General features: G+C 67.1%; 404 protein-coding genes, 7 tRNA genes and 10 pseudogenes (2 of these 421 only partly in view). 176 read left to right on the top strand and 245 right to left on the bottom strand.

Translation table 11 applies throughout. The features are described from left to right. Positions 1 to 597 carry the 5' end (the start) of a PrsW family intramembrane metalloprotease gene (locus OHB12_RS33050; RefSeq protein ID WP_327113984.1) on the bottom strand. It extends 1,068 nt beyond the left edge of the window, so 597 of the gene's 1,665 nt are visible here — the first part of the coding sequence; the start codon lies at positions 595 to 597; the stop codon falls past the left edge of the window. Positions 598 to 704: 107 nt separating this feature from the next. On the opposite strand from OHB12_RS33050, the gene OHB12_RS33045 reads away from it, so the two are divergent. Beyond that, the gene (locus tag OHB12_RS33045; RefSeq protein WP_327113982.1) at positions 705 to 3,512 is read left to right on the top strand and encodes an AfsR/SARP family transcriptional regulator; all 2,808 of its coding nucleotides are present in this window, start codon (positions 705 to 707) and stop codon (positions 3,510 to 3,512) included. Positions 3,513 to 3,664: 152 nt separating this feature from the next. On the opposite strand, the gene OHB12_RS33040 is transcribed toward OHB12_RS33045, so the two are convergent. Beyond that, entirely contained in the window at positions 3,665 to 4,135 is a 471-nt protein-coding gene (locus OHB12_RS33040) for an alpha/beta fold hydrolase (protein WP_327113980.1), read from the bottom strand. A gap of 272 nt (positions 4,136 to 4,407) precedes the next feature. Beyond that, positions 4,408 to 5,211 carry an alpha/beta hydrolase gene (locus OHB12_RS33035; protein WP_327113978.1) on the bottom strand — a complete coding sequence of 268 codons (804 nt, stop codon included), beginning with the start codon at positions 5,209 to 5,211 and terminating at the stop codon, positions 4,408 to 4,410. A 670-nt stretch (positions 5,212 to 5,881) separates the two neighbouring features. On the opposite strand from OHB12_RS33035, the gene OHB12_RS33030 reads away from it, so the two are divergent. Next, positions 5,882 to 7,642 carry a polyprenyl synthetase family protein gene (locus tag OHB12_RS33030; protein WP_327113976.1) on the top strand — a complete coding sequence of 587 codons (1,761 nt, stop codon included), beginning with the start codon at positions 5,882 to 5,884 and terminating at the stop codon, positions 7,640 to 7,642. On the opposite strand, the gene OHB12_RS33025 is transcribed toward OHB12_RS33030, so the two are convergent. After that, complete coding sequence (locus OHB12_RS33025; RefSeq protein WP_327113974.1) at positions 7,588 to 7,887, bottom strand: hypothetical protein; 300 nt, start codon at positions 7,885 to 7,887, stop codon at positions 7,588 to 7,590. The genes OHB12_RS33030 and OHB12_RS33025 overlap by 55 nt on opposite strands. 24 nt (positions 7,888 to 7,911) lie before the next feature. On the opposite strand from OHB12_RS33025, the gene OHB12_RS33020 reads away from it, so the two are divergent. The 3 genes from OHB12_RS33020 (at position 7,912) to OHB12_RS33010 (ending at position 10,020) form a co-directional block, all read left to right on the top strand. Further along, a complete protein-coding gene (locus OHB12_RS33020; RefSeq protein ID WP_327113972.1) occupies positions 7,912 to 8,268 on the top strand; it encodes a DUF1048 domain-containing protein in 357 nt (118 codons plus the stop codon). A gap of 1 nt (position 8,269) precedes the next feature. Beyond that, the gene (locus tag OHB12_RS33015) at positions 8,270 to 8,590 is read left to right on the top strand and encodes a DUF1048 domain-containing protein (protein WP_327113970.1); all 321 of its coding nucleotides are present in this window, start codon (positions 8,270 to 8,272) and stop codon (positions 8,588 to 8,590) included. Between the two features lie 1,280 nt (positions 8,591 to 9,870). Next, on the top strand, positions 9,871 to 10,020 hold the full coding sequence (locus OHB12_RS33010; RefSeq protein WP_327113968.1) for a hypothetical protein: 150 nt from the start codon (positions 9,871 to 9,873) through the stop codon (positions 10,018 to 10,020). A gap of 69 nt (positions 10,021 to 10,089) precedes the next feature. On the opposite strand, the pseudogene OHB12_RS36530 reads toward OHB12_RS33010, so the two are convergent. Then, positions 10,090 to 10,500, bottom strand: a pseudogene (locus tag OHB12_RS36530) (integrase core domain-containing protein); the annotation flags it as partial. A 32-nt stretch (positions 10,501 to 10,532) separates the two neighbouring features. On the opposite strand from OHB12_RS36530, the gene OHB12_RS33000 reads away from it, so the two are divergent. The 6 genes from OHB12_RS33000 to OHB12_RS32975 all read left to right on the top strand — a co-directional run bounded on the left by OHB12_RS33000 (position 10,533) and on the right by OHB12_RS32975 (position 17,231). Then, positions 10,533 to 11,156, top strand: a complete 624-nt coding sequence (locus tag OHB12_RS33000) for a ribulose-phosphate 3-epimerase (RefSeq protein ID WP_327121700.1) — start codon at positions 10,533 to 10,535, stop codon at positions 11,154 to 11,156. A gap of 207 nt (positions 11,157 to 11,363) precedes the next feature. Beyond that, a complete protein-coding gene (locus OHB12_RS32995; RefSeq protein ID WP_327113966.1) occupies positions 11,364 to 11,813 on the top strand; it encodes a GNAT family N-acetyltransferase in 450 nt (149 codons plus the stop codon). Between the two features lie 51 nt (positions 11,814 to 11,864). After that, positions 11,865 to 12,509 carry an NUDIX hydrolase gene (locus OHB12_RS32990; protein ID WP_327113964.1) on the top strand — a complete coding sequence of 215 codons (645 nt, stop codon included), beginning with the start codon at positions 11,865 to 11,867 and terminating at the stop codon, positions 12,507 to 12,509. A 500-nt stretch (positions 12,510 to 13,009) separates the two neighbouring features. Then, positions 13,010 to 13,426, top strand: a complete 417-nt coding sequence (locus OHB12_RS32985; protein WP_327113962.1) for a hypothetical protein — start codon at positions 13,010 to 13,012, stop codon at positions 13,424 to 13,426. After that, positions 13,423 to 13,791: a hypothetical protein gene (locus tag OHB12_RS32980; protein ID WP_327113960.1), complete on the top strand. Its 369-nt coding sequence runs from the start codon at positions 13,423 to 13,425 to the stop codon at positions 13,789 to 13,791. Before OHB12_RS32985 ends, OHB12_RS32980 begins: the two co-directional genes overlap by 4 nt. Then, complete coding sequence (locus OHB12_RS32975; protein WP_327113958.1) at positions 13,788 to 17,231, top strand: hypothetical protein; 3,444 nt, start codon at positions 13,788 to 13,790, stop codon at positions 17,229 to 17,231. The genes OHB12_RS32980 and OHB12_RS32975 overlap by 4 nt, the downstream gene beginning before the upstream one ends. A 364-nt stretch (positions 17,232 to 17,595) precedes the next feature. Here OHB12_RS32975 and OHB12_RS32970 read toward each other — a convergent pair. After that, a tRNA-Asn gene (locus OHB12_RS32970) sits at positions 17,596 to 17,668 on the bottom strand. Between the two features lie 200 nt (positions 17,669 to 17,868). On the opposite strand from OHB12_RS32970, the gene OHB12_RS32965 reads away from it, so the two are divergent. Beyond that, on the top strand, positions 17,869 to 18,114 hold the full coding sequence (locus tag OHB12_RS32965) for a hypothetical protein (RefSeq protein WP_327113956.1): 246 nt from the start codon (positions 17,869 to 17,871) through the stop codon (positions 18,112 to 18,114). Positions 18,115 to 18,448: 334 nt separating this feature from the next. On the opposite strand, the gene dnaG is transcribed toward OHB12_RS32965, so the two are convergent. The 4 genes from dnaG to OHB12_RS32945 all read right to left on the bottom strand — a co-directional run bounded on the left by dnaG (position 18,449) and on the right by OHB12_RS32945 (position 23,350). Beyond that, positions 18,449 to 20,374, bottom strand: coding sequence for a DNA primase (gene dnaG, locus OHB12_RS32960; protein ID WP_327113954.1), 1,926 nt, complete (start codon positions 20,372 to 20,374; stop codon positions 18,449 to 18,451). A gap of 196 nt (positions 20,375 to 20,570) precedes the next feature. Further along, positions 20,571 to 21,830, bottom strand: a complete 1,260-nt coding sequence (locus OHB12_RS32955) for a deoxyguanosinetriphosphate triphosphohydrolase (RefSeq protein ID WP_327113952.1) — start codon at positions 21,828 to 21,830, stop codon at positions 20,571 to 20,573. A 6-nt stretch (positions 21,831 to 21,836) separates the two neighbouring features. Further along, the gene (locus tag OHB12_RS32950) at positions 21,837 to 22,532 is read right to left on the bottom strand and encodes a YdcF family protein (RefSeq protein ID WP_442799902.1); all 696 of its coding nucleotides are present in this window, start codon (positions 22,530 to 22,532) and stop codon (positions 21,837 to 21,839) included. Positions 22,533 to 22,672: 140 nt separating this feature from the next. Next, the gene (locus OHB12_RS32945) at positions 22,673 to 23,350 is read right to left on the bottom strand and encodes an MBL fold metallo-hydrolase (RefSeq protein ID WP_327113950.1); all 678 of its coding nucleotides are present in this window, start codon (positions 23,348 to 23,350) and stop codon (positions 22,673 to 22,675) included. Positions 23,351 to 23,380: 30 nt separating this feature from the next. Between OHB12_RS32945 and OHB12_RS32940 the strand changes: the two genes are divergently transcribed. After that, complete coding sequence (locus OHB12_RS32940) at positions 23,381 to 25,366, top strand: TPM domain-containing protein (RefSeq protein ID WP_327113948.1); 1,986 nt, start codon at positions 23,381 to 23,383, stop codon at positions 25,364 to 25,366. An 11-nt stretch (positions 25,367 to 25,377) separates the two neighbouring features. Here the strand turns inward: OHB12_RS32940 and OHB12_RS32935 are convergent, their stop codons facing one another. Then, entirely contained in the window at positions 25,378 to 26,637 is a 1,260-nt protein-coding gene (locus tag OHB12_RS32935) for a phthiocerol/phthiodiolone dimycocerosyl transferase family protein (protein WP_327113946.1), read from the bottom strand. 70 nt (positions 26,638 to 26,707) lie between these two features. Here OHB12_RS32935 and OHB12_RS32930 point away from each other — a divergent pair, with 70 nt between their 5' ends. Beyond that, positions 26,708 to 27,316: a TenA family protein gene (locus OHB12_RS32930; RefSeq protein ID WP_327113944.1), complete on the top strand. Its 609-nt coding sequence runs from the start codon at positions 26,708 to 26,710 to the stop codon at positions 27,314 to 27,316. A 75-nt stretch (positions 27,317 to 27,391) separates the two neighbouring features. On the opposite strand, the gene OHB12_RS32925 is transcribed toward OHB12_RS32930, so the two are convergent. After that, complete coding sequence (locus tag OHB12_RS32925; protein WP_327113942.1) at positions 27,392 to 28,312, bottom strand: NADP-dependent oxidoreductase; 921 nt, start codon at positions 28,310 to 28,312, stop codon at positions 27,392 to 27,394. Between the two features lie 104 nt (positions 28,313 to 28,416). Here OHB12_RS32925 and OHB12_RS32920 point away from each other — a divergent pair, with 104 nt between their 5' ends. Next, positions 28,417 to 28,824 (top strand): DUF1707 domain-containing protein, encoded by a 408-nt coding sequence (locus tag OHB12_RS32920; RefSeq protein ID WP_327113940.1) that lies wholly within the window; start codon positions 28,417 to 28,419, stop codon positions 28,822 to 28,824. 52 nt (positions 28,825 to 28,876) lie between these two features. Here OHB12_RS32920 and OHB12_RS32915 read toward each other — a convergent pair whose 3' ends face one another. Next, complete coding sequence (locus tag OHB12_RS32915; RefSeq protein WP_327113938.1) at positions 28,877 to 30,268, bottom strand: glycine--tRNA ligase; 1,392 nt, start codon at positions 30,266 to 30,268, stop codon at positions 28,877 to 28,879. A gap of 225 nt (positions 30,269 to 30,493) precedes the next feature. On the opposite strand from OHB12_RS32915, the gene OHB12_RS32910 reads away from it, so the two are divergent. Together OHB12_RS32910 and OHB12_RS32905 are read left to right on the top strand one after the other, a co-directional pair. Continuing rightward, positions 30,494 to 30,844, top strand: a complete 351-nt coding sequence (locus OHB12_RS32910) for an ArsR/SmtB family transcription factor (RefSeq protein WP_327113936.1) — start codon at positions 30,494 to 30,496, stop codon at positions 30,842 to 30,844. A gap of 3 nt (positions 30,845 to 30,847) precedes the next feature. After that, positions 30,848 to 31,282 (top strand): Fur family transcriptional regulator, encoded by a 435-nt coding sequence (locus OHB12_RS32905; RefSeq protein ID WP_327113934.1) that lies wholly within the window; start codon positions 30,848 to 30,850, stop codon positions 31,280 to 31,282. A gap of 267 nt (positions 31,283 to 31,549) precedes the next feature. Here the strand turns inward: OHB12_RS32905 and OHB12_RS32900 are convergent, their stop codons facing one another. Next, entirely contained in the window at positions 31,550 to 32,521 is a 972-nt protein-coding gene (locus OHB12_RS32900; RefSeq protein WP_327113932.1) for a hypothetical protein, read from the bottom strand. A gap of 101 nt (positions 32,522 to 32,622) precedes the next feature. Between OHB12_RS32900 and OHB12_RS32895 the strand changes: the two genes are divergently transcribed. Then, positions 32,623 to 33,273: a TetR/AcrR family transcriptional regulator gene (locus tag OHB12_RS32895; protein WP_327113930.1), complete on the top strand. Its 651-nt coding sequence runs from the start codon at positions 32,623 to 32,625 to the stop codon at positions 33,271 to 33,273. On the opposite strand, the pseudogene OHB12_RS32890 reads toward OHB12_RS32895, so the two are convergent. From OHB12_RS32890 to OHB12_RS32880, 3 genes and pseudogenes are all read right to left on the bottom strand, one after another. After that, positions 33,274 to 33,474: pseudogene (locus OHB12_RS32890) on the bottom strand (LuxR C-terminal-related transcriptional regulator); the annotation flags it as partial. It abuts the gene before it with no gap. Positions 33,475 to 33,498: 24 nt separating this feature from the next. Further along, positions 33,499 to 33,909 (bottom strand): YbjN domain-containing protein, encoded by a 411-nt coding sequence (locus OHB12_RS32885; protein WP_327121696.1) that lies wholly within the window; start codon positions 33,907 to 33,909, stop codon positions 33,499 to 33,501. A gap of 14 nt (positions 33,910 to 33,923) precedes the next feature. Continuing rightward, the gene (locus OHB12_RS32880; RefSeq protein ID WP_327113927.1) at positions 33,924 to 34,742 is read right to left on the bottom strand and encodes an isoprenyl transferase; all 819 of its coding nucleotides are present in this window, start codon (positions 34,740 to 34,742) and stop codon (positions 33,924 to 33,926) included. Positions 34,743 to 34,864: 122 nt separating this feature from the next. On the opposite strand from OHB12_RS32880, the gene OHB12_RS32875 reads away from it, so the two are divergent. Next, positions 34,865 to 35,245, top strand: coding sequence for an Aca2/YdiL-like domain-containing protein (locus tag OHB12_RS32875; RefSeq protein WP_327113925.1), 381 nt, complete (start codon positions 34,865 to 34,867; stop codon positions 35,243 to 35,245). On the opposite strand, the gene recO is transcribed toward OHB12_RS32875, so the two are convergent. The 3 genes from recO to OHB12_RS32860 all read right to left on the bottom strand — a co-directional run bounded on the left by recO (position 35,202) and on the right by OHB12_RS32860 (position 38,034). Continuing rightward, positions 35,202 to 35,981 (bottom strand): DNA repair protein RecO, encoded by a 780-nt coding sequence (gene recO / locus OHB12_RS32870; protein WP_327113923.1) that lies wholly within the window; start codon positions 35,979 to 35,981, stop codon positions 35,202 to 35,204. The two genes, OHB12_RS32875 and recO, sit on opposite strands and share 44 nt — an antisense overlap. A gap of 594 nt (positions 35,982 to 36,575) precedes the next feature. After that, a complete protein-coding gene (locus OHB12_RS32865) occupies positions 36,576 to 37,181 on the bottom strand; it encodes a TetR/AcrR family transcriptional regulator (protein ID WP_327113921.1) in 606 nt (201 codons plus the stop codon). Next, complete coding sequence (locus OHB12_RS32860) at positions 37,168 to 38,034, bottom strand: alpha/beta fold hydrolase (protein WP_327113919.1); 867 nt, start codon at positions 38,032 to 38,034, stop codon at positions 37,168 to 37,170. Before OHB12_RS32860 ends, OHB12_RS32865 begins: the two co-directional genes overlap by 14 nt. Before the next feature lie 158 nt (positions 38,035 to 38,192). Here OHB12_RS32860 and OHB12_RS32855 point away from each other — a divergent pair. Then, a pseudogene (locus OHB12_RS32855) lies at positions 38,193 to 38,402 on the top strand (amidase); the annotation flags it as partial. Between the two features lie 57 nt (positions 38,403 to 38,459). On the opposite strand, the gene era reads toward OHB12_RS32855, so the two are convergent. The 6 genes from era to OHB12_RS32825 form a co-directional block, all read right to left on the bottom strand. Further along, a complete protein-coding gene (gene era, locus OHB12_RS32850) occupies positions 38,460 to 39,386 on the bottom strand; it encodes a GTPase Era (protein WP_442799901.1) in 927 nt (308 codons plus the stop codon). After that, complete coding sequence (locus OHB12_RS32845) at positions 39,379 to 39,741, bottom strand: cytidine deaminase (RefSeq protein WP_327113915.1); 363 nt, start codon at positions 39,739 to 39,741, stop codon at positions 39,379 to 39,381. The genes era and OHB12_RS32845 overlap by 8 nt, the downstream gene beginning before the upstream one ends. Next, positions 39,738 to 41,048: a hemolysin family protein gene (locus tag OHB12_RS32840; RefSeq protein WP_442800160.1), complete on the bottom strand. Its 1,311-nt coding sequence runs from the start codon at positions 41,046 to 41,048 to the stop codon at positions 39,738 to 39,740. Before OHB12_RS32840 ends, OHB12_RS32845 begins: the two co-directional genes overlap by 4 nt. A 50-nt stretch (positions 41,049 to 41,098) precedes the next feature. Next, complete coding sequence (gene ybeY, locus OHB12_RS32835) at positions 41,099 to 41,653, bottom strand: rRNA maturation RNase YbeY (protein ID WP_327113911.1); 555 nt, start codon at positions 41,651 to 41,653, stop codon at positions 41,099 to 41,101. Positions 41,654 to 41,715: 62 nt separating this feature from the next. Beyond that, positions 41,716 to 42,774 carry a PhoH family protein gene (locus OHB12_RS32830; protein WP_327121694.1) on the bottom strand — a complete coding sequence of 353 codons (1,059 nt, stop codon included), beginning with the start codon at positions 42,772 to 42,774 and terminating at the stop codon, positions 41,716 to 41,718. Between the two features lie 156 nt (positions 42,775 to 42,930). Continuing rightward, a complete protein-coding gene (locus OHB12_RS32825; protein ID WP_327113909.1) occupies positions 42,931 to 43,833 on the bottom strand; it encodes a LysR family transcriptional regulator in 903 nt (300 codons plus the stop codon). A 100-nt stretch (positions 43,834 to 43,933) separates the two neighbouring features. Here OHB12_RS32825 and OHB12_RS32820 point away from each other — a divergent pair, with 100 nt between their 5' ends. Next, complete coding sequence (locus OHB12_RS32820; RefSeq protein WP_327113907.1) at positions 43,934 to 45,151, top strand: MFS transporter; 1,218 nt, start codon at positions 43,934 to 43,936, stop codon at positions 45,149 to 45,151. A 6-nt stretch (positions 45,152 to 45,157) separates the two neighbouring features. On the opposite strand, the gene OHB12_RS32815 is transcribed toward OHB12_RS32820, so the two are convergent. The 6 genes from OHB12_RS32815 to OHB12_RS32785 form a co-directional block, all read right to left on the bottom strand. Continuing rightward, the gene (locus tag OHB12_RS32815; RefSeq protein WP_327113905.1) at positions 45,158 to 45,898 is read right to left on the bottom strand and encodes a 16S rRNA (uracil(1498)-N(3))-methyltransferase; all 741 of its coding nucleotides are present in this window, start codon (positions 45,896 to 45,898) and stop codon (positions 45,158 to 45,160) included. Further along, complete coding sequence (dnaJ, locus tag OHB12_RS32810; protein ID WP_327113903.1) at positions 45,899 to 47,050, bottom strand: molecular chaperone DnaJ; 1,152 nt, start codon at positions 47,048 to 47,050, stop codon at positions 45,899 to 45,901. Between the two features lie 150 nt (positions 47,051 to 47,200). Beyond that, positions 47,201 to 48,232: a heat-inducible transcriptional repressor HrcA gene (gene hrcA, locus OHB12_RS32805; RefSeq protein ID WP_327121691.1), complete on the bottom strand. Its 1,032-nt coding sequence runs from the start codon at positions 48,230 to 48,232 to the stop codon at positions 47,201 to 47,203. 507 nt (positions 48,233 to 48,739) lie between these two features. Then, entirely contained in the window at positions 48,740 to 49,540 is an 801-nt protein-coding gene (locus OHB12_RS32795; RefSeq protein WP_327113901.1) for an alpha/beta fold hydrolase, read from the bottom strand. 16 nt (positions 49,541 to 49,556) lie between these two features. Continuing rightward, on the bottom strand, positions 49,557 to 50,378 hold the full coding sequence (locus OHB12_RS32790) for an alpha/beta fold hydrolase (protein ID WP_327113899.1): 822 nt from the start codon (positions 50,376 to 50,378) through the stop codon (positions 49,557 to 49,559). A 31-nt stretch (positions 50,379 to 50,409) separates the two neighbouring features. Continuing rightward, positions 50,410 to 51,207, bottom strand: coding sequence for an alpha/beta fold hydrolase (locus OHB12_RS32785; protein ID WP_327113897.1), 798 nt, complete (start codon positions 51,205 to 51,207; stop codon positions 50,410 to 50,412). A 177-nt stretch (positions 51,208 to 51,384) separates the two neighbouring features. Here OHB12_RS32785 and OHB12_RS32780 point away from each other — a divergent pair, with 177 nt between their 5' ends. Further along, positions 51,385 to 52,350: a helix-turn-helix domain-containing protein gene (locus tag OHB12_RS32780; protein WP_327113895.1), complete on the top strand. Its 966-nt coding sequence runs from the start codon at positions 51,385 to 51,387 to the stop codon at positions 52,348 to 52,350. 7 nt (positions 52,351 to 52,357) lie between these two features. Here OHB12_RS32780 and OHB12_RS32775 read toward each other — a convergent pair whose 3' ends face one another. From OHB12_RS32775 to OHB12_RS32765, 3 genes are all read right to left on the bottom strand, one after another. Beyond that, positions 52,358 to 52,573 (bottom strand): hypothetical protein, encoded by a 216-nt coding sequence (locus OHB12_RS32775; protein ID WP_327113893.1) that lies wholly within the window; start codon positions 52,571 to 52,573, stop codon positions 52,358 to 52,360. 242 nt (positions 52,574 to 52,815) lie between these two features. After that, a complete protein-coding gene (gene hemW, locus OHB12_RS32770) occupies positions 52,816 to 54,024 on the bottom strand; it encodes a radical SAM family heme chaperone HemW (RefSeq protein ID WP_442799900.1) in 1,209 nt (402 codons plus the stop codon). 165 nt (positions 54,025 to 54,189) lie between these two features. Further along, on the bottom strand, positions 54,190 to 54,585 hold the full coding sequence (locus tag OHB12_RS32765; protein WP_327113891.1) for an SgcJ/EcaC family oxidoreductase: 396 nt from the start codon (positions 54,583 to 54,585) through the stop codon (positions 54,190 to 54,192). Between the two features lie 203 nt (positions 54,586 to 54,788). Between OHB12_RS32765 and OHB12_RS36525 the strand changes: the two genes are divergently transcribed. From OHB12_RS36525 to OHB12_RS32735, 7 genes are all read left to right on the top strand, one after another. Beyond that, positions 54,789 to 54,890 carry an Ms4527A family Cys-rich leader peptide gene (locus OHB12_RS36525; protein WP_442799899.1) on the top strand — a complete coding sequence of 34 codons (102 nt, stop codon included), beginning with the start codon at positions 54,789 to 54,791 and terminating at the stop codon, positions 54,888 to 54,890. Between the two features lie 135 nt (positions 54,891 to 55,025). Further along, entirely contained in the window at positions 55,026 to 56,831 is a 1,806-nt protein-coding gene (locus OHB12_RS32760; protein WP_327113889.1) for a nitrite/sulfite reductase, read from the top strand. 20 nt (positions 56,832 to 56,851) lie between these two features. Continuing rightward, positions 56,852 to 57,580: a phosphoadenylyl-sulfate reductase gene (locus OHB12_RS32755; protein ID WP_327113888.1), complete on the top strand. Its 729-nt coding sequence runs from the start codon at positions 56,852 to 56,854 to the stop codon at positions 57,578 to 57,580. Positions 57,581 to 57,730: 150 nt separating this feature from the next. Then, on the top strand, positions 57,731 to 58,663 hold the full coding sequence (cysD, locus tag OHB12_RS32750; protein ID WP_327113887.1) for a sulfate adenylyltransferase subunit CysD: 933 nt from the start codon (positions 57,731 to 57,733) through the stop codon (positions 58,661 to 58,663). A 1-nt stretch (position 58,664) separates the two neighbouring features. Next, positions 58,665 to 59,960, top strand: a complete 1,296-nt coding sequence (locus tag OHB12_RS32745) for a sulfate adenylyltransferase subunit 1 (protein WP_327113886.1) — start codon at positions 58,665 to 58,667, stop codon at positions 59,958 to 59,960. Positions 59,961 to 60,096: 136 nt separating this feature from the next. Beyond that, entirely contained in the window at positions 60,097 to 60,870 is a 774-nt protein-coding gene (locus OHB12_RS32740; protein WP_327121687.1) for a sirohydrochlorin chelatase, read from the top strand. A 475-nt stretch (positions 60,871 to 61,345) separates the two neighbouring features. Further along, on the top strand, positions 61,346 to 61,492 hold the full coding sequence (locus OHB12_RS32735; protein ID WP_327113884.1) for a hypothetical protein: 147 nt from the start codon (positions 61,346 to 61,348) through the stop codon (positions 61,490 to 61,492). Positions 61,493 to 61,536: 44 nt separating this feature from the next. On the opposite strand, the gene OHB12_RS32730 is transcribed toward OHB12_RS32735, so the two are convergent. Further along, positions 61,537 to 62,430 carry a hypothetical protein gene (locus tag OHB12_RS32730; RefSeq protein WP_327113881.1) on the bottom strand — a complete coding sequence of 298 codons (894 nt, stop codon included), beginning with the start codon at positions 62,428 to 62,430 and terminating at the stop codon, positions 61,537 to 61,539. Between the two features lie 681 nt (positions 62,431 to 63,111). Here OHB12_RS32730 and OHB12_RS36520 point away from each other — a divergent pair. The 5 genes and pseudogenes from OHB12_RS36520 to OHB12_RS32710 all read left to right on the top strand — a co-directional run. Then, positions 63,112 to 63,279, top strand: a pseudogene (locus tag OHB12_RS36520) (DUF3556 domain-containing protein); the annotation flags it as partial. Positions 63,280 to 63,325: 46 nt separating this feature from the next. Next, positions 63,326 to 63,785, top strand: a pseudogene (locus OHB12_RS32725) (DUF3556 domain-containing protein); the annotation flags it as partial. Between the two features lie 273 nt (positions 63,786 to 64,058). Continuing rightward, entirely contained in the window at positions 64,059 to 65,372 is a 1,314-nt protein-coding gene (locus OHB12_RS32720) for a PucR family transcriptional regulator (protein WP_327121685.1), read from the top strand. Between the two features lie 359 nt (positions 65,373 to 65,731). Then, positions 65,732 to 66,658 carry a patatin-like phospholipase family protein gene (locus OHB12_RS32715; protein ID WP_327121682.1) on the top strand — a complete coding sequence of 309 codons (927 nt, stop codon included), beginning with the start codon at positions 65,732 to 65,734 and terminating at the stop codon, positions 66,656 to 66,658. Between the two features lie 170 nt (positions 66,659 to 66,828). Continuing rightward, a complete protein-coding gene (locus tag OHB12_RS32710) occupies positions 66,829 to 68,151 on the top strand; it encodes a fatty acid desaturase family protein (RefSeq protein WP_327113879.1) in 1,323 nt (440 codons plus the stop codon). 393 nt (positions 68,152 to 68,544) lie between these two features. On the opposite strand, the gene OHB12_RS32705 is transcribed toward OHB12_RS32710, so the two are convergent. Continuing rightward, on the bottom strand, positions 68,545 to 69,519 hold the full coding sequence (locus tag OHB12_RS32705; RefSeq protein WP_327113877.1) for a helix-turn-helix transcriptional regulator: 975 nt from the start codon (positions 69,517 to 69,519) through the stop codon (positions 68,545 to 68,547). Between the two features lie 97 nt (positions 69,520 to 69,616). On the opposite strand from OHB12_RS32705, the gene OHB12_RS32700 reads away from it, so the two are divergent. Further along, positions 69,617 to 70,027 (top strand): VOC family protein, encoded by a 411-nt coding sequence (locus tag OHB12_RS32700; RefSeq protein ID WP_327113875.1) that lies wholly within the window; start codon positions 69,617 to 69,619, stop codon positions 70,025 to 70,027. A 228-nt stretch (positions 70,028 to 70,255) separates the two neighbouring features. Beyond that, positions 70,256 to 71,020 carry an anti-sigma factor gene (locus tag OHB12_RS32695; RefSeq protein ID WP_327113873.1) on the top strand — a complete coding sequence of 255 codons (765 nt, stop codon included), beginning with the start codon at positions 70,256 to 70,258 and terminating at the stop codon, positions 71,018 to 71,020. A 61-nt stretch (positions 71,021 to 71,081) separates the two neighbouring features. On the opposite strand, the gene OHB12_RS32690 is transcribed toward OHB12_RS32695, so the two are convergent. Continuing rightward, positions 71,082 to 71,876: an HAD family hydrolase gene (locus OHB12_RS32690; RefSeq protein ID WP_327113871.1), complete on the bottom strand. Its 795-nt coding sequence runs from the start codon at positions 71,874 to 71,876 to the stop codon at positions 71,082 to 71,084. 98 nt (positions 71,877 to 71,974) lie between these two features. Beyond that, positions 71,975 to 74,428 (bottom strand): Hsp70 family protein, encoded by a 2,454-nt coding sequence (locus OHB12_RS32685; RefSeq protein WP_327113869.1) that lies wholly within the window; start codon positions 74,426 to 74,428, stop codon positions 71,975 to 71,977. Positions 74,429 to 74,966: 538 nt separating this feature from the next. Here OHB12_RS32685 and OHB12_RS32680 point away from each other — a divergent pair. Beyond that, positions 74,967 to 75,728: an SDR family NAD(P)-dependent oxidoreductase gene (locus OHB12_RS32680; RefSeq protein ID WP_327113867.1), complete on the top strand. Its 762-nt coding sequence runs from the start codon at positions 74,967 to 74,969 to the stop codon at positions 75,726 to 75,728. A 158-nt stretch (positions 75,729 to 75,886) separates the two neighbouring features. Here the strand turns inward: OHB12_RS32680 and OHB12_RS32675 are convergent, their stop codons facing one another. The 8 genes from OHB12_RS32675 to OHB12_RS32640 form a co-directional block, all read right to left on the bottom strand. After that, the gene (locus OHB12_RS32675) at positions 75,887 to 77,470 is read right to left on the bottom strand and encodes an FAD-dependent oxidoreductase (protein ID WP_327113865.1); all 1,584 of its coding nucleotides are present in this window, start codon (positions 77,468 to 77,470) and stop codon (positions 75,887 to 75,889) included. A gap of 7 nt (positions 77,471 to 77,477) precedes the next feature. Further along, entirely contained in the window at positions 77,478 to 78,485 is a 1,008-nt protein-coding gene (locus OHB12_RS32670; RefSeq protein WP_327121680.1) for an AurF N-oxygenase family protein, read from the bottom strand. 136 nt (positions 78,486 to 78,621) lie between these two features. Further along, positions 78,622 to 79,752 (bottom strand): Hsp70 family protein, encoded by a 1,131-nt coding sequence (locus OHB12_RS32665; protein WP_327113863.1) that lies wholly within the window; start codon positions 79,750 to 79,752, stop codon positions 78,622 to 78,624. Positions 79,753 to 80,345: 593 nt separating this feature from the next. Then, positions 80,346 to 81,341 (bottom strand): sulfate/molybdate ABC transporter ATP-binding protein, encoded by a 996-nt coding sequence (locus OHB12_RS32660; RefSeq protein ID WP_327113861.1) that lies wholly within the window; start codon positions 81,339 to 81,341, stop codon positions 80,346 to 80,348. Further along, positions 81,338 to 82,144, bottom strand: a complete 807-nt coding sequence (cysW, locus tag OHB12_RS32655; protein WP_327113859.1) for a sulfate ABC transporter permease subunit CysW — start codon at positions 82,142 to 82,144, stop codon at positions 81,338 to 81,340. The genes OHB12_RS32660 and cysW overlap by 4 nt, the downstream gene beginning before the upstream one ends. 138 nt (positions 82,145 to 82,282) lie before the next feature. Next, complete coding sequence (gene cysT, locus OHB12_RS32650; protein ID WP_327113857.1) at positions 82,283 to 83,125, bottom strand: sulfate ABC transporter permease subunit CysT; 843 nt, start codon at positions 83,123 to 83,125, stop codon at positions 82,283 to 82,285. A gap of 34 nt (positions 83,126 to 83,159) precedes the next feature. Further along, positions 83,160 to 84,206: a sulfate ABC transporter substrate-binding protein gene (locus OHB12_RS32645; protein WP_327113855.1), complete on the bottom strand. Its 1,047-nt coding sequence runs from the start codon at positions 84,204 to 84,206 to the stop codon at positions 83,160 to 83,162. 204 nt (positions 84,207 to 84,410) lie between these two features. Further along, the gene (locus tag OHB12_RS32640) at positions 84,411 to 84,500 is read right to left on the bottom strand and encodes an Ms4533A family Cys-rich leader peptide (protein WP_327113853.1); all 90 of its coding nucleotides are present in this window, start codon (positions 84,498 to 84,500) and stop codon (positions 84,411 to 84,413) included. A gap of 69 nt (positions 84,501 to 84,569) precedes the next feature. Here OHB12_RS32640 and OHB12_RS32635 point away from each other — a divergent pair, with 69 nt between their 5' ends. Continuing rightward, on the top strand, positions 84,570 to 85,625 hold the full coding sequence (locus OHB12_RS32635) for a M48 family metallopeptidase (RefSeq protein ID WP_327113852.1): 1,056 nt from the start codon (positions 84,570 to 84,572) through the stop codon (positions 85,623 to 85,625). 84 nt (positions 85,626 to 85,709) lie between these two features. Here OHB12_RS32635 and OHB12_RS32630 read toward each other — a convergent pair whose 3' ends face one another. After that, positions 85,710 to 85,982 carry a hypothetical protein gene (locus OHB12_RS32630; RefSeq protein ID WP_327113850.1) on the bottom strand — a complete coding sequence of 91 codons (273 nt, stop codon included), beginning with the start codon at positions 85,980 to 85,982 and terminating at the stop codon, positions 85,710 to 85,712. Between the two features lie 110 nt (positions 85,983 to 86,092). Between OHB12_RS32630 and OHB12_RS32625 the strand changes: the two genes are divergently transcribed. Continuing rightward, positions 86,093 to 88,081, top strand: a complete 1,989-nt coding sequence (locus OHB12_RS32625) for a glycoside hydrolase family 15 protein (protein WP_442799898.1) — start codon at positions 86,093 to 86,095, stop codon at positions 88,079 to 88,081. A 24-nt stretch (positions 88,082 to 88,105) separates the two neighbouring features. Here OHB12_RS32625 and OHB12_RS32620 read toward each other — a convergent pair whose 3' ends face one another. Further along, the gene (locus tag OHB12_RS32620) at positions 88,106 to 89,911 is read right to left on the bottom strand and encodes a hypothetical protein (protein ID WP_327113848.1); all 1,806 of its coding nucleotides are present in this window, start codon (positions 89,909 to 89,911) and stop codon (positions 88,106 to 88,108) included. 79 nt (positions 89,912 to 89,990) lie between these two features. Then, positions 89,991 to 92,363 (bottom strand): hypothetical protein, encoded by a 2,373-nt coding sequence (locus OHB12_RS32615; RefSeq protein WP_327113846.1) that lies wholly within the window; start codon positions 92,361 to 92,363, stop codon positions 89,991 to 89,993. 385 nt (positions 92,364 to 92,748) lie between these two features. On the opposite strand from OHB12_RS32615, the gene OHB12_RS32610 reads away from it, so the two are divergent. The 3 genes from OHB12_RS32610 to OHB12_RS32600 are packed head-to-tail and all read left to right on the top strand — an operon-like array spanning position 92,749 to position 95,213. After that, positions 92,749 to 93,222 carry a hypothetical protein gene (locus tag OHB12_RS32610; RefSeq protein WP_327113844.1) on the top strand — a complete coding sequence of 158 codons (474 nt, stop codon included), beginning with the start codon at positions 92,749 to 92,751 and terminating at the stop codon, positions 93,220 to 93,222. A gap of 36 nt (positions 93,223 to 93,258) precedes the next feature. Then, entirely contained in the window at positions 93,259 to 93,951 is a 693-nt protein-coding gene (locus OHB12_RS32605) for a response regulator transcription factor (protein ID WP_327113842.1), read from the top strand. After that, positions 93,948 to 95,213 (top strand): sensor histidine kinase, encoded by a 1,266-nt coding sequence (locus OHB12_RS32600; RefSeq protein ID WP_327113838.1) that lies wholly within the window; start codon positions 93,948 to 93,950, stop codon positions 95,211 to 95,213. Before OHB12_RS32605 ends, OHB12_RS32600 begins: the two co-directional genes overlap by 4 nt. Positions 95,214 to 95,215: 2 nt before the next feature. Here OHB12_RS32600 and lepA read toward each other — a convergent pair whose 3' ends face one another. Continuing rightward, entirely contained in the window at positions 95,216 to 97,117 is a 1,902-nt protein-coding gene (gene lepA / locus OHB12_RS32595) for a translation elongation factor 4 (RefSeq protein ID WP_327113836.1), read from the bottom strand. 318 nt (positions 97,118 to 97,435) lie between these two features. Between lepA and OHB12_RS32590 the strand changes: the two genes are divergently transcribed. Then, entirely contained in the window at positions 97,436 to 97,990 is a 555-nt protein-coding gene (locus OHB12_RS32590; RefSeq protein WP_327113834.1) for a type II toxin-antitoxin system PemK/MazF family toxin, read from the top strand. 18 nt (positions 97,991 to 98,008) lie between these two features. Here OHB12_RS32590 and OHB12_RS32585 read toward each other — a convergent pair whose 3' ends face one another. Both OHB12_RS32585 and OHB12_RS32580 read right to left on the bottom strand, forming a co-directional pair. Further along, positions 98,009 to 98,143: a hypothetical protein gene (locus tag OHB12_RS32585; RefSeq protein ID WP_327113831.1), complete on the bottom strand. Its 135-nt coding sequence runs from the start codon at positions 98,141 to 98,143 to the stop codon at positions 98,009 to 98,011. A gap of 28 nt (positions 98,144 to 98,171) precedes the next feature. Beyond that, positions 98,172 to 98,960, bottom strand: coding sequence for an aquaporin (locus tag OHB12_RS32580; RefSeq protein ID WP_327113829.1), 789 nt, complete (start codon positions 98,958 to 98,960; stop codon positions 98,172 to 98,174). 614 nt (positions 98,961 to 99,574) lie between these two features. Here OHB12_RS32580 and rpsT point away from each other — a divergent pair. Both rpsT and OHB12_RS32570 read left to right on the top strand, forming a co-directional pair. Next, positions 99,575 to 99,835, top strand: a complete 261-nt coding sequence (gene rpsT / locus OHB12_RS32575; protein ID WP_327113827.1) for a 30S ribosomal protein S20 — start codon at positions 99,575 to 99,577, stop codon at positions 99,833 to 99,835. A gap of 207 nt (positions 99,836 to 100,042) precedes the next feature. Further along, on the top strand, positions 100,043 to 100,291 hold the full coding sequence (locus tag OHB12_RS32570) for a hypothetical protein (RefSeq protein ID WP_327113825.1): 249 nt from the start codon (positions 100,043 to 100,045) through the stop codon (positions 100,289 to 100,291). On the opposite strand, the gene OHB12_RS32565 is transcribed toward OHB12_RS32570, so the two are convergent. Next, entirely contained in the window at positions 100,275 to 101,123 is an 849-nt protein-coding gene (locus OHB12_RS32565; RefSeq protein ID WP_327113823.1) for a helix-turn-helix domain-containing protein, read from the bottom strand. The two genes, OHB12_RS32570 and OHB12_RS32565, sit on opposite strands and share 17 nt — an antisense overlap. A 283-nt stretch (positions 101,124 to 101,406) precedes the next feature. Here OHB12_RS32565 and OHB12_RS32560 point away from each other — a divergent pair, with 283 nt between their 5' ends. The 3 genes from OHB12_RS32560 to OHB12_RS32555 all read left to right on the top strand — a co-directional run bounded on the left by OHB12_RS32560 (position 101,407) and on the right by OHB12_RS32555 (position 103,774). Continuing rightward, the gene (locus OHB12_RS32560) at positions 101,407 to 102,477 is read left to right on the top strand and encodes an aldo/keto reductase (RefSeq protein ID WP_327113821.1); all 1,071 of its coding nucleotides are present in this window, start codon (positions 101,407 to 101,409) and stop codon (positions 102,475 to 102,477) included. 321 nt (positions 102,478 to 102,798) lie between these two features. Then, positions 102,799 to 102,879 carry a DUF2798 domain-containing protein gene (locus OHB12_RS36515; protein WP_442800158.1) on the top strand — a complete coding sequence of 27 codons (81 nt, stop codon included), beginning with the start codon at positions 102,799 to 102,801 and terminating at the stop codon, positions 102,877 to 102,879. Positions 102,880 to 103,141: 262 nt separating this feature from the next. Next, entirely contained in the window at positions 103,142 to 103,774 is a 633-nt protein-coding gene (locus OHB12_RS32555; RefSeq protein WP_327113819.1) for a maleylpyruvate isomerase family mycothiol-dependent enzyme, read from the top strand. A gap of 123 nt (positions 103,775 to 103,897) precedes the next feature. Here the strand turns inward: OHB12_RS32555 and holA are convergent, their stop codons facing one another. The 3 genes from holA to OHB12_RS32540 all read right to left on the bottom strand — a co-directional run bounded on the left by holA (position 103,898) and on the right by OHB12_RS32540 (position 106,073). Next, entirely contained in the window at positions 103,898 to 104,869 is a 972-nt protein-coding gene (holA, locus tag OHB12_RS32550; protein ID WP_327121677.1) for a DNA polymerase III subunit delta, read from the bottom strand. 191 nt (positions 104,870 to 105,060) lie between these two features. Then, positions 105,061 to 105,735 carry an alpha/beta fold hydrolase gene (locus OHB12_RS32545; RefSeq protein WP_327113817.1) on the bottom strand — a complete coding sequence of 225 codons (675 nt, stop codon included), beginning with the start codon at positions 105,733 to 105,735 and terminating at the stop codon, positions 105,061 to 105,063. After that, the gene (locus OHB12_RS32540; protein ID WP_327113815.1) at positions 105,732 to 106,073 is read right to left on the bottom strand and encodes a hypothetical protein; all 342 of its coding nucleotides are present in this window, start codon (positions 106,071 to 106,073) and stop codon (positions 105,732 to 105,734) included. The genes OHB12_RS32545 and OHB12_RS32540 overlap by 4 nt, the downstream gene beginning before the upstream one ends. A 79-nt stretch (positions 106,074 to 106,152) precedes the next feature. On the opposite strand from OHB12_RS32540, the gene OHB12_RS32535 reads away from it, so the two are divergent. Continuing rightward, positions 106,153 to 106,749, top strand: coding sequence for a TetR/AcrR family transcriptional regulator (locus OHB12_RS32535; RefSeq protein ID WP_327113813.1), 597 nt, complete (start codon positions 106,153 to 106,155; stop codon positions 106,747 to 106,749). 154 nt (positions 106,750 to 106,903) lie between these two features. Here the strand turns inward: OHB12_RS32535 and OHB12_RS32530 are convergent, their stop codons facing one another. From OHB12_RS32530 to nadD, 8 genes are all read right to left on the bottom strand, one after another. Next, positions 106,904 to 109,861, bottom strand: coding sequence for a ComEC/Rec2 family competence protein (locus tag OHB12_RS32530; protein WP_327113811.1), 2,958 nt, complete (start codon positions 109,859 to 109,861; stop codon positions 106,904 to 106,906). Then, positions 109,858 to 110,832, bottom strand: coding sequence for a helix-hairpin-helix domain-containing protein (locus tag OHB12_RS32525; RefSeq protein WP_327113809.1), 975 nt, complete (start codon positions 110,830 to 110,832; stop codon positions 109,858 to 109,860). The genes OHB12_RS32530 and OHB12_RS32525 overlap by 4 nt, the downstream gene beginning before the upstream one ends. A 348-nt stretch (positions 110,833 to 111,180) precedes the next feature. Then, a complete protein-coding gene (locus OHB12_RS32520; RefSeq protein WP_327113808.1) occupies positions 111,181 to 111,669 on the bottom strand; it encodes a GNAT family N-acetyltransferase in 489 nt (162 codons plus the stop codon). Between the two features lie 66 nt (positions 111,670 to 111,735). Then, positions 111,736 to 112,578, bottom strand: a complete 843-nt coding sequence (locus OHB12_RS32515) for a DegV family protein (protein ID WP_327113806.1) — start codon at positions 112,576 to 112,578, stop codon at positions 111,736 to 111,738. Between the two features lie 3 nt (positions 112,579 to 112,581). Next, positions 112,582 to 113,322, bottom strand: a complete 741-nt coding sequence (gene octT / locus OHB12_RS32510) for a diglucosylglycerate octanoyltransferase (protein WP_327121675.1) — start codon at positions 113,320 to 113,322, stop codon at positions 112,582 to 112,584. A gap of 709 nt (positions 113,323 to 114,031) precedes the next feature. Beyond that, positions 114,032 to 114,730, bottom strand: a complete 699-nt coding sequence (locus OHB12_RS32505) for a histidine phosphatase family protein (RefSeq protein ID WP_327113804.1) — start codon at positions 114,728 to 114,730, stop codon at positions 114,032 to 114,034. A 22-nt stretch (positions 114,731 to 114,752) separates the two neighbouring features. Continuing rightward, complete coding sequence (gene rsfS, locus OHB12_RS32500; RefSeq protein WP_327113802.1) at positions 114,753 to 115,163, bottom strand: ribosome silencing factor; 411 nt, start codon at positions 115,161 to 115,163, stop codon at positions 114,753 to 114,755. Positions 115,164 to 115,215: 52 nt separating this feature from the next. Further along, a complete protein-coding gene (gene nadD / locus OHB12_RS32495) occupies positions 115,216 to 115,857 on the bottom strand; it encodes a nicotinate-nucleotide adenylyltransferase (protein WP_327113800.1) in 642 nt (213 codons plus the stop codon). Between the two features lie 333 nt (positions 115,858 to 116,190). Here nadD and OHB12_RS32490 point away from each other — a divergent pair, with 333 nt between their 5' ends. The 3 genes from OHB12_RS32490 to OHB12_RS32480 all read left to right on the top strand — a co-directional run bounded on the left by OHB12_RS32490 (position 116,191) and on the right by OHB12_RS32480 (position 118,072). Continuing rightward, on the top strand, positions 116,191 to 116,313 hold the full coding sequence (locus OHB12_RS32490) for a hypothetical protein (RefSeq protein WP_327113798.1): 123 nt from the start codon (positions 116,191 to 116,193) through the stop codon (positions 116,311 to 116,313). A 66-nt stretch (positions 116,314 to 116,379) separates the two neighbouring features. Further along, a complete protein-coding gene (locus OHB12_RS32485) occupies positions 116,380 to 116,568 on the top strand; it encodes a MarR family transcriptional regulator (protein ID WP_327113796.1) in 189 nt (62 codons plus the stop codon). A gap of 481 nt (positions 116,569 to 117,049) precedes the next feature. After that, complete coding sequence (locus OHB12_RS32480) at positions 117,050 to 118,072, top strand: AraC family transcriptional regulator (protein WP_327113794.1); 1,023 nt, start codon at positions 117,050 to 117,052, stop codon at positions 118,070 to 118,072. 64 nt (positions 118,073 to 118,136) lie between these two features. Here OHB12_RS32480 and OHB12_RS32475 read toward each other — a convergent pair whose 3' ends face one another. From OHB12_RS32475 to OHB12_RS32450, 6 genes are all read right to left on the bottom strand, one after another. After that, positions 118,137 to 119,342 carry a cytochrome P450 family protein gene (locus OHB12_RS32475; RefSeq protein WP_327113792.1) on the bottom strand — a complete coding sequence of 402 codons (1,206 nt, stop codon included), beginning with the start codon at positions 119,340 to 119,342 and terminating at the stop codon, positions 118,137 to 118,139. A 253-nt stretch (positions 119,343 to 119,595) separates the two neighbouring features. Then, positions 119,596 to 120,870: a hypothetical protein gene (locus tag OHB12_RS32470; RefSeq protein WP_327113790.1), complete on the bottom strand. Its 1,275-nt coding sequence runs from the start codon at positions 120,868 to 120,870 to the stop codon at positions 119,596 to 119,598. Between the two features lie 2 nt (positions 120,871 to 120,872). After that, positions 120,873 to 121,016, bottom strand: coding sequence for a hypothetical protein (locus tag OHB12_RS32465; protein WP_327113788.1), 144 nt, complete (start codon positions 121,014 to 121,016; stop codon positions 120,873 to 120,875). Further along, positions 120,986 to 121,300 carry a hypothetical protein gene (locus OHB12_RS32460; protein WP_327113786.1) on the bottom strand — a complete coding sequence of 105 codons (315 nt, stop codon included), beginning with the start codon at positions 121,298 to 121,300 and terminating at the stop codon, positions 120,986 to 120,988. The genes OHB12_RS32465 and OHB12_RS32460 overlap by 31 nt, the downstream gene beginning before the upstream one ends. 169 nt (positions 121,301 to 121,469) lie before the next feature. After that, positions 121,470 to 122,897, bottom strand: coding sequence for a vWA domain-containing protein (locus OHB12_RS32455; RefSeq protein WP_327113784.1), 1,428 nt, complete (start codon positions 122,895 to 122,897; stop codon positions 121,470 to 121,472). 3 nt (positions 122,898 to 122,900) lie between these two features. After that, complete coding sequence (locus OHB12_RS32450) at positions 122,901 to 123,779, bottom strand: AAA family ATPase (protein ID WP_442799896.1); 879 nt, start codon at positions 123,777 to 123,779, stop codon at positions 122,901 to 122,903. 503 nt (positions 123,780 to 124,282) lie between these two features. Between OHB12_RS32450 and OHB12_RS32445 the strand changes: the two genes are divergently transcribed. After that, positions 124,283 to 126,634, top strand: coding sequence for an arylsulfatase (locus OHB12_RS32445; RefSeq protein WP_327121673.1), 2,352 nt, complete (start codon positions 124,283 to 124,285; stop codon positions 126,632 to 126,634). Positions 126,635 to 126,729: 95 nt separating this feature from the next. Here the strand turns inward: OHB12_RS32445 and OHB12_RS32440 are convergent, their stop codons facing one another. Continuing rightward, entirely contained in the window at positions 126,730 to 127,995 is a 1,266-nt protein-coding gene (locus OHB12_RS32440) for a glutamate-5-semialdehyde dehydrogenase (RefSeq protein WP_327113780.1), read from the bottom strand. A gap of 131 nt (positions 127,996 to 128,126) precedes the next feature. On the opposite strand from OHB12_RS32440, the gene OHB12_RS32435 reads away from it, so the two are divergent. The 3 genes from OHB12_RS32435 to OHB12_RS32425 all read left to right on the top strand — a co-directional run bounded on the left by OHB12_RS32435 (position 128,127) and on the right by OHB12_RS32425 (position 131,909). Beyond that, the gene (locus OHB12_RS32435; protein WP_327113778.1) at positions 128,127 to 129,500 is read left to right on the top strand and encodes a glutamine synthetase family protein; all 1,374 of its coding nucleotides are present in this window, start codon (positions 128,127 to 128,129) and stop codon (positions 129,498 to 129,500) included. Position 129,501: 1 nt separating this feature from the next. Further along, a complete protein-coding gene (locus OHB12_RS32430; RefSeq protein WP_327113776.1) occupies positions 129,502 to 130,593 on the top strand; it encodes an amidohydrolase family protein in 1,092 nt (363 codons plus the stop codon). Positions 130,594 to 130,685: 92 nt separating this feature from the next. Continuing rightward, complete coding sequence (locus tag OHB12_RS32425) at positions 130,686 to 131,909, top strand: RtcB family protein (RefSeq protein WP_327113774.1); 1,224 nt, start codon at positions 130,686 to 130,688, stop codon at positions 131,907 to 131,909. 60 nt (positions 131,910 to 131,969) lie between these two features. Here the strand turns inward: OHB12_RS32425 and OHB12_RS32420 are convergent, their stop codons facing one another. Beyond that, positions 131,970 to 132,452: a hypothetical protein gene (locus tag OHB12_RS32420; protein ID WP_327113772.1), complete on the bottom strand. Its 483-nt coding sequence runs from the start codon at positions 132,450 to 132,452 to the stop codon at positions 131,970 to 131,972. Positions 132,453 to 132,605: 153 nt separating this feature from the next. Between OHB12_RS32420 and OHB12_RS32415 the strand changes: the two genes are divergently transcribed. Both OHB12_RS32415 and OHB12_RS32410 read left to right on the top strand, forming a co-directional pair. After that, positions 132,606 to 133,535 (top strand): alpha/beta fold hydrolase, encoded by a 930-nt coding sequence (locus OHB12_RS32415; protein WP_327113770.1) that lies wholly within the window; start codon positions 132,606 to 132,608, stop codon positions 133,533 to 133,535. A gap of 320 nt (positions 133,536 to 133,855) precedes the next feature. Then, a complete protein-coding gene (locus OHB12_RS32410; protein WP_327113769.1) occupies positions 133,856 to 135,979 on the top strand; it encodes a RecQ family ATP-dependent DNA helicase in 2,124 nt (707 codons plus the stop codon). Between the two features lie 304 nt (positions 135,980 to 136,283). On the opposite strand, the gene OHB12_RS32405 is transcribed toward OHB12_RS32410, so the two are convergent. Together OHB12_RS32405 and OHB12_RS32400 are read right to left on the bottom strand one after the other, a co-directional pair. Next, entirely contained in the window at positions 136,284 to 136,592 is a 309-nt protein-coding gene (locus OHB12_RS32405) for a hypothetical protein (protein WP_327113767.1), read from the bottom strand. Then, a complete protein-coding gene (locus tag OHB12_RS32400) occupies positions 136,589 to 136,816 on the bottom strand; it encodes a hypothetical protein (RefSeq protein ID WP_327121671.1) in 228 nt (75 codons plus the stop codon). The genes OHB12_RS32405 and OHB12_RS32400 overlap by 4 nt, the downstream gene beginning before the upstream one ends. 79 nt (positions 136,817 to 136,895) lie before the next feature. Between OHB12_RS32400 and ligD the strand changes: the two genes are divergently transcribed. The 8 genes and pseudogenes from ligD (at position 136,896) to OHB12_RS32365 (ending at position 143,249) form a co-directional block, all read left to right on the top strand. Continuing rightward, positions 136,896 to 137,870 carry a non-homologous end-joining DNA ligase gene (ligD, locus tag OHB12_RS32395; RefSeq protein ID WP_327113765.1) on the top strand — a complete coding sequence of 325 codons (975 nt, stop codon included), beginning with the start codon at positions 136,896 to 136,898 and terminating at the stop codon, positions 137,868 to 137,870. Positions 137,871 to 138,018: 148 nt separating this feature from the next. Continuing rightward, positions 138,019 to 138,969, top strand: coding sequence for a D-isomer specific 2-hydroxyacid dehydrogenase family protein (locus OHB12_RS32390; protein WP_327113763.1), 951 nt, complete (start codon positions 138,019 to 138,021; stop codon positions 138,967 to 138,969). Positions 138,970 to 139,064: 95 nt separating this feature from the next. After that, positions 139,065 to 139,208, top strand: a pseudogene (locus tag OHB12_RS32385) (ferritin-like domain-containing protein); the annotation flags it as partial. A 39-nt stretch (positions 139,209 to 139,247) separates the two neighbouring features. Next, a complete protein-coding gene (locus OHB12_RS32380) occupies positions 139,248 to 139,427 on the top strand; it encodes a hypothetical protein (RefSeq protein WP_327113761.1) in 180 nt (59 codons plus the stop codon). 94 nt (positions 139,428 to 139,521) lie between these two features. Further along, entirely contained in the window at positions 139,522 to 140,370 is an 849-nt protein-coding gene (locus OHB12_RS32375; protein WP_327113759.1) for a MerR family transcriptional regulator, read from the top strand. A 331-nt stretch (positions 140,371 to 140,701) separates the two neighbouring features. Next, complete coding sequence (locus OHB12_RS32370) at positions 140,702 to 141,796, top strand: methyltransferase (RefSeq protein ID WP_327113757.1); 1,095 nt, start codon at positions 140,702 to 140,704, stop codon at positions 141,794 to 141,796. Position 141,797: 1 nt separating this feature from the next. Beyond that, entirely contained in the window at positions 141,798 to 141,983 is a 186-nt protein-coding gene (locus OHB12_RS36510) for a helix-turn-helix domain-containing protein (protein ID WP_442799895.1), read from the top strand. Positions 141,984 to 141,998: 15 nt separating this feature from the next. Then, complete coding sequence (locus tag OHB12_RS32365) at positions 141,999 to 143,249, top strand: RNA-guided endonuclease InsQ/TnpB family protein (RefSeq protein ID WP_327113755.1); 1,251 nt, start codon at positions 141,999 to 142,001, stop codon at positions 143,247 to 143,249. A gap of 143 nt (positions 143,250 to 143,392) precedes the next feature. On the opposite strand, the gene OHB12_RS32360 is transcribed toward OHB12_RS32365, so the two are convergent. The 9 genes from OHB12_RS32360 to OHB12_RS32320 form a co-directional block, all read right to left on the bottom strand. Then, entirely contained in the window at positions 143,393 to 143,743 is a 351-nt protein-coding gene (locus OHB12_RS32360; protein ID WP_327113753.1) for a hypothetical protein, read from the bottom strand. A gap of 135 nt (positions 143,744 to 143,878) precedes the next feature. After that, the gene (locus OHB12_RS32355) at positions 143,879 to 144,784 is read right to left on the bottom strand and encodes a hypothetical protein (protein ID WP_327113751.1); all 906 of its coding nucleotides are present in this window, start codon (positions 144,782 to 144,784) and stop codon (positions 143,879 to 143,881) included. A gap of 67 nt (positions 144,785 to 144,851) precedes the next feature. Next, the gene (locus tag OHB12_RS32350; RefSeq protein ID WP_327113749.1) at positions 144,852 to 145,466 is read right to left on the bottom strand and encodes a nitroreductase family protein; all 615 of its coding nucleotides are present in this window, start codon (positions 145,464 to 145,466) and stop codon (positions 144,852 to 144,854) included. Then, entirely contained in the window at positions 145,466 to 146,461 is a 996-nt protein-coding gene (locus tag OHB12_RS32345) for a ScbA/BarX family gamma-butyrolactone biosynthesis protein (protein ID WP_327113747.1), read from the bottom strand. Before OHB12_RS32345 ends, OHB12_RS32350 begins: the two co-directional genes overlap by 1 nt. Next, positions 146,458 to 147,378 carry a nucleoside-diphosphate kinase gene (locus OHB12_RS32340; protein ID WP_327113745.1) on the bottom strand — a complete coding sequence of 307 codons (921 nt, stop codon included), beginning with the start codon at positions 147,376 to 147,378 and terminating at the stop codon, positions 146,458 to 146,460. Before OHB12_RS32340 ends, OHB12_RS32345 begins: the two co-directional genes overlap by 4 nt. After that, complete coding sequence (locus tag OHB12_RS32335; protein ID WP_327113743.1) at positions 147,375 to 148,466, bottom strand: SDR family oxidoreductase; 1,092 nt, start codon at positions 148,464 to 148,466, stop codon at positions 147,375 to 147,377. Before OHB12_RS32335 ends, OHB12_RS32340 begins: the two co-directional genes overlap by 4 nt. Continuing rightward, complete coding sequence (locus OHB12_RS32330; RefSeq protein WP_327113741.1) at positions 148,463 to 148,729, bottom strand: acyl carrier protein; 267 nt, start codon at positions 148,727 to 148,729, stop codon at positions 148,463 to 148,465. The genes OHB12_RS32335 and OHB12_RS32330 overlap by 4 nt, the downstream gene beginning before the upstream one ends. After that, positions 148,726 to 152,256 (bottom strand): AMP-binding protein, encoded by a 3,531-nt coding sequence (locus tag OHB12_RS32325; RefSeq protein ID WP_327113739.1) that lies wholly within the window; start codon positions 152,254 to 152,256, stop codon positions 148,726 to 148,728. Before OHB12_RS32325 ends, OHB12_RS32330 begins: the two co-directional genes overlap by 4 nt. Continuing rightward, the gene (locus tag OHB12_RS32320; RefSeq protein WP_327113737.1) at positions 152,246 to 154,942 is read right to left on the bottom strand and encodes a phosphoenolpyruvate synthase; all 2,697 of its coding nucleotides are present in this window, start codon (positions 154,940 to 154,942) and stop codon (positions 152,246 to 152,248) included. The genes OHB12_RS32325 and OHB12_RS32320 overlap by 11 nt, the downstream gene beginning before the upstream one ends. 214 nt (positions 154,943 to 155,156) lie before the next feature. Here OHB12_RS32320 and OHB12_RS32315 point away from each other — a divergent pair, with 214 nt between their 5' ends. The 4 genes from OHB12_RS32315 (at position 155,157) to OHB12_RS32300 (ending at position 159,871) form a co-directional block, all read left to right on the top strand. After that, a complete protein-coding gene (locus OHB12_RS32315) occupies positions 155,157 to 155,861 on the top strand; it encodes an ESX secretion-associated protein EspG (RefSeq protein WP_327113735.1) in 705 nt (234 codons plus the stop codon). 95 nt (positions 155,862 to 155,956) lie between these two features. Beyond that, positions 155,957 to 156,331, top strand: coding sequence for a hypothetical protein (locus OHB12_RS32310; protein WP_327113733.1), 375 nt, complete (start codon positions 155,957 to 155,959; stop codon positions 156,329 to 156,331). After that, a complete protein-coding gene (locus tag OHB12_RS32305; protein ID WP_327113731.1) occupies positions 156,328 to 157,374 on the top strand; it encodes a hypothetical protein in 1,047 nt (348 codons plus the stop codon). Before OHB12_RS32310 ends, OHB12_RS32305 begins: the two co-directional genes overlap by 4 nt. Before the next feature lie 478 nt (positions 157,375 to 157,852). Further along, positions 157,853 to 159,871 (top strand): polyprenyl synthetase family protein, encoded by a 2,019-nt coding sequence (locus tag OHB12_RS32300; protein ID WP_327113729.1) that lies wholly within the window; start codon positions 157,853 to 157,855, stop codon positions 159,869 to 159,871. 72 nt (positions 159,872 to 159,943) lie between these two features. Here OHB12_RS32300 and OHB12_RS32295 read toward each other — a convergent pair whose 3' ends face one another. From OHB12_RS32295 to OHB12_RS32240, 12 genes are all read right to left on the bottom strand, one after another. After that, a complete protein-coding gene (locus tag OHB12_RS32295; RefSeq protein ID WP_327113727.1) occupies positions 159,944 to 160,777 on the bottom strand; it encodes a hypothetical protein in 834 nt (277 codons plus the stop codon). Further along, entirely contained in the window at positions 160,774 to 161,379 is a 606-nt protein-coding gene (locus OHB12_RS32290; protein ID WP_327113725.1) for an ABC transporter ATP-binding protein, read from the bottom strand. Before OHB12_RS32290 ends, OHB12_RS32295 begins: the two co-directional genes overlap by 4 nt. Before the next feature lie 333 nt (positions 161,380 to 161,712). Then, on the bottom strand, positions 161,713 to 162,813 hold the full coding sequence (gene proB / locus OHB12_RS32285) for a glutamate 5-kinase (RefSeq protein ID WP_327121669.1): 1,101 nt from the start codon (positions 162,811 to 162,813) through the stop codon (positions 161,713 to 161,715). A gap of 185 nt (positions 162,814 to 162,998) precedes the next feature. Beyond that, positions 162,999 to 164,453: a GTPase ObgE gene (obgE, locus tag OHB12_RS32280; protein ID WP_327113723.1), complete on the bottom strand. Its 1,455-nt coding sequence runs from the start codon at positions 164,451 to 164,453 to the stop codon at positions 162,999 to 163,001. Between the two features lie 121 nt (positions 164,454 to 164,574). Further along, positions 164,575 to 164,841: a 50S ribosomal protein L27 gene (gene rpmA / locus OHB12_RS32275; protein ID WP_327113721.1), complete on the bottom strand. Its 267-nt coding sequence runs from the start codon at positions 164,839 to 164,841 to the stop codon at positions 164,575 to 164,577. Between the two features lie 22 nt (positions 164,842 to 164,863). Next, on the bottom strand, positions 164,864 to 165,175 hold the full coding sequence (gene rplU / locus OHB12_RS32270; RefSeq protein WP_043688633.1) for a 50S ribosomal protein L21: 312 nt from the start codon (positions 165,173 to 165,175) through the stop codon (positions 164,864 to 164,866). 334 nt (positions 165,176 to 165,509) lie between these two features. After that, positions 165,510 to 168,668, bottom strand: coding sequence for a translation initiation factor IF-2 N-terminal domain-containing protein (locus tag OHB12_RS32265; protein WP_327113716.1), 3,159 nt, complete (start codon positions 168,666 to 168,668; stop codon positions 165,510 to 165,512). A gap of 471 nt (positions 168,669 to 169,139) precedes the next feature. Then, positions 169,140 to 169,556, bottom strand: a complete 417-nt coding sequence (gene ndk, locus OHB12_RS32260) for a nucleoside-diphosphate kinase (protein WP_327113714.1) — start codon at positions 169,554 to 169,556, stop codon at positions 169,140 to 169,142. A gap of 122 nt (positions 169,557 to 169,678) precedes the next feature. Next, the gene (locus OHB12_RS32255) at positions 169,679 to 170,095 is read right to left on the bottom strand and encodes a DUF4233 domain-containing protein (protein ID WP_327113712.1); all 417 of its coding nucleotides are present in this window, start codon (positions 170,093 to 170,095) and stop codon (positions 169,679 to 169,681) included. 171 nt (positions 170,096 to 170,266) lie between these two features. Then, entirely contained in the window at positions 170,267 to 171,733 is a 1,467-nt protein-coding gene (gene folC / locus OHB12_RS32250) for a bifunctional tetrahydrofolate synthase/dihydrofolate synthase (RefSeq protein WP_442799894.1), read from the bottom strand. Then, positions 171,730 to 174,408 carry a valine--tRNA ligase gene (locus OHB12_RS32245; RefSeq protein WP_327113710.1) on the bottom strand — a complete coding sequence of 893 codons (2,679 nt, stop codon included), beginning with the start codon at positions 174,406 to 174,408 and terminating at the stop codon, positions 171,730 to 171,732. Before OHB12_RS32245 ends, folC begins: the two co-directional genes overlap by 4 nt. Before the next feature lie 370 nt (positions 174,409 to 174,778). Beyond that, entirely contained in the window at positions 174,779 to 175,714 is a 936-nt protein-coding gene (locus OHB12_RS32240) for an NAD(P)/FAD-dependent oxidoreductase (RefSeq protein WP_327113709.1), read from the bottom strand. 241 nt (positions 175,715 to 175,955) lie between these two features. Here OHB12_RS32240 and OHB12_RS32235 point away from each other — a divergent pair, with 241 nt between their 5' ends. From OHB12_RS32235 to OHB12_RS32225, 3 genes are all read left to right on the top strand, one after another. Continuing rightward, complete coding sequence (locus OHB12_RS32235; protein ID WP_327113708.1) at positions 175,956 to 176,549, top strand: helix-turn-helix domain-containing protein; 594 nt, start codon at positions 175,956 to 175,958, stop codon at positions 176,547 to 176,549. A gap of 8 nt (positions 176,550 to 176,557) precedes the next feature. Continuing rightward, positions 176,558 to 177,388: an AAA family ATPase gene (locus OHB12_RS32230; protein ID WP_327113706.1), complete on the top strand. Its 831-nt coding sequence runs from the start codon at positions 176,558 to 176,560 to the stop codon at positions 177,386 to 177,388. 324 nt (positions 177,389 to 177,712) lie between these two features. Further along, on the top strand, positions 177,713 to 178,777 hold the full coding sequence (locus OHB12_RS32225; RefSeq protein ID WP_327113704.1) for a dTDP-glucose 4,6-dehydratase: 1,065 nt from the start codon (positions 177,713 to 177,715) through the stop codon (positions 178,775 to 178,777). Here OHB12_RS32225 and OHB12_RS32220 read toward each other — a convergent pair. From OHB12_RS32220 to OHB12_RS32210, 3 genes are all read right to left on the bottom strand, one after another. Further along, complete coding sequence (locus OHB12_RS32220; protein ID WP_327113702.1) at positions 178,769 to 179,875, bottom strand: DegT/DnrJ/EryC1/StrS family aminotransferase; 1,107 nt, start codon at positions 179,873 to 179,875, stop codon at positions 178,769 to 178,771. The two genes, OHB12_RS32225 and OHB12_RS32220, sit on opposite strands and share 9 nt — an antisense overlap. Next, entirely contained in the window at positions 179,872 to 181,062 is a 1,191-nt protein-coding gene (locus tag OHB12_RS32215) for an NAD(P)/FAD-dependent oxidoreductase (RefSeq protein WP_327113700.1), read from the bottom strand. Before OHB12_RS32215 ends, OHB12_RS32220 begins: the two co-directional genes overlap by 4 nt. A 255-nt stretch (positions 181,063 to 181,317) precedes the next feature. Continuing rightward, on the bottom strand, positions 181,318 to 181,578 hold the full coding sequence (locus tag OHB12_RS32210) for a hypothetical protein (protein ID WP_327113698.1): 261 nt from the start codon (positions 181,576 to 181,578) through the stop codon (positions 181,318 to 181,320). 1,328 nt (positions 181,579 to 182,906) lie between these two features. Between OHB12_RS32210 and OHB12_RS32205 the strand changes: the two genes are divergently transcribed. After that, positions 182,907 to 183,899, top strand: coding sequence for a hypothetical protein (locus OHB12_RS32205; RefSeq protein WP_327113696.1), 993 nt, complete (start codon positions 182,907 to 182,909; stop codon positions 183,897 to 183,899). Positions 183,900 to 184,158: 259 nt separating this feature from the next. On the opposite strand, the gene OHB12_RS32200 is transcribed toward OHB12_RS32205, so the two are convergent. After that, the gene (locus OHB12_RS32200) at positions 184,159 to 185,115 is read right to left on the bottom strand and encodes a YegS/Rv2252/BmrU family lipid kinase (protein WP_327113694.1); all 957 of its coding nucleotides are present in this window, start codon (positions 185,113 to 185,115) and stop codon (positions 184,159 to 184,161) included. Continuing rightward, on the bottom strand, positions 185,112 to 186,689 hold the full coding sequence (locus OHB12_RS32195; RefSeq protein WP_327121665.1) for an FAD-binding oxidoreductase: 1,578 nt from the start codon (positions 186,687 to 186,689) through the stop codon (positions 185,112 to 185,114). Before OHB12_RS32195 ends, OHB12_RS32200 begins: the two co-directional genes overlap by 4 nt. Positions 186,690 to 186,871: 182 nt before the next feature. On the opposite strand from OHB12_RS32195, the gene OHB12_RS32190 reads away from it, so the two are divergent. Both OHB12_RS32190 and OHB12_RS32185 read left to right on the top strand, forming a co-directional pair. Then, entirely contained in the window at positions 186,872 to 187,492 is a 621-nt protein-coding gene (locus tag OHB12_RS32190) for a TetR/AcrR family transcriptional regulator (protein ID WP_327113692.1), read from the top strand. Positions 187,493 to 187,529: 37 nt separating this feature from the next. Further along, positions 187,530 to 189,080, top strand: a complete 1,551-nt coding sequence (locus OHB12_RS32185; RefSeq protein ID WP_327113690.1) for a glycerol-3-phosphate dehydrogenase/oxidase — start codon at positions 187,530 to 187,532, stop codon at positions 189,078 to 189,080. On the opposite strand, the gene OHB12_RS32180 is transcribed toward OHB12_RS32185, so the two are convergent. From OHB12_RS32180 to OHB12_RS32165, 4 genes are all read right to left on the bottom strand, one after another. After that, positions 189,077 to 189,631, bottom strand: a complete 555-nt coding sequence (locus OHB12_RS32180; RefSeq protein ID WP_327113688.1) for a GNAT family N-acetyltransferase — start codon at positions 189,629 to 189,631, stop codon at positions 189,077 to 189,079. The two genes, OHB12_RS32185 and OHB12_RS32180, sit on opposite strands and share 4 nt — an antisense overlap. A gap of 166 nt (positions 189,632 to 189,797) precedes the next feature. Further along, entirely contained in the window at positions 189,798 to 190,433 is a 636-nt protein-coding gene (locus OHB12_RS32175) for a biliverdin-producing heme oxygenase (protein WP_327113686.1), read from the bottom strand. Further along, on the bottom strand, positions 190,430 to 191,557 hold the full coding sequence (locus OHB12_RS32170; RefSeq protein ID WP_327113684.1) for a polyprenyl synthetase family protein: 1,128 nt from the start codon (positions 191,555 to 191,557) through the stop codon (positions 190,430 to 190,432). Before OHB12_RS32170 ends, OHB12_RS32175 begins: the two co-directional genes overlap by 4 nt. A 237-nt stretch (positions 191,558 to 191,794) precedes the next feature. After that, on the bottom strand, positions 191,795 to 193,138 hold the full coding sequence (locus OHB12_RS32165) for a cytochrome P450 (protein WP_327113682.1): 1,344 nt from the start codon (positions 193,136 to 193,138) through the stop codon (positions 191,795 to 191,797). Positions 193,139 to 193,269: 131 nt separating this feature from the next. Here OHB12_RS32165 and OHB12_RS32160 point away from each other — a divergent pair, with 131 nt between their 5' ends. Beyond that, positions 193,270 to 194,514 carry an NADH:flavin oxidoreductase/NADH oxidase family protein gene (locus OHB12_RS32160; RefSeq protein ID WP_442800157.1) on the top strand — a complete coding sequence of 415 codons (1,245 nt, stop codon included), beginning with the start codon at positions 193,270 to 193,272 and terminating at the stop codon, positions 194,512 to 194,514. A 51-nt stretch (positions 194,515 to 194,565) separates the two neighbouring features. On the opposite strand, the gene OHB12_RS32155 is transcribed toward OHB12_RS32160, so the two are convergent. Beyond that, positions 194,566 to 195,243: a TetR/AcrR family transcriptional regulator gene (locus OHB12_RS32155; protein WP_327113678.1), complete on the bottom strand. Its 678-nt coding sequence runs from the start codon at positions 195,241 to 195,243 to the stop codon at positions 194,566 to 194,568. 532 nt (positions 195,244 to 195,775) lie between these two features. Here OHB12_RS32155 and OHB12_RS32150 point away from each other — a divergent pair. The 4 genes from OHB12_RS32150 to OHB12_RS32135 all read left to right on the top strand — a co-directional run bounded on the left by OHB12_RS32150 (position 195,776) and on the right by OHB12_RS32135 (position 201,022). Next, a complete protein-coding gene (locus OHB12_RS32150; RefSeq protein WP_327113676.1) occupies positions 195,776 to 196,975 on the top strand; it encodes an FHA domain-containing protein in 1,200 nt (399 codons plus the stop codon). 225 nt (positions 196,976 to 197,200) lie between these two features. Then, positions 197,201 to 199,495 (top strand): FdhF/YdeP family oxidoreductase, encoded by a 2,295-nt coding sequence (locus OHB12_RS32145; RefSeq protein WP_327113674.1) that lies wholly within the window; start codon positions 197,201 to 197,203, stop codon positions 199,493 to 199,495. A 64-nt stretch (positions 199,496 to 199,559) separates the two neighbouring features. Then, a complete protein-coding gene (gene fdhD, locus OHB12_RS32140; protein WP_327113672.1) occupies positions 199,560 to 200,399 on the top strand; it encodes a formate dehydrogenase accessory sulfurtransferase FdhD in 840 nt (279 codons plus the stop codon). A gap of 80 nt (positions 200,400 to 200,479) precedes the next feature. Continuing rightward, complete coding sequence (locus OHB12_RS32135; RefSeq protein ID WP_327113670.1) at positions 200,480 to 201,022, top strand: hypothetical protein; 543 nt, start codon at positions 200,480 to 200,482, stop codon at positions 201,020 to 201,022. A 201-nt stretch (positions 201,023 to 201,223) separates the two neighbouring features. Here the strand turns inward: OHB12_RS32135 and mihF are convergent, their stop codons facing one another. Next, positions 201,224 to 201,538 (bottom strand): integration host factor, actinobacterial type, encoded by a 315-nt coding sequence (gene mihF / locus OHB12_RS32130; protein ID WP_040865486.1) that lies wholly within the window; start codon positions 201,536 to 201,538, stop codon positions 201,224 to 201,226. Between the two features lie 191 nt (positions 201,539 to 201,729). Here mihF and OHB12_RS32125 point away from each other — a divergent pair, with 191 nt between their 5' ends. From OHB12_RS32125 to OHB12_RS32095, 7 genes are all read left to right on the top strand, one after another. After that, entirely contained in the window at positions 201,730 to 201,879 is a 150-nt protein-coding gene (locus OHB12_RS32125; RefSeq protein WP_327113667.1) for a hypothetical protein, read from the top strand. A 293-nt stretch (positions 201,880 to 202,172) separates the two neighbouring features. Continuing rightward, positions 202,173 to 202,970 carry a helix-turn-helix domain-containing protein gene (locus tag OHB12_RS32120; RefSeq protein WP_327113665.1) on the top strand — a complete coding sequence of 266 codons (798 nt, stop codon included), beginning with the start codon at positions 202,173 to 202,175 and terminating at the stop codon, positions 202,968 to 202,970. Positions 202,971 to 203,010: 40 nt separating this feature from the next. Next, positions 203,011 to 203,133: a hypothetical protein gene (locus OHB12_RS32115; RefSeq protein ID WP_327113663.1), complete on the top strand. Its 123-nt coding sequence runs from the start codon at positions 203,011 to 203,013 to the stop codon at positions 203,131 to 203,133. Between the two features lie 110 nt (positions 203,134 to 203,243). Continuing rightward, a complete protein-coding gene (locus OHB12_RS32110) occupies positions 203,244 to 203,813 on the top strand; it encodes a carboxymuconolactone decarboxylase family protein (RefSeq protein WP_327113661.1) in 570 nt (189 codons plus the stop codon). Between the two features lie 229 nt (positions 203,814 to 204,042). Further along, a complete protein-coding gene (locus OHB12_RS32105) occupies positions 204,043 to 204,906 on the top strand; it encodes a hypothetical protein (RefSeq protein ID WP_327113659.1) in 864 nt (287 codons plus the stop codon). Positions 204,907 to 205,041: 135 nt separating this feature from the next. Further along, the gene (locus tag OHB12_RS32100; protein WP_327113657.1) at positions 205,042 to 205,404 is read left to right on the top strand and encodes a DUF1304 domain-containing protein; all 363 of its coding nucleotides are present in this window, start codon (positions 205,042 to 205,044) and stop codon (positions 205,402 to 205,404) included. After that, positions 205,401 to 205,964, top strand: coding sequence for a TetR/AcrR family transcriptional regulator (locus OHB12_RS32095; protein WP_327113655.1), 564 nt, complete (start codon positions 205,401 to 205,403; stop codon positions 205,962 to 205,964). The genes OHB12_RS32100 and OHB12_RS32095 overlap by 4 nt, the downstream gene beginning before the upstream one ends. Before the next feature lie 92 nt (positions 205,965 to 206,056). On the opposite strand, the gene OHB12_RS32090 is transcribed toward OHB12_RS32095, so the two are convergent. From OHB12_RS32090 to OHB12_RS32065, 6 genes are all read right to left on the bottom strand, one after another. After that, entirely contained in the window at positions 206,057 to 206,323 is a 267-nt protein-coding gene (locus OHB12_RS32090; RefSeq protein ID WP_327113653.1) for a ribosomal protein L7/L12, read from the bottom strand. Between the two features lie 218 nt (positions 206,324 to 206,541). Continuing rightward, positions 206,542 to 207,822, bottom strand: a complete 1,281-nt coding sequence (gene clpX / locus OHB12_RS32085) for an ATP-dependent Clp protease ATP-binding subunit ClpX (RefSeq protein WP_327121663.1) — start codon at positions 207,820 to 207,822, stop codon at positions 206,542 to 206,544. 461 nt (positions 207,823 to 208,283) lie between these two features. Next, complete coding sequence (locus tag OHB12_RS32080) at positions 208,284 to 208,913, bottom strand: ATP-dependent Clp protease proteolytic subunit (protein ID WP_327121661.1); 630 nt, start codon at positions 208,911 to 208,913, stop codon at positions 208,284 to 208,286. Positions 208,914 to 209,021: 108 nt separating this feature from the next. Then, on the bottom strand, positions 209,022 to 209,609 hold the full coding sequence (locus OHB12_RS32075) for an ATP-dependent Clp protease proteolytic subunit (RefSeq protein ID WP_327113652.1): 588 nt from the start codon (positions 209,607 to 209,609) through the stop codon (positions 209,022 to 209,024). A gap of 199 nt (positions 209,610 to 209,808) precedes the next feature. Then, a complete protein-coding gene (gene tig / locus OHB12_RS32070) occupies positions 209,809 to 211,185 on the bottom strand; it encodes a trigger factor (RefSeq protein WP_442799893.1) in 1,377 nt (458 codons plus the stop codon). Positions 211,186 to 211,440: 255 nt separating this feature from the next. After that, positions 211,441 to 212,022 (bottom strand): FKBP-type peptidyl-prolyl cis-trans isomerase, encoded by a 582-nt coding sequence (locus OHB12_RS32065; protein ID WP_327113648.1) that lies wholly within the window; start codon positions 212,020 to 212,022, stop codon positions 211,441 to 211,443. A gap of 226 nt (positions 212,023 to 212,248) precedes the next feature. Between OHB12_RS32065 and OHB12_RS32060 the strand changes: the two genes are divergently transcribed. The 7 genes from OHB12_RS32060 (at position 212,249) to OHB12_RS32030 (ending at position 221,647) form a co-directional block, all read left to right on the top strand. Continuing rightward, positions 212,249 to 214,717 (top strand): phosphoketolase family protein, encoded by a 2,469-nt coding sequence (locus OHB12_RS32060; RefSeq protein ID WP_327113645.1) that lies wholly within the window; start codon positions 212,249 to 212,251, stop codon positions 214,715 to 214,717. A gap of 51 nt (positions 214,718 to 214,768) precedes the next feature. Beyond that, entirely contained in the window at positions 214,769 to 216,415 is a 1,647-nt protein-coding gene (locus tag OHB12_RS32055) for a 3' terminal RNA ribose 2'-O-methyltransferase Hen1 (protein WP_327113644.1), read from the top strand. Then, entirely contained in the window at positions 216,412 to 219,000 is a 2,589-nt protein-coding gene (locus OHB12_RS32050; RefSeq protein WP_327113642.1) for a polynucleotide kinase-phosphatase, read from the top strand. The genes OHB12_RS32055 and OHB12_RS32050 overlap by 4 nt, the downstream gene beginning before the upstream one ends. A 109-nt stretch (positions 219,001 to 219,109) precedes the next feature. Beyond that, the gene (locus OHB12_RS32045; protein WP_442800156.1) at positions 219,110 to 219,754 is read left to right on the top strand and encodes a TetR/AcrR family transcriptional regulator; all 645 of its coding nucleotides are present in this window, start codon (positions 219,110 to 219,112) and stop codon (positions 219,752 to 219,754) included. A 432-nt stretch (positions 219,755 to 220,186) separates the two neighbouring features. After that, positions 220,187 to 220,567: a hypothetical protein gene (locus tag OHB12_RS32040; protein ID WP_327113638.1), complete on the top strand. Its 381-nt coding sequence runs from the start codon at positions 220,187 to 220,189 to the stop codon at positions 220,565 to 220,567. Further along, entirely contained in the window at positions 220,564 to 220,929 is a 366-nt protein-coding gene (locus OHB12_RS32035) for a hypothetical protein (RefSeq protein WP_327113636.1), read from the top strand. Before OHB12_RS32040 ends, OHB12_RS32035 begins: the two co-directional genes overlap by 4 nt. A gap of 172 nt (positions 220,930 to 221,101) precedes the next feature. Further along, complete coding sequence (locus tag OHB12_RS32030) at positions 221,102 to 221,647, top strand: hypothetical protein (protein WP_327113634.1); 546 nt, start codon at positions 221,102 to 221,104, stop codon at positions 221,645 to 221,647. A 41-nt stretch (positions 221,648 to 221,688) separates the two neighbouring features. Here OHB12_RS32030 and OHB12_RS32025 read toward each other — a convergent pair whose 3' ends face one another. From OHB12_RS32025 to OHB12_RS32010, 4 genes are all read right to left on the bottom strand, one after another. Continuing rightward, positions 221,689 to 224,235, bottom strand: coding sequence for an ATP-binding protein (locus OHB12_RS32025; RefSeq protein ID WP_327113632.1), 2,547 nt, complete (start codon positions 224,233 to 224,235; stop codon positions 221,689 to 221,691). 41 nt (positions 224,236 to 224,276) lie between these two features. Then, positions 224,277 to 226,814, bottom strand: coding sequence for an ATP-binding protein (locus OHB12_RS32020; RefSeq protein WP_327113630.1), 2,538 nt, complete (start codon positions 226,812 to 226,814; stop codon positions 224,277 to 224,279). A gap of 113 nt (positions 226,815 to 226,927) precedes the next feature. After that, positions 226,928 to 227,509: a dihydrofolate reductase family protein gene (locus OHB12_RS32015; RefSeq protein WP_327113628.1), complete on the bottom strand. Its 582-nt coding sequence runs from the start codon at positions 227,507 to 227,509 to the stop codon at positions 226,928 to 226,930. Between the two features lie 243 nt (positions 227,510 to 227,752). Beyond that, complete coding sequence (locus OHB12_RS32010; protein WP_327113626.1) at positions 227,753 to 228,475, bottom strand: MerR family transcriptional regulator; 723 nt, start codon at positions 228,473 to 228,475, stop codon at positions 227,753 to 227,755. A 237-nt stretch (positions 228,476 to 228,712) separates the two neighbouring features. Here OHB12_RS32010 and OHB12_RS32005 point away from each other — a divergent pair, with 237 nt between their 5' ends. Beyond that, the gene (locus OHB12_RS32005; protein WP_327113624.1) at positions 228,713 to 229,069 is read left to right on the top strand and encodes a DUF1707 SHOCT-like domain-containing protein; all 357 of its coding nucleotides are present in this window, start codon (positions 228,713 to 228,715) and stop codon (positions 229,067 to 229,069) included. Between the two features lie 6 nt (positions 229,070 to 229,075). Here OHB12_RS32005 and OHB12_RS32000 read toward each other — a convergent pair whose 3' ends face one another. Next, entirely contained in the window at positions 229,076 to 231,415 is a 2,340-nt protein-coding gene (locus tag OHB12_RS32000; protein WP_327113622.1) for a serine/threonine-protein kinase, read from the bottom strand. 262 nt (positions 231,416 to 231,677) lie between these two features. Next, positions 231,678 to 233,219, bottom strand: a complete 1,542-nt coding sequence (locus OHB12_RS31995) for an amino acid permease (RefSeq protein ID WP_327113620.1) — start codon at positions 233,217 to 233,219, stop codon at positions 231,678 to 231,680. Between the two features lie 209 nt (positions 233,220 to 233,428). Here OHB12_RS31995 and OHB12_RS31990 point away from each other — a divergent pair, with 209 nt between their 5' ends. Continuing rightward, the gene (locus OHB12_RS31990; protein ID WP_327113618.1) at positions 233,429 to 234,487 is read left to right on the top strand and encodes an SPFH domain-containing protein; all 1,059 of its coding nucleotides are present in this window, start codon (positions 233,429 to 233,431) and stop codon (positions 234,485 to 234,487) included. 41 nt (positions 234,488 to 234,528) lie between these two features. Here the strand turns inward: OHB12_RS31990 and OHB12_RS31985 are convergent, their stop codons facing one another. The 18 genes from OHB12_RS31985 to OHB12_RS31900 form a co-directional block, all read right to left on the bottom strand. Next, positions 234,529 to 239,472, bottom strand: coding sequence for an NAD-glutamate dehydrogenase (locus OHB12_RS31985; RefSeq protein WP_327113616.1), 4,944 nt, complete (start codon positions 239,470 to 239,472; stop codon positions 234,529 to 234,531). A 170-nt stretch (positions 239,473 to 239,642) separates the two neighbouring features. Continuing rightward, complete coding sequence (locus OHB12_RS31980) at positions 239,643 to 240,320, bottom strand: hypothetical protein (protein ID WP_327113614.1); 678 nt, start codon at positions 240,318 to 240,320, stop codon at positions 239,643 to 239,645. A gap of 1 nt (position 240,321) precedes the next feature. After that, the gene (locus OHB12_RS31975) at positions 240,322 to 241,341 is read right to left on the bottom strand and encodes a hypothetical protein (protein WP_327113612.1); all 1,020 of its coding nucleotides are present in this window, start codon (positions 241,339 to 241,341) and stop codon (positions 240,322 to 240,324) included. Between the two features lie 77 nt (positions 241,342 to 241,418). Beyond that, on the bottom strand, positions 241,419 to 241,772 hold the full coding sequence (locus tag OHB12_RS31970; protein WP_063024976.1) for a helix-turn-helix domain-containing protein: 354 nt from the start codon (positions 241,770 to 241,772) through the stop codon (positions 241,419 to 241,421). Between the two features lie 16 nt (positions 241,773 to 241,788). After that, complete coding sequence (gene eccE, locus OHB12_RS31965) at positions 241,789 to 243,507, bottom strand: type VII secretion protein EccE (protein ID WP_327113607.1); 1,719 nt, start codon at positions 243,505 to 243,507, stop codon at positions 241,789 to 241,791. Continuing rightward, complete coding sequence (gene mycP / locus OHB12_RS31960; protein ID WP_327113605.1) at positions 243,504 to 244,862, bottom strand: type VII secretion-associated serine protease mycosin; 1,359 nt, start codon at positions 244,860 to 244,862, stop codon at positions 243,504 to 243,506. The genes eccE and mycP overlap by 4 nt, the downstream gene beginning before the upstream one ends. Further along, positions 244,862 to 246,385, bottom strand: coding sequence for a type VII secretion integral membrane protein EccD (eccD, locus tag OHB12_RS31955; protein ID WP_327113603.1), 1,524 nt, complete (start codon positions 246,383 to 246,385; stop codon positions 244,862 to 244,864). The genes mycP and eccD overlap by 1 nt, the downstream gene beginning before the upstream one ends. Next, complete coding sequence (locus tag OHB12_RS31950) at positions 246,382 to 247,920, bottom strand: MinD/ParA family ATP-binding protein (RefSeq protein ID WP_327113601.1); 1,539 nt, start codon at positions 247,918 to 247,920, stop codon at positions 246,382 to 246,384. The genes eccD and OHB12_RS31950 overlap by 4 nt, the downstream gene beginning before the upstream one ends. Positions 247,921 to 247,954: 34 nt before the next feature. Continuing rightward, entirely contained in the window at positions 247,955 to 248,785 is an 831-nt protein-coding gene (locus OHB12_RS31945) for an ESX secretion-associated protein EspG (RefSeq protein ID WP_327113599.1), read from the bottom strand. Positions 248,786 to 248,835: 50 nt separating this feature from the next. Continuing rightward, positions 248,836 to 249,141 carry a hypothetical protein gene (locus tag OHB12_RS31940; protein ID WP_327113597.1) on the bottom strand — a complete coding sequence of 102 codons (306 nt, stop codon included), beginning with the start codon at positions 249,139 to 249,141 and terminating at the stop codon, positions 248,836 to 248,838. Positions 249,142 to 249,186: 45 nt separating this feature from the next. Continuing rightward, positions 249,187 to 249,498, bottom strand: coding sequence for a WXG100 family type VII secretion target (locus OHB12_RS31935; protein ID WP_327113595.1), 312 nt, complete (start codon positions 249,496 to 249,498; stop codon positions 249,187 to 249,189). A gap of 14 nt (positions 249,499 to 249,512) precedes the next feature. Continuing rightward, positions 249,513 to 250,808, bottom strand: a complete 1,296-nt coding sequence (locus OHB12_RS31930; protein ID WP_327113593.1) for a PPE family protein — start codon at positions 250,806 to 250,808, stop codon at positions 249,513 to 249,515. A gap of 36 nt (positions 250,809 to 250,844) precedes the next feature. Beyond that, complete coding sequence (locus OHB12_RS31925; RefSeq protein WP_327113591.1) at positions 250,845 to 251,162, bottom strand: hypothetical protein; 318 nt, start codon at positions 251,160 to 251,162, stop codon at positions 250,845 to 250,847. Positions 251,163 to 251,258: 96 nt separating this feature from the next. Beyond that, positions 251,259 to 255,260, bottom strand: a complete 4,002-nt coding sequence (gene eccCa / locus OHB12_RS31920; protein WP_327113589.1) for a type VII secretion protein EccCa — start codon at positions 255,258 to 255,260, stop codon at positions 251,259 to 251,261. After that, complete coding sequence (gene eccB / locus OHB12_RS31915; protein WP_327113587.1) at positions 255,257 to 256,843, bottom strand: type VII secretion protein EccB; 1,587 nt, start codon at positions 256,841 to 256,843, stop codon at positions 255,257 to 255,259. Before eccB ends, eccCa begins: the two co-directional genes overlap by 4 nt. Positions 256,844 to 257,085: 242 nt before the next feature. Then, on the bottom strand, positions 257,086 to 258,846 hold the full coding sequence (gene eccA / locus OHB12_RS31910) for a type VII secretion AAA-ATPase EccA (protein ID WP_327113585.1): 1,761 nt from the start codon (positions 258,844 to 258,846) through the stop codon (positions 257,086 to 257,088). Positions 258,847 to 259,708: 862 nt separating this feature from the next. Beyond that, on the bottom strand, positions 259,709 to 261,382 hold the full coding sequence (locus OHB12_RS31905) for a WXG100-like domain-containing protein (RefSeq protein ID WP_327113583.1): 1,674 nt from the start codon (positions 261,380 to 261,382) through the stop codon (positions 259,709 to 259,711). 27 nt (positions 261,383 to 261,409) lie between these two features. Then, positions 261,410 to 262,360, bottom strand: a complete 951-nt coding sequence (locus OHB12_RS31900) for a C40 family peptidase (RefSeq protein WP_327113581.1) — start codon at positions 262,358 to 262,360, stop codon at positions 261,410 to 261,412. 180 nt (positions 262,361 to 262,540) lie between these two features. On the opposite strand from OHB12_RS31900, the gene OHB12_RS31895 reads away from it, so the two are divergent. Then, positions 262,541 to 263,611, top strand: a complete 1,071-nt coding sequence (locus OHB12_RS31895) for a hypothetical protein (protein ID WP_327113579.1) — start codon at positions 262,541 to 262,543, stop codon at positions 263,609 to 263,611. A 301-nt stretch (positions 263,612 to 263,912) separates the two neighbouring features. Here OHB12_RS31895 and OHB12_RS31890 read toward each other — a convergent pair whose 3' ends face one another. The 10 genes from OHB12_RS31890 to OHB12_RS31845 form a co-directional block, all read right to left on the bottom strand. Further along, on the bottom strand, positions 263,913 to 264,050 hold the full coding sequence (locus OHB12_RS31890) for a hypothetical protein (protein WP_327113577.1): 138 nt from the start codon (positions 264,048 to 264,050) through the stop codon (positions 263,913 to 263,915). A gap of 332 nt (positions 264,051 to 264,382) precedes the next feature. Further along, complete coding sequence (locus tag OHB12_RS31885) at positions 264,383 to 266,278, bottom strand: type VII secretion target (protein WP_327113575.1); 1,896 nt, start codon at positions 266,276 to 266,278, stop codon at positions 264,383 to 264,385. Positions 266,279 to 266,569: 291 nt separating this feature from the next. Beyond that, entirely contained in the window at positions 266,570 to 269,041 is a 2,472-nt protein-coding gene (locus OHB12_RS31880; protein ID WP_327113573.1) for a hypothetical protein, read from the bottom strand. A 7-nt stretch (positions 269,042 to 269,048) separates the two neighbouring features. Continuing rightward, positions 269,049 to 269,366: a hypothetical protein gene (locus OHB12_RS31875; RefSeq protein WP_327113571.1), complete on the bottom strand. Its 318-nt coding sequence runs from the start codon at positions 269,364 to 269,366 to the stop codon at positions 269,049 to 269,051. A 35-nt stretch (positions 269,367 to 269,401) separates the two neighbouring features. Beyond that, on the bottom strand, positions 269,402 to 269,779 hold the full coding sequence (locus tag OHB12_RS31870) for a hypothetical protein (protein ID WP_327113569.1): 378 nt from the start codon (positions 269,777 to 269,779) through the stop codon (positions 269,402 to 269,404). Further along, positions 269,776 to 270,510, bottom strand: a complete 735-nt coding sequence (locus OHB12_RS31865; protein WP_327113567.1) for a hypothetical protein — start codon at positions 270,508 to 270,510, stop codon at positions 269,776 to 269,778. Before OHB12_RS31865 ends, OHB12_RS31870 begins: the two co-directional genes overlap by 4 nt. After that, positions 270,507 to 270,851 carry a hypothetical protein gene (locus OHB12_RS31860; protein WP_327113565.1) on the bottom strand — a complete coding sequence of 115 codons (345 nt, stop codon included), beginning with the start codon at positions 270,849 to 270,851 and terminating at the stop codon, positions 270,507 to 270,509. Before OHB12_RS31860 ends, OHB12_RS31865 begins: the two co-directional genes overlap by 4 nt. Positions 270,852 to 271,075: 224 nt before the next feature. After that, the gene (locus OHB12_RS31855; RefSeq protein ID WP_327113563.1) at positions 271,076 to 272,548 is read right to left on the bottom strand and encodes a PPE domain-containing protein; all 1,473 of its coding nucleotides are present in this window, start codon (positions 272,546 to 272,548) and stop codon (positions 271,076 to 271,078) included. Between the two features lie 30 nt (positions 272,549 to 272,578). Beyond that, entirely contained in the window at positions 272,579 to 274,570 is a 1,992-nt protein-coding gene (locus tag OHB12_RS31850) for a hypothetical protein (protein WP_327113561.1), read from the bottom strand. Positions 274,571 to 274,992: 422 nt separating this feature from the next. Further along, the gene (locus tag OHB12_RS31845) at positions 274,993 to 277,122 is read right to left on the bottom strand and encodes a hypothetical protein (RefSeq protein WP_327113559.1); all 2,130 of its coding nucleotides are present in this window, start codon (positions 277,120 to 277,122) and stop codon (positions 274,993 to 274,995) included. 465 nt (positions 277,123 to 277,587) lie between these two features. Here OHB12_RS31845 and OHB12_RS31840 point away from each other — a divergent pair, with 465 nt between their 5' ends. Then, positions 277,588 to 279,021, top strand: coding sequence for a C40 family peptidase (locus tag OHB12_RS31840; protein ID WP_327113557.1), 1,434 nt, complete (start codon positions 277,588 to 277,590; stop codon positions 279,019 to 279,021). A gap of 150 nt (positions 279,022 to 279,171) precedes the next feature. Here OHB12_RS31840 and OHB12_RS31835 read toward each other — a convergent pair whose 3' ends face one another. From OHB12_RS31835 to OHB12_RS31785, 11 genes are all read right to left on the bottom strand, one after another. Continuing rightward, positions 279,172 to 280,215: a transglycosylase SLT domain-containing protein gene (locus OHB12_RS31835; RefSeq protein WP_327113555.1), complete on the bottom strand. Its 1,044-nt coding sequence runs from the start codon at positions 280,213 to 280,215 to the stop codon at positions 279,172 to 279,174. 164 nt (positions 280,216 to 280,379) lie between these two features. Next, entirely contained in the window at positions 280,380 to 281,369 is a 990-nt protein-coding gene (locus OHB12_RS31830; protein ID WP_327113553.1) for a DUF4226 domain-containing protein, read from the bottom strand. A 466-nt stretch (positions 281,370 to 281,835) separates the two neighbouring features. Beyond that, entirely contained in the window at positions 281,836 to 282,738 is a 903-nt protein-coding gene (locus OHB12_RS31825; protein ID WP_327113551.1) for a hypothetical protein, read from the bottom strand. 72 nt (positions 282,739 to 282,810) lie between these two features. After that, positions 282,811 to 285,261: a hypothetical protein gene (locus tag OHB12_RS31820; RefSeq protein ID WP_327113549.1), complete on the bottom strand. Its 2,451-nt coding sequence runs from the start codon at positions 285,259 to 285,261 to the stop codon at positions 282,811 to 282,813. Beyond that, a complete protein-coding gene (locus tag OHB12_RS31815) occupies positions 285,258 to 287,783 on the bottom strand; it encodes an ATP-binding protein (protein WP_327113547.1) in 2,526 nt (841 codons plus the stop codon). The genes OHB12_RS31820 and OHB12_RS31815 overlap by 4 nt, the downstream gene beginning before the upstream one ends. Beyond that, entirely contained in the window at positions 287,783 to 288,322 is a 540-nt protein-coding gene (locus tag OHB12_RS31810; RefSeq protein WP_327113545.1) for a hypothetical protein, read from the bottom strand. Before OHB12_RS31810 ends, OHB12_RS31815 begins: the two co-directional genes overlap by 1 nt. Further along, entirely contained in the window at positions 288,319 to 288,579 is a 261-nt protein-coding gene (locus tag OHB12_RS31805) for a hypothetical protein (RefSeq protein WP_327113543.1), read from the bottom strand. The genes OHB12_RS31810 and OHB12_RS31805 overlap by 4 nt, the downstream gene beginning before the upstream one ends. 19 nt (positions 288,580 to 288,598) lie before the next feature. Then, positions 288,599 to 289,549 (bottom strand): conjugal transfer protein, encoded by a 951-nt coding sequence (locus OHB12_RS31800; RefSeq protein WP_327113541.1) that lies wholly within the window; start codon positions 289,547 to 289,549, stop codon positions 288,599 to 288,601. Between the two features lie 121 nt (positions 289,550 to 289,670). Then, positions 289,671 to 290,795, bottom strand: coding sequence for a GAF domain-containing protein (locus tag OHB12_RS31795; protein WP_327113539.1), 1,125 nt, complete (start codon positions 290,793 to 290,795; stop codon positions 289,671 to 289,673). A 326-nt stretch (positions 290,796 to 291,121) separates the two neighbouring features. Continuing rightward, positions 291,122 to 292,015 carry an ROK family protein gene (locus OHB12_RS31790; RefSeq protein WP_327113537.1) on the bottom strand — a complete coding sequence of 298 codons (894 nt, stop codon included), beginning with the start codon at positions 292,013 to 292,015 and terminating at the stop codon, positions 291,122 to 291,124. 53 nt (positions 292,016 to 292,068) lie between these two features. After that, positions 292,069 to 292,401 carry a hypothetical protein gene (locus OHB12_RS31785; protein ID WP_327113535.1) on the bottom strand — a complete coding sequence of 111 codons (333 nt, stop codon included), beginning with the start codon at positions 292,399 to 292,401 and terminating at the stop codon, positions 292,069 to 292,071. Positions 292,402 to 292,788: 387 nt separating this feature from the next. Here OHB12_RS31785 and OHB12_RS31780 point away from each other — a divergent pair, with 387 nt between their 5' ends. Next, positions 292,789 to 293,577 carry a MerR family transcriptional regulator gene (locus OHB12_RS31780; protein WP_327113532.1) on the top strand — a complete coding sequence of 263 codons (789 nt, stop codon included), beginning with the start codon at positions 292,789 to 292,791 and terminating at the stop codon, positions 293,575 to 293,577. Between the two features lie 907 nt (positions 293,578 to 294,484). On the opposite strand, the gene OHB12_RS31775 is transcribed toward OHB12_RS31780, so the two are convergent. Both OHB12_RS31775 and OHB12_RS31770 read right to left on the bottom strand, forming a co-directional pair. Further along, positions 294,485 to 294,561: transfer RNA gene (locus OHB12_RS31775), tRNA-Pro, on the bottom strand. Between the two features lie 44 nt (positions 294,562 to 294,605). Next, positions 294,606 to 294,679, bottom strand: a tRNA-Gly gene (locus OHB12_RS31770). Between the two features lie 338 nt (positions 294,680 to 295,017). Here OHB12_RS31770 and OHB12_RS31765 point away from each other — a divergent pair. Together OHB12_RS31765 and OHB12_RS31760 are read left to right on the top strand one after the other, a co-directional pair. Beyond that, positions 295,018 to 295,428, top strand: a complete 411-nt coding sequence (locus OHB12_RS31765) for an excalibur calcium-binding domain-containing protein (RefSeq protein WP_327113530.1) — start codon at positions 295,018 to 295,020, stop codon at positions 295,426 to 295,428. 371 nt (positions 295,429 to 295,799) lie between these two features. Further along, on the top strand, positions 295,800 to 296,750 hold the full coding sequence (locus OHB12_RS31760; protein WP_327113528.1) for a GGDEF domain-containing protein: 951 nt from the start codon (positions 295,800 to 295,802) through the stop codon (positions 296,748 to 296,750). A gap of 46 nt (positions 296,751 to 296,796) precedes the next feature. Here OHB12_RS31760 and OHB12_RS31755 read toward each other — a convergent pair whose 3' ends face one another. Both OHB12_RS31755 and OHB12_RS31750 read right to left on the bottom strand, forming a co-directional pair. Further along, positions 296,797 to 297,609, bottom strand: coding sequence for an Fpg/Nei family DNA glycosylase (locus OHB12_RS31755; RefSeq protein WP_327113526.1), 813 nt, complete (start codon positions 297,607 to 297,609; stop codon positions 296,797 to 296,799). An 18-nt stretch (positions 297,610 to 297,627) separates the two neighbouring features. Continuing rightward, the gene (locus tag OHB12_RS31750) at positions 297,628 to 298,101 is read right to left on the bottom strand and encodes a ribose-5-phosphate isomerase (RefSeq protein WP_327113524.1); all 474 of its coding nucleotides are present in this window, start codon (positions 298,099 to 298,101) and stop codon (positions 297,628 to 297,630) included. A gap of 170 nt (positions 298,102 to 298,271) precedes the next feature. Between OHB12_RS31750 and OHB12_RS31745 the strand changes: the two genes are divergently transcribed. Next, on the top strand, positions 298,272 to 299,384 hold the full coding sequence (locus OHB12_RS31745; RefSeq protein WP_327113522.1) for a M48 family metallopeptidase: 1,113 nt from the start codon (positions 298,272 to 298,274) through the stop codon (positions 299,382 to 299,384). Between the two features lie 42 nt (positions 299,385 to 299,426). On the opposite strand, the gene OHB12_RS31740 is transcribed toward OHB12_RS31745, so the two are convergent. Then, the gene (locus OHB12_RS31740; protein ID WP_442800155.1) at positions 299,427 to 300,128 is read right to left on the bottom strand and encodes a mycothiol-dependent nitroreductase Rv2466c family protein; all 702 of its coding nucleotides are present in this window, start codon (positions 300,126 to 300,128) and stop codon (positions 299,427 to 299,429) included. A 124-nt stretch (positions 300,129 to 300,252) separates the two neighbouring features. On the opposite strand from OHB12_RS31740, the gene OHB12_RS31735 reads away from it, so the two are divergent. From OHB12_RS31735 to OHB12_RS31720, 4 genes are all read left to right on the top strand, one after another. Next, positions 300,253 to 301,485, top strand: a complete 1,233-nt coding sequence (locus OHB12_RS31735) for an NAD(P)/FAD-dependent oxidoreductase (RefSeq protein WP_327113518.1) — start codon at positions 300,253 to 300,255, stop codon at positions 301,483 to 301,485. Positions 301,486 to 301,597: 112 nt separating this feature from the next. Further along, positions 301,598 to 301,999 (top strand): YciI family protein, encoded by a 402-nt coding sequence (locus tag OHB12_RS31730; RefSeq protein ID WP_327113516.1) that lies wholly within the window; start codon positions 301,598 to 301,600, stop codon positions 301,997 to 301,999. 14 nt (positions 302,000 to 302,013) lie between these two features. Then, positions 302,014 to 303,270, top strand: a complete 1,257-nt coding sequence (locus OHB12_RS31725; RefSeq protein WP_327113514.1) for an RNA polymerase sigma factor — start codon at positions 302,014 to 302,016, stop codon at positions 303,268 to 303,270. A gap of 137 nt (positions 303,271 to 303,407) precedes the next feature. Further along, on the top strand, positions 303,408 to 303,890 hold the full coding sequence (locus OHB12_RS31720; protein ID WP_327113512.1) for an NUDIX domain-containing protein: 483 nt from the start codon (positions 303,408 to 303,410) through the stop codon (positions 303,888 to 303,890). A gap of 7 nt (positions 303,891 to 303,897) precedes the next feature. On the opposite strand, the gene OHB12_RS31715 is transcribed toward OHB12_RS31720, so the two are convergent. Further along, complete coding sequence (locus OHB12_RS31715; RefSeq protein WP_327113510.1) at positions 303,898 to 304,734, bottom strand: phosphoribosylaminoimidazolesuccinocarboxamide synthase; 837 nt, start codon at positions 304,732 to 304,734, stop codon at positions 303,898 to 303,900. A 220-nt stretch (positions 304,735 to 304,954) separates the two neighbouring features. On the opposite strand from OHB12_RS31715, the gene pepN reads away from it, so the two are divergent. Next, positions 304,955 to 307,537, top strand: coding sequence for an aminopeptidase N (gene pepN / locus OHB12_RS31710; RefSeq protein ID WP_327113508.1), 2,583 nt, complete (start codon positions 304,955 to 304,957; stop codon positions 307,535 to 307,537). Between the two features lie 131 nt (positions 307,538 to 307,668). Here the strand turns inward: pepN and OHB12_RS31705 are convergent, their stop codons facing one another. The 4 genes from OHB12_RS31705 to OHB12_RS31690 form a co-directional block, all read right to left on the bottom strand. Then, positions 307,669 to 308,109 carry a DUF5130 domain-containing protein gene (locus OHB12_RS31705; protein WP_327113506.1) on the bottom strand — a complete coding sequence of 147 codons (441 nt, stop codon included), beginning with the start codon at positions 308,107 to 308,109 and terminating at the stop codon, positions 307,669 to 307,671. Positions 308,110 to 308,119: 10 nt separating this feature from the next. Next, positions 308,120 to 308,401 (bottom strand): aa3-type cytochrome oxidase subunit CtaJ, encoded by a 282-nt coding sequence (ctaJ, locus tag OHB12_RS31700; RefSeq protein WP_327113504.1) that lies wholly within the window; start codon positions 308,399 to 308,401, stop codon positions 308,120 to 308,122. A gap of 119 nt (positions 308,402 to 308,520) precedes the next feature. Then, positions 308,521 to 310,131, bottom strand: a complete 1,611-nt coding sequence (locus OHB12_RS31695; protein ID WP_327113502.1) for a glycoside hydrolase family 13 protein — start codon at positions 310,129 to 310,131, stop codon at positions 308,521 to 308,523. 228 nt (positions 310,132 to 310,359) lie between these two features. Beyond that, positions 310,360 to 310,764 (bottom strand): globin, encoded by a 405-nt coding sequence (locus OHB12_RS31690; RefSeq protein ID WP_327113500.1) that lies wholly within the window; start codon positions 310,762 to 310,764, stop codon positions 310,360 to 310,362. A gap of 220 nt (positions 310,765 to 310,984) precedes the next feature. On the opposite strand from OHB12_RS31690, the gene OHB12_RS31685 reads away from it, so the two are divergent. From OHB12_RS31685 to OHB12_RS31670, 3 genes and pseudogenes are all read left to right on the top strand, one after another. Next, on the top strand, positions 310,985 to 311,686 hold the full coding sequence (locus OHB12_RS31685) for an HNH endonuclease (RefSeq protein ID WP_327113498.1): 702 nt from the start codon (positions 310,985 to 310,987) through the stop codon (positions 311,684 to 311,686). Between the two features lie 163 nt (positions 311,687 to 311,849). Beyond that, a pseudogene (locus OHB12_RS31675) lies at positions 311,850 to 312,431 on the top strand (AzlC family ABC transporter permease); the annotation flags it as partial. A gap of 9 nt (positions 312,432 to 312,440) precedes the next feature. After that, positions 312,441 to 312,752: an AzlD domain-containing protein gene (locus OHB12_RS31670; protein ID WP_327113496.1), complete on the top strand. Its 312-nt coding sequence runs from the start codon at positions 312,441 to 312,443 to the stop codon at positions 312,750 to 312,752. 471 nt (positions 312,753 to 313,223) lie between these two features. Here the strand turns inward: OHB12_RS31670 and OHB12_RS31665 are convergent, their stop codons facing one another. From OHB12_RS31665 to OHB12_RS31635, 7 genes are all read right to left on the bottom strand, one after another. After that, entirely contained in the window at positions 313,224 to 313,889 is a 666-nt protein-coding gene (locus OHB12_RS31665; RefSeq protein WP_327113494.1) for a hypothetical protein, read from the bottom strand. A 48-nt stretch (positions 313,890 to 313,937) separates the two neighbouring features. Next, complete coding sequence (locus OHB12_RS31660) at positions 313,938 to 314,369, bottom strand: acyl-CoA thioesterase (protein ID WP_442800154.1); 432 nt, start codon at positions 314,367 to 314,369, stop codon at positions 313,938 to 313,940. 29 nt (positions 314,370 to 314,398) lie between these two features. After that, positions 314,399 to 319,345, bottom strand: coding sequence for an NAD-glutamate dehydrogenase (locus tag OHB12_RS31655; RefSeq protein ID WP_327113490.1), 4,947 nt, complete (start codon positions 319,343 to 319,345; stop codon positions 314,399 to 314,401). A 471-nt stretch (positions 319,346 to 319,816) separates the two neighbouring features. After that, positions 319,817 to 321,493, bottom strand: coding sequence for an energy-dependent translational throttle protein EttA (gene ettA / locus OHB12_RS31650; RefSeq protein WP_327113488.1), 1,677 nt, complete (start codon positions 321,491 to 321,493; stop codon positions 319,817 to 319,819). 81 nt (positions 321,494 to 321,574) lie between these two features. Further along, complete coding sequence (locus OHB12_RS31645; protein WP_327113486.1) at positions 321,575 to 322,072, bottom strand: single-stranded DNA-binding protein; 498 nt, start codon at positions 322,070 to 322,072, stop codon at positions 321,575 to 321,577. 354 nt (positions 322,073 to 322,426) lie between these two features. After that, a complete protein-coding gene (locus tag OHB12_RS31640; RefSeq protein ID WP_442799892.1) occupies positions 322,427 to 323,395 on the bottom strand; it encodes a serine/threonine dehydratase in 969 nt (322 codons plus the stop codon). Then, on the bottom strand, positions 323,392 to 325,425 hold the full coding sequence (locus OHB12_RS31635; RefSeq protein ID WP_327113482.1) for a cytochrome c oxidase assembly protein: 2,034 nt from the start codon (positions 325,423 to 325,425) through the stop codon (positions 323,392 to 323,394). The genes OHB12_RS31640 and OHB12_RS31635 overlap by 4 nt, the downstream gene beginning before the upstream one ends. A gap of 196 nt (positions 325,426 to 325,621) precedes the next feature. Between OHB12_RS31635 and OHB12_RS31630 the strand changes: the two genes are divergently transcribed. Further along, positions 325,622 to 325,695: transfer RNA gene (locus OHB12_RS31630), tRNA-Arg, on the top strand. 277 nt (positions 325,696 to 325,972) lie between these two features. On the opposite strand, the gene OHB12_RS31625 is transcribed toward OHB12_RS31630, so the two are convergent. Further along, positions 325,973 to 326,812 (bottom strand): hypothetical protein, encoded by an 840-nt coding sequence (locus OHB12_RS31625; protein ID WP_327121806.1) that lies wholly within the window; start codon positions 326,810 to 326,812, stop codon positions 325,973 to 325,975. Between OHB12_RS31625 and OHB12_RS31620 the strand changes: the two genes are divergently transcribed. Next, complete coding sequence (locus tag OHB12_RS31620) at positions 326,702 to 327,439, top strand: oxidoreductase C-terminal domain-containing protein (RefSeq protein ID WP_327113480.1); 738 nt, start codon at positions 326,702 to 326,704, stop codon at positions 327,437 to 327,439. The two genes, OHB12_RS31625 and OHB12_RS31620, sit on opposite strands and share 111 nt — an antisense overlap. A gap of 481 nt (positions 327,440 to 327,920) precedes the next feature. Next, complete coding sequence (locus tag OHB12_RS31615) at positions 327,921 to 329,306, top strand: amidohydrolase family protein (protein WP_327113478.1); 1,386 nt, start codon at positions 327,921 to 327,923, stop codon at positions 329,304 to 329,306. Between the two features lie 176 nt (positions 329,307 to 329,482). On the opposite strand, the gene OHB12_RS31610 is transcribed toward OHB12_RS31615, so the two are convergent. Together OHB12_RS31610 and OHB12_RS31605 are read right to left on the bottom strand one after the other, a co-directional pair. After that, positions 329,483 to 330,538, bottom strand: coding sequence for a zinc-dependent alcohol dehydrogenase (locus tag OHB12_RS31610; protein WP_327113476.1), 1,056 nt, complete (start codon positions 330,536 to 330,538; stop codon positions 329,483 to 329,485). 37 nt (positions 330,539 to 330,575) lie between these two features. Then, complete coding sequence (locus tag OHB12_RS31605) at positions 330,576 to 332,015, bottom strand: MFS transporter (RefSeq protein ID WP_327113474.1); 1,440 nt, start codon at positions 332,013 to 332,015, stop codon at positions 330,576 to 330,578. Positions 332,016 to 332,178: 163 nt separating this feature from the next. Between OHB12_RS31605 and OHB12_RS31600 the strand changes: the two genes are divergently transcribed. From OHB12_RS31600 to OHB12_RS31575, 6 genes are all read left to right on the top strand, one after another. Next, a complete protein-coding gene (locus OHB12_RS31600; RefSeq protein WP_327113472.1) occupies positions 332,179 to 332,658 on the top strand; it encodes a MarR family winged helix-turn-helix transcriptional regulator in 480 nt (159 codons plus the stop codon). A gap of 298 nt (positions 332,659 to 332,956) precedes the next feature. Further along, positions 332,957 to 333,220, top strand: a complete 264-nt coding sequence (locus OHB12_RS31595) for an enoyl-CoA hydratase/isomerase family protein (protein ID WP_327113471.1) — start codon at positions 332,957 to 332,959, stop codon at positions 333,218 to 333,220. Between the two features lie 105 nt (positions 333,221 to 333,325). After that, positions 333,326 to 334,225 (top strand): ABC transporter permease, encoded by a 900-nt coding sequence (locus OHB12_RS31590; protein ID WP_327113468.1) that lies wholly within the window; start codon positions 333,326 to 333,328, stop codon positions 334,223 to 334,225. Continuing rightward, positions 334,218 to 335,045 (top strand): ABC transporter permease, encoded by an 828-nt coding sequence (locus tag OHB12_RS31585; protein WP_327113466.1) that lies wholly within the window; start codon positions 334,218 to 334,220, stop codon positions 335,043 to 335,045. The genes OHB12_RS31590 and OHB12_RS31585 overlap by 8 nt, the downstream gene beginning before the upstream one ends. Then, positions 335,042 to 336,037 carry an ABC transporter ATP-binding protein gene (locus OHB12_RS31580; RefSeq protein ID WP_327113464.1) on the top strand — a complete coding sequence of 332 codons (996 nt, stop codon included), beginning with the start codon at positions 335,042 to 335,044 and terminating at the stop codon, positions 336,035 to 336,037. Before OHB12_RS31585 ends, OHB12_RS31580 begins: the two co-directional genes overlap by 4 nt. Positions 336,038 to 336,345: 308 nt before the next feature. After that, positions 336,346 to 336,876: a pyridoxamine 5'-phosphate oxidase family protein gene (locus OHB12_RS31575; protein ID WP_327113462.1), complete on the top strand. Its 531-nt coding sequence runs from the start codon at positions 336,346 to 336,348 to the stop codon at positions 336,874 to 336,876. Positions 336,877 to 337,165: 289 nt separating this feature from the next. Here the strand turns inward: OHB12_RS31575 and OHB12_RS31570 are convergent, their stop codons facing one another. Continuing rightward, positions 337,166 to 338,254: a DUF1152 domain-containing protein gene (locus OHB12_RS31570; protein WP_327113460.1), complete on the bottom strand. Its 1,089-nt coding sequence runs from the start codon at positions 338,252 to 338,254 to the stop codon at positions 337,166 to 337,168. 51 nt (positions 338,255 to 338,305) lie between these two features. Here OHB12_RS31570 and OHB12_RS31565 point away from each other — a divergent pair, with 51 nt between their 5' ends. From OHB12_RS31565 to OHB12_RS31535, 7 genes are all read left to right on the top strand, one after another. After that, the gene (locus OHB12_RS31565; protein WP_327113458.1) at positions 338,306 to 339,049 is read left to right on the top strand and encodes a GntR family transcriptional regulator; all 744 of its coding nucleotides are present in this window, start codon (positions 338,306 to 338,308) and stop codon (positions 339,047 to 339,049) included. Positions 339,050 to 339,209: 160 nt separating this feature from the next. Then, positions 339,210 to 339,566, top strand: coding sequence for a hypothetical protein (locus OHB12_RS31560; protein WP_327113456.1), 357 nt, complete (start codon positions 339,210 to 339,212; stop codon positions 339,564 to 339,566). Further along, the gene (locus OHB12_RS31555; protein WP_327113454.1) at positions 339,563 to 339,715 is read left to right on the top strand and encodes a hypothetical protein; all 153 of its coding nucleotides are present in this window, start codon (positions 339,563 to 339,565) and stop codon (positions 339,713 to 339,715) included. Before OHB12_RS31560 ends, OHB12_RS31555 begins: the two co-directional genes overlap by 4 nt. Next, entirely contained in the window at positions 339,712 to 340,020 is a 309-nt protein-coding gene (locus OHB12_RS31550; protein WP_327113452.1) for a hypothetical protein, read from the top strand. The genes OHB12_RS31555 and OHB12_RS31550 overlap by 4 nt, the downstream gene beginning before the upstream one ends. A gap of 262 nt (positions 340,021 to 340,282) precedes the next feature. Next, positions 340,283 to 340,819: a hypothetical protein gene (locus tag OHB12_RS31545; protein WP_327113450.1), complete on the top strand. Its 537-nt coding sequence runs from the start codon at positions 340,283 to 340,285 to the stop codon at positions 340,817 to 340,819. A gap of 8 nt (positions 340,820 to 340,827) precedes the next feature. Beyond that, positions 340,828 to 341,127, top strand: coding sequence for a hypothetical protein (locus OHB12_RS31540; protein ID WP_327113448.1), 300 nt, complete (start codon positions 340,828 to 340,830; stop codon positions 341,125 to 341,127). 69 nt (positions 341,128 to 341,196) lie between these two features. Next, positions 341,197 to 341,376, top strand: a complete 180-nt coding sequence (locus tag OHB12_RS31535) for a hypothetical protein (protein ID WP_327113446.1) — start codon at positions 341,197 to 341,199, stop codon at positions 341,374 to 341,376. Positions 341,377 to 341,852: 476 nt separating this feature from the next. On the opposite strand, the gene OHB12_RS31530 is transcribed toward OHB12_RS31535, so the two are convergent. Next, positions 341,853 to 342,530 carry a DUF4389 domain-containing protein gene (locus OHB12_RS31530; RefSeq protein WP_327113444.1) on the bottom strand — a complete coding sequence of 226 codons (678 nt, stop codon included), beginning with the start codon at positions 342,528 to 342,530 and terminating at the stop codon, positions 341,853 to 341,855. Positions 342,531 to 342,791: 261 nt separating this feature from the next. Here OHB12_RS31530 and OHB12_RS31525 point away from each other — a divergent pair, with 261 nt between their 5' ends. The 3 genes from OHB12_RS31525 to OHB12_RS31515 all read left to right on the top strand — a co-directional run bounded on the left by OHB12_RS31525 (position 342,792) and on the right by OHB12_RS31515 (position 345,756). Then, entirely contained in the window at positions 342,792 to 343,214 is a 423-nt protein-coding gene (locus OHB12_RS31525) for a hypothetical protein (RefSeq protein ID WP_327113442.1), read from the top strand. 134 nt (positions 343,215 to 343,348) lie between these two features. Next, positions 343,349 to 344,518 carry a PLP-dependent cysteine synthase family protein gene (locus OHB12_RS31520; RefSeq protein ID WP_442800153.1) on the top strand — a complete coding sequence of 390 codons (1,170 nt, stop codon included), beginning with the start codon at positions 343,349 to 343,351 and terminating at the stop codon, positions 344,516 to 344,518. After that, positions 344,515 to 345,756 (top strand): MFS transporter, encoded by a 1,242-nt coding sequence (locus OHB12_RS31515; protein WP_327113440.1) that lies wholly within the window; start codon positions 344,515 to 344,517, stop codon positions 345,754 to 345,756. Before OHB12_RS31520 ends, OHB12_RS31515 begins: the two co-directional genes overlap by 4 nt. A 41-nt stretch (positions 345,757 to 345,797) precedes the next feature. Here OHB12_RS31515 and OHB12_RS31510 read toward each other — a convergent pair whose 3' ends face one another. From OHB12_RS31510 to OHB12_RS31495, 4 genes are all read right to left on the bottom strand, one after another. Then, complete coding sequence (locus OHB12_RS31510) at positions 345,798 to 346,118, bottom strand: hypothetical protein (protein WP_327113438.1); 321 nt, start codon at positions 346,116 to 346,118, stop codon at positions 345,798 to 345,800. A gap of 535 nt (positions 346,119 to 346,653) precedes the next feature. Further along, positions 346,654 to 346,971 carry a hypothetical protein gene (locus OHB12_RS31505; RefSeq protein ID WP_327113436.1) on the bottom strand — a complete coding sequence of 106 codons (318 nt, stop codon included), beginning with the start codon at positions 346,969 to 346,971 and terminating at the stop codon, positions 346,654 to 346,656. After that, positions 346,972 to 348,120 (bottom strand): fatty acid desaturase family protein, encoded by a 1,149-nt coding sequence (locus OHB12_RS31500; protein WP_327113434.1) that lies wholly within the window; start codon positions 348,118 to 348,120, stop codon positions 346,972 to 346,974. An 18-nt stretch (positions 348,121 to 348,138) separates the two neighbouring features. Next, positions 348,139 to 349,260 (bottom strand): ferredoxin reductase, encoded by a 1,122-nt coding sequence (locus OHB12_RS31495; RefSeq protein ID WP_327113432.1) that lies wholly within the window; start codon positions 349,258 to 349,260, stop codon positions 348,139 to 348,141. Positions 349,261 to 349,404: 144 nt separating this feature from the next. Here OHB12_RS31495 and OHB12_RS31490 point away from each other — a divergent pair, with 144 nt between their 5' ends. Next, complete coding sequence (locus OHB12_RS31490; protein WP_327113430.1) at positions 349,405 to 350,052, top strand: TetR family transcriptional regulator; 648 nt, start codon at positions 349,405 to 349,407, stop codon at positions 350,050 to 350,052. 22 nt (positions 350,053 to 350,074) lie between these two features. Here OHB12_RS31490 and OHB12_RS31485 read toward each other — a convergent pair whose 3' ends face one another. After that, positions 350,075 to 351,448 carry an MFS transporter gene (locus OHB12_RS31485; RefSeq protein WP_327113428.1) on the bottom strand — a complete coding sequence of 458 codons (1,374 nt, stop codon included), beginning with the start codon at positions 351,446 to 351,448 and terminating at the stop codon, positions 350,075 to 350,077. A 138-nt stretch (positions 351,449 to 351,586) separates the two neighbouring features. Here OHB12_RS31485 and OHB12_RS31480 point away from each other — a divergent pair, with 138 nt between their 5' ends. The 4 genes from OHB12_RS31480 (at position 351,587) to lysA (ending at position 356,622) form a co-directional block, all read left to right on the top strand. Continuing rightward, complete coding sequence (locus OHB12_RS31480) at positions 351,587 to 352,168, top strand: PadR family transcriptional regulator (protein WP_327113426.1); 582 nt, start codon at positions 351,587 to 351,589, stop codon at positions 352,166 to 352,168. Then, positions 352,165 to 354,195: an NADPH-dependent 2,4-dienoyl-CoA reductase gene (locus OHB12_RS31475; RefSeq protein WP_327113424.1), complete on the top strand. Its 2,031-nt coding sequence runs from the start codon at positions 352,165 to 352,167 to the stop codon at positions 354,193 to 354,195. Before OHB12_RS31480 ends, OHB12_RS31475 begins: the two co-directional genes overlap by 4 nt. 126 nt (positions 354,196 to 354,321) lie before the next feature. After that, complete coding sequence (gene cmrA, locus OHB12_RS31470) at positions 354,322 to 355,125, top strand: mycolate reductase (protein WP_327113422.1); 804 nt, start codon at positions 354,322 to 354,324, stop codon at positions 355,123 to 355,125. Positions 355,126 to 355,278: 153 nt separating this feature from the next. Continuing rightward, a complete protein-coding gene (lysA, locus tag OHB12_RS31465; protein WP_327113420.1) occupies positions 355,279 to 356,622 on the top strand; it encodes a diaminopimelate decarboxylase in 1,344 nt (447 codons plus the stop codon). Positions 356,623 to 356,671: 49 nt separating this feature from the next. On the opposite strand, the gene OHB12_RS31460 is transcribed toward lysA, so the two are convergent. Continuing rightward, positions 356,672 to 358,432: a helicase HerA-like domain-containing protein gene (locus OHB12_RS31460; protein WP_327113418.1), complete on the bottom strand. Its 1,761-nt coding sequence runs from the start codon at positions 358,430 to 358,432 to the stop codon at positions 356,672 to 356,674. A gap of 250 nt (positions 358,433 to 358,682) precedes the next feature. On the opposite strand from OHB12_RS31460, the gene orn reads away from it, so the two are divergent. Then, positions 358,683 to 359,327 (top strand): oligoribonuclease, encoded by a 645-nt coding sequence (orn, locus tag OHB12_RS31455; protein ID WP_327113416.1) that lies wholly within the window; start codon positions 358,683 to 358,685, stop codon positions 359,325 to 359,327. Between the two features lie 55 nt (positions 359,328 to 359,382). Further along, positions 359,383 to 359,455, top strand: a tRNA-His gene (locus OHB12_RS31450). A 171-nt stretch (positions 359,456 to 359,626) separates the two neighbouring features. Here the strand turns inward: OHB12_RS31450 and OHB12_RS31445 are convergent. Beyond that, positions 359,627 to 360,859, bottom strand: a complete 1,233-nt coding sequence (locus tag OHB12_RS31445) for a L,D-transpeptidase (RefSeq protein ID WP_327113414.1) — start codon at positions 360,857 to 360,859, stop codon at positions 359,627 to 359,629. Positions 360,860 to 361,161: 302 nt separating this feature from the next. Here OHB12_RS31445 and OHB12_RS31440 point away from each other — a divergent pair. The 3 genes from OHB12_RS31440 (at position 361,162) to OHB12_RS31430 (ending at position 362,992) form a co-directional block, all read left to right on the top strand. Next, positions 361,162 to 361,234 (top strand) — tRNA-Lys (locus OHB12_RS31440). Between the two features lie 712 nt (positions 361,235 to 361,946). After that, a complete protein-coding gene (locus tag OHB12_RS31435; RefSeq protein ID WP_327113412.1) occupies positions 361,947 to 362,567 on the top strand; it encodes a transglycosylase SLT domain-containing protein in 621 nt (206 codons plus the stop codon). A gap of 110 nt (positions 362,568 to 362,677) precedes the next feature. After that, positions 362,678 to 362,992, top strand: coding sequence for a hypothetical protein (locus OHB12_RS31430; RefSeq protein ID WP_327113410.1), 315 nt, complete (start codon positions 362,678 to 362,680; stop codon positions 362,990 to 362,992). A gap of 125 nt (positions 362,993 to 363,117) precedes the next feature. On the opposite strand, the gene OHB12_RS31425 is transcribed toward OHB12_RS31430, so the two are convergent. Beyond that, the gene (locus OHB12_RS31425) at positions 363,118 to 363,570 is read right to left on the bottom strand and encodes a MarR family winged helix-turn-helix transcriptional regulator (RefSeq protein WP_327113408.1); all 453 of its coding nucleotides are present in this window, start codon (positions 363,568 to 363,570) and stop codon (positions 363,118 to 363,120) included. Between the two features lie 69 nt (positions 363,571 to 363,639). Here OHB12_RS31425 and OHB12_RS31420 point away from each other — a divergent pair, with 69 nt between their 5' ends. Continuing rightward, positions 363,640 to 364,617, top strand: a complete 978-nt coding sequence (locus OHB12_RS31420; RefSeq protein WP_327113406.1) for a pirin family protein — start codon at positions 363,640 to 363,642, stop codon at positions 364,615 to 364,617. 133 nt (positions 364,618 to 364,750) lie between these two features. Beyond that, entirely contained in the window at positions 364,751 to 365,047 is a 297-nt protein-coding gene (locus OHB12_RS31415) for an excalibur calcium-binding domain-containing protein (protein WP_327113404.1), read from the top strand. Positions 365,048 to 365,111: 64 nt separating this feature from the next. Here OHB12_RS31415 and OHB12_RS31410 read toward each other — a convergent pair whose 3' ends face one another. Then, positions 365,112 to 365,333, bottom strand: a complete 222-nt coding sequence (locus tag OHB12_RS31410; RefSeq protein WP_327113402.1) for a DUF3618 domain-containing protein — start codon at positions 365,331 to 365,333, stop codon at positions 365,112 to 365,114. Positions 365,334 to 365,511: 178 nt separating this feature from the next. Here OHB12_RS31410 and bcp point away from each other — a divergent pair, with 178 nt between their 5' ends. Continuing rightward, positions 365,512 to 365,985 (top strand): thioredoxin-dependent thiol peroxidase, encoded by a 474-nt coding sequence (gene bcp / locus OHB12_RS31405; protein ID WP_327121657.1) that lies wholly within the window; start codon positions 365,512 to 365,514, stop codon positions 365,983 to 365,985. 67 nt (positions 365,986 to 366,052) lie between these two features. Here bcp and OHB12_RS31400 read toward each other — a convergent pair whose 3' ends face one another. Further along, a complete protein-coding gene (locus OHB12_RS31400; RefSeq protein WP_327113400.1) occupies positions 366,053 to 367,249 on the bottom strand; it encodes a hypothetical protein in 1,197 nt (398 codons plus the stop codon). Positions 367,250 to 367,593: 344 nt separating this feature from the next. Between OHB12_RS31400 and OHB12_RS31395 the strand changes: the two genes are divergently transcribed. Next, positions 367,594 to 368,214, top strand: coding sequence for a TetR/AcrR family transcriptional regulator (locus tag OHB12_RS31395; RefSeq protein ID WP_327121655.1), 621 nt, complete (start codon positions 367,594 to 367,596; stop codon positions 368,212 to 368,214). Between the two features lie 52 nt (positions 368,215 to 368,266). Here the strand turns inward: OHB12_RS31395 and acpS are convergent, their stop codons facing one another. Both acpS and OHB12_RS31385 read right to left on the bottom strand, forming a co-directional pair. Beyond that, complete coding sequence (acpS, locus tag OHB12_RS31390) at positions 368,267 to 368,689, bottom strand: holo-ACP synthase AcpS (protein ID WP_327113398.1); 423 nt, start codon at positions 368,687 to 368,689, stop codon at positions 368,267 to 368,269. Positions 368,690 to 368,765: 76 nt separating this feature from the next. Beyond that, complete coding sequence (locus tag OHB12_RS31385) at positions 368,766 to 378,101, bottom strand: polyketide synthase (protein WP_327113396.1); 9,336 nt, start codon at positions 378,099 to 378,101, stop codon at positions 368,766 to 368,768. A 388-nt stretch (positions 378,102 to 378,489) separates the two neighbouring features. Here OHB12_RS31385 and OHB12_RS31380 point away from each other — a divergent pair. Beyond that, positions 378,490 to 378,571: transfer RNA gene (locus OHB12_RS31380), tRNA-Leu, on the top strand. 487 nt (positions 378,572 to 379,058) lie between these two features. On the opposite strand, the gene OHB12_RS31375 is transcribed toward OHB12_RS31380, so the two are convergent. After that, the gene (locus tag OHB12_RS31375; protein WP_327113394.1) at positions 379,059 to 379,658 is read right to left on the bottom strand and encodes a potassium channel family protein; all 600 of its coding nucleotides are present in this window, start codon (positions 379,656 to 379,658) and stop codon (positions 379,059 to 379,061) included. A 430-nt stretch (positions 379,659 to 380,088) separates the two neighbouring features. On the opposite strand from OHB12_RS31375, the gene OHB12_RS31370 reads away from it, so the two are divergent. From OHB12_RS31370 to OHB12_RS31355, 4 genes are all read left to right on the top strand, one after another. After that, positions 380,089 to 381,327 (top strand): cytochrome P450, encoded by a 1,239-nt coding sequence (locus OHB12_RS31370; protein WP_327121653.1) that lies wholly within the window; start codon positions 380,089 to 380,091, stop codon positions 381,325 to 381,327. A gap of 621 nt (positions 381,328 to 381,948) precedes the next feature. Next, the gene (locus OHB12_RS31365; protein ID WP_327113392.1) at positions 381,949 to 382,827 is read left to right on the top strand and encodes an SAM-dependent methyltransferase; all 879 of its coding nucleotides are present in this window, start codon (positions 381,949 to 381,951) and stop codon (positions 382,825 to 382,827) included. Positions 382,828 to 382,960: 133 nt separating this feature from the next. Continuing rightward, positions 382,961 to 383,911, top strand: a complete 951-nt coding sequence (locus tag OHB12_RS31360; protein ID WP_327113390.1) for a hypothetical protein — start codon at positions 382,961 to 382,963, stop codon at positions 383,909 to 383,911. Between the two features lie 149 nt (positions 383,912 to 384,060). Further along, the gene (locus OHB12_RS31355) at positions 384,061 to 384,663 is read left to right on the top strand and encodes a TetR/AcrR family transcriptional regulator (protein WP_327113388.1); all 603 of its coding nucleotides are present in this window, start codon (positions 384,061 to 384,063) and stop codon (positions 384,661 to 384,663) included. A gap of 117 nt (positions 384,664 to 384,780) precedes the next feature. Here the strand turns inward: OHB12_RS31355 and OHB12_RS31350 are convergent, their stop codons facing one another. The 7 genes and pseudogenes from OHB12_RS31350 to OHB12_RS31320 form a co-directional block, all read right to left on the bottom strand. Beyond that, on the bottom strand, positions 384,781 to 385,155 hold the full coding sequence (locus OHB12_RS31350) for an alpha/beta fold hydrolase (RefSeq protein ID WP_327113386.1): 375 nt from the start codon (positions 385,153 to 385,155) through the stop codon (positions 384,781 to 384,783). After that, a pseudogene (locus OHB12_RS31345) lies at positions 385,152 to 385,961 on the bottom strand (aminotransferase class I/II-fold pyridoxal phosphate-dependent enzyme); the annotation flags it as partial. The gene OHB12_RS31350 and the pseudogene OHB12_RS31345, both read right to left, overlap by 4 nt. Before the next feature lie 24 nt (positions 385,962 to 385,985). Beyond that, entirely contained in the window at positions 385,986 to 386,636 is a 651-nt protein-coding gene (locus OHB12_RS31340) for a class I SAM-dependent methyltransferase (RefSeq protein ID WP_327113384.1), read from the bottom strand. A gap of 81 nt (positions 386,637 to 386,717) precedes the next feature. After that, the gene (locus OHB12_RS31335; protein WP_327113382.1) at positions 386,718 to 389,198 is read right to left on the bottom strand and encodes a site-specific integrase; all 2,481 of its coding nucleotides are present in this window, start codon (positions 389,196 to 389,198) and stop codon (positions 386,718 to 386,720) included. Beyond that, the gene (locus tag OHB12_RS31330) at positions 389,195 to 390,451 is read right to left on the bottom strand and encodes a tyrosine-type recombinase/integrase (protein WP_327113380.1); all 1,257 of its coding nucleotides are present in this window, start codon (positions 390,449 to 390,451) and stop codon (positions 389,195 to 389,197) included. Before OHB12_RS31330 ends, OHB12_RS31335 begins: the two co-directional genes overlap by 4 nt. A 51-nt stretch (positions 390,452 to 390,502) precedes the next feature. Next, positions 390,503 to 390,886: an aminotransferase class I/II-fold pyridoxal phosphate-dependent enzyme gene (locus OHB12_RS31325; protein WP_327113378.1), complete on the bottom strand. Its 384-nt coding sequence runs from the start codon at positions 390,884 to 390,886 to the stop codon at positions 390,503 to 390,505. Between the two features lie 5 nt (positions 390,887 to 390,891). Next, positions 390,892 to 391,314 (bottom strand): RraA family protein, encoded by a 423-nt coding sequence (locus tag OHB12_RS31320; RefSeq protein ID WP_327113376.1) that lies wholly within the window; start codon positions 391,312 to 391,314, stop codon positions 390,892 to 390,894. A 7-nt stretch (positions 391,315 to 391,321) separates the two neighbouring features. Here OHB12_RS31320 and OHB12_RS31315 point away from each other — a divergent pair, with 7 nt between their 5' ends. Continuing rightward, positions 391,322 to 392,221 carry a LysR family transcriptional regulator gene (locus tag OHB12_RS31315; RefSeq protein ID WP_327113374.1) on the top strand — a complete coding sequence of 300 codons (900 nt, stop codon included), beginning with the start codon at positions 391,322 to 391,324 and terminating at the stop codon, positions 392,219 to 392,221. Positions 392,222 to 392,457: 236 nt separating this feature from the next. Here OHB12_RS31315 and OHB12_RS31310 read toward each other — a convergent pair whose 3' ends face one another. Next, positions 392,458 to 395,916: a protein kinase domain-containing protein gene (locus OHB12_RS31310; RefSeq protein WP_327113372.1), complete on the bottom strand. Its 3,459-nt coding sequence runs from the start codon at positions 395,914 to 395,916 to the stop codon at positions 392,458 to 392,460. A 509-nt stretch (positions 395,917 to 396,425) separates the two neighbouring features. Between OHB12_RS31310 and OHB12_RS31305 the strand changes: the two genes are divergently transcribed. Next, positions 396,426 to 397,742, top strand: coding sequence for a lipase family protein (locus OHB12_RS31305; RefSeq protein WP_327113370.1), 1,317 nt, complete (start codon positions 396,426 to 396,428; stop codon positions 397,740 to 397,742). A gap of 291 nt (positions 397,743 to 398,033) precedes the next feature. Further along, complete coding sequence (locus OHB12_RS31300) at positions 398,034 to 398,744, top strand: YwaF family protein (protein ID WP_327121651.1); 711 nt, start codon at positions 398,034 to 398,036, stop codon at positions 398,742 to 398,744. 60 nt (positions 398,745 to 398,804) lie between these two features. Here OHB12_RS31300 and OHB12_RS31295 read toward each other — a convergent pair whose 3' ends face one another. The 22 genes from OHB12_RS31295 to OHB12_RS31190 form a co-directional block, all read right to left on the bottom strand. Beyond that, positions 398,805 to 399,374, bottom strand: coding sequence for a hypothetical protein (locus OHB12_RS31295; RefSeq protein ID WP_327113368.1), 570 nt, complete (start codon positions 399,372 to 399,374; stop codon positions 398,805 to 398,807). A gap of 11 nt (positions 399,375 to 399,385) precedes the next feature. After that, positions 399,386 to 400,330 (bottom strand): MlaD family protein, encoded by a 945-nt coding sequence (locus tag OHB12_RS31290; RefSeq protein WP_327113366.1) that lies wholly within the window; start codon positions 400,328 to 400,330, stop codon positions 399,386 to 399,388. Beyond that, entirely contained in the window at positions 400,327 to 401,334 is a 1,008-nt protein-coding gene (locus tag OHB12_RS31285; protein WP_327113364.1) for an MlaD family protein, read from the bottom strand. The genes OHB12_RS31290 and OHB12_RS31285 overlap by 4 nt, the downstream gene beginning before the upstream one ends. Next, positions 401,331 to 402,368: an MlaD family protein gene (locus tag OHB12_RS31280; RefSeq protein ID WP_327113362.1), complete on the bottom strand. Its 1,038-nt coding sequence runs from the start codon at positions 402,366 to 402,368 to the stop codon at positions 401,331 to 401,333. The genes OHB12_RS31285 and OHB12_RS31280 overlap by 4 nt, the downstream gene beginning before the upstream one ends. Position 402,369: 1 nt before the next feature. Beyond that, entirely contained in the window at positions 402,370 to 403,356 is a 987-nt protein-coding gene (locus OHB12_RS31275; RefSeq protein WP_327113360.1) for an MCE family protein, read from the bottom strand. Then, positions 403,353 to 404,363 (bottom strand): MCE family protein, encoded by a 1,011-nt coding sequence (locus OHB12_RS31270; RefSeq protein WP_327113358.1) that lies wholly within the window; start codon positions 404,361 to 404,363, stop codon positions 403,353 to 403,355. The genes OHB12_RS31275 and OHB12_RS31270 overlap by 4 nt, the downstream gene beginning before the upstream one ends. Next, positions 404,360 to 405,367 carry an MlaD family protein gene (locus OHB12_RS31265; protein ID WP_327113356.1) on the bottom strand — a complete coding sequence of 336 codons (1,008 nt, stop codon included), beginning with the start codon at positions 405,365 to 405,367 and terminating at the stop codon, positions 404,360 to 404,362. Before OHB12_RS31265 ends, OHB12_RS31270 begins: the two co-directional genes overlap by 4 nt. Positions 405,368 to 405,399: 32 nt before the next feature. After that, complete coding sequence (locus OHB12_RS31260; RefSeq protein ID WP_327113354.1) at positions 405,400 to 406,245, bottom strand: ABC transporter permease; 846 nt, start codon at positions 406,243 to 406,245, stop codon at positions 405,400 to 405,402. After that, positions 406,242 to 407,027, bottom strand: coding sequence for an MlaE family ABC transporter permease (locus OHB12_RS31255; protein ID WP_327121649.1), 786 nt, complete (start codon positions 407,025 to 407,027; stop codon positions 406,242 to 406,244). The genes OHB12_RS31260 and OHB12_RS31255 overlap by 4 nt, the downstream gene beginning before the upstream one ends. 53 nt (positions 407,028 to 407,080) lie before the next feature. Continuing rightward, positions 407,081 to 408,715, bottom strand: coding sequence for a fatty acyl-AMP ligase (locus OHB12_RS31250; protein ID WP_327113352.1), 1,635 nt, complete (start codon positions 408,713 to 408,715; stop codon positions 407,081 to 407,083). 43 nt (positions 408,716 to 408,758) lie between these two features. Beyond that, entirely contained in the window at positions 408,759 to 409,010 is a 252-nt protein-coding gene (locus OHB12_RS31245; protein WP_327113350.1) for a phosphopantetheine-binding protein, read from the bottom strand. A gap of 38 nt (positions 409,011 to 409,048) precedes the next feature. Further along, positions 409,049 to 409,795: an ABC transporter permease gene (locus OHB12_RS31240; protein ID WP_327121647.1), complete on the bottom strand. Its 747-nt coding sequence runs from the start codon at positions 409,793 to 409,795 to the stop codon at positions 409,049 to 409,051. Between the two features lie 65 nt (positions 409,796 to 409,860). Further along, positions 409,861 to 410,823 (bottom strand): ABC transporter ATP-binding protein, encoded by a 963-nt coding sequence (locus tag OHB12_RS31235; RefSeq protein WP_327113348.1) that lies wholly within the window; start codon positions 410,821 to 410,823, stop codon positions 409,861 to 409,863. Then, positions 410,820 to 411,572, bottom strand: a complete 753-nt coding sequence (locus tag OHB12_RS31230; protein ID WP_327113346.1) for a hypothetical protein — start codon at positions 411,570 to 411,572, stop codon at positions 410,820 to 410,822. Before OHB12_RS31230 ends, OHB12_RS31235 begins: the two co-directional genes overlap by 4 nt. Further along, a complete protein-coding gene (locus OHB12_RS31225; protein WP_327113344.1) occupies positions 411,569 to 412,093 on the bottom strand; it encodes a hypothetical protein in 525 nt (174 codons plus the stop codon). Before OHB12_RS31225 ends, OHB12_RS31230 begins: the two co-directional genes overlap by 4 nt. Then, the gene (locus OHB12_RS31220; RefSeq protein WP_327113342.1) at positions 412,090 to 412,749 is read right to left on the bottom strand and encodes a hypothetical protein; all 660 of its coding nucleotides are present in this window, start codon (positions 412,747 to 412,749) and stop codon (positions 412,090 to 412,092) included. The genes OHB12_RS31225 and OHB12_RS31220 overlap by 4 nt, the downstream gene beginning before the upstream one ends. Continuing rightward, positions 412,742 to 414,259, bottom strand: a complete 1,518-nt coding sequence (locus tag OHB12_RS31215) for a pyridoxal phosphate-dependent decarboxylase family protein (RefSeq protein WP_327113340.1) — start codon at positions 414,257 to 414,259, stop codon at positions 412,742 to 412,744. The genes OHB12_RS31220 and OHB12_RS31215 overlap by 8 nt, the downstream gene beginning before the upstream one ends. Further along, positions 414,256 to 415,620, bottom strand: a complete 1,365-nt coding sequence (locus tag OHB12_RS31210) for a diaminobutyrate--2-oxoglutarate transaminase family protein (RefSeq protein ID WP_327113338.1) — start codon at positions 415,618 to 415,620, stop codon at positions 414,256 to 414,258. The genes OHB12_RS31215 and OHB12_RS31210 overlap by 4 nt, the downstream gene beginning before the upstream one ends. After that, entirely contained in the window at positions 415,617 to 416,630 is a 1,014-nt protein-coding gene (locus OHB12_RS31205; protein ID WP_327121645.1) for a fatty acid desaturase family protein, read from the bottom strand. Before OHB12_RS31205 ends, OHB12_RS31210 begins: the two co-directional genes overlap by 4 nt. 44 nt (positions 416,631 to 416,674) lie before the next feature. Continuing rightward, a complete protein-coding gene (locus OHB12_RS31200) occupies positions 416,675 to 417,670 on the bottom strand; it encodes an NAD-dependent epimerase/dehydratase family protein (RefSeq protein WP_327113336.1) in 996 nt (331 codons plus the stop codon). Continuing rightward, entirely contained in the window at positions 417,667 to 418,839 is a 1,173-nt protein-coding gene (locus tag OHB12_RS31195) for an N-acetyltransferase (protein ID WP_327113334.1), read from the bottom strand. The genes OHB12_RS31200 and OHB12_RS31195 overlap by 4 nt, the downstream gene beginning before the upstream one ends. Then, entirely contained in the window at positions 418,836 to 419,918 is a 1,083-nt protein-coding gene (locus OHB12_RS31190) for a hypothetical protein (RefSeq protein WP_327113332.1), read from the bottom strand. Before OHB12_RS31190 ends, OHB12_RS31195 begins: the two co-directional genes overlap by 4 nt. A 379-nt stretch (positions 419,919 to 420,297) precedes the next feature. On the opposite strand from OHB12_RS31190, the gene ilvD reads away from it, so the two are divergent. Then, positions 420,298 to 422,004, top strand: coding sequence for a dihydroxy-acid dehydratase (ilvD, locus tag OHB12_RS31185; RefSeq protein ID WP_327113330.1), 1,707 nt, complete (start codon positions 420,298 to 420,300; stop codon positions 422,002 to 422,004). A 234-nt stretch (positions 422,005 to 422,238) separates the two neighbouring features. Then, positions 422,239 to 422,604, top strand: a pseudogene (locus OHB12_RS36505) (AAA family ATPase); the annotation flags it as partial. A gap of 3 nt (positions 422,605 to 422,607) precedes the next feature. Here OHB12_RS36505 and OHB12_RS31180 read toward each other — a convergent pair. Further along, the gene (locus OHB12_RS31180; RefSeq protein WP_327113328.1) at positions 422,608 to 422,883 is read right to left on the bottom strand and encodes a hypothetical protein; all 276 of its coding nucleotides are present in this window, start codon (positions 422,881 to 422,883) and stop codon (positions 422,608 to 422,610) included. Between OHB12_RS31180 and OHB12_RS36500 the strand changes: the two are divergent. Beyond that, positions 422,848 to 423,144: pseudogene (locus tag OHB12_RS36500) on the top strand (DUF4143 domain-containing protein); the annotation flags it as partial. The gene OHB12_RS31180 and the pseudogene OHB12_RS36500 sit on opposite strands and share 36 nt — an antisense overlap. 184 nt (positions 423,145 to 423,328) lie before the next feature. On the opposite strand, the gene OHB12_RS31170 reads toward OHB12_RS36500, so the two are convergent. Continuing rightward, the gene (locus OHB12_RS31170; RefSeq protein WP_327113324.1) at positions 423,329 to 424,939 is read right to left on the bottom strand and encodes a hypothetical protein; all 1,611 of its coding nucleotides are present in this window, start codon (positions 424,937 to 424,939) and stop codon (positions 423,329 to 423,331) included. Between the two features lie 601 nt (positions 424,940 to 425,540). After that, entirely contained in the window at positions 425,541 to 426,560 is a 1,020-nt protein-coding gene (locus tag OHB12_RS31165; protein WP_327113322.1) for a crotonase/enoyl-CoA hydratase family protein, read from the bottom strand. 307 nt (positions 426,561 to 426,867) lie between these two features. Between OHB12_RS31165 and OHB12_RS31160 the strand changes: the two genes are divergently transcribed. Beyond that, complete coding sequence (locus tag OHB12_RS31160) at positions 426,868 to 427,776, top strand: cutinase family protein (RefSeq protein WP_327113320.1); 909 nt, start codon at positions 426,868 to 426,870, stop codon at positions 427,774 to 427,776. Between the two features lie 12 nt (positions 427,777 to 427,788). On the opposite strand, the gene OHB12_RS31155 is transcribed toward OHB12_RS31160, so the two are convergent. Then, the gene (locus tag OHB12_RS31155) at positions 427,789 to 428,241 is read right to left on the bottom strand and encodes a MarR family winged helix-turn-helix transcriptional regulator (RefSeq protein ID WP_327121643.1); all 453 of its coding nucleotides are present in this window, start codon (positions 428,239 to 428,241) and stop codon (positions 427,789 to 427,791) included. A 99-nt stretch (positions 428,242 to 428,340) separates the two neighbouring features. Here OHB12_RS31155 and OHB12_RS31150 point away from each other — a divergent pair, with 99 nt between their 5' ends. Further along, complete coding sequence (locus OHB12_RS31150) at positions 428,341 to 429,126, top strand: dioxygenase family protein (protein ID WP_327113317.1); 786 nt, start codon at positions 428,341 to 428,343, stop codon at positions 429,124 to 429,126. 214 nt (positions 429,127 to 429,340) lie between these two features. Here OHB12_RS31150 and OHB12_RS31145 read toward each other — a convergent pair whose 3' ends face one another. Continuing rightward, positions 429,341 to 429,886 (bottom strand): Rv3235 family protein, encoded by a 546-nt coding sequence (locus OHB12_RS31145; RefSeq protein WP_327113315.1) that lies wholly within the window; start codon positions 429,884 to 429,886, stop codon positions 429,341 to 429,343. A gap of 506 nt (positions 429,887 to 430,392) precedes the next feature. On the opposite strand from OHB12_RS31145, the gene OHB12_RS31140 reads away from it, so the two are divergent. The 3 genes from OHB12_RS31140 to OHB12_RS31130 all read left to right on the top strand — a co-directional run bounded on the left by OHB12_RS31140 (position 430,393) and on the right by OHB12_RS31130 (position 432,703). Then, entirely contained in the window at positions 430,393 to 431,487 is a 1,095-nt protein-coding gene (locus OHB12_RS31140) for an LLM class flavin-dependent oxidoreductase (protein WP_327113313.1), read from the top strand. After that, complete coding sequence (locus OHB12_RS31135) at positions 431,484 to 432,083, top strand: FMN reductase (protein ID WP_327113311.1); 600 nt, start codon at positions 431,484 to 431,486, stop codon at positions 432,081 to 432,083. The genes OHB12_RS31140 and OHB12_RS31135 overlap by 4 nt, the downstream gene beginning before the upstream one ends. Before the next feature lie 71 nt (positions 432,084 to 432,154). Continuing rightward, positions 432,155 to 432,703 (top strand): YceI family protein, encoded by a 549-nt coding sequence (locus OHB12_RS31130; protein WP_327113309.1) that lies wholly within the window; start codon positions 432,155 to 432,157, stop codon positions 432,701 to 432,703. Between the two features lie 53 nt (positions 432,704 to 432,756). Here OHB12_RS31130 and OHB12_RS31125 read toward each other — a convergent pair whose 3' ends face one another. Next, positions 432,757 to 433,572: a DUF72 domain-containing protein gene (locus tag OHB12_RS31125; protein WP_327113307.1), complete on the bottom strand. Its 816-nt coding sequence runs from the start codon at positions 433,570 to 433,572 to the stop codon at positions 432,757 to 432,759. A gap of 220 nt (positions 433,573 to 433,792) precedes the next feature. On the opposite strand from OHB12_RS31125, the gene OHB12_RS31120 reads away from it, so the two are divergent. The 4 genes from OHB12_RS31120 to OHB12_RS31105 all read left to right on the top strand — a co-directional run bounded on the left by OHB12_RS31120 (position 433,793) and on the right by OHB12_RS31105 (position 438,248). After that, positions 433,793 to 434,161 (top strand): hypothetical protein, encoded by a 369-nt coding sequence (locus tag OHB12_RS31120; RefSeq protein ID WP_327113305.1) that lies wholly within the window; start codon positions 433,793 to 433,795, stop codon positions 434,159 to 434,161. Between the two features lie 163 nt (positions 434,162 to 434,324). Further along, positions 434,325 to 436,004, top strand: coding sequence for a glycerol-3-phosphate dehydrogenase (gene glpD / locus OHB12_RS31115; RefSeq protein ID WP_327113303.1), 1,680 nt, complete (start codon positions 434,325 to 434,327; stop codon positions 436,002 to 436,004). 89 nt (positions 436,005 to 436,093) lie between these two features. Then, positions 436,094 to 436,768 (top strand): class I SAM-dependent methyltransferase, encoded by a 675-nt coding sequence (locus tag OHB12_RS31110; RefSeq protein ID WP_442800152.1) that lies wholly within the window; start codon positions 436,094 to 436,096, stop codon positions 436,766 to 436,768. Positions 436,769 to 437,024: 256 nt separating this feature from the next. After that, the gene (locus OHB12_RS31105) at positions 437,025 to 438,248 is read left to right on the top strand and encodes a L,D-transpeptidase (RefSeq protein WP_327113300.1); all 1,224 of its coding nucleotides are present in this window, start codon (positions 437,025 to 437,027) and stop codon (positions 438,246 to 438,248) included. 107 nt (positions 438,249 to 438,355) lie between these two features. Here the strand turns inward: OHB12_RS31105 and OHB12_RS31100 are convergent, their stop codons facing one another. Then, on the bottom strand, positions 438,356 to 438,832 hold the full coding sequence (locus OHB12_RS31100) for a winged helix-turn-helix transcriptional regulator (RefSeq protein WP_327113298.1): 477 nt from the start codon (positions 438,830 to 438,832) through the stop codon (positions 438,356 to 438,358). A 97-nt stretch (positions 438,833 to 438,929) separates the two neighbouring features. On the opposite strand from OHB12_RS31100, the gene OHB12_RS31095 reads away from it, so the two are divergent. Next, complete coding sequence (locus tag OHB12_RS31095; protein ID WP_327113296.1) at positions 438,930 to 440,555, top strand: LCP family protein; 1,626 nt, start codon at positions 438,930 to 438,932, stop codon at positions 440,553 to 440,555. A gap of 25 nt (positions 440,556 to 440,580) precedes the next feature. On the opposite strand, the gene OHB12_RS31090 is transcribed toward OHB12_RS31095, so the two are convergent. From OHB12_RS31090 to OHB12_RS31060, 7 genes are all read right to left on the bottom strand, one after another. Beyond that, positions 440,581 to 440,715 (bottom strand): hypothetical protein, encoded by a 135-nt coding sequence (locus tag OHB12_RS31090; protein WP_327113294.1) that lies wholly within the window; start codon positions 440,713 to 440,715, stop codon positions 440,581 to 440,583. After that, positions 440,712 to 441,077, bottom strand: a complete 366-nt coding sequence (locus OHB12_RS31085; RefSeq protein ID WP_327113292.1) for a transposase — start codon at positions 441,075 to 441,077, stop codon at positions 440,712 to 440,714. The genes OHB12_RS31090 and OHB12_RS31085 overlap by 4 nt, the downstream gene beginning before the upstream one ends. A 244-nt stretch (positions 441,078 to 441,321) precedes the next feature. Next, positions 441,322 to 442,335, bottom strand: coding sequence for a cation diffusion facilitator family transporter (locus tag OHB12_RS31080; protein ID WP_327113290.1), 1,014 nt, complete (start codon positions 442,333 to 442,335; stop codon positions 441,322 to 441,324). A gap of 217 nt (positions 442,336 to 442,552) precedes the next feature. Next, positions 442,553 to 442,921: a fluoride efflux transporter CrcB gene (gene crcB, locus OHB12_RS31075; protein WP_327113288.1), complete on the bottom strand. Its 369-nt coding sequence runs from the start codon at positions 442,919 to 442,921 to the stop codon at positions 442,553 to 442,555. Further along, positions 442,918 to 443,412, bottom strand: coding sequence for a fluoride efflux transporter CrcB (crcB, locus tag OHB12_RS31070; RefSeq protein ID WP_327113286.1), 495 nt, complete (start codon positions 443,410 to 443,412; stop codon positions 442,918 to 442,920). The genes crcB (OHB12_RS31075) and crcB (OHB12_RS31070) overlap by 4 nt, the downstream gene beginning before the upstream one ends. A gap of 205 nt (positions 443,413 to 443,617) precedes the next feature. Next, positions 443,618 to 444,091: a universal stress protein gene (locus tag OHB12_RS31065; RefSeq protein ID WP_327113284.1), complete on the bottom strand. Its 474-nt coding sequence runs from the start codon at positions 444,089 to 444,091 to the stop codon at positions 443,618 to 443,620. 205 nt (positions 444,092 to 444,296) lie between these two features. Further along, the gene (locus tag OHB12_RS31060) at positions 444,297 to 444,452 is read right to left on the bottom strand and encodes a hypothetical protein (protein WP_327113282.1); all 156 of its coding nucleotides are present in this window, start codon (positions 444,450 to 444,452) and stop codon (positions 444,297 to 444,299) included. A 287-nt stretch (positions 444,453 to 444,739) separates the two neighbouring features. On the opposite strand from OHB12_RS31060, the gene OHB12_RS31055 reads away from it, so the two are divergent. From OHB12_RS31055 to OHB12_RS31025, 7 genes are all read left to right on the top strand, one after another. Further along, positions 444,740 to 445,984 (top strand): phthiocerol/phthiodiolone dimycocerosyl transferase family protein, encoded by a 1,245-nt coding sequence (locus OHB12_RS31055; RefSeq protein WP_327113280.1) that lies wholly within the window; start codon positions 444,740 to 444,742, stop codon positions 445,982 to 445,984. A 253-nt stretch (positions 445,985 to 446,237) separates the two neighbouring features. Next, entirely contained in the window at positions 446,238 to 447,371 is a 1,134-nt protein-coding gene (locus OHB12_RS31050; RefSeq protein WP_327113278.1) for a cytochrome P450, read from the top strand. A 356-nt stretch (positions 447,372 to 447,727) separates the two neighbouring features. Next, positions 447,728 to 448,051, top strand: coding sequence for a hypothetical protein (locus OHB12_RS31045; RefSeq protein ID WP_327113276.1), 324 nt, complete (start codon positions 447,728 to 447,730; stop codon positions 448,049 to 448,051). An 8-nt stretch (positions 448,052 to 448,059) separates the two neighbouring features. Continuing rightward, on the top strand, positions 448,060 to 449,337 hold the full coding sequence (locus tag OHB12_RS31040) for a hypothetical protein (protein WP_327113274.1): 1,278 nt from the start codon (positions 448,060 to 448,062) through the stop codon (positions 449,335 to 449,337). Beyond that, positions 449,324 to 450,337: a hypothetical protein gene (locus OHB12_RS31035; RefSeq protein WP_327113273.1), complete on the top strand. Its 1,014-nt coding sequence runs from the start codon at positions 449,324 to 449,326 to the stop codon at positions 450,335 to 450,337. The genes OHB12_RS31040 and OHB12_RS31035 overlap by 14 nt, the downstream gene beginning before the upstream one ends. Before the next feature lie 280 nt (positions 450,338 to 450,617). Then, the gene (locus tag OHB12_RS31030; protein WP_327113272.1) at positions 450,618 to 451,274 is read left to right on the top strand and encodes a response regulator transcription factor; all 657 of its coding nucleotides are present in this window, start codon (positions 450,618 to 450,620) and stop codon (positions 451,272 to 451,274) included. Then, positions 451,271 to 452,443, top strand: a complete 1,173-nt coding sequence (locus OHB12_RS31025) for a sensor histidine kinase (protein WP_327113271.1) — start codon at positions 451,271 to 451,273, stop codon at positions 452,441 to 452,443. The genes OHB12_RS31030 and OHB12_RS31025 overlap by 4 nt, the downstream gene beginning before the upstream one ends. 97 nt (positions 452,444 to 452,540) lie before the next feature. Here OHB12_RS31025 and OHB12_RS31020 read toward each other — a convergent pair whose 3' ends face one another. Further along, a complete protein-coding gene (locus OHB12_RS31020) occupies positions 452,541 to 452,918 on the bottom strand; it encodes a hemophore-related protein (RefSeq protein WP_327113270.1) in 378 nt (125 codons plus the stop codon). An 84-nt stretch (positions 452,919 to 453,002) separates the two neighbouring features. After that, positions 453,003 to 454,508: a flavin-containing monooxygenase gene (locus OHB12_RS31015; RefSeq protein WP_327113269.1), complete on the bottom strand. Its 1,506-nt coding sequence runs from the start codon at positions 454,506 to 454,508 to the stop codon at positions 453,003 to 453,005. A 33-nt stretch (positions 454,509 to 454,541) separates the two neighbouring features. Here OHB12_RS31015 and OHB12_RS31010 point away from each other — a divergent pair, with 33 nt between their 5' ends. The 3 genes from OHB12_RS31010 (at position 454,542) to OHB12_RS31000 (ending at position 456,878) form a co-directional block, all read left to right on the top strand. Continuing rightward, the gene (locus tag OHB12_RS31010) at positions 454,542 to 455,594 is read left to right on the top strand and encodes an AraC family transcriptional regulator (RefSeq protein WP_327113268.1); all 1,053 of its coding nucleotides are present in this window, start codon (positions 454,542 to 454,544) and stop codon (positions 455,592 to 455,594) included. Between the two features lie 88 nt (positions 455,595 to 455,682). Further along, a complete protein-coding gene (locus OHB12_RS31005; RefSeq protein ID WP_327113267.1) occupies positions 455,683 to 456,057 on the top strand; it encodes a hypothetical protein in 375 nt (124 codons plus the stop codon). A 92-nt stretch (positions 456,058 to 456,149) separates the two neighbouring features. After that, entirely contained in the window at positions 456,150 to 456,878 is a 729-nt protein-coding gene (locus OHB12_RS31000; protein ID WP_327113266.1) for a VIT1/CCC1 transporter family protein, read from the top strand. A gap of 99 nt (positions 456,879 to 456,977) precedes the next feature. Here the strand turns inward: OHB12_RS31000 and OHB12_RS30995 are convergent, their stop codons facing one another. Genes OHB12_RS30995 through OHB12_RS30985 form a run of 3 tightly spaced genes read right to left on the bottom strand, consistent with a single transcriptional unit; the run spans position 456,978 to position 457,706 of the window. After that, on the bottom strand, positions 456,978 to 457,154 hold the full coding sequence (locus tag OHB12_RS30995) for a CsbD family protein (RefSeq protein ID WP_327113264.1): 177 nt from the start codon (positions 457,152 to 457,154) through the stop codon (positions 456,978 to 456,980). A gap of 9 nt (positions 457,155 to 457,163) precedes the next feature. Then, complete coding sequence (locus OHB12_RS30990; protein ID WP_327113262.1) at positions 457,164 to 457,319, bottom strand: DUF6131 family protein; 156 nt, start codon at positions 457,317 to 457,319, stop codon at positions 457,164 to 457,166. Positions 457,320 to 457,343: 24 nt separating this feature from the next. Continuing rightward, a complete protein-coding gene (locus OHB12_RS30985; protein ID WP_327113260.1) occupies positions 457,344 to 457,706 on the bottom strand; it encodes a hypothetical protein in 363 nt (120 codons plus the stop codon). Between OHB12_RS30985 and OHB12_RS30980 the strand changes: the two genes are divergently transcribed. After that, positions 457,707 to 458,102 carry a heavy-metal-associated domain-containing protein gene (locus tag OHB12_RS30980; protein ID WP_327113258.1) on the top strand — a complete coding sequence of 132 codons (396 nt, stop codon included), beginning with the start codon at positions 457,707 to 457,709 and terminating at the stop codon, positions 458,100 to 458,102. Between the two features lie 404 nt (positions 458,103 to 458,506). Here OHB12_RS30980 and OHB12_RS30975 read toward each other — a convergent pair whose 3' ends face one another. The 3 genes from OHB12_RS30975 to OHB12_RS30965 form a co-directional block, all read right to left on the bottom strand. Beyond that, positions 458,507 to 459,508, bottom strand: coding sequence for a DUF418 domain-containing protein (locus OHB12_RS30975; RefSeq protein WP_327113256.1), 1,002 nt, complete (start codon positions 459,506 to 459,508; stop codon positions 458,507 to 458,509). A 128-nt stretch (positions 459,509 to 459,636) separates the two neighbouring features. Then, entirely contained in the window at positions 459,637 to 460,125 is a 489-nt protein-coding gene (locus OHB12_RS30970; RefSeq protein ID WP_327113254.1) for a hypothetical protein, read from the bottom strand. Positions 460,126 to 460,325: 200 nt separating this feature from the next. Beyond that, positions 460,326 to 461,373, bottom strand: the 3' portion of a protein-coding gene (locus OHB12_RS30965) for a calcium:proton antiporter (protein ID WP_327113252.1). The gene runs 53 nt beyond the window's last position; only the last 1,048 of its 1,101 coding nucleotides appear in the window; its start codon lies beyond the right edge, outside the window; the stop codon is at positions 460,326 to 460,328.

The raw sequence follows: 461,373 nt of genomic DNA, 5'->3' as shown, positions 1-461,373 counted from the left end.
GATCAGGACCGCGATCGACGGCAGGGTACAGACGAATGCCAGCAACAGCTGACTGTTCCGGTCCCGACGCCGGAGCCGCTCGTCGTCGGCGGCACGGGTGCGAAGGAGTCGGTCGCCGCCAAGGATCATGCACGCCCACAGCTGCGCACTGGTGCCGGCGTTCATGCTCGCGGCGGCCATTTCCGGCACTCGGTACTCCGGCTGGACGAGCTGCACGGCCGCCACGAGCAGATGGAGGACGGACAGTGCGGCCAGCACCGACGCCATGACCACCAGCGTGCGAGTCACCGGTGCGGCGGGGGCGGCCAACCAACGACGGCGCACGGCCCGATACAGGACGAAGAGCATCAGGAGCCGGAAGACGAACAGGGATCCGACGGAGAACGACCGGGACGCCTCGGCCCCTGAGACCCCGAAACCGCCGGAGAACCCGCCGGCCGGAATCTCCATTGTCGGCTTGGTCAGAAAGAGCAGGAGCGGCACCAGCGCGAGGACGCCACCGATTACCGCGCAGGTCGCTATGGTCCGTCGGTGCGGATCGGGTTCGTATCCCAGCCCTTTCCCACCGCTGGAATCACCCATGATTTCCCGGGTCACCGTTACCCCCAGTGCGTTGTGCTCGAGCCGGCACGAGCGCCGGCCTCGGGACTACTACTTTGGGTGATGAGGCCTGTACGTACCTTGCACTAACCTTGAATCAGCAGATGAGACGGGTACTGAACGGAGTCACTGTGGGGGTTGAGTTCGCCGTGCTCGGCGACGTCCGCGTTCAGGTCGACGGACGGGATCTGGACATCGGGCACGCCCGTCGGCGGACCGTGCTCGCTATCCTGCTCGTCGAGGCAGGCCGGATCGTGACCGCCGACCAGCTCGTCGACCGAGTCTGGGGTGAGCATCCCCCCGTACGAGCCCGGCACACGCTCTATAGCTACCTGTCTCGGCTCAGGGCCGTGCTGAAGGACGACGTCGCAGGATTCGACATCGCTCGCAGGGGCGGCGGGTATGTGCTGCACATCGACACCGAAACCGTCGACCTGCACCTGTTCCACAGCCTCCTCGGACAGGCTCGCGAAGCGGCGGAAGGATGGCGAGCGCTGGCCCTGTTCGACCGCGCCCTTCGGATGTGGCGCGGCGTGCCGTTCGACCGGCTGGACAGCCCGTGGCTGGCGTCGGTGCGCGACCAACTGCGGGAAGAGCGGTTCACCGCCGAGGTTCAGCGTCACGACGTGGCACTGAACCTCGGGCTGCACACCGAACTGCTGACCGAGCTGACGACCGCGACGGCGGCGAACCCGTTCGACGAGCGGCTCGCCGGTCAGCACATGCTCGCCCTGTACCGATGCGGGCGCCGGACGGAGGCGTTGACGCGGTACCGCACGTTCCGTACCCAGCTCGTGGCGGAGATCGGCGTCGAACCCGGCGATCAACTGCGACGTCTGCACCAGCAGATGCTCGCCTCGGAGGTACCGCGTCCTCCCGCCGAGCGGCGAACGGTCGAGGTCTCGGAGCCGGTGCCGCGGCAGTTACCGGCACCGTCACCGTGGTTCGTCTCCCGTACCCGCGAACTCGGTTTGCTCCAGGACGCACTGAACGCCGCCGCGGGCATCGTCGTGGTGACGGGGACGGGCGGGGCGGGCAAGACGTCGTTGGTGCTGCACTGGGCGCATCGCGAGGCCGAGAGGTTCCCGGACGGACAGCTCTACGTGAACCTGCGCGGATTCGACCGAGTGGGCAGCCCACTGCCTCCAACGAATGTGCTGCAAGGTTTTCTGGAAGCACTCGGCGTGCAGCCAGAGCAGATCCCGGCCGGTCTGGACGCGCGGGCCGCGCTGTACCGCAGCCTGCTGGCCGGCCGACGAGTGCTGGCGGTGCTGGACAACGCCTACGACGCCGAACAGGTCAGACCTCTGCTCCCCGGCGACGCGAACTGCCTCACGGTGATCACCAGTCGGGACCGGTCTTCCGGCTTGGTCGCCCACGAGGGCGCGGTGCCCGTTCCCCTGACCGTGCTCGACGAGACCGAGGCCGTGTCGCTTCTCACCAGGCGACTGGGACCCGACCGGGTTGCCGCCGAACCCGACGCGGTGGCGCGGCTCGTCGCGCACTCCGCCCGACTTCCATTGGCCCTGGCGGTGGTGGCGGGCCGCGCGGTGAGCAACCCGGCGTTCCCGCTGAGCGCGCTCGCCGGCGAACTGCGCGACGAGCGAGCGCGGCTGGACGCGCTGGAGACGGACGGCACGACGTCGGGCGTGCGAGCGGTGTTCTCCTGGTCCTATCGCACGCTGAGTCCCGAAGCGGCCCGGCTGTTCCGGCTGTTGAGCCTGCATCCCGGCCCCGACTCGGACCGGTTCGCCGCGGCTTCGCTTGCCGGGATCGACCTGTCGCACACCCGCGCGCTGCTGAACGAGCTGACGCGGACGCACCTCGTGGACGAGCACCGCCCCGGCCGCTTCCGCTCGCACGACCTGCTCCGCGCGTACGCGGCGGAACTGGCCGAGCTGGAGGACACCGAGCACGACCGGCGAACGGCACTGCGACGATGCCTCGACTTCTACCTGCACACCGGGTTCGCCGCCGAACGGCATCTGGCACCGCACTGGCCACCGATCAAACCCACCGCAGCACAGGGCCACATCCCGCACCTACCCATCACCGACTACCACCAGGCCATGGAATGGCTCACCGCGGAGCACGACACGCTGCTGGCCGCGACGGCAGACGCAGTCCGCGCAGGCCTGGACGTGCACGCATGGCAGTTGCCCTGGGTGCACAGCACGTACCTGAGCAGGCGAGGATATTTGGCGCACCGCGCCGAGTCGCAGCGCACGGCACTCGCAGCCGCCGACCGCCTAGGCGACGACGACGCCCGGGCCTCTTGCCACCTCCTCCTCGGCAGAGCCGAAATCCTGTTGGGCAACCAGGACGACGCTCTCGAGCACCTGCAATGCGCCCTTGACCGCTACGCGCGCCTCGGCGACACCACCGGTATGGCCATCACTCATTTCTCCCTCAGCTCGGCCTACGACCTGTGCCAGTGCCACACGAGGGCACTGCTGCACGCCCGCGACGCGCTGCGGCTGTGTCGCGAGGCGGGCAACCACGTTTGGGAGGCGTTCACACTCACCGCCATCGGCTGGTGCTACGGCAAAGCAGGCCACCACGCGCAAGCCCTCGCCCACTGCATCGAGGCGAAACCACTACTGGACGGGATCGGAGACCGAGACGGCACCGCCCACAACCTCCACTGCCTCGCGCGTGCACACCACAATCTCGGCCAGTACACCGAGGCCGCGCGGTGCTACCGCGACTCACTCGTCCTGTTCCGCGAACTGGGTAGCCCTTATTTGGAGGCGAAGAGCCTCGACCACCTCGGCGATGCATTGCAGGCGGCGGGTGACCATTCTGGAGCGTTCGAAGCGTGGACCCAAGCACTCGATGTCCTCGAACCGCTGGCCCACCCTGACGCCGTCGAGATCGAATCGAAGCTCCTCAACGCCAGCGTGGGCCGGTAGTCGATAGACCGAACTTACTTGATCTCGAAGGTGGCCGACGTCGATGTGGATGCCGAGGGTGCGGGCCAGGATCGCTGCCGGGATCTCGGTGGCGAGTTGGAACACGGCGGTGCCACGTGGCCGACAGGTCGCGCATTTGTTCGACAACAAGGTCACGCCAGGATGCGGGACACCGCCGGCCCAACCAAGGCCCAACGTGAACCGCCCGCGGCGGGTGTGACCGAACCGTGGAGGATGCGCGCGATCATTGGGTTCTGGACCGTGTGGCCCTCAGTCTCCGCTGAACCACAGGTTACCGGCGCACACCGCATCGGGCCCCCGACTACGCTCCGCCCGCCCCTGGCCGCCAGGACGGCATCGACATCCCGGACGGCGGCCTCGAAGGAATAGTCTGCCGAACGCCGCGATCTGCCACGAGCCCGCTCGTCATAGGTGATGTGCCGGAACCCGGGGCCGAGTTCGGTGATGACCTTCCGCCAGTACCCCTGAGTGGCGAACTGACCATTGAGGTAGACCACAGGGATACCGGAACCGCCGGTATCGGTGACGGCCAGGGCCGTACCGTCGACCGGCACCATGCCGGTCCACTTCGAATCGGTCGAGGAGCTGCTGTTGTTCGTCATGACAGCAACTATCAGCGCCTGACCTGACACCGGCCAGACACCGGCCAGACACGGTGCTCCACCCGGTCGCGCCAAGCCAGGGTGCTGCCCGGCTACTGACGATCACGATCTGTCGCTTCCCACGGGAGAATTCGGCTGCCGTAACGGCGGCGTCGAAAACCGATGCATTCTTGGACATCGGTGGCTGAAATCATCGCTTGTCAACGATGTTTCCAACTCGGGAGCTGTCCATAAATATTCTTTGGTGAATCAGAACATGCCCTCGACTTGTGTCATCGACTGTCGGCATCGGTGAGGTGACGTTGGAACCACTCGGTCAGTCCGGCGTCCACCGTACGGGCCTGCGGGAGCTGGGGTGCCGGTTCGATGCCGGGCTCGTCGGCGAGCGGATGGGCCAACCCCTCGATCGACAGGAACTCGGTTCCTTCTCCCACCGCGTCGACCAGGCGCGCCGCGTCGGCACGCAGCGCCGGATGATCCAGTTCGCCGCTGACGACGAGCAGTGGCGCGCGCCCGGCGATACTGTCGGCATGGGCGATGAAGTCCAGGCTGTCAACGGCTCGGGAGGACTCGTCGTCGTACGGGTAGTCGCCCGGGAATAGGCCGACCACGGACCGCAACCGGATAGCAGCGTTCACGACCGCGCCAGCGAACACCGGGATCTCGGTATCGGTCAGGATCCGGAGCGTGACCACGCCTCCCAGCGAGCCGCCGAGCACACCGATCGGGCCGTCACCGACCGGCAGCTGTGCGCGGATCGAGGCCAACGCGGCGGGGAATTCCTCGGTCGCCTGACGGACGAACGGGTAGAGGGCGGACATCAGGACGTCCTTGCGCAGCAATTCCAGCCCGGCGTCCATACTCCCGTCGACCATGCGCGCCCCGCACATCGGCATACCGAGGTGCACTCGCCAGGCGGGCAGATCGTGCATCGGCAGCGCGGCAGCGAAGGCGGCGTCCGATCTCGGTGCGTCCAGCATGTGCCAGGTGATGATCAACGGTGCGGCGCCACCGCCGGCCGGTGGCAATGCGGTGAACGGCACGCCGGCGGCTGTTCCTGTAATCGGTGAGCGCATGTGCCCACGGTAGATCGGCGTGGGTGTTGCTGGGATCGGTTGCGCTGACAGCGAAAAGCGTCCGCGGTCGGATCGCCGACACGTCAGCCGAAGCGCACGCACGGCCCAGCGGCCTGCGCCTGGGGGTTCGGCACAGCCTTCAGGCAGCTTTCTCCCGCTGATTTCGTTCGATCGCGCCGTTCATAAATTGATCAGTTCTTGGACAGCGGCTGTCCGAGCGGAAGACCCAGGGCCTCAATGGATTCGCCATGTTAAAGAAACGTGTCGAGAATCGGCGGATCGAGGTCGGGCAGGGATGAACCTGAGCATCGGGCCTGATGTTCCATTCTGGAGCAGCGCTTTCGAGCAGCGGAGTCAGCTTCCTCGGTCCTAGCACTGCCGGCCTCCACGCGGGATCGGGCGCGGCTGTTCCCCGACCTCTGGTGAGGCTCACCCTCTGGTCTGGGCCCCGACCAGCGGGTACATCCGAATCCTTGGATTTTCCGCAGACACTACGAGGACCCCGCTCCGGGCGTTTGCCGTGTAGGTGACTGCGTCAACCTGTCAGGGCTTCGCTGTGATGGTGGCGTCAAAATCGGTCGATGCCAACCCTTTCCGCGCGTAGGTGGTGTCGAATTCCACTGATCGACGGTGTGTCGGTGACCGATGTAAACCAGTCAGGAGTGCCCGCGTGTCCCGTGAAATAGATTCCGCTGTCTTCCCGCATCTGGAGGCGGATCTGGACCGTGTCCGTGAGGTTCTCGGGCCGGTGCGGTTCGAGGGCCGCCCCGAGTTGACCGCGCTCACTGACGAAGGACCCGACACCTCCCGCCGTCTGGTGCGTCCTACGTTGACGTTGCTGTCGTACTACCTGCTCACCGATCCGGCGAGCCCGGCTGATGACCGGGTGATACGCGGCGCTGCCGCGGTGGAGTTGCTGCATCTGGGCTCGCTGTATCACGACGATGTCATCGATCACGCGGACCAGCGGCGCGGGCGTCCCAGTGCCAACGCGGTGTGGGGTTCGCATATGGCGGTCTTGGGTGGGGATTCGGTGACGTTCTCGGGTATGCGGATGCTGGCCGAGCTCGGTGGGCGTGAAGTTCTCGCGGGGGCGATCGCGGGTGAGCAGATGTGTGCGGGCATGGTGATCGAGGCCGCCGACCAACATGTGGCCTCCCGCAGTGAGCAGGCCTACCTGGACGCGATCGACGGTAAGACCGCGGCGGTGCTGTCGCTGGCATGCCGGGTGGGCGCGATGCAGGCCGACCACCCCGAGGAGCAGGAGGAGGCGCTGGCCGGGTTCGGTCGCCAGTTCGGGTTGGCTTACCAGTTGTATGACGACATCCTCGATTTGACCTCGACCGCTGAGGAGATGGGCAAGCCGGTCAACGCAGACCTACCCGAGGGCATCTACACGTTGCCCGTGATCCGCGCGGCTGCCCGCGACCGAAGTCTTGCCCGCCTGCTGCGCAGCGGAATGACAGGTGAGCAGGCCGCACAAGCCCGCGAGCTGGTCATCGCTTCCGGCGCCGTGGACGAAGCGCAGGCAGTGGCTGAGGAATTCATGAACCAGGCTGCCGGTCAGCTCGCCGGCCTGCCCGTCGACCCGCGCGCCCGCCACGCGATGATCGCCTGTGCCCGGTCGGTACTCGACCGGCGAACGCCCCGCCCTGTCGTCGCCGGGCCCTCTACGCAGCCACCCCCGGCCGATAGTGAGCTGGTTTCGCCGCAGACCAGGTCGTGGTTGAGGAGCTGGGTGGTGAACACCGGCCTGGCAGTCTCCGCGGCCGAGGCCGACTACCACCGGTGGACAGGAGCGGTCCAGTGGTCTGCACAGTCCTTGGCCTCGGCGGGCGCGGCCCATGAACAAACCTTCGCCGGGATCGCCGTGCTGATCGCGCTGTGCGACGACCTGTTCGAAGATCCGCGGCTGAAAGACACGGAAGCCGTAACCGCGCTGAGGCGTGGCATGGTGGCAATGCTGCGCCAGGATCCGCAGGCACCGTGGCGGCCCGGCGCCATCGCGACGGCGTGGGCGAGTTTATGGCCGCGTCTGCGGGAGGGCCGCAGCGCCCGCTGGCAGGAACGGTTCCTCGACGACCTCGAGCAGTGGTTCGAAGCCTGCGAACGCGAAGCGCACCATCGCATCAACGGCTACATCCCAGCCACCGCCGACTACCTGCCGCTGCGGAAGTCGACCGGTGGATTCGATTTCGCCATCGCCTGCCTGGAGGTGTACCGGGACCTGGAACTGCCGACGAAGCTGCGCCGCCATCCTATGATCCGCCGTCTCGAGGAACTGCTCTGCTGGGTGGGCTTCATGGAGAACGACCTGGTGTCACTGGATCAAGACGAGACCGACCATGTCCCCTACAACCTGGTCAGGGCGATCCGTCACGAACGGGGTGCACCCGCAGCGAAGCCGTCGAGCAGGTGCAACGCCAGATAGCCGAGCAACGCGCCCAGATCGACGCGGTATTCCGCTACCTCCCCGCGCTGCTGCGCATGGTCCCCGGCCTGTCGGGCCAAGGAAAGGAATACGGGCCGATCTACGAGATGATGATAAACGTAGGTCGCGGTGTCGAAGCGGCCCTCGGAAGTCGGGCCGGCACGCAAGTTCTTCGCACTCAACGATGCGGGACGCGAAGAGCTCGCGAAGTTCTGGGCGAAATGGGAATACGTTTCAGCACGCATCAACGAACTCAGGGAAAGTGACACATGAACGTCTGGGAGACAATCACAGGAAGCGATCTCACCAGGGAATATAAAGCCTTCGAGGCCCGGGCCGGTGCTCTTCCGGCCGAATATCGAGCGGCGTGGGAAGAAATCAAGACCCACCTGTTCGCTCACTCGGGTGGCACGGGTCGCAACCTGATGCCGATCCTCGACGGCGCCCTGGGATTGCTCGAGGAAGCAGCGTCGGACGGTCAGCGGATCAATGAAGTGCTGGGTGCCGACGTCAAAGGCTTCTGCGCGGCGATCGCCGGTGAAGAAGGCGCCAAGACCTATCGCGACAGATGGCGCGAACAGCTGAACAACAACGTCGCCAAGAAACTGAGCAGGCTGGGAGACTGAGATGGGAATTCGCGACATCATCGAAGGCAAGAAGCAGTGGCGGGCGCACAAGGCACGGGTCGAGGCGCTTCCACCCGGTTACCGGATCGTCTACGAGGAAAGCCAGAAATATTTGTTCAAGGTCGGCCCGGTCGATCTTGCCGACGGGAACCTGCTGTCGGGGCTTGTCGAGTTCTTCGAGGAAGGAGCCGCGGCCGGTAAAGGGGTCATAGAATTGATCGGCAACGATGTCGCAGCCTTCTGCGATGACCTCATCAAGGACTCACCGACCTACGCCGACATCTACCAGGAGTCCGTCGGCAAGGAAATCGGCAACCGCTGACCAGTCCGCTTCACCCGATCCAGAGACGCCTCCATCCGGGCCGGACCGAGATGACACCGCGGCGGCTATGCGGAAGTACCAGTCCCCCAACTGAATCGCCGTGTCCAAGAAACGTGTCGCATCGACGTAGATCGTGAGGTTGGGGCACTCCGGCGCGAGAATGACGTGGATCGGTCTGCGTCCAGCGCCGCATCGCCTTCGTTCGCGCGGACGTCAGCATGGCTTCATGAGGCCGCCACAGCGTCCTCGGCGAAGAGCCCACGCTCCCCGCGGAGCGGACTCCGCACGCTACACGGTGTCGTGAATGCTCGAGACGTGGTCGGCGACTGCCCTTCACGCTGACCTCTGCTCCCGTTGTAGTGCGCAAACACGTGTAGCCCGTGAGCTATGCGTGTAGCACATGGGCTACACCATGCGGCGCTCGAGTGCCTACCTGAGCGCCGGGGCGGTATGGTGCATCCGTACCCACACGTCATTCTGACTAGTTGCCTACATGTCATTCTGACGTGCTGTCTCGCCCAAGTGAGGTTCCGAAACTTGACTTAGAACGGAACATGGCTTGCGGCTTGACAATGTACGAGCATCCGCTCGGGTAAAGAGGGTTTGGCCGCTACCACATGCGGCCTACAGAGACGAAGGGCTCGGACCGACGGCGGACACCGCCGATCCGAGCGCTTCCAGATCACTGACGAGGCGGCGTATGCCTACTAGCTCCAACCGCGCGCAGTGACACAGCTGACAGCCTGGCCATCAGGGCCAGGCTGTCGCTCTGTGTATAGGAGCACCACACCGATATGGCGTCGAGTCCCCAAGCGATGGCATGGCACCAACGAGTCCAACGTCTAGCTGGCTCCGCTCGATCGGGGGACGAGTCCCCTTCTCTTGCGGGGTTCGGTACTTCGGGCGGATCCAACGGACCTCCTACTGCAGTGGCCACCACCTGTGGCCAGGTCCGAGTTCCTTCCGGTTATCGAAAGGGATGTGCAGCAAGAGGTTCGACCGAATAGTGAAGGCGAACCGAGCGCCAGTCTAGAGGCAAGTCACTGCATTCACGTCCTGGCCAGCTGCGTCCCGCGTTCGGCCCGCCGATGCCGGTATGCGCGTTGTCGGCAGGCGTTGCTGCAGTACTTGCGGCGTCGACCTGTAGGGCCCGGGTAGAGACGTCGGGAGAAGATGATCATGCGGTGCATACGGAGGTCTGACCAGCCGCGGCCGTACTGAACGGGCAGCTCACACGGGCATTGCGGGCAGCGTTCGCGCCCGAGCGAAGGGGTGTAGCCGTGGTGTTCGCACCAGGTGAGCGGTCTCGGCCCCATCCCGATAGCGGGATCCCCGATCCCCGCGGCGAAATCCCCGATCTGCTGGAGCATCCGATCACGGTCGGCTGCGTCCAGCTCAGCGAGCACCGTACTGAGTTCTCCGCGCCCTAGCATCCACGAGATGATCCCCCACACGATGCTCTGAAACGCCCCGGTAACTGTCAAACCGGATGAGACGGTTCAGGCTACGAATTCTGTGGCGATGTTCTCCTTCGCTGGTTCGTTGATCCAGGCTGCTTTCGGCAGCTTGGGCGGTGTCGGTGGATGCCGGAATCGGGCCGGGTTGGCGGTGTAGGCGGCGGTGAGTACCTCTGCTCGCCGGGTGCGGATGGGACCGGCGGTGCCGTCGTGAACCGTCGCGGGAGTGTGTAATCCGATCCCGGAGTGGCGGTGCTGGGTGTTGTAGTAGGTAAAGAACGCCTCGCAGAACCGCCGTGCCTCGCTGATCGAGGCGAACTGTTGCGGGAACGCCGGGCAGTACTTCAGGGTCTTGAAATTCGCTTCGCTGTAGGGGTTGTCGTTCGATGTCCGCGGCCTCGAGTGCGAACGGGTGATGCCCAGATCGATCAGCAGCTCCGAGACCGGTTGGCTCCAGCTCGTGTGCTTTTCCCAGCCGCGACGCCATCGACGGCGTCGCAGCCAGCACCGCCAAGTACCTGCACCTCGACATCATGGACGGTCACTACACCCCCGCGATCAGCTTCGGCATGCGCACCGTCGCCGCCATCCGCCAGCACACGGCGCTGCCACTCGATGTCCACCTGCAAACCCTCAAACCCGAGCGCTACATCGACGACCTCATCGAGATCGGGGCCGACCGGGTCTGCTTCCACGTCGATGCCGCCACCGACGTCGGCACTGCCCTCGACACCCTCCAAATGGCCGGCATCCGCAAAGGGCTCGTACTCAACCCCGACCTCGGCCTCGAACTCCTCGACCCCTACCTCGAACGCGTGGACTTCCTCGTCCTCATGACCAGCCGACCCGGCACCAGCACCTTCGATCCCACCGTCCCGGACAAGATCCGCACCCTGCGCACCACCCTCCACACCCGGCACATCGACACCGTCGAACTCGTCGCCGACGGCGGGATCACCACCATCACCGCACCACAGACAATCGACGCCGGAGCCGACACCCTCGTCGCGGGCAGCGCCATCTTCAATTCCACTGGCACCGACCTGTCCACAGCGGTCCACCGCCTCGCCCAACCCGTCCAGACCGCCGCCACCGTGCGGGAACACTGACCGAATCAGCAGGCAGTCATGCGAAACAGCGAGACGCACCAGCGCGTGGCCGCCACAGGCCCACCCGGCACCACACGGGATACGCTGGTGCCAACGCCGCCGCTGCCACCTGGCCGGTTCTAGTGGACTAGTCGAAAACCGTTCCAGCCCCCCACTTTGCGACCCATATAGAGGCGTCGAATCCGTAGCGCAACGCAGGAGGAGCCCATGGTGTCGCAGACACCCGAGGCAGTTGTGATCGACATCGTGACCCAGGTAGACGACGAGACGCTGACGGCGCTGACGGCCCTCCTACCGCAACTGTCCACCACCGCAGCACCTCTGACCCGTGATCTCCTGGAGGCGATCATCGATTCCCCCTCGACGCGGCTGCTCACTGCACGTGTCGAGGGAGCGATCGTCGGCGCGCTGACACTGGTCATATACACGATCCCCACCGGACTGCGAGCACGCATTGAAGATGTCGTGGTCGACCAAGCCGCGCGAGGACACGGCATTGGACGAGGTCTGACCACCGCTGCGCTGGCCATCGCGAAAGAACACGGAGCGCGCACGGTCGATCTCACGTCGACCCCGAAGAGATCCGCAGCCAACCAGCTCTACCAACGGCTCGGATTTGCCCCACGCCAGTCCACGACCTACCGCTTGACTCTCTGACCTATGTCGAACAGCCGCTGCGACAACGCCGATCCGACCAAAGGACCCTGGATGGACAACGCTCAACCGACAGCCGAGACCCAGATCCGCCAACACGCCATTGCTCTGGCCGCCCTAGCGCACAACGGCCTCGTCTTCTCCACCGACGTCTTCGACCGGCAACGCTACGAACAGGCCAAACAGATATCCGCCGACCTGCTGGCCCTCATCAGCAGCGGCACCGTCGAGGACCTGCACCAGAACGTGTTCCTCGAACAGGGCTACATGACACCCAAAGTCGACGTCCGTGGCGGTGTCTTCGATGACCAGGGCCGCATCCTGCTCATCCGCGACCGCAGCGACGAGAAATGGACCCTGCCCGGCGGCTGGTGCGATGTCCTGGAACCGCCCTCACTCGCAGTCGAACGTGAAGTCCACGAAGAATCCGGTATCGCCGTGCGCGCCCGCAAACTCGTAGCCTTGCACGACCGCGACGTGCAAGGCCACCAGCCCGCCTTCCCTTACCACGTGTACAAGCTGTTCTTCTTGTGCGAGACCATCTCCCACGGCCAACCCAGCCCTGTCGAGACCATGGAAGTCGGCTGGTTCGACGTCGACGAGCTGCCCGAACTGTCGACCACCCGGGTACTCGACACCCAAATCCGGCTACTCCACGAGCACTGGAACAAGCCAGACCTACCAACCGTGTTCGACTGACAGAGCCATGCCCGAAGTTCACCTAGCGGGTATTGGCGGCGAAGCCGTAAGCCCTGCCGACCGATCGACCGAGAGGCCCCGACACTCCCTTCGCCGTACCCCTCGTCACGGCACCGAGGGCGATCGTGGGCCTCGCGGCACCCCATTCGAGCGGCAGGGCGGGTCGGATGACTCCGCGTCGTCAGGCTCGATCCCTCATCCATTGAATTCCCTTGGGAAGATGGGAAGTTCGGTGATTCACTAGTTCCGTGTCCGAACCGCAGGATGTGCCCGCTGAGGTGATCGACGCCCTATGGGATCAGGTCGGTCCTGATGTCGACTCAATGCTAGAGCGTGTCCGTTCCGTTCGTGCGTTCCAGACCGCTCCAGGATCTGTTCTCGCGGGTGACGACGCAGGGTTCAGACCTACCTCCTACTCTGTTAGTGCGGCTGTCGTATCGTGTCTGGCCTCGGGTATTGACCACCTACATGCCCTGAAGTCACATGTCGTCGACGGACCCATGCTCCACATCTCATCGCCGTTCAGCCTCGCCCGCGGAGCTCTAGAAAATCTGTCGATCGCGTACTGGATCCTGCATCCGGCCGCTCGGGCCGATCGAGTGCAGCACGCCCTTCGGTGGTGGGCGCAGAACTACCTGGATGCTGAGCGGGCTCTCCGTCCGGTGGGAGGTATCGAAGACGGCACGACAGAATCGGCTCTACTTCAGCTGAAGGAACTGGCACGACGGACCAATGGCGTCACCGCCGCCCTGATCCGCAAGGGCCACAGCAGTAGCGTGGCGGTGAAGTACACCAACCAGCACGCGGTAGAGGCCGAGCAGGTCCTCTTCCTCCTGGCAGCCGACAGTCGGCTGGTTTTCCGGCTGCGGAGCTGTGAGGATGGGCCTCACTATTTCGCGGGTGGGAGGTCGGTATGACTTCGGGACGGGTACTGGCACGGGTGGCCGTGCCAACGGCGGTGACCGCTGTGATGTCGACAGGGTTGGCGGTCGCGGTGAACTACGCGACCGGCGGGGATCATTCGCTGTGGATGTGGATAGCCGTTGCGGTGTTGACCGTCGGGGTGTTCGCCGCGTCGTTGTGGACACAATCGGCCCAGTACCCCACCACCGGCGGCGACCCGGCTGCTCGGGGAATCCTCCTACGGAAGATCAAGTCCCAGGGCGGGCTTCGCGCCGATGGGGTCCGCTCCACGGGCACCGCGGTCGAGGTCGACGGCGGGCATTTCGGTGGGGACATGGAGTTCAAGAACATCACCGGAGGCGATGCCTCACACCCATGAGCACCGGGCAACAGCCCACCACACCGCTCTACGATTTCGACCGAGTCCATGTCGAAGGCGATCTGCGAATCTCGCACCATCTCCACCTCGGCATAGTGCCGACCAGCGCGCCCCATGACGGGAGATCGCGCTATGTCTCGCAGGTACGCGAGTTCCTCGCCCCCGTCGACGGACTGCAAGACCGGAAACTCGAACTCGACGAACTGACCGGGTTCTGCCATGGCGAACAGCCCTACCTGTGGATCAAAGCGAAACCGTGGGCAGGGAAGTCCGCGCTGCTGACGTGGTTCATGCTGTTCCCACCATCGAAGGTGACGGTGATCGGGTTCTTCATCACCGACCGCCTCGCCGATCAGAACACCCACACCGCCTTCACCGCCGCAGTCCTGGACCAACTCGCCGTTCTGCTGCCGGATCAACAGCCACTGATCGCCGGCACGACACTCAATCGCGACGGCCTGCTCAGCGACCTACTCACTCTCGCGGCTGGCCGCGAAGCCGAGGCCGGTCGCCGGTTGGTGCTGGTCGTGGACGGACTCGACGAGGACACCGGCAAGCCGCCCATTGTGACCCTGCTACCGGCGCACCCGGACCCGAACCTTCGGGTCATCGTCGCCAGCCGCCACGGCCCCACACTGCCCATCCCCCACGGTCACCCCCTCACCAAGACCAAACCTCACCCACTCACCTCCTCACCATTCGCCGCCGACGTCCGCAACAAGGCCGTCGCCGAACTCGGTGCTCTGCTGCGAGGCCCCGACAAGCACCGTCACCTGCTCGCGCTGATCACCACCGCCAACGGCCTGACCGCCTCCGAACTCACCGACCTCACCGACATGGCACCGTTCGAAATTCACGAACTGCTGTACGCGGTCGCCGGACGAAGCCTGCGCACCCGCACGGGCTACTCCAGTCCCGACGACACAGGTGACCCCGTCTACGGGCTGGCGCATGAAACCCTGCAACGCACCGCCGAAACCGAACTCGGCACCACCTACATCAACAAATGCCTGGAACGGTTGCACGCCTGGGCCGATCGCTACCGCGACCTCGCCTGGCCCGACCACACCCCAGACTTCCTACTCCGCCGCTACTTTCCAATCCTCGACAAACACAACGAAATTTCGCGGATGGTGGACCTCGCTCTCGACGCTGGCCGTCACGACCGGATGCGCACGCGTGTGGGGAGCGACTGGATCGCCCTCAACGAGATCCGCCTTGTACAACAACATATCTATGAGCAACCCGACCCGGACCTGCTCAAAACCGCACGGTTGACGAACTATCGTGATCACCTACACAGCCGCAACGACAACATCCCTCATCAACTATTGATCGTCTGGGCTCGCCTGGGCAACCTCGAGCGCGCGGAAACCGTCGCCCGCAGCAACGCCAGTCCGCAGGCGCGGGTTCACCGACTGATCGACCTGGCAGTGACAGTGGCGGCGACCCATCCCGAGCGCACTGGTCGACTCATCGACGAAGCCACGGTCGCAGCTTCCGACATCTCCCAGACAAGCATGCAGGGCTTCACCCTCGCGTACGTGGCCGAGCAGGTCGCGAGGGTCGACTTCGATCGCGCAGAAGTCATCGCTCGTGATATCGCCGATCCTGTCCAGCGAGCCCAGGCGCTGACCTGGTTGGCGCACAGTGCAGCGGTGATCGAACCCGGCCGCGTTCTCCGCCTCGTCCGTGAAGCCGACGCTGCCTCGCATGCCATTCACGACCTTGATCAGCGAGACAGAGTGGCACATAGTTTGGCGGGCGTAACGAACCGCTTGGATCTCGACGAAGCGGAAGCCGTCGCTGACGGCATCACCGATCAATCGCTGAAGTTCGGTTCGCTCCTCAGACTCGCCCGTCTAGCTGCCGTCACCGACCCAGCCCGTGCCGTAGATCTCATCAATAAGGCGGAGGCGATTGCTCGCGGGCTCTCCGAAATGGAACACAGGGCCAACGAGATCATCCGTGTCGCTTCGGTGGTGGCGAGTATCGATCCAGATCGCTGCATGCGCATTGTCGATGATGCCGAAACTATCGCTCGCGGCCTACCGAAGAACGGGGACCAGGCTCGAGTACTCGCTCGATTGGCCGAGGTCGTGATCGAAATCGACTCCGACCGTGCTGAGCGGCTAGCGTTCGACGCGGAAACCATAGCCGCGCGCGAGGCTGAACCGGGCGTCACCGACTACGTCCTCGCTCGCATGGCCGCGCTACTCGTAGGTATCGATGCGGATCTCGCCGAGAACCTGGCACGTCATCTCACAGACCCGGAACAGCGCACCTACGCCCACATCCATGTGGCGATCGCGATAGCGACTGTCGACCCCGACCGCGCCGAAATGCTGACTCAAGACATTGCTGACCCGGTGCAACAAAACTATGCGCTTGTGCAGATGGCGATAGCGGCAGGCAGCGTCGACCTCGACCGCGCCGAGATTCTGGCACATCGAATCTCTGGACTCGAGGAGCAGGCGTATGTACTCGCCACACTTGCCGAACGAGCCGCCACGACCGATCCTCCTCACGCTGTTCGACTGACCGACGACGCAGAAGCTATCGCGCGTAACCTCCCCGAACCAGCACAACAAACCCACATTCTCGGCGTCGCAGCCAAAGCGATCGCCCGGATCGATCCCGACCGCGCAACTGGACTAGCCGCAGACGCGGAGAAGACCGCCCGCAGCATCACCGACCCTGCGCAGCAGGCCAACCCCCTCGCCCACCTCGCTAGAGCGGTAGCGAACTTCGATCCCGATCACGCCGAAACCATCGCCCGCACCATCACCGACCCGGCGCAGCGAGCCCATGTACTCGCTCACCTCGCTGACATAGCCGCCGACCAACATCCCGATCGCGCAGTGCATCTCGCACACGAAGCAGAATCCCTGGCCAACGACCTCCCCGAACCCCTGCACCACTACTCCACGCGAGCGGACGTGGCCAAAGCAATCGCACGAATCGATCCCGACCGCGCCGAGGCCATCGCCCGCAGCATCACCGATCTCGGACACCAGTCCGCAGCACTCGCACTGCTGGTCGACGCATGGGCACTGACCGCGCCCGATCGCGCCGAATCGATCGCCCGCAGCATCCACGACCCCATCCAGCAAGCAGACGCCCTCACACACCTCGCGCGAGCAGTCGCAAACACCAACTCCTCCCGCACCGGCATAGCCAAACACGCTGCGGCCGAGACGAGTTCACTGAACATCCCATCCACCACTACCGAACTCGCACCGAGACAGTCCTCCAAACGCCTACTCGCAATCGCGTTGTCAGTAGCACCAATGGAGCGTGCTCTGCCCGCCCTCCCTGTCGTCGCCCCGACCGTCCTGCACGCCCTCGCAACCGAGCTGATGGACAACCAGGGACCCCGACGGAGAGACCCACGGACAAGCAGACCAGACACCGTCCGGACCGAATCGAAGACCAAGTGACTTGAACCCTACAGGCAGCGTCATTGCGAAGATCTCCATTTCTACGGCTGGATTGATGTCCAGCCGCGCCGCCAAACACACCGGCGGGCTGCCCACCTACAGCGGGTATTCAGCCTGGACGACCAACCGGCCACCGGAAAACCGCAGTTCACCCGCGTTCCCATCTTCGATGTGCCCCGCCGAGGGCACGAACCTGCGACGTTCAACCGACGAGCCGGGAAGCGACAGACCGATGGGCCATACCCACAGGCGAAACGGTTGCGGCGGCCAGGAAGTTCGGACCGGAATTCTTGGCGTATTCTTGGTCGCAGCCCGCAGACTAAACAGGTCAGGCACGGTGATCGTGCCTGACCTGCTATTTATGCTCCCCCATCTGGACTCGAACCAGAAACCTGCCGATTAACAGTCGGCTGCTCTGCCAATTGAGCTATAGGGGACTATCCTCGACTCGCTCGGTACCGGGCGGGCCGAGGAGAAACTTTAGCGCATCGCTGGGCGAGGGCCCAAATCGCGTCTCTAGCTGCTGACTTGTCCGGGATTGCAGGGGTGTGTTCGTAGTGGGCAGCCGGATCGACAGGCGTGCGCGGCGTCGGGCAGGATGGTAGCCGCGAACAGGCAACGGGAGGAGCACATCGAGATGCTGCGGTTGATCATCGGCGTGGCGGCCGGTTACGTACTCGGCAGCAAGGCCGGACGGGCTCGCTACGAACAGATCAGTGCGGCTACCCGCGCGCTGACCGAGAGCCCGGTGACCCGCAAGCTCGTGCTCGTCGGCAGACAGAAATTGGCGGACAAGCTCAGCACCCGGCCGCGCCTGGAGCCGATGGAGCCGCTCGACGAGCGGACCACCATCATGGTGCCGCACGACCAGCTGCGCCGCTGAAGGGTAGTCACGGGGGCTGATCGAGCGGGTCGCGGTGGGCGTCGTCGTCGAACCGAACCAGCCTCACTTGGCCCATTGACAGTCCGGGCACAGACGGGCGACGACCTGGGACCGATCGGAATCGTGGTGAGCCCAGACCCGACCGAGTACGCCATATACGGCGGTGTGGGCGGCGCGCGAAGCCCTGCTCAGCCCGCTGAGCGGCTACGCCGGGCCCAATGTGCACTGCACTCCGACACCGGAACCGCACAACTGAACGCATCCTGTGCGAGGAACGACGCCGATGCGCCGAGAAACGCCGTGGGTGTCGATCGCGGGACGGATTTTGTGACCGCTACGCCCCGGTCGCGAAATCGCCGTGGCTGCCCATCGCCTGGGTGAGCAGGCTCTTGCGGTACTGCTCCAGGGCGACCAGATCGCCGAACAAAGCGAAGTACGCCTCCGGCTGTTCGGTCGAGGACACCCGCTGCAGCTTGGACTTCAGCTCGGCGATCTGCCTGCCGACCCAGGCCTCCTGCGTACGCGCCAGCACACCGGCGATGAAGCGCGGGATGTCGGCCTCGGACTTCACCGGCAGCGGCTCGTTGGCCAACTCGGACAGCATGGCCCGCACCGTGAGGTCGTCGGTGCGGTCCGCGACGGCGTTGACCCATTCGGCGCCGCCCAGCCCGGCTGCCGTGCCGCCCGCCCCGGCGATCAGCGTGCGGACGACCGTGTAGGCGGGGTGAGTGAAGGCCTCCGGTTCGAGCGCGTCGAAACCCGCCCCGGCCGTCCCCGGGTACTGTAGCGCGGCGGCCAGCACCTGCCGTTGCGGCAGCAGCGTGGGATCGTTCGGATTCGGCCGTGCCGCAGGATGTTCGGCGACCACCTCGCGCCGCGGCGGCGCGGTCGCGCGGCCCACTCCGGTCTGCCCTCCGCCGTTGCGATTCCGCTTGGCCTCCTCGCCGACTCGACGCACGACGGTCTGGATATCGTCCCAGCCGACCCAGCCCGCCAGCTTGGTGGCGTACGCCTTGCGCAGTGCGTTGTCCTTGATCTGCGCGACCACGGGCACCGCGCGGCGCAGTGCCTCCACCTGCCCTTCGGCGGTATCCAGGTCGTGGTCGGCGAGCAGACCGCGAACCACGAACTCGTACAAGGGGGTTCGGCGGGCTACCAGGTCGCGCACAGCGCCGTCGCCGGAGTGCTGGCGCAGTTCGCAGGGGTCCTGCCCGTCCGGCGCGATCGCGATGTAGGTCTGGCCCGCCAGCTTCTGGTCGCCCCCGAAAGCTTTCAGCGCCGCGGCCTGACCTGCCGCGTCACCGTCGAAAGTGTAGATGATCTCACCGCGCCAGAAATTGTCGTCCATCATCAGGCGGCGCAGCAGCGCGAGGTGTTCGTCACCGAAGGCGGTGCCGCACGAGGCGACAGCGGTTTTCACGCCGGCCAGGTGCATCGCCATCACGTCGGTGTAGCCCTCCACCACGACGGCCTGGTGTCCCTTGGCGATCTCCCGCTTGGCGTGATCGAGACCGAAAAGCACCTGAGACTTCTTGTACAGCAACGTTTCCGGGGTGTTGATGTACTTGCCGGGCATAGTGTCGTCTTCGAAGAGCTTGCGTGCGCCGAATCCGATGATGTCGCCACCGAGATTGCGGATCGGCCAGAGCAGGCGCCGGTGGAAGCGGTCCATCGGGCCGCGCTGGCCCTGCCGCGACAGCCCGGCGGCCTCCAGCTCCTTGAAATCGAAACCCTTGCGCAGCAGATGCTTGGTCAGCGTGTCCCACCCTGCGGGGGCGTAGCCGCAGCCGAACTGCTGAGCCGCGGCCGCGTCGAAATTGCGCTCGGTGAGATATTTGCGTGCCGCCTCGGCGCCCGGCTCACGCAACTGGGACAGGTAGAACTCGTGCGCGGCCGCGTTCGCCGCGACCAGGCGGGAGCGGGTGCCCCGGTCACGCTGCACCGAGGTCCCGCCACCCTCGTAGTTGATCTGGTAGCCGACCTGGTCGGCGAGTTGCTCGACCGCCTCGACGAAGCCGATGTGCTCGATCTTCTGCAGGAAGGCGAACACGTCGCCGCCCTCACCGCAGCCGAAGCAGTGGAACAGGCCGTGGTTGGGCCGCACGTGGAACGAGGGCGATTTCTCGTCGTGGAACGGGCACAAACCCTTCATGGAGTCCGCACCCGCGCGCTTCAGCGCGACGTACTCCCCCACCACATCTTCGATCCGGACGCGTTCGCGTATCGTCGCGATATCGCGATCAGGGAGTCGTCCGGCCACGGCAGTGAGTCTAGGCGAAGGCGGCGGCGACCCGCCCGGAGGCTGGTCAGGCCAGATCGGTTGGTGCAGGAAAGTGGATGTGCGCCGCTCCGCCCGGCCCAGGCCCGAATGCGAGGTGTCGGAATGAGCTTATTCCGGCCGCCTACGTGGTGGGATTCGACTCGGGGCAGGACCACCAGTTCGAAGAGTTGACGCGCTATACGTTCAACTGGGCGGCGACGCGCTCCAGGCGGCTCTCGGTGTAGGAGGCGATCTGGTCGACGATGACACGTATATGTGCGGTGTCGTCGGTGGCGGCGTCCCAGACGGGCAGCAGGAGCGGGTCGAGGCCGTGCGGCGCGGTGGCCACCAGCCGCTCGGCCACCGCGAGGATGCGTTCGCGCTGGGCGGCCTGCCGCAGCTTGTGCGCCGGATCAGACATGACGTACCGCAGCGCGACGGTCTTCAGCAGGGCCACCTCGGCGGCGACGATGCGCGGTATCTCCAACTCGGCGTCATAGCGGGAGAGCCGGCCTTGCCCCGCGACATCTCTGGTCGCCATGATCGCGGCGGTGGCGAAACGGCCGACGAGCTCGCTGGTCAGGCGCTTCAATGCGACCGAAGCGGTGAACGTGCCGTCGTACCCGGAGGCCGCCGCGACCACGGGCAGCTCCGAAAGTCGTTGCGCGGCGGCGGTCAGCTCGTCGGCCGACAGCGAGTGCTGGAATTGGCCGAGGGTCGCCAGCGCGTCCTGCTCGGCGGGGTCGGCGAGGGCGCGCAGATCGATGCGGCCTGCGAGCACACCGTCCTCGACGTCGTGCACCGAGTAGGCGACATCATCGGACCAGTCCATGATCTGGCATTCCAGGCTGCGCCGCCGATCGGGCGCACCCTTGCGTATCCACTCCAGACGCTCGGCGTCGACCTCGTACGCACCGAATTTGGTACCGGAACCCGTTCTACCCCAAGGATATTTGAGGGCCGCGTCCAACGAGGCGCGGGTGAGGTTCAGTCCGGCGCTGGTACCGTCGGCCGCGAGCACCTTGGGTTCGAGGCGGGTGAGGATGCGCAGGTTCTGCGCGTTGCCCTCGAATCCGCCGTACGCGTCGGCGAAGGTGTCCAGCGCTGTCTCGCCATTGTGGCCGTAGGGCGGGTGGCCGATGTCGTGGGCAAGGCCGGCCAGGTCGACCAGGTCGGGGTCGCAGCCGAGGCCGTCGGCGATGCTGCGGCCGATCTGGGCGACCTCGATGGAGTGGGTGAGCCGGGTGCGCGGGGTGTCCCCCTCGCGCGGACCCATGACCTGGGTTTTGTCGGCCAGCCTGCGCAACGCGGCCGAGTGCAGCACACGGGCGCGGTCGCGGGCGAACTCGGTGCGGTGGCCGGTTTCGAACTCACTGCGCGGCGGGCCGAGACCCGCGGTCTTGGCGCCTTCGACGACGATGCGTTCCCTGTCGTATTCGGTGTACCTGTCGCCCATCGGATCTCACTGTCCCGCTGTATAGGTGAAGTCCGCCGAGAAATGGGTGAGCTGGTACCACAGCAAAGCGCCGGTCTCCCTGGCGATTCCGTGCGCCTGCGATTCCCGGGTGTAGACGGCGGGGCCGGTTCTGGTCGGCGCCGTCCATGCGGCGAGGCCCTCGTCGCGCGCCATGGTCCGGGTGCGCAGCGAATGCCAGGGATCGCTGACCAGCACCGCGGAGGTCATGTCGCGCGCACGCATCGCCGTCGCGACCGCCTCGACGCTGCGCACGGTGTCCGAACCGGTTTCGACGGCGAGGATCTTGTCGCTGGGCACTCCGCGCGATTGCAGGTAGTTCTTCCCGGAAGCCGCCTCGGTGAATAAGTCGCCCTCCTGCTTGCCGCCGACGGTGATCACCCGCGGCGCGACACCGGCCCGGAACAGCTTGTATGCCTGATCGAGTCGCGCCTCGAACACGGTCGACGGGGTGCCGGAATACTGTGCGGCGCCGAGCACGACGATCGCGTCGGCCTTCGTGTAGTCGTCGATGCGCGCGACCTGCCATACGCGGAACGCGGTCCCGCCGACCAGCACCGTGCCCATCACCACCGAACCGACGACCAGTCGCCGGGCCCAGCGCAGCAACCGCGCGCCGAAGCCGAGTGGCCGGGCGAGGTCGGGAGCCGAACCAGCTCTGCTGCGCGTCGTTGGCGAGTTCACTCCCCAAGTCTGCCAGTAGGGGTGCCACTCCCGGCGAGTTCGGGCGCCCGGCGCGCGAGCCTCGGCGGAGAGCACCTCTGCGCGGAACCAACCAATCGTGCGAAGAGGCCCGAGCCGGCTGCGGGGTGCAGCCCCGAGGATTACCAGCCGCGGGCGCGCCAGTCGCCGAGGTTCGGGCGCTCGGTGCCGAGGGTTGTGTCGTCGCCGTGGCCTGGGTAGACGACCGTGTCATCCGGGTACCGGTCGAAGAGTTTCGTCGTCACGTCTCCGAGCAGCGAGTCGAAGTCTTCTGGTGCGGTGGTGCGACCAACGCCGCCGGGAAACAGGGAGTCGCCGGTGAACAAGTGAGTGCGACCGGCACCGTCGGTGAGGGCGAGAGCGACCGAGCCCGGGGTGTGTCCGCGCAGGTGGATGACCTCGAAGACCAAGTCGCCGATCGGGACGGTGTCGCCGTCGCCGAGGAGGCGATCGGGGCGGACAGGCAGCGGCTCGGCGTCCAGTGCGTGGGCGGCGGTCGGGGCGGCGGTGGCAGCCGTGATCTCCTTCAGCGCCGACCAGTGGTCACGGTGCTGGTGGGTGGTGACGATCAGCTGGACACGCCCAGGCGTTTCCTGCTCGACGAGGGCCGCGATGCGCTCCGCCTCGTTCGCGGCGTCGATGAGCACGGCGGCCCCGGTGTTCGCGCACTGCACCAGGTAGCAGTTGTTGTCCATGCCGCCGACGGACATCTTGACGATCCGCGCGCCGGGGACGTCGCGCTGCTGCGGATTCGAGTTCGGGGATATGTGGCCGGTATATGGGCGATCGATCGTGATCACGGATCGATGCTAACCAAGTAGATTCTTTCCATGTCATTGCCGCTGCTCAATGGCCTTGCCCGCTGGAAAGCCCGGCTGGCGATCGGCATCCTGCTGGCCGGCATCGCCTTGATCGGCGCTGCGACGGTCGCGGCCGAACCGCCACTGCGAATGGGGACCTACGTCGAGGACTCGGCCGAGGTGCTCGACCCGGGCCAGCTCGATCGGGTGCGCTCATCGGTGGATCAGCTCTATGCCGACCAGCAGGTGCGGCTGTGGGTGGTGTACGTGCCCGACTTCGACGGGCTCGCCCCGGAAACCTGGGCCCGGCGCACCGCCTCGATGTCCGGGTTCGGCGCGCGTGACCTGCTGCTCGCGGTCGCCACCGAGGACCGCGGCTACTGGGTCGAGGGACAGTTGCCGAGGGGGGTGAGCGATTCCGAACTCGACAGCCTCCTGACCCGCGAGGTCGAGCCCGCCCTGCGCGACGGGCGCTGGGCCGACGCCGGGGTCGCGACCGCCGACGGTCTGGACTCCGCCATGCGCGGAGGCGAGGTGAATATCGGCGCCGTACTGATCATCGGCCTGCCCATCGTCCTCGTGGTCGGCGGTGTGGTGCTCTACTCGCGCAAACGGCGCCGCGACCGGGCGACGGCCGACCTGGCGGCCGCGCGAGAATTGGACCCGGAGAACACGGCGGCGCTGGCGGCGCTGCCGCTGGAGGCCCTGCACGCGCGGTCGCGCGAGGTGCTGGTGGAGATCGACAACGCGGTCCGCACCAGCGGCGAGGAACTCGAGCTGGCCACCGGCGAGTTCGGCGGCACCGCGACCACTCCCTTCACCACCGCTCTCGAGCACGCGAAAGCCGCGTCCGCCAAAGCTTTTTCGATTCGGCAGCGGCTCGACGACGATCTCCCGGAGACGCGGGAGGAACAGCGCTCACTACTGGTCGACCTGATCGGCACCGTGGGTCGCGCCGATCACGAACTCGACGCGCAGGTCGCCGAATTCGACGCCATGCGTAATCTGCTGATCAACGCTGCAGACCGGTTGGACGCGCTCACCAGGGATCTTGTCGATCTCACCGGCCGCGTCCCCGCTTCGGAGGCGGAGCTGACCCGGCTCACCGCTGCTCATCCGGCCGGTGTCCTCGCGCCGATCCAGGACAACATCGCCATGGCGGGCGAGCGAATCACGTTCGCGGAGCGCAATATCGACGTGGGACGGTCCGCACTCACCCAACCGGTGGGCGAGCAGGGTGGCGCGGTGGCGGCGATCCGGTCCGCCGAGGCCGCGATCGGCCAAGCCCGCACCCTGCTCGACTCCGTCGACAACGCGGCGACCACAATCCAGCAGGCCCGCGACGGATTGCCCGGCGTGCTGGACGAGCTGCGCCGCGACATCGCCTCCGCCACCGAGCTTTCCGCTTTCGGCGGGCCTGCACTGGCCACGGCCGTCGGTGCCGCGCAATCCAGCATGGACAAGGCGACCGCCGCCGCGGACTCCGATCCGCTGGACGCCTTCCACGACGCGGTCACCGCCGACAGCGACCTGGACCGTGCCCTCGCCGCGGCCACCGACCGCAAACTGGCCGCCGAGGACCTGCGGCGCAGGCTCGACCGAGCACTGACCGACGCCGGTGCCCGGGTCGACGCGGCCTCCAACTACGTCACCACCCGGCGCGGCGGCGTGGACGCCGAGGCTCGCACCCGGCTGTCGGAGGCGCAACGCAACCTCGACGAGGCACAGCGGCTGCGCGCGAGCGACCCGGCGCAGGCGCTCACGCACGCGCAGGCGGCGGCAACCCTGGGCGGGCGCGCGATGCAGGCCGCGCAGGCGAGCGTGCGCGCCTGGGAGAGCAGCCGGACGCCATCCGGCGGCGCCCAGGCCGGGGCGGTACTCGGCGGCATCCTGATCGAAGGGCTGCTGCGCGGCGCGGCGAGCGGCGGGCGGCGCTCCGGGTCCGGCGGCTGGAGTGCGGGCTCCTACGGCGGCTCGACCGGTTCCCGGCGGATCAGCCGCGGCGGAAGGTTCTGATTACTTCGCCATCAGACACAAACCGCCGACAGCGCGGTCAACTCCGCACGGACCGCCGCGAGCAGACCGTCGGCGTGCGCGCCACCGCCGAGCAGGCCGACGGTCAGCTCGCGGGCGAATGTGTAGACCAGGAAGGTGACGGTGGCGGAGGCGCCTGCCGACGGTCGGGGGTGGGCGGAGAGATAGACGATCTCGTAGTCGGTCAGTTCGATCGCGACCGGTGTGCGAAACGCGGGAACGACGCCGGTGTTGGTCACCGCGATGTGCCCGGCCAGGGAGTGAGTTCTGGTCGTACCGTAGAAATCCGGAAAGTGCAGAACAGACTGGTGCACAACGCCTGAGGACAGATCGTGGGCCAGTCGGCCCGAAATGCGCTGAGCCAGTTCGACGAGACTCCCCGCGGGATCGACCTCAGCCGCGAACGAGGCCATCCCGGCCATATTCGTCCCCGCCGCCGCGGCGACGGGCGGATCGAACCGCGAACGCAGGTCCACCGGATATAGACAGCCCAATGGCGATGCACCGCAGACGGTTTCGCTCGCGTACGCCCGCAACAATGCGGCGGTGACGAGCCCGTTCACCGGCACTCCCGACTTGCGTCCGAGCGCGACGATCCGCGCGGTGGTGTCCGGATCCAGGCACGCGCGCAGCGGACGCGCAAGCGTGCTCGGCGCGGGTTCCTCGCAGGCGGCGGGCACAACCTCGACCTCAGGGGGAAGCGGCTCGGTCACGTCTTCGAATCCGGTCGCAACGGACCTGGCGATCCCATGCGCTTCGACGTACCACTCCAACGGCTTCGGATAGTCCTGTGGCACAACAGTTATGGACGCACGATCGATGATGCCGGTGTAGAAGTCCCATAGTCGGGACAACAGTCCGACGCAGTGCCCCGCGTCGGCGATGCTGTGGTGTGTGAACAGGGTGACGCGCCAGCGATCCGCGCCCGAGCCGACGACATCCAGGTAGGCCAACTGCGCAGCGGGATCCACCACGGGGAGGTCGACGGTTTGCACGTCACCCTGGCGCACCGACGCAGGGGTCCACGCCCGCTCGTCCGGAGCGAGCAGATATCCCTGTCCCGCAGTGTCTTCCATGATTCGGCAGGCCACTATCGGATACGCGCGCCGCACAATGTCGAACGCCTCCCGCAGCGCCGCGGGGTCGAGCGCTCCTTGTACCGACACCGACCGCCCCGTGTACGTGCCGTGCCGTACGAACCGCTGCTCCGACGGCGCCAACGTCCGCAGCACATCATCCTCATCCCGCAACACATCGCAAGCGTGCGGCAACTCCGGCACGGGCGCAAACCGGCCGCCCCGGCGGATGCGGAAGACTGCCGGTATGAGTCTCGTGGCACATCTGGAGGACATCGGCCGACCCCTGATCGAGGAACAGCTCACCCATCCCACGGTGGCCGGAATCGCCCAAGGCACGCTGCCCGAGCCGATCTTCCGGTCCTGGCTGGAACAGGACTATCTGTTCCTGCTCGACTACGTCCGGGTGTTCGCCCGCCTCGCCTGGCAGGCGCCTGCGGCCCACCTCGGCGACCTGGTCGACCTCGCGCACGCCACCTACCACGAGGAGTTGTCGCTGCACCGCTCGCTGGCCGCCGAGTTCGGCGCCGACCTCGACGGCGCGACCAAAGGCGCGCCGTGCGCGGCGTATACGGCGTTCCTGCTCGAGTCGGCCGCCTCGTACAGCGAGGGCCTTGCCGCCCTCTATCCGTGCATGTGGGGGTACTCCGCGCTCGGAGCGCTGCTCGCGCGGAACCCGCCCGACGAGCCGCGCTATCGCCGCTGGGTCGACACCTATGCCGATCCCGGCTTCGCCGAGCTAACCCGGCGCTGCGCGCAGATGATCGACGAGGCGGGCACCGACCCGGCGCGCGCGGAAGAACTGTTCAGGGAAGGCATGCGCCACGAACTCGCATTCTGGGACGTGCCACGCTGAGTCGCGTTCCACGGACGGACCCGGGCGCATCTCGCGCCCGGATCTCGTGTCCATCGGGTTGGCGACCAAGCATTGTCAGGGATGCAGCACGATCTTGCCGCGAGTGTGGCGTTGCTCGAGTTCGCGATATGCGTCCTGCACCTTTTCCAGCGGATAGACCGCCGCGATCGGGACCTCGATGTCGCCCGCGGCGACCTGATCGGCCAGCTCGGCGAGGACGTCGATAGTGGCGGCGTCCGCGTTGCCCTCGCCTTTGACGCCGTACTTCTCAACAGCGGCGAAGTTGATGATGGTGTCGATGCGCTCCACCGGGACACCGAGTTCGACAGCGATGTCCACATAGTCGGCGCCGTAGGTGTCGATGAACGCGTCCAGCCCGTCCGGTGCCGCGGCGCGTAGTGCGTCGATCAGATTGTCACCGTATGCGATCGGGGTCGCGCCGACCGAGCGCAGCCACTCGTGATTGGCCTCGCTCGCGATGCCGATGACCTCGGCGCCCCTGGCGCGCAACAACTGCACCGTGATCGAACCGACTCCCCCGGCCGCACCAGAGACCGCGACCGTGTCGCCCGCCCCGGCCGCCACAGCGCGCACGGCAGCGAAAGCCGTTGTGCCGACGACGAACAATGCTCCGGCGACGTCCCAGCCCAGATTCGCGGGCTTGGGCGTCACCTGATCGGCGGGCACCACCACATGGGTGGCGTGGCCGGCACGATTCTCGGTGAATCCGAGCACCTCGTCACCGACCTGAAGACCGCCGACGCCGTCCCCGACTGCCACGATCCGGCCGGCGAAATCGGTGCCCTGCCCCGACGGAAACGTCGTGGGCCAACGTTCGTGCAGCGCACCGGTCCGGATCATCGCCTCACCCGGATTGATGCCCGCCGCGACGACCTCGACGACCACCTGCCCCGGCCCCGCCTTCGGGGTGGGCACCTCGAGAACCTTCAATTCGTCGATCCCGCCGTAGCGGTCGAACTGCACTGCTCTCGCCATGCGTAGCTCCTCACGTTCGGCGATCTCCGGTATGTCGAGCCTCAACGGTACGGTCCGACCGGATATTTCCGACGCGACCGACGCCGTGGATTTACGCTGACAGCGTGGGTCAGGAACATGTGCGGGCGTCCGACGCCGATCGCGAGAAGATCGTCGACCAATTGCGTCACGCGATGAACGAGGGCAGGTTGTCGCTACCCGAATTCGATGAACGGCTGCAGCAGGTGTATGCCGCCAAGACCTATGGCGAGCTGGCTCCGCTGTTGTCCGATCTGCCCGCGCAGCGGGATTCTCGACCGGCACCGGCCAAAGGCATTGTTCCGCAGTGGGTGATGATCATGTGGACGCCGTGGGTCTTCGTCAACATTCTCTGCGTCGCGATCTACCTGGCCACCGGCGCGGGCTATTTCTGGCCGTTCTGGGTCGCGGCGCCGTGGGGCCTCGCGCTGCTCATTCCGACCACGATCGGAATCTCGACGCGCAAGAACAGTTCCTGCAACAACGGTTCCTGATCGAGAAACGCCCCGTGACCGGTGTTCGGCCACGGGGCGTCGTCGGAGTGGGTCAGGCGCCGATCAGGTGCTGGGCCAGGTAGCCCTCGACCTTGTCCAACGCGATGCGCTCCTGAGTCATCGAGTCCCGCTCGCGGATGGTCACCGCCTGGTCCTCCAGCGTCTCGAAGTCGACGGTGATGCAGAACGGCGTGCCGATCTCGTCTTGGCGGCGGTAGCGGCGGCCGATGGCGCCCGCGTCGTCGAACTCGACGTTCCAATTCTTGCGCAGCTGCGCGGCGAGGTCTTTCGCTTTCGGCGTCAGATCGGCGTTGCGCGAAAGCGGAAGCACCGCCGCCTTCACCGGGGCGAGGCGACGATCCAGCCGCAGCACCGTGCGGGTGTCCACGCCGCCCTTGGCGTTGGGCGCCTCGTCCTCGGCGTACGCGTCGACCAGGAACGCCATCAGCGAGCGGGTCAGGCCGGCCGCGGGCTCGATGACGTAAGGGACGTACCGCTCGTTGGTGGTCTGGTCGAAGAAGCTCAACTCGGTGCCGGAGTGCTCGGCGTGCGTCTTCAGGTCGAAGTCGGTGCGGTTGGCGACACCCTCCAGCTCACCCCACTCATTGCCCTGGAAGCCGAAGCGGTACTCGATGTCGGTGGTGCCCGCCGAGTAGTGCGAAAGCTTGTCCTTCGGGTGCACGAAGAGCCGCAGGTTCTCGGGGCTGATGCCGAGGTCGGTGTACCAGGAGAACCGGGCGTCGATCCAGTACTTGTGCCACTGCTCGTCCTCGCCCGGCTTGACGAAGTACTCCATCTCCATCTGCTCGAACTCGCGGGTGCGGAAGATGAAGTTGCCCGGGGTGATCTCGTTGCGGAAGCTCTTGCCGATCTGCGCGATACCGAACGGCGGCTTCTTGCGCGCGGTGGTCATCACATTCGCGAAGTTGACGAAGATGCCCTGTGCGGTCTCGGGGCGCAGGTAGTGCAAACCCTCCTCGGACTCGATCGGGCCCAGGTAGGTCTTGAGCATCATGTTGAAGTCACGCGGCTCGGTCCAGCGGCCGACGGTGCCGCAGTTCGGGCACGCGACGAGTTCCATCGAGACCGTGTCCGGGTCGTCGATCTTGTTCTTGAGCGCGTACGCCTCCTGCAGGTGGTCCTGCCGGAAGCGGTGGTGACAGTTCAGGCATTCGACCAGCGGGTCGTTGAACACGCCGACGTGGCCGGAGGCGACCCACACCTGGCGCGGCAGGATCACCGACGAGTCGAGGCCGACGACGTCCTCGCGGCTGGTGACCATCGCGCGCCACCACTGCTTCTTGATGTTCTCCTTGAGTTCGACACCCAGCGGACCGTAGTCCCATGCCGACTTGGTGCCTCCGTAGATCTCACCGCACGGGTACACCAGACCCCGGCGCTTGGCGAGGTTGGCAACGGTGTCCACCTTCGACTTGGGTGCCACTCGAGAATTCTCCATCCACTTGCGAGTCGGATTAATTCAGTTGAATGTGTTGTATTCGATCGAATGCCACACATCAACCAGGTCGGCTCCAGCCTATAGACCCGGCCCAACCGAGTTTCCACCGCACAGCCAACCCCTGAAACACAGGCCGACCGACGCGCCTGTTTGACATGCGCACCCGTGCATATCAAGATGGTAATGCTTTCCATTAAGGAGTTGGGTGACATGACCGCCGAGACCGCCGCTGCGCCGCCGCACAATCCCTACCGATCGCCCGGCCCCGCGCCGGTTCCCGCGCGAACCGTACTGGAGGACGCGGGTGAGTTGTTACGGGCGCTAGCCGCGCCGGTGCGCATCGCCATCGTGCTGCAGTTACGCGAGTCGCCACGGTGCGTGCACGAACTGGTCGACGCGCTCGGCGTGACCCAACCCCTGGTCAGTCAGCATCTGCGTATCCTCAAGTCCGCGGGCGTCGTGCACGGTGAGCGTTCCGGTCGTGAGGTGCTCTACGAACTGGTCGACGACCACTTGGCGCACATCGTTGTCGACGCCGTCGCGCACGCCGAGGAAGGATGATTCGTGCCAGACAATACGGCCGCTCCACAGAAACCGGTCGGTATCCGCAGCACCAGGCAGCGCAGCGCCATCGCCGCGCTGCTCGGTGACATCGACGAGTTCCGCTCCGCCCAGGAGCTACACGACGAGTTGCGCAAACGTGGCGAAGGCATCGGCCTCACCACGGTCTATCGGACGCTGCAGTCGCTGGCCGACGCGGGCATGGTGGACGTGCTGCGCACCGATTCCGGCGAATCCGTCTACCGCCAGTGCTCGAATGGCCACCATCACCACCTGGTCTGCAGACGCTGCGGCCGCACCGTCGAGGTCGAGGGTCCGACGGTCGAGACGTGGGCTGAGGCGATCGCGAGCGAGCACGGCTTCACCGAGATCAGCCACACCCTCGAGGTGTTCGGCACCTGCACGGCTTGTGTGTCGGCGGGCCACCGAGGGATGTAATCGGCCGGCCGCGCCAACGACCCCCGCCGACAGCGGGGAGCCGGGAGCTGAAGATCTTCCGGCTCCCGGCTGGCCTTCTCGGACCACGCTCGCGAGGACGAGAATGGCTTCGACCCATCATCGGCGGCACCCCAATCGCCGCACGCAAGAGCGAGCCGACGCCACACGGCGGGTCGCGCGCGGGCGGCGGGTATCGGCCATTTTCCGCACTGCCTCGCATTGATCGAGCCGCCCTCGGCTACGAGCACGGCCCTTCCATGACCGATCTCAACCCACGGGAACCGTGTTCCGCACCGAAGTCGGCTCCGGCACGGCACGACCGCGCAGCGCGGCGACGCCGAGCAGCACGAGCGCGGCAGCGGCCCAGATCAGCAGCACCGCGAACGGACCAGCCGCGGCGGCTCCGTCGAAGAACGCGACCGAACGCAGCAACGAGGCCGCCGCGCCCGGGGGCAGCAGCTGGCCGACGACGCCCCACGGCTGCGGCAACAGCTCCGGAGCCGAAGTCGCCGCCGAGAATGGGTTGCCGACCAGCAGCATGGTGAGCGCGGCGACGCCGATTCCCGCGCGGCCGATCACGGCAGCGAGTCCGACGACCGCGCCCGCGACCGCGAACGAGACCAGTCCGGCCACGGAGGCGAGCACGAGGTAGGAACCGGGCACCACCGACATCCAGCCCTGGATGATCGCCATGCTCAGCAGCCCGCCCGCGACGCTGAAGGTCGCCAACCCGATCACCTGGCCGCCGACCGCGGGGATCAGCAGCGCGAACAGTACGCCCGCCGCGATGCCGGACATCACCAGCGGCAGCACCATGGCGCCGAACGCGGTTCCCCGCGGATCGTCCGAGTCGGCGGCCACCACGTCCTCCACCCTCGCGGCCGGAGCGCCGGAGAGCTGCTGGCCGATCTGGGTGAGCTGCTGTGCGACAGCCGGACTCGCACCGGAAGCGACCAGCACGCGGGGCGGCCCGTCGCCGGTGACGATCGCACCGTAGACCTCCCGGTTCGCGATCGCGGCGCGGGCGGCGACCTCGTCGGCCGGAGTGGAGATGTCGAAGGCATCCGGACTGTGCTCGGCGAGCCTGTCGGAGATCATCCCGGCCTGCGGGCCGGTGACGGCCAGCGGTAGGTCACGCGGGGCGATATTGGCGGCGGGCCAGGCGAACGCGATCAGCAGCAGCGCTTGGAGCAGGACGGCGCCGAGACCGAGGGCGAGCGCACGCTGCATGGTGTTCATGACGTCTCCCCAAAATCGAATGATCGTTCGTTTTCGATGGCTTTACGGTGGCATGCGGTGCCGAGGTTGTCAAGAACGGACATTCGTTTTACTTTGGAACCATGCCCCGAGTCAGCGAAGAACACCTGGAACGCCGCAGGCAGCAGATCCTCGACGCCGCCCGGCTGTGCTTTGCCCGCAAGGGGTTTTACGAGACCTCGATGCAGGACGTGTTCACGGAATCGGGACTTTCGGCCGGTGCGGTCTACCGGTACTTCAAGAGCAAGGACGAGCTGATCACCGCGCTGGCCACCCAGACAACCGTGCACCTGCGTGTGGTGATGGACGAAGCGATCCGCCACGACCCGCTGCCGACGCCCGCCGAACTGATCACGACGATCGCCGAAGAGGTCGTGCGCCAGAGCGGTCCCGACGGGCCGGTGCGGCTGGCGCCGCAGGCCTGGGCGCTGGCCCTGGTCCATCCCGAGGCCGGCGAGATGGTCCGGACGACGATGTTGGCGATGCGCGCGCTGTGGGTCACCTATGCCGAGCGCATGTGTGCGCAGGGCTGGCTACCCGATGACGCCGACACCGATGCCGTCGCCAAGGCGATCATCGGACTGCTGCCGGGCTTCATCCTCCAGCACCTCATCCTCGGCGATACCGCCCCGGAGACACTGGCGCGGGGCGTGCGGACGTTGCTCCCTTTCGGCGAAACCCCCCATACGGGCAAAAGTCGGCTGAGACGAACGAATTCCCCTACCGCGCAATGATCACAGCCAGCCGAGTCGCTCCGCGGCGCGCACCGCCTCGGCCCGCGTGCTCGTTCCGGTCTTGCCGATCGCCGACGAAAGATGGTTGCGTACCGTACCTTCCGACAGGTGCAGCTGCTTGGCAATGACACTCGCGGGCGCGCCGTCCGCCGCCGCGGCAAGCACCTCGCGCTCCCGCGCGGTCAACGGTGATGTGCCCGCCAAGGCATGACAGATGTCATGTCCTCAGGGCAGCAGACCGTGCCTGGCCCGGCCCGCGTTCGACAGGACGAGCAGCAACATCGTGGTCAGCGCCTGGTCGTCCAGCCCGGCAGCAGGGAAGGTGTACCGGAGGATGACGTCGGCGAGGTTGCCGCGACCGATCACGGTGAGCGAGCCGAACTGCAACGCGTTATTACGCTCGGCGACCCGCTTGTGCAGCTGGGATTTGAGCGGCCGGTCCCAGGCCAGCACGCAGGTCAGGGTCAGCACGTCCAGGCCCGGCGCGAGATTCACCGCGCGCAGCGAACACAGGGCGCCCTCGTATTCGAATCCGAGCGACCCTTCGGGATCGACACGCACGTCGATGTCATAGTGCGACAGGCAGGCCCCGGCCCGTGCCTGCAGCTCCCGGTCCGGAGTCACCACTGCGTCCATGTCCGTCCCGCCGTTCACTTGGTGCCGCCGAAGCGACGGTCACGCGAAGCGTACTGGAGACATGCCTCCCACAGGTTGCGCCGGTCGAATTCGGGAAACAGCGTGTCCTGGTAGACATATTCGGCGTAGGCCGACTGCCAGATCAGGAAGTTGGAACTGCGGAACTCACCCGACGGACGCAGGAACAGATCCACGTCGGGCATTTCTGGCTCGTCCAGGTACTTCGCCACCGTAGCCTCGGTGATCTTCTCCGGATCGATCTCGCCCGCCGCCACGCGGCGCCCGATCTCCCTTGCCGCATCGGCGATTTCGGCCCGGCCACCGTAGTTGACACACATGGTGAGAGTCATCACCGTGTTGTCCTCGGTGAGCTGCTCGGCGATCTCCAATTCTTTGATCACGCTGCGCCACAGGCGCGGGCGGCGTCCGGCCCAGCGCACCCGCACGCCCATCTCGTTCATCTCGTCGCGGCGGCGGCGGATCACGTCGCGGTTGAAGCCCATGAGGAAACGCACCTCCTCGGGGCTGCGCCGCCAGTTCTCAGTGGAGAAGGCGTAGGCCGACAGCCACTTCACCCCGATCTCGATGCAGCCCTCCACGGTGTCCATCAGCACTGCCTCGCCGCGTTCGTGGCCGGCGGTGCGCGGCAGCCCGCGCTCCTCGGCCCACCGCCCGTTGCCGTCCATCACCAGCGCGACATGATTCGGCACCAGCTCCGGCGGCAGCTGCGGCGGACGAGCTCCCGACGGATGCGGCGAAGGCGGACGGACGGCGCCTGCGGTGTTCGGCCTGGTCGCGGTGGAAGAGTCTCGACGGAGGATCACGGGCTCCATCCTGCCTGATCGGCCGAGCACCCTGTACTGGCGAGTTGCTTCCTGATGAATTCCGGGGTCTCTTCTGGCAAAAGTGACCTATTCTTTTCCATACTGTGATGCTGGGGAGGGGTTTCTCGCACGTGATCGATCTACCAAGCACCGGAACCGCAGCAGGTTTTCGCGCAACTCGCGAGTTACTCGGACTGTCTGTCCCTTGGTGCGCGCGGTTCTTCGAGGTCGCCGAGCGCACCGTCGAACGGTGGGAGAAGGGCGCCTTCCAGATCCCCGACGCCGTGGCCCGCGAGCTCGCCTCGATCGCGGACGAGACCGAGCAGGTGGTCGAGGCCATGGTCGACGCCATCGACACCGGAGAGATCTCCCCACGCTTGCACACCTACCGAACCAACGACGATTACTGCAAGCACGAGCCCGACACCCGCTACCCGGCCACCTGGCACCGTGCGGTGTGCGCCCGCGTCATGGTCGAGCTACCCCAGGTAGAGCTGCAATTCGTGGAGTAGTGGCCGCAGACCGCTCGATCAGCGGCAAAGTGCGCAACTGACGCTCCAGATGCCACTGCAGATGCGCCGCGACCAGGCCGCTGGCCTGTCTGCGCACCGTGTCCGGCACCGTCTCGACGTACTCCCACTCGCCGCGCAGCAGAGCGATCAGCAGATCGAGCACCTCGGGGGCGGGCGTCGCCGCGCCCGGCGGACGGCAGTGCACGCACACCGCACCCCCGGCCGCGACATGGAAGGCCCGATGCGGCCCCGGCGTCGCGCACTTGGCGCATTCGTCCAGCGCGGGCGCCCAGCCCGCGAAACCCATGGCGCGCAACAGGAACGCGTCCAGGATCAGTTCGTGCGGGCGATGCTTGGCCGCGATCGCGCGCAACGCGCTCGCGGTCAGCGCGTGCAGCCGGGGCGCGGGCGCGTGCTCCTCGCCCGCCAGACGTTCAGCGGTTTCCAGCACGGCGCACGCGGTGGTATAGCGCCCATAATCGTCGATGATGTCGGCGGCGAACGCCTCCATCGTGTGCACCTGGGTGACCGTGTCGAGCGTGCGTCCCGGGTAGAGCTGCACGTCGATGTAGGAGAACGGCTCCAGCCGGGCCCCGAACCTCGACTTGGTTCGCCGCACCCCCTTCGCGACCGCCCGCACGAGACCGTGCTGCCGGGTGAGCAGCGTGACGATGCGATCCGCCTCGCCGAGTTTGTGCTGGCGCACCACCACAGCCTCATCCCGATACAAACGCACGGAGTGAGTCTAATTGCTGTGCTTGTTTGGCCGCGGCTGCGCCGCGGCGTGTTCGCGGCCCCTTGATGGCTCGCGTCCGAGCGACCGCCGCTGGCGACTTCGTCGCGGACGCGGCGGCCGCTCGGACGCGAGCCGGGCCGCGAACGGGCAATGCTCGGTCTCGCTCCGCTCGGAAACGGTGGTCAGGCCGATGTGGTCGCGTCGGCGCCTAGCCGCAGGACCAGGGTGTTCGGCCGCAGGGCCAAGGTGTTCGCCGCTCGCTGGAAGCTGACGGACGGGCGGACCTCCACCGCCGCTGGCGACTTCGTCGCGGACGCGGCGGCCGGTCGGACGCGAGCCGGGTCGCGAACGGCGCTCGATAGCGCCATGCGCAACGGATGGTTGGAACGGGTGATCACTAGCGCCGCACTGTCCGCCGTCGGTGGCGCAGCCGCACGTCGGCACCCGGATATGCGCTGCGGTGTAGCTCCTCCATTCGGGCTGCCCGAAGCCGGATGTCAGCGTCGGCGCCTCAACGCCGATCACGAGGCCGACAGCTATCGGTCAGGTCATCGATTCGATGCACTGGCGCACGCCTATCACGCTCGAGCCGATTCAACTGCCGGTGCGCACAAGGCCGGAGATCAGCAGCAGCACCGATTGCTGGGTCTGCGCACGAGCCGCGTCCGGATCGGCGGCGTGTGCGACGATCAAGGCGGCCTCGCTGATCACGCTGATGACCAGCTGGGCGAGTACCGGGATCGGGGCGTCGGCGATCAGCCCGGCGTCGCGGGCGCGGTCGAGCTGCCTGGTGATCAGGCCGAGGCCGTGGGCCGACTCGAACTCGCGCCACGCCTGCCAGCCGAGCACTGTGGGGGCGTCGGTGAGGGCGATCCGCAACATTGCGGGCCGCTGGCAGATCTCCAGGAAAACACCGAGCCCCACGGCCATGCCGGCCATCACATCGTCGGGATCGACCGAGGTGATGGCCTTTTCGATCTCCTCGGTGGTCTCAACCTCGATTTGCTCGAGTACCGCCAGGAACAGTCCACGCTTGTCGCCGTAGTGGTGGTGCAGCGCGCCGCGGGTGACCCCCGCCTCGGTGACCAGCTCTTCGGCGGAGGTCCCCGCGAAGCCGCGCTCGGTGAACAGGCGGCGGCCGGCCTGTTCGAGCGCGGCCCTGGTGACACGGGAGCGGTCTTCCTGGCTACGGCGTGGCATGCAGCCGAGTGAACTCCAGGATCGATTCGGTGAGCAACTCGGGCTGGTCTTCCGGCAGGAAGGTGTAGGAGTCGTCGATGAGCTTCAGCGTCGCGTTCGGCAGGTCGCCGGCCAGACGTTCGGCGAACGAGAGCGGGAAGATGCGGTCCTCCCGTGCCCAGGCCAGCAGCACGGGAATGTCGATGTCGGCGAAGTGGCTCGCGGCTGCCAGCGTGTAGCCGCGATGCGCGGACCGAAGGAAGCGGCGCAGATCTTTTCGGATCGCGGCCGAGTTCCGGCTCGGCAGCAGATAGGAGTCCGCGATCTCGGGTGGCACCGGCCGCTTGGTGACCAAGCCGAAGGCCAGCGGCAGACGGTGTAGCGCCCGGATGCGCATCGCCTCGGTCAGCGGGCGCATCGATCCGGGGATCTTCGCCAGCAGCGGGAGCACCGTGAACGGCTGCGGCAGGAAGCCCTCATAGCTGTCGACCGACGCGAGCACGACGCGGCCGATCCTGGACCGGTCACGGGTGAGCAGCACCTGCGTGATCGCGCCGCCGGTGTCGTTGGCGACCAGGGTCACGTCGGTGAGGTCGAGGCGCTCGAGGAACGCGGCGATCAAGTCGGCGACGCCGATCGGGGTCAGTTCCGCGTCGGGGACCGGAATCTCATGTGCGCCGAGCGGCCAATCCGGCGCTATGCAGCGGTAGCCCGCGGCGGCGATCGCGGGGACCACCTTGCGCCAGAGGTCCGCATTGACGAGCAGGCCGTGCACGAAGACGACCGGAGCGCCCTCCCCGGTCTCGTGGTAGCGGATGCGGCCGCCCGCCAAGTCCACCTCATGGGTGCGGCCGAGTGATGTGCTGGTTGCCATGGTTCCTCCCAGTCGTCGCAGTTCCGGTCCACTGTTACATACATACCGTATGTATGTCTAGATAAGCGCTCCTACCCAGGGCGGATATTGCGAAACCGATCTGGACGATTGACCAAATGCGGCGCTACGGTTACCGAAAACGACGAGACGGAGCTCAGATGACGGTGTCCGATCCGACCTGGATGTCGCCTGACACGCAGGAGCTCGGGCTGGCCGAGCTGGCGGCGGTGATCGCACGGGGCACGATCACCTCAACCGCGGCGGTCGGCGCCGTACTCGACCGGATCGAGGCGTCGCAGCCCACGCTCAACGCCTTCCGGATCGTGCGCCGCGAACGAGCGCTGGCCGAGGCGGCCGATGCCGACCGCCTGTTGCGCGGACCGGCGCTGAACGCCACCGCCCGACGCCCTGGTGGTGAGGACCGGTCAGAAGCCCAGTTTGCCCAGTTGCTTCGGGTCACGCTGCCAGTCCTTGGCGACCTTCACGTGCAGATTCAGGTAGATGCGGGTGCCGAGGATGTGCTCGATCTGCTTGCGCGCGTTGGTGCCGACCTCCTTCAGCCGAGAGCCGCCCTTACCGATGACGATGGCCTTCTGACTCGGCCGCTCGACATACAGCAGCGCGTGCACGTCGAGCATGTCGTCGCGATCCGCATAGGGCAGGATCTCCTCGATGACGACGGCCAGCGAGTGCGGCAGCTCGTCGCGAACGCCCTCGAGCGCGGCCTCGCGGATCAGCTCGGCCATGAGCGTCTCCTCCGGCTCGTCGGTCAGCTCACCGTCGGGATAGAAGGCCGGACCCTCCGGCATCTTCGAGGCGATGACATCGACGAGGACCTCGACCTGCTCGCCCTTGACCGCCGACACCGGCACCACGTCCGCGTCCGGGCCGAGCAGCTGGGAGACCGCGACCAGTTGCCCGGCGACCTGGTCCCGGCTCACCTTGTCGATCTTGGTGACCACGCCGAGCAGCGTGGTCTTCGGCGCCATCTGCTTGATCTGCTGCACGATCCAGCGGTCGCCGGGTCCGATCTTCTCGTCGGCGGGGATGCACAGCGCGATCACGTCGACTTCCGAATACGTGTCGCGCACAAGGTCGTTCAAGCGCTGGCCGAGCAGGGTACGCGGGCGGTGCAGCCCGGGGGTGTCGACCAGGATCAACTGGGTGTGCTCTCGGTGCACGATGCCACGAATGGTGTGCCTGGTGGTCTGTGGGCGCGAGGAGGTGATCGCGATCTTCGCGCCGACCAGCGCATTGGTCAACGTCGACTTGCCCGTGTTCGGCCGTCCGACGAAACAGACGAAGCCGGAACGGAATTCGGCGTCATCGCGCGCCTCGGACCGGTCAGCCACCACGCACCTCGCCGGCATCGGCGGAATCGTCGACGATCTCGAACACCGCGCCGTCGCGGTCGGTGAAGATGATCCGCGCCTCCGCCGACACCTCCCGCACCGCGGTGACGCCGAAGTCGGACAACCGCCCACCGACCACCACGGCCGCCTCGAATCCCTCGGCGCCGCTGGAGATCGCGGCGGCCACCGCGGCTTGCAGCGCGGTCAGGCGCAGCGCCGTCAGGTTCACCTCGCCCGCGGCGTAGGTGCGTCCGTCCGTGTCGCGGATGGCCGCGCCACTCGCGCCGTCGGTGCGGCCGAGCGCGCCACGGGCCAGCACTATCAGCTTATTGTCCTCGGCATCCAGTTCGGTCATCCGATGTCTCCGTCCTCGTTACGATCGGCCGGGGTCTCCGGCTCCGATCCATTGGCCTTGCGCTTGCCATTGGGGTTGTCGCCGTTGGATTTCTCGGCCTCGACCTTTTCGGTCGCCTTGCGCACCACCACGGTGTGCACCCGCATCCGCCCCCGCGCATCCGCGCGGCCCTCGCCGCGCAGCACCAGCCCGTGCACCGCGACCTTCGAACCGGGCAGCGGCACACGGCCGAGTTCGTGTGCCATCAGGCCGCCGACGGTGTCGACGTCCTCCTCTTCGATCTCCAGCCCGTACAGCTCGCCGAGGTCCTCCACCGACAACCGGGCTGACACCCGGTAGCGGCCCCCGCCGAGGTTCTGGATGGGCGGTGTCTCGTCGATGTCGTACTCGTCGGCGATCTCGCCGACGATCTCCTCGAGCACGTCCTCGATGGTCACCAGTCCCGCGATGCCGCCGTACTCGTCCACCAGCACCGCCATATGATTGCGCCTGCGCTGCATTTCGTCGAGCAGGCTGTCCAGCGGCTTGGAGTCGGGCATGAACACCGCGGGCCGCATGGCCTCGCGCACCCGGACCTTTCGGCTGCGATCCGCATAGGGCACAAGGTCTTTCAGGTAGACCACGCCGAGGATGTCGTCGACGTTCTCGCCGATCACCGGGATACGCGAATGCCCGGACCGCACCGCGAGCGACAGCGCCTGCGCCGCGGTCTTGTCCGCCTCGATCCAGACCATCTCAGTGCGCGGTACCATCACCGCACGGGCCGGGGTGTCGCCGAGCTCGAAGACCGATTGGATCATCCGGCGCTCGTCGTCGGCCACCACGCCGCGCTCGCCTGCCAGCTCGACCACCTCGCGCAGCTCGATCTCAGAGGCGAACGGGCCGTTGCGAAAACCCTTGCCCGGGGTGATCGCGTTGCCGAGCAGAATCAGCAGCCTGCTGAGCGGGCCGAGCAGCGCGCCGATGAACTGCAGCGGCAGCGCGGCGGCCAGCGCGATCGAGTACGCGTGCTGACGACCGAGCGTGCGCGGGCCGACGCCGATCACCACGTAGGACACCAGCACCATCACCAGCGCGGTGACCAGCAGCGCCCAATTGTCCGCCCAGATCGTGATGAGCCCCGCCGCGAGCAGAACCGTGGCGCCGATCTCGCACAGAATGCGCAGCAGCACCATGAGATTCACGTAGCGGGCCCGGTCGGAGACGATCCGGGTCAGCCGCACCGCGCCGGGCCGGTCGGCGCGCACCAAGTCCTCGACTCGGGCCGGCGAAATCGTGTTCAGCGCCGAATCGACACCGGCGAACATCCCGCCCACCGGGACGAGCAGGACCGCGAGCAGAACCAGGGTCTGTGAATTCACGCGGGTCCCAGGGAATCACCCGGTGTGGTGAAGCCCGCCTTACCCAGCAACCGCGCGTCCCGCGCGGCCAGCTCGGCCCGCCGCCGCGCTTCGCGCAGGCTCTCATACCACTCCTCGAGCAGCCGGGCCTGCAGCGCGAACATCTCCTTCTCCTCCTCCGGCTCGGCATGGTCGTAGCCGAGTAGGTGGAGCACGCCGTGCACGGTGAGCAGCGCGAGTTCGTGATCCAGCGAGTGGCCCGCCTTACGGGCCTGGCCCGCCGCGAACTCAGGGCACAGCACGATGTCGCCCAGCATCGACGGGCCGGGTTCGGGGCTGTCCGGTCGGCCGCCCGGCTCGAGTTCGTCCATCGGGAAGGACATGACGTCGGTCGGGCCGGGCAGGTCCATCCAGCGCATGTGCAGGTCCGCCATGGTGTCGAGATCGACGAGCACCATCGACAGCTCCGCGGCCGGGTGCACGTCCATCCGGGCGATCACGAATCGTGCGACACTGACCAGGTCTTCTTCGGGCACGTCGATACCCGACTCGTTGGCGATCTCGATACTCACCCGAATAGCCTACGATCCCGGTGATCGTATGGCGGGAGCGGAGCCCCGCCCGGCGGAACGAGTTACCGCCGGTCCGTCCGGCCCGCGGCGCGCCGCTGCGCCCGGTTGCCGCCGTAATGCGCGGCGACCTGCGGACGCGACTCGGCCTCGAAACGCTCGTAGGCGTCGACGATGTCCGTGACGAGCCGATGCCGGACCACGTCGCTGCTGGTGAGCTGCGCGAAGTGGATGTCATCGATCTCGGTGAGGATCTCCGACGCCGCACGCAGACCCGACCGTGCCCCGGTCGGCAGATCGACCTGGGTGACGTCACCGGTCACCACGATCTTCGAGCCGAACCCGAGGCGGGTGAGGAACATCTTCATCTGCTCGGCGGTGGTGTTCTGCGCCTCGTCCAAAATAATGAACGAGTCATTGAGGGTTCTACCGCGCATGTATGCCAGCGGCGCGACCTCGATGACACCGGCCGCCATCAGCTTCGGGATGGCCTCCGGATCCATCATGTCGTGCAGTGCGTCGTAGAGCGGGCGCAGGTATGGATCGATCTTCTCGTTCAGCGTGCCGGGCAGGAAGCCGAGCCGCTCCCCCGCCTCAACCGCGGGACGGGTGAGGATGATCCGGTTGACCTGCTTGGACTGCAGCGCCTGGACCGCCTTGGCCATCGCGAGATATGTTTTGCCGGTACCGGCGGGTCCGATGCCGAACACGATCGTGTTGGCATCGATCGCGTCGACGTAGCGCTTCTGGTTGAGGGTCTTGGGCCGGATGGTCTTGCCGCGCCGGGACAGGATGTCCAAGCTGAGCACCTCGGCCGGAGACTCGCTCGAGCCCTCGGTGAGCATCGACACGGTGTGGCGCACCGCCTCCGGGGTGACCACTCGATTTCGGCCGGTGAGCGCGACAAGCTGCTCGATGACTCGCTCAGCCAGCGCGACATCGGGCGCCTTACCGGTGAGGGTTACGGAATTGCCTCGGACGTGAATGTCCGCGTCGAGCAGCCCTTCGAGTTCGCGCAGATTCTGGTCGGCCGAACCGAGGAACGGGAACACGGATTCGGGAGCGAGTTCGATACTCGAACGCACGGTGCGCGCTGCGGGCTCCGAACCGTGACCGCCACCGATGCCCGCTTCGGGTGTAGTCGGTTCGCCGATCTCGCCTTGTGTTCTCAAAAGTGGCTGAAGCCTGCTTTCCGGTCTCGACTGCTGCGGTATTGAGGCAAGTTTAACGCGCCCCACCGACACCGCCCAATGGATAAGCCGCTGACGGAGGGACCGTGATCACGGGATTCCCCTACGCCGCTGGGCCCAATCCGCGGTGAAATCACGAAATCGGCGCACCGCGTCCGGCAATATCGCGGCCGCGGGCCAGATCAGCCCGACCGCGCGGGAGGCGCCCGCGTCCGCGAGCGGCACGGTCACCGGACCGGACAGTGGGCTCGCCGACAACGGGTCCTCGCGCGGCAGGATCGCCACGCCTAACCCCGCCGATACCAGCCCGGCCACGGTGACCAGGTCGCTTGACTCGAACGCGATCCTCGGCCGGATGTCCGCGGCCGCGCACAGCTCGTCGAAGATGCGCCGCATCCCGAAGCCCTGATGCATCGCGACGAACTCCGCGTCGGCGATCTCCGCGAGCCGGACCTGCCTGCGCCCGGCCAACCGGTGGTCAGCGGGCACCGCGAGCACGAGAGGTTGGCGCAGCACAGTGCGCCAACCGACGCCGGCAACAGCCGGGCGCGGCGAGACGATGCCCAGATCAGCCTCGCCGTCGAGCACCCGCTGCGTAACCGTCTCGGCCGCCCCTTGCCACAGGGTGACCGTGACCCGGCCGGAGCCGCGCCGGAAACCGCCGATCAGCTGCGGCACGAGCGACCCGCCGAAGGAATGCTGGAACGACAGTCGCACCACGCCCTTCGCGGGATTGGCCAGATCGGCTACGGCTTGCGCGGCCCCGTCCAGCTCGGTCTGCGCGCGGCGGGCGTGCTCGTAGTAGATCCGGCCGAACTCGTTGAGAGTAATGCGTTTACCGCGTCGATCGAACAGCTCGACGCCGATCCTGCGCTCCAACCGGGCGAGCATTCTCGACAGCGTCGGCTGGGCTAGGTGCAGCCGATCGGCCGCCGCGCCGACCCGCTCCAGTTCGGCGAGTGTCGTGAACCACTCCAGGTCTTCACCCAGCACAGCCCGGCCTCCATATATGCGATGAGCGCATGAACTCTCTCATTATTATTCATTTCCTTTCTGAACGACGGGTCGCGATCCTGAACCGCAGGAGGAGCCCATGACCACGACACAAACCCGGGACATCCAGCACGAGCGCCGGATCACGACGGCGCTGTTCGCCGCCGGGCTGACGACCTTCGCATCCATGTACAGCGCCCAAGCCCTGCTGCCCAGCATCTCAGCGGCCTTCGGCGCCACACCGGCGCATGCGGCGCTCGCGGTGTCGCTCACCACCGGTTTCCTTGCGTTGGCGAGCGTTCCGGCGAGCGCGCTGTCGTCACGTATCGGGCGGACCAAGGTGATGATCGGCTCCGCCGTCGCGGCGGCCGCGATCGGTCTGCTGCTCCCGCTGAGCCCGTCGCTGGGCGTGCTGCTCGCCGGACGAGCACTGCAAGGAATCTCGCTCGCGGGCGTGCTCGCGGTGGCGATGGCCTATTTGGGAGAAGAGATTGGCGGCGCCGGAGTGGGCGCCGCGATGGGAACCTATGTGGCCGGCACGACGATCGGCGGGCTGGCCGGGCGGTTGATTCCGGCGTTCACCCTGAACCTGGCGTCCTGGCGATGGGCGGAAGCAGCGGCTTCGGTCGCCGCGGCGGCCTGCACGGTGTGGTTCATCCGGAACCTACCGCCGTCCCGCGGTTTCGTCGCACGACCCGCCGGAATCCGCACGGTGCTCGGCGATCTCGCGACACAGCTGCGCCATCGCGGGCTGCTCGCGCTGTTCGGGCTGGCCTTCGTGCTGATGGGCGGGTTCGTCTCGGTCTACAACTATCTCGGCTACCGCCTGATCGGGGCGCCGTTCGGGCTGCCAGAGGCGCTCGCAGGGCTGGTTTTCGTGCTGTACCTGGCCGGAACGGCAGCGTCGGCGGCGGCCGGGCACCTGGCCGATCGGGTCGGTAGGCAACAGGTGCTCGCGGCGTCGGTGGGACTGATGGCCATCGGTCTCGCGGTGACGGTTCCGGATCACCTCGGCGCCGTGATCCTGGGCGTATTGCTCTACACCGCCGGGTTCTTCGGAGCGCATACGGCAGCAAGCGCATGGGTCAGCGTGATGGCGGAGGGCAGCCGTGGCGCGGCGTCGTCGCTGTATCTGTTCGCCTACTACCTGGGCAGCGCGCTCGTCGGCGGCGCGGCGGGCATCGCCTACGCCAGCGGCGGGTGGCTCGGTTTGGTCGGTGGAATCGGTGTTCTGCTCGTGCTCGCGGGGATGCTGGTGTGGGCATTGGCGATTCATTCGCGCGGATCGGCGCGGCACTCGGGGGTGGTCGGCGCCTGAGCTACCTCACCAGCGCCGGGTCAGAGCCCCCAGGGCTCCGAGGGCGACCGCCGCGGCGGTGGACGTGCGCAGAACAGTGGGGCCGAGCAGGGTTACCTGGGCGCCCGCGTCGGCCAGAGCCGTCAACTCCGTGTTGTCGAGGCCGCCCTCGGGGCCGACGACGAGAATGATCTCGGTGGTGTCGGCGAACGGCAGTTCGGCGAAACGGGCGGTCCCGGATTCGTGCAGCGCCGCAATGATCGCGCCGTCGGCCTTCGCGGTACGCACCAGGTCGAGCAGGTCGGTGGTGCGGTACAGGTCGGCTACGTGCGGGATGTATGCCCGGCGGGATTGGCGTGCGGCCGAGCGGGCGGCGGCGCGCCATTTGTCGACCGCCTTGGCCGCCTTGCCCTCCCAGTTCGCGACGCAGCGCGCCGCCTGCCATGGAATGACGACATCCGCGCCCGCCTCGGTCATCAGCTCGACGGCCAGCTCCGAGCGATCCGATTTGGGCAGCGCCTGGACCACGGTGACACGTGGCGCCGCCGGGGCCGCGACCATCCGGTTGTGCACCGTCAACTCGAGCCGATCGCGTTGCGCGGCAACTACTTCGGATTCGGCGAGTACGCCGCGACCGTCGGAGAGGGTGATCGGCTCGCCGACCCGGATACGGCGCACCGTGGCGGCGTGCCTGCCCTCCGGGCCGTCGAGCACCGCGACAGCGCCCGGTTCGGGCACTTCGTCGAGGTAGAAGACCGTCGCGGCCAACTAACGTCCGCTGAACGACGCGCGCAGCCGCGCGAACAGGCCGCTGTTGTGCTCGGACTGCGCCGACATTACCTCGGCGCGCTCGCGCTCGCGCATACCCTTGTATGTGCGCAGCAGCTCGGCCTGCTTGCTGTCCAGCTTGCTCGGGATCACGATGTCCAGGTGCGCGAGCAAGTCGCCGCGCGCGCCGGAACGCAGGCGAGGCATGCCATGGCTGCGCAGCACGGCGACCTCCCCCGGCTGGGTGCCCGGTGCGATGGTCAGCTCGGTGGGGCCGTCCAGGATGGTGTCGATCACGACGGTGGTGCCCAGCGCCGCGTCGACCATCGGAACCCGGACGGTGCAGTGCAGGTCGTCACCATCGCGGACGAACACATCGTGCGGCTGCTCGACGATCTCGACGTACAAGTCGCCCGCGTGGCCACCGCCCGGGCCCACCTCGCCCTGCGCGGCCAGCCGCACCCGCATGCCGTTGGCGACACCCGCGGGGATCGGCGCGGCGATCTCGCGGCGCGCTCGTACCCGCCCATCTCCGCCACACTTGTGGCACGGGTCCGGGATGGTCTCGCCCGCGCCGCGGCAGGTCGGGCACGGACGCGAGGTCAGCACCTGGCCGAGGAAGGAGCGCTGTACGGACTGCACTTCCCCCGCGCCACCACAGGTTTCGCAGCGCACCGGCTTGGATTTGCCGTTCGTGCCCGCGCCCTGGCAGATGTCGCACAGGATCGCCGTATCCACGGTCAGGTGCTTGGTCACGCCGACCGCGCATTCGGCCAGGCTGAGCCGGGTGCGGATCAGCGAGTCGGCGCCCGGCTGGACACGACCGCGCGCCTTGCGGGGCGCGCCCGATCCGCCCATGCCCCCGAAGAACGCCTCGAACACGTCGCCGAGGCCACCGAAGCCCGCGCCGTTGAAGCCGCCACCGCCGCCGCCGGATTCCAGCGGGTCGCCACCCAGGTCGACGATGCGGCGCTTCTCCGGATCCGACAGCACCTCGTAGGCGGTCGATACTTCCTTGAACCTGGCCTGCGCCGCCTCGTCGGGGTTGACGTCGGGGTGGAGCTCACGCGCCAGCTTGCGGTATGCCCGCTTGATCTCCTGGTCGGTCGCGTTCTTCGCGACGCCGAGCAGTCCGTAGTAGTCCCGTGCCACTTGAGTTCTCTAGTCCTTGGTCGTTTCGACAGTGCCGCCGGTGCCCGCGCCGCATCCACCGCACGCTGACATCAGCATTAGTCTTGTGCACTCAACTTTATCCGGCCGGAATGTCGAGCTTATCAGCGGCGGGGATGGTCGGTGTCGCGGTCAGCGTTCGGCGAGGACCTCGCCGATGTATCGGGCGACGGCCGCCACCGAGGCGATCGTTCCTGGGTAGTCCATCCGAGTCGGGCCGAGCACGCCCATGCCGCCCAGCACCGCGCCCGCCGCGCCATAGCCGGTCGACACCACCGAGGTGCCGCGCATCTGCTCTACCTGTGTCTCCTCGCCGATCCGCACCGTCACCGTCCCTGGCTGCTGGGCGGCGGCCAGCAGCTTGAGCACGACCACCTGCTCCTCCAGCGCCTCCAGCACCGCGCGCAGCGAGCCTGGAAATCCGAAGTCCGCGACGTTGCGGGTGAGGTTGGCGGTGCCGCCGAGCACCAGCCGCTCCTCTGGATGTTCCACCAGCGTCTCGACCAGCACCGTGGACACCCGTATCAGCACTTCACGCAGTCGCTGCGGCGCGTGCTCGGGCAGTTCCGCGACTGCCGCCGAGGCCGCAGCCAGGCGCTTGCCATCCATTGCGCCGCCGAGCATGCCGCGCAGCGCGGCCAGATCCTCGTCATCGATCACCGCACCGAGTTCCACCAGGCGCTGGTCGACACGGCCCGTATCGGTGATGACCACCAGCAGCAACCGCGCGGGATTGAGCGCGACGACCTCGATGTGCCGGACCGTCGACGCCGACACCGTCGGATACTGCACGACGGCGACCTGCCTGGTCAGCTGGGCCAGCAGCCGCACGCCACGACGCAGCACGTCATCGAGGTCGACACCCGACTCCAGGAAATCCATGATCGCCCTGCGCTCCGCGGGCGACAGCGGCTTCACCTCGGAGATCCGGTCCACGAACTGGCGATAGCCCTTGTCCGTGGGAATGCGCCCGGAACTCGTATGCGGCTGCGCGATATAGCCCTCCGCCTCCAGCACAGCCATGTCGTTGCGCACCGTCGCGCTGGAAACACCTAGGTTATGCCGCTCGACCAGGGACTTCGACCCGATCGGTTCCTTGGTCGCGACATAGTCGGCGACGATCGCGCGCAGGACCTCGAAGCGCCGATCCTCGGTGCTCGACATCGGCCCCACCTCCTCGCTTTCGTCTTCGGTCACGCCACACTCCGGCGCTGACGCCCCGCACCCGTCCCACGAGTCCAGGTGAATTCCGAGTTCGTCTGTTTATCCAGTCTAATTGTTTCGCGACGAATCGCCCGTTCGCGCGGGTGGACAGGCACTCGCCGCACGCGGATCCCGCGGCCGGTGGCGAGGCGACGAGGAGCACATGACCGCGGCAACGAAGACCTCCTTGGTGTGCCACTCGACTAGATCTGGTGGTGGGTCGGCTCGCCGGCTACGTGGATCATGCGATGTGCGGCATGACCTCTGCGGCGAGCCGCTCCATCTGGGCGGACGAGTCGAACAAGGGATTGACGAGGATCATTTCGGCTCCGGCGGCCACCACCTCTTGCAGACCCCGGCCTGAGCCTCATGCCGCACCGACGCAAGCGGCTGGACGAGCCGCCGAGCGCCACATGACCGCGGCAAAGGTCGAGTAGACCCATCGTTACGTCCCGCTTCGCGGAGCGATCAGCGTGGAGCAGCGGATTCGACCACGGCGGCCACGTCGCCGGGGCGGGAGACCAACGAGGCGTGCGAGGCGTTGATCTCGCTGCTGTGCGCGCCCATCCGCTGGGCCATATAGCGCTGGGACGACGGTGGGATCACGCGGTCGGCGCCCGACACCAGGTACCAGCTGGGGGTACCGGACCACGAAGGCGGGCCGGAAGGTTCGAGGTTGGCCGCCAACGCGATGGAGTGCTGGTGGGCGATCATGTCGGCGGCGGTCGCGGGGCCGACATCCTGGGCGAAAACGGCGTTGAAGCTGGCGGGAGCCACATAGCCGTCGATGTTCTTGCCCGCGATACCCCCGGGGTCGTCGACGATCGCCGCCTGGAGCGCGGGCGGCCACAGCTGACTGCCCGGGAACCGGATCGGGTCGAGGGCGGCCTGGGCAACCTCGCCCTGCACCGGTGCGAAAGCGGCGATGTAGACCAAGGACTCGACTTTCGGGTCGTGCACGTTGCTGATCACGAAGCCGCCGTAGGAGTGGCCGACCAGCACCACGGGGCCCGAGATCAGGTCCAGCGCGCGCTGGACGGCGGCCGCGTCCCTGGCCGGTCCGCGCAGCGGATTGTCCGGCGTCACCACGGGATAGCCGCGGTCGCGCAGCAGGGCGGCGACACCGTCCCAGCTGGTGGTATCGGCGAAGGCGCCGTGGACCAGGACGATGGTGGGCAGCGGCGCCGCCTGTGCGGGCCCTGCGGACACGGCGGCGAGCGTGATGGCGAGCGCCGCCAAGACTCCGCGCACGATATGTCTGCGCTTCATAGGGTGTCCGCCCTTCTCAGCTTGTCAGGAAGTCGAGCAGGTCGGCGTTGAATGCCTGTTCGTAGTCGCCGCAAAGGCCGTGCGGGGCACCAGGATACACTTTCAGCTGTGCCCGCGGGAGTAGCTTCGCGGTTTTGGGGGCGGCGGCAACGAACGGGACGATCTGGTCGTCGTCACCGTGTGCGACCAAAATCGGTATGTCGATATTGGGCAGCTCCGCGGTGAAATCGGTTTCGGCGAACGCCTTGACGCAGTCGAGCGCTCCTTTGAGTCCGACCTGCATGCCCATCAACCAGAAGTGATCCCGAATCCCCTGCGAGACAGTCGATCCCGCGCGGTTGGCGCCGTAGAAGGCAGCGGTGAGATCTTTGTAGAACTGCGATCGGTCAGCGGCGACACCGGCTCGAATCCCGTCGAAGACGTCGATCGGCTGCCCCTCCGGATTGGCGTCGGTCCGCAGCATCAGCGGCGGAACGGCGCCGAGCAGAACCGCTTTCGTAACCCGGGCGGTGCCGTGCCTGGACAGGTACCTGGTGACCTCGCCGCCACCGGTCGAGTGCCCCACCAGCACCGCGTCGGTGAGCTCGAGCTCGTTGATCACCGCGGCGAGATCGTCGGCGTAGTGGTCCATGTCATGTCCATCCCACACCTGACCGGAGCGGCCGTGACCGCGGCGATCGTGCGCGATGGCACGGTAGCCGTTGCTCGCCACCAGGTTCATCTGGTTGTCCCAGGCATCACCGTTCAGCGGCCAGCCGTGGCTGAACACCACGGGACGTCCCGAACCCCAGTCCTTGTAGTAGATCTCGACACCATCGGTCGTCGTGATCGTCGGCATGCGGAAGCTCCTTCTGTCTGGAACGGATGGACTACAGGTTCCTGGCGAGAAATTCCACTGCGGTGTCGGCGATTTCGCGCCAGCCATGGTCGGCGGGCATGGAGTGCCCGCGATCCGCGAGCACCACGAGTTCGGTCACCGCCGGATTGCGGCGCTGGATCCGGTAGGCCGACCGCACGGTGGCCTCCGGGACGGTGCGGTCGAGCCCGCCCGCGAACATCAGCAGTGGGCCTCGCTCACTACGCGTGTCCACCGTCGCCTCGCTGCGCGGCACGAAATTGGCCAGACCCGCCTGGAACAGCGGCCGTCCCGGCGCTGGGATCGCGTAGTCGGCGACCAGCTGGTCGGACTCCGTACGGGACACGGCGTTGGCGAAGGCGCGGTGATAGCTCTCGGCGGTGTGCGACCACGTCTTGGTACGCAGCCACGGGCGGCCGAGGACAGGCAGTGCGTTGCGCAGCTGCACGAGCGGCAGCGTCAGCACCCCTTTGAACTGCGCGGGCGCGATCGCCACACACGCGCTGGCGAAGCCGGTGCCGAGCAGTTTCTGCGCGATCATCCCACCGAAGGAGTGCCCGATGACGACCGGCGGCATCGGCAGCGTGGAGATGAACTCCGCATAGTGATCGGCGACCTCGGCGATGCCGCGGTTGTTCAGCGCCGCGGGATTCTTCCTGGTCGCCTCCGGCGTCACACCATCGCCCGGCCACCCCGGGGCCGACGCCTGGTAGCCGGCGCTGTCGAACAGTTCGAGCCAGGGCGCCCAGCTGCTGCTGTGCATCCACAAGCCGTGAATGAACACCACCGGGCGTGATTGTGGTCGCGACACCTGGCCTCCTCGGGCGAACGGGAATCCACCGACGTGGAACTCCGTTCGACAGCGTATGACGGGCGGTGGCTGGAAAAATGACTGTCCGTGCACGATCCTCGGCTGAGAATGCACGACCCGATCGGCCTTGGACGTGCGACGATTGCCGGATCTGTCCCCATTGCGATGGAGGCTGTCATGACGGTCGTGTTCAATTCGGACACCATCGCGCCGCACCAGCGGGTGGACGCGGTGGCTGCCGCGATGCAGGAGGCGTCGGTCCCGTCCCACGTCGTTCTGGATCCGCCGGAGGAGGGCGTGCACGCCACATTCGACGTGTGGCAGTTCGGCGAGGCCAGCATCTTCCGCGCGCGCACCACCGGCATCCAGCTGATCCGCACGCCGAAGCAAGTGCGTACCTCACCTGCGCCGATGCTTGCTGTCGCCGTGCAGCAGGCGGGCGACGGGCGGTACGAGCAGGCCGGCGTCCAGCGCGTAGTCCGGCCGGGCGAACTGCACGTCATGGACCTGAACGCACCCTATGGCTTCGGCTGGCACGGCGAGGGCGCATCAACCTGTCTGCACGTGCCGCTCGACCAGCTCGGCCTGCCTGCCGATCTGATCCGTCAGGCCACGACCCGGGTGCAGGACAGCCCGCACTATCGGCTGGTGGCCAACCACATCGTTCAGCTGACGACCGACGGCGACGCACTCAGCGCCGACCCGGCGGCCGCGCTGTCCGGTTGTGCCAGTATCGAATTGATCCGGGGGCTGTTGTTGTCGGCGGGAAGCGACGACGGCAACGGCGCCATGGTCCCCTCGGACCTCCTGCTGTCCCGGATTCGCGCCTATGTACGACGCAACCTGGCCGATCCCGACCTCGGTGCGGAAAAAATCGCCGGGGCGCATAATATGTCGGTCCGGCAGCTGTACAAGATCTGCGCGAACGCGGAGTACAGCCTCGAACAGTGGATCATCAGCCAGCGGCTCGACCGGGTGCGCACGGATCTGACCAAGCCGGACCATATGCACCGAACAATCTCGATGATCGCGCGGCGCTGGGGTTTTCGCGATCCGTCACATTTCGCTCGGCGCTTCCGCGCCGCCTACGGACTGTCGCCGCGGGAATGGCGGCGGGTCGCGACGGCCGAGGGCGAGCCGTAGCGGCGAACTAGCCGCGATCGCAGACCTTCGCCTGCTTGCCCGCGAGGGCGTCGAGGCCGAGCATCGCCAGTAGTGACTGGCAGTCGGCGGCGTTCTCCGCGTAGCTGGCGACGGTACGGGCGGCGACGGCGCTCTGGCGCGCGTTTTCCGCTTTCTCCGCTTTCCTCGCCTCGGCGAACTCGCCCGGTTCATGGATAAGGGTGATGTGTCGTGCCGACGCCATGAGTCTCCTTGGGGTTGGTCGAAGCCTACAAGGCTCGCCAGCACCGCGATACCCGAACCGAACGGGCACTTCATCGAATCGCCGAATCCTGGCACCGGACCGGGTACTCGGCGCGGCACCCGACCGCACGGAACACCGTTATGCGAGTTCTCATCTCGTCGGCGGCGCCCGACTCACATTTCATCCGGAGGTCTTCGCCGGATCAGCCGGCCGCACCGCATCGACGTCCGTGGTCGGTACGGCTAGCTCAGCAGTTCTCGGACCACACCGTCGGCGAGCAGCCGACCGCGATCGGTGAGCACCAGCCGATCACCCGACCGGTACGCGCGGCCGTCGGCCACGACCCGATCCACCGCGACCGTCCCGGACGCGTCGAGCTCGGACAGCGGCAGACCGGTACGCAGCCGGACGGCGAGCATGACGCGCTCCAGATAACGCTCGTCGGCACCGAGCGCCTCCCAGCCCGCTGCGGGCAACCCTCCCTCGGCGACCCGGTCCGCGTAACGTGCCGGGTGTTTCACATTCCACCAGCGCACTCCCCCCACGTGACTGTGCGCGCCGGGCCCCGCGCCGAGCCAGTCGCCGCCGTCCCAGTAGCCGAGGTTGTGCCGGCAGACCGCGCCGGCGCCCGCGGCCCAGTTCGATACCTCATACCAGCCGAGCCCGGCCGCGCCGAGCCGGGCATCGATGCGTTCATAGCGTGCGGCGAGCACATCGTCGTCGGGCGCGGGCAGTTCGCCGCGGCGCACCCTACGGGCCATGGCGGTGCCGTCCTCCACGATCAGCGAGTAGGCCGAGACGTGATCGACGCCCGCGCCGAGCACCGCGTCCAGGCTGGCGTCGAGATCCGCGTCGGTCTCGCCCGGTGTCCCGTAGATCAAGTCCAGGTTGACGTGCTCGAAGCCGGCGGCGCGCGCCTCGCGGGCGGCAGCGACCGCGCGGCCGGGGGTGTGCGTCCGGTCGAGCACCTTCAACACGTGCGCCGCGGCGGACTGCATGCCCAAGGAGACCCGGGTGAACCCGGCGTCCCGGATGCGCTCGAAGAATTCCGGCGAGGTGGATTCCGGATTGGATTCCGTGGTCACCTCGGCGTCGACGGCGAGGGTGAATTCGCCGCGCACCGCGGCGAGCACCGCGGCGAGGCCGTCGCCGCCCAGCAGCGAGGGCGTCCCTCCGCCGACGAAGATCGTGGCCACTTCCGGGGTCGGAGTCGGCAACGCCGCGAACTCCCGCACGGCCGTGGCCAACTCCCCACGCAATGCCTCCAGCCAGGACTGCGGCGACGCCGACGTGCCGAGCTCACCCGCGGTATAGGTGTTGAAGTCGCAGTATCCGCACCGCGTCGCGCAGAACGGAACGTGCACATAGACGCCGAACGGCCCATGTCCGAAATCACGCAGCACCGGCGCGGAGAGGTCGGCGCTCGAGGGGGCGACGGCGGAAGAACTCACCTATCCAGTGTGAACGTCGTCGCGGCCGCACCGGTGGGCGGGCCCGTGGCACACCCTGGAACGACCGCCGCCCGCCGAACGGACTCGAGTAGCGTCCCGAAGGGGGCGACCCACCCGCGAACCGCCTTGCGTAGCGCACCGGGCTCATCGCGAACCGGGAGCGGCTCAGTCCGCAACGACCGGAGTGTTCTGGTTGGCGGTGAGCAGCCAGCGGCCGTCCTCCTCGGACATCACGTACATCGGGCTGCCCTCGCTGTCCAGTCCGCCGTCGTTGGTGAAGTAGCGCTGGCGCACCTTGACCGCCGCCACATCGGGGCGGATGAACAGAATGTGCTCGACCTCGTAGGTCGCCTTGCCGTGCGCGGTGGCCCCGGGCAGTACCTCGGCGGTGAATTCGGCGATGGCCGCACGGCCGTAGAGGCGCTTGCCGTGCCCGGTGGTCCAGATCGCGTCCGCTCGGAACAGGGCGACGAACTCGTCGACGAGTTCGTGCTGCTGGGCGTGTTCGACGGCGGCGACCACCGCCCGGATAGCGTCGGTATCGGCGACTGAAGTACTCATGGCAGATGAGCCTGCTACCTCGAGCACACTTCAGGTCAAGCGGCGTGCGCGGCGTCACAGCCGACCACAGGGCCTATCACGAGCCTCGTTCGGCACCGGAACTATGACTGCCGTCACAAATCAGGTCGACAGTCCAGGGAATTTCCCTCGAAATTGCGGAAAATATGGCGGCGGGGTCGGAAGGCCCTTGCTGACGTGGCACAATGACTCCCATGCGCGTTTTGGGAGTACGGCTTGTGGCACGTCGCCACGTCGACTACAAGCGCGTCTGTAGCGCCTGCTGTCTGCCCGGTTCCCCCCGGTAGCTCAGCGGCGCCCCAGTCCGGGTCTCCCCGGCGATTCCCGAGACCGACTTCATCGGCCCGCTGACACCGCAGGCGTGAGTCAGCCCCTCACGCCCTCACGACGGATGTACCACCCACCCCGCAGGAGCGACCCTAATGACGTCGAGCACCGGCGCCGGTCCGACCGAGCAGCCCGAACCCCGGCCGGGGCACCACGCGCGCCCCGAACGCCCCGCCTCCGAACGCCGCGTCCGCCCGGACCGCCCGCGTCCCGCGGCGGCCGCCGGGCCACGTGCCCGCGCCGGCAAACCCGTGCGCCGCAAGGCCGAGGGCCAGTGGGCGCTGGGTTACCGCGAGCCGCTGAACCCGAACGAGCAATCCAAGAAAGACGACAACCCGCTCAACGTCCGCGCCCGGATCGAGAACATCTACGCCAAGACCGGCTTCGACGGCATCGACAAGGGTGACCTGCGCGGCCGGTTCCGCTGGTGGGGTCTCTACACCCAGCGCGAGCAGGGCTACGACGGCAGCTGGACCGGCGACGAGAATATCGACCTCCTCGAGGCCAAGTACTTCATGATGCGCATCCGCTGCGACGCGGGCGCGCTGAACGTCGCGCAGTTGCGCACGCTCGGCCAGATCTCCACCGAATTCGCTCGCGACACCGCCGACCTCTCCGACCGCGAAAACGTGCAGTACCACTGGATCGAGGTGGAGAACGTCCCCGAGATCTGGAAGCGGATCGAGGCGGTCGGTCTGAAAACCACCGAGGCATGCGGCGACTGCCCGCGCGTGGTACTCGGTTCCCCGCTGGCCGGCGAGTCGCTGAACGAGATCATCGACCCGACGCCCGCGATCGACGAGATCGTGCGCCGCTACATCGGCAAGAAGGAGTACTCCAACCTGCCGCGCAAGTTCAAGACCGCGATCTCCGGCCAGCAGGACGTGGTGCACGAGATCAACGATGTCGCGTTCGTGGGTGTGGTCCACCCGGAGCACGGCCCCGGTCTGGACCTGTGGGTCGGTGGCGGGCTGTCCACCAACCCGATGCTGGCGCAGCGGGTCGGTGTGTGGGTGCCGCTGGCAGAGGTCCCCGACGTGTGGGAGGCCGTGGTCTCGCTGTTCCGCGACTACGGCTACCGCCGCCTCCGAACCAAGGCGCGACTGAAGTTCCTGGTCAAGGACTGGGGCATCGAGAAGTTCCGTCAGGTGCTCGAGGACGAGTTCTTGAAGCGCAAGCTGATCGACGGTCCCGCGCCGGAGCAGCCGACCAAGCCGATCGACCACGTCGGCGTGCAGAAGCTGCGCAATGGGCTCAACGCCGTCGGCTTCTCCCCCATCGCGGGCCGCGTGTCGGGCACCGTCCTGACCAAGGTCGCCGACGCGGTGGAGCGGATCGGCTCCGACCGCATCCGGTTCACCCCATACCAGAAGCTGATCGTGCTCGACGTCGCCGACGACATGGTCGACGCGCTGATCGACGAGCTGGAACCGCTCGGGTTGCAGGCCCGCCCGTCGCTGTGGCGGCGGAACCTGATGGCCTGCTCCGGCATCGAGTTCTGCAAGCTCTCCTTCGCCGAGACCCGCAAGCGATCCCAGGTGCTGGTGCCCGAACTGGAGGAGCGGCTCGCGGATCTCAACGCGCAATTGGATGTCCCGATCACCATCAACATCAACGGTTGCCCGAACTCGTGCGCCCGGTCGCAGATCGCCGACATCGGATTCAAGGGCCAGCTGGTCGACGACGGCACCGGGAATCACGTGGAGGGTTTCCAGGTTCACCTCGGTGGCAGCCTCGGCTTCGACAGCGCCTTCGGGCGCAAGCTGCGCCAGCACAAGGTGACCAGCGGCGAACTCGGTGACTACATCGAGCGCGTGGTGCGCAACTTCGTCAAGCACCGCGAGGACGGTGAGCGATTCGCCCAGTGGGCGGTTCGCGCCGACGAAGCCGACTTGAAATAAGTCTCGACGGGAGATCAATTGTGACAACCCAACTCGCGGAAAAGCTGTCCGAAGACGAGCTACGAGCCATCGCCGCACGCGGCGCGGCCGAGCTCGACGGCGCCTCGGCGAGCGAACTCCTGCAGTGGACCGAAGACACCTTCGGTGCGAGCTACATCGTCGCCTCCAACATGCAGGACGGCGTGCTGGTGCACTTGGCCGCCGAGGTCCATAAGGACAAATCGGAGGCGCTGTCGGTGCTTTTCTTAGACACCGGCTACCACTTCGCCGAGACCATCGGCACGAGGGACGCGGTAGAGGTGGTGTACGGGGTGAACGTGATCGACGTCCGCCCAGAACACACTGTTGCCGAACAAGATCGGCTGCTGGGCATGGATTTGTTCGCCCGCGAGCCGAACGAGTGCTGCCGGCTGCGCAAGGTCGCCCCGTTGCAGAAATCGCTCGCCGGGTACAACGCCTGGGTCACCGGCATCCGCCGGGTCGAGGCGCCGACGCGGGCGAACGCGCCGCTCATCTCGTTCGACGAGGCGTTCGGGCTGGTGAAGATCAACCCGATCGCGCCGTGGTCCGACGACGAGATGCAGGACTTTATCGAACAGCACGGCATCCTGGTCAATCCCCTGGTGGAGGAGGGATATCCGTCTATCGGCTGCGCTCCGTGCACACGAAAGCCGGAGGCGGGATCCGATCCGCGAAGCGGCCGCTGGGCCGGCCTCGCCAAGACCGAATGCGGGTTGCACACAGCATGACCGAGTCAGGGCCCGGAGGAGGCAGCATGCGTAACCACGCAGGGCACCTCGGGCATGCAAAGAAAGACACAGCATGACCGAGTCAGGGCCCGGAGGAGGCAGCATGCGTAACCACGCAGGGCACCTCGGGCATGCAGAGAGGGACACAGCATGACCGAAACCATCCCAAGCGAACGTTTCCTCGGCATCAGCGATTTCGACACGCTCGCCGCGCTGGAGTCCGAGTCGATCCACGTCTTCCGCGAGGTGGCGGGCGAGTTCGAGCGGCCGGTGATCCTGTTCTCCGGCGGCAAGGACTCCACCGTGCTGCTGCACCTTGCGCTCAAAGCCTTCTGGCCCGCGCCGCTGCCATTCGCGCTGCTGCACGTGGATACCGGGCACAACCTGCCCGAGGTGCTCGAGTTCCGGGACAAGGTGGTCGAGCGCTACGGCCTGCGCCTGTACGTGGCCAAGGTGGAGGACTATCTGGCCGACGGGCGGCTCACCGAGCGTCCCGACGGCATCCGCAACCCGCTGCAGACCGTCCCGCTGCTGGACGCGATCAGCGAGAACCGCTTCGACGCCGTATTCGGCGGTGGCCGTCGCGATGAGGAGCGCTCGCGCGCCAAGGAGCGGATCTTCTCACTGCGCAACGCGTTCGGACAGTGGGACCCGAAGCGGCAGCGCCCGGAGCTGTGGAACCTCTACAACGGGCGGCACGCACCGGGCGAACATGTGCGCGTATTCCCGCTGAGCAACTGGACCGAGCTGGACATCTGGCGCTACATCGCCCGCGAGGACATCGATCTGGCGAGCATCTACTACACGCACGAGCGTCCGGTGTACCAGCGCGACGGCATGTGGATGACGCCGGGAGTGTGGGGCGGCCCGCGCGACGGCGAGGTGCTGCAGACCCGGTCGGTGCGCTACCGCACCGTCGGTGACGGATCGTCCACCGGCGCCATTCTTTCCGAAGCAGCCGACAACGACGCGATCCTCGCCGAGGTCGCCGCGTCTCGTCTGACCGAACGCGGTGCGACTCGTGGGGACGACCGAGTGTCGGAGGCCGCGATGGAAGACCGCAAACGAGAGGGTTATTTCTGACATGTCCGACCTATTGAGGCTGGCCACCGCCGGTTCTGTCGACGACGGCAAGTCCACTCTGGTCGGACGCCTGCTCTACGACACGAAATCCGTACTGGCCGACCAGATCGACGCCGTCACGCGCGCGTCGGTGGACAAAGGTCTTGCCACACCTGATCTTTCGCTGCTCGTGGACGGGCTGCGCGCGGAACGCGAACAGGGCATTACCATCGATGTCGCCTATCGCTACTTCGCTACGCCGCGGCGTTCTTTCGTGCTCGCGGACACCCCCGGGCACGTGCAGTACACCCGCAACACCGTATCCGGCGCGTCCACCGCGCAGCTGGTGATCCTGCTGGTCGACGCGCGCAAGGGCGTCATCGAGCAGACCCGCAGGCACGCCGCGGTGCTCGCGCTGCTCGGCGTGCCGAAGCTGGTGCTCGCGGTGAACAAGATCGACTTGGTCGACGACGCCGCCACCGTGTTCGCCGACATCTCCGCGGAGTTCACCGAACTCACCGGCAGGCTGGGCTGGTCGAGCGAGGACGTGCTGGAGATCCCGGTATCGGCGCTGCACGGCGACAACATCGCCACTCGCTCGGACAACACCCCGTACTACAGCGGTCCCTCGCTGATCGAGCATCTGGAGTCGGTACCGGTCGACGCCGACAGTACCGGCAATCACGCACTGGGACTCCGGTTCCCGGTGCAGTACGTGATCCGGCCGCGCACCTCCGAATACCCGGACTACCGCGGCTACGCGGGACAGATCGCGGCGGGCACGGTCGCGCCGGGCGACGAGATCGTCGTGCTGCCCTCCGGTATCCGCACCACCGTCGAGCGAATCGACACCCCGGACGGCGAGCTCGCGGTCGCGCAGACCGGCCGCAGCGTCACACTGATCCTGGCCGACGAGGTCGACGTCTCGCGCGGCGACATCATCGCCTCGGTCGCCGACGCGCCGGAGCCGATCGACACGTTCGACGCGACCGTCTGCTGGCTGGGTGACAAGCCGTTGCGACCCGGCGCACGCCTGCTGCTCAAGCACGGCACCCGAACCACCCAGGCGATCGTCGGCACTCTCCTCGAGCGCTTCGACGAGCAGCGCCTCGCCGCCGACCCGAATCCGGAGTCGTTGGCGCTCAACGACATCGGGCGCATCTCGGTGCGGGTCGCCGAGCCGATCGCGGCCGACGACTACCGGGTGAACCGACACACCGGCAGCTTCCTGCTGATCGACCCGTCCGGCGGAAATACGCTGGCCGCCGGACTGGTCGGCGATGTGCTGACCGCGGTCGAGGTCGGCGCCGGAGCCTGAGATGCCGCCCACGCAAGCCCCCTTCGGCGCCGCGCCGACCGTGCGCCGGTCCGGCCCGGCGCCATCCGGCGCCGCGGCAGTCCGGGTTACCGCCCGATCGGGTTATGCGACCACCTGGCTCGGCTACCCACCCGCCATGATCGGTGGTGTGACCGCCTCGAAGCCGCCCGCGCTGATCGCAGTGGCCCACGGCAGTCGTGATCCGCGGTCGGCGGCGACGGTGTCGGCGGTCGTCGCCGCCGTCGCGGCCGCACGCCCGGATATCGATGTCCGGCTCGCCTTCCTCGATCTCAATGCGCCCTCGGTCGAGCAGGTCGTGGATGGTGTCGCGGCCCAGGGACACAGGCACGCGGTGGTGACGCCGCTGCTGCTCGGCAGCGCCTTCCACGCCAGAGTGGACCTGCCCGGTCTGCTCGATACGGCCCGTGCCCGTCAGCCGCAGCTGCGGCTGACCCAGGCCGACGTACTCGGCCCGGACATCGGACTGATCGCCGCATTGCGGGATCGCGTCCTGGCCGCCTGCTCCGCGCGAGATGCCGTGCACCCCTTGGCGGATCGTCGCCTCGGCATAGCGGTCGCGGCGGTCGGCTCGTCCTCGGCCACCGCCAATGCGCGCACCGCCGAGGTGGCCGGTCGGCTCGCCGCGCTCACCGGATGGCGCACCGAGATCTGCTTCGCCACCACCGAACCGTCGGTGGCCGAGGCCATTGCGGCACTGCGTGCCGATGGCGCGGGCCGCGTTTTCGTCGCGCCCTGGTTCCTCGCCCCCGGCCGGCTGACCGACCGCCTGGTCGGCGCGGCGCCGCACGCGATCCACGCCGACGTCCTCGGCCCACACCCGGCCCTCACCGACGTCATCCTGGACCGCTATCACACGGCGATCGCCGAACCGCACGCGCTCTCGGCCTGACCGCGGGGTTTCTGCGGATCACCGAAACGGCAGCCGCAGAGGCTGAGGGTGTGATCAGCATCCGGCCACTGCGCGGCACGCTCAGCTCAGGAGAATGCCCTGCTGCAGATCGTTGAGCTTCGCCGACGGATCCATTCCGAGTTCTTCGGCAGCAGCCGGCATTCTTCGGCAAGCAGCCGATGCGTATCGGCGTCCGGATAAGTGCGGACGCGGTGCCACATGGCGATTCGAAGCTGCGGCTGGTTGCGCTCCCGTCGATCCCAACTAGCTGCCCTGCGCTGCTACGCAAAGCCTGAACGTCTGCGTGATCGATACTCGAGGCGGCATGGATCGCCCGGATGTCGCCTGCGAGCCGCGCCGACCCGATACGTCCCGCTTCCTCCACTGCCGCGAAACCAAGCGCGGCACCATCGACGGGATCGCCGCTCTCTGAGACCGACCGATGGAGCGACGCCGCGGTGGCGACGATCACCGGGTGCCCGTTGCCGGACGACTGCTGCGCGGCGACGACTTCGTTCTGCCGCAACGCCTGACCGATCATGGCGAGGATGGCGGCCTCTTCGGCCTGCGATTCCGACCGCCGTGGGGCGAGACGACCAGGGCGTGTCTCGAAGTCGGTTGAGGGCGGGATGATGGCCGCTCTCAACCGACTCGAGTATGCCCGCCCTAGGATTCCGACACTTTCACGAAGCGCTTGGACAGGGAAGCGGGTTCCGCGATAGCGGATTCCAAGGCCAGCACAGGTGTGATCCGGAAGGATTGTCGCGGTCCGAGGTCTTTGACGAACGGGAAGTTCCGGTTACCCGCCTTCTGCAGTTTGGTCCACCTTCCGCCTAGGTGCCGTCGGAATGTCTCGCCGAGGTACCACGCCGCACCGTCCCTGAACCTTCTGCGCTCCGGCCCGCCCAGTTCGGCGGGGGACGGCACGGACCCGCGTAGCACCTCCTCGAGAACCGGAAGGGTCGCGGGGTCGAAGTCCCATACGAGGTCGGCACCATAGTCGGCCACCCATGCCGGGAATCCCGCCTCCTGTTCGTCCAGCCAGGCTCGGAGAGCGTCTGTTTCCTCTTTCGGATCGTCCGCCATCGTCCGCTCCTTTTCCGGCCGCCACGACGGGTCCGTGGCACGGTGGGCGGCGACAGCGCGCAACCAGCGATCGAAGGCCTGGGTCAGCCGGTCGCCGGATCGGGCGGCCACGGCGTCGATCACGAGATCCAATGGCGCGACCGGCGCCAGCGCGAGCGCGGGATCCGCGCACACGACCGGCCCGTCCCCCCTTCGGAGTGCTGGTCGGTTCTGTCCCCAGGACCACTTCCCTCCCGCCGCGCGCATGAGGGTCTCACCGACATAGGCGGTCAGGCCGTTGAGGGTCTCTGGCGGCGCAATCCGTTCCAGGTCGTTCGGTGAGGCGAAGCGCTTCAGGATCTCTTGCTCCAACTCTGCAAAGGAGTGCCGCGAGTAATCGAGCCGGACCCCACTGTCCTTCAGGTCTCTATCGCTCAGGCCGAGCAGGAGAAAGAAGAGCCCGTCATGCCAGGACTTAAGTGGGTCCGATACCATCGCTGCTCCGTTATCCGTCGAATTGGCAAGCCTCGCTCGAGCGATACTCTCACATCCCAGACCCGGAGCTTGCGCACGGAATCTCCATAATTGGTGCCGGTTCTCCGCCCAGCTTTGCTTCTTGCTGGTGTCGTCGCCAGATCGACGTACCGGTCGAGCACGACTGCGGTCATGGCGGCCTGGAGCCACCCTCAACGGCCCGCGCCGCGGCACCCCGGATCAGCTCGTGCGGAACTCCCATGAACGCGAACGAGCTTGTGCGACAATGTGTTCCGTTCGCAATCTGGCCGCAGGCCCGAGCGTGATCGACACGCACGTTCGACCTCACACTCGACATGATGACCCCGCACCACCCAGGCGACGGGTGTGCAGAAAGCACAAAGCCAGCCCGAAAGTGTGTGCCCTCAGGACCTTTCCGACCTTGGAGACGGCCATTATCCTCATACTCCATAGCAATTCGAAAATGGTCGAGGTCACGGCTGCGACCATTAAACATTTCACATGGCAACGCGCTTCCGAATCGGGTGATCCGTATATGCCTGGACAAGGATGTCCGAGAGTTCACCGAGCGGTTCGGGCCCTTCGCGGCCCCCTCGATGTGGCCGTTTCGGCGGCACAGACGCCATCCGAATTTCTTTTCCATGAATTACTTTTGCGCTCGCGGTCTCCTGAGGAGGAAATATGGGATTCACCACAGGAGATCTTCCGCCGGTCGACCCGCCGACGTTCCAGCAACGACCCCTCGTGGGCCGGATGTGCGTAGTTACCACACACTGGGTCGAATGCGGGTTCAGCGCACCGAAAATGGTTCACACTGTCTATATAGTCAAATTGCCCTTCCTCTATATCGGCGGAATCATGCGCCGAGGACGAAATGAACCAGTTCATACCCTGGCCCGCCCCGATTACCCGCACTCAACTCCTGACCAGCTATCCGCCCGACGTCGCCGACGTAGCCATGCACCAGCCACTCGGGTTCCGGGCCATGCACTCCCAAGGCCGGGAACTTCTATCCCCCATGCTCCGCAGCGTCCGTCCCGACATCGACAAGTACGTGCTGCGAGAGGCCGAGTTCAGCTGCAGCAGCTTGGTCGCCTTCGACTTCGGCGACAACCATCTACGCGGCGAATGGCTGATTGCCGCCACCCTACGCCGCTGCCATTTTTGCGCCAAGTGAATTCCTGGTCGCCTTGATCGAATCTCAGCCCATGCGCAACACTACCCAACGCGATAATGTCATCGACGCCGCACTCGGAACGATCGAGACCGGCACCGACCGGGTCGCCGACGCGGTCGCCGAACAGCTCTGGTTGCCCAACAGCCCGATTCCATGCGACGTGGAGTGGGTGTTGGACTCGCATACCGACCCGGTCTTCAACCAGACCGATCTGCAGGAGTCTCTATGCACGACCCCGCATCCTCGACCGCCGAGGTTCGGCGGACGTGATCACAGCCGTTGTCGTCGTCGGCGAGCCCGATGGCTCGCCGCAGCCGTCCGCGTATCCCGGCACGGTGTCGAAGGTCGACTGGCGGAGACAGTCGACCGTCATCCACCGCAGTCGGCGAAGTTCGGCACTGCGGCATCCGCGGACACCTCCTCGTTCGCGAGTCACGCAGGAGGCGCACCTATGACCGCCTTTCCCAGCCCGCCCCATCAGCGCCAGTTGTCCCAGGTCCCGGCCATGGACGATGCCGTCGCGGTCATAGCGGACATCGCACGCACGCTGAAGTCGCGCGAACGGGAGATCGCCCAGGCGATGAGCGCCATGATTGCGCGAGAAGTCGACCACCTCGACAACGACCCACGATTGGTGGAGATGTTCGAGGCCAGTGTGCACGGCAACGTCACCACCCTCATCCATGTCTTAGCCAACGATATTCTCGTCGACCATTTGCAACCCACCACCGCGGCCGTCGAAAACGCATTACGACTCGCCCAGCGCGAAGTTCCGTCCCATTCGCTGGTACGCGCGTACCACATGGGCCAGAACGACATGCTGCGGATTTGCCACGATGAGATCGATCGCCTCCGCCTGCCTGCGCCACTCGCGCTCGCCGTCGTCAAGAGGCTCACCGAGATCATCTACACCTACGTCGAATGGATCACCCTCCACGTCTTGGACGCCTACGAGGCTGAGCGCAGCCGGTGGACGAACGCCCGCGGCAGCGTGCACTCCTCCACCGTGTACGCCGTGCTGTCCGTGGACACAGCCGATACAACTGCCTTCGAGACCGAGACCGGCTACCAGCTCGACCAAACCCATCTGGCTCTCATCCTGTGGCGCCCCGGCCATGAGCAACCGAGCACCCTGAACCTCCTGGACACCCAGGCGCGGACGCTCGCCCGTGGCCTGCACGCCGAGGGCCCGGCACTGGTCACCGCCATCGACCGCCACACAGCATGGGCGTGGCTACCGTTCGGCCACCGCTACCCGGTGATCAATACCACCGAACTGCACGCCATGGTGGATCCCGCCGACGGGGTGCGACTGACGGTCGGACTGCCCGGACACGCACTCGGCGGATTCCGCCGCTCTCATCAACAGGCCATCGCCGCATACTTCGTCGCCGGCGTTCCCGGGATCCCGTCCTCGCATACAATCGTCGGCTTCGGCGATCCCGGTGTCGCCGTCGTCTCCTTGCTGGCCAAGGACCTGGACTCCACCCGCGCGTGGGTCCGTGAAGTCCTGGGCGAACTGGCCGTCGACACCGACCAGGCAGCCACTCTGCGCCGCACCCTCAGCACCTACTACACCACCAGCGAAAGCCATGTGCGCACTGCCCAAATCCTCACTCTGCACCGCAATACAGTCAAATACCGCATCACCAAGGCGATCGAGGCCACCCGCGCCGGCACCGCCCCACATGACAAACTCGATATCGCGCTGGCCTTGCAGGTCTGCCACTTCCTCGGTGCCACCGTCCTACGTCGACCGTCCTGATTATCTGCCAATTCTGCATGCAGGGTACGCGGTGCTACCTCACCGGCAGAAAAGCGTTACGAATACCGCGAAATGGATGACGTCGGAATCATGGATTTCGATGTGGGCGAATGCGGTAGGTCACAGCGAGTATTTCGGCGCGAGCGGCCGACAATAGAACGACCAGTGGTGGGCGATCTCCTTCGATCGAGGTCGGGGCCGGCGGCGAGACCATTCGCCGGGTTGATAGGCATTACCGCCTGCGTTACGAAATTCTTTGCGATCCGAACTGATTCGATTTCGAGAAGGATAGTCTGTTGATTGAGGAACTGGTGACGGTTCGCATTCTGGCCGGTGTAGCCGGACTCAACCTCGCTCTTATGTCGGGGATGGTCAATGGCACCGTGGATAGTTTGAATTCCAGGAGGGCGAAAATACTGGCGGATCGTGGTGTCACACGGCCGACACCCATTCAGCCAGTCGTACTAGGTGTCAGCGGAGGGGCTATCGGGGCCGCCGCCGCAGCTTTGGGAATGAGTCGCACGCAGCTACGTCAGATCGCCGTCGATCATCCGGCAAGCGAAGTAGTCGGCAACCGAAGCCTTCGCGCGATGTTGACCAAACGCACGCTCTACCCCGATGCTCGCCTACGCGAACTCGCACACGCGGTTGTCGGCGATCGGACGTTCGCTGATTTCGTGCTGGAACCGAACCTGGCTCGGCGGCAGCCGTCGGGGATCGTTTCCTCGTTGATTATTCCAGTCTACTCGGGTGAGCACGGCACGTTATTCCTTCCACAGGATTTGCCGAAGCTGGGCTTGACCGATATGCCCGTCGCCGATGCACTGGTCGCGGCGACACGGATACCGGGGGCCTTCCCTGCCGCCACCGCGCTCGATCACATCTTCGACGGCGGAACACACCATCGTGTCCCGTGTGAGGTATTCGGGTCTCATCCCGCGCTCGTTCTCGACCTCTACGGCCCTGAGCCGCACTACAGCCGCGGCGGGCTACTCCTCCCATTGGCCCACTCGTCACTGCCGATGATTTCCCGTCGTCCACGACCTTTCCGTGACGAAAATCTTTGCGCGCGAACCATTTTCGCCGAATTGCCATATGGGTCGGCGCTGCAATCCCCGACGCGTTCGCCCGAGGAGCTCTTCGACCACGGGTACGACATCGCGGCAACGTGGATCGACACCCGCACCACCGACCAACTCTTCGCCGTCGTCGATCCAGATGTACTCGGTGAGCTGATGCTGGTGTCACCGGCCGAAGATGCCGCGGCGCTCGGAGCGCGGCAATAGCGGTAGACCGGGACATGAGGTGCGGATGCTTGTCGCTTCGCGTTTCACGGTGGCTTCAGCAGCGCCGGTGAGGCCCCGAGCCCGCGGCGGATTTCTGTCGATCCCGCCCTGCCTGCCCTATGGCACTCGACGGCAACGAGTGAACGCTCCAAGCATTAGAAAGGACTCCCGTGGCGATCACGGACATAAAGACGTTTTCCCATCTGAACCAAGCAGATATCGATGCCCTGTGCAAGAAACTGGACGCGATTCGTCGAGACATCGAATTGTCACTAGATAAACGCGATGCCAATTATATTCTGCGTGCGATCAGAGCACAGCGAATGCTGGAGTTGGGCGGACGATTGACGTTGTTCGCGAGTCGAAAGCGACCGGCATGGCTGGCGGGCACAGCGATGTTGGCTCTCGCGAAGATCATCGAAATGATGGAGCTCGGACACAACATCAGCCACGGTCAGTGGGATTGGATGAACGATCCGGAGATTCATTCCACGTCGTGGGAGTGGGATTTCGTCGGTACGTCGGCGCATTGGAAGCGGTCGCACAACCACTTCCACCACACATACACCAATGTCTTCGGCATGGACGAGGATCTGAGCTTCGTCGTCATGCGAATGACTCGTGACGAACCGTGGCGTCCGGTTCACCTGTTCCAACCGGTGTCGAGCCTAGTTGTCGCGGCGTTTTTCGAGTGGGCGATCTCGGTGCACGACTGGGCGCTGGAACGCCGGTTCACGCACACATCGCGCCAACGCCAGCGGTTGTTATCGAAGCCGAACAGGGAGTTCGCGCAAAAGATCGCCCGTCAACTCGGCAAAGACTTCGTCTTCTATCCGGCGCTGACAGGTCCAGCGTTCATACAAACGCTCGGCGCCAATGCCACCGCGCTGCTGCTGCGGAACCTGTGGTCGTTCATCGTCATCATGTGCGGGCACTTCCCCGACGGTGCGGAGAAGTTCACTATCGAGGAGTTCGACAACGAAACCCGTGGTGAGTGGTATCTCCGGCAACTACTCGGCACCGCCAACTTCGAGGCGGGGCCGGTGCTGGCATTCATGTCAGGAAATCTCAGCTATCAGATCGAGCATCATCTGTTTCCCGACCTGCCGAGTAACCGTTATGCCGAGATCGCGGTGCGGGTACGTGCGCTGTGTGACGAATACGACTTGCCCTACACCAGTGGTTCGCTGACCAAGCAATTTTTTCAGGCATTGCGGACGGTCCACAAACTTGCGCTGCCCGATGGGTTGTTGCGTCGCACCGTTGACGACGCGCCTGAGACCAGATCCGAACTCAAATTCATAGGCGTATCGAGCCAGCATGCGACATCGGATCGGCTTCCGGCTGACCCCGTCACCGGCAAGCGCCGTGGCCTTCGCACGGCACTCGCCAAGGTCAAATCAATACAGTCGGACAGTAGCGGTGCACACTCGCGCTCTTCGCGGGGAACCAAAATCCGGGCCGTCGGCAAGCCGAAGAGCTGCGGCTGGTAGGTCGTCAAAGGCAAACTCGTTGGAACGACCCGCCAACGCGACGGCGAACCACGCCAGCGGCGATTGGCGCGGCTGCCCGCTTCGGCGGCTTACCGTGTACAGGATCGGCAAATCCATGCCCCTGGTCGAGGGTGCGCCGCCGACCGGGTGATAGAAACTCAGCCGGCCGGATCGGCGCCACCTCCGCCGCGGTCAGCAGTGCAGGGGCGCACGCGAGCCCGCACCGAGCTCAGCGAGCGTGACCTTCCGCTAGACCTTGAACGAGCCGCTGACCACCGCCGCGCCGACCGCCGACCGCCGACCGCCTGTCGCCTGTCGCGCCTCGTCGTGCTCAGTGCAGACGCCTCGCTCGCCGCAGGCGGGACCGGTTGATGGCGATCGGTGAGTGGTCGGTCAGCATATCCCGCTCGTCCGGCCGTCAGCGGTCGGCCGGTAGCGGTCGACCAGTTCGGCGCCGAGGCGGGCCAGTTCGACACGGACGTCGGGCGGACCGAGGACTTCGAGCGAAGCGCCCCATCCGGCCAGTTGCTGAGCGATCATCCACGCGGTCGGGGCGGTGATGCGGACCTGGACGCGGCCGTCGTCGGTGGGGCCGTCCACGACGCAGTTCCTGCCCTGCTGGTCGCGCAGGACGGGCAGCAGGCGCTCGGGGACGAGAACGGTCGCGGCGGTGGTCGCGCGGCGCTGTTCCATCTCGTCGACCACCTGCTCCCAAGCGACAGAAAGATCGAAACCGGCGGGGCGGTGCGACTTTTCGTCGGTCGGGATCGCCTCTGCGATGCGATCGACACAAAAGGTCCGCTGCCCACGCTCGGTTCCAGCCACCAAGTACCAGATGGCGTCCTTGTCGACCAGACCCCATGGGTCGACGAGACGCTCGGAGCGCTCGCCTGCCCGGTCGGCGTAGTGCAGCCGAACCTTGGTGCGCTGCACCACCGCTCGCTGCAGCAAGGTCACGACCGGCGGCAGCTGCCGGTCGTTCGCACCCCAGCGGGCCTGGTCGATCACGATGGCGTCGGCCGCCGCCTCCGCGTCTCCGCGAAAGGGTTGCGGCAGCGCCCGGACCAGTTTGCGCAGCGCTGATTTCACCTCCGGCACCGCGCCCGCGGACGGACCTGCCAGCAGGAACAACGCACGCGCCTCCCCCGCGGTCAACCCGCTCAGGTCGGTGCGCGCACCGCCGACCAGCGTCCAGCCACCGCCGCGACCGGGCTGCGGGTACACCGGCACACCGGCCGCCGACAGCGCCTCGAGATCGCGGCGCGCGGTGGCCACCGAGGTCTCGAGTTCCGTGGCGACCTGCGCGGCGGTCACCCGTCCGCGGGTCTGCATCATCAGCAGGATCGCCACCAATCTGTCCGCTCGCATGCACACAATTCTGCCGAAAAAAGTGCTCATTTGATGAGCACTTCAAGTCGGATGATGGTTTCACAAACACGAACGAGCACACCGAAGGAGATCTGACATGCTGCGAGGAATGGCGACGAGCACCTTTTACGCCGACGACCTGGAGGCCGCGAAGGACTGGTACACCGAGTTCCTGGGCGTCGAGCCCTACTTCCATGTTCCCAACGGCTACTACGAGTTCCGCATCGGCGACTACCAACACGAATTCGGCATCGTGAACCGCGCCTACGCGCCGGCGGGTGCGCGCAACGAGCCGGGCGGCGCCATCGTCAACTGGCATGTCGACGATCTGCGGGCAACGGTCGACCGGCTGCTCGAGCTCGGCGCGAAGGAGTATGACCCCATCACCGAGCGCGGCGCAGGCACAGGTTTCGTGACCGCCTCTGTGGTCGACCCGTTCGGCAACGTCCTCGGCCTGATGACGAACCCGCACTACCTCGAGATCCTCGCCGAAACCGGCCCGGCGTAACCCGAGCCGCGGCGGATGGCGCCGGGCGGGTATTCGTTTGCGGGCGCCGTGCCCCGCAACGCTTCCCAACCGGTCGCCTACACCGCGACACCATCTCAGGTGGGACGACATCGGCGGCGCGCCGGGTAACCAAATGGTTGCGGTTCGATCTTCGTCATATGATCGGCCGCACACCCGCCGTCGCTGCACAGACGGCATCCGGCTTGGTCAGGCTTGGAAGGACACCGTATGGTCATCCGCGCCCGAGCAGTACACGGCGCCTTGGGCGCCGATGGCGTCACCGGCACAGCAAACACCCCGGACATGGTCCATGGGGACGACAAGTCCATGCAGGACCGGGCGCTCGCCGATAGCCGCACACGCGGGGAGTTGTCCGCCGAAGGACGTGACGAGCTGGACTCGACCCGGATCATGCCACCGCTCGACGTACTCGGCCGCGCCGGCATCCTGCCCCAACCCGACGCGCTCGGCCATACGCACATCCTGCCGCCGCTGGAGCTGTTCAGGGACGACGACACCGCACCGCTGCCCGCCCGCCACCCGTGGGCGACGCAAGTCGTGATCGGCACCGCGACGGCGGTGGCGGTCGCGCTCGTGACGATCGCCGGGTACGCGCTGGTCGGTCGGGCCGCGAACGGTGACGCCACAGTCGCAACGGAGCAGGTGCGCAGTGCGGCCGATACCGTCACCCGCAAGGGCACTGTGGTGACCGAGGGCGGCTCGGCAACAGCACTGGTGTCGCACAGTGCGGGCAAGATGGTCGTCTCGGCCGTCGGCCTGCCCACGCTGGACCGCGAACACGGCTACCAGCTGTGGCTGATTCCCACCGCAGGCGCACCGCGATCGGCCGGAATGATGCACACCGCGGGCGGGCGCACCGAGCAGGTGGCCGACCTGCGCGACGACACCGCGTTCGTCGTGATCACCACCGAACCCACCGATGGTTCGCTACAGCCGACCACGCCGATCGCGGTCCGGATCGACCTGGCCTGAGCAGTCCATGCTTTCACCACTCCGACCACGATCGGCGTGAGCCGACGAAAGGGCGACCACGTCAGGCATGGAACCAACGCTCCAATACGGTCGCGACGCCGTCCTCGAGTACGTGGTCTGTGACCTCGTCGGCAAGGCTCTGCACTTCTGCGGGGGCATTCGCCATCGCCACGGAATGCGCTGCCCAACGGAGCATCTCGCGGTCGTTGTAGCCGTCGCCGATAGCCAAGGTCGCGTCGTGCGGAATGCCGAGGGACATGCGCAGCCGCTCCAGCGCCCACCCCTTGGACACACCCTGACGGGCGACGGTCAGCCACGGGCCGAACTCACCGTGCACCCAGCTCGCTCCCGGCACCTGGAGGGTGCGCAGCGCACGGAGCATCTCCGCCAGCGAACCGGCCGGCCACCAGCCGTTCAGCCGCGGGGTGGGTTCGCTGCTCAACGCGTGGTGGTCGACGAGCAGGTACTCCCCGATCGAGAACTCGCCCGGACTGATACCGGTGGCCCAGGTTCCGATGCCGACCTTCTCCACGGCGAAGATCATTTCCGGGAACAGCGCACGCAGCGCGGTGACGGCCGGTGCGGGGTCGAAGGCCTGCACGGCGACCGGCTCCGCCTTCGCCACGTCGATGTGCACCGCACCGTTCGAGCACAACGCGTGCCCTTCGTACAAACCGAGTTCGGTGAGCACCGGACGCGTCGTCAGCAGGGTGCGCCCGGTCGTCACCACGACATGCGCGCCTGCCTCGACGGCCCCGCGCACGGCAGCGATCACGCGCGCACTGACCGGTGTCCCGGTGTCCAGCAGCGTCCCATCCACGTCCAGCGCGATCAGCTGGGGTCCCCCGGATACCACCAGCCCATTGTGCCTCCGGAGCCCGGCGCTCGTCAGCAGATCAACAACACCGAGATCTCCACTCGCGCCCGAGGATTCGGCGCCGACTCGGCCAGGGTCTAACGACCGCGAGCCCCGCCCCCGCCTGCGCCACCGACGCCACCGGAAAACGAACCGCCCGGCGAGTTTCCGGCCGAAGACGCACCACCGGAAGACGGACGCCCAGAACTACCACCCGACGTAGACCCACCGGACGACGCACCGCCGGAGGTCGACCCCCCGCCCAAACCAGGACGCCCCGCCGCACCACCGGAAGACGAACCGCCCGGCAAGTTTCCGGCCGAAGACGCACCACCGGAAGACGGACGCCCAGTACCACCACCCGACGTAGACCCACCGGACGACGCACCGCCGGAGGTCGACCCCCCGCCCAAACCAGGACGCCCCGCCGCACCACCGGAAGACGAACCGCCCGGCAAGTTTCCGGCCGAAGACGCACCACCGGAAGACGGACGCCCAGAACTACCACCCGACGTGGAGCCACCGGTCGACGTTCCTCCTGTGGAATTACCCGACGACGCACCCGCGGGACCACCAGTAGAACTGTCCGAGGAGGAACCACCTGTCGAGAAACCTCCGGAGGTGGTACTGCCGGGGGTGCCGTTGCCCGAAGATGTTCCACCGGTTGAGGTTCCATCAGACGTTTCCGACGACGCGCCACCGGTTGAAGCGCCGCCGGAGGAGGAGTCGCCCGGTGAGGTCGTGCCGGAGGAGCCGCCCTGGTTTCCACCATCCGTTCCGGATGCCGGAGTGCCGGACACACCCCCGGGGGATGGAGCGTCGGTCGAATGACCCGGCGTTGTCGCGCCGGGGACGGTCGGGGTGGACCCGGGATTCGGGACCTGAGGTCTCGAACCTGGCTGGGGCGCGGGTGCGGTCGCGCCCGGTGCCGGGACCGGCACCCCTACAGACGGTGCGGGCGGCGTCTCGGTACCCGACGCGGGCGGCCGAGCAGGTACCGGCGGCCGACCGGGCACGGGAGGCTGAGCGGGCACCGGCGGCTGAGCAGGCACCGGCGGCTGAGCAGGTACCGGCGGCCGACCGGGCACGGGAGGCTGAGCGGGCACCGGCGGCTGAGCAGGCACCGGCGGCTGAGCAGGCACCGGCGGCTGAGCAGGCACCGGCGGCTGAGCAGGCACCGGCGGCTGAGCAGGCACCGGCGGCTGATCGGGGACTTCAGGAATGCGGTGGACGAACGGACCGAACGGCAGTGGGTTTACGAAATAGGCCGGGTTCGAATACGTCCCGCCTCGGGATCCCTCCGGGCCGCAGCAGGTTCGAGGTTCGCGATGCGAGCCGCCCGGAGAGTCGGGCGCCGAAGGGCCATACGTCGTGCTGCGGGGCGCCGGCTTGATGAACCGGCTGTACGCGGAGGCTCGCGGCGAAACGAACGAGGGCATCACCTGCCCTGAGTTCCATCGCACGGGGCCGGCCATCCAGGACCATGCCTCGGCGGCCTCGCCTCGCGCGTCGTACAACATGGCGTCGGTCGGCGCGTCGATATCCGGTAGGCGGTCGAGCATCGGCGACAGGTCGGGAACCGTGGGACCGCCGAAGACGGTGACTGCCGACATGGCGACCGCGGAAACCACAGCGGCGCTGGATAACACGGCCACGCGCGGCGCGACGGCCCGACCGCCGGACGCGCCGAGTGCCATGGTCCGCGCCGCCATGAGGGCGGCGCCTGCTGCGACAGTCTGCCCGGGGTCAGCCGAAATCACCACGGGGCGGCCGAGTTCGGCGAGCGTGCACGCCACTTCGGCGGGCCGGGACGCGCCACCGACCAGGAGGACACGACCGATGTCGGACATCGTGATCCCTGCCTCCCGGACGCAGGCACGAACCACCTCGAGCGAGTCCTGCACATGTGCGGTGCGCAGCCCGTCGATGTCGACGATCGACGTCATCGACACGCCCGCGGACCGGGACGTGGCGTTCGGGGCGTACCGCGCGATCATCGACCCCAGCGGCCTGCCGCCGAAATCGTAGGAGCGTACCGGCTTTCCGATCATCGGATGGTTGTCCCAATCCGGGCCGACGCGCACGACGGTCACGTCGAGGCTGGTGCCGCCGAGGTCGTAGACCAGGACGAAGCTCGACTTCAGCGGGCCCTGCTCGTGTTCCAACCATTCGGCCGCCGCCACCGGTTCGGGAACCAGCAGCACATCACCTCCCCCGGATAGGTCCAGTGCCTGGCGCAGCAGCGCGACCTGCTTGTCGGAATAGCTTGCCGGATAGGTCGCTATGACACCGGACGCGCATGCGCCGGGCTCGGCCGCGCGCAGTTCGTTCACCACCGCGGCAACGAGGTTGGCGGGCGACCAGATACGGCCCCCGACGATCACGGGATCCGGGTCGCGGCTCAGATCGGCGAAATTCTGCACCGCCATGGCGAACTGGGAAATTCCGCCGATACGGAGCCCACCTGTGCTGTCGAATGTCACCGCAGTGCGCCGCGAACGCACCACGGGACGAGTGTGCTCTCCGGTGACCGAAGCCGTCACGGAGTTCACTGCACCGATGCTGAAACCCAGACCTGTGGCCATCTGCTATCCCGTCAACGCACCGTGACCACGTCCATCACATCGGAGAACCATGTGGCCGCGGTCGTCTTCCAAACAGCGAGTACAGGTTAGCTGCTTCGGGTCAATACATATGCGCAATTGATATGCAGTGTTTCGCCGCTCGCGATGATTGCTCTGAATCGCCAGGTAGAAGCATTGAAGGACATGAGTTCAGCGCCCTCGACACACCAATTCGACTGCACACCGCATGTTTCCGCTACTTCATAGCGATTGACATATTGCGGCCTTAACCCAACCGGAGGACGGCTTTCCCGGCCAGAACCACACCACGTGGTCGACACCTACCGGTCGGTAACCAGATCATTGCCGCCGCAGGGGATTTCATGGAGCGGCCACGCTGGAGCGACTATTGATACGTCAAACGCGAAGTCCGATATACGCCAGCCCCGGCCGCTCCCGACCGCTTGACTCGACAGCGCGACCCACCGCCGAGGTGAGATCGCGCGAGTGGAAAGGGAGTGGAGAGATGGGAACACGATTCGCCGAGCAGGTCGTCCTGGTCACCGGCGCCAGCTCGGGAGTGGGCAAGGCGGTGGCGATGCGGGTCGCGAGCGAAGGCGCCGCGGTCGTGCTCGGCGCGCGTGGCAAGGACGCGGGCGAACAGGTGGCCGCCGACATCCGCGCGTCCGGTGGCCGGGCGCTATTCGTGCCGACCGATGTCACGGTGGAGCAGGACGTGGCGCGTCTGACCCAGGCGGCGCTGTCCGAGTACGGCCGTCTGGACGCGGCATTCAACAATGCGGGCGCAGTGCACGCGTTCGGGCCGATCGAAGCGATCGAGGAGCCGGGCTGGCGCGCCGACTTGGAGCTCAACCTCACCAGTGTGTACTACGGCCTGCGGCACCAGGTTCCCGCGCTGGTCGCCTCAGGCGGCGGGGCAATCCTGAACAACGCCTCGAATCTCGGTGTGGTCGGAATGGGCTCGGTGGCGCCGTATGTGGCGGCCAAGCACGGCGTGGTCGGGTTGACCAGGGCGGTGGCGTTGGAGGCTGCCGACAAGGGTATTCGGGTCAACGCACTGGTGTCCGGGGCGGTAGACACACCGGCGTTCCGGAACTCGATGGGTGCGACGCCCGAGGGTGTGGCGACCATCGCGGCGCTGCACCCGCTGGGCCGGATCAGCACGCCGGAGGAGATCGCGTCGTTCTGCGCGTACCTGCTCAGCCGCGAGGCGAGCTTCGTCACCGGTGCGGCGCTGGCCGTCGACGGCGGGTTCACCGCGCGCTGACCATCCAGGTTCGGTCGCCGCGAGCGCCGAAGGCCGGACACCTGATCCACGCCTTCATCGCGTGGGCCTGTGGCCGAAACAGCGGACGCTCGAAGCGAAATATCGCGATATGGGACCTCGAGGTACCGGCGGTGGTGGTACCTCGAGGCGGGCTTCGGTCAGGTGCGGGCCAGCAGACGGCGGACCCGGCTCGGGCGAGCGACGGCTCCCCCGGCGTGGACCGCGGGCCGACGCCGACGCACCAGGCGGTCGAACTCCGCCGCGGTGCCGGTGGGTTCGGGCAGCCGGCCCGCGTTGAAGTCCGCGGCGAGCTGCCGCACCGTCTCCTGCGCGCAGGACTTGTTGGTGCCGATGAAGCCGGTGGGACCGCGCTTGATCCAGCCGGTGACGTAGCTGCCCGGCAGCACCGCACCGCCTACGCGGTCCAGCACCCGCCCGTCCTGGTTCGGAATCACGGCCGCGCTCTCGTCGAACGGCAGACCTGGCACCGGAACGCCGCGGTAGCCGACCGAGGTGAGGACCAAGCCCGCGTCGAGCCGATCGGTCGCTCCCGTCGCCACCGCGCGGACGCGTCCGTCCGGATCGATGACGAGGTCGGTGCGGCCGACCTCGATGCCGGTCACCCGGTCGGTGCCGAGAATCCCGGTGGGTGCGGACAGGTACCGGAACACGATCCGCTTGCCCTTGCCGCCCGGGCGGGTGCGCAGGCTGTGCAGCAACCGCAGCTTCTGTTCGACCTGATAGGGCAGCTCCGCACCGAGCTCGGGTAGCTCGCCCTCGATCACGACGTCCGCATCGGAGCCGAGCAGTCCGACGAATTCCGGCACGGTGAACGCGGATTCGAGCGGACCGCGGCGGCCGAGCACGACCACTTCCTCGAGCTTGCTCTCCCGCAACGCGCGCAGCGCGTAGGGGGCGATATCGGTGTCGGCCAGCGCGTCGGGGTCGCTGGTCAGAATGCGCGCCACGTCCAAGGCGACGTTGCCGTTGCCGACGATCACCGCACGCTGCCCGGACAAGTCGAAGACGCGGGCGGCGTGATCGGGATGCCCGTTGTACCAGGCGACGAAGTCGGTGGCCGAGACGCTGCCCGCCAGCCGTTCACCCGGGATGCCGAGTTTGCGATCCGACGACGCACCCACCGCGTAGATCACCGCGTGGAAGTGGTCGAGCAGTTCGGCCTGCGAAATGTGTGCCCCGATCTCGACATTCAGGTATGACCCGAACCCCGGCTGCGCCGAGATCACGTCGAACAGTTCGCTGACCTTGCGGGTCTTGGCGTGGTCGGGCGCGACGCCGTGCCTGGCGAGCCCGTAGGGCACCGGCAGCCGATCGAACACGGTCACCGACACATCGGGCTGCGTCAGCAACTCGTCGGCCGCGTAGATCGCCGACGGCCCTGACCCCACGATCGCTACCCGGAGCGGCTGCCGCTCGGTATGAATCTCCGCGGCGGGGACCGGGCGCGCCAGCAGCGGGCGCGGGCGCGTCTGGCGGTAGAAGTCCGCGTTGATCTCGATGAACGGCTTCTGCTCCTCGGTCAGCTTCTTCGATGACACGATGGCGTCGACCGGGCACGCGCTGGCACAGGCGCCGCAGTCGACGCACGCCTCGGGGTCCACGTACAGCATCTCCGCCGTCAGAAAGTCCGGTTCGTCGGGTGTGGGATGGATGCAGTTGACCGGGCAGGCGTACACGCAGGACGCGTCGCTGCAGCAGGACTGGGTGACGACGTAGGGCATGGTCGGCTCAGGCGACCTTGCTCGCGGCGCGCCGCGGCTCGGAGCGGTACCGGGTGGTGTGGCCATCGATCTGGAGCAGCTTCCAGACCGCCTTGGCAGCCGGGTTGATCAGCCCGATGTCCTTGGCCAGGGTACGCACATCGCAGAAGTAGTCACTGAAGACCTGTTTGGCCTCCCCGGACCCGTAGAAGAGCTCCTTGCGTACCTTCCCCGGGATATCGAACTTCTTGAAGAACGACCGTGGCGGCGTCACGATGGCGCGCCCGAGGATCCACATGACGATCGGCATGGCCAGCGACAACACGAACTTCTGGCCCGGTTTCGTCTGGGGCACATGGTTCTTCAGGAACTCGTGCGCAAAGGAGATGTGCCGCGCCTCTTCCGCCACATGGATGGCCATGACCCCGCGCATGATCGGGTGCACCTCTTCGCCCGAGCGCAGGATCTGTTTCTGGATGTGGTCGATCGGCTCCTCACCGGCCAGCACCGCCATGAAGAACAGGTTCGGGAACCAGGCCGCCACCGGCGCGCCCAAGTACTTGAACTTGCTGACCAGCGGACCCATCCCGGGAACGTCCAGCCCGATCCGGTTGACCATCTCCTGGAACATCAGCGTGTGGTTGTGCTCCTCGATCATTTCGTGGGAGCAGTACCGGAACTCCGGCGATCCGTTGGGCAGGCCGAAGTTATGGATAACCATGCCGCTGATCAGGATCGACTCGAACTGCAGGCCGACCTTGGCGATATTGGACTGCCGATACTTGCCGACCGCGATCTTCGCTTCGGTCGGCAACGCCTGGTACCAGGGGTGGCGGCCGAGGGTATCGGCGGACACGGGCAGGATCCAGCGATTTTCACCTGCGTCGACAGCGAAGTCGGGGTTGTCCCAGTCGATGTCCTCGAACGGGTCGAAGTGCTTGTCGACCGATCCCTCGGAGAGCAGCAGCAGCTTCGCGGCGTATTCCTGCGCCTTCGCCAGATCGGGATCAACTGTGGGCGTCACGGCTGTGGACATCGTCGTCACTGCCTCTCCTGGGTGGGACTTTTACCTGTATCCCATAGTTACACCAACGGAGAGTTACGTCAACCCAGCAGTCGCCAGGGTGGTCCGGCGATGCCCGCCCTCATCGCGGGCATCGCCGGACAGCCCGCTACCGCAGCCCAACCTGCGACAACCCCACGATCACCCCGTCACTGGGCACGACGGACAGACCGACACCGGCCAGCGACAGCGCCGTGACGACGGCGCCTCTGGCCAACCGGCGTTTGGCCCGACCCGACAGGAACAGGGCACGGGCGGCCGCGGGACGACCGGCGCCCCTGCGGCGGCCACCCCGACGCTGGTCGGACGGCACCTCGGCCTCCGCATCCGCCTCGGCCGCCGCCATGCGCCCGATGATCGCGGCGCCGTCGGCGATGGTGCGCTCCGGGTCCGGCGCGGTGATCACCGGCCTGGCAAGCTCGTCCGCGAGCACTCGAGCCACCTCCGCGGGCCGGGCCGCACCGCCGACCACGAGGACACGGTCGACGTCGGCCATGGTGACGTCCGCGGTCCGCAGGCAGCGGTAGACGAGTTCGAGGGACTTCTTGATATGCGCCGAACGCAGTTCGTCGGCATCAGCGACCGACTCCGTTATCGAGGACGAGGGCAGACCCTGCCCGGCGCGTTCGGCACACCGCGCCCCGAACGCGCGTCCACCGAACTCGGTGGAGCGCAACGACTCACCGACGATCGGATTGCGCGGACGTCCCACGCCGACCCGGACCAGTGTGACGTCTAGACCAGCGCCGCCGAGATCGTAGACCAGCGCGAGGCCGGGCATGAGCGGGCCGCGATCGGCCTCGAGCCAGGTTGCCGCCGCGATGGGTTCGGCGACCAAGGTCACCTGGGTGAGGTCCGCGGCGTCCAGCGCGGCACGTAGCTCCCCCACCTGCTCGTCGGTATAGCGGGCCGGATGGGTCAACGCGATGCCGACACCGGCGCCGCGCGACGGATGATCGTGCAGCACCTCGCGGATCACGCACTCGGCGACCGTCGCGACGAGATTCGCCGGCGAGAGCGTTCGGCGCGCGACCCGCGCACGGATGGTCGAGCGCTGGGTGAGGTCGGCGAATTCGGTGATCGCGCGACCGTGCCGGGGAATCATGCCGACCCTGGCCACTCCCGTGCTGTAAAAGGTCAGCGTGGTGCGGCGGGTAATCGCCTGCGGGCGCAGCTTTTTGCGTGGCCCCGGCGGAGCCTTGGCCGAACCTTCCTCCGCCAGAGCGGAAACCGTGTTCACCGTACCGATGCTCAAACCGAGACCAACCGCCATCGCAATCCACCTGATCGCCGTGCCGATTTGCTTCGAACGCCGTCCAGGCAACCACTCCGCGATCTCGGTGCCAACCCCGGACAACCGATTGTCCGCATGCCGCCTGTTCCGACCCGCTTCGGACATCTCGACCCATCGATCGGCCCACCCGCGCGCCGCCTCCAACACAGGCCGACCGGTCGGATTTCCTTGCGGCACGCGGGGTTCGGCGAGGCAAACCCGACGTTTGCCAATAAGCGGACATCACCGCGCAAATTTCGCAGTGATGCCTTCTCAACTGCGTCAACATCTCCAGTTAGATGGAAGCGAGCAATTAGCTGAACCAGATCGAAGCACCACTTCCGGAACCATGCCGAACCGATGCGGAAGCCGTGCCCGGCGCGATTTCCGACCGCGAAAGGTAGCCGTCCCCGGCGATTTCAGTGCGGCAGGGGACTGCCGCTCATGCCGGCACGAGACGGCATCCGCCGAGAAATCGAGAGGCTCAGCTACATTTCAGCTGCCAAACGACATGCGGCGCGTCGAGAACGACGCGCCGTTGGCCGAATTCGCGCCGACCGCTAATGCGTAGGCAGTTCCGGGATACGGGTGGCGCGGGCGTAGACGGTCTCGCCGTCCGACAGCCGCAGTGCCTCCGCGTCACCGCGGGTGACCTGCGCGGCGAACAGGTCGCCGGTCGCGGCATTACGCAGTTCGACACGCACCTCGAAACCGAGATGGACCACGCGCTCCACAGTCGCCCTTGTGACGCCCGCCGATTCTGCGGTGCCCTCGTGCTCGGCAAGCGCCATGCCCGGGTCGCGGCCGACGCGAATGTCGTGCGGGCGCACCAGATGTCCGTTCAGCCGGGCCACCGCGCCGAGGAAGGACATGACGAACTCGTTGGCGGGACGGTCGTACACGTCCTCCGGGCTGCCGATCTGCTCGATACGGCCCTTGTTCATCACCGCGATCCGGTCGGCGACGTCGAGCGCCTCCTCCTGGTCGTGCGTGACCAGCACGGTGGTCACGTGGACTTCCTCGTGCAGGCGGCGCAGCCAGGTGCGCAGGTCTGCCCGGACCTTGGCGTCCAGCGCGCCGAACGGCTCGTCCAACAGCAGTACTTGCGGGTCGACGGCCAGCGCGCGAGCCAGCGCCATGCGCTGCCGCTGCCCTCCCGACAGCTGCGCCGGGTAGCGGTGCTGGAAGCCTTCCAGCCCTACGATGCCCAGCAGTTCGTCGACGCGCTTGCTGATCTCGCTTTTGGGGCGCTTGCGGATCTTCAGGCCGAACGCCACATTGTCGCGCACCGTCATGTGCTTGAACGCAGCGTAATGCTGGAACACGAAGCCGATGTCGCGCTTCTGCGGCGCAACCCGGGTGACGTCGCGACCCGCGATGGTGACCACGCCGGAGTCCAGCGACTCGAGCCCGGCGATCGAGCGCAGCAGCGTCGACTTGCCCGAGCCCGAGGGGCCGAGCAGTGCGGTCAGCTCACCGGACGGGATGTCGATGGTGACGTCGTCCAGGGCCGCGAACGAGCCGTAGTTCTTCTTCGCGTTGGTCACGGTGATCACTTGGTGCCCCGCTTACGTTCGAGGAGGGTCATCAGCAGGAGACTGACGAGAGCGATGCCCATCAGCAACGTTGCGGCGGCGTAGGCGCCGAACGTGTTGTGGTCGTTGATGTATCGACCGTGCACGAGCAGCGTCAGCGTCAGCGACTTGCCGGGAAGGGCGGAGGACACCATGATCACCGCGCCGAACTCCCCGAGCGCACGAGCCACCGTGAGCACCACACCATAGGTGAGGCCCCACCGGATCGAAGGCAAAGTGATTCGCCAGAATGTCTGCCATCGAGACGCGCCGAGGGTGGCCGCGGCCTGCTCCTGGTCGTCGCCGATCTCGTGGAGCACCGGCTCGACCTCGCGCACCACGAACGGCAGCGTGACGAAGATGGTGGCGATCACCATGCCGGGCAAGTTGAAGATCACCTCGAGTCCCAGGTCTTCCAGCCCGCCGAACCAGCCGCCCGCACCCCACAGCAGGATCAGCGACACGCCGACCACCACCGGCGAGACCGCGAACGGCAGGTCCACGATGCCCTGGACCAGGCTACGGCCGGGGAACTTTCCGCGGACCAGCGCGATCGCGGTGACGATGCCGAAGACGACGTTCACCGGAACGACGATCGCCACGATGAGAATCGACAGTTGGAAGGCCGAGATGGCCGCGGGCGTGCTGATCGAGTCGATGAACGCGCCGACGCCCCGCTCGAAGGTGCGCCACAGAATGATGATCAACGGCAGAAGCAGCAGCACGAACAGATAGCCCAGCGCCACCGTCCGAAGTGCGACGCGAGTCGGTGCGGACGGTTTCATCGGGTCGGCTCCATCCTGCGGGCGTTCCCGCACCCCGGCCGCCCGACGAGCGCCGCGCGATTACGTCTCATCGGGTCGGCTCCATCCTGCGGGCGTTCCCGCACCCCGGCGACGCGACGAGCGCTGCGCGATTATGTCTCATCGGGTCGCCTGCTCCTTGCGCGCGGCGCGTTCGGCGAACAGCCGCAGCACAAGCAGCGTCGCGAACGAGATGGCCAGCAGCGCGACCGAGACGGCCGCCGCGTTCACCGGCCGGTCGATCTCGATCTGCTTCTGGATGTACTGCGAAGCCATCTCCGTCTTGCGCGGAATGGCGCCGCCGATCAGCACCACCGACCCGTATTCGCCGATCGCGCGGGCGAAGGCCAAGCCACCACCGCTGATGATCGCGGGCGCCAGCGTAGGCAGCACGATCCGGCGGAAGGTGGTCCAGTTGTCCGCGCCGAGCGAGAGCGCGGCCTGCTCGACCTCGAGGTCGGCCTCGATGAGCACCGGCTGCACCGAACGCACCACGAACGGCAGGGTGACGAACGCCAATGCCACGACCAGACCGGGCTGCGTGGCGTTGAGGTGGATATCGATCGGGCTCTGCGGCCCATACAGCGCTAGCAGCACGATGCTCGCCACGATTGTCGGCAGCGCGAACGGTAGATCGATCAACGCGTTGACGATGCCTTTGCCGGGGAACTCGTCGCGGACCAGCACCCAGGCGATCAGCGTGCCCATCACCACGTTGATCAGCCCCACCACCACCGACACCAGCACGGTGATACGGAGCGAGTCCAGCGCGGCGGGTGCGGTGACCGCGTCCCAGAAGCCGGACCAGCCGTCCTCGAAGCTGGTCACGGTGAGCGCGGCCAGCGGCAGCAGCACGATGATGCTGAGCCACAGCACCGCGGTGGCGATGCCGAGCGGGCCCACCGAGCCGGTCACGCGCAGCCACGACCAATTCCAGCGTCCGGCATTACTGCTGTCAGTCACGATCGTTCTGTTTCCCGTGTCCGAAAACGCCCGGTTACTTGGTCGCTTTGTCGTAGATCACCGCGACGGAGCCGGTGTTCGGGGTGAACAGCTCCTTGTCCACGCTCTTCCAGCCACCGAGGTCGGCGATCGTCCACAGCTTCTGGGGTCTCGGGAAGTCCGCGGCGTAGTCGGCGGCCACCGTCGGGTCGACCGGCCGGAAACCGGCCGCGGCCCACGCCTTCTGCCCCTCGGTGGTGAACAAGAAGTCGCGGAAGGCGACGGCCTTCTCCTGGTTCTTACTGTTCTTCAGCACCGCGACCGGGTTTTCGATCTTGAAGGTGACCGGCGGGACGGTGTGCTCGATCGGGTCACCGTTGCGCTCCGAGAAGATCGCCTCGTTCTCGTAGCTCAGCAGCACGTCACCGGTGCCCTGCAGGAAGGTCTCGGTCGCCTCGCGGCCCGACTTCGGCTGCACCTTCACGTGCTCCTTGGAGATCAGCTGGCTCAGATAGTCCAGGCCCGCCTGCGGGTTCTTGCCACCGTCGCTCTTGGCCGCGTACGGCGCGAGCAGGTTCCACTTGGCCGAACCCGAGCTGAACGGGTTCGGTGTGACCACTTCGACGCCCGGCTTCAGCAGGTCGTCCCAATCTTTGATGCCCTTCGGGTTGCCCTTGCGGACCACGATCGCGACGACCGAGCCGAACGGAATCCCCTTGGCGGCGTCGGCATTCCAGCTCGCGTCCACCAGGCCTGCGTCGACGAGGCGGGTGATGTCGGGCTCGACGGAGAAGTTCACGATGTCGGCCTCGGCGCCGTCCTTCACCTTGCGGGACTGGTCGCCCGAAGCGCCGTAGGACTGCTGGATCTGGATGCCTTTGCCCTGCTCGGTCTTGTTGAACTCAGGGATCACTTTGTCGAAGCCGGGCTTCGGCACCGCGTAGGCATAGAGGTTGAGGGTGCCACCGCTGCCGTCGGCTCCGCCTCCCCCGGTCGAGTCGCTGGCTCCGCCGCCGCACGCGGTGAGCGCGATTGCCGCGAGCGCAGTGAGTGCGACGGCGCCGTAGCGTCGACGCGAAGAGAGCCAGGAATTGCGAGACATCAGGGTTGGCCTTTCCTGCGGACCGCCATTGTCCGGTAGTGGTCATCGGTGGCGGAGACATTGCGGTAATCAGTAGACCTGTCGCCCGTGTTATGGCGATGGCGCGATCGTCGGCCGAATCGGCCGCCAGGGTTCGGGTACGTCTGCGGAAAAGTTGCGCGCCAGTCTACGGGGCAGGGAAGCGCAGCAGAACCCGGGTTCCGATCAGCGACAGAGGATGTCCGCGACCGCGAGATCTCCGATAGCGATCAACGCCAATTCATGGCGGACCTGCGGGACGGAACTCGAAGACACGGGCAGACTGTAGCAGAGCACGGCGTCTGAGTTCGAATCATAGAGTTTCGACATAAAGGGGGGTATCCCATGACTATCAGCCCAGACCGTGTCCGCACCCGGTTCCCCGGCATCAGCACGCGCGCATGGGAACACCCCGCGGACCGCACCGCCCTGGTGATGCTGCGCTCGCTGTCGGGGTTCGACGTCGTGCTGCGGACGCTTTCGGGTTTGCTGCGGGAGCGCCAGCACCGGCTGCTTTACCTGGCCACCGCGGTCCGGGTGGATGAGCGTCAATTCCGCACACTGCACCAGCTGCGCTGGGATTGCATGGAGATCCTCGACGCGCGCACGACGCCGGAGCTGTTCGTGCTGCAGAGCCCGCAGGTGAACGCCTTCACCATCGGAATGGACCAGCCGTTCATCGTGCTGACAACCGGACTGATCGACCTGATGGACACCGAGGAACTGCGCTTCGTGGTCGGTCATGAGCTCGGGCACGCGCTGTCCGGGCACGCGGTGTATCGCACCATGCTGATGCACCTGCTGCGGATCACGGCGAGCGTCGGATGGATGCCGGTGGGTGGCTGGGCGCTGCGCGCCATCGTCGCGGCACTGATGGAGTGGAGCCGCAAGTCCGAGCTGTCCGGCGACCGCGCCGGACTGCTGTGCGGCCAGGACGTCGAGGCCTCGGTGCGGGTGCACATGAAGACGGCAGGCGGCACCTGGATCAAGGAGATGGACCGCGGGGCATTCCTGGCCCAGGCCGACGACTACGAGCGGTCCGGCGACCTGCGCGACGGGGTGCTCAAACTGCTCAACCTGGAACTGCAGAGCCACCCGTTCTCCGTGCTGCGCGCCGCCGAGTTGCGCCGCTGGATTCAGAGCGGCGACTACGACCGCATGCTCGCAGGCGCTTATCCCCGCCGCGAACAGGACAAGAACACCCGGATCGGCGACGAGATGAAGGAGGCGGCTCGCGCCTACAAGGCGAACTTCGACCAGTCGGAGGACCCGCTGATCCGGACCGTGCGCACCCTCGGCAGGGATGTCGGCTCGGCGGCGAGCACGGTCGCACACGAAGTCGGCGACACGGTCTCGAAGCTTGGCAAGCGGTTCAACGACTGGCGGACGGGCGAGAACTAACCGGCGCTCAGCGGGTGAACAACCAGGCGACGACGACGAGCACGAGCAGAGCGACCAGCGCGAGCTGGACCCGTGAACGAGGCATCAACGCGCCCCGCTCTGCACGGGCTGACGGTTCTCGGCGGTGACGACCAGCTCGGGTTCGGCCGAACCGGACCTCATCGCGGGCGACGTCGTCAAGGCGGCGTTCCTGCGGTCGAGCATGCGCAGCACGGAGCGCAGAATGCGGTCCAGCCCATAGGCGATGGCGAAGCTGATCGGAACCATGCCCACGAGGACCACGAGGAACTGCGGAATGAACGGCAGTCCCGCAACCCACAGCTCGAAGCCGTCCCACCAACCTGCGATCCGATGCACGACTCCAGCCTAGTAGGTCCGCCCAGGTGCGCTTCAAGACCGACCACCCAGGGACCGACAAGATGCCGTAGCAGTAGACGACAGGCACGGATCGGTCCGAAGATGGGGGAATGGCGTCCTCCGATGATCTCACCGTCGACGAACCGTACGACCTGCCGGTGCCGAGTTCATTGACCGAAACGCGGCACTACCGCGCCTATCCCCCGATCGACGACTACGCCTTCTTGTCCGACTGCGAGACCTGCTGTCTGGTCGCCAGCAACGGCGCGGTCGAATGGATGTGCGTACCACGACCGGATTCGCCGAGCGTCTTCGGCTCGATGCTGGACCGCAGCGCCGGGCACTTCCGGATCGGACCTTACGGCGTCAGCGTGCCCGCCGCCCGCCGCTACCTGCCCGGCGGGATGATCCTGGAGACCACCTGGCAGACCGACACCGGGTGGCTGATCGTGCGCGACGCGCTGGCGCTCGGGCCGTGGCACAACAACGACCAGCGCAGCAAGACGCACCGGCGCACGCCGATGGACTGGGATGCCGAGCACTTGCTGCTGCGCACGGTGAAATGCGTGAGCGGGACGGTGGAGCTCGAGATGAGCTGCGAGCCCGCATTCGAGTACCACCGCGCCACCGCGCGCTGGGAGTACACCGGCAAGGTGTACGAGGAGGCGACCGCGGTCCGCAGCGACGACCCGAGCGCGGGCCCGAGTCTGGTGCTCACCACCGATCTGCGCCTCGGCTTGGAGGGCAGGGAGGCGCGCGCCCGCACCAGGATGCAGGAGGGCGACGAGGTCTTCGTCGCGCTCACCTGGTCGGAGCTGCCCGCGCCGCGCACCTTCGAGGAGGCCGCGCAGCGGATGTGGCAGACCACCGAGTGCTGGCGCCAGTGGATCACGCTCGGCAACTTCCCGGATCATCCGTGGCGCGACTACTTACAGCGCAGTGCGCTGACACTGAAGGGCCTCACCTACGCGCCGACCGGAGCGCTGCTGGCCGCGGCGACGACCTCACTGCCGGAAACACCTGGCGGACAACGTAATTGGGACTACCGATACACCTGGGTACGGGACGCCAGCTTCGCGCTGTGGGGCCTGTACACGCTCGGCCTCGACCGCGAGGCCAACGACTTCTTCGCCTTCCTCAACGACGCGACCACCGGCGAGAACGGCGAACCCGTCCCGCTGCAGGTGCTCTACGGCATCGGCGGCGAGCGCGATATCACCGAGAGCATCCTCGACCACCTCGGCGGCTACGACAACGCCCGGCCGGTGCGGACCGGCAACGGCGCCTACAACCAGGACCAGCACGATATCTGGGGCACCATGCTCGACGCGGTGTACCTGCATGTGAAGTCGCGCCAGCAGGTACCGGAGACCTTGTGGCCGTTGCTGGTTCGCCAGGTGCACGCGGCCATCGCGCACTGGAAGGAACCCGACCGCGGCATCTGGGAGATTCGCGGCGAGCCGCAGCACTTCACCTCCTCCAAGGTGATGTGTTGGGTGGCACTGGACCGCGGCGCGAAGCTCGCCGAGCTGCACGGTCAGTACGAGCACGCCACCGAGTGGTACACCATCGCCGAGGAGATCAAGGCCGACATCCTCGCCAACGGCGTGAACTCCGAAGGCGTGTTCACCCAGACCTACGGTGGCGACACCCTGGACGCCTCACTGCTGCTGGTGATACTCACCCGCTTCCTGCCGTCGGAGGATCACCGGGTGCGCGCCACAGTGCTGTCCATCGCCGATCGGCTCACCGAGAACGGCCTCGTGCTGCGGTATCGGACCGAGACCACCGACGACGGATTGACCGGCACGGAAGGAACTTTCACGATCTGCTCGTTCTGGCTGGTGTCCGCGCTGGTGGAGATCGGCGAAATCCAGCGGGCCAGGCATCTGTGCGAGCGGCTGCTCGGCTTCGCCAGCCCGCTGGGCCTCTACGCCGAGGAGATCGATCCGCGCAGCGGCCGCCACCTCGGCAACTTCCCGCAGGCGTTCACCCACCTGGCGCTGATCAACGCCCTAACGCATGTGATCAGGGCCGAAGAATCCCGGCACGCGGGCCAATTCCAGCCCGCGCACACGCCACAGGGCCATCCGATCTGACCGACCCCTCCGGTCGATAGCTGCTTACTCGGCGACGAGGTCGTCGGCTTCCGCACGAAGCGCGCGCAGCTTGCGGAGCCGCGCGTCGAGGTCGGCGATTCGTTCCTCCCTGTGATCGCCGTACTTCCCGTAGGCCTCCTCTGCGACGCGCAGCGCCTCGTCCGCGCGGCGCGATGCCTCCGTCGCGATGTCGGTGAAGTAGTCGCGCAACACCCGCTGCATGCCACGCAAGCGGTTGCGCGATTCCTTTCCGACCTGGAAGATCACGTCGTCCATCAGCCGGGCGACCGCGACCTTGGCCTCGGCGCGCCTGCGCAGCTTGCGGTTCTTGCGGTCGTCCCACAGCGCGTTGACGCCGAGCAGCACGCCCGCGCCCGCCGAGTACCAGTTCACCAGCGACATGCCGAGCAGGCTGGTGGCGAGACCGACCATCAGGATGCCGCCGTAGGACCCACGCAAACCGGTCAGGAACTGCTGGGTGACACCAGCTTTCGCGCTCTCCAGCGGTTCCAGGGGCTGCACGTGCCGGAGCACCTCGTCCGGGTCGGCCAGGCGCAGATCCAGTAGTGGCGCGGCGTGGTTGTCGGCCGGGAACTTCGCGGCCACCTGCTCGCTCAGCTCCATGGAGCGGTAGTGCGCCACGGCGAAGTTCTCCTCGACCGCTTCGCAGATCCGTGCGTCCAGGTCGGCGCCGAAGTCCCTCCATCGGCGAGCCGGGTCGGACTTGGCGATCTCGGCTTCCGCGTCGCGGATCAGGCTGCGCAGTCGGTGGCGCAGATCATGCTCGATATCGGCCATCAGCTCCGTACTGCCGTCGACCAGGGCGACCTGCCAGTTCGCCGTGCGCTGCCGCAGCTGATCGGCCTCGTCGCGGGCACGGACGAGCTGGCCGGTGATCTCGGCCCTGCGACGCGTATCGCGCAGCGCCTCGGACTCGGTACGCAACGTCACTGCGAGGTGGTCTCCGACCAGGCGGATGTCCTGCACCGCTGCTTCCAGCGCGACCGCGTCGGCGCGGGCGACCACATAGTCGCGCAGGTGGTCGATCAGTTGGGGCACACCGGATTCGATGTCGCGCTGGTGGTCGCCGGACTGTCCCGCCTGCCGGTGCAGCGCCGCCGACACCGGCGCCACCGCGAAACCCAGACCCGCCGCGTCGAGCAGTTCCCGGTTCCGCTGCTGGGTGTGCGACCAGTTCGGGGACACGTCGATCTTGTTCAGCACGCACACCACGGTGGGGCAGATCTGCTGGATGCGCTGCAGCTGGGCGATCTGCTCCATGGTCAGCTCCGCGCCCGCGTTGCCGACGTAGAGCACGGCGTCGGCGGCGGCGATCATCGACCAGGTGGTCCGGTTGTCGCCCAGCGCGCCCGGCGCGTCCATGACTACGACTCCGTCAGCGAGCAGCGGGCCCGGATGGGTGAACTCGGCCCGCACGACGCCCTGGGCGGCCAGCGCCGGGCCGGGATCGAGCGGATCGACCGACTGGCGCTCGGTGCGGCCCAGCTCGGTCTGACGCACCAGCGTTGCGGTCGCCTCCGGACCGTACTCGACGATCACCGGGATGCTCAGATCGCTGTTCGTCGCGCTGACCGACGCGCCGACCAGGCCGTTGACCAGCGTGCTCATGCCGTTCTTCGGCTCGCCGACGACCACGAGCCGCACTCGCGGATCGGTCACCCTGGCGTGGACCATGTTCAGCCGACTACCGAGGTCGTCGCGTCCCGCGAATCGGGCCGTCTCCCGCAGTTCGTCGAGTATTCGGATGAGCGGGGCCATCGCGTCCGGATGTTTCACGGTCGCGGCCTTCAGCCCGGCAGCGGCAGACAACCCTCCTCCTTACTCTCGGTGACTCTTGATCGATATACCCCCTGCGAATACTCCGCAGTCGTCCAATCTTTCGGCGCAGCTACATGAGCGGGAAGTCCAGCCCGCCGAACGCCATGTGGTGCGTCTCGGTCATGGTCGTCTCCGGCAGCAGTGCACCGGACAGGCTGCCGCCTGAGACCATGGCGAGCACCGAGTGGTCGCCGAACGTGTGGTCGGCGATAGGGAGCGGAGCGAAACCGGGGTCGGCGGAATGGTCGACCGCGAGCGGCGCGGAGATCCCGTGCGGCTTGGGGTCGATGACCGGTGGCTTGACCGGCGCGGGTATGTGGGTCGGCGCGGGAGCGATGTGGGTGGGCGCGACCGGGGTGGGCGGATCGATGCCGACAGTGGGCGGGTGAGCGGGTGCGCTGTATGTCGGCGCGACGGTCGGCTGCTCCGGCGCGGAGTACGTCGGCTCGGACGGACGCGGCGCGGTCGGCACGTCGTCGGTCGGCAGTTCATTGGTCGGCACGTCGTTGGTCGGCAGTTCGTTGGTCGGCACGTCGTTGGTCGGCTGGGTGCTGTGCGAGGTACCCGGCCCGGTGCTCGGACGGCCGGTGCCGCCCGGGGTCGTCACGTCGTCGTCCGGTGTGGGCGTCGAGTGCCCCGGGGTGTTGGTGATCGTCGCGCCGGGCGGCTTGGTAATCGTCACGTCCGGACCGGTGACACCGCCATTCGGCACCGTGGTGACGCCCGCGCCCGGCGTTTTCGTGATGTCGTAGTCCGGCGTTTTCGGCACGGACGGGATGACCGGCGTGGTGACGTGGTCGGAGATGACCGGCGGCGGCATGGTCTTGATGATCGTCGTCGGCGTGGTCACCGTTGCGATGGGCGACTGGGTCGGGTCGGACGGATGCGAATCGGTCACCGGCGCGGGCTTCACCACGGGCGTCGGCCGCACCGCGTCGAACAACGCGGGGACGGCCGCGGCCGGAGCCGTCAGCACCGACGAACCCTCCGGCGCGGCAAGCACATTCGCGATCGGCGTGGAGGCGGCGTCCGGCTGGATGATGGTCTGCAACGGGGTGGCCACGACGACCGGAGCGGCGGCGGCCGCGGCCTGGGCCGGGGCCACTGTGGCGGCGGGGGCGACGGACGCGGCGGGCGCCACCGAAGGGGCCGGAGCGGGGCCGGCGGCGATCGGCATCGACGCCGCCAGCGGCTGGGCGACCGGCTGCGCCGCCGAGAACTGCCCGGCGGACGTGCCTGCGGTGGGCATCGTCACACCGCCGGCGAGACCGGGATTGCCCTGGCCCGGCGACTGCGCCTCGGTGAGCATGCGGCCGGTGCCGTCCGGCACGCGCATGCCGTCGGTGATCCAGCCGGTGAACTCGTCGAGCTGGTCTCCGACGTGTCCAACGGCGACGTCGACCTCCAGCTCCGAAGTGACGTAGGCCCCGTTCGGGCCGAGTCCGAATTCGGCCGACCACTGCGTGCCGACGAAAACCCCGAGCCCGTCGCCGCCCACGCCGATGCCGTCGAACGGATCTGCCGCCGTCGGCGTCGCACCCAGGCCGTTGCTACCGGGCAGGTCGAAGATCGTGGAGCCGGGCGCGGCGAAGCCGTGCGCGCCGGGCAGGCCGAAGCCGTGCCCGGCCTGGCCGAGTCCGTGGCCGGGCAGACCGAAGCCGTGGCCGCCGGGAAGGTCGGCATCACCGGACGATTCGGTGCGGGCGGAGTCAGCCGTCGGCAGTTCGTCGGACACCAAGCCGCCCGTTTCGGCGATCGGCAGCCCGGCATGGTGACCGGCGAAGCCGGGCATACCTGGCAGACCAGGGATACCCGACATACCTGGCATACCCGGGAAACCTGACATACCCGGCACGCCAGGGATACCAGGGATACCCGGCGCAGGAGAGATGCCTGGCACACCAGGGATTCCGCCCAGCCCCGGGAAACCGTCACCGGAGGATCCGGGCAGCTGCATTCCGTGCCCGCCATCGTCGGCACCCAGCGGGGTCGGCGTCGGCACGCCCGCATCGGTTCCGCTGTACTCGTTGTCGAACGTGTGCATCGGCGCGTTACCGGTACCGCCGACGTCGACATGAACGTCGACGCGAACGTCAACGTGCAGTGTGAAGCCTGGTGTACCCCCACCCTGTGGGACAGGGGTGATCGGTGGATGCGGCGTGAACGGCGCAGGCTCCACCACGGGGTCCGGGAAGGTGATCACCGGGCTCGGCTCGTCGGGATCGGGGTCGCTGTTGTGCGCCCAGCCGGTGTTCCAGCTGTCGAGCCGGGACTCGCCCGGCTGCGCGGGAACACCACCGCCGTTCGCGGCTACGAGAGCGCCGCCCGTGACGTACGCGCCCGCACGCGCGACCCGCGCAACGCCGGTTGCCACACGATAGGCGGTGTCACCCGCGCGTTCGGCCGCTTCGGTGTCGTCGTCGAAGGGCAGATCACGCGTCATAGAAACTCCGCTCTCGGGTGTCCAGCATCCTCACCGCGCCGGACCGACCAAGTGAAGATCACCTAACAATATTTCGGGAATACTCGCCTGTCACATTCTTCAGGACTGTAGAGAATACGACTGTGGCGAGCAACATGACCTTGCCATCAGCGATAACAGGAACGAAAGCCCTATTTCGGGTGGCTTTACGAACTGGACGCGGTCTCGAAAACGCACCATCGCCAGGTGCCCCGGCGCTTTCCCGTGGTTGCGCCGATCATCCGCCCGCCGAATGGGCGAGAACTAACAAATCTCTAACAGCGGCCTGAGGAGTGCTGAAGATCCGCTCCCTACTGTCGAATTCGCCGAACCAGAGGGTCGGCAGCATCGCGAAGGAGACAGCACCATGGCCGCATCAACCGGGCGCCCTCGGGCGCGCATCGCCGTCGTCCTCACTGGAGCCTGCGTTGCCGCCGCGGCGACCGCGCTGACCGCGGGTGCCGCCGCGGCCGACGCGCCGTGGGTCCAGCCCGCCGCTCCCGGCGAGGTCGTCGTCTGCATCCGGGCGGACGCGTCGCCGCCCGGCACGCCGGTCCTTCCTCTACCCGGCATCCTGATCGCTCCGCCCGGCACGCCGATCCTCCCGCCCGGCACGCCGATGACCCCGGCCGCCCCGCCGCTCGCCCCGCAGGGCGGTGACCATCCGCACGTCAGGATCGAGCGCTACACACCGGACACACCAACCGACGACGCGGCATTGGTGTGCGGGTCACCGGATCCGTCGCGGGCCGTCGTGATTCCGCCCGGCGCGCGTGTCGAGAGGATGCCCGCACCGCCCCTTGGTGCCGCCCGTCCCGCGCCGGGCGGCACCGGCAACTGACCCGCCGATCTCAGACTGTGAGATTAGATTGACACCATGGCCGGTCAACGAATCTTGGTCGTGGACGATGAGGTTCGAGTCCTCGCGTCGCTGCGGCGCGGGCTCGAACTCTCGGATTTCGAAGTCATCACCGCCGGTGACGGCGCCGAGGCGCTGAGCATGGTCCACCGCAACACGCCCGACGCGATGGTGCTCGACGTCAACATGCCCGAGCTCGACGGAGCCGGCGTGGTCACCGCGCTGCGCGCCATGGGCAACGACATCCCGATCTGTGTGCTCAGCGCGCGCACCGCGGTCAGCGACCGGATCGCCTGCCTGGAACGCGGCGCCGACGACTACCTCACCAAGCCCTTCGATCTCGGCGAGCTGGTCGCCCGGCTGAACGCGCTGCTGCGACGCAGGCAGAAACCGGTGGACCGGCTGGACGAGCTACGCAGGGTCGGGCAGGTGCAGATCGACCCGGCGGGGCACCGGGTGCTCGCCTCGGGAAGACCGGTGGAGCTGACCAAGCGCGAATTCGAGGTGCTGGCTTTGCTCGCCGAACACGCCGGCATCGTGCTCGGCCGCGAGCAGATCCTTTCCGCCGTCTGGGGTTACGACTTCCCCACCGACACCAACGTGGTCGACGTGTTCGTCTCCTACCTGCGGCGCAAGCTGGAGGCGCACGGCACGCCGCGGGTGATCCACACCGTGCGCGGTGTCGGTTTCGTACTCCGGGAGCGGTCATGAACAGATCTCCGTCGCTGCGCACCCGGGTTGCCGTGGTGTCCGGTTTCGTCGCCGCGCTGGTTGCGCTCACCCTGACGGTCACCTTCGCCGCCCTGCTGGGCGCGACCGGCGAGCGCCAGCTGGACGAGACCGTCTCGTCGATGGCCGTTCGGATCGCACCGCCGCTCAAAGCCGCTCCGGCGCCGGCAATTCCACCGATGGTGGTCACCGTCGCCCCCCAGCAGGCGCCCGCGGACTCGGCTGTCCCACGCGGGCCCGGCGGGCCCGGCGACGCCGCGATCACCAGGGTGGATGGGCTGCCCGGCGTGCTCGTCGCACTCCATCCCGACCGCGGGACAGTGGACGCGGCCATCCATCGCAGCCAGCGGATCGGTCTGGGTATCGGCGTGGCCGGCGCACTGTTGGCCGCCGTGCTCGGCTGGTTCCTGGCCGGCTACGCCGCCCGGCCGCTGCGCAGGCTGGCCGATGCCACGCACGGCATCGACACCCTGGAGGAGCTGCCCCCGCTGTCGGGTCGTGGTGCGCGGGAAGCCGAGGAACTTTCCGACGCCATCACCCGCATGCTGGCCCGGCTCGAGGCCGCCCATCGCGCCACCCACCGGGCGCTGACCGGTGCACGCGACTTCGCCGCCGTCTGCGCGCACGAACTGCGCACGCCGCTGACCGCCCTGCGCACCGACCTTCATGTGTTGGCAACCAAGGAGATTCCCGCAGAACAGCGCGGCGCGATCTTGTCCGAAGTGCTCTTCGCCGAGCAACAGATCGAGAACATGCTGACCGACCTGGAACGCCTCGCGGTCGGCGAGCTCACCCAACCGGATGTCTTCGAGCCGTTCGACCTCTGCGAGACCCTGGATCGCGCGGTGCAGGACGCGCAGCGCAGGCACCCCGACGTCCGCATCGAACTCGTCGAATGCACGCCGATCACGGTCACCGGGCTGCCCGGCGGCATCATGCTCATCGTCACCAATGCCGCGGCCAACGCCGTCCAGCACGGCCTCGCCGACACCGTCATGGTGACTGCCGAACCGGGACCGGAGGGCACCGTGGAGATCCGCGTCGACGACGACGGTCGCGGCGTCCCGGACAGCGTGCGCGCCGCCGCCTTCGACCGGTTCGTCAAGGGGCCCGGCTCCCCCGGCTCCGGCCTCGGGCTCGCCCTGGTCCGTCAGCAGGCCGAACTGCATTCCGGCACCGCCGAACTCGACGAAAGCCCGCTCGGGGGCACCCGCTTGCGCGTGCGTCTACGCGTGCCGGGCTAGCGCTACTTCTTGTCCTTCGGTTTGTCCGAGGCAGCATCCGAGGACAGCGCGGCCACGAAGGCTTCCTGCGGGACCTCGACGCGGCCGATCGTCTTCATCCGCTTCTTGCCTTCCTTCTGCTTCTCCAGCAGCTTGCGCTTACGGCTGATATCGCCGCCGTAGCACTTCGCGAGCACGTCCTTGCGGATGGCCCTGATGTTCTCGCGCGCGATGATCTTCGAGCCGATCGCGGCCTGGATCGGCACCTCGAACTGCTGGCGTGGGATCAGCTCGCGCAGCTTGGTGGTCATCTTGTGGCCGTAGGCCTGGGCCGCGTCCTTGTGCACGATCGCGCTGAACGCGTCCACCGCCTCGCCCTGCAACAGGATGTCCACCTTCACCAGTTGCGACTCCTGCTCGCCTACTTCTTCGTAATCGAGACTCGCGTACCCGCGGGTGCGCGACTTCAGCGAGTCGAAGAAGTCGAAGATGATCTCGGCCATCGGCATGGTGTAACGCAACTCGACGCGGGTCTCGGACAGGTAGTCCATGCCGCCGAGCTCGCCGCGGCGGGACTGGCACAGCTCCATGATCGAGCCGATGAACTCGCTCGGGGAGATGATGGTGCACTTCACGATCGGCTCGTAAACGTTGCGCACCTTGCCTTCCGGCCAGTACGAGGGATTGGTGACAACCTGCTCGGCACCGTCTTCCATCTCCACCCGGTACACCACGTTCGGCGCCGTCGAGATCAGGTCCAGGTCGAATTCGCGCTGCAACCGCTCGCGGGTGATCTCCATGTGCAGCAGTCCGAGGAAGCCGCAGCGGAAACCGAACCCGAGCGCGACCGAAGTCTCCGGGGTGTAGGTCAGCGCGGCGTCGTTGAGCTGGAGCTTCTCCAGAGCGTCACGCAGGTCCGGGTAGTCGGAGCCGTCCACCGGGTAGAGGCCGGAGTAGACCATCGGGCGCGGCTCGCGGTACCCGGTGAGCGGTTCGGTCGCGCCGCCGCGCGCGCCGGTCACCGTGTCACCGACCTTCGACTGACGCACGTCCTTCACGCCGGTGATCAGGTAGCCGACCTCGCCGACGCCGAGACCCTGAGTCGGCTTGGGCTCCGGGGAGACGATGCCGATCTCCAGCAGCTCGTGTGTGGCGCCGGTGGACATCATCTTGATCTTCTGGCGCGGGGTCAGTTTGCCGTCCACCACGCGGATGTAGGTGACCACGCCGCGGTAGGTGTCGTATACCGAGTCGAAGATCATCGCGCGGGCGGGCGCGTCGGCGTCGCCGACCGGCGGCGGCACCTGGGCGATCACCTGGTCGAGCAGGTCGGCCACGCCCTCGCCGGTCTTGCCGGACACGCGCAGCACGTCCGACGGCTCGCAACCCACGATGTGCGCCAACTCGGCGGCGTAGCGCTCCGGGTCGGCGGCGGGCAGGTCGATCTTGTTCAGCACCGGGATGACCGTCAGATCCTTGTCCAACGCCAGGTACAGGTTGGCCAGCGTCTGCGCCTCGATGCCCTGCGCGGCGTCGACCAGCAGGATCGCGCCCTCACACGCCTCCAGCGCACGCGACACCTCGTAGGTGAAGTCCACGTGACCGGGCGTGTCGATGAGATGCAGCACGAAATCGGTGCCCGCGCTCTCCCCCGTCCGGGGCTTCCAGGGCAGCCGCACGTTCTGGGCCTTGATCGTGATGCCGCGTTCGCGCTCGATATCCATCCGGTCCAGATACTGGGCGCGCATCTGCCGCTCCTCGACCACACCGGTCAGTTGCAGCATCCGGTCGGCCAGCGTCGACTTCCCGTGGTCGATGTGCGCGATGATGCAGAAGTTCCGGATCCGGGTGGGATCGGTGAAAGTCGTGTCGGCGAAGCTGGCGGGCACTCCACTCCTCATGGGTATCGGCAAACTGCCGTCCATCGTCCCATGAGCAGTGCGAAGGCTCCGCCAGTGGTGCTCTGTTGGTTTTGCAGCGCCTGCGGCGCTGCGTGTTCGCGGCCCCTTGATGGCTCGCGTCCGAGCGGGCGAGACTCGCGACTGCGTCGCATGCGCTTCGCCCACTCGGACGCGAGCCGGGCCGCGAACGGTGCTCGTAAGACTCGCACCCGGCGGGGCTGAGAATCTCGCCGCTTGCCCACGCACTCCGAAATCATGTGCCGCCCAGATCGCGGATGACCCCGGCGACACGGCCGATCGGGCGCGGATGAGAAGAGGCGGGCGCGCCGTTATTCTCCAGAGATGGCCCGAAGTTGGAACTCTCTCGGCAAGCAACTCGGTCTCATCGCGAAGGAGCAGGGGCCCAAGATCGTCAAGCAGCAGGGGCCCAAGCTGGTGGAACGACTGGTGGGGACGCTGGCGCAGCGTCGCGCGCCCAGCGGCGTCTCGGTGCGGCCCGCCGCGTCGACACCGGTCCCGACGGCCGAGCGGGCGCGACAGATCGTCTATTCGCCGCAGCTGGACGGACGGGCCGATCCGGGCGAGATCGTGTGGACCTGGGTGCCCTTCGAAGAGGATCCGAGCAACGGCAAGGACCGGCCGGTGCTGGTGGTCGGCCGCGACCACCGCACGCTGCTGGGCTTGATGCTGTCGTCGAATCCAGAACGCGCGCACGACCACAATTGGGTCGGCATCGGCAGCGGGTCCTGGGACCACGACGAACGACCCAGCTGGGTCCGGCTCGACCGGGTACTCGACGTGCCGGAGGCGGGCATCCGCCGCGAGGGAGCGATCCTGCCGCGCAAGACCTTCGACTTGGTCGCACACCGGCTGGTGATCGAATACCGATGGAGCTGAGCCGCTCCGGCGCACGGGTCAGTCGACCTGGTCCCGGGCCGGAGCGGTGTCGATCGTGATGCCGATCGGATCAGGCGGTTGCCCGGTGCGGCCGAAGGCGTAGCGCCGCACCTCCTGGTATCGGCCACCGTCCGGCTCGGTGTACACGATCACCTCGGCGGCATCGCCCGGAGCGACGCCGTCAGGAGAGCATCTCGCGGGAACGGCCGTACAGCAGGCCGTATACCAGTGCGCCGAGCACGCCGCCGATCAGCGGAAACAACACGAACGCCCAGACCTGCCCCATCGCACCGTTCTGGTAGGGGGCCACGGCGAGACTGCGGGCCGGGTTGACCGAGGTGCCGTCCACCGGAATCGAGACCAGGTGGATCACCGCCAGCGTGACACCGATGGACAGCCCGGCAAGCGGCACGTCGGAGATCTGGTCGGTGGAGGCCAGCACCACGAACACTAGCAGCGCCGTCAGCATCACCTCGATGATGATCATGGCGGCCATCCCGTAGCCGTTCTGCACGACCACCTCACCGAGCGGCCCGGTCTTCGCCGACGGACTGTGCGCGCCCCAGCCGTTCGCGCCGAGCCCGTCGACCGAACGGTCGTAGGATGGCAGATTCTTGGCCAGCGCGAACAGTACGAGGCCTGCCAAGAAACCGCCGATCAGCTGGGCGATCACGTACCCGGCCGCGGACACCGCGCCCACCCGGCCGAGCAGCAACTGCCCGACCGTGACCGCCGGGTTGACATGGCAACCCGAGATCGGCCCGATCGCGTAGACCAGGAACATCAGCGTGAGTCCGAAGGCCAGCGCAGTCCCGAGCGCGCCGACCCGCTCCCCCGCCAGCACCGCCGTGCCTGCGCCGCCGATAACCAGGACGAAGGTGCCGAGCGCCTCGGCACCCCATTTCTTGCTGTCGGGAATCGGTTTGTTCTCGGCAACCTCTTCCACGACTTCCTGAGCCGTTGGAGACATCTGTCCACCTTCCGCGTTCCAGACATGGTGCTCTTGCGAGCCGTGGTACCGCTTCGACAACAGAGCCGCTCGAGTGATCTCTACAACGACTTCGAGATCGATGGAGTCACCTCCGGAGAATATGCCCTCCAGAGGCGGAACATCGACATAATCGCGGCCGACACCCACGGAAACGTGCTGTTCAGTGCTGGTGACGTTGTTCGTCGGGCCGTAGCACCACCAGGCGCCGGTCCACGCCTCGATCCAGGCGTGCGGACTGTTCGGCAACCGTTATGCCGATCTCGGCGGGCGGGTTCCGGTGCGGATAGTCGGAGACGTACCGGCTCGGGATACCAGGTCGGTGCGCACAGTCGCCGCCCGCCTATCCGGACCGACCGCACCGGCCCGGCTGTTCACGCCGAAGATTCCTCGCGTCACTCCCGGGTGGAACTCCGGCGGCCGGACGGATCGGTCGTCCGCTCTTCGGCACGGACACGCACCGATTTCGCGTGCCGAACGGCGACTGGTACCCTCGATCTTCGGCGCTGCGTTACCCATTTACCCCGGGGTTGTGTCGCGCGCTCCCGAACTTTTCAGGACAGACACCCACCAGACAGGAACACGAGGAAACAGGCGTGGCCAACATCAAGTCCCAGATGAAGCGGATCCGTACCAACGAGGAAGCGCGCAAGCGCAACCAGTCGGTCAAGTCCGCGCTGCGCACCGCCATCCGCAGCTTCCGGGAGGCCGCGGCCACCGGTGACAAGGAGCAGGCCACCGAGCGTCTGCAGTTCGCCAGCCGCAAGCTGGACAAGGCCGCCTCGAAGGGCGTCATCCACGCCAACCAGGCCGCCAACAAGAAGTCGGCCCTTGCGCTGGCCCTCAACAAGCTCTGACGCACCGGTACCGCACGCCGGTACCACCCCACGCTCTGACGCAGCCGCCGTGGCCTCGATGACCACGGCGGCTTTTGTCGTGCCCGGACCGCGTCGCCGACACTCCGGCGGACCCGTGCTTCGTCCACTCGGCTCCCGACCTGGCACTCTCCAGGGGATTCCGGATCAGCCCGCGCCGTGTCGATGGTTCCAGCTACCATTCGGCGCATGGTAACCGTGTATGCCAATCAGACCGTCGTCCGCGCCGAGGACCTGCCGGATGTGATCCGGGCAGCCGAGGTGCTCGGATTCGGCTTGAAGATCGAGAATGTGCTGGTTCCCGACGATGACGGCGGTTACTCGTTGGAGTGGATCGTCACGCGGGACGAGGACGTGCCAGCCTTCGAGGAGTGGGAAAGCCGCTACGAGGACGCGGAGGACGACGAGGAGCTGGTGGTACTCAGCTCGGCGGAGTAGTCCCGGTCACGGCTGGATCGGCGGCCAGTCGATCCAGCGCGGTCTGGGAATCCTCGTCCGCGGCCCGGTAGATGACGATCCGCTGGTCGGGATCCTGCACCGGCATCAAGACCTCGTAGGTGACCACCAGCGGACCCACCACCGGATGGCGTAGCGGCTTGTTCCCGCGTCCCTGCACTCGGACGTCGTGGCGGGCCCACGCTTCTTCGAACTCGGGGCTGTGCGCGGTGAACTCGCCGATCAGGTCGGCCAGCACCTGGTCGTCGGGGTGGGCGGCCCAGGCCGCGCGCAGATCCGCGATGCCCTCGCGAATGATGCGTTCCCGTTCGACGTAGAACTCCCGCATGCCCGGGGCCATCAGACACAACCACATGGAGTTGCGCTGCCGCTCGGGCAGGGCGCCGAAGTCGGTGATCAGCCGCGCCATCTCCCGGTTCCAGGCCAGGATGTCGTAGCGGTGATTCACCAGCATCGCGGGCAACGGCGACAGATCGCGCACCAGCATGGCCAGCGCGGGCGCCGGCACCGTGCTCGGTTTGCCGTTGTTCGGCAGCCGCTGCCGCGCCAGGTCGAACAGGTAGGCGCGCTCGTCGGCGTTCAGCAGCAGCGCCTGCGACAGCGCCTCTAGTACCTCCGCCGACGGCCGTAGCCCGCGTCCCTGTTCCAGTCGCACGATGTAGTCCGTGCTCACCCCAGCGCGCTCGGCGACCTCCTCACGCCGCAGTCCCGGCGTCCGCCGCGCCTGTCTGCGCTGCGGCAATCCGAGCTCGCGTGGGGTCAGGCGTTCTCGCCGAGCCCGCAGGAAGGCCGCCAGTTCCTGTGTTCGATCCACGCCGCTACCGGGCCCTCCGTGGTTACGCAAGCTTCCGCCTCCAGGCCTGAAGTCGCGGCGCTGTGTTGGATCTGCGCCGCTCCCGGGCCCTCCGTGGTTACGCAAGCTTCCGCCTCCAGGCCTGAAGTCGCGGCGCTGTCGCATTCACTGTGCCAGTCATCACCGTCGATCCTACGGCTGCCTAGGACTGGCTTTCCCAGGAAGAAGCCTCCCTTACCCCGCCCCGCGCGCCGCTGAAGACTGGGTACCGACGACACAGCATCTCGACGACAAGGAGCTGGACATGTCCGGAGCCCGCACCCTCGACACCTACCGGCTGCTCGGCCGCTCAGGTCTTCGGGTGTCTCCCCTGTCCCTCGGCACCATGACCTTCGGCGCCGACTGGGGCTGGGGCGCCGACAAGGACGAGGCACGCAAGATCTTCGACACCTACGTCGACCGCGGCGGCAACTTCATCGACACGGCCAATCAGTACACCAACGGCACCTCCGAGCAACTGCTTGGCGAATTCACCGCGGACAACCGCGAAAGCCTGGTGCTGGCAACCAAGTACACGATGCTGCGCCGCCCAGGCGACCCGAATTCCGGTGGCAACCACCGCAAGAGCATGTTCGCCTCGGTCGAGGCCAGCCTGCGCAGGCTGAACACCGACTACATCGACCTGCTCTACCTGCACGCCTGGGACTTCCTGACCCCGGTCGAGGAAATCCTGCGCGGCATGGACGACCTGGTGCGCACGGGCAAGGTGCTCTACGTGGGCATCTCCGACGCACCGGCCTGGCAGGTTTCCCGGATGCAGACCATCGCCGACCTACGCGGCTGGTCGCCGCTGATCGCGCTGCAGATCGAATACAGCCTCATCGAGCGGACCGTGGAACGCGACCTCATCCCGATGGCGCGTGAGCTTGGCCTCGGGGTGATCCCGTGGTCGCCGCTGGCCAGCGGCGTGCTCACCGGTAAATACAGCCGCGCCGATCTGGACCACGAGGCGGAAGGTTCGCCCGAGGGCAGCCGCAAGAATGTCGCCGCGGCCAACGGCTCGCTCACCGAACGCGGCCTCGCCATCGCCGATGTGGTGAAGGAGGTCGCGGGCGAGATCGGCACGACCCCCTCGCAAGTCGCGTTGGCCTGGACCCTGCGCAACCCCGGTGTCACGTCGCCGATCATCGGCGCACGCACCGCCACGCAGCTCGAGGACAACCTCGGTGCGCTCGACGTCGAGTTCGACGCGGCCCAGCTCGTCCGGCTGGAGCAGGCCAGTGCCATCGACCTCGGCTTCCCGCACGAGATGCTCGCCCGCCCGATGACGCGCAGCGTCACCTTCGGGGACCTGAAAATCGAAGGGCGTGACTGATCATCAACCCTGTGCGGCGGTGCGACCGCGACTTGCACCGCCGTATGGGGCTGTCCTACGCGCACATCGCGACCTCACATCGCCGTAAGCGTTCACGTCAACCAACGCACCGGCTTCGCCGCCCAGCGGAGTCGTTGCTTGACGAGAACTTTCGGAGCGAACGATGAATTCCGCGAACACCCACTCCCGCACCAGCTTCGGCAAACTGCCCGCCCGCTACGCGGCGGTACTCATGCCGATGCTGCTGTCGATCCGATGACCTGCATAGTTTCCCTGCTGAGCGACGGCGTCGCGGTCGGCGTGTGACTGCGTTCCTGGGCCGTGTCCTGGCCAATCGCGTTTCCGACGCTGCTGCTGGTGCTGCCTCTGGTGCGCCGCGCCACCGCGGTGTTAGTTCGGTAGTGCCCGCGGCGCTGCGTGTTCGCTGCGGAACGCGCAGCGCCCCTGAACAGCTTCGCTCGAAACCGGCGGTCTAGCCGATGTGGCTGGCGCAGTGTGCCGTGAGCCCATTCGTCGCAGTTACGAAGAGCCTGTTCAGCCGAGCGACGTACAGTGGCTCTTTCCTGTCGATCGCCGGGCTCGTCGGCGCGTCAGGTGCGGGTCGATGAATTCCGGTCCGCCGAACTGTCTGCATCGGTGACAGCACCGACCGCGGAGAGTGACGATGGATTTGGACGAAATCATGGTGTGGACGCGCACCGAACGGCTCGGGCTCGCCGAATTCCTCGACGACCTGGACGAACACGAGTGGTTGGCCGACTCCCTGTGTTCCGGTTGGACCGTGCACGAGGTGCTGGCCCACGTCACCCTGTCCAACCGGGTCACCTTCTGGCCGACGATCGCCGGAATGATCCGGGCTCGGGGGAACTGGAATCGGATGACCGAGCGGATGGCGCGCGATCGCGCCGCCCGCTACACACCCGCCGAGCTGATCGCGCAATTACGCGAGGGCGCCGGGTCGGCGCGGCGGGCGCCGGGAGCCGGTCCACTGGATCCTTTGGTGGACACCATGATCCATGGACAGGACATCGCGCGGCCGCTCGGGCGGGGGCGGGCGATGCCGACCGAACAGGCGGTCGTCGCGCTGGAACATGTGCTGCGCAGCCCGTTCTACGGCGCGGAGCAGCGGGTGCACGGCGTTCGGCTGATAGCCACCGATGCTGACTGGTCGGCAGGCGCCGGGACAGACGAGATTCGCGGACCACTGAGCGACCTGCTGCTTATGGCGACCGGGCGCACGGCGGGGCTCGACGGAGTGACCGGGACGGGTGTGAAGCGAATCGCGAACAGGTTGTAGGTGTCCGGGGTCCACCCAACCCGAAGACGGATCGAGGTGACGGAGGGTGACCACCACTTGCTTCGACAGCCGCCCAGGCGAATCCGGCAACCACCTCGGGAGTCCACGGTTGGTCCGCCTCCGTCAGCTCGCGCCGTGCAGGTCCAGGATCTGGGTAAGTGCGTGTTCGAGGGCGTAAGCGGCGTCGGCGGCACCGCCTTTGACGTCGGCGTTGAGAGTGGCGACCACCTGGAGGGCCGAGCCGACGGTAGCCGGGGTCCAGCCGCGGGCTTGGGCCTGCGCCTTTTTCACCTTCCATGGCGGCATGCCGAGCTGCTGGGCCAGTTTGAACGGGTCGCCGCGGCCTGCCGAGCCGACGCGCGCGATGGTGTGCACCGAATCGGCGAGGGCGTCGGCGAGCAGGACGTACGGCACGCCACGGTCGTTCGCCCAGCGCAGTGCCTCCATCGCGCCGGGGCGGTCTCCCGCGACGGCCAGTTCGGCCACATCGAACCCGGAGACTTCGGCCTTCCCCGAGTAGTAGCGACGCACGGCCGCGATATCGATCTTGCCTCCGGTGTCGGCGGCCAGCTGCGCGCACGCAGCCGCCAGCTCACGCAGATCCGAGCCCACCGCTTCCAACATGACCTGCACGACTTCGCCGGACACCCGGACCCCGGCGTTGCGGAACTCGCCGCGAACGAACTCCACCCGCTGTGTGGCCTTGGTCAGCTTTGCGCAGTCGTGGGTGACGGCCCCAGCCTTCTGCAGCGCGGGCGCCAGGGCCTTGGCCCGGCCGCCCCCGGAGTGCAGGACCACCAGCACTACGCCCTCGGGCGGGTCCTGTGCCGCTTCGGTGATCACCGCGACCGCGTCTTTGCCAGCCTCGGCCGCTGCCTCGAGAATGATCACCCGATCCTCGGCAAACAGCGACGGGCTCAGCAGTTCGGCCAGCTCGGCAGTGCTCGCATCCCCCGCCCGCAGCCGATCCACCGGCACCGCGTCCCCATCCGGCGCGGACGCCCGCACCTGGGCGGTGACCTCCGCCAACGCGCGCTCGACCAGCAGCTCTTCTTCCCCGAGTGCCAGGTGCACCTGCGCGGGACGCCCGCTCACCACAGCGCCTTCCCGGCACCCGACTCCATCGTGCCCGAGGGCCATGCCTCGGTGATTCGCCCGGCTGTGCTCATCGCTCACTCACGGCCTGATCCTACGATCCTCCACCGACACCCTGGGCCCGGCACCTCGTCGGCCGACTGAAGCCGCCGAACCACCTCGGCTCCCGCCGATTCGGTGCGCTGCGGCGGTCAGCTGGGTTCTCCGATCTCGCGAAGGATTTTCAGTAGGTCGTGCGGCGCGTCGCGCATGAGGTTGTGCTCGGCGTCCAGCGCGTGAGTTGTCCACGCCGGGTCTTCTCGCAGGCGCTGGTAGAGGGGAGTGAACGGGGACTGGCCTTTCCATCCCGCGGCGTACACGTACACGTTGCGGCGGATGTGGGTGAGATCGGTCGCGAGCTGGAGTGGTTGCAGCACCGAGGCGAGCGGATGAGGGGTCGCCCGCGGGTCGAAGAAGGGTAGCGGCCGCACCGCATCGCCTGTTTCCACCACGTCCAGGTACCACTGTCGTTCCTGGTCGGATACCAGGCTCCAGCAGGAGTCACCGTGTCCGGGTACTACGGCGTCCAGATACACCAGCGAGTCGACTCGATCCGGGTTTCGATCGGCCGCACCGGTGATCACCATGCCGCCATAACTGTGGCCGACCAGCACCGCGTTTCGTATGTTCTCGCTGACCAGCACACCGGCGACGTCCTGGACGTGGATGTCCAGGTTCACCCCGGTCCGCAGCAGGTGACTGCGTTCGCCGAGGCCGGTCAGGGTCAGTGGATAGACGTTGTGGCCATGCGCGCGAAGTTGTTCGGTGAGCTGTTCGAAGCACCATCCGCCGTGGCACATACCGGGTACGAGGACAAAGGTCGTCACTGCTGTTCTCCTTCGGGAAGCGGATGAGAATGCCGGATTGTGTTGTCGCGCAGGGGATGAACTGTCTGTCCGGTTACGGTGCCGTAGTGCGGCGGGCGACCGGCCGCACGTGGCGATCCGGTCCGCGGCGGAGGCGTGGCCGAGATCGCGGCGGCGGCGGTGCACAGAATCGCGGTCCAGGCCACCGCGGCGGCGATGGAGGTGTGGTCGGCGAGGATTCCGGCGCTCCAGGGACCCACGGTCTGCCCGATCGCGAACGCGGTCGTGAAGGCCGCCAACGTGGGTAGACGGCGTGCCGAAGTGCCGCCGCGCTGACGACGCCGACTCGGTGACGACATCACACCCCCTCAGATCGAACCGATCGGTACGACTATCCGAGCCTAGCAGGCGATCGAACTGATCGGTACTATGTAAAAGGTGCCAGTTGCCAAAGGTTCGACCATCGATCCGGGGCGCACCCGCGCCGCCATCCTCGAAGCAGCCGCCCCGATCCTGTACGAGCGCGGGCTCGACGGCGTCGGTGTGGCTGAGCTGTGCGCGCGCCTCGGGGTGTCGAAGGAGACGCTCTACCGGCATTTCGGTACCAAGGATGGCCTCGTGCAGGCCATGCTGGAGGAGCGCAGTCGCCGAGTCATGGAGTGGCTGGTCGGTGCCGTCACCGCCGTGGGCGACGACCCCGCGGCGCAGGTGGCGGCGGTCTTCGATGCCCTCCAGCGGTGGTACAGCGAGCCGACTTTCCGGGGCTGCGCCATGGTGAACGCGGCCACCCAGCACCACGACCGACATGTGCGGGCCATCACCGCGCGGCATCTGACGCGGTATCTCGACCTGTTCACCGACATCGCGGTCCGGGCCGGTGCCTCCGACCCCGGCGTGCTGGGACGCCAGCTGCTCATGCTGGTCGAGGGCGCGACCGTCGTCGCCGCATACCACGGGGCGTCCGACACGGGCTCGCACGCCCGCGATGCTGCCCTCGCCTTGCTCGCCGCCACGGCCGACTCCGAAGTCAGCTGAAGGCGCCGGGAACTCACCGCCGCGCACCTCTCCGGAACCGTGCGCACCGAACGCCAGCGGGCACATCTCGACTGCGTTCGCCATGCTTCGCGGTCCTCAGCGCGATCGAGAAGTCGCATCGACCAGTTCGATGAGCACCTTCGGACCTCGTGACTCATCGTGAGGTCGTGATGTGCAGAATTCTCCCGTCGCCGACGATCGCGATGTCTCCGTGCTGGTCGGTGCGTGCCACCGTCGCACCGAGCGCGGACAGGTCCGCGAGGACGGCGGGGTTCGGGTGGCCGAAAGTGTTATTCGTGCCGACACTGACGAGCACGAGGCGTGGACACACCGCGTCGAGGAAATCCCGGGTGGTAGTGCGTGATCCGTGGTGCGGAAGCTTGAGGATGTCGGCCTGGATGGGGATTCCGGCATGCATCAGCGCGCGCTGCGCGGGTGCTTCGATATCCCCGGTGAGCAGGATGCGACCGGCGGGAGTGCTGGCGACGACAACGACGGAGCGGTCGTTCGCGTCATCCGCTTCGGCTCCGCGGGTGGGCCGCGGCCCATGCAGGGTTGGCGCCAGCACTTCGAGTTCGACCGCGCCGAAACTCAACACGTGTCCGGCAGACAGCTCCAACAGTGGCACCCCTGCGTTTCTGGCGACGGTCGCGACCTGCCCCAGACCCACGACCGGCACCAGCGGGTCCGTGCTGCCGGTCCGATTCACCGTCGGCACCGGCCCGTATCCCGCAGGCCGGCAAGCAGTGTGCGCCCACGTCGAAGCGCCGCCGCCGATCCGGTCGCCTCCGGGCAGTCGCCACTCGGCCACGGATGTCGTCCGGACGTCAGTGCCTACCGGCACACCCGCACTACCCTCAATAGCGCTATCGCGGCCACCGTTACTTCGGAACCGCACACTCGCAGCACCCCCAGCGGCACGATCACGCCTGCCACCGGCACGGAACCGCGCACCCGTATGACCTTCGACAGCACTGTCGCGCCCGTCGCTGGTTCGGAACCGCGCACCTGTCGGCGCCACGCGGCTGTCGCGCGCACGGCTGGGCCAGGAGTCCGCATGTCTCCGCTCGCCGGACGACGTCGCGCCATCACCTGATTCGCAGCCCGAGTCGGCGCCAGGGGGCGGGTGAGCGTGTTCGGGTGCGATGGCCAGTGGGAGTCCGTCGAGTTCGTGCAGACCGACAGCTATCGCGGCGACCGCGCGGTCCTGCAAAGCGCCGGTGAGACCGCCGATGTGGTCGGCGTGCGGATGGGTGAGGATAAGCAGGGGGATCTGCGCGATATTCAGGCGGTCCAGACAGGTTCGGATCGGACCCGGGTCGGGTCCGACGTCGATCACCACGGCGGCGCCGGGACCGACCGCGAGGGCAAGGCCGTCGCCTTGACCAACGTCGCAAGCCGCGAGGATCCAGCCGTTCGGTGGCCACCCGGGATGCCAGACGCGGACCGGGATCAGGATCGCCGCGACGCCGAGCGCCATCGCGGCGGCGATTCGACGCACAGCACGCGAGCGCAGCGCCACGATTGCGGCCGCGACGACGATGCCCGCGATCAGCCCACCCGCGAGGCCGCCCGGCACCGCGACGGACGCCCCGGGTACTGCAGCCGCATGTTCGGCAACGAACAACAACCACCACATCGGTGGAGCGGCGCACCGTAGAACGAGTCCGGCCAGTGGCGACCAGAGGCAGGACAGAACCGCACCACCTGCCCCGATTACGGTGATCGGCGCGACGACCGGTGCCACAAGAACATTCGCGAGGATGGCGACCAGGCTGAGCCGCCCCGTGAGTGCGACCATGATCGGCGCGGTGACCACGAAAGCTCCCGCGGACACCGCGACGATCTCGGCGGGCGCGCGCCACCAACCCCTGGCCCGCAACCAATCGGCCCAGCTGGGCGCCACCAGAATCAGGCCGGCGGTCGCGACAACCGACAGAGCGAAACCGGCGTTCACGGCAAGTCCAGGCCATAAGGCGAGCAGCGCGATCGTCGCGGCGCACAGCGCGGGCAGTGCCTGCTTCCGACGACCGGTGATCAAGGCCAGCACTGTGATCGCACCCATCGCCCCGGCACGCAGCACACTCGGGTCCGGACGCGCGACGACTACGAACATGACCAGCGCCACCGCCGCGACAACCGCCGCAGTACGCGGGCCGAGGGTCAGCAACCGCACGGCGAACAACACAACGGATAAGAGGATGGTGAAGTTCGCGCCACTGACCACACAGAGGTGTTGCATCCCCGCGATATCGAACTCGTCGCGGACCTGGGCGGGCAGCGCCGAGGTGTCGCCGACGACGAGCGCAGGCAGGAGTCCCGCGGCGTCGGCAGGCAGGACCCGTGCGGCCGCCGCCGCAAAATCGGCACGCACCGAGCCCGCGACGCCTTGCCACCACGGCAGCGGCCCGACGATCTTCGGAGGTCCCTGCGCGCTCAGCGCCACGACGGTGAGATCGGCTCGACGCGGCTGATCCACCCGCGCCAGGAACTCGACCGGCCTGCCGGGCGACAGCTCGGCCCACCCCTCTCCGGTAGCGAGGACCACCACCGTGCCACCGGCACGAACTGTTGCGGCGCCGCGCCGATACTCCCGCAGATCCGCCCGGACCACCCACTGCTTTTCACCGCCGAATGTCTTGCCGCGCATCATTTTCGGATCGTCGGTCGGCGTCACTACTACGCGCAGCGACTGTCCTGACGCCGCACGCAGCGGATGTGTCGCCACCCGATGCGCCCGCCACGCCGCGGCGGCCGCGAATCCCGCGCCGAGCACCACAGCCGCGAGCGCCACCACCGCCACGACCCGCCATCGTTCACCGCGGTGCGCGATCGCCCATAGCAACAGCACCCACAACCCGATAGCCGACACGGCCAACGCCGCGGCCAGCATCACTCCCGTCCTCCACCCCGCCGTCAACGCCACAATCGTCGCTCCCCAGCAGCACAGCGCCGCGGGCAACAGCCTGGCATCGAGCACCTGCGCGGCATCGGGATCGGCGTCGTCGCGAGCCGAACTGTGACCGGCGGCGTGCGTAGTCTCGTCGTCCCCGTTCGAACGTGCATTTGTTGCGCTCGTCGAGCGGGTCACGCCGTCCGAGTCGCCCCTCATACCGTCACCAGATCGCGCAGCCGGGCCAGCCGGGCCGGGCCGATTCCCTCGACCTCCCCGAGTTGCTCCACGGAGGTGAAGCGCCCGTGGGTGGTACGCCAGCTGGCGATGGCGCGGGCGGTGACCGGGCCGACACCTGGAAGGGCGTCGAGTTCGGTCTCCGAAGCGGCATTGAGGTCGACCCTGCCCGCCGGGCGGCCCGAGGAAGACGACGAGCCGGACGGTGCGCGACCGCCCGCGCTGATCGTCGATCTGCCGGGCTGCGGCAGACCCGGGTTCGGTGCGACGGGACCGACCAGCACCTGGTCTCCGTCCGACAGACGCTGAGCCAGGTTCAGGCCGCTGGTGTCGGCTCCCTCGGTCGGGCCGCCTGCCGCGGCGATCGCGTCGGCAACCCGTGATCCCCCGGGCAGCCGGACCAGGCCGGTGCGATGGACCAGCCCGACGACACTGACAACCAGTTCGGTCGCCGGCTGGCCCGGATCAGTGTGCACCGGCAACGCACCTGGCGGCGCGGCCACGCTCGCCGACAGAACCCCGGCAGGTCGCGAAGCGGCCGTCGGCCGGATCGCGGGCAGCGGCGGAACGGCCTGGGCTATCGGACGCTCACGGAACGCAACCACCGCGGCGACCGCCATCGCGGCCAGCCCGACCACCACCAGCGCCCGCACACCGCGACGGCCCGGATCGAGTCGAACACCCCGGAACCGCACCGGCACAAGCCGATCCCGCCAACCCGAGCCGGCAACCGGTTCCTCGAGCCAGCCGGGAGACCGCACGCGGCCGACCTCGCGCCCGTTCTCCTCCGCCGGGGCCAGGTCTGCGGGCAACTGCTCGAGATCCCACTGCCCCACCCCGACGGGCCGACCGGCCGCACCGATACCCGCACCAGCCGTTCTGCTCGCGCCGATCCGGGCGGTCAGGTCGCCCAGCCGCCGTCGCACTCGCTCGCGTTCGTCCTGTCGTGACATGGCGGCGACGGTAGTGCCGCGGCACGGCGAAAGGCCCTGCACGACCAGCCGATTCAATGAACCTGTTGATAGCCACCGCGCTGTGGACAACTCGATCCGGAGTTCCCGGCAAGCCGGCGCATACCTTGCCGTGCTCGGCCGTCACAGGATTCCACCGCGCCCTGATCACCGCCGTGGGCGAACGGCACAGGAGTCCGAAAATGGCGGCCCGCTATCGAGGAACGAGGCGAGTCGACTACCTGCGCCGAGCAGGAAGATGTGGGTTAGCGGCTGCGGCGAGCCCCGGGCGTGACACCGACACCGACTGCGCCCCGCCGTTCCTCCTCCGCAATCCGCTGATCCGACACGTCAGCTCAGATCTTTGGCGAAGCAGTTCGACAACGGCAGCGGCTCATACGGCGAGAAAATCGGAATCCGATGGTAGCCATTGCGTTGGTAGAAGCGAACCGCTTCCGGTTGCAGGTGACCGGTCTGCAAGATCAGTCGCGGGCGGCCCGCCGCGCGGGCGGCCTCCTCTGCGGCGCCGAGGAGCAGCGCCGCGGCGCCGGAACCACGGTGTGCGGGACGAACGAACATCCGCTTGACTTCGAGATCGTCGGCATTCCAGCGGACCCCGGCGTGGCCGACGGGCTCATCCGAGTACGCGACGAAGGTGCGGTGCACGGTGGCGGGATCGACCGTATGCGGGTCGGTGCGCAACGTCCGCTCCAGGTGGGCGTAGCGCGGTCGGACCTCAGCGGCCATCTCCGCACGCAGTGCCACCGCGTCGGGATGCTCCCAGTCGACCGAGGACACGGTCAGAGACGGACGGATCGGCGGAATCGCGGAACTCGTCATTCCTCGACGCTAACGGTCAGTCCCGCGCCGTGCTCGAATTCGGATCACCGAGATCGCTGGTTCGGGTCAGGCGCAGCCGCCGGGAACGACAAGAACGCCGATGGCGCCGAGGCCGAGATGGACGGCGAGGGTGGGGCCGAATTCGGTGATCAGGAGTTCACGGATGCCGGGGATGAGTTCGCGCAGCTGGGTCGCGACGGTGTGCGCCGCGTCCGCGGCGCCGAGGTGCTGGACGGCGACGGCCGCGCCGTCCTCGCCTGCCGCATCGACGGCTGCCGCGACGAGTTTCGCGTACGCCTTGGAGCGGGTGCGGACCTTCTCGCGGAGTTCGAGCCGACCCTCGACGATATGCAACAGCGGCTTGGTGACCAACTCCGTGCCGAAGAACGCCGCCGCGGACGACAGCCTGCCACCACGTCGCAGCTGCTCTGTGCGGTTGACCAGGATGAACGAGCGGGCGCGACTGGAAGCGGCGACCGCCGTGTCATAGACGACGTCCAGTGGCGCCCCGGCCTGCGCCCGCCGCGCGGCGGCAAGCACCGGCAGCCCGGTCGCCAGCCCGGCGCCCAACGAGTCGACCAGGCGCACCCGGTCGGCGGCGTCCATATCGCGCACCGCCTGCCGACCCGCCTCCCAGGTTCCGGACAGCTGCCGGGAAAGGTGCACCGCGACAACTCCGTCGCCGCCGCTGCGCACCAGTGCCTCCTCGTACAACGCGCGCAGCTCCCCCGGCGACGCCGCGGATGTGGTCACCCTGTCCGCGGCATAGTCGATGTCGACCGGATCCACACCTTCCCTGATCGCCCGGTCACCGATCAGGACATGCAGCGGGGCGACGACGATATCCAGCTCGTCGACGTGTTCGGCAGGGAGGCTGGCGGACGAATCGGTGACGACCACGACGGCCACGGACTACCGAACCTCCTGCAAGGTCTTCACCATCGCGTTGGCCACGGCGGTGTGCCCGGCCCAGCCCCAGTGGATGCCGTCCGGATTCGCCTCGCCCGAGAAGATGTTGTCACGCACCGCTTCAGCGAGGTCGACCAGCGGCACCGAGGTGCGGCCCGACCAGGTTCGCAACGCCTTGACGGCGGGCTCCCGACCGGAGTGGACGCGCCCGTAGGCGTCACATCGATGCACCGACGGCAGCACCGCGACAACCGGCAGATCGGGCCGCAACTGAGCCAGCGCGTTGCGCGACTGCTCCAGGTAGTCGACGCTCACCTTCGGCGGAAGCGCCACGGGGCGGCGGAGTTTCGAGAGTTTCGGCTGCAACCAGGTATAGGTGGCGCGGACCGCGCGGCGTATGGCGGGCGGGCGCACGTAACGGATCAGCTCGCGCAGCGCGGTCGGCAGCGGCGAGGGCAGCGTGTCCATGCCGCCGACAGCGAAGACCACCGCACCGGCGCGCGGTACCGCGGCCCACACGCGCGGATCACCGATCAGCGCCCAGTAGGCGTCGCGGCAGGTCCAGCCGATACGGCCGACCAGCTCGACGTCCCAATCCAATTCGGCGGCAACCAGGTTCGGCCAGATCCGCGGATCGTCGGCGGGCAGCCCACCCTTGGGTCCGAAATAGGCGAGCGAGTCGGCGATCACCAGCAGTATGGGACGCGGAGAATTCCGCGGCTCGGCGGGTTCTTCCGTGCCCACCGATTTCGCTGTGGGAGCGACGGATTCGGGCGCGCCGACAAACTCGACTTCCCGAATCGCCACGTCAGTGGCGGGCTCGGCAACTGATGCCGACTCCGCTGCGAGGACTACGTCCGCATCAGCAACAAAGCCGGCGGCGGCAACCTCCGCGTCCCCGGCAACCTCCGCATCAGCAACAAAGCCGACGGCGGCAACCTCCGCGTCCCCGGCAACCTCCGCATCAGATCCGAGCTCCGCATCCAGGGCACGGACCACGTCGGCGGCAGGGTCGGTGTCAGCCGCAGGCTCTGCGGCGGCGGCGACCTCCGCGTCGATGGCGAAGACCCCGGCGGCACGCTCGTCGGCGTGGGTGCGGTCGCTATCGACGGCAGCGACAGGTGAGCCGGTCTCGGCGCCCATGAGTCCGGCGGAATCGGTTGCCGGAGTGACCGACTCCACCACGGCGACAGCCTCGACACCACCCTCCGCGCCGACGCCTCCGACAGCCACCGCTGCGTCACCCGCCGCGTCCGCTCCGTCGGAGTCCTCGGCGGATGACTGTTCCGCCGCACCGGATGCACCGACCGCGCCCGACGGCATCCCCTCGGGCTGGACACCGGATTCGCGTTGAGCCGGTGGCGGGCCACCGAACAACGCGTCCGGCAAGTGTCGTTCGGCCTTGGCCGAAACCTTCCGGAACAGTTCGTCAGGGACCGACCTGATCGGCTCTTCAGAGGACATCGGGTGCTACCTTCGCCGCTGCGTTCCACACATCCAGACGCCAGCCGGGCTGTTCGATGCTCGGGCCGTGGCTGCTGAGCTGCACCCAGCTGGTATTGGCCAATCCTCCGAGGATGGGCCAGTTCTGGGGCGGCAGGTCGAGCAGCGCGGCCGTGAGGGCAGCGATCAGCCCGCCGTGCGCCACCAGGATGATAGTCCGGCCGGGCCAGTCCTGCCGCTCGACAAGCAATTCCTGGACCACCGGCAGCGATCGCGCGCCCACCTCGAGTTTGCTCTCGCCATTCGGCGGGGTGTAGCTCGCGTCGAGCCGCCACGCCATCCGCGCACCGGGGTAGTCGGCGTCGACCTCGAGGTGGGTCAATCCCTCCCAGTCGCCCAGGTCGGTCTCCCGCAGCCGGGTGTCCGGTGCGATGGTCAGCCCGGTGTGGTCGGCAAGCGCCGTAGCGGTGTCGAACGCACGGCGCAGGTCCGAGGAGAGGATCGCGATGGCGTTGCGCGAGACGAGTTCGCGGGCCGCCTCTTTGGCCTGCCTGCGACCCAGCTCGGTGAGATCGGTGTCGATCTGGCCCTGCATCCGGTCGGTGGCATTCCATTCGGTTTGCCCGTGGCGCAACAGGATCAGGGTGCGCACTCCGGCGTACTTGCTCACGGTCTCGCCTCGCCGACCATAGGCGGGGCCGCGAACCATGTTGTCGCGGCGGCTCGTTCACTCACCGGGCCTCGTCCTCCGTCGCCGCGCCGGCCCGAACCTTCGGCCCGCCGGTGATCCCCTCGACCGGCACGACCGGGCAGTCCTTCCACAGACGTTCCAGCGCATAGAAATTGCGCTCGTCGTTGTGCTGGATGTGCACCACGACGTCGACGTAGTCCAGCAGTGCCCAACGGCCTTCGCGGGTGCCCTCACGCCGGACCGGCTTGTGCCCGGCCGCGCGCAGCTTCTCCTCCACGTTGTCGACGATGGCATTCACCTGGCGTTCGTTGGGCGCGGAGGCGATCACGAAGCAGTCGGTGATCACCAGTTGCTCGGACACGTCGAGCACCACCACGTCGGACGCCAGTTTCTCGTCCGCCGCCCGCGCGGCGACCTGCGCAATCTCCACCGACTCGACCGACGCGGTCATACCCGCACCTCGCTGACACTCATTGCCCGCACCTCGCTGCGCTCGCTCACGCTCAGCTACCTTCCGCTGCTCCGGGCACATACAGGTGCCGCTTCGATATGTACTGCACCACCCCGTCGGGGACGAGGTACCACACCGGCCGGTTCTCGGCGGCGCGGCGACGGCATTCGCTCGACGAGATCGCCAGCGCCGGGATCTCGATCATGGTCACCGCGTCGGCCGGAAAATCCCGCAGATGCTCCTCGAGATGATCGGTGTTCAGCTCATACCCCGGACGGCTCACCCCGACGAACTTCGCCAGTTCGAACAGTTCCGCCCAATCCTGCCATGTCAGGATGCTGGCCAAGGCGTCAGCACCGGTGATGAAGTACAGCTCGGCGTCGGGATTCTGCGTTTGCATCTCCCGCAGCGTATCTACGGTGTAGGTGACCTTGCCACGGTCGATGTCCATGCGGCTGACCGAGAACCGGGGGTTGGACGCGGTCGCGATCACGGTCATCAGATACCGGTCCTCGGCCGGGCTGACCTGTTTGTGCGCCTTCTGCCACGGCTGACCGGTTGGGACGAAGATCACTTCATCCAGGTCGAAGCGGTTCGCGACCTCGCTGGCCGCGACCAAGTGACCGTGGTGGATAGGGTCGAACGTGCCGCCCATCACGCCCAGCTTGCGGCGGCGCCGACCTGTTTCGTGCATGACTGCCGAGCTTAACGGGTCGCCTTCGGCCTGCTCTGGGTCGGTCAGCGGGGGCGGGCGTCGGCGGTGGACGACCGCCCGCGCGGCGAACCCTGCTCCGGGGCGGAAACGGTGCGCCGGGTGCTCAATCCTCACGGCTGCCGACCGCCACTTTCCGAGCCAGGTTATCGCGGGAGGTCAACTCCGCGCACGAACTGGCAGTGCAACGACCACTGGGTACTCTCGCCGCATCGTGCGCAGCCTACTCGGCATTCTCGCGCTCGGGAGCGGGCTTCGGTGCGCCCGAACGGTCACCCCATCGATGGACAACCAGAACTTTCGCGCCGCAGAAGCATGACGCTGCGCGCTGACCTGACCGCATTGCTTGCCGATGCCGGCATCGTCGACGTGGACATCGACGAGGCCGTCGAGGACGGGCATCGGCCGCCGCAGGTATTACCCTGGAACGGCCCATAGTCAGCATCCTGGTGATCCTCGAATCCGTCGGCCCGGCCGCTGCGGGTCGGGGAAATCGCGGCCAGGATGCAGGTCGCCGGCCCCCACGTCACCCGGCAGCTGAACAGTCTCGAGCAGCGCCGACTGGTCACACGCGTCTCCGATCCGGACGATCAGCGCGTCCGCCTGATCACCCTCACCACATCCCGAGAAAAGCTCATCGGCCGCTACCTGGACGTCGTCAACGACTGGTTCGACCAAGCCCTGTCCGGATAGCCCGAATCCGATCAGCGCACCCCTGATCTGCCTGCTCGACCGCCTCGTCGACGACCTCTCGACGCATCTGAGCACGATTATCGACCCCGCTATCGAATAACCCCGACTTGCCCTCCGGGCTCTCCCCAGCCCATACCCAACGCGGCGAGGCGAGCCCCCTCGATGAAGTGGTGCGCCGCGTCGCGGTGCTCGGCGGTATGTTTTCGTGCCGTCGAATTCTGGTGCGGGGCAGGGCTACCGATTATCGTGATGTGCCGTGCGTCAACCATCGACATTGGCCTGGCACATGCTCGCCGAGCGCGTGTGTCACCTGTCGATGGCTTCCCTGGAGACTGCATGACCGCGTCCGTCGCCCAGTAGCACACCGGTACCGCCGCGTTCTACACCTTGAACGTCACCGATGGTGTTGCTTGGCAGCTCGACGTAGTGATTGCTTTCGGCACCGGTCCGGCCATGGACTCGACGCTCGAACTGCTGGCCCTTGTCGTCGACCGGGCAAGCCCACACTATTTGCATATGGACTGTTGGAGACGAGGCGGTACTTGCCGTGAATTACTATGACTTGACCGTGGATGATGCGAAAACCTGGACTGAGGTCAGCAACGGCTTCGTTCCGATGGAGCAGAAGTACCGTGAACCAGACCGATGGCACGCGGAGCTGTTCGGCCAGGAAACGGCAGCCTATCGCATGGTGCACTGGAATCAGCGCGGTGACCGGATTGCGCACCGTACCGCATCAAGTGTTCGCAAGGCTCCGCGCGATGAATTCTACTGGATAATCGTTCCCGAGCGAGGCGCGTATTCAATCCGGTATGGCGACGAGATAATGCAGGCGGCACCCGGCAGCGTTATGGTGACCGGATTCGACGAGGTATGCCTGAAACACGTACCGACTTCATCAGCCTATGCCTTGCAAGTACCGCGTGCGGAAATCGACCATCGAGTGAAACCATCCGGAAGGCTGCGGCTGGTACTCGATATGAACTCAGGGCTCGGGCGGGTGGCAAAGGACATGATCCGTAGCGCACATGCCGAGAAGTCGAATCTTTCCGACCGAGAATTCAATGCAATCTGTGAGCGGATCAGCGAACTGCTGTGCATGCTGTCTTTGGGCGATGTACACCCTCAGCAGGCTCACCTTCCGGAGGCAGTCGAGGCCATCCGGCGATATGTGCGGGAGAATGTCGGCGTCGGGGACCTTCGATTGCCTGCGGTAGCGCACACCCTCGGATGGTCGCCGCGGAAACTGCGGCTCGTTCTACAGCAGTCCGGCACGACATACCGAGACGTGCGTCAGGACGAAACGCTTCGTGCGGCTCGCGACATGCTGGAGAATCCTGCGCGGGATGCCATGTCCATCCGACAGGTGGCTGTCCGCAGCGGCTTCACTCCGACGTGGTTTTCTGCGGCGTTCAAAGCGCGATACGGCGAAACTCCTGGCGAATTCCGGCGGCGGAGGCTGGCGGAACTCGCCTACCAGCGGGTACCGCAGATCGGTGCTTGATCAGAGTTCGAGCATCGTCGTCGAGGGGCCGGATCTCGGATCGCGTGGTCCGGCCCCCGCGTAGTTATCCGGTGGGAGCGAGTCGAACAGGAACGCTCAGTGGGCCGACGGTGATGAACTGCGGACCGTATGGGACATGTTCCGGATCGCAGGCGAGGCTCAACCGAGGGTACCGAGTAAATAGTGCGGAAAGCGCTATTCGGCTTTCCAGCCGTGCCAGCGGGGCACCGAGGCAGAAGTGTGGTCCTCGGCCGAATGCCAGTTGGTCTCTGTGGTCATGATCGATGTCGAACGTGTCGGCATTCGGATAGTGTTCCGGGTCTCTTCCGACACTGCCGTACCAGAACACCAAGCTGCCTGCTGGGATCCGGACTCCGGCGACCGTGACATCCCCTTGTGCATATCGGACGAATGGAGCGAGTACGGATGAACGGTAGCGCAGCGTTTCCTCTACGACGTCGGACCATCGATCCGCTGCGAGGGCGATAGCTCGTTGTTCGGGATGGGCACACAGCGCTATCACCGCATTGCCCAGCATATGGACAGTGGTCTCATGCCCAGCGATGATTACCAACCAGAGCATATTGACCAGCTCGTCGGTGGACAGGTCGTTCTCCGCATTGGCCTGCAACAAGGCGGAGGCGAGGTCGTCGCCCAGTTCGGTTCGCTTACGTTCGAGCAGTTCGGCAAGGTAACCGATCATGCCCTGCACCGCGGATTGCATTTCCTCGGCTGTGCTCGTGTGCGACACGACCGCGGTCGACCATTGTCGAATCTGCGGCTGATCGGATTCCGGCACACCGAACAGTTCGCAGATGACGCGCACCGGAAATGGTGTGGTGAAGCTGGAAACTATGTCGATCTCGTCGCCGTCGGGAAAGTCGTCGATGAGCCTGGCTGCAATTTTCCGGATCCGCGGCTCGAGCGCGGCTACCCTACCCGGGGTGAACGCCTGGCTGATCGTCTTGCGGAGCCGCCGATGGTCGGCGCCGTCCTTGTTGAGCATGTGGTCGATGTCGGTGAGTGCGCGCAAGGGCCAGTCGGCCGGGATTGTGCCGTCGTGCAGGGACGGGCAGTTCTCGGCGTTCTTGCTGAACAGTCTGCCGTCGCCGGCGAGGACTTCGCTGACCGCTTGATAACTGACTGCGATCCAGGCCGGCACGCCGCCGGGAAGCTCGATCGGAACGACCGGGCCGCGGCGGCTGATTCGATCATATGTCTCGAAAATCGACTCCCCGGCCGTTGGTAGCTGGATGATGGACTCGGTCACGACGGTACCTCCACGAAGAAAGGGATTGGATCGAAATCCCAACCAGCATCGACTGTCGACGACCAGTGGCGCAGTGACACCGGCTCCTCCGTGCCACGTAACGGTACGAGTAGCACGAAAACATAAGAAGACAAGCCGGTTTCGCGTCGGCGCACGCCGACCGCAGAGTTGGTTGGCGGCTTCGGCAACGACATGCCGCACGGACGCCGGTGCGTGACAATCGGCGGGTTGCGGTGCGCGCCATCGCCCAGCGTCAGCCGAGCTGACATGATCCTTCCCTCGCCTCGTCGTCCTGCCCACAGCACTCCAGAGCGGCGGCGGCCGACCACGCGAGATCGGCGTGCAGCTCCTGGCGATCCGGGTCGTGCTCGACGAGGCGAGCCCCCTCGATGAAGTGGTGCGCCGCGTCGCGGTGCCGGTTCAGCGCAGTCAGGGATCGGCCGAACTGCGCTCGCACCACGGCCAATTCGGCGGGCGGGTAGGGAATCTCCGCTCCCGCGAACGCCTGGTCGAACAATGCCACCGCCTCGCCGTGATGCCCTGCGCGGTGGAACGCGCGCGCGGCGACCATGGTGTGGTGCAGCACGTCCGGCTCGGACAGGCCCTCCCAGTGGGCGGCGGCGCGGACCGCGGCGTCAGCCAAATCGAGCGCGCGGTCCGGCCGACTCGCGATCGCGATGACAAGTTGCGAGCCGAGCCGGGCGAGGTGATCCTGGGGCAGCACCGCCGCGCCGAACGTCAGCGCCTCCCTCAGGTGCGCCTCCGCCGCTTCGGGCGCGACGGCGAGCCGGGCGGAACCGAGTTCGGCCAGCCGCCGCGCCTCGGCGACCCGATCGCCGGAGAAGTCGCCGGCGGTGGGAACCGCGGCCGGGACGCTCGTCGTATGGGGCAGCCCGCTGCGCACGCCGAGCGGAAGCTGGTCCAGCAGCGGTTGCGCGGCGAGCCGGGCGGCTGTCCGCAGGCCGACCGTGCTGTTTCCGTTACGTGTGTCGTATCGGGCGCACAAGCCCCCGATCTCGACCTCCAGGTCCGCACGCACCGATTCCACGGTCCCGGCCCCGAGCGGCAGATCGCTCAGGCCGAGCTTTACAAGTCTGCGCAGCAGCACGCAGACGCCGGTCGCGAACACGAGCCGCGCGGCGGTGTTCGCGCCCGGGTCGGTGAGCCAGATCACGTGTTCGGCGAGGATTTCCAGCCCGCGCGCCTCATTGCCGGTCAGCGCGCAGAACTCGAGGTGCAGCGCGACCGAGGGCTTCAGGTACCAGTGCACCGAATGAGTCATCGATCCCAGCTCGGCGGGGTGGTCGTCGTAGATGCGTAGCAGCCTGCCGTAAGCGACCAGCGCCAGATCGTGTTCGCCCGTATAGGTGTAGGACTTGGTCAGCACCAGCAGCACACGGCTCTCGAGCGCGCGGTCCGATCCCGCTTTCGCGGCGGCGGCCAGCGTTTCGAGTCGTTCGGTACGCGCGCGGCCCTGTGGCAGGGCATCAACCTGCGCAAGCGCCGCGGTGATCTCGGCGGCATCCATGCTCACTCCGTCCCTTCGCCGCGGCCCGCGGCACGTCGCGTCGCCCAGCTGAGGAATTCGCCGAAGGCGCGGTCGAGCAGCGCCGTGTCGGCCGGGCGCAGCGGGCGGCGGGCCATCAGTAGGGCCTGACCGTACAGCGATTCCATGGCCGTCTTCTGTGATAGTTGAGGACGAGCCCGGCGCGCGGGGTGAGCCACACCGTCGTTCCCGGCTCGGGGTGCTCCCGTGGGTCGAGGGAGCGCAGTGCGTAGGTACCGTCCGCGGCGGCCGGCCACTCGACCGGAGGGGCCGCGGTGTCGACAGCCGATCGAGTGACCACCCGGACGGTCTCGGCGACCATGAAGCAGGCCAGCAGCCCGATGCCGAACTGCCCGAGGAACTCGCACCGGGCGCCTTCGATGTCGTCGCGCTTGGAGGAACGGCCGACCATTCGGCGTTTTGTTCACCATGCGGCCGATCTTGTCGGCGTACGCCAATGGTTCGCTTAACGAACCCTTTCGATCATCGAGTAGGGCGCTTGGACTTCGGCAGCTTGCGCACGACCACCTCCGCGGTCGCGGTGCGCTTCATCGACCCAGCCGGGCTGACATCGTCCTTCCTCAGACCGGCAGCAGCCGGGACACCACGGCGGTCAGCTGTTTCGCCGAGCGGCATTCGTGCATCTCGATCACCTGCCCGTACCTGTCAGCGGCGGAATCGCCCGAGCCCCACTGGTTGCGGGGCTCCGGGTTGAGCCAGTGCGCGTGCTTGGCCATACCGACCAGCGACCGCAGCGTCGCCAGCTCCGGGTCTCGGTAATTGGTGCGGGCATCGCCGAGGATCAGCAGCGAACTTCGGCTGGTGACGGCGTCGGGATAGTCCCTGGCGAATCCGGCAAGCGCGTTGCCGTAGTCCGAGTGCCCGTCCACACCGACCACGCCGGCCTCGGTGAAGATCTTCGTCATCGCCGTGTCCAGCCGAGTGCGCGGATCGAAGAACCGGGTCACCTCGTCCACCTGGTCGACGAACGCGAAGATCCGCACCCGGGAGAACTGTTCACGCAACGCGCTCACCAGCAGCAAGGTGAAGTTGCTGAAGCCGGCCACCGAGCCGGACACATCGCAGAGCAGCACCAGCTCCGGGCGGCCCGGACGCGGCTTGCGGTGCACCAGGTCGATCGGCACTCCGCCGGTCGACATGGATTTGCGGAGGGTGCGCCGCAGATCTATCTCGCCGCGGCGAGAGTGCCTGCGCCGCACCGCAAGACGTGCCGCGAGGATGCGCGCCAGGCGCTGCGTGCCACGTTTGAGCTCGGCCAGCTCGGCCTCGGAGGCGCGCAGGAAGTCGACCTCCTCGGCTTGGCGGGCGACGCCATAGGTCGCTACGCGCTCGCGGCCGATCCGTTCGGCGACCCGCCGTCTGGTCTCGGCCTCCACGGTCGCGCGGAAGCGGTCGATGCGCCGCCGCACCGCGCGGCGGGCGATCTCGGTGTCGAAGTCGCTGGTGTTCGGTCCGACGACCAGTCCGGCGACGATCTTGGCCAGCAACGTCTGCGGCTGCACCTCGCGCAACGCCTGGTACGCCGAGAACGAAGGGCCACGGGCGGATTGGTACTGGCCGAGCTGTTCGACCAGCTGCGTGGCCAGTGCCTCCAGTTGCGGGGTGGCCGCCTCCTGCCCCAGCAGTTCCGCGAGCAGCTCGCGCAGCGCCGGAATGTCCACGTCGCCCGTGCGGGTGTGCGGAATCTCGACCTCGTCCGGCGCCGCGGTGCGTTCACCGATCGCGACCGGGAACCACAGGTCGAACATCCCGTCGAAGGTCGTGCGGTGCGTAGTGCGCCGCAGCAGCGCGCAGGCCAGGCCCTCGCGCAGGACCTCACGGTCCATCAGGTCGAGCACGGTCACCACGCGACCCGCGTCCACCGTCTCCGAGGGGCCGACCGGGATCCCGCGCGCCCGCAGCGCCTCCACGAATCCGACGAGATGTCCGGGCAGTCCGTGCGGCGCGCGCAGTGGCCCGACATCCACGGGGACCGATCCCGCTGCCATGGCTCAGGCCAGCTTCAGTTCGGCCAGCGCGCGCTGGTGGTCGCTCTGGTGTTTGAGCACGACACCGAGGGTGGCGCGGACGGTGGTGTCGTCCAGATCCGTGAACCCGAGGGCGAGCAGCGTGCGTCCCCAGTCGATCGATTCGGCGACCGAGGGCAGCTTCTTCAGCTGCATGCCGCGCAGAACGTGCACGATCCGCACCAGCTGCGCGGCGACGGCGGCAGACAGCTCAGGGACCCGGCTGGCCAGGATGCGGCGCTCGAGCTCCTCGTCCGGGAAGTCCAGGTGCAGGTAGAGGCAGCGGCGCTTGAGCGCCTCGGACAGCTCGCGGGTGGCGTTCGAGGTGAGCACGACGAACGGCTTGCGGCTGGCGGTGATGGTGCCCAGTTCCGGGACGGTCACCGCAAAGTCGCTGAGCACCTCGAGCAGCAGCCCTTCGATCTCGACGTCGGCCTTGTCGGTCTCGTCGATCAGCAGCACCGTCGGATCGGTGCGCCGGATCGCGGTGAGCAGCGGCCGGGAGAGCAGGAACTCCTCGGTGAAGACGTCGGCCTTCGTCTCCTCCCAGTCGTTTTCACTGGACGCTTGGATGCGCAGGATCTGCTTGGCGTGGTTCCACTCGTACAGTGCGCGAGCCTCGTCGACACCCTCGTAGCACTGCAAACGGACCAGCTCGGCGCCCGAAGTCTGCGCGACCGCGCGCGCCAACTCGGTCTTGCCGACACCTGCCGGACCCTCGATCAGCAGCGGCTTGCCGAGCCGATCGGCGAGGAACACCGAGGTAGCGGTGGCCTTGTCCGCCAGGTACCCCGTGCTCGCCAACCGGTCGATCACGTCTTCCACCGATCCGAAGACCGGTTCTTGACCTGCACTCTCCGACACCACGCACCACCTTCCTTACCCAACCACCCACCACGCTACGGCAGCGCCGCGAGCACGCCGACTCGACGTCGGGGTCTGTGGCCCGGCCACTGAGGTGAGCGCCGACCCCGCGACTCGACCCTCGCCATACGGATGCTGATCGGGTTCGCGATGACGCAAGAGTCCGACCGAGATCGGTGGTGTGTCGGCAGTGGGGTGCTCCGGTCGGTCAAGGCGCCCTTTTCCGCCAACTCCTCCTGTGAATCCCTTCCGGTCGGTATTCTCGATGGATACGAAAGGCGTTGACCAGCGAATATCCGGACATCGGGTCCGGAAGACGGGATGGCCACCGCACGTCGACTCGAATACTCGAATCCCTCCGCGGTATCGCCGGAGCTGTAAATACCCGTCCCGGCAATGCGGCCGCGTCGATCGGCGTCGTGCGCGTGTGCGCGGCACGAGGTCCGGAGCCCGGCCCACAGAATCAACGGCGAACGAACAGCTCTCGTTTCTGGAGGTGGATGATGGCCAGGAAGTTCGAGGGACATGTCGCGCTCGATATCCGCGATTCGGCGCCCGACTGGGCGCCTTTCGCGGAGCCGACGGCACCGCAGGGTGCGCCGAACGTGCTGTATCTGGTGTGGGATGACATCGGGATCGGCACCTGGGACTGTTACGGCGGTCTGGTCGAGATGCCGAATATGAAGCGCATCGCTGATCGTGGTGTGCGGTTCACGCAGTTCCACACCACCGCGCTGTGTTCACCCAGCCGCGCCGCGTTGCTGACCGGCCGGAATGCGACCTCGGTCGGTATGGCGACGATCGAGGAATTCACCGATGGGTTCCCGAGTATGAGCGGACGCATACCGGCCGAAACCGCGTTGCTGCCTGAGGTGTTGGCCGAGCGGGGCTGGAACACGTATGCGGTCGGTAAGTGGCACATGACGCCGCTGGAGGAGGAGAATCTGGCGGCGTCGAAGCGGCATTGGCCACTGGGGCGTGGGTTCGAGCGGTTCTACGGTTTCCTGGGCGGCGAGGCCGACCAGTGGTATCCGAATCTGATGTACGACAATCACCCGATCTCGCAACCGTACGCACCGGAGGACGGGTACCACCTGTCGAAGGATCTGGCCGACAAGTCGATCGAGTTCATCCGGGACGCGAAGGTGATCGCCCCCGGCAAGCCGTGGTTCATGTACCTGTGCCCGGGGTGCGGGCACGCGCCGCACCACGTCCCGCGGGAATGGGCCGACAAATACCGCGGCCGGTTCGATATGGGCTATGAGAAGTATCGCGAGATCGTGCTGGAGAACCAGAAGCGCATGGGTCTGCTGCCGGAGAACACCGAGCTGTCGCCCATGAATCCGTATTCGAATGTCACCAGTGCGGACGGCAAGCCATGGCCGGTGCAGGACACGGTACGACCGTGGGATTCGCTGTCGGAGGACGAGAAGCGGCTGTTCCGTCGGCAGGCGGAGGTGTTCGCCGGATTCCTGTCCTACACCGACGCGCAGATCGGCCGGCTGCTGGACTATCTCGAGGAAAGCGGCCAACTGGACAACACGATGATCGTCGCGCTGTCGGACAACGGCGCCAGCGGCGAAGGAGGTCCGAACGGCACCGCGAACGAGATGAAGTTCTTCAACGGCTACGTCGACACGGTCGATGACAGTTTGGCCAAGCTCGACGAGCTCGGTTCGCCGAGCACTTACAACCACTACAGCATCGGCTGGGCGATGGCGTTCAACACCCCGCACAAGCTGTACAAGCGGTATGCCTCGCACGAAGGCGGCATCGCCGACCCGTGCCTGGTGTCGTGGCCGGCCGGGCTGGCGGCCCGCGGTGAAGTGCGCCACCAGTACGTCAACGTCTGCGATGTCACCCCTACCGTCTACGAACTGCTCGGCATCACACCGCCGGACACGGTGAAGGGTGTGGTGCAGCGCCCCTTGGAGGGGGTCGGTTTCCAGGCGCTGCTCGATGACGCGGACGCGGACACCGGCAAGCACACGCAGTTCTATTCGATGCTGGGCACGCGCGGGATCTGGCATCGCGGGTGGTTCGCCAACACCATTCACGCGGCGTGCCCGTCCGGCTGGGGGCATTTCGACAAGGACCGCTGGGAACTGTTCCATCTCGAGCAAGACCGCAGCCAGATGCACGACCTGGCCGACGTTCATCCCGAGAAGCTGGAGGCGCTGAAGGCGCTGTGGTTCTCGGAGGCCGAGAAGTACCAAGGGATGCCGCTCAACGACCTCGACATCGTCACCGCTATGACCCGTTACCGCCCAACATATGCCACCAAGCGGGACAATTTCGTCTACTACCCGGGTAGCGCGGAGGTGGGACCGGGTGCGGCGCTGGAGATTCAGGGGCGGTCGTTCGCGCTGCTCGCCGAGGCGACCATCACCAGCTCGGATGCGCAGGGCGTGCTGTTCGCCCACGGCGGGCGACTCGGTGGGCACACCCTGTTCGTCCAGGACGAACACCTGTACTACATCTACAACTTCCTCGGCGAAGAAGAACAGACCATTGTTTCCGATCGCCCGGTACCACTCGGCGATCACATCCTCGGGATCCGGTACGAACGCCACGGAACCCGTCCCGACAATTTCACGCCGACCGGTGCGGCCGTGCTGTACATCGATGAGAACCCGGTCGGCTCACTCGATGACATGCGGACCCAACCCATCACGTTCTCCGGTGTGGGAGAAGGAGTCTGCGTGGGCCGTGACAGCGGTCAGTCCGTTTCCGTGCACTACCGGCCACCGTTCCCGTTCACCGGGGGAACCATGCACCAGGTCCTCGCGGATGTGAGCGGCAAACCATATGAGGACCTGGAAATGGCTGCGGCCGCGGCCTTTTCGCGCGATTGAGCGGATCGCCAGTGGCTACCGCGACCGCCGCCCGACAAGGTCACCCCCGAGGACACCGCGACCTGCCATCGCGGCTTCCGGTGCGTGGTGCGCGACTAGACCGGCCGAATCTGCCCCTCACCCCAGACGATCCACTTGGTGGAGGTCAGTTCTGGCAAGGCCATCGGGCCGCGGGCGTGCAGCTTCTGAGTGGAGATGCCGATCTCGGCGCCGAAGCCGAATTGCTCGCCGTCGGTGAAGGCGGTGGAGGCGTTCACCATGACGGCCGCGGCGTCCACGCGGCTGGTGAACTCGCGTGCGGCGGCCAGCGCGCCGGTGACTATGGCCTCGGTGTGGCCGGTGCCCCAGGTGTTGATGTGCTCCACCGCGGCGTCCAAGTCATCGACCACCTTGAGCGCTATGTCGAGGGTGAGGTATTCCTCGCCCCAGTCGGCGTCGGTGGCCGGAACCTGGCCGGGCAGGTCGCCGTGGATGGTGACGCCGTGCTCCTCCAGCGCCTTGGCCAGCCTGGGCACGGCCGTGTCGGCGATCGCGGCATCGATGAGGACGGTCTCGGCCGCGTTGCAGACGCTGGGGCGGCGGGTCTTGGCGTTGATCACGATTTGCTCGGCCATGTCGAGGTCGGCGGCGGCGTGCACGTAGACGTGGCAGTTGCCGGTTCCGGTCTCGATGGTGGGCACCTGCGCGTCGCGGACGACCGCGTTGATCAGGCCGGCCCCGCCGCGCGGAATGACCACGTCGACCAGGCCACGCGCCTGGATCAGATGGGTCACGCTGGAGCGGTCCGCACTCGGCAGCAGTTGCACGGCGTCGGCGGGAAGGCTCTGTGCGACAAGCGATTCCCGCAGCACCCCGACCAGTGCGGCATTGGAGCGGGCCGCCGATGACGAGCCGCGCAGCAGAGCGGCGTTGCCGGATTTGAGCGCGAGCCCGAACGCGTCGACGGTGACGTTCGGCCTGGCCTCGTACACCATACCGACCACGCCGAGGGGGACCCGCACCTGCTTGATCTCCAGGCCGTTGGGCAATGTCGAGCCGCGGACGACCACGCCCACCGGATCGGGCAGCCCGGCCACCTGGCGCAGCCCGGAGGCGATGCCGTCGATGCGGGCCTTGGTCAACCGCAGCCGGTCGAGCAGCGACTCCTCGGTACCGGCCGCCTGTGCCGCGGCGATGTCGCCGGCGTTGGCGGCGAGCACACGGTCGGCCGCCGCCAGCAGCGCGTCGGCGGCGGCGTGCAGCGCGTCGTTCTTCTGCGCGGTCGTCAGCTGAGCCAGTGCCCGCGAGGCGACCCGAGCCTTGCGCGCGGCGCCGTGTACTACCGCGCGGATATCCGGCTCGGTTGTCGTTCCTACCGTCATGGGTACAGCCTACGCACCCGGTAGACCACCGATTCCACCCGCTCGGCGCGGCCATATCCCGCCTCTGATCAGCGCGACCGGCCCGCACAGCCTCGGCTCCCTTTGCGCCCGTGCCGTTTATCGTGGTGCACATGGCCACGACGCCGGATCGAATCCCCGCCGACGGCGACGCCGACGTGTTGATCGGCAGGTTGGATGCGTCGATGGTCGCTCTGAGTTTCGTCGACAACGCCGGCATCACGCGGGTGAAGGCGGTGCCCGAGCGACGGCTCCACCACGCGGCCCGATTCGGGGTCGGCGTCTCACCGTGTTTCGAGACCTTCACCTTCGACGATCTGATGACGGTCGGGCGATATCTGGGCGGTCCCGACGGCGATCTGCGGCTCGTCCCTGACCTGTCGATGCTGACCGAGCTGGCCTGCCAGCCGGGCTGGGCGTGGGCGCCCGCCGACAAGTTCACCCAGGACGGCGCGCGCTTCGTCGCATGCCAGCGCTACTTCGCGGCACGCCAGGCCGAGGCGGCGCACGCGACGGGGCTTCAGCTGTCGATGGCCTTCGAGACCGAATGGTCCGTCGGCCGGGACGACGACGCGGACGGCTTCACGCCCGCGATCCACGGCCCCGCGTACGGCATCGTGCGGCTCGGCCAGGTCGCCGAGTATGCCAAGGACCTGGTCGCGACGCTGGCCAGGCAGGGCATCACGGTCGACCAGTTCCACCCGGAATACGCACTCGCCCAGCTGGAACTTTCGGTCGAACCGTCGCAGCCGGTCGCCGCCGCCGACGAGGCGGTGTTGGTTCGGCACACTATTCGCCAGGTGAGCGCGCGCCATGGGTGGCGCGCGCTGCTGGCGCCATGTATCGCGCCGGGCGACGCCGGTTCCGGAGCGCACCTCCACCTGTCCGTGCACGACGACGAGGGGCCGCTGCTCGCCTGCGGTGCGGGCCCGTACGGCATGCGGCCGACCGGCGAAGCGTTTCTGGCCGGAGTTCTGCGAGAACTGCCCGCGCTGGTCGCGGTCGGCGCGGGCAATCCGGCGAGCTTCCTGCGGCTGGCGCCCTCGCGCTGGGCCGGTGTGTGGCAGTGCTGGGGTCGCGAGGCCAGGGAGGCCGCGCTGCGTTTCATCACCGGGGTGCGTGGCACCGAGCAATGGGCCGCCAACGCCGAGATCAAGTGTTTCGACGCGACCGGAAACCCGTATCTGATCGTCGGTTCGGTGATCGCGGCCGGGTTGTCCGGCATCGCCGATGAACTGCGCCTGCCCACCGAAATCACCGGGGACCCCGTGACTTTCGACGAGGAAGCCCTCATGATGTCGGGTGTGCGCCGACTGCCTACCACGCCGACCGAAGCCGCCGACCGCCTCGCCGAGTCCACAGTGCTGGCCACCGCGATGGGCATTGAGCTGCACGACGCGCTACTCACCGTGCGCCGAGCCGAAGCGGAGCGGTACACCGCCGCGAGCGCGGACGAGCTCGTCGCCATGACCCGTTGGCGGTTCTAGCGTGCTCACCGACGGCGTTTCGCTCACCGACCAGCACTGTCACGGCGTGGTCACCGACGATCTGGACCGGCCCGGCTTCGAGCGGTTGCTCGGCGAAGGCGCACGTGGCAGTTTCGATTCCGCGATCGGGCTCGCGGTGCGCCGCTGGTGCGCCCCCGCGCTCGACCTGCCCGCCCATGTCGGTCCGGACGTCTACCTCCGTCATCGCGCCGGGCTCGGCGGACGCGAGGTCGCCGCGCGGCTGCTGCGCGCGACGGGCGTGACCCGGTGGCTTCTCGACACCGGCATCGGCGGCGGCACCGGAGAGTTCGGCGAGCTGGCGGACGGCGCGGTCCACGAGATCGTGCGTCTGGAAGACGTGGCCGAACAGGTCGTCGCCGAGGTCGGCGCGGTGTCGGGCGTCTACGACCGGATCGAAGCGGAGCTGCGTGCCAGGGCCACGAATGCCGTCGGGCTGAAGACGATCGTCGCCTACCGGTGCGGTCTGGACTTTCCGCTGCGCGATCATCCGCCGACCAGCTTCGCGCCCGAACGCAGGCTCACCGACCCGCACCTACTTGGCTGGCTGGTCGGTCTGGGCGCGCGTGTCGGGGCCGAACTCGGCCTCCCGTTGCAGTTCCACACCGGGTTCGGCGACTCGGATCTTCGACTGCACCGTTCGGATCCGTTGCTGCTCACCGACTTTCTGCGCAGGACAACCGGCACGGGGCTCTCGGTGCTGCTGCTGCATTGCTGGCCCTTCCATCGCCATGCCGCCTACCTCGCGCACATCTTCGAGCACGTCCACCTGGACCTGGGCCTCACCATCCCGTACGTGGGACAGCGCGCCGGGGCCGTGCTCGCCGAGGCGCTGGAACTCGCTCCGTTCCGCGCGCTGTGCTTCTCCTCGGACGGCTACGGGCTGCCGGAACTGCACTACCTCGGCGCCCTGCTGTGGCGGCGCGGACTCGGCACGCTGATCGACGAGTGGATCGTCGCCGACACGATCACCGCCGCCGACGCCGAGCACCTTGTCACCGCGCTCGCCCACGGGAACGCCGAGCGCGTCTATCGCGCGGCGCTCGACCGGCCGCAGCTTCACGTCGCGGGCTGAGGCGGACCGATCCGGTCGGTCGAAAATCGGGGTGCGGCGCCCGCTCTCGATGCCTACCGTTGATCGTGCAGACCAACGAAAGGATCGAGACCATGTTTCCCGTCGAGCTGCGCGGCACCAGGGCGCAGACGCTGATGTGGGCCCACGAGTACGAGGTCGACCAGGCCGCGCTGCAGCAGCTGCGGAACATCGCCGGGCTGAAATGGGTCCACGGCGTCCGCGTGATGCCGGATGTGCACCTCGGCAAGGGGGCCACGGTCGGCTCGGTGATCGCGATGAAGGACGCGGTGTCGCCCGCTGCGGTCGGCGTGGACATCGGGTGCGGCATGGAGAGCGTACGGACCGATCTCACCGCCGCCGATCTGCCGGACAACCTGCATTCGCTGCGGTCGCGGATCGAGGCCGCGGTGCCGGTCGGCTTCCAGGCGCACGCGAACGCGGTGAATGTGGCCGCGCTCGGCGGGGACGTGGCCGCGCTCGGCGCGAGCACCGCGACACTGCGCGCGGGCTGGGATCGGTTCTGGGGTTCGTTCCGGGCGCTCGACGACCACGTGCAGGCGCGAGAGTCCAAGGCGCACAAGCAGATGGGTACGCTCGGCGGCGGCAACCACTTCATCGAGGTCTGTCTGGACCAAGACGACATGGTATGGATCCTGCTGCACTCCGGTAGCCGCAACATCGGCAAGGAGCTCGCCGAGCGGCACATGACGATCGCGCGGACGCTGCCGCACAATGTCGATCTGCCCGACCGCGATCTTGCCGTATTCGTCTCCGGGACAGCCGAGATGGACGCCTACCGCCGCGACCTCACCTGGGCGCAGGAGTACGCCGCGCGCAACCGCGCGGTGATGCTCGCCCTGGTGTGCCGCGCGGTGCGCGACGAATTCGCCGGGCGGGAAGTGCGTTTCGAGCAGCCGATAACGTGTCACCACAACTATGTTGCGGAGGAGATCATCGACGGAGTGCCGATGCTGGTGACCCGCAAGGGCGCCGTACGCGCGGGCGAGGGTGATCTGGCGTTGATCCCCGGTTCGATGGGCACCCGCTCGTATGTGGTGCGCGGCAAGGGTAATCCCGCTTCCTTCCAGTCGGCCTCGCACGGCGCGGGACGGCGGATGAGCCGCAACGCGGCCAAGCGGCAGTTCAGCGTCGCCGATCTCATCGCCCAGACCGAGGGCGTCGAGTCGCGGAAGGACGCGGGCGTCGTGGACGAAATCCCGGCCGCGTACAAGGACATCGACGAGGTCATCGCGGCGCAGCGCGATCTGGTCGACGTCGTGGCGACGCTGCACCAGGTGCTTTGCGTGAAGGGGTGATCACCGACGTGATCTCGCGCCGGGCGAGTTGTGCTTGCCCGGTGCGAGATCCGCGGGTGTTCAGCGCCTGCGCAGGGTGGCCGCGATCCCGGCCGCGATCAGCATCAGCCCGATGACGAGGGCGAAGCCGCCGAGCACCCAGTTGTGCACGGCCAGGCGCAGTTCGGGCGACAGCGCTGGTGACTCCTCGATCAGTCGCCAGGTGTCGTCCGGAAACACGATCTGCGCGACCCCGGGCAGCAAACCCCATACCAGGCCCGCGATAACGGTGCCCGCGGGCGAGTACGCCGCCAGCAGTGCGACCAGGAACAGCAGCAGCGCTCCGCCGATGATCTGTCCGTTGGAGCCCCACCGGTCGCTATCGCTGCCGGCGATCACCCACTGTCTGGTGTCGAGTGCGCCGTTGGCGGCCAAGCCGATCCCGATCGGCGTCACCACCAAGCCGATGAGGGTGCCTAGCGCCGTGCGCGAAAAATCGCCGCTGGTGCGGAACTCGGCTCCCGGCGGGGCCCAGCCCGCAGGCGGCTGATAATTGCTCGGCATGCTGGCCTCCCGCGCGGTTTCCCTGTGACGGAGATATTTCCGCCCATTGTCCGTCCCGCGGGGTGAATTCGGGGTGGATGCGGCATCAACCGCGCGCGACAAAACGGGGCGCTCGGTCTGTATTCCGCGGCGGTTCACCCGATACGATCGACTATGCCCTGGCGGCCATCGTTCTTCTCCCCCGCTTCGGATTCGGACCCGGCGGCCGGTCCGCCGGATATCCGTGGTGCGCGGCGGTCGTTCGTCACCGCGCGCGGCGTCCGCTTCCACGTCACCGAGGCGGGGCCTACCGACGGACGGCCGGTGCTCGCGCTGCACGGCTGGCCACAACACCACTACGCCTACCGCCATCTGCTCGCTGATCCGCCGGATGGGCTGCGGATCATCGCACCGGACCTGCCGGGATACGGCTGGTCGGGTCCCGCACCGCATCGGTGGGCGAAGGAAGACGTCGCCTCCGACGTGCTCGCGCTGCTCGACGCGTTAGGCCTCGACCGCGTCCTGCTGGTCGGGCACGACTGGGGTGGCTACATCGCCCACCTGCTCGTACTGCGCGCGCCGGAGCGGTTCGACGCGCTGCTGGCGCTGAACATGGCTCACCCCTGGCAGACGCCACGCGTTTTCCTCCCGCACGCGTGGCGGTTCCTGGTCTATCAGCCGCCGGTCGCGGCATTCGGCAGGTACCTGCATCAACGCACCAGGTTCCTGGAACAGCTGATCTTCCCCGGGGCCGTGCGCCATCGTGCGGAGTTCGGGCCCGAGGTGGTTCGCGCGTACGCGGACCGCTTCCGCGACCCGGTCTGCGCGCGCACCGCCACTGACACCTATCGCACGTTCCTGCTGCGCGAGGTGCCCCGGTCCGCGAGGCGCGGTGAGGGACGCCGCGCGACCATCCCCATCCGCGCCCTGTTCGGTGTCGAAGACGCGGCGATCCACCCCTCGCTCGCCGCCGAAGAGACTGCGCTGGCCGACGACTATCGCCTGGAGCTGGTCGAGAATTGCGGCCATTTCATCGCGGAGGAGCGGCCGGACCTGGTCCGCGCCCGGTTGGTCGAATTGGCGGCGGCGACCGAGCCCGACTGAATGCACGCGGTCCTTCCAGCCTCGTCGGCGCCCGGTTGGCCGGGTCGGCGGCAATCACCAGGCCCGACCGACTGCACGCGGTCCTTCCAGCGGGTGCCTACCCCGCCGGTCCTGCCGACCGCTCAGTGGCAGCTCGTGCGGCCGCGTGCCGACCGGGGTGCCGCGGCCTCGATAGTTCCGTGCTCGATGGCCACAGCTTCGCGTCGGCTCCCGCAGTCAGGTGCGGGCGCCGCGCCGAGGAGTTGCGCGATGTCACCCTGGTCGGGGGCGCGGTCGCGGCGTGACGCCGCATGTCGGTACCGTCGGGCACGATGGACCGCATGACCACGGCGACCGATGTCCCTGAGATCGACCTCACCGCCCCCGACCTGCGCGATCGCGCGGAGCATCTGCTGCGCGAGCTGGCCGGATCGGGCGCGCGGCTGCGGGAGGACCAGTGGACCGCCATCGAGGCGCTTGTCGTGCAGCGCCGCAGGGCACTGGTCGTGCAGCGAACCGGCTGGGGAAAGTCGGCGGTGTACTTCATCGCGGCCAAGCTGCTGCGCGGGGCTGGTCGCGGGCCGACGGTGATCGTCTCGCCGCTGCTGGCTCTCATGCGCAACCAAGTGGCGGCGGCCCAGCGTGCGGGGGTGATCGCCGCGACCATCAACTCGGGCAACGTCACCGAATGGGACGAGATCCACGCGCGGGTCGCCGATGGCGCGGTCGATGTGCTGCTGGTCAGCCCGGAGCGGCTGAACAACCCGGACTTCCGCGACCAGGTGCTGCCCAGGCTCGCCGCGGACGCGGGACTCGTGGTGATCGACGAGGCGCACTGTGTGTCGGACTGGGGCCACGATTTCCGGCCGGATTACCGCCGTATCCGCACCCTGATCGCCGATCTCGGTTCGGACGTGCCCGTGCTCGCGACCACCGCGACCGCCAACGATCGAGTGGTCACCGACGTCGCCACCCAGATCGGCACCGACACCCTGGTCCTGCGCGGCACGCTGGATCGCGAATCGCTGCACCTGTCGGTAGTCCGTTTCGACGACGCGGTGGAACGCACCGCCTGGCTCAGCGGTCACCTGCACCGGCTGCCCGGCTCCGGAATCGTCTACACACTCACCGTCGCCGCCGCCCACGATCTGGCCGACGTGCTGAACTCGCACGGCCACCCGGTCGCCGCCTACACCGGTCAGACCGACCCCGCCGAACGCGAGGCGCTGGAGGCCGCGCTGCTGAACAACGAGGTGAAGGCGCTCATCGCCACCTCCGCGCTGGGCATGGGATTCGACAAACCCGACCTCGGGTTCGTGGTGCACGTCGGCGCGCCGTCCTCGCCTATCGCCTATTACCAGCAGGTCGGTCGCGCGGGGCGCGGCACCGATCGCGCCGAGGTTGTCCTGTTGCCCGGCCCCGAGGACGCGCGGATCTGGAGCTACTTCGCCTCCGTCGCCTTTCCGCGCGAACATATCGTGCGCGCGGTACTCGACGCGCTGGACTCCGGCCGGGCGCTGTCGACGGCGGCGCTGGAACCGCTGGTGGAGCTGAACCGGTCTCGGCTGGAGATGGTGCTGAAGGTGCTCGACGTGGACGGCGCGGTGCACCGGGTACGCGGCGGCTGGATCTCCACCGGACAGCCGTGGATCTACGACACCGAACGCTATGAGCGTCTGTCCGCCGCCCGCGAGGTCGAGCAGCAGGCCATGGTCGACTTTCAGTCCACTTCCGACTGCAGGATGGAGTTCCTTCGTCGTCAGCTCGACGACCCGGGACTGCCCGCAAGCCGAGCGGATTCGCCCGGCTGCGGCCGCTGTGACAACTGCACCGGCGCCCGCCCCGATCGCACCGTGGCCGCCGATGCCGTCGCCGCGACCAGAGCTCGCCTCGATCGCCCCGGCATCGACCTCGCTCCGCGCAAGCAGTGGCCCACCGGCATGGCGAAACTCGGAATCCCGTTGTCCGGCAAGATCACCGGTGGCGCCGAGACCGGCCGCGTCCTCGGCAGGCTCACCGACCTCGGCTGGGGACAGCGCCTGCGCGCGTTGCTCGACGGCCCGGACGCCCCCGTCCCCGACGCGGTCTTCGACGCCTGCATCGCCGTACTGCGCGAATGGAAGTGGGCAACCCGCCCCACCGCGGTGATGGCGCTGGAATCCCCGCGTTACCCCGTGCTGACCGCCACCCTCGCCGCCCGGCTCGCCGAAGTCGGCCGCCTGCACGACCTCGGCACGCTCCTGACCCGTCCGGACCGGCCGTCGGTCTCCGCGGCGAACTCCGCACACCGGGTCGGTGGACTGTTCGACTCGTGGGAGGTTCCCGACCTCACCGACGTGACAGGCCCGATCCTATTGGTGGACACCGTCACCGACACCGGCTGGACGTTCACCGTCGCCGCCCGCGCACTACGCACCGCAGGAGCCGACGCGGTCCTGCCGTTCGCGCTGGCCACGCCGACGTAGCGGTGCGGAGGTTCCGTTCCGATACAGGCGCGGCCCGCACGCTCGCGGCCCGCTGGATCTTTGCCGGCGCAGCAACATTCGTGGTCCGGCTCGGCGGCATTCGATGACCGCCTCTGGGCCGGCAGCCGCTCGGATCGCCGCACCGCGGCCGTCCCCGGCTGATCCGCCATTCGCGTGTGCGGCGCACCGGATTCGACGATGACCCCGTGACCGATTCTCTTCGAGCGCTGAACCTGCGTTTCGTCACCTCCGAGAGCGGCATCACAGGCATTGGCTCGTGGAACTCTTTGGCGCACAACACCACTCACAGACTGAGTGTCGCCCGCAGCCTCGCGTCGAGGGATTCCGTCTCGGCCGCGGTCAGGACGCCGAGCTGTTCGGTGAGCCACGGCCGGTAGGCGCGAAGCAGCTCGAGGGTGTCGGCCCAGCCGTGCTCGGTTCGAGTGGCCAGCACATGGCCCGGGTCCGCGTCGCGCAGCGGGACGACGTGCAGCCAGCGGTAATGCGAGGTGATCACCGCTGAGTCGGAGACCAGCACGACGGTCGGACGCCGCGGCAAGAAGGTGCCGTCGCGCAGCGTAGGGGCATAGCGCCAGACCTCGCCGCGCTTCATGCCGCGCCGCCGACGTCGTTCTCGGCGGCCTGGGTGAGCCGCACGTCGTCGTATGCGGCGGCCAACTCGGCCTCCTCCTCGATGACCAGGGCGGTCAGGCTATCGTGCACGAGCGTAGTCCGCAGCGCGGCGTTGATCACGGAGGAAAGGCTACGGTTCTGGCGATCGGCGGACTCTCTGGCCCATTCGGCCACCTGGGGATCAAGTGTGACCGTCACGCGCATCGCCTTGCCCATACTCGTATGCATACCAGAACGGTGCAACGGCCGAAACCTGTCCGGGGCATCGGTTAGGGTCGGACGCGTGGCCAGCAAGTCTGCGGCGCCGGCGATCGAACTCGAGGTCGGCGGCCGCACGATCCGCATCTCCAACCCGGACCGGGTCTACTTTCCGGAGACCGGCGCGACCAAGCTCGACCTGGTGCAGTACTACCTGAGCGTCGGGGACGGCATCGTCAACGCGCTGCGCGACCGGCCATGCATGCTGCACCGGTTCCCCACAGGGCTGGTGGGAAACAAAGTGCACCAGAAGCGACTGCCCGCGGGCGCGCCGGACTGGATTACCACCGTGCGGGTGTTCTTCCCACGCTACGGCAGGCACGCCGACGAACTCTGCGTCACCGAACTCGCTGATGCCATCTGGGCGGTGCAGATGTCGACAGTCGAGTTTCATCCGTGGAACTCCCGCTCCGCTGATACCGAGCGGCCCGACGAATGGCGCATCGACCTGGACCCGATGCCGGACTGCCCGTGGTCGCGCGTGCGTCGGGTGGCGGGCGTCGTGCATGAGGTGCTGGACGAACTCGGCGCGGTCGGCTGGCCGAAGACCTCCGGCGGCGAGGGTCTGCACATCTACGTCCGGATCGCGCCGAACTGGGGATTCAAGGACGTCCGCCGCGCCGCGCTCGCGTTCGCCCGCGAGGTCGAGCGCCGCGCGCCCGATGATGTGACCACCACCTGGTGGCGCCGCGACCGCGACCCGGAACTGCTGTTCGTCGACTACAACCAGAACGCACGCGACCACACGATCGCCGCCGCGTACTCGGTGCGCGGCGTCCCCGCTGCGACGGTCTCCACACCGGTGCGGTGGGACGAGATTCCCGACATCGATCCGCGCGACTTCACCATGTCCACCGTCCCCGCCCGCTTCGCCGAACTCGGCGACCTGCACGCGGGCATCGATGACGCGGTGTTCCACCTGGATCGATTGCTGGAGTGGGCCGACCGGGACAAGGTGGACGCCGAGCTGGACGCGCAGCCGGACCTGGACGAGAGCTAGCGCGGGGCGAAGTGGGCGGGTGCTGTGCGACACTCCGCCATCCGGCGGACGAGCGGCGGTGCTACCGTCGCTGCGGCGACCCCGGGTCGTCGTCGGCCTGTTCGCACCACCGCTGACCACGCCATACCGCACCGAAGGAGGTCCATCCATGAGCCGACCGGCAGTACCGATCGCGATCGGCCCGGCCGAACCTCCCGCCGCGCTGTTGGAGAAGGCGGTGCTCGAGGCTGGGGCCGCCGTGTCGGAACTCGACGAAGCCCGCGCGCTGATCTGGGCCGGCAGTCCCGGTGAGTTCCCGGACGAGCTGCCCGCCACCGTCGAGTGGGTGCAGCTTCCCGCCGCCGGCATCGAGGACTGGTTCGCCACCGGCATCTTCGCCAAGTATCCCGGTGTCCGATTCACCTCCGCCGCAGGCGCTTTCGCGGCCAGCGTGGCCGAGCACGCGCTCATGCTGCTGCTCGCGGGCGTCCGGTATCTGCCCGAACACCTGCGCGCCGCGCGCTGGCGCCAACAGGACTTCTTTCCGCACGTCGGCACGCTGCGCGGCAAGACGGTGACCATCGTCGGCGCGGGCGGCATCGGCCGGGCACTGATCCCGATGCTGGTCCCGCTTGGCGCGCACGTGATCGCCGTCAACCGCAGCGGGCGACCGGTCACCGGTCCCGGCATCCCGGACACCGTCGAGACGCTCGCCGCCCACCATCTCGCCCGGATCTGGCCACGCACCGACCATGTGGTCATCGCAGCGCCCGCCACCCCCGACACCAGGCACCTCCTCGGTGCGGACGAACTCTCCCGGCTCAAGCCGTCGTCCTGGATCATCAACGTAGCTCGCGGCAGCCTCATCGACACCGACGCCCTGGTGGCGGCGCTGGCGTCCGGCGCGATCGGCGGCGCCGGGCTGGACGTCACCGACCCCGAACCGCTTCCGGACGGCCACCCGCTCTGGGTGCTGCCGAATGCCATTGTCACGCCGCACGATTCGAACCCGCCGCAGTTGCGGTTCGCGGCGTTCGCGGATCACGCCGCCGAGAACGTGACACGGTTCCTCGCCGGACGCGAGCTGCTGGCGCCGATCGATCCCACACGCGGGTACTGAGCGCGGAACTACCTGGGCGGCAGTGCGGCCCGGCGCTCGCAAGTCGGCGAGATAACTCGGAGCCGCAGGCTGAGTGCGCCATAGCCGCCCCCATGGACGAGATCGAGGACCCGATCTGCCAAGAGGCGTTCAAGAAGATCAACTCCGACGAATCCCGGCACCTCGCTGTCGATTTTGCGGTGATGGACCCGTTCGGGCACACCCAGCTGCGCAAGCTGCTCATCGACCTGGTCGGCGGCTAGGCCAAGCCTTCGCTGATCATCGGCGTACTGAGCTACGTGCCGCTGCTGAACAAGATCCACAGTGCTCGTTGGGATCACGACTACGACTTCACCGGTAAGAAGGTCGCTGTCGCTACGCAGTATGTCAATCAGCTACGCACCGTCGATCTCGACGACTACACCGTCCTGCCGTCGGACGACGACCAGCGGAAACCGCGGATCGCGGCGATTCCCTAGCCGGCAGGGGCCGGCGGCGCGGACGATAGACTCGGTGCCGCAGGGATTCGAAACGCGAGCGCCGCCGGTCCATCGGCGCGGTTGAGCGAGGGAGGTGAGGTCGACGGCGGAGTACCGGATCGATGACCTCGCGCGCGCCGCGGGCACCACCACTCGCAATGTGCGCGCCTACCAGGAGCGCGGTCTGCTCCCGCCGCCGGTCGGCAAGGACGGCCGGGCCAGCATCTACGACAACTCGCACCTGGAGCGGCTGCGCCTGATCGACGCGCTGCTGCAGCGCGGCTTCACCACCGCGCACATCGCCGACTTCATCACCAGCTGGGAAACCGGCAAGGACCTGACCGAGGTGCTCGGCCTACAGCACGCTGTAACGGCGTCCTGGGCCAAGGACGAAACCTTCGAGGTGCCACGCGAACTGATCGGCACCATCCTCGGCCCCGAAGCCGACGAGCTGGTCGACCGGCTGCGCGAGATGAAGCTGGTCCGGCTCGAGGGTGAGACGGTGGTGTTCACCGAGACCCAGCTGCTCACCTCGTTCGCCGAACTCCACGAGTACGGCCTCGAACTGCGCACGCTCATCGAGATCTACGCCGAGGTGGCCGACCGGATCGATGACATCACCCACATCATGATCACCGCCGCCAAACAGCACATCATCGACGAACACGGACCGGGCTGGCTCCCGGACACGAGCAGCGAAATCGCCGACACCACAACGATGCTGAACAAAATGCGGGAGCTGGCTGTCGCGGCGGTGCACTCCACACTGGCCCGCTCGTTGGACGTGACGCTGCGGCGCGAACTCGGCGACTACCTCGCCACGGCCGCCGATCGGGAGCGGCAGCGCAGTGAATCCCGTCCGGAGGTCAGCGATCAGCTGACGACTCGCGAGGTTCACCGCCCCCGACCACAGTCCGCGCCGAACGAGACGTTCCACACATAGCGCGCCGCCTTCGCATAGCAATGCTGTTCGCACACAGGTTCACACAGCACCGATGCCGCACATAAGTCGCCGGCCTTCGCAGCCGAACGGCCTTCACCAGCCAGCAGCCAACGCCCAGACGGCGGTTCACCGACCACTCAGGCCCAGACGGCCGACCAGGTGATCGGGCCGACCGAGGACTTCGCCGAGCGGATCCGCGCCCACGGTCTCGACCGGCCGATCCGGGGCCGCAGGTCAGAGCGCGCATTCCCGCGTGCACGCCCGAACGGACCCACTGCGACGTACGCTCCTAGACGAGCGCAGAGTGCCGACCTTCGACGGAAGAGTCATTATGGCGTCCGACCGACCGAAAATCCCACCGCAGCCGCTGGTGCGCGCTGTCGAATCGGCCCGCGCGATGCTGGCGGTGGCGTTCCGCAAGCTGGTGCCGGGACATATCGCGCTGATGGAGCTGACCGCCGCCGGATGGATCACCCAGGCGATCCATGCCGCGGCTGCGCTCGGGATAGCCGACGAGCTCGCGGCGGGGCCACGGTCGAGTGCGGAGCTGGCCGCGGCGGTCGGCGCCGACGAGGACGCGTTGCGGCGGCTGCTGCGGCTGCTGATCAGCCACGGCATCTTCACCCAGCGCCGGGACGGCAGGTACGCACTGACGCCGATGGCGCGGGCGCTGCGCCGCGACGCCGACGTGTCGCTGCGCGACGCGGTGCTGTTCTTCGGTTCGCCTGGCCACCGCGACCACTGGTCGCACCTGGTCGACGCCGTCCGCACCGGCAAACCGGTCGGCGAGGAGCTGGACGGGATGCCGTTCTTCGACTACGTGCAGAGCGATCGCGAACTCGGCGAGCTGTTCGACCGCGCGATGACGAGCATCAGCACCCTGGCCATGGAACCGCTGTTCGCGGCCTATGATTTCGGCCGCTACGAGACCATCGTCGACGTGGGCGGCGGCGAAGGAACCCTGCTCACCGAAATCCTCCACCGCGCACCACGCTCGCGCGGGATCTTGTTCGACCTGCCCGAGGTGGTGGAGTCCGCACCCGCCCGGCTCGCCGAACTCGGCCTGGCCGACCGCTGCTCCGTCGAGAGCGGATCGTTCTTCGACACCGTCCCGAAGGGCGGTGACGCCTACATCCTCAAACACATCGTGCACGACTGGGCCGAGCCGGAGGCGGGCCACATCCTGAGCGCGGTGCGGGCGGCGATGACGCCCGACGCGCGGTTGCTGATCATCGAGTTGGTGGTTCCCGAACACGCCGGTCCGCACCCGAGCAAGTACATCGACCTGGAGATGCTGGTCAACGCAGGCGGCCGAGAGCGAACCGAGGCCGAGTACCGCGAGTTCCTCGCCCGCCACGGGTTCACGCTGACCAGGCTCGTACCGACCGTGTCGCCCAACAACGTGCTCGAGGCCCGGCCGAGCTAGGGTGCGTCTCCCAATATCTTGTTCGCCGGGGTTGGTGCCTGCCGTTGTTGTCGGTGGCTGGTGGCATGCTGCTGATGTGGTGCGGCACACATCATTCCGGTTCTGCTTGGACCCGACGGTCGAGCAGCGGATGGTGCTGTCGCGGCATGCCGGGGCGGCGCGGTTCGCGTTCAATCAATGCCTGTAAGCGGTGAAGTCGGCGTTGACCGCCCGCAAGGCCGATCCCGCGGTGTCGGTGCCGTGGTCAGGGTTCGATCTGATCAACCATTTCAACCGGTGGAAGAAGTCCCAGGACGCCGGGAGGGTCTTCGCCGTCGATACCGAAGGCACCGCCGCGGTGGTGGTGACCGGTTTGGTGTGGCGTGATCAGGTGTGTCAGCAGGTGTTCGAGGAAGCAGCGGTCGATTGTGGGCGGGCGTTGGCGGCCTGGGCGGACTCGCGTCGCGGTACCCGCAAGGGCTGTCGGGTCGGGTTCCCTCGGTTCAAGAAGAAGACCGCAGCATCTCGATCGTTCCGGTTGCGCAACAAACACTCCCAGGGCCGTCGCCCGCCGATCCGAGTGGGTGACAACGACTGTCCACGGTCAGTGACGTTGCCGGGGATCGGGACGGTGCGGGTGCATGACGACACGCGCCGGTTGCGGCGGATGCTGGCGACCGGTCGGGCGAAGATCCTGTTCGCCACCCTCGGTCAGCGGGCCGGGCGGTGGTCGGTCACGTTGAATGTGGAAGCCGCCGACCTGCACCCCGGCCTGTGTCACCCACCTCATGGGGATAGGGATCATGGTGGCTGGGCGGGGGTCGATCGCGGGTTGTCGGCATTCCTGGTCGCCGCGACCGGCGACGGCCGTGAGGTCGCTCGAATCATTGATCCGCCGAAAGCATTGGCGGCCGGGATGCGCAAACAACGCCGTCTCGCGAAGGCGGTGTCGCGGAAATTGAGGGGTTCCAGCAATGGACGCCGGGCGGTGGCCAGGTTGGGTCGTCATCACGCACGTGTCCGCAACATTCGTCAGCATTTCCTGCATCAAGTCTCCAGCGTGCTGGTCAAAACCCACGACCGGCTCGCCCTGGAAGACCTGAACATTGCGGGGATGCTGCGCAATCGGTATCTGGCGCGGGCGATCAGCGACGCCGGCTGGGCCGAATTCGCCCGCCAGGTCTCCTACAAGCAGGCTTGGCGCGGCGGCACCGTCATCCTCGCCGATCGCTGGTATCCGTCCAGCCAGGTCTGTTCCCGCTGCGGCACCCGTAACCGCGAGCTGACCCTCGCCGACCGCGTTTTCCGGTGCGGGAACGGACACGAACTCGACCGCGACCACAATGCCGAGGTCAACCTCGCCGCCTGGGGCGAACAACACCATGTATCCCAGGATCCGGGAGCCCGAAGCGCGAGCCCCGGTCATCAACGCCCGCCGACGGGAAGGCACCGGCCCACACACGCGTGTGGGTGAAACCGGCCCGAATGACGCGGGAACCAACACCCACGCCGTATCGGCGTGAGTCGAGGACGTCCGAGAAGGACGGTGTCTACCGACTCTTACCGGTCGGGAGACACGCTGTAGCTTCTGCCGTGGTTCCGTTCCTGCCGCACAGCTTATGGCGCGGCAGGCATGACGAACGCGGCGGTCGCGATACCCACCGTATTGTCGGAAACGCAGGTGACGCGCATCGCCCTGCCGACCGGCGTCTGCTGAGACTCGAATCCGCTGTAGTAGCCGAACACCGGCTCGGACTGCGCAGGCGGGACGAAGAAGCCGAGGCACTCGGCCTCCAGCACCGAAGACCCCTCACCGCTATGGCAGAGCGCGGCCGCGTCGGTGAGCCCGCGGTCGACGAAACAGCCTGCCGGTTCGGCGGAGGCGGGCCCGGCTCCCGCGAGGAGGAGTCCGGCCGCGATTACCAGCAGGCCACCGCCTCCGCTTATCCGCCGCATCATGGTGTGCACCGCAACCCTTTCCTCGGCAACTCTGGCGTGCCCGCGTCCGGGCCAGTATCATCCTCGAGTCCCAAATCCTCGGAGGTAATTTCACCAGAATCGGGCGGACCGGTCGAGTGCGACACAACCGAGACCCCGCGCCGTTCAGGAAAGGACCAGAGCCTGCGCGATGAGGACGAGATAGAGCGCGAGAATGAACACGACCGCGGGAAGCACAGGATGATCCGGTCGATCCCCGGCGACGAACCGCCAGAATCCGAAGGCGGGAATCAGCAGCAGCGGCAATGCGATCCAGGCGATCAACACCCCGAGCCCGGAACACTCCCACGGCCGGACCAGCGCGAGATCACCCGTAACCGCCACCGCGGCGCACAGCAGCGCGGCGACCGCGCTGCCCCTGGCTCCCAGAACATTCGAGTACAGCATCGCGTCCGAACGCCCAACCCGAGTCGTCTTCCTCGCGAACTCGAACTGGAGGAAAGCCCCCGCGAAGACGACAGCGACAGCCGCCGCCTGCCACCGCGTGCCGACGGCGCCGGTGTCGATCGCCGAAACGACGACATATGCGGTGACCAGCAGCTGCACCGGATAGGTGACGACCAGGTTGACCAGAATGTTCGTCCGGATCGTCTCGAAAAGGCGCTCCATGCCCCACAGCGCAAGCCCGTAGACCAATGCCGTGGCGATCATTACGGCCGATCCGACCGACAGCGCGAGACTCGCGGCTCCGGCGCCGACCGCGATGAGGCCCATGGCAATACGCAGGTCGGCGGCGCTGACCGCGCCGGTGACCAAGGGACGATCGGGATTGTGCACACGGTCGTATTCGAGATCCTTCTGCTCGTCGACCATGCGGAGATACAACAGCACGAACGCGACGACCAGAATGCGCACGACGGTGGCGCCGGTCGGATGCCAGTCCAAGCCGGTCACCAGCGCGGCGGTACCCTCCAGCGCGAGCACCCAGAGGATGCCGTAGAGCAGGTAGTGCGGCTTGTACATCACCGCAGTGAAGTGTGTGATCCGCGCGGCGGAGGCGAGCACGCTCATGCTGTGTCCTTCCTCGCATTCCCGGGCCCTACGTGGTTACGCAAACTGCCGCCTCCAAGCCTTACCCTCATGCCGTGCCCCATCTGTCCCACATGGTCACCTCGGTGGCGGGGGCGCGTCGACCGGCCGCGGACGGCCCGGGCCGCAGATGCGCCACCGGGATCAGCGCCACCTGCGCCACCTCGTCGAACGGGATACCGAGTAGCTCGGCGATCTCGCGCTCGTAGAACAGATGCGCGGTGGTGAGGCAGGAGCCGAGCCCGCGCTCGTGCAGCGCGAGCATGAAGTTCCACACCGCCGGATAGATCGAGCCGTAGAAACTCGCGAGCCGCGGCGGCGAGGCAGGTTCCGGCGGGCGACCGATCGAGCAGACCAGCACCAGCGCGGGCACCTCGTGCAGATGCTCGGCGAGATGGCGGGCGGAGGACAAATCGCCGAGCTGATCGGGGCGCGGGGTGCGGCCGGAAAGGTTGGCGGCGAACACTTTTCGATAGTACTCGGCGATCCGCTGCTTCGTCTCGGAGTCCTGCACCACCAGAAAGCGCCACGGCTGGCGATTGCTTCCGCTCGGCGCGTGGACCGCGATCCGCACACAGTCCAGCAGATCCCGGCGGGCCACCGGGCGGGTCAGGTCCAGCCTGCGGCGGAAGGCCCGGGTGGTGGTGAGCAGTTCGACGCCCATCAGATGCCGTCCACGGTCAGGTCCGCGCCGTCCTGCTCGGTGACCAGGTCGTCCTCGGCGAATTCGAGGTCGACCGCGGCGGCGACCGCGCCGCACTGGCGGATCTCGCAGTGCACCACGGTCCGATCGGCCTGGCTGCCGGTGATCTCGGTGACGCATTCGGCGGGACGGTCCAATTCGACGAACCGCTCGAACGTGCTGCCGACACACTCGAGCCGCAGCAGCTGCGGAACCACCATGGCCAGCGCGGTCTGCCTGCACGCCTCGATCAGCAGGCTGCCCGGCACGTGATCGAGTTGGTGGTCGAACAGGAAGGGGTGGTTGAGGTCCGGCGCCAGCGCCGCGCGAGCGGCCGTGCCGGCCAGGTCTGGCGGGCCGATCACCACATTGCGCCAGTTCTCCCTGCCCACCGCGGCGCAATCGGCGCGTTCGGTGTGCGCGGCGGCGCCGGCGAACGGGCCGAGACCGAGGCTGTCGCGAAACGCGGAGCGCAGTGCCGACCAGTGCTGCTGTGTCGTCCAGGAGAACGATCCGTCGACCGTCATCATCGACTCGGCGCCTGCATCGATCTCGAGCACCATGTCCAGCCCGATCAGCGTGTCACCGCTGTGGTGGCGGCGGGGCACCCGGACCTTCATCACCAGATCCGCAGGTGCCGTGGCGATCTCCCACGCAGCGGTATCCGCGCCGGTGCCGTTGAAGGTTCGCACGATGAAGGCCATCTCCGGCGGCACGTTATAGAACTCGTGGGTGAGCGCGATGGCGCCCTGCCGAGCCGCCTCCATGACCAGCAGTGGGTCGTAGCGCAGGCCCAGCTGTCCGGCGTGGTCACCGTAATAGGCGTGCATTCTGGGAAGTTGGGCGCCGACCACGAATTCGTCCTCGCCGAGGGCATCCAGCGAGGTGACGAACACCTCCGACACCGCGCATCGGTGCGCTAGCTCGCGGGAGATCGTGCGGAGGTGGGTCGCGGTCTTCACCGTTTGGACGTTCACGGTCGTGCCTCCAACCATTCTTGCGCCGACACCGGCCGCAGCGTCTGCGGCTGCTTGCCGGTCCGCATGGGAAGTACATAGGACCCGAGCACGATCACCGACCACGGGTCGAGCTCTCGATCCTCGTCCCACGCGGCGTCCAGCAGGCGCGCGCAGTCCGCGTCCACCGCCGGATCGAACTCGGACGGGACCGACACCCCGGCTCGCTCGAGGTCACGCAGGATTCGCTCCAGTGCGTCGGCTCGGTCGAAACTGCGGGCAGGCGTGTGCGCGTACAGGTCTCGGGCGATCGCGACGGCCTCGGACGCACGGTCGGCGCCGGTCGTGATCTGCGCGAGCACCGTCGCCCTGCTTCGCTCGTCGAGGTAGATGGCGAGTTCCCGCAGCACGTCGGCGGGATCGTCGGGCGAGTGCACCAGATTCAGCAGGTAGCTGTGGCGCCCGAGCAGATAACGCAGTTCGCCCGGCGTGCGCTTGCGGGGGTCGGTCGCGCCCTTCGCCTCGGTGAGCCGGACCGGGACCGGCAGGTCGCCGTCCTCGCCCCGCACTACCAGCACCAGCACGTCCGCGATGCGAACGAGCAGATCGGCCAGGCGCCTGCGCTCGGGCGAGGCGATGTTCCATGCGAAGTACCACAACGCGCGGGCCAGGTGCCGGTCCACCGGGACGCGGCGGGCCGCGACAACCCGAAACCCGTTGTCTCCCAACCACTCCAGCGTGGGCTCGATCCCTCTCGCGACGACCGCGTCCGGCTTGAGCAGCAACAGGGAATGCTCCCTGGCGAACTTCGCCGCATCGATGCCGAGACGATCGAGCTGATCGACGGTCTCCTGCAGGTAGGTGTCGCCCAGGTAGGCGTCCACCTTCTCCGGCTGCGGCGTCAGCGCGGCGAGCAGCTCGCGCAGCGGAGCGTTCACCGGCCTGCTCCGCCGAAGTCGTTGCCCGCCAGCACTTCCTCGATACCCGGAAGCGGAACACCGAGATAGCCGGCTTCCAGACAGTGGTCGAGCAGCAACCGCAGATACTCCTTGCCGGTCGGCGGGGACGGCCTGCCGATCAACACCTCCGCGTGTGTGGTGTCGAAGACCAGACGGCGCTGGAAGTAGCTGGTGTAGAGCGACCCGATCCGCCCGTAGTATTCGCGTTCGATCGTGCCGAGATCCTCCTCGCGGAAAGTCGCCGCTGGCACGAACGTCGCGACCTCGAACGACGGGTACTCGGCCAGGACGTCCGAGACCTCACGCAGCGACAGCGTGTCGCGGCCGAGCGCGTGCAGCGTGCACCCGTGTGCCGAGTCGAAATCCAAGACCGCTGCGGCCACCACGTCGGCGACGTGGTCGACCGGCGCCAGAGACAGCGTCGCGTCGTAGCGGCCGGGCAGCGAACGCAACTTGCCCTCGACCATGAGTTTGACGACGGTGTAGAGGTTCTTGTACTCGCGGATCACGCCGGTGTCGCTCGCTCCGGTCACGATGCCGGGCCGCACGACGGCCGAGCGCACACCTTGCTCGCTCGCGGCGCGCACCAACTGCTCGGCCCGAAACTTGCCGCGCTCATAGCCGTTTCCGAATGACTGCCCCAGATCGAGATCATCCTCGGCGATGATCCCACCCCGCATGCCGCACACATACGCGGTACTGACGTGCACCAGCGGCACATCCCACTGCCGGGCGAGGGCGATCGCGTTCGCCGCACCCCGCACGTTGAGTTCGTCGTACTCGGTTTCGGAGGCGTCGAACGCCGTGGTCGCCGCGCAGTGCACGATCATCCCCACCCGTTCGGCGAAATCGTTCCGGTCTCGGTCGGACAGACCGAAGCCGGGGGCGCGGATGTCGCCCGCGACCGACGTGCCCGCGCCGATCTGCGTTCCGTCGTTTCGGACAATGCGCGCCTTGCTGTGCAGCACGGCGGCGACCGGTCTGCTCGCGGCGGCGAGCCGAGCGACCACTTCGGCGCCGATCAGTCCGGTGGCGCCGGTGACCAGCACCGTGTCGCCGCCTGTCACGACGAGCCTCCCGCCACGCTGCGCCCGACCAGGGCGATCACCTCGCCCACCCGGCGGACACCGACCAGCTCCTCCGGCCGGTAACGCGGCAGTCCGAAGGCGCGCTCGAGCACCACGGTCAGCTCCATCAGCCGCAGCGAATCGAAGCCGAGATCCTCCACGAGCCGCCGGTCGTCGCCTTCGGGCGCCCCGTGATCGGGCGCCATGGCACGGACCAGCCCGCGTACCCGTTCGGCCACTGCAGTATCGGCGGCGGCGGTCATGCCCGGCCCCCTTCTCGTAGATGGGGTTGCTGCCCACCCGAGGCCAGCAGGTCGCGCGCCTCGTCCAGGGGCAGATCGGTGTCGAGATAGCCCGCGATGCGCAGCCAGTCGTACCCGATCGCCAGCGTGCGCCGCCACTGCTCGCGCGAGTCGAACGAGGCGGGGAAACCGTCCACACCTGCTGCCGGATCGGTTCCCGCGGCGACCAGACGCACCAGGGTGACGAAGTCGTCGAGCGTCGCCAGACCGGCCATGGCGTCGCCGCCTGCGGCGATGATCTCCGAGAAGCGCACGCGCTGAGCGGATTCCAGTCCAGCAAGCAGGTCGTCACGGTACGCGGCGTGCGGCGGCAGGATCCGGCGCAGCGTCGCGGCGGGAGCGACGTCGGCGGGCAGCGGATGGAAACCGAAAGCGCTCAACACCACCCGTACCGCCATCGCGACCAACCGGTGCGCCGCGATGTCGGCGACCGCGCTCTGGGTGTTCTTCACCGCGCCCGCCAGATCCTCACGCGCGTTCTCCAGCACGACGTTCGACCAGACGAGGTTCAGCGCGCATTCGGTGAAGCGCCGTGCAGGCAGCGGCGAGAGTGTGGCGACCGCGTCCGCACGAGCCGCACCCCCCACTCCGAGCGTGGGCGCGATCGTCGCGGGCACCGGGGTATAGGGCCGCAGCGGTGCGCACATCGCGAGCGCGGGAGTGATGAGTCCACCACCGCGCCAATGCAATCCGACCAGTCCGAGCCGAAGGAACTCGGTGAGCTCGACGGAGATGTCACAGCGTGCGCGCGCCAGCACGTCGGCCAGCGAGTGGCGGAACACCACCGACCGCCACGCTGGGGCGCCGCTGTCGGATAGCGCGAAGACGTCGCTGTCACCGCGCAACACATGGATGCGCGGGCCGATCGTCCAGGTGGTGACGCCGGGGACCCTGGCGAAAAGGATCCGCTGTGGATCGTCGACCGGTTCCGCTACGCCGAGGTCCGCTGCCAGCTCCAGCAGCTGTTTCCAGGCGCCGAGGACGATGGGCGGGGTGTCACCGAAGGTGCGTGCCTCATCATCACCCGCCCACGCCTCCGGGCCGCTCAGGTCGCGGTAACGGTCGATCAGGTCGCCGCCGCCGATCCGGTCCAGCTGCCGGGGTAGCCACTTGGTTTCCAGATAGGTTTCGCCGCGGCGGGCCGCCCATCCCTTCATCGCCTGAAGCAGCCCGTCGCGTGCCCAGCCGATGGCCTCGTCGCGTGCCTTCAGGGTGCGCAACGCGGCGGCGTAGCGCAGGGCGTGGAGCGCACGGCGGCGCCACCAGTTCGCGATGATGCCCGCGAAGACGGGATGCGGTAGCAGAGCACGCAACTCGGTGACGTCAGGAGCGTCCGGCGTGGTGCGCACCACGGTGGCGCGCAAAAACCGTTGGCACCGATTGAGCACGTCCTCGTCGAGTTCACCCGGGGCCGCGGCGTGCGCCACCTGCTCGAGCCGGCGGCACAGCTGCGCCACCGAGCAGGTGCGGATCTCCACACGGCGGCCGTCGACGAACAGCACGGTCGGCAAGGTCGGCAGTTCCGCGTCGCCGGGCGCCAGGACCAGAAAGTCCACGTCGGAGCCCTCGTTGCCGAAACCTTCTGCGAGCGAGCCCTCGAACAGGATGGTCGAGTTCGCCGGAACCTCGACGCTGTCCATGGCGTGGTCGAGCAGCATTGCCACGCGGTCGGCGGGCAACGTCGGTTCCGGTGTGCCGTCCGCGGCGGCGGGACCGGCGACAGGTGCGCTCTCGTCGCCTGTCGCCGTTACCTCGGCCACGCTGTCGGAGTGCGAGTCCACCGTGCCCGCGGTCACGATGCCGTCGGCCTCGTGCACCACCGCTCCGGCCAGTTCGCCGTCACGGAACTGCTGCCACATATACCTGCGGCGCGGCTTGCCGCTGGAGGTACGCCGGATGATACCGCGCGGTCCGGTGACGATGGTCACCGTCTGTGCGGGCCCGAGTTCGCCGCGAATGATTCTGCGCGCCCTCGCGATCCACTCCCCAGGCCCGGACTCCGCGAACAGCGCGATGCCCTGCGAGCCGGGATCGGTGATCGCGACGGCCGCGAGCTTGCCCTTGGTGATCCCGGTTTCCCCGGCCACCCGCGATTCGATGTCCTCCATGAAGACCGACCGTCCGCGTACTTTGAGACTCGACCCCATTCGTCCCAGCACGAAAACCTCGCCGCGGTGCAGGAATCCGGCGTCCCCGCTGTAGAGCGCGCCGTCGGCGATCCGGGTGGACGCGGTGGCCGAATCGTCGGAGTAGCCGAGCGCCACCGAATCACCGACCACCACCATCTCACCGAGCACCCCGTCGGGCAGCTCCCGTCCCTCCTCGTCCACAACCCGCACCGTCGATTCGGGCGTCGAATAGCCGAGTCCGGTGATCCACCCCGCACCCTCGACGCGGTGCGTGTCGTCGAGCAGTTCCTCGTCCAGGACGCGCACCGGCTCGCCGAACCGCAGGCTGGGGTTGTCGACCCGCAGCGCGGTGATCGGCCGGTTGCGTGCCGACGAGGTCACCATCAGCGTCGCCTCGGCGAGACCGTAGGCCAGCGTGTAGGCGTTCATCGAAAAGCCTCGGCTGCCTGCGAGACTCGCGAAAGACTGCAGGTCGGCCACTTCAACCGGTTCGGACCCGACGGCGAGCGTGCGCCAGCCGGACAAGTCGAGGTCGGCGATCGCCTCCTGTCGCACCCGATGCGCGACGTAGCCGAGCGCGAACGACGGCGAGGGCGAATGCTGGGCATGCGTCATGGCACGCAACCACCGCACCGGATCACGGACGAACTGATCGGGGCGCATCAGATACAGCTCGCCCTGATTTGTCACGGTGGTCAGGAACGCGCCGACCAGGCCCATATCGTGGTACAGCGGCAACCAGGAGACCATTGCCTCGCCGTCGCGCCAGTCGATCAGCGCCGAGATCATGGCGATGTTGTTCGCCAGGTTGTGCCAGCTGACCCGCACTCCGCGCGGCGCGCCGGTGGAGCCGGAGGTGAATTGCAGCAGCGCGCACTCGTCCGGTTCGCCGAACTCGCGCACCGCGGGCGGCGCGGGCAGGGTCGCCGCACCGATCACGAGCGGTTCGTCGCTGCGGCCCGCCACCTCGGCCGCCTGCCGCACCAGTTGCTCGAACTCCGGGGAGGTCACCACCAGCCGTGGGCTCGCTGCGGTCATGATCGCGGCGATGTGCGCGACGATCTGGACCAGGTCGCCGAACATCGGCGGTGCGACGGGTGTGAAGACGCCACCACAGGCCCACACGGCGTAGAACGCGGCGACGCAGGGGAAGCCGGTCGGCATGATCACGCAGGCGCCGTCACCGCTGGTCATCCCGTGCGCCCGCATCAGCGCCGCGATGGACCAGGTCTGCTCGGCAAGTTCGGCGTAGCTGCGGAACTCCCACCCGTCTACCTCGTCGGCGAGGTGGATACCGGCGGCCCCGGCGGGCTCGGCCAGCCAATGTCGCACTGCCGCAACGTCTTTGTCACTGTGCATCGTGGTGGTCTCCTTCGGACAGCACAGTAACCGTTCCATTGGTGCCGTCCACCCGAATCTTCGTGCTGGTCCGTATCTTTTTGGTGACGTCTTTGACCTGGACCACCGTCGGAACGCCCAGTTCCCGCGCCACAATGGCCACATGAGTGAGCGGGCTGCCGCGCTCGATCACCAGCGCCGCGGCCGAAGGCAGCGCGGCCACCCATCCGGGATCGGTGCGGTAGGCCACCAGGATTCCGCCCGCGACGTCGCGCGGCTCGTCGACCACGATGGCTGTTCCCTCGGCGACTCCCGCGCCAGAGGGCGTGCCCGTCAGCACCGTACCCGCTTCGGCCGCAGGGGTGTCGGTGATCGGAACCCATCCCTGGCTCGCCAATTCCGCGCGACCGAAGGTCGAGCCGACCGTGACGAATCGCGCCGGAGCGGCCAGCCCGGAATCTCTGGCGCGCTGCGCCTTCCGCGCCACTACCAACCCGCGTAGACCGCTGGTGTCGGCCCCCTCGAAGCTGCCGCGCAGCTCCTGCACGGTCAGGTGGAACACGTCGGAGAACTCGTCGATCACGCCGCGCTCGGCCAGGTCCCGGCCCATCACCCGGATCATTCGTTTGACCATGCCGAAGGCTCTCGTACGGCAGAACCGCAGCCGCTCGCGGTGCGCGGCGCAGCGGGAAACCTTGCCGCGCAATCGTTCATAGATCCGACGGCGGATGCCACCCAGGTGCGCGTCGAGGTACTCCTCGGCGTCGTCGCCGCGGCTGAGCGGTGCGGCCGGAAGGGCGCTGCGCAGCATGACGAACAGGCTCGCCGGATCCTCGCGCAGATCAGGTGTTTCGAGTTTGAGTTCGTCGAGGCTGCGGTAGCCGTAACGGTCGATGTACTCGTCGACCCGTGTGCGGAACTCCGGATGAGCAGACAGCGCGGGGTAAATCTGTTCCGGCTTCATCGAATTCACCACAATGGTCAGGTCCGGATCGGCGCGCACCAGCTCGGCCATCGCTTGCATCGCACGCGCCGGCTCGGCCGATTCGACGTCGGCGCCCGGCCCGACCACGGCGTAGAGGAACCACTCCGGCGCCTTCGGCAGGAACAACTTGGTCAGCAGGTACATCAATCCGGTGCAGGTCAGCAGGATCGCGTCCAGCACCATCAGCGGACCCCAGCGTTCGACCAGATCCCGGTCCACCCTGCGGTAGGCGGCATACGCCTGCTCGCCGGAGAGCGCGGTGTAGTCCAGGGTGTCGTACTCGTCGTAGACGCGGTAGAAGTCGGTCATGAACCGCTCGACCATCTCGTCGATGCCGAACAGTCTGCGCAGATAGGTCACGGTGGTGATCGCACGGGACCGCGCCTCGGCGAACGGAGTGCGGAAAGTGAATGGGTGCAACGACTTTGCGATGTCATCGGTGAGTGACTCGTCCACGCCGAGGGCGGCCTCGAGCACTTTGCGGTTGAGCGGGTAGCCGGGGGCGATGCCCACCATCCGGTACCAGTGCAGCAGGTTGTAGTAGACGCGGCCGTGAAAATAGCCCAGCAGCACCGAAGTCCAGCTCTCGGTTTGACGCAGCTGCTCGCGTGGCACCCGCAGCGATTTCGCGTAGCCGTGGTAGACCCGGCCGTAGATATCGGCTGCGGTCGTGTAGGTCAGCGGGGAGGTGACGCCGCTGAAGCTCTCGATGATGTTGGAGTTGTCCCAGATTCTCTGCTCGGCGTCGGGGACGTCCTCACCGGCACCGCGGAGAATCGCACCGTCCGGCACGCCGACCGCTGTGGTGATCGGTCGCGATTGCAGCAACCACAGGCCGTCCTCGTCGATCGCCCACTCGATGTCCTGTGGCGCGCCGAAAGTCTCCTCCACCCTGCGGCCCAGCGTTGTCACCTCGGCGATTTCGGCCTCGGACAGCGTCGGCTCGACTCGCCGTGGCTCGTCGACCTCGGTGACCACCAGGCCCTGCCCGTCGGTCGGCGCGTAGAACCGGTCTTTGTCCCCTACTACTGTCTCCAGCACCGCGCCAGAGGATTTGTCGACCACCACCGAGTCGGCGTCCACCGCGCCGGACACCAATCCCTCGCCGAGCCCGTAGACCGCGCTGATCACGAGTTCGTCGGACGCGCCGCTGATCGGGTTCGCGGTGAACGCCACACCACTCGCCCGCGCCGCGATCAACCGTTGCAGCACAACGGCGGTCGCGACCGCCCTCGGCTTGCCGTCGGCGAAGGCATACCGGACCGACCGCTCGGAGAAGGCCGAGGCCCAGCAGGCCCGCACCCGGTCGAGCACCGCGTCCAGACCGTGGACGTTCAAGAATGTGTCGAATTGGCCCGCGTACGAGTGTTCGGCGCCGTCCTCGGCGGCCACGGAGGAGCGCACCGCGATCGGTCCCGCGCCGAGCCGGTCGTATGCCTCGGCGATCAGGGCACGGATCTCGGACGGAAGGGGTGTCGCGCCGATCGCCGCGCGCATTGCCTCGGCCGCCGTGAGCGCCGAGTCGAGATCCACCGCGGACGTGACGTCGATCACGTTCGTTGAAGGGGATGCGGCGAGGAATCGGGCACAAACGTCCGTACCGAGCGCGGTCCAGTCGGGGACTCGGAACCCACCCCGATGCAGCCGGTGCAGGCCGCCGGCCTTCCCGCCGCCGATAGCGGATATCGTCGCGTTATCGCTCCACGATCCGAGAACCTGCACGCCACACTCCCATCACCCCGAGATCGTTGTGAGCACAGCGCTCCGGCACGATCGAGCCGAGCAATAGCAGCTGGGGTCGTTTGTTGTATATCCGATAATCCGCTGCGGCGTTAGCCCATAATCCTGGGTCCCCATGTGCGACAGGTCCGATTCGCCCTGTGGACCGCTAGGCTGCGAGCAGCATTGGCGGGTTCGGTGAGGATGTGATCAGGCCGTGGATTGGACCTTCACTCCAGACGAGTTCGCCCACATCTGGCGCGAAACCGATCTTGATCGCCACCCGTATCCGCTGCGCATCCTGGAAACGCCGCGGACCGAGGACCAGGCCGAGAGGCTGAGGATCGCACTCGCCGAGCGGATGCCGCTCGGCTCCGACCCGGATCTTTCTGCCTGCCTTCGCATTCTGGCGAAGCCGCACACCAGGATCGTGGCGATCGGCGCCGCGCACGAGCCGGGCAGTGAACTGCGACTGCTGGCCGCGACGATCTACGATCGCGCCGTGCTCGCGGTGCAGGAACCCGGCGCGACGGCGGATTTCGGTGGCCGCGTTCGTGTTTCGATCGGACACAGCGGCAAACTGGGGACGCGGATCGCGGCGCTGCTTCCGAACACCCCGCCGGGCGCGCAGCCTGCCCGCGTCGCGCAGGCCGACGCGGTCCGCGATGAGGAGATCGTGCTGACGCGGCAACCGGCCGGGCCGCGGATCCGCAGGCTGCTGCTCGCGCCGCACACCGCAGCGGGACACATCCGGATCGAGCCGCGACTGGACCGTCCGACTCCACCGCCGCCGATCCACTACACCTGGATCGATGTGCGGAATGACGGGCGCTACCTGATCAAGGCCGGCGACGCAGTGCGCATCACCCCCGCCTCGCCCGAACAGATCGCCGCACAACTGCAAAAACGCATTCCGGCATAGGTTGTCTCGTCCCCCGCACCGGTCGGTGGCTACTGCTGACCCGGCACTCGGCTTCCGGTTAGTCTGGGTCGGACCGACCGATCTCAGGGGTGACGATGACGATCGAGACCAGCCGAGCCGATATCGCCCGATTCAAGAAAGCGGCGCAGGCAGGAACCTTCCAGTTCGATCCGGCGGCGGCGCGACGGTGCGCCGAACAATACGACCGACAGGCCGATCAGCTGATCCACCTGCAGCGGCGCCTCGAATCCGCCGCGGATCTGGGCGGATTCGGCGGATTCAACTCCGCGCAGCAGCTGCAGGCAGGTTTCGGCCACAAGGCGCGCGACGCCGCGGCACTGCTCGATCATTACATCGAGGCCGCCTATCGAATGAAGGAGGCGTTCCTGATCAGCGGCGGACTGCTCGAAGAGGCCGACGCCGCGAACGCCGCCGCCCTGCGCGCCATCGAATCGAGGTTACCCCGATGACCGGCTCGGACCCCACCTACATCAGCGCGATGGAGCACTTCGAGTCGATGCGGCACGAAGAGATCTACGCCAAGGCACAGCAGATCGACGCCGCGCAGGTGCTGCACGCCTCGGCGATCTGGCTGGAGGTGGCCGGGACGCTCACCACCTCGTTCCCACTCACCCGGGGCAGTGTGGACCGCGTGCTGAACTCGACGGAGTGGAAGGGCGCCACCGCCGACGCCGCGGATGCCAGCGCACGCAGCTTCGCGGCGTCCGTAGACGAGCTGGCCGCGGTCATGGGCCAGGTCGGCGCCCGGCTCGGCAGCGTGGCCGCGGCCGCGGAGGCGGTGAAACTCGCGGTGGCGCCACCCGGCAACTCCGGACCGATCAGCACCGTGGCGAAACTCCTCGAGGCCGCGCACGTCATCAACGCGCAGACGGCCCTGGAAGCGCTGCGGCAGGAGGCCGTGCTCGCGATGAACATGATCTACAAGCCCGCCTACACCCTGGCGGGAACATCGGTGCCCGCCCTGCCCACGCCGCCCCAGGCGCCCGCTCCGAACTCGCAGTTCGCGCCGCAGGCCGTTTCACCCGCGCAGCCAGGCTATTCGACGCCCGCCCCCGTGCGTCCGGACGGGGACCAGTCGATGCCGAACACACCACAGCCCGCGCCCTCCGCGCCGGAATCCCGAGCACCATCGCAGACTCCGGCACCGCCGACTCAGCAGATGCCCGATTCGCAACCGACACCGCCGACGCAACAGGCTCCGCCGACTCAGCAGGCACCTTCGAACCCGCAGGCACCGTCCACACCGCCCGCGCCGCCGACGCAGCAGGCACCGTCACCCGAACCCGCACCCCCGACACAACAGACACTCCCGCCTCCCCCACCCACACAACAGATCCCGCAGCCCGCACCGTCTCCGCCGCCGATCCCTGGCCCCGCCGGACCTCCGGTACAACTACCCGGTCCGGGCGAGCAACCGGGCGTCACCGGCCCGGTGCAGGAACACCCCGAGCAGGTACCCACGACCAACCAGCCCGGCGTCGTCCCGTACTGACGTCGAGACCGGGTGCTGAGCACCCGGCACCGTTGCTCGAATTCGCGACGGACCAGCACCGCCGGCGCCTCGTCGGCAATCTGTCGAGCCGCACCGCTCGCGCGACGACAATCGAAGGCGCTCACCGATGGAGCACGAGCTTCGGCTCGAAGCCCGCCAACGTCCTGCCCGCCTCCGATGCCAACCCAGGCTGTACGCGTGCCGCGGTAGCCGATGCCGAACACCGTTGTCGTTCTGTGCATTCAGGTCGCACGTCGATCGGCCTGCCCGTTCGACAGCGGTTCCCCAGGCGCCGTCCATGTACGCCGTTTACCGCACCCCGCGGCACCGCACGGGGAAAGCCGCAGCCGACCGGCATCACCCCAGTTCCGAAGACATCAAAATTGGCCGATACCAACATTTTCCGCGCCAAATACTGTCAAATTCCACTGTTCGACGGTGTTATAGATGTCCGATGTAACCAGTCAGGAGTGCCCACGTGCCACGTGAAATCGATTCCGCGGTCTTCCCGCATCTGAATGCGGACCTGGACCGCGTCCGCGAGGTTCTCGGACCCGTGCAATTGCCGGCCAGGCCCGAACTGGCCGCACTCACAGACGAGGGACCCGACACCTCTCGCCGCCTGGTCCGCCCCACGTTGACGTTGCTGTCGTACTACCTGCTCACCGATCCCACGGTCCCGGCCGACGACCGGGCGGTGCGCGCCGCTGCCGCCGTGGAGTTGCTGCATCTGGGTTCGCTTTACCACGACGACGTCGTCGATCACGCCTACGAGCGTCGCGGCCGTCCCAGCGCCAACGTAGTGTGGGGATCGCATATGGCCGTATTGGGTGGGGACTCCGTGATGCTCACGAGCGTGCGCATGCTGGCCGAACTCGGCCAGCGAGAAGTTCTCGCGGGGGCGATCGCGGGCGAGCAGATGTGCGCGGGCATGGTGATCGAGGCCGCCGACCAGTATGTGGCCTCCCGCAGCGAGCAGTCCTACCTGGACGCGATCGACGGCAAGACCGCGGCGGTGCTGTCGCTGGCATGCCGATTGGGCGCGATGCAAGCCGGCCGCTCCGAGGCTGAGGAAGAAGCGCTGGCCGGGTTCGGTCGACAGTTCGGACTGGCCTACCAGCTGTATGACGACATCCTCGACTTGACCTCGACCGCCGAAGAAGCGGGTAAACCGGTCAACGCGGATCTACCCGAGGGCATCTACACACTTCCCGTGATCCGTGCCGCAGCCCGCGACCAAGACCTTGCCAACATGCTGTGCAGAACAATGACGCGTGAGCAAGCCGCACATGCCCACGAGCTCGTCATCGCCTCTGGCGCCGTGGACGAAGCACAAGCGAGGGCCGAGGAATTCATGGACGAGGCCGCCGGTCAGCTCGCCGCCGTGGCCGTTGCACCGGGCGCCCGCCACGCGATGACCGCCTACACCCGATCCATACTCGACCGGCGAACTCCTGGCCCCGCGGTCCACCGACCCTCGACACAGCCACCCGGGGCTCACAGCGATGCGTTCCCGCCGCAGGTCGCGCAATCGTTGAAAAGCTGGATGGTGGACACCGGCCTTGCCCTCACCTCGGACGAGGCCGACTACCACCGGTGGACAGGAGCGATCCGGATCCCGCGACGCTGGGCCCCAGCAGCGGACGCGGCCGTTGAACAGACCGCCTACCGCATGGCCGTGCTGCTCCTTGCGTGGGACGACCTGTTCGAGGATCCGCAGCTGACCGACCCGGCAGTCGTGACCGCGCTGAGGCGTGGCATGGTGGCAACGCTCCGCCAGGACCCGGAGAAACCGTGGAGGCCCGGCGCGATCCCGGCGTCGTGGGCGAGTTTGTGGCCGCGTCTGCGCGAGGGCCGGACCGCCCGCTGGCAGGAGCAGTTCCTCGACAACCTCGAGCAGTGGTGCGTAGCCTGCGAACGCGAAGCGCACCATCGCATCAACGGCTACATCCCGCCCACAGCCGACTACCTGCCGCTGCGGATGTCGACCAGTGGGATCGACACCGCCCTCTCCGCCATGGAGGTGCACCAGAACCGGGAACTGCCCTCGACGCTGCGCAACCACCCCGTGATCCGCCGTCTCGAGGAACTCGCCTTCTGGGTGACCTTCGTGGAGAACGACCTGGTGGGGTTGGATCAGGACGAGGCAGACCAAGTCCCCTACAACCTGGTCAGGGCGGTCTGTCATGAGACCGGCTGCACCCGCGGCGAAGCCGTCGAGCAGTTGCAGCGCCAAGTGGCGGATCAGCGCGCCCAGCTTCAGGCGCTGATCCGCTACATCCCCGCGCTCCTCCGCGTGCTTCCCGGCCTGTCGGGCAAGGGGAAGGACTACGCGGAGATATATGTGAACCTGACGAACGTAGGGCTCTGGGCGCGTGAGAGCGATCGGTACGAGGAAACCTCCGGTTCCGCGGTTTCTGCGGTGCCGGACTTGGAACGCTTGCGCCGTGAGATCTACTACTACCCGGCCACCGAACCGGCTCCTACCGCGCCGTAAACCCCGCCAGCCGGCAAATCAGGGTGTGTCCCGCGCGATCTCCGCCGTGGCCGGTCGCGCGGGACACACCCTTCACTGCTTCGCCGGCTGTCCGGACCTCGCCGCTCCTGGGATGCGAGGTCCTGGGATGCGGATCCACATCGCGGACCGAAGAGACGAGCGGGTGCGCAGATGGAAAGCGACCAGTCCGACGAGGGCGGTCGCGGTGAACCAGGCCAGTTGCACGGCGAAACCCGCGAATAGTGTGGTGTCGGAGAAACCGGCCGCGGTCGAAGCCTGCATTGCCCCGTAGGAGGGCAGCCAGCGCACGAAATCGCTGTCCGCCCCAGCGCTGGCGATGGGGTTCTGCACGGCCAGGTCGATGGCGCTGATCATCGCGAGGGCGAACATGCCCTCCACGTCGCGGCGCAGCAGCGCGCCGAGAGCGACGCCCAGCGCCCCGTAGGTCATCGCTGCGCAGAAAAGCGCCGTCGCGAGCAGGACAGGCTGCCGAGGCGACCAGTAGCAGCAGATGATCGCGGTGGCGTACGCGCTGACCGCTACCGAGGCCACCACCAGGCAGGCGATCTTCGCCATACCCAGCGCAACCCGGGGATAGCCGGCCATCGACAGTCGCCGGTCGAATGCTCCGCTGCTGAAAGTCGCCGCGAACATCATGAACCCGATGATCAGTGACACCGCCATCACGGCGACGCTGATCTGAGCGAGCTCATTGCCGTTGGCACGCAGAACCAGACCGGTGTCCCGAAGCCGGAACGGTACCTCGATGTCCGTGACGGCCACACGCACCAGAGTGATCAATATGGGGACGAAGACTGCGACCAACAGCATGGCGAACCGGTTACGAGCATGCTCGATGAGGCCGTAGCGGGTGGCGATCACGAACAGCCGCACACCCTCGCTCATCCGACCTTCTCCTGTCTGCTTTCTAGGACGCCGTCGTGCAACCGCCACACCTGATCCAGCTTGTCGGTGTCGTGGGCCAGATGCGAGACGACCAGAACCGACCGGCCGGTGTCACGGAAATCCGCGACCAGATCCCAGAAACGCAGATACGTCTCCCAGTCGAAACCCTGGTACGGCTCGTCGAGCAGCAGAACCTGGGGGTCGTGCATCACCGCCAGCGTCAGGTTGAGCTTCTGGCGCGTGCCGCCGCTCAGCGCCGCGACCCGCTCACCGGCGTACTCGGAGAAACGCAAGATCTCCATGGTCTCCTCGGCCCGCCGCAAGTCCGGGATCGCATAGGCCGCGGCGAAGAAGTCCAGGTGCTGGCGAACCGTGAACGCGTCGTTCAGGATCACCTGCTGCGGGCAGTAACCGAACCGCCCACGGTGCCGGACCACCCCCCGGTCCGGTCGCAGCCCTCCAGAAAGAACCTTCAACAACGTCGACTTGCCCACCCCGTTCTCACCGACGATTCCCACCAGCGCCCCCGCAGGCAACACGATGTCGATGCCACGCAGCACCGACCGCTTGCCGTATGAGTGGTGGACATCCTCCACTTCCATCAACGCCCCTTACCTGTCGCCGACGTAGTGGCCGGGCAGCCATTCGCATGCTACCAACCAACGACGAAAACCCATGCCAAGACGGCCGATTCGCGGCACACGCCTCCGTCAGCGCGGCCAGCTCTTCGACCGCCGCGAAACCGCTGCGCCGCAACATGTTACGGATCCGGGATCGACCCCAAGATGCGGCGCATGTCCGCCTGCACGGCCGACAGCGGTGCCCAGTTATCGTGTTCGGCTTCTCGCCTGGTTGTGGACCGGGCAGGATGTACACGCCCGGCGCCCACAGGAGAACCGCGGCCTCGCCTCGACGACCGCGAAGGAGCTGTGCGACTACACCTTGACCAGATCGTCGGCGTGGATGACCGGGCGCTGCATGGTGTCCGGCAGTTCGGCCGTTGAGCGGCCGAGCATGCCCGCGAGTTCGGTGCTGTCGTATTCGACGACGCCGCGGGCGACGATGCGATTGTCGGGAGCCACCAGGTCGACGACGTCGCCGCCGTAGAAGCGGCCGCGGACGCCGGTGATACCCGCGGCGAGCAGCGACCGGCGCCGGTCCGCCACCGCCAGCACCGCGCCGTCGTCGATGAGCAGCGCACCGCGGCTGTCAGCCGCGTGCCGGACCCAGAACTTGCGGGCGGACAGGCGAACCGGGCGTGCGGCGAAGGCGGTGCCGACGGTGCCGGTGGTCAGTGCGGTGGCGGCCGAGGAGGCAGCGGCCAGCAGGACGGGCACACCCGCGTCGGCGGCGAGCCGGGCGGCGGACAGTTTGGACGCCATGCCGCCGGTGCCGAGCGCGCCGCCACTGCCCGCGATCACGCCGTCCAGATCGGCGCTGCTGCGGACCTCGGGAATGAGGGTTGCCGCGCCCTTGCGCGGGTCGCCGTCGTAGAGGCCCTCGACGTCGGACAGCAGCACGAGCGCGTCCGCGCCGACCAGGTGGGCGACCAGCGCGGCGAGCCGATCGTTGTCGCCGAAGCGGATCTCTTCCGTTGCGACGGTATCGTTTTCGTTCACCACGGCGACCGCACCGAGGGAACGGAGGCGGTCGAGGGTGCGCTGCGCGTTGCGGTGGCGCTCGCGGCGGGCGAAGTCATCGGCGCTCAACAGCACTTGGCCGACGGTTCGGCCGTAACGGGCGAACGACGTACCCCAAGCGTGCGCCAGCGCCAGCTGCCCGACACTCGCGGCGGCCTGTTTGGTAGCCAGGTCGCGCGGACGACGGCTCAGCCCCAGCGGCGCGATGCCCGCGCCGATGGCACCCGACGACACCACGACCACATCGGAGCCCGCGCGCATGCGCGCCTCGACCGCGTCCGCGAGCCGATCGAGCCGCGTGGTATCCAGCCCGCCCTTCAGACTGGTCAGCGCGGACGAACCGATCTTCACCACCACTCGGCGCGCCGACGCGATCGCCAGCCTGGCCACACTCAGGCCCGATGCCGAATCCGCCTCGGCAGTACTCGAACTCACCTGCATCGCCACCGAACTCCCTGCACCACAATCGAATCCACGGCAGTCCCCGCGGATGCCCTGACCCGAACCGGACTGTAGCCGATCGAACCCGCCGGTCGCGGCGCACATCCTGCCCGCGGGGCGACTCGACCGACGTACACGTCCTATTCCTCGTCCTCTTCCACCAACCCGCGGCGCACCCGGGACGCGTGTTTGCGCTCCGCGGCGCCCACCCGGTCGGACTGCTCCAGACGGATGTCGGTGCCGCGACCGGTGGGCACCATATCGATGCCCGCCGAGATCTGCGGCTCCCACTCGAAGGTCACGTCGCCGATGGTCACCGGCGCGCCGGGCTCGGCGCCCAGCTTCACCAGTTCGTCCTCGACGCCGAGGCGGGCGAGCCGGTCGGCCAGGTAGCCGACGGCCTCGTCGTTGTCGAACTGGGTCTGGTGCACCCAGCGTTCGGGCCGGGTACCGCGCACGATGAAGCCGCCGGGCTCCTCCGGGTCGGCGAGCACGCTGAATCCGGTCTCGTCCACCGCGATCGGGCGAATGACCGGGCGCTTGGGCGCAGCCTTCGGATGCTCCTCGCGATATCGGCGCACCAGATCGGCGAGGGCAAAGGTCAAGGGGCGCAGGCCGGCCCGACTCACCGCGGAGATCTCGAACACCGGCCAGCCCCGCTCGGTGAACTCCAGGGTCACCATCTCGGCGAGCTCGGCGGCGTCCGGCACGTCGATCTTGTTCAGGATCACCACGCGCGGGCGGTCGGCCAGATCACCGAGACCGGCATCGGCGCTCAGCGCGGGCTTGTAGGCGGCCAGTTCGGCTTCCAGCGCGTCCACATCCGACACCGGGTCGCGGCCCGGCTCCAGGGTGGCGCAGTCCACCACGTGGGCCAGCACAGCGCAGCGCTCCAGGTGCCGCAGGAAGTCCAGGCCCAGACCGCGGCCCTCGCTGGCACCCGGAATCAGGCCGGGCACGTCCGCGACGGTGAAGGTGGTGTCGCCGCTGGCGACCACGCCGAGGTTCGGCACCAGCGTGGTGAACGGGTAGTCCGCGATCTTCGGCTTCGCCGCCGAGAGCACCGAGACCAGCGACGACTTTCCCGCCGAAGGAAAGCCGACGAGCCCGACGTCGGCGACCGATTTCAGCTCGAGCACCAGGTCGCTCTCTTCGCCGTCCTCCCCGAGCAGAGCGAAACCAGGCGCTTTGCGCGCCTTAGACGCCAGCGCGGCGTTGCCGAGCCCGCCGCGGCCACCACGGGCCACGATGAAGCGGTTGCCCGCACCGACCAGGTCGACCAGCACCTTGCCGTCGTCGTCGAGCACCACTGTGCCGTCGGGCACCTTCAGCACCAACTCGGCGCCCTGCTTGCCGTCGCGATTCCCGCCCTCGCCCGGCTTGCCATTGCCCGCCTTCGCGTGCGGGTGGAAGTGGAAGTCCAGCAGGGTGTGCACGTTGGAGTCGACCTCGAGGATCACGTCTCCGCCGTTGCCGCCGTTACCGCCGTCGGGTCCACCGAGCGGCTTGAACTTCTCGCGGTGCACCGAGGAGCAGCCGTGGCCACCCTTCCCCGCACGCACATGCAGTACGACACGGTCGATGAACTTGGACATACGCCGAATCATCCTCCTTCGGGACTGGTCGTACTTCGGGCTGGTCGTTCGGAAACACGAAAAACGGGCCAGGGTTTCGAGACCCTGACCCGCTCGCTGTTGTCCGGAAGTGGTGAGGCGGTCAGGCCTGAACCGGCTCCGGGACGACGATGTTGACGGTCTTGCGTCCGCGCTTGTTACCGAACTCGACCGCGCCCGCCGCAAGGGCGAACAGGGTGTCGTCACCGCCACGGCCGACGTTCACGCCGGGGTGGAAGTGGGTGCCACGCTGACGCACCAGGATCTCGCCCGCCTTGACCGTCTGGCCGCCGAAGCGCTTGACGCCGAGTCGCTGGGCGTTGGAATCGCGTCCGTTCCGGGAGCTGGATGCACCCTTCTTGTGTGCCATAGCTGAATCTCCTCGGGGTGTCTTACTTGATGCCGGTGACCTTCAGGACCGTCAGCGGCTGACGGTGACCCTGGCGCTTGTGGTAGCCGGTCTTGTTCTTGAACTTGTGGATGCGGATCTTCGGGCCCTTGGTCTGCTCGACCACCTCGGCGGCCACCGAGACCTCGGCCAGCTTCGCGGCGTCGGTGGTCAGCTCGGCGCCATCGACGACGAGGACCGGATCCAGTGCCACAGCGGTGCCCGGCGCACCCTCGATCTTCTCGACCTTCACCAGGTCACCGACCGCGACCTTGTACTGCTTTCCGCCGGTCTTGACGATCGCGTACGTTGCCATCGGTCGGCTGCCCTTCTTCCTGTAGTGCTCGGCACTTGCTCACGCGGCAGCTTCTCCGGCCGGATGATGCCACCGGAGACCGCCACACAACTCGTCTGGTAATCGCCGCCGCCTCGGCGCCTGGTGGCTCTCCGTATCGAACTGCGAGAACCGGGGCCACGAAGACAGAACATGCTGTCACCGGGCAGCGACTGTCCAAGATTACAGGACGCCCACCGCCACAACCAAACCGGCGCCCTGGTGCCCGCCCTGTCGACGCTGTGAATTCGCTGTCATGGCAGGCACGTGGCCCCGCCGATTACACCGACGGGGCCACGTGGACATGCACGACAACTTACTGCGACGCGTCGGGCGCCCCCGCCGCGCGGCCGACCGCACGCCTGCGCGGCCTCCTGCGCTGCGGCAACTCGACCGGCTCCGGCTCGGTGTAGTCGACGGCGGGCGCGGGCGCCTGCTCCACGGTGGGCAGCACGAACACCGCGCCGGAGCTGTCCGCGGCGGGCGCGGCAGCCGAACGAGCAACCCTGCGGCGACGGGCCGGACGGGCCGCCGCTTCCGAAACCCCGTTGGCCGTGGACGCGGCGGGCGACCCCGGGGCCGGTGCGGGCTCGACCTCTTCGACAACCTCGACAACCTCGACGACTTCGGCGGGTTCGGTCTCCGGCTCTTCGGCGGGCACCGCCACCGCGGCATGGACCGTCTCCGCGACCTCGGTCTCGGTCTCGGTCTCGGTCTCAGCGAGGACGTCACCTTCGGCAGCCACGTCGGACTGGTCAGCCGCGGTCTCGACCGCCTGCGCGGTCTCGCTCGCGGCGGGCTCGGCGACCACCGACTGCGCCGCGTCGGCCGGCTCATAGGCCCGCTTCGGCGGTTCCTCCAGCTCGGCGTCCTCGGTGTGCTGCGCCGCCATCGCCAGCGCGACCGGGTGCGCCCGCTTGACGGCCGCATCCTCCTCGGCGTGCTCCGGCACGGGGGCGGCGCCGTTCGCGGCCGGAGCCTGCGCGGCATTCGCCGCACCCTTGTCCCGGCCACGGCGCCTGCGCGAACCGCTCTCGCGGGTTCGCCCCGCATTCTCGTCGCCGGAGCCGGGCTCCACCGGGTATGCGTGCACAAGGATGCCGCGGCCGTGGCAGTGCTCGCAGGTGGTGGAGAACGCCTCGACCAGGCCGGTGCCGAGCTTCTTGCGGGTCATCTGCACCAGGCCGAGCGAGGTGACCTCGGAGACCTGATGACGGGTGCGGTCGCGACCGAGCGCCTCGGTCAGGCGGCGCAGCACCAGGTCCCGGTTGGACTCGAGCACCATGTCGATGAAGTCGACGACGATCATGCCGCCGATGTCGCGCAGCCGCATCTGGCGCACGATCTCCTCGGCAGCCTCCAGGTTGTTCCTGGTAACCGTCTCCTCCAGGTTGCTGCCGCCGGAGCCGGTGAACTTGCCGGTGTTCACGTCGATCACCGTCATGGCCTCGGTGCGGTCGATCACGAGGGTGCCGCCGGAGGGCAGCCACACTTTGCGATCAAGCGCCTTGGCCAGCTGTTCGTCGATCCGGTAGGTCTCGAACACGTCCACGCCGTTGTTCTCGTGCCGAGAGACTCGCGCGAGCAGGTCCGGTGCGACGGTGCCGATGTACTTCTCCACCGTGCCCCACGCCCGGTCACCCTCGATGACCAGCCTGGAGAAGTCCTCGTTGAACAGGTCTCGGATGACCTTGACCAGCAGGTCGGGCTCCTCGTAGAGCGTCTTCGGCGCGCCGCCGTCCTTGCTCGCCTGCTTGTCGATCGTGCGCCAGGTCGCCTGCAGCCGTTCCACGTCGCGGGCCAGCTCGGCCTCGCTGACGCCCTCGGACGCGGTGCGGATGATCACACCGGCGTCGGCGGGGACAATGTCGCGCAGGATGTCCTTGAGCCGCTTGCGCTCGGTATCGGGCAGCTTGCGGCTGATCCCGGTGGAGGTGCCACCCGGCACGTACACCAGGAAGCGTCCGGCCAGGCTGATCTGGGTGGTGAGACGGGCTCCCTTGTGACCGACCGGGTCCTTGCTGACCTGTACCAGCACCTGGTCGCCCGGCTTGAGCGCCTGCTCGATCTTGCGCTCCCTGCCGCCGAGCTTGGCAGCCTCCCAGTTCACCTCACCGGCGTAGAGCACGCCGTTGCGGCCGCGGCCGATGTCGACGAACGCTGCCTCCATGCTGGGCAGCACGTTCTGCACTTTGCCCAGGTAGACGTTGCCGACCATGGACGCGGAGCCGGTGCTCGTGACGAAGTGCTCAACGAGGATGTCGTCCTCCAGCACCGCGACCTGTGTGGCGGTCGGGTGCTCCGGGAAGGACTTCTCGCGCACCACCATGACCCGATCCACCGCCTCGCGGCGGGCCAGGAACTCCGACTCGGTCAGAATCGGCGGGCGGCGGCGGCCTGCCTCGCGGCCGTCGCGGCGACGCTGACGCTTGGCTTCCAGCCGGGTCGAACCGGTAATGCCCTGCACCTCGTCGACGACGACGCGGCCGCGGCTCTTGTTGCGCGGCTCGCGCTCGTGCACGACGGTGTTCGGCGGATCGTCCTCGGAGGGCTCGTTCTCGCCGGACTCGCCCGCCACCTTGCGACGGCGGCGGCGCCTGCGACGACGACTCGCACCCTCCGGCACGCCGTCCTCGTCCTCGGAGTCGGCGGTCTCCGAAGAATCCGAAGAATCCGAAGACTCGGCCTGTTCGGCGGTCTGCTCGTCCTCGGCATCGGAATCGATCTCGTCGCCGTCGCCGTCGGAGTGCTGCTCACCGCGCCCGCGGCCACGGCCACGGCGGCCACGACGCCTGCGGCGCGGCTGGCCCTCGCCGTCGTCCTGCTGCTCCGACGGCTCGTGGTCGTCCTCGGTGACCTCAGTCTCGTCCTCGACGGGCTCCGGAGTCGGCTCCTCGACGCGGCGGGCCTCGCGTTCCGCGCGGCGCTGCCTGCGCGCCTGCTCGACGGCCGCGGCGTCCGGGGAAAGGAACAGTGGCGCCTGCACGACGCCGGCGGACTCGAACACCACGGGGGCGACGGGCTCCGGCTCCTGTCGCACCGGGTGGGTGAACAGCTGCGCCGACGGCTGGTGCGCCGGGCCGCTCGCCGTCTCCGGCTGCTGCCCGTGGATGGGCGCGTCCGGCGCGGAGAAGACGACGCCGGGACGAGCGAAAGACTCCTCGGCCCGCGGTTGTCGCGCGGGGGTGGCGGGCGCCGGTTCGGTGTCGCTCGCTCGCACGGCAGAATCCGCCGGCGCGGGCGGCTCGGCCGGGGGTTCTCCCTCGACCGGAACCAGAGCGTCGCGCACCGACTCGGCTACGGCACGGTCGACATTCGATTGTGCGCTGCGGGCGTCCGCCCCCAGCTCGGTCAGTTTCGCCAGGATGCGCTTGCTCGTCACCCCCAGCAGCTTGGCTAGTGCGTGAACTCGGATTCGCTCCGGCAATTGTTCGGCATCCTGTGATGTTGTTTCCAGCGGCTCTTGATCGGCCACGAAAGTCTCCTCGGGCCCCCGGGCGCGTCCCTCCCGGTGGGAGTGACGCGGCCGGCGCGGGGGCGCTGTCTGTTCGCCCCACGCCCAGTGGCGCGAGGTCAAGTGGTCTCGCCCCGCGTGCCCGGTTATCACCTATGTGTTCGTTGTTCGGGCTAACTGGTCACGCGGCGCCTGGCTCTATGGCTGAACTCCGCGGATCGAGCGCTCATCCAGCGTGCCGACGCGAACAGCGAGCCCCGCAACGGGCTGTTTGTCCATGGCAGCGATGATCGGCATCGAACCGTGGTGTCATCCGGCTGCGATCGCCGCCTCTCGTGCGCGCACCTGCGCGAACAGTCGGCGTCGAGTGCAGCCGATGCCAGTATCCCACACCGGGCGCCGGGCGTTCGCCATCGGCGCTCGGCTCCGTCCTGCCCGGAACACGTTCGCCCTGCTCCCTGCCGCCACGAACACGACGATCGAGGACTGCGATCAGGCCGGAAGCTCAGGGAACCAGAGGGTGATCTCACGCTTGGCCGAGTCCGGCGAATCAGACCCGTGCACCAGGTTCTCCTGGGTTTCCAGAGCGAAGTCTCCGCGAATGCTGCCGGGCACCGCCTTCTCGACCGGGTCGGTGCCGCCGGCGATCTGTCGGAACGCCGCGATGGCGCGCGGGCCCTCCAGGATGGCCGCGACCACCGGGCCGGAGGTGATGAACTCGATCAGGGAACCGAAGAACGGCTTCTCGGCATGCTCGGCGTAGTGGCCCCTGGCCAGGTCCTCGGACACGTGCTTCAGCTCGAGGGCGACGATCTTCAGCCCCTTGCGCTCGACCCGTGCCAGCACCTCGCCGACAAGGCCACGGGCCACACCATCCGGCTTGATGAGTACCAACGTCTGCTCAGTCACGGCGCACAGCCTAACGGGCGCCCGTCCGGGTACCGAACCAGCGGTCAGCGAATCCACCACCGTGCGACAACCACGCCATGCCCGCAGCACAGCGGGATCACCGAATCAACACATGACCGAGCTCACGAGCGGGGGATGCGCTGGCTCGGCAGCAGCCCTTTCTCCATCCGACCCCGCACGTCGGCACGAAGCACCAGGATGAAGCCCCAGACCACGGCGAACACCACACCGACGACGCCGATCGAGACGTGGATGAACGTACCGAGCAGGACGAAGACCTGCAGGCCCAGGTTGAACGGCATCGCCAAGGAGCGGCGCTGCAGCCCGGCGCCCAGGAACATCACCACCGCGAGGACCACAAGATAGGTGCCCGACAGCCAGGTCACCCCGCCGCCGACGTCGGCGACCACCGGCAGCGCGAGCAGCACCACGATCGCCTCGAGCACCAGCGTGCCCGCCATCACCCCGCGGAAGCCCTTCCACGGATCGGTGGCCGGCGGCGGCGCCGGCCGCTCACCATGGTCGGCGGGTTCACTCATGCTGTGTCCTCCTGGGCATTCGCGCGCTCATGCTGTATCCACCTCGGCAATCGCGGGGCCCTCCGTGGTTACACAAGCTGCCGCCTCCAGGCCCGACGCTCATGCTGTATCCACCTCGGCAATCGCGGGGCCCTCCGTGGTTACACAAGCTGCCGCCTCCAGGCCCGACGCTCATGCCGGGTCCTTTCCGAACAGAGCGCGCGTCGCACCCGCTGTCACCACCGAGCCGGTCACCACGACACCCGCACCGGACACCATTTCGCCCTGCTCGCCGCTCTCCTCGGCCAGCGCGATCGCGGTCTCCAGCGCGTCGGGCAGGGTCGCCGCGGTGACCACCCGTTCGTCGCCGAACCGCTGCACCGCGAGATCGGCGAGCGTCTCCACGTCCATCGCGCGTGGCGAGCTGTTGCTGGTGACGACGATCTCGTCGAACACCGGCTCCAACGCGGTAAGGATGCCGTCGGCGTCTTTGTCGCCGAGCACCGCGACCACCCCGACCAGCTTGCGGAAGTCGAACTCGGTGGTAAGCGTCGCGGCAAGCGCACGCGCGCCCGCCGGGTTGTGCGCGGCGTCGATGAAGATGGTCGGCGCGTTGCGGATTCGCTCCAGCCTGCCTGGGCTGGTCACGCTCGCGAAACCCGCGCGAATGGCGTCTACGTCGAGCTGCCGCTGGGCACCGGCGCCAAAGAACGCCTCCACCGCGGCGAGCGCGAGCACCGCGTTGTGTGCCTGGTGCTCGCCGTGCAGCGGAAGGAAGATCTCGTCGTACACGCCGCCGAGGCCCTGCAATTCGAGCTGCTGCCCGCCCACCGCGATCTGCCTGGCGAGCACCCGGAACTCGGCGCCCTCGCGCGCGACCGCGGCGTCCACCTCGACGGCGCGGCGCAGCAGAACCTCCATCGCCTCGGGCTCCTGCTCCGCGATCACCGCGACGTTGTCGCGCGGGATCAACCCCTCCGGCGCGCGCTTGATGATCCCGGCCTTCTCCCCTGCGATGGACGCCAGGTCGGGGCCTAGGTAGTCGGTGTGGTCCAAGCCGATCGGCGTGATCACCGCCACCTGCCCGTCGACGATGTTGGTGGCGTCCCAGGTGCCACCCATGCCGGTCTCCACGACCGCGACGTCGACCGGCGCCTCGGCGAAGGCCGCGAATGCCATGCCGGTGAGCACCTCGAACTTGCTCATGGCCGGCCCGTCCGCGGCGGCCGACTGCTTGTCGATCATCTCGACATAGGGCAGCAGCTCACGGTAGTTCTGCACGTATTCGGCCGGCGAGATCGGCGCGTTGTCGATGCTGATCCGCTCGGTAGCCAGCTGCAGGTGCGGGCTCGTGATCCGGCCGGTTCGCCGGTGCAGCGCGGTGAGCAGCGCGTCGATCATCCTGGTCACCGAGGTCTTGCCGTTGGTGCCCGCGACGTGGATCGCCGGATAGCTCTGCTGCGGCGAGCCGAGCAGGTCCATCAGCGTGGCGATCCTGGTCAGCGACGGCTCGATCTTGGTCTCCGGCCAGCGCCGGTCGAGCTCTGCCTCGACCAGCGCCATCTCGGCCACTTCCACCGGCGAGGGGCCGTAGTTCAGCCGCGCGCCATCGCCACGGAGCTCGTCGTCGCCGTACTGCGGCTCCGGCTCGCTGTTCATTTGCCGCTCAGCTCGGTGAGGCGGGCACCGATGCGCGCCACTTCGGCGGCGGCGACCTGCTGTCTGCTCTTGATCTTGTCGACGACGTGCTCGGGCGCCTTGGCCAGGAACGCCTCATTGCCGAGTTTGGCGGCGGTGCCCTGGAGTTCCTTCTCCGCGGCGGCCAGGTCCTTCTCCAGGCGACGTCGTTCGGCGTCCAGGTCGACCGCGCCGGAGGTGTCCAGCTCCACGGTCACCGTAGCCCCGCTGAGCCGCACCTCCAGCGACGCGGTCGCGGCGAAATCCGGACCCGGCTCGGTAAGCCTGGCCAGGTTCGCCACCGACGCCTCCAGAGCGCTCAGGTCCGCGCCGTCCACACCGATCAGCTTGGCCGACACCTTCTGCTTGTCGCCGAGGCCCTGGTCGCTGCGGAACCTCCTGATCTCGGTGATCAACCGCTGCGCGTCCGAAATACGTTGGGCCGCGGTCTGATCCGCGGGAACGCCGGATGTCTGCGGCCACGGCGCGACCACCACCGACTCGCCGCCGGTCAGCGCCTGCCAGAGCGTCTCGGTGACGAACGGGATGACCGGGTGCAGCAGGCGAAGAACCGCGTCGAGCACGGCGCCGAGCACCAACTGGGTCGCGTCGGCGCGCGCGCCGTCGGCGGCGAACTGCACCTTGGCCAACTCCAGGTACCAGTCGCACAATTCGTCCCACGCGAAGTGGTACAGCGCCTCGCACGCCTTGCCGAACTCGTAGCTGTCGAACGCCGAATCCACTTCGGCGCGAACCTCTTCCAGCCGATCCAGGATCCAGCGGTCGGCGTCGGTGAGCTGCGCGCGGTCCGGCAGGTCGTCGGCCCGCGCACCGTTCATCAGCGCGAATTTGGTGGCGTTGAACAGCTTGGTCACGAAGCTGCGCGAGGCGAGCGCGTGCGGCTCGCCGACCGAGAGGTCGCCGCCCGGCTGCGCGCCGCGCGCGAGGGTGAAGCGCAGGGCGTCGGCGCCGTAGGCGTTGATCCAGTCCAGCGGGTCGATGCCGTTGCCACGCGACTTGGACATCTTCTTGCCGAACTGGTCGCGGATCAGGCCGTGCAGGAACACGTCCTTGAACGGCACCTGGCGCGCGCCGGCCTTGCCCGCCGTCAGCACGGCATCGTCGGCGACGTAGGTGCCGAACATCATCATCCGCGCCACCCAGAAGAACAGGATGTCGTAGCCGGTGACGAGAACGCTTGTGGGATAGAACTTCTCGAGTTCGTCGGTGGCGTCCGGCCAACCCATGGTCGAGAACGGCCACAGACCGGAGGAGAACCAGGTGTCGAGCACATCCGGGTCCTGCACCCAGCCCTCGGGTGCCTGCTCGCCGGGGCCGAGGCACACCACTTCGCCCTCGGGGCCGTACCAGATCGGGATACGGTGGCCCCACCACAGCTGGCGTGAGATGCACCAGTCGTGCATGTCATCGACCCACGCGAACCAGCGCGGCTCCTGACTCTTCGGGTGGATCACGGTGTCGCCGCCCCGCACCGCGTCGCCTGCGGCCTCGGCCAGCGATTCCACCTTCACCCACCACTGCATGGACAGGCGGGGCTCGATCGGCTCGCCACTGCGTTCGGAATGCCCGACACTGTGCACGTACGGCCGCTTCTCGGCGACGACCCTGCCTTCTTCCGCAAGCCGCTCGCGGACCTTGCCGCGCGCCTCGAACCGGTCCATGCCGTCGAATTCGGTTCCGGTGCCGGTAATCCGGCCGCGCTCGTCCATGATGGTCGGCATCGGCAGACCGTGGCGCAAACCGATTTCGAAGTCGTTGGGGTCGTGCGCCGGTGTGATCTTCACCGCGCCCGAGCCGAATTCGGGATCGACATAGTCGTCGGCGACGATCGGGATCTGCCGCCCGGTGATCGGGTGTTCCAGGGTGGTGCCGATCAGCGCCCGGTAGCGCGGATCCTCCGGATGCACGGCCACCGCGGTGTCGCCGAGCATGGTCTCCACCCGAGTGGTGGCCACGATCACGTGCGGCTCGTCGTCGATCAGCGAGCCGTAGCGCAGCGAGACCAGCTCGCCTTCGACGTCCTCGTACTTGACCTCGATGTCGGAGATGGCGGTGCGCAGCTCCGGCGACCAGTTCACCAACCGCTCGGCGCGGTAGATCAGGCCCGCGTCGTAGAGCCGCTTGAAGATGGTCTGCACGGCGCGCGACAGGCCCTTATCCATGGTGAAGCGGTCGCGGCTCCAGTCGACGCCGTCACCGAGCGCGCGCATCTGCCACTGGATGGCGCCGCCGGACTCGCGCTTCCAGTCCCACACCTTGTCGATGAACAGTTCGCGGCCGAAGTCTTCTTTCGTCTTGCCGTCCACCGCGAGCTGCTTCTCCACCACGGACTGGGTGGCGATACCCGCGTGGTCCATACCGGGCAGCCAGAGCACCTCGTAACCCTGCATGCGCTTGCGGCGCGAGAGGGTGTCCATCAGGGTGTGGTCGAGCGCGTGACCCATGTGCAGCGTGCCGGTGACGTTGGGCGGTGGCAGCACGATCGAGTATGCGGGTTTGCCGCTGGACGTGTCGGCGGTGAAATAGCCGGCGGCTACCCAGCGCTCGTACATCTCGGCCTCCACCTCGCTGGGGGTCCAGCTCTTGGGGAGGGCATCGGCACGATTACGCGTATTGTCAGGGGCTGCGCTGGTCACCCCGCGATTCTAAAGCGCGCCGATCCGCGCACTTCAGGTCGGTCGATCCCGCTCCGCTCGGGCGTCGTCCGTTCGGGCTGTGCGTGCGCGAGGGGCGCCGGTCGCGGTGTCGTCCGAATCGGGCACCGCTGCCGCCCGACATGGGTCGGAGCCTTCCATCGGTGAGCATCGGCGACCCAGTCGGCGAGGGTTCCTTTTTGCCGATCGACGTGCGACTTTCCGAGCTGGAGACAAAGAAAGGCGGGTCTTCGGTGGATGAGGGACACCGAAGACTCCGCCTATGCCTGACACTTTACCGTCGCTCCAGGGGCGGCCCCGTAATCCATAACCAATTCTCAGTTTCCGGCATTTTCTACCCGCAAGGTTCTCTTTATCGAGCTGCCGCGAGCGCGGCGGTGTCCGCCAGCACCAGGTCACCGTTGATCGCGATCGCGGCGGTCGAACCGGCGCTCGCCGCGGAAATCACCTGAGCCGCCGGGTTGCTCACGTTGCCTGCCGCCCACACGCCAGGGACGCTGGTGCGCCCGGACGGGTCGGTGACCACCCAACCGGTGTCGTCGAACGCGCAGCCCATGGCGACCAGCACGTCGTCGTTGGCGTGGAAGGTCGGCGCCACGAACATCGCAGTCCGCGGCACCGCCCGCCCGTCGGCCAGTTCGACGCCGCGCAGACCGCCGTCGACGGCGAACCGCGCGACCTCGCCCTCGAGCACGCGCACCCCGCGCGCGTCCAGGTGGGCGCGGTCGGTGTCCGACAGGGTCATCGTGTGCGGGAAGAAGACCACGTCGCGGGACCACTGCGGGAGCAGCAGCGCCAGGTGCACCGCGCGGTCGAGCGCGCCGGGCCCCCTCCCGCCGAGCACTCCGATCGGCTGGTCACGGACCTCGTAGCCGTGACAGTACGGGCAGTGCAGCACGTCGACGCCCCATCGTTCGCGCACGCCGGGCAGCTCCGGCAGTTCATCGCGCAGCCCCGTCGCGACGAGCACGCGGCGGGCCCGTAGCACCCCGCCACCACCCAGCCGGATCGGGTATCCGTCGTGCGCCGAGCCCGGCCCCGCGCCGGTGACGACGTCGTCGATCAGCTCGGCGCCGTAGCCCGCCACCTCGTCCGCGCCCACGGACAGCAGGTCCGCCGGCGGCATCCCGTCGCGGGAGAGGAACCCGTGCATGTGCTCGGCGGGCGCGTTGCGCGGCGCACCGCCACGGACCACCGCGACCCGTCGTCGCGCCCTGGCGAGCACCAGCGCCGCCGACAGTCCCGCCGCGCCGCCACCCACGACCACCACGTCATATCTCTCGCTCATGCCTCCACCTCGCTAGCGCTCGGCTCCACCATGACCGAGAACTCGGCTGTGTTCATTGTTCGCTCGCTACGCTCGCTCATGCCTCCACCTCGCTAGCGCTCGGCTCCACCATGACCGAGAACTCGGCTGTGTTCATTGTTCGCTCGCTCATCGGCGATCACCTCCGCCGACAGCCTGCCGCCGCTTCGCCGAAGCGGCAACAAAGGTTGCTGATTTCGGGAATTGGGGGTGCACTGGAGACATGTCCACCCAACCCACCGTCGCCCAGGCACTCGCCGACATCGGCCCACGACTCAAAGCGCTGCGTACCCGCCGCGACGTCACGCTCACAGCGCTTGCGGAGACCACCGGAATCTCCAAGAGCACACTGTCGCGACTGGAATCCGGCCAGCGCAAGGCCAGCCTGGAGCTACTGCTGCCGATCGCCATGGCACACCAGGTGCCGCTGGACGAACTGGTCGCCGCACCGAAGATCGCCGACCCGCGGGTGCACACCACGGCGCGCAAGATCAACGGGCTCACCATCGTTCCACTCACCAGACAACCGGGGCCGCTGCAGGCCTTCAAGATGATCATCCCGGCCGACCGCACCGAACCCGACCCGAAGGTGCACGAGGGCTTCGAGTGGCTCTACGTCCTTTCCGGGCGGCTCCGGATGGTGCTCGGCGCGCACGACCTGATACTCGGCCCCGGCGAGGCCGCGGAATTCGATACCCGCCAACCACATTGGTTCGGCAGCGCGGGCCGGGGCCCCGTGGAAATCCTGAGCCTTTTCGGCAGCCAGGGTGAACGTATGCATCTTCGCGCACGCTCGGCAGGCCGAAAACGCGCATGAGCCAGAGTATGTCCAAATGCCTGATATTGCCGGATAGCGCCGAACTGGGGACCCTGGACAAGGTGGATACTCCAGGCGCTCCTCCTCCGGTGAATCTCAGTGAAATCCCAGGGTTCTCCCTGTTGCCCAACGAATCTCGACTCGGGACGCTGGAAGGGGTGAACCCCCCGCTCGAAGCTTTGCCGATACACTCCGCCGAACCACTGGTATCCACCCTGGCGCCGGACTCCGTGCACGATCTGCGCGGTGGCGCGATCGAGGAATTGCGGTACCCGAGCTCGGCGGCGCTGGTCGTCGCCGGCGTCCCTGGCGCAGGCAAGAGCACCACGCTGCGCACGTTCTTCGGCGCCGCCTCGGACGTCGAGACGCCGCGGCACAGCCCGGACGGCGCGACCGTGCTCGACTCGCACCAGGCGCGCATCCGCTGGCGGCGCAGGCTCTGGTGGTTGCCTTATCCGCTGTGGCGCCCGGTGGTCCACGCCGCGCACTTCCACGCGATCCATGCCGCGTTGCGCGACACCACAGATCCGGTCGTGATCCACGACTGCGCCACCTTCCGCTGGACGCGCACGCTGATCGCGCACTGGGCGACGCTCTATGGCCGGGACCTGCACCTGATCATGCTCGACGTGCCCGCGACCGTGGCACGGGCCGGTCAGTACGCTCGCGGGCGGCGGGTCAACGGAGTGGCCTTCACACTGCATGTGCGGCGCTGGCGACGACTGATGCGGACGATCACGATCGAGCGCCGCCTGCCGACGAACGGGTCCCGCTCCGTCGTCGTCGTCGACCGTGCGACCGTCAACCGGATGCGTCGCGTGAAATTCGTCGCCCAATGATGAAAACCCTTGCTGCCGTGATGATCACGGGCACCAGTACGGCATTTCATCTCCTGGTACGGCCGCCCCAAGTCCGGTGGGGACGTTGTCGTGCGTCGAGCTCAGTCCTGACTGTCGTCGTCGGCGTTTACCGGGGCGTTCCCGTTGTCGTGCGAGACACCAATCAGGCCAGCACATCGGCCGCACGAAAGAGCCGGGTTAGACCTGCGGAGGGCAAGTAAAGCCAGCAAGGTTCACAACCTGGCGGGAGTCTCATCGAACCGATATGAATTGGCATGGTGGCAGGCGGGTCACGGAATAGGCTCTCGGCTACGATCGGCATCCATGTCCGTCTACCTCGTGACCGGTGCCGCAGGCTTCATCGGAGCGAATTACGTTCACCGTTTGCTGGAGTGGGAGCCCGCCGCCGAGGTAGTGGCGGTGGATTACATCGGTTTCGCAGGTAATACGGCGAACCTGGATCGGGTGGCCGACCGCATTGTTTTCGAACAGGCCGATATCGCCGAGCTGGAAACGATGGAGGCTGTCTACCGGCGGTATCGACCGGATTTCGTCGTGAACTTCGCGGCGGAGTCGCACAACGACCGTGCGATCCTCGGCCCGTCGGCGTTCATGCGCAGCAACGCCCTCGGCGCCCAGGTGATGGCCGAGTGCAGTCGCCTAATCCCGGTACGGTCGCACGTGCACGTATCGACGATCGAGGTGTACGGCGAGCTGGCGGCCGGGAACGAATGGTTCACCGAGCGGTCCCCGCTGAACGCGAAAACCCCTTACAGCGCTGCCAAAGCGGCCGGAGATCAGATGGTGCGCGCCTACATGCAGACCTATCCGGAAATGAACATCCGGATGACACACTGCGCCAACAACTACGGCCCGTATCAACTACCGGAGAAGCTGATCCCGCTGGCGGTGACGAGCGTCCTGCGCGGACGCAAGGTGCCCGTCTACGGCGACGGCCTGCAAAGCCGGGACTGGCTACACGTCACCGATCACTGCGCCGCTGTACATCGTGTCCTGCACGCAGAGCTGGACACGATCCCGGCGGAGGCGGCCACCGATCCGGGCTTGTTGCCGATCTTCGACATCTCGGCTCGCTGCGAGGTCACCAACCTCGATATCGCGCGCATGGTCGTCACCACGCTCGGACGTGACCCGGGCGCGTGGATCGAGCACATCCCCGACCGCCCGAATCACGATCGCCGCTACCTGATCAATCCGGAGAAGATCGAATCACAGCTGGGCTGGCAACCGACGCACGACTTCACAACCGGGATCGAAGACACGGTCAACTGGTACGTCGAGCACCGCGACTGGTGGGAACAGATCATCGCCGACAAGGGCGAACTCGGCTTCGACTGGAGCCAAGCCGCACCCCAAGCATCACGGTAGCTTGTGGCCGGCCTCGGCTACGGATGTGCGGATGATCTTGATGACTCGATCGACGATGTCATCGGTCATTCCCCGCCACAGCGGCAGGCAAATGTGACGGTCCGCAAAATCGTTCGCGGCCGGGAAGCTGTCGCCGATGTTCAGACCGCCGAAGACTGGCTGGCGGTGTAGAGGTTGCTCGTAGACGCCACGTGCCAGCTCGACACCCACCGCTGACACCTTGTCGCGCAAGTGATCCCGTTCTATGCCGTAGTTGAGTAGAGCGATGCATTTGTGACCGCTCACCTGCCCGTGCGGGACCGGGAACTCGAGCCCGATGCCGGATAGATCGGTGATGTAGCGGTCGATGACGGCGCGCCGCTGGATGAGGTCGCGGTCGAAATGGTCGAACTGGGCCGATCCGAGGACTGCGCCGAGCTCGGTCATCCGCCAGCTTCCTCCCCACACCACATGCCGACCGTCACCGTCGTGGCCCTGGTTGCGATAGATGCGAGCCAACCGGTCCAGGTCCGGGTCGTCGGTGGTGATGACACCGCCCTCGCCGGTGGTAACAACTTTGGTGGCGAACAACGAGAACGCTGCCGCGTATCCGAAACCTCCCGCGGGACGATCCCCGAAGGTGGAGCCGTGCGCGTGCGCGGCATCCTCGATCAACGCAACACCTGCCGCCTCACACAACTGCATGATCTGCGGCAAGTCAGGGGTTATGTATCCACCGATGTGCACGACTACCACCGCGGAGACGTCGCCGGTGAGCCGCCGTTCGAGGTCGGCGAGGTCGGGATACAGGCCTGCGTCGTAGAGCTGGACCTGCGCCCCAGCTGCCAGGGCGGCAGCGGCGGTGGCGTAATTGGTGTTCGTCGGCATCAGCACTGTCCGTCCCTGCACATCCACTGTCTTGTAGATGATTTCGAGTGCCGTCGACCCGGAGTTGACCGCGATCGCGTACCGAGTACCGGCCATCACGGCGACAGTGGTTTCGAGGACTTCGGTGTGGGCGCCGAGTACCAGCCGGCCCGCCCGCATGATCTGCTCGGCCGCAGCGAGAACGGTGGCGATCTCATCGTCAGGTACCGCGGCGGTGAATGGTGGGATCATCGGGGGCTCGCTTCCTGGTGCGCGGTCCACGGTGCCGCGTCGACCAGATCGAAGACATCGCTGGGACGGCCGCTGTGCTCGGCGGGCAGCGCCAGTGGTTGCTCGGTGCCGGTGACGGCGGCTACGACCGCGCGAGAGGCGTGCAGCGCGAGTGTCATCTTGCCCGGCAGGACCGTCCACAACCCGGCGATACCTTCGCGGTCGTCGTGATTGATCACGGCGTAGTTCGGTTCGGTGCCCCACTGGTCGCCGCTGCCGCGCGCATGCTCGGTCTTGCTGCACACCCATGCGACACCAGAGGTGCAATCAACCAGGCCGGGCCGCAGCCACTCGGTGAGTTCACGCGTCAGCTCGGTTGTTTCGGTCGCAGGGACCGGCCAGCGAGCCGGGCCGCGCACGAAACGCTGGCGGGCACCATACCGGGACGCCAACACCACGCCACCAGCGGCCGACGGCGCCAGGGCTGGCCACCCGAATTCGAGGCCGATGATCGAGCATGGCAACGCCCCGGGAAAGGCCATCATGACTTCCAGCCGGGACTTCAGCTCCTCGGCAATCATTGACCTCGACCGCTCCAGCACCTCGCGTGTACCGATCCCATTGCACACCACGACGTTCGCCGCTTGCACTAATCCAGTGGCGGTTTCGACACCCCGCACTACTTGATCAGCGACCACGACACGCGACACGCGCGTCCCGACGATCAGGTCCACCCCATTCGCTACACACCTGGCCGCCAGATCGGTTATGAGGGAATGGGTGTCGACGAGCAGTTCCCGTGCAGCTATGGTCTGCAAAGCTATTGAATCAGGCACTGTTAGCAATTCACGGACCTGCCACGGATCCACCTCACCGTGGTCTATGCCGTGCTTATCCCACAAGGTGCCATGCTGACGCATTGTCTCGGGTGCTCCTATGTACCAGCACTTTTCGATGTCAGATATGCACTTGGGGAACGCAGCGCCATAAGCGGCCTGCGCCTTCATGCACGATGCCGTCACCTCTGGATGCCACCGCGCATACAGCGCGCCGCCGTGGACAATGCCGTGATTTCGCGTCGTTGCTCCGGATCCGAGAAGATTGCCTTCCATCAGCGCTACCGCGGTATCCTGCTCGCTCAGTCGCGCCGCCGTCATCAGGCCAGCCACACCGCCGCCCACCACAATGAAGTCGTATCTGTCTGCCATGACACGGTTCCTTCCTTTCTGTTCTGCGGTCGGCATCGAGCCAACGCCGCATCATTCGTTCAACAATTTCTCGATCTGATCGAGGGTCGGCGCGGAGTGCACACGCTCGCCATCAGGCGTGTCCGGTAACGACCAGACCCGCGGTCCTGCGGGGCTGCAAGTCAGGAAATATCCCGCTCTCGCGGCGCGTACCGCCATCTCCTTGGCTCGCACCGACGTTGCATTGGTTTTCACCAGATGAAGATGCCTTTTCCCTCATGTCACGGATCGTCCTCGTGGCACTCGATGGGGCGGAGCGAGTTCGGCCCAGTACTCATGCCGTACCGCGTCCCAGAGCCGGGTGAGCTCCGCGAACCGTTCTCGGGCTTCGGCGAGGTCGGGGTACGGGCCCGGATCGAACGACACCACAGCTTCGCCGTCCGGGATTGTGTGCACGCGCATGATCATGACCCGCTGCTTGTGCAGTCGCCAGATCGCTTGCAGATCTCCGACATTGGTGCAATGAATGCCGTCCATGCCTGCCCGTCTTCCGACTATCCGTGGTGGCCTGGTGCGAGACGGGCGGTCAAGGCTGGCGGGTCTGCATCCGGCTTGGCGAGACCGTCCAGCACATCGCGCAGTGTTCGGGTGTCCGGGAGGCCTGAAGCCAGTAGGTCGGCATGGAGTGGAGGGAACAGCACCCCCGCGGGCGGCGGCCCGCTCGCGCGGCGTGTCCACCGGTGGCACAATCTGGCCGGCCCGAACCAGACAGCTATATGCGCTGGATTTCCGGGGGCACTCTACTGCGCGACATGTGAGGTGCTGCTGCATGATTCGTTTGGCTTCCGCCACGGTCAGCGGGTGATCGGGATGCTGGTGCGCCGGGTCTACAAGGCCCGGCAACGACGCCGCCCACGTCTGCGGCGGAATCACCGTCTCCAAGTCGCACACATCGCACACCCGCGACGGCATGTTGTCGACGGTCGCCAAGTCGTACACGATCAGCGCGGCGACGCCGAGACCAGCGGCGATACCGAGTGCGTAGCCGATCGGGTCGGAGTAGTCAGCCGGTGGGCGCACCGTGTACAGGTGGACATACCCCAGTCGCAGGGCGTGACGTCGGGCATCCGTTGCATGCCGCGGTGATTCGAGCCCCGACACGTCAACGCGTACCAGGCATATCGCAGTGGGCTTGTGGTTCGGATCGCCGGAATCCATGGCCTGTCCTCTCAGTTCGTGTCTGATCGGTGCCCACCGCCGGGAAGCTGTTCGCCATCGGCCAGACGTCACAGTTGGGTTGGTCGATCTGCCAGTTGACACCGAGCGTCGGCCCGACGGTGGGCCGGTTTCAACGTCACGGGCGAGACGAATTCCCGCACCGGGGCGCACAATTGAGCCTGATCGGCGAGAGTTGGTCTCGGTAGGGCAACTTCCCCCCGCAATTTCCTGGAACGAAGTTGCGGGGTGCCGTTTCGCGCTACTGTCTGGATAGATGTGGGGAAGGGCATCAGATGAGTTCGCGAGACCGGAGAAATCGCCAGCTCGAACAGCTGATCGAGCGGCGGGACTGGAAGCGGCGAGAAGTTGTCGACAAGGTCAATGCCGCATATGAGCAGATCACCGGCAAACCCGGTGCGTACGACGAAGAAGCCATTCGGCGGCTCGTGAGCGGTGTGACAAGGTGGCCGACAGAGGGATACCGGCGAGCCTTGGAACAAACCTTCGACGCCACCGCTACAGAACTGGGTCTATACAACCCTCGCGCGGCGAGAGCGAAACACTCGCAAACTGGTACAGGCGTTGAAGCTGCCCTACGCTGGAATCGGGGCGGCGAGGAGGTTGACGAAGTGCAGCGCCGAGAGCTGATGAGAGCAATCGCCGTCATCACGGCAGCAGCGCCAGCGATTACGGCTGCGCTCAGTGCCGACGAGGTCGAACGCACAATCCGCGCAGCCGCGACTCCGCGCCGCGTCGACGCTGCGGTGTTGGACAACATCGAGGCGATGCTGAACCAAGCTCGGCTTCAAGATGATCTACTCGGCCCGCAAGCTGCGATCCGCACAACACTCGCCCAGGTCGACATCGCCGAGGCGTTGCTCGCCGGACCACGGGATCCGCTGGAACGCCGGTTGAAGTCGCTTCGCAGCAAGATCTCCACCTCCGCCGGATGGCAACTGTTCGACCTGGGGCGTACTGGCTCAGCGGAGGAGCATTTCGAAACCGCGCGAGACGCCGCGGACGAGATCGGTGACGACGCCGCCGGTGCGATGGCAATGGCGGAGTGGTCCGGGATGACCGAGGAGGTCGGCAAGCCCTCCGTGGCCGCCGACCAGGCAACCGCGGCCGAGATGCGCGCCTCTCGATCAGGCGATCCGCTACTCCGCGCGCACACAGCCGGCATCACGGCCCTCGCTCAGGCCAAGGCGGGACACGCTTCCGACACACGCCAAGCACTGACTCGGGCCGACCGCTTCGACGTCACCACACCGCGCACGCCGGAACAGTCACTGGCCTACTTCTGCACAGCGGGACATGTCGCCCGTATGCGCGCCAAGGCACTTCACCAGATCGGTGACCTCACCGCAGCGATCGAAGCCGCCGAAGAGTCGCTGAGGCTGCAAGCTGTCCGAGACCGCGCAGCGTCCCACATCCTGCTCGGAACGATCCACGTCGACGCCGGGGACCTCGACGCCGGGCTGAGCGCAATCCTCGAGGGTGTGGAGGCCGAGGCCGCGAACGGGTCAGCGCGGGTCTCTGGCCAACTGCACAACGCCCGTACGTTGATACATGTCCGGGCTCCGGGATCCGAGGCCGCACGGACGGTCGATGCGCGTATGGCCGAGCTGCCGCTGATCTGACCTTTCTCGGTCCGATCAAGGCGTAGCTTGATTGCGATCGCCGCGCGGCGGCATCCCCGTAGCTGGGCAACAGTGCGTGACCGGTAGCTGACCGTGGCCGTTTCCGGTCCACAGCACCATTCCACCAAGCCGCGTTGATCATTCCGTGCCGGAGGTGACATGACTGCCGAGTTCCACGGGCCTGGATGGGGTGTCCTTTCAGTATTGTTGGGGCGGTTCGTGCTGATCAGGCTGATTGCAGTCGGGCCTGGGGCCGTGATCAAGGCACCAGGACGGTCAGTGCCCCGGGCACCGCGCGGAGGGTGATGGGCAACGTGCCCGCGGGCTCGCCGTCCGCGGTCGCGGGCGCGCCCGGCGCGGTCAGCGTGACCGCCGCGGCCCGGAACTGCTTGACCTCCGGATGATTCTGGCGCTTGCCCGCCGACAGCGCGGGCAGCAGGCGCAGCATCTCCACCCTGGATAGCGGGCCGACCACGGTCAGGTCGAGCAGTCCGTCGTCCAGCACCGCATCCGGGCAGATCAGCATGCCACCGCCGTAGGTGCGGGTGTTGCCGACCGCGATCATGACCGCCTCGGTCTCCAGCAGAGAGCCCGCACCCGGGTTGGTCAGCCCCTCGGTGACCGCACCGGTCAGCTCGACGCGGTAGGGCACGGTGAAACGGCCGGAGACCTCGGCCAGCGCCGCGACCGTGTAGCGCAGCCGCCCCTTCGGCCAGCGCATGTCGTTGGCGCGCAGGGTGACTCGTGCGTCGAAGCCGGTGCCGGTCACGGTCGCGAACCACATCGGCGTCGCGCCGGGCGCGGGAAACTCGATGCGGCCGAGGTCGATGGCCCTGGTCCGCCCGTCGAGCACGAGATCGGCCGCGGCGATCGGGGCGTCCGTCGGCACGCCGAGCTCCCTGGCCAGATCGTTGCCGGTGCCCGCGGGAACCATGCCGAGCGGGACGCCGGTCTCGGCGATGGCCGCGAGCATCACGTTGATCAGACCGTCCCCACCGATACAGACCACCACGTCGGGCTTCGGCCCCGGACCCACGATCGAATCCCGCACCTGCCGAACCGATTCGGCGACCGTCGGGGCACACACCTCGGTGACCTCGGCGCTACGCGCCCGGAACCGGGCGATCGCGGCACTCGCCATGCCGCTTCCCCTGCCGAGCCCGGACTGCGGATTGGTCACCACGGTGATCGCCCGCACGAGCGAACTCCCGGTCACGACACCAACTTCCCGGGATTCAATATGCCTGCGGGGTCGAGTTCGGCCTTCACCGCGCGCAAGACGCGCACACCCAGGTCACCGACCTCGTCCGGTAGCCACGGCCGGTGGTCGGTGCCGACCGCGTGGTGGTGGGTGATGGTGCCGCCCGCCGCCACGATGGCGTCGCCGACAGCGTGCTTGGCGACTTGCCACTGGGCGATCGGGTCGTCCAGTTGCTTGGCGATGACGGTGAAGTACAGCGACGCGCCGGTCGGGTAGGTGTGCGAGATGTGGCACATGACCAGCGGCGGCGTGCCCTGCCCACCGAGCGCTTCGGTCAGCACGCCGGTCACCTTCGCCTTCAGCGCCGTCACGGTCGACCAGGTGGTCGCGGTCTCGAGTGTTTCGCACAGCACGCCGACGTCCAGCAGCGCGTCGCGCAGATACGGCGCGGCGAAGCGTCCGTGCTCCCACTCCTCGGCGGGCGCAGGCCCGAGCGCGGTGCCGCCCGCCGCGGCGAGCAGGGCGTTCGCCTCGGCGCTGCGTGCCGCGACGTGCGCCGCGCTGCCTTCGACGGTCGTGATGGCCAGACAGCCCGCTATCGGGTTGCCGCCGATGTCGCCGGAGCGGGCCAGGTTGATTCCGGTCTCCGCCTCGTCGGACAGCCGAAGGACGGTGGGCGCCGCGCCGGCCTGCACGACCGAGCGCAGTGCCGCTGCACCGGTTTCGAAGTCCGGGAACGACCATGCTTGGTAGGCGACGGCTTCCGGGACCGGATGCACCCGGAGCGTGACCTCGGTGATCACGCCGAGCGTCCCCTCGGAGCCCACGAACAGCTCGCGCAGGTCCGGTCCCGCGGCCGAGGCGGGGGCGCGGCCGAGTTCGAGGGTGCCGCTGGGCGTGGCGATCTTCAGCCGCTGCACCATGTCGTCGAACCGGCCGTAGCCCGCCGACGCCTGGCCGGAGGACCGTGTCGCGGCGAAACCGCCGACACTGGCGAATTCGAAGCTCTGCGGGAAGTGGCCGAGCGAAAGGCCGTGCGCGCCGAGCAGTTCCTCCGTGCGCGGACCGGTGAGTCCCGCGCCGAGGGTCGCGGTGCCGCTGACCGGATCGATCCGGGTGATGGTGTCGAGCCTGCGCAGATCCAGCGCGATCACGGCGTCGAATCGGCCGCGCACGGGATCGACGCCGCCGACCACGCTGGTGCCGCCGCCGAACGGAACGACGGCGACGGCGTGCTCGGCGCAATAGGCGAGCACGGCGAGGACCTGGTCGTGATCGGCGGGAAAGACGACCGCGTCGGGCGCGTCCTGCGGGCCCTCAGCGCGGCGGCGCAACAGATCCGGCGTGCTCTTGCCACCCGCGTGCAGTAGCCGGTCGCGGTGGTCGGCCGACAGGTTGTCGGCGCCGACCACCTCGACCAACCCGGCTCGCTGCGCGGGCGTGAGCGCCGATTCGCGCAGTGGCACGTCGCCCTCATCGCGTCGCGCCACCGGTTCGCCCGACACACCGAACACCTGCGCTAGCAGGCCACGGACCCGCGCCGAAAGTGGTTTGTGTTCGGTAGGGATACCCCAGGCATCCCAGACCATGCGCGCCGCGGGCCCGCTGACGGCGGTGTCAGCCGGAAGAGCCGAATCTTCGACGGTGTGCTGCTGCGTTTCCACCATGCGTTACAGTCTGACATGTACTGTCAAGTAGTAATGAACGTCAGCCCCCCTTCTCCTGGTCGGCGGCCGAGCCTCCGACGGACCGATTTATCAGTGGTGACACCTTGACCGCTCCCGATGGGACCACCGAAGACGCCGAGAACGCGCTCTCCGCTATCGACCTCTCGATCCTCGACGCGGCCCGCGCCTGCGTGCAGGAGTTCGGCGTGCGCCGCACCACCCTCACCGAGGTCGCGCGCCGGGCGGGCGTCAGCAGGCCGACCGTCTACCGCCGCTGGCCGGACACCGGCTCGCTGGTGGCCGAGCTACTGGTTCGCGAGCTGCGCGGCATCGTCGCGGCGACCATGCCGACCGCGGGCACGGCGCGCGCCAGGCTGGTCGAAGGCGTGGTCTCGGGCGCGGCGAAGGTCCGGTCGAATCCGTTGTTCGGCAAGATCTTCCGCACCGACACCGATCTGATGCTCACCTATGTGTTCGGCAGGCTCGGCCGCAACCAGCGGGCGCTGATCGAGCTGTTCGCCGCGGGCATCCGCGAGGGCAGGCAGGACGGCTCCATCCGCGACGGCGATCCGGACCGGATGGCCACCATGGTGCTGCTGATTGCCCAGTCCGCGGTGCAGTCGGCGGGCACCGTCGCGCCGCTCCTCGCGGGCGAGGACCTCGACACCGAGCTCCGTCGCGCGATCGACGGCTATCTCGGCGACGGCCGGAACCAGCCGCGATGAGCACGGCGGCACGCTCCTCGATCGGAAAGGCATTGCGATGACCACGAATTGGGTGCGCACCGGAGACTCCGCGCTGAACGCCGACCGCCGCGCCGCAGATCTGCGGCGGCTCGGCGACGGCGCCGAGATCGACATCCTGGTGATCGGCGGCGGCGCCACCGGTGCGGGCGCCGCGCTCGACGCCGCCGCCCGCGGCCTGCGGACCGTCCTGGTGGAACGCCACGATCTGGCCTTCGGCACCAGCCGCTGGAGTTCCAAGCTGATCCATGGCGGGCTGCGTTACCTGGCCGGCGGCCGGGTCGGCATCGCCCACGAGAGCGCGGTGGAACGCGGCATCCTGATTCGCACAACGGCGCCGCATCTGGTGCGCCCGTTACCGCAGCTGGTGCCGCTGATCCCTGGCTTCGGCCCCGCGCGGAGCGCGCTGGTCCGCGCCGGTTTCCTAGCCGGTGACGCGCTGCGGCGCGGCGCGGGAACGCCTGCCGCGATCCTGCCCCGGTCACGCCGCGTCGCCGCCGCCGAGGTGTTGCGGCTCGCGCCGACCGTGCGCCGCGACGGGTTGCGCGGCGGGTTGCAGTCGTGGGACGGGCAGCTCGTCGACGACGCACGCCTGGTGGTCGCCCTGGCGCGCACCGCTGCGGCGCAGGGCGCGACGGTGCTGACCCGTGCGGAAGCCCTCGACGTGACCGGAAATTCGGCGACGCTGCGCGACACTCTGACCGGCGAGACCATCGGGCTCCGGCCGCGCACCGTGGTGAACGCCACCGGCGTATGGGCAGACCAGGTCGATCCGAGCGTCGAGTTGCGCCCGAGCCGCGGCACCCACCTGGTGTTCTCCGCCGCGTCCTTCGATGGCCTCAACGCCTCGCTGACTGTGCCGGTGCCCGGCGGCACCAGCCGGTTCGTCTTCGCCTTCCCCGCCGCGCACGGCCGGGTTTACCTCGGCCTGACCGACGAGGACGCGCCGGGACCCGTGCCCGACGAGCCGAAGCCGACCGACGCCGAAATCGACTTCCTGCTCGACACCATCAACCCCGCGCTGCGAGAGCCGTTGACGCGCGCCGATATTCGTGGGTCGTACGCGGGGCTGCGCCCGCTACTGCAGACCGCCGACGACAGCACGGCCGACATCTCGCGCAAACACGCGGTGCTGCGCTCGCCCACCGGTGTCGTCACGATTGTCGGCGGCAAGCTCACCACCTATCGGCGGATGGCGGAGGACGCCGTCGACGCGGCGGTCGCGTACGGCAGGCTCACTGCGAGGCCGTGCCGCACTCGGCGAATTCCGTTGGTGGGCGCGGTCTCCGGAGCGGCCCGCGATCGCATCGCCGCCCCGCCGGTGCTGATCGAGCGCTACGGCAGCGAGGCGGCCGCTGTCCTGGCCGCGGTGCGCCGCGATCCTGCGCTTGCCGAACCGGTGGCGCCCGGAATGGATGTGATCGGCGCCGAATTCGCGTTCGCGGTCGCACAGGAGGGCGCGCTCGACGCCGATGATCTGCTGGATCGGCGCACCCGCATCGGTCTGGTCGCCGAGGACCGGGCAGCCGCCGCCCCGGCCGCCGCGGCGGCGCTCGCGCCGATCTCCTAGGACCCGTTCTCGACGCACCCGTGCTCGGGTCGGCCCATCGACCACGCGGCGAGTTCCGCGCGCATGCACGCGCGCGGCCACCGGTCGAGGCCGTGGGCGCGTTCGGCCGCGCGCAGCGCCCGCAGGCCGGGCGTCTCCTCGTGCACCGGCAGGTAGCGGAAGCCGAGTCGCTCGTAGTACGGCCCGTTCCAGGCGACCTCGGTGAACGTGGTCAGCGTGATCGCCCCCATTCCCTCGGTTTCGGCCCACCGCACGGCCTGGTCGATGAGGCGCTTGCCGATCCGCTGCCCCGCGTGATCGGGGTGCACCGAGACCTGGTCGATGTGGGCGACGCCGTCGACCACGCCCAGAATCAGGTAGCCGATCGGGTGGTCGGCGTCGTCGGCCCAGACCCAGGCCCGCCCGGCCCGCTGGAACTCACGCAACATGTCCAGTGCGGGCGGCTCGTCGTCGGCCACTGCTGTCATGCCGACCTCCGCGAACGGCGCACCGGCCGCGCGCTCGATGTCCTGGAGCGTTGGAAGGTCATGCGTCGTCGCTGGGCGGATCATCGGGCCATTGTGCGCCGAAGGCCGCGACCGGGCCAGCGAGTTTTCCGCCCACTGTTGGCACGGCGGCGGCCTCAGCCAACGACGAGGACCGGCGCGCGCCCACTCCGACCCGGCACGGCACCTCCTGCGAGGGTCAGCCCCCGAGGCCCCTACCGATCGACGCTACTCACTCACCAGGCGTCGATTCTTCGCGATCCGGACGAGACAGTGCGGCGAGCGTGTCCGCTATCGCTCGGTAGCCCTTGTCCGCCGCCGCCAGCACCAGTTGCTGTAGGGGCTCGTCGACAACGGCTTCATCCATCCGAGTGGCGAAGGCTGTCCAGCGTTGCCGGTCACCGCTGCTGTAGTAGGTGAGCCCACGACCGTCGGCGAGTCCGAATGTCGCCCGGACATGTGGTGTCAGCTCCAATCCACCCATCGTGGAACCTTCCATGACGTACAGGAACCCCAGCAGCGAGACGGGGTCTTTCGTCACGCAGTCCGAGATCACCGCCGCGAACCGGTCCGCCACGGTGATTGCCGTGGCCGCGATGGCGTCGGCGGGCACGGTGTCGAAGAACTCCAGATCCTGCTCCAGCAGAGGCACTTTCGCGAGGTCCGAGCGCCACACCGCGGTCACGATCGGGTCGTCCGAGTCGGCCAGCCGGGTCTCCAGGGTGTCGAGGATGATTCGGTAAGCCCTCAGCTGGCCCACATATCGGCCGAGTAACAGTGTTCGGCTCAGAAGCTCGAGACTGAACGGCGTTGCTTCCAATGCGTCATGCCATGCCCGGGTTTCGGCGCGAAGCCGCTTCATGATCATGCGCGAACCGCGGCGTACAGCCGGTCCATCACGTGACCCTTGCGATCGATCGTCATGTCGAAATACGTCGCGCTGTCGGTCGATCGGCACAGTTGGTGAATCCGGCTCTTGGCCTCTTCCTTGAGGTCGACCGCCTGTCCGGCGAGCTCGACGATCGTCTCGCGGAGCTCGGGGTGACCGAGCGTGAACGTCTTCAACCGGTCTCCGACCATGTCGGTGCCGAACTCGGGCAACCCGGGTTCGGCGCCGAGCAGTTCGAGGCATACCCGATTGGTGAGCCCGTCGAAATCCTCGTACGTGTTGGCGCCGCCGAACTCGGGCACGAAATCGGTGAGGTCGTTGAAGATCTGGCTCGCCAAACCCAGCTGCCGCATCGCGTCGTCGAGAACCGTCAGTTCGTCGTCCGGCACCCGCAGCGCGGTCGCGGCCGCGTTCAGCGGCATCCGGAACAGCGTCGAGGTCTTCAGCGTCGCGACCGACTCCCAGAACTTCACCCGATCGTTCACCTCGGCCGCGACGATGTCGCGCCGGACCTCGGCCAGCCGGGTGGACATATCTATCGCCTGACCGATGAAGCCGTTCTCGACGGTCTGCACGAGGTAGTTCACGACGGCGGGCGTTTGCACGTGGCGCAGCGCGGCGAGCACCATCCAGGCTCCGGTGTTGAGGGCAAGCGGAACCCCGTGGGTGGCATGCAGTGCGGGCTCGCCGTATCGCACCGCACTACCGTCCTCGATGTCGTCGAGAACGACCGCGGCCTTCAACAGAATTCGGACCGCGACCGCCACCCGGCGGATGACCGCCAAATCGGCAGCCGCCTCGCCGGTGCTGGCGAAACCCCGGTAGTTGCGGAAGACCCAGTACACAATCGATGGCCGGAAGCCGGGACCGCCTGCCGGTCGCAAGGCCTCCTGCCCCACCTTCGAGCCGAGCGCGTCGGTGATCGGGTCGTGAAACGACTGCCGCAGCGCGGTGTCCAGTTCCCGCGGCCCGTAGGCCGCGCCTGCCACTTGCGACGCCGAGACTGTCAGTTCGGAGAGGAATACCCGAAGATCCGTTTCCAGCCGTTCCGAGTCGCCGCGCACGAACTCGTTCACCTGTGTGTCATTCTCGACGGCAGTCATCTGTGCTTCTCCTATCGGGCCGACCCGAGTACTCCGGGGGCAGCCCACCTCCGGCCCCAGTCCCTCGGTGGAGGCCATGCGTTGTGGAGGAGTGTATGGACGATGCGGACCGGATGGTTTCCCAATATGGGGAGGATTCTGGCTCGGCCCGAAGACCGGTGCGGTTCGGTCGGCGCGGGCCGGGTCGAGACGGCCGCGACGACGGTGAAAGCCGTGGCCGGCAGGATGCCGCCCACGTCAATGTCGCTTTTCCACAGTCAACAACAGGCTGCGTGGGATCAGAGTCGCTGCGACAACCGTCTCCAAGTCCATCGTCACAGCCGGATCGTGGCGGAGCCGCCAGCGGGCGGCTATCGTCGACACCGCGAGGGTAGCTTCCACGACCGCGAACACGTCACCGATGCAACGCCGGGGACCGGCACCGAAATGCAACATGGCTTTTTGCGGGATCTCTCCGACCCGTTGCGGAGACCACCGGTCCGGATCGAACGTGTCGGGGTCGGAGAAATTTCTCGGATCACGTTGCACCGCATACGAGCAGAGCATGACCGACGATCCGTTCGGGATCGCGTGACCGCCGAGTTCGAGATCTTCGTTGGCCCGCCGGGTGAGTATCCACGCGGGCGGGTAGCACCGTAATGCCTCACTGATCACCTGCGCGGTATAGACGAGGTTCGGGACATCCGCATAGTCCGCGGGCCTGTCGCCGAGTACCCGATCTACCTCCTCGTGGAGCCGCCGCTCCACCTCCGGATGCTTGGTCAACAGGTAGAACACCCAGGTCAGGGTGGCCGAGTTGGTCTCAGACCCGGCCACCATGATCGTGATGATCTGGTCGTGGATCTCCTCGTCGGACAGCCCGCCCGCGGTTTCGGAGTCCCGCGCCTCGATCAACAACGCCAGCAGGTCGTTACGGCCGTCGCCCCCGGCGCGGTATTCGGCGATGAGCTTGTCGACTATCGGATGCAGTCGGGCCAGGTACGACGCATATTCCCGGTTGCGTGCCAACGGCAGCTTGTTCAACACCGGTAGCGGCGCGATCATCCGCTGGTACAACAGTTCGAATATGCGCGGCATGTTCAGCCGCATCTCCTGCTCCAGTTCCTTGCCATGGTGGGAGCACACCAGTGTCTTGGCGGCCACCGCGAAACTCAACGCGGCCATCTCCTGGCGGACATCGAGAATTTGCCCCTCGCGCCACGTTCCGGTCTGTTCGACGATCTGCTCCCGCATGATCCGCGCGTACTCGACGATTCGTTCACGGCGGAACACCGGCTGCATCAGTCGCCGGTGGCCGCGATGCATCTCGCCCTCGGAGCTGGCCAGACCGTAACCCACCAGGTCACGGGTAATTTCGATGGACGCACCCTTGTCGAACTTGCGCGGCTTGTCGACAAGCATCTCGTGGGCCAGCTTCGCGGAGTTGAGCACATACACCCGCTGCGGCCCCAGCCTGACCTGGACGATATCCCCATGCTCACGCAGGGACCCGAAGAACCCCAGCGGATCTTTCCGAAACTGTAACGCGTGCCCCAACAGGGGAAGACCACCCGGAACAACAGCTATAGCAGGAGCGGACACGACTTCCTCCTCATCTCAGGACGTCAGTGTGCACGTATTCCGGATGGATCGCATCGATCCACCGTCGCTCGACGGGCCAGAGTGCAACTTGTTCGAGGAGGACGAATGCCGACTCTGGCAGCTAAGGTTCGCTGGTGATCCTGTCCGATCCCTTGCCACTTCCCTGTGGCCAGGTACTGCCCAACCGGGTGATGAAAGCCGCGCTGAGCGAGGTGCTCGGCGACTCGGGACAGAGTCCCGACCACCGGATCCTGCGGCTCTACCGTCGTTGGAGCGAAGGCGGATTCGGCCTGCTGCTCACCGGCAATGTCATGATCGATCGAGCACAACTGGGCGAGCCGGGCAATATCGTGGTCGACGACGAACGGGACCTGGCCACACTGACACAATGGGCCGAGACAGCGCATGCCGGCGGGTCGCCGATCTGGATGCAGCTCTGCCACCCCGGTCGCCAAGCCAATCCCGTTGTCAATCGACAAGCGCCGGTGGGCCCGTCGGCAATAGCCCCCGACATCCCTGGATTCCGGGTTCCCACCGCACTCACCGAGCCCGACATCCACGACATCATCGACCGGTTCGCGACGACAGCGCTGATCGCCGAGAAAGCCGGTTTCGACGGAGTCCAGATCCATGCCGCACACGGGTACCTGGTATCGCAGTTCCTGTCGCCTCTGGCTAATCACCGCGACGACAATTGGGGCGGTGACCCCGCCCGGCGGGCGCGGTTCCTGCTCGAGATCGTGCGGCGGGTCCGTGCCACCGTAGGCCCGCGGTTCGCGGTCTCGGTGAAACTCAACTCCGCCGATTTTCAACGCGGAGGCTTCACCGAGGATGAGTCCAGCGATGTCGTTGCCCGACTGGCGACCGAGCGGATCGACCTGCTCGAGATCAGCGGCGGCAGCTTCGAGTCGCTGGCGATGATGGGCCGCCCCACCGATCGCCTTGGGAGCACTCAGCAGCGTGAGGCCTACTTCCTGGAGTACGCCCACACCGTCCGCACCACCGCGGCCACCCCCCTCGCGGTCACCGGCGGATTCCGGTCGCGCGCGGCCATCGTGGCGGCGTTGGAAACGGGTGACTGCGACATTGTCGGCCTCGGGCGACCGGTGTGCCTGCTCCCGGACGCCGGCCTGGCCTTGCTCGCCGGGCACGAGCAGCTGCCCAGTGCTCGGGTGTCACGGGTGCGCACGGACCCGATCTCGCGCTCGCGCACCGTTCGCTCGCTCGCCGGAGCGGTGGATCTGCAGTGGCACACCGATCAGTTGCACCGCATGGCTGCGGGCGCCGAGCCTGCGCCCCAGCGCTCGCGGTGGCGAACGGCATACTCGATGGTCCAGCGCAACGGTGTCGATGCCTTCCGCCGCAAACGTGGGTAACCACTCCGTTCCGGACTGGCGCGGGGCCAACCTACCGTCAGCGAACGATCATCACTGTCGGTCGGCGGGCGTGGCGAGAATGCCGTTGAGCAGTACCCGCATCGCCCACGCTGCGCGCGCGTCTCCGTTGCCTGCCAGCATCGTGTCGCGCATCGCCACAATCGTCGGATACCGGTCGGCGGGCAGTTGGGCGAAGTACTGCTCGACGGCCGCAACGTAGTCCTGCTCGGTGCCGTCCTTGGTGTTGTAGGCGCTCTGCTCGGCGGCCGCCGCGGTGATATGCAGGTAGATCAGATCCACCGCCCAGGAACTTGTGCGGTCGTCCAATCCCGCCTCCGCGAGCAGCACCAGCATCCGTTCCACCAGGCGCAGCGCGTTCGGGCTTGCCGGAATCGCACCGAGCGCGACGAGGGCCAGCCCCTCGTGCCGGCTCATCGCCTCGACCGTGGACTCGACCAATACGGTGAGCCGATCGCGCCAGGTCGCCCCGACCGATTCCGGAACGGTGCCGAGCACGTGGTCGAGCATGGCGCCCATCAGATCGTCACGGTTGGCGACGTAGACGTACAGCGAGGCCGCACCGGTATCCAGGTCCTGTGCGACGCGGCGCATGGTGAGCGCCGCCGCGCCGTCCCGGTCCAGGATGCGCAGACCGGTCTCGATGATCACTTCGCGACTCAGTGGAGCTTTGGCCGGGCGGGCTCGACGGCTGACAGGTGCTGCACTCATGATCCGAGCATAGTCCGTGACGAACATCGTTTGACACGAACGCCGTTCGCAGAACGGGCGCTGCCAGGGCATTCGGTCACGCCGCGCTTGTGTGCGACGGCACCGAATTCGAGGCGGTTCGGCCCGGCGTCACGACCGAATGCCCGCGTCGACTCCGGCCGGCACACGCCGGCCATCCAGTCGGGTCCCTTGGATGGCCGTCACGGTGGCGGGTTTCGGGTGCACCGGGCTCATGCCACGATGCCCAACCGAACACCGATACTCGTTGCCGAGACCTTTGCCACAGTTGGGAATGAACACGCATGGACTGCGCTCAGATGGGTCGAATACCACAAAGCCCAGGTCACCGCGGTCGAGCCCGGAGGCGAGAAGACGTACGGCAGCGACGAATTCGGCCATCGGACAGCGACGTGGGAGAAAGACGAACCCTGACGAACCCTACTGAGGAGTGCCTCGAGGCCAGGGCTCGGACGGCGCGGACACTCTATGCTGCTTCGGTATGCCGGTAGTTGCGCCGGGAAGGAGGGCGCGGGTGCTCAGAAATCCGTCCACCATAGGTATCGCACCAGGCGACGGATTGGTCGCCCGCTTCGGTGCGGTTGTCACCTACCTCGGTGGCGAAACCGCCTCTACAGATCGAATACTCGGCATCATCGAGGCCCTGGCCGACGAGGAACACCCCGGTGCGGCGCTGGCCGAGCGCCTGGCCGCGGCGATCTTCGGCAGCACCTCGCAGCCGCCGCCGTTCGGCGTCGTCGCACCGACGACGGACGGAATGCTGATCCTGCTGCGCGGACCGGTGACCGCCGAGATCCAGGGCGCTGAGGGTACCCGCCGCCTGGCCGGCGCACGGGCTTTCACCTGGGTGGACGAGATTGTGCGCGAGCCGGTGCGGCGCATCACGATCGGCGCGGATACCGGCGCACCGCTGACTCCGCTGCCGCGCACCGATCTGCGCGCGGGCATGGTCCCCGGCGGCGGCTTCGTCCTGCACGCCGCGGTGCGGCGGGCCGGGAAGGCCACCGGGTCCGCCGTCAGGACGTCGCCATCCGAGCGCGCCGCCGGCTCTGAGCCCGAGCTCGCCCCCACGGCCGCGTCAGGGTTCGATGCGATGCCCGAGCCGACCGGCACGTCCGAAGCCGCCGCGTCGGTTCCCGCCGCCCCACCTACCGAATCTGCGCGCCCACCGGCCAAGCCGCGCCGGCCCCGGCCCGCCGCGGACCGGCCGCTCGCTTGGTCTCAGGTGCAGTCGGCGGCGCAGGCGCTCCCCGAGCCAATCGCGCTGCGCAAGGCCGCACTGGAGAACGGAGGAACACGCGTCGTTCGTCCGTCCGCCATGGCCGGGGACGCCGCCGCCGGCGCGCTGGTCGCGGCGGACGGCGCAGCATATCCGCTGGACCGCCCCTACGTCATCGGGCGCGGTCCGCAGGTGGACGAGTCGGTCCGCGCGGCGACCGCCGATCCGATCGTCATCCAGCGGGACCGCCACGTCTCTCGCGTCCACGCCTATGTGTCGGTCGACGGCGGCAAGGTCTACGTGCGTGACGCTGCCGCCACCTCGGGCACCTTCATCGCTGCCCCCGGCACCGACCAGTGGACCCGAATCGGCACGGCCCCTACCGAACTCCTGCCCGGCTGGCGCGTCCGCATCAGCGAGCGCGTCCTCACCTATCGCGGCGACGACTCTTGCACAGGTGTCGCCGACATCGCAGGCGCACAGCGGCGAGGCTGAGCAGTCGTCTCGGACCTGACGACGACGGTAGCGGCGGCGCTTGCCGATTCGCTGTGTACCGAAGGAGAGTCGGCACGCCGCCGCGGCCCGCGCGGCCGAGCCGACGACGCCGGGTGGCCGGACAGAATCCACACGACGCCGACCGCGTCACCGCGCGGCGGTGCCTACCATGCGGGTAGCCGGTCCCATACCCGACGCGGACTGTGCGGAGAGGACAATGACGTCATGCACCGAAACGGGCCGATCCGGGATATCGACGAGTCCGAGCTGACGGTGACTCCGCCCAAGGAGCAGGCCGCCGGCGTCACCGCCGTGGCGGTGGCACTGAAACGCTCGGTCGAGGAGATGGGCGTGATTCGCACTGCCCGCACCCTCGCCCGCGTCAACCAGGTGCACGGCTTCGACTGCCCCGGCTGCGCTTGGCCGGAGCCGACCGGCCATCGCAGGCCCGCCGAGTTCTGCGAGAACGGCGCGAAAGCGGTCGCCGAGGAGGCGACACTACGCACGGTCGGTCCGGAGTTCTTCGCCGCGCACTCGATCGAGGATCTGAGCGACAAATCCGGGTACTGGCTCGGCCAGCAGGGCCGGCTCACGCACCCGATGGTGCTGCGCCCCGGCGACACCCACTACTCCCCCATCGCCTGGGACGACGCCTACCGCATGATCGCGGATCAGTTGCACGCCTTGGCCGCTCCAGACGAAGCCGTGTTCTACACCTCCGGCCGCACCAGCAACGAAACCGCGTTCCTCTACCAGCTGCTGGTGCGCGGCTTCGGCACCAATAACCTGCCGGACTGCTCGAACATGTGCCACGAGTCCTCCGGCGCCGCGCTGTCGACCTCGATCGGGATCGGCAAGGGCTCGGTCTCGATCGACGACTTCGATGCCGCGGATCTGATCATCGTCGCGGGCCAGAACCCGGGCACCAATCATCCGCGCATGCTGAGCGCACTGGCGGGCGCGAAGACGAAGGGCGCACGGATCATCGCCGTGAACCCGTTGCCGGAGACCGGGCTGCTCGGCTTCCGCGACCCGCAGACGGTCAAGGGTGTCGCCGGCGGCGTCGCGATCGCTGACGACTTCCTGCAGATCCGCCTCGGTGGCGACCTGGCCCTATTCCAAGCGCTCGGGCGCCTGCTGTTCGAAGCCGAGGATCGCGCGCCGGGAACGGTGGTCGACCGGGAGTTCGTCGACGCCCACTGCGCCGGATTCACCGAGTACGAAAAGAACGTGCGGGCTGCCGATTTCGCCACCGTGCTGGCGGCGACCGGCTTGAGCAGGGATGAACTCGACCGCACCGCCGAACTCTTCGCGCGGTCGAACAACATCATCATGTGCTGGGCCATGGGCTTGACCCAGCAGAAGCATGCCGTCGCCACCATCGAAGAGGCCACCAACCTGCTGTTGCTTCGCGGCATGATCGGTAAACCTGGCGCAGGCGTCTGCCCCGTACGCGGCCACTCGAACGTCCAGGGCGACCGCACCATGGGCATCTGGGAAAAGATGCCCGAGGATTTCCTCGACGCGCTGGACCGCGAATTCGGCATCACGAGCCCGCGTGCGCACGGCTTCGACACGGTCGAGGCCATCCGCGCCATGCGGGAGGGTCGTGCGAAGGTGTTCTTCGGCATGGGTGGCAACTTCGTCTCCGCCACCCCGGATACCGCGGTGACCGAGGCCGCGCTGCGCGGCTGCACGCTCACGGTGCAGGTCTCCACCAAGCTCAACCGCAGCCATGTCGTGCACGGACGGACCGCCTTGATCCTGCCCACCCTCGGCCGCACCGACGAAGACCTGCGCGACGGCGTGAAACAGCAGGTGTCGGTGGAGGATTCGATGTCGATGGTGCACCTGTCCACCGGACGGTTGAAGCCGGTCGGCGACGAGTTGCGCAGCGAAGTCGCGATCGTCTGCGAGCTGGCGCGCGCCCTGTTCGGCGCGGACCATCCGGTACCATGGGCACGGTTCGCCTGCGACTACGACGCCATTCGCGACGCGATCTCCCGGGTCGTGCCCGGCTGCGCGGACTACAACGCGAAGGTCAGGCAGCGCAACGGTTTCCGACTCCCACATCCACCGCGCGACAACCGCGAATTCCGCACCACCACCGGCAAAGCCAACTTCGCGATCAACGAACTGACCTGGCTACCGGTGCCCGAGGGCAGGCTCATCCTCCAGACACTGCGCAGCCACGACCAGTACAACACCACCATCTACGGCCTCGACGACCGCTACCGCGGCGTGCACGGCGGCCGCAAGGTGGTACTTGTGCACCCGGATGACATCACCGAATTCGGTTTCGCCGACGGTGACCTGGTGGACGTGGTCTCCGAATGGACCGACGGCACGGAGCGCCGCGTCGAAGGATTCCGCCTCGTCTCCTACCCCACCCCGCGCGGCAACGCGGCCGCCTACTACCCCGAGACCAACCCCCTGGTGCCACTGGATCATGTCGCGGCACGCTCGAATACGCCGGTGTCCAAAGCGGTCACCATCCGATTCGAACCGAGCGCGGTATGAACAAGCCGATCCGCGCCACGGCACTTCGGTGGAAGACGGAGCCGAACGGCAGCGAGGGGCAGCCATGAGCCGCGTCACCGCCCGCCGCCGCATGCGCCGGATCTCCCCCTCCGGCGAAATCCAGCGGCCCGACACCCTCGCCGTCGAGGAGCCGCTCGAAATCCGCATCGGCGGCCAGCCGTTGATGGTCACCATGCGCACCCCGGGCAACGACGTCGACCTGGTGCACGGATTCCTGCTGAGTGAGGGTGTGATCGACGCCGCCGAAGAGATCATGGCCGCGCGGTACTGCGCGGGCACCGACGACAAGGGCAGCAACACCTACAACGTTCTCGACATCACGCTGCGCGCCCCGGTCCCCGTCCCGACCCGTGCATTCCTGACCACCGGCGCATGCGGCCTGTGCGGCAAGACCGCCCTGGACGAGGTGCGCACCCGCACCCGGTTCCCGCCGCCCGCGGACGGTCCGGCGGTGGACAGCCGCGTGCTGGCCGCCATGCCGGATACACTGCGCGGCCGACAGTCGGTGTTCGACGCCACCGGCGGTCTGCACGCCGCGGGCCTGTTCACCGTCGACGGCGTGGCACTCGCGGTGCGCGAGGACATCGGCAGGCACAACGCGGTGGACAAGGTGATCGGCTGGGCACTGCGCGAGAACCGTATTCCCGCACACGATCTGGTGCTCATCGTCAGCGGGCGCGCATCGTTCGAGCTGGTGCAGAAGGCCGTCATGGCGGGTATCCCGATGCTCGGCGCGGTGTCGGCACCGAGTTCGCTCGCGGTCGACCTGGCCGCCGAGGCCGGGCTCACGCTGATCGGTTTCCTCCGCGGGGACACCATGAACGTCTACAGTCGCCCTGAGCGGGTCCGTGCCGAACCGGGAGGCGCCGCACTATTGGCGTGACGCACTATTGCCTGTATCGGATTGTCCGTCTTACCGTGGCTGCACGGAGTCGGAACTGCGACAGGCGAACGGAGCGACCGATGCGTATCTCAGTGCAGGGGACTGGCGAGGGCCTGCGTGTACGCATGCGATTCGAGCAGTATCGTCGCCGCTTGCTGATCACACGGACTGTCCTGGTCATCCTGGCCGTCCAAGGCGGGATCATCGGGCTCTGGGCCACGCTGGCGCCACACTCCTGGTACACCAGCTTTCCCGGATTCGGCACGCAGTGGGTGGCGGTCGACGGTCCCTATAACCATCACCTGGCGGCCGATGTCGGGGCGTTCTTCCTGGCACTCACCGCCGTCACGATCGCCGCTCTCGTCGTCGACGGCACCGCGGCCGCCCGGATCGCGGGCGTCGGTTGGCTGACCTTCGGCCTCCCGCACTTCGTCTATCACACCTTTCACCGGCCCGACGGGCTGGGCACCGCCGGTTACACGATCAGCCTGATCGCCGCATTCCTGCTCATCGTCGGCGGACTGGTCTGCGTCTTCGCTCCGCCGCGCGGCGATATTCCGCTGTCGGACCCGCGTCCGATCGATGTCCGTTTCCCACGCCGCCGTCCGCGCACGTCCCGCTGACCGACACCGTGGACGGTCGTGCTGATCGGCGCGGGAGACTCCCGTCCGGGACGCCCGTGGGCGGTCGTCGTCACCACGGGCGTGATCCGGTGCGGCTGCGATACGACGCCGCGTTCTTCCTGAACTCCTGAACGAGCGCCCGCGCCGCGTGCCGCCGACGTGAGCGTTCGTTCCCCGGTCCGGCGTACCGTGCCGCGCCCGTCAGTCCTTCAGCGCCTCGAGCAGCGCCGCACGCTGGCGCGCGCCGAGGCCGCCGATGCGGCGGTCCTCAGGGATCTCCGCCTGGTCCATCAGCTTCGCCGCTTTCACCGGGCCCACGCCGGGCAGTGCCTTGATCACAGCGGCGACCTTGGTCTTCTTGACCAGCTCGTCGGAATCGGCCTTCTTCAGCAGGTCGGCAACCGAAACCTTGCCCTCCTTCACCTTGCCGATCAGTTCGGAGCGTGCCTTGCGGACCGCAGCCGCCTTGGCCAACGCCTCGGTGCGCTGCTCTGCGGTCATGGTAGGCAGTGCCATGTCTCCTCCGCTTCCACTCACTCGAACATCCGGTTGACCGGACCGAGTAAACATCACGCCACCGAGAGCGCAAGGTCGACACACCGGGGCCGCAGCACCGGAAATAGCGATGACTTATCCGGGTCTGCACCGTCCGAACAGGCAACCCGCCCACGTTCGGCCGCCGGAGAGGACGAAAGGAACACCACGTCATGGAGCTGTCCCTCACCCAGTTCGACACCCTCGACGGCGTCTACCAAGCACCCGGTGAGCCGCAAGAAGATGCCAGCGACGGTGTCACCCACGGCTGTTCACCGACGACGTCCAACCCACCGGCCTCCGGCTCACGGATTCCCGCGTGACCAGCAGCGGCGTCGTCATCGGCACGTATCGCACCGCGGGCACACCCCAGTACGGCGACTACACCGAAGAGGCCACCGCAGTGCGGTAACACCGGCGACGTTTTCCACGACAGGATGAACGGCGGCTCAAAACGCGGGATCGAGGTTCAACGGCGAACCAGGGGGATCAACGGCGATCCCCTCCATGGGGCGCGATCGGCTGACCGATCGTCACCGTGTCCCACGAGCGCGGGCGCGACAACAGAACAATCGGCTTTTCCACGCCGCGCCTCGTCCGTGCCAGCATGGCGAGCATGAACATTCCGCAGGAGGCGCACCGGCCCGCAGCCCTGTGGCTGTGGGCCGGGCAGGCCATCTATCGCGGGCCGTCGCTGCGCCTCGATGCCCATTCGACCGCGGTGGACTGCCTGGCGATCGGGGTGGACGCTCCATTCGGGCTCGAGGCGGACGGAATCGCGCGAACGGTGCGCAGCGCGCTGATCCCGCCACGAACAGTGCATCGGGTCGTCACGGACGGCGACCGCATGATGTTCTGCTATCTCGATCCCGGCTCACCTCGAGCGCGTGCATGCCGCGAGCAAATGACGCTCTGGGACAGAGGTTTCGGATTTTCGCACCGGGGTGAGACCCGGCTCGCGGAAGCCGCGGGCCAGGACCGGCCCGATCCTCGGGCACTGGCGGATCTCGTCGGCGCGGCACCGCGTCCGCCGATGGACGACCGCGTCCGGGAGGCGATGGCCACTCTTCTCGCACATCCCGCCCGCCAAATCACCGCCGACCGGTTCGCCGCGGCGGCGCACCTGTCGGAATCCCGATTCCTGCATCTGTTCTCATCGCAGGCCGGGACCTCGTTCCGGCGGTATCGACTCTGGGCCAGAATGCTCGGCGCCGGCCGGGCGATCGCCAAGGGAGCAAGCCTCACCAGCGCGTCCGTCGACGCCGGGTTCGCCAGTCCCTCCCATTTCAGTGACGCCTTCCGCACCATGTTCGGACTGTCGGCGACCACACTGCTCGCGACCGGGGTCCGGGTCGTCGTGCTGGACGAGACGGGCGAGATCGAGCCTCGACCACGGACGCGAGGGCCCTGCTAGGCTACCGAATTAGAACGTGTTTCAATTCGGAGGAAAGTCCATGGTCGGTGGACAGCGCTTCGTCCCGTCACCGATCGACGTGATGGACTTCGACGAGGAAGGCCGAATCACCGGGATGCGCGCCTACTGGAGCCAGGAGGACACGCGGGTCGAGCCCGAGTAGCCCGCTGTGGGGACCCTGGTGCGCCAGGTCACACCGTGGTCCCATCACATTTCGTCGCGGTCTCTCGTCCGAGAAGTAGGAACCACATCCACTGATCGAAGGAGATCGATATGGGCGCCACCCGCATCGCCGCCGTCACCCCGCAGCAGGCCGGACCAGCGACCAAGCTGCTGTATCGGCTCGCCAAGCGCCGGTTCCACGAAGTGCCCGAACCCTTCGCGGTCACCGCCAACCATCCGAAACTACTCGCCGCCAGCGCGGTCCACGAGGTCGCGGCGGAGAAGGCCAGCACCGTCCTGCCCGCCGTCATCCGCGAGATCGCCGTCTACCGCACCGCGTGGACGGTCGGCTGCTCCTGGTGTGTCGACTTCGGCGCCATGGTCATGCGCCTCGGCGAGCTGGATGTCGAGCGGCTCGAACACATCGCCGACTACGCGACGTCGCCGCTGTACTCCGACGACGAGCGCGCCGCCATCGCCTACGCCGACGCGATGACCGCGACCCCGACCGCCGTCACCGACGTGCAGGTCGCCGATCTCGAGCGACGTTTCGGCCGGGCGGGCGTGGTGGAGCTCAGTTACCAGATCGCGCTGGAGAATTCGCGCGCCCGGTTCAACTCCGCGCTGGGCATCACCGCGCAAGGGTTCAGCACGGATTCGTGCCGAGTGCCCTGGGAGTGAACGGCCATGGCCGGACAACGCCGCCTGAAAGATGGTGGCCGACCTGGCACTTCGGCCCCAGGTCTCCCTCTGGGCTGTCGCTCCGGCCGGGAATGGACTAAGAATAGGAGGTGTTGACGCCGCCGGTCCGCGTCCGGTCAGCGAGTTATTGTTGCGCGTTCGATGAACGAAGTCCGTGTCGGCGTCTACGGTTTCTCGAGTTCCCCTCCGCCCAACCGTTTGGAGCCGCATGCTCGACGAACATCCCCTCGACGACGATGTCGCGCGGCTGGCGACGCGGGTCGAGAAGGCCCGCGGCCGCCTCGCATACCAGTTCGATCCGGCGCTGACCGGCGCGCTGTCAGAGGAAGAACTGAACGCCGAACGCGAACTCGCCGAACGGATCCGGACCCAGAACCGGGAGCAGCGCTGGAAGCAGGCCGAGGCCACCGCCGAGGCGTCCGACCGCGCGCGGCACACCTCGGAGGCCATCGAGAAGGCGGACATCAGGGATCTCCTGCTGGCACGCAAAGCCATTGCCGCACAGCGGCGCGAGTCCAGCCCGCACGCGAGGCTGGCCTCCCTGTACCGGCACCGCTCGTGGTCGCTCGGGGCGCTGGCCGGCGTGGTCGCCGCGGGCATGCTGTGGTCGGCGGTCAACGTCCAGCACAACATCGCGCCAGGTGGGCCGGACGATCCGCTGTACTGGTTCAGCTATCTGCTCGAGGCGATGATCAGCGTGTCGCTGATCATCATCATGATCGGCACCAACAAGGTCACCGAATGGGGTGTGCTGGACAACCGCAGCCAGGTCGCGGCCGCCGAAGTCGCGCTACTGGCACTGACAGTCGGTCTGAACACCTACCCGTATATGAGTGCCGGGCGGTGGTTCGACGCCGCTATGCACGGAGTGGCGCCGGTGATGATCGGCGTCGCGCTGCTCATCCACGATGCCGCCAGCGCCCGCTACGGCCGTGCCATCACCTTCGCCACCGAGCAGGTCCGAAGCCTGCCTGATCCGAGTTCACACGATCCGCTACCGGAGCCACAGCCGACCCTCGACGACTCCGACGACCGTCCGGTGGCGGTAGGCGTAGCACCGCAGTGGGCGTAGGACGCCGACAGCCAGTTGGTCCACGGTTCGCACCGTTAGCATGCCGACGACACCCCGAGCCGAAGCGAGGTTTCTTGACAACTGTCCATAATTTATGGACAGTTGTTCAGAAAATCTGACGGAAGGAGCCGGTCAATGGCGGTTGTTGCGGGTGTGCTGGTCGGGTTGATGGCGGCGTTGCAGGCTTACTTCATGGTGTTGGAGATGTTTTTATGGGATCGGGCGCCGGGGCGACAGCTGTCGGGGTTCGATGCGGAGATGGCGGTGGCGACCAAGCCACTGGCGGCGAATCAGGGGTTGTACAACGGGTTTCTGGCAGCCGGGCTGGTGTGGGGGCTGGTGGCAGACGACCCGGTCGGATTTCAGGTGACGGTGTTCTTCCTGGTATGCGTGCTGATCGCGGGGATCTACGGTGCGATCACGGCGAATCCGCGGATTCTGATCGCGCAGACGCTGCCCGCGGCGCTCGGGTTGGCCGCGGTCCTGATCGCCGGATGAGCGATGGTGATCCACGAGCGGCACGGACTCGGGCGAAGTTGCGGGCCGCACTACTCACCGAATGCAGGGAGCGTTCGCTGGAACAGGTCAGTGTGGCCGCAGTGGTGCGACGCGCCGGTGTGAGCCGATCGGCGTTCTACCTGCATTACTCCGACGCACAGGCACTGGCAGTGGATGCCTGCGCGGAGGTTGTCCGAGACGCGGTGGCGGCCCTGCACGCCTGGCGCGGGACACCGGAGCCTGCGCATCCACCGGCGGCATTGACGGACTTCTTCGACGGGCTCGCACCGCACGCCGCGCTCTACCAGACGCTGCTGCGGCCCGGAGGCAGCGGTCCGCTCGGCGAACTGCTGCACCAGGAGTTGCGCGAACACAGTCGGACGGAACGCACGCTGGCGGCCGCGCCTGCCGCGGACCTGGTGGCGTCGGCGGTGGCGGCGGCGTTCGCGGGCATACTCGCCGACTGGCTGCACGGCGCAATCGAGGGCACTCCCGCACAAGTGGCGGCCCAGACCTGGCGGCTGCTGGTGGCCTTGCACGGAACCGTTCTGGAGCCCTAGCGGCCCACGCAATGTCGCGAAACCCACTGTGCTGAAGCACAATTCATGAGTTAACGCCCACGACGGGCAGTTCGCCCGCGAAAAGCAGTGGCTCAGTACGGGTACCGCCGCTCAACAGCCTCCTTGGCTTCTTTGAGCCCAGACCCGGTCAGTTCTCGGTATCGCTTGATGGCCTGAATCTTCTTGCCCTCCGCCAGAAGCGAGTCGATCTCGCCCATGCCGTCACCATTGGGCACAGCTGCCACAGTCCGAACGGGCTCAGCCGAAGGCAGTTCCCGGATACCGAGGTGCTGCATGATCAGATCGAGCTTGAAGTTCAGCGCGTCGACCTTGCGCTCCAGACGCCGGTTGTCAAACATGGTCCGATCGTAGTCATCGGCGCGACCTCACGCCGCGTTCAGCACCGCGGCGGCAACCTCGTGATGCGCTCGATCGAAGCAAGCGACCTCAGCGGCGACCTGGAGCGGTCGATCCACGCAGCGCGGCCCGGTGACCATGCGCAAACGGAGACCGATGCGGCCGACCCACATAGGGGTATATACCCGGTAGACCGGGTATTACAACCCCGCCACTGCAATTACGCCGACTTCTCCCGGCGCTCCGCCCGCTGCGCCTTGCGCGGCACGATGGTCGGCAGCACATTGTCGTTGACGGTGCCCGCGTTGACGACCACCTTGGCGACATCGTCGCGGCTCGGAATGTCGTACATCGCGGGCTGCAGGACTTCCTCCATGATCGCCCGCAGGCCACGGGCACCGGTCCCGCGCAGGATCGCCTGGTCGGCGACCGCCTCCAGCGCGTCGTCGGTGAACTCGAGGTCGACCCCATCCATCTCGAACAGTCGGACGTACTGCTTGACCAGCGCGTTCTTCGGCTCGGAGAGGATCTTGACCAGGGATTCCTTGTCCAGGTTGGTCACCGAGGCGACGACGGGGAGGCGGCCGATGAACTCGGGGATCAGGCCGAACTTGATCAGGTCCTCCGGCATGACGTCGGCGAAGTGGTCGGTGGTGTCGATCTCGGCCTTGGACCTGACCTCGGCACCGAAACCGATGCCGCGGTGACCGGTGCGGTCGGAGATGATCTTCTCCAGGCCCGCGAACGCGCCCGCCACGATGAACAGCACGTTGGTGGTGTCGATTTGGATGAACTCCTGGTGCGGATGCTTGCGCCCGCCCTGCGGCGGCACGCTCGCCTGAGTGCCCTCCAGGATCTTCAGCAGCGCCTGTTGCACGCCCTCGCCGGAAACGTCCCTGGTGATCGAGGGGTTCTCGCTCTTGCGGGCGATCTTGTCGACCTCATCGATGTAGATAATGCCGGTCTCGGCGCGCTTGACATCGTAATCCGCGGCCTGAATCAGCTTCAGCAGGATGTTCTCGACGTCCTCGCCGACATAGCCCGCCTCGGTGAGCGCGGTGGCGTCCGCGATGGCGAACGGTACGTTCAGCATCTTCGCCAGCGTTTGGGCCAGATAGGTCTTGCCACAGCCGGTGGGACCGAGCATAAGAATGTTCGACTTGGCCAGCTCGACGATCTCGCCGCGGCTGTCGCGGCTCTTGTCGCCGGCCTGAATGCGCTTGTAGTGGTTGTAGACGGCCACCGCGAGGGTGCGTTTAGCAGTGTCCTGCCCGATGACGTAGTTCTCCAGGAAATCCCGGATCTCAGCGGGCTTGGGCAGCTCATCGAGCTTGACCTCGCTGGACTCGGCGAGTTCCTCCTCGATGATCTCGTTGCAGAGATCGATGCACTCGTCGCAGATGTACACCCCTGGTCCCGCAATGAGCTTCTTGACCTGCTTCTGGCTCTTTCCGCAGAAAGAACACTTCAGCAGATCGCCGCCATCTCCGATGCGCGCCATCTCGTGGGTCCCTACTTCCTTGTCCGCGTGCAACCGTCCGTCCAGGTTGCCAGCTGTCCGCTGCCTCCGCAGCAGCCGCAAACGCATCGACTGCTTTCCGGAGCATCATGCAGTGCTGTCAACCGGGAGCAAAGGTCCCTAGGTTGACCGTACCCGGTGTGTGGGATGGAGGTCGACAACTCGAGCATGTTTCTCCGGCGGGTTGTGCGAGTTCTCACGGCACCGGAATGCGATCTGTCCGTCAGATCGCCGGCACGAGCTTCGACCGACTGCCCGCAACGCCTGGTCCGAAGGATTTTTCGAACCGCTGACACTGCGAAGAGCAGTCCGGCCGGACGACATGCCCGAGTGGCATACCTCCCGGCCGGAATTCCCTGTTGTAGAACAATTTACGAGTGAGCTGCCGCCGGGATCGGCAATTCACCCTCCCCGGGATTACCCGGAAACGACCTCCCGAAGCGTTACTTCTGAGCGCTCAGCTTGCGGTAGTCGAACACCGTGTCGATGATCCCGTACTCCTTGGCGTCCTCGGCCGTCAGGATCTTGTCCCGGTCGGTGTCCTTGCGGATGGTGTCGGCATCCTTGCCGGTGTGCCGCGCGAGGGTGCTCTCCATCAGGCGACGCATCCGCTCGATCTCGGCCGCCTGGATCTCCAGATCCGACACCTGCCCCTGGATACCACCCTCCAGCGACGGCTGGTGGATCAGCACGCGGGCGTTGGGCAGGCAGGCACGCTTGCCGGGCGTGCCCGCGGCGAGCAGCACGGCCGCGGCGGAGGCCGCCTGACCGAGGCACACCGTGGCGACGTCGGCGCGCACGTACTGCATGGTGTCGTAGATGGCCATCAGTGAGGTGAACGAGCCACCCGGCGAGTTGATGTACATGGTGATGTCGCGGTCGGGATCCAGCGACTCCAGTACGAGCAGCTGCGCCATGATGTCGTTCGCCGAGGCATCGTCCACCTGCACGCCGAGGAAGATGATGCGCTCCTCGAACAGCTTGTTGTATGGGTTGGACTCCTTGACACCGAAGCTCGAATGCTCGATGAACGACGGCAGGATGTAGCGCGCCTGCGGGCTCTGCGGTGCGATGCCGGACAGGCCGGCACGCGGGTCGATCGGATTGGCCATGTTCGTCTCCAAAGTCTGTGCGGCCGACGGACATTCGCTCATCCGGGCGGCCTGTGGGTGATCCGGGAGTTACTTCTCGGCGCCGTTGGCCTGGTTCGCGTGGCTGATCACGTGGTCGATGAAGCCGTATTCGAGCGCATCCTTCGCGGTGAACCAGCGGTCACGGTCGGCATCGACGGTGACCTGCTCCACGGACCTGCCGGTGTGCATCGCCTGCAGCTCGTTCAGCTCCCGCTTGGTGTGGGCGAACTGCTCGGCCATGATCGCGATGTCGGCGGCCGAACCACCGATGCCCGCCGAGGGCTGGTGCATCATGATCCGCGCGTGCGGCAGCGCGTAACGCTTGCCCTTGGTGCCCGCGGTGAGCAGGAACTGCCCCATCGACGCGGCCAGACCCATGCCGTAGGTGGCGATATCGCACTCGGCGAACTGCATCGTGTCGTAGATGGCCATACCCGCGGTCACCGAACCGCCCGGCGAGTTGATGTAGAGCGAAATGTCCCTGATGGGATCCTCGGCCGAGAGCAGAAGGATCTGCGCGCACAGCTTGTTCGCGATGTCGTCGTCGACCTGGGTGCCGAGGAAGATGATGCGCTCACGCAGCAGGCGCTCGTACACGGAATCACTGAGGTTGAGACCAGCAGTCGCGGTTGTCATGACCCCTGCCTGGTTGATTGTCACGGATACCTGCCTTCTCTCGCCGGCTCGTTGCTGATTGCCGAACAGCCATCTCTGGTTCGCTTTGTCACAAACATTAACGAAGCAGGGCGGCACCGAACTCCCGGTACCGCCCTTCTTCGCTCTCAGCGCAATCAGTGCACCCCTCGGGCGCCGATCGCGCCGGTATTCCACGGAATTATTCGGCGCTCGCGGCGGCGGTCTCGGCGGCCGTGTCCTCGTCCGCGGGATCCTCGGGGCCACCGAACATTTCGGTGGTGTCCACGGCATTGCCCTCCGAGTCGGTGACGGTAACCCTGCCGACCACACCCGCGAGCGCCTTGCCGCGGCGCACGTCGGCGAAAACCGCGCCGAGCTGGCCCGCCTGCTGCACCTGCTGGATGAACTGCTCCGGAGACAGGCCGTAGCGCTGCGCCTGGAACAAGATCCGCTCGGTGAGCTCCTCCTGGCCGACCTGGGTGCCCTCCGCTTCGGCGATAGCGTCCAGCAGCAGCTGGGTCCTCACCGACTTCTCGGCGGCCTCCTTGGTGTCGGAGTCGAACTCCTCGCGGGTGCTGCCCTGGGCTTCCAGCGACTCGGCGAACTTCGCTTCGTCGTGATCGAAGCCGTGCACCGCGTCGTGGGTCACCGCGTCGATCTCGGCCTGCACCACGGCGTCCGGCAGCGGCACCTCGACCTGCTCGAGCAGGGTCTCCAGCACCTTATCGCGGATCTCGCCCGCCTGCTGCACCTTCTTGACCCGCTCGACGCGGTCGCGCAGGTCGGCCTTCAGCTCGTCCAAGGTGTCGAATTCGCTGGCCAGCTGGGCGAACTCGTCGTCGGCCTCGGGCAGCTCGCGCTCCTTGACGGTCTGCACCGTCACCGTGATAACGGCGTCCTTGCCCGCATGCTCGCCTGCGACCAGCGTCGAGGTGAAGTCCTTGGACTCGCCCGCCGACAGCCCGGTCAGCGCCTCGTCCAGGCCCTCGATGAGCTGGCCGGACCCGACCTCGTGGGACAGGCCGGTGGTGGCGGCCTCTGGCACCTCCTCGCCGTCAACGGTCGCCGACAGGTCGATCGATACGAAGTCGCCCTCCTGCACCGCACGCTCGACACCGGTCAGGGTGCCGAAGCGCTGACGCAGTGACTGCAGCTGCTCCTCGATATCCTCGTCGCCGATGGTGACCGAGTCGACGGTGACCGTGATGCTCTCGTAATCGGGCAGAGTGATCTCCGGGCGCACGTCGACCTCGGCGGTGAAGGCGAGCTCCTGGCCGTCCTCGATCTTGGTGATCTCGATGTCGGGCTGACCGATGACCTTCACCTCGGAGGTGGTGACGGCCTCGCTGTAGCGACCGGGCAGCGCGTCGTTGACGACCTGCTCCAAGATCGCGCCACGGCCGAGACGGGCCTCGAGCAGCTTCGCGGGCGCCTTGCCAGGACGGAAGCCAGGAATCCGGACCTGCTTGGCCAGGGCCTTGTACGCACGGTCGAAGTCCGGCTTCAGTTCCTCGAAGGGCACCTCGACATTGATCCGGACCCGGGTCGGGCTCAGCTGCTCGACGGTGCTCTTCACGGACATGCTCCTTGTTCGTTGTTCGTACTGGTTGACGTTCGGTTTACCGGCTCCACCACGCACCCCGGACGTCGGAATGGCAGGCGAAGCAGCCTGCGTGCCGACCGCCACACTCCCCCTCGGCGGTGACCCGAGCCGGGGCCCCGGCCTCGGCCGAAACGAATGAGGGATGCGGCGTAGGCATCCCGACCAGGTTAGTTGACCGGCCGAGGGGGCCTGCACTCGGCGGTGTTTCCGGGGGCTCGGCGGCCCCCTCTACTTCCCCACCGAGACCGCGTCGGTGACGAAGACCAGCGTCTCGTTCGGCGCGATACCGCGTCCACCCGCGCCGTAGCCCAGGTCCGGCGGCACGATCAGCAGCCTGCGGGAGCCTTCCCGCACGCCGGCCAACCCCTGATCCCAGCCGTCGATGACCTGGCCCGCGCCGAGGGTGAGCTGGAACGGCGTGCCGCGGTCGAACGAGCTGTCCAGCTTCTTCTTGTCGGACCAAGTGATCAGCGCGTAGTTCATGGTCAGCTGCTGACCGGTCTCGGCGCCGGGCCCCCTGCCCTCGCTCAGGTCGGTGACGATCAGCTGCTTGGGCGGGTCACAGCTGTCCGGGATGGTGATCGTCGGCGCGGTGCCGAACTCGCCGGTGACGCCGATGTCCTCGGCGGTGCATTCGCGGCCCTTGCTCTGCGTGGCCGGGCGCTGCGCGGCGGACGCGCCCGCCGACACGGTGGTCTTCGCGGACGAGGCGGTCGCGGAGGACGTGTCGTCGTCCGAGCCGCAAGCTGCCAGCGCGATGGCCGTCGCCGCGATGGTGCCGATCCCGATGATCCTGCCGAGTGTGTGCATGCGGCGGACCCTAGACCACGTGGGAGCGGACCACGCAGGGGCGCGCCGTCCGTCATCCGGCGCACCGCGTCGTGCTTTCGCCGACCCGGAACGTCGCATCCCGCTAGGCTGACGGGGCATTCTCCATACGGCGTTGTCGATTCCGATCGGCAGCGGTGCAGGATCCGGGACAGCGGTCCTCATGGCGCCGCTCCACCGATGCCCCGAGCGTGAGGAGAGTCGGCGCATGACCCCCATGGCAAGTGCAGGTGGCGATACCTCGGCCGACAACGTCGGCAGCACCGGCGGCGACACCGTCGCGCCACGCTCCTACCGCCTGGCGGACGTGCCGGGTCCGCTGGCTCGCGACGAGCTGACGTCGATCGATGCTTGGTGGCGCGCGGCCAACTATCTCGCCGTCGGCCAGATCTACCTGATGAGCAACCCGCTGCTGCGTGAACCGCTGCTCGCCGAGCACATCAAACCGCGTTTGCTCGGCCACTTCGGCACCGTGCCCGGCCTGAACCTGGTCTGGGCGCACGCCAATCGCGCGATCCGGCAGCGCGGTCTCGACGCGGTCTTCGTCGCGGGCCCCGGTCACGGCGGGCCGGGTCCGAACGCGTGCGCCTGGCTGGAAGGCATGTATTCCGAGCTGTACGGCCACATTCCGCAGGACGTCACCGGCATGGGCGCGCTGTTCGCACAGTTCTCCTTCCCCGGCGGCGTCCCGAGCCACTGCGCGCCGGAGACTCCCGGCTCCTTCCATGAGGGCGGCGAGCTCGGCTACTCGCTGCTGCACGCCTTCGGCGCCGCGCTGGACAATCCGGACCTCACCGTGTTCTGCGTGATCGGCGACGGCGAGGCGGAAACGGGTCCCCTGGCCACGAGCTGGCACGCGAACAAGTTCCTCAACCCGGCGCGCGACGGCGCGGTGCTGCCGATCCTGGCGCTGAACGAGTACAAGATCGCGAATCCGACCATTCTCGCGCGCATCCCGGAGACGGAACTGGTCGCACTCCTGCATGGCTACGGCTACGAGCCGATCATCGTCTCGGGCAGCGATCCCGCGGCGGTGCACCAAGCCATGGCAGGCGCGGTGGACACCTGCCTGGAGCGCATCGCCCAGATCCAGCGCGCCGCGCGTGCCGGAACCAACGGGGTACGGCCGATCTGGCCGATGATCGTGCTGCACACGCCGAAGGGCTGGACCTGCCCACCGGTGGTGGACGGCGCTCAGGTCGAGGGCACCTTCCGCGCCCACCAGGTCCCGCTGCCCGCCGCGCGCGCCGACCCGAGCCACCGGGAGACCCTGGAGCAGTGGCTGCGGTCCTACCGCCCGGAAGAACTGTTCGACGAGGCGGGCATGCCGGTGTCGGAGCTGCTCGACCAAGTACCCGAGGGCGATCGGCGAATGAGCGCCAACCCGGTCGCCAACGGCGGCACCCTGGTCCGCGACCTGCGCCTGCCGGATTGGCGTGAGTTCGGCGTCGAGGTGACCGCGCCCGGCGCGACTCAGCATGAGGCGACGAGGGTGCTCGGCGGGTGGTTGCGCGAGGTCACCAGACAGAACCCGGACAACTTCCTCACCTTCGCGCCCGACGAGCTGGCCAGCAATCGGCTGCAGGACATTCTCGACGTCACCGGGCGCGACTGGCAGGCCGAGATCGGCGCGTACGACGAGAAACTCGACCCCGCGGGCCGGGTGATCGAGGTGCTGTCCGAGCACATGTGCCAGGGCCTGCTGGAGGGCTATCTGCTCACCGGCAGGCACGGGGTGTTCACCTGCTACGAGGCGTTCATCCACATCGTGGACGCCATGTTCAACCAGCACGCCAAATGGCTCGACGCCAGCGCGGCAGTGCCATGGCGGCGGCCGGTCGCCAGCCTGAACTACCTACTCTCTTCGCACGTCTGGCGGCAGGATCACAACGGCTTCACCCACCAGGACCCCGGCTTCCTCGATGTGGTGCTGAACAAAAAGCCGTCGATCGTGCGCGTGTATCTGCCGCCGGACGCCAACACGCTGCTGTCCACCTACGACCACTGCCTGCGTTCGCGGCACTACGTCAATGTGGTGGTCGCGGGCAAACAACCACAGGCCGACTGGCTTTCGGTGAACGACGCGGCCGCGCACTGCGCGCGCGGCATCGGCATCTGGGACTGGGCGGGCCACAACGATGCGCTCGGTACCACCCCGGACGTGGTACTCGCCTGCGCGGGCGACGTGCCGACGCTGGAAACCCTCGCTGCCGCGGCGATTCTGCGAGAACGACTGCCCGAGTTGCGGATTCGGGTGATCAACGTGGTCGACCTGATGCGGCTGCAGCCGCAGGACGAGCATCCGCACGGCCTACCCGACAGCGAGTTCGACACGCTGTTCACCTACAACCGGCCGGTGATCTTCGCTTTCCACGGCTACCCCTGGCTGATCCACCGGCTCAGCTACCGGCGAAACAACCACGGCGAGATGCACGTGCGCGGCTACAAGGAGCGGGGCACAACGACCACGCCGTTTGACATGGTGATGCTCAATGACCTCGATCGCTATCACCTGGTCATGGATGTGATCGATCGCGTGCCGAACCTGCGTGAGCAGGCTGCCGGACTGCGCCAGGAAATGGTCGACGCGCGATGGAGCGCACGGGCGTGGACGAGGGAGTACGGCGCGGACATCCCCGAAGTCGCGGACTGGACCTGGCCGTATCGGAGCGCCTGACGCAGCGCGAAATTCCTTGCGTGGTCCGGTCGGCTGGGCGACGATCGCAGGATGCTCCTCACGATCACCTGTACGCCGCGGGACGGCGCCGGGTGGCCTGCGACCGACCTCGGGTTCCTGCTGCACAAGAACCCCTGCCGCGTGCAGGCGTTCGAACAGTCCTACGGCACAGCGCATGTCGTGTACCCGGAGGCCACCGACGCCAAGTGCACGGCGGCGCTGCTGCTCGAGGTGGACCCGATTCGGTTGGTACGCGGACGTGCGCGCAGCACGCCGGATTTCAGCCTCGGCCAGTACGTCAACGATCGGCCGTACGCGGCGTCCTCGTTGCTGTCCGTGGCGATCGGGGCGGTATTCCGCACCGCACTGCACGGCCGCTGCGATCTGCGGCCCGAGCTGGCGCGTACGCCGCTGCCACTGCGCGTCGCGTTGCCGTCGGTGCCGTGTCGCGGTGGTGCGGCCGTGGCCGAGCGGCTGTTCGCACCGCTCGGCTGGACGGTGACGGCGACCCCCCTCCCACTCGACCCGGCCTTTCCGGACTGGGGCGACTCCCATCTGCTCCGCATCGAACTCGACGGCACCGTGCGGCTCTCCGACGCCCTGTCCCACCTCTATGTGCTGCTTCCGGTGCTCGACGGAGCCAAGCACTACTTGGTGGCGGACGAGGAGGTGGACAAGCTGATCAGGGCCGGTGGCGGATGGCTCGGCGGGCACCCGGAGCGCGGCTGGATCACGCGGCGGTATCTGGCGCGGCGGCAGTCACTGGTGCGAACAGCGCTGGCGCGGCTCGCCGAGGTGGACGATGTCGAACCCGAGCAGTTGGACGCGGTCGACGAGACCGATGACGCGGAGCCGTCGCACGATTCGGCCGACGTAGTGCGCTCCGCCGACGCGGTGACGCGCACAGTCGTCGGCGGCGCTCTCGACGCAGCAGGCACGACAGCTACCGCGGTGCCGGGTGCCGCGCCCGAGGGCGAATGTCTCAACGCGGCAGAGGCGTCGGACAGGGAATCCGACGGAACAGCCGGTGCCACCTCCGGCTCGGCTTCGGACGATTCCGAAACCAGCACGCGTACACCGGCACTCGCGGTGGTCCGCCGCGCGGCAGTGCTCGCCGCCCTGCACGAGGCAGGCGTACGACGCGTGCTCGATCTCGGGTGTGGTGAGGGCGCACTGTTGCGGGACCTACTGGCGGACACGGCATTCAGTGAGATCGTCGGCGTCGACGTGTCGATGCGGGCATTGCATATCGCCGAGCGCCGGTTGCGCGTCGACCACCTGCCGGAGCAGGTGTCGCGTCGCCTCACGCTGCGGCAAGGCGCTCTGACGTATACCGACGCCCGGCTGCGCGGCTACGACGCCGCTGTGCTGATGGAGGTGATCGAGCATGTCGACCCGCCGCGACTCGGCGCGCTCGAACACGCGGTGTTCACCGCCGCGGTACCAACCACGGTGGTGGTCACGACGCCGAACGCCGAGATCAATGAACGGTTCGAGGGATTGACGGCCCGACAGTTCCGCCACGCCGATCACCGATTCGAATGGACCCGTGCGGAATTCGCCGACTGGAGCGGCGGCGTAGCGGCGCGGCACGGGTACACGGTGCGGTATGTGCCGATCGGCGTGGCGGACCCCGAACTCGGGCCGCCGACGCAGATGGCGGTGTTCACCAAGCGCGAAACCAGGGACGGGTCATGACAGAGCTTTCGGTACCCCAGCTGTCGCTGGTGGTGCTCGTGGGTAGCACCGGATCGGGCAAGTCGACATTCGCGCGCAAGCATTTCCGGCCGACCGCCATCGTGTCGTCGGATAGCTGCCGCGGGGTCGTCAGCGACGACGAGAACGATCAGGCGGCGACTCCGGAGGCGTTCGCGCTGCTACACCACATCGCGGGCATCCGGCTGCGGCGCGGCCTGCGTACAGTCGTCGACGCCACCAACGTGCAGGTGCGGTCGCGCAAGGAGTTGATCGCGCTGGCCCGTACGCACGACGTGCTCCCGGTCGCGATCGTGCTGGACGTGCCGGATACGGTGTGCCTGGAGCGCAATGCGCGCCGCGCCGACCGGGCCGACCTCGGCGCGCACGTTGTCGCCAGGCAGCAGCGCGAACTGCGCGGCAGCCTGCGTGGACTGGAGCGCGAAGGGTTCCGCAAGGTGTACGTGCTGCGCGGCGTCGAGGAGATCGACGCCGCGACGTTGGTCGACGAGAAGGCGTGGAACGACAAGCGCGACCACGCCGGCCCCTTCGACGTGATCGGCGACGTGCACGGTTGCCGTAGCGAATTGGAGACGCTGCTCGGCGAACTCGGATACGTCTTGGAGCGGGACGACCGGGACCGAGCCGTCGGCGCGCGACACCCGGGCGGGCGCACTGCGGTGTTCGTCGGCGACTTGGTCGACCGCGGACCGGACACCCCCGGTGTGCTGCGCCTCGTGATGGGTATGGTGGCCGCGGGTACGGCTCTGTGCGTCACTGGAAATCACGAGAACAAGCTGGTGCGTGCGCTGGACGGCAAGAAGGTCCGTATCGCGCACGGCCTCGCCGAGTCCCTTGCCCAACTGGAGGCCGAGGGCGCGGACTTCCGTAAGGCGGCGCACGAGTTCTGCCGGGGGCTGGTCAGCCACTACGTGCTGGATGAAGGCAAGCTCGTCGTCGCGCACGCGGGGCTGAAGGAGGAGTATCACGGCCGTGCGTCGGGCCGGGTCAGGTCCTTCGCGATGTACGGCGAATCCACCGGGGAAACCGACGAATACGGTCTTCCGGTGCGCTACCCATGGGCCGACGACTATCGCGGCCGCGCCACCGTGCTGTATGGGCACACGCCGGTGCTCGACCTGCAGTGGGTGAACAACACTCTCTGCCTGGACACCGGCGTCGTATTCGGCGGTCGGCTGTCGGCGCTGCGCTATCCGGAGCGCGAGCCGGTATCCGTTGCCGCGAAACAGGTCTGGTATGAGCCGGTGCGCCCACTGCAGGCCGTCACCGGTGTGACGCCGGATGGCGTGGTGCGCCGCGACCCCGGCGTGCTCGACCTCGACGACGTGCTCGGCCGTCGCGTCATCGAGACCCGCTACCACGGCAGGGTCGGCGTGCGCGAGGAGAACGCGAGCGCCGCGCTCGAGGTGATGAGCCGCTTCGCCCTCGACCCCCGGCGGCTGGTCTACCTGCCACCGACCATGGCACCGTGCGCGACCTCGCAGCTGGCGGGCTTCCTGGAGCACCCCGCCGAGGCGTTCGCTTACTACCGCACCGAAGGGGTGCGGCGACTTGTGTGCGAGGAGAAGCACATGGGCTCGCGGGCCATCGTCCTCGTGGCGCGTTCGGTGACCGCGGCACGCGACCGTTTCGGCATCGACGACGGCGGCACCGGAGCGCTCTACACCCGCACCGGACGCCCGTTCTTCGACGATCCCGCGCAGACCGAGTCGCTGCTGGCCGGCGTCCGCGCGGCCGCCGGCGCCGCCGGCCTGTTCGAGGAACTGCGCAGCGAATGGCTGCTGCTGGACGCCGAGCTGATGCCATGGTCGGCCAAGGCAGTCGGCCTGCTCCGCAACCAGTACGCCGCGGTGGGCGCCGCGGCCAGGTCCGCGCTCGGCGCCGCCACCGAGGTGCTCGGTGCTGTCGCGGCGCGTGGGCTGGATGTCGCCGACCTCGCGGCGCGCACGTCAGCGCGTGCGGGCGACGCGGCGGCGTTCACCGCCGCCTACGGTCGCTACTGCTGGCCGGTCGAGGGCATGGCCGGGTTGCGGCTGGCGCCGTTCCAGATCCTCGCCGCCGAGGGCGCGAATCTCGCGGTCCGCGATCACGATTGGCATCTCGACCGGATCGACCGGCTGGTCGCGGCCGATCCCGCACTGTTGGCGCCAACCCGACACGTGCATGTCGATCTCGACGATCCGGACAGCGAGGCCGCCGCGGTCTCGTGGTGGACCGAGCTGACAGCGGCAGGCGGTGAGGGAATGGTGGTGAAACCGTTGGCTTCGCTGGTCCGCACCCGGACCGGCGATGCGGCCCACGACGGCCGCCTGGTTCAACCCGGCGTGAAATGCCGTGGCGTGGAATATCTGCGGATCATCTATGGCCCGGAGTACCTGCGGCCCGCCAACATCGATCGCCTGCGCACCCGTGGCCTGGGACGCAAACGCTCACTGGCGCTGCGGGAATACGGCTTGGGTCTGGAGGCGCTGGACCGGCTCACCGCGGGCGAACCGCTGTGGCGGATCCACGAGGCAGTGTTCGCGGTCCTCGCGCTGGAATCCGAGCCGGTCGACCCGCGGCTGTGAAGGTCGCCCATGCGGCGGCGCTCGGTTCTCGGCGTGGTGCGCCGCCGGGCGGCCGGTCAGCTCTCTCGGTTGAGTTCGATCCGAGATATACATGAGTACGATCGACCGTATGGAAGGCGGCCAGGACCCCCAACTCCGCTCCTTGCGGCGCACCGACGAGATCACCGACAAGCGCCTACTGCGTGGCGCGAAGACGCGAGCGACGGTACTGCGACAGGCGGTCGACATCGCCTCGATGGACGGATTGGCCGGCCTGAGCTTCGGCAGGCTCGCCACCGATACCGGGCTCAGCAAGGCGGGGATCCAGACCCTTTTCCGCACCAAGGAGGCGCTGCAGCTGGCCGCCGTCGACTACGCACGCGACCGGTTCGTCGAGGCAGTCGTCGAACCGGCGCGGCCCGCGGCGCACGGCGTCGCCCGGCTGCGGGCGCTGGTCGGGCACTGGATGGTCTACGCCGAGACGCCGTTGTTCGCGGGCGGATGCTTCCGGGTCGCGACCATGGCCGAGTACGACAGCAAGCCGGGCCCGGTCCGCGACGCCCTGTTTCGCGACCAGCGAGAATGGGTCGGCCTGCTGGAACGCGAACTGCGCTTCGCAGTGTCGGCCGGTGAGATCGCCGCGCTGGACACGGATCTGGTCGCGTTCCAGATCGACGCCGTGCTCTGCGCGACCAACACCGCCCTGCGGATCGCCGACGTCGAGGCCGCCGATCGCGCCCGCCGCAGCATCGATGGATTTCTGCGACCGTCGTGATCGGGCGCTTTGCGCGACGCCCCGCCTGCCCGTCGAGTTCGGGCCGCGGCCGAGGCGCCTGCACCTCCTACGGACGCTACCTGCCATGCCCTGTGCCATCGCCGCACACGGCACCCCGCTGACCCGCCCAACTTCGCACCCGCGGTTTCGCTGACGTCGACCACACCCCAAACAATACGGTCGATCGGCCGTATTTCTAATGAAACCGCAAGCGAACTCTGCCCAAAAAAGGCCGGAATCGCCGCAGGTAGTCGCACCGACGGGCAAACAGCCCGCCATTGAGGCTTCCCATTCCTGAGAAAACCCCTCGACAACTATCGACCCGTCAGTTAATGTGACGTTATCCAACGGCACGATAGATGGGGAGCGATCGAGCGGGCCACACCGGCCCGCTCCCCGAGCCCCGAGGTGACGAGAGAACGGACTTCGACAATGACCGGGATCACGCCACCACAGCGACGGACACAGACCTGGCTCGTCCGCCCGCTGATCGTGAGCGCGATAGCGGCCACGCCGGAAACCCCGACGCCGACCGAAGCGCTGGCCGAGCCCGACGCCACCGTCGCGGCATCGAGCCCCGAACGCCCGGGCCGCCATGGAAACGACAGGCCGGGCTTCGCACTCCACAACGACCGGGACCGTGACGACCGGCACCGCACCGCGACCGCGACGACGACCGCGACGGCTGCCGCCCGGACCCCTTCCCCACCCCATTCTTCGGCGGCTGCTCCGACCACCGACGCTCGCCGGGTCGACCGATCCGCGAGCGGCACCGCCGACCACAGCTCAAATCCGAACGGAGACTTACGATGACCACCAACACCGCCGCCCGGCGACTGCTCACCTGTGCCGCGATCATCGGCGCCATCACAGCGGGCGGCGCTGGCCTCGCCGCCGCCGAGCCGCACGGGGGCCCCTCCGATCCCCGCAACGGCTCGGGCGACACCACCGGCTGGCACCACATCGATCCCAGGGGCTACCACCACCGGGACCGCAGCCCGCTGCGGGAAAACGAGCACAACAACGCCCTGCGCGAGTACTACCAGCGCCAGAGCCAGCCCGCGCCGAGCCAGACCGGCACGGGTGACAACGGCAGCTCGAGCTGGTCGCAGGTGCAGCGGCCGGACGGCAGCGGCTACACCGTGTGCCGCCCGCAGGCCAGCTGGTGCCAGTGACCTCGCGGTCGACGCACTCCCCCGCGGCGGGTGCGTCGCCTCGAACCGTCCCCTCATCGAACTTTCCCCATTAAATGTGCCGCTATATAGCGGCACATTACCTGAAGCAACAAGATCCCCAGGTCCGATCGATATCCACCGGACCAAGCTCTAGCACGAAAGAGAAACACCGATGATCACAATCAGAGGGCTGCGCGCCACGTCCGCGGGTACCGAGAAGCGCTCCACCACGGCGCGCACGCTCATGCTGCTGGCGTCGGCCGCGATGGCGGTGGGCGGCCTCAGCCTCGGCGCGGGCACCGCAGAGGCCGAGGGTGCTGCCTGTCTCTGGGCGGGCGGCGCCCACGGTCAGGGCGACACGGTCGTCGCGGGCGGCTCGAGCTTCTCCTGCGGAACCGATCAGTTCGGCGCTCCGTACTGGCACCGCGGGAACGCGGCGGGGCAGCGGAGCACCGTCCCCAACCCAGGCGCGTACACCAACCCCGCCGGCCTGTTCAGCGCGGGTGCACGCCAGTTCGGCACGGAGTACAACGACTACTGCGTCGGAAGCCAGCTCATCGAGGGCTCCGAGGACGTGTATCAGGTGGTCGCGGACGGACGGGGCGGGCTGTTCTGGAAGGCCGCCGGGCCGATCGACCAGTGGGCCTTCGACCCGGGCTCCGCGCCGCAGAAGTCCTGGCGGTCGGCGAGCCTCTGCTACGACGGCTCACTGACCTGACCGGAATCGAACCGCAGCTGCGCCCGTAACCGTCGCGACGGTTACGGGCGCAGCTGCGTTCGCATCGCCCGCTGCTCGGATTCGAGCCGTAGCCGCTCCTCGAGGTGATCCGGTACATGCCAGGTGATGTCGGCCCTGGTGGCCGCCATCAACTTCCTGCGGACGGCTGCGACCTGGGCGTCGACCGTCCGAATCGAACTACCCCTGCGCGCGGCGATGGCGCTGTTTGCCCAGCCCGCGGCGGCGAGCACCGCGACCTCGCGTTCCGCGGGCGTCAACTCGTGCCAGCGCGAGGCGGTCGCCCTGACCTGCGGGCGCGGGCGCGGCACCTGGTCGATGGCGAGCCTGCCGAGTAGAAACCGTTGCAGCTCATCATGTTCCGGCCGCAAGCGGGCACCGCGACCGGCCGCGGCCGTATAGGTCTCCGCGCCGATGACCGAGGTCGCGACCTCGATGGCATGGGCAGTACCGCGCGCTACCAGTGTCACCCGGTCCGCGACGATGCCCATCGAACGGTGCAGCGTGGCGATTCCACCCTGGAGATGGGCGATTCGGGTGGCTGCGGCGGTCAATGCGGCCCGGCCGGCGTCGCCGGCGGCGATCCGGGCGGACAGAATATAGGTCAGCGCCATCGTGATGAAGTGGGCAACCCAGCCCGCTGTCCAGGTGTCCCCGGTCGTCAGCACCCGCTCCAGAGTCGACTGTCCGAGCTTCACCGCCTCGTGTGGGTCACCGTGTCTGGACACCGCGATCATCCAGGCAAGCTCCGCCCAGGAGATCGCCCAACCCGCGTCGGAGGCGACAGCCCGGTCCAAGTGACCGCGCGCGACATTGAGCGCCAAGTCGGCGTCACCGAGGTTCGCGCAGGTGAGCGCCTCGAACAACTCGCTGCGCTGCTCTCCCGCCCGATCGCCGGCGGCGGCGAACTTCCTTCGTGCCCTCGCCAAGACGTCGACCGCCCGCAGGTCGAGGTGGACGAGCAACAGCTCGAGGCCCCAGGTGAACTCGACCGCGGCGGGCAAGCCGATGTCGACGGCGGTGCTCTCGCGCCAGCGGCGGCGCAGATCCGGGTCGGACAGGCACTCCGCGGCGCATTCGTCCAGCAGCTGCGCAGTGTATACGTGTCTGCCCTGCCAGATGGCGATCCATCCGACCAGCGCTGTCGCGTTGATCCGCAGCCGGGTCGGCGGCGGGTCGACGAACCGGGTGGCTTCGAGGGCCTGTTCGGTGAGACCGGTGATGGCACGGTTGGATCCGGTAATGAACGGGACACGCAGCGCCATCAGCGTCGTAGCGGTCTCCAGGCCGACGACGGCCTCCTCGGGGTCGGCGAGACTGGTCTCGATGGCAATCAGGATGTTGTCCCACGCCGCGCGCGCCCAGTCGAGCCAGCCCTGTTCTCGTGGGCCGTACCAGGTGGCAGGGCCCGCGGCGACCCGGTCCCGGTAGTAGCGCCGGTGCCGGGCCAACAGGCGCACCTCGTCCAGGTCGTCGCCGCGGACCGACAGCCGGTCTCGCACGAACACCCGGACGCTCTCGAGCAGGTAGTACCGGACCGTGACCGCCGTGATGTGCACGGAGAGCAGCGACCGTTCGACCAGACGCTCCAACAAACGATCGATGTCCTGCTCCGGCAACGCCGGGTCCGCGCACACCGCCGCGATGGCATCGGAGTCCGCTCCGCCGGAAGGGGTTTCGTCGCTGTCGGTGTCGAATCCGGTAGCGAACACCGACATCCGGTCCAGCAGCAGCTGTTCGCGGTCGGTACACAGACCGTAGGACCAGGCGATCACGTCGCGGACGCTGCGGTGGCGTTCTCCGACTCCACCCCTGGCGCCGTGGGACCACTGCATACGCCGGTCGTCGGTATCGCCGGACAGTTCGCGCAGCACGATCGCGGGCGGCCGGTGCAGCAGGCGGGCTGCCGCCAGCCGGATGAACAGCGGGTTGTTGTCCACATGCCCGCAGATCCGCGCGGCGATGGCAAGTTGTCCCGGCTCCTCCGGAATAGGCCGTCCGGTGAGTTGGGCGCGCCGCCGGAACAGCGCGAGGGCGTGATCGCTTGACAGCGGCGGCACGGCCACCAGGTGCTCGTCGATCCAGCCGACCGGTTCCCTGCTGGTCGCGACAACGGTCAGTTCGGGCACCACTTCCAGCAGGCCCACGATCAGCGGCGCCACCCCGTCGAGCACGTGCTCACAGTTGTCCAGCACCAGGATCGTCCGGTGGGTTTCGCCCGCGTCACCACCGCTGAAAGTGTCCACGAGGGCGTCCCAGGCGGACCGGCCCGCGATGCCGCCCTTCGCGACCGACTGCACCACCTCCTCGGCAACCGCTCCGGTCTCCGCGCCGGGCGCCAGGCGGGCAAGCCGTGTCCAGTAGACCGTGTGCCGCGCCGCGTCCCGGTACCGGCGCACAGCCTCGGCCGCCAGCGTCGTCTTGCCGATGCCACCCGGTCCGACCAGGGTGATCAGCCGGGCATTCGGCGACCCCAGCAGCACGTCGACCTGCCGCAGCTCGGCGTGCCTGCCCACGAACTCACTGGGCGCGGCGGGGCCGTCACCACCGCCGCGGTTCAGTTCCGACATGCAGGTGCACCTATCGATCAATAACCATCGGTCGGAGCAGCCTATCGACTGCGCGTTCCCTTGCCGGCACGGCGGGGTCCTCGTTCAGATTCGTACCGGACGCGATCGACGAGCTCGTCGGGAATGTGGCCCACGATATCGGCGCGGGAGGAGATCATCAGCTTCTGCCGGATGGCGGCGACCTGAGCGTCGACCGTCCGGATGGAGCTGTGCCGCCGGGACGCGATCGCACTGTTGGGCCAGCCCGCGGCCGCGAAGACGGCGACGTCACGTTCGGCCTTGGACAACTCGCTCCAGCGGGACGTGGGCCGCTGCGATGTCGGGCGGGTATCGGAGGGCCGGACTGGTCGCCGGGGGGTGGACGCCGAATCGGTCGCTGTCCACCACAACTCGTCCAGCTCCGGCCGCAGTCGGGTCCGCCGCTCAGCCGCCGCGTACGTCCGGTCACCCAGCAACGCGCGAGAAACCTCGGCAGCGCTGCGGATTTCGGCGGCGATCAGCGGAACCTGGTCGATCGCGATCCCCATCGAACGCTGACGCGTCTTGAAACTCCCTACCAGATAGGCAATTTCAGTGGCCGACGCACTCGCGGTGGCGGGATCGCCGCCGGAGGCCAGGTCTTCGAGGAGGACCTGGGCGAGGGCGACGATGTGCGCGCCGACCGCCCAGCTCGCCGTCCAGGTGTCCCGCTCACCTCGGTGGCGGGTGAGCACGCCGTTGGTCATCGCCAGCGCCTCGGCCGCGGACCCGTGCTTGGCCAGCGCCACCGCGCGCGCGATCTCGGCCCACGCCGTCGACAGCGTCGAGCCCGACGATACCGAGCGCTCCAGGAACCGCGCGGTATTGTCCAGCGCCTCCTGCCGGTCGCCCACGAGGGCGGAGCAGAACGCCACGAACACGTCGCTGCGCTCGGCGCCTATGCGGTCGCCGAGCTCGGTGAACTTGCGCCGAGCGCGGGTGAGCACCGTGATCGCGCGCGGATCGCCGCGCACCAGCATCAGCTCGAGTCCCCACATCCATTCAACCGGAGCGGGCAGCCCGAAATCGACGTCGGTGGAGCGCGGACCGGTGCACGCATCCTGCGGCCCCGGGAGAGCGACACAGCCCGCGAGCAGCTGCGGGATGTGATCGGGCCGCCCCTGCCAGAGCGCGATCCAGCCCAGCAGGGCGGTCGCCAGCTCACCAAGGCCGGCGGGACCGAGCCCGGACCCCTTGGTGGCCTCCAGCGCGCGTTCGGTCAGCCGGGTGAGCGCGCCGGCACCGGATTTCACGAACGGAACTTTCATCGACAGCAGGACGGTGGCAGTCTCCAGCGCGACGACGGCCTCCGCGGGATCGGCGAGGCCGGATTCGATGCCGAGCACGATGTCGTTCCATGCCGACCGCGCCCACTCCAGCCACGCCCCGTCCTGCGGGCCGAGCCACATGGCCTGTGTGGCGACAACCCTGTCCCGGAAGTACCGACGATGCCGGGCGGCGAGACGGTCGGACTCGCCGCGGTCGCGGTGGCGTAGCCGGTCTCGGGCGAAGACACGGACGCTTTCCACCAGGTACCAACTGACCGTTTGCGCGGTGAGATGCGCCGACACCAGCGATTGTTCGATCAGCCGTTCCAGTAGGTGTTCGATCTCCCCCTCGGGCAGGGCATCGTCCGCACACACCGCGATCGCGGCGTCGAGCTCGATGCCGCCGCGCAGAGACTCGTCGTGGGTCTCGTAGCCCGCCGCGAAGACCGAGAGCCGCTCGAGCAGCAGCTGCTCTTGCGCGCTGCACAGTGCGAAGGACCAGGCGACGACGTCGTACACGCCACGGTGGCGCTCCTCGGCGCCCGCGCGTGCCCCGTGCGTCCAGTGCAGACGCTTGTCATCGGCGTCGCCGGTCAGCTCACGCAACACCATGACCGGCGGCTGATGCCGTAGGCGCGCCGCCGCCAGCCGGATGAACAGCGGGTTGTGATCGACCCGGCGGCAGATCCGCGCGGCGACGGCAACCTGCTCGCGGGCGTCGGGGATCGCCCGCCCGATGAGTTGGGCCTGTTGGCGGAACAAAGCGAGGGATTGGGGCGGGGACAGCGGGGGCACGGCCAGGATGTACTCGTCGACCCAGCCGATCGGCTCCCGGCTGGTGGCCAGGATGGTCAGCCCCGGCGCGGCCTCGCGCAGATCGGCGATCATCGCGGCGACGGCGCCGAGCAGATGCTCGCAGTTGTCCAGCACCAGCACAGCGCGGTCGGCGGAACGGTTACCGCTGCTGAACGTGCGTACCAGCGCGCCACGGGTCGGCCGGGACTCGAGATCCGTGCGCACCGCCGACTGCATCACATCCTGCGCGGTGGCCGTGCTGTCGGGCTCCAACTCGGCCAGCCGAGCCCAGTAGATCGGCCTGCGCCTGGCACGTGCGCCGCGGCGTAGCCCCTCCGCCGCCAATCGCGTCTTGCCGATCCCACCGGGGCCGACCAAAGTGACCAGGCGCGCGTCACCGTCCAGCAACGCGCCCAACCGGTCCAATTCCGTTTCCCGGCCGATGAATTCACTGGTGGATGCAGGCAGCACGCCGCCACGTGCCTGAACCAGAGACATACAACAAAAGCTAGCCCACGAAAGCCGCTACGCGCTCGACAATGCCGACTCGAGTTCACGCGACGTCCGTCACCGTTCTGGTGGCGGGGCCGCTACCTCAGGGTTTGCGTGCGCTAGCCCGAAGACACCGAGGCCATCTGCTGGTAATGCATCTGGACGACGGCGCTGTCGAACGTCATCACATCGACGAGCTGCAACCCAGACACCACCGCGGGGGTCGGGAACAACGGGATACCGCCACCCAGCAGGATGGGGTGGACGAACAGCCGGTACTCATCGATCAGATCGTGCTTCATGAACGCCGACGCCGTCTCCGCACCGCCGAACAGGACCATGTCGCAACCAGGCCGCGCGCGCAGCGCGGCGATTTCCTCGACCAGATCCTCCCGGACGATTTTCGTGTTCCAGCCGGCGGTAGGCAGGCTGCGTGAAAAGACGAGTTTGGGCGTTTCCTTCCAACACCGCGCGAAGTCGACATAGAACTCCGATATCGCCGGATCTACGTCGGCGGTCGGCCAGAACGATGCCATGATCTCGTACGTCTTCCGGCCGTAGAGGAACAGGTCGGCCGAGCTGAGTTCGTCCATCAACGACTCGCACAGTTCCTCGTCCACCACTGGCCAGTGGACTTCCTGATCCGGCCCCTCCGCGAAGCCATCCAGCGACATCTGCATCCACAGGGTCACGCTTCCCATTGCCCACACCCATCTGCTGCCTTGTGCGATTGGGAGATTTTCGGCGAAAGCGACACTCGCGCGCATCAGTAGGTTGCGCACGACATACCTAGGTACATGGTCATAGGTAGCTCCGCGTGCGGCGAGCACGCGGCAGATGGCACCAATATACCGCTAATTAACGGCACGTTACTGCCACGTATCTCCAGCGATGGGAAAGTGGGAACAGAAGCAGTTCCGGTCGGCCCGCCCTGGCCGAGCAGGTCATGCCTCCGGCAGCGCGTCCGCGAGTTCGGTGTCCTGACTGAGATACCGTGCGATGAACAGATTTACGAGCTCGGCGGTCGCCGCGCCGGGGACCGCGCGCGTCGCCGTCAGCTGTTCCGCTAGCTCGGCGACCTCTACCGGGCCTCGGTCGGATTCCTGGAACGACGCCAAGGCGGTGCGGCGGAAGAGGTCGACGAAACGGCGGGCGATGCGATCGGCGTCAGCGCGCAGCTTCTCCAGTTCGCCGAGCACCTCGTCGGCCGGGATACCGGCGTCCACGATGCGATCGAGGCTGTGCACCAGCCGACGATCCGCGATCCGATAGGTCGCCGCGTCCACCGGCTCGTACAGCCCCGCCGCGACGACCCTCGCGAGACCGTTGGGCACTTCGCGGTAGCGCTCGGCGAGTTCGGTCGCCGCGATCATGTCTCCGGCAGCCAGAACGGTCGTCTCGGCCAGGTCGGGCTCGACGACGCCGAGAATGTCACCCAGGTCGTCACCGCGATCCCAGGCTTTGAGCAATTCCTTGATGCCATTGATTTTGATCCCCCGATCGAGCAGCCTGCTGATGGTCCGCACCCGGTTCAAATGGTCGGCACTGTAGAAGCCGGTACGCCCCTTGACCTGAGGCGGCGGCAGCACGCCACGCTCGTGGTAAACCCGCAGGCTGCGCACGGTCGTACCGGCCTCCCGCGCCAGCTCGTCGATCGTGTACTCCACGCCCGCAGTCATACCTCAAGGAAACCACATCGCAACACGAACGGATGGCCGGTGCGCGGGCGTTTTGGTGGCCGACGGACGGCCGGCGACGAATCAGCAAACTCTACGTGATCCGCGGCGATTCATTCAGACAAGGCACCGCGGCGTCCGGCCGTGCCCGCGCGGGCAGGCCGATCTTCCCGCCCTTGGAAAACTCACGTGGTGCACGGCTTTTGCCGCTACGCCTATCCTTCCGACATGGGTGAATCTGCGGGTCCCCCGGCCAGCATCGCGGACCGCGAGCGAGCGATGCGCGAGCTGACGCAACACCTCGGCGCGGGCAGACTGAGCCTGACCGAATTCGACGAACTCAGCGCGGTCGTCGCAGCGGCGACCAGCAAGACTCAGCTGGCCGAACTGTTCGCCGACCTGCCAGGCAGCACACCGCAGGCACCGGAGATGCCACCGACCAATCCACTGCCACGCCTCGTGGTGGTGGCGGGGGCGGCCGTGGTCCTCGCGATAGTCCTCGCTCTGACCACCGGCAACTGGCTGTGGTTGCTCGTTATCCTGGCCGCACCAGCGCTTTTCATACTCACCGCACGGACGGTCTGAGCCCGGTCACCACCTGGACTTCGGCCGCACGTGATTGGCCAGGTCGACGAGCCGATACCGGTGCAGGCGGTGCGGCGCGATCCGGGCCAGCGCGCGCAGACTGGACTCGAGCCCGCGCTGCAAGCCCAGCGAGGTGACCGGGAAACCGAGCAGGGTCGCCTCGGATTCCGCCGACTGCCCGCCGGCGCGCACCCACTCCAGCGCCGCACCTACCACGATGACCTGTAGTTGCAGCGCCCTCGGCTCGTCCGGCGCGGCGTCGAGTCGCGCCGCCGCCTCGATGAGGTCGGCCTCGGTGGTCTCCGGGATCGGCTGCGAGACCAGCAGCAGACAGCCGGTCATCCGCGCCACGCTCTGATACCGCGAGGCCGCAGGCACCTGGTCCAGGACGGCGACGGCCTCGAGCAGTGCGCCGTCGGCCGCGAGCCTGCGGGCCAGTCCGAAGGCCGCGCTCACCACGCCGTGGTTGGTCCGCCACACCGTCCGGTAGTACTCCATGGCGAGCTGATGCCAGCGGTTGTCGTCGTCGGGCTGGCCGAGATGCTGCAGCGTGAGTTCCGCGGTGGCCGCCAGCGCAAGGGCGGGCGCGATCTCACCGGGCAGCATGCCGTGCACCAGATCGAAGTACTCGTAGGCGCGCTCGTACTGGCCGTCCAGCAGCGCGGCAACGGCCGAGTACCACTCGATGCGCCAGTCGGTGGCGTAGCTCGGTCGCAGGTCGGCGAGCCGGTCGCACGCGGGCACCACCTCCCCCAGGTCGAGATGCGCGCGGACTGCCGTCAGCGTTCCCTCCAGCTCGAAGGTCTCCGGCTCCCGGATCGTTCCGGAGACGATCCGGTCCGCAGTGCGGCGCAGCGCGTCGAGGGCGTGCCTCGGGTCGCCGTGCAGCAGGGTGGACAGCAGGTCGGCGCTGGGATCCTCGCTGTCGATCAACGGAACCGGCAGGGCCGCAACGACGCTCGGCGCATCCAGCGCGGGGAGCCGATGACGTCCGTCGGCCATGCCGTCGGTCTGTCCGATCAGCGTCTCGATGCCGAAATCGCCACGCATGGAACCGAATTCGAGCGAAGCCTGGGGATGCTCCGTGCCCGTATCGGCGGCGAGTACCATCCGGAGAACGCCCGCGAGCTGGCCATACATCGAATAGGCGGTCGGGAAGCGGCGCTGCGGATCCAGGTCGGTGGCCCGCCGCAACAGCCGGTCCAACGACGGATAGCGCAGGAGCAGCGGCTGCTCGTCCGCCGAAGGAATCCCGGGCAGCTGGTGGCCGTCGGAGGTCTTGGGCATGTCCAACACCAGTGCGGCTAGGGTGCGGCCGACGGAGTAGATGTCCGAGGCCACTGTCGGGCCGGTCTCGGTAATCTCGGGCGCCTGGTAGCCGGGGGTGCCGTAGATGCTTCCGTAGGACTCCATGGCGGCGACCGCGCCGAGATCGATCAGCTTGACCTCGTCCTCGCTGACCATGATGTTGTCGGGCTTGAAGTCGTTGTAGGCGAGTCCGAACGAGTGCAGATAGTCCAGCGCGGGAAGGATCTCCATCATGAAGGCGATCGCCTCCGAGACTGGAATGCGTTCCGGTGCCCGCAGATCGAGCATTTTCTTCAGTGAGCGGCCGCCGACGTACTCCATGACGATGTAGCCGTCGGGAACGTCGCGGCGGGACTGGTGCTTGACGAAGTTGTGGATCTTGACGATGCCGGGGTAGGCCACCTCGGAGAGGAACTGGCGTTCGGCGAGCGCGACTACATGGGCCTCGAAGTCGAGCGGATTCTGCAGCCCCTTCAGCACCACCCAGCGGTCGCTCACATTGCGATCGACGGCGAGATAGATCCAGCCGAGCCCGCCGTGGGCCAGACAGCCCTGCACCTCGTACTGGTCGGCGACCATTTCCCCTGGCTGGAGCGAGGGCTGGAAGTTGAACGGCGATCCGCACCGACCGCACTCGCCCTCCACCACGCCGGGTCCAGCATCGGTGGTGCGGCCCACCGGCTGCTGACACTTCCAGCAAAACCGTTTGTGCTCCGGCATTTCCGGGCTCTGCATGACCGCGGAACGCGGATCGAGCGGGCTCACCTTGGGCATGGACACGAGGCCATCACCCAACCTTCGCCCACTCGGTCGGGACCGGCCGCTGCGGCCGGAACCGGGATCCGATTCGAGGCCGTCGAGCAACTCGGCGGTGCTGATAGTGAGTTCCGAAGAGGTGGTGGCGGCGATGGCGGCGATGTCAGCGGCGGCCGTACGTTCGACGATGCTCGGCATCGACTCGACAGCGACGGCATGCTGCTTCGGCTGTCCCTCGGCAAATTGAGGCGTCGACCACGGATTGGGCAGCCGTGGGGGCATCTCGGTCTTGAGCAGGAGCCGAGTTGCCCATGGGTGAGAACTTCGCCGAGGCACCTCGGTGCCGCGCATTCGCCGATTCGCCCACGGATGTGCGAGTGGACGGTCGGATGCGCTGGGGTGCTCCGGCATACGAACCTCTCAGACCCACCGTTCGATCGGGGTTTCATTCTGGTCCGCTACCTGTCGATGCGCGCTAGTATTGTTCCCAGCGTTGGGAATAGGCTATCCGCCCCGGGCGGTAGCGCCCGGGACGGAGACTGACTCACTCCTCGTCGGGCTTGTCGAGAATCACCACCGTCTCGCCACCCGCCGTGTTCTTCCGCGGCGGCCGCTCGGCCAGAACCGGGAACTGACCGGTGACGCCCTGGCGTACCTCCGCGACGCGCAGCACCCGCTTACGCGCCAGGAACCAGCCGCCGACCAGCGCCGGAACCACGACCACGACCATGGCGATCACCGCACCCCGCTGCACTTCGTCGTCACTGAAGGCCATCAGACCGACCACGGTGACGAGGAATGCCAGCGTCGCGAAGCTCGTGTAGGGCGCGCCGATCAGCCGGAAGGACGGACGTTCCGCGCGGCCGGTGCGCGACCAGCGCCACAGCTGCAGCTGACAGACCACGATCGCGGCCCACGCGACGATCGTGCCGAGCGCCGACATGTTCAGCACGATCTCGAACGCTTTGTCCGGCACCACAGCGTTCAGGCCGACGCCGATCAGCGCGACCGCGCCGGTAGCGAGGATGCCGACGTAAGGCACACCGCCCTTCGACATTCGCGACGCAATGGTGGGCGCACTGCCGTTCATCGACATCGAGCGCAGGATCCGGCCGGTCGAGTAGAGCCCGGCGTTCAAACTGGAGAAAGCCGCCGTCAGCACCACGAGGTTCATCACAGAGCCTGCGCCATCCACGCCGATCCGCGAGAAGAATGTGACGAAGGGGCTCTCACCTTCCTTGAAGGCGGTGTAGGGCAGAAGCAGACCGAGCAGCACCAGTGATCCCACGTAGAACAGCGCGATCCGGGCGATCACGGAGTTGATCGCGCGCGGCATGATCTTCTCCGGGTTCTCCGCCTCACCGGCCGCCGTACCGACCAATTCCACTGCGGCATAAGCGAAGACGACACCCGTGGTGACCAGAACGAGCGGGAGGATACCGCTGGGGAACAGGCCGCCGTGGTCGGCGATGACGCTGGGCCCGGTACTCTGCCCATCGACCTTGAAACGGCCCGCGAGGAAGATCGTGCCGATGATCAGGAATGCGACGAGCGCGACCACCTTGATCAGCGCGGCCCAGAACTCGAGCTCGCCGAACCACTTCACCGAGATGAGGTTGACGCTCACCACCAGAGCCAGTGCGACCAGGGCGATCAGCCACTGCGGTATCGCCTCGAAAGCTCCCCAGAAATGGACATAGGTGGCGATGGCGGTGATGTCTACGATCCCGGTCATGCACCAGTGGAAGAAGTACATCCACCCGACCGCGAATGCCAGCTTCTCGCCGTAGAACTCACGGGCGTAGGAGACGAACGATCCCGAGGAGGGGCGATGCAGCACCAGCTCACCGAGCGCCCGCAGGATGAAGAACACGAACACGCCACAGATGGCGTACACGATGAACAATCCGGGGCCGGCACTGGCCAAACGCCCACCCGCGCCCAGGAACAGTCCGGTGCCGATGGCGCCACCGATCGCGATCATCTGCAGCTGACGCGGGCGAAGGGACTTGTGGTACCCCGCGTCCTCCTCGTGGAGCGTGCCCGCCGGCGCGGGCAGCTCCGAGGGAGGTCGAACTGTGGTCATGGGGATGGCCTTTCAGGTGACGGCGATCATAACTTCGCCCAATGTACCGTTATATAGCGGCACGTTCAATAGTGACTTGCCTCTTGTAACAAGCTGGACATCAAAAATTGCGAGAAAAGGGCACAGAGCAGCGGCGATCGCGAGTCATTCGTTGATCGGACCACTGGATATCGGTACGCTCAATGTGAAAATCGGCTGATGGAGCGCAGATGGCGTGGTTCGAGCGGGAGTTCATCGCGGTCCCGGAGGACCGCAAGAACCAAATGGTCTACAAGTGGCCGGATGTCAACATCCGCCGCTACAGCCGTGCGATCGTCAACGCCGACGAGATCGCCCTGTTCGTCAAGTCCGGGCGGGTGGTCGCCGCTCTGGGCCCCGGCCGGCATCGTATCGACGCCGATGAGCTGCCGGTGCTCGGCGCGCTCGTCGACACCGTCACCGGCGGGAACTTCTATCGTGCCGAGCTGTATTTCGTCGCCACCCGGGAAGTCCCCGGCGTCCGGTTCGGCGGGCGACTGGCCGACATCCTGGATCCGGTCAGCGAGCAAGTGATTACCCTGCGCGTCTTCGGCGAGTTCGCGCTCGCCGTCCGCGATCCGGCTGAACTGCTCACCTCGCTGGCGGGCACCGCCGATCTCACCGAACAGGAACGGGTGCAGAGCTGGTGTGCCGATCTCCTGCTCAAGTCCATGAAAATCGCTGTCACCCAGGGTATTTCGCGCGGGGACTGGCAGGTGCTCGGACTCTCGGCACAATTGCAGCCGATCGAGGCCGCTGTCCTACGTCAGACGAACACCGCGCTCTACGAATACGGACTGCGTATCCCACGGATGGGCAACTTCGACATCACGCTGGCGCCGGAGGACGCCGACCGGCTGAAGCGACTCGCCAAGGACGTCAAGTACATTCGCCTGACCGGTGACTTCCAGCGCTATGCCGCGGGCGAGCTCGCGCTCGGCGCGGGCCAAGGGTTCGCGCACGGCCACGGCGCCGAGGGTGGATTTCTCGGTGCCGCGCTGAGTGTGAATGCCATCGGACAGCACGTAAGCAACCAGTCCAGTACACCGCAACTGCCGCCTGCCCCGGCCGATGCCGGGCAATCCCCCTGCGCCGCTTGCCAAGCCGTAAATCCACCAGGTGCGCGGTTCTGCATGAACTGCGGAACGCCGCTCGCGCCGCAACCGCGGCACTGCCCGGGCTGCGGCGCGGAATCGACTGCGACGGCCAAGTTCTGCGGGAGCTGCGGAACGCCGATGCCCGGAGGCTGACGCCGAGCGCGTCCAACCTCCGGGCATCGTCCGGTTTACACTCAGCCGACGACCGTCGGTGCAACCGTGGTCGACTCACCCCCGGTCACCATACTGCGGACCTGTCGCGCCGCGACCGAGAGCGACGCCAGATCCTGGGTCTCGACGGCGAAAATCTGCGCCAGCGACGCGCTGGCGCGAGCAAGCCGGGACCGGTTGGTCGACTCCCAGTACGTGATCTTCTCCGCCGTGCTCTCCTGAGGTTCGGTCGCGGTGAGCACGTCGAGCGTGAGTGACCGCAGCGAATCGTAGAGATCCTCGCGGACCGCGAGCCGCGCCAGCGCACTCCAACGTCCGCCCCGCTCGAGCTTGCCGACCGCAATCAGCAACCGCTCGATCTGGAAGTGCTCGTTGAGCGCGTAGTACAGCACCGCGACCTCCGACGGATCACGCTCGGCAATCTCCGCCAAGTCGATCACGTCGAGCAGCGGGAAGCGGTGGATCAGCCCGAACGCCTCCTCAGCCAGCTCCCGTGGCGCGCCGCGGGAGATCGACCCGCGCGAGCGCTCGGCCAGGTCGTCGGCGAGATAGCCGGTCAACAGGGCGGGCACCTGCCCAGCCAGGGCCCACACTCGGTCCCGGTACCTGGCGATATCGGCGCCGATCGCAATCGGTTGTGGACGGTTGGACAGCAGCCACCGGGACGCACGGTCGAGGGTCCGCTTGGTCTCCAGTTCCAGTTCGTTGCGGGCCGCCGTGGACATGGGGGTCTGCCTGATCCGCTGCCAGAGTGCGTGCAGATCGAAGATCTCGACCGCCGCGGTGTAGGCGCGTACCGCGTCGTCGGTGGTGGCCCCGGCCTCCTCCGCGAGGCGGAAGGCATAGGTGATTCCGCCGTAGTCGACCATGTCGTTGACCACCACCGTGGCCACGATCTCGCGCCGCAGCGGGTGCCTGCCGATCGCGGACGCGAACCGCTCGCGCAGCGGCGCGGGGAAGTACGCGGGCAGCACCGGCTCGAACGCCACGCTGTCGAGCAGGTCACCGGCGAGTAGATCGGCTTTCAGCGAAAGCTTCACGTGCGCCATGAGATTAGCCAGCTCGGGCGAGGTGAGCCCGACTCCATCGGCGGCACGTCGCGCCAGCTCCGCGCCCGTCGGCAGCGCCTCGAGCTCGCGGTCGAGCCCACGGCGTGCCTCGAGGTCGTTGATCAGCCTGGCGTGCACGCTCGACATGCCCGCCGCGTCGGCCCGCGACATTCCCAGTCGGAAGTTCTGGGAGATGTTGTCGCGCAACACGAGTTCGGCGACCTCGTCGGTCATCGAGGCGAGTAGCGGGTTACGGTCGGCCACAGCGAGCTCTCCGCCGGAGACGACGGCATCCAACAGGATCTTGATGTTGACCTCGTGGTCGGAGCAGTCCACGCCCGCCGAGTTGTCCAGCGCGTCGGTATTCATCCGGCCGCCGTTGCGGCAGAACTCGATCCGGCCCAGCGCCGTCGCGCCCAGGTTACCGCCCTCGCCGATCACCTTGACCCGCAATTGGTTCGCGCTGACTCGTACCGCGTCGTTGGACTTGTCACCCACATCGGCATTGGTCTCGGTGCTCGCCTTGACATAAGTGCCGATGCCACCGTTCCAGAACAGGTCGACCGGGGCGAGGAGGATGGCCTTGATCATCTCCGGCGGCGACAGCGTAGCCACCCCTGGCGCCAAGTCGAGTGCCGCGCGCACCTCAGGGGTCACCGGAATCGCCTTGGCGGAACGGTCGTAGACACCGCCGCCTGGGCTGATCAGCGAAGTGTCGTAATCGGCCCACGAGGAACGCGGAAGCGCGAACATACGCTGACGTTCCTGGAACGAACGGACCGCGTCCGGAGCCGGGTCGAGGAAGATGTGGCGGTGGTCGAACGCCGCCACCAAACGAATGTGCTCCGACAACAACATCCCGTTACCGAACACATCACCACTCATGTCACCCACACCGACAACAGTGAAATCCTGCGTCTGCGTGTCGATCTCCATCTCACGGAAATGCCGCTTGACACTCTCCCACGCACCCTTGGCCGTGATACCCATCGCCTTGTGGTCATACCCCGCGGAACCACCAGAAGCGAACGCATCCCCAAGCCAGAACCCGTAACTCTGCGCAACATCGTTCGCGATATCAGAGAACGTCGCAGTCCCCTTATCCGCAGCAACAACCAAATAAGTGTCATCACCATCACGACGCACCACCCGAGCCGGCGGCAGCACCTCACCGGACACACGATCCACATTGTCGGTGATATCCAGCAAACCAGAAATGAACGTGCGATAGCACGCCACACCCTCCGCACCCAGCGCCTGACGATCCGCCACCGGATCACCCGTCGCCGCAGGCGGCTGCTTCACCACGAACCCGCCCTTCGCACCCACCGGCACGATCACCGCGTTCTTCACCGCCTGCGCCTTCACCAAACCCAAAACCTCGGTCCGGAAATCCTCCAACCGATCCGACCACCGCAAACCACCACGCGCCACCGAACCGAAACGCAGATGCACACCCTCCACCTTGGGCGAGTACACAAAAATCTCGAACTGCGGCCTCGGCTTCGGCAACTCCGCAATCGCATGCGGATTCAGCTTGACCGACAGGTAGTCCAGCGGGTTGCCCTCGTCGTCGCGCCGGTAGTAGTTGGTGCGCAGTGTCGCCTCGATCAGGCCGAACAGAGCGCGCAGAATCCGGTCGGTGTCCAGGCTGACGACGGCGTCGATCTCCGTCTGCACGCGCTCGGCAAGCGCCGCGGCCCTGGTGTCGGCCTCCGCGCCGACACCGTCCGGATCGAAGTGCGCGGCGAACAGCTCGGTGCACGACCTCGCGGTAGCCGGATGGGTCAGCAGCACGCGGGTGATGTTGCCGAAGGTGTAGGCGAATCCGGCCTGCTGTAGGTATTTCGCGTAGGCACGCAGCAGCACCACCTGACGCCAGTGCAATCCGGCGCGCAACACCAGCTCGTTGAGGCCGTCGACCTCGGCACGGCCGAACCACATCGCGGTCACGGCCTCTGGGAAGCGTCGGCGCACACTGGTTTCCGGCAGCGACTCGAGCTCCACCGAGTGCTCGAGGTGCGCGGGGGGCTCGCCGTCGAGTGCGTCGCGCAGCGGCGCAGCGGCAACGCGCAGTCCGAAGTCGTAGATCCAGCGATCCGGCCGATCCGGCAGCGTGATCTGGTAGGGCCGCTCGTCGACGACTTCCACACCCAGACTCTGCAATACCGGAAGGACGCGGCTCAGCGAGATCCCCTCTCCTGCGACATATAGCGTGAATCGCCATTCCACCGAGGAGGATTCGCTCTGCCGGTACAGGTTTGTGTCGATGGCACCGTCGTCGAGCCGCTCGAGCCGCTGCAGATCGGAGAGCGCGTGCGCGGGCTCGTGTTCCTGCTGGTAGCTCGCCGGGAACGCGGCCGCATAGTCGGTGGCCAGCGCCTGCGGTACATCGGACGCGCCCGCGGCCTCGGCCACCAGGCGGTCGCCCCAGGTCCAGGTCGTCGCCAGCAGCAGCTCCTGGATCCGCTCGCGGTTCTCGTCGGAGATGTCGGCCGGTTCCGCACCGGGCTTGCGGTGCACGGTGAAGTAGACGACGGCCAGTTCCGATTCGGTGGCCCGCGCCGAATAGGCGATCTGCTCGGCGTCGAACTCGGCCCGCAAGATGTCACCCATGCGCAGACGGACTTCGGTGGAGTAGCGGTCGCGCGGCAGATAGACCAGGCAGTAGATGGCGTCGCTGCGCGCGTCGCGCCGGATGAACAGACGCACCTGCCGCCGCAGGCCCAGATTCATGACCGCGGAGACGGTTTCGAACAGCCTGCGCGCATCGGTGGAGAACAGCTCGACCCGCGGGAACGACTGCATCATCTCCAGCATCGCCTGCCCGGAGAACGAATCGAGCCCGAAGCCGGCCCATTCGACGACCTGCAGCACGCGACGCGAGATGACCGGGATGTCGAGGATGTTCTCGTGCAGACCCGCGACGGTGAAGGTACCCACGAAGACGTGCTCGCCCTTCACCATGGCGACGGTGTCGCCCCAGGACGCGCGACCACTGGGATCGGTGCCGCCATAATCGGCGACGCTGATGAAGTACAGATCCCGCGAACCCGGCACCAGCGAGTCCACCGAACCGTTGGCCATGCGAAGGACCGTCCGCTTCGCACCGACCACAGGCACACTGATATCCGCGACGGCGCCGTTGCTGAGCACGCCGAGCCCGGTGCCCGGCAGCTGCCACGGCTCAAAAGCCGCGTCCGCACTCGGCGCGGAGCGACGGAAGTGATAGTAGCCATACCCGAGCGGAGTGAAGTGCCCGTCGGACAACCACCGCAGCAAGTTGGAGGTTTGGGGGATCTCGGCGTCGTCAGCCCATTTGGCGGCCTGGTCGAGCTGGTCGGCGACGGTGTTCAGCACCTCGACCATGGTCGGCGTGTCGTCGGCGACCTGACGCAGGTCGGCCAACAGCGGCGGCAGCGCACGCTCGATCCGATCCACCAGCTCGTCGGCCAGGCCGACGCCCAGCTGCACGTGGATCCACGACTCGCGCAGCGTCTTTCCGTCGGTCTCGCCGGTCGGTTCGGCTTCGCCGCCCCGGTGCACGATGGTCAGCAACTTGCCATCGGCGTCGCGGGAGACATCGAATACCGGGTGCACCACCTCGGTGACCGTCGCACCGAGCCGACGCAGCGCAGCGGTGACCGAGTCGACCAGCAGCGGCATGTCGTCGTTGACGATCTGGATCGCGGCGCCCAGCTCGGTGCTGTCCTCCGGGCGGTAGACCCGGGTGGTCGCCGACCCTGGCGCACGGGTGGCGGCCAGCTCGAGATGCTGCCGGAAAATCCGCTCGGCCCGATCCGTGATCGCCGAGGTCGAGGAACCCGGCTGGATCCACCGGAAGTAGACCGCCTCTAGATCGGTCGGATCATTGCGGAACCGCTGTGGTGTCATCGTCTGCTGGGTGGTTGCCGCCATCGATCCGTTGCCTTCCCGAGAACTGCGCTCGTACGTTTTCGTACTTCAAATAACGTACCGCTAGATAACGGCACAATCAACAGTGTAACAATAATTACGCTCGCCGGACAGCGATCATGTGCTTCCGGATCAGGGATTTTTCCGGCCGAGAGAATGCCAACGATGTGCCGTCAGCGGACCAGTCCCGCTCGTGAGAGAAAGGTCTGGGCGGCAGCCTTACCGGCGAACGTCCCCGTCTCCAACCGCAGACCCACCCGGGCGTCCGCGTACCAGACGGTTGCCGACGGCCCGATCGCGGCGTAGACGGGGCCATCGACAAGAGCCGTTCCCCCCGCGGCACGCCAGCGAGAGATCGTCTCGGCCAAGCGATCCGGCTGCGCGCGCTCGGCATAGAAGGTCAGGTCCTTGCCGCCCGCGATGCCACCGAAGAGCATCGGATGATTGGCGGCGATCACGCACTTCTCGCCCTGCCCACCGGAATCCATTGGCTGACACGATGCCGCCGACCGCAACGGCTCCGGCACGACTTCCTCCGACATGGCCCCGGAGAGCGAGGGCAGGTCGATCGAACAGGACCGGGCGATGACGACACCGAACACGACCAGGACCAGGATGGCCACGCCGAGCGCGCGCCACTGCCAGCGCGGATACCCTCCAGTCACAACCTTTTCCGCATCAGCACCGATCTTTTCGGCGACCTTGACGAGCTTGGCGGGTGCATGCTCGACAAAGGACTCCACGGCGTGCACGACAGCGCGCAACGGCGCCCCACAGTGCCCGCAGCGGGAGTCGGCACCGGTATTGCGGTGCGCACAGTACTGGCAGATCAGCTCGGGTGGCCTCGACACGTCAGCGCCCCGTGACGACGACCGAGGAGATCGCGACGGTGTTGATCGACGCATCACCCTTGGATTCGAGCACGGTCAGCACGATTTTCGAGGTGCTCACCGGCGGATCGATCTTGGTTACCACCAAGGTGCGCTGGTCGAGCGTCGGTTGGGTGTACTTGTTCCCATCGTCGAACTGATACGAAACCCGGCTCACCGTGCGGTATTTCGCCCACTGGTCGGTTCCGTCCGTACCTATGTTGTCCCAGCCGGGCATGATACCGATCGAGTCGACCTGATAGGTCTTACCCAAATCGATCGTCATGACCTGGCCATCGACCTTGTAGGCGCGCACGCACGACCACGCCTTGCCCGATTGTCCGCCGAAGGCGTCCATCGCCGACGTGCTGCCCGGCGGGCATTTCGAATCCGCGGACTTCACCGGGATCAAAGAGCCCGCCGATGGAGCGGCCGAAGTCGCGGGTGCCGCCGAGGTCGGCGGCGGGGTGATGACCAGGAGCTGATCCTGCGCCGTGTCCTTCTCCTGGCCTCCGGTGGTGATCAGCAGCAGCACGAGCAGCACCGCGACAACCGCGCCGACAGCCAGCGCCACCTTTGGTTTACGCAGCTGGGTGAGGGCGTCACGCCCGATCTGCTTGGCAGGCGCGAGCCGGTCCGCCGGGGTAGACGCGGGGCGTTCCGGTTCCGGCTCCGGCTCCGCGGGCGCGTTCGCCTTAGCGGCGACCGCGGAATAGTCGGCCGCGTAATCCATTGCGGGAGTGGAGTCCTGCGACTGACCGTTCAGCAGAGCGAGGATTCGCTCGCTCGCCCGCGGGCCGTCGCCGGTGCGCCGCCGTGGCGCGGACACTTCCGGCTCCTCGTCGAGGTCGGGAATAGCGAACGTGGCCGCGCTGTACTCCGGCTGCTCGGGATTCTCGCGCGTCGCCACGCTGGACTGCCCGAACACCGGATCGGACAGCAACGCGTCCAGGACCACACCTCGATGACGGAGAAATACATCTCCCGGGTCCTCGTCGGGCATGATTCGGATCGTATCCGGACCGGGACGCCCGCCGATCCAGCACTATTCCCGCTGGAGAGAACAGCTGGCCGGTCCGGTCAGCGCTTCTTTTCCTCGGTCACGAAATACTCCGGCGGCACATCGAACACCCGGGCCAGTGCGATCACCAGATCCAACCGCGGGATCGCGTCACCGTGGATGAGCCGGTACAAACCGGACTGCGACACCGGCACGTCCGGATACGCCAGTTCCAGATGCTGCGCCAGCGAGTACAGCGTGAGCGAGCGCGTCGATCCGTCCTCGGTCGAGACGACGGATTCCGCGATCAGCTCCGACAGCCGGCTGGAAAATATCGCCGCTGCCGCCTGCCTCGGGGTTAGTGCGTCCCCGGCGTCCGGATGAGGGAGATCGCCGCCATCGGAATGGGTGTCCGCTACCACGGTGATAGACATTAACCGACCACTCCCATCAGCTCACGCGACGGCCACCAGGTTGCGGCGGCGCAACCGTGGAACCAGGGGCTCCCGCGCCAATCGCGGGTGGGCCGTCGACGGAATCGAAATAACGTGTTTCGCCTCTCGGCTCGATGAGGTCAACCCGGACCGTGCGCATCGGAATGCTCACATCCACCGCGGTCGCGCTGACCTGATTGATCGCGAGATCGACCGAACGCCTGCGCGGACCGCCAGGCTCGCTGATGGTGACCGTCGTGTGCGCGCTGGACGCGCGCGGCGGCAGGTGGTCGAAGACGGCAATGGTCGCGGGAGTCTCCGCGCCGCCCTCGCTACCCGGTCCCCCCGTACCGTGGCCCGCCATGCGCAGCGAGTGGGGGTCGCCGACCGCGGCGACAAGCTGCCGCCAGCTGTCCGGCCGCGCCGAGTGGATCTCCACATCCGCGCCGACCACCATCGCCCGCAGTACGATCTGCTGGGCGACCGGCAGCATCGCGTGCACGTCGATCGTGCGTCTGCGCGGGTTGTACCGTGCCGGGTCGAACAGCGGCAGCGCCAGGGTGTGCCGCGGCTGACCGCTGATCGAGCCCAGGATCTGGCCGTTGGGGCCGATGGCGATGGCCAGGTCGGCGACGAGGTCGTCGGGGGCGATGTCAGAGCCGGACTCGGCGCCACGCAGGACACGCACCGAGCTGCCGGTAGGCAACGAGGCCATCAGCGCCGTCGACTGGCTGCCGCCGAGCAGCCGCAGGTAATCCGGCGGCGCGGTGGTCACGGCCGGGCCGATGAACCGCACGAGCGCGCGCGGACCCGCCACGTCGTCGGTCAGGTTGACCACGAGCGTGGTGCGGCCGCGGTTCCAGGTCCAGCAGTCATCCAGGCCGACGCCGTCCAGGCGCGTCCAGTCGATCAGGAAACTGGTGACGCAGCGGCCGGGCACCGAAGATTCCAGGCAGCTCCAGGTCTCCCGCAGGTCGGTCAGCTCGACCCCCGCGTGCAGCAGCCGCGTCGCGTCCCGCAGAGCCGCCGCGGGAAGCGCGTGCGCGGCGATTCCGCGTTCACGTAGCCGTCCCGCGATCCGGTGCGCGGCGGTGGCCAGCGCCTTGGGGGCGACCACCGCGCATGGGCCACGCTTGCTCAGCGCGGCCAGGTTGCGTTCCTGGTCCAGCCGCACCACCAGCCAGGTCAGCCGGTCGCCGACCACCGGATGGGAGCCGATCAGCTGGTCGTACAGCATGCTGTAGCTGCCGGTCGACCGGACGCGCTGCCCGGTCGTCACGATGTCGATGTCGACGGCGATGCCGAAGTGGTCGAGCATCGGGTGCAGCATGTCGACCGGAATGGTGTCCTCGGTGTAGAGGGTCCGCTCCGCGATGACCGTAGGAAGATCGAGGTTGGGGGCGAGCTGGATCATCGCGACCAGTGTGGTGTCCGCCTCGTTGATCCCGCACACACCTGCCGCGACCTCCACGTCCCGGATCCGGGCGCGTGCCACCCGTTCGCTCGCCCTGGCGGTACGGCCGAATCGGTACTCCGCCCAGTCGATCAGCCAACGGGCGCTGGTGCGTCCGTTCACCCGCACGGTCACGGTCGTGACCAGGAACGTGACAACCACCGCGCTCACCCACCACGGCGTCTTGGCCGACAGACCGACCAGCAGCGGGCTGCCGACGAACACGATCGCGGCGAAAGGAGCACGTTCGACGCCCCCGACCCGAATACTCGGAAGGCTCACCGCCGCCTCCGCATCACGGCATTCGCACGGCTCCCGCCGAGCCCGAGCAGCACGGCGACGACGATGACGATGGTCGCAGTGACCGCGGGCCGCAGATCCTTCGCACGCGGCGGCGCGGGCATGGTCAGCTCCGAGGAACGGAACAGCCCGGTCGGCTGCTGCGGCGGCGTACGGTAGCTCAGTGCGGCCAGCGGGTCGATCATGCCCGCGCCGACCGCGTTGTCGATGCCGCGGGCCGGAGCGTGCGCGCTGGCCTGAAGCCGGGAGGCGATCTCGGCCGGGGTCTCGTTCGGGAAGCGCGACCGCAACAGTGCGGCGACCCCGCTGACGTAGGCCGCGGCGAAGGACGCGCCGCCGACCGGCACCAGTTTGTCCGGTGACCCGACGCCGTTGATCAGACCACCTCCGCCGGGCCCGAGCGACTCGATGCCGGTCCCCGGCGCGGCCACCGAAACCCACGGTCCCGTCAGCGAATCCGGCATCGGTGCGCCGGTCGCGCTGGTGAATCCGACCGTGAGCACATCGGCACCGAACCAACCCGGCGTCGAAATCGTCTTCACATCACGCCAATTCCGCGCGTCGGCGGGCCGGGTCGGGTCGATGTCGGGGTTCTGTGCGCAGTTCGCGGTGCCCGCGGTGTTGCCCGCACCCGCGACGATGAGCGCGCCACGGACGTGTACGGCGTGTCCGATGGCCGCCGACAGCATGGACTGGTCCAGCCGCGAGTCCGCGGGCACGCAGATCGGCAGCGAGACCGTGATCACCCCGGCACCCTGGTTCGCCGCGCGGGTGATCGCCCGCGCCATCGTGCGGATATCGACGGCGATCTGCTGGGTGGGATCGGAGTTCGGCCGTTCGGGGCTGAACGCGCCGGAGCGGGTGCGAAGCGAGATGATGCGCGCGTCGGGAGCGACGCCGGCGAATCCGTCGGTGGGGTCGGATGCCGCGCCGATGATTCCGGCCACCAGCGTGCCGTGCGCATCGCAGTCGGACAGTCCGTCGCCGCCAGCCGCGACGTAGTCGCCGCCGCCGACGAGATTGGGTAGCCGCGGGCTGGGCTGCACGCCCGTGTCGATGACTGCGACGGTGACGCCGCCACCCCGGCTCAGCGCGCGGGCGCGCCGCAGGTCCAGCGCCAGTTCCGGCGGCGGAGTGCGGGTTAGATCGCTCTCGGGCAGCACGCCCGCGGCGAGGCATCCCTTGTCCTGCTTCGTCGGGAGTTCCGGTCCCGGCGGGTCGTCCTGCGGCGGTGAGCCGACCACCACTTGCGGCGGCTCCAGCGCACCCGCGGGCGCGGCGGTGATGGCAAGCAGTACCCCGGCGAGGACCGCGACGGCAACGCTGCCGACCTTCATCAGATTCCTCGCATAGCGGTGTAGACGCCCATTATCCAGAAGGCGATCACCGGAACCACCAGGATGAGCACATACTCCACCAGATCGATGACACGGCGGGTCACGGGCGACAATCGCTTGCCCGGTAAGCGGATCGCCGCGACGCATGCGGCACACGCCGCGAGAGTGACCACCACTCCGACCGTCAGATCCGCGGCCGGGCTCTGATACGCCCCGACCAAGACGAAACTGACGCCGCACGCCGTGACGGCGGCGGCGGTGATCAGCGCGATCGCCTGGACGCGGTCCGGATGCCAACGCGACCGCATCGCAAGGAGGCCTGCGATGGCCGCGCACATGACGATCTCGCGGATGCCCCCGGGACTGACCGCGGCCGTGATCACAGCGGAGACCGAAAGCAAGGCCGAGATCGCGGCGATCAGTCCGCGCAGGCTGGTCACCGCCAGCCGTGCCCGGCCCTCGATGCCGACCTCGTTGCTGCGGCGCTGCCGTTCGCTGTCCTCGGTGTGCTCGTGGTCCTCGCGCACGGTCTCGGCGTCGAAGATGTCGGTCAGCGTCGTCGGTGCGACCTCGGTGCCGGGGTCGGGCAGATCCGGCGGCCGGATCCGCGCGATAACCACGGCCAAGCGCGGCGCGGCGGTCAGCAGCACGATCCCGACGAACACCACGCCGCCCGCCACCTGCCCCAGCGACAGATCGAGATACGTCAGCGGCAGGGCCGCGCCGGTCACTGCGACGCCGAGCACCGTCACCGCCATCAGGGTCGCGATCCCGAGTCCGCTCAGCCGCATCATGGTGGCGGCGGCGACTGCGGCCACCACCGCTCCCGCCGCCAGATTGGCCGCGGCGAATGGACCCGGCTGGTCGTAGGCGGGCGGCACCAGCATCGCGCCACCGGCGAACAGCAGCGGAGTCGCCGACAACGACAAGCCGAGGCACACCTTTGCCGTGGCGCCGCGGCGCCGGGTCGCCGCGGCAGCTGCCCAGCAGAGCAGGCCGAGCAGCAGGGTGGGCAATCCACACCACAAGACCGAACCGGTCCGGGTCCACGACCATGACAGCATCGCGGCCACCGCCGAGGCCCCCACGCCCAAGGCGGTGAGGCCGACGACCGCGGCGGTGTTCGCGTCGAACTCCGCGAACTCGCGCTCGTTGATCAGGGCCAGCGCGTCGGTGATGTCCTCGACTACCGGCGTGAACACCTCCGCCGATTCGACCACCGACAGCATCAGCACCGTGCCGTCGGTGACATCGTGGTCGCCGAGACTGCGCCAGCGCGGGATCGGCGGCTCGCCGGGACGGGCCAAACTCCACTGACCCTGTGGTGGGGTGAAGTCGACGCTCTCGTCATCGATCGCCGAGGCCAGCACGACCAGCAGATCGTCGATGAATGTCTCGATGGTGAACTTGGTCGGCACCACCACATCGACCTGGTAGGTGGAGATCATCACGGCGATCCGGGCCCGTGCGACCTCCGCCGATGGCTGCGTCCCGGCAGGCGCGGGCGCGACGGCAGTGCTCATCGCCACCCTCCGCGGTCACCGGAGTTTTCGGCGCCGCCGGTCAGGTACCCGGGGAACCCGTCCGCCAGCCAGGCGGCCAGTTCCTCGAACGCGAGCAGCGACTCTTTCTCGAGCAACCGCAGGTCGATCTCTCCTCCTTCGGCCAAGTGGGCGTCGTAAGGCAGCACGGTCGTCGGGCGCTGGGCGGTCGCGAACAGCTTCTCGATGGCGTCGACGTCGACGGTCGGCTTCACGGGCTGGTGGTGCACGATCGAGACGATCGACTTCGCGATCAGGTGCTGCAAGCCGTGCGCACTGAGCCAGTTGAGCGTGGCCACGGCGCCGGTCACGCCACCGACGGTGGCCGGGGTAACCACGACGACGGCGTCGCTGGTCTGCAGAACGGTCGCGGTCGCGGAATCGAGCACACCGGTCCCGCAGTCGACCATCAGCAGGTTGTAGTGGCGGCGCAGCACCTCGACGGCGGTGGCGTACTCGCGGCCGGACAGCGCTTCGGTGGCCTCGGTACTCCACGGCGAGGCGATCACGGCGAGGTCGGCCGAATTGATCGAGGTAAACGACTGCACCGCGGAGAATGCGTCCAGGTTCTGCGACAACGCCAGGTCGCGCAAGGTGAGCCCATACGGGTGCCTGCTGGTGCGGGTGGCGAGATCGCCGAAGTCCGGGTTCGCGTCGATGGCGACCACCCGGTCCGGACGCAGACTGGCGAAGGTCGAACCGAGCGTCGCCGCGGTGGTAGTGCGGCCGACGCCGCCCTTCACGCTCACCACCGCGATCTGATAGGTCGAGGTGAGCTGCCGCCGGATGCGGTTGCGGCGGTCCTCGGCGCGCTGCTCGGCCGGGGAGAGTCCCAGGTTGAAGCCGACCTTGTTCAACGCGCCGCGTACGCCCGAGTTGGAGCGCAGCTGGGCGCGACGGGCGGCCGAGATGTCGGCGAGCAGATCGATCGAGCTGAGCGCGGCGGGCAACACTTCGATCCGCGGCGTCTGGTCATAGGCCGAGCGGTCGATACGCTCGGGGACCCACGGCGTTGCCGATCCGGACTGCCAGTCCTGATTCGCCGACGCCGAGTCCGTGTGCGCGACAGCCTGCGATGGCTGCTCGGGGGACTGCTCGGCCTGCTGTGATGCCTGGTACTGCTGGGTCGGCTGCTGCTGAACAGTAGGTTGCTGGGCCGTGTGTTGTGGGGGAGCCGGTTGTGTCGGTGCCGCGGTCGGCCGTGCGTCGGAATAGTCCCTCGACTGCGCGTTCACTTGCGGCGGAAGCGCACTGGCGCCACCCGGTGGTGGCCCCACGACGCCCGACCTCGGGCGGTGGCCGGATTCCGGCGCGGGAGGCGCCTGCGGCTCGCGTGGCGCGCCAACCACGGGATCGACGTGAGTGAACGTGTCGGCATTCTGGCGGCCTTCGGGGGCGGGCTCCGGCGCGACGGATGCGTCGGTCAGCTCGCCGGTCTGTGCGAAGTACGCGTCGTAGCCGCCACGAGCCCGCACGGCCTCGGTCGAATGACCGTTGGTGCTCGGTGCTCGGTTCATTTCGTCGTCCTCTCGACAACCACGGTCCGACGTTTCAGTGAATTCTACTGGTATCGAACCAACTTCGGCCGGGCAGCAAATCGATAAGCGCCCCGATACCCGACCGCAGGGCCACGTCGTCGCCTGGGGCGTACGTCGACCAGATTTCCCCGTCCATCGCCTTGCTCGGAGTGACGATGAGTCGCCCCGAAGGCGTGTCCAGCACGCTCACACACACCTCCGGCTCCGCCGAGCTTCCGTCGTGATGCTCGATCACGAGGATCTCAGCGCGACGCACCACCTCGTCGAGCACCCGGCTCAGCACACCGGCGGTGTGCGGCTGTGCGCCCAACTCCAACAACGCCTGTCGCCGCTCATCTTGGTCGGACGGAACCTCCTTGAATTGCTCCAGTGTCGCGGTCAGTGGCGCGAACTGCAGTGCCGGACAAGGCCCTAACGCCGCGGCCATGGCCGCCGTCACGGTATGCAGGTCTTCCCCTTGCTGGAACACCGACTGGACGATGACTTCGTCGTCACAACGCACCGCCAGCACGTGAGTAGCACCACAGCGCACAAACGACAATCGCAGCATCGCCTGCGGCTCACCATCGTGACCGGTGTCCACTATGCGTGCGACCAGTTCCATATCCGGCCGGTACAGACATTCCAGCCAATGTGCGATTGTAGGATGCACGCGGTCGTCCTCGACTACGCCCGCACGAACGAGCTCGTCGAGGACGACAGCATGTACCCGAGCCTGGTCGGCCTCATTGTAGATATTCGGCATCAACGCCAATACCGGAGGGTAGGAATCGATGCCGACCATGGACTGCAGCACCAACGCCGCGTCCACGTTCAGATTGACCACAACCGGATCGGCTTCCATGTCACACCGATTCCGGAACTGCGAGTCGAACCACGGAGTATCTAGATCTCTTAGGTTCCGATCTGCTGGAACCTCATGCCCTGGCCTACGTCGACCGCGCGGAACATACCGTCGATTCCAGATACTTCCTTTGTTGCGCCCTTCAGTGCCGTCAGCTGCGTGTTGTACTCGTCGATCAGCCTTCCGACGCGCTGTTGCAGGTCGTAGTTATCGGTACCCGCGGCGCCTTGGAAGTTCTCGGCAACCAGATTGACCAGCGTCGTCCGCTCTCCCGCGTCGACAGTCATATCACTGAGCACCTTGTCGGTACGAACAACCAGGCCTTCGACCTCATTGTATTTGTTTACCAAAGCCATTTTGGATCAACCTTTCAGACAAAGTTCAAATCGTGAACTATTGAATCAGAAATTCATATTGTATTTGTTGACGTTCGCCGCGCCCTCTTGATCCTGGGCGTCAAAACTCGCGCCCGACGAATTCAGAGCATCGACGATCTGCATGAAGGTCTGGTGCAGCTTGTTCCCTTTGTCGAGAGCTCCCTGCATCGCAGTTTGGATGGCGGTGCCGGTAGACCCCTGAACCGCAGGGGCATACTCCTGCTTGATGCCCTCCAGTATCCCCATGTGATTCTTGAACGTGTCAGCGTGCATGAAGAACTTCTTGGCGGCCGCGTTGATTTCCGCGGGATCACCGGTGTAGCTGGGAGTACCCATTTCTTTCCCTCTCGCTATGAGGCGTTGATTTTGCCTCGGTCGGTTTCGCCGAGGATGTTTGCAAGTTGTGCGTCGGAATCGTCGAGACGCGGTTCAGGCTCATCGACATACTCGATCACACCGATTACCGGGGGTTTCTCCAGAACCGGCACCTCCTGAGGTTCTCCGGGGACGAATACGGCCGCCGGCTTTGTGGATTTCTCGTCGTCCCGGCGACGACGTCCCGTCTTCGGCGCGATCGCACCACGCGGCGGACCTTTGCGCGCCGGGGATGCGGCTGTCGCGTTGTTGTTCAGCGAAGCCCCGAATGCAGTTCCCTTGCCGAGCGACCAGTTCGTCGGCATCCGGAAGCCGGTCGAGCCCCCGGGTATGGAACCAAGCCCACCGCGCTGCAGACCGATCGCGAGCGCGGCACCCGCACCACCGTTCAAGCCCACCAAGGTGGAAGAACTCGCCGACGTTCCGAAGAAACCGGCATCTTGCGCCGTCCCATCGATCAGCCCCTCCGAGCCATAAGGCGCATCCGTCAATCCCTGCATAGGATCGGAGACGGGCTCCTGTACCTCCGGTGGCGTGTTGCCGACGGAGTCGGCCGGTGGCTGGTCGGGCTGCGTCGGCGTATCGGTCGTGTTGTCACCGGTTGTATTGCTGGTGTCCTGCGTAACACTGTTGTCGTGTTGCACCGGATTGTTCTGGGTCACTGTAGGACCGGTCGGATCGGTGTGGCCGACAGAGCTTACGTCAGGACTTGATTTGAAGCCCGGGCCGGGACCCGTCGGCGATGGACCGACGATCTCCGGTGCGGGCGGCGGTGGCGGAAGACTTGCCGTATTCGCCAACGTCTCCGCGTGATACTGGTACATCGTCCCGGCGGCCTGCGCCCACATGACCATGTAGACCATTTCATTGACAGCGATCATCGGCGTGTTCTGACCCATGCTGTTGCTTGCCACCAAGGTCGCGGTCAGAGCCCTGTTTGCCAGGATCGCCGGTAACGGCGGCATCTTGCCCAGCGCACTGGTGTACGCCTCTGCCTGGACGAGCGCGTGCTGCGCGACAGCCATCGCTATGGTTCCCTGTTCACGCAGCCAACTGGCATGTTTGCGAAATGCCAACTGCGCCTGGTTCGCCGAGTCGCCCTGCCACTCGATGCCCATCGCCGTGGTCTGGCCCTCAGCAGCCGTCGCCGCCGCCAACAAGCCGTCGCCGATAGCCGCGTACCCGGCCGCGGCCGCGACCATCGGACCGGGACCCAGCCCAAAGGTCAGCCTCGCCGAGTTCACCTCGGGTGGATACGCTGCGTAGAACACGGCAGCCTCCTCTCAATGACCGCTGGGCGCCTTCCCTCAGAGAGGCTGGCAGGCCCGGACCACGCTTCCGTCGGCGATGTCGGTAGTCAGATACTCCGCACTGACGGGCACCAGCAGATCCGCGCCGCTGAGCAGGTTAGTCAGGCCGACCGCCGTGCCGTTCAAGAACTTGGTAACCGAATACTCGTTGAATTTTTCCGCCGCGATGCAGCTCGCGTCGTCGAAGGCTGCCGGTAGCGGACAGGTGGCAGGTGCCGCACCGACTACTACGGAAGTGATGGTGGCCTGATTGACGCACATTTGCGCGCTGGTGGCTTGCAGATGTTCTGGAGAGACAGCGGTGGGGAGTGCCATGGTGAAACTCCAATCGAGCGTGAACTACCATCTCGGATCGAGCGGTACTTAATGGAAACGGTAAATCATTCCCAACATTGGGAGTTGTCGCAGAGATCAGAGCTGCTGAGGCACCCAGGCCACCTGTACGAGATCTCTGCGGGAGCTCATCGGCTCCACGAAGATGCCCCGCCCCGGAGGCTGCTTGGTCGGCCGCACGTCGCCTATCAGCACGCCGTCGAGCTTCGAGCCATCCATGATCAGGCCTGAGGAGTTCAGGTTCTTCATCTGGCCGATCACGTTGTCGTAGAGCGCGGTGTCGGCCTGCGCGATGTTGCGCGCCACGATCACGTGCAGGCCGGTATCACGGCCGTCGACGAGGATTTCCTTCAGCGGTTCCAGCGGGTTCATCGAGCCACGCTGCGCAACCATGTGATAGTCATCGATCACCACGAAGACCTCGGGGCCGCTCCACCAGGAACGCTCCGCGAGCTGACGGGTGGTCACATTGTCGGGTGGGCGTCTGGACTGCATCTTCTCGACCAGCGGCGGCAGTGCGTCGCGCACGTCCCGTTCGTTCGTCACATGCCCGATGAGCATGTCTCCCGGCACGGTCTCCAGATGCCTGCGGCGGTAATCGATCAGCAGGACGCGCGCTTGCGAGGCATCGTATTGGCGCCGAATGGATTCCAGCAGTGCGGCCAATGTTGTCGACTTCCCCGATCCCGACGAGCCGAGCACGATGAAATGTGTCGACACTCCGAAGTCGATCACGGCGGGGTTGAGATCGGATTCTCGGACACCGAATGGCACGACGAGTCGCTGGGCCAACGTCTGCGGCGCAGGTAGATCCCTTCGAACCTCGTCGAGGCCGATTTGCGGTGGCAGCAGTTTCACCTGCGGCGCTCGCCGGCCGGGATAGCGTTGGTCGACTTCGGCGATCGCGGCTGCGAGGCCGTCCGCGGCGGAATCGGCATCGCCCACACCATCCATGCGAGGCAAGGATGTGAGCATGTGCAGACCATCGGTCGAGATACAGCGACCGGGTCGGTTGGCGGGAATGGCCGCGACCACAGCGCGATGCGCGCTGAACGACGTATCGGCCAGGTCACCCAAACGCATCTCGACGCGGGTTTGCACAAGGTCCTTGATCGCGGGCCGGATCGCGATCCAACGTGAACTGGTGAGCACCAAGTGGATGCCGTAGTTCAGCCCTTGGAGGGCGATCGATTCCATCACCGGGGTGTACTCGTCGTAATACGGACCATTCGTGCCGAAACCGATATCCCAGCCATCGATGACCAGGAAGACATCGCCATAGGGATCACGGTCCAGCCATGGCGCCTGGCCCGTGTTGCGCAGAGTGCGAAACTTCCGAGTGGTGTCGATACCGAATTCGGTGAACATCGACTGGCGGCTCTCGAGCAAGTTCGTGATCAATGCGATGGTGCGCCGAATACGGTCGCCGTCGCGGGCCGCGGCGACCGATCCCACGTGCGGCAGGTTCGCCAACGCCGACAACCCTCCGCCGGAGAAGTCCAGGCAGTAGAACTGGACCTGTTCGGGGGTGTGGGTCATCGCCGCGGACAGTATGAGAGTTTGCAGCGCGGTCGATTTGCCGGACTGCGTACCGCCGACGATGGCCATGTGCCCGCCGGCGCCGGACATATCGACAGACCATACGTCCTGGCGCTGCTGACGGGGCTTGTCGACCAGCGCCAACGGCATCTGCAATGCCCCCTGCGGCACCGCGGGAACCATCCGGTCGAGTGTAGGAGGAGTGGTCAAGGGAGGCAGCCACATACGATGAGCCGGCTGGCCATGACGGGCTAGCTGCTGCAACACCGATTCCATTACCGTGATCGACTCTCCGTCGACCGTCTCGTGCGTGTCTTCGACCGTCACCGGCTCGACCACCACAGGCCGTGTGTCGACGATATTGCCCGTGGTGAACCGCTGTGGCGGCCGGTACCCGCCACCAGGCCGCCGCGCGCGTTGCGCAGAGGCCGCCGACACCTGCGCGGGCGGCGTATACCGTTCACCCACGTAGGCGGCCTGGAACCGCTGCAGGTCGCCCGAGCCGACCCGCAGGTAACCCGCACCCGGTTTCTTCGGCAGGTGGTAGGCGTCAGCGGTGCCGATCGCATCGCGCGAGTCGCTGGTCTGGTTGGTGCGCAACGCGATTCGATATGACAGGTGCGCTTCCAGCTCGCCCATCCGGTTGGCAGGCACCTTCTGCGACGCCAGCAACAGGTGGATCCGCAATGATCGGCCGAGTCGGCCGATGGCTACGAACAGTTTCGAGAAGTTCGGGTATTGCTCGAGCAGTTCGGCGAACTCGTCGAGAATGATCAGCAGGGTGGGCAACGGTCGCAGGTTCGCCCCCTGTTCCCTGGCCCGCTCGTAGTCGGCGACGCTGGCGAAGTTGCCCGCGTCGCGCAGAATCCGCTGCCGCCGCGCCATTTCGCCGTTGATCACGTCTTCCATACGGGTAACCAGATCGGCCTCTTCCTCCATGTTCGTCACGACGGCCGTCACGTGGGACAGCCGGTCGAAACCGAGGAACGTGGCACCACCCTTGAAGTCGACGAGCAGCAGATTCAGCGTGTCGGGCGAATGCGTCGCGACCGCGGAAAGCACCAGGGTCCGCAGGAACTCCGACTTGCCCGATCCGGTGGCACCGATGCACATGCCGTGCGGGCCCATACCCTCTTCGGCCGATTCCTTGATATCGAGGTAGACGACGCCGCCGGCCGGATCGTGGGCGAAGGGAATGTTCAACCGTGCCCGGTCCTCGTCGCGGCGCGGGATCCAGGCCTGCTCGATGCGGATGGCGCCGGGGTCGGCGACGTCGACCATCTCCTCCCATGAGGTGCCCCCACTGGCCTGCTCGGCGGCCACCGCCTCCACCACCGTGGACAGCCGGTAGGGCGAGAGGTTCCGCGCCATCGCCGTCATCGCGGAGACCGAGAGCGTGTCGACGACGCCGACCCGGCGCAGCCCGCGCGTGCTCACCTCGTTCAGCGACCGATCCTCGGTCACGGTGAACCGCAGCGCCCGCGGCAAATTCTGCTCCGTGGCACCGAGTCGCAGCCAGGTGCAGCCGTCGATGCCGGAGATATCGCGGTCACTCGCCGGCCCCCCCACGTCGACGATCAGCAGATAGTGTGTGCGATCCAACGTGGGCTGCGAATTGGCGGAGAACGGCCCGCGATTGAGCCCGGCGAGCACTTTCGTCCGCAACTCGGCGACCGTGCGGTAGACCATCCGGCTCGATCCGATCGCGTCGGTCTCGTTCGGATGCTGAGTATGCGGCAGCCATTTCAGCCAGGACCATTCCGGAGCATCCGGGTTCGACAGTACCGCGGCGACCGCCACCTGGTCCGGCCCGTGCAGCACCGCGATCTCGGCGATCATCGCGCGGATCAGCCCGGATACCAGTTGCGCGTCGCCGTCGATGCCGACCTGCGGCGCCGACAGCAGATTGATCGCGACGGGCATGCCGCCCACCGTGGAGTAGGCCTTCGCGAACCGCGTCAGCTCGACGACGCCGACCGGATCGAGATCGGAGGTCGGTGCGGCCTCCGGCACGATCACGCGCACCTGGTTGGCGATGCGCCCACGGCCGACCCGCACGCGCAGGAACTGCGGACTGGCGACCTGCACCTCCCACATCCGCTTGCCGCCGATCAGCCGAGCGATCTCGTCGGGGCCAGGATGCGTGTAGCGCAGGAAGGTGTACAGTTCCGCTTCCGCCCCGTGCACCGTCTTGCGATTGTCCGTGATGCTGCGCAGGTAGTCTTTGCGCTCTTCGTTGAGGCCCGCCGCTCCGCCGCTGTTGCCACCGATCGCGCCGCCCATCATGCCGCCCATCGACACGAGCATCATGATCGGGAACATCATCATCATCGGCGACATGGCACCGCCGCCGCGGAACATCATGACCATCATCCCGGCCATGGCCGCCACCATGACCACGGGCATGATCATCCGCAACCGCGACGGCGGGACCGGCTTGGGCAGCTCGGTTGGCGGCTGCAATCGTAGTTCTGTCACGGCAGGGGCTTTGGGGCCGCGCACCGTCCGAGCGGGCCGCACGAATCGGCGGGTAGTTGTCATGACCCACCGCCCAATACGGCGACGGTCTTGTTGGTCGGGATGCCGTCGTGCTGCAGGCGGGCATCCTTCTGGGACAGTACGGGGCCGACCGCGAACAGCGAGATGATGTTCCACGGCGCCGGCGCCGGGGTCCGCAGCGCCAGTGAGGTCAGCGTCGGGTCGTTGGCGCCGTGGTTCTCGCCGACGGCAATGCCGTAGCGCACGCCGCTGTCGGAGACCCAGTACAGCGATTCCCGCAGCGGCGATCCCGGTTCGGTGCCGGTCACCTGTACGAAACGTCCGGTGTCCCTCGGCATGAATGCCGCGTCGGCTGTGGTGCCGCGCGACGAGGACGCGGTCACCAGGTCTACGGCAAGTCCCTGCTCCTCCTGCGTCAGCGGCAACTGCCTGCCGACCAGGAGCTCGGTCGCGGCGTTCGGGTCGTTTCCGCCGCGCGACCAGTTGTAGCAGGTCACTCCGTACCGTTCGGGATCGACGATCCGGACGGGCCGGGTCGGATAGGTCGCCGTACCCGGCCACGAGCCCGGCCGCAGATTGGACGCGATCACATTCGGGCCGACAGCTCGGGTGGATACCGCACCACGTGCGTCGGCGTTGCGGATCATCGCCGCCAGCACCGGGCTGACCCGGACGACCCCGGTCTCCGAGACGAGGTAATACGCAGCCCCCTGGTCCGGGGCGGACACGGTGAGCACCGACCCGATCGGTGTGGTGAACCCAGAGTTCAGGGTGATCACGTTCCCGGATCCGGGAACATCAGGCACCCGCAGTGGCGGCACCTCCGGAATCGCGTTGACCAGACCTTTGGAGGCGGCGGTTACCGGAGCGGTGGAATCTATGCCCAATGCCAACGCGACCGCGGTGTTCGACAGGTCGATCCCGGCACGAACGACGCCTTTCTCGCTGTCGGCATAGACCAACCACGTCGTAGCGTCGTCGCGCAGCAATCGCGCCTCACCGTCGGCCAATTGGCGAATGGCGTCTCCATCGACAGTGAGGGGGCCGCCGATCGCGGTGGTGCGCACGGCGGAACGACTGATCGTCGGCAATCCGGTCGCCGGGTTCACCGGCGCGGCCGCGCCGATCTTCGCGGTGTCGCACACCGTCCACGAAGAGTCCTTCGCACTGCTGTCGACGATGCTGCCCGGCGCACCGGGAATGCCGACCCACGGCCCACGCGGATATTTCGACAGCTCGTCCCGCGAGACTTGCACCGGATTATCCGCGGAACCGACGATGAGGCGCGCCGAGGTCAGATTCAGCGCCGGGTACAGCCGATTGTTGAGACGCACGAACAGCGCACCGGTGTCTTTCTCCGCCACGATGTTCGAATCCCCCACCTTCTTGGCAGGTTTGAAGAACGCCAGCACCGCCGCGCCGGCGATGATCACACAGGCGACAGCGATACCGATGGACAGTGCTGTGGACCGGCCGCGCTGCGGATCGTCGATCATCGAGGCATCCCGGCGGACCAGCGCGTGTTCGATCCGACGCAGCAGAAAGCGCCAACCAGATATCTGGTGTTTGGTCACGACCCGGAAGCGCGCCACCGGTTTCATTTCCTTCCGCCGACCTGTCGTCACACCATATCCACCGGTCAGGACGCGAATACGGAAATACTTCCCAATCCTGGGAAGTTCCAACTGGCGGTGTCGGACGGCCGAACCTGAGCCCTACTACGTCATGGCCAACAGCGATCGCCACTGGGACAACCACCGCACCAGACCTGATGGTGACGTCGTCATCGGCGATATCTGGCCAGGGCGAGATCCGCCACTGGTCAAAGCACGGCGCGCGGCACAGCTGAATCGGTCCGTCGGACGCGTCACGCTCGCGCCTTGGGCGCAAGACCCTCCAGCGCCGCCGAGACGTCGAAGGCGTCGATCGTCATCAGTTCCTCGTCGGTCATCGCGGCGATGTCGGCGTTATCCTTGGTGAAGCGGTAGTCACGCTCGGCTTCGGCGGCCTCGACCACGTTGCGCACGAAGCGGCCGTTGCCCGCGAGGTCGATCAACCGCCGACCGTTCTTGCTTTGCGCCGCCAGCTCATCGCAGCGGATGCGCAGTACCTCGCGCGCCTGTTCGGACAGGATCGAATCCTTCTTGCCCGCAATGTGATCGGCGATCTGCACCAATTCGTCCGCGTCGTAGCTGGCGAACCGGATCCGCTTGGTGAATCGCGAGTTGAGACCGTCGTTGGACTGGAGGAACCGGTCGATCTGGTCCTCGTACCCGGCGATGATCACGACCAGCTTGTCCCGGTCGTTCTCCATCCTGGCCAGCAGGGTGTCCACCGCTTCCTTACCGAAAGCGTCACCGCCGGAAAGACCTTCCTGGATCAGGGTGTACGCCTCGTCGATGAACAGCACACCGCCCAGCGCGGAGTCGATCAGCGCATTAGTCTTCGGCGCGGTGTGGCCGAGATGGGTACCGACCATATCGTTGCGCGACACCTCGACCACGTCGGCGTTCTCGACAACCCCCAGACCGGCGAAGATCTTGGCGATAACGCGTGCGATGGTCGTCTTACCGGTGCCAGGCGGGCCGGAGAAGATCAGGTGCTGCGACCGCGAGTCAACGGCCAGCCCGCGCTTGGCGCGCACCTGGTCCATCAGGACACCAGATTTGAGCCGGTCGACCTGCTCCTTGACCGAGTCCATGCCGATCTGCGCCTGCAGCAGTTCCGAGGCCTCCGCGAGCAGGGACTCCCGTTCCTCCCGCGCCGCGCTGGCAGCCGCCTCGGCCGGGTCGTCACCGGTTTTCGGGTCCCACTTGTCCGTCCTGGACGCGATGAGCGCGGCGGTGGTGACCTCGAATTTGTACGACTTGTCACGCACCGCGAGCTGCCATTCCTCGCGTTCGGGCCACAACCCGGAACCTTGCAAGCCCTTCAGGATCTTGTCGGCGGCGTCGTAATCTCCGCCGTGCCGCAACAGCATGCCGAGCAGGAAGTGCGCGTCGGCCCAAATGTAGGACAGGTTCCCCGAGGAGCTGTCCTCGACAATCCGCTGGGCGCGCGGCGTTGCCTCGCCGAATCGGCCGAGGTGGGCCAGCGACTGGGCGGCCATCAACTCGGCCGCGATGTCCAGCAGGCCGTCTTCGAGTACCGGCCGCGCGGCGCGGGCGGCGATCACATCCGGCCACCGCCTCGTCCGGAAGTACAGCGACATGCGGACGAAATCGGCGACGTCGTCGCTCGGGACCTCATCGAGAATGGCCGCGGCTTCCTGCCATTCACCGCCGTCGGCGTACGCGCAGGCCTGCGCGATCGCGATCTGGTCGCGATCGGCCATCGCGACGCGCAGCCCGTACATCCCGATCTCGACCTGACACCACAGCGCCCGGTCGACCAAGCCTGCACGCTGCTGATCGCGATAGAGGTTGTGCACCGATCGATAGGCGCCGTAGATCACCTCCGAGTTGACCTCCCCCGCCATAGCGCGCCCCAACCAGGCATCGCACATGTCCGGATCGAGATCGGTGGCGGCCCGGAAGGCCGCAGCCGCGTGCTGTTCGTTGCGGACACCGCCCGCGACCAACCCAAGATTCTGAACACCCGTGTAGAACGCGTCCTCGGCCGCTGACACTCGGACTTCCCTTCCGCCGAACTTGCCTGCTCAAACCATAGATTCCCCCGGTCACACTCCAGACTCGACCACTTCCCATAATTGGGAAGAAATGCGAAGCGAACTTCGCGTCACACCGGGCGCCATAGCACCGAGCCAGAGAACCCGGTTCGGTCCACATCCGAAGCATTCATATGCCAATTTTGAACGTGCCGTCAAATAACGGTATGGTCCCTCCGGGGTCGGCAAACATCCGCCTGCTGACGACCCCCGGCGGCGGCTGACAAGCCGCGATCCGGCCTACAGCCGCCGCGCAGCAGGTCATATAGCTTTCCAAAATTTCTTGCCGCTAATTAGGTGCACACTATTGAACGTTCCGACAGAAGAGGGTACTGTCTGAACACAGATCGTCGGTCCCTCATCCTGACGATCTGAACCAAAGCAACGGCCGGTGGCACCGGCAGGCCACCGGCCGTTGCGAGGTACAACCACAGAAGCGAGCTGGACTCGCACCGACGGCAGTGTGTCTACGTCTACCACTGTCGCTACTTCCCCCATCTCCTACCTTCCCATTGCCAGGAAGGGTTGCGCCGCTTCCGCATCGGAAAGCTGCAGGCCACATATGGCAGGGCGGCCGCGCCCTGCTCACTCTCATCGCTCCCGAAAGCTGCCGTCCGGCACAGCAGTGGTATCCGGACGGCATCAATCCGCTGGATGAGCCTCGTCGGGCTCGAACCGGGCGACGGACCCGGTTTCGTACGTGCCTGCTGTCACCGTCCCGGATCGAGCCATCACCGCCGCATCGGCAAAGCCGCGACTCCACAAGCAAGTTCCGACTGAACCACAGCTGCGATCAGCCCGCTGCGACCGACAGGCAGCGCGATCAGGCGCGTGTGCCCGGTGGGTCGACGGGTTCGGATGCTGTGCTGGTCGGTGCCGTCACGCGCGCCGGTGCGACCGCGCGATCCGATGAACCTGCCGATTCGACCTTGTCGTCCCGACCGGGCTCGGTTCCTTTCTCCCGGAGTGAGCGCACCGGCGGCCCGGCGGTGGACGGAGCGTGGACTGCCGCGGGAACGTCACGGGTGCGGCGGGGTATGGTCCACGGCGTGACCGCCGGTGCACTTCCGACGGACGGGCGGGTACGTACGGGGCGTACAGCCTTGGGCGGCAACGCTTTCGGAGTCGGCGCCCGATCCCCGCCACGTCCCCATGGCGTTGCCGCTTTCGCCTCGGCGCCACCGGGCTGTGGAGGTGGCGAACCGCCCACCGGGTGCCCCGCGGCCGTGCCGTCTGCCGCGGCCGGAGTGGCGGTTGCCACGCTCACACCGGACACCCAGCTCGGTCGGCGGCCCTCGGAGTCGGCGGCCGGATGCGCCGGTTCTCCGGGCATTGCGTCGTGGGAAGCGACCAAGCCGACACGCGGTGCGCTCCGCTCGCCCGCGGACTCCTGACTCACCGCGGCCGGAACTTCTCCGGGCCGCCCCGAGTCCGGAAGGGTTGACGCCGGGCCGGTTACGGACGGCATCCTCGCGGGAGCACTGCGCCCTTCCCCGGCAGGGGTGGTAGCCCGATTATCGGCGGATTCGCTCCGCCCTCCTGCGGATCCGGCTCCGCTTCTTGGCCGATCACCGACCCCGGCAGCGACCGGCGAGTGCGCACTGTCGGCTCCAGCCCGAACCGGACTGCCCGAAGACGTCGGTGCCGTGACGCTCGGCGTCGAGTCGGATAGTTCCCGCAACCGGGAGGATGGATCTGCCTCCGGCGTCCCGGTAGATATGGTCGGCGCCGTCGACCTATCCGGCACCGCGACATTCACCGTGTCGTCGAACCGTGTCGCCGTGGTGAAGTCGAGCGTCGACACGTTCTCCGCGAACGTCGCAGCATGCTGCATGATGTCATCGGCATGCTCGTCCAGCACCTTGGCGTAGCGCCGCACCTCATCGGGCTCGATACGCAAGGGCACCGCGGACGAACTGCCCGACGGCTCGGGGACGCCGAGCGCGTGGCGCGTGGCGTCGTAGACGATGCCCTTGATCATGTCGTCGATGGCGTCCTCGAGCGGTTCGATCGCCCTTCCGATCACCTCGGCGACGATGTAGCCGATCAAGCACTGCTGCATCTGGTCGCAGAGTCGGCGCGCGGCGGCGGCCACCAAGGGCGCGGACGGAGTCAGCGGCGGTGTCACCAGCATCGACATGTAGGCCGCCGCGAGGGCTGCGAGTTCGGCCAGCACGGCGATCTTCACGACGGTGATCACCGTGGCCGCCGCGTACAACGCCTGTTCCACGATCTTGCAGGCGTCGGCGAGCTGAACCATGTGCGTCGAGCTCATGCTCGCCCAGGACGCGACCAACTGCTCGTAGGAGTATCCCGAGTAGACCGAGCCCATGTCGTCGATCACGCCGGTCGCCGAGCTGTGGGTGTCCTGCACCTGCGAGGCGAAGGTGCGCACGTGACGGGCGAGGGCGCGCACGTCGTCCTCGTTGATGTCCGGGTACGGAATACCGCACATGTTGAGGAAGAACGCGACGTCACTGGGTAGGTCTATGGCCACGCGATGATCTCCTCCCCGGTGATCGACTCACAGCACCCGCACGACGACGGCTTCACTGGGCATGCGTGACCACTTGACGGTCGAACCCGTATAGGGCGCCTCGATGACCATCCCGTTGCCCGCGGCCAGCTGGACATGCTCGGGCCCCCTGGCACTGAACGACCCGGCGGGGAACACCAAGTCGCCGGCACGCACGTCCTCGGGGTGCACCCGGACCCCGCTGTAGATCTGTTCATATGTGGTGCGTGGCAACACCACCTCACCGTTGCTGGCCTGGGCGACGGCGTACTGGGTCAAGCCCGAGCAGTCGAATCCGCCGCCGCTGGGGCCGCCCGCGCCACCGCCGCCCCACACGTACGGCGTGCCGAGCCAGCCGCTGGCGGCGCGGACCGCGTTGCTCCCCGCGGTCCCGTCCGAGGGCACCATGCTCCGACGCCGCAGCCGGGATCCCGTCCCCCGCGACCTGGACCGCGTACGTCGCCTGCGCGGCGGAGTGCCACGCCTGGCCTGCCGCGTTTGCGGTGCCGCGGGTGGCATGATCTGCGCAGCCTGCTGTCGCGCGGCGGCGACGTCGGCGTCGACCTGTTTGGTGGCATTGCTGATGGTGGTCTGCGCTGCGGCGAGCAGAGCGGGACCACTGAAACGCGTGTCGGCGACCGAGGCGATCGCCTGCAGGCGCGATTGGAAGTCCGCGATCTGATTGGTCAGGCGGCCTCGGCCGTTGACCGTTCCGTCACCCGACTCGCCCACGGCTTTGCGCACAATGCTGTCCTTGCCCGCGTGCGATTCCGCCACCGACTGCTGCATTCCCTGCGCGTCGGAATACCGCGCCGCGACCGCCCCCGTGTGTGCGCGCAGGCCGGCAGCCATCGATTGGTACGCCGTCGCCGCCTGGCCGGCGTCGGGCTGTCCGTCGCCATACACTGCAAGCAGCGATCGAAGTACCCCGTCCAGGTCGTCCGTCAGTGTCGGTGCCATTCGACCGACTCGCCATCGCTCATCACCGACCGCCTCTCACATTTCTGCTAGTCATTGTGTCGCCTGGCCCGATTCATTCGTATTCCCAACCGTGGGTGGCGTGGTTGAACTCTGCAGTACTTCCCAAACTCGGGAAGCCGGGACAATGGGGGAAGACTTCTGAGAGGTGGTGGCGACGGCATGGCAACACAGGCGGCGGATCCCAAAACCAAAATCACGCAGGCGAAGCTGGCGTCCACTCCCCTGGCAGATGTTGTCTCCGCCGCCAAACGGACCGACCCCCCCGTACAACTGGACCCACCGCCGGGCGCTTCGGCCGGACTGCGCGCCTTCGTCGAGATGGGCGAAACCGCGATTCAAACCGCCGTCGACCTCCTCGGTCGTGGCCTGCCGAAACTGCCGCCGGACGTCGGCGATCTGCTGCAGCCCAGCGTGTACAAAAACCTCGGCGAAGGCGAAGCAGACAAGGCATACCAGAAGACGATCGACAAGGTCGAAGCCAAGCAGATGGAACTGCTGCAGTTCGACAATCAGATCGTCAAGACCTCCGACACGATAGCCTCGGAGCAGGCCTCTACCCTGAGGTCCATCTGGGACATCGTGAAAAAACTCCAAACTACGCTGAAGTCTGCGGGCACCATCAAAAAGCCCGAAAAGCAGGAGCCGCCTTTGCTGAAGGCCGTCGCCGACGCCGTGCAACGGGTGTACGACAAAGTCGCCGCGGTCGCCGCACTCAACGAGAACCTGGCTAACGAAGGCGGCGGCAAGAACACCGGCGGCGGCAATACCGGCGGCACAGCTACCCAGGGTAGCGGCGGCGACGGCCTCGGAAGCATTCTGCAATCGCTGCTTCCGATGGCCGCGATGCTCCCGATGATGGCGATGCCGCTGGCGCAGCAGATACCGGAAATGCTCGAAAAAGCCGAAGAAGACAAACAAAAGAAGGCCGAGCAGAACCAGAACGCCGGCACACCTCCACCGCCCGGCCAGGCACCACCCCCTGGCGACCCGAACGCCACCGCGGTGGCCGCTGCCACTCCAGGCGAGCAGACCCAGAACGCCGGCACACCTCCGCCGGCCGGCCAGGCACCACCCCCTGGCGACCCGAACGCCGCTGCGGCTTCCGCTCCCGCGATACGGAATGCCAGTCTGCGTCGTCGGCAGCCACCCGCCGAGGGACAGCCTCCGTCAACTCTGCCGTCGGAGGATGCCGAACCGGATCCAGAACCGAGCCCTGCGATCACGGCGTAGTCGGCGCTGGCGTCACTACCGGTGCGCTTCTGCTGACCTGAGTCCGTGCTGATTGGGTGGCAAGAGCCCGCAGCCGACCTGCCTACCGGCTGGTGAGTTATTGCGGTCGAGCGGCATCGTCCGGCCGTCGACGATGACTTGCTTGCGCGCGGTCTAGGTCACCACGAGCGGACCGGCGCAGTTGCCGAACGCCTGCGCGACCACCGACGAAACCCCTTGCGTGGAGCCATCCGGCCGACTTGATGTCCACCATGGACTTCGACACGTACCGGGGACAGTCGGAAGTATCCTTTAATTTCTTCTAGACCCGATCGGCGACCTCGTCCGATTTCGCGAACAGGGGCACCTCGATCGACGGCTGCGAGACGACACACTCCAGGTTCTTGTCGCACTCGCTGGGAAAGGCGAAAACACCGTTGTCTTTCAGCCTTTCCGGCATCCACCTCCGCGAGAAATCCGTTGAGCCCCTCGACCCACTCAACATACTGTCGTGAGCGTCGATACCGCGCTCCGGCCTGTGTTGTCGTCGCGCAGGAACCACTTGATGAATTCGACCTATCCGATGTGCTCGAAAATTGACCTCTCCAGCGGTGCAGACCCGATGTTCCAGGCCCTTATCGCACAGGAGTTGAGGTTCGGCACAGCTGACAGTCCTCGTCTGGCTGCCCTTGTTCTTCAGACAAGACTGCCGCAGTCGAACCTCGAGCTGTAATCACCGTTTCCCGAAAGCAATTCATGGAATAGCGGCCGATGGCCTCCTCACGTAAATCCTCACGACCGCTCCGGAGGTGCGACCGGGGGTGGCGACGACGGCGCGACCACGGCACCCTGCGGCGGCCCTCCGGCAACGGACGGTGCCGTAACGGACGGGGTCCCAGGACGGGCGACGCGCTCGGGCTGCACGGCAGTCGAAACCGGGGCCGGAGTCGACACGAACTGTGGATGCTCAGTGATCTGCTCGTGCGCGTACACCGCGTCACGCAAGCTCTGCCTGCTCGATTCGTTCGCCAGCAACAGCGCCAGCTCGTTGCAACGGCGCTCGAAGACCATGGCGCGCAACGGCGAAACGCCCACGTCGACCCGCAACTGCCCGATCTCGACCCGGCCAACGTCTACGCGCTGGCCGAGCATCGCGGCCGCGAGCAGATCGTCGGCGTCGCGCAACTCGTCCCACAGTTCGCGCGGCACCGCCTTTCCGGCCTGTACCGCCGCGAGGATCCGTTCCCGCACCTGCCGCGACGAGGCGGCCTCGCCGGGTATCGGCCCGGACCGGCCCACCTGTGCGTGTGCGTCGACCGCGAGTTCCACACAGCGCGACCGAACCTGCGTATCGGGCACCGCAGAGACCTGCTCCAGACCCGCGACCGAGCCGGTCAAGCCCAGCCGGTCGGCCGTGTCGGGCGTGAACTCGCGCAGATCGACGTCGTAGGAGGGGCCGACGAGTCCCTCCATCGCCGCGTCGCTGAACCGCGACCGCAGGCCGGGATCGATCGGCCCGGACGACACGAGCGCCGACAGCCTCGCGTTGGCCTTCGCGCCCCACGCCAGTCCGAACTCCGCGAGCACCCGAGCCGGGTCCGAGACTCCTTCCCACGGAGAGCCGCTGCCATCCGCGTCGGCGAGCAGCTCGTCCCAGATCCAGGGGGAAGAAACTTCACGCGGCAGGAACAGCCCGGCAGGCATCCACCCGCGGCCTTCGTTGGAGCTGATGAACACGCCCGCGCCCGCAGGACCGCGCATCACCGACACCGACCAGGCCATGCCTACCGGGGAATCGACGGCCGCGAGCACACTGCCGAGCAGGGTTCTCGCCAGCACCAGATCGTCGTTCACCTGGTTGCCGACGACATACGACGGTTCGGATTCCTTGTCCTTCGCGTTCGCGACAGCGGAGGAGAACGGAGTCGCGACGGGCACCGGCATAGGTGGCATATCGGCCCGTCCGGTCGCGCCGGTCGGTGGTTGCGCGGATCCCCGGTCGTCCGCGGACGAGTAGACGGGACCCGCCGCGGTGGGCGGCATGCCCGCCGATGTCGGCGGCGTCACGCCGGAACTCGCCCCCGCCGGCGTCGCGCCGGCAGCATTCGGCGACGTAGCTCCGGTGGCATTCGGCGTGCCCGCGGTTGCTGCCTGGTCGGTCGGAGCCGCGACCGGACCTGACGTGTCCGGTGTCGACGGCGTCGCTCCGTTCGGACCGCCGGGTATAGAGCCAAGGGGGGTCTGGGTGCCGTCGGGCCCGGCCGCGATAGGGCCACCAACGGGCGGCGGTCCAACGGGCGAAGGCGTGGATGGTGTTGCGGGTCCGTTCGGACCGGCCGGTGAGCTGACGGGGGTCGTCGATGGCTGGCTATCGGTCAAACCACCGGCTTGCCGGATCCGCGCACCGAAGTCTTCGTCGGCTTGCTCGTAGGCGTCCGCCGACGCGCGCAACGACTCGGCGGTGCGGTCGTGCTCGGCGGCCAGCGCCTCGCCTGCCCGTTGCCGAGCATCGTAGTAGCGCTCCAGTGCGTCGTAGACAGGATAGGCGATCTTGCCGTACGTGGGCAGGAAGCTCGCGAGCCAATCCGAGGGCGGCTTCGCCCATTCCCGGGTATCGCGAGCGACCTGGTCGTGTTGGCTGGCCAGCTGTCGCAGTACCGCAGGGTCGATATCGATGCGGTTCGGCATGCTCGATCAGATCCTTTCCAACCACCGAATTTCTCCATTGTCGATCCTTCCCACACTTGGGGATATTCGACAAAACGGTCCGGCGTGCGTCCGCTGCCGTATTCGATTGCGCGACAATGAGTTCCAGCGGATTTCCGAACCTGGTCTCATTGTGCGGCCGAGTCGGCGTATCGGTCGTCGGCACCACCAGCGGCACACACGGACAGCGCCACGCATCCCGGACCGCCGGACCGAGCCGATTTTCGCCGCACCGGATGTGCGAATTCGGCCGGATCGCACGGCGACGCCACGTCAGCGCCCCGGACCGGCGGTAATTGTCGGGCGGCGAGCCGGTCCGGCGGTCGGCCCCGCGGCCGCGGGTTCGACGAACGCCGGGTGTCCGACGATCTGTGCGTGCGCGTACACCGCGTCGCGCAGGTTCTGGCGCGTCGGCGCGCTCGCCAGCAGCAACACGAGTTCGTCGCACCGCCGTTCGAAGACCATCCCACGCAAGGCACTCAGGTCCGATGTCGATCGGCCGTCGGGTTGGTCGGAACGCAGCTCGCCCAGGGCGACTCGGGACACGTCCGCCCGTCGCGACAACATCGACGCGGCGAGCAGGTCGTCGGCGTCACGCAGCTCCTCCCACCACTCCGGTGCCACCTCGCGGCGCTGACGCAGTGCGGCGAGAATTCGTTCCCGCACACCGGGTGCCCCCAGGGATTCCGGAGAGCCCAAACCGGCCTTGCGCACTCGGACGTGCGCGTCCGAGGCCAACTCCCAGCATCGCGAACCGATTTCGCCCTCCGGTGTCGCAACGACCCGCTGCAGCAGCCCGGGCGCCCCGACCAAACCGAGGCGATCCACCAGCCCAGGTCCCGGCGCACTCAGGTCCATCGCCGACGAGGCGCCCACCTCGCCCTCCATAGGCACCTCCCCCAACTGCCGGCGCAGATCCGCGTCGATCCGCTCCGACGACACCACCGCCGACAGTCGAGCCCCGGACTTACGTCCCCAGGCCAGCCCGAATTCGGCGAGCACTCGCGCCGGGTCGGCCACGCCTTCCCACGCGAATCCATCGGAGACCTCCCAGACCCACGGGGTCGACGCCTCACGCGGTAGATACAGCCCGGCGGGGAACCAGCCACGACCCTCGTTCGACGTCACGAACGCGCTGACACCGCTCTGATGCCGCATCACCGACACCGCCCACCCGAGCCCGACCACGGACGCACCGCCCGCGGCCAGCACCCCGCTCAGCAATGTGCGCGCCAGCACCAAGTCGCCGTTGACACGCTCGCCGAGGACGAATGACGGGGCGGCCGCCGAGGTCATGGCCGCGCCGACCACACCGCGAATCAACTCGTCGCTTCCATCGGCTTCGGCGGGCCCCTCCACCCGCTGATCGGTCGGTTTCGTCGGCGGAACCTTGGCAGTGCCGGTGGAGACACCTGACGGCGGCACCGCCGGACCCGCGGTGACCTTCGGGGGCGCGGAAGGCCCCCGCGCGTCGACCGGTGGTGCCGTCGGCTTGGCCTGGATCGGCGGCGGTCCGGAACCCGCCGGTGCCGCCGGAGCCGAAACTGTCGATCCCGAGTGAGCAGCCGGCACCGTCGGCGGCACCGCCAGCGCGGCCGGTGCGACCGGTCCGGGAAGGAGGAAAGGCGGTTGTACCGTAGCCGGCGGACCGTCCACGTGTGCTCCCCTGACCTCCGGTGTGTCGAGCCCGGTATCACGGTGTGTGTCGGTGGCGGATGCGGCCACGGACTGATCGTGCGCCGCGGATTCGACGGAATCGTCCGGCGCGTCTGAATCGGTGTCATCGGCCGTAGCATTTCCGCCCGCACCAGCCGGCTCGCTGTCCTCTACGTCTGCATGCGAGGGCCGGCCCGCGGCGGACAAATCAGGTCCGTCGTGGTCGGCGGCGGGCGAATAGACCCCAGGGGTTGTCGTACCGCCCGGCACGAACGGAGCAGGCGCGGGCGTCGAAGACGGAGGAACGACAGATGTGTCCTCGGCTGGAACAGTATTCGGCGTTTCCCCGAATTCGATACTCGGTGCCGGTGGGGCGACCGAATCGAGCTGCGGCTCGTCGTCGGCGAGATCGGGGAACAGCGGTATCGGGAGGCCCTCTTCCGGCGCGTGACGCCTATGCGGTCCGCCATGCCGCGGGGAGCCGGAATGGTCTGTAGCGGGCCGGTTCTGCTGATAGTCGTCCGGCGAACCTGGATGCCTTGGCGTCCAGGGCCCCGGCTGACCTAGTACGTCGGCGATGCGGGCAAGGCTGGGCAGGCCTTGCGGGTTGATCGACCCGAGCGCTGACCGAACGACGTCCTCGACCTCATCCCTGGCCGCGGCGATGATGCCGGGAATCCGGTTCCGGATGGTCTGGGCGTCGGATTTGTCCTCTTCCGCCGCCGCGGCCCGCAGCGTGGCCTGGATCTTCGACGTGGCGCGATCGACGATGTCCAGGATCTGGTTTCTGGTCCGGTAGATCAGATCGGAGAAGTCCCGGAAGGTGTCCGCCGCCGCCTCCAGCGCGTCGGCGAACGCCTGCGGGTTCGCGCGTTGGCGCAGCATGTCGCGCTTGACCGGTTCCAGGCCCGCACTGGAGCGCACCCGTTCGTCAAACTCGCGGCGCGTGCTCTCGACCTCGAGCAGGTCGAGCGTTGCGGCACCATCGCGCGCGAGACTTTCGAGCGCGTTCCAGTCCGCCGGGGAGATCACCGGCCAGTTGTCGCGGACTATGGCGTCCCAGTACGGGCTGCTGCGCTCCGGTTCCATAGGCGAATCAGAGGGATTCGGCGCGGTGTATGTGGGAGCCGCCGGCACGGTCCTGATGCGCAAGCGCGTTGGACACGGCACGGGTGTGGTGGGTGGTCGCGTCCGCATCGCGGCCGTTGGCCTTGACTTTGCCCTCGATCGCGGTCTTCATCCAGTCCGTAAACACCGCGAGTGGACGCTCGACCTTCGACTGCGGGGGTTTTGGTACGACGAAGTCTCGCGTGATCCGCTCGACGTGACCGCCGACGTTGGTCATCGCGATCGTGTGCTTGTCCGACGAGGCGACAACCTCGTGGGGCTCATCCATGTCCAGCGGGTCGGTCATGTCGGTGTCCTGTCTCAGAATTCGATGGTCGGCAATCAGGAGTCGCGTCTGCCGAACTCGGACTCCTCCATGGCCCGATACGAGGCCTCGGTCGGCAGATCGAACGAATCGATCGTGTACGAGCGGGTCCCCTTGTGCTCCATCTCGGCTCGCAATCCGACGCGCGATTTCATATGCGCCAGCCGGGCGAGCCGAACGATCTCGGCGGCCAACCAGTCATCGCCGTTGTCGCGGGCGTCGTCGGTGATGTGCATGCCGATGATCTCGCCGTCCCGGTCGCAGCCGATGCCGACGGTGTGGTCGGGGTTGAACACCTCGTAGGTCATGCTTCGCCAATTCGGCGGCGCGGCGTCGAGATCGTCGGGGTCGTCGGGGTCGAAGTCATCCAAGTCGATCGGGTGCATATCGGTCATCGGTTGCTCTCCGAGAGTCGTTCGGAACTGGTTGCATAGCCGGTATCCGGCGTGTCGATGGCATCCTCGGACGAGGATTCCAGTCGGTCCGCCAGCGCGGACCACGCGGCATCCTCGATGCGCATAACCTGGCGCAGCTGCCAGAATCGGGCGCCGAGGTACATCTCCCCCGTTCCGTCGGCGGCGACATCGAGATAATCGGGGCCGTCGGTGGTCGCGTTCAGGGTCACCGCAGTGACCGGTGGACGCGTGTCATCGATATTGACCAAGGTGGCGCCGCCGCCGGGGATGAAACTTTGGCGTAGCCGGGCACTGCTGCCGATCGCGACATCGGAGCTGTTGGTCGTGATGGTGACTTCCGGATTCAGCAACAGCTGCATCACCCAAGACCTGGCCGCCTGCTCCGGATGGTCGGCATTGATCGCGATGGCCAGGGTCGCCGCCAGATCGATGACGAGCACCGTATCGGCGGCCGTGACACCGACGATCACCAGGCGCTTGGCGGTCCCGACCGGGTAGGGGAGGTCGTCGGCCGCCAGCGACACCACATCCGCACCGACCCCGGCTCCAGTCGCGGGATGTGCGGAGACGGTTCCGGTCCCCACGTCGATCGTGTAGGCGACCAGAGTCTCCGAAGTGCGGCCTGCGACCCCAGCCAAGCGCACCAGCCCCTCGTCGTGCAGCCACCGCACCGTGTCGGCGACAGTGACCTCCGGGGCCGGCTCGGTCATCCCGCCTGCCCTGACGCGGCGACGGCCGATTCGGGCTCGTCCGACATGACCGGAGTGTCCATGACGCTTTGGTACTGCCGCGCTGCGTCCGCGGTGCTCTCGCGAATGGCGGCCATGATCTCGGTAACCAATTCGGGGCCGGTGAGCCGCGCGGCGGTGCCCGGTGCCAGGTAGAGGTCGGTCAGCCTGCCCATGGCATCGACTTCGGGGATGATCGCGCCGCTCGGCGACGGGCGCCTGGCACGGATGTTGTCGATCTTCTCGCGCATATCGGCGATGCGGTGCCGCAGGTCGCGAGCGGCGTCCAGGGCCGCCTGCACGTCCGGGTGGATGGCACTCATGACTCCACCTCGCTGGCGCTCGGCTCCATCATGACTGCCATGGCAGCTGTACCTGCTGTTCGCTCGCTACGCTCACTCATGACTCCACCTCGCTGGCGCTCGGCTCCATCATGACTGCCATGGCAGCTGTACCTGCTGTTCGCTCGCTACGCTCACTCATGACTCCACCTCGCTGGCGCTCGACTCCATCATGACTGCCCCTGTTGTTCGTTCGCTGCGCTCACTCATGCGTTACCTCCAGGTTGGGTGGGGGTCTGGTTGGCCGGCGCGGGCGTCGGGGGCGTCACGGTCGGGGCGATGGTCGGCCGCTCGCCGATCACCAACTCGGTATGCGGCGTGTTGTCGACGTACATCAGTCGGTCAGGGTGCCACGCCACGACACGGTTGCGTTCGTTGTTGCCGCCCGAGTTACCCATGCCCGGCGACATCGGCATGTACGGCATCATCGGCGAACCGCCGCGCGCGGCGCTGGCGTTGTTGGGCGACGATGCCCCCAACGGTTCGAGCACGGGTGTGCGCGGCATAGCTGACGCTCCTGAGCCGACGCTGCCCGTGGACGTGGCCAACGGCAAGGCGCTGACCGGGGCGCTTGCGGCGTCGATGTCCGGGATACCCGCGCCAGTGCTGCTTATCGGCGATCCGCTCGGGCTGCCCGCTCCGAGACCGCTGGGGATGCCGAGGTCGTCGTAGCCGTAGTCGTCGAGGCCGTAGTCGTCGTAGTCTTCGGCCGAGTCCTGGCCGAGCTGACTCAGCGGCATGGCCGAGGCCATCGCGCTCATCAGCGTGGGCAGCATGGAGGTTAGCGCGCTGGTGTCGCCACTACCACTACCAGTGCCACTCTCACCGCTGCTGTCACCGGTCGGCACCTTCGAGTTGACCTCGGTGGAGTAGCCGGTGATCGTCTCCAACGACCGCGCGTTCTGCTCCTGGAACTTCGCCATCGCCGCCTGGATGCCGACCTCGTTCTTCGAACGCATCGCGGCGAGAAGCTCCTTGCGTGCGGCGATGATCTCCGCCGGTGTGGGGTGTTTCGCCTTGGCCGTCCGGAATGCGTTGCCGTATGTGTCGATTCCGTCGGCAAGCATCCCCAGGCCCTCGCCGAGCTGGGCGAGCCAACCCCGATGCTGCCCGAGTTCGGTCGCTGCCGCGGCGCCGACCGGCTCCCAGTTCTGCATCGTCCGCGCCGCGAGATCGACGCCCTCGGTGGCAGCGAGGTGCTGGCTGCCGGTGAACTTCCGGATCGCGTCCGCGAATCCCGTTGCGGCGCCCGGCCCCGGACCCGCATGCAACTGCTGGGCGAATGTCAACGGGTCGACGGCACCTCCGCCGGTAGGAAACCTGAGCGCAGGCGGTCGCCGCTGGCTGACCTCCTTGACCTCTCCCACCGGGTTGCTCACCAGGTCGGCGCCACCACTGCCGCCCACGATGCGGCTGCCGCGGTCGTCGGCCTCGGTGTAGTCGACTGCCGCGGCGCCTATGTTGTGTGCCGTGCGTTGAACCTCGTTGAGAACGCCGATCATTCCGTTGAACAGCGACGCAGCCTGCGCGTTGAGCTGCGGCACCGCCCCGGCCGAGATCGGGTCCGCCCCTGCGGGTACGACCCATCCGCCAGGCAGCGCCGTACCGGTCTCACGCGCCATCGCGGCGAGTTTCGACGCCGCAGCGACGAGTTCCTTCGGATCGACATTCAGCGCCATCGCGACCTCCTCTCCTCATATACCGCGCGATTAAACGGGTGCCGCGACAATCGGCACTGCCGCGTTCGCGGACTGATCGGTCGTGCCCGGCGTAGCCGAGGGCACGTCTCCGTCCTTCGGCGCGGTCAACTCGATGCCCTTCGGATGGACGAATCCGGAGAACTGACCGAATTCTCCTGCGCTGTCGGACATTTCCGGGATGAATGGTTTCAGTGCGCCGTTGACGACTGCCTCCAGCGTACCGCCCTCCTCCGAGCCGAAGACCACGAGAATCGCGCTGCGCTTGTCCCACGTGGCGACATCGCCGGTCATCAGCTGGTACGGATCGACGTGCGCACCGATCTGCTTCTTATCCGACCACTTCGCAGGTGTCTTCTCGTACGCCTTCTGCGCGTCGGTGCCGCTGGCGTTGCCGAACGCCCCATCCAGGGCCTGGGCAACCATCGCCGACACCTTCTGGGTGCGACCATCGGGGAACGTGTAGAGCACGCTGCCGTCCGCACCCGGCGTGCGGCCGGGAATACCGTTGGCCGGTTGGGACGACCACGGTGTCGAAGGAGCCGCATTGTGGACCGGAGCCGTCGTCGCGGGCGTGGCGACCGTCGCAGGCGCCACTGGAGCCTGCGCAGCGACCGCAGGCGGCGGGGTGACCGGGCCGAGCTCGTCGTCGTACCGCCCCGGGTCGAGTTCCGCGCTCCGGTTGTTCAGATTGTCGGTCATGTTCCGCATCATCATCATCTGCATCATCGAGTCCATCAGGGAGCCCATGCCCATGCCGCCCATGCCGCCCATGCTGTCCATGCCGGTGCCGGCATCGACGCCTCCCGGGTACGACGAGTTGACCGCCGGAGTAGCGGCCTGGTTTTCCAGGCTGTCGATCGCTCGCTGCAAGCCGCTGTCACCAGCGGTGCCGTCCGTCCCCACCGGATCCGGTATTTGCGAGCTGCCATCTTCCAGATCACCGATGTTGCCCGGATAGGTCTGATCGGCGCCGGTGTTGACCGCCGGCGGCGTGTAGGCAGGGTTGCCCTGGCTGTTCTGCAGGCCTGCGAGCGATTTCTGCAATGTGTCGTTCATGGCCGTGGTCTGCGCCGCCAGTTTGGCGTCATACTGCGCCGTCAGGTCTTTGACATAATCCGCGATGTCCAGCTCTTTACCGGTCGCGTCTCCGGTAACGTTTCCGATTGCACCGAAAGCCGCGGCGGTGAGTTGAACGAAACTCATGTTCAGGTCCGACCCATCGATTTTCGTAACGGCAACGTTCAATTCGCAGATGACGTCGGCGATGCCCGCCCTACCCTGCTTGGTAATTGTTGCGACATCGGGCATCTTCGCCACGACGGTGGCGTCGATCGTGCTGAAGTGGACGGCAGCGGCCTGCATCGCCTTGACAGCTTCCGCGTATCCTGTCGCGCCCGCTCCGATACCAGCCGCCGACAGCTCCTTCGGGGCAGACAAATCCAATTCTTTATTCTGCTGTTTTGCGTCCGTCAAGAGCTTTTCATCCCCGAAGAGCTTGTAATTGTCGGACAACGACGTCGCCACGGAATCACCGGGTCCCGAGTACCACGATTTGAGCGACGCATTCAATGTGCTCGGCTCCAGTAGGAACCCGTATCCCTTCGCCTGAATCGAGGGGTCGGGCAGCTGGGGGACGAACGGGGGCGTCCCTATGAGCTCTACATGCGAACCCGCCCAGACCAAGTCTAACGTAGGCACCCCGGCCTGATCGTCGGCGTCACCGCCACCACTGTCACCGCCGCCGCCGGACGTTCCATTGATGCCATTGACCAGAACACGACCGCCCTCCGACCCCAATCCACGCAGAAGGTTCTGCCCCCAACCGGACTTGGCGAAATTGCCTGACGCCTTCCCGAAGGGCTTCCTCCTCCCATTGCCCAGCCTCAGCGCGTCCTCGGCCTTGTTCAAGAATTTGTCGCGCTTCTCGAGCGCTTTCTTCGCGGGAGCGAGCCTATCGACTGCATCATCAACGTACTTCTGCTGCCTCAGCGCTTTCGCCAAGTCCTCGTCGGCAGCTCGTGCGGCGTCCCGTAGCGGACCCTTTCTGGTCAGCAGACCGGCGTTCGCAAGAGCGTCATCCGCTGCAGTCTTTGCCGCCGTCGCCCGCGTGACTGCATCTGCCGCATTCGTCTGCTTTGTGCCCTGCGCGGCGAACTTGGCCAGGGCGCTCTCGGTCTGTTTCGCTCCGGCACCCGCCCAACGGCCCAGGCCGTACGCGGCGGCGCCACCGACTGCGCTACCCACCGCGCCCGAGGCGGCGCCGGTAATCAGGTCCGAGGCCGAGGTGTGGCCGTCTACGAGTTGACCAACCGCACCGCCCGCGGCCCCGCCGACGATCATGCCCGTCTTACCGGGCAGGAACCGCCCGACCAGCATGGTGGTACCGACATCGAACGCGAAAGCCATCAAAGACATGAAAACTCCTACGCCGGAACCACTATTGACCCGCCGACCGGCTGATCGACCGGCACCATCGGAGCCGCCGCATCCGGAGCAGGAGCGGTGATCTCGATACCCGCCGGATGGAAGAATCCACCGAACGGTCCGAACTCACCCTTGCTGTCACGCATTTCCGCGGTGAACGGTTGCAGCTGTCCATCGATGATCACCTCCAGCGTGCCGCTGCTGTCGGAACCGAAGGACACCGCGATCGCCGACCGGTGCTCCCAGGTCGCGACATCGCCGGTCATCAGCTGATACGGATCGACAGGTGCGCCGACCGCCCGATCAGCGGGCAACGTCACCGGCGTCTTGCCATACGCGGCACGGGCGTCGGTACCCGCGGCGTTGCCGAACGCCGCGTCCAGTGCCTGCGCGACGACCGCGGAGACCCTCTGGGTACGACCGTCGGGGAAGGTGTACACCACGCTGCCGTCGCCGTCCGGGGTGCGCATCGACGCCGCGACCGCCGACACCGGGGTCGCCGACACACGACCCGGCGACGCCGCCGTGGTGGCGGCAGGTCCGGACGATGTCTGCTGAGCTGTCTGGGGCGTCTGCGCGGGCGACACGGGGGCGCCTGCGACCGTCTCGGGTGTGCCCTCCCGCTCCCCCCGATGATCGTCGGAATTCTTGGAGTTCGAATGGACGGCATTGCCGCGATTCGCCAACGCCTGCTGCATCATCGAGTACGGCAACATGAAATCGGAGCCCATCGACGACGCGGGCGACGCAGCGCTCTGGGTGGGCGTACTCGTCGGCGAGGTGACCCCGGCAGAGTCGGTTCCTGTTGCCGCCTTCGTCGACGCGGGATCGGTCGCGGTCGATGAACTGCCGGTATCCGTCGCCGACCCGTTCGACTGGCTACCGGAATCGCTGTCCCATTCCCACGCAGGCGGCGCCGAGAGCTGGTCTCCGGTGCTGGTGGCGGCGGGGGTGCCGTTGACGGTCGATGGCGGAACGTAGGTCGAGTACGGATTCCCGGTGTTCTGCTCCGCGGCCGGCGTCTTGGCGCCGAGAGCGGCCCCGACAGCAGCGGGCTTGACAGCAGCGGGATTTTCTTTCTCCGTCTCCTTGCCCAACTCGTCGAATGCATTCGCATATTCGCTCATGACATTCGTCAGGTTCATCATCGTCGACTCGATCATGGTCATGACATAAGTGTCTTCGCTGAGACCGCTGGCGGCCAGTGATTGCAGAATCGACGCATCCAGAATTTTGTTCTGGACGAACTGTTGAATCTTCTCCAGACTCCGCGGATCCACTTTGGCCATTTCGGTCAGACTTTCGATGATGCCACCGACATCCTTCCGTCCTTGTTTGCATAAATCGGAAGTCTTGCCAGTCGCCTTGACAATTCGCACATCCAACCCGCGCAGACCTTCATACCACGAGTCCAGATTCTCGACCAATTTCGGATAGCTCTCGATATTGGCACGTTCCGGGTTCGACACCTCGCCTACAGGGCGCTTCTCGGGTAGCGCCGACTCTTTACCGTTACCGAACGACTTCCAGTTGCCGAGGTAGATATCCGGCAGACCTTTGTATTGCCCCTGGATGGCAGGCAACAACGTCAGACCGTCCGGAAGCTTGGCCGGATCAGGCATATAGACATGCGGCATACCGGACGTATCCTTGATTCCCGAGTTACTGATATCGATGACCTCGATCTCGGGATATCCCATATATTGATGCCATTTATCGCGAACCATGTCCGGCGTATTACGGCCGCCAGAGGCACCCAAGCCGGCGCCGATAAGGCCGCGAACAGACTGGAGCCCAGCTTGCGCACCGTCCCAACCTCCGGTCACCGCAGCCCGCGAGAATCCATTGCCGAAAAGACCACCTACACCGCCGCGAAGACTGCCACCCATCAAGGACCGGCCTGCCGCACCGAATGCCTTGGCCCCGATGCCGCCGACCGCGCCGCCGACGAGTCCTCCCACCGCCCCGAAGGCAGCGCCCTCGAGCATTTTCTCGGGATCCCAACCGGTCTCGAACCCGGTGACCACGCCCCCAACGACACCGCCGAGTACCGCGGCACCGACCGGGCCACCGAACGCGAAGCCGACCGCGCCCGCGGCTCCGGTAATGATGTCGCCCCACAGTCCCATTACGGCACCTACCTGATCAGAAGTCGCGACCGGTCGACACCGGTACGTGCGCGGCTTCGCGCCCCTTTTCTCGCAGGAGCGGCCGACCCGACCCAGGCGTCAACCCGATCGGCCGGCCAATGCTCGAAGCTCGAGACGCGGCTGCGGCCATACGTGAGTTCCTTTCGACTCGACACACTCATTGTCGAGGATTCCCAGCAATGAGAATCGCGGATCGCTTCGGTCAAGTCAGGATTGATCGGACAATAAGACTCACGCGCACCGATGCCATGGCCGGTGACCGACACAGGAGGAAGCATCCGATGAGCCTCCGCCAGACCCTTGCCGGACCCACCGTTCCGAGTGGTGCCCAGCCCGCCGCCGGAGGTTTGCTGTGACGAGTTTTGCTGTGACGAGTACGGAGCTGCCCCCGGGCGTGAACGGGGTCGAACAGGCGCTCCGGCGGGGGAGATGACGAGTACAGAGATGCCGCCGACAGATGTAGAGCCCGAGATCGATGCCGGTGCGGAGGGTGAGGCGCCGCCGGTTGCGGTGACGCCATGGTCGGATCGGACGGGGAATCAGCGTTCTCGTCCTGGTGCTGGGGTGCCTGGTCAGCCGGGTGCTCCGTCGGGGGCTCCTGGTCAGCCGGGTGCTTCGTCGGCGGCGCCGGGTCAGCCCGGGACGGCCGCGCCTGCTCAGTCGAATGGTGTCGGGCAGTCCGGTGTTCCGGGTCAGCCGGGTGTGGTTCCTGGTCAGCCCGGCGTGGCTGCTGTGCCCGGTCAGCCGGGTGCGCAGGCCGCGCCGGCGGCACCGGGTGGAGTGGTGGCGCCAGGGCAGGCACCACCAGGTCCCGCACAGGCCGAGGCGCCGGAGCCGCCGGTAGATCCGGAGTTGATCGGTGACCTACTGCCTGCCGCGGCGACGGCCGGGACGATGGCGATGGCGATGCTGCCGATGATCGCCTCGGCGTTGGCCGGTTTGGGCAGTGGCAGCGGTGGGACCGGGGGTGGTACGGCTGCGCCGGTAGCGGGTGCGGACGGTACCACCGCCGGTGGGGTGTCACCGGAGTCCGAACGGGCGCTGAAGGTGTTGAAGTTGTTGCAAGCGGTCTACGGTGACGGTGATTCGTCTGATCCGCAGGTCAAACAACTCCAACAGCAGTTGGGTGTCTCTTCCGGTAGCGGGGAGGGTGCTTCGGCGATCAAAGCCAAGCAGATGTTCCAGCGCACCGCCGCGACCGCGTTCAACAACATCGACAACCAGCTGCTGACCTACATTCGCGGGCTGGCCGGGAACAACAAGGTCGACAAGAAAGCCGTCACCCGCCTGCTACGTGAGGTGAACGTCGCCCTGGCCGAACTCGGACCACAGGCCTACACGAAAGCCGGCCAACAGAAAGTCCACCAAATCCTCACCGCCGCACTACTGAAAGCTCAAGCGATCGTCTCCGGTGGGCAAACCAACGCCACCGACACCGCCAGCGCCATCAACCGGCTCACCGCGCAATACCTCTACAACATCGCAGGCAAAAACTACACAGGAACAGCTGGGGCAGGAGCGACCGGAGCTGCCGCGAAGGCGATCGCGGTGGCGCTGGCGCAGACCGGAAAGCCGTATGTGTGGGGCGCGGAGGGGCCGAATTCGTTCGACTGCTCGGGGCTGATGCAGTACGCGGCGGCTTCGGCGGGTGCCAAGATTCCACGAGTCGCGGCGGATCAGTATCGCCAGCTACCCAAGGTCAATCCGTCGGATATCCGGCCGGGCGACCTGATCTTCACCAGGTTCGACTCGAACGGAAACCCAGGCCACGTCGTCATGTATATCGGCAACGGCAAATGTATCGCGGCGTCTCGCAGCGGAGTACCCATCGGACAGGTCCCACTGCCGAAGAGTTACGCCGCGGCACGGTGGACCTGACCGCCATCCCCACCATCGAAGTGGGCACGGTGAGCGAGAGATCGCGGGTGCGGGAATTACCAACTGACCGATCGGCGCTCGACAAGACGCCGAGAGATTCGCTGGCAGGCAATGCCGATGGCGGTTTCTACGGCCGAGCGGAATCGGATGTCAGTACCCGACGTATGAGCCGCCACCGCGCATCTGCACGATCCCGGGAACATTGCTGACCGAGCCATAGCGCTCGATGGAATACCGCACGCCCGCGATGATGTTGTCGACCGGATTCCAGATATTGCGATGTCCAGGAAGGGAATACGAGTTGAACGTCGGATCTATGGTCTGCATCAGTCCTTTCGACGGGATCCCCGCCGCGGCGTTGCTGTCCCACAGGTTGATCGCATTCGGGTTGCCGCCGGATTCGTGCTGGATGATCGCCGCGATATCGGCGGGATCGATCTGGCGCGTGTCATAGCCGTGCTGACGGAGAACCTGAAGTGCGTCGTTGATCCATTGCCCCTGCTGACCAGAGGGGCGGGTACGTGGCGGACCACCGCTGGGGCCGCGCATGCCCGGGTTCGCCGCGCGTCGCGGGCGTCGCGGCCGGGCCGGACGTGCCTGTTGCATATACCGATCCGCGAGGGCGGCAACACGTTCAGCGGTGAGCGTCGCGGCAACCTGCCCTTGCCCTAAAACGGTTCCAGCACGCTGCAATGCGTTACCCAACGTGACGATCACGAGGTCTCGTGCCGCTGCGGTGTCCTCAACCTTGCCGAGCGCGGTCAACGCCGTGTTGACCTCGGCGATGATCGAGCCGATGGCGGCCTTTCCTTGCGTGGTGCTGTCGACCGCGCCGTCGAGGATGCGCTCGAGTTCGGCGTTCAAAGATTGTGTGGCGTCGACATTCCGCGAAGTGTTCTGATTGTGGGCCGCATACCGCGATCCCAGCTCACCGTCCCACACCACCGGACCAGTCGGCCGTCCTGCCGCGATGTCGGGAGGCGCGTAGGGTTGCCCGGAGGCAGCGGTAGGAGTTCCGTCGCCGTAGTGGGCGGCTATCGACGCAAGGGCACCGAGCGCGGCCGCCGCCATCGGCGTAGTCGTCCCGGACCAGGCCAGAGCGTCTGACCGGACAACCGGCGGGGCGCCGGTTGTGGCGGAGGATGTTTCGACGATCGGAGTGCCCGCCGGGTTGCGCGCGACATTGTTCGCCACCGGAGCTGGAGCGACCGATGCCGGCGCGCCTCCGGGCGGCGGTGGCGGGACCCTTGCCGGACTGCCCCGGGCCTTCGTCCTGGTAGGTCGGCCAGGGGCGGACGCCGTAGCACCCGCTCTCGAGTCATGACCGTCCTCCGTGTCGGGTTGCTTCTCTGACGCCATCAGTACCCCACATACGCGCGGCCGCTGCGAACAGCCTTGACGCCCGGAACATTGCCGACCGAGCCATAGCGATTTATGGCGTATCGAGTTGCCGCGACGATATTGTCGACGGGATTGTAGATGTTGCCGTGGCCCGGCGCCTTCCAGCGGTCGAATGTCGGGCCGATGGTTTGCATCAGGCCTTTCGATGGAGTTCCCTTGGCCGCGTTGCTGTCCCAGCCATTCGTCGCGTTCGGGTTGCCGTTCGACTCGTGCTGGATGATAATCGCGATGGCCGCAGGATCGATCTTGCTGATGTCGTAGCCCATTTGCTGCAACACCTGCAGAGCCTGCTGTATCCACGACCCCACCGTTCCACCTGGAATGGTGCCGCCTGCCCCAGTCGATGGTGTGTAGTTTTTGCCTGCGATGTTGTAGAGGTATTGCGCGGTGAGCCGGTTGATGGCGCTGGCGGTGTCGGTGGCGTTGGTTTGCCCACCGGAGACGATCGCTTGAGCTTTCAGTAGTGCGGCGGTGAGGATTTGGTGGACTTTCTGTTGGCCGGCTTTCGTGTAGGCCTGTGGTCCGAGTTCGGCCAGGGCGACGTTCACCTCACGTAGCAGGCGGGTGACGGCTTTCTTGTCGACCTTGTTGTTCCCGGCCAGCCCGCGAATGTAGGTCAGCAGCTGGTTGTCGATGTTGTTGAACGCGGTCGCGGCGGTGCGCTGGAACATCTGCTTGGCTTTGATCGCCGAAGCACCCTCCCCGCTACCGGAAGAGACACCCAACTGCTGTTGGAGTTGTTTGACCTGCGGATCAGACGAATCACCGTCACCGTAGACCGCTTGCAACAACTTCAACACCTTCAGCGCCCGTTCGGACTCCGGTGACACCCCACCGGCGGTGGTACCGTCCGCACCCGCTACCGGCGCAGCCGTACCACCCCCGGTCCCACCGCTGCCACTGCCCAAACCGGCCAACGCCGAGGCGATCATCGGCAGCATCGCCATCGCCATCGTCCCGGCCGTCGCCGCGGCAGGCAGTAGGTCACCGATCAACTCCGGATCTACCGGCGGCTCCGGCGCCTCGGCCTGTGCGGGACCTGGTGGTGCCTGCCCTGGCGCCACCACTCCACCCGGTGCCGCCGGCGCGGCCTGCGCACCCGGCTGACCGGGCACAGCAGCCACGCCGGGCTGACCAGGAACCACACCCGGCTGACCCGGAACACCGGACTGCCCGACACCATTCGACTGAGCAGGCGCGGCCGTCCCGGGCTGACCCGGCGCCGCCGACGAAGCACCCGGCTGACCAGGAGCCCCCGACGGAGCACCCGGCTGACCAGGCACCCCAGCACCAGGACGAGAACGCTGATTCCCCGTCCGATCCGACCACGGCGTCACCGCAACCGGCGGCGCCTCACCTTCTTCGCCGACGTCGACGTCAGGCGCTATTTCGGTAGGTGGCATAGCGTACCTGTCACATTCCACCGCCGAGTACGCGCTTCACTCGCACGTCACTCGCGCTCGGCATCGACACTTCGGCATACCTGCCGGTCGTCACATCGACAGTGACGATCTCGATGGCGCTGACCGCGATCCCGACCTGCGTCGGCGCGTTGCGACGGTAGTCCCAGAAGACCAGATCGCCTGCGGATACCGCGGACAGGTCCACTCGCTGACCACATGCCCCTTGTGCCGCAATGGTATTCGGCAGCACGATGACAGTGGCACCGGCGCCGTCGGCCTGCCCGCACGCGCGCTGGACGGAGCCGCCCGTCGGCCCGGCAGTGCCCGCAGCGGGCGGCTCCGCCGCAGCGGAACCCGCGGTGAGTTCGCACCGCCCCGTCGACTGCGCGGCCGAGGCACGGTAGACGACCGATCTGGTCAGCTCGGCGGCGTCCGCACGGCCACCGGTCGTGTCCTGCGCTCCGCTCGCCGACGACGCCGCCAGTGTCAGCGCGAGCTCACGTGCACACTCGACGCCGATTCCCGAACTGCCCGTGAGCAAGGGTTGAGCTTGGTACGGCGCGTTCTTCAGCGCGGTGACGCAGGAGCGCTGCCAGTCGGAAGCGCTGGTGTCATCCGGCGCGATCGTCAGCGCCGCGTATGGGTTCGTGGTCGGCGCGGCCGAGGCACTCGCGCTCGGGGTGGTCGGCGCGGTAGGCCGAGCCGCGGCGGCGGCACGAGTCACGGTCACGGTCTGGGAGGGATCCGGCCCCACCGCACTGTCGCATTGATAGTGCAGATCCGAAGCGACCGCCGACGTCGCGCCGCCGACGACCAGCACAAGGATGATGACGACCGCAAACAGGCCACCCGTGACCAGTATCGCCACAATCAGCCAGGTCGGGGTTATCGCGACGAGCCATACAACAGTCATGAGACGGTTGATCATCGGGTGCCCTTTCTTGAAAACAGGCCCATCGCAAGCACTGGCGATCTGCGGTACGGATCAGGGATGTCTCGCACTATTCAGAATATCGGTGGGGATATCCGGAAGGATATTGGTATCCGATTTCCACGGCGGCGAGAGCGAAGTGGCGCCAGTCCTCGGACGACCGGACTGCCAGTGGTTGGTTGCGGAGGCATTGTTTATTTCTTCACGAAGACGCCGCACCCGTCGGAAGTCGGTGGGTTCTTGGGCTACCCAATCCGTCGCCGCTTGCACCCTGAGTGCATGTTCGTTCGTTATCCATTTCTGCAGCCGCTCCGCTTCCCGCTTCTTGAGTGGACTTGTCACTCCATGCGAGTTCGTCCATTCAAGCGGTGTGCTGACCGCCTTTCCATCCGACATCTCCTGCAGTGTCTCGATAAAACCGTGCGTAGGTTTATCGAAATATGCGTTGCCCAGCTTGACCATCCCATCAGGGATGGTGACACCACCGCTGTTGTGGTGCCGATACCTTCCGACAGTCGCTCTCAACCCGCCCAGCCTGGCTTCATTCCACGTCGGGTTGTCGATATCCTGTTCGAAATGCTTGTGGGCGGCGATGACACGCGCCAAGTGTGCCGAGGCAAGGGGCTCGGCGTCCGCGTGCCGCAGAATATCCGCTTGGACCGTAGTCGCCTTCTGCGCGATCCGCCATCCGAATCCCGCCTTGGCGAGGGCAGCGCTTACGGATCCCATACTGCCACCGGTCATGTTCGATACGCTCTCTGCCGCATAAGCGGCAGCCAGCTGACTATTGGGGTGCGCTTTGGACGACCGAATTCCGGCCGTCGCGAAATCGCCCAGAGAACGGCGATCGTAAAAGGGATTTTTCATCTCCTCGCCGAACTCTTTCGCGAATCCCCACTGCATCTTGTCCGCCCTGCTCTTGGCAACCGCGTTAGGCATACCTGAGTCACGAATCCCGCCCGCGAGCCATGCGGTGATCGGCGAACCGCTGATCGTGCTGGCCGCGCCGAGCATTGCGAGTCCGGTCAACGAGTTGCCCGCACCCGAGTTGCCCATTCCCAGAGCGGTCCCCCCACCACCCGAACCGTCCTTCGCAAAGCCACTCTGTATCGCCATCGCGAACCGGTTGGCTATCCAGTCATTGCCGCTGTCGAGGCCCTTGCTGAGACGCCGCAGCTGCAAGATGGCGACAACCTCGACGATCGCCCCGATGACGAACACCGACATGACCTGGCCGCGCGCCTGTTGGAACAAACTGCCAAGGAACAGCTCATAGATACCGAGGAAGATGACAAAGATGGCCATCTTTGCCGCCGCGACGAAGCCGTGTACTACACAGCGGACTGTGAAAGTCTGTGTCGGACCGTACACGAACCCACCCGCGGCGAACCCGAAGATCGTCATGAACCCGTAGTAGATCGTGTCGAGTGCGGCCCATATGACCTTGAGGGCCAGGTATGCGGCGAATATCAGCAGAATAGCCGCGGACAGCAACAGCAGCAGACCGGCTCCGATCTGACCTACACTCGGATTATCGGCCGCCGAATATGCGGCGCTGTCACCGCAAGACTTCATCCCATTCTTCACCCGGTCTTCATCACCGGCCGAGACACCAGCGGACCATGCCGCCTTGCAGGACGGCCGGTCATCCACCATGTGCCCGAAGTTCCAGACCTGCAATGGCTTTCGCGCGAAATTATCCGCCATGTCGGTCTGCATCTTCGCGACCAACTGATTCGGATTCGGATTGCTGTTACCGTTCAAACCGGCCGCGACCGAGATGCCCAGGTCACGCCCCTGTACCAGTAACCCGTCCGATGACAAGACCTTGGCCAGCGGGGCGGACAGAAAAAACGGCCCCAGAATGGCCACTGCCAACATCGTCAAGACTTGCATCGTGGCCTTGGCCTGATAGCCGCGCACGATGAACCACCCCACAGGGACGGCACCGATCGTTACAAACGTCACAAGCACGATCGGCGTCGCGATCTGTCCCGTCAGGTTGTCGGCCACCGCTTGCAGCGGCGCGCTCACCATGTTCAGCCATCCGAAACCCACTGTCTGACCAGGTAGCCAGACCCCAGTTGTCACAAGGACCAGCCACACTGCGAACAGGACACTGATCAGGAGCGACAACACGGTGTTCCCGGGGTTCAACACCCCGCCGCGATTCGTAGCGAATATGTAGGTCGAGAGTTCGACCCCCGACGTATCTTTCACACCCATCCAGCCGAGCGCGCTGTTGGGTGCCGACCCTGCTGTCAGTGCGCTGGTATCCGCCGTGGCCAGGGCACCCACGAGGCCTGGGCATACGAACAGCACGAAGAGGGCGACGAGAATCCAGGCCGTCCAGCGTCGACGACGAGTCGCGGCGACCCAATCACGACATCTCCGTAAGACCGTCTGCGGCCGCCAACGGTCGGTATCCCACAACTCCGGTTCCCACGCCATCAAGAAGGGGGGCTCACACAGCCGCTTCCCCCTCTTTCCGACAAGGAAACTCATTGCACTACCTGTCTTTCCGGAAGAACCGTACGCCCACCTGCCGAGTTCGGTGTGCTGGTGATCGCCGCGGCACGGTCCGGACGCGCGGGGCCGAGCACTTTGCCGCGGCCGATACGGTTCAACGCATCACGCATGAACATCTCGCCGCGGCGTTCGTCTGGCACCTGCCGACCCGCGCCGACCGGCGGAGAGGTCTCCTCTCGCAATATCTGCAGCAGGAACGGCGCCTCTTCCAGATCGACGCCGAGCCATTCCAAGCTATTGCGCGCCAGGGTCTCATCGCGCTGCCGAAACACGAACCGATTGGGAATCAGATTGTGTGCCGCACCCTGAAAGTCGGTGGCGGGGTCGTGCGAGGCCAGTCCGATTGCGGCCAAGTGCTTGCGGCCGTCCCGACTGAAGTCCGAAGTCACCGCCGACCCGACCTGGGTTTGGGTGAAATGGTGGGCCTCGTCGCCGACCAGCAGCCCGAATCTGCCGTTGTCGGTGAGGAAGGCTTCGCGGGCGGCGACACCGACCAGTTCGTACAGCGCGGTGCCGAGCCGCTTCGTCAGCGGCAAGCGGTTGTACAGGTGCGGCGTGGTGAGTTCCTCGGCCGTCGGCAACGCGAGGTGGTGACTGCGGACGACAGTCGCCGCGGCGGTGAGTTGCAGTGGTCGCAACTTCGGGTCGAAGAGCACCGGAACCCGCTCGACGACGGTGCCGAGTCGCGCCGCCAAGTCGGCGTACTCGTCTCCGATCCCTGGATCGTCACGGAGCCGCCGGACGACGTGGAAGAGGTCGAGTAGACTTCGGATGCCGTGTTGGGCAATCGCCTTGGGGGTCAGCAGGTTGGCGGCGACGGCACCGGCTCCGGATGTCGGCGACAGGTCGAGCAGCGGTAGAACCGAGTCCAGTGCGCGCTCCCCTGCTATCCGGGGGCCGAACAGGCGAAGCGGATCCAATGACACGCTCGGATTGGCCAGGTCGATCACGACGGCGTCGTCGATAGCGGACGCGAAATGCTCCCACTCGCCGACCTGGCTGCGGTCGATGGCCAGGAACTGGCCGCCCATATCGTGTACGAGAACGGCCATGAGCTTGAGGAAATAAGACTTGCCCGACCCGAGTTCGCCCGTGACCGCGAACGACGCGGACAGGTCGTGCAGCGCCGCCTCCATGATGCCGAAGTGGATCGGCTCGAATTGGCCGGACAGCAGGTTGACCCCGATCACCGGGCCACTGTCGTCACCGATCTGGCTCGTGGTGAACGGGACGAAACCAGCCCACATATCGGACGGGACGATATGCGCGAAATCGTCGAACGCGCGGCGCGGCGGGTTGCCCGGTATCAGCATCGACCACAGGTCGACCTGCGCACCGACCGGTGCGGTCATCTCCACCTGGAACCGCTTGTAGCGGCGCTTGAGCGCATTCACCGCGTCCAGCGTCGCGTCGCGCGATGGCCCGCCGATGGCGATGACGGTGGTGAACGACACTTCCGATTCGCCACCGTTGACCTCGAAGTGCTGGTTGTATTCACCCAGCATCTGCGCCTTCGACATCAATGTGTTCTGCGCGAAGGAGACCTCCTGGTCACGCTGGTCCATCTGCTCGCCGAGCCGCCGCAGACTCAGCTCGTTGTTCTTCAGCACCTGCTCCGCGGGCTTGGTCGACACCCGCATCCCCCAGTCGACCGTGACGTCCCCTAGGCCCTCGAGCACGTTGAGAAACTCACTGCCGCCGGGAAAAGTCATGCCAGCGTAGGGAAAAGACCGAGGTGTGAGCATCGCCTGATAGGAGGGCCGGTACACGGAGTCCGGCTGCACCACCTTGATGACCGGTACGAACGACGGACGGACTCGCCGATTGCTGTCGGCCTGCGCTCCTTCGTCGAGCGCCGCGGAGCGGAACACGGCCGACGTCGCATCGTCCAGCGCTCCAGCCCGGGTCGGTGCGACCGGCTCGCCGACCGCGCCGCGTGAGAGGTAGTGCTCCCACAGCCACTGGAACAGCGCGGCGGGCACCGGAACCGGATCGAAATCGGCCCCGATACGGGACAGGATCGTGTTCGCTTCCTCGTCGTAGGCGTCCAATTCGGCCCGCGAGACCGCGGTGGCGTCGATCGTGGTGGTGCTACCTCGCCAGATCCGCGACAGCGCGGAGACGCCGGAGTTGGCGGCTCCGACCGGAATCGACAGCAGATAGATCCGTGTCTGCGGCGCGATCGCTCGGACCCGTTCATACGAGGCGACCACCTCATCGGCGTAGTCCTCGCACTCGTCCAGGTCGACGCCTTCCACCATCTTGGTGAGCACGTCGATCGTGTTCAGCCGCGCCTGGATGCCGAGCAGCAGGGAACCGTTCGGCAGGTTGGTGATCAGCGCATGATGGGCGATCTTCACATCGTGCTTGTCGCTGGCCTTGCGCAGGCCGTAGCCGAGCGGGTTGATGAAGTACGTCGCGGTGACCAGCCCCGAATGGGTGAACTGGAGGTTGCCGCGAATCGCCGCGGTGGGCTGGAGATCTCGTCCGAATGCCATCAGGGGCTTCCTCCGGATGCCTGTTCGTTGCCGTTGCCGTTCATCCGGTCCCGCAGGTCGGCGCCGCTACCTCCAGCCCCGATCACCTCGAGCAGCCGAACATCGGTCTTGGTGTTCGCCGCAGGGCCCACGCCCCGTCGATCAGGGAGGAGAAGAACAACGGTCTCCTCGATGAACATGGTGTGGCGCACCGAATCACTGGTGATCGGCATGCCCGAGGCGGACACCGGCTTGCGGTAGACGATCAGCCTGCCGAACCACATCGCCCGCGAAGTCATCCGGACACCGGTGTACGGCACGAGTCCGAGCGTGAAGACCGCCATGACGGTCAAGGCCAGACCGGTCACGAAGGTGACCGCCGGATTGATCGGGAAGGTCATGGCACACACCGACGTCACCAACATCAGCGCGACGCCTCCGGCGACCTGGGGCAGGGTATACGGCCCGAACGGGAGTTTCTGCCCGTTCTGTGCCTTGCCGATCATTGTGGGAACACGTTTGATCGGCGTGAACACCTTGATCAGCTGGACCTGGGTCATCGATAGCCACCGATGGGATGGTCGGGAACGATGATGTTGGAGTCCGTGCGCGCGTAATTGACGAGGGTGGGCAGTATCCAGAACAGAACCGCCGCGAGAACCGCCGACCCTGCGACCGCGAGGATCTTGGCCGGGGAAAGCCTCGATCGCGCCGCTTCGGAAATCAGCACGGCCATGCTGAGGATCGTGATCAGAATCAACCCCGCCCAGCGAACGAAGATAAGCACGCCATAGAGGATGTTGCTGAGATTACCCATTGGGCTGCCTCTTCTCTGATCAATTCTGTGTCGCCGGCGGAATGTTCACCGACGTCGAAGGTGGCGAGGTCGAACTGGTCGGCGCGCCGCCGCGGGAATCCTGACCGGCGACCACCGCCAGCGGACTCGACAGAGCGGGAACCGGATCGATGGACACTACCTGCCATTGGCCCCCGTTGCGGACCATCGTCAGCGGGTAGGCCAGGGTCGCGGTGGCGCCGGTATCGGCTTTGGGGTTGATGGTGGCCAGCACCTGGGCTTTCGCACCACTGGACCCGCAGGCCGCGTTGTCGGCGGTGAGCGCGACCAGCTCGACGGCCGTGAACGGAGCCGGTTTCAGCGCGGCAAGGCCCGAATCCGGTGTGGTGTAGCGGGCTACGTCACCGGCGCCCGCCAACAAAGCGCCCAAGAATCCGGCCGCCACTTGGGACAGCGGCGTATCCGTCGCGCAGGGCGAGGAGTAGGCCAGCGCGAGTTCGACGCCCTTCCCAGGCGGCGGGACCACCGCGGGCACCGACAGCGCCCGTAGTCGCCCGTCGGAGACGGACACCGCGACCCGATAGAACTGCCGTGTCTCCGGAGTCCCACTGGTTCCGCCCTTGCCGATCCGGACCGACACCGTCACCGACCAAACGTCCAGGCTACTGGCGGACACGGTACGCGAAACGTAGACGACCGATGGGTCGGACACCTGTCGCGCGGACGTCGGCAACGCGATCTGCTGACCTGAGCCGACGAATTCGCCAACTCGATCTTGTTGTCCCGCAATGGCGGTCAGATATGTCACCACGAACTGTTCAGCGAAAGATCCGGCCAATTGCGAACGGCCGACAATCGCGGTTGTCGAATCATCGGACGGCGGAGGTGGACCAGAGTCGAACACACTGAGGATTGCGTGGCCGCCGCCGAGGACGGCGAGCACGGCAAGCACCGCGACTAAGATATTGTCGCGGCGGCGGCGCGCGGCCATCCGGCGAAGCAAAGCCTCACCTGAATCTGCCGGTCCGCGAACCACTGTCCTCACTCCCGAAATGGTAGAGAGCACATGCGATCCCAACCGGTCAGCCGTTCCCAACAGTGGGAATCAACTGTCAGCAGGCCGGGTTGCTTTTCATCCTGCCCGCAAGCCAGTGCCGCAATTGATCGTCGTAGCCGATCGGCGCACTGCGCTGCCGCGGCTCCACGACCTGGCGATGGGTCTCCAGCAGCGGAACATCGTCCGCGACCCGAACGAGTTGCGCGATCGCGAGCTGCCTGCTCGAGTACCCGGGGTAGGGATAGAGCAGCAACGAGGTCGGCGTGTAGCCGCCGCCGTAATTGAGCAACCGCAGAGTCACACCAGCGCTGTCGCCGGAGCGGAGCCGGTCGGCGAGCTCCGCCAACCGGGATCGATCGTCGGGATGGAACACGTCGACGGGTCGGAAGAGATAGTCCCAGCGGATCCACGGCGCGGGATCGGTGAGCCAGTGCGAGATGCTGGTGTACTCGAGCTGAAGGACAGCCAGATGCGTCCCCGCGCGACGATGGGCTTCGCGCAACCCGATTCGCTCCAGCGTCGGCCACGCCGGCGGCACATTCTCCGACGTGACATCCTCGATCAGCCACCAAGCACCACGCGTCCGCTCGTCGTCCCTGGCACGGATGGTGATCCGCCACTGCGCGGGACGCCCGAACCCGGACACGACAGTGGTGTCGAACTGCATCCGGTCACCGGGCTTGGGTTCGTAGAGCAGGTCGAGGACTTGCGCGTGCCGATCGAAGCTCGACAGCCGGTGGAACAACTCCGCGATGGACATCCGGGGTACGTATTGTTCGGCCGCACTGCCGGACAATCTGGTGATGCCGCTCGGCTGCTGAATGGTCTGCGTGCCCAGGTCCCAGATGGCGCCGACCGCAGGACGGAGGACGGGCACCCGCTCGGCGGCAGGTCCCAGCCAAAGCCGCACCGCGTGGACATCCCCTGCCGGGCCGAACACCGGCCTGATCAGCAGCTGGTGCCGACCGGAGCCCGTTTGGATCGTCAGATCGACATCCTGTGCCTGCTCATGCGCCGTACGGATGGCTTCGGTCAACCCGGCGGTCGTCAGCTTGTCATAGAGTGCGGGCGCCTTCGACAGCAGGCGCTGCAGCACCCGCTGCCAGCTCGCGAACTCGCGCGGTGCATCGCCCACCGACGCCACCGACATGCAGTCCGGCGCCAACGTCTCGATAGTCACCCATGGAATCACTGCGCCACTTCGCTTCGCACTTCGCCCGTACCAGCCGTTCCTCCGGATCCACCTCAATCCGGATGAGACATCATGTGACTCAGGCAATGTACCGTTATTCAGCGGCTCAATCAAGCCGCGCCGGGCCCATTCCTACGAAGTGTGCACCAAGTTCGTCGAACGCACGACCGGGTGTTCATTTTGTTCACATTGAGTTCAGCTGATCGGACGCAAAGGCGCACCGTCCGGCGAGACTCCTCGGCTTGCAAACAGCGAATCCGTCGAGTGATCCGAACCTCTTCTCTTGCCTGGTATTACGCCGCAGTGCGGCCTGATCAGGAGCCCTGCGCAGATATTGCAAACACAGCGGCACCCGCGAGCACTCCGAACTCCCCGAGCTGCGAGGGAACAACACGCAGTCCGGACTGAAAGCTCAGCCTGGCGTGCGTGGCGACCGCTTCGCCGAGCGGCTTCCACAGCGCGGGGCCTGCTTCGGCGACCGGGCCTCCGAGTACGACGAGGTTCGTGTCCAGAAGTGCAGTCACCGACGCGATCGCCCGACCGAGCGCCGTGCCTGCTCGGCCAAGCGCCGCGGCGGGGATGCTCTCGCCCATGCGGGCGGCCTCCGCCAGCTCCGACACCGAGGTACCCGCCCAGCCCTGCTCCCGAGCCCAGCGCACCGCCGACGCGCCACCGGCGACCGCTTCCAGACAGCCGCGGCCGCCGCATGCGCAACGATCATCGAAGCCGGGGACCAAGACGTGACCGATGTGTCCCGAGTTGCCGGTCCGCCCGACGACCACGAATCCGCCGACCACGATCCCGCCGCTGATGCGGTCGGACAGGTTGATCACCAGCGCGTCCATCGCGTCGCGTGTGGCGCCGAGATTCCGTTCGGCCAGCGCCAGACATACACCATCCAGCGCGAGCTGGACCGTAGCCTTGGGGAACAACTTTCGCGCGGCCTCGACGATACCGAAACCCGTTCGCCACTCGGGAACTTCCGAAGGCGCGACCACTCCGGCTGCCATATCGATCGGTCCGGTCGAGGCGATGCCGAGGCAGGTGACCTCGGCGCCGTCCGCGACCTCGAGCAACAGTTCCCGGCACTGGTCCCACGCGGCGGAGGATGGCACCGGAATCTGCCGGATGTCGTCGGTGTCGACATTGTCGGCGACCCGACTCGCCGCGAACCTCGATGAACCGATCTCCAATGCCAACACTGTCATGAGTTACGCACCACCAAACAGAGATCCGAAGCAGAAAGGTCCATGAAGCATAGTCACAGACCGTCGGTTCCTGTCGGTTTCAGCGGTTGCCCGAGCACGATGTGCCGACGGGGTGCGGGAAGGGTGGATACCGTGCGCAGCGGCCGCGGGCCGTTGCGGATGATGCGCATAGGGCGCTTGTGGTCGATCGGGGCTGCGCGATGCCGGTCCAGGTTCTCGATGACACTGCCGGAGTTGTCGTAGGCGATGCCCGCCCAGATCATCGCGCGAGGGCCGTCGCCTCGGGCGGTGAGCGTCTGCGCCAGCTGGCTGCACTGTACGAAGAGGGGGCAGTTCTGGCAGGTTCGGACCGCCGCTCGCCAGGCATCCGGAGTACCAGTGTCCATATCCCAGTTGTCAGGGACGTCGGCACATGGTGGCCGCTGGTTCGACTTTGCCGGAATCGACGAGATCTTTGCCGCTGCAAGGGATCCCGTGTCCATCGGAAGGGTTCGCGTAATGCTCATAGCCATCTCCGGGGATGCCGAGGGCACGCCTGATACAGGTGCGTGTCCCATGGATCGGACGGTCATCAGGGCTGCTCAACAGTCCCCGGAAGCCAGCCGCGATAAGCTGGTCTATGCACGGTAGCCCACTGTTGCCCAGGGCACAACCTCTTGTCCCGCTACGTAACGGCTCGTTGACCTCGCAGCAACGCCCAGCTACCGTTTTTAACGGCACGTTATGAAACGGACCATTTTCCCCGGAGGCCCGACTATGGTTTCCTTTTAAACATGGCTGCAGACTCTGAATTCACGATCGACGAACTGGCACGGGCAGCCGACACCACCGTGCGCAGCGTCCGCGTGTACCACGAGCGGGGGCTTCTGCCTTCGCCGGAGGTGCGCGGGCGGATCGGGTACTACGGATCGGACCACCTCGACCGGTTGCAGACCATCAGCCGTCTGCTGGGGCGGGGCATGAAGCTGAACGGCATCAGGGAGTTGCTCGAAGCATGGGACCGCGGCGATGGACTCGCGGAGGTTCTCGGCGTGAAAGAGGCGAACGGTGCCGGACCGGATTCGGAAGCCACCACCGACCCCGATGACGACTTCTCCGAGCTGCCGGAGTACGCCAAGCAGGCACTGGCCGCCAGCGAGGATCCGCTCGAGGCGTACCGAGTCACCAACCCGCGTTGCTGCGATCTGGCCACCCGGCTCACCGACACCGGACTGCCGATGCGGGATACCTTTCACCTGGTCGAACGGCTGAGGGCCGATTGCGACCGCATCGCCGACCGCTTCGCCACCGAGTTGTTCTACCGCTTGGCCGGACAGGCGTACGAGGAATCACCGCGCACGCCGAGGGACCGCACCAAGCTGGAGACAGACCTGGCGATCGCCCGATTGATCGTGACCAGGGCGGCCTCCGAACTGATCGACCAAGCGTTCGCTCGACACTCCGAGTTGCCAGCGCCTAAGCTGCCCAGCCCGGCCGCACTGCCCAGCCCGTCTCCGCTGTCCGGCGTACCCACAGTGCCGTCGCCGCCGATACCCGGCCCTCAGCCTGCGGTCGACCGCTGACGATATAGCGGTTCCCTTCTTCGGGACGAGCAGCGTTTCAAGCGGCGGAACACCACCGGGTTCTTCGGGCCGTAGTCCCGGACCACCGGGTCGTCCGGGCTCACGATCAGCGCGGCCGCCGCCATCTTCTCAGGCGACTACTCTCGCGCACCCACTCGCCGCCACAGCCTGCGACGAACGCGTCCGCTCGATCCGAACGGAGTCGGCCGCAAACCTCCGATACATACCTAGGTCCCTTTCCACGTTGAATACCTACGTAGACAGACTTGTTCGCGTCTTTCAAAACTGTTCACTAGTTGCGACTACCGAATGCTCACAGCGCACAGCCTTGTTCGGTGAACAATGGCTGGCGAATCGACAAGCTCCCCTTGCGTTTCGCGGATGCCGAAAAGTTGCCGAGCGACACGGAACATCCGACTCGGCACGGGAAGCCAGTAATCCGATGCCCCTCCGGATCGATAGTCGCGTCGGTTCCGGCGCGACGAATCCGCCTAACGCACTTACGTATACGGATCCCATGACCGAAGACGCCGAAGCGGTGGCCATCAGGCTCGAGGACGAGGACACCACCGAGCGGATCACCGCGTCGGCTCATCGCGAAGGCCGAGTCCGGATCGCGTGAGCGCAACGGTCCCACACAGTCCGTCACCGATTCAGGTGACGGCGACTCGGGTGGTGGATGCCTTGCCTCAGCGGAAGGGCGGTCGGGGTCCGGGAATGGGACAGTGGAGCCGCTCGGCCCACTTTCCAACCACCCACAGTCACCCGCCGGAGTCGCCAGCTCCCATCCATCACCGAGCAACACGAGCCGGTCGCTTGCCGGATCACCTGCGACGCGGGCTCCATGACAATCCCTTGATGAAGCGGTTGCGGCCGACGCGATCGCAACAGTCGAGGTCTTGAATTGTGGTCGGGGTGACAGGATTTGAACCTGCGACCCTCCGCTCCCAAAGCGGATGCGCTACCAAGCTGCGCTACACCCCGTTGCCCTCGCGGTGGTCCGGCCGCCGACGAGGATGAATGCTCTGTGGAGCGGGTGACGGGAATCGAACCCGCACCATCAGCTTGGAAGGCTGAGGTTCTACCATTGAACTACACCCGCAGGCATACGACACCGATGGGATCGCCACGATGTCGTGTGCGATCCGACTCTACCGAACCCGGCTTCCGAAAAGCCAATCAGCCCCCCGCGCAGCGAATTCTCGCAGGTGTGGGCTGACCGGTCCACATCCTGGTGCCGTCGACATGTCGGACGGCCGGACCCGGCGGGCGGTACGGCGCACGAGGCGAAATTTAAAGGGGCCATTTCCTCGAAACTCTGGCGTATCAGGTGCCGGACGGTGGAACATTGATGAGGCGTGACGACTCCCATCAGCGGAGCCGGTAGCCCACCAGGCGGTCACCGGTCACGCCCAGAATGCCGCGCAAGAGGGATTTCCGATGGGGACCGCACGACTCGCCGTAACAGCCTGCCCGCTGGGCACGTTGCTCAGTGCCGGGTGCGGTGCAGGCAACAGATCGGAGCAACGGCAACCGAACACGACACCGTTGCGCACGCCGTCGGCTACCCGCACGGCAACCACAACAACCGCCCAACAGCCGAGCACGTCAGCGCCATGGGGGACGGCCCTCCCGCCGATCGCCGAACCGCCACCGCGGCCACCGACGCCCGAATCGCGACCGGCGGCTCCAGCGACGCCACCCGCTCCCGCTGCACCGCCCGCAGGCAGCGTTCGCTACTCGAACTGCTCCGACGCGAAGGCCGCAGGCGCGGCGCCACTGCACAGAGGCGATCCGGGCTACAGCTCGAGACTGGACAGGGACGGCGATGGCGTCGCGTGCGAGAACTGATCTCTGCGGGACCGGCAGCGGCCGGTCGGTCCGGACCGGGCCCGACACCCGCGCACCACCCTCCACCAGCGCGTCGGAGCGCGATTTCGCAGCGAACGAATTGAGGTGTAACACCTCAGCGTTGGGAGCGATCACATACCCGATCGCTTTTCGCGATGGATCGAGAACACGTTGCAAAACTGGGCGTTTCGATGCCGATTGGCTTGCTAGGATCCTTTTTGCCGGACGGGGGTATCTGGAAAGGGGGCGGTGAGCGTGCACCGAACCAGGTGGACACAACCGCGTAGCAGTGGGAACGATCGGAGTGGCGCCGGCGCCTGTGCCAGAACAGGGCACCTGAGTACCGACGTCATCCACACCGGGTGAGTTCGATGTCGACGAATATCGAGCCCCCGGTAGCCACCATGGCCCGAGCATGGGCCTGTGCGGTGTGCGCTGAGCCCGGTTCGGGCACGGCCCCCGAACAGCTGGAGCCGGTACTGATCGAGATCGTCGAGCGACTGCGCACGCTCGCCAGGTCCGAGCCATTCCCCGTACTCGAGGCGCGAATTCTCGGGGCCAGGCTCGCCGAGGCGCCGTTCGACCGGATCCGGATGCTCGCGCAGGCATCCCGGTGGCTGCTCGGTTTTCCGTCCGGCACACCGGGTTCGCTGGTGGCCACCCGCTGGCCGCTCGTGGCCAGTCAAGCGATCGACAGTTACGCGCAGGCGCTACAGGAGCGGGCGCTCGCGCAGCAGGAGCAGAACCTTTCGGCCAAGGTGTCGCTGCGGGTGCAGGAGATCGCCGCGTTGCAGCATCGGCTGCGGCACGAGGCTACGCATGACGCGCTCACCGACTTGGCCAACCGGACGCTGCTACAGGACAAGGTGCGGCTGATGGCGACCGATCCGACTCGCGGTGTCGGGCTGCTGCTGATCGACCTGGATCGGTTCAAGCAGATCAACGACGGATACGGCCACGCGATCGGCGACGAGGTGCTGGTCGAGCTGGCCAACCGGCTGCGCGAAGCCTGTCCGCCGGACACGGTGATCTGCAGGTACGGCGGCGACGAGTTTGTGCTCGCCATCAACCCGCACCGCAACACGCTCAGCGATCTCGCACACCGGATCGTGGCCGCGCTGCGTGACCCGGTCTGGTCGTCGGCGGGCCCTGTTCCGGTGTCGGCGAGCGTCGGCACCGCCTACAACCCGCCGGGCACCCCATGCGATTTCACCGATCTGCTCCGCCGCGCCGACCGTGCGATGTACTCCGCGAAGACGGCGGGTGGCCGCCGGTTCGCGTTCGCCGACGAGCCGGAAATCGACACGGCCGTCGCGGGCTGACGCATTCCACAGACCAGCTGTCCGCCTCGCGACCGGCGCCGCCGGATCAGCCCGGTTGGCAGGTGGGGCACCAGAAGAGGTTTCGCGCCTCCATGACCTGATGGGCGATCGGCGTGCCGCACAATCGGCACGGTGCGCCGTGGCGTCGATAGACATAGGTGCGCGGACGATCGGGCGAATACGAGGGCTCGCCATGATCGTGCTCTGGTCGCACCACGACCATCTTCCCGACGCGCACCCCCACGCCCATCAGCGCGATGAGATCGGCCCACATGGACGCCCACTCGCCGTCCGCAAGGGCGGTACCGGGCCGATGCGGCGAAACCCGATGCCGGAACAGCAGTTCCGCGCGGTAGACGTTGCCTACTCCGGCGACCACCTGCTGGTCCATCAGCAGAGCGCCGATCGGCCTTCGCGAGCGGCGAATACGGTGCCATGCGCGATCCGGGTCGGCGCCGCGGCGTAGCGGATCCGGGCCGAGCCGATCGGTGAGCGCGGAAACCTCAGGTGCGAACAGGATCTCGCAGGCGGTCGGCCCGCGCAGGTCGGTGCCGAATCCGGGCTGTCCCTGCGGCACCCCGATCATCCGCATCCTGACCTGCCCGACCGGCTCCCCCATCGGCAGCTCGGATTCGCTGAATTTGCCGTAAAGGCCCAAATGCACGTGCACGACAAGGCCCGAATCGTAATGGTGCAGCAGGTGCTTTCCCCATGCCTCAGCGTTGGTCAGCACCTGACCGTCCACCCTGGCCGCGCCGGCGGCGAACTTGCCCTGCGGGCTGGATACGCGCACCACGCTACCCGCGAGGCGACGCTGATGCAGCCGCGCGAGGCGGTGCAACGTATGTCCTTCCGGCACAGCCGTACCGCGGTGCGTTCAGTACGCGGGGACCGACGGTGCGACGCCGGTCTTCTCGTATTCGGCGAGGATATCGATGCGCCGCTGGTGGCGTTCCTCATTCGACCACGGGGTCGTGAGGAACGCGTCCACAATGGCCAGCGCCTCTTCCGTGGAGTGCATGCGGCCGCCGATACCGATCAGCTGCGCGTTGTTGTGCTGGCGGGCCAGCTGGGCGGTCTCGACACTCCAGGCCAGCGCGCAGCGGGCGCCGGGCACTTTGTTCGCAGCGATCTGTTCGCCGTTGCCGCTGCCGCCGAACACCAGGCCCAGACTGTCGGGATCGGCGACGGTACGGCGGGCCGCCTCGATGCAGTAGGCGGGGTAGTCGTCGAGCGCGTCGTATTCGAGCGCGCCGCAGTCCACGACGTCGTGGCCCGCCTGCTGCAGATGGGCCTTGACGTGATTCTTCAGTTCGAAACCGGCATGGTCGGCACCCAGGTATACGCGCATGGCAGGCATTGTGTCAGGCTGCCCACCCACGCTCGCGACAGGGCACACCCCTCGATCAAGACCACATACCGTCTGCGCGAATCGACTGGTACGCCATGTTCACGGCCACAGGTCCGAACACCGTCTGAGGCTGCGCTTCCCTTTCCCGGCAACTGAATAGAGTCCATCCCATGCAGCCGCACGAACCCCAGCCGCACGACCCGGCGGGCCCGCAGGCCGACACGTATGCCCAGCAGGCGGGGTGGGCCCGTGCCCAGGACGCGCCCTACGGCCAGCCGCATCCGCCGGGCTCGTATCCCGCCGCCCCATCGGGTTCGTATCCGGCGGCGCCGTACCAGTACAACCTTTACCCAGGCGCACCGGTGCCACCTGGGCTCCCACCGCAGCGACAGCCGCGCGGTCTCGCGCCGTTCGGCATGCCCGCCAGGCATAGCTGGGAGATCCCGATGCTCGTCGTCGTGATCGTGCTGACCGTGTTCGCCTATCTGATCGCGCTGCTGCTACTGGCGACCGGCAACTTCGACCAGTACGTTCTCGCGTTCGCGGCGGCCCCGCTTGTGCTGTGGCTCGGCCGCGGCGTCAGCTACGCGACCCAGCGGGTGAACGGTGTGAAGATGTCGCCGACCCAATTCCCCGAGGGATATCAGCTCGTGGTCGATGCAGCCGCCCGCTTCGGCATGACGAAGGTGCCGGACGCGTATGTGGTGCTCGGCAACGGTCAGATCAACGCGTTCGCCAGCGGACACGGCTTCCGTCGCTACGTCGTGGTGTACAGCGACCTTTTCGAGATCGGCGGCGCCGCACGCGAACCCGACGCGTTGGCGTTCATCATCGGCCATGAGGTCGGCCACATCGCCGCCGGGCACACCTCGTACTGGCGACAGCTCGGCATGTTCCTGGTGCCATTCCTGCCGATCATCGGAAGCTCGCTGATCCGCGCGCAAGAGTACACCGCCGACAACCACGGCTACCGCTATCGGCACAACGGCGTTCCCGCCGCGATGGGCACGCTGGCCGCAGGCAAATACCTGAACAAGCTGGTCGGCTTCGACGAGATGGCCGACCGGGCGGCGTTCGAAAAGGGCTTCTTCGTCTGGGCCGTGAACGCCACGTCCAACCACCCGGTGCTCACCTGGCGAATGTGGGCGCTACGCGACCGCAGCAGGCACGGCAAGCTGTTCCTGCGCCCGAACCTGCCCGTGAACGCCACGTCGCCCCCGTCGAGCGGCTATCCGAGTCCCTACGGCCGAGCCCCGGCGAGTCCGTCGAAACCCGTTCCATGACCTGTGAGAGTGCCGCTCGCCGCGGCACTCGCACATCGACGCTCAGTCGAACGACGGATCCTCGGTCCGCGTCCGCTTCAGCTCGAAGAAGTGCGGGTAGGACGCCAGCGCGACGGCACCGTCCCAGAGTTTGCCCGCCTCCTCGCCGCGCGGAATGCGGGAAAGGACAGGGCCGAAGAACGCGGTCCCGTTGATGTGGATGGTCGGGGTGCCGACGTCCGGTCCCACCTTGTCCATACCCTCATGATGACTCTTGCGCAGCGCCTCGTCATAGTCGGTGCTTTCGGCCGCCGCGGCCAGTTCGGCGGGCAGGCCGACCTCGGCGAGCGAGTCGGCGATCACCGCGGCAAGGGTCTCCTTGCGGCTCTCCCGGTCGTATTCGGCGCGCCGGTTGTGGATGCGGGTGCCCATCGCGGTGTAAAGCGGCGACAGCACCTTGTCGCCGTGCTCCTGGGCCGCGGCAATCGCGACTCGGACCGGGCCCCACCCGGTGGCAAGCAACTCCTGATACTGCGGGGGCAGATCTTCCTTGTCTTCGTTGAGAACCGAAAGGCTCATCACGTGGAACCGGGCATCGATATCCCTGACCTGCTCGACCTCGAGGATCCAGCGGGACGTGATCCAACACCAGGGGCACAGCGGGTCGAACCAGAAATCGGCGACATCCTTGGTGGCTTTGTCGGTCACGGGTGGCTTCCTCTCGATCGCGTCCGGTATGGGTGGTGCGGCACACCCGCCGCCCATACCGACCAACCACGTCGACGCGCGATTCGTTCCCACCCGACGCGCCATTTTCCCGAGCTGCCGCGCAGCTGCCAAGTAGGGTTGGTCGGCAGGAGCCCGGTTCCCTTCCGCGAAGGAGTCCGCTATGAGTTCTGATCAGCGTTTCGTCATCGTCGGCGGCGGGCTGGCCGCGGCCAAAATTGCGGAAGCGTTGCGGGACAAGGACTTCGACGGAAGCGTGACGCTGATCGGCGCCGAGGAGCAGCTGCCCTACGAACGTCCGCCGCTGTCGAAGGAACACCTTTTGGGCAAGAAGGCGCTCAGCGAGTTCACCGCCGCCCCCGCCCAGTGGTACCGCGACCATCATGTCGAGGTCCGGCTCGGCACCACGGTGACCGGGCTCGACACCGCCGCTAAGACGGTCACTCTGCCCGACGGTTCTACTGTGCCCTACGACAAGCTTGCGCTCGCCACCGGCTCGACGCCGCGCACGCTGCCGATTCCCGGAGCGGACGCACCCAATGTGTACACGCTGCGCACCATCGAAGACTCCGATACCTTGATCGAGCTGTTCGGCAGCGCACGCCGGATCGTCATCATCGGCGCGGGCTGGATCGGTCTGGAGGTCGCGGCGGCGGCCCGTGCGGCCGGTGTTCAGGTGACCATTGTCGAGACCGCCGACCTCCCGCTGCTCGCGGCGCTCGGCCCGGAGATGGGCGAGGTGTTCGCCGACCTGCACCGGTCGCACGGGGTCGATTTCCGGTTCGGCGCGCAGGTCTCCGAGATCACCACGAAGGACGCCATCGCGACCGCGCTCGCCGACGGTGTCCGGCTCGGTGACGGCAGCACGATCGAGGCCGACGCGGTGCTGGTCGCAGTGGGCGCCCGCCCGAACATCGAGCTGGCCGCCGATGCTGGGCTCGCGGTGGACGGCGGCGTGCTCGTCGACGAGCATCTGGCCACCAGCGATCCGAACATCGTCGCCGTCGGTGACATCGCCACGCAGCAGCACCCGGTCCTCGGCAGCCGTATCCGGGTGGAGCACTGGGCGAACGCGCTCAACCAGCCCGCGGTCGCGGCCGCGACCATGCTCGGCAAACCAGCCACCTATGACCGGCTGCCCTACTTCTTCACCGACCAGTACGACCTCGGCATGGAGTACACCGGCTATGCGGCGCCGGGCGGCTACGGCAGGGTCGTCGTGCGCGGCGACCCTGCCGCGCGCGAGTTCGTCGCGTTCTGGCTGGACTCGGACAATCGGATACTCGCAGGGATGAACGTGAACGTCTGGGATGTGAGCGACCGGATCAAAGAGCTGATCCTCGCCGGCGAGCCGGTCGACCCGGATCGGCTCGCCGACGTGACCGCGCCGTTGTGATGCTGATCACTATCAGAACAACGTCGAATCGGCACGACGGACTCCGACCTTTTCCCGAGCGCGCCGCACGGGCGCTCCGAACGGCCCGGAGCCGGAGAAGAGGAGTCGAACCATGAAGTACATGCTGCTGAAGACCTATGCACCCGCCGCCTACTGCGACACTCCGATAGCCCAATGGTCGCCGGAAGAGATCCGGGCGCACATAGACTTCCAGCGTGCGCTCGGTGCACAGTTGGCTGAGTCGGGCGAACTGGTCGACGGGCAGGGGCTGGCTGGTCCGACCGAAGCACGAGTGGTCAGCTCGGACGGGCGGTCAGCACCGGTAGTCACCGACGGGCCGTTTCCGGAGACCAAAGAGTTCCTGGCCGGGTACTGGATCGTCGACGTGGACAGCCCCGACCGGGCCTACGAGATCGCAGCGCAAGCCTCTGCCGCACCGGGCCCCGGCGGCAAACCGATCGGCGAATACATCGAAGTCCGCGCGGTGATGGGCGCTCCCGCCACCGAGCAGTGAGCGACCGGCGTGCGGTGCCCGACGACACATCGCTCCCGGCGAGCACCGAGGACCTGCTGCGCGCACTGGCGCCGCAGGTCCTCGGAACGCTCGTCCGCCGGTTCGGCGATTTCGACACGGCCGAGGACGCACTGCAGGAGGCGATGCTTGCGGCCGCCACGCAGTGGCCGTCCGAAGGTCTGCCGGACCACCCCCGTGCCTGGCTGATCCAGGTGGCGCAGCGTCGGATGGCCGACGCGGTGCGCGCCGAGGTGGCCCGGCGGCGCAGAGAGACCACCGCCTTCGAACGCGACGTCACCGATGCCGCCCCGGTCGACCACGACGACACGCTCGCGATGCTGTTCCTGTGCTGCCACCCCGCACTGTCGCCGGCGAGTGCCATCGCGCTCACCCTGCGGGCGGTCGGCGGCCTCACCACCGAGCAGATCGCGCGCGCCTTCCTGTTGCCGGAAAGGACGATGGCGCAACGGATCACGCGGGCGAAGAAGAAGCTGGCCACGTTGGACCGGCCTTTCGCGCGCCCCGGCGACGCGCGGTGGCGCGAGCGGCTCGGCGCGGTCCTGCACGTGCTGTACCTGATCTTCAACGAGGGCCACACCACCAGCTCGGGATCGTCGCTGCACCGCACGGACCTCTCCGGCGAGGCGATCCGGCTGACCAGGGCGGTGCACCGGCTGCTGCCCGACGACGCCGAGGTCATCGGGCTGCTCGCGCTCATGCTGCTCACCGATGCCCGGCGGGCCGCGCGCACCGGCGCGCACGGCGAACTCATCCCACTGGCCGAACAGCACCGCGCGCTGTGGGATCGCGCGCTGATCGCCGAGGGGACCACGCTGACCACCGGCACGCTGGCCGAGGGCCTGCGCGGGCCCTACCAGATCCAGGCGGTCATCGCGGTGCTGCACGCGCAGGCGGCGCGCGCCGAGGACACCGACTGGCCGACGATCCGCACGATGTACACCCGGCTCGAACAGCTCTCCGACAACCCCATGGTGACCCTCAACCGCGCGGTGGCCAGCGCAATGGTGTCGGGGCCCTCGGCAGGTCTCGAACTCGCCTCGACCCTCGACGAGCAGCTGGCGGGCAGTCACCGGCTCGACGCCGTCCGCGGCCATCTCCGCGAAATGGCAGGCGATTTCGACGCCGCCATCACCCACTACACGGCAGCGGCCGCCCGCACCACCAGTTCCCCTGAACGTGACTACCTGACCATCCGCGCCGCCCAGCTGCGCAGGGACGGGCACGCTCAGAACACGTTCGGCCACACGTAGCCGCACGGATCTCGGCGGCGTACATGCCGACCGCGCAATCGCGGTCGAGCGGGTGGTCCAGGCGCAGTTGCCTACCCGACGCCGACACGGCCGGGGCGCGGCAGCCTGCCGACCGCGGCCGGGGCAGACTACCTGGTGTGGCAGACAAACACAGCGCGGGAGTCCTGCTGTTCCGCCGGTCCGCCGACCACGGCGTCGAGGTGTTGCTCGGGCACATGGGTGGCCCGTTCTGGGCGCGAAAAGACCTGGGCGCCTGGTCGATTCCCAAGGGCGAGTACGAGCCGGAGTCCGAAGACGCGCGCACTGCGGCCGATCGCGAATTCACCGAGGAGCTCGGCCTGCCCGTTCCGGACGGCGAGTGGATACCGCTGGGCGAGGTGCGCTACGGCAGCGGCAAAGGAAAGAAGAGCCTCACCGTCTGGGCCGTCGAGGGCGACCTGGATCCCGCCGACATCGCGCCGGGAACCTTCGAACTGGAGTGGCCGCCGCGCTCGGGCACTATCACCCAGTTTCCGGAGATCGACCGCGCCGGGTGGTTCGATCTTGCCACCGCCCGCGACAAGCTGGCCGCGGGCCAGCGGCCTTGTCCGGACCGGCTGGCCGAGCACCTGGCGCTCTGACCCGCGGCTACTGTGGCACGCCCGTCCAGGTCCGGCCGGTGATCAGCTCGTACGCCTCCACGTACTTCCGCCGAGTGGCTTCGACGATGTCGGCCGGGATCCGCGGGCCGGGAGGCTCCTTGTCCCAGCCGGTCGAGGTCGACCAGTCGCGGACGAACTGCTTGTCGAACGAGCGCTGCGGCCTTCCCGGCTCCCATTCGTCGGCGGGCCAGAAACGTGAGGAGTCCGAGGTGAGCACCTCGTCGCCGAGGGTGAGAACGTCGCCGTCCCAGCCGAATTCGACCTTGGTGTCGGCGACGATAACGCCACGTTCGGCGGCGTGCGCCGCGCCGCGGGCGTAGATGTGCAGGGTCAGCTCGCGTAGCCGCTCGGCGACCTCGCGCCCTTCCTGGTTCACCACGTCCACAAACGTGATCGACTCGTCGTGCCCCTGCGACGCCTTGGTGGTCGGTGTGAAGATCGGCTCCGGCAACTTGTCACCCTCGCGCAGCCCTGGTGGGAGCGCCACCCCGGACACCGAACCCGTTCGCCGATACTCCACGAGCCCCGAACCGGTCAGGTAGCCGCGGGCAATGCATTCGATCTGCACCATCTTCAGCGGCTTGACCCGGATTCCGCGGCCCGCGAACTCGGCGGGCACGTCGGTGGCGGAGACCACGTGATCGGGCACATCGGTGAAGTACTCGAACCACCAGTTCGACAGCTGAGTCAGCAGCGCACCCTTGTCCGGGATCGGCGTCGGCAACACGACGTCGTACACCGAGACCCGGTCGGAGGCGACCAGCAACAGGGTATCGCCGTCCTCGTACAGGTCACGCACCTTCCCGGCGTGCACATGCTTCAACGTCGAGCCTCCGAATCCATGGGGGTGAACCTGCACTGCACCAGGCAGAATACCGCCGCGCCGTGGGCGAAGAAGCCGCGCCGTCCGCCCGCCGCCGTCGTCGGCACGCAGGAGCAGGCCGCGTGGTTAGGGTTGGTGCGGAAAGTCCCGCGCGGGCAGCCGCATCCAGATGGCATTGTGGGGTGCGCCCGTGCCAGTTCTTCGACAACGAAGGAGCCTCATGTCCGCACCCAACCTCACCCGTGACCAGGCGATCGAACGCGCATCGACGGTATCGGTCGAGAACTACCGGATCGACCTGGATCTCACCGACGGGGCGGGCAAACCGGGCGAGCAGACCTTCTTCTCCCGCACCACTGCGACCTTCACCGCGACCGAAGGCGCGAGCACGTTCGTCGATATCATGGCGCACCATGTGCGCTCGGCAGTGCTCAACGGCGCCGTCCTGGACATCTCCGACTACGACGAGTCGACCGGAATCACGCTGGCCGATCTGGCCGAGCGCAACGAGCTGGTGGTCGAGGCAGACTGCGAGTACTCGCACACCGGCGAGGGTTTGCACCGGTTCGTCGACCCGGCCGACGGGGCCGTGTACCTGTACTCGCAGTTCGAAACCGCCGACGCCAAACGGATGTTCGCCTGCTTCGACCAGCCCGACCTGAAGGCAACCTTCGACCTGACGGTCACCGCGCCCGCCGACTGGCAGGTCGTCTCCAATGCCGCCGTCGTGCACACCGTCGCGGCCGACCCGGGCAAGCACATCTTCCGAACCACCCCGAAGATGAGCACCTACTTGGTCGCGCTCATCGCGGGCCCGTACGCGCGATGGACCGACGTCTACACCGACGAGCACGGCAGCATCCCGCTCGGCATCTACTGCCGCGCCTCACTGGCCGAGCACATGGACGCCGAACGTCTGTTCACTGAGACCAAGCAGGGATTCGGGTTCTACCACGGGAACTTCGGCGTCCCCTACGCGTTCGGCAAGTACGACCAGCTGTTCGTGCCGGAGTTCAATGCGGGCGCGATGGAGAACGCGGGCGCGGTGACCTTCCTGGAGGACTACGTCTTCCGCTCCAAGGTGACCCGCGCGTCCTACGAGCGCCGCGCCGAGACCGTGCTGCACGAGATGGCGCATATGTGGTTCGGCGACCTGGTCACCATGAAGTGGTGGGACGACCTGTGGCTGAACGAGTCGTTCGCCACCTTCGCCGCGGTGCTGTGTCAGTCCGAGGCCACCGAATACACCAACGCATGGACCACCTTCGCGAACGTGGAGAAGTCCTGGGCCTACCGCCAGGACCAGCTGCCCTCCACCCATCCGATCGCCGCGGACATCCCCGACCTGGATGCGGTCGAGGTGAACTTCGACGGCATCACCTACGCCAAGGGCGCCAGCGTCCTGAAGCAGCTGGTCGCCTATGTGGGCCTCGCGCCGTTCCTCGCCGGTCTGCGCATGTACTTCGCCGAACACGCCTACGGCAACGCCACGTTCGACGATCTACTGGCGGCGCTGGAGAAAGCTTCCGGACGCGACCTGTCCACCTGGGGGGCGCAGTGGCTCAAAACCACCGGCCTGAACATCCTGCGCCCGGACTTCGAGGTAGACGCCGAGGGCAGGTTCACCTCGTTCGCCGTAGTACAGGAGGGCGCGGAGCCGGGCGCGGGTGAATGGCGCGTGCACCGCCTCGCCGTCGGCGTCTACACCGACCAGGACGGAAAGCTGGTGCGCACCAAGCGCGTCGAACTCGACCTCGACGCCGCCGAGCGCACCGAGGTTCCCGAGCTGGTCGGCGTGCCGCGCGGGCAGTTCGTGCTGATCAACGACGACGACCTCACCTATTGCTCGGTCCGGCTGGACGCGGGCTCGCTCGACGTGCTCGTCAACCGCATCGCCGACATCGCCGAGCCCCTCCCCCGCACGCTGGCCTGGTCGGCGGCATGGGAAATGACCCGCCAGGCCGAGTTCCGCGCCCGCGATTTCGTCGCCCTTGTCCAACGCGGCGTCGGCGACGAGACCGAAATCGGTGTGGTGCAACGACTGCTGATGCAGGCCAACACGACGCTCGGCAGCTACGCCGACCCGGAATGGGCGGCGACCACCGGGTGGCCGGACTACGCGAACCGCCTGCTCGAGCTGGCCCGCGAGGCCGAGCCGGGCTCGGATCACCAGCTGGCCTTCGTGAACGCGTTGACCGGCGCGAAACTGCCGGCCTGGCACACCGAGGTGCTGCGCGAGCTGCTCGACGGCGACCCTGCGAAGGTCGGGCTGACCGGACTGGTAGTCGACACCGACCTGCGCTGGCGCATCGTGTCCGCGCTCGCGGCGGCCGGCGAGATCGACGCCGACGGCCTGGACACCCCGGTCATCGACCAGGAGCTGGCCGGCGACCCCACCGCGGCAGGCCGGCGCCAGGCTGCCGCGGCGGCGACCGCCCGCCCGATCGCCGAGGTGAAGGAACAGGCGTGGGCGACCGTGATGGGCGACGAGTCGGTACCCAATATCACCGCGCGCTCGATCGTCGGCGGCTTTGCGCCAGCCGGACAGGGTGACCTGCTCGCCCCCTACGTCGAGCGCTACTTCGCGGAGGTTCCTGGCGTCTGGGAGCGCCGCTCCAGCGAGGTCGCCCAGACCGTCGTGGTCGGCCTCTACCCGCATTGGGCGATCAGCGAGGACGCGGTGGCCGTCGCCGACAAGTTCCTCGCGGGCGAGCACCCCCCAGCCCTGCGCCGCTTGGTCAGCGAGGGCAAAGCCGGCGTCGAGCGCTCCCTCCGGGCCCGCGCCTTCGACACAAAGTCATAAACAAAACCGGCGCGTCCACCCTGCTGAATGGGTGGACGCGCCGGTCCGGGATCAACCACGAGCGCAGCTCCGACATACGAGACCGCGGGTCTTACAAGCGCCGCAGGCGCGGCCGAACAACACAGCGAAAATTACCGTCCGATGGCGGCGGCCATCACGCGCACCGCGGAAACGAGACCGTCGATCAGCTGGCCCTGCCGGAACGAGCTCAGCGCGGCGGTGACGCCGAGCTGGCAGACACGGTCGTTCGCGCGGTCGGCGACATCCCGGCCCGAGCGCACCTCGATCGCCTTCTCGTTGGGCGAGACGGCGATCAGTACCGAGCGCGCCGCCTCGGGCGTGGTCGGGAAGAGCGCGTCCATGGCCGCGGCCGTGTCCGCACCCAGATCGCCGATGTAGATGTTGAAGCGCACCTTGGTCGCGCGGGTCGCCTCGGTGAGCACGTTGTCTATCGTGAGCCGCTCGTCATCGCGGAACGGGGCTTCCTTGAACACGTCGCCGGCCTCGTGCACGCCGGAGACGCGCCCGCTGCTGGTGACCGCGTATCCGTGCGGCAGGTCGGCCTCGACCACCGCAGGCCACTTAGAACTTGCCACTTGCCCGGCCTCCGATCAGCTCCACCTCGGTGGACTCGATAGCCGCATGATGTCCATGCGACGTCTCTGCGATGTCGTGGTGACCCGAACCGGTCACCTCGTCGGTGGCACTCCACAACACCGGCGGCTGGGTCCACTTCTGACCGAGATCGAAGTGGACCGGCTTCTCACCAGGCAGTGGCTTACCGAGAAACGACAATCCGGCGATCGCACCGTAGATCACCAGCGGGATGCCGACGAAGATCAGCACTGTCTCGAGAATGCTCACGGATCAACGGTAGACGATCGTGTGTAGTAGTTCTCCGTCCGGGCGAACCGTCATGGTTTCGTCGCCCGGCGCAACGGGGGGCCAGGCCTTTCGGACCGGCTTCCGCCGCACCGCGACACTCAGACCAGCCAGGCCGCCGCGTTCGGTGGTAGCCGGCCACCCTCGGGCGGCGCGCTGGCCAGCAGCACATCCCCTGGCGGCAACGGGATGGGCGCCGCCGAGGCGTTGAGCACGCAGACAAGCCCGCCGGGACGGCGGAACGCGAGGCAGCCCGGCGGGCTGCCATACCACTCGATTCGGTCGCCCCCGAAGTCAGGTCGCAGAGCGCGGAGTTCGATCGCCATGCGGTAGAGCGACAGGGTGGAGCCGAGTTCCTCGAGCTGGGCTTCGACGGTCAGTCCGGCCCAGTCGGGCGGGATCGGCAGCCAGGAACTGCCGGTGGTGAACCCGAACGGCGGTGCGGTGCCCTCCCACGGCACCGGCACCCGGCAGCCGTCGCGGCCACGTTCGGTGTGGCCGGAGCGTTCCCACACCGGGTCCTGCAGGACCTGGTCGGGCAGGTCGTCCACGTCCGGCAGTCCGAGCTCGGCGCCGTTGTAGATGAAAACCGCACCGGGAAGCGCGAGCTCCAGCAGGATCATCGCCCGTGCCCGCGCCACCCCGACCGCGCCGCCGCCGTACCGGGTGACCTCGCGCTCGATGTCGTGGTTGGACAGGGTCCACGTCGGCGAGGCGAAGACCGGCCCGACAGCGGCCAGCGAGTTATCGATCGCGTCGCGCACGTCCTCGGCGCTGAACCGGGCCTCGGCGAGACGGAAGTTGAAGGCCAGGTGCAGTTCGTCGGCACGCACGTACTCACCGAAGCGGGTGTTGTCGTTCACCCACACCTCGCCGATGGTCACCGCGTCCGGGTACTCGTCGACCAGCTTGCGGATACGGCGGTGGATCTCGTGGACGGCGGGATTGTTGAAACGCACGTCGTCGTCGTCGTGCGCGAGCAGTGCGGAGGCGACCTCGGGCAGGTCGGGCAGGTCGGGCAGGCCGTCGGGTTTCGCCATGCCGTGTGCGACGTCGAGCCGAAATCCATCGACACCGCGGTCGAGCCAGAACCGCATGGTCTGCTCGAAATCGGCGGCGACGTCGTCGTTGTCCCAGTTCAGATCCGGCTGTTCGCGCGCGAAGATGTGCAGGTACCACTGACCCGGCGTGCCGTCGGGCTCGGTGACCCTGGTCCAGGCGGGTCCGCCGAAGATGCTCGGCCAGTTGTTCGGCGGCTCGGCGCCGTCGAGACCACGGCCGTCTCGGAAGATGTAGCGTTCACGTTCCGGGCTCCCCGCCGCGGCAGCCAGTGCCGCGCGGAACCACGGGTGCTGGTCGCTGGTGTGGTTGGGCACCAGATCCATCGTGACCTTGATTCGACGGGAGTGGGCCGCCGCGATCAGCTCGTCCATCGCGGCGAGCCCGCCGAAGAGCTGGTCGATGTCGCGCGGATCAGCTACGTCATAGCCACCGTCGGCCATCGGCGAACGCATCACCGGGCAGACCCACAGTGCGTCCACACCCAACAGTTCGAGGTAGCCGAGTTTGTCCCGGACACCGGGGAGATCCCCGATCCCGTCACCGCTCGAGTCCGCGAAGGATCGGGGATAGATCTGGTAGAACACGGCCGACCGCCACCACGGCTGGGTGGTGCGATCCACCGGCGCCGGTACGGCTGGTGCATCAGTCACGAATGCAATAGTGCCAAAGTTTCGTGGTGAAAACCTTCGGGCGAAGCCACGCCCTCGAGGTCGGGCAAATAGTCAGCGTTGTTGCGCTGAGCCGAAAACCCTGATGCTGCCTCGCCTCTCAGTCGAAACATCCAGGCCACCTCGGGTACGCCAGCGAATTCACCGCCACCGCAATGTGGGTCGGAAACAACACTTGCCAGGATGCCGTTCCGTGCCGCGAACGTGCGGTCAGAACGGGGCGTTCACCAGCGAGTTGGCCGCCATCTCGAGGTAGTCGAGCAGAGCTTTTCTGTGCTCGTCGTCGAGGACATCGGGCTCGATCTCCGCGACCGCGATCCGCATGCACCGCAGCCACGCGTCACGCTCGATCGGCCCGATCGTGAACGGCATGTGCCGCATGCGCAGACGCGGATGGCCGCGCTCGTCGGAGTAGGTGCGCGGACCGCCCCAGTACTGCTCGAGGAACATCCGCAGCCGGCGCTCGGCGGGGCCGAGGTCTTCCTCCGGGTAGAGCGGGCGCAGCACCTTGTCGGCCGCCACCTCGCGGTAGAACGCCGCGACGATCCGCCGGAACGTCTCCGCCCCGCCGACCATCTCGTAGAACGACGTCGCTGTCTGCTCGCTCGAAGTCATAGACCCTCTCGATTCGCCGAATGGCCACAGCCCATTGTGCCCGCACCGGTCGGGCGCCGCTCAGCCGCCGCAACGTCGCGGCTGGATGGCTCTTCAGCCACCGTTAACCAGACATTGTTGAAAATCACCGTGCACTGGCCGACGTTCCATGGTCAACTGGGTGGCAGTCTCTGCTCCGCAGATACCACATGATCCTGCCAATCATGAAATTGAGGTCGAGATGAAGCAGCGGCACGGCGCCCGATCCGAGGCGCGAGCGCACCGACAACTCCAGCCCGCCGACGTCCACAATCGTGGGTCGGGGGCTACTCCGCTGCACATCTTGTCCGAACATTGTCCTGTCGGCCATCACGGCCACCACGACCATGCGTCGCACCCCGCCGCACCGCCCACCGAGGGCACGAACTGGCTCAAGACCAGGGTGCTGCTGTTGAACGCCACCTACGAACCGCTTACCGCCTTGTCCGCGCGTCGCGCGGTCGTCCTGCTCATCTGCGACAAGGCCCACACCGTCCATCAGAATGACGAAGGACCGGTGGTCCATTCCGCCGAAGCATCCGTGGCCATTCCCTCGGTGATCCGCCTGCGCAACTATGTGCACGTGCCGTACCGGGCCAGGGTGCCGATGACCCGCGCCGCCCTCATGCACCGGGACCGCTATCGGTGCGGCTACTGCGGCGGCAAGGCCGAGACCATCGACCATGTCATCCCGCGCAGCCGCGGCGGGGAACACTCTTGGGAGAACTGCGTCGCCAGCTGCGCGCCATGCAACCATCGCAAGGCCGACAAACTGCTGAGCGAGCTGGGCTGGGCGTTGCGCTCCCCGCTGGTTTCGCCGAAGGGCCCGCACTGGCGCCTGCTGTCCACCACCGCCGAGCTCGACCCGCTGTGGTTGCAGTACCTCGGCGAAGGCGCGGCCTGACCCCTCAGGTTCAGGTGTATTCGACCACCAACGTCGCCCAAGTCGGCGACGCCAGCGCCTCGAACACGTGCGGCCGATCCCCGGAGTAGGAGATGTAGTCGCCGGGGTGTAGTTCGACGGGCGCGTCGACCGGGCCGACCAGCGCCCGCCCGGGGCGACCGCGGTCGGCGCAGGCTTTCCGATCTGGCTGCCCGTCGTTCTCGGCTGTGCGGTACTCGCTGGAGGCTCAGAGTTTCTTTTCCTCGGCATCGTCGCCGCGGGTGGCAGCCCGATCGCGGCGGTGCTCGCCGGGCTTGTGGTGAACGCCAGGCATCTGCCGTACGGGCTGTCGGTTCCCGAGGTGGTCGGTACCGGTTGGCGGCGGCCGCTGGGTGTGCATCTGATAAACGACGAGTCCGTGGCGCTGGCGCTCGCGCAGCCCGACCGGGCGCGCAAGCATGCGGCCTATTGGGTCACCGGTGCGGGCGTTCTTCTTGCCTGGCCCGGCGGTGCGGCGATCGGAGCGTTGATCGGTTCCGTCGTCTCGGACATCTCGGCGCTCGGGCTGGACGCGGTATTTCCCGCGGTGCTGCTCGCGCTCGTGCTGCCCTCCCTCCGTGATCGGACCACCCTGGGGGCGGTGTGCGTCGGCACCGCCGTCGCACTGACTAGCGCACCGTTCCTTCTTACCGGAATGCCGGTACTGCTTGCTCTTTCGGGCGTGCTCGTCGCGGCACGCGAACGGCCGAGCCAGTCCTCGACGTAAGGGAGCGCAATGATGTTGGCCGCCGGGGTGTTCGCCCTCGCCGCAGGCACCTACGCCTTCCGCTGGCCTGGTCCCGCACTGCGCGACCGAGTGCGCTTACCGACCCGCGCGGTGCGTCTGCTGGAAATCGGCGCAGTCGTCCTGCTTGCCGCGCTGGTGGCCGTGACCACCTTGCCGCTCGGCACGGGCAGTCTCGGATTCGCGGTGCCCGCAGGCGTTCTCGTCGGCGGCATGCTCGCCTGGAAACAGCAGCCCATCCTGGTGGTGATCCTCGCGGCCGCTGTGACGACGGCGGCGTTGCGCCTCGCAGGCGTCTCCTGACCGGCCTCGAAACTCGTTTTCGGCCAAGTTTCTTCACGAGCCGCGCCTGCGGGCGGCGCCGTCCCCTCCTGTCGACGGCGCCGCCAACCATTTCATCGCTCGCGGGACGCCAAGTGCTACCGGAGAGTTCGCCATAGCCACCTCCGGCCTGCAGTCCGCTGCCTGCTAGTGCGTTTCGCCCGGTGCAGCACTGCCAGTAGCAGCGCTATTTCGACACAGCAGTGCCAATCCGATGCAGCAGAGCCAAACGGTGCAGCGGTCTCTGAGCAACAGCCGCGATAGCGCGGCGGCAGCAGGCAGCACAGCGCAGCACGACGATCAGCAGCGCAGTGTGACCGTCAGCGCAGCTGGCGGGCCAGTGCACCGGAGCGCAGCAGCCGGCAGCGCGGCGCGGCAATGCCGGTGCGGCTCAGCCGTGATGGTGCGGTGCGGCGGTGATAGCGACAGCAGTTTCAGGCAGCGCAGCAGCAGCTAGTGCGGCAGCAGCGGGATACCGCCGCCGAGGCGGCGGGCGACCGAGCCGTAGCGGGCATCCAGCCGCAGCCAGGTCCGGCTGGCGCGAACGCGAACGATCTCGGCGGGTGGAATACGGCGCGGGTCGGCCTTCTCCCCCGAATGCGGGATGAAATCCATGGCGGTGAGCGCGAAGACGACCCGCATGGGCACCTGCACCTGGGTGCCCCCGCCGGAAACGGTCAACACGGTCTGATCGAGCAACGATGCGGGCGGGCCGTGACCGCTGCCATGTTCCTTCGCCAGCTGCGCACCCTGCTCGGCGAGGTCGACCAGCGTGCGCGCGGGCACGTCATCGATATGTGCGAAGCCGTCCGAGGGCGGCAGCGCGCCGCGCCAGGCGGAGTCCATCGAATACCCCAGGTCGATCGGACTATTGGTCGCCAGCCCGGCCAGCACCGAGTCGGCGGCGACGGTCACATCGTCAACGCCGAGCTCGGCGACCACGGTGCGCACCGCCAACGCATCGAAACCCGTCGCCACCCAGGCCGAGAGGTAGCGCTCCCCGCGACGGCGCAGGCGCACCACCGCCGCTTGGTCCAGCCGCACGGCCCGGGTCAGGAATGTCGCAAGATTCTCCCGCTCCGCCGGATCGGATACATGCAGCACTCGTTGTTCTGCCATCACGGCTGCTCTGCCGTCACCATTCAGTGATCACCGACCCACGATCGCTCACTCCATCCACTCGGAGAGGTAATCCCGCTCGGAGTCCGTGAGCCGACGGAGCCGCTGCGCCCGCATGTCGAACGCCGCGATCTGCGTGGAAGCGATCACCGCAGGCGCCGTATCAGGCGCCGCGCCAGCGGCGTGCACCTCGTAGCCGATGGTGAAGTCGACCGCGCGCAGCTGCTCGATCCACATGGCGATATCGAGCGGTGTGTCCTCGTGCCGCAGCTGGCCGCGGTAGCGGACCCGCAGGTCGGCGAGCACGCAGCCCTCGCGCAGCGCAGCGGTCGGGCGGCCGTCCTCGAACAGCCATGGGATCCGCGCCTCCTCCAGCAGCGTCACCATTCGGGCATGGTTGACGTGCTGGAACACATCCATGTCCGACCATCTGACGTCTACCTTGGTGTGAAAGCGCCTAGGCAGCACAGCGCTGCCCAGCGCCTTTTCGCCAGCGTGCGACGAACTCGTCAACGTGGTACCTCCGATTGGGCGCCCACCCCGCTCACCATGCTCCGCACTTGCCGCGCCGCAACAGACAGCGTGGCGAGATCGTGGGTTCCGGACTCGAACAACTCCGACAGTGCCGCCCTGGCTCGGCCGAGCCGGGACTGATTCTTCGACTCCCAGTATGCAATCTTCTCGTCCGCGGTCTCCTCCGGGTCACCGCCGGAGAGTACGTCGAGGGTGAGCGAGCGCAACGACCCGTACATATCGTCACGCAGCGCGAGCCGGGCCAGCGAGTGCCAGCGGTCGCCGCGTTCGAGGTGGCTGACCGCCTCCAGCAGCCAGTCGATCTTGAGGTGATCGTTGAGCGCGTAGTACAGCGAGCCGACCTCGTCGCCGTCCCGGTCGGTGATGTCGGCGATGTCCACGATGTCCAGCACCGGGAACAGGGTGAGCAAGCCGAAGACCTCGGTGGCCAGGTCAGTCGGGGCGCCGCGTGCGATCAGCTCGGCAGCTTGATCCGTAAGGCTGGTCACGTGGTGTCCGCGCAGCCAACCCGGCACCTTCGGCGCGAGCTCGCGCACGTCGGTGCTGTACCTGTTGATCTCCGCGCCGACCGCGATCGGCTGCGGGCGGTTGCTCAGGAACCACCGGGACGCTCGGTCCAGGGTCCGCTTCGTCTCGAGTTCGAGCAGGTCGCGCACCGAGGTGGGCGCGTCGCATTCCCGGATCCTTGTCCACATGGCGTGCAGGCCGAAGATCCCGCTGGCCGCGGCGAACGCGCGCACCGCGTCGGTGGTGGTGGCGCCGATTTCCTCGCTCAGCCGGTGCGCGTAGGTGATGCCACCGTAGTCCACCATCTCGTTCGCGATCATGGTGGTGACGATTTCCCTGCGCAGCCGGTGTCTCTTGATCGCCGTGCCGAACCTGCCGCGCAGCGGCGTCGGGAAGTATGCGGGCAGCCAGGCGGCGAAGTACTGACTGTCGGGCAGGTCGGAGTCGAGCAGGTCGGCCTTGAGCGACAGCTTCACGTGCGCCATCAGGTTGGCCAGCTCCGGCGACGCCAGACCCGCGCCCTCCTCCAGCCTGCGCTTCATCTCCTGATCCGAGGGCAGCGCCTCGAGTTCGCGGTCCAGGCCGCGGCGCTCCTCCAGATTTTGGATGAGCCGCGTGTGCACATGGAGCATCTGCGGCGCGTCGGTGCGCGAGAGTCCCATGAGGAAGTTTTGCGCCACGTTGTCCTGCAAGACCATCTGCGCGACCTCGTCGGTCATCGAGGCGAGCAGCGGATTGCGGTCGGCCTCCGGCAGCTCACCGCTGCTGACCACGCCGTCCAGCAGCACCTTGATGTTGACCTCGTGGTCGGAGCAGTCCACGCCCGCCGAGTTGTCCAGCGCGTCGGTATTCATCTTGCCGCCGTTGCGGCAGAACTCGATCCGGCCCAGCGCCGTCGCGCCCAGGTTACCGCCCTCGCCGATTACCTTGACCCGCAATTGGTTCGCGTTCACCCGTACCGCGTCGTTGGACTTGTCACCCACATCGGCATTGGTCTCGGTGCTGGCCTTGACATAAGTGCCGATACCACCGTTCCACAGCAGGTCGGCCGGGGCGAGCAGGATGGCGCGCACCAGTTCCGGCGGTGACAGCGCCGCTACGTCGTCGGCCAGCCCGAGCGCCTTCCTGGCTTGCGGGCTGATCGGCACCGACTTCACGGTGCGGTCCCATACGCCGCCGCCTGGGCTGATCAGCGAAGCGTCGTAATCGGCCCACGAGGAACGCGGAAGCGCGAACATACGCTGACGTTCCTGGAACGAACGGACCGCGTCCGGAGCCGGGTCGAGGAAGATGTGGCGGTGGTCGAACGCCGCCACCAAACGAATGTGCTCCGACAACAACATCCCGTTACCGAACACATCACCACTCATGTCACCCACACCGACAACAGTGAAATCCTGCGTCTGCGTGTCGATCTCCATCTCACGGAAATGCCGCTTGACACTCTCCCACGCACCCTTGGCCGTGATACCCATCGCCTTGTGGTCATACCCCGCGGAACCACCAGAAGCGAACGCATCCCCAAGCCAGAACCCGTAACTCTGCGCAACATCGTTCGCGATATCAGAGAACGTCGCAGTCCCCTTATCCGCAGCAACAACCAAATAAGTGTCATCACCATCACGACGCACCACCCGAGCCGGCGGCAGCACCTCACCGGACACACGATCCACATTGTCGGTGATATCCAGCAAACCAGAAATGAACGTGCGATAGCACGCCACACCCTCCGCACCCAGCGCCTGACGATCCGCCACCGGATCACCCGTCGCCGCAGGCGGCTGCTTCACCACGAACCCGCCCTTCGCACCCACCGGCACGATCACCGCGTTCTTCACCGCCTGCGCCTTCACCAAACCCAAAACCTCGGTCCGGAAATCCTCCAACCGATCCGACCACCGCAAACCACCACGCGCCACCGAACCGAAACGCAGATGCACACCCTCCACCTTGGGCGAGTACACAAAAATCTCGAACTGCGGCCTCGGCTTCGGCAACTCCGCAATCGCATGCGGCTCCACCTTTACCGAGACGTAGTCGCGCGACACACCTTCGGCGTCTGTCACGTAGTAATTGGTGCGCAGGGTCGCCTTGATCAGGCCGAGAATCGCGCGCAGGATGCGGTCCGCATCCAGGCTGACGACCTCGTCGATCCGGCCGTGCACCTGGGTCTCCAGCCCGGAAGCGTGTTCGGCGGAGACAATGTCCGGATCGAAGCGCGCCGCGAACAGATCGACGAACAGCCGGGCGACATCCGGATAGGTGAGCAGCACGCGGCAGATGTTGGCCTGACTGTACGGAAAACCGGTCTGCTGCAAATACTTCGCGTAGGTCCGCAAGATCGAAACGGCACGCCATGGCAGCCGGGCGCGCAGCACGAGCTCGTTGAGACCATCGGCCTCGGCGCGGCCGTACCAGACTGCCTCGACGGCGCCGATGAACCGCTCGCGTAATCCGCGCACCTCCGCCTCCAGCACGTCGGCGCGCTTGGAGGATTCGAGCAGCTCCGCGTCCAGGTCTCGGTCCAGCGAGCTGCGCAGCAGCTCGGGTCGGGCCAGCAAACCGAAGTCGTAGATCCACCGTTCACCAGTGGCGCCCCCGGCACCGTCCGGCGGCGTCCCCAGCTCGATCTGGTACGGCCGCTCGTCCACCACCTCGACGCCCAGGCTCTGCAGCACCGGGAGCACCTGGCTCAGCGAGATCCCGCTGCCGCCGATGTAGAGGGTGAAGCGCCACGAGCCCGGCTCCGACTCCGCTTTGCGGTAGAGGTACTGGTCGATACCACCGTCGCGCAGCCGTTCCAGGCGCACGATGTCGGCGAGAGCGCGGTCGGAGGCGAAGTCCTGCTTGTAGCCCTCGGGGAAGGCTTCCGCGTAACGCTGCACCACCGCAGGGTCGAGCACCGTCGACGTGCTCACCGCGTCGTTCAGGTGGTCTTCCCAGGTCCGGCTCGCCTCCGCGAGCAGGTTCTGGAGACGCAGCCGGTTGGGTTCTGAGGTGTCCGCGGCCGGCGGTGAGTGGCGCGCGACACCGAACTCGGCCTCGGGCATGCGCACCGTGAAATACACACGTGCCAAATCACTTTCGCCCACCCGCGCGGAGTAGTCGATGGAGACACCACCCAGTTCGCGGACCAGGATTTCCTGCATCTCCAGCCGCACCCTGGTGGTGTAGCGGTCGCGCGGGAGGTAAACCAGGCAGGCGACGAAACGACCGTAGGTGTCCGCCCGCAGGAACAACCGCACCTGACGGCGCAGGCCAACGTTCAGCACTGCGGCGGCGGTGCGGCGCAGCGTCTCGGCGTCGGAGGAGAACAGTTCGGTCCGCGGGAAGGACTGGATGACCTCGAGCATCGCCTGACCGGAGAACGACTCCAAGTCGAACCCGCTCTCCTCGATCACCGAACGCACCCTGCGCTCGATCACCGGGATATCCAGCACGTTCTCGTGTACAGCGGTGACGGTGAAGACGCCGATGAACAGGTGCTCGCCGATGATCGTTCCGGTCTCGTCGAAGTCGGCGACGCCGACGAAGTACGGGTACACCGAGCGGTGCACGGTGGCGGGGACCAAACCCTGGGTCAGCATGAGCAGCGGCCGGTCGCCGCCGTTGACCGGTACCTGGAAATCGGTTCCGACATCTGGACGGAGCACGCCGAGGCAGGTGCCGGACAGGGCGTTGGACCTCTCCTGCCCATGGTCGCTGCTCAGGCGGTATCGGGCGTAGCCGAGCACGGTGAATTTTTCATGCGCCAGCCAGCGCAGCAGCTTGGCGGTGTCGACGAGGTCGGTGGCGCTGAACGGCGCGGTCCCGGATTTCGCGGCGAACTCCAGGTCTTCGGCCAGCCTGCTCTGCACATCCTTGATGGCCTCGGTGTCGCCGATCACCTGGCGCACGTCGGCGACCACGTCCGGCATGGCGGCCTCCACCTTGGCCAGCAGCGCCGGACTGGTCGACGGGTGCAGTTGCACATGCATCCACGATTCGCTCAGCCCGGTCGGGCCGGTGCCGTCCACCTCATGCGCGACGGCGTGCGTCAACCGTCCGTCCGCGTCCCGCTCGACCTCGAAGATCGGGTGGATCACCTCGCTCACGCTGACGCCGATCCGGCTCAGGGACGAGCTGATCGATTCGACGAGCAGCGGCATGTCATCGGTGACGAGTTGTACCGCGGCACCGATGCCCGAGCCGTCGTCCTGGTGGTACACCCGCACCAGGGCACGACCGGCGGGACGCGTCATCGCCAGCTCGGTGTGCCGACGGAAGATCTGAGTGATCCCGGTGATCGCACAGTCCACATCGCCCGCATCGACGTGGCGGAAGTACGCCTCCTCGAGCGTCGCGAGGTCGCCGCGCAGCGACTGCGGCAAACTCGCAGCCCACGCCGCGCTGGACAATTCGGACGAGACGGTCATTTTTTCGCCAACTCCCTCAGATATCGGTTCCGTAACAAAGTGACGCCGGTCCGAGAGTAGCTGTGCGCCGAAGACGCGGGGGTGAATTCCCTTTCGATCCCTGGGTGTTCACCACAACCACGATGTTCGCCGCTCGTTTGCCAAGTTCGAATGGATGACCTCGGCTCAGTACAAGATCGGCCCGGCGAACGTCAGGTGAGCGCGAGAGATCGTATCCGCGGCGGCGCCGCATCGGTACCTCGGGTCAGCTCGGCCCACACGTCGGCGGTCGGGGCGGCCGATTGCTCGAACTGCGCCTGCGCATTCACAACTCCCACCCTAGCGAGCTACGCGCGGGTAGGCGTCACTCCCATTCCGGGTTGCCGATGTCACTTGGCGGCACCTTCCCGGCGCAACAGCACACGGGTTTCCCGGAGGACTTCGGGTTTCGGCAGGGCGGTGCAGAAATTGCCCGCCCCACCGGGGCAGAACTCAGCCGCGGGTCAGCTTGCGGTGCGTAACCCGGTGCGGGCGAGCCGCTTCCAAGCCGAGACGCTCGATCTTGTTGGCCTCGTACGCCTCGAAGTTGCCCTCGAACCAGAACCATTCGGCGTCGTTGTCGGAGTTGCCCTCCCACGCGAGGATGTGGGTGCAGGTGCGGTCGAGGAACCAGCGATCGTGGGAGATCACCACGGCACAGCCGGGGAACTGCTCGAGAGCATGCTCCATCGAACCGAGGGTTTCCACATCGAGGTCGTTGGTCGGCTCGTCCAGCAGGATCAGGTTGCCGCCCTGCTTGAGGGTCATCGCCAGGTTCAGGCGGTTACGCTCTCCACCGGAGAGCACGCCCGCGGGCTTCTGCTGGTCCGGGCCCTTGAATCCGAACGCGCTGACGTAGGCGCGCGACGGCATCTCCTGCTGGCCGACCTGGATGAAGTCCAGCCCCTCGGAGACCACCTGCCAGACCGTCTTCTTCGGGTCGATGCCCGCACGGTTCTGGTCGACGTAGCTCAACTTGACCGTCTCGCCGACCTTCACGATGCCACTGTCGGGCTGCTCGAGCCCGACGATGGTCTTGAAAAGCGTGGTCTTACCGACACCGTTCGGGCCGATGACACCGACGATGCCGTTACGCGGCAAGGTGAAGGAGAGGTCCTTGATCAGCTGACGGTCGCCGAAGCCCTTGTCCAGGTGCTCGACCTCCACAACCACGCTGCCCAGGCGCGGGCCCGCGGGAATCTGGATCTCCTCGAAATCCAACTTCCGCATCTTCTCGGCCTCGGCCGCCATCTCCTCGTACCGACCGAGGCGGGCCTTGTTCTTGGCCTGGCGGGCCTTGGCGCCGGAACGCACCCAGGCGAGCTCTTCCTTGAGCCGCTTCTGCAGCTTCTGGTCCTTTTTGCCCTGCACCTCGAGGCGCTCGGCCTTCTTCTCCAGATAGGTGGAGTAGTTGCCCTCATACGGATAAGCGCGGCCGCGATCCAGTTCGAGGATCCACTGCGCCACGTTGTCCAGGAAGTACCGGTCGTGGGTGACCGCGAGCACGGCGCCCTGGTACTGGGCCAAGTGTTGCTCGAGCCAGTTCACGCTCTCGGCGTCCAGGTGGTTGGTTGGCTCGTCGAGCAGCAGCAGGTCGGGCTTGCTCAGCAGCAGCTTGCACAGTGCGACCCGGCGGCGCTCACCACCGGAGAGGTTGGTGACCGGCTCGTCCGGCGGCGGGCAGCGCAGCGCGTCCATGGCCTGCTCGAGCTGGGAGTCCAGGTCCCAGGCGTCGGCGTGGTCCAGGTCCTCCTGCAACTTGCCCATTTCCTCCATGAGCTCGTCGGAGTAGTCGGTGGCCATGAGCTCGGCGATCTCGTTGAAGCGGTCGAGCTTCACCTTGATCTCGCCGAGACCCTCCTCGACGTTGCCGCGGACGGTCTTCTCCTCGTTCAGCGGGGGCTCCTGCTGAAGGATGCCGACCGTGGCGCCGGAGGCGAGGAACGCGTCGCCGTTGTTGGGCTGGTCCAGTCCGGCCATGATCTTCAGCACGCTGGATTTACCCGCGCCGTTCGGGCCGACGACGCCGATCTTGGCGCCGGGAAGGAAGTTCAAGGTGACGTCGTCGAGCACGACTTTGTCGCCGTGCGCCTTGCGAACCTTCTTCATTTGATAAATGAACTCAGCCATAAGGGTGAAGCCTATCGGTGCGAGAGATGAAGGGACGAAGCAGAGCTACCACTACCACCGGGACGAAACCGATCATTGCGGTCACGCGTCGACGGGCTCGGGTTCACTGCTGCGGGGCGGTACCGAAGAGACGGCTGCGACATTCTCCCCCAACCCGTCGCCGACCGACACCCGACGTTCAGCGCTCTGATGCTCCGGAGTATTCCGCGGCGCCGAGTCCGACCATCGCGTCACCTGGACCGCGCAGCGGGACAGGTCAGGGCCGACCGCGACGGCACGCATCTCCAGATCCCGGCGCTCCACGCCGTCTTTGCTCCGGTACTCGTGCGAGCGCAGCTGTCCGTGCGCGATGATCGGATCGCCGCGGCGCAGGGACGCATCGACACCGGCCACCAGCCTGCGCCAACAGCTGACGGTGAGGTACAGCGTTCCGTTGTCCACCCACTCCCCCGTCGTGTGATCCAGTCGGCGGGAATTGCTCGCCATGCGAAATGTGACCACCTGGTCGCCATTGGTCAGATCCCGCTTGATCGGATGAGTCACGACAGTTCCGATCACGGTCGCGTTCGCCTCGTACATGATTACACCCCTTCACATTTGGATCCGGGTCTGCCCGGACATGTCCTCCCCCCTCCAGGAGGGCCCCTCCAGCGTGCGCCGAAGCCGGGTGCCTTGGGCAACCCGATCCGAGAATGTGGACAACTTTCCAATCTGTGAAGAGCAGGGTTTTCACTTATGGCGCTGCGCGGTCCGACCCGCAGCATCGGGTGGCTTATCCGATGACACTCACGTATCGGCACAGCAGTACGCATCCGTCACACCGATCAACCGCCCCGGCGCGCCGAAATCGGCGAGCCACCGGACCGGGCGAGCCGACTGTCGAGCCCGCGCGACCACCGACCAGCCAACCGTCACAGGCGACGCACGACGTCGTCAGAGGACCGCCACGTCGGTGTTGGCGCCGCACAGCACCACGACCGGGCGTTCGTCGGGCCCCGGGACGTAGGCCCCGCTCTGGATGGCGGCCAGCGGGGCGGCGCCGGTCAGCTCGACGAGGATGCGGAACTCGCGCCACAGGTACTCCCGCGCCGCCACTATCGCGTCGTCGGTGACCAGCAGCGAACGCACGCCATAGCGTCGGGCGATGTCAAGGGCGATGTCGCCGATCCTCGTGGCGCCCATCGAATCCGTGGCAAGACGAGGCCCTCCGACGTCCACCGGGTGGTTCGCGTCCAACGCGGCCTGCAGGGTGGGACTGCCCTCCGGCTCGACCCCGATCACCTGCTGACGACGGCCCAGCGCGGCCGCGATCCCGGCGACCAGTCCGCCGCCGCCCACTGCGGCGAGTACCGAAGGCCGCCCGCGCACCTGTTCTTCGAGTTCCAGCCCGACCACACCGGCGCCGGCGACCACTGCGGGCAGGTCGTACCCGTGCAATCGCAGCGCGCCGCGTTCAGCGGCGAGCTCGACGGCGTGACGCAGCGCCTCGGCGTAAGTCGCTCCATACCAGAGCACTTCGGCGCCGTGCGACCACATCGCGGCGACCTTGGTGTGTGGCGCCGTCTCCGGGACGACCACGGTGCAGGACTTGCCGAGCCGCGCGGCCGCCAAGGCAGCGGCGATGCCCGCGTTGCCGCCGGAGGCGATCACGACCTCATCGGTGCCTGCCCCGGACTCCAGCAGCGCGTTGAAGATGCCGCGTACCTTGAACGTCCCTCCGTGCTGGAGGTATTCGAGCTTCATCGTCACGGGCACCGGACCGGACGGGCTTGCGACGGAGGTGTGGAAAACCGGCGTCTTGCGGACCTGCGCGGCCATTCGTCTTCGTGCGGATCGCACGTCCGACCGTTCCACCCGCCCGACCGGTCGGTGCTGAGAGACCGTGCTGGCACATTCATTCACTTACGCAGTTCTCCATCTCGCTTGGCCAGTTCGGCGAACATCGCGTTGTGCGCGGCGAGGGCGGCGTCGTGGTCGCGTTCGGCGGCCCGATCGGTCCGCTGCGCCAGCCGCTGATCGCTGCGGGACCATTGGATCAGCATGGCGAGCATCACCACCACCAGCGGCACCTCTCCGCTGGCCCAGGCCAGGCTGCCGCCGGTGCGCTGGTCGCCGAGCAGGTCGGCGTTCCAGCTGATCCCGAGGCCGCGGTAGAACCAGCCGCCGAGCACCGTGGTCATGCTCATCAGCGCGATGCCGAAGAACGCGTGGAACGGCAGCGATCCGAACACCATGCCGAGCTTGGTGAGCGGTTGCACCTGCCGAGGTTTGGGGTCGATGCCGATCACCACCCAGTAGAACAGGTAGCCGCTGAGCAGGAAGTGCAGGTTCATCATCAGGTGCGCCGCATGCGAGTCGGCGAACGAATCGAAGATGCCGCCCAGGTACAACGCATAGAAACCGCCGACGAAGATCACCGCCGCCACAATCGGGTGGGTCAGAAAGCGCGACACCGGATTGTGCACCGCGGCCAGGAGCCATTCCCGCGGCCCCGGCGCACCGCCGCGGCCCGCCGGCGGGAGCGCCCGCAGCGCCAGTGTCACCGCGCCGCCCAGTGCGAAGAGGATCGGCGCCAGCATCGACAGCGCCATGTGGGCCCCCATGTGCACGCTGAACATCGCCGGTGCATACCGGCCGACTCCGGACGAGGTCGCCACCAGAAGCACAACGCAGCCGGACAGCCAAGCGACAGTCCGCCCGACCGGCCACGCGTCCCCGCGCGCACGCAGCCGCCGTACGCCCAGGAGATACAGCACAGCAAGCACGATCGACAGCGTTCCGAAGATCAGATCGAAGCGCCAGTCGAACAGCAACCGCGCGAGTGTCGGAGGCCCGGCAAGGTCGTAGCCGAGTTCGACTTCGGACGGTGTCGGGACCGTCTCCGGCGGTGGCGGCGGAGTGCGGCCGAGCCCGACCGCGAGACCCATGGTCGCCGCGAAAATCAGCACCTCGACGCCGGCGAAGCGGACGAGCGCCGCACGAGCGCCGGGGTCTGCCGCGAGCGCGGGCAGCGCGGCGCGCCGCTGCAGGTAGCCGAACACACCGAGAAGCATCAGTGCCACGGCTTTGGCCAGCACCAACCGGCCGTAGGTCGTGGTGAACAGCTCGTCGATCGGCACCCGCACCCAGGAGTTGATCACGCCGCTGACCCCGATCACGACGAACGCGATCGTCGCGGTCAGCGAGAAGCGTCGAGCGGCCAGATCGGTGCCCGCGCCGCCACGCAGCGCGTGTGCCAGCACCGCGAACAGACCGCCCACCCAGAGGGCGGAGGAAACCAGGTGCAGGATCAGGCTGTTGGTGGCGACATCGTGCGAACCACCCGAGGACGAGTGTCCGGTCAACGCCAACGGCATCATCGTGACGATCGACGCCCCGAACAACACCGGCGTCCATCCCCAGCGCAACGCCAGCCTGCAGCCGACCGCGACGATTAGCGCGAAAACCACCGTCGTGCGCCAAGCGCCCGCCAGCGCGATCTGGTCGATCGCCCGCCACAGTTCTTCCGGCCACAGGTTGTCACCCACCGGCTGCCCTGTGGTATCCGACACAGTCAGCGGCACCAGCAGCGCCGCGCAGGACGCCCAGAGCACCGCGAAATTCGACGCCCGGCGCACCGCGCGGTACCCGCCGACATCGAGCAGACCGTTCGGCTGCGGCGGGACGAGGAACGCCGCGAACAGCAGCGAGCCGACAGTCAGCGCCGCCGACAGATCGGCGAGCGCCCGCACCGCCGGCAATCCGTAAGTGGTCAGCGCGCCCGGGTCGGGGATGCCGAGCAGACTGAGCGCCTGCGCCGCCGACAGCCCGACCACCAGCGCCGCGATCACCGCCGCGATCGCACCGGCCAGCGCGGTCACCGTCGCGAACGTCGCCCCGGACCGAGCGACCTCGGATTCAGGAGTGACGGACGGGGCCTGAGCTGACGACATACGACTGAGCGTAGTTCGGCAATACATCCGTGGCCCGGTCGGGTTTCGGCCGATATTCTGGGCGCAAGACCACCAAAGCCGCACCGAGTACTGTCGTTGGATGGGTGGAACGTTCCTGACGCTGAGAACCCAGCGATGGTCGCTATGATTGCGGCGCTGGACAGCACGGCCATTGTCGGCCATGGTGGAACCCGCTGCCTCCGTAGCTCAGTTGGATAGAGCAAGGGCCTTCTAATCCCTAGGTCGCAGGTTCGATTCCTGCCGGGGGCGCGAGCCCCGCTCTGACCTGGTAACACATCGGGTCAGAGCGGGGTTACCCGAACCGGACGATGCTTAAACACCTAGGAACTTGCCGAGTAGAACGTGCACACGGGGCAGAACCTCGACGACTCGACGAGCTGCTGGAGGACTTCGCGCGCGAGTTCCGGCAGACACCTGAAGGCACTACTCGACCCGAACTGCGTCGCCCACCCCACCCCAGCACCGATCCCGATCATCGGCACCGGAAGCGGGCATGAGCGGGGCGCCGACTCCCCCTGGTCGCCGCTCATTGGGGCTCCCGGGGAAACACCGTCCCGTCCTGTTTGGTGCGTCGACGAGACCACGGGTGAGTACTGGGTCTGCGTGGGGGGCGCTGCTCGGGAGAAAAGGCGTCCATGAACCGGCCGGGAAGGCTGGGCATCGCCGGCATGCCCGGTGTAGTCGGCGTGGTCGAGGCGCCGTGGTGCCACGGCGTGGACGCGGGTGCGTCGGCGTTGCCCAGGTGACCAGTGGTGGAACTGTTCCCGGCCGGATCGACCGTCCACGGCGTGTGCCCGGCTCCGGCGAGCGGCTCGGCCGCCGATCCCTCGTCCGGTGTCGATGCCGGATCAGGTGCCGATGCCGGATCAGGTGCCGATGCCGGATCCGGTTGCGCGGGTGCGGCCGGCCGAAGTTCGACTGCGGTCGGATCGTCGGTAGGAGCCGGACCCGACAGGTCACCGGGCGGCGTAGCCGAGTCCGCAGGCGCGGGTTCGAGCTGCCTGCCGTCGGTCACGACCGGCGGCGCGGTCGCGAAGTCGATGGCGGCTGAGTCCTTTCCGACCGTGCCGTGCCCCTGATCGACGGTGATGGAATCCGAGCCCACGTAGTCCGGTCCGCCTCCCCGGAGACGGCCATTGTCGTGGATCGCTCGATCGGCGGCGCTCTCGTTGAACCGAAACGCACTCATCCTGTCGGTCTGCACCGCCATTTCCGCGACCGATTGCGCGCCGTCCACGAAGCCTTTGACTTCTCGGTGCATCAGCTCGCCGGCGGACTCACCGACACTGGCAAGCCGCGTGACCAGCTCCTCGGCAACAGAGTTGACGGTCGGGCCCGCTTCTTCGAAGCCGAACTCGAAAGCCATGTCAGCACAGTTTCATTTCGTCCGCGTGCACGCCGTCCGGCTACTCCCCTGGTTGGGAATTATCGCAGTGATACACGCGCCCTCGGCAGCGGAGAAACGGGGGTCTGTCTGGACACCGGTGCGGAACTGCCTGCCGACACGGTCGTCGTGGCGATCGGAGCCGCCCCGGCAACCGACTGGCTCACCGGCAGCAGCCTGACGGTGGACAACGGACTGGTGTGCGACTCCCGCTGCCGCGCGGCGGCGGGTATCTATGCCGTAGTCGATGTGGCCCGCTGGTACCACGAGCAGCTCGGAACCCTGATTCGCCTGGAAAACCGCACCACCGCCACCGAACAGGCAGCCGTTGTCGCCGCCAACATCCTCGGCGCCGACCAGGCGTACTCCCCGATCCCCCACTTCTGGACCGACCAATTCGACGCCAAGATCCAGGTCCACGGCGCGCTGTCGGCCGACGCCGAGGTGTCCATCACAGCGGGCGACCCGCAGTCCCGGCGCTTCGTCGCCAGCTACCGCGTCGACGGCCGTGTGACGGGCGTCGTCGGCTGGAAAATGCCGAAACAGACTCGCCTGCACCGCCAGGACATCGCCGACGCCCAGGCCGGACTCGTACCGGCGGTGCGGTGACCGGAACCGAACCGGCCCAGCCGACATCGACGGACTACCAGCTGCGATAGCCTCGGTGTCAGACCGGGTTCGCCCGAAATCCCTGCACGCTGGAAAGTGGAGAGCACCCACAGACCCGACGGCGCTCGTCGCGGCAACCCGCAGTTCTTCGACTGGCTGCATGCCGGGCACGAGTTCCGCGCCGTCGACTTCGAATCCGATGCCGGCCGAAAGAATTGAGCGAACTGCTCGATGCGGGCCGACGTCGTGATCGAGGCATCGCGCCCGCGGGCGCTCGCCCACCTCGGCCTCGCTCCTGAAAACCGCACGCACCGCTCCGGACAGGTGTGGCTGAGTATCACCGGCTATGGCCGCGCCGAACCGATGCGCGTCGCCTTCGGCGACGATGCCCGAGGTGCCGACGGCTGGCTGGTCGAATGCCCGAAACTACGGCGGGTCAACCGGTCACGGAGCCACGCATCCCACAGCCGAGCCGAGCGTGATGCTTATTCGACGGGCCCGGATCTTCGGTGCGGAGCACACCGAAGTCCGGCTCACCGGCGGACGCATCACCGGATGCGGGACAGCCTTGCGGCCGCTGCCGGGCGAGGACGATATCGACGCATGTGGCGGCTGGCTGTTGCCCGGTCTGCACGACCACCATGTGCATCTGAGCGCGCTCGCTGCCACCGCCGATTCGGTCCGAGTCGGACCGCCGCAGGTGCGCACGATTACCGACCTGGCTACCGGACTCCATCGCGCCGACGCGGAATCACCTGAGGGAGCATGGATTCGCGGGGTCGGCTACCACGAGTCGGTAGCAGGGGAACTGGATCGGCGGGCACTGGATCGCATCCTCGGACATCGCCCGGTGCGCATCCAGCACCGATCCGGGGCCTTGTGGATGCTCAACTCGCGCGCCTGCGCCGCCGTGGACCTCCAGCACTGTCCGCTGCCCGGGGTGGAACGCGACGCGACCGGCAGTCCCACCGGCCGCCGGTGGCGGCTGGACGCCTGGCTCGGCCCCCGGATCGGTGCTCCGCCGGTCGATCTCACCCAGCTCGGTGCGCGGGCAGCGGCGCTGGGCGTCACCGGTTTCACCGATGCCACCCCGGCATTGCGGCAGTCCGACATCGATGACCTCGCCGAATCCGCGGCGGACGGACGAATCCGACAGCGGGTGCACTGTATGGCACCGTCCGATATCGCCGATCCGCGTATCGCACGGTTTTCCTTGGGGCCCACCAAGATCCTGTTGGATGACACCGCCCTGCCCGACCTGGACGAGTTCACCGATCGGATCCGGGCCCTGCACGAGACCGGCCGACCGGTCGCCGTGCACTGTGTGACGCGGGTACAGCTGATCCTCATCATGGCGGCACTCGACGCTGCCGGCGCGCACGAGGGCGACCGGATCGAACACGGCGCGATCATTCCGGCCGAATCCATGGCGTGGCTGCGAGAGCATGACGTAACGGTGATCACTCAACCGCACTTTCTGGTGGAACGCGCCGAACAGTACGACCGTGACGTGCCTGCCGGGGATCAGCCGGATCTGTGGCGCCTCGGCTCCCTTATCCGGGCACGGGTCGGAGTCGCCGCGGGCACCGACGCACCGTTCGGGGGCGCCGATCCCTGGGCAGTTATTCGGGCGGCGGTCCGCCGACCCGCGACTTCGTCGATCTCCGAGGGGATCTCGTTGCGATCAGCGTTGTCCCTGTTTTTCGGCCCGCCCGAGCGGCCAGCGGCCGACCGGTGTATCGCACCGGGCGAGATCGCCGACCTGACATTGCTGAGCGCGCCTCCGGAGGAGGTTGCGGCTACCTGGCAAAACCCACTCGTGGCAGCCACCATCGTCGACGGCAGTCCGGTGTACCTCGCCGATTAGCCGATCAGACGTTGCCGCGTCCGACAGTCGATGGAGCCGCGATGTCGCGGCCCGGAGATCGCTGTCGCCGATGTCGCCTGGCTGATGCGCGTTGCCGAGGGGAAGACTCGGTGGTACTGCACATCGCCCCGGGTCTTTGCTGGTCGGACTGTCGAGGATCGAACGGACTGCGCGTGCTAGTCGTCGAAGGTGACGACCACCTTCTCCGCCGCGCCCGGGGTCAGGGTGAGTTCGAAGGCGTGCTCGACCTCCGAGAACGGAATCCGATGGCTGATCAGCCGGGCGAAACGCTCGGCATGCTCGGCGATCTCGGGGGTCACCTCGAAGATCTCGGTCGGGTACCCCTGCGAGGCGATGATGCTCATCTCGCTGCGCAGCATCGCACCGATGTCGATCGGCTCCGGCTTCTTGTGCACCGCCACCATCACGAGCTCGGCGCCCCATTTTCCGTTCTGCAGTGCGGTGTTCACGACAACGGGAACACCGGCGGCGTCGATGTAGATGTCGGTGTCGGGGCGTGGTGCGCCGAGTGCGTTGCGGCCCTCGCCGTGCAGTTCGGTCAGCCGAGCCACCACATCCTCGGTCGAGGAGTCGATCACCGCGTCCGCCCCGACCGCCAGCGCGGTCTCCAACCGCGACGGGATCACATCGGCCACGACCACGTGCCGCACGCCGCGCAGCTTCAGCCAGATCGTCACACCCAGTCCGATCGGACCGGCACCGAACACCACCACCTTGTCGGACGGCCCGGCCTCCGAACGGTTCACGCAGTGCCGCGCCACCGCCATCGGCTCGTTCAGCGCGGCGACCTCGAACGGGACCGAATCCGGTAGCACAGCGACACTCTTGCCGACCACGGCGTCCTCGATGAGGAGGTATTCGTTCATGCCGCCCAGCGGGCCGCCGCAGCCGATGATTCCCGACGGCGCGCCCTGCGGGTTGACCACCACGTGATCGCCGACCTTCAGGCCCGAGACCTCGGCACCGACCGCGACGATTTCGCCCGCCGGTTCGTGTCCGAGCACCACCGGCACCATCCGATCCGGGGCAGGCCCCTCGGTCCGCGCGGCGGCATACGCCGCCGGCATGCCGCCCATGTGAATGAACGTCACGTCGGTGCCGCAGATCCCACACGCCCGGATGCGCACCAGCGCATCTCTCGGCCCGGGAACGGGCTGTTCGATATCCACCACATCGACTTTGCCCACGGCACCGGTCTGTACAGACTTCATCGTTGGGACGGTCAGCTCACTTTCTCCGGAAGAAGTGTCAGACACGCTCTGCCACAAACATTTCGGCGTCGAAAGACGGTTCCGCGGAGACTGCTCGCCGGACGGGGATGGTAGCGGCGACAGCCGCGGCGACCAGTGCGACACCACAGCCGATGAACAAACTGGTACGGAAGCCGTCCTCGGTCGGGATGCTGTGCCCGCCCACGGTCATGCTCATCTGCGCGAGCACCACGCCGATCACAGCAGCCGAGAACGAGGTGCCCACCGAGCGCATCAAGGTGTTGAAGCTGTTGGCGGACGCCGTCTCCGACAGCGGAACCGCAGCCATGATCAGCGCGGGCATCGCGCCGTAGGCCAGGCCGACACCACTGTTGATGATGCAGAGCGAGATAAGCAGACCCCAGGTGGAGCCCATCAGCACGGTCGAGGCGCCGTAACCCAACGCGATCACCAGCCCGCCCGCGATCAAGGTGATCTTCGGGCCGCGCACTGCCGACAGGCGGGCGCCCATCGGCGAAATCACCATCATCATCAGGCCCGACGGAGCCATCCACAGACCCATCGCCATCATCGACTGCCCCAGGCCGTAGCCGGTGGCCGTCGGCGCCTGCAGCAGCTGTGGCACGGTCAGCATCGCCGCGTACATCGCGACGCCGACGACAAGGGAGGCCGCGTTGGTCAGCAGCACTGGAGGCTGCGCGGTCACTCGCAGATCGACAAGTGGGTCGGCGATGCGCAGCTCCCACCAGCCCCAGACCAGCAGCAGCACGATCGCCGCCGCGAACAAAGCCAGTATCGTGCCGCTGCCCCAGCCCCAAGCGGCGCCCTTGGACACCGCCAACAGCAGACACACCAGCCCAGCGCCCAGACCCAGCGCGCCGACGATGTCGAAGCTCCCGCCGGCCTTGATCGGCGAGTCCGGCACCACAACCCAGATCGCCCCGGCGATAAGTGCGCACAGGACAGCGGAGGCCCAGAACAGCACTCGCCAGTTCGAATACTCGGCGACCGCCGAAGAGACCGGCAGCCCGAAGGCCGCGCCGATGCCAAGCGATGCGCTCAGCAGCGCCACCGCCGATCCCAGCCGTTCGGCGGGGAGCACATCACGCATCAGGCTGATACCGATCGGCACGATGCCGACACCCATGCCCTGCAGGCCGCGGCCGACGATCATCGGCAGCACCGAGGACGACACCGCACAGACCACCGAGCCCGCGATCAGCGGCACTGTCGACAACAGCAGAATGCGACGCTTGCCGTACAGGTCGCCGAGCCGCCCGGCCACCGGCGTGGCCACCGCCGCAACCAGCAGCGTCGACGTCACCACCCATGAGGCGTTCGACGCCGTCGTATGCAGCAACTGTGGAAACTGCGCGATCAGCGGGATCACCACCGTCTGCATGATCGCCGCGGTGATGCCGGCGAACGCCAGCACTCCCACGATCCCGCCCGCCCGGGCGGATTCAGGCTTGTCCACACCAACCTCCAGAAGATCTCATGTCATCAGACGTGCATAATGCATTTGACATGCAGTATGCATACAATATGCATACTGCACAACTCGACTGTGACGAATTTCTCCTGTGGTATACCGGCACTCGCCTGCGATGCGAGACCGCACAGGTCGACGAAAGGACAGCATGGACAAGCCCACAGACCAGGTCGAGTTCGAGGCCATGCTGCTCGGCCGCTACACGATCAACCCGCACTATCCCCAGGAGACCGGCCTACTGGAACGCAGCGCATACCTGCTGCTCAGCAGGCTCGGCATGGAGGGTCCGATGTCCATCGGACAGCTCTGCGACGCGTTCGGCCTGAACAGCTCGACCATCAACCGCCAGACCACCACCCTGCTGCGCGCCGGGCTCGTCGAACGCATTCCCGACCCCGATGGCGGCATGGCCCGCAAATTCCGCATCACCACGAAGGGCAGGCGCCGATTCGACACCGAACGTGCCACCAAGGTCACGGGCCTCGACGACATCATGCGGGACTGGACGCCCGAAGACGTCGCCGCCTTCGCCGGATATCTGCGGCGCTTCAATCGAGATATCGAACATCGGCGCGGACAGCCCTGGCCACGGCCCGAACCCGTGCGCCCGGGCCACGCAAGCAGCTGACCGGCATCGGCTCGATATCTCGCTGAACCCAAGGGGAGTGCACGATGAACGGTCCACTCGGTGACACCGGCCTCGATATCACCGAGGACGGAAAACCCGTCAGGCCGTTGGTCGTCCTCGCATTGGACGAGTTCCGCGACGCGGCCCGAGAAACGGTGACACAGCTCGCCGCCGCCATCGAACGCGCCCTTCGGCTGATTATCGGAGTGCTCCGCGCGCCGGTGAACCCGCATCTGAGTCCGATACTTGCCGCGACGGAGCTGGCCGAGGCCGATTCGAGCATCGAATCGACCGGCTGGTGGTACACACCCATGGCGCATGCATCGGAGCAGGCGCCGAGATGGCCGCATTCGCAGGCACCGTCATCGCGGCACCCGGCACGTTTTTCCGGTTTCCGGAGGTGCGCATGGGCCTGGTTCCCGGTGCCGGTGGCACGGTCAGCGTGCCGCGTCGCATCGGCCGGTGGCGCGCCGCCTGGCTGATGCTCACCGGCGAGCGCCTTTCGGCCGAGGCCGCGCTGCGCTGGGGACTGGTCGACCGGCTGACCGACGATGGCGACTGAAAAGCCGGTAGCTGCGGTGACAGCAGCGAATACCCGCCGTCCACTGTGATCGTCGCTCCGGTCGAGTAGGCCGACGACGCGGACGCCAGGAAAGATGAACAGTGCGTGGGGCTTCCACACGATCCCCGCGCCCGGTATGCTCGAATATTTGTGCGCGGCATACCGGAGGGGGACGGACAGCGTGCCGTCGGAAAACGATTTCGCAGCGCCGTCACCGTCTACGCGTATCTTGTCGGTGCCGGATTCCGCAGACAGTCGCACTACAAGCTGGCGATGTTCGCCGGGCTGTTCACCAACTGTGTGTTCGGGTTCGTGCGCGCGTCGGTGCTGGTCGCGGCCGTGCATGCCGCGAGCGATTTCGGCGGATACGACCAAGGCACGATCGGCGCCTACGTGTGGCTGTCGCAGGGTCTGCTCGGTGCGGTGCAGTTCACGGGGCCACTCGGGGAGCTGGACGATCGGGTGAAGAACGGCGACATCGCGATCGATTTCCTGCGCCCGGTCGACATCCAATTCTGTTACCTCGCCGAGGATCTGGGCCGGGCCGCCTGCACTTTCCTGCCGCGCGGAGTGCCGAGCGTCCTGGTGGGCGCGCTCACGTTCGGGCTGGCGATGCCTGCCACACCGGGCCCCTACCTGCTCGGCATGATGAGTGTGCTGCTGGCCGTGGCGATTTCGTTCCTGTGCCGGTTCGCCGTGGCACTGGTCGGATTCTGGGTCGTCGAGACCCGCGGTATCCGCCAGCTGTACTACGCGTCCGCGACGTTCCTCGCCGGACTTTTTGTGCCGGTGCATATGTTCCCGTCCTGGCTGCGCGCGATCGCGGAGGCCACCCCGTTTCCGTCTGTCCTGCAGTCGCCGGTCGATGTGCTCTCGGGCCGGATCACCGGAGCGGAAGCGTTCTCGATAGTCGGAGTCCAGGTGTTCTGGGTACTGGTGACGGGGGTGGCCGGGCGCGTGCTGCTGATCGCCGGACGGCGCAGACTGGAGGTGCAGGGTGGTTGAGGCCGCCCCACCCCGCGCAGGGTCGTGGTCGACGCCCTACCTGACGGTGCTGCGCTCCCGGATCCGTGCCCAGCGCAGCTACCGATTGTCCTTCGCCAGTGAGGTTTTCAGCGCCCTCGTGATGGGCCTGGTCGAGTTCGCCGAAGTGTGGGTGATCTTCCACACCGCCCGGGTGCTCGGCGGGCTGGACCTGGACGCGGCGCTGCTGCTGTTCGGGCTGAGCCATACGAGTTTCGCGCTGTCCCAAGTCTTGTTCGGCCACCTCGACACGCTGCCGACGCTCATCAGGATGGGCCGGCTCGATGCCTATCACCTCCGGCCACAGCCCCTGTTGCTGCAGCTGATCACCAGCGACATCACGCTGCGCAGATTCGCCAGAGCCGCGGTCGCGATCGGGGTCCTCGGGATCGCCTTGGCACGCAACGACCTCGACTGGGGACCCAGCACGACCGCGCTGCTCGTCATGACGGTGCTCGGCGGCGTCGCGATGTTCGGCGGCGTGTTCGTCTGCGCCGCTGGGCTGCAGTTCTATCTGATCGACGGTGCCGAATTCACCAACAGCTTCACCTACGGCGGCTCGTTCGCCGCGACGCAGCCCGCGTCGGTGTTTCCCACGCCGATGAAGCTGCTGTTCGGTTTCGCCATCCCCGTCTCCTTCACCGCGTATCTGCCCACCATCGCGCTGCTGCGACTGCCCGGTCCGCCGCTGCTTCCCACCTGGCTGGCCTGGCTGACTCCGGTCGCGGCGCTGTGGGTGTGGCTTCTCGCCCTTGGTTTGTGGCGGCTCGGCACACGGCACTACCAGGGAGGCGGCGGATGAGCACGGCGGAACCAGGGCAATCGGACGCGATCGTCGACACGGAGGATCTGACGAGACAATTCACCCTCTACCGCACGGAGGGCCGACGCTGGCTCCGGCGCCGCGAAACGCTCACCGCGGTCGACCGGTTGTCCTTCCGGATCGAGCGAGGCGCCGCCGTCGGCTACATCGGCGCGAATGGCGCCGGCAAGTCCACCACCATCAAGATGCTCACCGGGATCCTGGTGCCCACGTCCGGCACCGTCCGCACCTGTGGGCTCGACCCGGTGCGCCAGCGCCGTGAACTGGCCGGACGGATCGGAGTGGTGTTCGGCCAGCGGTCCCAGCTGTGGTGGGATCTACCGCTGCACGAATCGTTCTCGATTCTCGCCGCGATCCACCGACTGGAGCCCGACAACGCACGCAAGCGCACACACGAACTTGTCGAACAACTGGAAATGGCGGACACGCTCGACACCCCTGTACGCCAGCTCTCGCTCGGTCAACGCATGCGCGCGGAAGTAGCCGCGGCACTACTGCATTCACCCGAACTCGTAATTCTCGACGAGCCGACCATCGGCCTGGACGTATTGTCCAAACAACGACTGCGCGAGTTCCTCCGGGCCGAGCGCGCCGATCGCGGAACCACCCTGCTGCTCACCACGCACGACATGGGCGATATCGAAAGACTCTGCGGCCGCGTACTCGTCGTCGACCACGGCCGCCTGGTGTACGACGGGTCATTGACCGGACTGGCGACCACCGTCGGCGCGAAACGGGTGCTGGTAGTCGATCTAGCCGAGCCGACACCGGACATCGACGACCTCCCCTCGGCTCGACTGCTGGCCAGCGAAGGCAACGGCATACGGCAGCGGCTGGCCTTCGATCCGGAGAAGATCACGGCCGCACAATTGCTCGCCGCCGTGTCGGAGCGGGCCGAAGTGCGGGATCTGTCGATCGAAGAACCCGAGATCGAGGACGTGGTCCGCCGGATATACGAATCCGCCCGCTGAAACAGCAGCCGGACTCGGTCGGAGTGGGGGGTTCCGGTAGTAGATGGTGGAGCTGCCGACGCTGTATTCCTCGGCGACGTCTGCCTCGCGTCGTCGTCGGGGTCGTGATATCGGCAGTGGATTGTCTGTAGGTGAAGCCGTCGTCGCCGTGTGTGGCGTCCGGCCAGGCGGCGCGGTGATGCTCGCAAGATGGATGAAGAAATATGACACTAGGTGTCAAGGTTTCGGTCCAGGATGGTTTCGTCGGTCGGCGTCGGGTGGGCGTGGACCGGGCGCCACGGATCAATACGGATAGATAAGGGACCTCCATGCGCGAAACTTCAGAAGATCTCAAAGAGCTTCAGGCACTGCTCGACGCCTCCCTCTCCCGCTCCACCTCGCACCTCCGCTCGATCATCAACACTGCAAGCACACTGACCGCGGAGCAGCTCACCCACGTCCTCACCGGCATGTGCACCCTCGCCCTGTCCACCGTGACGGCGAAGGGCGAACCGCGGATCAGCGGTGTGGACGGGCACTTCCTGCGCGGAAAGTGGCACTTCGGCACGGCGCGCGGCGCCGCCAAGGCGCGCCACCTCGCGGCGCGGTCCGCCGTCAGCGCCGCGCACATGCGCGGTGAGGACCTGGGCGTGTTCACGCACGGCACGGTGGAGATCCTCAACCCCCAGGAGGGCGAGTCAGCCGCGGACTGGCCGGACCTGCTCGCGTACTTCAAGAACTGCTACGGCGACGACTTCTTCGACTGGGACAACGACGTGGTCTACTACCGGCTGCGTCCGCACTGGATGACCGTCTACGCATCCGACATCGCAAAGCTCACCGCGACATCCCCGTCCTGATCCGCAGGACGGGCCGCATCAGGACCGGCCACGTGGACATGAGTTCGCTTGACGGAGAGTCACGGCGCCAACGCGTTCGGCGAACCGGGCGAGTTCACCGGCCGCCAGGTCGCCACGGCCAGCTCGATGTAGCGGGCCTCCCGTTCTGCGGTGCCGACATTCGCGGGATCGACAGTCGCGGGGAGCGCTATGGCGTCGCCACCTGCCGAGGGTCTGATGAGCCAGCGCCAACGCTGGCATGAGTGGACGCAGGGGACGTACTTCAAGCCTAGGGTCGCCAGATGACCGGTCACACCAGGTATAGGGGTGGCCGCATGTTGCTAGGCCGCTCACGTCTGAGCAGATCGCGCAGCGCGTCTCCAGCATTCGCACCCACCGCGCCGGTCAGCTCGATAACGCGGCGGATTGTCAGGGCGTTGACACCGCGGCGTGACGCGGCGTGCGCATAACGGTCGATATCGCCAATTGTGTCGACGGTCGGCGTCCGCTGTTCTCGGTGTGCGGACAGTCGACTACGTTCGGTGTCGATATCGCTGTAGCCTCGGCGGGCTCGGATGCGCTGCTCCACTTGCTCCAGTGAGATGGTGTCGAACAAGTCGGCCGCGAGGGAGTGCGCAGCCACGCCGGAGGCGTCGACCTCATACACCACCGTGGCGTCATCGGTGATGCTGATGAGCGCATCACGCTGGGTCTCGACCTTGCCGCGCCACCCCTCTGCGGCGACGCAAAGAAGTCCGTTGGCCTCGGACGGGTGCCAGTTCCACACCTCGGCGACCATCGACACATCAGCGGCGCCGAGTTCGACGACCGCGGCCGAGCCTTGACGGCGCAGCAGTGTGCACAGCTCAGGCGGCGTCAACTCCCCGTCGAGCCCAACCCCGGCGATGAGCAGGTGCAACGGTAGTTCCGACTGTATTGCGGCTGCCAACGTGAGCGAGTCGGCCAACGGGCTGCGTAGGCCGGCCTCGTGTCCTTCGGCGAGGATGTCGCCGCCGACATCAACGAGGATCAGCGCGTCCACACCGAAGACTTGGGATGCGGCGTGGAACTGGGCTGCGAGACCGATCGCACCACCGGCCGGGTCCATGAGCAGTAGTGGGCGCGCCAGGTAGGGAACGAGCGGGGGCAGTGTCGACCAGCCGGGGCCGCGGAGCCGCGCCGACTCGGTCACCTCGGCGATCAGCTCGTGATGTCCGGTCAGACCGTCGAAGTCGCCGCGACCACGCGGCCCAGGGGTCGGATCGATGATCAGCCGGTCCCAGGAATAGCTCATGATGGCCACGACGTCGAACCGGTGCCGAAGCTTCGCCGCTAGCACCGACGCGGTAACGACGTCGCCACCTCCCCCTGTGGCGATCGCGATAGCTTTACTGGTCATTGAGTGGCTGATAGTACTCTGTCCAGTGGCATAGGACACCCGGAGGAATAGTTGCCCGAAATCGAAGAGGTACTGCCGAAGTATCTACAGATCGCCGGGTATCTCCGGGATCAGATTGTGCGCGGTGATCTTCCTCCTGGTGGCGAGGTCCCGTCAGTACGCGAACTCGCTGCGGAGTGGCGTGTTGCCCGGCCGACAGCCAGCAAGGCTCTCGACGCACTTCGGCAGCAAGGTCTTGTCGAATCGCGCCGCGGAAGCGGCACCTACGTGCGGGAGCCCCAGGCCGCGCCCCGAGCACGGGAGCGGTACGAACGTGCAGCTGCGCTGGGCACTATGTATTCCGACTCGGAGTCGGTGCGGTTCCCGTTCGTCGGCATCGTCGAGGCGCCCACGCATGTGGCGGCAGCGCTCGGCCTCACCTCGGATTCCACAGTTATCCAGCGCCAACGGCTGATCGACGGCAAGAGCGGACCGGTCGAGCTGTCGACGTCGTGGTTCGACGCTTCACTGGTCGAAGAGGCACCGCGCCTAATGGTCGCTGAGCGACTGCGAGGTGGGACCGTTCGGTATCTCGTTGACGTACTCGGCATCCGATCGGCGTATGCCCGCGACCAGGTATGCGCTCGGCAGGCGAGCGCGGAGGAACGTCAGGCACTTGCACTGTCCGACCCCGCGCCAGCGTTGGTCTACTGGCTGACGGCCTACGACCCTGACGATCGCCCACTCCAGTTCGACGAAGCGGTGTACCCACCGGAACGTTGGGCGTTCCGGCAAGAGTATCCGATAATTTTCTAGGTATCGCGTGCTAGATGCCGGAATTTCTATCGATTCTCCCAACTGTCCTATGACACTTTGATGAATGTGTCATAGTTCACCTATGCCCCGCCGCCGAGTGGCCACTCATCCTCGGCGGCGGGTGCCACCAACACTGGACACGCGCTGAGGGATGCCACCCATGCCCGTAGGAACCATCGCCCTGATCGTCACGGCCGCCGCGATACTCGCCCTCTGGTGCGGCATCCGATACGGGCTGCCCTATCTGATCGACCGCGGCGAGGCCATACCGGACGGCGCGGTGTCGTCGGTCGACATCCTCGATCGCGTCGCCGCCGAGGGCACCCTGAGAACCGACTCATGGCAGCTCGAGCCCTCGCATCGCGCGCCGACCGAGCCGTACACCCCGGAGCGGGCGCACGCCGAGATGCAGCGGCACCGCGAATGCGGCACCGACATCTGCTCGGCGAAATACGCCGCATTCTGGGCACTGGCCGATTCCGGACAGATCGTCCCCGACGCGAGGGCCGTCCGGTGAGCGTCAGCGAACTGCCGAAACGATCCGCATTCGTCGGGCCGCAACGCTCGGTCTACTGCGATGTGCCGATCGACCTGATGGAGCGTTACCTCGAAGCCCTCCACGCCCACGAGTGGACGGACACAGAACGGCGCGAGGAGGCGCAATGAACCGAAATCCATTGCACACCACCGTGATACCGGGAAAGGTTGCGGTGTGGCAGCTCGTCGACCGCGCCGCCCGCATACTGCGCGTGCAGCTCACCGCCGAGGCATTCACCGCCTACCGTCTCCCATCACTGACCAAGCTGCCCGACGCGCAGCCCGGAACGATCATGTTCGATACATATCCGGATCTGGTCGGCGCCCGCGAGCTGCTTTCAGAGCATGGCGACCTGTGGGACGCAGTCCGCGAGGACTACTGGGCCACCTTGTTCACTATGGCGGATCTCCCGTCGCCGGGTATCGGCGGGTAGCAGATGTCCGAATTGCATTTCGCGCGAACGGATATCGCTCGATCAGTGTGGGCGCTACTTGCGGCCTTCCATGAGGACACTCACCAGAAGCTCGACCGCGCCCCCGTAGATAGCCGTCCGATATTTCAGCGCACGGACGGCTCGATGATGCGGGTTGACGAGGATGGATGGATATCCGACTCGGACGCCGACCTGGACTAAGCCGACGCACCCACGATCACGCCCATCCGCGTGGTCGACATCGAAGCGAACTGATCGCGTCATGAGAGTACTGGGCGGCATCGGCTGCTCAGGCAGGAAGAATGGGGGAACTCCCTTGCACTACAACACTTCTCGACTGTCCGTCATCCTCGCCGCGTTCGGCGCTCTGCTGATCTCCGGCACGAGTGGCAACGTCGCGAGCGCCAGTCCCGGCGGGCCATTGGTCACCGAGGCGAAGAAGCCTATCTGCGACAACGGGTTCAGCTTTTCCAAGCCGACGATCGTACGGCCCGAGATCCACGGCGATGGGTGGGCGAAGTGTGATCCGCTTCCCGATGGCGGCGACCCCGCTCTGACGCACGACTACTACCTGAGTTTGCAGCGACGCAACACCTCGGGTCAGTGGGAGTTTGTTGGTCAGCACATACGGACCAGCCTCATCCCGTGGGCGCGGCAGACCTATACCGCTACCGCTCCATGTGTGCCCGGATTCTGGCGGATGTACTCCCAGGTGAACGGTACGATCCAGGGCAGGGCATACGGCCCTGTCGAGACCATCTCCCAGGAACGGGTTGTCGCCGCCGACGAATGTGGATAGAGGACGACATGGCATTGCCGAACGGACGACGTTACGCGGATTATGACGGCCCGGTCACTGTGCGCGATCGGGTGATCGGTGTGGCGCGAGCATTGACGCGCCCTCGGGCCCGGCGGCGGCTGCACCCGCAAGACACGGGTGAGGGCTACGTGTTGAATAGTGAGATGGGTTGGTGGACAGTGCGGCCGGTTACCGGCGCGGGTTCGCGGCGCTGGATCAGCAAGCCGAAGTATGCGACTCGGGCCATCGCTCGGGACGACCGCGAGGCGGCGCTTACCTGGATGGGCGGGTTACTCGGCCTGTACTGATCCGGCACCATCAGGTCTGCGCCGCACACCCTGGGAACGACAAACCCGCCTCGATTCACCATCTCGACCATGCCCGCCGATGACGCGGCGCAGGACATCAGCACCTATGCCCTACCCGCCGAGATGCACGGATCCGGCGAGATCCGTGTCGGCAAAGCCCACATCCACGCCACCATGGCGGTCCAAGGCGACCGGGCTATTGCAGGCCACGTGCACGAGGCGCATATCGGCCATGGGTGCCGATGCTAGCCGAGACCTGGCGGCCTTGGCGCCCGCCGGCCGCACTTTCATCGAGCAGCGGGTCGCGGTTCTCGACTCCTGCACACCGCCCCCGAGCCGATCGTGGTGACCAGCGCGATGCCCAACTATCGCAGCTTTGGTTGCCGCGTCCTGCTAACGAGCCGCACCGTCGAACCTGCTGGTCAGAGACCCACCGTCGGCGCAAAGCGAGTGCTGGTAGTCGATCTGGCCGAGCCGACACCGGACATCGACGACCTCCCCTCGGCTCGACTGCTGGCCAGCGAAAGCAACGGCATACGGCACGGCTGGCCTTCGATCCGGAGAAGATCACGGCCGCACAACTGCTCGCCGCCGTGTCGGAGCGGGCCGAAGTGCGGGATCTGTCGATCGAAGAACCCGAGATCGAGGACGTGGTCCGCCGGATATACGAATCCGCCCGCTGAAACAGCGGGCGGATTCGGTCGGAGCGACGGAATTATCGACGTTCACTGTGTTTCGCGTGCGCCCTGATCGAGGCGGAAGGGCGGGTACTCGTCACGCATCAGGCTCGCATAGACCTGGACCCGGATGAGCCAGCGATTGATACCCAGCACGAAGTCGTACACCCCCTGCGGGTACCGCGCCGTGAACAACAGCGCGATCAACGCAACGATCAACAGGATGCTGATCAGCGGAATCGTGCCACCACCGCCCCAATCGTCGGAATCACCCATCCCGACGGCGACGCCCCCGCTCACCATCGCGGCGACGATCAGATAGTGCGGGATGGCCAGCAGCCACCATTTCACCAACACCAGACCGCGATGCAGCGTCTCCGGATAGTCGATCTCCAGATCGGCCGGGTACTCCGCGTTCGACTGGAGGCTGAACGGCGGGTACTTGTCGGTGCCGAGCACCGACAGGGAGTAGAAGGTGACCCGCCAGCCCCAGCGCATGACACCGACATTGAAATCGAACAGCGCCCGCGGATACTTGCCGGTGATCAGGATCGCGAAGAAGGCGATGATCGTCAGCACCAGGTAGGCGATGTGCAGGAAGAAGAGCACAACAAAGTGCGGGATGGCCAATAGCCACTTGACCAGCCACATCCACCGTGACAGCGCGGGGTCGAGATCTCCTCGAACGCGAATCGGGTTGGGCGGGACGGGCTTCTCGGGTTCCATGATCGACGCTCCTTCCGGGTGCTTCGATGCAAGCGACAACCAGTGTGGGATGTCCTGATTGTCGCGTATGAGACTATCGGGAATGGCACCTTCTGATACCGACATGCCAACGATCTGAGTATGCGTTGCACGGGGACTCGGTCACCGTTGTGCTGGACGACACAGCGGTCGGCACGCCATGGGCGGGACGGCCGAACCGCCGTTCCCACTCGCTGAGCGTCGAGGTCCGGAGCGTCGGCGGCTGCTTGTAGTATCGGTAGCGTGACGTTCAGTGCGGTGCGGGTGCCCGTGATTCGGGTGTTCGTCACCTTCGCGTTCACCGTCTGGGTTCTGGCGATGGCGGTGCCGGAATGTCACGTCTTCGCCCACTCCGCGGTCGCGCACGCGCACGCGCACATCGAAGCGTCGGGGCCCACCGTGGCCTCCACAGCGTCCGTGGCGATTCTCGCCGACCGGCATCAGCACGCCGCCGCGCCGGATCGCCATCTGCCCACCGCAGCGGTACTCGCCGCCCTCCCACGCTTCGCGTCGCTGTTGGCATTCCTGCTGGTCGCGGTGGTGCTCGTGCTGATGCTTCCGCTGGCGGCCGCACTCGGGGGCGGCCTGCGCGCGCCGCCGGTCGCTCTGCTCCCGGTCTGTACAGGCAGGGAGAAAATCACCAGATTCGGTATCGATCGGAACTGATCGGTCAGCGTCAGGCCTGAGCTTGCCGGGGCTCGGCCGGTGTTCGTGCGACATCCGCACCCACACCGTCGCTGCGCACAGCGACCGTACAGAATCGACGATTCCCCATGACTTCTGCGTTGCAGAACCCGAGCATGCCGAATCCGGCTCGGCCCGAGCTGGATACGTTCCGGCCCATTGTGCTTCCGAGCCCGGCGAGTCTGCTGACCACCGCCAACCGCTGCCCACGTCCGGCCACCATGGTCGGCAATACTCCGGTCCTCTGGATCACCGAGCCGCTCACCGGCACCCCCGGCCCCACCGACCGCGGCTTCTGGGCCAAGCTGGAGGGTGCCAACCCCGGCGGCATGAAGGACCGGCCCGCCTTGCACATGGTCGAACGCGCCGCGGCTCGCGGTGAGCTCGCACCCGGCGCCCCGATCATCGAATCCACGAGCGGCACACTCGGTTTGGGCCTGGCACTGGCGGGCATGGTGCACCACCACCCGGTCACGCTGGTCACCGACCCCGGCCTGGAGCCGCTCATGCATCGCATGCTCGCGGCCTACGGCGCCCGGGTGGAGCTGGTCACCGAGCCGCACCCCACGGGCGGCTGGCAGCAGGCGCGCCGCGACCGCGTCGCCGAACTCCTGGCAGAGGACCCGCGGGCCTGGTGCCCGGACCAGTACCGCAACCCTGACAATCGCGACGCCTACGAGACCCTGGCGATGGAACTGATCGCCCAGCTCGGCCGGATCGATGTGCTGGTGTGCTCGGTCGGCACCGGAGGCCATTCCGCCGGAATCTCCCGAGCCCTGCGGCGCTACTACCCACAGCTGCGCCTGGTGGGCGTCGACACCGTCGGCTCGACGATCTTCGGCCAGCCCGCGGGTCAGCGGCTGATGCGCGGCCTCGGCTCGAGCATCCATCCGGGCAATATCGACTACCCTGCCTTCGACGAAATCCACTGGATCGCACCGGCGGAGGCGGTGTGGGCCTGCCGCGCACTCGCCGCGACCCACTATGCCAGCGGCGGTTGGAGCGTCGGTGCTGTCGCACTGGTCGCGGGGTGGCTGGCCCGGACCAGCGATCCTGATGTGCGGATCGCCGCGGTCTTTCCCGACGGTCCTCTGCGCTACTTCGACACCGTGTACAGCGACGACTATTGCCGCGAGCACGGCTTGCTCGGTATCGAACCGCCGACCGCACCCGCCCGCATCGCCCGTCCGACCGACGCCGTGGTGGAATCCTGGACCCGGTGCACAACGGTCGTCGATCCACGGAATGCCGATCTCGACCACACTCTTGCAGGGTCGGCGCAATGACCGAACTGTTCGCCACCTATCGCGGTTTCAACCGGCCGAGTCGCCTGCTGATGGTCAACCAGTTCGCCATCAACACCGGCTTCTACATGCTGATGCCGTACCTGGCCGGGCATTTGGCAGGCCCACTCGGCCTGGCGGCCTGGGCGATCGGGCTGGTGCTCGGCGTGCGGAACTTCGCCCAGCAGGGCATGTTCCTGCTCGGCGGCACGCTGGCCGATCGACTCGGCTACAAACCGCTGATAGTCGCCGGATGTCTGTTGCGCACCGGCGGTTTCGCGTTGCTCGCCTTCGCCGATTCGCTGCCCGCGCTGCTGGTCGCGTCGGCGGCGACCGGTTTCGCGGGCGCGCTGTTCAACCCGGCGGTCCGGGCGTATCTCGCGGTGGATTCGGCGACGCGCCGGGTGGAGGCCTTCGCGGTGTTCAACGTCTTCTACCAGGCGGGCATCCTGTTCGGCCCGATCGTCGGGCTCGCGCTGATGGCTTTCGACTTCCGGGCAACGGCCGCTGGGGCCGCGACGGTGTTCGGCTTGCTGACGCTCGCTCAGCTGCGTGCGCTGCCGCAGCACAGCGCTGAACCCAAAACCGCATCGGTGCTGGATGATTGGCGCGTTGTGCTGGCCAATCGCCCGTTCCTGCTCTTCGCGGCGGCGATGACCGGCAGCTCCGTGCTGGCGTTCCAGGTTTACTTGGCGCTGCCTATGCAGGCCACGCGCATCGTCGGAGCGAGCTCCGCGACCGCCCTGATGACGTCGATATTCGTGGTGTCCGGAGTGATCGCGATCGCCGGGCAACTGCGGATCACCCGCTGGTTCGGGCAGCGCTTGGGTCGCACGCGCAGCCTGGCCCTCGGCATGGCAGTCCTCGCGGCCGGGTTCGTTCCGCTGCTGCTTGTGCCCGGCACCGCCTTCGGCGTGTGGCCTGCGGTCGGGGCGCTGTTGCTGACGGCGGCGGTGCTGGGGGTCGGTACGGCAGCGGTTTTCCCGTTCGAGATGGACACTGTGGTCGCGCTGTCAGGTAACCAACTGGTAGCTACCCACTACGGCCTCTACCACACCATCGTCGGCATCGGCGTCCTGCTCGGCAATCTGGGGATCGGCGCACTCCTGGACGCCGCGCGCGGCGCGGGCATGAGTTCGCTCGCCTGGGCGGCGCTCATTGCCGTCGGCGCCACCGCCGCGGCGGCGCTGTTCGCGCTCGCCCGCGCCGGGCGGCTGGACGCACCGGTCCCGATCGGCTGATCGACGCGCCGCCCCGGATGCCGGAACGTCCGGGGCGGCGGCTAGACCGGTCCGCTCCCCTGCGCCGAATACAAACTGACCTCGCCCTCCTCACTGAGGAAGGCGTTCACCAGCATGGTGCGACTTGCCCGGAGTTCGTCTTGGTCCGGGACGGCGGTCGTGATCGAAATCTGCGGAATGACAGCCCAATTCACCACGTACCGCTCCGGCGGGCCGTCGTCGTCGGACAGCCGGGCCAGGCGGAAGACCGAGATGGTCTTGCGGACGATGAGGTCACGCACGACCTCCGCGATTCGCTCGGGGTCTTCCAGCGCGAACATGAAGCCGAATGTCAACTCGGGCGATGACACATAGGCAGGCACGAACACCGAGGCTAGCCGATCGGACCACGACGCGCAGCCGCTGCGCCGGACCGATTGCTGCTCATGCGCTCGGGCCGTAGGGCAACTGAACCGCAGGGGATTCTCAGTGACCGATCTGTAACGCAACATAACAATTCCCCGCCAGATTTCGGATTTTTACACCATACTATTGCGCGAATTCGACGACCGCGCTTTCCTGAAAGTGTCCCGATTTCTCGGGTCGTCCTCCTCATCGCATCGTCGCGAATTTCCGGTTTCTTCGCCGTTCCGGTGAACCGTGGGGTGACACCTGGACGCGGGACTGCGCCGGAGCCGAGGGGTGCCCGTCGAAATCCCCCTCGGCCCTGGCGTATCCAGGATTCGAATCGTCACCGCAGGGGAATCCCATGCCCGCCGAATACGGCGAACTCCGTTTCGGAGCCGGTGGGCGGTAAAGCCCAACCCGAAGTGGACCGGGCTCGCCGAGCCGACCCACGGATACCGGGATCCGATCACCGCCGCCATCCAACGCAGGCACAGGTTGCCGGTGTGGTAATCAGCGCGGCTTGTCTACCTCGGGCTCGACGACCTCGGCGTCGATGAACGCCTCCGGCTCGGTCGGCGACGACTCGGCGACGGGGGCCTCGACATCGTCGTCACGGTCGCGATCGAGATCCTGCTGCGCCGCCGCGTCCTTCCTGGCCGCTGCGGCCGCCTCGTTCATCTCGATCGCATCGGTGATCCACTCGCCGATCTCCCTGGTGACCTCCGCGACGGTGCCGGTGATGATGTTGGCGATATTGCCGACATGCTTGGCGCCCGAGGATGTCAATTCCTGAATGAGATCCTTGTTGCTTTCGAATTTCCCGATCATTCACACGCCCACTTCGCTTGCCTTTCGCTGACGCATCACGATAACACCGGGAGATGGTTCGCTCCCGACCATGCGGGACGGCAGCGCGAGTTTGAAAATTTTCTTCCACACCGAGCCGATCTGCTTGCCGAGCGAACCGGTGTTGTACGGCAGCCCGTACTTTTCACACAATGCGCGCACCGTGGGCGCGATCTCGGGATAGCGGCTCGCGGGCAGGTCGGGGAACAGGTGGTGTTCGATCTGGTGCGACAAATTGCCCGACATGATGTGGAACAGCTTGCTTCCGGTGATGTTCGCCGAGCCGAGCATCTGGCGGATGTACCACTCGCCGCGGGTCTCGTCCGCGGTCTCCTCCTCGGTGAACGTCTGTACGCCGGTCGGGAAGTGGCCGCAGAAGATGATCGCGAAGGCCCACACGTTGCGTACCAGGTTGGCGGTGACGTTGCCCGCCAGCGTGTGGAAGAACAGCGGCCCGGTCAGCACGGGAAACACCAGGTAGTCCTTGAGTACCTGCCTGCTCGCCTTGCGCCACTGACCGAGGATCAACTGCTTGACCTCCGGCCACTTCTTCTCGCCGCTCAGGATGTTCTCGATCTCGAGGTCGTGACCCATCACGCCCCACTCGAACAGCATCATGAGCACGAAGGCGTACAGCGGCTGCCCGAGACGCAGCACATTCCAGCTCTGGCCTTCGTCCATCCGCAGGACGAAGTAGCCGATGTCGCGGTCCTTGTTGTGAATGTTGGTGTAGGTGTGGTGCAGGTAGTTGTGCGAGTGCTTCCACTGGTCGGCCGGGCAGACGTTGTCCCACTCGAACACACGGGAATTCAGGCCGGGCTCGCGCATCCAGTCGTACTGGCCGTGCATCACGTTGTGGCCGATCTCCATGTTGTCGAGGATCTTCGACACACTCAGCGCGGCCACCGCGGCCAGCCAGAACGGCGGAAGGAAGCCGAGGTACATGAGTCCGCGCCCGGCGATCTCGAACCCTCGCTGCGCCTTGATGATGGAGTAGAGGTACTCCCGGTCGCGCTCGCCGAGATCGGCGACGATCGCGGCGCGCAGCTCATCGAGTTCGCGGCCGAGTTCCTCGATCTGCTCCGGGCTCAGGACCAGCGGTCCGTCTTCGGTCTCGGTGAGGATGGTCATTATTACTGCCCTTCGTTGTCAGATGTCGATCTCGACGTCGCCGACCGGCGCGCTGATACACAGCTGGATCGGTTGATCGGGATCGCTGTCGCTCTCGCCGGTGCGCACATTGCGCGTGCAGCCGGTGCGGCGGACCGCGGTGCAGGAGAAACAGATCCCCATGCGGCAGCCGTACTCGGGCGTGAGACCGGCGGATTCGGCCTGCTCCAGCAGGGTCGCGCCAGTGTTGTCCGCGCTCACCCCGCTGGCCGAGAAGTTCACCGTGCCATAGGTTTCCGTCGCGTCGATCGGTGCGACGGACAGGGTGAACTCCTCGGTGTGCAGCCGGTCGTCCAGCTGCTCGGCCTCGTAGACCTTGCGCACCGCATTCATCAGCGACCGCGGGCCGCACACATAGGTCTGCGCTTCGGCGAACCAGGGCGCCACTCGCTCCAGTTCGTCGTAGTCGAAGTACCCGCTGCCCTGCTCGGGCGCGAGGTCCACCCCCGGCGCGCCGGGGTCGACCCGCGTCGCGGCCCGCCCCGATCGCCACGGATGACGCAGCTCGATGCGGAAGTTCTGGTGCCGCCGCGCGATGGCGTCGAGCTCGATGCGATGCGGGACCACCTCCGCCGATTTCGCGTAGTGCAGGAACACGACCTCGCCCCGGTGGCCCTCGTCGGCCAACGTGCGCAGCATAGACAGCACCGGCGTGATGCCGCTGCCGCCGCTGATCAGCAGTACGCGCTCCGGGCGCTGCCCGGGGAGCCGGAACACGCCGTCGGCGGGCGTCAGGTCGACCACCATGCCGGGTGTGGCGTCGCGGTAGAGGAACTGCGACACCAGACCGCCGGGATGCGCCTTGACGGTGAGCTGGATGCGGCGATCCCGGCCGTTCTCCGGATCGACCGGCGAATAGCACCGGGCGTGCCGTACGCCGTCGATCACCACGCCGATCTGGACGTACTGTCCGGCGGTATGACCTTTCCACTGCCGGGTCGGGCGCAACGTGAGCGTCACAGACCCCGGCACCGAGCGGTCCGTGTGGGTGATTTCGGCCCGCATGTCCCGGACGGTCAGCGTGGGGCGGACCAGTTCCAGGTACCTGTCCAGCGAATGCGGCGAGGTCAGGGTCTGCACCAGGTTGATGAGATCCACCATTCGTTCTCCATGCCTCTTGTCTGCTGACGACGTGCGACTCATATTTCAGTGCACGTATGTACACTCAACTAGTGTGACCGACAACAGGGGGCAGGTGTCAACCGGCAAAACATGTGACCCGAACGACAGCTTGGGATAGTTCAAATGGTGAACGGATGTATGCTCACCGTGATGAGCGAGCAGGCAGCGACCCGAGGCGAGCGCAAGGAGCGGACCAGGCAGGCACTCCTGGACGGCACCCTGGCGCTGGCCGCCGACCGCGGTTTCGCCGCGCTCAGCCTGCGCGAGATCGCCCGCTCGGCAGGCATCGTGCCCACCGCCTTCTACCGGCACTTCGCGTCGCTGGACGACTTGGGCGCGACGCTGGTCGACGACGGTGTCACCGCACTGCGTCTCGCGCTGCGCGAAGTGCGCCGCAACTCCGACGCGAGCCTGTCGGACACGGTGCGCTTCGTGTTCGAGCAGGTCGGCCCCAAGCGTGAACTGTTCGGCTTCCTCACCCGGGAGCGGCACGGCGGCTCCGCGGCGCTGCGCAAGGCGATCGCGCTGGAGCTGCGGCTGATCGTGCGGGAACTCGTCGCCGACCTCTCCCGGATCAGTGCCCTGGATTCCTGGCCCCCCCACGATCTGGAGATCGCCGCCGACCTGATGGTCGCGACGGTCACCGACGGGATCGCCGACTACGTGTCGGCCACACCCCGCGAGGAGAGTGTGATTATCGACCGCACCGTGCAGCAGATGCGGCTGATCGCACTCGGCATGGGCGCGTGGCGGCCGCCGAAACAGCGGTGAGTCGGCACGCGCACAGGAAACGTCAGCCGCCGAGCCCGGACTCGCCCGGCGCCGGGTCGATCCCCTTCTCCGCCGCGACCGGGTCCGGCGACCGCACCGGAAGCAGCACCGCTAGTCCGATCGCGAGCACGACGAGCAGACCGGCGATGCCCGCGCGATCGGCATCGAACAACCAGACGAACAGGCCGAAAAGGCTTGGGGCGAGGAAGGACACGGCACGTCCCGTAGTCGTGTACAGGCCGAAGAGCTGACCCTCGCGTCCAGGTGGAGCCAGGCGGGTGAGGAAGGAGCGCGCCGCCGCCTGCGCCGGGCCGACGAAGGCGGTGAGCAGCAGCCCGAAGATCCAGAACATCAGCGGGCCGGACACCACGATCAACGCGAGCCCGCACACCAGCATGGCGGCGATGGACACCATGATGACGATCTTCGGCCCACCCCGATCGTCGAACCGGCCCGCGACGATCGCGCCCAGCGCCGCAACGACATTGGCGGCGATGCCGAACAGCAGCACATCCGAATCGGCGATCCCGTAGACCCGCACGGCGAGCACCGCCCCGAAGGTGAACACGCCGGCGAGCCCGTCGCGGAACACGGCGCTGGCCACCAGAAAACCCACCGTGCGGCGATCGACACGCCATAGCTCACGCAGATCCCGCCAGAGCACTCGATACGACCCGAGGAACCCGGCGCTCGCCGCCCCTGGATCGGCGTCCGTGTGCGGCATTTCGGGCACCGCGAACAGGACCGGGAGCGCGAAGGTGGCAAACCACACGGCGGCGAGCACAGCGACGAGGCGGATGTTCAGCCCTTCGTCGGTGGGTATCCCGAGCAGTCCGCGATTGTCGCCTTCGCCGGAGATGAAACCGAAGTAGCAGATCAGCAGAAGGAAGATGCCGCCGAAATAGCCCATCGCCCAGCCGAATCCGGAGACGCGGCCGACCGTGGCAGGGGTGGACACCTGCCGCAGCATCGCGTTGTAAGGCACGTTGGCCAGCTCGAAGAAGGCCGAGCCGACGGCGAGCAGCACGAGTCCGAGCCACAGGTCGTGGTAGTCGTCGTGCACGAAGAACATCAGCGTCATCGCGGCGATCGTCAGCGCGGTCAGCATGCCGAGGGAGCGTTTGCGTTTCGCCGACGCGTCGAAGCGCTGGCCGCTGACCGGCGCGGTCAGTGCCACGACGAGTCCGGCGATCCCGAGCGTCCAGCCCAACCACGCGCTGGCGGAGACCTTGCCAGGCAGATCGTCACCGACCTTGTCGGTCAGATACACCGAGAACACAAAGGTGAGGATGACGGCGTTGAACGCCGAAGACCCCCAGTCCCAGAACCCCCACGCCACCACTTGCCCGCGCCCGGCGGCCTGCCCAACCGTCGCCCGCGCGTTCACCTCGGTCATGCCGCGCAGCCTATCCGCCGACACCCGCGCACGGGGGCCACTCGTGCACGCCCGTCCGGGCGGCACGGCTCGAAAAGCACTGCGGATCAGCTATGCACCCAGTTGCATAGTACCGAATGTACCGTCTACCCTGACCGCATGGCCCTCGAGCACGCGTTGCTGGTATCGCTGACCGAGCGCGCCGGCTCGGGATATGAGCTGGCGCGCCGCTTCGACAAATCCATCGGCTACTTCTGGAGCGCCACCCACCAGCAGATCTACCGGGTACTCAAGCGTATGGCGGAGTCCGGCTGGCTCGACAGCGAGTCGGTGACCCAGGAGGGTAGACCGGACAAGAAGGTCTACTCGGTGAGCGAAGCGGGGCGCACCGAACTGGCCCGCTGGATTGCCGAACCGTCCGACTCCGGCACTCCCCGCAACGAGCTCGCGGTGAAGATCCGCGCCGCCACCTACGGCGACATCGACGCGCTGCGCACCGAGGTCGCCCGCCACCGTGACCAGCATGCGCAGCGGCTCGACTTGTACCTGGTCATCGAGAAACGCGACTTCCCCGTCCCGGGACAGCTCTCCGGGACGGCCTTGCACCAGTACCTCGTCCTGCGCGCGGGCATCCGCGTGGAGTCGGGGTTCGTCGAATGGTGCGACGAAGTTCTGCACGCACTGCACCCGCGCGTCGGCCCCGCGTGCGGAGCGACGGAGAAAGGCGAGACTCACCCATGAGCTCCTTCCCCCATCTGTTCGAGCCGCTCGACCTCGGCTTCACCACCCTGCGCAACCGCGTGGTGATGGGGTCGATGCACACCGGCCTGGAGGACCGCGCCTGGGACACCAACAAACTGGCCGCCTACTTCGCCGAACGCGCACGCGGCGGCGTCGGCCTGATCATTACCGGCGGCTACGCGCCCAACCGCACCGGCTGGCTCCTGCCGTTCGGCGCGAAGCTGACCACCAAGACCGAGGCGTACCGGCATCGTGCGATCACCAAGGCGGTACATGCGGAGGGCGGCAAGATCGCCATCCAGATCCTGCACGCGGGCCGCTACTCCTATATGCCCGGCAGCGTGTCGGCCTCCTCGATCAAGGCCCCGATCAATCCGTTCCGGCCGCGCACGCTCTCAGCAAAGGGCATCGAGCAGACCATCGACGACTACGCCCGCTGTGCGAAGCTGGCCCAGTTCGCTGGCTACGACGGCTGCGAAATCATGGGCGGTGAAGGCTATCTCATCAACCAGTTCCTCGCACCGCGCACCAACAGGCGCACCGACAAATGGGGCGGCTCGGCGCAGAACCGGCGCCGGATCGCGGTGGAGATCGTACGCCGCACCCGCGCCGCCGTCGGCCCGAACTTTCTCATCGTGTTCCGGTTGTCCATGGCCGACCTGGTGGAGAAGGGGCAGACCTTCGAGGAGATCATCGCGCTGGCCGAGGAACTCGAAGCCGCCGGGGTGAATATCCTCAACACCGACATCGGCTGGCACGAGGCACGGGTACCCACCATCGTGACCTCGGTGCCCCGCGCGGCGTTCGTGGAGTTCACCGCCAAGATCACCGAGCAGGTGAGCATTCCGGTCTGCGCGTCCAATCGGATCAATATGCCCGAGGTGGCCGAGGAGATCCTGACTCGCGGGGACGCCCAGCTCATTTCGCTGGCCCGCCCGTTTCTCACCGACCCCGAGTGGGCGAACAAGGCCGCGCAGGACCGGGTCGACGAGATCAACACCTGCATCGCCTGCAACCAGGCCTGCCTGGACCACGCCTTCCAGCACACGACCGTGTCCTGCCTGCTCAATCCGCGCGCCGCGCACGAGACCGAGCTGAGGTTGCTGCCCACTCGCAGCACCAAGCGGATCGCGGTGGTCGGCGCGGGCCCGGCCGGGCTGTCCGCGGCGGTGAACCTCGCCGAGCGCGGCCACCGCGTCGACCTGTTCGAGGCCGACGACAAGGTGGGCGGACAGTTCGACATCGCACGCCGAATCCCGGGCAAGGAGGAGTTCGACGAGTCGATCCGCTACTACAACCGGATGCTCGAGATCACCGGCGTCACTGTGCATTTGAACAAAAGAGTCGGCGCAGACGAACTCATCGAGGGTCGCTACGACGAGGTGGTGATCGCCACCGGCGTCCAGCCGCGCATCCCGAACATCCCCGGCATCGACCACGCCATGGTGCTCACCTACGCCGAGCTGGTGCGCGAGGAGAAGCTGGTCGGCAAGCGCGTCGCCGTGATCGGGGCGGGCGGCATCGGCTACGACGTCAGCGAATTCCTCACCGTCGAAGGACATCCCGCGCTGAAGCTGGACGAGTGGAAGGAAGAGTGGGGCGTCACCTCCGACGACCAGCAGGTCCCCGGCCAGCTCGCCACACCCAGGCCCGCTCCCGCCGCCCGCGAAGTCGTTCTGCTGCAACGCAAGACGACGCCGTTCGGCAAAGACCTCGGCAAGACCTCCGGCTGGGTGCACCGCGCGGCGCTGAAAGCCAAGGGCGTCGAGCAGATCGGCGGTGTGAACTACGAGCGCATCGACGACAACGGCCTGCACGTCAGCTTCGGCGCGAAACGCCGACGTCCCCAGCTGATCCCGGTTGACAACATTGTCGTCTGTGCCGGTCAGGAGTCCGTCCGTGATCTGGTGGCCCCGCTGCGCGCCGCGGGCGTCGACCCGCATCTCATCGGTGGTGCGGACCTCGCCGCCGAACTCGACGCCAAACGAGCTATCGACCAGGGCACCCGCCTGGCCGCGCGCCTCTGACCGGCACCTCCGGCAGCCGGTCGACATCGTCGACGCCCGGGCGCTGTCACGTTCACACGACGGCGCGACATCATTCGTTTCACGCACAGTGTCATCCGTCCGGCTGCGCCCTCTATGCTGCACCAGGTGAGCCTGCCCTCTCCCACCTCCGAGAACCGCGCGGTCGTCACCGGCGCCTCCTCCGGCATCGGCACCGCGTTGGCCGCCGAACTCGCCGCCCGCGGCTACTCGCTGATCCTGGTCGCCCGCCGCGATGAGCTGCTCACCGAACTCGCGCAGCGGCTGACGCTCGCGCACGGCATCGCTGCCGAGGTGCGCGCGGTCGACCTGGCCGATCGCACCCAGCGCGACGACTTGGTCGAGGAGTTGGCCGCCCGCGACATCGCCATTCTGTGCAACAACGCGGGGATCGCGACCTTCGGCGCGGTCGCCGAACTCGATCCGGCCTATGAGCGCGCCCAGATGGAGCTCAATGCCGTCGCGGTGCACGATCTGACGCTTGCCGTGCTGCCGGGCATGATCGCCCGCGGTGGCGGCGGCATCCTGATCAGCGGCTCGGCGGCGGGCAATATGCCGATCCCGAACAACGCCACCTACGCCGCGAGCAAGGCGTTCGCCAACACCTTCTCCGAGTCGCTGCGCGGCGAGCTGAAAGACTCCGGGGTGCACGTCACCTTGCTCGCCCCGGGCCCGGTCCGCACCGAGACCCCCGATCCCACGGACGCCTCGATCGTGGACCGCATCGTGCCCGACTTCATGTGGGTCTCTTCGGAATACACCGCCAAGGTGTCCATCGACGCCCTGGCCCGCAACAAGATGCGGGTGGTTCCCGGCCTGATCAGCAAAGGGATGAGCGTCGCAGGCCAATACGCCCCGCGCGCGTTCACCGCACCCATCGCGGGCGCATTTTACCGGAAGCTCGGCGGCTGAGAGACCTCCGTCACGGTCCGCGTCAGCAACCTGTCAAGAACCACACGACGGTGGTCAAGGATGCGCAAAAGACCAGCCCACAGCCCTGTCACCCGGCGTAATCCTGGCATCGACCCCGCACTGAGAGAAAGCGGGGCAAACCAGGAGAACACCGTGACACTGCTCGATATCTTCCCATCTTTGCGGTCCGGAATGCCTTCGCGCCTCGATTCCGCGGTCTGGCCGCGGGACACGCACTATGACGGCGACGGCAGGATCACCCTCGGCGGGGTGGCCCTCGCCGACATCGCCGATCAGTACGGCACCGCCACCTACGTCCTCGACGAGGAGGAGGTCAGGTCCCGCTGCCGGGCCTACCGCAAAGCCTTCCCCGAGGCCGAGATCATCTACGCGGGCAAGGCGCTGATGATCCGTGCGGTAGCGGAATGGGTTACCCAGGAAGGACTTTCGGTCGACGTGTGCTCGGCGGGCGAGCTTGCCGTCGCGCTCGCCGCCGGGGTGCATCCGGATCGAATCGTGTTGCACGGCAACGGAAAGTCCTTCGACGAGCTGGAGATGGCGGTGCGCGCCGGAGTCGGCCGGATCGTTGTCGACTCACTCACCGAAATCACCCTGCTCGCGGCGCTCGCGACCACGCCACAACGGGTGCTGCTGCGCCTGTCCCCCGGCATCGACGTGCACGGGCATCCCGCGGTGCGCACCGGTGTGTTCGACCAGAAGTTCGGCTTCCCGATCGGTAGCGACATGGCCGCGGAGGCGATCGACCGGATCATGCGCCAGCCCAACCTGACGCTGATCGGCTTCCACTGCCATCTTGGCTCGCAGATCTACGACCCGGATCACTACGGCGAGGCCGCGCGGCGCATGGTCGCCGAGATGGCGCGGGCCCGGCGGAACCACGGCGTGATCCTTACCGAACTCGACCTCGGCGGCGGGCACGCGGTGGCCTATTGCAGCGGCGACGCCGAGATGAACCTGTCCGAACTCGCCGACATCATCGAGGACGCCCTCGACGCCGCCTGCGCGCGCCACCACTTCCCGCGACCCGTGTTCGCATTGGAACCGGGCCGGGCCATCGTGGCGAGGGCGGGCGTGACCCTGTACCGAGTGCTCTCGGTCAAGCACATCGACGGGGGGCGCACCTACGTCACGGTGGACGGTGGCATGAGCGACAACCCGCGCGTCGCGCTATATGGCGCCCGGTACGAGGTGGTGGTGGCCAACCGCCATCCGTGCGGTCCGCACATGACCGCGACGGTCGCCGGTCGCCACTGCGAGGCGGGCGACATCCTCGCCGCCGACGTACGGCTGCCTGCCGACCTGAGGCCAGGCGAAGTGCTCGCGGTGCCCTGCACCGGCGCCTATCACCACAGCCTGGCCTCGTCCTACAACAACGTCGGGCGCCCGCCGATCATCGCGGTGCGCGACGGCCGTGCCCGCGAGCTGGTGCGCCGCGAGACCACCGCGGATCTGCTCGCCCGAGACATCGGGCGCTGATCCGGGCAGACACGGCGCCCGGGATCCGGTGTCCGGCCGTCTGCGGTACTCAGCGGCGGCGGGTGCCGAAGAGGCTGCGGCTGATCTCACGACCCGCCGCGGCGGCCGCCGACCGCAGGAATCCCTTCACCGCGGGATTCTCCATGATGCGCTCGGCGGTCGACTTCTCCGCGCGCGTCGCGGCGCGGCCCGGAGTCCGCACGGTTTTCGGATCTTGCTCCGCCGCAGCGACTTTCGCGGCAAGCAGCTCGTAGGCCGACTCCCGGTCGACGGTCTGCCCGTACTTCGCGGCGAGCGCGCTGGTCAGCGCGTGTGACTTGATCGCGTCCGCTCCGATGGCGTCCATCAGCGAACGCGGTGGCTGAATCCTGGTCCAGGCCACCGGAGTCGGCGCGCCTTGCTCCGAAAGCACCGTCACGATCGCCTCACCGGTGCCCAGCGAGGTGAGCGCGTTCTCCAGGTCGTAGCTGCTGGTCCTGGGGTAGGTGCGCACCGTCTTCGACAGCGCCCTCTGGTCGTCCGGGGTGAACGCGCGCAGCGCGTGCTGGATGCGCGCACCCAGTTGGGACAGCACCTGATTCGGGATGTCGATGGGCAGCTGGGTGCAGAAGAACACGCCGACGCCCTTGGACCGGATCAGCTTGACGGTCTGCTCCACCTGATCCAGGAACGCCTTCGAGGCGTCGGAGAAAAGGACGTGAGCCTCATCGAAGATGAAGACCAACTTGGGCTTGTCCACATCACCGACCTCGGGCAGCGTCTGGAACAGGTCGGCGAGCACCCACATCAGGAAGGTGGAGAACAGCACCGGCCGCGCCGCCTGCGCACCCAGCTCGAACAACGTGATAATGCCCTGCCCGCCCGCGACCCGCACCAGGTCCGCCGGATCCAGTTCCGGCTCACCGAAGAATGTGTCGCCGCCATCGGCCTCCAGGTTCACCATGGCCCGCAGGATCACGCCCGCGGTGGCCGCGGAAACGCCGCCGATGCCCTTCAGGTCCGCCTTTCCGTCGGGGCTGGTGAGATGGGTGATCACGGCGCGCAGATCCTTCAGGTCCAGCAGCGCGAGGCCGTTCTTGTCCGCCCAGTGGAAGATCAGACCGAGGGTCGACTCCTGCGTCTCGTTGAGCTCGAGCACCTTGCTGAGCAGCACCGGCCCGAACGAGGTGATGGTCGCGCGGATCGGCACGCCGATTCCGGTGGTGCCCAGCGAGACGAACTCGGTCGGGAACCCGGTCGGCGCCCACTCCTCGGCACCGGTCTCCGCGGCGCGCGCGCTGGTTCTGTCGTCGGTCTGCCCTGGCCGGCTCAGTCCCGACAGGTCACCCTTGATGTCGGCAAGCACCACGGGGACACCGGCGCCCGAGAGCTGTTCGGCGATGCCCTGCAGCGTCTTCGTCTTTCCGGTGCCGGTCGCCCCCGCGACCAGGCCGTGCCGGTTCATCGTCCGCAGCGGAATCCGGATGTGCGCAGCGGGATCCACGGTCCCATCGACCACAACGGTGCCCAGCTCCAGTGCCGCGCCCTCGAACGCGTATCCCGCGGCGATCTCCTCGGCGGCGCCTGACGGAGCGGGGGCTTCCTTCGGCACGGCATCGGCATTCGTTCGCTGCGCGGTCCGATCCGCCTTCGCCCCGGCATTCTCCGGCGCCGTCACCGGGTCCGCACCGATCGCACCCGCAGCGGCCGCTTCCTGCTCGGCCAGTTCGCGCTCCGCGGCCTCCACGGCGGCCTCCGCCTCGGCCGCGGCCCGCGCCGCCTCCTGCGCCGCCTGCCGCGCCGCGGCCGCCTTCTCCTGGGGGGTGGTCATCGCACGTCCTCCGTCTCGGTCTGACTCCGACTGCTTTACCCAGTATTTGCTGTCGTACCGAAAACGCATCCGCCGATCTGCGAGAAACTGTATCCACGCTGGTCATATTCACAGGCTCGTAACAATTCATTGTTTGCTGTGCCGTATCGGCGTCGGCTGGCGTTGAACGCCGACCGTTCACGGCACCGAGTCGGCGGCCGAACGCCCCGTCCCGAAGGCCCCGCGGTCCGACCCGGCTAATGTTGCTCGAGTGTCCGACAAATATGTGGTGTGGATGGATTGCGAGATGACCGGCCTGCGCCTGGACAGCGACAAGCTGATCGAGGTGGCCGCGCTCGTGACCGACAGCGATCTCAATATCCTCGGCGAGGGCGTGGATATCGTCATCCACGCCGACGACCAGGCTCTCGCCGCGATGCCCGCGGTGGTCGCGGATATGCACGCGCGTTCCGGCCTGACCGACGAGGTCCGCCGCTCCACCGTGACCATCGCCGAGGCCGAACAGCGGGTGCTCGACTACATCCGCCAGTACGTCCCAGCCCCCCGCACCGTGCCGCTCGCCGGTAATTCGATCGCCACCGACCGCGGCTTCATCGCCAGGGACATGCCGCTGCTGGACACCCACCTGCACTACCGGATGATCGACGTGAGTTCGATCAAGGAGCTGTGCCGCCGCTGGTACCCGCGGATCTACTTCGGCCAGCCGGAGAAGGGCCTGACCCATCGCGCGCTGGCCGACATCAAGGAGTCCATCCGCGAGCTGGAGTACTACCGGCGCACCGCGTTCGTCGCCCCGCCCGGCCCCTCCACCGCCGAGATCGCCGCGGTCGCCGCCCAGATCGCCGGAAACGAGGTGGAATCGGCCCAGGTCAACGCCTCGCCGGAAACCGATTAGGGAGTGGAAGGGGTGACGCGCTAGTATCTACCGCGCCGGTTGTTCACCGGCGATGGTGAGCGTAGTTCAGTTGGTAGAGCACCAGGTTGTGATCCTGGCTGTCGCGGGTTCGAGTCCCGTCGCTCACCCGAATGCGGCCCAGGCCAGGGACTTGAATCCCCGGCCTGGGCCGCACTGCTACTCAGCACTCGCCAAGAATTTCCCGAGCTCCGAAGCCTCAGCTGATCTCTGCCGGTAACCTCGAAACGCCGAACGGGCCACCAGACCGGTGGCCCGTTCGGCGTTCTCGCGGTGCGGCTTCAGCGGTTGTCGTCCGCGTTGCCCGCCTTCCAGGTCGGCCACGGAATATTCCAGTCGCCGAGGCCGTCCACACCGGACAAGGTGCCGCCGACGGTGTTCTTCACAATCGTGATGTCACCGCGCTTCGCATTTTGGTAGACCCACTGCGCATTCGCCGGGCTGAGATTCAGGCAGCCGTGGCTGGTGTTGCTGTAGCCCTGCTGACCGACCGACCACGGCGCCGAATGGAAGAAGATTCCGCTGTAGGACAGGCGCGTCGCGTAGTCCACCGGCGTCTTGTATCCGTCCGGCGAGCCGACCGCCACGCCGTAGGTCGAGGAATCCATGATGATCCGCTCATGCCGGTCGGCGACGATGTAGATGCCGTTGTCGGTGGGCGTGTTGCTCTTGCCCATCGAGGTCGGCATGGTGCGGATCACCTGGCCGTTCTGCTCGACGGTCACCTGCTTGGTGTTGTCGTCCGCGGTGAAGATCACGGCGTCGCCGACGGTGAAGAAGGAGTGGATGTTGTCCTGGCCGTACAGACCATCGCCGAGATCACGCCCATAGACGTTCACGTCGATGGTCACCTTGGTCCCCGGCGCCCAGAAATGCTCCGGCCGCCAGCGCACCTCACGGTTGTTCACCCAGTAGAACGCACCCTCCATGGGCGGCTCCGTAGCGACTTTTATCGCGGCCTGCGCGGCCCTGCGGTCGGGGATGTTCTCGTCGAACTGGATGGCCACCGGCTGGCCGATGCCGACCACCTCGCCCTCACCCGGGATCAGGTAGGGCTTGGTCTGACTGTCCGGCGAGCTCGTGGTGAAACTCAGCATCGTGGAGTTCGCGCCGCCCAGGCCGATCGCGTCAGCCTTCAGCCGGTAGGTCTTGCCATAGCCGAGCACCTCGGTGGTCTCCCAGGACCGTCCATCGGCCGCCAGCTTGCCGCCCACCGGCTTGTTCTGCGCATTGACCAAGGTCACGTTGGTGAACTTGCCGTCTTCGACCTTGAATGCCATCGGCATGCCCGGCGACACCCCCACGGCGCCATCCTTGACCGGAGACAACAGCTTCGGCTTGATCAACTCGGTTATCGGGTTGCGGTCGATGGCGACCTGCGCGGTCTCCGTACCGCCCGACGACGAACACGCCGTCAAGGCCAGCGCGGCCACGGCGAACACAACCAATGGCCCCGCGATCCTCCGTATCGACCGACGTGCGGCCGATCCGTGCCGACCCTGACCAACGCTCATTTCAACCCCGTTTCAAGTCTCGGTGCTCCGGAACACACCGATGGCTTCGGATACCAACCGCCTACGCCGCCACCCCGCGCGCCGCAGGCTGTCGAGACCACAATCGGACATTCTGCCAGCACGTCACGACCGGGCCAATCCGAAAGCCAGGTCGACACAACAGCGTTACAACGGATAGATCAGGTCCGCGACCCGACGTGTTAACACAGCGGGGGAACATCGCATCCGCGCCGGTCAGGACACGATTTCACTTCTGCGGCCTCGGCCTGTTAAGGTTTGTGCCGCACCGGAACACGGGGCATGCGCCATTAGCTCAATTGGCAGAGCAGCTGACTCTTAATCAGCGGGTTCGGGGTTCGAGTCCCTGATGGCGCACAACAGGCCATGTTCTTGCCAGCAATCAGTTGGCAAGAACATGGCCTTTTCAGCCCCATCTCGCTGAAATCCTCCGTGACAATTGCGAGACCTTGGCTTTCCCAGGCGAACCACTAGTCACAATTCGGACGCGGATATGCCCACACGGCCACCGAAATCCAGTCCAGCAACCAAAAATTTCTGTGACGTACGTCACATCAGGTTTACTGGCAAACCCCCTGCGTAGATAACGATTCAGCAACCCCGCCCTGAGCTTTCCAAGATCGCCAGAACTTCCCATTTGCCATTCGTTCACCCTCCGTTAACCAAGCGTGACCATTCTGCAATCAGGTCACAAAGCGACCTGAAGTTTGGTTATCCCGAAGAGTTGTTCACACCGATTCGGAAAACCACCGCACGGACGGCAGCTGCCAGCCACGCGGTCGGCGGAGCGGAATCCGGCAACGAACCGGCGGTCCCCATTCTTCCGCCCGATTCTTCGCATCGAAGATGCGGAGTCCCGCGCGACACCGCGGCCGAGCCCCGCCGAAGGCGAGCCGGCATCGCACGCACGAGCACGTCGCGCTCCAGGGGACCTGGGTGTCCCCCACAACAAAACCACAAAACAGCACATGGCCGAAACGGCGAGCCTCCACGAGCGCACGCCGCAGGATCCTTGCTGCCCGAACGCGGCCGGATCGAGACAAGTCCCCAACCAAGGAACCGATTCGCAATGCCTGACAGACGCTTTTCTTCCTTCCGTTGCCCATCGCTCCGCGAAAGCATCACCATCGCCGTCGCCGCCGCGGGTGTCGTGGCCGTAGCCGCCTCCTCCGCGGTGTCCGTAGCCGACGACAGCGTCCCGTCTCGTATCGCCATGGTGGCCGAACAGCAGCCAGCCGGCGCGCCCGCTGCCGCCGCACCCGCCGCCGCACCCGTCGCCGAGGTGGCCGCCCTGGAGGCGATCCCCGCGCCCGCACCCGCACCCGCAGCGGTCCCGGCGCCGATGCCGGCCCCGGCCCCGGCGGCCTACGCGAACAACCTGGACGGCTGGATCCGCCAGGCACTCGACATCATGAGCGCGCACAACATTCCGGGCAGCTACAACGGCCTCTACAGCAACATCATGCGCGAATCCACCGGCAACCCACAGGCGATCAACCTCTGGGACTCCAATGCCGCCGCGGGCATACCGTCCAAGGGCCTGTTGCAGGTGATCGACCCGACCTTCGCCACGTACCACGTCGAGGGCACCTCCTGGGACATCTGGGATCCCGTCGCGAACATCGTCGCCGCCTGCAACTACGCGGCGCACCGCTACGGCTCGATGGACAACGTCAGCAGCGCGTACTGACCTGTTGGCGAGGCGAGGCCTTCCCGTCCACGGATGGGGAGGCCTCGCCGCGTTCTGCCCCCTCCGCCCGGTCGGCTAGGGTCGATGCACCCGACCCCGTGGACAGCACCATGACCGATTACGCACACAGCGACGCCGCGGCAAAGAGCCGCGCCGAGAAGGCTCGGCGGATGGCGAGCTATGTCTGGCAGCGCGGCATCACCGGAGCCGAGTTGCTCGCGCTGCCCGCGTCCGCGCGACGCAAGCTGGCCAGAGCCGCCGAGACCAACCCGCCGAGCACCGACGAGACCTGGGTGACGGTGGCACAACTGCTGGACGAAAAGGACAGCTGGGCGGCCCGGCATCCGGAGCATCCGGCAGCCCGGCGCGAGCACACCGACGAGAAGCTGCTGTGGGTGAAGCCGCCGATCGCCCCTTGGTTGTGAGGCTGGAACGCCAGATGGAGCGAGGAGCACTTTCCCCCAGCCGAGTCCGGCCCGCCCGCCGCGTGATCGTCGAAGCGGCGGGCTCCGATCCAGCAGACCGACCGTCCGAGCCTGCGGCCCGCCGATCAGGCGCCCAGCTCGGTCGCCTGCTCGACCTCGGCGACGACCCTGTCCGCCAACGACCGCAACGTCCGCGCCTCCGCGGCCGTCATCGGCTCGATGAACACCCTGCGCACCAGATCCACATGATTCGGCGCGGCCCGCTCCAGGCCGGCACGCCCCTCCGGCGTGAGCTGCACGATGATGCCGCGGGCGTCCTCCTCCGCCGGTCGCCGTTCGACTAACCCGCGGGCGTCCATCCTGGCCAGGTGCTTGGACAACCGGCTCTTCTCCCAGCACACCTCGGCGGCCAGCTCCTTGGCGCGCAGACAGCCGTTCGGGGCCGCGGACAGGGCCACCATCAGCTCGTAGTCCGCGAGGGACAGATGATCCTCGGCCAGCCCGGCCGAAATCACCCCGTCCAAACGCTGGCGCAGCCGCACATAGGCCTGCCACGTCGCCTGCTCGTCGTCACTCAACCACCGGACCATGGGAATGAAGTGTAATCACTTTTGGTTGACATGGACACCAACCACTCAGGAGGTCCGATGCCCGCCATCACCGTCCCCGACATCATGGTCCTGCCGCGCCTTCCCCGCCCCGACGCGACCCTGCGCGAGCGGCCGGTGCGCAGCGTAGTCACCGCACACACCCAGCGCGAAGGCGCGGGATTCGAGGTACGCAGGCCCTTCCCCAGCATGGATCTGCGCACCGCCGATCCGTTCATCCTGCTCGACCAGATGGGCCCGGTGGCCTACGAACCGCACGAAGCCAAGGGCGCGCCCTGGCATCCGCACCGTGGGTTCGAGACGGTGACCTACATGCTCGACGGCACGATCGTGCACCACGATTCCAACGGCGGAGGCGGTGTCATCAGCGAAGGCGACACCCAATGGATGACCGCGGGCTCCGGCATCCTGCACGACGAGGTCCCACCGGAGGACATGGTCATCGCAGGAGGCCGGTTCCACGGCATCCAGCTCTGGGTGAACCTGCCGCGCGCACTGAAGTTCACGGCTCCGCGCTACCAGGACCTGCGCGGCGGCGAACTGACGCTGGTGAGTTCGCACGACGGCGGCGCACTGGTCCGGCTCATCGCCGGTGAAGTCGGTGGATTCACCGGTCCCGGTTCCACCTACACGCCGATCGCGTACGCGCACGCCTCGATCACACCCGGTGGACAGCTGGAAACCCCTTGGCCGCAACAGTTTACAGCGATGGTGTATGTACTGTCCGGCAACGGCACGGTCGGCGCGGAACGCAGGCCGCTAGGCGACGGACAGTTGGCGGTATTCGGCCGAGGGGACGCGATCACCGTGACAGCCGATGCGCGCCAAGACAATCGGACCGGCGAACTCGAAGTGTTGCTGCTCGGCGGACAGCCGATCAAGGAACCCGTGGTGCAATATGGGCCGTTCGTGATGAACACCCGTGCTGAGATCATCGAGGCGATGGCCGACTACCAGGCCGGACGCATGGGAAACATCCCCGCAGAGCACGTCGGCGGTGGCACGCCCACCACCTGATCCGTGTCTGGCCGCCGCCCCCTGATGCCCTAGTTCCGTTCCCCCGCAGTTGACAAGAGAGCGAGCCGTCACAACAGTGGATGCGGCGTCCGGTTGGGCGCCCATCCACCGCAGCAACCAGACAGAGGAATACATGAACGTACGTCGGCTCACCGTCAGCGCTGCCGCCGCGGGGTTAACCCTGCTCGCGGCGCCCGCCGCCCAAGCCGCCCCTCCGTCCGGCTCCGCCGGGACCGGCTCGTCGGCTGTCGATACCGGCTCCGCCGCGACCGGCTCCGCCGGCTACTCGCAGACCGGCTCGGCCGGAGGCGCCTACGCCAACTGCGACGATGCTCGCGCCGCGGGACATGCCCCGCTGTTCCGCGGAGAACCGGGCTACGGTCCGCACCTGGATCCCGATGGCGACGGCTTCGCCTGCCCGACGGTCTGAACTGACCTGGTAAACGACGACACCCGGTATGGCGGCGCCATACCGGGTGTCGTCGTTTACCAGGTCAGCGGAAGATCTTGAGCAGAACCAGACCGACGATCAAGGCGGCCGCCCCGATCAGGCCGTACTTCACCTTCGGCTCGTTGAGCTTCGCGACCACGATCTGCTTGGTGTCGTCCGCGATGCGATGCGGATCCGTGCGTACCGCGAGCTCGTCGAGTGTGCTCGCCAGCCGAGTGCGGGCGGCCTCGATGTCCTGCTCGATCCGCTCGGTATCCCTTGCCACGTTCAAACCCTCCTGTAGTCGATTGCCACGCCCGGGGCACGAATCACGCCGTGTCGTCGGCCGTTCGCGAAGCACCCAGCGCTCGCGGACGAGTCTATCCGTCCGCACCGTGCGCTATCGGGCCGCGCGACGATCTCCCTTCCGCGCGATGTCCAGGCATTCGGTTACCGTGCTGGAGGTGACCACCAACCAACGACTCTCCCCCGGCGACACCGCGCCCGAGTTCACGCTGCCCGACGCCGACGGCAAGAACGTCTCGCTCGCCGACTACCGCGGCCGCAAGGTGATCGTGTACTTCTATCCCGCCGCGAGCACGCCCGGCTGCACCAAGCAAGCCTGTGACTTCCGCGACAACTCGGCCGACCTGGACGGCGCGGGCATCGACGTCATCGGCATCTCGCCGGACAAGCCCGCCAAGCTGGCCAAGTTTCGCGACGCCGAACAGCTGACCTTCCCGCTGCTGTCGGACCCCGACCGCAGCGTGCTCACCGCATGGGGCGCGTACGGCGAGAAGAGCATGTACGGCAAGACAGTCGTCGGCGTCATCCGCTCCACCTTCCTGGTGGACGAGGAGGGCAGGATCGCGGTGGCGCAGTACAACGTCCGCGCCACCGGACACGTCGCCAAGCTGCGCCGCGACCTGTCGGTGTAGCCCGGACAGCGAAAAGCCCGGCGCCGCAAGGGCGCCGGGCCTGATTCGTGTCGCTGTCGGCGCACAGCTACGTCGGCAGCACCTGCCGGGTCCCCCACTGCGTCATCATGCGGAAGTGCTTGTCCCACCAATCCGCGGCTTCCGGGGAGAACACGGAGGGCGGCGGGACCTCGCCGGGAAAGAGCAGCGCGCCGTTGGGCGTGCCGACCTCGGGGGTCGCCGGGATCCCCGAGCCGGGTACGAGCGACTCCGCGGCGTTCGTCTCCGCCTCGTACCCGAGTTCGGCAGGCACCAGCGGCACCGGAGCCGACAGCGGCAGGCGGGCGACAAGACCTCCGCTCCCCACCGTCGGCTCGGCGAACGATCCGCCCGTCTCGGCAGGCCGCCCCGATCCGTTCTCGCCGGGCGCCGTACCGCGGCCACCGGCACCGGCACCGGCCGAGCCTGCGACGACACGGCCATCCGCCGTCACTCGCGCGTCGACCGCCACCGCGGTGGACGTCGGCCGCACGAAACCGTTCATCGCGTAGACACCGCCGACGAGCAACCCACCCGCCAGCACGCTGGCCGCCGCGAACATCGCCGCTCCGCCGCGTACCCGAGGCACCACCTCGTCGACCGGCTCGTCGAGCACGTCCGCAGCCACCCGCGCGCTCGACGCCGCACCCACCGCGGACGCGAAAGCGGCCATCCTGCAAGAGATCACCGGCGCGCCGAAGCCCTGCACCGCGGCGAGCACCGACGACTCGGCGCCCGCCGACCCGATAAGCACTACCGCGTCCGGCCTGGTCGCGGCCGCATCCAGCTGATCCCACGCCGCGGCAACGGCCACGCCGAGCGACTCGGATGTCGCCCTGCCCGCCTGACCGACCGCGGCGAGCACCCGGCGGCGGCCTCGGTCGACCAGGGTGAACGCCTGGTACCCGGGCACGACCTCGCCGACCAGCAGGTTGTCGTATTCGTCGAGCCAGGTCATCAAGCTCGCCACACTCAGGTGAGCGGATTTGGCCGAAACCATCGAGGCAGTGTGCCATGGACCGGCCGCAAGCGCGGACACGATGGCGCGCCGTTCGGCGGCGTCCCGGTAGGCGACCGCCGCGCCGCCGACCTCGCGGTCCGGCCCGAGCTCGGCGGCGAGTTCGTCCAGCACCGTCGCTACCGCCGCTGCCACGTCCGCCTTGGTGTCACCCTGTGTCTGTTCCGACCGGTGCAGCAGAACACGCTCGGACAGCTTCCCGCCATCGGCGAGCGCTACCGCGTGCACGGCGCCACGTTCGGTAGAAACGCCAAGAGTTATCTCTGATCGAGCTACCACAGACCACCCCTTCCCTGTGCGCATTGACCGGGACCGAGCTTGCCGAAAGCCATGAGCCCCATGGATTCCCTGCTCGGAACGCGCGTCACGATGCACGCACGCTCGGTATGTGTTCGAGGCCATATTCGTCACGGATGGGTGCGGAAAATCAACGGACCTGAACAAACACAGCACATGCGCGTGTCGCGCCCATGCCCTACCGTTAGCCTGGATGCGTGGAAGTACGCGCGGAGACCAGGTCGAAACAACGTCTGGACCCTGCGTTGGAGCTGCAGGACGACCCGCAGGAGCTCATGCCGCGGCGCCGGCCGACGCAGGAACGCAGCAAACGCAAGTTCGACGCCCTGCTACAGGCGTCTCGGGAACTGCTCGTCGAGGTGGGTTTCGAGTCGTTCACCTGTGAAGAGGTCGCGGCGCGTGCCGAAGTGCCGATCGGCACGCTGTATCAGTTCTTCGCCAACAAGTACGTCATCGTCTGTGAACTGAATCGGCAAGACTTGGTTGCTGTTTCCCAGGAGCTTGCCGATTTCCACGGTGAGATCCCGTCACTGGACTGGTTGCGGCACATGAACCAGTTCGTCGATCACCTGGCCAACCTCTGGATGACCGACCCGTCCCGGCGCGAGGTGTGGCTTGCCATGCAGTCCACCCCGTCCACGCGGGCCACCGGCGCGATCCACGAGAAGGAATTCGCCGAGGTCGTGTCGCAGATGCTGCGACCGCTCACCCCGCGAACGCCGCGGGCGCGCCGCACCATGATGGCCGAAGTGCTGGTGCACGTGGTCTATTCGATGCTGAACTTCTCGGTCCAGGACGAGCAGAGCAACGCGGAGGCGGTCTCCGAGCTCAAGCGACTGATGGTGGCCTATCTGCTCGTGGCGGAGAAGGAATCGCGCACCGCCAGCGAGCGGTAGCGGGTGATCCCGGCGCGAGCCGGGATCAGTTCCGCGTCTACCTGGTCTTCGCTCAGTCTTCGACGATATCGGCCAGCTCGCCCGGGTCTTCCAGGACGACCATCGCGGCCGCGGTGTCGCCATCGTGCGTCAGCGACAGATGAACCTTTACCCGTGGCAGGAATTCGGCGGCGAGGCCGTGCAGCTTGATGCTCGGCCTGCCCCACGCGTCGTTGACCACCTCGATCAGGGGATAAGGGTTGTCCCCGATCTGCGGGCGGCGGGCGAACCGGGACGAGGCCCAGGCTTTGATCACCGCCTCCTTCGCCGCCCACCGCGTCGCGTAGCTGCGCGCCGGGTCGGTCCCTTTACTCTGGCAGTATCGCCGCTCGCCTGCGGTGAAACTTTCCCGGAGCATAGTGGTTCCGGCGCGTTCGAGCTGTTCGGCGAACTCGGAGATAGTCACCAAGTCCAAGCCGATACCGAGGATCGTCATAGCCGCGCAGCCTACGACCTAGCCGACGCGCCCGCGCGGGGACCCCGCGCGGCGGGTTGCCCCGCCGCGCTTGCGATCAGGCGCATCCGAACCCGTTCGCCCGGTACGCGCCGTCCTGCCCGAGGCGCGCCTCCGGCGAGAGCAGCACGTCGGCTTCCAGCTGCCGAGCCCGCTTGGCGGGGGTGCCATCCCCGCCGAGACGGCGATCCGCGGGACGCTCGTACAGCGGAGCACCACCGCACATCGCTTCGGAGAACCGCTGCCGCCCTGCCAGCTGACGCTCCTGCGCCCTGCGCTGGTACTCCGCACGCCGGCCTGGCTCGATGGCCTGGACAAACGCCTCCGGATGCACCACGGCGAGCAGGCCGGACACGTGCCCGAAGCCGAGCGAGGTCAGCAGACCCGCCTTGAGCGGGAACCGGTCGCCGAAGCGCAGCGGCTCGCGGGCCCACACCAGGTGCGGGTACTCCCGCATCTTGTCGTCGACGCAGTCCAGGCTTCGGTTCGGCGGCACCACACCGTTTTCCAGCACCTGGCACAGGCCGATGAGCTGGAATGCGGCCGCGCCGCCCTTGGCGTGCCCGGTCAGGCTCTTCTGCGAGACGACGAACAGCGGGGCGCCGTCCGACCGCCCGATCGCGGCGGCGAGCCGCTCGTGCAGCTCGGACTCGTTCGGGTCGTTGGCGGCGGTCGACGTGTCGTGCTTGGAGATCACCGCGATGTCGTCGGGCTGCACGCCGAGCTTGCGCAGTTCGGCGGCGAACCGCGACTCGCGCCCACCACGGCCCGCGCCGAGCGCACCGAGGCCCGGTGCCGGGATCGACGTGTGCACGCCGTCGGCGAACGACTGCGCGAACGCCACCACGCCGAGCACCGGCAAACCAAGCTCCATGGCGATATCACCGCGTGCCAGCAGCACGGTGCCACCGCCCTGCGACTCCACGAACCCACCGCGGCGGCGGTCGTTGGCGCGGGAGAAGTACCGGTCGCTGATGCCCTTGGCGCTCATGGCCGCGGAGTCCGCGGTGGCGGACATGTCACCGAAGCCGACGATGCCCTCGATACCGAGGTCGTCGTAGCCGCCTGCGACCACCAGCTCCGCCTTGCCGAGCCGGATCTTGTCGACGCCCTCCTCGACCGATACCGCGGCGGTGGCGCAGGCCGCCACCGGGTGCACCATCGCGCCATAGCTGCCGACGTAGGACTGCACCACGTGCGCCAGTGCCACGTTCGGCAGCGCCTCCTGCAGGATGTCGTTCGGACGCGACTCACCGAGCAGGTTGTCGATGTAGAGCGAGCGCATCGAGGTCATGCCGCCCATACCGGTGCCCTGGGTGTTGGCAACCAGCGAGGGATGCACCCAGCTCATCAGCTCGGCTGGGCTGAACCCGGAGCTGATGAACGCGTCCACCGTGCACACGATGTTCCACAGTGCGACCCGGTCGACCGAGGCCGCCATGTCGGGCGAGATGCCCCAGATGGTCGGATCCCAGCCGGTCGGGATCTGGCCGCCGACGGTGCGCGACAGCTTGGCCCGCCGCGGCACCCGGATCTCGGTGCCTGCCTTGCGCGTCACGGTCCAGTCGCCGGAGTCGGCGACCGGCGTGATCACCGTGTGCTCCGGGGCGGAGGCGTGGAAGGCGCGGGCCTCGGCCTCGCCGCCCACCGTGAACGACAGATCCTGGTCGAGGAAGACCGAGGTCATCAGCGGAGCGGTCACCTTGCCGTCGTCGCCGGCGGCCATCGCGCCGTCGTCCCCGTAGCGGCGCACGCCGCAGCGGGCGACCACCGTGTCGTGGTACCGCTCGGCTACCTCGTGTTCCGGCACGTAGTCACCGGACTCGGCGTCGTACCAGCCCGGCTTCGGGTCGTTCTCCCAGGTGACCAGGCCGGTGGTCCAGGCGAGTTCCAGCACACCCGCGGCCGACAGCTCGTCGGAAACCTCCATTTCGAACCGGGTGCGCGCCGAGCCGTACGGGCCGAGCTCACCGGCGCCGACGATGACCACCATGTCGGCGAGTTCGGCGGTGACGCCGTCGAACTCCGGCACCGGCAGTGCCGAGGTCATGGTCGGCGGTGTGGGCAGCGCCGCGATCGTCCTCGCCGCATCGGCTTCCGCGGTCTCGGCTTCGGCCTGCTCTGCGGCCTGCTTGGCCAGCGCGGGCAAGTCCAGTTTGGCTCTGGCCAGTCCGCCGGTCAGATCGATCTGCTGCGGGCTTACCGCGGTCACCTGGCGGGCCCGCGAGGTGCACCACTTGAGCAGCTCGTCGGCCATCTCGGTGGTGGACCAGGTGTGCACGCCCGCCTTCTCGACCGCCGCGACCATCGGGTCGTTGTGGCCCATCAGGCCGGTGCCGCGCACCCAGCCGATCAGCGCGTGCACCAGGGTGACCCGGGCGGACCACGATTTCTCCGCCCGCCACTTGCCGATCACCGCGTCCAGCGCCGCCTTCGACTCGCCGTAGGCTCCGTCGCCGCCGAACAGGCCCCGGTTGGGCGAACCCGGCAGCACCACATGCAGTTTCGCGTCCACGTCGTGGTCGGCGCCCAGCTTGGACAGTCCGCCGATCAGGCGCTCGACCGACCAGAGCAGCACCCGCATCTCCAGCTCTGCGCGGCCGCCCGCGTCCGCGAGGTCACCGGCCACCCGTGGCGCCGCGAACGGCAGCAGCAGGGTCGGGGTCATCGCGTCCTTGATCTTGATCTTCGCGCCGCCGGCGTTGTCGACCTGCTCGGTGCCGACCCAGTCGATCAGCTCGTCGATGTCCTGGTAGGACGCCATATTCGCGGGCAAGACCCAGAGCGCGGCGCCGTGGCGGGCGTTCTCCCGGTACAGCTTCCGATAGAAGCCGAGGCGCTGGTCGTTCAGGCTCGAGGTGGTCACCACGACCGTGGCACCACCGCTGAGCAGACGCCCGGCGACCGCCGCCGCGATGGATCCCTTGCTCGCGCCGGTGATCACCGCGACATCCGACGACCAGAGCCCGGGCTCTTCGGTGCTCCGCGCCGCTTCGGCGATGCGCTCGTACGTCCGGGCCAGCACCGAACGTGCCTCGTGCTTCGCACGCTGACGCCACCAGTCGGCTTGCGCCGCGACGGCTTCGCCCGCACCGAGGAATCCGGTCACCGGGCCTTCGGCGGAGCCGACGTCGTCGAGCAGCCAGAGCCGGGCCAGATCCTCACGCGCTGTGGCCCACCGGTCGTCCAGCAGCACCGCCTTGCGCGCGTCGAACGCGGGCGCGACCTGACGCGACCAGTCCGAACCCAGTTCGGCCGAGACCAGGTCGACCAGCGAGTCGTCGGTCGCCTCCGGCGCGGACACCCGCTCGGAAAGACCGAGCTGTTCGAGCACCACCCGGGCGGCTGTGGCGAGCACGCCGTCACGTCCGGTGATCTGCTCGGTGAACTCGCCGAGCGCGGCCGCGTCGACGGTCGCGCCGCCGCCACCGCCCGCCGAAGGCAGCGACACCGCGACACCGCGACGGGCCGCGACGGCCTGCACGGCGGCATCGATGGCCGCGTCGACCGATGCGGCGTCACCCAGCGCGCCGGAGACCAGCCCGCCGAGGTCGCCACCGCGCACGCTGGTGCCCTCACGGGTGCCGAGTGACACCTCGGTGGTCACGTGGCTGGCCCACCCGTCGCCGAGCTCCCAGACCTTCTTCACGCGTTCGGCGATTGCGGCCGGGCGCTTGCCGGACGGACCGAACACCTTGCGCAGGTGGTCGCCGATAGCGTCGTTCAGCACCGAGCCGAACGGTTTGTAGGTGCGCGCCAGCCGCCCCACCGTCACAGAGAGCGCACCCATGTCGGCATCGGCCGCGCCGTCGATCGCGCCGAGCGAGAGCTCGGAGCCGAGGTCGACCAGCAGCTGGTTGCGCCGCGACGAGACGCCGTCGCACAGGCCCTCGATGGTGTCCACCGGACCGATCTGGTCCAGCCGCAGCTTGGTCCACAGCGCGATCAGCACGCGGGTGGCGTCGGCGGCGGTGAACGGTATGTCGTCGGGACGCGCGCCACCAGAGCTCGGCGCGGGCGCCGCGACCGGGGCGGCTGCCGCGACGGGGGCCGCGGAAGCGGTGGCCGCCGACTCCTCGACCGGCTCGTCGACCGGTGCCGGGTCGGTATCGGTCGAGTACACGAGCGCGGCCTCGCGCTCGATGTTGAGCACCTCGACCGTGGCGGCGTCGAACGCAGGCAGCTTCAGCGTCTGGCTTGCCAGGTTGGCCACCGTCGGCGTCACGCCGAGACCGATCTCGACGAACCGCTCGACGCCGAGGCCGCCGTGCGCGACGTCGGTGAACAGCAGGTCCTGAGTCTCGATCCAGCGCACCGGGCTGGCGAACTGCCACGCGAGCAGCTCGACAAGCACCACGCGGCACAGGTCGGTCGGCCGGGCCGCCCAGGTGTCGAAGTCGGCGAGCACCGCGGCCAGCGGCTCGGAGGGCACCAGATCCGCGATCTCCTGGACGAACGCGCGCTCCAGGGTGAACGGCTTGGGCACCAGATTCGGGATGTAGCGGCCGATCAGAGTCTCCGGCTGCAGGTCAGCGGGCAGCAACTGCTCGAGCTTCTGCCGGAACTCGGGAACACCCTTGCGCAGCACAGTGGAGTGGAAGGGCACGTCGATACCAGGCACCAGGATGAACGCACGCCTACCGCCGAATTCCGCACGGCGCCGGTCGATCTCCTCCTCCAGCGCCGCCAGGCCCGCCACCGTGCCCGCGATCGCGTACTGCGAGCCGCGCAGGTTCAGGTTGACCACCTCGAGGAACTCGCCGACCCGCTCAGCGATGCCGTTGACGAAGTCGATCACCTCGTCGTCGGGCAGCCCGATCTGTGAGGGACGGATGGCGGCCATCCGGTAGTCACTGCGGCCCTTGGCGTCCCGTGGCACCAGCTCGTGCATTGCCGAGCCACGCTGGAACACCACCTCCAGCACCGCTTCCAGCGGAAGCACTCCGGCGACGGCCGCGAGCGCGTTGTACTCGCCGACCGAGTGGCCCGCGAGCATCGCGCCCTCGACGAACGCACCGGCCTCGCGCAGCTCCGCCACCTGGGCGACGCCGAGGGTCGCCATGGCGACCTGGGTGAACTGGGTCAGATGCAGCACGCCGTCCGGGTGCCGGTGCTCGACGCCGCGCGCCTTCAGGTAGGTCGGGTTGTCCCGCACCACGGCCAGGATGGAGAAGCCGAGCGCCGCGCGGGTGTGCTTGTCGGCGCGCTCCCAGATCTCCTTGGCGGCCTTCGAGCGGGAGCGGGCGTCCAGGCCCATGCCCTTGCGCTGGATGCCCTGGCCCGGGAAGGCGTAGACGGTCTTCGGCGCCGCGGTGCGACCGGTCGCGGTCATCACCAGTTCGCCGCCGGCCCGGCAGGAGACCTCGATGATCTCGCTGCCCGCGTCGACCGCGACGCGCTCCACCCGCACATCGATCTCCGCGCCGGGGCGGACCATGCCGAGGAAGCGGGTGGTCCACGCGATCAGCGTCCGCGCGGGAACCGAGCTGTCCGGATCGACCGCGGACACCGCGTGCTGCGCGGCGGCCGACAGCCACATGCCATGCACGATCGGGCTGCCGAGACCGGCAAGCTTCGCGGCGGAATCGGTGGTGTGGATCGGATTGTGATCGCCGGAGACGGTCGCGAACGCGTGCATGGCGCGCGGGGCCACCATGGTGACGTCCCTGCGGCGCCTGCGCGGAGTGTCGTTGGCCGTGCCGGACACCGTGCCCGCCGCGCGCGGCGGATCGGTCAGCTCGCCCGAGCCATTGCGTCCGCGGATCGCGAAGCGCTCGGTGAGGGTGGCCAGCACCGGCATGGACATCCCGGTCTCGGGCTTGTCCAGCATGGCGGTGATCCGCACATGCACCTCGACGACCCGGCCCAGGTCGGTGTCGAGGGTCTCGCCCGCCTCCGCGCGGACCGCGAGCACGCTGGTCTCGGTGGGCAGGTCCGCGGCGAGGTGGATCTGGTGGTCCAGGTGGACCAGGTCGAGCATGCCCTCGATGACGCTTTCGCCGTTGGCGGTGCGCGCGGCGCCCAGCACCGCGAACACGGCGGGCCAGCAGGCGCCGACCAGCACGTCGGGGGCGGTGCGGCCGAGCGTGCTCAGCGACGCGGGCAGGCCGGAGCCGGTGACACCCGCGTGGTCGGCGATGAGATCCGGCGTCCAGGCCAGGTTCACGTGCGCGACCTTGCCCTTCACCTCCGGCAGCGCCTGTCCGGCGGCGACGGCGAGTAGCGCGGCCATCGCCTCGTCCGCGTCGGCCTCCGTGACGACCGGGGCGCCGCCGTTGTAGATGGATACCGGAACCGTGATGCGGATGCGGACCGTGTTGCCTGCCAACAGCGGAACGGTCAGCTCGACGTAGGAGTGCTCCGGCTCGGGTCCTGTGGTCTCGACGAGCGTCGCGCCACTGGTCGGATGCACCGCGCCCTTGCCGTCGACGACCCATTCGGTCAGATCGCCGAGACGGTGCACGGGGCTGATGGCGGTGCGACCGGCCCACTGCACGTCCGGTGCGGCGAGCACGGCGTCGATCGGACCGCTGGTCACGTCCGCGGTGCGGCGCGCGTCGACCGCCGCGGGGACCACGCCGGCACGCACCAGCGAGTACGCGGTGTCCTGTTCGAAGCGGTCCAGCAGCTCGCCTACCGGTTCGTCGACCCGGGTGATGCCCGCGACCGCGACGGTGCCGGGGATGACGCACACCTGGTCGGCCGAGTAGCGCGGGTCGTGCGCTTGCCACAGCGAATCCGAGCGCCACCAGCGGCGCACGTCACCGTCGACGACCGGGACGAAGTTCACCGGCTTACCCGGTGTCTTGCACAGCGCCACGAAGAACGGAACGTCGGCGGGATGCAGCAGCGTCTGCGCCATAGCCGGGTACTGCTGCTTCAGCGTGCACAGCGCGGCAACCGGGTTCTCGAAGTCCTCGTCGCTCGCGAACAGGGTGGGGATCTCGCCGCGGTCAGCCGGATGCAGCCGGGATTCGGTGCGGCGCATCATCTCCGCGAACCGGTCACGCCAGGTGATGTCCAGCCAGATCGAGCGGGTCGCCTCGGCGATGGCGTCGCCGATGTCGCTGCCGCAGTCGAAGTCCTTGCGGTGATCCAGGCCCACCGCGAGCTCGACGTAGCGCTCCAGCCAGTCCTGGTAGGTCATGGTCGCCACGTCGCCGAAATACGGCTTGGCGGTGGCGTTCAGCGCCGCGATGATCTCGTCCCTGCGCCCGGCGACCGCGTCGGCGTCGCCCGCGACCTCGTCGAGCAGGCGGCCGGTGCGGGAGGCCGCGTTGTCGATCTCGTGGATGTCGGCGCCCAACTGGCTACGACCCGAGGCCATTCCGCCGGACGCGGTGCCCGCACCGACCCAGTCGGGGGTACCCGGAGTGTCCACGAGCAGCTGCTTGACCTCCGGCGCGGTCGTGGCTTCCAGCGTCGCCATTGCCGCGGTGCCGACCAGCACACCGTCCAGCGGCATCACGGAGTAGCCGTGCGGAACCGCCCATTCGCCGGTGAGGTACTGCGTCGCGCGCTCGGGGGTGCCGATGCCGCCGCCGACACACACCACCACGTTGGCGCGGTTGCGCAGCTCGGCGTAGGTGGACAGCAGCAGGTCGTCCAGGTCCTCCCAGGAGTGGTGGCCACCCGCCTTGCCACCCTCGATGTGGACGATCACCGGGTAGTCCGGGACTTCGTCGGCGATCCGGAGCACGGCCCGGATCTGGGCGACGGTGCCCGGCTTGAACGCGACGTGCGAGATGCCGACCTCGGTGAGTTCCTCGATCAGCGCGACGGCTTCCTCGAGTTCGGGAATGCCCGCGGTCACGATGACGCCGTCGAACGGCGCGCCCGCGGTGCGGGCCCGCTGCACCAGACGCTTGCCGCCCAACTGCAGCTTCCACAGGTATGGGTCGAGGAACAGTGAGTTGAACTGCACCGCGCGACCCGGGTGCAGCAGTTTCTTCAGCTCGGCCACTCGGTCGGCGAAGATCTGCTCGGTCACCTGGCCGCCACCGGCCAGTTCCGCCCAGTGGCCCGCGTTCGCCGCGGCCGCGACGATCTTCGCGTCGACGGTGGTCGGGGTCATGCCCGCGAGCAGGATCGGCGAGCGACCGGTCAGCCTGGTGAATGCGGTCTCGACCACGATGCGGCCGTTGGGCAGCCGGACCGGCCGCGGCGCGAACGCCGACCACGGGGCCGCCGGCTCCGGCGCAGCCCCTGGCGTGAGCAGGCTGCGCTGCCCCGCGCGGGTTGCCGCGGCGATCATGCCGACGCCGGTGCCCTTCAGCGAGCCGGAGGTGATCCGGGACAGCAGATCGCCAGGTCCGAGGTCCAGAATCCATTGCGCGCCAGCGGAAATCATGCCGTCGACGACGCCGACCCAGTCGACCGGATCCACCAGGATCTGCTGTGCAAGCCTGCCCGCCAGATCGGCGTCCACAGCGCACTGGTTGGCCCAGCTGGTCACCAGGTCGACGGTGTCGGCCAGTGCCGGGTGGTGGAACGCCACATCGACGGACACGTCCTCGAAGACCGGTGCGAACACCGAGCCGCCACGCACCTTCGCGTCACGCTCGCGCGCCTGCTCGTCGTGGAGCTGCGCGCACCGCTGACGCACCCGCTCCAGTTGGGCCGGTGCGCCGGACAGCACCGCACGCCGACGGCCATTGCGGATCGACACCACCACCGCCGTGGCGGGGTCCAGACCCGCGCACACCTCAACAACCACGGCGCGCAGCTGCTCGGGATCGACGTTCGACACCGCGACCATCGGCGAGCGATCGCCCACCGGCATCACTCCGCGCCGCCGTGCCACCAAACCAGCTGCCGCGCCGATCATTTGAGCGATCGCAAGCAGCTCGGCGTCGCGCCGACCGCCCGCCTCGACCGCGGCGGCCGCGAGCAGTCCCTGCGAGTGGCCGACGACTGCGGCTGGCGCGTGCTCAGTCGTATCCAGTCCGTGCAGCCGCAGCGCCCGCACAGCCGCCACCTGGGTCAGCAGCACACCGGGCATCGACACGGCGGCCGAACGCAGTACCTGCTCGGACGGCGCCGCGGAGGTCTCGCCCTCGTCGGTGTCCGCCAGCTCGTTCTCCAGCATCCAGCCGATCGGGTCGAAGCCGACCGGCCGCACCACGAGCAACTGCGCCGCGACTGGTTCCAGCAGCGCGGCCGCCTCGTTGACCAGCGCGGTCAGCTCCGGCTCCAGCGCACTGTCGCGCCCGATCTCCTCCAGCTCACGCAACCACTGCGCGCCTTGCCCGCCGAAGGCGAGCGCGTAAGGAACGCCGCTGAGCAGACGATCCAGCAGCGGCGACCGCGCGCCCCCTGCCGCGGCCTTCCCGGCGGCGCCGACCACCTTGGCGCTCCGTCCGGTCCCGGTCTTGGTGCTCTCGTTGATCGTCAAGACGCTTCGACTTCCTTTTCCGTGCGACATGCCCTCGGCGACACGCCGCTCCCTATCCGGTACGCGGGTGATCACAGAGGATCGGCCTGATACCGGCGAGGATGACACAAAATCATGAGGAAATCCTCACGTTTGCTCGACGACATCTCGCCTACCGTCGAGTATTCGAGTACGAACGTGCCAGAACAATCAGAAACATGACCCCTCCTCATATTCGAAGCCGCTGGTCGATCGGGTTACCAATGCGTACGAAACATGAGCGCTCCTCATGTTGACAGTTATCAAATTGTTATAATCCCAGGTGGGGTTACTGGCGAGTACGCCACGCCTGCCCGGTGCTTCGCGATGGCGGTGAAGCCCGGTAGAGTTTGGACGGTCGTACCATCAAGCGCGAGTGGCGAAATTGGCAGACGCGCCAGATTTAGGTTCTGGTGTCCACGGACGTAGGGGTTCAAGTCCCCTCTCGCGCATTACTCGAGCACGTATTTGCGTCAAACTTGACGCGAATACGTGTTCGACCACCTCCTCGATCGACGTTTCGTCCGCACTCCAGCGCCGCGGGCGTCCCAGGTGGGCGATCGAAGGCGCTCGCAGCACCCATCTCCGTCACGGATGACGTCGAAACGTGCGCGAGCGGTTACGTGCACACGCCGTCCCACACTGTCGATCAAGCCAACCGGGGGTTCAGGGATTTGGCCGTGCTTCTGTGTGCACGCGACACAGCCCGTCGCCGCGACCCCGAGGTAGTCGCACAGGCACTGGCCAACCACCACGTCGACGGGTGGTCTCCCACCCGAATCGCCCGCGAGCTCGACAAAAGCCGGTCGACGATCAGCCGAATGCTCAGCGACGCCGCAGCAATCACACTTCGTGTCGTAGGCGGGTGTAGCGCTGGCCACATGTGGGCGATCTGAGGTGTCGGGTCGAAGCCGAACTCCTCGGGGTGGACCGCCGCGGTTATCTTGCGTCGTTGCGGCGAGCTGTGGAGGCTGTGGGTTCGGTGAATCGTGTCACGGCGATGACCAGTGCGATGGCGAAGAACAGGAGATCGAGGATCATCTGGATATCGACAACGGTCCTGGCGGCGTCACTGACGGGCGAGATTGTTCCGGTGCCCGCAGTCGTCAGCATGCCCAACGAAAAGTACAGGGCTCCGGAGTGCGACAACGGCTCGGTGAAGTCTCTCGTCGTGCCCGCGTCGTAGTCCAGCTTCGAGAAAGTGACCAGGATGTCCACAGCGGCGAAGACGATGACGATCGTTGTCCACAAACGGTCTTTGATGACCATCACGGTGGCCACCGCATAGATCGTCACCACAGTCGGCGGTACGCAGGCGACCAGCACCATCGGCGCCGGCAGGCCGGACCTCGTAGAGGTCGCCCAGAAGTAGATCCAGAAGACCACCTGAACTGGTACCAACACGCACACAGCGCGCTTGGTTCGGCGCAGAGCCCGCTCCGACTCCTGTGGATCGCGAGCGGACTCGCCGGGTTGTTGGTCCGCTACGGCCGATTTCTCCTCGACACCCTTAGCAGCCACCTCGTCCGGGTCCGCCATGGCTGAGAGTCCAGGACGCGCGAAGCATGAATGGGGCGAGCCACGGCGCGGCCACTGTGTCGGGGCGAGTCGACACCCTTATCTGCTGGCTACGAAACTCCCGCTACTGCTTGCTACGCGGAGTCGCCTGTTGGCCCCAACCCGTGACGGTTCAGCTTCGTGGTCTGCGGCCGTATGACGACAGCCCTCGTCCGCACAGACCCTATTACTGTAAGTGAGCGTTTGGAAACAGGGTTACGCACGCGCGAGTCGTCGGGAGGTGGCGATGATCGCAGGTCACCAACATCGGCGACAGAACCAGCCAACCATGCAAACGGGGGCGCAACATCATAGAAGTTGCCTATCATTGCATACCATGGGGTAAGAGGCCGGAGCGGAGGTGGCAGTGCTGACTCGCGCGTGGATTCGGTGGCTGCTGCTGCACGGCCTGATGCGGTCCTATCTGCTGTGGTCGGCGCGTCGGGGCGATCCGCTCGCACAAATCGCCTTCGGCGACGATCGCTTGCTCGGCGTGTCGCCGTTCATCGAGGAGATCCGACAGCGGGGCCGTCTGCCCAAGCTATCGGGAGCGCACGTCACCACGGACTACGATTTGTGCCGTCTCATCCTGCGAGACAATCGCTTCGGCGTGGTCACGCCCAACCATCCGATCATTCCGAAGCCGATCCGCTGGGTATTGACCAAGACTGACTTGGGACTTCCCAACCTCGCGGAACCGCCCTCGATGCTGGTGACCGATCCGCCGGAACACACCCGGTACCGACGCCTGGTCGGGCAGGCATTCAGCCCGAGGGCGATCGCCAAATTGGAGCAACGGGCCGTTGAAGTGACCGATGGCCTACTCGAACGCCTGGAATCAAAGCCGCGACCGGACCTGATCGAGGACTTCGCCGCACAGGTGCCCGTCGCGATCATCGCCGAGATACTCGGATTGCCCGCCGACATGCATTCGACCATGCTGAAGTGGGGTTTCAACAGTGCGCCGCTGGTCGACCGAGCACTGACCTGGACCACGTATCGCCACGCCACCGACGAGCTGGCCGAGGTCAAGCAGTACTTCGACCAGCGCATCGACAAGCTCACCGCAGAACCGGGCGATGACCTGCTCACTGTGCTGGTGACGAGTGGTGAGCTCACCCGCCGCGAGCAGATGGCCAACGCGGCACTGCTGCTGGACGCCGGATTCTTGACGACGGTGAACCTGCTCGGCAACGGAATCGCGCTGCTGACCAGGCATCCGGATCAGCTGAAGCTTCTGATAGCACAGCCGGAGCTGTGGCCGGGCGCGATCGAGGAAATCCTGCGCTACGACTGCCCCGTGCGGATGACCGGCCGGATCGCCAACTGTGACGTCGACATCGCCGATCAGCACATCAAGCGCGGTTCCCTGGTCTTACTGTCATTGGCGGGCGCAAACTACGACCCCGGCGTCTTCCCCGATCCCGAACGATTCGACGTGACCAGGGCCAACGCCGCGGATCACCTCGCGTTCAGCGGCGGGGTGCACGGCTGCTTGGGATACCGGCTGGCTCGAATGGAAGGCGTCATCGCGCTGCGGACCCTCTTCGAGCGCTATCCGGATCTGCGCTTGGACGGCCCGCCGATCCCGCGTCGCCTGATCAACTTGCACGCCTACCGCTCCATGCCCGCCAAACTCACTGCCGACTAGCTTGAGTTTTGAAAGTGGGTGAGGGTGGGCAGGTGCCCGCCCTCACCCGTGTCGGAGCCATTGGTTGATAGCGGCGGTGCGGACGGTGGCCTGGTAGCGGGCGGCGCGTATATCTTCGAGTGCCCATCGTGTCCCGGTCGCCCAATCGGCCACTGGTTCGATTGTTCCGGACCGGACGCCCCCGCCCGACTCTCACCAGCTGCGACCCGGTGGCTGCAGAAAGCCCCCACCGAGCCGCGTCACCTGCGTGCCACCCGCCGACACACCGTCCACCGTGGCCACGGCCGACGACACCATCCAATCGGCACCCCGACCAGATGGCTCGCTACTTTGCCCCATGCGACCAACGGGATCGTCGACACCACAACCGACCACGGCAAGCTCATATTCGGCATGTTCGCCCTCATTGTCGAGTACGAGGCCGTCCTCATCGAAGAACGCACTCAAGCCGATTTTATAAACCGACCGGTCAATCTACCTTGGTCGAGTTCGGAGGGGTGCGACTCCTCGATCCGCCAATCACCTTCCCCGAATCAAGAAGAATGACAATTCCGTTTGACACCGACCTCTCATGAAGCGAAGATACAAACAGAATGTTCAATCTTTTTGAGGAGGTAAGTGATGGGAACGTCGCAGGGGCCGGTGGGCTCGGTGTCGTTGAGCGGTATCGGAGAGACGTCGCTGGGGGTGGCTGCGCTCCGGGCCAGGGAGAGTGCCCGGCCGGACCGGTTGTTCGAGGACCCGTACGCGCAGCGCTTTCTCGATGCCGCCGGCTACAGTTCCGCCGCATGGGCGGCAAGGCCGTCGAGCGGAAGGGGTTTCCTCGACCTGATGTCGGATCAGGTGGCGGTGCGGACCCGCTTTTTCGACGAAGTACTGCTGGACGCGGCCGGTGACGGGTGCAGCCAGGTGGTGCTGCTTGCATCAGGGATGGATGCCCGCCCATACCGGCTTGGCTGGCCGAGCGGTACGCGTCTGTTCGAGGTCGACTTCGGTGAGGTGCTGGCATTCAAACGCCGTGCACTCGCGGGCGTGAGGGCGGTGCCGCAATGTGCGCACTTCGAGGTAGCGGCAGACCTGAGCAAGGACTGGCCGGAGGTGTTGCGGGGAGCCGGTTTTCGGGCCGACGCGCCAACGATATGGCTTGCGGAGGGAATTTTGTACGCCTTGCCAGGTGAGGCAGCTGACTTGCTGCTGGAGCGGATGACCGAGTTGTCGGCACCCGGCAGTGAACTGGCTGCCGATCACGCCGAAGATTCCGAAGTGCTGCGCGAGGCTCGGGCGGCAATTTCCGAGGATCTGGTGCGGCTGTGGGGCGGTGGACCGACCACCGATCTCGACGCCTGGCTAGAGGGGCATGGTTGGGAACCCGGCGCGCACGAATTCGGCACGATCGCTCGGTCATTCAAACGGCCGGTGCCTCCGGCGTTCAACCCGCAGTCCGAAGGTTCTGGTCGGGGCTGGCTGATCACTGCTCGACTCCGCGTCGAGAAGTCGTGAACGGAGCTCGAAGCAGGCCGTCCACCAGCGAGCCGGTGATCTCATTTGCGCGGCGGGATATTGATCTCGCCAATAGGAATGATCAATCTATTTATGGGAGTGCAACGTGAATGCTGTGCAACGCGCGCTTGCCGTGGGCATCGCCGCCGCCGTGCTTCAGGCGGTGATGCTGATCGCTTTCGTCTGGCCCGCATCCAACACGAAGGCGCGGGATCTGCCCGTTGCCGTCGCTGGCGCACAAGCGGCGATGATCGCCGACCAGCTAGCCCAGCGCGGCCCGGGCTCGTTCGAGTTCATCACTGTCGCCGACGCCGCGGCAGCACGTGCCGCGATCGTCGATCTGGAGGTGTACGGGGCGATCGTCACGGAGGGCGGGTCCGATGATGTCGGGGCGCAGGTGCTGATTTCCTCGGCAGCAAGCCCGGCTGCTGCTCAACAGATGACCCAGATCGCCCAGCAGTTGTCGGGGGCTCCCGCTGCACTTGTCGAGGATGTTGTCGCCAGCGACCCCGATGACCTGGGTGGCAGAGGATTTGCGGCCATGGTGCTTCCGCTGGTGATGTCGAGTCTCGCGGCCGGTTACCTACTCGCCCTGGTCGTCGCATCGGTCGGAGCGCGCATGGCCGGCCTGGCGGTTTACTCCATTGCTGCCGGATTGCTGAGTATGACGATCATTCAGGGTTGGCTTTCACTGATCCCGGGGTCCTTCCCGGTCCTTGCCGGCGTAGTCGGGCTGATCTCGTTCTCGGTGTCCGGAGCCATAGTCGCACTAGGGACGGTCGCTGGCCGTACCGGTCTCGGCATCGGGGGCCTGACCTTTCTGCTGCTGGGCAACCCGCTCTCGGCAGCCGCGACAGGGCCCGAGATGCTGCCGAAGCCGTGGGGTTCTCTCGGTCAGCTGCTGCCCCCAGGGGCTGGTGCCTCGCTGCTTCGCTCGGTCGCCTATTTCGGCGGTGCCGGCACCGCCGGAACGTTAACGGCCCTCCTGGTTTGGGCGACCACTGCTTTGGCCCTCCTTCTCGCCAGCGCCTTCCGCGCCCGCCAGCCCTCCGCGGACCTCCCTCCGGCACTGGTCTCTGCTTGATGGAATGGTCGAATACGCCACCACGGATAACCCTCGACGGCCGGCATGCCCGCGCGTAATTCGGTTGAGCCGAATCTCCACCTCGGCGCTGCGGGACAGCGTGCAAACTAGAGCCCTCAAGCCGAATGATCCTTCTTTATACTCGAACGATGCCACGTCTTACCCAAGGTTATCGTGATGCACGCCGAAGGCAGGTCGTCGATGCCGCCCGGCGCTGCTTCACGCGTTCCGGGTTCCATGCCACGTCCATGCAGGACATCTTCACCGAGTCCGGTCTGTCCTCCGGCGCAGTGTATGGCTACTTCCCCAGCAAGGAAGCGCTCGTCGGCGCGATCGTCGAAGAGGTACTCGACGAAATTACGGTCGGATTCGATGATGTACTCAACAGCGATGAGTTGCCGCCGCTCGCCGAGGTTCTGGAGCATATGTTCAGTGTCTTGGATAGGCAGGAGAACAGACGGGAGTTCGCGGCACTCGCTGTGCAGGTATGGGCGGAGGCGGTACGCAGCCCCGTGCTCGGCGCTCTGCTGTCACAGAGCTATCGCACGGTGCGCGAGAAGTTTTCGCGTCTCATCAAGCGTTACCAGCGGGAACGGCTGCTCGATCCTGCGGTCAAAGTAGGCGATGTTGCGCGTGTGCTCACCACACTCGGTCCGGCTTTCCTTTTTCAGCAGGCACTGCTCGACGGCGTGGGTGCGAACGCGTTCAGCAAAGGTCTGGGCCCTCTTCTGCCTGCGCTCGAGGCGACATAGTCGAAGGAAACAAGGACACGCCGGAACATATGGCGTTCACCGCGTTCGGTCGGATGGTGCGGCTGGATCGGCCGCGGGAACGCGATAACGGCGGGCTGGGTCTGGGACTTTCGATCGTCACGTGACCTTGGAGTGTTCCCGGTGCAGGAGCGCTGTCAGCCCGCCCATCGAGTGTCCGGTCAGGTGGAAGCGTTCGATCTCTTTCGCACGGAGTACGTGCTCGGCGACCGAAACCAGGAACGGTATCGAGATGACGTCGAGGTCCGAGCATGTCGTCGCACCACAGCCCGGTGCGTCGTAGGCAAGTACGGCGTGGTCGGCGAGTCGTGCCTGGTGGATGACGTCGACGTAGTCCTCTTTGGTCGATCCGAACCCGTGAAGGAACACCAGGGGCGTGCCGGTGCCGTGGCGGTGGAGGCCAGCGATTTCGACGCGCGTCTCACCGATGGTGAGTGAAACAGTGAATCGTTCGATCTTGGTTACCGCACTCATCGGGTCGCGATCCCCGATGCGTCTGCTGCACGGGCCGAGGTGGGGCCGAACGCGTCGTACAGGCGGTCGATCGCTGTGGCGAGTGCGTCGTCGTCGACCGCGAAGCACACCCGAATTCGGCCGGGTGCGTCGAATGCCTCGCCGGGAACGACTGCGACGTGGGCGGTGTCGAGCAGCCATGTGGCGAGTTCGGCGCTGCTGTTCCAGCCGCGCGCGCGTAGGAGGCCCTCGACATAGGGGAATGCGAACATGCCGCCGTCTGGGAGTGGACAGTCGATGCCGTCGATCCGGTTCAGTGCGTCCACGAGTTGCTTACGTCGCCGCCGGTAGTCGCGCGCCGCCTTGAAGGGTGTGTGGGTGTCGAGCATGGCGGCGCGGGCGGCGCGCTGTGTGACGGTCGGGACGTGGGTGATAGTGCGGGAGACGTGAAGTCGAGCGGCCGCGATGATTTCCGGTGGTGCGGCGAGCCATCCTATTCGCCACCCGGTCATGGCGTGTTCCTTCGACACTCCCCCGACGATGACGATGCGCTCACGGAGCTGCGGTGCCACGCGCAGGGCCGGTTGGTAGGTGCCGGTGTAGTCGAAGGCGCGGTAGATATCGTCGCTGATGATCCAGATACCTTGTTGCCCGGCCCAATTCACGATCTGACGCAGCCGGGACTCGTCGTACACCACGCCCGTGGGGTTTCCAGGGCTGGACAGGATGAGGGCGCGGGTGCGTGGAGTGCGGTGGCGGTCGAGTTCGTCGACAGTCAGTCGGAATCGGCCGTCTGTGGAAACCGGTGACGCGACTCCTCCTGCGGCGGTGACGACTTCGGTTTCTCTGAACTACTGGTAAGGCTGGTGACGTGCGAAAAGTATTGCTTGCGAAGCTTTCTCTTCCGGGGCGAGCAGCATGTGAGCCTCGACCTTGAATCCGGCATCACGCAGCCAGGTCGTCATGAGGTCCGGCTGCCGACGGTGGACATGGACATTCATCGGGTGACCGCCATAGCCTTGGGTCTTCAACTGCGACTCGGTGCCGACGTGGAACAGTAATTGCAGTGGTCCGCCGGGACGCAGTACTCGATGAAAGTGCCTCAGCACGGCCGGGACCTCGTCGTCGGGGACGTGGATCAACGACTGCCAAGCCAGCATGCCGGCCATCGAGGCTGCCGGGAAGTCCAGCTCCGTCATAGAACCCACCTCGAACCGCAGTCCAGGGTGGTCACGCCGAGCTGCCTCGATCATCCCAGGGGAGAGATCGACACCGAAGGCATCAACACCCAGCTCGTGTAAGTAGGCGGTAACGTGTCCGGGACCGCACCCGACATCGGCTACGAGCCCGCCGCCAGCGGCCCGCACGCTGTCCGCGAACAATGCCAGAGCTGCACGGAGGTATGGGTGTCCAGCCAAGGCATCGCGCACCTGGTCGGCATAGCTCAGCGCGACAGTGTCGTAGGAGATTCGGGTATCGGTCAACCAGTCGTCTGCGCTCATCACCGGCAGGGTAGTCCGTAACCATCAATCGCCATTGACCGACGCTGCGGCGGCCGGATTGAGGAGCATCTGAGCTAATTTCTATGGGGCAGCAGTCCTTCCGAAAGTGGCATCGAATCCGGGGATGCCGAGTTCGGTCCCTGCTGTGGTTCGCTGGAGCGTGGCGTCGATCTGGGCGAGTTTGTCGTTGACGCCGCTGTAGCTGACCTGCAGGCCCTCGATTTCGCCGAGCCAGCCCTCGCGTCTGGCCTCGACGATGCGGGCTTCGAGGTTGTCGCGGATCTCTTCGAGCCTGGCTCGTTGGGCCGGGTCCGGTCTCAGGAGTGAACATCGGACGCATGCGTGCTCATGAATGCAGGGCGTCGAAAATGCCCGCGCGCATGTCCCGACCGACACTTTCCGCTTCTCGAAGTGAGACAGGAACGCATCCCACTCTTCGTTGGTCGGCGTGCGGTATTCTTCGCCGGGCCGAACCGACCGGCGCCGTGCGATGAAGGCTCGGTGTGCCTCAATGGTTTCCGCAGGGTAGACGGCCTTGTAGCCCATGGTTGTATCGATGCTTTTGTGCCCGCAAATGACCTGTGCGATGTGCGGTGGCAGGCCGTTCATGATGGCGTCGGTGACGAAGATCCGCCGGAAATCGTGAGGGCTGAAGATCAGCGGGTCGCCGTTGGGGTCGGTGAGGTCGGTCGCGGCGAGCGCGTTGATGAGCAGTTTCCGGATCGCGGTTGGGGTGAAGGCGCGGCGTTCGTTGCCGATCCCGCGCTGGAACAGCACCGGCATGGGCGGGTTCCAGATTCTCTCCCTGACGTCGTAGGAGACGACCAGCGGGATGGAGCCGTCCGGGTTGCGTAAGCGTTGGACGATGGTGCTGAGAATGTCGGCCAGTTCGGGGCTGACCAGCAGGAGGCGCTCAGTGTCGGTTTTCGAGGGTGCAATCTGCAGCAGCGGGACGAGTTCGCCTGTGCTAGGCAGCCGGTATTCGGTGATGCTGTGGTGAGACAGTTCGAGTAGTTCCTCGCAGCGGATGCCGGTCAGGCGCAGGACCTCGATGGTCGCGAACGCCCAGAACGCTTCCTCTTCTTCATAGGACAGGTTGCGCCGTTTACCAGTCGTGACTTCCTCAGCCCAGATGAATCGCCCGATCGCTTTGGGAACTATGGCGTTTCGAAGTTTCCCGCCTGTTCCGTCGATGATCGCTCCGGGTTGTGCCGCTTGTGCTGCAGCCAGGAGCCCAGCCGTTGCGAGACGCCGGTCGTTGACGGTGGCCACGAGGGCAGGCAAGACGGGCAGCCGTTCGCGGGTACGCTGGTCCATGCGGGCTTTGCGGTGGTTGCGTTCCTTGGCCTTCTGAATTTCGGCGCTGGTGATCGGGCAGGGCGCGACCCACGGCCCCCAACGAGCGGGGTCCTCGACAGCCCAGTGCGCGATGTCGAGGTAGAGGGCCCGCACCCGGATTAGTTCGTCTTTCAGGCTCAGCCGCGGCACCGGCACTTTGATCCGCTCGCCAGTGCTGCTGATGGTGGTGCGTTCGACGGTGCCGAGACCGTCTTTCCAATCGCGCATCACCTCCGTCGGGATCTGCAGAGTGTCGATGCCGGGGGACAGTGCCTCGATGCGGGCCCAGAACAGGCCGGCCAGCGTCCTCGAGACCGTGTCGAGGCTGGAGAAGTCCAGAGACGGCTGTCGTTCACGCAGGTAGTCGATGAGCAGGTCTCGGATCGGTCGGCATTGGATGCGGTAGCGGTCGACCAGTTGCTCGATCGTCAGCCGTCCACCGGCCAACCCGAACGCGCGGATGCTGTGCGGCGAGTGTCCGCCGAAGATGCCCATAGCGCGCAACCGGAGATAGAAGTCGACTTTCTTCTGTCCGCCGCGGGTCTGGACTCGGCGCATGGTGTCGACCAGTTCCGCGCAGTCACCGACGACGATGTCAGCGATGGTCCCGCCTTTGCAGGCAAGGATCACGGCGATGCGAGTCGCCGAGATCTTCGCGTCAGCCCGGGAACTGGCCGGTTCAGCGGCGGCCAGTTCTGCCAGCCGGGCGAACCCGTTCGGATCCCTGACCTGCGCCATCATCGTCGTGAGATATCGGTGCGTGCGGGTAAGCATCCAACCCATGCCGGGGCGGAGCACATCTCCGCAGATCAGCATGAGCAGCCCGGACGTCAGATCGGTCGAGTCGTAGGAGGTGGTTCCGCCGTGTGCTGCCAGCCACGCCATCGGCAGCTCGATCCATCCTGCTCCCGGATGCTCCTCGGCGCCGCTGACCTGCCAACGCTCCTGCCAGGTCTCACCTGGGAACGACGACAGCCAGCGCAGTATCTTGGCCACCCCGCGTCGTCGCCCGCCCCGAGTGGTTTTCGCTGTAGGGGCGAACGGTGGGGCCGTCAACCGCTGTTGCACCTGCTCGGTCGTGGCTGCCGTGTGCGGCCACCATCCCTCGATCGATCGTGGCGGAAATTCGGTGCGCAGCTGACCATTGCGCAGCCGCTGCTCGGCGGCTACCGACGCAGCGGCGGTCAGGGGTTTGCGGGTGCTGTGCTTGACGATGGAGTTCACAGGTTCCTTCCGAACAACACGCTCAACGTCTGCGGGTCGTAACCGGGCGCCGGTGGTGGTGGCGCCGGTTTGTCGCGCTGTTCGGCGGTGCGGGCATGATGGGCCAGGACTCCGGCGATCACCTCGTCGCTGTTCGGGGTCAGGTAGATTTCGGTGGTGGACAGGTGCGCATGTCCCATGACCAGCTGCACGTCGCTCAACGTCAGCTGCGGGTCGCGGGCCATTCTGGCCGCGGCCGAATGCCTGAGATCGTGCAAGGTCCAGTCCGAGCCGAGGACTGCGTTGGCGCGCTCGAACATCCGGTGCGCCGCGTGATATTTCAACGGCCGCCGAGGCCGCCGAAGCGTCCACCACACCGGCTGGATCCGACCTTGGGGGACCTGGCCGTGTAGTTGTTCCTGATACAACCGCAGCCAAACGAACGCATCCGCCGACGCCGGCACCTGCTGGCAAGCGCGAGTTCCCTTGCGCACTACGGTGATCAGTTGCTGGCCCGGGTCGACGTCGCAATGCCGAAGCCCCAGCAGCTCCGACGCTCGCACCCCCGTCGAGATCCAGAACGCCACCAACGCGCGGTCCCGATGCGACCCCAGCGCCGCGAACAACTCGTTGAACCGGTGATCAGGAATCGCGCGAGGAATCCGATGCCGAACCTTCGGCCGATAACGCCCCACTCGCTCGCGCGGCCACCCATCCATCGGATTGCGATGCGCATGCGCCCGACGGGACCGCCGCGACGGATCCAGCGGGAACGGATTCAGAATCGGCCCACTTCCGGCATCGCGGTGAAAATCGTAGAAAGTCCGCAGCACAGTCTCCGAATGCGCCACGGTCGCCGGGGCGTATCCGTCTCCTGGAGCGGGCTTACCGCTGACTGAATTGACTTCTGCTGCCCTATGCTTTGCCCAACCAGCCCCATCGGAACGATCGACCCGACGGCGCTGCTTCACCGTCAGCTGGATCCAGCAACTGAAATCGCGGGCCTCGACCCGAGTTGCGCGGTCCCAGCCAACATCGATGGCCTGTAGAAACCGCCACCACCGCAACAGATCCATGCCATATGAGCGCAGCGTCGGCGCCGCCCGTCCCGCTGCCAGCAACTCTCGCAGGAATACCTCCACCGGGGCGACCACCGCCCCGCGGCTGTCCAGCAGCCGATACGGCTCGGACTCCTCGCCGGTGGCTATCAACCGACCAGACCGGGGCACCACCAGACCCGCGAGATCGCGGGTGTTCTCCTCGGATTCGATCACGCGGGCAAGCTACCCACCGAGCCCGACCGCAGTGGCCCCGACCTGCCCCGATCATGGGGTTAGTTCAGTCAATAGGGCATGTCCTGGCCAACCGGGTGCGCCGACCAAAACTTCGTCGCCGGGGCCGATCAGGGCGTGCGTAGCGAGAAACAACGCGTGTTTCGCGCCGAGGGTTATCTGGATGTCGTCGGCAGTCCAGGTGAGAGCGGTGTCGGCGGCGAGTTGGGTGGCGACGAGTTCTCGAAGCTCCGGGTCGCCCTGCGCGGGCCCGTAGCGGTGGGCGGTGGCGTCGCGGACGGCGTCGACGGCAGCGTCGATCACGGCGCTGCTGCTGGGTGCCTGTGGTTCTCCGGCGGCGAGTGTGATCGCGTCGGCGCCCTGTGCGCGGAGGGCTTCGGCTTTGACGGCGACGGCGAAGATCGGGTTGTCGGTCACAATGGTCACTGTCCTGCCGCGCCGAAGTTGTACAGCTCGAGTGTGGTGGCCCCGTTCAGCAGTTGCGACATGATCTGCTTCTCGTGGGCGACTCGGGCGTCGGCGCGGTCGAGGATCCGATCGATGTCGGTGGCCGGCAGGGCGACGACCCCGTCGACATCGCCGACGATGAGATCGCCGGTTCGGATCGTTACACCGCCGATCGTCACGGGACGCTCGAACACGCCGCGGAAGTCCTTGCGCGTCCCGAGGATGGAATTGTTGCGCGAGAAGACAGAAAACCGCAGAGCCTCCAGTTCGGCGGCGTCGCGGACGCCGCCGTCGATCAACAGGCCGTTCAGTCCGCGATGTTGGGCGGCGACGGTGAGGACTTCACCCCAGTGGCCGAAGCCGGCGCCGCCGAGAATGTAAGAGGTTCTGAATATCACTGTCGAGGTGCGGCAAGCTCGTTATTTTGTTGCGGTGGCCGAAGAACTGCATTTCGGTCGAGCGGCAGAGCGGCTGCGGATGTCACAGCCGCCGCTCTCGCAGGCAATCAAGCAGACCGAACGGCAGCTGGGTTGCGAATTGTTGCACCGCACTCATCGATCGGTCGCCCTCACCGCGGCCGGAACAGTGTTCCTGCAGCAGTGTCGGGCGTTGATCCGCCAAGCTGAGGATGCCGAGGCCGCCGTGCGGCACGCGGCCGTCGGCCATGGTGGTCGGATTCGCCTGGGTGCGGTGGCTTCGGCATTCTCGTGGCCCTTGCCGCGCGTGCTCGAAGAGTTCCACGCTGAGGTGCCGGGCGTCGAGATCCGGACACAGGAGATCGATACGCACGAGGCAGCGGCAGGTCTCCTCGACCGCACGCTCGATTGCGCGATTGTGCGACAGACCGCCCCGGTCCGCGGTACCACGGCGACGACGATATTCGTCGACCGGTTCGTCGCGGCCTTACCTGCCGATCATCGGGCGGCCGACACCTTCGAGCCATTCGATCTGGGCGAGCTGGCAAGTGACTCGTGGGTGTGGCTGCACCGCCACATCTCACCCGACTACCACGATGCGATGGGCGCGATGTGCCGAGCCGCCGGTTTCAGCCCCATCCCGGCGCACTGGGCGCGGTCGGTGACCTCCCAGATCGCCATGGTCGACTGCGGCCTAGGGGTCACGGTGGTACCCGCTGCGGCCGCCGCCGCGGCCAGTCCGTCCGTGTGCTTCCGCCCCTTACGCCACGGGGCTACGACCATCGAGCTGTCCGCAATGACCCGCTCCGACCCCGAACCCCTGGTCGGCCGGCTCACCGAGTTGATGACCCGATCGGTAGCGAAAATCGAACCAAGTCACCCGGTTTGAGCTGGGCTGCGGTCGACAGCGAATCGGTGGTGAGTACGGCGATGATCGGTTAGCCGCCAGTTGCCGTCCGGTCGTGCAAGGAACAGGATCAGCGCGCCGGACGGTGGTATCTGCAAGGCCCCGGTAACCATCCCCGACTCGAAGGCGAATATATCCCACGATCCGCATCACCCCGCCGCGGCGATCGTGGCCGTCGCCGTCGTGTGAGGGCGATTCGGCCCCCACTCGTTCTGCGACTACTGCGATGGTTCGTCCTCGGACTGTCGGCCGCAGCTCAGTGGCACCTGCTCGAACTCTGCCGATACCTGCCGCAGGAACTGCGGCGGCGGAGTCTCTGATTTCGTTGTTACGTACAGTGTTTCGATAACGGGCTGCAGCTGGTGGCCTGCATCGACGACCGGCCGCACCAGCCTCAGCTCGGCGCACCGACTCAGCACCGGGGCCAGTAGCTCGGCCGCGCGAAGCGTCTGCCCGGTCGCCGACAGGCAGCACCCGCGCAGCAGCTCCGCGTGCAGCAGCGCGCGCGGCCGGTCCTGCCGGGCGATCTCGCGCACCAGCTGCTCGGCGCGACGGCAGGCCAGCTCGGCTGCCACACTGGTGCGTTCGGCAAGCAGCAGCCGGATCGCCGAGCCCTGGGCGAGCTCGGAAGCGACCGCCGACGCCACGTCAGGCTGCACGGTGTACGGGGCAAGTTGCTCGAGGGCTCGACGATCGATATCGGCGATCGGCAGCAGCAGACGGATCCGCTCGTTGACCATCCGGGCGGCGAGCCGCAGAATCGGCACCATCGCCGCGATCGCGGCGCCCTCGTCCAGCCGATGCCGTGCGGTGTCGAGATCGCCGCGCACCCCGGCCAGACGCGCCCCGGTCCCATAGGCCGCCAGCAGGAACTCCACCCCACCGCCCTCGACGGCCAACCCGACATCCAGCAACTCCTCGGCCTCGATGAATTGCCCCTTCTCGTACAGCAATTCGCCGAGTAGTGCACTGGCCAGCCGGGTGGAGTACGACTGCCGGCCGGTCTGCAGTGCCAGGCTCAGCGCGGTCCGGAAATAGGATTCCGCCGCCGCGAGGTCGAGTTGCTCGCTGGCGGCCATCCCGGCGACGCAGTCGCAGTACATGACGGCGAAGGGGCCACGGACACGATTTCGGTACGGCTCGAACCAGCGATGCCAGCGGTACACCTCATCGAACTCGAAGCGATGCAGCGCGGACCCCATCGCCATCATTGCGATTGCCCCCGCCATATACGGCCGGAGCGGCTCGCGGGCCAGCACCAGCACCGACTCCGGCACCCGCACGGGTTGGTCTACGACCACAGCCGCGCAGGTGCGGGCCAGCGCCGATTCGACGCGGGTCTCGTTGCTCTGGTCATCGTCGGCCGGTGCCTCCGCTAGTACCGCATCCGCGCGGTCGAGCACAGTGGTCGCGACGTCCAGGCGCTGCAGGGCGGTGTTCGCCCAGGCGATCTTCACCTGCAGCCCCGGATTCTGCACCGTCAGCGAGTCGGGCAGCTTGGCCACGAGCCCGAGCAGGGTCGCCATCCGCCCGGTTTCCAACAACTCCTCGGCATGCGCGTCCACAAGTTCCACGGCACGGTCGGGAGCGTTGGCCGCCAGTGCGTGATCGACAGCCTCGGTGACCATTCCGTGGTCGGCGAACCACTCGCACGCCGTCGAATGCAATTCCTCTAGCAGACCGGGATGCTGCTGGACCAGTCGGCGGCGCAGGAAGTCGGCGAACAACGCGTGATAGCGGAACCACCGGAGTTCGTCGTCGATGGCGCGCAGGAACAGATCCCGCTGGCGAACCTCCTCCAGCAGTTCCTGCCCGCCTGTCACGCCGGCCAGCGCTTCGGCGAGTTCGCCAGAGATTCGCTCGGGAACCGAGGTCCGCGTCATGAACTCGAGCATGTTCGGTTCGAGAGTGTCGATCACGTTCTCCATCAGATACTCACCGATGGCGTAATGCCGTCCGGAGATCTGGCTGATGTACGCGCCCGGATCGTCGCGTCCGCGCAGCGACAGCGACGCCAGTTGCACGGCAGCCGCCCACCCTTCGGTCGATGCGCGCAAGTGCTGGATCTCTTCGGCCGCCAGCGACAAGTCGTTGACGCCCGCGACGAACGCGGCGGTCTCGACGTCGTCGAACCGCAGGCCGGCCGCGTCGATCTCGACGAGTTCGTCGCGAACCCGCATCCGGCCCAGCGGCAGCCCTTTGCGACTGCGGCTGGTGACGATCATCTGCAGGTGATGGCAGCCGCGATCGAGCAGGAATTCCATCGCCGCGACGGTGACCGGGCTCGTCACCCGGTGCCAGTCGTCGACCACCAGGGCCACTGTCTCGCCATGGTTGTGAATCTCGTCGATCAGGGTGGCCACCACGTACTGTGTCGCATCGCTGGAGCGCTCCTCGAGGATTTGCGCCAGATCTGCCGCCACCTCAGGGTGCACGCGGCGAATCGCCTCGATGACATGAGACAGGAACCACACGACGTTGTTGTCGTCGAGATCCACGCTGAGCCAGGCGACGCGGACGCCGTCGGAGGCGAGAGAATCGACCCACTGCGCGGCCAGCGTGCTCTTCCCGAACCCGGCAGGCCCGTGGATCAGCACCAACCGCCGGGGCTCGCCTTGCCGCAGGATGTCGAGCAACCGTCGCCGCTGAACCGGCTGACGCGACGGCTCCGGCGGCCGATAGCGGGTCAACGGTGTCGCAAGCGCCGTCTGCACAGACAACGGTGGTGGTGTGGGGGCCGGTTCGACACCGATCTCGGGCCCGCCGGTCACCTCGCTTGCCGGAAGCACCATCGAGTTCACTGCCAAGCCGCTCGAGAACTCGATGTTCCGGAGTCGATCACCGAACTCACGAGCGGTCGCGGGCCGCTCCGCGGGATCGCCGGCCATTGCCGATTCGATAGCGACACACAGCAGCGCGGGCACTTCACTTCGCCGCAGGTCGGGAACCGGCTCGGTGGTGACCCGCACAAACTGCGCGACCACCGACTCGCCCTGTCTCCGCTCGAAGGCCGCGTGGCCGGTCAGCAAACAGAACAGCGTCGCGCCCAGGCTGTAGTTGTCGGCGGCCACCGTCGGCTCCCCGCCCCTGAGCACCTCGGGAGCCGTGAACGCCGGGGTCCCCGCCACCAGCCCGGCAGCGGTCTCGAATGCACCGCCGATGCGCGCGATGCCGAAATCGGCCAGCTGCGGCTCGCCATAGTCGGTCATCAGGATGTTGGCGGGATTGACGTCGCGGTGCACGATGCCGCCGGTGTGCGCGGCCGCCAGCGCACCGGCGATCTTCACTCCGACCGACAGCACTTCCTGCCATGGCAGCGGCCCCTTCGCCCGGATCCGCGACTGCAGTGATCCCTGTGCGTGAAACGGCATCGCGAGGTAGGGCTTGCCGGTTGTGGTGACGTCGGCTCGCAGCACCTGCACGATGTGCGGATGCGCGGAGAACCGGCCGAGGGCCCGCTGCTCGCGCAGGAAACGAGCCCGCTCGTCCTCGGTGACCTCGGAATCGAGAACCTTCACCGCCACCGCACGGTCGAGCGAGTGCTCGACGCACCGATACACCACACCGAAACCACCGCGACCGATCTCCTGTGCATCATCGAATCCCGCCGCAGCCAATTCCGCGGCGATACCGAAACTCAGGTCGCGCTGCGTCCCTTCGAGATCATGGCTGCCCACCGTCTGCTCATCAACTCCAGTGGCTCAACGAAACATTCTGTATACCGTTATATTTCGCCCGAAGCCCGATGGGTGGCCGCTTCCGTAGCCGTTGATATGTCCGCCTCTCGACGTGAGAAAGCCCGACAGTTCGATACTAATCCCGGTCACAGCTGATAGCCTGAGTTTGCTGTGAGATTGCGGCTACCCGTGTGCCGCTTCAGTCAGGGCTGCGGGTGCTTGCAGATGAGGGGTAGTGCGTTGCAGTATGTCGCGACTATAGACGGCGAAAAGTCCCAGCGAGTCCCGTCACCGACGGCGGGACGCCGGGCCGAGCCCGTTCGGTGAATCCTGCGGCTATCGACGACCTTGTCGATGACCCCGACTGGATAGCCGACCTTTGAAACGGCCGCCGGGCGGTCGCGATCAACACGGCGCGCGTCTGTGCCTGGCTCTGGGCTCGGGTACAGATACTCTCAGTATCCGATCTAGACGACATGGGTATCCCAAATCGCAGGAAGGATCGAATCGTGGGGAGCCGAATACTCAGATTGACCGCAGCTTTGACGGGAACCCTCATCGTGGTCGGAGGCGGGGCGATCTCCGCACCACACGCATGGACGCAGCCTGCCGCGGACGCCGCCGCTGATTTCTACGTACCACCGGCGTCGCTGCCGCAGGGAGCGGGCACCGTCGTCCGCACCGAACCGGCTCGGCTGGCGCTGTCGATTCCCGGACCGACCGGAGCGATCCCGGCGACGTCGACGCGCATGATGTATGTCAGCAGCGATACCCACGACGCGCCGACCGCGGCGGTGGGAACATATCTGGAACCGGCTCAGCCGTGGACAGGACCGGGAGAGCGCCCGCTGATCGCGTACGCGGTCGGCACGAAGGGGCAAGGCGATCAGTGCGCGCCCTCGAAACTGCTTTCACAGTTCGTCCAGTACCAGCCTCCGCTCGACCTGATGGTCGAATACGACGTGCTGGCGCTCTATACGCTGCTGGCCCGCGGCATGGCGGTAGTGGTGACCGACTACCAGGGCCTCGGCACGCCCGCGATTCACGACTATCTCAACCGGAAATCGCAAGCCCACGCGGTACTGGACTCCGCGCGTGCCGCGCTGCGGTTGCCCGGCACCAGCCTCAGTCCCAACGCGCCGGTCATTCTCTACGGGTACTCACAAGGCGGCATGGCCTCGGCCGGCGCGGCCGAACTGCAACCGAGCTACGCCCCCGATCTGAACGTGCGCGGCGCCTACGTCGGCGGGCCAGTGGTGGACGACGAGTACTTCATCGGATTCAATGACGGCCGAGCCTCCATCGCACCCGCCTTCGCGTGGATACTCAACGGCATCGCCGCCGACTATCCGGCCACCCGCCCGGTGCTCGACGCTGAACTCAACGACACCGGCAAGGCGATCTTGCGCGAAGCTCAGGACAAATGCGCCGTCCCGATCGGACTGGCGCAGCAACATCAGTTCACGTCCCAATGGACTACCAGCGGACAATCTCTCATCGACGTGATCAATCAGTCGCCGGCGTTGAGAACAGCATTCGACCAGCAGCGGGTCGGCACTCTCACCCCGTCGGCGCCGGTGCTCGTCGCCGCGGCCGTGAACGATGAGGGAGCGCCGTTTACACCCATCCGCGACATGGCCGCCGGTTGGTGCGGTGGTGGCGCGACTGTTCAGCTGGACTCGAACGCCCAGATTCCCACCGTCATTTCCGGATTGGCGCCGACCCATGTACTGGCCTTCTTCCCGGCACTGGCGGCCTCGCAGCAGTGGTTGACCGATCGGCTCGCGGACCAGCCTGCCCCGACCAACTGCACAAACCTGCCCTAGTTGCGGATGTGTGGCAATTCCGACGTTGTCGGTCGGTTATTCGGTAGTAGGCGTCCTGCCTCGCCTGTGTTTACGCATTACTGGTTCGTCGCACGCGAGGTCACGCATGAGTACGATGCCCGGCGCGGTTCGGCCCCCTGCCGAACCGCGCCGTCGGCTGACCTGTCCGAGGACATCGCATAACTCCGCCACGCGAAGGCCGGCAAGCATCGCCCGAACGTTCGCCGGATGAACCGCCCAGCCTTTCCGGCCGCTTCTTGGTCTGTGAATGATGTGTCGGTCAATGTGGACATGCCCTCGGCGCACCAGGAGTTCTCCGCATACGGGCTATCGCACTGGATAGCCCTTGCTGTCTTCGCGGCGGGAGCGGTGCTCGTCGTCCGGATCGGTCGCAAGCACCGGAGTGCTTCTGCCGCACGCTGTTTCAGCCGATCCTTCGGATCAGCGACCCTTGTGCTGTACTCGACGATCTACGCGTCCGCCCTGATCCCACCGACTATCGGTCGCTCGGTTCCCCTGCGTCTGACCGATCTCGCGAGCCTGGTCGCCGCGTATGCGCTGTGGTCGCACCGGCGCTGGGCGTATGCACTGACCTACTACTGGTGTCTCACCTTGAGCACCCAAGCGCTCGTTTCACCGGTCTTGCAGAGTCCAGACTTTCCAGACCACGAGTTCTTGGCCTTCTGGGCGATTCACCTGATCGTGGTCTGGGCCGCGATCTACCTCACGTGGGGCATCGGCATGCGCCCGGACTGGCGCAGCTATCGGACTGCCGTAGTGGCCACCGTAGCCTGGGCAGTGGTGACCTTCGCATTCAACACCCTCGCCGACACCAACTACGGGTTCGTCAACGCGAAACCCGAAACTCCGTCACTGCTCGATGCGCTCGGCCCTTGGCCCTGGTATCTGGGCACGGTGGCCATCCTCTTGCTAGCCGTGTGGGCACTGATGACCTGGCCGTGGGTCAGAGCGGCCAGATCCTCTCCCCACCGCGGAAGCTGATCCACGGCCCGATCGCCATGGCTTCGCCGCTGCGGCCACGGCTCATCGCACTGCCTGTTCTCATTGCGAGCGGTAGTCTGCGACAACCCAGTTGCCGCCGTCGCGATGCACGTTCACGGTCAGCAGGGCGGCGGCGCTGACCGGTTCGGGGTGCTGCACGTTCTGCGTCTGCTGCGTGGCGAAGACGGTGACGGTGTAGTCGTCGCCGTCGACCGTGCCGACAGCAGTGCCGACCACGTCGCCATGTGCGACGACCTGGGCCTCGGTCATGATTTTGCTCAAGGTGTCGTGGACGGTGTCGTAGCGGTTGGACAGGCGGTCGGTGGTTCCGTGCCGCACGCTGTCGAAGAAGGCGTCGAGGTTGCGGAAGTCGTAGGTCAGCGACCGTTTCGCGTAGTCCGCGGCGACCGCTGCGGCTTTGTCGCGATCGGCGGTGTCGCGCCGCAGGGCGTCGAGGTCCTGTTCGGTGGTGTACCAGCGCCACCCGAGAAAACCGGCGAGCGCGGTGAGGGCGACCACCGCAGCGACCAGTGCTCGCGGAACCACCGAGGAAACCCGATGATTCGCCTGTTCGGTGCGTGCCGCTGCGGAGGATTCCTCGTCTGTTGTCGTTGCCGCTTCGTCGGTCATTTCTACCTCGATTACTTCGGTGGGATGACAGTCACCCTGGCGGGTCCGCCCTCGGGGAACATGGTGGACAGGATGTCGACGATCGAGCCTGCGTCGAGGCGCAGTGGCCGCAGCCGAGCGGTGGCGGGCCGGACGATGCCGGCGATCAACGCCAGTTCCGGAGCCAGCTGTGCGACGTATTCGTCGATCTTGTGCATCATCGGTGTGAGCGTGTCGTCCCAGACGTTCGCACCGACGTGGGAGTAGTCCTGAAAGGCGCGGATCAGGTGCACCACTTCGGGATCGGCGCGATCGATCACCGGGGCGACGGCGGTGAAGGTGCTGCCGTGGCCGTCGAAGTTGTCGGCGAGGGTCTGCAGATTGAGCCAGAGCCGGTGGATCTGATCCTGTTTGTCCCGCAAGGTGTTCGCCAACAGGGTGGCGGACTGCGCGAGGTCGGCGATGTCGGTGTGACGTCCTGCGGTGGCATCGTCGAGGGTCGTCAGCAGGCTGTCGACGACGGCGGGGTCCACTTGGGCGAGCAGAGTGTCCAGGCGTGCCATCATCTCGCCGGCGGTGATCGGGATCTCGACCTGACCCGCCGGTATCACGGCGCCGTCGGTTAGGTAGGGACCGTCCGCGGTGCGCGGACGGAATTCCAGGTACTGCTCGCCCGCGGCGGACAGATTCGCGACCCGGACCGGACTGGTGACCGGAATCCGATATTTCGCATCGAATTCGACGGCGACGGTCACGCCGTCCTTGGTGGTGGTGATGTCGCGGACGCGGCCGATCGCCATGCCGCGCAAATCCACGGAGGAGGTATTCATCAGCCCACCCGAGGTCGGCATCCGCACCGTGATGGTTGTGGTGTCTCGCGCCGGATTGATGTCGAGGACGCCGGCGGCGAGATACAGGGCACCGGCGAGAGTGGTGGCCAGGAGACCGGTCAGGGAAGCGGTTGTGCGCGGGCTCATGGCACCATTCCGATCGATCGGAGCACGGTAACCAGTGCGTCGGCCTGCTGTTCGGCGGACGCCGGCGTCGCGACGCCGTGGATCCGGATATTCGGTGGCGCACTGAAATACGGGATCAGGGTGTCGCGCAGTAGACGAGTGAACTTGTCGACGTTCATCGGGATGGTGGTGTCCGCGTCGGCGACGGTCAACAGCAGCGGGCGCATGGCACGGTAGATATCGAGAGTGTCGCCGTAGATCGGCCACACCAGATCACCGGCGGGCTGCAGGAGATGGCCGAGTGCCACCGCGAGGTCGACGATCCCGAAGAGGACATCGCTGAGACCGGCAGCGCGGGCGGGCCCGAGGACGAGAGCGCGGTCGACGGCGGATTTCTTGACCGCCAGGTCGTCGGTGATACCGGCGGCCGCGTCGAGGATGCGGTCGAGATCCGCTGTGCCGGTGGACAGGTCGTGGACGTCCGCACGGATCTCCGCTGCCAGACGCTGGTACTCGCGGTCGTCGGGGAACGCGGCGTTGACTCGGCTGATAGCGGCGGCCAGGTCGTCGAAGCGGCCGTTGGCCAGTACGTTCGACATGCCCCGCAACAGGTTCTCGACGCTGTCCGGGGGTCGGGTCTGCGCCAGCGGTATGACGTCGCCCGATGTCAGGTGCGGACCTGCGCCGCCGACCGGCGGCCGAAGCGCTATGTAGGACTCGCCGAGCAGGGTAGTCTGCCGAATCTCGGCGGTGGTCGACTTCGGCAGCCGCACTGTCGATGTCAGATCGACAGTCGCGACGGCGACCCGGTCGGCCAGATCGACCCGGTCCACGACGCCGACCTCGGCGCCGTCCGCCATGACCTTCGCCTTCGCGGGCAGACTCAGCACGCTGGCGAACTCGATCCTGATCTCGTAACTCGCGCCCGAGACACCGGCTCCCGGAACCGGCAGGTCGGCCGGGTCGACACCGCATCCCGCGATCAGAGCGACCGCGCCGACGGCACAGAGGGGACGCCATCTCATCGCGGCTCCGTTCCATCTGCGTGCCGGGTTCCATCTGCGTGCAGGCACACTGTGCTCGGCAGCGGGGTATCAGCGGTCGCCGGGCAACCCATCACCGCGGCGGTGGGCGCGTTCGGTAACAGAATGCGCAAGAGGGCATCTACGGCGGGCGGCAGATGCGACAGCAGATCTCGGATGCCGCCCGCGTTGTGCAGCGCGGCATGCACCGCGGGAACGGCGGAGTCCAGCGCCGTGTACACCCGATCGCCGTACTTGTCGACGTTGCGTGCCAGTACCGGAAGCATCTGGTTGGACAGGTCGACCATGGGTGCGAAGTTCGCCGAAAGTCCCTCGACCACTTCCAATCCGTCGTAGAGGTGGTCCAGCAGTAGCTGCATATCGGGCCAGTTCGCGACGAACATGGTGGTGAGCAGGTCGAGGTTGTCGATCAGCCGCCGCATGGTGGCGTCCCGGTCCCTCGGGTCGCCGACCAGCCGCGACAGGTGCGCAAGCAGGTCGTTGGTGGTCGTTCCGGTGTCGCGCAGGGCGCGGTCGAGGCCAGCGAGGGTGTCGCCTGCCCGGGTGTCACCGGGTACGCCGCCGGTAATGTCGGCGGTCAATCGTCCGAGGGCGTCGAAGGATTCGCTGACACCGAGCGGAGTTTTGGTGCGCGACAGTGGAATACAGGTGTCCGCAGCCAGTTCCGGACCGTCGGTGTGGGATCGGATGAGTTCGACCCTGCGGTCGGTGACGATCGACCCCGACATGGTGACCGCGCTGGTATCGGCAGGCAGTGTCACGTCCCGGTCGAGGCGCATCGTCACCCGCATGCGGTCGGCGAGGGGTTCGATGTGGTCGACGATCCCGGCACGGACGCCGAGCACGGTGACGTCGTTGCCCCGGTAGAGACCGTCGGTATCGGTGAACTCCGCGCACACGGTCCTGCCGAAACTTGTCCGGTCGAGGGGTGTGACCGCGGAGGACCCGAGTCCGGCGAGCACGGCGAGCACGGCGATCCCGATCAGCGGATACCAGAGACGTTTCCCGACCCTCATATCAGCAGTCCTTTCCCGCGCGCGGCACACAGAGATCGGGTTCGGATGCTCCGGCTGGTTCGCCCGTTCCGGTCAACGCGGCGATCTTGACGATGAAGTCGTTGATCGCGGCAATGACCGTGTCGAGCCGATCGGGTGCGTCGGCGACCTTGGCCAGCAGTTGCTCGAGGTCGGTGATGGCGGGTTCGAGCGAATCCCCGTACGCCATGATCGGCCGGTGGGTGACTTCGGTGAGCCTGCGAAGCAGCTGGAAGGCGCGGATGACCTCGGTCTTGGCCTGACCGAGCTTCGCGGAGATGATGCCGAGCTCGCGCACGAACCCGGTGAGGATCTCGCGGTCGGTCGCGATAGCCGCGACGTACTCGTCGGAAACTCGTACGGCGCGATCGAGCCGATCGGACTGAGCCGTGATGGTCGTGGTGAGCCCGGTGAGACTGTCCAGGATGCCGCGGGGGGCGTCGGGCTGATTCGCCAGTGCCGCGTCGAGTTCAGCGACGGTCTCGCGCAATGTCGATCCGTCGATACCACCCAACTGCGGGATGCTCTGTTCGAAGACATCGGCCAGCTCGTAGGGAGTCCGGGTGCGCTCACGCGGAATCGGCTTGGCGCCGAGTGGTTGCGCACCGGCCGGCGTGAGCGCCAGGTAGTGGCCACCGACCGGCGTCAGCAGCCGCACCTCGGCGGTCGTGCGATCGCCAACAGGCTGATCGGTGTGGACCGCGAAACCGACCCGGACATGGTCGTCGGCCAGTTCGACGGTACCGACCCGGCCGACGGGGACACCGGCGATCCGCACCTCGTCGCCGGCCTGCAGGCCACCGGAGTCACGGAATTCGGCGACGTGCCCGTACTCGCTGCCGGGGATCAGCCGGACCAGCCCGACGACCGCGATGACGACCGCGGCGATCGCGAGACCCGCCGAACCCCAGCGGAATTCGCGGCGCCCCTCGGAAATATCGGTGCGAATTCGGTGCGTAATGAGTCTCATTTGCACACCACCAGATGTTGATTGCCGAGAATGGCGCTTCCGATGCCGGGGGGTTCGACGGACTGCGTCGAGCAGGTGAAGGCAGGCGAGGGACCATTCGCGGGGTAGTTCGCGTTCAGGCCCCCGAGTAATTCCGGCATCAGGGACAGGATCTCCACAAGTTGGTCGGTGCGCGGCGCAAGTCGCCGCAGCAGCTGGTGCAGTGGTGCATGGGTGTCGTCGAAGAGGGATTCGAGTTCGGCAAGGATCCCGACATCGGGCTCCAGCCCGTAGCCGGCGACCCGCAGCGAGTTCACCAATTCGTCCGCGCGATGGCTGAACACTCCGATGATCCCCGCGACCTGCTTGATGAGCGCGCCGACCTGTTCGGATTTGCCGCCGATCTCCGCCGCGATCTCACCGAGGTTGCGGATCAGCACCACGAGGACCGCATCCCGGTTCTTCGCATACCGCAGCAGGCTGTCGAGATCAGCCAGTACCGGGCCGATTCCGGCGCCGTCACCCTGGAGGACGCGGATCAGGTTCTCCCCCAGGCGGTTCAGCTGCCCGGTATCGAGTGCGCTGAACAAGGGTTTGAACCCGTTGAACAACCGGGACACATCGAAACTGGGCTCGGTGCGTTCACGTGGGATCGTCGCACCTGGCGACAGACGGGTACCAGCGGGCCGGGCATCGAACAGTTCCACATAGCGCTGCCCGAGCAGGGTCTGATACCGCACCGCGGCGTGGGTCGTGTCCAGGATGGGCCGGTCACCACCCACGGTGAACCGCACCCGAGCCGTCGCGTCCGTGGTCAACTCGATCGTGGTGACCCTGCCGACCTGGACCCCCGCCATCCGGACACTGTCCCCGGTGACCAGTCCGGACACGTCGGTGAAGATCGCGTCGTATTCCGTGGCCGCGCCCGTTGCCGGCCCACGCAGGGTGGACAGGATCAGGCTGAGGCAGCCGATCACCAGAACCAGGAAGATCGACAGCTTGATCGCGGGACCGCGTACCGCCGTCATCGAACGGCTCCCGGACCGGTGTCGGTGACGGAGCGGGCGATGTGCGGCATCGTGTCGGCGATGATCTCGAGTTGCATTTGCACCTTTCCGTCCACGACCGGAAACGCGGCGCCGATGCGGTCGAGAAGCTCGGGCAGGCGCTGATAGGCCGGGGCGATCGAGCCATAGGACATGCCGAGCGGCAGGCCGAGATCGAGTACCACAGCAAGGATTTCGGCGAAGTGATCGCGGTTGTCGCCGAACAGCCGAGCGTATCCGGGCAGGAAATCCTGGCTCAGTCCGGCAATCGCCTTGCGGGTCCGTGCGCGGTTGGTTTCGTCGCCGAAGTACTCGCTCTGGTCGAGCAACGCGATCAGCGAGTCAACCAACTCCGGTTCCAGGACCGCGAATCCATCCGACAGGTCACCAGCGATCCGCAGGTAGTGGGCCGTACTCCCACGACGATCCTGCTCCAATGCCCGAGCGATGCCGGTGATCGCCTCGATGGTCGGACCGAACAGTCCCGGGTTCTCGGCCGCGACGTCGAGCAGGTTCCGCAGCCGAGGCGAGTCGAGCACCTCCATGAGCCGTCCGGTGCGCTGCAGCACCCCGGTCGCGGTGGCGCCCATGGCGCCGGTGGCGAGTGGCACGACCGCGTGATCCCGAACCGGCGGACCGTCACCGAGATTCACCAATTCGATCGCGGGGGTGCCGAACACATTCGCGACAGTGAAGCTCGCGGCGACGCGATCGGTCAGCGCCGGAGCCTGATCCCGATCGATGCTGATCTCGACGCGGCGGGTGTCGCCCGCCGTCTGCACGCGGCGTACGGTACCGATCGCGGCTCCGTGGAACTTCACGTCCGCACCGGCCAGCAGACCGTCGACGAGCGAGTCGGCCTCAATCGTCAGCGAGACGTCATCGTGGAATCGGCCCTGCAGGTGAGCGGTGGTCAGCGCGGTCACCAGCAGCCCGATCGCCACCACGGCGAGCCCACGCACCCGCAGCGCCATGGCACTCGGCACGCGCCCACCACTTCGTCCACCTCGCCACATGGCTACCCCGAGATCCTGATTCCCGTGCTCGTGCCCCAGAACACCGCGGTCATCACCATGTCCATGACCACGATGAGAATGAGGCTGGCCCGGATGGCCTGCCCACACGCACGACCCACCCCTTCGGGCCCTCCGGTGGCATGAAAACCCTGATAGCAGTGCACCACGATGACAGCCGCCACCAGAACGATGGCCTTGACCAGCGAATACAGCACGTCCGCCGGCCGAAGGAAAGACTCGAAGTAGTGGAAGTAGGTGCCAGCGGACTGCCCGTGCAGCACGTTCACCACGACCGCGCAGGACAGGTAGACGACGATCAGCGTCGTGAGGTACAGCGGGATGATCGTGGTGGTCCCCGCGATCACGCGCGTGGTCACCACGAACGGGATGGGCCGTACCGCTTGGGCTTCCAAGGCGTCGATCTCCTCAGAGATCCGCATCGCGCCGATCTCGGCGGTCATCCGGCAGCCGGCCTGAGCGGCGAATCCGATCGCCACCATCATCGGCGCCAGCTCCCGCGTATTCGCATATGCGGAGACAAACCCGGTCAGCGGGCCCATACCGACCATATCGAGCGCGTTCAGCCCTTCCATACCGACCGATCCTCCGACCGCGATGCCGAGAAAGACCAGCACCGCGGCGGTGCCGCCGCCGACGACCAGTCCGCCACTGCCCCACACGATGTCGGTGAGCACGACCATCGTCTGCCTGCGGTAGGCACGCAGGGTGTGCGGCACGGCCGCGAGCACCTGCGTCCCGAAACTCAGCTGATGTCCGAGCCGCTCGACTGCCGTGCCGACGAACGATCCGATGCGGCCGGTGGCAAGGTTCAGCGGCGATGCCGTCATCCGAGCACCCGCGAGCCGAACATCGAGAGCAGTTGCGTGATGATCAAGTTCAGGCCGAATGTCGCGACCACGCCGAGCACCACCGCCGCGTTCACCGAGTCGGCAACCCCCTTGGGACCTGCGGTGGCCTCCAGCCCGCGCTGGCAGGCCAGCACCACGACGACGATCCCGAACAGCGCCGACTTCACCAGCGCGGCAACCAGATCCGAGACCGTGACGAAGGACGCGAACGACGAGAGATAACCGCCAGGGGCGCCGTGTTGCAGGCCGACGTTGATCAGATAGCCGGTCGACAGGCCCATGAAGACGATCACCACGCACAGCAGCGGAGCTATCACTGTCATCGCGGCCAGGCGGGGTGCGACGATGCGGCGGACCGGATCGATGCCCATCACCCGCATTGCGTCCATTTCCTCTCTGATGGTTCGCGCACCGAGATCGGCGGCGATCGCCGCGCCTGCGGCCCCGCCGAGCAGAAGCGCCGCGACCAACGGGGCGCCTTGCCGAACGACTCCCACCCCGGCGGCGGCCCCTGCGAGCGAGGTGGCACCGACCTGCTGGGTCAGGTTTCCGACCTGCACGGAGACGATCACCCCGAACGGAATCGACACGAACACCGCAGGGACCGCCGTGACGCTCACGATGAACCAGCTCTGCGCCAACGCTTCCCGCCAGGCGAATCGCCCACGAACCACGTCGGCGGCCAGCCAACCGAGCGCGGACCACGCCAGGATCGAAGCGCGACCGAAGGTGCGTATGGCCGGGGCTACCGCCGCGGCCATACCTCGTTCACGCACTATCGAACCTTATCAATAACGATTACCGATACCAATTGCTACCCGATGGCGAGAAGAGCGCGGGCTTCGAGTCGGCGCAGCTTCCCCGACGACGTTTTCGGGATGCGCCCCACCGGGACAACCACGACCCGGCGCGGACTCACGCCGAGCGCCGCCTCGACGCGGTGCGCGACATCGCGGGAAATACGCGCGCGTCCGCCGGTCTCGGCACTGGCCGCGGATTCCACGATGACCGCGAATCCCTCACCCCTCTCAGTGGTTTCCGCGGGCACGGCGACGGCATTGCCGGCACGGACACCGTCGACCTCGGCAGCGGCGCGTTCGATGTCGACCGGGTAGATGTTGCGTCCCGAGATGATCAGCATGTCCTTCTTGCGTCCACACACCACAAGTTGGCCGTCCTCGGTCAGATAGCCGAGGTCGCCGGTGGCAAGCCATCCGGAATCGTCGACGGCCTCGATGAATCCCGCGTCGGTCCGGTACCGGGTAGCGATGCTGTCACCGCGCAGCTCGAACTCGCCGATCTGCCTGGTGTCGGCGAGGGCGCCGGATTCGGTGCGCACCCGCGCCTCGATGCCAGGCAGCGTTTGCCCGAGGCCGATGTACCGGCGGGTGTCTTCTGCGGTGGAAACCGTTGCCCGGCCGACTGTTTGCATCGCCTCCGGGTCGACGTGATCGACGCTGAATCCGTCGCCCGGTCGGGTGAACGACACCGCGAGGGTCGCCTCGGCCATGCCGTAGGCGGGCACGATCGCCTCGCGTCGCAGCCCGAAGCGGGCACCGGCATCCAGAAATCGTTGCACGACAGCGCCATCGATGGGTTCGGCGCCGTTGAGTACGAACCGTAGCGATGACAGGTCGAAGTCCCCGGCACCGGCGCGGGCCATGGTGCGGGCAAGAAGTCCATAGGCGAAGTTTGGTGCCGCCGACATCGAGCCCCGGTACCTGGTCACCAGTTCGGCCCAGATCAGCGGAGAGGCGAGGAAATCGGATGGCGTGATGGCGACCAGTTCGACGCCGAGAAACATCGGCGCGACCAGGAACCCCATCATGCCCATGTCGTGGAACAGTGGCAGCCAGCTGACCATCACGTCCCGGTCATTGATGAGTGACGCGAACTCCATGGCGCGGATATTGGCGTACATATTCGCATAGGTGATGGCCACCGCTTTCGGACTACCGGTCGAGCCCGACGTGAGCTGCAGAAACGCCAGATCGGTATCGTGGGTGTCCACCGGTTCCACGTCGGGACCGGCAAGCAGATCGACGACCGTGACACAGCGGAGGCGCTCCCCGCCGAACTCGGCGACGACCGCACCGAAGGGATCGCCGACCACCAGGACGGCGGCATCGACCACCGCGATAGCACGCCGCGTGTCGGCGACCCAGGCCGCCAGGTCGGTGCGCGGCGTCGGCTGGTGCAGCATCGTCACCGCCGCACCGGCCAGCCAAATGCCCTGCACCAGGGGCGCGATATCGCCCGGAGCACCGGCGAGTACGGCGACTGTGTCTCCGCGGCGCACGCCCGCCTCCCGTAGACCACCGGCGATGCGCCGGGCACGCCGGTGTATCTCGCGCCATTCCGTTCTGGTGAGGTCGGCTGGGTCGCCGCTGAGCAGACCGCGATCGCTTCGGTCGGTGCTGTGCAGCAACGCTGCGAGGAACCTGTTCACAACAATGCAGGCCCTTTGTGATCGAGTGGCATGAGTACCCGTGTCATCCGACCGTGGCGGCGAGCTTGTTCGCGACGAGCCGCTGCAGATCACCGAGTGTGCGGCAGGAGAAGACGTCGTCCCTCGCCAGCGAAACCCCGAGCCGGTCACGGATTTCGACGACACCGGTCGCGAAGGACAGCGAATCGAAACCGAGGTCGGCGACCAGGTCGGCATCAGGGTGCATCTCTTCTGGCGTGACATCCAGATCCTCGATCAGGATCTCGCGCAGCACCTGCTCCAGCGGGTCGGTCATGGGTGTCTTTTCCTTTCGGTCATGGATACCGTGCGGGTTCAGGCGCCGATGCGGCGCAACACGAGTCGTCGCAGCAGGAGCTGCAGCACGACGAAAACACCTGCCGCGACCGCGATCCCGGCTCCGAGCCGGACCGGTTCGAAATCTCCGTACATCAGCGTGGCCGCGGCCGCGACGACGTGGGAGAACGGGTTGAGCTGGATGGCCACCTCCAGCCACCGCGGCAGGAAGTCGGTGGGCATGAGGGCCTGGCTCACGAACAGCACCGGCAACGCCAGCGGCAGCAGCGCGATCGGTGCCTGCGGGTTCAGCGTGCGCACCGCGGCCAGGTAGAACAGCGAGCTGTAGGCCGCCGACCACAGGCACATCAGGACCAACAGTGCGGCCGCCGTGACGATCCCGGCCCGCAATGGCGCGCCGAGTGCCGCAAGCAGCCCGATGACGATTCCGCCGGCAGGCAGGATGCGCGCCGCCTCGAAGCCGATCTTCGCCGGCACGATCTGCGCGGACGAAATACCTTGCAGCCGAAGTCTGTCGACAAAACCGGACTGGATCTCCTCGATCAGCGTGCTCGCACCGAACCCGGAGCCGATCATCGGGATGAGCATGATGATGCCTGGCGCGATGTATGCGGTGTAGGAGGTCAGCGGGAACCCGGGCAGATCGGCCACGCGCTGGAACATCGCCCGCACGAAGACCACCAGGACAACCGGGAACACGATGGGGAAGATGAACCCGAACACCGGCTGGCGCAGGCCGACGACGAGGTAGCGGGCGAACAGCATCAGCGTCGTGACCGGTGGCGCAGGCGGACGGTGGGCCCGCGCCGGAGCAGTAGCGGTTGTCGTGCTCATCGGGTGGCCTCCAAGAAGGCGTCTCGCAGCGAAGTGGTCTCGACGCGAACCTCCGCCGCGCCCAGGTCGTTTCGGCTGAGCGCCTCGGTCAACCGGCCGAGGTGGGCGGCATTCGCGGCAGGCAGCTCGATCGTCAGCACTCGGGCACCGCCGGCCGAATCGGCGACGGTGAAACCGGCGGCCTGTAGCTCGCCGGTGACGTTCGGTGCTATCGCGCTGTCCGCCGTGACGACGGCGCGAGCGCCGTGCGCGCGGGTGAGATCATCGGCGGGCCCGGAGGCGACCAAGGTCCCGGCCTTGATGATGCCGACCTGGTCCGCGAGTGCGACGGCCTCCTCCATGTCATGAGTGGTGAGCACCACGGTCCGTCCCGCACTGCGCAGCTGTGCGATCACCCGCCACACTTCTTCCTTGCCTTCGATATCCAGGCCGCTCGACGGTTCATCGAGGAAGAGCAACAACGGGTCGTGCGAGACGGCGAGCGCCACATCGACCCGGCGGCGCATACCTCCCGACAGCGACCCGATCCGCCGATTCTGGAAATCACCGAGGCCGAATTGCTCCACCAATGCCGCGACCCGGGGGCGACGCTCGGCTCGTGGCCAGCCGGCCATGGCGAGCCCGAGGTCCAGCTGCTCCCGCGCATTCAGCCAGGGATCCAGCGCCACCTCCTGTAAGGCGACCCCGATCAGCGGTCGCAGAGTGCGCACCTCGTGCAATGGGATCCCGAGCACCTCGGCGGTGCCCGACGACGGCGATAGCAGGGTGGTGAGCATCCGGATGGTCGTGGTCTTGCCCGCGCCGTTGCGACCGAGCAGGCAGTAGACGACGCCTGGCGGTATGGACAGGTCGAGCCGGTCGACGGCATCGACCGCCGCACCCGGATAGGTTTTCGTCAATCCGGTGGTTGTGATGGCTGCGGCGCCGACGACAGTCGGTACCGTTCGAGTCGCCGTCATCGGGCCCCCTGATTCTGGCCGACCGTGCGGACGATGTTCTGCTGGAAGCGCACGCCGCCGGCCTCGAGTGTGGTCTCGAGTTCCGTGCGCGCCGCGATCCCGATCCCGTCGACCGTGTCGGCGGTCTGCCGCAGGGTGCCGGACACGGGGCCGTCGAAGGCGATGTCGGTCCGGATCGTGTGCAGTTGCACCGTCTTTCCGTTCCACTGCCCATCCCGGCTGCCGGTCACGGTGCTGGTGCCGGTGAGAGTTGTGCCGCCGGAGCAGTGGCCCGTTACGGGCTGTTGGCCCGCGGTGGGATCGAGTCTCAGCCCGCCGAGGATGGTGCATTGCAGTGTGATGCGCGTGTCGAGCGGGTTTGTCACCGCAAGTCCGGTCACGTATCGGCCGGTGCTGGTTGCGGATACCGTCATCACCTCGTATGGGAACTGCTCCTGGGGCCCGAAATGGCTGAGCACGGTTTCTCCCGGGATGGCACCTGGGCCGATGGTCACCACGCCCGGGCCTGCGACGTCGGTGGTCACGTCGAGATAGGCCACCGAACCGGAAAGCTCTTCCGCGAAGACCCCGGATCCGGTCGCGGCAGTGATCGGTGTGCCCTCCGGCGCCGTGCCGCGTTCGAGCATCGCGAACCGTTCGGTCGCGGGCTTGCCTGCGTCGGCGTTGACCGCGCCACACGCTGAGACCGCGACCACCATCGGCACCATGGCGCCGAGCATCGCCCGGGTCCGGCGACGCCGTATCGTCACGACTGCCCGCTCGCGGTCGGCTGCGTGGCCGATTGTCCGCCGAGATGTGCCTGCAACCGGCGGTGCCGGTGCCGGAACAGGAAGGCGAGCGTGGCCCGCAGAACGCGGCCCCAGCCCGGGATCAGGCCCATCGGGGCACGGGGCACGAACGAGACGGCGTCGGTCACTTCGGTGCGGTCGCCGACTGGGCGCAGGGTTCGTTCGTGCACCCACACGCTCATCGACATCATGGTCGACTGCTCACGGAAACGGGTCCCCGCGTCGATCTCGGCGACGGTGATGTTGTCGAAGTCGATCGGGATCAGCCCGAACAGCAGAAAGAAGCTGCGCCCCAGGTTGGTTCCCGGATCGATGTCAGCGATGGTCCTGCCGCGAAACGGCTGCGGAACCGTCATCTTCAGATAGGGCCGCAACTCGGCATTGATGCCCTCCGGCGAGGTGACCGCGGCCCACACCCGCTCGATCGGCGCGTCCACCGTGCTGACCATGTCGATATGGCGGGTCTTCCGTGCGAATTTCATTGTGTCACTTTCGTTTTCGATGAGACGACGCTGGCATCGATGGCGTGCAGGTCGATCACGGCGGGAATGCTGTCGGCACCGACATAGTCGGGCAGCAACTGGCCGATCCGGCTGATCGCCGCGCCGAACAGCAGCCGGTACCACTCGAACAACGGGACGACGAGCGCCACCGTCACATAGCGGACGCCCTCCTCGGCAAGGCAGGTGGCGAACCGGGCCCACACCTGGTCGATGACACCGGCGCGCCGGTGGGTACGCCGTACCGCCTGGGTGGCCAGTTCGGCGACGGTATCGGGTCGGATCTGCTCGAAACGTCGCGACCACTCGGGATACAGCAGATCCTGATGTCCTCCGGCCGGATGGGGAAAGGCTCGGGTGTCACTGATCGTGCTGAAGCTGTCCAAACCCAGCCGGGAATCCCAGCGCAGGGCGCGCAGCACCGCAACGGGGTCACCGGCGGATTCCACGCCGAAGCCGACATAGAACTCCGAGGATTGTTCCCAGCGCCGATACTGCAGCATCTCCCCCGCCTCGTCATCGGCAGCGGCGGTATAGGCATTTTCGCGGCCGAATACCTCGTACTCCCATCGCTTCGCCTCGGCGAACCCGGAATCGGTATACCGGATCCGATCGATGCGCAACCGCGGTTCAGGCACGGGCAACCACCTCTTCACACATCCGGTCGGCGAGCAGTTGCCCGCATTCGGCGATGTCGATGACCAGGTCGCGGGCGATGTCCACCGTGCACACCGGGTTGACGAAGGTGAGCTTGACGGCGATCTCCCCGTCGACTCGGGTGCGACCGACCAGAGCCTGTCCTGACGTGGCCATCTCGTGGCGGATCGCGTCGTTGACCTGGTCTAGCTGACCGGATGTCAGGCTCGGATCTGTCCAGCGCAATACCACCGTGTTGGTTCCGCCCGCACCGATCACCTCGAGGCGGTCCTGCGTCGCTGCCGTCGTGTGCGCCGCCGCGGCCGCCGCCACCGTGCTGTCGATCATGTCCGCCACGGTCGTAGCACCCAAGGCGCGCAGTGTGACAAGGATCTTCAGCGCATCGAAACGGCGCGTGGTCTGCAGCGATTTCCCGACGAGATTGCGGGTTTCGTCCGGGTCGTCGTCGGACGGGTTCAGGTAGTCGGCGTGACTGGACATGACATTCAGCGCCTCCCGGTTCCGCACGAACAGTGCACCGCAGCTGATCGCCTGAAACAGCAGCTTGTGGAAATCGATCGCCACCGAGTCGGCGCCACCGATGCCGTCGACAAGATGGCGGTGCTGGTCGCTGAGCAGCAGGCAGCCCGCGGCACACGCGTCCACGTGCACCCAGATACCGCGGTCATGGGCGATCTCGCACACCCGCGTGAGCGGATCGATCACACCGAAATCGGTGGTGCCCGCGTTCGCGACGACCGCGATGACCTGCTGGCCTGCGTGCTCGCAGCCCTCGATGGCCGCGGTCAGTGCACGCGGATCGAGTCTGCCTGCGCTGTCGGTATCGACGGGGATGATCGAACAGGCGCCGAGACCGAGCAGGCTTGCGGCCTGCGTCACTGTGAAATGTGTTTGCGCCGTGCACAACACACGCCATGTGGTGGCGCTGCCGGGAAGCCCGCGCTCGCCGATGTCCCAGCGGAGTCGCTCGCGAGCGTAGTTGTCCCTGGCCAGCAGCAGACCTTGAAGATTCGACTGGGTGCCACCGCTGGTGAACACACCGTCGCCACCGACGCCGTAGCCGAGCACCCCGCACATCCACTCGATGATGTGCTCCTCGACGGCGCTGGCGGCGGGGCCTTGGTCGAAGGAATCCATCGACTGGTTGAGAGCACTGAGCATCACCTCGGCGGCCAGTGACGAGATGGCCGGTGGACAGTGCAGATGCGCGACATACCGGGGATTCGACACCGCCGTCGACAGCGGCACCACGTGCTGGGCGATCTCATCGAGCACGGCCACCAGCCCGACACCATCAGGTGGGGCCACTGGCAGGCTCCGGATCCGTTGCCGCAGCGCACCGGAGCCGGTCACCACGCCCGGCGCGGGCGAGTCGCGGAAGGCGCCTGCGATGTGCCCGGCGGCCGCGGAGACGGCGTCCAGGTAGTGGTCGACGCCTGTCGCGGTGAGGAATTCGGTGTCGAACGGCGATGTGGGGCGGGGGTCGATCATGCGGTCTCCGTCGGCAGCAGTCGGTCCGAGTCGCGCATGAGCGAGACTCGGTGCACGACGTCGTCGAAGATCTCCAGCACAGTGGCGATCTCGGCGGCATCGATGATCAGCGGTGGCAAGAACCGGACCACATTGCCGTAGCGCCCGCCGGTCTCGACTATCAGCCCGGCCCGAAGGCACTCCTGCTGGATACGCGCGGCCGATCGGGCGCTCGGCGGTGCGACACCGCGATGGTCCGTCGGCGCGTCGGGATCGATGATCTCCACCCCGGCCATCAGACCGGCCGTGCGCACCTCTCCGATCAGGTCCGACCGCTGCTCGATCGCGCGCAGTCCGGAGCCGAGCAGTTCCCCCATCGCGCTGACGTGGGCGGCCAGTCCGGAGGTCGCCGCGTAGCGCAGCACGGCACTGGCGGCCGCGAACGCCATGGCGTTCCCGCGGAATGTTCCGGTGAAGGTGCCCGGATCCCAGACATCGAACTGCCGGCGGATGACCAGGACCGCGATGGGGATTCCGGAACCGAGGCCCTTGGACATGGCGATCATGTCGGGTTCGATATCGCTGTGTTCGAAGGCCCAGGCGCGCCCGGTCCGATAGACACCGGCCTGGATCTCGTCGGCGATCAACGGCACCCCGGCACGGGTGGCCGCGTGTCGCAGTGCTCGCGCCCACGGCCGCGGCGCAGGGACCACCCCACCCTCACCGAGCACGAACTCCGCCAGTACCGAGGCCGGAGCGACCAGGCCGCTGTGCGGGTTGTCGAAGGTGTCCGCGACAGCGTCGACGGCGCGCTGCACACCCGCCTCGCCGCCGACCCCGAACGGGCACCGATAGTCCTGGGGATACGGCAGGAATCGCACCGCGGGCGATAGTGCGACCTGCCGGGTGCGCAGTCCGCCACCGGAACTCACCGACCGCGCCGCCCGGCTGCAGCCATGAAAACCACCCTGCACCGCGACATGCTCGCTACCGCCCGTCGCGATCTCGGCGACCGTCAACGCGGCCTCGATCGCGTTGGCGCCACTGGGCGAGCACAGGTGCACGACGCAGTCGTCGGCCAGGCCTCTGGGCAGCGTGGCGAGCAGGTCCTCGACGAACGCGTCCCGGGTCGGCGTGTGAAAGTCCAGTGACAGCAACGGTTCGCCGGAATCCAGCGTGTTCCGCACGGCCTCGGTCACGACCGGATGATTCCAGCCCAGCGACATGGCGCCCGCCCCGGCGAGACAGTCGAGATACCACCGGCCGTCGATATCGCGCACCCGGACACCATGCGCCTGCACAGGCGTGATCGGCAGACGCCGGGAATAGGTGGCTGCGCGGGACTCGTGACAGCGGGTGATCGGCGCTCGCGTCTTCGTCACCGCGCACCTCCGTTCAAGTGCAGTTGGGGCCGGGAAAGTAGCCGCCGTAAGGTCGACCACCACGATCGGTCGGCGGTGTGCCAGTAGCCGCCGCCCGCGGGGATAGCCGCCGCCAACCGGCGGCGCGCCTCGGGCAGCGCGTGATACGGCAGCCATGGGAAGAAGTGGTGGACGGCGTGATACCGCAGCCCCACCGGCGCCCAGAGCTCGGCCAGCAGCGGGTGCGACGTATGGTCGACGGAATCGAGGATCTGATCCGGGAACGACATCGGCCGGCTACCGCTCTCATAACGGTGCGACACCAGCACCCGCCACCAGTTCACGAACAACAACACCGTGATCACCGCGTACGCCTCGGCGAAACGAACGACGGGAATCACCCCGGTGAGCAGCAGACCCGCGATCAATACGCCATAGACGAAGCAGGCAGCCTCCTGGACAATCCACCGGCGCGGAACCGGACCATCGGGCAGCTTCCGCACGAACTCCGCGTCGATGGCCAGTGCCGAGGCCCGAGTCAGCACGAACTCACGCAGCGGCCGGATCAGCCAGCTCAACGGAGCGAGGACGACGAATCGGATGATGAAGACCGGTAGCCCGAGAAACGCGGTGAACGGGGTGAGCAGTACGCGCCAGCGAGGTTGGTCGGCGTAATCGACATACTCGCCGTCCGATTCGGTGCCGTAGGTGCGCGACGCGTGGTGTTCCTGATGGAACTCGTAGATGAACTTCGGCGACAGCAGCGGAATCCCGACCAGCACATGCCAGACGAGCGAGAACGACCGCAGCTGCTCGGCGGCGTGCACGAGTTCGTGCACGAACAGCACCGCACGATAGAACGCCAACGCCGAAACGACCACGCAGACGGCCGCGGTCGGCGACCACGGATTCCGCGCCGGAAACAGCACGAACGCCGTGGCTCCGATGGCGACCGAGAGCAGCAGATCGGCCCAGTAGACCCAGTGTCTCGGCCTTTTGAGGTCGCCCATCATGCGGCGCGCCTCGGACATCGAAATACCCAGTGCCGCTTCCGATCCTGCGGTGACATGTGTTGTCACCGCACACCTCCGGCCGGTGCGGGACCGATCAGATCACGGAACATCGCATCGAGCGGTGTCTGGGTCATGCCCAGCTCGGATACCGCACGCCCCTGGTCGTAGTACAACTGCCTGGTCAGCAACTCCACGTTCTCGGGCACCAGCAGTGCCGACCGCATCGGATCGCGAGACAGCCGGGCGAAACCGGCGTTGAACCGCGCGACCGGTCGCAACGCTCGACTGGGCAGCGTGCGCACCGAGCCAGGTCTCCCGACCGCGGTCAGCAGCCGCTCACCGATCTCACGGTAGGTCAGATTCGCGGTATTGAGGATGTACCGTCGACCGGTCTGCCCCTGCCGCATAGCCTTTCGCGTGCCGTCCACGAAATCGCGTACGGCGCAGACCGCGGTGCCGCCGATCGGCATCGCCCGCAGCAGCCCACGCCGAGCGGCGCCCGCCATCCGGGACCACGCCCAGCGCGGATCGCCACCCGGTGCGAACACAGCCGAGGGATTGACGACGACCGTATCGAGACCGTCGGCGGCAGCGAGATCGAGCACCAGTCGCTCGGCCGACCGCTTGGTGGTCGCATAGGCGTTGTCGGTCACCGAATCCCGCACATCGAACATTTCGTCGGCGACTACACCGTCGGGCGGGTACCCGATGGCGGCGATGGACGACACATGGACCAGCCGCTGTACGCCCGCGCCGACGGCGGCGCGGGCCACGTTGTAGGAACCGAGCGTGTTCACCTGCCACATCCGGTCGGCCATGCTGTCCAGCGGAACCACCACCCCGGCCAGGTGATAGACCCGGCCGACGCCCTTCATCGCCGCGGCGAGGCTGCCGGGATCGGTGACGTCGCCGTAGCGGATCTCGAGCCGCGGCACCGATATGACCGCGCCGCCGGGTTCGACGAGCGCGGCGACCGTCTCGCCGTCGTCGAGGAGAGCTCGCGTGAGGGCGGCGCCCAGGCATCCGGTCGCCCCCGTCACCAGTGTCACTTCGTTCATTCGATCGCCTTCTCGTACACGCGATACCGACGCGATGGCGGTGATTTCATCTGTGCCACCAGCGCTTTCGACCAGTGGTTGTGCTCATGGATCCAGGTCGTGGTGACCTGGCGGTAACGCCCCGACAGCACGGCGTTCGCGATCTCACCGGCGACGACCCGGCCGGCTCCCAAGCCCATCTGCTCTCGCGCAACCCCGATCATCACGACAACCGCGGTGTCGACACCGCGAATCCTGTGATCCCTCTTGCACAGCAGCCGCGCCAGCAACGGCAGGGTGAGCCGGCCCGACCGCGGCACCACCCCGTTGAGATCCGGGACCAGCATCGAGAACCCGCATGCCGTTCCATCGATCTCCACGATGCGGATCAGCTCCGGATCCAGTACCGGCTTCAAATCGGCGGCGATCCGGCCGAACACCGGCGCACTGATCGGCACGTGCTCGGGATGATCGTGAAAGGAATCGTTGTAGATCCGCCGCAGCAGCTCGAGTTCCTCGTCGTAGCGCCGCATATCCGGAGTCCGGACCCGAATGCGCCCCGACGCCAGCACCTTCCTGGCACGCGCGACGAGCCTTTCCGCACGCTCGGTGTCCGTCTCGCGCGACCAGCGGTAGGTCGTGGTGTCGAACCGCCGACGGAATCCGCACTCTTCCAGCAACGCGGCATAGTAGGGCGGATTGTGCGGTTGCATCACTGTCGGCGGTTGATCGAAACCATCAACCAGCAAACCCATTTCGTGCCGAGGCGAGTAACTGTATGGCCCGGTCAGCACGGACGCACCCCGCGCACCCGCCCAGTGCTGCGCGGTCGTCAGGAGCGCGTCGGCAACCTCGACGTCGTCGACGCTTTCGAAGAAGCCGAAGAAGCCGTAATCGCCGTAGCGGTGCACATATTCGCGATCGATCGTCACCGCCACCCGGCCCACCGGCTCATTCCCGCCCCGATAGGCGACAAAATGCGTGATATCGGCCTCGGCGTGGAACGGATTCGACGCGGCACGCATCCCGTCGGCCACGCCACGGCGCAGCGGTGGCCGCCACACCGGATCAGCGTCGTGGATCCGCCAGGGCAGACCCACGAAATCACGCCTGCCGCGCCGGGTATCGGCGACGCGGACCACCACATCCGAAATCCGGTTCCGAACAATCTCGACGTTGTCGATGGTCATTGCTTGGGCTGCACGATCCCGAGATCGTACGCCAGCTCAGGATTGCCCTTGCTCTTCCACAACGCACCATCCATGTAGAAGTGATGGAAGACGAAGGTCAGCGGAATGACGCCGAGCAGAATCGTATCCAGCTGGCCGGTGACAATGCCCACCACCGCGAAACCCAGCACATAGAGCGGCAGCGCACGGCGGCTGGACAACCTGGCCAGCAGCAGCTTCCGCTCCTTCGGATCCGCGGACAACTGGAAACGCGTGTTGTTCCGAGTCCAGTTGATCAGGTGATACTGCAGGCTGTGCGTGGTCGTCGCGATCAGGATGAGCGCGAACAAGTCCGAAACCAGCAGGTACGAGAGGTTGTACGACGCTACCGCCAGGCCGAACGTCGCCCATGACATCGCAGGCAGCGCCCGCCCGCCCGAACGGTGCAGCAGTACCTGCTCACGCACGAACAACCCGATCAGCACCGCGGCCACGCCGAACCCTGCGAGGACGAGGGGCAACGGGATAGGCGGCGTCGGCACCCGCAGATCGGAGAACGGCAGGCGATGACCGAGCACCACATACTCGGAGAACTGCAGACCCTCACTCGCCCGATACACCACGGGAGCGAGGGATCCCGCGAACAACGCGTACTTCACCAGCTTGCGGCCCGACCGGTATCCGTTCTTCGACGCGTAGATGTTGATGATGCCGAAGTGCTGTTTGAGCACATGGAACACCTGCCAGTACGCCCACACGGCCACCACAACCACTGTCCAACCGGTGAACATCAGCGAACCGACCAGAGCGGCAACGACAAACCAGCTGATCAGGTAATGCCGTCCGTAGCGCTCACGCTCCCGCGGATCCAGCCACACCCGCGCCGATGTCGCCATGACATGCGGATAGTCCGACAGCACCGCGAACCCGACCGCGGCGACCAGGAACGCACCCTTGTGCGCGGTGGTCAGCGACAGGACGACCGACAGCAGCGCACCCAGACCCAGCACGAGGAAGACATCGACGCGCGGGCTCACGAACCACCCCGGCTGCGCGGGCCGCTCCGCACGCATCCTCGGTTCATCGACGACGGACGACATGTGTTCCTCCCAAACAGAAACCGTATGAACCCGCGCTCCGAGCGCCCGTCCCCAACACGCGCTGCGCGCACGGCAAATGCCTCGATCAGCGCACGCCACTGTGCGCGGGTGGTCCGCCCGCGATGACGCGACCCGCGCCGCGCATCTGCGCAGCGAGATGAAACCCCCTGCTCCAGGCGGAATCTCACGCCCGTAATCACAGGAACCCGGCAGCGGACTACCGCACAGAAGCATAGACGATACTGATCACCGTTTTCAACAACGTGCTGATAGTTTCCTGAGAAGCACCGGCGCTGCCCCAAGGAGCAGTCCCGATCAGGTCACCCGGTGGGTGTGTTCGACGCCCGCATCCCGGTCCGAGCGGGGATGATAGGCAACCGTGGCCAATGATCCGAACGCCCCCGACATCAAGCCCCGAAGCCGTGACGTCACCGACGGCTTGGAGAAGACCGCCGCCCGCGGGATGCTGCGGGCGGTCGGCATGGGGGACGAGGATTGGGACAAGGCTCAGATCGGGGTGGCCTCCTCCTGGAATGAGATCACCCCGTGCAACCTCTCACTCGACCGGCTCGCCAGGGCCTGCAAAGACGGCGTGTTCGCGGGCGGCGGCTATCCCATGCAGTTCGGCACCATCTCGGTCTCTGACGGCATCTCCATGGGCCATGAAGGGATGCACTTCTCCCTGGTCTCGCGTGAGGTGATCGCCGACAGTGTCGAGACGGTGATGCAGGCGGAGCGTCTCGACGGCTCGGTGCTACTCGCGGGCTGCGACAAATCGCTGCCCGGGATGCTGATGGCGGCGGCCCGGCTGAACCTGGCGAGCGTGTTCCTGTACGCCGGTTCCATCCTGCCCGGGATCGCGAAGCTGTCCGATGGCAGCGAGCGCGAGGTGACCATCATCGACGCGTTCGAGGCGGTCGGCGCCTGCTCACGCGGGCTGATGAGCCGCGAGGACGTGGACGCCATCGAACGGGCCATCTGTCCCGGCGAAGGCGCCTGCGGCGGGATGTACACCGCCAACACCATGGCCAGCGCGGCCGAGGCTATCGGCATGTCGCTGCCAGGCAGTTCGGCGCCCCCCGCGACCGACCGCCGCCGCGACGGCTACGCCAGGCGAAGCGGCGAGGCCGTGGTGGAGTTGATCCGGCGCGGGATCACGACGTCGGACATTCTCACCATGGAGGCCTTCGAGAATGCCATCGCGGTCGTGATGGCATTCGGCGGCTCCACCAACGCTGTTCTGCACCTGCTGGCGATCGCGCACGAGGCGAATGTCGAACTGACGCTGAACGACTTCGCCCGTGTCGGTCGCCGAGTGCCGCACCTCGCCGATGTCAAACCCTTCGGCCGACACGTGATGACAGACGTGGATCGGATCGGCGGCGTGCCGGTGATGATGAAGGCGCTCCTCGATGCCGGGCTCTTGCACGGCGACTGTCTGACCGTGACAGGCCGGACGGTGGCGGAGAACCTGGCCGACATCGCCCCTCCGGATCCCGACGGCAAGGTGATTCGGGCCATGGCTTCGCCGATCCACCCGACCGGCGGCATCACCATTCTCGCCGGGTCGCTCGCGCCCGGCGGCGCCGTCGTCAAGTCGGCAGGTTTCGACTCCGACGTGTTCGTCGGCACGGCACGGGTTTTCGACCGCGAGCGGTCGGCGATGGACGCTCTCGAGGACGGCACCATCTCGGCGGGGGACGTGGTGGTCATCCGATACGAGGGACCGAAGGGCGGTCCGGGGATGCGCGAGATGCTCGCGATCACCGCGGCCATCAAGGGTGCCGGATTAGGCAAGGACGTGCTGCTGCTCACCGACGGCCGGTTCTCCGGTGGCACCACGGGATTGTGCGTCGGGCACGTCGCGCCGGAGGCGGTCGATGGTGGTCCGATCGCGTTCGTGCGCGACGGCGACCAGATCCGGCTCGATGTCGGCGCGGGCACCCTCGACCTGCTGGTCGACGCTGGGGAACTCGCGCACCGCCGAAACGGCTGGGAACCGTTGCCGACCCGCTACACCCGCGGGGTGCTCGCCAAGTATTCGAAGCTGGTGGGCTCGGCGTCGCACGGCGCCGTCTGCGACTGAGACCGAGCGGTAGCCGGAGTACCCACCCTGGCCGGGACTCGGCGTTCTGGCCGGCGAAGCGCCCGATCGGACTACCGGCGTCGCCGCGAGAGACATAGAAGCCGAGAGAGCGGATCAACGGAAACCTTGTCGGCAGATCGACGGAAGGTATTTCGGCAGATCGACGGCTGATGTGTCGGCAGATCGACGGCATAGTTGTCGGCAGATCGACGGCCGATACCTAGTGATCCTTCGATGCGACAAGCCGTCGAGTACCTGCCCCGACGAGCTGCCGGACTGATCGAAGAGGCGCTATCGGACACCCGCGTCGTCATCATCAACGGTGCACGTCAAACCGGTAAAAGCACGCTTGCCGATCGATGTCTCGGAGACCGCCCTGACGTCGTGAAGCGGTACCTCGACGACCCTCGAACCCGAGCCTCCGCCACCGCCGACCCGATCGCATTCCTGGATGCCCCTGGGACCATGCTGATCGATGAAGTCCAGCGAGTTCCCGAGCCCTGGCTGGCCATCAAGAACATCGTCGATCGCGACCCACGTCCGGGGCGATTCCTGCTGACCGGCTCCGCACGTCTGCTGAAGCTCAGCGAACTCCCCGACGCCCTACCCGGCCGCTCGGAGACCTTGGAACTCTTCCCGCTGTCGCAGGGCGAAATACTCGGCACACCCGAGGGATTCATCGATGCGGCATTCGCCGAAGGCACTCGGTTGCGGACCGCTTCGTCGGATCTGCGCCGCCGAGACTATATAGCGATCGCCGCCCGCGGCGGATATCCCGAAGCTGTTCGCAGGATCGATCCCCGGCGCCGTGCACAGTTCTTCAAGTCCTACCTCGACGACATCATGAGCCGTGACATCCATCAGGTCGCCGATATTCAACGCAGCTCCGATATGCGCCGACTTGTCGCAACCCTGGCCGCACAAAGCGGTGGTCTGCTCAACTACAGCCGACTGTCGTCAGATCTGGGCGTCCCGGTCACCACCATCCGCGAATACATCGGCCTATTGGAAGTCATCTATCTGATCCGGCTGATCCCCGCATGGTCCGCCAACGCCACTGCACGGGCGATCGCCACACCCAAGCTCGTCTTCAACGACTCCGGCCTCGCCGCCAATCTGCGCACCGGCATAACCAACGATGCCACCACCGGCGGGCTCATCGAAACCTTCGTACTCGGCGAACTCGCCCGTCAGCTCCGGGTCGGCGGTGGCATGGCGTCCGGGGCGCGACAGATCCTGCGGTGGACGACGGAAACGACGGTGCCCGTCTCGCCAGGCCTGTCGCCTGGCGCCGACGGGCACCGTTGTCGAAGCACGGGACTCGCTAGGACTCGCGTCCCGCAGTTGACGCGGTCCGCTGCCTGCTGGTGCGGGCGCGACGGCGCTCGGCCTGCAGTTCGGCGAGTTCCTGCTCGAGGATATCGGCGACGCGGAACGAGCCGGTGTCGTAAATGTCCGGCGGGCGGACATCGGGCGTGGTGCTGTCATTGCCGCCCTTGGCATCGACCGTTCCGGTGCCACTCTTGGCTTCGGCGACCGGGCGGGTCGTGGCGCCTACGCCGGTGATTTCCGGCAGCACGACGGTCGGGGCTTCGGAGTCGGATACCGGGGGCCGCGGCTTGGCCGAAGCCGTCTGCCGGACAACCGCTTTGGTCGCGGCCGGCTCTTCGATGTGCGCTCGCGCCGCTGGTCGATCGTCGACCTTGGTTACCGGTGCGACGAGCTCGCTGTCCACGTCGGCCATCTTGCCGTCGGCCGCCGTGGCAGGCTTGCTCTTCGCGGCCACCGACGCGTCGATGTCCTCGACCTGCACCGGAACGGTGGGGCGAGTCTCGAAGTCGTCCATCGGGTCGAGCGCTGTGATGGTGTCGGGCAGCACCGGTCTCCGGGGTGAGTCGACCGGAGCGCGCTTCTTCTCCGCCTTCACCATGGCGACGCGAGCGGGACGTTCCGGATGTGCCGGTGCGCCATTGGTTTCGACGATCGCGTCCTCGGCGTCGGGCTGCGGGATCACCGTCACCTGCGTCACCTCGGCCGGCGGTTCCAGATGTGCTTCGACGTCGGGCTGATCGTGCGGCGCGCCCGGCACCGTCACTTCCGCGGCAACGGGCATCTGGTACCTGGGCAGCGTGAGCCGAATCTGCTCGGCCGGGTCGGGCAGATCGCGGACCTGCTCGGTGGCCCTGGCGATGGCGAGGCCGTAGCGGGCGCTGGCGGCGTCGTGGATGAGCAGCGCGACACCGATCATCACCGGCGCGATGGCGTGCACAGCGGCGTCGTACCACGCGCCCGCCCGCAGGTAGGGGTAGGTGTTGAGGCTGACCGTCAAGGACAGGAGGGCGACTTCGGCAGTGGCGACCTGACGGCGGTTGTCGATGACTCCCCATTCGGCGACCTTGTTGGTGCCGATCATGATGATGATCAGGCAGACGCTGATCATGCCTTCGAGGAGGTAGCTGAACCAGTACAGCGGATCGGCGGCGCCGCCGGGCGCGATGTTGTGCTGGACGTTGACCGCCGACCACAGCATGCCCGCGGCCACGACGCCGGCCAGTGCGCGCAGCGACCACGACCGGTGCCGGTAGAGCGAGGCCAGCTTCGCGTGCGGGCTGGATTCTCGTCGCTGCGCGGCAATCGCCTTGCGGGCGAGCAACAGATCTCGCATGTCGGCCTTCTCGATCGCTTCGGTGGTCTGCCTGGCACGGTCGGATGCCGCGGCGGCAGCCTGCGCCTCTTTCCAGCGCTGTCCGCGCTCCTGCGTACGAATCCGTTCGGCGAGATCACGTTCGGCATACAGCTCGTCCTCCGAGAGCGCCTCGGTGAGCGCGGGATCGAACTGGTAGGCGAGCCGTCCACGGGCCTTTTCGACCCGTCTCGCCAGCTGCGTGACCTCGTCCTCGATGGGATGTTCGATGACCATCAGCGCTCCCCGCATGGGAGATTCGATGGCGGACAAGTGATCACGTATGGCAACGGCACATCCCATTCATAGTCGATGTACCGCTGCCAGCGAAACTATTCATTTATCGAGACGAGGAACAATTCGGCGCGGCGCGGACGACACACGCGGCGCGGCGCGATTCCACGGTCGTCAGATCCACGTGTGATCAGGCAGTCGAACGGCACGCGCGCCATGATTCGGCGCCCATGCACCGCGCGCCGTGGTCCGTCGTGCCCATGCGGGATTCGCGGCGCGCGCCAAACCATTGATCGCTCTATGCTGAGGTGGCGTGCTCTCCCTTCGCGGCGGCACGTGCGCTCTCGCAGCGCGTTCGGATACGCCGGTGTCGCCGAGCGCCCCCTCTCGGCGACACCGGGCCGACCACCCCATCGTTCGGCCGGAACACCTCCGCGTCGGACTCGCCGCCGCCGACCGGCACACCGGTGGTTGGGCGGAAACACTGCGCGAGAGTGAACAAGCGGTTCGGACACGCTTCCGACGCATAGCAACAGCGCCGACAGCCTCGGAAGATGTCGGCGCCGCACGTCGCCCTTGCGCGACCCACCTTCGGCGTCGATCTCCACACCCTGCGGGACTACCGGTCGAACGGGCCGCGCTTGTGATCACCGAAGGGTTCATCGCGTTCCCGCACCGCTTCACGGAAACCGGCTGTGGCAGCACGTGATTGAAAGGCGTAGCCCTCCCTGGTGTGCCGGGAGACGCCGTCGAACACAGTGCTGATCATGCCGGAGTTCGCGACGCCCTGCGCGTACAGCGCCGAGTTGAGCGCCAGCTTGGCCATCATCAACTGGTTGATCGGCATGCGGGCGATTCGCGCGACGAATTCCTCGGTGCACTGGTCGAGCTCGGCGGCGGGACACGACTCGACTGCCAGTCCCCATTCGGCTGCCTGCTTCCCCGTGATGCAGTCGCCCGTGAACAACAGGCGTTTGGCGCGCTGGTCGCCGAGCCGGTGCGCCCACATGCCCGCCGCGGGGATGCCCCAGACGCGGGTGGGCGGGTAGCCGATCTTCGTGTCGTCGGCACAGATGATCTGGTCGGCGAACAGGGCGATGTCGCTGCCGCCTGCGACGGCGAAGCCGTGCAGCTTGGCCACCGTCGGCTTGTTCGCCTGCAACAGGCTCGCGAAGCCGCGGTTGAAGCGACTCATCATCGCGTAGTCGATCATCGGGTCCCAGGTCTGCGCCGGATTGTGGTTGCGGCCCTGCACCGTCGGATCGACGACGGTCCCCGCCACATCGTCGGGACCGCCGCGCACCACGAAGCTCTGCTCGGCGAACATGCTCAGGTCATACCCGCCGCAGAATCCCTTGCCGCGCCCGGACAGCAGGATCACGTGCACCCGGGGATCCAGATCCGCACGCTCGACGGCGTGCGCCAGGTCGTGCGGAGTGTCCGGCGTGATCGCATTGCCCTTCTCCGGGCGGTTGAAGGTGATCCGCGCGATGCGGCCGTCCCGCTCGTAGGTCAGCGTCCGATACTCCCGATCGCTCTGCGGCTCCGGACGGCCCGTCCAGGGCGAGTCGGGAGTTTCGGTCCAGTTCCGGTACCACGCGCCCGGCCCATCATCGGCCTGGATGCCACTGTCTGTCATCAACGCTTCCTCTACTTGAAGGCGAGAGATTTCACGCTCAGACCGCAACCGAACCAGCCGCCCGAAGGAGGTGATCCAAAGCAGCGCCCGCCTAACAGATAGCACAACATCAATCAGTGTGATATGCGTCACTATAGGCGATGATTGTGCTGTCTCCCACACCGCCGCTATCCTGACTGGACATTTGAGACCGATGAGTCTCAATGGCGCCTTCGACGGTCCTGGGCCGACCACCGCACGGCACTGGCGAAGGCCGATTCCTGCCGGGCAGCGCCCTGCGGCGCGTGGAGTACCAGGAGCAAACGCCATGCGATCGAAGTTGATGTGGGCGGCCATCGGAATCGCGGCGATGACGCTGCCCTGTGTCAGCCCGGGAATCGGGCCCGCCGCCGCCGACTCGGGGTGCCCGAGCACCTACGTGGTGGCGATCCCGGGGACATGGGAGACCACCGATCAGCCGGACGGCGACAGGCCGGGGCCCGGGATGCTCGCGGCGGTCACCAACGGACTGCCCGCCACGGTGCGCGTCGACTACGTCAGCTATGCCGCGACGGCATTCCCGTGGGAGAGCGAGGTCTACGGAGCTTCCAAGCGCGAGGCCGTGGACAGCGCGCGCGGCATGATCGCGGCGATGGCCCACCAGTGCGACGCGGCCAGGATCGCGCTGATCGGGTACAGCCAGGGCGCGGACGCCGCAGGTGATCTCGCCGCGGAGATCGGCACCGGCCTCGGCGTCGTGCCGCCGCACCGGATCGCCGCGGTCGGTCTCATCTCCGACCCGCGCCGCTCACCCGCCGACGCGATGGTCGGACCCCCGGTCCACGGCGCGGGCGCGGGTGGTCCCCGGATCGGCGGGTTCGGCTTCGTCAGCCCACAGACCCGCACCATCTGCGCGATCGGGGACCTCTACTGCGCCACCGCCGCGGACGATTTCGTGACCCGCTTCGCAGGCTTTCTGGCCCAGACCTCCCATCCCGAATTGGCCAACATCTGGCGCTACCAGCTCGAAATGGGCGCGATCATCGGCGATCTCATGACCAACGGCGGGATCACGCTGCTGCAGAACCAGCTCTCGGAGTCGGCCAACCAGGAACGGGCTCGTCTGTTCGACGAGTTCTACCGCTCCCAGGCGCACACCCGTTATGGCAGTTATCCGGTCGGCGGCGGAAAGACCGCGCTGTCCTGGATGCACGACTGGCTGAGCTCGGTGGCCTGAGGTCCGGTCACCTCACAAGGGGGTCAGCCGTCGGCCGACCTCGCCGAGCCCGTCCGCGACGGCGTCCTGCTGGGCGGGCGTGAGCACGTCGACCAGGACCCGGCGAACCGTGGCAACGTGGCCGGGAGCGATCCGCGCCAGACGATCCCGGCCCGCATCGGTGAGGACGGCGATGACGCCGCGCACGTCTGTCGGGCATGCCTCGCGCACCAGCAGTCCAGCCTTCTCCAGCTGCGTCACCTGATAGCTCAGACCGCTCTTCGAGGTGTAGAGCGCGTCGGCCAGTTCGGTCATCCGCAGGCGGCCTTCCGGCGCGTCCGCGAGCCGGACCAGGACTTCATACTGCGTGTGCGACAGCCCCTCCTGCCTGAGATGGCGTTCGACCTCGCGAGCGACGAGCGCTCCCGCCGCGAGGAAGTTCTGCCAGACCTCCATCTCGCGCGCGTTCAACCACTGCGGATCCATGACTTCCACCTTAGTCTTCTTGTTCAAATTTGAACAACTTGCTAGTGTCCCCTCTATGTTCAAATTTGAACTACTAGCGACCCAAAGGGGGAGAACGCCATGACCGGCACGAGTTCCGAACGAATGCCGGTGCTGTACCTCTCGCACGGGGCCCCGCCGCTGGCCGACCATGCGCGCTGGCCCGCCGAATTGGCCGCGTGGTCGCGCGATCTTCCGCGACCCACCGCGATCCTGATGATCTCCGCGCACTGGGAGGCCGCGCCGATCGCGCTCGGCGCTACCACCACCGTGCCGCTGGTTTACGACTTCTGGGGCTTCCCCGAGCGCTACTACCAGGTGCGCTACGCCGCACCGGGCGCGCAGGAGCTGGCCGAGAAGGTGCGGAACCTGTTGCGCGGCCCCGGGGTCACCGTGGCCGACGTCCCGGACCGTGGGCTCGACCACGGCGCCTATGTGCCGCTGAAGGAAATGTATCCGGCGGCCGACGTGCCCGTGCTGCAACTGTCGATGCCGACGTTGGACCCGCGGGCGCTGATGGACATCGGTCGCAGGCTGGCTCCGCTGCGCGACGAGGGTGTCCTGATCGTCGGCAGCGGATTCTTCACCCACAACCTGCGCGCCATGACGACCGACGACGAGCACGTCCACGCATACACCGTGGAATTCGACGAGTGGGGCCGCGAAGCGCTGGCCGCCCGCGACCTGGACGCGGTGCTCGACTTCGAGCACAAGGCGCCCGCGGCGGGCCTCGCCCATCCGCGCACCGATCACTTCGCACCGCTGTTCGTCTCACTCGGTGCCGGCGAGAACGACCTCGACTCGCTGCGCACCGTCATCGACGGTTACTGGTTCGGCATGGCCCGCCGATCCATTCAACTCGGCTGAGCGCCGCTCACCCTTGCCGCCACCGCGATCACCCTGACCGGCCCCGGCCGCTACGCCCTCGACCGCGCCATCCCCGGCGTGCGCGACCATCGCTTGGCGTACGGCGTCGCATCGGTGATCCTCGCACTCCTCGTCGCGGGCACCTTCCTGCTGTTGCGCAACTGACCCGCCGTCCGGCCGCTACGCGGAAACGAACCCACGCCGCGGCCTCTCGTCACCTGATCCGCAATGCTGTCAGCCGCCACCCCGCGGATCGGGTGCGTGCGATACGCGCCGCCAGCGCGAAATGCCGCCTGCCGCGGGCATATCCGGCGTAGACCTCGGCGGTCTTGGCGTCCACCAGCGTCACGCTCACCCGGATCGGCACCGCGACGCCGAGCGAGCGGCCCGGCACGAGATCGGCACCAATCAAGGTGCGCACCGCGGCGATCACCGTCGGGTCGGCGACCGCGGCCAGCTGCGCCACCGATCTTCTGCGGTCGAGCACCTCCAACGCGACCCGCACCGCAGCCTCAGCGAAATGTCGTGCTGCCGAGTAGTTTTCGTGGTCGATCCGAGTGTCGCCCGAATGTCCCTTCCGCATCGCGTGCCGCACACCCGCACCCACCCGTCCCGGCTCGGCGGCGTGCGGGCGGGTCCGGCACGGTAATGCGCGCGCCGCCGGATTCCCTGCCGCCCGCTCAACCTCGGCGCGGCGACGACTTTCCAACGGCGGTTCCGGATTCGGAGCAGGCGACAGCCAATCGCGATATCCAGCCATGTGACACCCCTTCGACCCCAATTGCTACAACCCTGAGGCGGCCAATTCTGCGGACATGCCACAGGATGTCGTGGGTAGTCGGCTACCTGATTCCGGTAGCGCGCCCCACTCACACGCGCATGTCCAGCGGCCCGCTGTCGCTGAGCCTGTAGTTGCCGGACACGGGCGAAGGCACCGGGCACCCCTATGTTGGAGTCGGCACTCACCCATCCGAGGCGGAGATCGTGGACGACCGACGACCGACGAGCGAGTAGCGGCCGCAGCCGGGAATCCGAGACTATCCGGCGGCACGCACAGCGATGGGCGTATGGGTCCCCTTCGCCCTGACCGTCCCGTTCACGCACTTCGACGCCACCGAACTCGACACGGGGCAGGTGACCTGGCTGCGGGAATACCTGCCGTAACCGACGCCACCGGCCGCTGCGGGAATAGCCGGGCACTTCCGCCGGTTGTCTTGGTTGCCATATCCACCAATTTACTGTCAGACTGGGAATCGAGGAGGCATCGTGCAGTTCGGGATTTTCACGGTCGGTGATGTGACGACCGATCCGACCACCGGCCGGACGCCGAGTGAGCACGAGCGCATCACGGCGATGGTGACGATCGCGCGCAAGGCCGAGGAGGTCGGGCTGGACGTGTTCGCCACCGGCGAACACCACAACCCGCCGTTCGTGCCGTCGTCGCCGACGACGATGCTCGGCTACATCGCGGCGCGGACCGAGCGGCTGCAGCTGTCCACCGCGACGACGCTCATCACCACGAACGATCCGGTGAAGATCGCCGAGGACTTCGCGATGCTGCAGCATCTGGCCGAGGGCCGCGTCGACCTGATGCTCGGCCGCGGTAACACCGGACCGGTGTATCCCTGGTTCGGCAAGGACATTCGCGACGGGATCCCGCTGGCGATCGAGAACTACCACCTGCTGCACCGGCTCTGGCGGGAGGACGTGGTCGACTGGGAGGGTAAGTTCCGCACGCCGCTGCAGTCGTTCACCTCGACCCCGCGCCCACTGGACGGCGTGCCGCCTTTCGTCTGGCACGGCTCGATTCGCAGCCCTGATATCGCCGAGCAGGCGGCCTACTACGGCGATGGGTTCTTCGCAAATAACATCTTCTGGCCGAAGGAACACTTCCAACGGCTGATCGCGCTGTACCGGCAGCGGTATGAACACTACGGACACGGCTCGGCCGACCAGGCCATCGTCGGCCTGGGCGGACAGGTGTTCATGCGCAAGAACTCCCAGGACGCGGTCCGCGAGTTCCGCCCCTACTTCGACAACGCGCCGGTGTACGGACACGGACCTTCGCTGGAGGAGTTCACCGAGCAGACACCGCTGACCGTGGGCAGCCCGCAGGAAGTCATCGACAAGACGCTCACCTTCCGCGAGTCGTTCGGCGACTACCAGCGCCAGCTGTTCTTGATGGACCACGCGGGCCTTCCGCTGAAAACGGTACTGGAGCAACTGGATCTACTCGGCGAGGAAGTAGTCCCGGTGCTGCGTAAGGAATTCGACGCGCGGCGACCGGCCCAGGTACCGGACGCGCCGACGCACGCGTCCATGGTTACCGCGCGCGACGCCGCGGTGGAGGCAATCCGATGACCCGCATCGCCGTCGTCTCCGCGGGCCTGTCCCAGCCCTCGTCGACCCGGCTGTTGGCCGATCGGCTGGCCGCGGCCACCGACCGCGCGCTGACAGCGTCCGGCCGGGGCGCGACGTTCGACGTCGTCGAAGTGCGCGGCCACGCCCACGAGTTGGCAAACAACCTGCTGACCGGATTCGCGGCGGGCGGACTGCGGGAGGTGCTCGACACCGTCGGCGCGGCCGACGGCCTGATCGCCGTCACGCCGATCTTCAACGCCTCCTACAGCGGCCTGTTCAAGACGTTCTTCGATGTGCTGGAACCGGATTCGTTCACCGGGATGCCGGTGCTGATCGGCGCGACCGGCGGCTCCTCTCGGCATTCCCTCGCGCTCGAGCACGCCGTGCGACCGATGTTCAGCTACCTGCGCGCGATGGTCGTGCCGACGTCGGTCTACGCGGCATCCGAAGACTGGGCATCGGCGGACGCGGACGGTTTGCGTGCTCGAATCGACCGCGCCGCAGCAGAATTCGCAACAGTGCTCGGCAAAGCTCGGCGCACTTCCGATCCGTCCGAAGACCCGGTACCGTTCGCACAGCTGCTCGGCACCCCCTGACCCTCAACCGGCATCCACAGATCCAACGCACGCGCAAGTAATTGAAATCTCAACTATATGAGGAGAACACTATGACGACCGGAACCACCAACGCCCTGACCGCGGGCACCTGGGCCATCGATCCCACCCACTCCACCCTCGGCTTCTCGGTACGCCACCTGATGGTCAGCAAGGTTCGCGGCCGCTTCACCGACTTCTCCGGCAAGCTGGTCATCGGCGAGGACGGCACCACCTCGGCAGAGGCCGAGATCCGGGTCGACTCGGTCACCACCGACAACGAACAGCGCGATGAACACCTGCGCACCGCGGACTTCTTCCATGCCAAGGACTTCCCAGTAGCCACCTTCAAGTCCACCGGGTTCCGGGTGAACGGCGCCGACTTCGTGGTGGACGGCGAGTTCACCATCCGCGGTGTCACCAAGCCGGTCTCGCTCGACGTCGAGTTCCTGGGCGTCAACCCCGGCATGGGCCACGGCCCGGTCGCGGGATTCGAGGCCAAGACCGTGATCAACCGCCGTGACTTCGGCATCACCATCGACATGCCGCTGCCCGACGGCGGCGCGGTGATCGGCGACAAGATCACGCTGAGCCTCGAGGTCGAGGTCGGCTTGCAGTCCTGACCAGCCAAAGGTTCCCGCAGGCGTTCGTTCTCCTGCGGGAACGTCCTTTTCGGTCAGAACAAGGTCATCGGTTCGGTCGGCGTCGGCTCGGGGAGCGGATCGAGCTCGGGCAGCCGCGCACGAACCTCGTCGTGAAAACGGCGGGCCAGGCCCAATGCCTCGGCGTTGTCCGGAGTGTGCAAGAACACCGTCGGCGACCTGCCTTCGCACAGCCATTCGGTGACCACGCCGACCCACTGTTGCCAGCCCTCGACAGTCCGTGCGATGTCGTCACGCCCGTGATACCGCACGATCGGATATTCCGTCAGCGCGCGCGTCCGGCGCGGCAGGCGTGGCTTCTTCGCCGCCGCTTCCTGCTCGCCCGCGCTGGTGGGCGGACCATCGAAAAGCACTGTGGTATCGAACGGTATCCACTCGGCGCCGACTCGCGACAGCACGTATTCGAGCCTGCGCGCTGCCTGCTCGTCGGCGAAGAAGGCGGGGTGCCGGACCTCTACCGCGGGCCGGTAGGCGGCAGGCAGCCGCCGCAGGAATCCGGCGAGCGCACCGAGATCGGTCGGGCCGAACGAGCTGGGCAGCTGGACCCACAACGCGTGGATGCGCTCGCCGAGCGGCTCCATCGAGGTGCGGAACGACCGCAGTGCTTCGTCGGCGCCGATCAACCTGCGCTCGTGTGTGATCGGCTTGGGCAGCTTGATCACGAATCGGAATTCGGGATCGGACTGAGCGGCCCACGATTCCACCGTGCGAGGCGACGGCGTCGCGTAGAACGTCGTATTGCCCTCGACCGCGTTGCACCACGTGGCGTACCAGCGCAGCCGCTCCCCCTGTGCGAGCTGCCGCCCTTGCCATGCCGCGTGCGTCCACATCGCACATCCCACATGAAGCCGCATACTTTCGACGCTAACGCAGGCAGCCGACACGAGCGGATTCGCACGACACCCACACCTCGCCGGATCCGTAGCCCAACGACCTGCCAGCGGCTCGGACCGCGGCACAGCCGATGGTCAGACGATTGCAGCATCACCCCGACTTCTGACGAAACTTGTCGCACAGCAATAGAATCGGCATGACCGACGAGGACGACGTATGACGCAACCAGCGCCACACCACAACGATGCCGGGATCCGCTCTTTCCTCGGTATGGGCCGCATGGCCACGCTTGCCGGAATCAACTACCACACCCTTCTGCGCTGGCGCCACTGCGGACCGGTGTGGGTGCCTTCGCCGGACATCCAGGTCGGCCGCTGGCCAGGGTGGTCGCAACCGTGTGTCCAGCACTGGATCGCACTGGACCACACGCCGTTCGGCAGGCCCGAATGCCGGCGCTTCGCGGACACCGCCGAGATGCGCCGTGCGTACCGGGTCAACTGGATCACGCTGTGGCTGTGCATCGGCGACGGAACTATCCCCGCGCCGGTCGTGTGGGTGGACGGCCGACCCGGCTGGCGGCGCTGACGCCCGACAACCCCACCGCATCCACCGCGACGTCCTTCGCCCGCTACGGATGCACTCGGGCTCCTGCGAGTCGGCGCGGTGCGTGATCACCAACCCCGGTGACACCGATGCCCGAATTGCCCGAGATACTCGAGATATCACTGAAGCAAGGAGAAATACCGCTGTGTCCGCACGATTAGACCCCCAATACCGCACCCGAGCAGTGGCTTCGCTCGGCGATACCGAGATCGACGTCCTCGTTATCGGCGGCGGCGTGGTCGGCGCGGGCGCCGCTCTCGACGCCGCCTCCCGCGGCCTGACCGTGACCCTGGTGGAGGCCAGGGATTTCGCGGCGGGCACCTCGAGCCGCTCCAGCAAGCTCATCCACGGCGGCCTGCGCTACCTGGAGCAGCTCGACTTCTGGCTGGTGCGTGAGGCGTTGCGGGAGCGCCGCCTGCTGCTGCACAGCCTCGCACCGCACCTGGTGCGGCCGGTGCCGTTCCTGCTGCCGCTGCGACATCGGGTGTGGGAACGCGCCTACATCGGTGCGGGTGTCGCGCTGTACGACACCATCGGCGGCGCCCGCGCACTGCCCATGCACCGACACCTGTCCCGCACGCGCGCACTGGAATCGGCGCCCGCGCTGCGCCCCGACGCGCTGACCGGCGCCATCCGCTACTTCGACGCCCAAGTCGACGACGCCCGCCACACCATGATGCTCGCGCGCACCGCGGCCCAGCACGGCGCGACGGTGCTGACGCGCACCAAGGTGACCGGCCTGCTGCGCGACAGCGAGCGGGTCGTCGGCGCGGACGTCACCGATCTGGAGACCGGCCGGGTGCACACCATCCGCGCGCGCCGGGTGATCAGCGCGACCGGCGTCTGGACCGACGAGATGAACCGGATGACCGGCGTCGAATTCCCGTTCCACGTCCGTATGTCCAAGGGTGTGCACATCCTGGTTCCGCGCGAGCGCCTCGACCTGGACACGGGGCTGATCACGCGCACCGAGAAGAGCGTGCTGTTCGTCATTCCGTGGGACCGGCACTGGATCATCGGCACCACCGACACGGACTGGTCGCTGGACCGGGACCACCCGACCGCCAGCGACGCCGACGTGCAGTACCTGCTCGACCACGTCAACCGGGTGCTGCGTGAGCCGCTGACCCGCGACGACATCGTCGGCACCTACGCGGGGCTGCGCCCGCTGCTGTCCGGTGCGTCGGCCGATACCGCGACGCTGTCACGGGAGCACGCGGTCGCCGAGCCCGCACCGGGCCTGTTCGTGATCGCGGGCGGCAAGTACACCACCTATCGCGTGATGGCCGCCGACGTGGTGGATGCGGCGGTCGAGGGGCTCGGCCGGGCGGTCGACCCGTCGGTGACCGAGCGCCTGCCGATTCTCGGCGCGGTGGGCTACCACGAACTCGCCGCCGACGTGGACAGCCTCGCGCAGCGCCGCGGGCTGCCGAAGGCGACGGTCGAACGCCTGCTCGGCCGCTACGGCTCGGCGATCGCCGACCTGTTCGACCTGATCGCTGACGAGCCCGAACTGGCCGAGCCGCTGACCGGGGCGCCCGGCTACCTCGGCGCCGAAGCCGTGTACGCGGTGACCCATGAGGGCGCCCTGCACCTGGACGACGTGCTCACCCGCCGCACCCGCATCTCCATCGAGGCCGCGGACCGTGGACTGGCCGCCGCACCCGCGGTGGCCTGGCTCGTCGGCGCTCGCCTCAGCTGGGACGCCGCGGACACGGACCGCGAGATCACCCGCTACCGCGACCGGGTGCACGCCGAACTGGCCGCCAACCAGGCGGCCGACGACGAGTCCGCGAACGCGGCCCGGCTGGTCGCCGTCGCCTGAACCCGCCCACCTGGCGCCGACCGTGTTCTTGCCCGGCCACGACCCGCAGGGTTGACCTCAACCCCGGTTCAGGATGGACCATGGAGACCATGACACGTCCCGCCGAATTCTGGAACACCGTCTACGACAACGACACCGCACCATGGGTGATCGGCGCACCACAGCCCGCCATCGTCGCGCTCGAACGTGACGGATGGATCAGGGGACGGGTGCTCGACCCCGGTTCCGGTGCGGGCGAACACACGATTCTGTTGACGAGACTCGGTTACGACGTACTAGGTGTCGACATGTCGCCCAGCGCCGTCGCCTACGCCCGTGCCAATGCCGCCGAACAGAAGATCCCCACCGCCGTATTCGAGGTGGCCGACGCGCTCGCGCTCGGCGACCGTCCGGACTTCGCCGGTGATCCGCCCGGCTCCGCACCCGCGTTCGACACCATCGTGGACAGCGCCCTGTTCCATGTTTTCGGCAGCGAGGACGAGGCGCGAGCTGCCTATGTCCGCAGTCTGCACGCGATCTGCAAGCCGGGCGGCGCGGTCCATATCCTCGCTCTCTCGGATACCGAACCAGGGTTCGGCCCACGGATCAGCGACTCGGTGATCCGGGACTCCTTTCGCGACGGCTGGGAAGTCGAGGACCTGCGGCCTACGCGCTACCGCGGGCGGATCACCGACGTCGTGGCCCAGGAAGCAGCCCAACTGGACGTCTCCGAGTCCGGCCTGGTCGACGTCGCTGCCTGGCTGGCCAGGATTCGCCGCAACTAGCCCGCGCGGGCGCCGTCCGCGCCCCCATCCCACATCCCGCAGGCGCGACAACCCTGCTGCCGTCGACCGGAACCGGCAGGAATCGAAGTAGAACGGCGCCGATTCCACGATCGCTCAGACCGTTCCTGTGGAGCGGCTGGGAACCTGCCGTGAGCCTCTGTCGCAGGCGTTTCACTGCTTGGGTGACCGGTAAACTACGGCCCGGGACAGTACGAGGGTGCGCTATGGGTAGCGCACGGCGAACACAGGAGAATTCATGGCGACCCCCCGCTTCCGATCCGGTGTCATCGCGGGGTTCGCCTTGGTGATGGCGCTCGTCGTGGCGGCGTGCTCGTCCTCGTCGACACCGAAACCCGCGCCGGGCGCCACCGGCCCGGCGGCCGCGCCCATCGCCATCACGCCGGGGTCCGGCGGCGAGAACGTCGATCCGCTCGCGCCGGTCCAGGTGAGCGCGACCGACGGCATGCTGACCTCGGTCGCGATGACGAACGAACAGGGCAAGGCGGTCGACGGCATCCTGACCCCGGACAAGACGACCTGGAAGCCCGTCGAACCCCTCGGCTACGGACACACCTACACCGTCACCGCCGAGGGGCTCACCATCACCGGCAGGATCGGTCCCACCAGCTCTACGTTCGCCACGCTGAAGCCTAACAACCAGACCAAGGTGTACCTGACAACCACCGGCGGCACGCCGCTGGCCGATGGCGGCACGTTCGGCGTCGGCACCGTCGTGGTGGCCCACTTCGACGAGGACATCCCCGACCACACCGCCGCCGAGAAGCGGCTCTCGGTGACCACCGACCCGCCGGTCGAAGGCTCCTGGTACTGGCTGGACGATCGCAACGCCCACTGGCGCCCGAAGGAGTATTACGCCCCGGGCACCAAGGTCGCCGTCGCGGCGAACATCTACGGCCAGGAACTCGGCCATGGCCTCTACGGCCAGGAGGACACCAAGACCACGTTCGCCATCGGCGCCTCGCACGTCTCGATCGCCGACGACAACACCAAGCAGATCCAGGTCTTCGAGAACGGCAAGCTGATTCGCACGATGCCGACCTCGATGGGCATGGGCGGTCGCGAAGTGATCGCGGGCAAGACGCTCACCTTCTGGACCCAGCCCGGTGTCTACACCGTGATGGACAAAGCCAATCCGGTGATCATGGACTCCTCTACCTACGGCCTGCCGATCAACTCCCGCCTCGGCTACAAGGAGGCCATCGGCTGGGCAACCCGGATCAGCACCGACGGCATCTACCTGCATCAGCTCGACTCCACCATCTGGGCCCAGGGCAACACCGACGTCTCGCACGGTTGTCTCAACCTCAGCGGCGAGAACGCCCAGTGGTTCTTCACCTTTGCCGTCCCCGGTGACGTGGTGGAGATCCGCAACACCGGCGGCGCCCCACTCGAGGTCTGGCAGAACGGCGACTGGGGTCTGCCGTGGGACCAGTGGGTGCAGGGCAGCGCGCTGCGCTAGCGACTTATACGCCGCAGCACAGGGTGGGGCGGAAGCTCAGCCGCGCCCGGTCCACGGTGATCGGTGAGCCATGCCCACATCCTATTGCGGCTCCGCCGGACCCTCGCTCAGGAGACCTGCTCGTCGGCGCCAAGCGGCTGCTGGAACCCCGGGCCCGCCGTGGCGTCGACGTCACGCGGGTCGAGTGGTTCGCGGCAGTGGTCGCAGACCAGCACCGGCGAGGTGGCGTGCCCGCACGGGCGGTGTTCGAGGACGACCGGCGGACCCTCCGGTCCGATCAGATGGTTGTCTCCCCAGACCATCATCGCGATGACGATCGGATACAGGTCGCGCCCCGCCGCGGTGAGGCGGTAGTCGACGCGGCCGCCCCCGTGGTCGGTGCGGGTGAGGATGCCCGCGTCGATCAGCATGCGCAGGCGGCTGGTGAGCAGGTTGCGATTGGTGATGCCGATATCGCGGGCGAAATCGCTGAATCGGTGTACGCCGAAGAACGCCTCGGCGATGAGCAGAATGGTCCACCGGTCGCCGAGCACGCCGTTGATCTGCACCGCGACCGCGCGAATGCCGACGCCGAGCGGTAACACTATCGCGACCGCGACGTGCGAGCGCGGGCCAGACCGTCGCGCCGAACCGTGGGTACTGTCGAGTCGAGGGCGATGGTGCGGTGCAAGGAGCGATCCGATGGAACGAGAACGGATGCCGGCCAGGAGAACCGCTGCACAGAGCGACGACGACACCATCCCTTTTGCCAGGATCAGCGCGCCACCGCGCGCCGCCGCACCCCGCCACCGCCGCACCGACGCCCGTCGTCACCCCGGAACCGAGCGGCACCGGCGAACCCTGCGCGCGGCCCGCATCGCGACCCGGCTGGTCGCGGCGGCCTCCGCCCTCGGGATCCTGGCCGGAAGCGGCTTCGCCTGGTCCGCCAAGACCGACTTCGACCACGGGTTCACCCGCACCGACGCGATCGGCGCGGACGCGCCCCGCTCCCTCGGCGGCGACCTGAACATCCTGCTGATCGGCCTTGACACCCGCAAGGACCAGAACGGCGACGATCTGCCGAAGACGATCCTCGACCAGTTGCACGCAGGCGATGGCGAAGAGGGCGGCTACAACGCGAATTCGCTGATCCTGCTGCATATTCCGGCGGACATGAAGAAGATCGTTGCGTTCTCCATTCCGCGTGACGACTACGTCCCCGTCTCCGGCATCCCCGGCTACGACCACGCCAAGATCAAAGAGGCGTACGGCCTGAAGAAGGCCGCCACCCAGGCCAAGCTGATCGCCTCGGGAGAGAAGGATCAGGTCACCTTGGAACGCGAGGGCCGGGAGGCCGGACGCGCGTCTATCGTGTCGACCGTGCGCAACCTGGTCGGCGTCCCGATCGACCGCTTCGCCGAGATCTCGCTGGCCGGGTTCTACGACCTCGCCACGACACTCGGCGGCGTGGACGTCTGCCTGAACCACGCCGTGGACGACAGCTACTACTCGGGTGCCACCTTCCCGGCCGGACCGCAGCATCTCGACGGCTCCGAGGCGCTGGCGTTCGTCCGGCAGCGCCACGGCCTGGAAAACGGCGACCTCGACCGCACCCACCGCCAGCAGGCGTTCCTCACTTCGGTGGCCAAGTCGCTGCAGGATTCCGGGACGCTGACCAATATCGGCAAGCTCTCCCAGCTGATGGACGTGGCGCATCGCGACGTCGTGCTCTCCGACGACTGGAACCTGCTCGACTTCGCACGCGAACTGGGCACGGCGGGGGCGATGTCGGTCGAGTTCCGCACGCTGCCGGTGCTGCGCTACGACAACATCGACGGCCAGGACGTCAATATCGTCGACGCGGCGGCCATCAAGAAGGAGGTGCGCGCCGCGTTCGACGTCGACCAGCCGCAGCCTACCTCGGTGCGCGTGCCGACCAGCATCGTCGATGTACACAACGCCAGCCACGTCGCAGGCCGGGCCGGCAAGCTCTCCTCCGCGCTGGCCGGCCGCGGCTACCAGCAGGGCACCGTGGCCAACGCCACCTACGCCGACGGCTCCACCACCACGATCACCTACGGCACCGGCGCCGAGACCGACGCCACCCAGCTGGCCGACGTCCTCGGCGGATTCACTGTCACCGCGTCACCCGACGTCCCGGCCGGCCACGTCAAGATCGTCCTCGGAAGCGACTTCTCCATGCCCGCCGAATTCGACTCGACCTCTGCGGACACCGCATCCACGCCGAGCGGTTCCGCTCCGCCGACGCCCGACGCGGGCAAGCCGGTCACCACCACCATCGGCAACACGGTGCCCTGCGTGAACTAGCGGACCGCATGCTCTGATCCGTGCGCTATTCGACGACGGCCTTGATCCGATTCAGCGTCTCCCGCATCCCCTCGACGTTCGTCTTGCCGCGGGTCCATCCGGCCAGCAGCCAGTACAGCCGCAGAACCGGGTTGCTGTGCAGCTGGAACGACTCGGTCACCTCGGTGCCGCCCTCGACGGGCTCGAAGACGTAGCGCCAAAAACGGTGAACGCGAACTCGCGCTCGCTCGGCGCGATGGCCGACTTGGTTCTCGCCAGCCTGGTGGTGGTCTTGTGCAGAAAGTCGCGCCGCCGTTCGGCGACCCGCAGGTGCAGCCGGGCCACACGCTCGCGGGCCCTTGCCCGGTTGTTGGAGTCGGGTTCGGATCGGGCCAGTTTCCGGTTGACTCGCTTCAACGCGCGTTGCGCGGCTTTCAGCGGTTTGGGGCCATGGATGCCTTCGGTGGCGCCATCGCTGCTGGTAATGACGGCGAATGTCGCAAGCCCCAGGTCGATTCCGCATTTCGGAGCATCGGCAGACACTCGGTGGCGGATATTGATGTCGGTGCGGTCGATCGCGAGTTGGCAGGAGATCCACCACCTTCCGGCCTGTTCCCGGACCGTCGCCCCGAGGATGCGGGCGCGGCCGTCAGCCGGAGGTTCTCCACCACCCGCGACAGCCCGCAGTGCCGACCCATCACGATGGCTTGTTCCGGGGTGGGGGCGAGTTCGAACCGCCCCCCTGCTTATGGCTCACACGCAGTCCCCTCGGGCCGCCGCCAGGAGGTCACGGCGCGCCGATACCCGCCGTGGACGCCGGGCGGTCGCGGTGCACCGGGCCGTGGGCGTCGTCGCAGTGGTCGTCCAGCACCGGCAGCAGGCGCTGCGGGTCGGCGGCTGGTGCCGCATCGATGACATGACTGTGGTCGACCTGCAAGGTGGTGTGGGTGATGTCGTAGTCGTGATCGAGCAGCCGCTCGATCCGCTGACGCAATCCGTGGCAGTCCGCGCCGGCCCGGACCAGCACGTGCGCCGACAGCGCGATGTCACCGGAGGTGATCTGCCAGACGTGCAGGTCGTGCACCTCATCGACGCCGTCGATCTCGACCAGCCGGTGCCCGAGCACGTCCGGATCGACGCCCGCGGGCGCCGCCTCCAGGAAGATCCGGCCGGATTCGCGCACCAGCCCGAGCCCCGCCTTGACCATCAGCGCGACCACGATCAGCGTGGCGATCGCATCCGCTCTGGCGAATCCGGTAAACAGCACGACGAGTCCGGCCACGGCGGTCGCGATGAATCCGTACAGATCGTTGAGCACGTGCTGGAAGGCGCCCTCAACGTTGAGGCTGGACCGGTTCGCCTTGCTGATCGCCCACGTGGCCGCGATATTGACCACGATGCCGACCAGCGCGGTCACCACCACGAGCCCGCCGGTCACCTCCGGCGGCTCGAGCAGACGCCGGACGGCCTCGTAGGTCAGCCAGCCGGCAAGCACGAGCAGCGTGATGCCGTTCGCCTGCGCCGACAGGATCTCGGCGCGTTTGTAACCGTAGGTGTACTTGCCGCGCGCGGGACGGGCGGCGAGTCGGATGGCGCCGAGCGCCAGCACGATCGAAGCGGCGTCGGTGAGCATGTGCGCCGCGTCGGACAGCAGCGCCAGTGAGTTGGCCAGCAGACCGACCACGACCTCGACCACCATAAAGCCGCCGATCAGCACCAGCGCTACGGTCAGCCACCTCCGGTCGGCATCGACGGACACCCCGTGTCCGTGTGTGTGATCATGCTCGTGCTCATGTCCCATCGACCCAGCCCGCTTTCATCTCGGTGACGTATGCGCATATCTGCATCTGTTACGACAGCTTAGCTCACCCTGAGCGGTCCGCAGCATCCCCATAGAGTGACCTGGATCACTCCTACTATCCAGCCGTTTCACTCGCAACGCGACACGCGCCCACCAGCGGACTCGACTGATCGACAAGGTCGGAACTCAACCGCATGAATGAGCACCTACCCATCGGTCAGCCGAACACGGCGTGCACCGCCGCATAGGACGCGAGGGTTGTGCCCAGCCCGGCGACAACGCTGACCACGACGTTCATCGCGGCATAGAAATAGGCGCCACGTTCGGCCAACCGCACGGTTTCGTAGCTGAAGGTGCTGTAGGTGGTCAGCGCGCCGCAGAAGCCGGTGCCGAGCAGAACGAACAGTGGCGTCGACAACGCGCTCCCCGCGCCGGTGAGGCCGCCGAGCACGAGGCATCCGACCAGATTGACGACGAAGGTGCCCCACGGGAACAGGACGTCCCAGCGGTTCTGCACCGCCCGGTCGGTGAGATAGCGGAGCGGCGCCCCGATCGCGCCGCCGAGGACGACCAGCAACACGATCACGCCGACCCCTCCCGCGCGTGGTGCAGGCGCTCGTACCAGGCCCGGGTGACCCACATCGCCGCGAGCGTGGCGAGCAGGGCGCAGATCAGCGTGCCCGCCAGGTAGCCGAACGCGACGGCGATCGTGCCGGGCCGCAGCAGGTCGCGGATCTCGCTGACGTAGGTGGAGAAGGTGGTGAACCCGCCGAGCACGCCAACGCCGAGGAATAGACGGACCAGCGGATGCGCCGCCCAGATCTCGGTGACCGCGACCATGAGCACGCCGATCAGAAAGCAGCCGGTGACATTGGTGAGGAACGTGGCCCACGGCACATGGCCGTGCCGGGCGGGCAACCACTGCGCGAGACCGTAGCGAGCCAGCGCGCCGAAGGCACCACCCGCTGCCACGACCAGCAGCACGGTGCCGTGGGTGCGCCAGAGTTGCCAGCGGTGTGCCGGCCCTCGCGCGGCGATGTCGGCGTCGATCGTTTCTTCGGTCGGTTCACCAGGCACGGATGTCTCCTACACGAACGTTGCGGTTCGAATAGGGACTGTCGGCGGCGGTCTGCCGCGGTTGTTCCGGGTATCGGAGCGGCGAGCCCCACCGCCGCGTTGCGGCAAGGATAGTCCACTCGGGAGCGCGATCGGAGACACGGACGGGGCTGCGACGGCCGAATTCCGGAGTCGAGGTGTCCCGATGCGCTGACTGGTGATCGGGCTAGCCGTTGCCGCCGTGGGCGACTAGGACCGAGCAGTCGGCATGCCGGGCGGCCTTCTCCGCGGTGCTGCCGATGAAACGACCCCAGATACCGGAATGCCCGCTCCGTCCCAGAACCAAAAGGTCGGCGGCGTGGTCGGCCGCGGAGGTGGCCAGTTCTCGCGCCGCTTGCCCGGCCCGGATCTCCGCATGCACCTCGATGCCCCGCTTTCCGGCGGCCTCGGCGGCCGTGCTCAGCCACCGGCGGCAGGCGAGCTCCCCGATCGAACGCTCATCCTCTATTTCGCCGACCACCGGACCGTAGTGCGGCAGATACTCTTCGACAGCGACTACGACGAGCGCGGAGTGGTGCACCGCCGCCAGTTCGAGCGCCATCTCCAAGGCGGCCCGGGCGCCGGGCGAGTCGTCGTATCCCACCACGATCCGCTGGAACACCCCTCCATTGTGATCCCTCGCCGACAGCTGAACCAGCATTCGGCCGATGCCGAGCGATTCATTCCGCCGTTTCCTGTGCCGCCGGCACTTCGGTGGCCGCGGGCTCGCCGGAGCGAATCGCGCCCCCGAGGTAGCCCGACCCACTCGATGGCGGTTTCGCTGCCCGCCCAGTGGATCGCGCGGACCAATCATCTACGGCCCACGCGGCGACCACCAGGAACGGGAAACCGAGCAGCCTGCGAACTCACAGGGTCCGGCGGACGTCCACGGGGCGGGAGAAGGTCGCCAGGTCGTCGCCAGCCGAGAACACGCTCCGCCGCCCTGCGAACAGGACGACGGCCCGATCCGCCTCCGTCCGGTCCAGCGACGCGGCGATGCCGCGAATCATGTTCCCGGACATCACGTTCGCTTGCCGTCGTCCAGCGTGATCGCGGCGATGCCGCCGTCGAGTCGATAGGTGACATGTCCGGTCATGAGAACCTCCGTTGGTGCGGCTCTCCTGAGCCGCACGCTACTGGCCGGACTCGACCGTACTGTCGCCGAGTACCAGGCGAGATGTCGCTGTGGCATCGATGAGAAACAGCACCGCCGGATGTCGCGATAGACGACAGAAGCGATGATGTCGAAGGAGACCGGCGCACTGGCCTCGGGCTGGCGTCTGGGAGGAGCTCAGGTGGAGGAATCGACATGACCACGGCAATCGTCATCCGTCCGCTGGCTCCGAGTGAGGAGATCTTCGCCAACAGCGAAGTCTTCGTCGGCTATTCGGTTCGAGTAACGGGCCGGTTGAACCTGGCCGCGCTGGCGGCAGCGTTCGAGGCGGTTGTTCGCGCTCGCCCGATCCTCGGCGCCCGCTTGGAGCCGGATGGACAGGGCGGACACGTCCTGCTCGAATCGCCAGGCGCGCCACCGGAGATCTCGGTCGCCGAGGGAGATCCGGAACGGTTGCTGGCCGGCGCGCGGCTGGATCAGCGCAGAACGCTCTGCGCGCTGTGCGTCGTGCGTGATGGCGACAATGCGGGCGTCACGCTGGTCACCCACCACAGCATCGCGGATGCCTGTCATTCGCTGGCCGTGTTCGCCGAGCTCTGGTCCAGCTACGCCGATCTGGCCAGGGGCCGCGCACCCGAGCTGGAGCCGCATGGTTACCCGAGTTCGGTGGAGGAACTGCTGACCGTGCGCGGCATCGAAAAGTTCGATACACCCGCAATGCCGCCCCGGCCCACTGCGGAGGCCCGAACTCCCTGCGGCCCAGATGATCCCGGCTATCTACTGCCCCGCACGGCACGATGCAGGCTGACGAGAGCGCAGACTGCGGCGCTGGCCGAACTGGGGCACCGGGAGAACACCACGATCAATGGGCTCGCCTCCGCCGCGATCTTGCTGACCGAGGCCGAGCTGCGTGAGCTACCCCTGTCCGAGCTGAGCTACACCTATTCCGTCGACCTGCGTACCCGCGTGGCGCAGCGGATCGGCATGACCGAGGGCACCAACGTCCTCGGCTTCGCGAACTTCGTCCCCGCTCCTGGGGCAGGCACGCTCGTCGGCTTGGCCCGCGGCATCAGCGACTCCCTGTGCGCCGAACTCGCGGCAGGTGTCGTGCAGCAGACCCCACTGCACATTCCGGATATCGCGGGCGGACCCCCGCCGTCCGCGCCGGGAATCGTCCTCGCCACCAACTGGGGTCGCGTGCGACGACCCCAGGTCCCGGATGACCTACGGGTCAACGACTTCCGCTCGATCATGCTGGGAAAGCCCGACAAGACCGGACACCGGCTGCAGCAGCCCAGCGGAACCATCATCATCAGCACCTTCGACGACCGGCTGAGCATCGAGATCCACCATCCCGAGGAGACCACCATCCAGCAGCGGGCCCGAGTCCGACTACTCACTTCGCACCTCTCCGCGTGCAGCGCCTTGGGCGCCCAGTAATCCGACCACCGCCTGACAGGCACAGCCGGACGAAGTCCGACCACAACCCTGCGCCGGGCCGAGCCAAGGCGAGGCAGCCGCTGATAGGCAGAGCCGGACGAAGTCCGACTACAGCCCTGCGCCGGGCCGAGCGAATGCGAGGCAGCCGCTGATAGGCAGAGCCGGACGAAGTCCGACTACAGCCCTGCGCCGGGCCGAGCGAATGCGAGGCAGCCGCCTATTCTGCCAGGACGGCGGCAGTGAGGTTTGGGTGATGGTGCGGACGATCGGAACAACGGCGCAGCGACGGTGGGAAGAGCACGCGAGCTGGCGCGGGGCGGTCCAGCTCGCGGAACTCCCTGGTGGCCAACAGGTTTGGGTGATCTCGGGATACAACGAGGTGACCGCGCTACTCGCCGACGAACGGCTGAGCCTGGACAAACGGCACTCCGGCGGCGGGTACGCGGGCTTCGCGCTGCCGCCCGCGCTGGACCGCAACCTGCTGAACATGGACGGTGACGAGCACGGCAGGATCAGACGGCTCGCGGTGCCCGCGTTCTCGCGACGCTCGACCGAGAGCCTCGAGCTCGTGGTGCGCCGGATCGCCGACGAGACATTCGCCGCGCTGGCCGAGTCCGCGGGCGAGACGGTAGACCTGTTGGACCGGTTGTGCGTTCCGGTTCCCGCGTTGGTCATCGGCGACTTGCTCGGCGTGCCCGCCGATCTCCATCCCGGCCTTCGGGATGCCGCGACGGCCATGGTGACCTTCGACGCGGCGTCGAAGGAGTCCGGCAGGCGGCTCGGCTCGGCGATCGGCTGGTTGACCACGACCTTCACTGCGCTGATCGACGCGAAGCGCGCCGAGGCCGGCGACGATTTGCTCAGCGGATGGATCCGCGCCGCCGACGACGAGACGCTCACCGGTGATGAACTCGTCTCGCTCGCCTTCCTGATGATGCTGGCCGGTCTGGAGAACGCGGTACACCTGTGTGGCAACCTGATCGCCGCGCTGCTCGGCTCAGGAGGCATCACCGCGACCGATTGGGCCGCCCGCCGTCGCGACCTGATGGAACGGGCGAACCCGCTGCCGTTCGCCATCCGCCGCTTCGCGGTAACCGATCTGACCGTCGGCGGCCACACCATCCCTCGCGGTGACACCGTCTTGCTCTCGGTGTTCGGCGCCGACTCCGATCCCGCCCGCGCGGGAAGGCCGAGCCTCATGTTCGGCCGTGGCCCGCACTACTGCCTGGGCGCGCGAACCGCCGACCTCATCGTGGACGCCGTCGTACCGGAATTCTTCGCGCGGCACCCGCGGGCGCGACTCGCCGTCCCGCCAGCCGAGTCGGCCTACCGAAACTCTTGGCGTGCACACGGTCTGGTCGCACTTCCGGTGGTCCTCGACGCATGACCCGGCAACATATTCGACTGTGACACGGCGCACAATATGATGTCCGGGACAGGCGGCTTGTGGTTCCCGATGACAATTTCGACACGTGAGCCTTCGCTCAGGTGAAGGCCTTCTCGGGCCAACGACGCGCGGGCCGCGAGCGCTTCTGAGCAGGCTCGTCGGCTGTCCGGTTCCTCACCGGTACTCCGATGCCGGAAAGGGACCGGACGGCCGCCATCGGATCCGCCGCCGGCGTCTGCGGGCGCACTCGATCGGAACGGACACCGAGGATCGGCCGCGTAGTGCCCGGGTCGCACAGTACGCTTGGCGATGAATCATGGCGCGGCAGCGACAGACTGGGATCCGGGAGGGGAACAGTGGATACGCTCAGGCTCGACCCGGCGGCGGTGGCCGCCTACACCGCGATCGCGGACGCGGTGTCCAGACAATTGGCGTCGGCGGCGGCGGTCGCGTCCGACGCGGTGAATCCCGACCAGCTGACCGCCGATCTCGGCCTCGTGGGCGCGGAATTCGCGGCACGGTTCGCTACGGCCGTGTCCGAACACGCGCAGGCGTTGTCGACCGCGGGACAGCTGGTCGGCGCCTACGGGCAGGTCCTGCGCGATTACAGCGCGAAAGCACAAGACGCCGACGCAGACACCGCGGGCGCCATCGACCAGGCGGGGGAGGCACTGGCATGAGAAGCCTGATGGGACTGCGGAAACGCGCACAGGCCACGCAGACCTCCGCCGAGACCGCCAGGCCGCTGAGCGCCGATCCGAGCGTCGACCCACCGATCGTGGCCGCGCTGGTGCGCCCGCTGCTGGCGTTACGTTCCTCGCTCGGCACCGGCGTCGGCATTCCGAACGAGACCGCGACCAGCGCCTTGTCGTCCGCGTCCACCAAGGCGGCCGATACCGAGGGCCCGCATCGCGACGGCCTCCATGCGCTGGAGTCGACCTGGACCTCGCGCGCCGCCGACGCCGCGGTGCCCGCACTGCGCACGACGCAGACCCAGATCGGCGACATCTCCGACCGGGGCCCGGCCTACCTGTCCGTGCTCACCGACGCGCACGCCACCTCCGGGCGCGCGGCGCAGCGCGTCGACCAGATCATCGCGGAATTCCGGCGCGACGCGCGCGAGATCCTCGGCAACGCGACCACCGCCCCGGACACCGACGCCGTCATCACACGCGCCACCCAGGCGCTGCGCGACGCCCTCGCCACGGTTACGAACGCGCGATCGGAGATGGACGACCACACCAGAAAGCTGGATGGCATGGGACCGCTCACGGTCACCACACCGGCGGGGGTGGCGCAGGGGCAAGCCGGCCAACCCGGCGCCGCAGGACAATTCGTGCCCGGCACCGCAGCGCAGGGGACCGGGCAGCCGATGGACCCGGCGCTGGCCGCGCAGCTCCAATTGCAGCAGCAGCTCATCTCCGCGGGGGTGCAGATCGGCACCGCGGGCATCAGCGCGGGCGTCGACATCGGCACGCACATCATCGACAAGATCGCCGAGGTCGGCCTACACACCATCGACACCGTTGCGGCGTCGGCGGACAAGGCCATTTCCGAGGCGATCCACCCCGGCTCCACCACCCATGACGACAGCTCGAAGAGCTCGCCCAACTCCTCGAAACTGTTCGACTTCGGCGGTGGGGCGCAGGACAGCAAACCCGGGACGTCGACCGGTCCCGGCGCGTCCACTTCCGCGCCCACCGCGAAGTCGGACGCGCCGAAGCCGCAGAGCAGGCCCATTCCCGGGACGGGGCCGTTTGCCGAATCCGCCCCGGCGCCTGCCACCCGCCCGGACCAGCAGGCCCGCCCGGGACCCGCAGGCGGCATGGTGATTCCGCCGACGCCGCCCCCGACCGGGACCGACCAGGAGCACAAACCCCGCGGCGGCCAGCTCGGCGTGACCGTGCCGTCCATGGCGACCGCCGTCGTGCCTGTGCTGGGCGAATTCGACGATGACGCCCCCTGACCGGGAGCATCCGAGTCAGGGCGCGGCCCAGAGCAATCCGTTCGACACGGGTCTGCCGATGCTGCGCACGCCCGCGGGCAAGGGGTCGAAGCGCCGACGCCCACCCGGCCGCCGCAGACCGGTCCGTCGCCGCGAACCGGAACTCGATCTTCCCCCACCGGAACTCGACCTTCCCGAACCGTCACCGCCGGACAAGGCGAGTGCGAGGCCGCGATTCGGGGAGTGGGAGGAGTGGCTCGAACCTGCGGCCCCGAGCGAGGAGCTGCCCGACCCACCCGTCGAACAGAACCGGCATATGCCCGCCCTCGATGACGAACCACCGAAGGCCGAAGACAACGCCGTCCAAGTGCCTACGATCGTCAACCGATCCGGAATCCACCCCGGCACTCCGGTTCGCCGTCCCCGGCGAACGGATCAGCAACGCAACAATCGTCCGCTGGCGGTCCTGATCGTGCTCGGGGTCGTGGTCGCGGCCGTCTCGATCGCGCTGACCATCCTCTACGGTTCCGGATCGAATTCGCGCACGACCGCGGCGAGTTCACCCGCGCGTGCATCGGGTTCCACGCAAATCACCTCGGCGACAACGACATGGGCCAGACCACCGTGGGCCATCGCGACGCCCGGCTGCGAGCAGCGGCGCACCGCCGACATCATCTCCGGCACCGACCCCGGCGGCACCGGCAACGGCCCCGACGCCATCCTGGCCTTCGAGTACGCCTACTACGCCGAGCGCTCCGGGTACCGAGCCCGCGCGGTGGTCGCCCCGGACGCGGCGGTCGCGCCCGCCGAGCAGATCCAACGCGGCATCAATCAGGTGCCTGCCGGCACCCGCTACTGCGTGCTGATCACCCGCGCCGGGGACGGCGCCGACGGGCAGGCGCGGTGGGAGGTCCGGTTGACCCAGCAGTTCCCGGATGAGCAGCCGAGCACGTTCACACAGATCGTCACCACCCGGACGGGCTCGAGCCAGACTCTGATCACCGGTATCGCGCCGGGCTGAGGTTCGGTGGGTTGTCTCCGAGAGTTCTCGTTCGGCGCCTGCCCCGCTAAGAAGCCACATCGGTGGCGTATCGAAGTAGCTCAGCCGGGCTGACAGCAGGCTAGGGCAGTGTCTGCGACAAGAACGCGTCGATCATGGTGCGTGAACGCGCATCGGCTGTCGCCGAGTAGACAAGGCGTGCGGTCGGATCGGTGCCCGCGTCCGGTGAAGACGCAAATCGCGCACTGGCTTAGGCCGGGGCTAACAGCAAACCAACAGCGAGAACAGGCACGATAGCGGTGTGCGAGTGCTGGTGGTCGAAGACGAGAAGTTGCTGGCCGACGCGATTGCGGACGGACTGCGTCGGCATGCGATGGCGGTCGACGTCGCGTACGACGGAGCTGCGGCGCTGGAGCGAGCGGGCGTCAATGACTACGACGTGGTCGTGCTGGACCGGGATCTCCCGAAGGTCTCCGGTGACATTGTTTGCGGCACGCTGATCGAGGCGGGTGGCCAGGCCCGGATTCTTATGCTGACGGCCGCGAGCGCCGTGGCCGAGCGCGTGTCGGGCCTCGGGCTCGGGGCCGACGACTATTTGACGAAGCCATTCGCGTTCGCGGAGCTGGTCGCACGAATCCAGGCGTTGGGGCGACGGGCACGCGCCGCCACTCCCCCAGTGCTGGAACGTTCCGGAATCCGGCTGGACCCGTACCGCTTCGCCGTGACCCGGGACGGTGAGCCGGTGTCGTTATCGCGCAAGGAGTTCGCGGTGCTCGCCGAGCTGCTGCGGGCGGATGGCGGCGTGGTATCGGCCGAACAGCTTTTGGAGAAAGCATGGGACGAGCACATCGACCCCTTCACCGGCGTGGTGCGGTACACCATCATGAACGTGCGCCGGAAGCTCGGCGGGCCGCAGGTGATCGAGACCGAACCCGGCGTGGGGTACCGGATCCGATGAGAGGACGCACGATTCGGCTGCGGCTCACCCTGCTGTACGCGGTGGCCTTCTTCCTGGCCGGCGCGGTGCTCATCGCGCTCATGTACTTCTATCTGAACCAGTCGCTGGAGCGACGGCCAGGAGTCGGTGCGCAGAAGTTGGTTCGGGAGTATCTCGTCGAGCGAGCGGGGCGGACCCGAACGCCGTCCTCGGAGGAGCTGTACAAGGCGCTGCTCGAGCAGGCCGAACAGAATCGGCGGGAGACGTTGCGCGCCATGCTCATGTGGTCGTTGGTGTGCCTGGGGGCGGTGGGTATCGCCGCGGGCGGATTCGGATGGTTGATGGCCGGACGTGCCCTGCACCCGTTGCAGCGGATCACGGCGACCGCGCGGCGCGTTGCCGACACCAGCCTGCACGAACGCATTGCGCTCGAGGGGCCGGAAGACGAGATCAAGGACTTGGCCGACACTTTCGACGCGATGCTGGAGCGCCTGGATCGCGCGTTCGACGGGCAACGCAGGTTCGTCGCGAACGCCTCACACGAACTGCGCACACCGCTGACGATCAACCGGACGCTGATCGAAGTCGCCCTCGACGACCCGGACGCGCCGGAATACACCCGCAGGCTCGGGACGACGCTGCTCGAGGTCAATCACCGCCACGAACGACTCATCGATGGCCTGCTGCTGCTGGCTACCAGCGAACAACGACTGACCCAGCACGACCGTGCCGATCTCGCCGACATCGCCCGCAGCGCGGTCACGGTCGCGACGAAAGCGGCGGAAGGGGCGGGCGTACGGATCACCGCGGACCTCGAAGCAGCCCCTGTGGTCGGTGATCCGCTGTTGTTGGAACGACTCATCCAGAACCTGCTCGACAACGCCGTGCGCTACAACGTTCCCGAGCACGGCTGGGTGTCGGTGCGGTCCCGGTCGATCGGCGACCGAGCCGAGCTCACGGTCGAGAACCGTGGCCCGGCTGTCCCGACCTTCGAGGTCAACGGGCTGTTCGAGCCGTTCCGCCGACTGGCCTCGTCCGAGCGCCTCGCCGACTCCGGCACTCGCGGCGCCGGGCTCGGGTTGTCGATCGTCCGCTCGGTCGCGCAGGCACACGGTGGAGGGGTCTGTGCGGTGGCGCGCCCCGACGGCGGGCTCACCGTGACGGTCGTCCTCCCGGTCACCAGCCGATAGTGCGAGCACTCGACCCAACCGTCGCCGCTGCCACGGGCGCACCCTCGACGAAATCCGAAGGGGATGCGGGCGAGTCCGACACCCGCCCGCCCCAGGATCAGTAGTTGTGGCAGGTGTCGGCGACAGTGCGCAGGTTCTGGATGCGCTCCTGAGCCTGCGGCGAGTCGCGGCGCTCCTCGAACTTGCGCTTGGCGTCCGGGTGCGTGTCCAAGAACTCCTGGGCCCGCTGCTTGCGCTGGTCGACCGGGAGGTTGAGGAACTCCTGGAGCTTCGCCTTGCGGTCGGGGTTCGCGTCGAGGCGGGCGGCGAATTCGGGGAACTGGGCATGGACGGCGGCATCGATCTGCGCGAAGCTGCACGTCGTCTCGAGCAGGGCGCCCGGGCCGGGCTGCGCGGAGGCGGTCGCCGGGATCAGCAGAGCGCTCGCGGCGACCAAGCCGCCGAGTGCCACGGTGGCTCGAACGAATCTCGTCATGTCGAATGACCCTTTCGGTTGGACGTTCGGGTCACTGCGACGTGACCCGAAGCCAAGTCCACCAGGAAGGGTGTTTGGCCAGCGCTAGGGAACCGGTACCGGTTCCCGGACAGCGGATTTCGGCGTCGGGGTGAGCGTCTTGGACAAATCTGTGCGCAGGGTGGTGGCCGAATCGAGCAGGTAATTCTGCCGGACCTTCCACGGGTGGCGGTCGCCCTGGCGCGGGAAGTCGCCGATCGACCGCTGGATGTAGCCGGAGGCGAGATCGAGCAGCGGGTGCTCGTCGAGCTCGCCATGCGGTTCGGGGACTACGGCGGCGTAGCCCTTGCGATCCATGTGGTTGAGGACCTTGCAGATCAGCCGGGAGGTGAGGTCGGCGCGCAGAGTCCAGGAAGCGTTCGTATAGCCGATGCAGACGGCGAAATTGGGGACACCGGTGATCATGGTGCCCTGCCAGACGAACTGCTCGGCCAGGTCGACCCGCCTGCCGTCGACGCTCGGGACGATGCCACCGAAGGCGAGCAGTTGCAGCCCGGTGGCGGTGATCACGACGTCCGCCTCCAGCACCCGCCCCGACCGCAGCCGAATACCTTCCGGCACAAAGCTATCGATATGGTCGGTGACCACATCGGCCTTGCCCTTCTTCATCGCCTTGAAGAAGTCGGCGTCGGGCACGGCGCACAGTCGCTGATCCCACGGGTTGTAGGTGGGCGTGAAATGCTCGGCTACGGCCTTGTCGTCCTTGAGGATTCGAGTGGTGAGACCGGTCAGCAGTTTGCGCGCGGACTCCGGGCGGCGGCGGCAGTACTGGTAGAAGCCGATGTTGAACAGGATGTTCTTGGTGCGGATCACCCGGTGCGCCAGTCGCGGCGGGAGCAGTTCGCGGATCTTGTCGGCCTGCTTGTCCCGGCCAGGGACGGCGCTGATCCAGGTCGGCGAGCGCTGCAGCATCGTCACCAGTTCGGCCTGCTCGGCCATCGCAGGGACCAGGGTGACCGCGGTGGCGCCGCTGCCGATCACGACGACGCGCCTGCCGGCGTAGTCGAGGTGCTCCGGCCAGAACTGCGGGTGCACCACCTGGCCGGTGAACGAGGAGATACCGGGGAATTCAGGCGTGTACGGCTGGTCGTAGTTGTAGTACCCGGCGCAGGCGTAGAGGAAGCCGCAGGTGAGGGTACGCAACTCGATACCGCCGGCCTCGTCGCGGTGTTCGAGCGTCAGCGTCCAGCGGGCGGTCGCGCTGGACCAGTCGGCGGAGACGACTTTGGTGCGGTAACGGATATGCCGGTCGATGCCGTATTCCGTCGCGGTCTCCTCGATATAGCGCAGGATCGACGAGCCGTCGGCGATGGCTTCGGCGTCGCGCCACGGTTTGAACGGGTAGCCGAGCGTGAACATGTCCGAGTCCGAGCGGATGCCCGGATACCGGAACAAGTCCCAGGTGCCGCCCAGGGTGTCACGCGCCTCCAGGATGGCGTAGGTCTTGCCGCGGCACTCGGTCTGCAGCCGGTAGGCCGCGCCGATGCCGGATAGGCCCGCCCCGACGATCACGACATCGAGGTGTTCCGGAGCTGCGACGGTGTCGGTCATGGTTCCAGTGTGCGATCCGTCGGGTCGGCTTCCTTGACTTTGCGCGACAACTATTTGATCCTGAACGACATGTCGGTGATTCGGTCGGCGGGGTTGCGCGGGTTTCGCGCCACGGTGGCCGAGCTGGGCGGAGACGCCGAGGCGCTGGCCATAGCATGCGGATTGCCGGTCGCCGCGCTCGACACCGACGACCTGCTGGTTCCGGATCAGGCGGTGGCCGCGGCGCTCGAGCTGGCCGCACACCAGCTGAACTGCCCCGATCTCGGACTGCGGATCTCCAAGCGCCAAGACCTGGACATGCTCGGCCCACTGGCGCTCGCGATCCGGAACTCGCCCTCGCTGGCCGACGTGCTCGAATGCTCGTCGCGGTACCTGTTCCTGCACGCGCGTTCGCTGAGCCTGACGCTGGAGCCCGACCCGTACGGCGACCGCGGCGTCATCGCGTTGCGCTACGGCGTGCAGCCGGGAATGCCGACACCCATCCAAGGCACGGATCTCGGGCTCGCGTTCGTGCATCGCACCATGCAACGCTTGGTGGACGACCGCTACGGGCTGCGCTCGGTCGAACTCCCCTATCGGCCGCGTGCGCCGATCGCGACCTATGAGGAGTTCTTCGGCGCGCCGGTGCGTGTCGACCGGCCATCGGCGGCGCTTCGGGTGCCGAGCAACCTGCCGACCCGGCCGCTGACCGGCGGCGACGAGAACCTGCACCGGCTGGCCATGGCGTTCCTCGCCGAACAATCCGGCGGCGCGGACGCCGCGATCGAACCGAAGGTGCGCGCCGCCGCGCAACAGCTACTCGGTACCGCACCGCCCGAAATAGGCGCTGTCGCAGGCCTTCTGACCATTCATCCACGCACCCTGCAGCGACGCCTCGCCGCCGAGAACACCTCGTTCGCCACGATCCTCGACGACGTCCGCCGCGACGCGGCGCGGCGGTATCTGACCACAACAGGTATGCCGATGAGTCAGGTCGCCTCGCTGATCGGACTGTCGGAGCAGGCGACATTCACCCGGTGCGCCCGAAGATGGTGGGGAACAACGCCGACCGCATTGCGACGCGACGGCGCGCGCGGACCGACTTAGCGGGCGGCCGTGGAGACGCCTCAATCATTACTGGGAAGGCACGGATCGGCCGCATAGAATCCTCTGGATCGACTGAGAAGGGGCCCGCATGGACACGGTCATCAAGGAGGTCGCCGAGGAGGGCAAGCGGCTGATCGACCGAGCTTGGCTTGGCGAACTGACCCGCGACCAGGCGGTGCACATGTTCGTTCAGTTCGGCGACGGACTGGTTCGCTACGACACCGCGCTGGACATCATCGACGATGGCGTCGAGCGGCTGGCCGCCAATGCCAGACGGCTCCGGGTACTGCGGTGGTGCGCAGCGCTGGAGGTCCCGATGTTCGGCGCGTTCACGCTCCTCGCCCTGCTGCTCGGCGATTACACCACCGCGGTGTTGTCGGTGCTGTTCCTGCTGATTCTGCAGGTCGTCCACCGGAAGTTCCTGCCCTATCCCCTGCCGGTCCGCCACCATCCGTCCGAATAGCCACCCCGCCGCGCAAAGTCGGCGGTTACGCGCACCGGCACGGGCGCCCTGCCCACCGGCACCTCGGCTCGCAGTGGCATAGTGTGCGCCTCATGGACGGAACGACCGGCGCATCGCGGGCCCATCCTTACGAGCCACACGGCGAGGGTGCCGCGTCCAAGTTGAACTGGCTGCGCGCGGGCGTGCTCGGCGCGAACGACGGCATCGTGTCCACCGCGGGCCTCGTCGTCGGCGTCGCCGCGGCGACCACCAGCACGGGTGCCCTCGTCACCGCAGGCATAGCGGGCCTGTTGTCGGGAGCGATCTCGATGGCGGTCGGCGAATACGTCTCGGTCAGCACCCAGCGCGATTCGGAGCGAGCGCAGCTGGCCAAAGAACGCAGGGAACTCACCGACGAGCCGGACTACGAGCTGGCCGAACTCGCAGGGATCTATGAGGCCAAGGGCCTGTCCCCGGCAACCGCGCGCAAGGTCGCGGAGGAGTTCACGGCGCACGACGCGTTCACCGCGCACGCCGAGGCCGAACTCGGCCTGAATCCGAAGGCGCTGACCAATCCCTGGCAGGCGGCGTTCTCCTCGGCGGTGGCGTTCACGATCGGTGCCATGCTGCCGCTGCTGGCCATCCTGCTCCCGCCGGTCACCACGCGCATTCCGGTGACCTTCGCCGCCGTGCTGGCCGCGCTCGCCCTCACCGGTTCGGTCAGCGCCCGCCTCGGTGGAAGCGCCCGCGGCAGGGCCGTAGTGCGGGTCGTGCTCGGTGGTGCGCTGGCCATGGCGGTGACGTACGGCATCGGACAGCTGGCCCAGATTGCCGGAGTGTGAGAAACGCCGGTGCAGAAGTGGTCGAGGTGAAATGGCGGCTGGGGCGGTTGCCCCAGCCGCCATTCGGCTCCGCTCGACGGACCAGCGGCCGGTCGGAGATCAGCGCTTGAATGCGTCCCGTAATTTGTCCGCGGCACGTTTGACGTTTCCACGGGTCCGCTCACGCCGTCCTTCGGCTTCCAGACGGGGGTCCCCGGTCGCTTTGCCGAGAAATTTCCTGACACTGCCCCGGGTGGCCTGCACCCGGTGCGCGATCCGATCATCGAACTTCATCATGACAAATTCCTAGTAGTACCAACGGCGGCCACCGACTGGGCGGCCCATCGCACCGGCCAGCATCAGCACGAGGCCGATGACCAAGACGATGATGCCCGCCGTGGTGAGCAACGAAATTCCGAGCAACCATCCGACGACGAGAAGGACAAGGCCGAGAACAATCATGGTCGCATTTCCTTTTCTCGATAACTATTTCGACGTCGATGCCTGCACGCTGCGGGTGCTTCCGCTGCGCGGAGCATCACCGGCAGGAGCTGTCGCCGGCTTGCCGAACAGCCGGCGCCAGGCCGGCTCGTGGGTCGCCTTCGGTTCGGTCTGCCGACGTTCCCCAGGTGTGCTTGCCGCGAGATCGCGCCGGACCGCCGCCATTTCACGACGTGACTGCCGAAGTTCGCGACGAGCTGCCGCGCCACGCCGCGTAACCCGCCACGCACCGGTCAGCACGAGCGCGAGCCCGAGCATCCCGATCGCACCGAGCACGATCCCGTACCCGAACAGCGCTCCCGTGGAGCCGTGGAAGTGGTAATCGAACGCCGCGAAGTCGCTCGTCAATTGCTGGGCTTCACCGATGTTGCCAACCACAGCGGCGACCCCGATGATCACTGCCGCGATCAAAACTACGAGCCCGATGATGATGATCATGACAATCCCTATTACGTCGATTTTGTATTACAACTCCGCTATTCCCGGCGGCAGAAGAGTCAAACCCGGCACATCGAAAAGTTTGAGCCGGGCGAATCGGTCTATGCGGAAAGCATGACGTACACCATTACTCTGCCCAACGTCACCCGCGAGTCCGCCTCGGCGATCGAAGCGAACCTGCGCGGCGTCAACGGCATCGACTCGGTCGACATCGATGTGCCCTCGGAGCGTGCCATAGTGAATTCCACTCTCACCTACGGCGAGGTCCTCGACGCGATCCGCCAGACCGGCGTCGCCGCCTCCTGACCGAAGCGGCGACAGGCGCTGCCGCCATCGAGGCAGCGCGTGCGGAAATCAGCGCCACCACGTAACGCGGATGAACAGTCCGCATCACCGACGTGCGTTCGCCGCCACATGCGCGATGATGACCCGGTGATGGACCGGTCCCCCGGCCTGGTTGGTGACCAGGTACCGCGACGTGCGAGCCGGACTGCTCGGCCTCGAAGGACCGACTCGCGAACGCCTGCTCGGCTGGGCGAATTCGACGCTGCTGCCGTCGGCGTCGCCCCCACGAGCCCGCGATACCCTGGCGACCAGCTCGCGATCATCACCGACACCACCGAACACGCGCGGCGGTTCGACACCGCACCGCTTGTTCCCGCGGTATCAGCCGCACCGGAGTCGACCGGTGACCTCGCTCCCCCGTGATCTCAGTAGCGGCGGCTCGGGACCCGAACAGGCCGGGCAGGCACCCACTCCCACCAGGTGACACAGCGCCACACCCATTCGAGCGGCCCGTAACGGAAGAACCGCAACCACACAGCGCTGACGATCGCTTGCGCCGCGATGATCGCGACCGCCGAGCCCAGCAGCGCCGCGTAGTTGTCGGAGCCGGACAGTCCCAGCCACGGATCCGCGAGCAGGATCACCGCGGTGGCGCAGACATAATTGGTCAATGCCATGCGCCCGAGCGGCTCGAGCACTTCCGACAGCACCTGCCCCGGCTCGATACGCATCAACAGCAACAGGCCGGTGAGGTAGGCGAGCGCGCCGAACAGGCCTGCAACCGGCGAGGCGGGGGTGGACCACAGCTCGAGGTAGGGCGTGCGGTACTCCCACCGGTCCGCCAGGACGGCGGCGGGCAGCGCGAGGGCGAAGACCGCTCCGATCTGCCAGCCGCGCTCGTCCAGGGTGTCGGCGATCCCGTAGCGGGCGGTGGCCAGGCCGAGCAGGAACAGCCCTGGCACCATGGCCAGCCCGCCGCCGAGGGTCAGCGCCACGGCGAGGGTGACTGCCGTGCCCACGCTCAGCACCACCCAGTTCGGCAGCGCAAACGCGGGCAGCAAAATCACCAACCCGACGATCGCGTACGGCAGCAGCGCCTCCCCCGGTTGGAACTGGTGGTGGACCAGACCGATGGCCCCGAGCGCGAGCAGGCGGCGGACCAGGACAAGTCGCGGTCGGTCGGTCTGCTCGGCCGCGTCGTCCAGGAACAGGGCGAAGCTCAACCCGAATAGGAACGAGAAGATCGGAAAGAACCGTCCTTCGAACGACACCGACAGCACATGCCGGACCGGAACCATCTCGCCCGGTCCTGTCGTAGCAGCCATATCGGTGATCTGCCAGATATCGACCGGCAAGATCCCGCACAGCGCGAAACCACGGACGGCGTCCCATTCGCGAATGCGTGGTCGACCCTGGGCGTAGCGCATGTGTCTCACGGTATCGACCAACCAGACACGTCGGCCGCATTCCTGCGCGGAGATGTCGGCAGATCTCGAGGAGCTTCGTAACATGCGACGGCAGCGCCGAGACCCCCGCGCCCGTAGGGTTTTCGCGCTCAGAAGCCGCCAGGCGTCGTAGGCGGCGGCTCGGGGCCACCCCGCTCCTGTGGAACACAGACCCACTGTCGGTCCGGCGTCAGGTCCCAGTGCGCGATGACACCGCTGTGCGAGCAGTCGTCACCGATCAGATGTTCGTTTCGCGGCACGCACGTCCACTGCCCGTCACGCATGTCCCAGTACGCGGAGACGCCGCCCGCCGAACAATCGCCACCGACCTCGCGCGCGGGTCGCAGGGGCACCAGCTCGGGCGGCGTCGGCGCCTGGAGGGACTTGGCGTGCGGCCAGTCGCGCGCCCGCGTCACCGTGGCGACTGTCGAGTGCGGCGGCTTGCCGTCGGCCGAGTCGCCGACCGGCTGCAGCAGGACGACGATCCCGACCACGAGTGCGAGGAGAGCGGTGATCAACGCCGCGTTGGGGAGGATGCGTGAACTATCGCCGCCACGATCGTCATCGTCGGATCCGCGACCGCTGCCGGATGTGACCATCGATTCGCCTTCGCTGCCGAGTGGGAACTACCGTCACGAACAGCACGCCTGTACAGTAGGCTACCGAAGTTTGCCGATTGACAGATCGGCTTTCAATAGAAGCGTCTTACCAGCTCAGCAAGCATTTAAAAAGTCACCCAGAATTAACTGAAATGCTTTCGGCACGTTGATCGCACCGTCGGCGACGCAAAGAAGCGGAGCTAGGGACTGGCCGCGAGGAAGACAAAAGCCGAGAACAGAGCCAGATGGACGCCGCCTTGCAGGAGGGTGGCCCGCCCTGGCAGAACCGTGAGCCCGCCCACCACGACGGTCAGGGCGAGCAGAACCATCTGAGTCGCGCCGAGCCCGAGCACCAGTGGACCGTCCAGCCAGATGCTTGCCACAGCGATCGCCGGAATGGTCAGGCCGATACTCGCCATGGCCGACCCCAGCGCGAGGTTGAGGCCGATCTGCACTCGGTCGCGGCGGGCGGCCCTGACCGCGGCGAGTGTTTCGGGCAGCAGCACCAGCAGCGCGATCACCACACCGACCGCCGACTGCGGCAGACCCGCCGACTCCACGGCCGACTCGACGGCCGGTGACACCACCTTGGCCAGACCGACAACGCAGACCAGCGAGACGAGCAGCAACGCGAGGCTGCGGAGGGCAGCCCGCACGCTGGGTCGCTCGACGTGCTGGTCGTGCTCGTCGTCGGCGGTGATGACGATGCCGCTTTCGACGGGCAGGAAATCGTCCCGGTGGCGCACGGTCTGCACCAGCACGAACAGTCCGTACAGCGCGAGCGACGCCACCGCGGCGAAGGCCAACTGCGCGGTGGAGAATTCCGGACCCGGCTTACTGGTGGTGAAAGTCGGCAGCACCAGGCTGAGCGTGGCAAGCGTCGCGACCGTGGCCAGCGCCGCGCCGGTGCCCTCGGCGTTGAACACGGCGATCCGCCTGCGCAAAGCACCGATGAGCAGCGCGAGGCCGAAGATTCCGTTGCAGGTGATCATGACCGCCGCGAAGACCGTGTCGCGGGCCAGCGTGGAGGTCTTGTCGCCGCCCGAGCTCATCAGCGTGAGAATGAGCGCGACCTCGATCACGGTCACCGCGATCGCGAGCACCAGCGATCCGAATGGTTCATCGACGCGATGCGCGACCGCCTCGGCGTGGTGCACCGCCGAGAGCACCACGCCGATCAACGCGATCACCACGACTGTTACCGCGATGCCCGGCAGACTGCGCCCCCAAGTGGCTGCGAGGGCGAGG

Source organism: Nocardia sp. NBC_01730, from assembly GCF_035920445.1.
In the GTDB taxonomy this organism is placed as follows: domain Bacteria; phylum Actinomycetota; class Actinomycetes; order Mycobacteriales; family Mycobacteriaceae; genus Nocardia.
This window is presented reverse-complemented; position numbering and strand designations above follow the sequence as displayed.

Bases quoted from the DNA above. Each gene is read 5' to 3' on its own strand.
- OHB12_RS33045 (WP_327113982.1), top strand. From the start codon at position 705: ATGAGACGGGTACTGAACGGAGTCACTGTGGGGGTTGAGTTCGCCGTG.
- OHB12_RS33040 (WP_327113980.1), bottom strand. From the start codon at position 4,135: ATGACGAACAACAGCAGCTCCTCGACCGATTCGAAGTGGACCGGCATG.
- OHB12_RS33035 (WP_327113978.1), bottom strand. From the start codon at position 5,211: ATGCGCTCACCGATTACAGGAACAGCCGCCGGCGTGCCGTTCACCGCA.
- OHB12_RS33025 (WP_327113974.1), bottom strand. From the start codon at position 7,887: ATGCGTGCTGAAACGTATTCCCATTTCGCCCAGAACTTCGCGAGCTCT.
- OHB12_RS33020 (WP_327113972.1), top strand. From the start codon at position 7,912: ATGAACGTCTGGGAGACAATCACAGGAAGCGATCTCACCAGGGAATAT.
- OHB12_RS33015 (WP_327113970.1), top strand. From the start codon at position 8,270: ATGGGAATTCGCGACATCATCGAAGGCAAGAAGCAGTGGCGGGCGCAC.
- OHB12_RS32995 (WP_327113966.1), top strand. From the start codon at position 11,364: ATGGTGTCGCAGACACCCGAGGCAGTTGTGATCGACATCGTGACCCAG.
- OHB12_RS32990 (WP_327113964.1), top strand. From the start codon at position 11,865: ATGGACAACGCTCAACCGACAGCCGAGACCCAGATCCGCCAACACGCC.
- OHB12_RS32985 (WP_327113962.1), top strand. From the start codon at position 13,010: ATGCTCCACATCTCATCGCCGTTCAGCCTCGCCCGCGGAGCTCTAGAA.
- OHB12_RS32980 (WP_327113960.1), top strand. From the start codon at position 13,423: ATGACTTCGGGACGGGTACTGGCACGGGTGGCCGTGCCAACGGCGGTG.
- OHB12_RS32975 (WP_327113958.1), top strand. From the start codon at position 13,788: ATGAGCACCGGGCAACAGCCCACCACACCGCTCTACGATTTCGACCGA.
- OHB12_RS32965 (WP_327113956.1), top strand. From the start codon at position 17,869: ATGCTGCGGTTGATCATCGGCGTGGCGGCCGGTTACGTACTCGGCAGC.
- OHB12_RS32955 (WP_327113952.1), bottom strand. From the start codon at position 21,830: ATGGGCGACAGGTACACCGAATACGACAGGGAACGCATCGTCGTCGAA.
- OHB12_RS32940 (WP_327113948.1), top strand. From the start codon at position 23,381: ATGTCATTGCCGCTGCTCAATGGCCTTGCCCGCTGGAAAGCCCGGCTG.
- OHB12_RS32930 (WP_327113944.1), top strand. From the start codon at position 26,708: ATGAGTCTCGTGGCACATCTGGAGGACATCGGCCGACCCCTGATCGAG.
- OHB12_RS32925 (WP_327113942.1), bottom strand. From the start codon at position 28,312: ATGGCGAGAGCAGTGCAGTTCGACCGCTACGGCGGGATCGACGAATTG.
- OHB12_RS32910 (WP_327113936.1), top strand. From the start codon at position 30,494: ATGACCGCCGAGACCGCCGCTGCGCCGCCGCACAATCCCTACCGATCG.
- OHB12_RS32900 (WP_327113932.1), bottom strand. From the start codon at position 32,521: ATGAACACCATGCAGCGTGCGCTCGCCCTCGGTCTCGGCGCCGTCCTG.
- OHB12_RS32895 (WP_327113930.1), top strand. From the start codon at position 32,623: ATGCCCCGAGTCAGCGAAGAACACCTGGAACGCCGCAGGCAGCAGATC.
- OHB12_RS32885 (WP_327121696.1), bottom strand. From the start codon at position 33,909: ATGGACGCAGTGGTGACTCCGGACCGGGAGCTGCAGGCACGGGCCGGG.
- OHB12_RS32880 (WP_327113927.1), bottom strand. From the start codon at position 34,742: ATGGAGCCCGTGATCCTCCGTCGAGACTCTTCCACCGCGACCAGGCCG.
- OHB12_RS32865 (WP_327113921.1), bottom strand. From the start codon at position 37,181: ATGCCACGCCGTAGCCAGGAAGACCGCTCCCGTGTCACCAGGGCCGCG.
- OHB12_RS32860 (WP_327113919.1), bottom strand. From the start codon at position 38,034: ATGGCAACCAGCACATCACTCGGCCGCACCCATGAGGTGGACTTGGCG.
- OHB12_RS32845 (WP_327113915.1), bottom strand. From the start codon at position 39,741: ATGACCGAACTGGATGCCGAGGACAATAAGCTGATAGTGCTGGCCCGT.
- OHB12_RS32840 (WP_442800160.1), bottom strand. From the start codon at position 41,048: ATGTTCGCCGGTGTCGATTCGGCGCTGAACACGATTTCGCCGGCCCGA.
- OHB12_RS32820 (WP_327113907.1), top strand. From the start codon at position 43,934: ATGACCACGACACAAACCCGGGACATCCAGCACGAGCGCCGGATCACG.
- hrcA (WP_327121691.1), bottom strand. From the start codon at position 48,232: ATGTCGAGCACCGAGGATCGGCGCTTCGAGGTCCTGCGCGCGATCGTC.
- OHB12_RS32795 (WP_327113901.1), bottom strand. From the start codon at position 49,540: ATGAAGCGCAGACATATCGTGCGCGGAGTCTTGGCGGCGCTCGCCATC.
- OHB12_RS32790 (WP_327113899.1), bottom strand. From the start codon at position 50,378: ATGCCGACGATCACGACGACCGATGGTGTCGAGATCTACTACAAGGAC.
- OHB12_RS32780 (WP_327113895.1), top strand. From the start codon at position 51,385: ATGACGGTCGTGTTCAATTCGGACACCATCGCGCCGCACCAGCGGGTG.
- OHB12_RS32775 (WP_327113893.1), bottom strand. From the start codon at position 52,573: ATGGCGTCGGCACGACACATCACCCTTATCCATGAACCGGGCGAGTTC.
- OHB12_RS32765 (WP_327113891.1), bottom strand. From the start codon at position 54,585: ATGAGTACTTCAGTCGCCGATACCGACGCTATCCGGGCGGTGGTCGCC.
- OHB12_RS36525 (WP_442799899.1), top strand. From the start codon at position 54,789: ATGACTCCCATGCGCGTTTTGGGAGTACGGCTTGTGGCACGTCGCCAC.
- OHB12_RS32760 (WP_327113889.1), top strand. From the start codon at position 55,026: ATGACGTCGAGCACCGGCGCCGGTCCGACCGAGCAGCCCGAACCCCGG.
- cysD (WP_327113887.1), top strand. From the start codon at position 57,731: ATGACCGAAACCATCCCAAGCGAACGTTTCCTCGGCATCAGCGATTTC.
- OHB12_RS32745 (WP_327113886.1), top strand. From the start codon at position 58,665: ATGTCCGACCTATTGAGGCTGGCCACCGCCGGTTCTGTCGACGACGGC.
- OHB12_RS32740 (WP_327121687.1), top strand. From the start codon at position 60,097: ATGATCGGTGGTGTGACCGCCTCGAAGCCGCCCGCGCTGATCGCAGTG.
- OHB12_RS32730 (WP_327113881.1), bottom strand. From the start codon at position 62,430: ATGGTATCGGACCCACTTAAGTCCTGGCATGACGGGCTCTTCTTTCTC.
- OHB12_RS32720 (WP_327121685.1), top strand. From the start codon at position 64,059: ATGACCGCCTTTCCCAGCCCGCCCCATCAGCGCCAGTTGTCCCAGGTC.
- OHB12_RS32715 (WP_327121682.1), top strand. From the start codon at position 65,732: ATGTCGGGGATGGTCAATGGCACCGTGGATAGTTTGAATTCCAGGAGG.
- OHB12_RS32705 (WP_327113877.1), bottom strand. From the start codon at position 69,519: ATGCGAGCGGACAGATTGGTGGCGATCCTGCTGATGATGCAGACCCGC.
- OHB12_RS32700 (WP_327113875.1), top strand. From the start codon at position 69,617: ATGCTGCGAGGAATGGCGACGAGCACCTTTTACGCCGACGACCTGGAG.
- OHB12_RS32695 (WP_327113873.1), top strand. From the start codon at position 70,256: ATGGTCATCCGCGCCCGAGCAGTACACGGCGCCTTGGGCGCCGATGGC.
- OHB12_RS32680 (WP_327113867.1), top strand. From the start codon at position 74,967: ATGGGAACACGATTCGCCGAGCAGGTCGTCCTGGTCACCGGCGCCAGC.
- OHB12_RS32675 (WP_327113865.1), bottom strand. From the start codon at position 77,470: ATGCCCTACGTCGTCACCCAGTCCTGCTGCAGCGACGCGTCCTGCGTG.
- OHB12_RS32670 (WP_327121680.1), bottom strand. From the start codon at position 78,485: ATGTCCACAGCCGTGACGCCCACAGTTGATCCCGATCTGGCGAAGGCG.
- cysW (WP_327113859.1), bottom strand. From the start codon at position 82,144: ATGAAACCGTCCGCACCGACTCGCGTCGCACTTCGGACGGTGGCGCTG.
- OHB12_RS32645 (WP_327113855.1), bottom strand. From the start codon at position 84,206: ATGTCTCGCAATTCCTGGCTCTCTTCGCGTCGACGCTACGGCGCCGTC.
- OHB12_RS32635 (WP_327113852.1), top strand. From the start codon at position 84,570: ATGACTATCAGCCCAGACCGTGTCCGCACCCGGTTCCCCGGCATCAGC.
- OHB12_RS32625 (WP_442799898.1), top strand. From the start codon at position 86,093: ATGGCGTCCTCCGATGATCTCACCGTCGACGAACCGTACGACCTGCCG.
- OHB12_RS32615 (WP_327113846.1), bottom strand. From the start codon at position 92,363: ATGACGCGTGATCTGCCCTTCGACGACGACACCGAAGCGGCCGAACGC.
- OHB12_RS32610 (WP_327113844.1), top strand. From the start codon at position 92,749: ATGGCCGCATCAACCGGGCGCCCTCGGGCGCGCATCGCCGTCGTCCTC.
- OHB12_RS32605 (WP_327113842.1), top strand. From the start codon at position 93,259: ATGGCCGGTCAACGAATCTTGGTCGTGGACGATGAGGTTCGAGTCCTC.
- OHB12_RS32600 (WP_327113838.1), top strand. From the start codon at position 93,948: ATGAACAGATCTCCGTCGCTGCGCACCCGGGTTGCCGTGGTGTCCGGT.
- lepA (WP_327113836.1), bottom strand. From the start codon at position 97,117: ATGGACGGCAGTTTGCCGATACCCATGAGGAGTGGAGTGCCCGCCAGC.
- OHB12_RS32590 (WP_327113834.1), top strand. From the start codon at position 97,436: ATGGCCCGAAGTTGGAACTCTCTCGGCAAGCAACTCGGTCTCATCGCG.
- OHB12_RS32580 (WP_327113829.1), bottom strand. From the start codon at position 98,960: ATGTCTCCAACGGCTCAGGAAGTCGTGGAAGAGGTTGCCGAGAACAAA.
- OHB12_RS32570 (WP_327113825.1), top strand. From the start codon at position 100,043: ATGGTAACCGTGTATGCCAATCAGACCGTCGTCCGCGCCGAGGACCTG.
- OHB12_RS32560 (WP_327113821.1), top strand. From the start codon at position 101,407: ATGTCCGGAGCCCGCACCCTCGACACCTACCGGCTGCTCGGCCGCTCA.
- OHB12_RS32555 (WP_327113819.1), top strand. From the start codon at position 103,142: ATGGATTTGGACGAAATCATGGTGTGGACGCGCACCGAACGGCTCGGG.
- OHB12_RS32540 (WP_327113815.1), bottom strand. From the start codon at position 106,073: ATGTCGTCACCGAGTCGGCGTCGTCAGCGCGGCGGCACTTCGGCACGC.
- OHB12_RS32530 (WP_327113811.1), bottom strand. From the start codon at position 109,861: ATGAGGGGCGACTCGGACGGCGTGACCCGCTCGACGAGCGCAACAAAT.
- OHB12_RS32525 (WP_327113809.1), bottom strand. From the start codon at position 110,832: ATGTCACGACAGGACGAACGCGAGCGAGTGCGACGGCGGCTGGGCGAC.
- OHB12_RS32520 (WP_327113808.1), bottom strand. From the start codon at position 111,669: ATGACGAGTTCCGCGATTCCGCCGATCCGTCCGTCTCTGACCGTGTCC.
- OHB12_RS32505 (WP_327113804.1), bottom strand. From the start codon at position 114,730: ATGGTTCGCGGCCCCGCCTATGGTCGGCGAGGCGAGACCGTGAGCAAG.
- rsfS (WP_327113802.1), bottom strand. From the start codon at position 115,163: ATGACCGCGTCGGTCGAGTCGGTGGAGATTGCGCAGGTCGCCGCGCGG.
- nadD (WP_327113800.1), bottom strand. From the start codon at position 115,857: ATGCACGAAACAGGTCGGCGCCGCCGCAAGCTGGGCGTGATGGGCGGC.
- OHB12_RS32490 (WP_327113798.1), top strand. From the start codon at position 116,191: ATGACGCTGCGCGCTGACCTGACCGCATTGCTTGCCGATGCCGGCATC.
- OHB12_RS32485 (WP_327113796.1), top strand. From the start codon at position 116,380: ATGCAGGTCGCCGGCCCCCACGTCACCCGGCAGCTGAACAGTCTCGAG.
- OHB12_RS32470 (WP_327113790.1), bottom strand. From the start codon at position 120,870: ATGGATGCCGCCGAGATCACCGCGGCGCTTGCGCAGGTTGATGCCCTG.
- OHB12_RS32465 (WP_327113788.1), bottom strand. From the start codon at position 121,016: ATGGAATCGCTGTACGGTCAGGCCCTACTGATGGCCCGCCGCCCGCTG.
- OHB12_RS32460 (WP_327113786.1), bottom strand. From the start codon at position 121,300: ATGGTCGGCCGTTCCTCCAAGCGCGACGACATCGAAGGCGCCCGGTGC.
- OHB12_RS32455 (WP_327113784.1), bottom strand. From the start codon at position 122,897: ATGGCAGCGGGATCGGTCCCCGTGGATGTCGGGCCACTGCGCGCGCCG.
- OHB12_RS32445 (WP_327121673.1), top strand. From the start codon at position 124,283: ATGGCCAGGAAGTTCGAGGGACATGTCGCGCTCGATATCCGCGATTCG.
- OHB12_RS32440 (WP_327113780.1), bottom strand. From the start codon at position 127,995: ATGACGGTAGGAACGACAACCGAGCCGGATATCCGCGCGGTAGTACAC.
- OHB12_RS32435 (WP_327113778.1), top strand. From the start codon at position 128,127: ATGGCCACGACGCCGGATCGAATCCCCGCCGACGGCGACGCCGACGTG.
- OHB12_RS32425 (WP_327113774.1), top strand. From the start codon at position 130,686: ATGTTTCCCGTCGAGCTGCGCGGCACCAGGGCGCAGACGCTGATGTGG.
- OHB12_RS32420 (WP_327113772.1), bottom strand. From the start codon at position 132,452: ATGCCGAGCAATTATCAGCCGCCTGCGGGCTGGGCCCCGCCGGGAGCC.
- OHB12_RS32415 (WP_327113770.1), top strand. From the start codon at position 132,606: ATGCCCTGGCGGCCATCGTTCTTCTCCCCCGCTTCGGATTCGGACCCG.
- OHB12_RS32410 (WP_327113769.1), top strand. From the start codon at position 133,856: ATGACCACGGCGACCGATGTCCCTGAGATCGACCTCACCGCCCCCGAC.
- OHB12_RS32405 (WP_327113767.1), bottom strand. From the start codon at position 136,592: ATGAAGCGCGGCGAGGTCTGGCGCTATGCCCCTACGCTGCGCGACGGC.
- OHB12_RS32400 (WP_327121671.1), bottom strand. From the start codon at position 136,816: ATGCGCGTGACGGTCACACTTGATCCCCAGGTGGCCGAATGGGCCAGA.
- OHB12_RS32390 (WP_327113763.1), top strand. From the start codon at position 138,019: ATGAGCCGACCGGCAGTACCGATCGCGATCGGCCCGGCCGAACCTCCC.
- OHB12_RS32370 (WP_327113757.1), top strand. From the start codon at position 140,702: ATGGCGTCCGACCGACCGAAAATCCCACCGCAGCCGCTGGTGCGCGCT.
- OHB12_RS32355 (WP_327113751.1), bottom strand. From the start codon at position 144,784: ATGAGCGTGCTCGCCTCCGCCGCGCGGATCACACACTTCACTGCGGTG.
- OHB12_RS32350 (WP_327113749.1), bottom strand. From the start codon at position 145,466: ATGGGCGTCGAACTGCTCACCACCACCCGGGCCTTCCGCCGCAGGCTG.
- OHB12_RS32330 (WP_327113741.1), bottom strand. From the start codon at position 148,729: ATGACCGCCGCCGCCGATACTGCAGTGGCCGAACGGGTACGCGGGCTG.
- OHB12_RS32325 (WP_327113739.1), bottom strand. From the start codon at position 152,256: ATGCACAGTGACAAAGACGTTGCGGCAGTGCGACATTGGCTGGCCGAG.
- OHB12_RS32310 (WP_327113733.1), top strand. From the start codon at position 155,957: ATGACGATCGAGACCAGCCGAGCCGATATCGCCCGATTCAAGAAAGCG.
- OHB12_RS32305 (WP_327113731.1), top strand. From the start codon at position 156,328: ATGACCGGCTCGGACCCCACCTACATCAGCGCGATGGAGCACTTCGAG.
- OHB12_RS32295 (WP_327113727.1), bottom strand. From the start codon at position 160,777: ATGAGCGAGGGTGTGCGGCTGTTCGTGATCGCCACCCGCTACGGCCTC.
- OHB12_RS32290 (WP_327113725.1), bottom strand. From the start codon at position 161,379: ATGGAAGTGGAGGATGTCCACCACTCATACGGCAAGCGGTCGGTGCTG.
- obgE (WP_327113723.1), bottom strand. From the start codon at position 164,453: ATGTCCAAGTTCATCGACCGTGTCGTACTGCATGTGCGTGCGGGGAAG.
- rpmA (WP_327113721.1), bottom strand. From the start codon at position 164,841: ATGGCACACAAGAAGGGTGCATCCAGCTCCCGGAACGGACGCGATTCC.
- rplU (WP_043688633.1), bottom strand. From the start codon at position 165,175: ATGGCAACGTACGCGATCGTCAAGACCGGCGGAAAGCAGTACAAGGTC.
- OHB12_RS32255 (WP_327113712.1), bottom strand. From the start codon at position 170,095: ATGAGTGAACCCGCCGACCATGGTGAGCGGCCGGCGCCGCCGCCGGCC.
- folC (WP_442799894.1), bottom strand. From the start codon at position 171,733: ATGAACAGCGAGCCGGAGCCGCAGTACGGCGACGACGAGCTCCGTGGC.
- OHB12_RS32240 (WP_327113709.1), bottom strand. From the start codon at position 175,714: ATGAGCGAGAGATATGACGTGGTGGTCGTGGGTGGCGGCGCGGCGGGA.
- OHB12_RS32235 (WP_327113708.1), top strand. From the start codon at position 175,956: ATGTCCACCCAACCCACCGTCGCCCAGGCACTCGCCGACATCGGCCCA.
- OHB12_RS32230 (WP_327113706.1), top strand. From the start codon at position 176,558: ATGTCCAAATGCCTGATATTGCCGGATAGCGCCGAACTGGGGACCCTG.
- OHB12_RS32225 (WP_327113704.1), top strand. From the start codon at position 177,713: ATGTCCGTCTACCTCGTGACCGGTGCCGCAGGCTTCATCGGAGCGAAT.
- OHB12_RS32220 (WP_327113702.1), bottom strand. From the start codon at position 179,875: ATGATCCCACCATTCACCGCCGCGGTACCTGACGATGAGATCGCCACC.
- OHB12_RS32215 (WP_327113700.1), bottom strand. From the start codon at position 181,062: ATGGCAGACAGATACGACTTCATTGTGGTGGGCGGCGGTGTGGCTGGC.
- OHB12_RS32210 (WP_327113698.1), bottom strand. From the start codon at position 181,578: ATGGACGGCATTCATTGCACCAATGTCGGAGATCTGCAAGCGATCTGG.
- OHB12_RS32205 (WP_327113696.1), top strand. From the start codon at position 182,907: ATGAGAGCAATCGCCGTCATCACGGCAGCAGCGCCAGCGATTACGGCT.
- OHB12_RS32195 (WP_327121665.1), bottom strand. From the start codon at position 186,689: ATGGTCTGGGATGCCTGGGGTATCCCTACCGAACACAAACCACTTTCG.
- OHB12_RS32185 (WP_327113690.1), top strand. From the start codon at position 187,530: ATGACCACGAATTGGGTGCGCACCGGAGACTCCGCGCTGAACGCCGAC.
- OHB12_RS32180 (WP_327113688.1), bottom strand. From the start codon at position 189,631: ATGATCCGCCCAGCGACGACGCATGACCTTCCAACGCTCCAGGACATC.
- OHB12_RS32175 (WP_327113686.1), bottom strand. From the start codon at position 190,433: ATGATCATGAAGCGGCTTCGCGCCGAAACCCGGGCATGGCATGACGCA.
- OHB12_RS32170 (WP_327113684.1), bottom strand. From the start codon at position 191,557: ATGACTGCCGTCGAGAATGACACACAGGTGAACGAGTTCGTGCGCGGC.
- OHB12_RS32155 (WP_327113678.1), bottom strand. From the start codon at position 195,243: ATGAGTGCAGCACCTGTCAGCCGTCGAGCCCGCCCGGCCAAAGCTCCA.
- OHB12_RS32145 (WP_327113674.1), top strand. From the start codon at position 197,201: ATGCACCGAAACGGGCCGATCCGGGATATCGACGAGTCCGAGCTGACG.
- fdhD (WP_327113672.1), top strand. From the start codon at position 199,560: ATGAGCCGCGTCACCGCCCGCCGCCGCATGCGCCGGATCTCCCCCTCC.
- OHB12_RS32135 (WP_327113670.1), top strand. From the start codon at position 200,480: ATGCGTATCTCAGTGCAGGGGACTGGCGAGGGCCTGCGTGTACGCATG.
- mihF (WP_040865486.1), bottom strand. From the start codon at position 201,538: ATGGCACTGCCTACCATGACCGCAGAGCAGCGCACCGAGGCGTTGGCC.
- OHB12_RS32125 (WP_327113667.1), top strand. From the start codon at position 201,730: ATGGAGCTGTCCCTCACCCAGTTCGACACCCTCGACGGCGTCTACCAA.
- OHB12_RS32120 (WP_327113665.1), top strand. From the start codon at position 202,173: ATGAACATTCCGCAGGAGGCGCACCGGCCCGCAGCCCTGTGGCTGTGG.
- OHB12_RS32115 (WP_327113663.1), top strand. From the start codon at position 203,011: ATGGTCGGTGGACAGCGCTTCGTCCCGTCACCGATCGACGTGATGGAC.
- OHB12_RS32110 (WP_327113661.1), top strand. From the start codon at position 203,244: ATGGGCGCCACCCGCATCGCCGCCGTCACCCCGCAGCAGGCCGGACCA.
- OHB12_RS32105 (WP_327113659.1), top strand. From the start codon at position 204,043: ATGCTCGACGAACATCCCCTCGACGACGATGTCGCGCGGCTGGCGACG.
- OHB12_RS32100 (WP_327113657.1), top strand. From the start codon at position 205,042: ATGGCGGTTGTTGCGGGTGTGCTGGTCGGGTTGATGGCGGCGTTGCAG.
- OHB12_RS32095 (WP_327113655.1), top strand. From the start codon at position 205,401: ATGAGCGATGGTGATCCACGAGCGGCACGGACTCGGGCGAAGTTGCGG.
- OHB12_RS32090 (WP_327113653.1), bottom strand. From the start codon at position 206,323: ATGTTTGACAACCGGCGTCTGGAGCGCAAGGTCGACGCGCTGAACTTC.
- clpX (WP_327121663.1), bottom strand. From the start codon at position 207,822: ATGGCGCGCATCGGAGATGGCGGCGATCTGCTGAAGTGTTCTTTCTGC.
- OHB12_RS32075 (WP_327113652.1), bottom strand. From the start codon at position 209,609: ATGACAACCGCGACTGCTGGTCTCAACCTCAGTGATTCCGTGTACGAG.
- OHB12_RS32065 (WP_327113648.1), bottom strand. From the start codon at position 212,022: ATGCACACACTCGGCAGGATCATCGGGATCGGCACCATCGCGGCGACG.
- OHB12_RS32060 (WP_327113645.1), top strand. From the start codon at position 212,249: ATGACCCCCATGGCAAGTGCAGGTGGCGATACCTCGGCCGACAACGTC.
- OHB12_RS32055 (WP_327113644.1), top strand. From the start codon at position 214,769: ATGCTCCTCACGATCACCTGTACGCCGCGGGACGGCGCCGGGTGGCCT.
- OHB12_RS32050 (WP_327113642.1), top strand. From the start codon at position 216,412: ATGACAGAGCTTTCGGTACCCCAGCTGTCGCTGGTGGTGCTCGTGGGT.
- OHB12_RS32045 (WP_442800156.1), top strand. From the start codon at position 219,110: ATGGAAGGCGGCCAGGACCCCCAACTCCGCTCCTTGCGGCGCACCGAC.
- OHB12_RS32040 (WP_327113638.1), top strand. From the start codon at position 220,187: ATGACCGGGATCACGCCACCACAGCGACGGACACAGACCTGGCTCGTC.
- OHB12_RS32035 (WP_327113636.1), top strand. From the start codon at position 220,564: ATGACCACCAACACCGCCGCCCGGCGACTGCTCACCTGTGCCGCGATC.
- OHB12_RS32030 (WP_327113634.1), top strand. From the start codon at position 221,102: ATGATCACAATCAGAGGGCTGCGCGCCACGTCCGCGGGTACCGAGAAG.
- OHB12_RS32025 (WP_327113632.1), bottom strand. From the start codon at position 224,235: ATGTCGGAACTGAACCGCGGCGGTGGTGACGGCCCCGCCGCGCCCAGT.
- OHB12_RS32020 (WP_327113630.1), bottom strand. From the start codon at position 226,814: ATGTCTCTGGTTCAGGCACGTGGCGGCGTGCTGCCTGCATCCACCAGT.
- OHB12_RS32015 (WP_327113628.1), bottom strand. From the start codon at position 227,509: ATGGGAAGCGTGACCCTGTGGATGCAGATGTCGCTGGATGGCTTCGCG.
- OHB12_RS32005 (WP_327113624.1), top strand. From the start codon at position 228,713: ATGGGTGAATCTGCGGGTCCCCCGGCCAGCATCGCGGACCGCGAGCGA.
- OHB12_RS32000 (WP_327113622.1), bottom strand. From the start codon at position 231,415: ATGCCCCCACGGCTGCCCAATCCGTGGTCGACGCCTCAATTTGCCGAG.
- OHB12_RS31995 (WP_327113620.1), bottom strand. From the start codon at position 233,219: ATGACCACAGTTCGACCTCCCTCGGAGCTGCCCGCGCCGGCGGGCACG.
- OHB12_RS31990 (WP_327113618.1), top strand. From the start codon at position 233,429: ATGGCGTGGTTCGAGCGGGAGTTCATCGCGGTCCCGGAGGACCGCAAG.
- OHB12_RS31985 (WP_327113616.1), bottom strand. From the start codon at position 239,472: ATGGCGGCAACCACCCAGCAGACGATGACACCACAGCGGTTCCGCAAT.
- OHB12_RS31975 (WP_327113612.1), bottom strand. From the start codon at position 241,341: ATGCCCGACGAGGACCCGGGAGATGTATTTCTCCGTCATCGAGGTGTG.
- OHB12_RS31970 (WP_063024976.1), bottom strand. From the start codon at position 241,772: ATGTCTATCACCGTGGTAGCGGACACCCATTCCGATGGCGGCGATCTC.
- mycP (WP_327113605.1), bottom strand. From the start codon at position 244,862: ATGAAGGTCGGCAGCGTTGCCGTCGCGGTCCTCGCCGGGGTACTGCTT.
- eccD (WP_327113603.1), bottom strand. From the start codon at position 246,385: ATGAGCACTGCCGTCGCGCCCGCGCCTGCCGGGACGCAGCCATCGGCG.
- OHB12_RS31950 (WP_327113601.1), bottom strand. From the start codon at position 247,920: ATGAACCGAGCACCGAGCACCAACGGTCATTCGACCGAGGCCGTGCGG.
- OHB12_RS31945 (WP_327113599.1), bottom strand. From the start codon at position 248,785: ATGGAAGCCGATCCGGTTGTGGTCAATCTGAACGTGGACGCGGCGTTG.
- OHB12_RS31940 (WP_327113597.1), bottom strand. From the start codon at position 249,141: ATGGCTTTGGTAAACAAATACAATGAGGTCGAAGGCCTGGTTGTTCGT.
- OHB12_RS31935 (WP_327113595.1), bottom strand. From the start codon at position 249,498: ATGGGTACTCCCAGCTACACCGGTGATCCCGCGGAAATCAACGCGGCC.
- OHB12_RS31925 (WP_327113591.1), bottom strand. From the start codon at position 251,162: ATGGCACTCCCCACCGCTGTCTCTCCAGAACATCTGCAAGCCACCAGC.
- eccCa (WP_327113589.1), bottom strand. From the start codon at position 255,260: ATGACAACTACCCGCCGATTCGTGCGGCCCGCTCGGACGGTGCGCGGC.
- OHB12_RS31900 (WP_327113581.1), bottom strand. From the start codon at position 262,360: ATGGCACCGACACTGACGGACGACCTGGACGGGGTACTTCGATCGCTG.
- OHB12_RS31895 (WP_327113579.1), top strand. From the start codon at position 262,541: ATGGCAACACAGGCGGCGGATCCCAAAACCAAAATCACGCAGGCGAAG.
- OHB12_RS31890 (WP_327113577.1), bottom strand. From the start codon at position 264,050: ATGCCGGAAAGGCTGAAAGACAACGGTGTTTTCGCCTTTCCCAGCGAG.
- OHB12_RS31885 (WP_327113575.1), bottom strand. From the start codon at position 266,278: ATGCCGAACCGCATCGATATCGACCCTGCGGTACTGCGACAGCTGGCC.
- OHB12_RS31880 (WP_327113573.1), bottom strand. From the start codon at position 269,041: ATGGAACCGGAGCGCAGCAGCCCGTACTGGGACGCCATAGTCCGCGAC.
- OHB12_RS31875 (WP_327113571.1), bottom strand. From the start codon at position 269,366: ATGACCGACCCGCTGGACATGGATGAGCCCCACGAGGTTGTCGCCTCG.
- OHB12_RS31870 (WP_327113569.1), bottom strand. From the start codon at position 269,779: ATGACCGATATGCACCCGATCGACTTGGATGACTTCGACCCCGACGAC.
- OHB12_RS31865 (WP_327113567.1), bottom strand. From the start codon at position 270,510: ATGACCGAGCCGGCCCCGGAGGTCACTGTCGCCGACACGGTGCGGTGG.
- OHB12_RS31860 (WP_327113565.1), bottom strand. From the start codon at position 270,851: ATGAGTGCCATCCACCCGGACGTGCAGGCGGCCCTGGACGCCGCTCGC.
- OHB12_RS31855 (WP_327113563.1), bottom strand. From the start codon at position 272,548: ATGGCGCTGAATGTCGATCCGAAGGAACTCGTCGCTGCGGCGTCGAAA.
- OHB12_RS31845 (WP_327113559.1), bottom strand. From the start codon at position 277,122: ATGGGACTGTGGGGCGACATCATTACCGGAGCCGCGGGCGCGGTCGGC.
- OHB12_RS31840 (WP_327113557.1), top strand. From the start codon at position 277,588: ATGCCGCCGACAGATGTAGAGCCCGAGATCGATGCCGGTGCGGAGGGT.
- OHB12_RS31830 (WP_327113553.1), bottom strand. From the start codon at position 281,369: ATGGCGATGCTGCCGATGATCGCCTCGGCGTTGGCCGGTTTGGGCAGT.
- OHB12_RS31825 (WP_327113551.1), bottom strand. From the start codon at position 282,738: ATGACTGTTGTATGGCTCGTCGCGATAACCCCGACCTGGCTGATTGTG.
- OHB12_RS31820 (WP_327113549.1), bottom strand. From the start codon at position 285,261: ATGAGTTTCCTTGTCGGAAAGAGGGGGAAGCGGCTGTGTGAGCCCCCC.
- OHB12_RS31815 (WP_327113547.1), bottom strand. From the start codon at position 287,783: ATGGCATTCGGACGAGATCTCCAGCCCACCGCGGCGATTCGCGGCAAC.
- OHB12_RS31810 (WP_327113545.1), bottom strand. From the start codon at position 288,322: ATGACCCAGGTCCAGCTGATCAAGGTGTTCACGCCGATCAAACGTGTT.
- OHB12_RS31805 (WP_327113543.1), bottom strand. From the start codon at position 288,579: ATGGGTAATCTCAGCAACATCCTCTATGGCGTGCTTATCTTCGTTCGC.
- OHB12_RS31800 (WP_327113541.1), bottom strand. From the start codon at position 289,549: ATGGCCGCGCGCCGCCGCCGCGACAATATCTTAGTCGCGGTGCTTGCC.
- OHB12_RS31790 (WP_327113537.1), bottom strand. From the start codon at position 292,015: ATGACAGTGTTGGCATTGGAGATCGGTTCATCGAGGTTCGCGGCGAGT.
- OHB12_RS31785 (WP_327113535.1), bottom strand. From the start codon at position 292,401: ATGGACACTGGTACTCCGGATGCCTGGCGAGCGGCGGTCCGAACCTGC.
- OHB12_RS31780 (WP_327113532.1), top strand. From the start codon at position 292,789: ATGGCTGCAGACTCTGAATTCACGATCGACGAACTGGCACGGGCAGCC.
- OHB12_RS31765 (WP_327113530.1), top strand. From the start codon at position 295,018: ATGGGGACCGCACGACTCGCCGTAACAGCCTGCCCGCTGGGCACGTTG.
- OHB12_RS31760 (WP_327113528.1), top strand. From the start codon at position 295,800: ATGTCGACGAATATCGAGCCCCCGGTAGCCACCATGGCCCGAGCATGG.
- OHB12_RS31750 (WP_327113524.1), bottom strand. From the start codon at position 298,101: ATGCGCGTATACCTGGGTGCCGACCATGCCGGTTTCGAACTGAAGAAT.
- OHB12_RS31745 (WP_327113522.1), top strand. From the start codon at position 298,272: ATGCAGCCGCACGAACCCCAGCCGCACGACCCGGCGGGCCCGCAGGCC.
- OHB12_RS31740 (WP_442800155.1), bottom strand. From the start codon at position 300,128: ATGGGCGGCGGGTGTGCCGCACCACCCATACCGGACGCGATCGAGAGG.
- OHB12_RS31735 (WP_327113518.1), top strand. From the start codon at position 300,253: ATGAGTTCTGATCAGCGTTTCGTCATCGTCGGCGGCGGGCTGGCCGCG.
- OHB12_RS31730 (WP_327113516.1), top strand. From the start codon at position 301,598: ATGAAGTACATGCTGCTGAAGACCTATGCACCCGCCGCCTACTGCGAC.
- pepN (WP_327113508.1), top strand. From the start codon at position 304,955: ATGTCCGCACCCAACCTCACCCGTGACCAGGCGATCGAACGCGCATCG.
- OHB12_RS31690 (WP_327113500.1), bottom strand. From the start codon at position 310,764: ATGACTTCGAGCGAGCAGACAGCGACGTCGTTCTACGAGATGGTCGGC.
- OHB12_RS31685 (WP_327113498.1), top strand. From the start codon at position 310,985: ATGAAGCAGCGGCACGGCGCCCGATCCGAGGCGCGAGCGCACCGACAA.
- OHB12_RS31670 (WP_327113496.1), top strand. From the start codon at position 312,441: ATGATGTTGGCCGCCGGGGTGTTCGCCCTCGCCGCAGGCACCTACGCC.
- OHB12_RS31665 (WP_327113494.1), bottom strand. From the start codon at position 313,889: ATGGCAGAACAACGAGTGCTGCATGTATCCGATCCGGCGGAGCGGGAG.
- OHB12_RS31655 (WP_327113490.1), bottom strand. From the start codon at position 319,345: ATGACCGTCTCGTCCGAATTGTCCAGCGCGGCGTGGGCTGCGAGTTTG.
- ettA (WP_327113488.1), bottom strand. From the start codon at position 321,493: ATGGCTGAGTTCATTTATCAAATGAAGAAGGTTCGCAAGGCGCACGGC.
- OHB12_RS31645 (WP_327113486.1), bottom strand. From the start codon at position 322,072: ATGTACGAGGCGAACGCGACCGTGATCGGAACTGTCGTGACTCATCCG.
- OHB12_RS31635 (WP_327113482.1), bottom strand. From the start codon at position 325,425: ATGTCGTCAGCTCAGGCCCCGTCCGTCACTCCTGAATCCGAGGTCGCT.
- OHB12_RS31625 (WP_327121806.1), bottom strand. From the start codon at position 326,812: ATGGCTTTCGAGTTCGGCTTCGAAGAAGCGGGCCCGACCGTCAACTCT.
- OHB12_RS31615 (WP_327113478.1), top strand. From the start codon at position 327,921: ATGCTTATTCGACGGGCCCGGATCTTCGGTGCGGAGCACACCGAAGTC.
- OHB12_RS31610 (WP_327113476.1), bottom strand. From the start codon at position 330,538: ATGAAGTCTGTACAGACCGGTGCCGTGGGCAAAGTCGATGTGGTGGAT.
- OHB12_RS31600 (WP_327113472.1), top strand. From the start codon at position 332,179: ATGGACAAGCCCACAGACCAGGTCGAGTTCGAGGCCATGCTGCTCGGC.
- OHB12_RS31580 (WP_327113464.1), top strand. From the start codon at position 335,042: ATGAGCACGGCGGAACCAGGGCAATCGGACGCGATCGTCGACACGGAG.
- OHB12_RS31575 (WP_327113462.1), top strand. From the start codon at position 336,346: ATGCGCGAAACTTCAGAAGATCTCAAAGAGCTTCAGGCACTGCTCGAC.
- OHB12_RS31570 (WP_327113460.1), bottom strand. From the start codon at position 338,254: ATGACCAGTAAAGCTATCGCGATCGCCACAGGGGGAGGTGGCGACGTC.
- OHB12_RS31560 (WP_327113456.1), top strand. From the start codon at position 339,210: ATGCCCGTAGGAACCATCGCCCTGATCGTCACGGCCGCCGCGATACTC.
- OHB12_RS31550 (WP_327113452.1), top strand. From the start codon at position 339,712: ATGAACCGAAATCCATTGCACACCACCGTGATACCGGGAAAGGTTGCG.
- OHB12_RS31545 (WP_327113450.1), top strand. From the start codon at position 340,283: ATGAGAGTACTGGGCGGCATCGGCTGCTCAGGCAGGAAGAATGGGGGA.
- OHB12_RS31540 (WP_327113448.1), top strand. From the start codon at position 340,828: ATGGCATTGCCGAACGGACGACGTTACGCGGATTATGACGGCCCGGTC.
- OHB12_RS31535 (WP_327113446.1), top strand. From the start codon at position 341,197: ATGCCCGCCGATGACGCGGCGCAGGACATCAGCACCTATGCCCTACCC.
- OHB12_RS31530 (WP_327113444.1), bottom strand. From the start codon at position 342,530: ATGGAACCCGAGAAGCCCGTCCCGCCCAACCCGATTCGCGTTCGAGGA.
- OHB12_RS31520 (WP_442800153.1), top strand. From the start codon at position 343,349: ATGCCGAATCCGGCTCGGCCCGAGCTGGATACGTTCCGGCCCATTGTG.
- OHB12_RS31515 (WP_327113440.1), top strand. From the start codon at position 344,515: ATGACCGAACTGTTCGCCACCTATCGCGGTTTCAACCGGCCGAGTCGC.
- OHB12_RS31505 (WP_327113436.1), bottom strand. From the start codon at position 346,971: ATGATCGGGAAATTCGAAAGCAACAAGGATCTCATTCAGGAATTGACA.
- OHB12_RS31500 (WP_327113434.1), bottom strand. From the start codon at position 348,120: ATGACCATCCTCACCGAGACCGAAGACGGACCGCTGGTCCTGAGCCCG.
- OHB12_RS31495 (WP_327113432.1), bottom strand. From the start codon at position 349,260: ATGGTGGATCTCATCAACCTGGTGCAGACCCTGACCTCGCCGCATTCG.
- OHB12_RS31490 (WP_327113430.1), top strand. From the start codon at position 349,405: ATGGTGAACGGATGTATGCTCACCGTGATGAGCGAGCAGGCAGCGACC.
- OHB12_RS31485 (WP_327113428.1), bottom strand. From the start codon at position 351,448: ATGACCGAGGTGAACGCGCGGGCGACGGTTGGGCAGGCCGCCGGGCGC.
- OHB12_RS31480 (WP_327113426.1), top strand. From the start codon at position 351,587: ATGGCCCTCGAGCACGCGTTGCTGGTATCGCTGACCGAGCGCGCCGGC.
- OHB12_RS31475 (WP_327113424.1), top strand. From the start codon at position 352,165: ATGAGCTCCTTCCCCCATCTGTTCGAGCCGCTCGACCTCGGCTTCACC.
- OHB12_RS31460 (WP_327113418.1), bottom strand. From the start codon at position 358,432: ATGACCACCCCCCAGGAGAAGGCGGCCGCGGCGCGGCAGGCGGCGCAG.
- OHB12_RS31445 (WP_327113414.1), bottom strand. From the start codon at position 360,859: ATGAGCGTTGGTCAGGGTCGGCACGGATCGGCCGCACGTCGGTCGATA.
- OHB12_RS31435 (WP_327113412.1), top strand. From the start codon at position 361,947: ATGCCTGACAGACGCTTTTCTTCCTTCCGTTGCCCATCGCTCCGCGAA.
- OHB12_RS31430 (WP_327113410.1), top strand. From the start codon at position 362,678: ATGACCGATTACGCACACAGCGACGCCGCGGCAAAGAGCCGCGCCGAG.
- OHB12_RS31420 (WP_327113406.1), top strand. From the start codon at position 363,640: ATGCCCGCCATCACCGTCCCCGACATCATGGTCCTGCCGCGCCTTCCC.
- OHB12_RS31415 (WP_327113404.1), top strand. From the start codon at position 364,751: ATGAACGTACGTCGGCTCACCGTCAGCGCTGCCGCCGCGGGGTTAACC.
- OHB12_RS31395 (WP_327121655.1), top strand. From the start codon at position 367,594: ATGCCGCGGCGCCGGCCGACGCAGGAACGCAGCAAACGCAAGTTCGAC.
- acpS (WP_327113398.1), bottom strand. From the start codon at position 368,689: ATGACGATCCTCGGTATCGGCTTGGACTTGGTGACTATCTCCGAGTTC.
- OHB12_RS31375 (WP_327113394.1), bottom strand. From the start codon at position 379,658: ATGGCGGACCCGGACGAGGTGGCTGCTAAGGGTGTCGAGGAGAAATCG.
- OHB12_RS31370 (WP_327121653.1), top strand. From the start codon at position 380,089: ATGCGGTCCTATCTGCTGTGGTCGGCGCGTCGGGGCGATCCGCTCGCA.
- OHB12_RS31365 (WP_327113392.1), top strand. From the start codon at position 381,949: ATGGGAACGTCGCAGGGGCCGGTGGGCTCGGTGTCGTTGAGCGGTATC.
- OHB12_RS31355 (WP_327113388.1), top strand. From the start codon at position 384,061: ATGCCACGTCTTACCCAAGGTTATCGTGATGCACGCCGAAGGCAGGTC.
- OHB12_RS31350 (WP_327113386.1), bottom strand. From the start codon at position 385,155: ATGAGTGCGGTAACCAAGATCGAACGATTCACTGTTTCACTCACCATC.
- OHB12_RS31340 (WP_327113384.1), bottom strand. From the start codon at position 386,636: ATGAGCGCAGACGACTGGTTGACCGATACCCGAATCTCCTACGACACT.
- OHB12_RS31300 (WP_327121651.1), top strand. From the start codon at position 398,034: ATGCCCTCGGCGCACCAGGAGTTCTCCGCATACGGGCTATCGCACTGG.
- OHB12_RS31295 (WP_327113368.1), bottom strand. From the start codon at position 399,374: ATGACCGACGAAGCGGCAACGACAACAGACGAGGAATCCTCCGCAGCG.
- OHB12_RS31290 (WP_327113366.1), bottom strand. From the start codon at position 400,330: ATGAGCCCGCGCACAACCGCTTCCCTGACCGGTCTCCTGGCCACCACT.
- OHB12_RS31285 (WP_327113364.1), bottom strand. From the start codon at position 401,334: ATGAGATGGCGTCCCCTCTGTGCCGTCGGCGCGGTCGCTCTGATCGCG.
- OHB12_RS31280 (WP_327113362.1), bottom strand. From the start codon at position 402,368: ATGAGGGTCGGGAAACGTCTCTGGTATCCGCTGATCGGGATCGCCGTG.
- OHB12_RS31275 (WP_327113360.1), bottom strand. From the start codon at position 403,356: ATGAGACTCATTACGCACCGAATTCGCACCGATATTTCCGAGGGGCGC.
- OHB12_RS31270 (WP_327113358.1), bottom strand. From the start codon at position 404,363: ATGACGGCGGTACGCGGTCCCGCGATCAAGCTGTCGATCTTCCTGGTT.
- OHB12_RS31260 (WP_327113354.1), bottom strand. From the start codon at position 406,245: ATGACGGCATCGCCGCTGAACCTTGCCACCGGCCGCATCGGATCGTTC.
- OHB12_RS31255 (WP_327121649.1), bottom strand. From the start codon at position 407,027: ATGGCCGCGGCGGTAGCCCCGGCCATACGCACCTTCGGTCGCGCTTCG.
- OHB12_RS31245 (WP_327113350.1), bottom strand. From the start codon at position 409,010: ATGACCGACCCGCTGGAGCAGGTGCTGCGCGAGATCCTGATCGAGGAT.
- OHB12_RS31240 (WP_327121647.1), bottom strand. From the start codon at position 409,795: ATGCTGTTCGCCCGCTACCTCGTCGTCGGCCTGCGCCAGCCGGTGTTC.
- OHB12_RS31235 (WP_327113348.1), bottom strand. From the start codon at position 410,823: ATGACGGCGACTCGAACGGTACCGACTGTCGTCGGCGCCGCAGCCATC.
- OHB12_RS31225 (WP_327113344.1), bottom strand. From the start codon at position 412,093: ATGAAATTCGCACGGAAGACCCGCCATATCGACATGGTCAGCACGGTG.
- OHB12_RS31215 (WP_327113340.1), bottom strand. From the start codon at position 414,259: ATGATCGACCCCCGCCCCACATCGCCGTTCGACACCGAATTCCTCACC.
- OHB12_RS31205 (WP_327121645.1), bottom strand. From the start codon at position 416,630: ATGTCCGAGGCGCGCCGCATGATGGGCGACCTCAAAAGGCCGAGACAC.
- OHB12_RS31200 (WP_327113336.1), bottom strand. From the start codon at position 417,670: ATGAACGAAGTGACACTGGTGACGGGGGCGACCGGATGCCTGGGCGCC.
- OHB12_RS31195 (WP_327113334.1), bottom strand. From the start codon at position 418,839: ATGACCATCGACAACGTCGAGATTGTTCGGAACCGGATTTCGGATGTG.
- OHB12_RS31190 (WP_327113332.1), bottom strand. From the start codon at position 419,918: ATGTCGTCCGTCGTCGATGAACCGAGGATGCGTGCGGAGCGGCCCGCG.
- OHB12_RS31170 (WP_327113324.1), bottom strand. From the start codon at position 424,939: ATGCGGGGAGCGCTGATGGTCATCGAACATCCCATCGAGGACGAGGTC.
- OHB12_RS31165 (WP_327113322.1), bottom strand. From the start codon at position 426,560: ATGACAGACAGTGGCATCCAGGCCGATGATGGGCCGGGCGCGTGGTAC.
- OHB12_RS31160 (WP_327113320.1), top strand. From the start codon at position 426,868: ATGCGATCGAAGTTGATGTGGGCGGCCATCGGAATCGCGGCGATGACG.
- OHB12_RS31155 (WP_327121643.1), bottom strand. From the start codon at position 428,241: ATGGATCCGCAGTGGTTGAACGCGCGCGAGATGGAGGTCTGGCAGAAC.
- OHB12_RS31150 (WP_327113317.1), top strand. From the start codon at position 428,341: ATGACCGGCACGAGTTCCGAACGAATGCCGGTGCTGTACCTCTCGCAC.
- OHB12_RS31145 (WP_327113315.1), bottom strand. From the start codon at position 429,886: ATGGCTGGATATCGCGATTGGCTGTCGCCTGCTCCGAATCCGGAACCG.
- OHB12_RS31135 (WP_327113311.1), top strand. From the start codon at position 431,484: ATGACCCGCATCGCCGTCGTCTCCGCGGGCCTGTCCCAGCCCTCGTCG.
- OHB12_RS31130 (WP_327113309.1), top strand. From the start codon at position 432,155: ATGACGACCGGAACCACCAACGCCCTGACCGCGGGCACCTGGGCCATC.
- OHB12_RS31125 (WP_327113307.1), bottom strand. From the start codon at position 433,572: ATGTGGACGCACGCGGCATGGCAAGGGCGGCAGCTCGCACAGGGGGAG.
- OHB12_RS31120 (WP_327113305.1), top strand. From the start codon at position 433,793: ATGACGCAACCAGCGCCACACCACAACGATGCCGGGATCCGCTCTTTC.
- OHB12_RS31110 (WP_442800152.1), top strand. From the start codon at position 436,094: ATGACACGTCCCGCCGAATTCTGGAACACCGTCTACGACAACGACACC.
- OHB12_RS31105 (WP_327113300.1), top strand. From the start codon at position 437,025: ATGGCGACCCCCCGCTTCCGATCCGGTGTCATCGCGGGGTTCGCCTTG.
- OHB12_RS31095 (WP_327113296.1), top strand. From the start codon at position 438,930: ATGGAACGAGAACGGATGCCGGCCAGGAGAACCGCTGCACAGAGCGAC.
- OHB12_RS31080 (WP_327113290.1), bottom strand. From the start codon at position 442,335: ATGGGACATGAGCACGAGCATGATCACACACACGGACACGGGGTGTCC.
- OHB12_RS31065 (WP_327113284.1), bottom strand. From the start codon at position 444,091: ATGCTGGTTCAGCTGTCGGCGAGGGATCACAATGGAGGGGTGTTCCAG.
- OHB12_RS31060 (WP_327113282.1), bottom strand. From the start codon at position 444,452: ATGTCCGGGAACATGATTCGCGGCATCGCCGCGTCGCTGGACCGGACG.
- OHB12_RS31055 (WP_327113280.1), top strand. From the start codon at position 444,740: ATGACCACGGCAATCGTCATCCGTCCGCTGGCTCCGAGTGAGGAGATC.
- OHB12_RS31050 (WP_327113278.1), top strand. From the start codon at position 446,238: ATGGTGCGGACGATCGGAACAACGGCGCAGCGACGGTGGGAAGAGCAC.
- OHB12_RS31040 (WP_327113274.1), top strand. From the start codon at position 448,060: ATGGGACTGCGGAAACGCGCACAGGCCACGCAGACCTCCGCCGAGACC.
- OHB12_RS31035 (WP_327113273.1), top strand. From the start codon at position 449,324: ATGACGCCCCCTGACCGGGAGCATCCGAGTCAGGGCGCGGCCCAGAGC.
- OHB12_RS31025 (WP_327113271.1), top strand. From the start codon at position 451,271: ATGAGAGGACGCACGATTCGGCTGCGGCTCACCCTGCTGTACGCGGTG.
- OHB12_RS31020 (WP_327113270.1), bottom strand. From the start codon at position 452,918: ATGACGAGATTCGTTCGAGCCACCGTGGCACTCGGCGGCTTGGTCGCC.
- OHB12_RS31015 (WP_327113269.1), bottom strand. From the start codon at position 454,508: ATGACCGACACCGTCGCAGCTCCGGAACACCTCGATGTCGTGATCGTC.
- OHB12_RS31005 (WP_327113267.1), top strand. From the start codon at position 455,683: ATGGACACGGTCATCAAGGAGGTCGCCGAGGAGGGCAAGCGGCTGATC.
- OHB12_RS31000 (WP_327113266.1), top strand. From the start codon at position 456,150: ATGGACGGAACGACCGGCGCATCGCGGGCCCATCCTTACGAGCCACAC.
- OHB12_RS30995 (WP_327113264.1), bottom strand. From the start codon at position 457,154: ATGATGAAGTTCGATGATCGGATCGCGCACCGGGTGCAGGCCACCCGG.
- OHB12_RS30990 (WP_327113262.1), bottom strand. From the start codon at position 457,319: ATGATTGTTCTCGGCCTTGTCCTTCTCGTCGTCGGATGGTTGCTCGGA.
- OHB12_RS30975 (WP_327113256.1), bottom strand. From the start codon at position 459,508: ATGCGCTACGCCCAGGGTCGACCACGCATTCGCGAATGGGACGCCGTC.
- OHB12_RS30970 (WP_327113254.1), bottom strand. From the start codon at position 460,125: ATGGTCACATCCGGCAGCGGTCGCGGATCCGACGATGACGATCGTGGC.